This is a genomic window from Collinsella sp. i05-0019-G5 (assembly GCF_042851345.1).
GTDB lineage: Bacteria > Actinomycetota > Coriobacteriia > Coriobacteriales > Coriobacteriaceae > Collinsella.
In genome coordinates this window covers 1547205-2001023 of sequence record NZ_AP031421.1, presented here as the reverse complement: position 1 = coordinate 2001023, position 453819 = coordinate 1547205, and the positions used below count along the sequence as shown (strand labels likewise).

Sequence of the window (453819 nt, the reverse complement as noted above, 5' to 3'; positions counted from 1 at the left end):
CCCGTGCCGCCTTTAAGGAGTGCATGGACGACGACTTTAACACTGCCGGTGCCATGGGTGCTGTCTTTGGCTTTGTGACCGAGTGCAACCAGTACCTGGAGCAGGCGGGCGACGCTGCCGACAAGGCCGCTGCGCTTGCTGCTGCCGATACGCTGGTCGAGCTGCTCGATACGTTTGGCGTCGAGCTCCCCGAGCCCAAGGTCGAGTTGCCGCTGGGCCTGCTGGGCGTTGCCGCCGGCCTGGTCGCCTACACGGGTGACGACGTGGACGAGGCCGCTGCCAAGATTCTCGAGGCCCGTGCCGAGGCCCGTGCCGCCAAGAACTGGGATCTGGCCGACGCCATCCGCGACCAGCTCAAGGACCTGGGCCTGACGATTGAAGATACGGCCGCGGGTACTCGTATTAAGAGTCTCTAGTATTTGTCGACCGTTCGAGGTGCGGCAGATTGCCTTGAAAGAGGAGGGCATAGACCTGGTGGTCATGCCCAACGATTGAAAGGCAAGGTGCCGTGGCTCGGACGGTCGATTCTTGTTCGTTATCTATTTAAGGAGGCCGTTTTATGGCCGACAATCGCAAACGTGCACCGCGTGGAGGCAAGCAGGCTGCTTCTGGCTCGCGTCCGATTCGCCGCAACGACCGCGCTGCCACTCCCAAGGGCCAGCGCGAGCGCTCCCAAGCCCAGGCTGCGCGTTCGCAGCGAGATCGCAACCGCGACAACGTTCAGGTTCCCAAGGGCGAGTTTATCGAAGGTCGTCGTGCTGCCGCCGAGGCACTGCGTACCGGCTTTCCCGTCAAGTGCGCGCTCATCGCCGAGGGCGGGGAGCGCGATGCCGCCTTGTCGCGCCTGGTCGACGACCTCAACGCCGCGGACGTCCGCATTAAGTATGTGCCGCGCACGCAGCTCGATGCGCTGTCGAGCCATGGCGCTCACCAGGGCATTGCGCTCGAGGTGGGCAATTTCCCCTATGCCGATGTCGCCGATATTCTCGATCGCGCGGGTGAAGGACCGGCGCTCGTCGTCGTGCTCGACCATGTGACCGACGATGGCAATTTTGGTGCGATCGTGCGCTCTGCCGAGGTCGTGGGCGCAGCGGGCGTCATCATTGCCAACAAGCGCGCCGCCGGTGTGACCGTGGGCAGCTACAAAACCTCCGCTGGTGCCGTCATGCACCTGCCCATCGCGCAGGTTCCTAATATCGCCCGAGCGCTTGACGACCTCAAGGCCGCCGGCTTTTGGGTGGGCGGTGCTTCCGAGCACGCCGAGGGCAGCTGCTGGGATGCTCCCTTCGAGGGCCGCGTTGCGCTCGTCATGGGCTCCGAGGGCGACGGCATCTCGCGCCTGGTGCTCGAGAAATGCGACTTTTTGACCAAGCTTCCCCAGCGCGGCATGACCGAGAGTCTCAACGTGGCCCAGGCGACCACCGCGCTGTGCTTTGAGTGGCTGCGCCGCAATGCCGGCGAGCTCATGGGGGAGGAGTAGCGCATGTCCAAGAAGAACCGCGCCAAGTCCAAGGCCAAGCGCTTTGGCGAGGGCTCGGCCAAGCCGATTGTTTCGGCCGCGACCTATGGCGTGGGCGGCAATGCGTTTGCGCAGGCCATCGCCGACCCGGTCTCGACGGTGCACTCCAATAAGCCCGAGCTGCTGGTGGTCGACGGCTACAACGTGATTCACTGCACGCCGCGCTACGAAAAGCTCGTCTACGACCATTCCGACGATCCATATTCCAGCGACGTCCACGATATGGCTCGTACTGCGCTTATCAACGATGTCGCGGCGTTTGCCCAGGGCCGTTACGAGGCCGTGATCGTGTTCGACGGCGCGGGCAACATCTCCAACGAGCGCCCCAACCTACCGGCCCGCGGCGTGCGCATCGAGTTCTCGCCGACGGGCGTCTCTGCCGATACCGTGGTGCAGAAGCTCTGCATCGAGGCGCGTGAGGAAGGCCGCGCGTGCTCCGTGGTATCGAGTGACGGCACAATACAGGCCGTCGTCATGGGCAAGGGCGTCACGCGCATCTCGAGCCGTATGCTGGTGGACGAGATCAAACAGATCGACAACGACGTTCACGAGGCCGAGGAAGCCCCGCAGATCAAGATGACCCTGGGCAGTCGCCTGAGCCCCGATGCCCTGGCCAAGCTCAAGGCCCTGCGCGGACGGTAGGGGAGTTGCGGCAGAGAGCCGTTTCCTAGATTGGTCTACCCGCTGATTTGTAATCAGTGGGTTGCGGGTTTGCAGCTGTCAAAACGAATAGGTTTATGTTTTGACGAACAGATAAAACTGTTCGTTCTGACGAACGGTTTTTGAGATGTGGTCGGTCGAAGGGCCTGTTGCGCCCCGTCCTCAATTCCTTTATCCTAAACAGGCTTCGCGCGAAAGCGCCAAGTGTGCCAGTGTGGCGCAACGGTAGCGCAACTGATTTGTAATCAGTGGGTTGCGGGTTCGATTCCTGTCACTGGCTCCATGAGAGTTTCGGGCTCTGTCTCTATATGGGACAGAGCCCGTTTCTATTTAGGTGGTGCGCCATCGGGTTAGCGCCCATCCCGTTTTTGGTTTGTCTCGTCCTCCAGTTTGTCTAAATCTGTAACACCAAGACCGATATTCGGCATCTAACTGTTACAGATTGAGATGAAACTTAGGGTGTTTTAGGAATATCTTGATCTGTAACATGTAGAAGCGGAATAGGCCTCTTGCTGTTGCAGATCGAGACAAGGGCGGGCGCGGATCTGGATGTCCTGCTCGAGCGTGGATTTCTGGATACGCGAGCGAAGAAAATCTCCCGACCGGAGAACGAGCGTGGATAATTAACTTGGATAGGGAGCTAAGGTAAACACCGATTGTCTATCGACGGCTTTAGAAACAACGGCCCCGATTTCATTGTGGAATCGGGGCCGTTTGTGCCTCAGGAATCCGAATGGATTAATCGAGCTCCTAAGGAACTTCTTGGGTTCTTGCTAATGGTCTGCCGAGGATGTCCCCAATGCAAACAGCGGGCATCTACTCAATATAGCTGGGGTTCTTCTTGATGATCACGCGTGCAGCGATGAAGGAGACGACGATGGCGATGATGGCGACAACGCATGCCAGCACGAAGTTACCCATGGACCCATCGGGAGCGATAAAGATGAGTGCCGAAAGAAGGCCGGGGCATGCTCCCGCAACATACTCTTTCAGAACAAAGATGCCTGCAGGGAGTCCAGCGCAGAGCGCGCCGATTGCCGTGCCGACAAGCAGGCGGGGACGCTCGATGAGGCAACCGTAGAACGCGGGCTCGGTTACGCCACAGAGTGCGGTGACGGCAACCGTGGTGACCATACCCCTCTTCTCTTTGTTTCCCTTCATGGCAGTTGCCAGGGCGAGGCTCGTGCCGCCAATGCAGAGGTTCGAGATGAATCCAAAGATAATGGGTGCCCAGCCGAGCTGCGCCAAGCTCGTAACTTCGATCGCGATGTAGGCCTTATCAAGACCGAGCATGACAAAATAGGGGTTAAGGGCTGCAAGGACTGGAGTAGCGATAAATGCCACGTTATCCATGAGCCACGTGGCGGCATCACTCAGCGCGTAGCCCATCATGCTGCCGGCGGGGCCGAGGATAATCAGCTCAACAGGCACGACGATGAACATGGTGAGCAGCGGCTTCAAGAACAGTTTGGTAATGTCGGGGATGATTTTCTGAAGACCGCGATCAACAAAGTACATGAACACAACGCCCAGTACGATTGGCACCACCGTGCTCGAGTAGTCATTCGTCGGGATGGGGATGCCAAGAAAGTCGAGACCCTCAGCACCGCTAATAGACGAGCTAATCATGATTGCGCCCAGCAGTGCGCCCATGATAGGCTGCATCTTCATGACGGCGGCGAGCTGATAGCCGAGGTAAACGGGCAGGAAGCTAAATGAGGCGCTGAAGATCGCCAGCAGAACCTGGGCGGTTCCGCTATCGGTGTTCAATCCACAATAATTGACCAGGAGATTCTTGATCGAAAGAATGAGTCCGCCAACGATGAGCGCCGGGACGATGGGCATGAATACCTGTGCAGAGACGTTCCCGAATTTCTCAATCAAGCCCATGGCGGTGTTACCGCTTTTAATGCCTTCTGCAAGGTCTTTGGCGGTTTGGGCATCGTCGGCAACCGTGCCACCGCCGACTTCGATTCCCGCGAAGTCGAGGAAGTCGTTGTAAGCCTCGGTGACGTTGGGGCCGATGATCACCTGAAGCTGGCCACCGCTGACTACTGCCCCGAGCGCCTGGTCGGCCGATTTGGCGAGCTGGAGATCGATGATCGAGGTGTCTCGTGCGTCGATGCGAAGGCGCGTCGCACAATGAGTTACCGATGTAATATTCTCTTTGCCGCCAACAGCCTTTAGGACTGTTTCGGACATTGCCTGATATTTCATCTCTTTCTCCTAACCTTCCTGCTCCTGATACTTCGAGATAAGGTCTCGGTACCAATACCAGCTCTTTTTGGGGGTGCGCTCCAGATTGTTCTCGAAGTCGATATGGACAAGTCCGTATCGTTTTTCGTAGCCGTTGATCCAGCTATACAGATCCATCGTCGACCAGAGGTAGTAGCCCTCAACGCGCGCGCCGTCGCGCTTAGCCCTCATCATGTGCTCGATGAACTGGCCCAGAAGCTCGATGCGGTCATCATCGTGGATCATTCCGTCTGCGTCTGGTTGCTCATAGGTGCCATGTCCGTTTTCCGTAATAAAGATGCGGGGCGCGTCATAGCGCTCGTGGACATCCATGATGGTTGAATACATGCAACTTGGGAGTATTTCGCGGCCCCATTTATTGCGGGGAACATTGCTGTCGCGGGCGCTTTCAAACAAGGGCGCAATGCATTTTCCTTCGACCTTTTTGCTCGAACCGCCCTTATTGTTCGCCGAAACGGCAAGCTCTCCACCGTGCCAGTCGGTTACATACTCTCGGCAATACACGTTGAGTCCAATAAAATCGACTTTACCGTCTCTGAATTCTTCTACGTCATTTGGGGATCGATAGAGCGAGACGCCAAGTTTTTCAAGGATTTCGTCCATTTCTGGCGGCAGTTGACCCTGAAGCGCTGGTGCCAGAATCATGCGATTGGCGAAAAAGTCTGCGTATCGAAATACGTCATCAGGGTGCTCGGTTGCCGGGTCGAGTTCGACAACGCCGCCATCGTGGACGGCGCCGATGATGCCGTCGTAGCCCATTTGACGATATGTTCGGACTGCGAGTGCGCTTGCGCGCATCAGGTTGTACTGAAACTGCATGTACGACTGAACGTCGAGCGATCGATTGGGGGGATAGTTGCCCAACATGTTTACGCAGTAGCTGTAGAAATGCGGCTCGTTAACGGTAGCCCAGATTTTGACGCGGTCTCCAAAGCGCTCAAAGCAAATCTTGGCGTATTTGCAGAACCACTCTGCCATGTCATTGTTCAGCCATCCGCCTTTGCAAGCAAGCGTGAATGGCAGATCGTAATGGAACAGCGTAACGTTGGGCTCTATGCCATTTTCGAGGCAGCAATCAATGACCCGATTATAAAAATCGATACCCTCTTCATTCACTTCGCCGATACCCGTGGGGATGATTCGACTCCATGAAAGAGAGAAGCGATAGGTGTTTTGTCCGCCTTCTTTCATCATGCGGATATCTTCTTCATAGCGATGGTAGAAGTCGCAAGATACATCACCGTCAACATGGTTGATGTTCTTATTGCTTGTGTGGCTAAAGAAATCCCACTCGCCAAGGCCTTTGCCGTCTTCGTTCCAGGCACCCTCGCACTGATAAGACGCCGTGGCGGAACCCCAGAGAAACGGCATGTTGTTCACGTTGCCCATGAATCCCCTTTCCATCATTCAACACGGTGGATACGTGTGGCGGAATTACGATTAAGATGACGTCAACTGATTTGAATCATAGGAGAACGACCAAAGCTGTTTGATTCAATAAATGAACTATGATTTCGAGGAGAGCGGAAAGAGGGATCACGTGAATATCAATGACTTCGATGTGCTCAATCGCATTAGCTCCATCATCAACAGCGAGTTTGGGTCAAACGATGCCGCCATCGCTCGATATCTCGTCGCTCACATTAGGCGTTCGAGCGAAATCAATGTTGCCGCAATAACCCGCGATGCATTCGTGACCCGTTCCGCTGTTCGTCGTTTCTGCAATCGATTGGGCTACCAGTCTCTTAGCGATTTGAAAGAATCATTTACTCAATCAGTCTTTCCAAGCGACTTAAGCCATCGAGAGGAGGAATTTGGCTACGAGGAGTACAGGGCAGAGCTCGACGTTCGCATGATCGAGATGTTCGCTGAGGTTGAAAGCGGCGTGTCCGATATTGCTATTAAGCACCTTGCCGACGAAATTGATGGCCATAAAAACGTTGAAATCTGGTGCACCAATAATGTGAGCGCCAATCTCGTACGATTTCAGCAGGAAATGTTTTATGCGGGCAAGATAGTTCGCATAGTTGCTGGGGCTAACGTCGCGGAATTGAAAAACATGGGAGATGCTTCGCAGTCATTGATAATTCTCGTATCGGTCTCCGGGCTATTTGCGTCACAGGCGCGTGAGTATCTTGATTGCCGTTCGGGCAGGAAGATTCTAATTACTGCGTTTAGCAACGATGACAAATCGAGGTCTTTTGACCGTATATATCGTCTTGGTAATGCGGGAAACGGAATTGACCGACTCGGCGTTTATTCGAAATATGCCATGACTTATTTCTTCGACTTGCTATCGTCGTGTTACTTGAGTCGCTACCCCTGCACCAAGGGTGAGCCGCTCTATGGGTCTACTTTGGCCTGGCCCGAGTAGTTGCGGCTCTATAGTTCTCCCGTCTGGAGAATGAGCGTGGATAATCTGCCACTTTGGCCTTGGGGGCACACCAAAAGTGGGAGATTATCCACGCTCGATTTCAAACGGGAGATTATCCACGCTCGATCGATCCAGGGAAGCCCGATCTCGACCTATATATAGGTGCAAATGAGTCGTTATCGAAGTTCGTTCCAGCCAGCGTACTCCACTACGACAAAGTGTTCCCTCGGGAAATGTTACCGCTACATGCAAATCCACCATCCTTCATATCCAAACACAGCAAAACCGCAGGTCAAAGGTATATAGATACGCCCGGAACCGTGTATCTAGAGGTTTTCGTTGACAGCCCCCAAGGTTGCATCGTATTATCTTTTTCGTTCGCGGGGGCGGCGGTCCAAAAGACCAAAGGACCTGCGGATACTTGAACGATTGGGAGTTTGCCCGAGTGGTTAATGGGGACGGGCTGTAAACCCGTTGGCTCTGCCTACATAGGTTCGAATCCTATAGCTCCCACCCGTCAAGTGCCTGTATAGCTCAGTCGGTAGAGCACTTCGTTGGTAACGAAGAGGTCACCAGTTCAAGTCTGGTTGCAGGCTCCATCCGGCGGTGTAGCTCAGTTGGTTAGAGCACACGGTTCATACCCGTGGCGTCACTGGTTCGAATCCAGTCACCGCTACCATAGGTAACACGGTGGCTTCTCAATAATATGTTGAGAGGCCACTATGGTATAAAGGCAAAGTCCCGTCCGGGGACGACCTGTTTAGAGGAGGGCTTTATGGCCAAAGAGAAGTTTGAGCGCACTAAGCCGCATGTTAACATCGGCACCATTGGTCACGTCGACCACGGCAAGACCACGCTGACCGCTGCCATCACCAAGGTTCTCTCCGAGACCGAGGGCTGCAAGGCTGACTTTACGGCGTTCGAGAACATCGACAAGGCTCCCGAGGAGCGCGAGCGCGGCATTACGATCTCCGTCTCCCACGTTGAGTACGAGACCGCTTCCCGTCACTACGCTCACGTTGACTGCCCGGGCCACGCTGACTACGTCAAGAACATGATCTCCGGCGCTGCTCAGATGGACGGTGCTATCCTGGTCATCGCTGCTACCGACGGCCCCATGGCTCAGACTCGCGAGCACATCCTGCTCGCCCGTCAGGTCGGCGTTCCCTACATCGTCGTCTTCCTGAACAAGTGCGACATGGTCGACGATGACGAGCTCATCGACCTCGTCGAGATGGAGACCCGTGAGCTCCTCTCCGAGTACGATTTCCCCGGCGACGACATCCCCGTCATCCGTGGTTCCGCTCTGGGCGCTCTCGAGGGCGACGCCAAGTGGATGGACGCCATTCGCGAGCTCATGAAGGCTGTCGACGAGTACATCCCGACGCCTGCTCGTAACAACGACCTCCCGTTCCTGATGGCCGTTGAGGACGTTATGACCATCTCCGGCCGTGGCACCGTTGCTACCGGCCGTGTCGAGCGCGGTGAGCTCAAGCTCAACGAGCCCGTCGAGATCGTCGGCATCAAGGATACCCAGAACACCGTCGTTACCGGTATCGAGATGTTCCGTAAGTCCATGGACTTCTGTGAGGCTGGCGACAACGTCGGTCTGCTGCTCCGCGGCATCAAGCGCGAGGACATCGAGCGCGGCCAGGTTCTCTGCAAGCCCGGTTCGGTTACCCCGCACACCAAGTTCACCGGCGAGATCTACGTTCTGACCAAGGAGGAGGGCGGCCGTCACACCCCGTTCTTCGATGGTTATCGTCCTCAGTTCTACTTCCGTACCACCGACGTTACCGGTACGGTCAAGCTCCCCGAGGGCACCGAGATGGCTATGCCTGGTGACCACATCACCATCGAGGGCGACCTCATTCACCCGATCGCCATGGAGGAGGGCCTGCGCTTCGCTATCCGCGAGGGTGGCCACACCGTCGGTTCGGGCATCGTCTCCACGATCATTGAGTAAATTAGCTCTTTGATATAGCTGACTTAGAGAGAACCCGGCACTTATAGGGTGCCGGGTTCTTTTCTGCGCGAGGCTTTTTTGCCCGCCAATTACGTCCAGCTCGCCCTTAAGCGAGCGTGAGGGATCGATTAGATCTCGCTGGCTTCATTGATGTGTTCCAAATATGAATGGATCCAGCGAGAACCAATTGATTCGAGGTTTTCATTGACAGCACTTACGTAGAGCTGATAAAGTAACAACTCGTGCCCGTACGGGGCGGATATGAAAGGTTCAGGATACATGCGTACTCTAGTTACTCTTGCGTGCACTGAGTGCAAGCGCCGCAACTATACGACCACCAAGAACAAGTCGACCATGCCTGATCGTATGGAGATTAAGAAGTATTGCCCCTGGTGCCGTCACCACACGCTGCACAAAGAGACTCGCTAGTCTCTAGTTACATACGCCAGTAGTTCAATTGGTAGAGCATCGGTCTCCAAAACCGAGTGTTGAGGGTTCGAGTCCTTCCTGGCGTGCCAGTCATTATTCCGTAAGCTCCCATTTGGGGGCTTACGGTTTACTCATGTATAAGCGCATTGCGCGGAGGTAACCCAAATGGCCAACAAGAAGAACAAGAAGAAGGCACAGCAGCAGGCGCCTGCCAACAACGCTGCCGCCAACTCCAAGGTTGAGGCCAAGAAGGCCGTTGCCAAGAAGAGTGAGAAGGCTGCGAAGTCCAAGAAGAACGAGAAACCCGGCTTCTTCGCCCGCACCAAGAAGTATTTTGCTTCGGTGAAGTCCGAGATGAAGCGTGTCACGTGGCCCGATAAGAAGGAGCTCGTGAACTACTCGGTCGTCGTTTGCGCTTCTCTGATTGTCGTCGGCGTCGTCATCGCTCTGCTCGATGCTGGCTTTGGCGAGGCTCTTGCTCTTTTCTCTGGATTGAGGGGCTAAACCATGTCTAAGCGTTGGTACGTCGTTCACACTTACTCTGGATACGAGAACCGCGTTAAGTCCGATCTCGAGCATCGCATCGAGACCATGGGCATGCAGGACCGTATCTTTGATATCGAGATTCCTATGGAGCGCGTCACCGAGATCAAAGAGGGTGGCAAGCGCGAGACCAAGGATTCCAAGATTTTCCCGGGTTATGTCCTGGTTCGCATGGAGATGGATGACGATGCTTGGACGTGTGTTCGCAACACGCCCGGTGTCACCGGTTTCCTGGGCGGCAACGGCAAGCCCGCTCCGCTTTCCCGCGACGAGTACAATAAGATGACTCGTCGTCCCGGTAAGGGCGATTCGCCCAAGCGTACGTCGGTTGATATTGAGGTCGGTACGTCCGTCCGCGTCACCGATGGCCCGCTTACCGACTTTGATGGCAAGGTCTCCGAGGTTAACACCGAGGCAGGCAAGCTCAAGGTCACGCTGATGATCTTTGGCCGCGAGACGCCGGTCGAGCTCGACTTTAACCAGGTCGCTGTCATCGCTTAAGTTTTCGTCCGTTCGCGCGAGCGTGCTTCTTCTGTGACTGCTCATCTCAGGAGTGCTTCTAACACGTGCGTGCTTACGATATAGCAAGTACTTCACACTCGTGATTCGAAAGGAATGACCATGGCTGAGAAGAAGGTTGCCAACGTCATTAAGCTCCAGATTCCTGCTGGTGCAGCTAACCCCGCTCCTCCCGTCGGCCCCGCCCTGGGCGCTGCTGGCGTGAACATCATGCAGTTCTGCCAGGCCTTTAACGCCGAGACGCAGGACAAGAAGGGCGATATCATCCCCGTTGAGATTTCTGTCTACGAGGATAAGTCCTTCTCCTTCATCACCAAGACCCCGCCGGCGGCTCACCTCATCAAGAAGGAGCTGAACCTCAAGTCTGGTTCCGCTAAGCCCCAGGCCGACAAGGTTGGTCAGCTCTCCCAGGAGCAGCTCACCAAGATCGCCGAGATCAAGATGCCGGACCTCAATGCCAACGACATTGACGCCGCCAAGAAGATCATCGCCGGTACCGCCCGTTCCATGGGCGTCACCATCGCTGAGTAGCGATTTCTTACGGTAATGACGGGCGCTCCGACCGGGCGCCCGTTAAATGTGTGCAATAGGGCACACGATACGATGTGGGAGGGCTCACGCCCGTTTAACCACTGGAGGTAATGCACATGGCTAAGCATGGTAAGAGCTATAACGCCGCTGCCGAGAAGATCGACCGCGCCACGCTCTACACCCCCCTTCAGGCTGCCAAGCTCCTCAAGGAGCTCGACACCGCCAAGTTCGATGAGACCGTCGAGGCCCACTTCCGTCTGGGCATTGATACTCGTAAGGCTGACCAGAACATCCGTGGTTCCATCTCCCTGCCCCACGGCACCGGCAAGACCGTTCGTGTTGCCGTCTTCGCCGAAGGCGAGAAGGCCCGCGAGGCTGAGGCTGCCGGCGCCGACATCATCGGTTCCGACGAGCTCGTCGCCCAGATCCAGAAGGGCGAGATCAACTTCGACGCCGCTATCGCTACGCCGAACATGATGGCCAAGGTTGGCCGCATCGGTAAGATCCTTGGTCCCCGTGGCCTCATGCCGAACCCCAAGCTCGGCACCGTGACCATGGACGTCGCCAAGATGGTCTCCGAGCTCAAGGCCGGCCGCGTTGAGTACCGCGCCGACCGCTACGGCATCTGCCACGTGCCCCTGGGCAAGAAGTCCTTCTCTGAGCAGCAGCTCGTCGAGAACTACGCTGCCCTGTACACCGAGATCCTGCGCGTCAAGCCCTCTTCTGCTAAGGGCAAGTACGTCAAGTCCATCTCCGTGTCTTCCACCATGGGCCCTGGCGTCAAGGTCGATCCCGCTATCCAGCGTGACTTCCTGGCTGAGTAACTTTTAGTTACTGCCTGAGTAAAGCAAGCATTGCTAAAGAAACCCGGTTCTGTCTCGTGCAGGACCGGGTTTCTTGCTTTTGAGTCAACGAAACCACCACGAAGGGGACAGGCACCCTTGTGGTGGTTTTACTTGTGTTGTACTTTAGCGCGATGTAGTACTACCCGAGGCCGAAGGGAGCCCAACATGTTTAAGAACACGCAACAGCTCCTAGGCCTAGCGCTACTAGATTGGATAGCGCGCTAGGGTTGTAATCTCGCTATAACGATTTGTTGTACCCGGGTGCGCTATCGTCTGCCGCTTTCAGGCGTGATGAGCGACACGGGTATTTTTCTATCTCTAGGCCTTCTCTCTCTCCTGAAAGCCATCTGTCATAAAACGGTCAATCAGGAGGAACATATAAGCCGCAAAATCACAATCTTTGACGCCACCCTGTGCGACGGTGAGCAGTCGCCGGGCGCCAGCATGAATACCGAGGAAAAGCTCTTCATCGCCCGCCAGCTGGTGCGCATGAACGTGGACGTTATCGAGGCGGGCTTTCCCATCTCGAGTCCTGGTGACTTTCGCTCCGTACAGGAGATTGGCAAGATTGCGGGCGACCGATGCACGGTATGCGGCCTGACGCGCGCTGTCGACAGGGATATCGAAGTGGCTGCAGAGGCGCTCAAAACGGCCCAGAGGCCCCGTATCCATACAGGGCTGGGTGTGAGCACCAGTCACCTGCGCGACAAGCTCCATATGACTGAGGAAAGGGCAATTGAGTGAACGATCCATGCCGTCAAACATGCTCGCAAGTTCGTTGACGATGTTGAGTTTTATGCCGAGGATGCCGGCCGCTCCGATCAGGAGTTTCTGGTGCGCATTATCGAGGCGGCCGTAAAGGCCGGTGCCACGGTCGTGAACATCCCCGATACGATGGGCTACAACATGCCGTGGGACTTTGGCGCCCGCATCCGTGACCTGCGCGGGCGCTGCGGGTGCGGCCGGTCAGCGTGCGGTCGACGTGATGGAGTATCGCGAGTACGAGATTGAGCGCATTGCGCGCCAGGCATTTGAGGCGGCGCGCAAACGTCGCGGCAAGGTGACGAGCGTTGATAAGCGCAACGTGCTGGAGACGAGCCGCATGTGGCGCGAGATCGTGCATCGCGTGCAAGACGAGGAGTACTCCGACGTGGAGCTTGAGGACCTGCTCGTCGACAACGCCGCCATGCAGCTCATCAGTCGACCGGCAGACTTTGACGTCGTGGTGACGGAGAACATGTTCGGCGACATCCTGTCCGATGAGGCGGCTCAGATTACCGGATCGCTCGGTATGCTTGCCTCTGCCTCGCTGGATGATGGCGTATCGCTGTTTGGGCCGAGCGCTGGCAGCGCTCCTGACATCGCGGGGCTCGGCGTGGCCAATCCGCTGGCTCAAATCTTGTCGGTGGCGATGCTGCTGACCTACGCGCTCGACATGGGCGAGCAAGCCGCGTGGATCGAGAGCGCCGTGGCGCGCGTGCTCGACGAGGGCTGGCGCACCCGTGACATCGCCGATGTCAACACCCCGGCAGATAAGATCCTCGGCACCACGACGATGGGCGACAAGGTCGTCGCCGCGCTGTAGGCGATGCCGATTCAAGCTGTCAAATATCTCAATCTGTAACATCTAAGGGGCAAAATCGTTCCTACCTGTTACAGATTGAGATTTTCGGCTGAGCATCCGTGGTCTGTCTCGATCTGTAACAGCTAACCGATTATTTGGGCCCTACCTGTTACAGATTGAGACAAACCGTTGGGACAGGTCGGACGAGTCAGCAAAACCACCACAAAGGTGCCGGTGAACTGCGCCCCGAAACTTGGACTGAATAAATAGCGACTACGCCGCAAGGGCCCGGTTCCGGAACTCCTCCGGCGTCAGGCCCTTCAATCTTACCTGCCTGCGCCGCGTGTTCCAATGGGCTATGTACTCCTCCAGGTCGCGCTTGAAGTCCCCGAAGCTGCCCCACTCCCTGCCGCGGTAGAACTCGTCCTTCACGTGGCCGAAGAGCTGCTCGGTGGCGGCGTTGTCGATGCAGTTCCCCTTGCGCGACATGCTCTGGGTGATGCCCGCCCCCTCCAGCCTGGAGGCGTAGGACTCGTGCTGGTACTGCCAGCCCATGTCCGAGTGCATGGTCGGCGCCGCCCCGTCGGGCAGGGCCTCGAGGAGCCGGTCGAGCATCCTGTGCTGCTGGGCGAGGTCCGGCGAGGTCGATATGTCGCTCGCCACGATCTCCTTCGTGCAGAAGTCGAGCACCGGGGCCCAGTAGGCCTTGGCGCCGGCCACCTTGAACTCGGTGACGTTCTCGAACGTGCTCCCCACGAGCCCCCTGTAGGAGCTGTACCGGCGGCGGGAGCCCCGGCGGCGTATCCCGCACCGGATGCCCATCTCGCGCATCATCTTGAGCACGGTCTTGTCGGCCACGACCGCGCCCAGCTCGGCGCGCAGGCACATGGCTATCTGCCGGTGCCCGCAGCCGTTGGCGGTGCGCGAGAATATCTCGGCCGCGGCGTCGCGCAGCTCGGGCCTGGTCGGCCTCCGCGGGTGCGCCAGCGCGTAGTAGTAGGTCGACCTCCTGAGCCCCGAGCACTCCAGCAGGTGGCGCAGGGAGTGCCCCTCCGCGCGCAGCGCCCCCACCGCCTCGGCCGCCGCCCTGGTCAGAGCCCGTCCCGCTCGACCAGGGCGCGCAATTTTTTTAGGTAGGCGACCTCGGCCTCGAGCCTGCGGCAGCGCTCCTCGAGCTCCTGCTCGCGGGTGCGGGCCCGGGGTTTCGACCTCGACCCCCTCGGCCTGCCCTTCGGGCGGGGCCGCAGCGCCTCGGCGCCGCCCTCGCGGTAGAGCCTGCACCAGCGCTCCAGCGGGGACTTCGACCTGATCCCGAACTCGGCCATGGCGTCGGCCTTCGCCATCCCGCCGTCGACCACGGCCGACGCCGCGGCGACCCTCTGCTCGAATGTGTACCTGGATTGTTTCCCGCCCATGGACAGCAGCGCCTCGCTTCCGAACGCCCGGTATACCCACTGCCATTCTCTCACGGTCTCGCGGGGGACGGACAGGGCCTCGGCCGCCGGCTTGCAGCCGACGCCGGCGTCGAAGAGCTCGACGGCCCGCCTCCTGGACTCCAGGTCGTGCTTCACCCTGAGGTCTATACTCATGGAAAACCTCCCATTTCCCGATGTCCAAGAAATGGGAGGCAGTTCACGGTCCCCTTCGTGGTGGTTTTTAGCGCAACGAGGTGTTCCCAGCCGACCATACGGGCGGCCTTGCGCTCACGCTGCTCGATGACAGCGCATCTTTAGACGCGAAGTGCGGAACCGGGTGCATATACGAGCCGCGTAGCGTTACGAATTCATGGGAATGACCGTATCGCCAATTTGTACGCTTGCAATCTTGTCTGTGTCACAAACTTGCGAGAACGGCCAGGTCTTGTGGACATCAGTGGTGCCGTTATCCAGTTTATTTGCGAAATAGCCGCTGTGGCTGGTTGCGTCCTCAACATGACCGTCTTTGAACGTCACGATGAGGGGTATGTTGCCAACGGCATCCATAGACTCCTCCATGTTTTGAGACATCTTGCCGCTGTTGTTGTCGTGTTCGATGGAACGATCTATGTTGTAGCGGACTGAAACGCCAACGCAGGATACGGTGGCCTCTTGAATCGTCGCCTTGGTGCCGTTAAAGTTGACCGATTTGGGCGCGGGAATCGTAACGGATGTATCTTCGTAATTCAGCTGGAACTTAAGATCCCATGGGCCCGTAAGTATTTTCTTATACTCGGGAAGCTCTTTGCCAGCACGTGGCACAACGAGAGAGTTGATATGCGTGCGGACGGTCCTGCCCATAAGGCCGGGTGATTCAACGCTGAACTGTGCAAAGTATTGAATGCTGGAGTCATTGGGGTTCTTGTCAATGAGCCATGATTGGCCTTGGCCGCCATGCTCGCCATCAACGTATACGTTTCCATCGACACTTCCGGCGATAGTTCCGTTCTCGCCCGGCTCGGAAAGCTTTTTCAGGGCAGCGGGATCGTCGAACGTAAGCGTATAGGCGATGGTAACCATATCCTTGTCGCCCATGATGGCGTCGGCGGTCACGGTGACTCCGTTGTTGGAGCAGCTAGCACCGACGGGCCGGCCAATACGGTCGATGATCTCGGTTTGAGAAGCAGGTCCGTCAAAGATGTCGGAAAGCATGTCAGAAGGAAGCGGCAGGACGCCTGTTGCCATAGCCGTGCCAGCGCCTCCAATGACGATAGCGAGGACTGCCGTTACAGCGGCAATGCGAGCGACTGTTCTTACGGGATGGCGGGCGATGCGCGGCTTGCGTCGCGTGCCATTAAAGTTGCTTTGAGCGGTCGCCGCATCGCTTGAGGCGACGGACTGAGCAATCGAGTTTGCCATGTGCTGCTTCGCATTATCGGTAAACGAAATGTGCTCCAGGGCGTGGCGATAGTCATTCGAATTCGTAGTCATTGTGGTCTCCTTTCAAGGAAAGCCGAAGTGACGCACGTCCGCGGCTAAGGTGCTGGGCGGTTGCAGCTGGCGTCGCGTGAACGGCGTCTGCGATTTCCCTGATGCTCATGCCTGCGTAGTAGTGCAAAAAGATGGCGATGCGCTGTGCTTGAGGCAGGGCCGTGACAGCGGAAAGAATGGCGCAGTCGCGTTGCGCGAATTCTTGCTCGGTATGTGTTACGGGTGCGCAGAAATCGGGGAGCGAATCGAGGTCGACAACCGGGTGATTCGCGTGCGTACGGCCGATATCGCGACATGCGTTCAGTGCGACTCGGATCACCCAAGCACGTTCGTGTTCGAGCGAGTCGAACGGTTGAGTGCGTTGGAGAATCTTGATCAGCGTGTCCTGGCAGATGTCTTGAGCGTCGTCAGCGGATCCAAGGGCCGAATAGCACAATCGAAGGATGAGGTCGGAATACGTGTCGACCAAGCGCTTTGCTTCCCGCTCGATCTGATCGGCATCGCATCGGAGCGTGCTATTGCGGTTACGGCGTGCAGGCATAGTGTCACCTCCAATTGGTCGTGGTGGATATAGGGAAGGCGTCTCGCGAGGTCCCTCTACATACAACACGGTCGAGACTGCATAAGTTGACAAAAAAAGACGGCACGTGAGCGCCGTCCTTACAAAACAATGAGTGTTCTCGTTAATTACACAAGCACCGTGATGGACAGGTCGGACGAGTCAGCAAAACCACCATAAAGGTGCCTATCCCCTTCGTGGTGGTTGTTGGCAGTTACCAGGGGGTTCTGGCGGTTGAAGACTCGATTGCTTCGTGGCGTTTGAGCTCGCGGCGCATGGTTTGCGAGTTGAGCCAAGCGGCCTTCCAACCGCGCGTGGGGTAGCGCGCCTCGTCAATTTCGATCTTGGTATAGCCGCAGGCGTTGACAATCTTCGTTCCGCATGGGTGTTGGCGCTCGCGTTGAAAGTTGGGGCCGTAGCTTTGGTGCACATGCCCGTGAATCATATAGTCGGGACCCCAAGACTCAAGAGCCGCATTAAAGCACTCGAATCCTCGATGCGGCAGGTCGTCCAGGTCGCCCATGCCTGCGACGGGTGCATGGGTAAGTAGAATATCGCATCCGTCTACCAGTGCGATTTTTCGCGATAGCTTGCGCATGCGTTTTGCCATCTCGCGCTCGGTATACATGTTCGCGCCGTCGCGGTAGCGCATGGAACCGCCCAGACCCGCAATGCGAATACCTCGGTACACATATACGCTGTCCTCAACACAAATGCACCCGCCCGGTGCATGGCGCGCGTAGCGGTCGTCGTGGTTGCCACGAACGTACACAAGCGGTTTGTTGATGACAGTGACCAAAAACTCAAGATAGTCCGGATCCAGGTCGCCTGCGGATAGAATCAGGTCAACGTCCTCAAAGCGCTCCTTGCGAAAACATTCCCACAGGCAGCGCTCCTCTACATCGGCAATGGCTAGGATATTCATAGGGCACGGACCTCCGGCTCGTTATCGAGCTGCGGAATCGAGCCTATAACGTTGTCAGCCAGCCAGTTCATCTCGACAATCTGCGTACTCGGCAGGGGAGGGAAGCCCTCAATCTGAACCACGCCGTCCTGGCTGTGGAGCTCGCCGCCAAATGGGTTGATGGAGCCCTCGACAATGCCGTTGCGAAGCAGCTGCACAAGTTTACGCGTCTGATAGGGTAGGCCCGGAGCGTAGCGAATATCGATGACGCCGGAGCTCATACCGTACCAGTAGTTGACGGCGCGCACCTGCTGGTCATCGGCGGTCTCGTCCCATGTGCCGTGCAGTAGGCTGCGTACGATGAGTTCGTAGTAACGGCCCCAGTTCCATACCGGCATAGCAATACCGGTAACTTCCTTGCCGTTTACCAGACGGTGAAGCCCGTAGGCGGTGGGGTCCTCGAGAGACTTGGACATATCGGCGCCGGTCATGACGCTCACGCCCTCGCGACACATGGCTTCGGCAAGACCGCCGGCGGGAACATCTCCCCAAGTGAGGATAATCTGCGCACGAGGGTCGAGCAGCGAGGCACCGATAGCGAAGGCGTTGATTTCGCTCAGCGCGCCCGAGGCGAAGACCGACGCATGGTAGCCAATACGGTGGTTGTCGGCCATGCTGGCGGCAAGGGCGCCCAGTAGGAACTTGGCCTCGTACATCTTTCCAAAGTACGAGCGGACGCTTTGGTGGGGAAGGCCGATTGAGCAGTTAAGGAACCGCACCTGGGGATACTCGACTGACGCCCTGAGCGTGTATTCCATGAGCCGGTGTGAGGTCGAGAAGATGACGTTCGCCCCGTGCTTTACGGCTGTCTCGACGGCGGCGTAGAACACGTCCGGATCGTGACAGTCCTCGAACGCCTCGGTGCGCACGATACCGCCAAAGTGCTCATCGAGATACTGACGTCCTTGTTCGTGCAGGCTGTCCCAGCTCGACGTCGCACAGGGGAACTCATGGATAAAGGCGATGCGTAGGGGATTGGCCGCCGAATAGACGGTCTTGCCCATAAAGAAGTTGAGCACGCTGGAGGTGGACTTGGCGGGCGACTCTTCCTCATCGATGCTCGGTGCTTCGACAAGATCGACCTTGTCCTCGTCATTTTTGCCGGCAATGACCAGCTCACGCCAAATCTTGCACAGGCGGTTTACGACGATATCCGTCGGCGTATCCAGCAGGCGGTCCTGGTTGTACACATTGAGGTAGACGAGCATGGCGTCGGCGGGCGTAATGTCCAGGTGGTCGCCGCCCGCGCGAAGGTAGGCGCGCTTAAAGAGCAGGAAGGTGTGGCGCAGGTAGTCGACCTTTTTCTGCGGCCATTTTTCGATAAGGTTCTGACCGAGCATCTTGGCGAGCGTCTCGTAGCTTCCCTCGCGCGAGAACTCGATCTCGTATAGGGGACAGACGTGCCAAAACGCGCAGAACTCACCGTACAGGCGGCTTTCGACGGAATCCCATGTGCCGGGGTAGAGACGGGTAATCTTGGCCGAAACCGTCGGGGCGTCCAAGAATTTGAGGACACTGACGCGTTTGTTGCCCTCTTGGACGTAAAACCGATGCATGAACTCGGTGACGATGACGGGATCGCGATAGCCCTCGGTCACCTGGATGTCGTAGAGGTTGGACCACTTGCGGGCGAACTCGGTGTTAAACGGCAGCAGGGGCATGAAGTTGCACGAAAAGGCGGACTGACGGCCCTTGGTAACCGTGCCGACGACCATTTCGAGCGGAATGTCTCTCAGACCGACATTCTCTCGCTGGCCCAAGGGGAGCTGGGCAACCAAGCTATCGAGGTTCGTGAGGTACGGATACTCGCTTTGACTAATGGCGCGTCGACGTCCTTGCTCGCCACGCTTGCGTGCTTGACGATAGGCCTCTTCCATAGTTTTGCTCCCTTAGTCGTTTAAACAACTATATGGACCATGGTACCATCGTCTCGGCCGCTCGAAAAGGGGCAGCTCGTAAAGGGCGGCTGGGCCATTAAGAAATTAACCGCTCATTTGCCCAGATAAAGCCCGCCAAAATAAACCCGTCCCTATTTGGTAGGTTAGGCGATGATGGGGGCGATGGCGCGGATGCAGGCGTCGGCGGCGGTGAAAGTGGTGCTGTCGTCGCTGACGATAAAGATGATCTTGCCCTTAATGCCAAAGTCGCCAATCTCGCTAAAGAGCACATATGGCTCCTTGTCAAAACCCGAGATGGGCGAGACGGCCGTTTTGGTGGCGCTGACAAGCTCGTCTGCTAGTGCATCGAGTGACGCCCATTTGGAGGGGTCTTTGACCGCGACGGGGACGGCCACGCGCCCAAAGGGCATCAGATGCACGAGCGTGTTCTTGGAGATGTTGGAGTTGGGGACGATGATGGTCTGCCCGCAGGCATCTTCGATGGTCGTGTGGCGCCAAGTGATGTCCTGGACCACGCCCGACACGCCGCCGACCTCGATATTGTCGCCGGGCTTGATGATGCCCATAAAGGTCACTTGCATGCCGCCGATGAGGTTTGATAGCGTGTCCTGAAAGCCGAGCGAGATGGCGATGCCGCCGACGCCAAGAGCGGCGACGAGCGCGTTTGCGTTAATGCCAAAGCAGTTGTCGAGGATAAAACTGCCGCCGATCATCCAGATGACGGCGCGCGCGATGTTGATGAAGATACTCGATGCCGGAAGCGGGTTATCGTCTCGGTTAAGCAGATGGTGCAGGGTCTTGGATGCGACCTTGGCGGCGACGGCGGTGCCTATCGCTAAGATGACGGCCCAGATGATGTTGTGGACCCACCGTTGCTCAAAGAAATGAAGAATTGGCTCAAACAATTCCATGTAGGGAAAACCTCCTAATGATCATTCAACCATGATACCCATCGAGAAGCCCGTCAGATCAAATTCGGACGGGCATCTGCGCTCGATATCAGGTTTGCACGGCGGGGCTGCAAGGCTCGGCGGTGTAGCTTAGCGTCGACGCTTCCAGATAATGCCGAGAATGATAATGACGATGCCGGCAATGAGACATGCTCCGACCACGGCCAGCGTGCGGTCTCCCGTTGCGGCAAGCTTGCCGGTCGTCTTCTTGGTGGTGACCTGCGTGGTCGTCGTGCGGGGCTTGGGCGAGGGCTCAGACGTCGGGGCCGGTGTGGGCGTGGGGTCCACGGCAGCGGAGCCAAAGCTGATGGTGCCCGCGAGCGAGGCCATCTTGCTCTCCCAGCCATTCTGACCAATCAGTGCCCTCAGCGCCGCCTCGCACGTGCCCCATTCGGTGTGCTTGGTGGCGTTTGCAAAGGCGGGGAAGTCGGCCGTGTTGGTGATGATGTAGTTGTTGGTGGCAACGGTATAGGTCTTGGCGGGGTCGAGCGTACTGCCATCCTTGGTGAGCGTGGCGCTTACAATGCGCTTGCCTTCGGACTGCGTCCAATCGATTGTCACGTTGATGCCGCCGAAGGAAAGGACGCTGCCGGAGTCGTCGCGCCACTTGTACTTGTCTTGTGCCTCCTGCTCGGTGTGGCCGGCTGCCACATACGCTTGCTGAAGCTCGTAGCTGTCGTTGCAATCGTCGCTGATCTGTAACGAGTGCTCGAGCGCTGCCAGGAAGTCCGCACCGGTCATGGTCCAGGTCTCGACGGTGTTGCCATAGGGTGAGATGGCGATGACGTTGCCGGCGGTTACGTCTCCCGCCGTTATACCGCCACGGATACCGCCCGCGTTTTCGATGGCAAGGTCCGCGCCCGTCAAATTAAGATAGGAACCGCAGATCACATGTCCGATGGTCTGAGCCTTAGCGGTGTCGCCCGCTTTGCTGGGACGCAGATCGGTGGTGCGCACCATCTCCCAGCCATGCGTGCCTGCGGCATCCTCGCCGTAGAAATAGTCAGTGGCAGATGTGCCGAGCACCTTGTTCGATTCGCTTTCAAAGGCGTCATCGAGTGGCTTGATTTTGTTGCGAACCTCGTCGAGCTGGCTCTGGTAGAAGGCGCCCTTGTCGGAGTCTGCCAAAAGGTCGTTCACGTCCTTGGCGGCGTAGAGCGTCTCGGCGCTGTTGCCTGCGGAGACCGTCACTATGTCGTCGTTGGTGGTTTCGGTACCCTTGGTGTCGTACTCATAGGGAATGGAAAGCAGACCAACCTCGGCAAAGGCGCTGCCCGCCTCGACGACGCGGACCGGCTTGCCATCGGCTCCCGTCACGTTCTCATTTAAGTTGATGTGCTCGTGGCCTGCGACCAGAGCATCGACGCCATTGAGCTGTGCGGCAAAGGTCTTGGCGTTGAGCGTGTGCGCGATGCAGACGATAACGTTGCAGCCCTCGTCCTCGCGCAGTCGCTTGGCCTCGTCATTGATGGCGTCCGCCGCACCCGAGAACGACGTGCCCTCGACCAGGTCTGCGCGCAGCGAGGAGCCCAGCGTCTCATCCATGGCTCCGACGACGCCGACCTTAATCTTGTAGTTAAACGTGGGGCTGTTCTCGCCGTCCTTCCAAGTGTGGTTGAGCATCTTGGTGATGCTCGAGCTCCATACGCCGTTCGAGGACGTTGCATTCGCGCAAAGCATGGCGAAAGGTGTACTGGTGGTACCGTTGCCGGCCATCGTGCGAAGCTTATCCGCGCCGTAGCTCCAGTCATGGTTGCCCGGTGTGGTCGCGTCGTAGCCGTTTGCGTAGAAGGTGTTCATGAGTTCGGCGATGCTCTTGCCCTCGCTCATGGTGGCAAAGGACTGCCCGTGGAAGGTGTCGCCTGCATCGAGCAGAAAGTCGGGGGCGTTGCTTTGGGCGCTATAGAGAACCGCCAGTCCGTCAAAGCCAATGGTGCCCGTGCCCTTGCTTGCGTTGTAGCTGTACTTGTAGCTGCCGTGGATGTCGTTGGTGTGCATCACGGTTACGGCGCCGTCGATAACTTGAGACGGGACGGCCGCTACGGAGCAGACGGGGGCGCCGGTGAGCGCACCGGCGAGGAGAGCGGCGGTCAAGGCAAGACGGGGAAGGAGTCTTCTCATGGCAGTTTCCTTAGTTCTTAACCAGTGGTTCCTGCTGACGCTGGATTATCGACATAATATGCGAAAACCGCCGCAAAGGTATCTGTTCCTTTGCGGCGGTTTTGACGTTTGTGCAGATAAAACCTGCCAAAATAAACATCCCTTTTTGGCAGATTTTAGCTCAACAGCATGCGGTCGTTGGCGAGCTCGCCGCCCGAGACCTCCTCGAACTTCTGCAACAGGTCGGCAACGGTGAGCGACTTCTTCTCATCGCCTGCCACGTCGTAGATCACGTGACCCTCGTGCATCATGATCAGGCGATTGCCCAGACGGATAGCGTCATTCATGTTGTGCGTAACCATGAGCGTGGTCAGATGGTTTTCGTCGACAATCTCCTCGGTCAGGTTGAGCACCTTAGAGGCCGTCTTGGGGTCGAGCGCCGCGGTGTGCTCGTCGAGCAGCAGCAGGCGCGGCTTGGTGAGCGTGGCCATGAGCAGAGTGAGTGCCTGGCGCTGGCCACCCGAAAGCAGGCCGACCTTAGCGCTGAGGCGCGTGTCCAGACCGAGGTCCAGGCGCTTGAGCAGTTCAACGTACTCGTCCTTCTCGGCTTTGGTGACGCCCCACGAAAGACCGCGATGCTGGCCGCGGCGCTTGGCGAGGGCCAGGTTCTCGGCAATTTGCATGTCAGCTGCGGTGCCGCGCATGGGGTCCTGGAACACGCGGCCCAGGTACTTGGCGCGCTGCGACTCGCTCAGACGCGAGATGTCGGTGCCGTCGAGCTCGATAACCCCCGAATCGAGCGGATACACGCCGGCGATCATGTTGAGCAGCGTGGACTTGCCGGCGCCGTTGCCGCCGATCACGGTTACAAAGTCGCCATCATTGAGGGTAAGGTCGACGCCGGTGAGCGCGCGCTTCTCGGTGACGGTGCCCTTGTTAAAGGTCTTTTTGACGTGCGAGAGTTTAAGCATCTGCCTCATCCCCCTTCGTGTAGGAGCTGCGGAGCTTATAGCGCTCCCAAACCACGGGCACGCACAGGGCCACGGCAACGATCACGGCGGAGAGCAGCTTCATGTCGTTGGCGTCCATGCCCAGCTGCAGCACGATGGCGCGGATAAGGAAGTACACCACGGAGCCAAAGACGGCGGAGGCAAGACGGACGCTAAACTGCGTGAGACCGCCGGGCAGCAGGCGACCGAGTACCTCGCCGATAACAATGGCGGCAAGACCGATAACGATGGCGCCGGTGCCCATACCAATGTCGGCGTACTTCTGGCTCTGGCAGATGAGCGCGCCCGAAAGGCCGATGAGGGCGTTGGAGAGCACGAGGGCGATCATCTTGGTGGAGTTGGTGTTGACGCCCAGGGCGCGGATCATGTACTCATTGTTGCCGGTGGCGCGCAGTGCCGAGCCGATCTCGGTGCCAAAGAACCAATACAGGATGGCAACGATAGCCACAGCGAGCAAGATGCCCAGGATGATGGCGACGGTGGACTGCGGCAGGCCCGTCATGTTGCTGACAGACGAGAAGATAGTGCCCTTGGCAAGGATGGGCGTATTGGATTTGCCCATGATGCGTAGGTTGATGGACCACAGGCTGATTTGCGTCAGGATTCCGGCGAGGATCGCGGGAATCTCAAAGACGGTGGTCAAAATGCCCGTGACGGCGCCCGCGATGGCACCGGCACACATACCGGCCAAAACAGCGAGCAGCGGGTCGACGTTGTTATTGACGATGAGCACGGCGCAGACGCAGCCGCCGAGGGCAAAGCTGCCGTCGCAGGTCATATCGGGGATGTCGAGCAGGCGGAACGTGATAAACACGCCAAGCACCATAATGCCCCAGAGGACGCCCTGCGAAACGGCGCCCTGCAATGCAATGAGCATGCTTCATACCTCCTAGGATAGGGTGGACACGTGAGTCACCATGATAGCGGTAACAATGCATGAAAGAGCTGCGGCCGGATGTTTTGTCTCATCCGTAACAAGCAGGGCGAACGCCGGTCTTTGGCGTTCGCCCCTGTGGCTCAGATATTGAATAACACGGCAACGGCGCGAGTATGGGCCCTAGGCACATCGCCGCGCATGGCGCTACTCGTCCAGAGCAGAAAGATCGATGCCCAGAGCCTCGGCCATCTCGTCGTTCTTGACGACGACCAGGTCCTTGCTCGAGAGGTGCTTGATCGGCATATCCTCGGGCTTGGCCTCGCCCTTCAGAATCTTGACGGCCATCTCGCCCGCGGCGTAGCCCAGGTCCTCATAGTTGATGGAGAGGGTGAACAGGCCGCCGGCCATGCACATACCCTCCTCGCCGGTCACGTAGGGAAGCTTGTTCTCCTTGCAGATCTGGCCCACCTGCGAGGCGCCCGCGGCGATGGTGTTATCGGTGGGGGAGTACAGCGCGTCGACCTTGCCCACGGCAGATTCGACGACGGACTGGATCTCGTTGGAGCTCGAGACGGTGTAATCGGTGTACTTCAGGCCCAGCTTGTCGAGCTCCTTCTTGGCGGCCTTGATCTGGACGTCGGAGTTGGACTCGGCGGTGCAGTAGAGCAAGCCGACCTTCTTAACGTCGGGCAGGACCTTCTGCATCATCTCGAGCTGCTCGGCGACCGGGGTGAGGTCGGAGGCGCCGGTGACGTTGGTGCCGGGCTTATCGTTGTCCTGGACCAGGCCCGAGGCAGCGTAGTCGGTGATGGCGCAGCCCACGATGGGGATATCGGCTGTGGCGCCGGCGGCGGCCTGCGCGGCGGGCGTAGCGATGGCATAGATCAGGTCGACGCCATCGCCCACGAACTTGTCGGCGATGGACTTACACGTGGACTGGTCGTTCTGGGCGTTCTTCTGATCGATCTTGACCTTAAGACCGCTCTTCTTGATGGCCTTGATAAAGCCGTCGTTGGCGGCGTCGAGTGCGGAGTGCTCGGTGAGCTGCAGAACGCCGATGGTGTAGTCGGAACTGGTGGCAGCAGAGCCGGAACCAGAGTTGCCGCCGCATCCGGCGAGCGGAGCGAGCGCGAGCAGGCCAGCAGAGACCAGAAGGCTCCTGCGGCTGATGGTGATATCCTTCATATCGTTACCCCCAGTATAGAAATGGCTGGAAACACTGCACTCAAACAAAGTACAAGTGGAACTATAGTAGCGCGGATGTCCATTTTTACAATAACCTGGCGGGTTTTTTAATACAGAACCGGATGGGCGGTACGGGTAGTCGAATGGACGGCGGAGGTTCTTATGCGGCGGAGGCGTTCTCATCGTCTAGCGCGGCAAAGAGTTTTTTGCCGTCGAGCAAGCGCGTGCTGACGTTTTTCATGCGGCTGACCTCAACGGTGCGCAGGGTGTCGTCGGCGCCTCGGGTGTCGTAGACCGTTCCCAGCAAATACGAGATGCCGTCTCGTTGCTTGATGGCAAAGGGCCGGAGTGTCATCCGTGCCACTTCGACCTCTCCGCGTGCCGTGACACTCGAAATATCAAAACTCACCGTGGTTCCGTGGTCGATGGCCTGCTCGATGAGCTCGCAGGTGTCGATGCGCTTGACGGGCGTGCGCGTGGCCTTGGTGGATTTGCTGCCGGCACTTGGAGCGGGCTCGGGTGCATCAAGGTAGCCGCGAACGTCGGCACTCGCCATGGCGACCAGGTGCTGCGCCATGCTTTTTCGAATGGCGATGGGCGTGGAGCGGTTGCGCATGACCATGCCGTGGAGCCGGATGATCTCTTCATCGGTGAGCGGACGGGTCAAGAGTCGATAGCCCACGCCGCGCTTGTACTCAATTTCGTATCCGGCATGGCGAAGTGCGGAGATGGCGGTGTAGATGCTGCGCCGCGCCGCCGAGATGGGCATGCGGGCGGGGTCGTCGGGATGGGCGAGGCGCCGGATCAACTCATCGGAAAGCATGGCCTTGTCCTCACCGGTGTTTTCGCTTAATAGTTGCAGGATGCGAACGGCGCGATAGGCTGCCATCGAGGCGGCGCCCCTCGTCGTGGTCTCGTAAGTTTCAACAGCGGTTTCGGTCATGGCGCCCACGTCCTTTCCGTTTTGGGTGGCGACGGTATGGAGCCTAGGACGCGGGGCTTTCCCAGGGGTGCAGGACGCCCTGGGCGGTCGGTAGCCGTCGGCAAGCGGCGGGTCGAGTTTTCAACAGCCCTGCCCAACTGACCAAAAACTTGCCAAAAGCTTGACGGATACCGTTGAAAAAAAGCGTCTCTCGACCGATGTCGAGAGACGCTTGCGCGATGAGCGTTGGCGTGTGGCGACGCGAGCTAGCGTCCGACGATTAGAAGTCGGCGTTGCCCACGGTGCGCGGGTGCGGCAGGACGTCGCGGATGTTGCCCACGCCGGTCAGGTACATGACCAGGCGCTCGAAGCCCAAGCCGTAGCCGGCGTGCTTGCAGGAACCATAGCGGCGCAGGTCCAGATAGTACTTGTACTGCTCGGGATTCATACCCAGGTCCTTGATGCGGGCCTCGAGCAGGTCCAGGCGCTCCTCGCGCTGGGAGCCACCGATGATCTCGCCGATGCCCGGCACCAGGCAGTCGGCGGCGGCGACGGTCTTGCCGTCGTCGTTCATGCGCATGTAGAAGGCCTTGATCTCGGCCGGGTAGTCGGTTACGAAGGTCGGGCGCTTAAAGTGCTCCTCGGTCAGGAAGCGCTCATGCTCGGTCTGCAGGTCGATGCCCCAGCTCACGGGATAGTCAAACTTGTGACCGGCGGCGACGGCCTGCTCCAGGATCTCGATGGCCTCGGTGTAGGTAACGCGGGCAAAGTCAGAGTTTGCCACGTGGTCCAGGCGCTCGATCAGGCCCTTGTCCACAAACTTGTTGAGCATGTTGAGCTCATCGGGGCAGGTGGCCATAACGTCCTTAAGGACGTACTTGAGCATGGCCTCGGCGTTATCCATGTAGTCGTTCAGATCGGCAAAGGCCATCTCGGGCTCGATCATCCAAAACTCGGCGGCGTGGCGCGTGGTGTTGGAGTTTTCGGCGCGGAAGGTGGGGCCAAAGGTATACACGTCGCCAAAGGCCATGGCAAAGTTCTCGGCATTGAGCTGGCCGGACACGGTGAGGCTCGCATGCTTGCCAAAGAAGTCCTGGCTCCAGTCGACCTCGCCGGACTCGGTGAGGGGCGGATTTTTGGGGTCGAGCGTGGTCACGCGGAACATCTCGCCGGCACCCTCGCAGTCGCTCGTGGTGATGATGGGGGTGTTGACGTAGACAAAGCCTTGCTCCTGGAAGAAGCGGTGGATGGCGGCAGCCGCGACAGAGCGGATGCGGAACACGGCGCGGAACAGGTTGGTGCGCGGGCGCAGGTGCTGCTGGGTGCGCAGGAACTCGACGGTTGCGCGCTTCTTCTGCAGCGGGTAATCCGGGGCGCTCGCGCCCTCGACCTCGATGGAAGTGGCAGAAAGCTCGAAAGGCTGGGGCGCATCGGGGGTCAGCTTGACGGTGCCGGTGCAAATGAGTGCGGCCGAGACGTTTTGATGGGCGATCTCGTCGTAGTTGTCGAGTGCCTCGCGGTTCATGACGACTTGCAGGTCGCGGAAGCAGCTGCCGTCGTTGAGCGTAACAAAGCCAAAGTTCTTCATGTCGCGGACGGACTTGACCCAGCCGGCGACGGTGACGGTCTGGCCGCCGAGCGACTCGGCGTCGGCATAGAGCTGCGCGATTTTGGTGCGGTTCACGTATCCTCCCATAACGGTTGAATGATAGTTATCCATACAGTTCGGTATTCTAGCAGCTCGGCTCATTTGGGCTATACAGATAAGGCATTGGCGGGATGGTTTTTCAAACGAAAAGCGCCCACGGCAAATGCTCGTGGGCGCTTTTCGTGTTGCCTTTTGGCTGTGTGGCGCGGGGCCTGGCTACTTGGTCTTGGCAACCAGCAGCGGATCGCCAAGCTTGACGAGCGGATTGCCGCCGATAAGCGTTCCGGACTCGCCGACGTGGTCGATGCTCTTGAGGCGGTCGAGCTCAGAGATGATGACGGTCACGATGTCCTCGTGACCGGCGGCCTTGATAGCGTCGCGGTCGAAGCTGATGAGCGGCTGGCCGGCCTTGACCGTGTCGCCCATCTCGACAAAGCGGGCAAAACCCTTGCCGTTCATTTCCACGGTGCCCAGGCCAACATGGATGAACACGCGAAGACCGTCCTCGGTGATCATGCCGATGGAGTGGTTGGTGACGGTGGTGGCGCCGATACGGCCGTTAGCGGGGGCGTAAATGGTGCCGGTAATGGGCTCGATGCCGTAGCCCTGGCCGAGCATGCCCGAGGCGATGGTCTCGTCGGGAACCTCACTCAGATTGACGAGCACGCCGTTGACAGGAGCGTAGATGACGCCTTCGCGGGTGGCGAAGCTTGCTGCGGGCGGAACGGACGCCTCGCCCGACGAAGTGAACGTGGACTTGAGCGAATCGAGCAGACCCATAGATGCCTCCAACGTATCAGGCGCGCATGTTGCACGCGTGTGGTTTGCCGGAAACGTTTCGTACGTGTTTCCCAGCACGGTCAGCGCTCCTATTTTACGCTGTCCAACGATACCTCTGAACAGCGATTTTGTGATATATCAGTTGAAGGCCAACTTATTGCGGGGGTGTTTCTGCGCCGCGGGCTCAAGTGGGGTACGCTAAGGTGCGAAAAACGAGTGCGCACGAATCGCACGGAGGGAGCACCTATGATTATTGAGAACCATGCGCTGTGGGGCGAGGAGCCGACCGAGGATTATCCGGCGACGTTTACGTATCTGGGTGCCGAGCCGCTGCCCGACAAGCCCAATGGCCGCCGCCCCGCGGTGATCATCTGCGGCGGAGGCGGGTTTACGCATATCGCTCCGCACGAGCAGGACCCGGTGGCGTTTGCGTTTTTGGACCGCGGCTACCAGGCCTTTGTGCTCAACTATGTGACGAGCGCCACGGGCGACGTGAGCTTTCCGCACCCGCAGGCGGACCTCGCCAAGATGGTCGCTACCGTGCGCGCCAACGCCGACGAGTGGCATGTCGATCCCAAGCGCGTGTGCATCGTGGGTTTCTCGGCGGGCGGCATGATCTGCGCCTCGTTGGCAACGCAGTGGAAGACCGGACCTTTCGCGGGCCTTGCCGGGGCTCGTCCGGAGGATATTCGTCCCGACGCCGTGGTGCTGGGTTATCCGTTGCTCGACCTTGCCTATGTGCGCGATATGCAGACGCGTGACCCGCGCATCGACCTGCGCGTGCCCAAGACGGGTGGCAAGACAGGGCGCGATTTGCTCAACGACTATCTGTCGATGGTGACGGGCGGCGAGGCGACCGATGAGCACCTGGCCGACATTTGCCCTACCACGCACGTTTCGCGCCAGATGCCCCCGACCTTTGTGTGGGGCGTTTCGGACGACAAGACGGCGCCGGTCGCGCAGGTCTACCCGTTTGCGCAGCGCATGGCCGAGGAGGGTGCTGCATGCGAGATACACGTCTTTGACCAGGGTGGCCACGGCCTTTCGCTCGGCAACGCCAATACCGCGGTCGACAACGAGGACAAGCAGGTTTCCGTCCGTCCCTGGATCCGCCTGGCCTTCCGCTTCCTGGAACGCCATATGTAAAAGTAGACTACTTGCCCGTTTCAAAAAGTCTGCTTAGAGGAGGAGCCATGCTTGAGGGTACGTATGTGGTTTTGGCCCAGACGCCGGTGGGGAGCAAGCGCGGCGAGGTGACGTTTTCACATGGGGTGAACGGCGCGCTCAGGGCAGTACTAAACGTCAGGGGTCTCAATATCGCTCTCTCGGGTGCCCGCGCTGAGTGCGATTTCTTTGAGCTCTCGGGTACTATCTCCCACGTCTTGATGGGCAAGGCGCCCTTTACATGCACGGGGTCGGTTGAGGGTGATCGACTCACTGCTACCGCGCGGTCGGGTTCCATTTCGATCTCGCTGAGCGGTATGCGCAAAGAGCTTTCGGGGCGCACCGCATAAAGTTTGCGCAGGTAAACATCGGTATTTGACTTTATATAATAGTTCAGAGCGCTATCATTTGTCGTTACGAGTTGGTTAGCCCCGGTAAACGGTTAACCGCGTCTAACGAAAGGATGAGCGCGTGAAGCTCGATACACTCGAGATTGGAAAGGACGCCGTTGTCGCATCGGTGGCATCGGACGATCAGGCACTCCGACAGCATATTTTGGACATGGGCCTAACGCCGGGCACCGAAGTCACCATGATGAAGTACGCTCCTATGGGCGACCCGCTCGAGATTCGCCTGCGTGGCTACGAGTTGACGCTGCGCAAGGACGATGCTGCTCGCATCGAGCTCGTGGGTGTTCACGACACAGACACGGGTCCGCGCACTAACGCCGCAATCGGCACGACGGAGCACCCGGCACTTGGCGAGGGGACGTATTCGCCCCGTGCTGCCAAGACGGCCGTGCCCGAGGGCGCACCGCTGCATTTTGCCCTCGCCGGCAACCAAAACTGCGGTAAGACCACGCTGTTCAACCAGCTTACGGGCTCCAACCAGCACGTCGGTAACTTTCCCGGCGTGACGGTCGACCGCAAGGACGGCACCATCCGTAACCATCCCGAGGCAAGCGTTACCGACCTGCCCGGCATCTATTCGCTGTCTCCGTACACGGGCGAAGAGATCGTCAGCCGCCAATTCATCTTGGACGAAGACCCCGACGCCATCATCGACATCATCGACGCCACCAACATCGAGCGTAACCTGTACCTGACGCTGCAGCTTATGGAGCTCGATCGTCCCATGGTCATCGCGCTCAACATGATGGACGAGGTGACGGCCAACGGCGGCGCCGTGGACGTCAACCTGCTCGAGAGCCTGTTGGGCGTGCCCGTTGTCCCCATTAGCGCTGCCCGCAACGAGGGTATCGGCGAGCTGGTGGATCATGCCTTGCACGTGGCGCGGTTCCGTGAGCGCCCCGGTCGCCTGGACTTCTGTGCGCCCGATGGTCCAGACGGCGGTGCACTGCATCGCTGCATCCACGGCATTGCCAACCTGATCGAGGACCATGCCGCGACGGCGCACATTCCCGTGCGTTTTGCGGCGACCAAGCTGGTTGAGGGCGACGAGCTGGTGACCGAGGCACTTCATCTGGATCGCAACGAGCTTGACGCCATCGAGCACATCATTACCCAGATGGAGGGCGAGGCCGGCACCGACCGTCTATCTGCGCTGGCCGACATGCGCTTCGGCTTTATCGGCGACGTGTGCGGGCGCTGCGTCGTAAAGCCGCACGAGAGCCGCGAGCACGTGCGCTCCGTCAAGATTGACCGCATCCTGACAGGTCGTTACACAGCCATTCCGGCGTTCCTGGTGATCATGGGCCTCGTCTTTTGGCTGACGTTTGGCGTGATCGGCGCGGCGTTGCAGGGACTTATGGAGGACGGCATCGCTGCCATCATCGCCTCGGCCGATGCGGGTCTCAAGGCGTTCGGCACCAACGACGTGGTGCGCTCGCTGGCCGTCGACGGTGTTCTCACGGGCGTGGGCAGCGTGCTGACCTTCCTGCCGATCATCGTCGTGCTCTTCTTGTTCCTCTCCATTCTGGAAGACTCGGGCTACATGGCGCGCGTGGCCTTTGTCATGGATAAGGTATTGCGTCGCTTTGGCCTGTCGGGCCGCAGCTTTGTGCCCATGCTCGTCGGTTTTGGCTGCACCGTGCCGGCTATCATGTCGACCCGTACGCTCCCATCCGAGCACGACCGCAAGATGACGGTCATGCTCACGCCGTTCATGAGCTGTTCGGCCAAGTTGCCGGTCTACGGTCTGCTGTGCGGGGCGTTTTTCCCGCAGGCGACAGTTCCCGCCATGGTCTCGCTCTATCTGATTGGCATTGCGGTCGGATGCATAGCGGCTTTGGTGCTCAACCGCACGGCATTTAAGGGCGACCCGGTGCCGTTTATCATGGAGCTCCCCAATTACCGCCTGCCGAGCGTTAAGACGACGGTGATGCTGGCATGGGATAAGGCCAAGGACTTTATTACCAAGGCCTTTACCATTATCTTTGCCGCCACCGTGGTCATCTGGTTCCTCCAGACGTTCGATATCCGCTTTAATGTGGTCGCCGATCAGTCGCAGAGTCTGCTTGCCGGTCTGGGTAGCATCATCGCGCCGGTGTTGGCCCCACTCGGTTTTGGCGACTGGCGTGCGTCGACGGCGCTCGTCACCGGACTCATTGCCAAGGAGAGCGTCATCTCGACGCTCACGGTGCTTTTGGGCGCAACGTCGCCCGCGGCGCTGTCGACCATGTTTTCGCCGTTTACCGCCTACGTGTTCCTGGTCTTTACGCTGCTGTACCCGCCCTGCGTAGCGGCAATCGGCGCCGTCAAGAGCGAGTTGGGCGCGCGCTATGCCGTGGCCGTGTTCGCGTTTCAGGTGACGGTCGCCTGGATCGTGGCGTTTGTCGTGCATTCGGCGGGCATATTGCTGGGGCTGGCTTAGTTATTTATTGATGGCGCAACCTCTGTGTATTGAGTTGATTACGGCCCCGCATCTGTTGCTGACGGATGCGGGGCCGTTGCTATATAATCGCCCATCGCTCAAGACAATCGGAGGGGGTTCCTACATGACTCAGGCAAGACAAGATGGCATCTCGCTCAAGCAGTGGCTCCCGCTTATCGGGCTTGCCTGCTGTTCGTTCGTGTTCAACACATCAGAGTTCATGCCCATTGGCCTTCTGACTGATATTGCCGCATCGTTCTCGCTCACCGAGGCCCAGGCAGGCATCATGATTTCGGTCTACGCCTGGGGTGTCATGCTGCTGTCGCTGCCACTCATGGTGTTTGCCTCGCGCTTTGAGTTCAAGCGGATGCTGCTGGGCGTTTTGGCCGTGTTTTCGCTCGGCCAGTTCTTGTCCGCCTTGGCGCCCACCTATCCTATTTTGGTTTGCGCGCGTCTGGTGGTCGCCTGCGCGCATGCCGTGTTCTGGTCGGTCGCCTCGATCATGGCTTCGCGCCTGGTCGACACCCGCCATGGGGCGCTCGCCATCAGCATAATCGCCACGGGCTCGTCCATCGCGCAGATTTTTGGCCTGCCGATCGGCCGCGCCATCGGGCTGGCCGTGGGCTGGCGCATGACATTCGCCGTGGTCGGTGCCTTCTCTGCCGCCGCGGTGGTGTACCAAGCCGCGGTGTTTCCGGCTATGCCGGCGGGTGAGCGCTTTACCGTCAAACAGCTGCCCGTGCTGCTCAAGAACCCGTTCCTGATCGCGCTCTACACGGTCACGGTCTTTATGGCAACCGGCTATTATGCGGGTTACAGCTATATCGAGCCGTTCCTGGCGCAGGTCGCGCACGTCGACGCAAGCGCTATTACCATGACGCTGACGGCGTTCGGCTGCTCTGGTCTGCTCGGAAGCTGGCTGTTCGGCCGTCTGTTCGATGGGCATCGCTTCCCGTTCTTGGCTATCACGCTCTCCGGCGTGCCGGTGGCTCTGCTGCTCATGGGTCCGGTTGCACCGTCGCTCGTCGCCGTTCTCGCTGTTTGCGCGCTATGGGGCTGCTGCGCCACGGCCTTTAACGTGGCGTTTCAGGCCGAGCTCATCAAGTACACACCGGCGGATTCGTCGGCCGTCGCCATGTCGATCTTCTCGGGCCTGTTCAATCTGGGTATCGGCACGGGCACCGCAATCGGTGGCGCCGTGGTTTCGGGTCCCGGTATCGCTTGGATTGGCTTCGCGGGCGGGGCGATTACCGTCGTGGGCGTCATCCTCGCCATCACGGTGCTGTTCCCGGCCATACGCCGCGCAAAGCCCGTCGCCTAATCACGTCCCCTCATCAGCTGCGGTGGAATAGCTCCTGTTTAAGGCCTCTGAAGGCCCAAGCAGGAATTATTTCACCGCAACTTATTTTGGGGGAGGGGATACGCGGCGGGCATACAATGGATGTCGTTGTGTTGAGCTTACCGGGAGGTTGCTATGTGGGCATACGAGACGACGTTCTATCAGATCTATCCGCTGGGCTTTTGCGGAGCTCCGCGCGAAAACGCCGCGCCCGTTGCCGAAGATGAGCTCGCCCAGGCTGCCAACGCAGCGCCCAACCCCGATGCGCCCATCATGAAGATCGCCCAATGGGCCGACTACCTGCAAGAGCTCGGCATCGGTGCTGTGCTCATTAACCCGCCGCTCGAATCCGACAGCCATGGCTACGACACGCGCAGCCTGCGCCATATCGACCGTCGCCTGGGTGGGGATGCCGATTTTGCCGCCGTGTGCGAGACGCTGCACGCCCATGGCATCCGCGTGGTGCTCGATGCGGTCTTCAACCATGTGGGCCGTGGCTTTTGGGCCTTCCGCGATGTGCAGGAGCGCAAGTGGGACTCGCCCTACAAGGATTGGTTCCACATCAGCTTTGACGGCGACTCCTGCTATGGCGATGGCTTTTGGTACGAGGGCTGGGAAGGCCATTTTGAGCTCGTGAAGCTCAACCTGCAAAACCCCGCCGTGGTCGATTACCTGCTCGAGTCCGTGCGCCGTTGGGCCGACGTCTTTGGCGTCGACGGCCTGCGCCTGGACGTTGCCTATATGCTCGACCGCGACTTTATGCGCCGCCTGCACGCCTTTGCCCGTGAGCTCAAGCCCGACTTTGTGCTGATCGGCGAGACGCTCCACGGCGACTACAACCAGATCGTCAACGACGAGATGCTCGACTCCTGCACCAACTACGAGTGCTACAAGGGCCTGTACTCCAGCTTTAACTCGGTCAATATGTTCGAGATCGCGCACTCGCTGCACCGCCAGTTTGGCGGTGACCCGTGGTGCATTTATCGCGGCAAGCATCTGCTGTCGTTTGTCGACAACCACGATGTGCCGCGCCTGGCGAGCATCCTTACCGACAAGTCCTGTCTGCGCCCCGCTTATGGCATGCTCTTTGGCATGCCGGGCATTCCGTGCGTCTACTATGGCAGCGAGTGGGGGATTCCTGGCGAAAAGGGCGGCCCCGATGGTGACTGGGCGCTGCGACCTGCGCTCGATGAGCCTGCGCCCAACGAGCTGACGGCCTTCATCAAGCAGCTCGCGCACCTGCGCTCGGCAGACGACGCGGCGGCCCGTGCCCTCAACTATGGTGCCTATCGCAACGTGGTGATTCAGAACAAGCAGCTGCTGTTCGAGCGCGCCTGCGACGACGCGACGGTGCTCGTGGCGGTCAATGCCGTGAACGAGCCCTATACCTTTGGAGCCGGCGAGCTCAACGGCTCCTTTGCCGACCTACTTGCCGACGGCGCGCCCACAGTCGAGCTAACGGGTGCCCTTGAGCTTGCACCCTACGAGGTGCGCTATCTGTTGAGGGCCTAGGCCATGGCTGCGTCCGACGAGGGCTATCAACATATTGAGCATGGGTTTGAGCCTGTGTTCGACCAGCACTCGCGCGTTTTGGTGCTCGGATCGTTTCCCTCGGTGCTTTCGCGCGCCAACGCCTTTTATTACGGCAACCCTCAGAATCGCTTTTGGCGTGTGATGGCCGCGTGCCTCGGTGTGCCCGTGCCGCCCAACGAGGGAGACTCTTTGGCGAGCGGCGAGCCCGCGACGCTCGACGCCTCGGTTGCTGCCAAGCGGGCTATGCTGCTCAACGGCGGCGTGGCCCTGTGGGACGTGATCGAGAGCTGTGACATCAAGGGCTCAAGCGACGCGAGCATCAAAAACGTCGTTCCGGCGCATGTCGAGCGCATTACCGATGTCACGCCGATTGAGGTCGTTATCTGCAACGGCGGCGCGGCCGGGCGGCTCTACAAACGCTATCTACAAGAGCGGACGGGGCTACCCGCCATCGTGCTGCCGTCGACGAGTCCTGCCAACGCGGCGTGGCGTTTGGAGCGGCTTGTCGAGCGTTGGAGTGAAGCCGTTGACTGGGCTGTTATTTAATTTAGATTTTTGTTTGAGCGTGGGCGCCCAGACGTTTCAGAACGCCTCGCCAGATCGGCGCGGGCACGGCTGGCTCGGTGCAAATCATGCCGTCGGCGTCGACGTCCTCGGCATTACCACCACCAAGTCGCTGCGCATGCTCAACCGAACAGCCCATACGAACGGCGCCTACGAGCTTGTCCATCGCTTCCGAAAACGGTCGCCGCAAGAGTCCCATGCGCGGTGAGTGACGAAGCGCCGCGAAGCCGCTGCCGGTACAGACGACAACGCCGCCGCACCATGACAGCCCACGAAGGTCGCACGTCGCTCGCAGACGCACGACGAGCCCGTGTGCTCGCTCGAGGCCGCCGACGTCGGCCTGGACAACAACATAGGCACGCGTCCCTGCGCCGCCAAAGCGGTCGAGCATCTGCTTAATGGGCGCCATCGCTTCATCATTGGGTGCATCTTCAATGGCGAACACAATGCCATCGGCGGCACCGGCAACGCTGCCGGAATCATCCGCCTCCAAAACGACCGGGTGGGGGAGCACAGTGCCGGAAAGCTGTGCATAGGCGGCGATGGCATCCTGCAGGTCCCAGAGCAAAAACTCAAGATCGGCGCTCTCGGAAATACTGACAAACGCGATGTTATGCAGTGTTTTTGGTACATCGCCGCGTGCGGTCGTCTCCATGCCGTCTCCTTTCCGGTTGGTTTCCGTTTAGGTTACACCGTCCGGCGGCGCCCCGCCGCGCTATCCTAGTGCAACCCTTACGAAAGGAACGTCATGCGTCTGCCCATGAACACCTCGCTTGCCACGCTTAAGCCCTCCGGTATCCGCCGGATCAACGCGCTCGCCGCCCAGCATCCGGGGTGCATCGCGCTCGCGCTAGGCGAGCCCGATTTTCCCACGCCCGATGTGATTAGCGCCGAGGTGACTGCTTCGTTGGACCGCGGCGACACGCACTATCCGCCCAACAACGGTCGCCCCGCCCTGCGTGAGGCGTTATCTGCCTACATGGGGGACGCGGGCCTTATGTTTTCGGCCGACGAGGTCATCCTGACCGACGGCGCGACCGAGGCCCTGTCGGCAACATTCATGGCTATGCTCAACCCCGGCGACGAGGTCATTATTCCCACGCCGGCCTTTGGCCTGTACGAGAGCATCGTTGTGGCCAATCACGCCAAAGCGGTCTTTTTGGATACGGAGCCTGCGCAATTTCAGATTGACGAGGATGCGCTTCGCGCCTGTGTGACCCCGGCGACCAAGGCCGTCGTTATCTGCTCGCCCAACAATCCCACGGGCTGCATTCTCAACGCGGCATCGCTCGACGCCGTGGCGCGCGTAGCGGAGCAGTCGGGCATCTACGTAGTCTGCGACGACGTATACAACCGCCTCGTCTATGTGGACGGCTACGAGCGCTTCGCCCAGCGACACCCGGAGCTGCGCGAGCAGACGGTCGTCATCGAGAGTTTCTCCAAGCCCTGGGCCATGACCGGCTGGCGCCTGGGTTGGCTCGCGGCAGCGGCACCCGTCATCGCCGAGATCGCAAAAGCTCACCAATACCTAGTATCGAGCGCCGTCTCCTTCGAGATGGACGCCGCAGCCCGAGCCCTGACCGTCGACCCAACCCCCATGCTCAAAGTCTACCGAGCCCGCCGCGAACGCGTACTCGCAGCCTTAAACGCCATGGGCCTCGACGTAGTAGAGCCCGCAGGAGCCTTCTACACTTTCCCGAGCATCAAAAAGTTCGGCCTAACCAGCGAAGACTTCTGCATCAAAGCCATCGAAGAGGCAAACGTAGCCCTAGTCCCGGGCGACTGCTTCGGCACCGAAGGCCACATCCGCCTAAGCTACTGCGTCTCCGACAAAGACCTAGACGAAGGCCTCCACCGCCTGTCCACCTTCGTTTCAACCCTGTAGCCATCAGGGACGCAACGCATCAGCCTACCGACATAAGGGTTATGCGTGGGGCGCGTCGCTCAACGGGCGCGAGGATTCGCAGCAAAGTTACCGCAGCTCCGGTCCGAGGGGCCGGGTTGAGATTTTCGTAGATTCCGCACGAGCCGAAGGCCACTTAATGTGGCCTTCGTGCGAGCCAGGACTTGACCGAGCGAAAATCTCAACCCGGCCCCTCGGACCGGAGCGTATGCAGGGTTTGTGTACGAATCCTCGCGCCCGTTGACCGACGCCAGGGTCCCCGCCATAATACTTTCGGTTCACGCACGAATCCGCTGCCAGAGACAGCCGGTGCAAACGGGCATCGCCCGCGAGCTTAATGGGACATCCCGCCAGCCGAGGTGGTCGAGTAGATATGTCTTCTCGCCCCCGTCGCTCATGCAGCGCGGGGGCTTTCTTTTTGGACATGCCCCCGTCACGTCCTTGTGGCGGACCGTGCCCGGAAAGAATTCGAGGAGGTGTAATTCATGCCCCAGCAGTACAAAATCGACAAGGTTGCAGAGATCGAGTCCCGTATCGCCGAGAACGCCGGTCTGTTCGTCGTCAACTACAACGGTCTGACGGTTAAGCAGGCTCAGGAGCTGCGTCATCAGCTTCGCGAGTGCGGCGCCGAGATGAAGGTCTACAAGAACAACCTGGTCAAGATCGCTCTCAAGAACCAGGAGCAGCCCGAGATCGACGAGATCCTCGCCGGCCCCGTCGCTTATGTGTTCTACGAGACCGAGCCGGTCGAGGCCGCTAAGGCCCTTAAGGACTTCTCCGCTAAGTCCAAGGGCGTCCTTGAGATCAAGGGCGGTATCTCCGACGGCAAGGCCGTTTCCGCTGATGATGTTAAGGCTATCGCCGAGCTGCCCACCAAGGATCAGCTTCTCGGCCAGATCGCCGGTCTCATCTCCGGTTTCGCTCGCGACATCGCTGTCTGCGTCAACGGCGTTTCCTCTGGTCTCGCTCGTTCGATCCAGCAGGTCTCCGAGCAGAAGGCAGCCTAGTCGCTGTTTTCACCCGCGGCGGCAACGCCGCACCCCTGGCGCATTCGCGCCGTGTTTTAACTGATCTCCGTGCACAGACACGGAAACCGAAAGGACTTAGAAATGGCTAAGCTTACCACCGATGAGATCATCGATGCTCTTAAGGAAATGACCCTTCTCGAGGCTTCCGAGCTCGTTAAGGCTATCGAGGACACCTTCGGCGTTTCCGCCGCTGCTCCTGCCGCTGTTGTCGCCGCTCCCGCTGCTGGCGCTGCTGAGGCCGAGGAGAAGACCGAGTTTGACGTCGTGCTCGAGGGCTTCGGCGACAACAAGATCCAGGTCATCAAGGCCGTCCGTGAGCTCACCAACCTTGGCCTGAAGGAGGCCAAGGAGGTCGTCGAGGGCGCTCCCAAGGCTGTTCTCGAGGGTGCCAAGAAGGAGGACGCCGAGGCTGCCAAGGAGAAGCTCGAGGCTGCTGGCGCTGCTGTCACCCTCAAGTAATCAGGCTTTCTCGCCAGATTTCTTTGCAGACGGGGTTCGCATTGCGAGCCCCGTCTTTTTTGTTTTTCGGTCCCTCGGCATCGGTTGCTCAAACTGCCATGTTCTGTGATTTGCGTCGTATCGGGTGCCCTGCCGTTGGGCAATAAAATTGCACCATTCGAGCAATAATTTGCGTTGACCTGCTGAAGAATTGTCTCTGCCTTGTAGCGACATATAGTTCCAGCGGTAAGATGCTTGGGTATCGCAATTTGGTCTGCGGCTGTGTGCCGCACGCATGGGGCGCTTTTGCGCCTGCGAAAGGATCTTTGAATAACATGAAGGCAATCATCCCCGCCGCCGGTCTTGGCACGCGTTTTCTGCCTGGCACCAAGTGCACGCCCAAAGAGATGCTGCCGGTGCTCGACAAGCCCGTCATTCAGTACGTCGTCGAGGAGGCACTCGACCCCGAGGAGGTCGACGACGCCATCATCGTTACTTCTCCCGGCAAGCCCGAGCTGCTGAACTACTTCCAGCCCGACCGTTCGCTCGAGAACCTGCTGCGCGAGCGCGGCAAGAACGCCTATGCCGATGCCGTCGCCCACGCTGGCGGTATGCCGGTCGACTTCCGTTATCAGTACGAGCCCAAGGGCCTCGGCCATGCTATTCGCTCTGCTGCCGACGCCGTGGCAGGGGAGAACTTCCTGGTTCTTCTGGGCGACTACGTTGTGCCTAACCGCGATATCTGCGACAAGATGCTCGCCGTTTCCAAGGAGCACGGTGGCGCTTCGGTTATCGCCGTCGCTGCTTGCTCGCCCGAGGAAGTCAGCCGCTACGGCGTTATCGCTGGCGAGCGCGTCGGTTCGCTCGAGGGCGCCGAGGACGTTGCCGATGCCGAGCCGGGCGCTGTCTGGCGTATCGGCGGTCTGGTTGAGAAGCCCGCTCCCGAGGCCGCTCCGTCCAACCTGTACATCGTCGGTCGCTACCTGCTGAGCCCGCTGGTCATGGACCTGCTGGCAGATCAGCAGGCCGGCAAGGGCGGCGAGATCCAGCTCACCGACGCCATGGCCCGTTCGCTCGACCGCGAGGCCATGTACGCCGTCGTCATCGACCCGCTGTCGGGCTACGACACCGGCACTCCCTCTGGCTGGATGGCCACCAACGCCCTCATGGCTGCAAGCGACCCCCGCTTTGCCGATGCCTTCTGGGACGCTATCGACGAGCGCGGCGGATTGATGCGCAAGTAAGCCTTCGGGCACCGACATTTACGGGCGTGGACCTCGGTTCGCGCCCGTTTTTTATAAGAGCTGCGATTGCTGGCTCTCTGTTCACAGAAAATATATGAACAGATGTTCGATACACATACATCTACCTGCGTGTTTTCTGTCGAAAAACTTTGCTACTCCAAAAACTCAATCGCGTCAAGGCTTTTCTTGCCCAACGGTCGGTACCTGATAAACTATTAGGTTGCGATAACTGGCGAAGCTATGCCTCGCCAACCCACCGAGCATTTCCGTGAAGGAGGAAAAACCTGGTGACCTACGCATACACTGCCACTGAGCGCAAGCGCGTCAGCTTCGGGAAAATCCCGGAGGCCATGGAGCTCCCCAACCTTATCTCTGTTCAAAGGGAATCCTTTGAGCGTTTTAAGGACGAGGGTCTTCGTGAGGCGTTCAAGGAATCCAGCCCCATCCAGAGCCAGAACCATGTTCTCGAGGTTACCTTCGGCGAGCATCAGTTCGGCGACCCCGCGCACACCGTCGAGGAGTGCCGCGAGAAGGACATGACGTATCAGGCCCCGCTTCTGACCGATGTTCGTCTCACCAACAAGGAGACCGGCGAGATCAAGGAGCAGCTCGTCTTTATGGGCGACTTCCCCATGATGACCGATCAGGGCACCTTCATCATCAACGGTACCGAGCGTATCGTCGTCTCGCAGCTCGTCCGCTCCCCGGGCGTGTACTACAGCTCCGAGATGGATTCGGGCAAGCAGATCTACAAGGCCCAGATCATCCCGTCCCGCGGTGCCTGGCTTGAGTTTGAGGTCGACAAGCGCGACCAGCTCATGGTCTCCATCGACCGTAAGCGCAAGCAGAGCGCCACGATGTTCCTGCGCGCCCTTGGCATCGCCGTCACCAACGACGACATCATCGAGCTGCTCGGCAACTCCGATGTGATCAAGCGCACCCTGGAGCGCGACACCGCCCTCACCCGCGAGGACGCCCTCATCGAGATCTACCGTCGCCTGCGCCCAGGCGAGCCTCCCACCGTGGACGCTTCCCGCAGCCTGCTCGAGGGCCTGCTCTTTAACCCGCAGCGCTACGATCTGGCCCGCGTCGGTCGTTACAAGGTCAACAAGAAGCTCAACCTCACCACCGAGGAAGAGGTCACGGTGCTCACCGACGAGGATATCGTCGCGACGCTGCGCTACCTGCTGTCCCTCGCTGCCGGCGAGCAGGGCTTCAAGGTCGACGACATCGACCACTTTGGCAACCGCCGTATCCGCACCGTTGGCGAGCTCGTCGCCAACCAGTTCCGTATCGGCATGAGCCGTATGGAGCGCGTCGTCCGTGAGCGCATGAGCTCCCAGGACATCGACGAGATCACCCCGCAGTCGCTCATCAACATCCGCCCGATCGTGGCCTCCATCAAGGAGTTCTTCGGTTCCTCGCAGCTCTCGCAGTTCATGGACCAGGCGAACCCCCTGACCGGTCTGACCCACAAGCGCCGTCTGTCCGCACTCGGCCCTGGTGGTCTTGCCGGCCACAAGTCCGGCTCCAGCCGCCGCACCAACGTGCCGACGGCCGTCCGTGACGTTCACAACTCGCACTACAGCCGCATGTGCCCGATCGAGACCCCCGAAGGCCCCAACATCGGCCTGATCGGCTCGCTCGCCCTCTACGCCCGCGTCAACGAGTATGGCTTCATCGAGGCCCCGTTCCGTCGCGTCGAGAACGGCGTTGCCACCGACCAGATCGACTGGATGACCGCTGACGAGGAAGAGAAGCACGTCATCGCGCCGGCCAACACGCCGCTCGATCCCAAGACCAACGAGTTCATCACGACCGATGCTGAGGGCAAGCTTGTCCGCCCGCACACCGTGATCGCCCGTACCCGCGACTTCGACGGCTCCTTCGGCGCTCCCGCCGACGTGCCCGTCGAGGACGTCGACTACATGGACGTCTCGCCGCGTCAGATGCTCTCCGTCGCAGCCACGCTGATCCCGTTCCTCGAGCACGACGACGCCAAGCGTACGCTGATGGGCGCCAACATGCAGCGTCAGGCCGTGCCGCTGGTTCACCCCGCCGCTCCCTATGTCGGTACCGGCATGGAGCGTCGCGCCGCCCTGGACTCCGGCGAGGTCACCCTGGCCAAGAACGCCGGCGAGGTCATCTTTGCCGACGCCGCCAAGATTATCGTCAAGCATGCCGGTGGCATGGACGAGTATCATCTGGCCAAGTACCAGCGCTCCAACCAGTCCACCTGCATCAACCACCGTCCGCTCGTGCGCGTCGGTGACACCGTTGAGCAGGGCGAGCCCCTGGCTGACGGTCCTTCGACCGATCATGGCGAGCTCGCACTGGGTCAGAACCTCACTGTGGCCTACATGCCGTGGGAAGGCTTTAACTACGAGGACGGTATCGTCGTGTCCGAGCGCCTGGTGGCCGAGGACCTGCTGACGACCATCAACATCACCCGTCACGAGATCGACGCCCGCGACACCAAGCTCGGCCCCGAGGAGATCACCCGCGAGATCCCGAACCTCTCCGAGGACATGCTTGCCAACCTCGACGAGGACGGCATCATCCGCATCGGCGCCGAGGTCGGCCCTGGCGACATCCTGGTCGGCAAGGTCACGCCTAAGGGCGAGAGCGCTCTGACCGCCGAGGAGCGCCTGCTGCGCGCCATCTTCGGTGCCAAGGCCCACGATGTCCGCGACACCTCCCTTAAGATGCCTCACGGCGCTTACGGCCGCGTCATCGACGTCGTCCGCTTTAGCCGCGAGAACGGCGACGACCTGGCCCCCGGCGTCAACGAGCAGGTGCGCGTCTACGTCGCCCAGCGTCGTAAGATCCAGCAGGGCGATAAGATCGCCGGCCGCCACGGCAACAAGGGCGTTATCTGTAACGTTCTGCCGGTCGAGGACATGCCCTACATGGCTGACGGTACCCCGATCGACGTTATCCTCAACCCGCTGGGCGTTCCTTCGCGTATGAACGTCGGCCAGCTGCTCGAGTGCCACCTTGGCTGGGCTGCTGCCTGCGGTTGGGATACCGAGCAGGCCGACTCCGACAAATACGTCCCCGGTCCGTTCTTCACCGCCACGCCCGTCTTCGACGGCGCCAAGGAGGACGAGATCGCCGAGGTCATCCGTCGTGCCAACAAGAACATGCTCAACAAGGCCACCGCTGCCTTTGGCGATCACATGCGCCCCGAGTTCGTCACCCAGCTTGACGAGCGCGGCAAGACCCGTCTGTTCGACGGCCGTACCGGCGAGGAGTTCCGCGAGCCCATTACCGTGGGTACGTCCTACATCCTCAAGCTCGGCCATATGGTCGACGACAAGATCCACGCCCGTTCGACTGGCCCTTACAGCCTGGTTACCCAGCAGCCTCTGGGCGGCAAGGCCCAGTTCGGCGGCCAGCGCTTCGGCGAGATGGAAGTTTGGGCACTGTACGCTTACGGTGCTTCCAACGTCCTGCAGGAGATCCTGACCGTCAAGTCCGACGATACCGTGGGCCGCGTCAAGACCTACGAGTCCATCGTCAAGGGCGAGAACGTTCCTGTCCCGGGTATCCCCGAGTCCTTCAAGGTTCTCGTCAAGGAGATCCGCTCCCTCGCGCTGGACATCGAGCCCATGCACGATGCCGACGAGGACGCCTCCGCCCCTGTGACCGCCGAGGAGACCTCTGCTCTCGACGACCTGGCTGCGCTCGCCGGCGTTGACACCGACGTCGAGGCCGAGGATGCCGAGACCGCCGAGGCACCCGAGGCTGTCGCCGCCACGACCACTGATAAGGAGTAGTTGACTGTGGCAGATTTCGAAGCTACTGATTTTGACTCGGTAAAGATCTCCCTTGCCTCCGCCGACCAGATCCGTTCCTGGTCGCACGGTGAGGTCAAGAAGCCGGAGACCATCAATTACCGTACCCTCAAGCCCGAGAAGGACGGCCTGTTCTGCGAGAAGATCTTCGGTCCCGCCAAGGACTGGGAGTGCTCCTGCGGCAAGTACAAGGGCATCCGCTTTAAGGGCATCGTCTGCGAGCGCTGCGGCGTCGAGGTCACCTCGGCCAAGGTGCGTCGCGACCGCATGGGCCACATCGAGCTCGCCGCTCCCGTGTCCCACATCTGGTACTTCAAGAGCCCCACGAGCTTCCCGATGAGCCGTATGCTCGACATCAAGTCCAAGGACCTCGAGAAGGTTCTGTACTTTGCCAGCTACATCATCACCGAGGTTGACTATGAGGCCCGCGAGGCCGACGCCGACGACCTGCGCGAGGAGCTCGCCGCCGATCTGGAAGAGATCGATGCCGAGTGCGCCCGCCAGATCGAGTCCCTCAAGGAGCAGGGCGACCCCGAGAACTTTGACGAGTTCTCCGACGAGGAGCCGCTGACCCCCGAGGAGATCGCCTCCGGCATCGTCGACATCGAGGAAGAGTGCAAGGACGAGAAGCAGCTCCGCACGGACGCCTTCAACGCCTTCATGAAGCTCACCGAGCGCGACCTCATCTCCGATGAGCCGCTGTTCCGCGAGATGACCCGCTACTACTCCATGTACTTCAAGGGTGGCATGGGTGCCGAGGCCGTCCGCGACCTGCTCGCTGCCATCGACCTTCCTTCCGAGGCCGAGAAGCTCAAGGCCATCATCGCCGACGAGGATTCCCAGAAGCAGAAGCGCGAGAAGGCCGTCAAGCGCCTCGAGGTCGTTGACGCCTTCCTGAAGGGTGGCAACAGCCCCGCGAACATGATCCTGGACGTCATCCCGGTCATTCCGCCCGATCTGCGCCCGATGGTCCAGCTCGACGGTGGTCGCTTTGCCGCGTCCGACCTCAACGACCTGTATCGTCGCGTGATCAACCGTAACAACCGACTCAAGCGCCTGCTCGACCTGGACGCCCCTGCGATCATCGTGAACAACGAGAAGCGCATGCTCCAGGAGTCCGTGGACGCCCTGTTCGACAACGGTCGTCGTGGTCGCCCGGTCTCTGGCCGTGGCGGTCGCCCGCTCAAGTCGCTCGCCGAGGCCCTCAAGGGCAAGCAGGGCCGTTTCCGTCAGAACCTGCTGGGTAAGCGTGTCGACTACTCCGGCCGTTCGGTTATCGTTACCGACCCCAAGCTGCTGCTGCACCAGTGCGGTCTGCCCAAGACCATGGCGCTGGAGCTCTTCAAGCCCTTCGTCATGAAGCGCCTGGTCGAGCTTGGCAAGGTCGAGAACATCAAGGGCGCCAAGCGCGCTATCGACCGCGGTGCCACCTTTGTGTGGGATATCCTCGAAGAGGTCATCGACGGCCGCGTCGTGCTGCTCAACCGCGCACCGACCCTGCACCGTCTGTCCATCCAGGCCTTTGAGCCGGTTCTGGTCGAGGGCAAGGCTATCCACCTGCACCCGCTGGTCTGCTCGCCCTTCAACGCCGACTTCGACGGCGACCAGATGTCTGTCCACGTGCCGCTGTCCAGCCAGGCTCAGGCCGAGGCCCGCGTGCTCATGCTCTCTGCGAACAACCTGCGCTCGCCGGCATCCGGCAAGCCGGTCAACATCCCCTCGCAGGACATGATCATCGGTGTGTACTACCTCACCCAGGTCCGCGACGGTCTGCCGGGCGAGAACCACGTGTTCTCGAGCTTCGACGACGCGCTGCACGCCTATGACTGCCGCTCCGAGGTCGACATGCAGGCCAAGATTCAGGTCCGCGTGTCCGCCGAGAACGCCAACGTCATCAACGAGGACGGCACCCGTATCTTCCGCGTCAAGAATGGCAAGAACGAGTTTGTCGACTACGACGTCACCGGTAACAAGACCGCACGCTTCGAGACCTCTATCGGTCGCATCATCTTCAACCGCCAGTGCCTGCCCGAAGACTACGAGTTCATGAACTACAAGATGGTCAAGGGCGACGTGGCCAAGCTGGTTGCCGACTGCTGCGATCGTTACCCCGAGGCCAAGGTCGGTCCGATCCTCGACGCCATCAAGTACTCCGGCTTCCACTACGCTACCCGCGCCGGCCTCACCATCTCGGTGTGGGACGCTCTCATCCCTGCCGAGAAGCAGGAGCTGCTCGACCGCGCCCAGGCTAACGTCGACCAGATCAACGAGTACTTCGAGGAGGGCTTCATCAACGAGACGGAGCGCCACATCGAAGTCGTTAACGAGTGGACCGCTTGTACCGACAAGGTCGCAGCGCTCATGCTCGACTTGTTCGACGAGGAGAACCCGCTCTACATGATGGCCGACTCCGGCGCCCGTGGTTCTAAGACCCAGCTGCGTCAGCTCGGCGGCATGCGTGGCCTGATGGCAGACATGTCCGGCGAGACGATCGACCTTCCCATTAAGGCGAACTTCCGCGAGGGCCTGCTGCCGCTCGAGTACTTCATTTCGACCTACGGCGCCCGTAAGGGCCTGGTCGATACCGCATCCCACACCTCGGACTCTGGTTACCTGACCCGTCGTCTGGTCGACGTGGCCCAAGACGTCATCGTCCGCGAGGAGGACTGCGGTACGCACGAGGGCGTCACCTACAACCTCATCATCCCCGGCACCACCGACCTCAACACCGACCTCGTCGGCCGTTGCTTCATTGAGGACGTCGTGGCTCCCGATGGCACCGTGCTCTTTGAGCAGGACGGCTACATCGAGAAGGTCGCTGACATCCAGAAGATGGTCGATGCCGGCCTTAAGAAGGTCAAGCTTCGCGCGCTGCTCACCTGCCGCTCCAAGTACGGCGTGTGCCAGAAGTGCTACGGCTGGGATCTTTCCACCCGTCGTCCGGTCGCCATCGGTACCGCGGTCGGCATTATTGCCGCCCAGTCCATCGGCGAGCCCGGTACGCAGCTTACGATGCGTACCATTCACTCCGGCGGCGTCGCTGGCGTCGACGATATTACGCAGGGTCTGCCTACGGTCAGCCGTATGTTCGATATCGTCGGCAACGTCAACGAGAAGATCCTGGGTCGCGAGGCCGAGCTGGCTCCGTACTCCGGTCACCTCTCGATTAAGCCCGAGAAGTCCGAGTACGTGCTGACGCTCACCGACTCCGAGGATCACACCCGTGTCCTCGACGAGCGTCGCGTCCCCGCTTCGGTGCGCTTCATGCCCGAGATCGAGGACGGCTGCGAGGTTCGCGCTGGCGACCAGATCACCAAGGGCTTCGTCAACTTCCGCAACCTGCGCAAGCTGACCGACATCGAGTCGACGATGCACACCTTCGTCGAGAGCGTCAAGGACGTCTACACCAGCCAGGGCGTCGACCTGAACGACAAGCACATCGAGGTGCTCGCACGCCAGATGCTGCGTCGCGTTCAGATCACCAACCCCGGCGACTCCAAGTACCTGCTTGGTCAGTACGTCGACCGCTACGAGTTTGCCGACGAGGTCGAGCGCGTTGCCCGTCTGGGCGGTCAGGCTCCTGTGGCCGAGCCCGTCATCCTGGGTACGCTCAAGGTCGCGTCCAACATCGACTCCTGGCTGTCGAGCGCTTCGTTCATTCGTACCGCTGGCGTCCTTACCGAGGCTGCCATCGAGGGCAAGGTCGACCACCTGCTCGACCTTAAGTCCAACGTCATCGTCGGTAAGAAGATCCCGGCTGGTACCGGCCTCAAGCCGTACGCCAACGCCAAGCTGACGTATCGCACGGCCGACGGCTACGTGGACATCGACGGCCCGGCTTCGCCCAACGCCAAGTCGCTGCCCGAGTGGGCTCCTGTGGAGCTCAAGGACCTGGACGAGCAGCTCCCGCAGCAGCTCGACTGGGCCGGCTACGACGAGTTCGGTGGTGCTGACGGTTCGTTCACCCGCAACGGCCACACCATCTCCGCCGAGAAGGCTCGTCTGTACCTGTTCGACGATCTGGGCGTGTCGCAGCGCTGGACCAACAAGTTCAGCGAGGTTGGCATCGAGACGGTCGGCGACCTGGTTGGCAAGTCCGAGGAGGATCTGCTGCGCATCGATGGCATCGGCGCCAAGGCGATCGAGGAGCTCCGTGACGGCCTGGAGGCCCACGATCTGCTCTACATCCTCGAGAACAACGACGACGTTGCCGACGAGGAAGACCTCTCGCAGCTGCTGCAGATGGTCTTTAGCCCCGACGGTCCGGACGATATCCTGCTGGGTACCTCCGCTCCGACGCATCACGCCGACGCCGACGAGGAGCTCCTGGGCGCCCCGATCGACGACAAGAAGGCTCCCGCCAACGGCGCGATCAACGAGGACATGGCTTCCCTCGACGAGCTGCTCAACCAGCTCGTGGACACCGACGACGCCGAAGAGGCCAAGGACAACGACGAGGAGTAATTAGTTCCGCCGTTCTAACGAACGGCGGCGACCTCCGTCGCTGCGCGGCCCCCAGAGCTACAATCTGTCATTCAAAAGGCAGGGCATGACCAAAAGGTCAATGCCCTGCCTTTTTCATGCCACCTTGTACGCTCTGGGGGCCGCTCGCTTGCGTATGCTCAACTTGTTGCGTTCCGTTGATCACTTGCAAAAAAGGACAGGTTTATTTTGGTAGTTTTTCCTGCTTGAATTTGAAACATTCCGTTTGGTCAAAGCGTATCTATGGTGAGGGCCCCATCAAGAACCATCAGTGTCACCGGGAGGTGATTATGGAAGAACAAGCTTTTAGACAGGCGGTCGAGGATCACCGAGATGTCGTGTTCCGAATCGCCTTGACGTATCTGCGTGATCGCGCTGACGCCGACGATGTCGCTCAAGACGTCTTTCTAAAGTTACTCAAAAGCGATACGCATTTTGAAAGCTGGGAGCATCTTCGTCGATGGCTCATCCGGGTCACGATCAATGAATGCAAATCTCTCTTTCGAAAGCCGTGGAGGCGCGTGGAGGATATTGAAAGTCTGACCGATTCGCTCTTGACGGCGCAGGACGAGACCAAGGCCGTCCTATTAGACGTCATGCGGCTTCCGGAACGATTCCGTATCTCCATCGTGCTCTATTACTATCTGGGCTTCTCGACTTCAGAAATTGCCGAGTTACTGCATGTGCCAGCCGCGACCGTTCGAACGCGTTTAGCTCGCGGCAGATCGAAGCTCAAGTTCATCCTAGAGGAGGGCGACCGTGAAATCCAACCAGATCAAGCAGGCCTTCGAGTCCGTCCAAGCCGATAGCGATCTTGCTGACCGTGTTCTTTATGCCGCTGCTGGCGAGCCGCTTCGCCGAAAGGGTCACGCGAAGCCTCTGTATGTTGCCGTAATCGGATGTCTTGCCGGAGTGCTGGCGACCGGAGGGGTCGCCTACGCTGTTGTCAATTCCAGTTATTTTGCCTCTGCCTGGGGAAACCATGGCAACGGAGAGTCCGTTACCTGGACAAATGGCGGCTCGTCGGGGACGAAATATACCTACACCAGAGAGTTTGGTGATGGTATCGCGCCCCAAAGCCTGGAGGGTGCAGTCCAGAAGGTCAATCTGTCCGTCGAGGGCAACGGCTATACGCTCGACATTCATGAGATGGCAATCGACGAGAACGGTTGCGGTGCTGTGACGTTTACATTGTCCAATCCGAATGGCGTTAGCTACTACAAGCCGGCGGCAGAGCTTGGCGAACTTGTTCTCTATGGTGAAGAAGAAGGGGGCGTCAGTACACCCAGCATGAACTTCGGCGAGGAATGGGCTGATACACGCTGCACCATTGATAAAGACACATCAAGCGACACGGTCATTAACGGCACGATGTACTTTGCATCTTGGAATCGCGATCGAGATTTACGACATGCGGTCACCTGGAATATCAGTTGGACGGAGGGCAAAGGTGAGGATGCGAAGGTGATCGAGGTATCGACGCCAGAGTTTAACGTCGGAGCGCACGTCGATACAAAGGAGCTCCGCTCCGACGACTCGCCTCTCGAGATCAGCCCGTTTTCCATCCAGACGCACATCGATGATCTGGGCTATGAAGCAGTTGATCATAAACTGACCGTCAGCTACAAGGATGGATCGGAGCAGATTATCGAAGATGACGACGCAGGGGCGTACAATTTCTATGTTTCGATGGCGCGCAATAGCGGAGAGAACATCTGGGTTCCGACAAAACTGATCAATGTCGATCAAGTGGTCTCGGTGACCCTCGAGGGCACGAGATGCACATCAACAGGAGAGACCGAAACAGAAGTACCCTTTACCATCGTCTATTCGTAAGGTCTAGGCCGCTTCCTGCTAGAGGAAGCGGCCATTTTTGCGTTACATGGACGGCTGGAATGGGCACTTGCGCACAGGCGGGGATTCCTTTTATGGAGGCTTTGCGGAAATATGGCTATTTTGGGATACGCCCGGCGGCGTGGTCTGTTGACGGCACAGCTAACGGCACGTATCCTATCGAACTGCGTGTTTCGTAGGGGGATGCTGACCCCTCGATTCAAGCCGTTGCACTTTACAGAAAGCTGGAATCATTCGAGAAGGAGTACGCTTTGCCTACTATTAACCAGCTGGTTCGCCAGGGCCGTCGTTCCGTGCCCAAGAAGTCCAAGAACGCTGCTCTGCAGCACAACTCCCAGAAGCGCGGCGTGTGCACCCGCGTCTTCACCACGAGCCCCAAGAAGCCGAACTCGGCTCTTCGTAAGGTTGCCCGTGTTCGCCTCGTCAACGGCATCGAAGTTACTGCTTACATCCCGGGTGAGGGCCACAACCTGCAGGAGCACTCCATCGTGCTCGTCCGCGGCGGTCGTGTCCGTGACCTCCCTGGTGTCCGTTATCACGTCATCCGTGGCGCCTACGACGCTGCTCCGGTCCAGAACCGTATGCAGGCCCGTTCCAAGTACGGTGCTAAGCGCCCCAAGGCTAAATAAGCCAGATAACGTTTTGATACTTTCGCCGTGCGCCGCCTAAGCGCCGCACGGTAGACACTTAAGGAGATTTCACATGCCGCGTCGTGCAGCAGCTAATCGTCGTGAGGTTCAGCCTGACGCCGTTTACAACAACCGCCTGGTGACTCAGCTCATCAACAAGGTCCTTCTTGACGGCAAGAAGGCCACCGCTGAGCGCATCGTTTACACCGCTTTCGAGATCGTTGCCGAGAAGTCCGAGGGTGGCGACGCTCTCGCTACCTTCAAGAAGGCTATGGACAACGTCAAGCCCACGCTCGAGGTTAAGCCCAAGCGTGTCGGTGGCGCTACCTATCAGGTCCCGATGGAGGTCAACTCCCGTCGTTCCACCGCTCTGGGCATCCGCTGGATCGTCAACTTCTCCCGCGCTCGCAAGGAGAAGACCATGGCCGAGCGTCTCGCTAACGAGATCCTCGACGCCTCCAACGGTCTTGGCGCTTCCGTCAAGAAGCGTGAGGACGTCTTCAAGATGGCCGAGGCCAACCGCGCGTTCTCTCACTATCGTTGGTAAGTTAAGGTAAGGAACTAACATGGCTAAGCCTAAGTACAAGCTTTCCGATACCCGTAACATCGGCATCATGGCCCACATCGATGCTGGTAAGACCACCACGACCGAGCGTATTCTTTACTACACCGGTAAGACCCACAAGATCGGTGAGGTCCATGAGGGCGCTGCCACCATGGACTGGATGGTTCAGGAGCAGGAGCGCGGCGTAACCATTACCTCCGCTGCTACCACGTGCTTCTGGAACAAGGACGGTAAGGACTACCGCATCCAGATCATCGACACCCCGGGCCACGTTGACTTCACCGCCGAGGTCGAGCGCTGCCTGCGCGTCCTCGATGGTGCTGTCGCCGTCTTCGACGCCGTTGCCGGCGTTCAGCCTCAGTCTGAGACCGTTTGGCGTCAGGCTTCCACCTTCAACGTCCCCCGCATCGCCTTCATCAACAAGTATGACCGCGTGGGCGCTGACTTCTTCAACGCTATCGAGACCATGAAGGATCGTCTCGACGCTAACGCCGTGGCCGCTCAGGTCCCGATGGGCGCCGAGGACAACTTCTGGGGCGTCATCGACCTGGTCACCATGACTGCATGGGACTTCAAGGCCGACGAGAAGGGCATGACCTACCCCGAGCCGATGGACGAGATCCCGGCTGAGTTTGCCGACATCGCTGCCACCAAGCGCGAGGAGCTCCTCGACGCTGCTGCCAGCTTTGACGACGAGCTCATGGAGAAGATCCTCATGGAGGAGGACTTCACCGTCGAGGAGCTCAAGGCTGCTCTGCGCAAGGGCGTTCTGGCCAACGAGCTCAACCTCGTCTTCGTGGGTTCCGCCTACAAGAACAAGGGCGTTCAGGAGCTGCTCGACGCTGTCGTCGACTACCTGCCCAGCCCGCTTGACGTCGAGGCCGTCACCGGTACCGATCCGGACACCGGCGAGGAGATTCAGCGTCATCCTTCCTTCGACGAGCCCTTCTCCGGCCTGGTCTTCAAGATCATGACCGACCCGTTCGTCGGTAAGCTCACCTACGTCCGCGTTTACTCCGGCCGCGCCGAGTCCGGCTCCTACGTTGTCAACGCTTCCAACGGTCAGCGCGAGCGCCTCGGCCGCATCCTCGAGATGAACGCCGCCGAGCGTATCGACCGTGACGACGCTGCCGCCGGCGACATCGTCGCTTGCGTCGGCTTCAAGAACTCCACCACCGGTGACACCCTGTGCGCCGAGGGCAAGGAGATCGTCCTCGAGAAGATCGAGTTCGCTAAGCCCGTTATTGACGTTGCCATCGAGCCCAAGACCAAGGCCGAGCAGGACAAGATGTCCCTGGCTCTGACCAAGCTCGCCGAGGAGGACCCGACCTTCCAGGTGTCCACCAACCACGAGACCGGCCAGACCATCATCGCCGGCATGGGCGAGCTGCACCTCGAGATCATCGTCGACCGTCTGCTCCGCGAGTTCAAGGTTGACGCTAACGTCGGTAAGCCCCAGGTTGCCTACCGCGAGACCGCTGGTCACGACGTCGAGAAGGCTGAGGGCAAGTTCGTCCGTCAGTCCGGCGGTCGCGGTCAGTACGGCCACGCCGTCATCAAGCTCGAGAAGATGGAGGAGGGCTTCGGCTACGAGTTCGTCAACGCTATCGTCGGCGGCGTCGTGCCCAAGGAGTACATCCCGTCCATCGACAAGGGCATCCAGGAGGCCCTGAACACCGGTGTTATCGCCGGCTTCCCGGTCCTCGACGTTAAGGTCACCCTGTTCGACGGTTCTTACCACGAGGTCGACTCCTCCGAGGCCGCCTTCAAGATCGCCGGTTCCATGGCTATCAAGGACGCCCTCAAGAAGTCCGATCCGCAGCTGCTCGAGCCGATCATGGCTGTCGAGGTCGAGACCCCCGAGCAGTACATGGGCGACGTTATGGGCAACCTCTCCGGTCGCCGCGGCAAGATCGAGGGCATGGAGGATCGCAAGAACAGCAAGCTCATCCGTGCCAAGGTGCCGCTGGGCGAGATGTTCGGTTACGCTACCGACCTTCGCTCCCAGACCCAGGGCCGTGCATCCTACACGATGCAGTTCGACTCTTATGAGCCCGCGCCCAAGTCCATCGTGGACGAGGTCATGAGCAAGAACGCCTAAGTTCGAGCTCCCTGTTACGTAATCCTGCGAGAACATCTCTCGCACTCTTTGGAGGTTTAAGTTGGCTACCCAGAAGATCCGCATTCGCCTCAAGGGCTATGATCACGAGGTCGTCGATCAGTCCGCGAAGCTCATCGTCGAGACCGCTCAGAAGACCGGCGCTCGCGTTTCCGGTCCTGTCCCCCTGCCCACCGAGCGCAACCTGTACACGGTTATCCGCTCGCCGCACGTGAACAAGGACTCCCGTGAGCAGTTCGAGATGCGCACCCACAAGCGCCTCATCGACATCCTCGACCCCACCTCGGGCACCGTTGATTCGCTTATGCGTCTCGACCTCCCCGCTGGCGTCGACATCGACATCAAGCTCTAAGCGATATCGCTCATAGCTTAAAGGGCCCCGCTGCCGTTACGGTAGCGGGGCCCTTTTGTTTTGCATGATGGGTTTGGATCGCCGGGTAAGGCTGCCGAGCGGCTGGCTGTGGCGACCTACTCACTCAAGGGGCGCAATGACGCTTCCTCAAAATGGAAGGATCGCAAGCCGTCTTCTGTTTCGATGCACGCACGACCAAAGCCATCGACCGTTTTAAAGATGCCTCGCGCCAGCTCGTCACCGGCAGGGGAGCGGGCGATAACGTGCTTTCCAATCCAATTGAGGTGAGCGACATATTCGCCGTGGACGGGCGCGAGCGGTCCGGTGTTTTCTTCCATGGCGTTGAGGCGTTCTGCCCAGGCATCTATAGCGTCTATAACTGCGTGATAGACCTCATCGAGGAGCATGTCGACAGCTGGAACGTTCTCGTTAAGGTCCGAGAGACCGATTGCCGGCAGGCCGCCATCGGGCACCTCTTGGGGCGCATAGTTCACATTGACACCAATGCCACAGACGGCGAAAGGTTTGCCTTCGTTATCGCGTGCGGCCTCGACCAGAATGCCGCCGAGTTTGCGTCCACGCGCGACCAGGTCGTTGGGCCATTTGAGGCCAATCTCGTTTGCAAGACCCTGTTTTTCGAGCGCCTCGAGCACCGCTAGGCCGCTGACGGCAGCAAGACCAGAGTACTTCGCAGGATTAACGCATGGACGCAGGACAATCGAAAGCAATAGGTTGCCGGCGGTTGAATCCCACTTGTGGCCGCGCCGGCCGCGTCCTGCTGTCTGAGCCCGGGCGGCAAGTCCTGTGCCGTGCGGCGCTCCCTGTTTTCCTGCTTCGAGCAGGTCATCGTTGGTCGATCCGGTTACGTCGACTATCGTTAATTTGGCATCCATAACGGCTGCTACCTCCTTAATGAATAAGTGAATAACGCAATGGTGTCGAGAGAGACACAATGTGAAGCCTTTGTCGCATTTGGACAATTTAATGTTAACACGTTAACAACGACTGAAATGCGCTATCCTCTCTTGGTCGATGTAAACACGTCAACAACTCAAAGGAGGTTAGTGATGGGTTTCACGATTCTTGGAACAGGCTCGGCGCTTCCTAAGCGCAGTGTTTCCAATGACGAGCTGTCCGAGTTCCTCGATACCTCGGATGAGTGGATTTTTACCCGCACAGGTATTAAGAGTCGCCACGTCTGCACCACCGAGTCACTTGACGACCTTGCCGTAGCGGCGAGCGAGCGGGCACTTCAGGTGTCCGGAATCGACGCGAGCCAGTTGGATCTGATCGTCTGCTCGACGACGACGGGTGACCACCTTGTTCCCGCCGAGGCGTGTGCCGTTGCTGAGCGACTGGGCGCGACGTGCCCTGCCTTCGATGTCTCGGCTGCCTGCGCCGGCTTCGTATTTGCGCTCGATGTTGCCGAGGGCTATATCGCCCGAGGACGAGCCAAGCATGTGCTTGTCGTTGCCGCCGAGCAGATGACGCGCGCGCTCGACTGGACCGACCGCGCCACCTGTGTGCTCTTTGGCGATGGGGCAGGCGCCGCGGTGATTGAGGCTGGGGGAGACAGCCCCCTTGCCGTTGAGCTTTCGACGGCGCCCGACGTCGAGACGTTGTGCGTTCCCGGTCTGGTCGGCACCTCGCCGTTTAAGGCCTCCGCAGATAGCGAGAGCGTGCTGTCCATGAATGGCCGCCGCGTGTTCAAGTTCGGCGTCAACGCGATTTGCGACACGGTCCATAAGCTTGCGAGCGATGCGGGCATTTCGGTCGAGGACATCGACCATTTTGTATTCCATCAGGCTAACGAACGAATCCTGAGTCAGGCGGTCAAGCGCCTCGGTGTGCCAGACAAGCGCGTGGTTCGAACGCTGCGCGAGACCGGCAACATTTCGAGCGCATGCATTCCGCTTGCCCTCGACCGGCTGGCAAACGCCGGTGCACTTCACACGGGCGACACCATCACCCTCGTTGGATTTGGCGCCGGTCTGGATATAGGTGGCTATCTACTTCGTTGGAAGTAGTCGCACATAGGAAATAAAAACGCCCCTAGGGCACAAACAAAGGAGAACTACCATGGCAGATCAGAAGACCTTCGAGCGCGTTTGCGATGTTATCCGCGAGACCGCCGGTCTTGACGATGTCGAGATGAAGCCCGAGTCCACGCTCGAGGAGATTGGTCTCGACAGTCTGGGCACCGTCGAGATCCTCGTCGCCGTTGAGGACGAGTTTGGCATCCAGCTCGATACCGAGGAGAACCCCAAGACGGTCGGCGAGTTCGCCGATACGGTCGAGGCGGCATTGGAGAAGTAGAGATGCTCAAGACTCCTCTCTGCGATCTGCTCGGCATCGAAAAGCCCGTGTTCCAGGGCGGTATGGCCTGGATCGCCGACGCCTCGCTGGCGTCCGCAGTGTCCGAGGCGGGCGGCTTAGGGATTATCGCGGCCATGAACGCCGACGCCAACTGGCTGCGCGACCAGATTCATGAGCTGCGCGCCAGGACGGATAAGCCCTTTGGCGTCAACGTCATGCTCATGAGCCCGTTTGCCGACGAGGTCGCGCGGGTCGTGATTGACGAGCGGGTACCGGTCGTCGTGACGGGTGCCGGCAATCCCACCAAGTACATGAAGGCGTGGAACGAGGCGGGCATCAAGGTCATCCCGGTCGTTGCCTCGGTGGCGCTGGCGCGCCTCGTGGCGCGTCGTGGAGCCACTGCCGTGGTTGCCGAGGGTACCGAATCAGGCGGCCATATTGGCGAGACCTCGACGATGGCACTGGTGCCGCAGGTTGTCGATGCGGTCGATATTCCCGTGGTTGCGGCTGGCGGTATCGCCGATGGCCGCGGCGTGGCGGCCGCCTTTATGCTGGGCGCCGCCGGCGTGCAGGTGGGTACGCGCTTTCTGATCGCAGATGAGTGCACCGTATCGGAGCAGTACAAGGAGATGGTCCTGAAGGCCAACGACACCTCGACGCGTGCGACCGGCCGCTCGACGGGACACCCGGTGCGTGCCCTCAAGAGCCCCTTCACCAACGCCTACGCCAAGAGCGAGGCGGCGGGCGTAAGCGTCGAGGAGCTCGGGGCCATGGGCACGGGCGCCCTTCGCAAGGCCGCCAAGGACGGCAATTACGAAGAGGGCTCGTTTTTGTGTGGACAGATTGCCGGCATGGTCAACGAGCGCCAAAGCGCACGTGAAATCGTTGACGACCTGGTCGATGGCGCCGAGCACGTCCTGAAGGGTGCGTGCGCATGGGTGGCGTAGCGTTTCTGTTTGCCGGCCAGGGCGCCCAGCACCCCGCGATGGGCGTCGACCTGATCGAGGCATCGCCGGCGGCCGCCGAGGTGTTCGCCATTGCCGACGAGGTGCGCCCGGGGACCAGTGAGCAGTGCCGAAGCGCCTCCAAGGAGGAACTCTCGCAGACCGAGAACACGCAGCCGTGCGTGTTCGTTCACGATCTGGCAGCGGCTGCCGCCCTGCGTGAGCGCGGCGTGGTACCTACCGCCTGTGCGGGTTTTTCGCTTGGCGAGGTCGCCGCGCTCACCTTTGCGGGGGCGTTCGATACGCGAGCGGGTTTTGAGCTCGTATGTGAGCGTGCGGCATTGATGGCCACGGCGGCCGAGCGTCACCCCGGCGGCATGCGCGCCGTCATCAAACTCGATGCGGCGCAGGTCGAGGGCTTGGCAAAACAGGCCGGCGAGGACTGCTGGCCGGTCAACTACAACAGCCCCCAGCAGACGGTTGTGGCCGGAGCGCCCGAGGCGCTGCAGGAGCTCGACGTTCTAGTGAAAGAGGCTGGCGGTCGCGCCATGAAGGTCGCGGTGTCGGGTGCATTCCATAGCCCCTATATGGCCGAGGCGACCTGTGGCCTTGCTGCATATATCGAGGCCGGTCACGCGCCGTCCCCGCTGCTGATTCCTGTTATGGCAAATATGACAGCGGCGCCCTATCCGGCCGACCCGCAGGCGGCAGCGGAGATGCTGGCCAACCAGGTGAGTCATGCCGTGCGCTGGGTCGACACGCTGCATACTCTGCAGAATCAGGGCATCGACACGTTTATTGAGGTCGGCCCTGGCAAAACGTTGTCCGGCTTGGTCAAGCGTACGTTGAGCGACGTTCGCGTGTATTCGTGCGAAACGGCCGAGCAGGTCGCAGCTATTGCCGACGAGCTCGCATAGTCCACAGAGCTGTAACCCGAAAGGAATGACATGGGCAACTTGAACAACGGCGCGCTCGAGCGCAACGACTCACGTCGCGTGGCGCTGGTCACGGGCGGCTCGCGTGGTATCGGCCGCGCTTGTGCGGTTGGCCTGGCGGAGGATGGCTACGATATCGCCGTCGTCTATGCCGGCAGCGTCGATGCGGCGCGCGAGACATGCGAAGCCTGTGAGGCGGCTGGCGCCACGGCGCGCGCATATCAATGTGACGTGGCCGACCCCGATGCCGTCAACGCTTGCGTGGAGACGGTCCTCAACGACTTTGGCTTCATTTGGGCGCTTGTCAACAACGCCGGCATCACGCGCGACGGCCTGCTCATGCGCATGGGCGATGACGCCTTCGACCGCGTGCTCGATGTCAATCTCAAGGGCACGTTCAATATGACGCGCGCACTCACCAAGACTTTTATGCGCCAGCGCGGCGGTTGCGTCGTCAACATGAGCTCGGTCGTGGGCCTGGTGGGCAATGCCGGGCAAGCCAACTACGCTGCCTCCAAGGCGGGCGTGATCGGCCTGACCAAGGCGGTGGCGCGCGAGCTTGCGCCCCGCGGCGTACGAGTGAACGCGGTCGCCCCCGGGTTTGTCGAGACGGATATGACGGCAAAGCTCTCGGAGAAGGTTCGCGCGGCAACCGAGGAGCAGATTCCCCTAAAGCGCATGGCGCGCCCCGAGGAAGTGGCCGGCGTGGTGTGCTTTTTGGCGAGCGATGCGGCTGCCTACATTACGGGCGAGGTCATACGCGTTGACGGCGGAATGGCGATGTAGAAACCAGGGCCGAAGAACGGCTTGGATGAGGAGACCATGATGGAACAGAGAGTTGCAATCACCGGCATAGGTGCCGTATCGCCGCTCGGCAACACCGCGCTTGCCACCTGGGCGGCCATGTGCGCCGGGACCTGTGGCATCGGCCCGATCACGCACTTCGATACCGGCGCGTTTGCCGTCAAGGTGGCGGCCGAGGTCAAGGGCTTTGACGGCAACGAGTACTTTGGCAAGCGTGACGCCAAGCATCTGGACCCTTGCGTTCAGTTTGCGATGGCGGCTTCGGACGAGGCAATGCACGATGCGGGCTTTGATGTCGAAGGTGCCATCGATCGCGAGCGCCTGGGCGTCTACGTGGGCTCGGGTGTGGGCGGCATGACGACGCTCGTCGATAACGTCCATACGATTGCCGATCGTGGGCCTCGCCGCGCATCACCCTATATGATTGCGATGATGATCCCCAACATGGCATCGGGCAATATCGCAATCCGCCACAAGGCAAAGGGCCCGACCCTGCCCGTGGTGACCGCGTGCGCAACCTCGGCCCATGCGGTGGGCGAGGCGTTCCGCGCCATCAAGCACGGCTATGCCGATGCAATCCTGGCCGGCGGCGCCGAGGCGGCCATCATCCCCGATGCCGTTGCCGGCTTTACGTCCTGTCGCGCATTGACCACCAACCCCGATCCCGCGACGGCTTGCCGCCCGTTCGATGCAGACCGCGACGGCTTTGTGATGGGCGAGGGCGCCTGCGTGCTCGTGCTCGAGGGTATGGAGCATGCGCAGGCCCGCGGTGCGCACATTTACGCCGAGGTCGTGGGCTACGGCAACACCGATGATGCCTATCACATCACGAGCCCCGATCCCGAGGCTGCCGGCATTGCCCGCGCGATATCGCTGGCGGTGGCCGAGGGCGATGTCAAGCCTTCCGAGGGCCTCTACATCAACGCTCACGGCACCTCGACCAAGCTCAACGATTCGTCCGAGACGGCGGGCATCAAGCGAGCGCTCGGCGAGGACGCGGCGCGCGCCGCACATGTCTCGTCGACCAAGTCGATGACCGGCCACATGATTGGTGCCACGGGTGCCATCGAGGTCATGGCCTGTGCCATGGCGCTCGAGCAGGGCGTGGTGCCGCCGACCATTAACTACCACACGCCCGATCCCGCCTGTGATCTTGACTACACGCCCAATCGCGCGGTTCGTGCCGACCTTACCTGGGCGCTTTCGACCAACCTGGGCTTTGGCGGGCACAACGCCGCCATCGCGCTGCGTAGATATACGAGGAGCTAGAGCATGGATTCCAAAAGACTTGCCGAGATAGCCGATGTTATGGAGGACCGTGGCCTCACGCGCGTGCGCGTTGAGGAGCCCGATGGCACCGCGGTCGAACTCGAGCGCGCGAGCGCCGCGCAGCCGGTTGCCGTGCCCATGCCTATGCCGGGCGCCGTGACTGCCCCGGCGGTGGCTCCCGTCGCCATGCCTGCCGCCGCACCGGAACCCGCCGCGCAGACACCTGCCGCCGCATCGGAGCCCAAGGGCACCGAGGTGACCGCTCCCATGGTCGGCGTTTTCTACGCTGCCCCGGCGCCGGGCGACGAGCCGTTTGTGCACGTGGGCTCCAAGGTCAAGGCCGGCGAGACCCTCTGCATCATCGAGGCCATGAAGGTTCTCAACGAGGTGACGGCCGAGGCAGACGGTGAGGTGCTCGAGATCTGCGTGGCCGACGGCGACCTCGTGGAGTTTGGCAGCTGCCTCATGAGGATCGGATAGGTGATATCCATGAACAAAGAAGAGCTCAAGAAGCTGTTGCCGCATCGCGAGCCGATGCTTTTGCTCGACGAAGCCGAGCTGGTGGGCGACGAGGCCCACGGCAAGATCACGATTACAGGCGACGAGTACTTTTTGCAGGGACATTTTCCGGGAAACCCGGTCGTTCCCGGCGTGATTCAGTGCGAGATGCTCGCCCAGAACTGCTGCGTGCTGCTGATGGGCGATGAGGAGGCGCGCGGCGCGACGCCGTTCTACACGAGTCTGGACAAGGTGCGCTTTAAGCGTCCGGTGCGCCCGGGCGACACGGTGGATCTAGTGTGCTCCATCACGCGTGCGCGCGGGCCGTTCCGCTTTGCGACGGGTACTGCGAGCGTCAACGGTGAGGTTTGCTGCCGCGCCGATATGTCTTTTGCACTCATGCACGAAAGTTAAGGAAGGCTCCATGTTCGACAAAGTGCTCATCGCCAACCGCGGCGAAGTCGCGGTCCGTGTTATCCGCGCGTGCCGCGATATGGGCATCAAGACCGTCGCCGTTTATTCCACGGCCGATGCGGACGCGCTACACGTGCAACTTGCCGACGAGGCGTATTGCATCGGCGGCCCGCGTCTTGCCGAGAGCTACCTCAACGACGATGCCGTGCTCACCTGTGCCGTAAAGTCGGGAGCTAAGGCAATTCATCCCGGCTATGGCTTCTTTTCCGAGAAGGCGAGCTTCGTGCGCGACTGCGACAAGTTCGGTCTGGCGTTTGTCGGTCCTTCGGCCGAGGTGATCGACAGCATGGGCGACAAGGACGCCGCACGCCGAACGGCCGCTGCTGCGGGCGTGCCCATCGTGCCGGGCTGCGATTTGCTCAAAAGCCCCGAGGAAGCAACGGCCGAGGCCGAGCGCATCGGCTGCCCCGTGCTTATTAAGGCGCGCGCGGGCGGCGGCGGTCGCGGTATTCGCAAGGTCGAGCGCGTGGAAGATGCGGCAAAGGCGTTCATCGAGGCGCGTGCCGAGGGTGAGGCCGTTTTTGGCGACGGCGAGTGCTACATGGAGAAGTTCGTTGCGCCGGCGCATCACGTTGAGGTACAGATTATGGCCGATAAGCAGGGCCATGTGTTTTCGCTCGGCGAGCGCGAGTGCTCGGTGCAGCGCCGCAACCAAAAGCTGATCGAGGAGAGCCCCGCGCCGTGCCTCGACGGACGCGATGATATTCGTGCCCGTATGCACAAGGCCGCGCGCGACCTGGCTCGTGCCGTTGGCTATGAGGGCGCTGGCACCATCGAGTTTTTGTACTCAGATGACGGCAATTTCTACTTTATGGAAATGAACACGCGCTTGCAGGTGGAGCATCCGGTTACGGAGTTTGTGACCGATACCGACCTGGTTAAGTGGCAGCTGCGCGTGGCTGCCGGCCAGCCTCTGCCCTTTGAGCAGGAGGACGTACCGGTCCGCAACCACGCCATGGAGTGCCGCATCAATGCCGAAACGCCGGACTTTCTACCGTCATGTGGAACGGTCACCGCGTTGCGTGTGCCGGGTGGTCCGCGCGTGCGCTGGGATTCCGCCATGTTTACCGGAGCGAAAGTTCCGCCGTACTACGACTCCATGCTCGGCAAGCTCATCGTGTGCGCGCCCACGCGTGACGGTGCCATTCGCAAGATGCGCTCGGCCCTGGGCGAGCTCGTGATTGAGGGCGTGAGCGAAAATAGCGAGCTTCAGCTCGACGTGCTGGCAAACGACGAGTTTTTGTCGGGCATGTATCACACCGATCTGATGGGGCATCTCTATGCTGATGAATAGAAAAGCGAAGACGGTCAATGTCCTTGAGGGGCCGATAACCGAGTCGTGCGCCGAGTTCCCCGCGCGCCACGTGTTTGTCAAATGCCCGGAGTGCCGCCGTGTGATCGATGAGGCGCGCCTGCACGACAACCTCGAGGTCTGCCCTCGTTGCGGCAAACACTTTCGCGTGAGCGGTCGCGCGCGCATGCGCATGACGGTCGACGCGGGTACCTTTGAGGAATGGGATGCCAATCTGGCGTCGAAGGACTTCCTCTCGTTTCCCGGTTATGCCAACAAGCTTAAGAGCGTGAGCGAGCGTTCGGGCGAGCGCGATGCCGTTGTGTGCGGCAGGGGCAAAATCTGCGGCTGCGATACCGCGCTCTTCTTTATGGATGCCAACTTTATGATGGGCTCAATGGGCTCCGTGGTGGGCGAGAAGATCTGTCATGTCTTTGAGCGCGCGGCCGAGTTGGGGCTGCCGGTCGTTGGCTTTACCGTATCGGGCGGCGCCCGCATGCAGGAGGGCGTGACCTCGCTCATGCAGATGGCCAAGATTTCTGCGGCGGTTAGGCGCCACAGCGAGGCGGGCGGCCTGTATATCACGGTGCTCACCGATCCCACGACCGGAGGTGTAACCGCGAGCTTTGCCATGGAGGGCGACATTATCCTGGCCGAGCCCGATGCCCTGACGGCATTTGCCGGCCCGCGCGTGATCGAGCAGAACATGCACAAGCGTCTGCCCAAGGGATTCCAGCGTTCCGAGTTTTTGCTGGAGCACGGCTTTTGCGATGCCGTTGTTCCGCGTGGTGAGATTGCGCTCACGGTAGGCGAGCTGCTGGCGCTGCACGAAGGGCACGCGCCTGGTCTGGGGGCTCCGCATGAGATCGTGCATACGGGTCGTCGCGACAAAAAGCTGGGACACTTGTTTAAGCGCTCGGCCGCACCAAAAAGCGCGCTCGAAATCGTCAAACAGACTCGCTCGGCGAACCGCGCCACGGCAGGCGAGATGATCTCGTTGGGTCTCGACGGATTCGTAGAGCTGCACGGCGACCGCTACTTTGGCGACGATGCTGCCGTGGTGGGCGGCATCGGCTGGAAAGACGGGCGACCCGTGACGGTTATCGCCATCGAGCGCGGTACCACGACCAAAGAGCGCATGCGTCGCAACTTTGGTATGGCACATCCCGAGGGCTACCGCAAGGCACGTCGCCTGATGCACCAAGCCGAGAAATTTGGTCGGCCGGTTCTGTGCCTGGTTGATACTTCGGGCGCGTTTTGCGGCATCGGTGCCGAGGAGCGCGGCCAGGGCGAGGCGATTGCCCAGAATCTCATGGAGATGAGCGGCCTTAAGACGCCGATTGTCTCGGTGGTGACAGGCGAGGGCGGCTCTGGTGGCGCGCTGGCGCTGTCCGTGGCCGACCGCATCCTGATGCTCTCAAGCTCGGCCTATTCGGTCGTGAGCCCCGAGGCCTGTGCGTCGATCCTGTGGAAGGATACCGAGCGCGCGAATGAGGCCGCTGAGGCGCTTAAGCTCACGGCCCCCGATCTGTTGGCGCTCGGCATCATCGACGGCATTGTTGACGATAGGGGCCTGTCGCATGAGGAGATCGCCGGTGTCGTCATGTCCTCGGCATTTGATGCCTTCGATACGCTTGGGCAGCTCGACGACGCGACCCTCACAAACCTCCGCTACGAAAAGTACCGCGCAATCGGTCAGTACCGCACGATGTGACAAAGGGACAGTCCGCATGTCACATTGGGAAAGGCGTTCCATGTCACAAGTTTCTAACACCTCGTTTACAACGACGGTTTCATCAAACGCCATGGCCGTGGTGGACTATCTGTCCAAAAGCATGATGTCGGCGTTGCCGTTTATTGTCTGCGCGGCGCTGTTCCGCACCGTTGCCGTCATTATGGGCGAAGGCATGCTTGGTCTATGGCCTGCCGATTCCGAAATCTATCGCCTGTTTTACAGCTGGCTGTATAACGCTGGCTATTACTTTTTGCCCATCTATCTTGGTTGGGCCGCTGCCCGCCAGCTCGGTTGCTCGGAGCAGCTGGGCATGATGCTGGGCGGCGTATTGATTGTGCCCGATCTGCTTAAGCTCGTTGATGCCGCATCGACGACGGGGGCATCGATGACTTTCGTGTATGGTCTACTTCCCGCGCCGGTCAACGATTACACGACGACTGTTATTCCGGTTCTCATCTCGGTGCCCGTGCTATGGCAGGTGGAGCGTTTCTTTAAGCGCACTATCCCTCAGGCTGTGGCGTTTTCTTTTGTACCGTTTGCAACCATGCTTGTCATGGTTCCGGTGTCGCTGTGTGTTACGGCGCCGGCAGGCAGCTATCTGGGCATGCTGTTGGGACAGCTTATGTTTATGCTTGGCAATTCCGGTGGCATCGTGTCGCTGCTCACGCTCATGGGGCTTGCCGCGGGCTGGGAGTTTCTTAAGATCGCGGGTGTCAGCAACGTTGTCCTATCGCTCGCCTATGCGCAGTTTATGAGTGTGGGAACGGATTCGTGCATCCTGATCGCCGCGACGATGGCAACGTTCGCCGTTTGGGGTATGCCCTTTGGCGCGTCGCTCCGCGTTGCGGATAAGGACGAGAAGGCGCTCATGCTGGGCTATTCGATCTCGGGCGTGCTTGGCGGCGTAAGCGAGCCGGCGCTGTACGGCTGCGGCTTTAAATATGGCAGGTGTCTGACATGCATGGCCATTGGCGGCGCCGTCGGAGGCCTTGTTGCGGCCGTGGGCCACGTTACGGCCTATACCATCGGCATGACGAATGTCCTTATGGTCATTGGCTTTGCCACGGGCGGCATTTCGAACCTGCTGTGGTGCTGCGCTGCCGGTGGCACGGCATTTGCGGTGTCTGCGGCGCTGAGCTACTGCTTTGGCGTGGTGCCGGCGAAGGAGCAGGTGACGGGGGACGGAGCCGATTTGCCCGAAACCTCGAAGAGCGTGGCCGAGGCAAACGCATAAACCTGTGCGACAAAGGGACGGTCCCGCATGTCGCATTCCAAGGCCGTGGCCCGTGTGGGTTGCGGCCTTTTTGTATCTGGGGGACAAAGTAGCTACACTACAATCCGTTTGAGCAATAGATATATAGGTAGTACCGTGGGGGCGGATGCAGATGGTCGAGTGGATTGTTCGTCGTGCGCAGGGCGACCGTGCACGCGTGGGAACGTTGACGGGCATGGTGTGTATTCTCGCCAATGTGGCACTATGCGCTGCGAAGGGTGCAATTGGCGTGCTGTCGGGATCGGTTTCAATCGTGGCGGACGCTATGAACAACCTGTCTGATGCCAGCTCGAACATCGTGAGCGTGCTTGGCTTTAAGCTGGCGGGCAAGCCGGCAGACCCCGAGCATCCTTACGGCCATGGCCGCTACGAGTATCTCTCGGGTCTGGTCGTGGCGGCGCTCGTGCTGCTGATCGGCCTTGAGCTTATCAAGTCCTCGGTTGAGCGCGTCATCCACCCCGAACCTGTCGAGTTCTCGCTTGCCCTGGTGGCAGTCCTTGCGCTTTCGATGGTCGTAAAGCTTTGGATGGCGGCCCTCAACCAAAAACTCGGCGATCGCATTGAGTCCGAGACGCTGCATGCGACCGCGCAGGATTCCAAGAACGATGTTCTAGCCACGGGCGCCGTGTTGGCGTGCGCGATTGTTTCGCAGGTGACGCATATCAATCTAGATGCATGGGTCGGCCTTGCCGTTGGCGCCTATATTGGCTGGAGCGGCTTTGAACTCATCCAGGATACGGTGAGCCCGCTTTTGGGCCAGGCGCCCGATCCTAAGCTGGTCAAGCACATTCGAGACAAAATCATGAGCTACCCCGGCGTTTTGGGCGTTCACGATTTGATGGTTCACGACTACGGCCCAGGCAGAAAGTTCGCAAGTGCCCACGCCGAGATGGCGGCTGAGGCCAGCCCGCTGGAAAGTCACGACACGCTCGACAACATTGAACAGGCATTTAGGAACGAAGACGGCATGATTGTCACGCTCCATTACGACCCCATCGTGACCGACGATCCAAAGGTGGCGAGCATGCGTCTGCGCATCAACGCTATGGCTCAAGAGATTGATAGCCGCCTCTCGATCCACGACCTACGCTGTGTTCCGGGCCCCACGCACACCAACGTGATCTTTGACTGCGTGCGTCCCTCGGATCTACAGATGAGTGCCGAAGACTTAAAGCACGCACTGGCACAACGGGTCGAATCGGAATATCCCAGGTCGATTGCCAAGATCGCGATCGACGAAGACTACGTAGGCCATACCCACGAGTAGGGCTGTGCCAGCAAAGCAAGTTATACAGAAGGGGAGAGCATGAAGCGTCTATATCTACTCCGCCACGGTCAGACAGAATTCAACGTTAAAAAGCTCGTCCAGGGCCGCTGCGATTCTCCGTTGACCGATCTGGGCCGCAAGCAAGCGGGAATGGCAGCCGCATGGCTCAAAGCCCACGGCGTCGTCCCCGACAAAGTGGTCTCTTCGCCCTTAGGCCGAGCCATGGACACGGCTCAGCTCGTCGCATGCGAGCTCCTCGGCCCGGACACAGCAGTCGAGCCCTGCGAAGGCATCATCGAGCGCAGCTACGGCACCTTCGAAGAAGGCCCCCACGACGCCCTACCCACCGACGTCTGGGATCCAGGCGAGGACTTGGTCCCCTTCGGAGGAGAAGGAAGCCGCGCGCTGCAAGAGCGCATGGTAGGCACCCTCACCAATCTCATGGGCTCTGAGGGCATCGAAACCCTTCTAGCAGTAAGCCACGGCAGCGCCAGCCGCCAATTCATCAAGGCTGCAGCCCCAGAGGGCTTCGAGCTCCCAACAAAACTCCCCAACTGCGCCATTATGATTTTCGATTTTGATGAGGCGGAGCCACAAGTAGAGGGCGAGCCAATGCAATGCAAGTTCACCCTCCAGCAAATAGTGGACCCCCAACAAAGTCATTAGCCTGAGCGAGCAGAGTTAAGCAGACATCAACGTGTCGTCTCCCGAGCACGGCGGAGGGCCGGAGAAATATATTAAGGTCATCGCGAGTTCCGCACGCAAAGGAGAGCACTTAATGTGCTCTCCGTCTTGCGCAGGACTGTAGAGCAGGGACCTTAATATATTTCTCCGGCCCTCCGCCGTGCTCGGGAGCCATCCACGCACTTTACCTGCGTAAACAATGTGAGTGAAATATGAATCTCGATGGATACGCCCGCAGCCGTGTATACTAAACAGCTGTGTGAAACCAGGGGAGTATTCTGGCTGGACAAAATGCCTGCTTAATAGGGTTGTCAGGTAGTCCGGGCGAAATACAAGGCTGGGGAGCACGTCGTGTAAGTAGTGGTCCTCTAGGGGCGTACGCTCGGTGGTGTACGCATTGTCCCAAGACCACGCGAGAGTTGGGATCATATCTTGATCAGCATGATTCTCGGCCGCAAGATTGGCATGACCCAGGTTTGGGACGAGGACGATAACGTCGTTCCCGTCACGGTCATCCAGGCTGGCCCCTGCGCTGTCTCGCAGGTTAAAACTCAGGCAACCGACGGCTATGACGCCGTCCAGATCGGTTTCGGCGACATCAAGGCCAAGAACGTGAACAAGCCCATGGCTGGTCACTTCGCCAAGGCTGGCGTCGAGCCTGTCCGCTTCCTTCGTGAGGTCCGCGTCGAGAACGGCGAGGAGCACAAGGTCGGCGAGGTCGTCACCGTCGCTGATTTCGCTGATGTCGAGAAGGTCGACGTCATCGGTACCTCCAAGGGTAAGGGCTTCCAGGGTCGCATCAAGCGCTGGGGTCAGCGCCGCGGTCCTATGACGCATGGTTCTCACTTCCAGCGTCACCCCGGTTCTATCGGTCAGTGCGCCTATCCTGCGCGCGTCCTCAAGGGCGTCAAGATGGCCGGTCACATGGGTAACGAGCGCGTTACCGTCAAGAACCTTTCCGTTGTCCGCATCGATGCCGAGCAGAACCTCATCTTGGTCAAGGGCGCTGTCCCGGGTGCCAAGAATGGTCTCGTCGCCATCCGTATGGCCTAAGGGCCCAGCCCATTTAGCCCAGCGTCATACCAAGGAGAACACTTAAATGGCAAAGTTTGAAGTAAAGAACAGCGAGGGCAAGAAGGTCGCCGAGGCCGAGCTCGCCGCTGAGGTGTACGGCATCGAGCCGAACATCCACGTTATGCACCACATCGTCAAGTGCCAGATGGCCTCTTGGCGTCAGGGCACCCAGTCCGCTAAGGGCCGCTCTGAGGTTTCCGGTGGCGGCAAGAAGCCTTGGCGTCAGAAGGGCACCGGCCGTGCCCGCCAGGGTTCCATCCGTGCTGCCCAGTGGCGTCACGGTGGCGTTGTCTTCGCCCCCAAGCCCCGTTCCTACGCTAAGCGTATGAACAACAAGGAGGTCAAGCTGGCTATGCGCTCCGCGCTGTCCGCCAAGCTGGCCGATGGCGAGCTCGTGCTCGTCGACGACTACGGCTTCGAGAAGCCTTCCACCAAGGCTGCCGTCGCCATGCTCAAGGCTCTTGGCCTTGAGGGCAAGCGTCTGACCATCATCGTTCGCGATGAGGACGTCAACGCCTACCTGTCGTTCCGCAACATTCCCAAGACGTTCATCATCACCGCTGACGAGGCCAACACCTACGATCTCGTCAACAACAACGCTGTGCTGATGCCCGCCGACATCGCCGCTCACTTCGGGGAGGTGCTTGCATAAATGACCGCCCACGAGATCATCATCCGTCCGATCGTGTCCGAGCGTTCCTTCTCCGGCATGGAGCTGAACAAGTACACGTTCGAGGTCGCCAAGGATGCTAACAAGTATCAGATCAAGGACGCTGTCGAGGAGATCTTCGGCGTCAAGGTCGTTCGCGTGAACACCCTGACGGTCAAGCCCAAGACCAAGCGCGTGCGCTATGTCGCCGGCAAGACCCGTTCTTGGAAGAAGGCCATCGTCACGCTGGCCGAGGGCGACACCATCGAGGTCTTTGGCAACCAGGCCTAAGACTCGCTGCTGTTGAGTGAGCTCATGCCTCCCAAATAGGGGAGGCGAGAGCTCAAGGTTTCGGGCGTATAAAATGGACACGCCCGGAACCGTGTATACGTCCGGTGTCATCGCACCCGAGGCAGAACCTCGAATCCCTGTCTGCGATGGCTAACGGATTCCTATTGAAAGGGATTGTAATGGCTGTAAAGCACCTTAAGCCGACCTCCGCTGGTAGGCGTTGGCAGACGATCTCCGATTTCTCCGAGATCACCTGCACCAAGCCCGAGAAGTCTCTTCTCGAGCCCCTGCCCAAGAAGGCCGGTCGTAACAACAACGGCCGCATCACCACCCGCCACCAGGGCGGCGGCGTGAAGCGTCGTTACCGCGTGATCGACTTCAAGCGCAACAAGGACGGCGTGCCCGCCAAGGTTGCCACGATCGAGTACGATCCGAACCGTTCCGCTCGCATCGCTCTGCTGCACTACGCTGACGGTGAGAAGCGCTACATCCTGGCCCCCAAGGGCCTCGAGGTCGGTCAGACCATCATGTCCGGTTCTGACGCCGACATCAAGCCGGGCAACGCCCTGCCCCTCGCCGACATCCCCGTCGGTACGCTCATCCACGCCGTCGAGTTCCAGCCGGGCAAGGGCGCCGCTATCGCCCGTTCCGCCGGTAACTCCTGCCAGCTGATGGGTAAGGAGGGCAAGTACGCTATCGTCCGTATGCCTTCCTCCGAGATGCGCCGCATCCTCGTTACCTGCCGCGCCACCGTCGGTGAGGTCGGCAACGCCGATCACGCCAACATCGTCATCGGCAAGGCCGGCCGTAAGCGTCACATGAACGTGCGCCCGACCGTCCGCGGTACCGTCATGAACCCTGTCGACCACCCGCACGGCGGTGGCGAGGGCAAGAACCACACCTCTGGTCGTCCCTCTGTTACCCCCTGGGGTAAGCCGACGAAGGGCCTTCGTACGCGCAAGAAGAAGAAGGTCTCGAACCAGCACATCATTCGTCGCCGTAAGAAGTAATTTCGGATACCGAGTTTTAGGAGAAAGCACTTATGAGCAGAAGTCTCAAAAAGGGCCCGTTCGTGGAGACTCGCCTTCTCTCGCGTATCACCGCGATGAACGAGGCTGGCAAGAAGGACGTCGTGAAGACCTGGTCCCGCGCGTCCACCATCTTCCCCGAGATGGTTGGTCACACCATCGCCGTCCACGACGGCCGCAAGCATGTGCCCGTGTATGTTACCGAGTCCATGGTTGGTCACAAGCTCGGCGAGTTCGCGCCGACTCGTACGTTCCGTGGCCACAAGGCCAAATAGGGGGTTAACCGTAAATGGCAACTAAGTCTATTGAAACTGAGGCCACCGAGGTTCGCGCCGTCGCTAAGTACGTGCGTGTTTCCCCCAGCAAGGCCCGCCTGGTGGTCGATCTGATCCGCCGCAAGCCTGTCGCTCAGGCCTTCGACATCCTCCACTTCTGCGACCGCGCCGTCGCTGTGGATGTCGAGAAGGTTCTCCGTTCCGCCGTTGCGAACGCCGAGAACAACAACGGTCTGCGTGCCGACAACCTGGTTGTCGCCGCTGCCTATGTTGACGAGGGTCCGACGCTTAAGCGCATCCGTCCCCGCGCCAAGGGTTCCGCTTCTCGCATTCTGAAGCGTACTTCCCACATCACCGTCGTCGTTGCTCCTCGAAAGGAGGCGTAAAGCTGTATGGGTCAGAAAGTCTACCCCACCGGCTTCCGTCTTGGCATCACCGAGAACTGGCGCTCCCGCTGGTTCGCAGAGAAGGATTACGCTAAGACCCTCGGTAACGATCTCGAGATCCGCAAGTACCTCGAGAAGCGTCTTTCCCGCGCAGCTGTCTCCCGCGTCGAGATCGAGCGCGCTGGCGACAAGGTGAAGGTCATCATCCTCACCGCTCGCCCCGGCGTTGTCATCGGTAAGAAGGGTGCCGAGATCGATACCCTCCGCACCGAGCTCGAGAAGGTCGCTGGCGTCTCCAAGGGCCAGCTCTCCGTCGACGTTGTCGAGATCAAGCGCCCCGAGCTCGACGCCAACCTCGTTGCTCAGTCTATCGCCGAGCAGCTTGAGGGCCGCGTTGCCTTCCGTCGCGCTATGCGCAAGGCTGTTCAGTCCGCCCGCAAGGCCGGCGCTAAGGGCATCCGTATCCAGTGCTCCGGTCGTCTCGGCGGCGCCGAGATGGGTCGTCGTGAGTGGTACCGCGAGGGTCGCGTGCCTCTGCACACCCTCCGTGCCAAGATCGACTACGGCACGGCTGTCGCCAGCACCACCATGGGTGCTTGCGGCGTGAAGGTCTGGATCTACCTGGGCGAGAAGCTCCCGGGCCAGCCTGTTCCCAACCCTGCACTCGAGGGCTCTTCCCGTCCTCGTCGTCGTAACTCCGAGAGGAGGGGTCAGTAGTGCTTGCCCCTAAGCGTATTCTTCACCGCAAGGTGCAGCGTGGCTCCATGAAGGGCCAGGCCAAGGGTAATACCGAGCTGCATTTCGGCGAGTTTGGTATCCAGGCTCTCGAGGCGCATTGGATCACCAACCGTCAGATCGAGGCCGCTCGTATTGCCATGACCCGCTACATGAAGCGTGGCGGTCGTGTCTACATCACGATCTTCCCCGATAAGCCCATCACCAAGAAGCCTGCCGAGACTCGCATGGGTTCTGGTAAGGGTAACCCCGAGGAGTGGGTGGCCGTCGTCAAGCCCGGCCGCATCATGTTCGAGGTCAAGGGCGTGCCCGAGGAGGTCGCTCGCGAGGCTCTGCGTCTTGCACAGCACAAGCTTCCCATCAAGACCAAGATTGTTGCTGCCAAGAACGCTGAGCAGCGCATCGAGAAGGAGATGGCTGAGGAGGCCGCTCTCGAGGCCAAGTGGGCTGCTGAGGACGCCGCCGCCGCCAAGGAGGAGAACTAATGAAGCCCGCAGAGATTCGTGAGCTCTCGGACGCTCAGCTCGTTGAGAAGCTGAAGGAAATGCGCGCCGAGCTCTTTAACCTTCGTTTCCAGATGGCCACCAGCCAGCTGGACAACACCGCTCGCGTCAACACCGTGAAGAAGGACATCGCTCGCGTCCTCACGGAGCAGCGCGCCCGCGAGATCGCAGCGGAGAAGTCCGCTGTCGCCGAGTAGGACCTAAGGAGAGAACATGACTGATTCGCGTAACTCGCGTAAGGTCCGTACGGGTGTCGTTACCTCCGTCTCCGGTGCCAAGACCATTGTTGTCACCATCACCGAGCGCAAGCGTCACCCCAAGTACGGCAAGATGATGACCAGCTCCAAGAAGCTGCACGCTCACGACGAGGAGTGCACGGCTGGCGTGGGCGATACCGTCCGCGTTATGGAGACCCGTCCTATGTCCAAGATGAAGCGTTGGCGCCTCATCGAGGTCGTCGAGCGCGCTAAATAAGCAGTCGCTCTTACGACTTGTACGTTTCCGAAGATGTGCGTATGCCTGGCTTGCATACCACGGGCCGTATAAAGGCTGCGCACCTCTCTTCGGTTCTTAGTTCGGAGGAACATCTACCATGATTCAGATGCAAACCATGCTGAACGTCGCCGACAACTCCGGCGCTCGCAAGATTCGCTGCATCAAGGTGCTTGGCGGTTCCAAGCGTCGTTATGCAGGCATCGGCGATGTGTTCATCGGTGCTGTCCAGGAGGCTACCCCTGGCGCCAACGTCAAGAAGAAGGACGTTGTCCGTTGCGTCGTCGTTCGCACCGTTAAGGAGATCCGCCGCAAGGATGGCTCCTACATTCGCTTTGATGAGAACGCCTGCGTTGTCATCAACAACGATGGTTCGCCCGTCGGCACCCGTATCTTCGGGCCCGTCGCTCGCGAGCTTCGTGACAAGAAGTACATGAAGATCGTCTCGCTCGCTCCCGAGACCCTGTAGTTAGGGGAGATATATGTATATCAAGAAGGGCGATAAGGTCCAGGTTCTCTCTGGTAAGGATCGCGGCAAGCAGGGCGTTGTCCTGCGTGCTCTCCCCGCCGAGAACAAGGTCGTTGTCGAGGGCGTTTCGGTCGTCAAGAAGGCCGTCAAGCCCAACGCTGCCAACCAGCAGGGCGGCATCGTTTCGCAGGAGGCTCCCATCGACGCCTCCAACGTCAATCTCGTTTGCCCCGAGTGCGGTAAGGTTACCCGCGTCGGTCACGAGAAGGACGGCAAGAACAAGCTGCGCGTCTGCAAGAAGTGCGGCCACAAGTTCTAAGCTGCCCGCAACATCAAGTTGCTAGTAAAGGCCCGGATGCCATGGCACCCGGGCCTTTTTCTATCCCTACTCGATGGCTTCGGTTCTGCCGTCCTGTCATTCCGGTTGCATCCAGTTTTCGGTGCCGTCTCGAATCGAATGCCGCCAGGTGACACCCTGTCGCGTTTCGTCGGCTTCGGGGACAAAAGTCGGGACAACTCCAAAAACTATTTTCGAACTCAGGGCTTTGAGTTTTTGTTTTTGTCCCAAAGGGCGCGGCGGGATGCCTTTGGAGGCTCGATAGCGCCGAAAACGCCCGTTTTGAAACTTAAATGCCTTTTCGCGTGCAAGCCGCCAGCTGCAATAGGAAGTGAATCAACGCAGGTGACTTTCAAGCAGTTTGCAAAACTGCAGGTCGCAGGTCTTCATTGCCAGTAGGAGAAATGAGTAGTCTCAGGTGGCTTGCCCATGAGTTGACGAACGGGATTTGAGATTACGCTGACGTCCGGAAACGCTTCGAGCACGGCGTTACGTTTTTGGGGTTTGGGCGTAGCCCCTGCACCCGCGAGCGCGGGCCTTAAGCCCGCCGAGAGGGTGACGCGTCGAAAACGAAGGGGAAAGAGAGAAGGGGCCGTCCCTATCATTCAGGTTGCGACCGAAGAAGACAAGGAGACCCCCTGAGCCTGAATGATGCCCCACAGACCGCGTCCGACCGAGCTCAAGCCGAGCTTTTCCTGACGTCCGCCTTCGCGAAGATGATGGCTGGATTGGCTATGGATTGGCAACACTTATTTGGACGATTCCGGGAGGGACGGCCCCGCCTCCCTGAACTCGACCGGCGACATGTAGCCCAGCGTCGAGTGGATCCTGAAGTTGTTATACCAGTGCACGTAATCCAAGAGCTTGGCTCGGAGCTCGCGCGTCCCTCCTCGGTCCTTCGGAGTGGCCGACGATCTCCCCGTTGCAGAGGTCGACGAGCAGGCAGACGTAGTTCCACGACGCCCCGACGCGCACGCAGGCCAAGTCGCTGCATATATGGGTGCACGGCGCCCTGCCGCCGAAGCCGCGCGCGACGACGTTCGACACGTCGGCCTCGTTGACCGCCCCGGGGTGCACCTTGAACCTCTTCCTGCCGTATGCGCCGGCCAGGCCGTTCTCCCTCATGATGCGGCAGACGCGGCGCCGGCTGACGGTAACGCCCGACCTCCCGGGCGACGCCTTGATCTTGCGCGATCCGTTCCGGCCCTTGCTGGCGGCGTGCGCCGCCGCGGCCGCCGTCGCCCCCGACATTAAGGTCCTCAAGGGCCGCGTCGTCTCCGGCGACCAGTTCGTCTCGCCCGCGGAACAGAAGGAGCGAATCCTCGCGACCTTCGGCGACCTGTGCTGCGAGATGGAGGGCTGCACCATCGCGCAGGCCGCTTATCTCAACGGCGTGCCCCTCGTCGTCGTGCGCGCCATCAGCGACAAGCCCTGCGCCGAGGGCCGGGTCGTGACTACAACACTTTCGAGAAGAAGGCCGCCTGCGACTGCGCCCGCATCGCCGCGCGCATGGTTAAGCTTTAGGCCCTGCGCGCCGGGGCCCTTCTTTATGTTGGGACCCCGGCGCGCCGGGCCCTTTCCAAAGCGAAGTGTCGAGCCGAAGTGTTGAGCGTCGGCCCTGAATGTTCAATGGCCGTTGTTTTCTGCCCCTCAAGTGGTGGACTTTTCCTCGGAGCTGTTGATTCCCCCACGCGCCCCCTTCCGTTCTCTGTTCTCCCCTTATACTCCTTGTACGAGGAGGTAAGAAGTCATGGACAGGACCACACAGGACAGCTTGGCAAAGAAACCCGTCGACATGAGGGACAGGATTCTCGAGCATCTCGAGGCCCTTACCTCTGCCGTCTCGCTCGACGACCTTGCCCGTCTGTCCACCTCCGACATCGCCGAGACGCTCATCATCTCCAGGAGCCTGGCGAGCCAGTACCTCAACGACCTTGTTCGCGCCGGTCTTGTGGTTAAGGTGGCGGGCAGGCCTGTCCGTTATTTTCATCGCCGCGCGTTCCAGAAGCGTTTTCAGGTAAAGCTCTCTGCAAGCGAGTATGCCTCGCTCGCCGACCTCATCCAGGCGACGGGAATCGCCGATCACCGCGACTTCGCGCGTGCCGTGGGCTTCGACATGAGCCTCAGCTCCGTTGTCGAGCAGTGCAAGGCTGCGGTTCAGTACCCTCCGTTTGGCCTGCCCATCCTCTTGAGCGGCGGCGTGGGTGTCGGTAAGTCTTTCCTTTCTCGCCTTGTGTACGAGTACGGCAAGAACCGGGGCTTGCTGTCCCGCGACTCCTCCTATGTGCGCATCGACTGCGCCGGGGTCCCGGACGCCGCCTCGTTCAACGGGCTTCTTGACGAGTCGATCGCGAAAGCGCGCGGGGGTGTGGTCTTTGTCAACGGCATCGAGGCACTCTCTCCCTCTGCGATGGAGCACTGCCTTGCGACGGCCCTCGGGCTCGATGCCTCCCAGGATGCGCCGCGCGCTCGCCTCGTTCTTTCGACGACGCTTTCCGCCGATGACCTGAAGGTTTCCTCGGCCTACAGCAAAATGCCCATCTGTGCCCGCGTCCCCTCACTCAAGGAGCGGACCCCCGAGGAGCGCGAGGATCTCATCTTGAGCTTCCTGCGCAGCGAGGGGTGCCGAATCGGTTCTGATGTGAAGATCAGCCGCGGCGCATACCGTTGCCTCGTGAACGCGGACTTTTCCGATAACATCGCCGGCTTGCGCGCCTGCGTGACGAACTGCTGCGCCAAAGCGTTCCTCAATCGCGAGGGCGACTACGTCGTCGTTCGCCCGTATCTTCTTCCCAGCGGGCTCCTCTCCTCCGCGCAGATCGATCAACAGCCCGACGATGGCGTTCTGATCGACGCGTCTCTGGATGCCGCCGAGAGCACAGGGCCGGTCGAGCAGGCGCTCGATGCCCTGTGCTCCCTCGATGAGCGATTCTGCGCCGGGGAGCTCTCTGTCTCCGAGCTTGTCTCGCAAGCTGTCTCCGCTGTGCGCGGCGTTGAGGATCACTTGATCTTCGACCACGGCGTCGCCTCCTCGAGGTCGCGCGCCTTCGAGCGCGTCGTGGGCGCGGTCCTTGCCGACGCAGGCTCTTCTTATGGCATCGAGCTTTCGAGGAAGGTCGCTTTTCTACTGGCCCAGGAGATTTGCCTGCAGTTGTGGCCGGGTATCGGCCTGGCTAAGCGAAAGTCTGCCTGTGCGGAGCAAATCTCCCATCTCCTCGGTGCCGTGACCTCCGAATTGCCGTTTGCCTCGAGTGTCTCCGATCAGGTCGCCGCAGACGTGGAAGGGGCGCTGGGAATCTCGCTCGATCACTTCACGAAGACGCTTCTGACGCTGTGCGTCGCATCGGAGTCTCGCGATGCGAAGGCCCTTCGGACGCTCTGCGTCATCTTGTCCCACGGCTACTCAACGGCGACGAGCATCGCCGACGCGGCGAACCGTATGCTCGGCATGCATGTGTACGAGGCTGTCGACATGCCCTACGACCAGCAGCTGAAGGACATCGTCGGTCCGCTCCAGCGCCTCGTCGACCGCCATTCCTACTGCACCGGGGTCGTGTTCCTCGTCGACATGGGCTCCTTGGAGGAGGCCTATAAGGCCCTCGAGAACGTTACCGACTCCACTATCGGCGTGGTGAACAACGTCTCTACCGGTCTTGCGCTCGAGATCGGGGTCGGGCTGCTCGGCGGCAAGTCCATCGCCGAGGTTCTTGGCGATGCGACCGCCGCGTGCGTGACGCACTGCAAGGTGATCGAGCGCGTCAACCGTGAGGACTCCATCGTCTTCTGCTCCGAGTCCGGGGTCGACGCCGCGGAGAGGATACGCCAGCTCGTCTCGCAGAGCCTCCCGCGCACCATAGGCGCGCGCCTGCTCACGAGGCCCTTCAAGCAGCTCGTCGCGAACGGGTCGAACGACGCCGTTTTCTCCGAGCACCGCGTCTGCGCCGTCATCGGCACGGGAGACCCCGGGGTCGCCTCCGTCCCCTTCGTCGCCCTCGAGGACATCATGTCGACGGCGTCCGCCTCTAAGGTTGATGCCGTGTTCGGCAGGTGGCTTGACGCTTCCGAGCTCTCTTCTTTCCACGAGAAGCTGCTCTCGAACATGACGCTGCAGAACGTCATCCGCTCCATCACCATCCTCGACCCGGAGCGGCTATTCCATGAGATCGAGAGCGCCGTGCACGAGCTTCAGCGCAGGACAGGCGAGAAGATCGGCAGCAACGCCATCATTGGGCTCTACGTTCACCTCTGCTGTCTCGTCGAGCGCCTTGTTACCAGAAACCCCATTGAGACCTACGTTGGCCAGGACCGCTTCGAGGAGGAACGCGCCGATTTCATCGAGTCCTTCAGGCAGAGCTTCTCGAGCATCTCGACGCGCTATCGCGTAGAGGTTCCCGTAAGCGAGATCGCATATGTCTTCGACTACATAAGCGTGAGCGCCGCCCCGGCGCGAGAAGAGCGCCTCGGCTCCTCGGACCTCCTGCTCGACGAGTGACCTTCCCCACGCCGCCGCAAGCTGACCGCGCGTCCTCAATAATCCGATAACCCCTTGCCCGGCGCGAATCCGGATAGCGCCGAGGCAGTACCGAACGCAAAACTTCATTTGATAGGAGCAAACATGAGTGTTGTTATGGCACGAATCGACAATCGCCTGCTTCACGGCATCATCGTGACGCAGTGGGCCCCGGTGTCGGGCGCGACCCGAGTCATGGTCATCGACGACAAGGTCGCCGGCGACGAGGTCCTGAAGTCCACCATGAGGATGGCGCGCCCCGCGGGCATGGCCGTTTCGATCATCTCCGAGCAGACCGCGCTCAAGAACTTCGCCGCGGGCAAGTACGACCGCGAGAGGGTCTTCGTCATCGCCAAGGAGCCCGAGACGATGCTTCGCCTGGTCGAGTCGGGCGTCGAGCTCCCGTCGCTGGTCGTCGGCGGCTCGCTCGTCAAGGAGGACGGCATCCAGCTCACCCAGCGCGCCTACGCCTCCGCCGAGAACGTCCAGAGCTACAAGGCGCTCATCGCCCGTGGCGTCAAGGTGACGGCCCAGTTCGTGCCCGCCGACAAGCCCGTCTCCGTCGCAGACCTCATCTAAGGGGGAAATATGGTCAACTTCACTATCCTGCAGGTCGTCCTTTTGACCCTGCTGGCCTTCATCAAGCACGTGGACTACTACGGCATCCCGATGATCTTCGTCAATTACGCCGTTTTCTGGGGCCTCATCACCGGAGTCGTCATGGGCGACTGGAAGACCGGCCTTGTCATCGGCGGCACCATTCAGCTCATGCAGCTCGGCGTCGCGGGCTTCGGCGGCTCCTCCATTCCCGACTACGGCACGATGGCCATCATCGCCACCGCCTACGGCGTGACCCTGGGCTCCGACACGGGCCTCGCCATCGGCCTGCCGGTCGGCATGCTCGGCATCCAGCTCGACGTCGTCGCCAAGATCCTCAACGGCTTTGTCGTCGAGAAGTCCCAGAAGTTCTGCAACGAGGGTAAGTTCAATCAGATGAACGCCATCCTGTGGGTCTGCCCCGCGCTCTTCGGCCTGTGCGCCGCCCTGCCCGTCTTTGTCTCCGTGACGCTCGGCCAGCCCGCCGTCAACTGGCTCCTCGAGGTCATGCCCCAGTGGTTCCTCTCCGGCCTCACCCTCGCCGGCAAGATGCTCCCGGCCGTCGGTATCGCCATGCTGCTCCGCTACATGCCAACCGCCAAGTACTTCCAGTACCTGCTCGCCGGCTTCTTCCTCTCGGCCTTCCTGAACGTGCCCATCATCGGCGCCGCCATCGTCGGCGTTGCCCTCGCGATTGCGTTCTACCAGCGTGCCGAGAGGGACACCGAGCTCGCCGCCCACGCTTCCGCAGACGCCTTCATCGGAGAGGATGAGTAACCATGGAAAACGAGAACATCACCGCCGTCGCCGAGGGCAAGCCCTCCGGCTACAAGGTCACCAAGAAGGACCTGCGCAACGCGAACTGGCGCTGGCTCATGAGCGTGTGCACCTTCAACTACCAGACCCAGCAGGGCGCCTCAGTCGCCTACGCCCTCTCGCCGGTCCTGAGGAAGATCTACACGAACGACGAGGACTATAAGCAAGCGCTCAACAACCACTTCCGCTACTACAACACCCAGCCTTGGCTCGCCGCCATCATCCTTGGCGCCTGCGTGGCCATGGAGGAGCGCGACGGCCTAGCGGCGGCGGACGCCGTCCAAGACCTGAAGATCGGCACCATGGGACCGCTCGCCGGCGTCGGCGACTCCCTGCTCATGACCATGATCCCGACCATCATGGGCTCCATCGCCGCCTACATGGCCATCGAGGGCAACCCCGTGGGAGCCGGCATCTGGTTCGCGCTCATCCTGGCCATCTTCTGGGTCCGCATGCACGCCCTCGAGTTCGGCTACAAGCAGGGCGTGAAGCTCGTCACCGACTTCAGCGAGAAGCTTCCCAACCTCACTGCCGCCGCCTCCGTGCTCGGCCTCACCGTGGTCGGCTGCCTCATCGCCTCGGTCATCGGCGTCACCTGCCCGATTAGCTTCAGCTTCGGCGACGTCGCGATGGAGATTCAGCCGCTGCTCGACAAGATCCTGCCTGCCATGATCCCCGCCGCCATCACGGGAAGCGCGTATTACCTTCTTACCAAGAAGAACGCGAGCATGACGGCCCTCATCCTCGTGGTGATCGTCCTCGCGATGGTCGCCTCCGCCGCCGGCATCCTCGCCTAGCTTCGACCCAAGAGATTGGTGAATCAATGAGAAAGATAGTTGTGGCGAGCCATTCCCTTCTCGCCCAGGGCTTCAAGGACACCCTCGAGTTCCTTACGGGTAAGGGCGACGCCGTCAACGCCGTGTGCGCCTACGTGAACGACAACGGCGAGGGGCTCGACGCGGCGGTCGAGGCGGCTCTTTCGGGCACTGACGAGGTCGTCGTCCTCACCGACGCGTACGGCGGCAGCGTGAACCAGCGCTTCTCCCGCTTCGCCTCCGACCGGATCCACGTGATCGCGGGTGTCAACCTCCCGCTCGCCATGACGGTCGCGCTCGCGCGCCCCGACGAGAAACTCGACTTCGACGCCCTCGTCAACGAGGCGCGCCAGCAGATCATCTACGTGAACGGTGCCAGTTCCGCCGAGCGCGACGACGACGAATAGAGGAGGTCGACGATGAGAGAGTTCCTTAAGGACGTGTGGATGCACGGCGGTGAGGAAAGCCGCGCCATCACCCCCGAGAACATCACGGGCGAGAAGGGCCGCGCCGCCATGTCGGCCAGCCACCTCGGCGTCGGCCGCAAGGGCTCGTGCTGCGTGCCCCTTGAGTCCGGCGAGACCATCACGCTCGCGGACATCGAGGGCCCCGGCATCATCCGCCACATCTGGATGACCGTCCCCGACAAGACCGCCGCCGGCAGCTTCGTCATGCGCGACCTCGTGCTGCGCTTCTACTGGGACGACGAGGAGACCCCCTCGGTCGAGTGCCCTGTCGGCGACTTCTTCTGCAACGGCTTCGGTGAGCGCGCCATCGTCAACTCGATGCCCATCTGCGTGAACCCGACGGGCGGCATGAACTGCTACTTCGAGATGCCCTTCAGGAAGCACGCCAAGGTCACGCTTACGAGCGAGCACCCCGGGTTCATTAAGTACATCTTCTACACGTTCAACTACGCGCTCACCGACGTGCCGGACGACGCCATGTACTTCCACGCCCGCTTTAACCGCGAGCGCAGCACCCGCAGGGGCGTCGACTACACCGTGCTCGACGGCGTGCGCGGCAAGGGCTACTACGTCGGCACCTACATGGCCCTGTGCGCCCTGGAGCGCTATTGGTGGGGCGAGGGCGAGATGAAGTTCTTCCTCGACGGCGACGAGGAGTTCCCCACGGTCACCTCGACGGGAGCCGAGGACTACTTCGGCGGTGCCTGGGCCTTCCTCGACAGGCCGCCCCACGCGCTGCCCGAGGCGCAGTGCTTCAACACGCTGTTCGCCGGCTACCCGTACCGCTCGACGCGCGACGCCACGCGCGACCGCTTCAGCGCGGGCAAGCCGAACCCGAACCCGATGCTCGCGACCAACGACGACGCGCTGCCCAGGCACGGCCTCTACAGGTGGCACCTTCCCGACCCGATCTCGTTCAAGGAGGACCTGCGCGTGACGTTCCAGGACCTCGGCAACGACGACATCAAGCTCTACGAGCGCGAGGACGACATCTCCACCGTCGCCTACTGGTACCAAAGCGAGCCGCACGCCGTGCTCGCCCCGTTTGCCGCAAGGCAGGACCGCGTGCCCAGGTAGGGTCGCCTCGAAACAAGCCAACGTTATGGGCGCCCGCGGTTGACCATGACCGCGGACGCCCCTTTGCAAGGAGGATCACATGAGCGAAAAGCAAATGAGGCTCGGCGCCCTCGAGGCCGGCGGGACCAAGATGGTCTGTTCCGTGGTGTCCGGCGACGGCGAGGTCCTCGACCGTATAGAGACCCCGACGCTTACGCCCGTCGAGACCGTCCCGCAGATGATCGAGTGGTTCACTGCCCGCGATGTGGACGCGTTGGGCATCGGCGCCTTCGGCCCGACCTGCGTCGACCCCGACGATGAGCGCTACGGCTCCATCCTCCAGACGCCCAAGCTCGCGTGGCGAGGCTATGGTCTTCGCGCCGCGTTCGTCGACGCCCTCGGGATTCCGGTGGCCTACGACACGGACGTGAACGTTGCCTGTCTCGGCGAAGTGGTCTTCGGCTGCTGCAAGGGGCTCGAGGACGCCGTCTACGTGACCATCGGCACCGGCGTGGGCGCGGGCGTCATGTGCGCGGGCAGGCTCCTTCACGGCATGCTGCACCCCGAGGCCGGCCACATGCTGGTAAGGACCCGTCCCACTGAGGAGGGACGCTGCGTCTGCCCGAGCCACGCGAGCTGTCTCGAGGGCCTCGCCTCCGGCCCCGCCATCGCCGCGCGCTGGGGAAAGCCCGCGGCCGAGCTCGCGGACAACGATGAGGTGTGGGCGCTCGAAGGGGATTATCTGGGGCAGATGTGCGCGAACCTCGTGCTCATGTACTCGCCTCGCCGCATCGTCCTCGGCGGCGGCGTGATGCACCAGGAGCAGCTCTACGGCATCGTCCGCAAGAAGACCCTCGAATATCTGGGTGGCTACATCCAGACCGCCGAGCTTAAGGACATGGAGAGCTACATCTGCGCCCCGGGCTGCGGCGGCGACCAAGGAATCCTCGGCGCGGCCGAGCTGGCAAGAAGGGCGCTCGCGTAACTTGCGCTCTCTCCGCCATACAACGCGTTAAGAAAAGACGAGCGCTTCTTGCCAATTGAGCGGCAAGAAGTGCTCGTCTTTTGCATTTGTTTTTTGGGGCAGGACGCCCCGCCTCCGTTAGAGTCCCTGGACCGCCACACCCACGAGGTTTGGACCGGTGTGGACAAGAAGCGCGGGGCTGATGTCGGAGCGGACGACCTCCACCGCGTTGGCCACGCGCTCGCACAGGGCCTGCTCCATGCGGTCGTAGAGGTCGGCGTGGGCCGAGGTGCAGCTCACGGCAAAGCGCGCCTTGGGGTGCTTCTCGACGATGGCGGCGATGAGCTTGACCTCGGTGCGATGCGGTACTTGCACAGCCATTTCGTGTGCGCGAGGCTGTTGGCTTTCTGGGCCACAGCAATCACCTTCCCCTTAGTATGATGGTCTGAACAATCCTCATGCTAGGGGGAAGGTTTTTGTCGCGTAGCGGAAATTGGCCTCCACCCGCTGAGCGGGTGGCTTTCTATGCCGCGCGTGCCGCACGGCACGGACTAAAGTCCATGAATAAAACGAGGAAGGCCACGTCCGGCCTCCCTCGCAAAGAGTCTCTGATTGCTCCCACTCATTGGGGACAGACTTAAATGAGTGCTCTTGAAATGCCGGCGCCTGGGGACGTTCTTTTTCTGTCTGCAGTTTGGAACGTTCCTTTTCTGTCGGCAGTTTGGGACGGTCCTTAGAGCTGCAGCGCGCCATGAGCGACGAGGCGAAGCGGATCATCCTGTCTTTTGAGTTCTAAGCAGAATTCCCCGTCTCTGAGTAATGATTAGTGCGCATTTGTGCGTATTTGTGTGCGTAGGATTGCGTGGCTATGCGTGTATAAGCACCGTCTGCGGCTGTATTATGACCATTTGGCGGTTATATACGCAAAAGTACGCACATACGCGCTAATTTGTGCGAATATAGAGACGGCAGAAATGTTAGACGCTCCATGACCCAGGAGGCACATATGGCAGATTTCAAGCAGGCTCCACTCGACGCGGCGGCAGCCGCCAAAGCAGCGTTCGCTTCGGTCCAGGACAAGCCGTTCCCCGACGATATCTTTACGGCTCCCGAGCTCCGTTGGGCTGTGATCGGGTGCGGTGTTATCGCCAACCAGATGGCCCAGTCTCTCGCTCTTGCCGGCCGCAAGCTTGCGGGCGTTGCCAACCGCACACTGTCCAAGGCTCAGGCTTTTGCAGAGCAGTATGGCATTGAGAAGGTCTATGAAACGGTCGAGGACCTCTACACCGATCAGAACATCGACGCCGTCTACATCACCACCCCGCACAACACTCATATCACCTATCTGCGCGCTGCGCTGGCAGCTGGTAAGCACGTGCTCTGCGAGAAGGCCATTACCCTCAATTCCGCTGAACTCGATGAGGCCCGTGCCATTGCCGCCGAGCACAACGTGGTCCTTATGGACGCCACCACGGTGCTCCACATGCCTTTGTATCAGGAGCTGCGTCGTCGCATGGATGTCGGTGAGTTCGGCCGCATGAATCTCGCTCAGCTCAACTTTGGCAGCTACAAGGAGTACGGCGATCTGACCAATCGCTTCTACAACCGCAACCTTGCTGGCGGTGCCATGCTCGATATTGGCGTGTATGCCCTGTCCGTCATGCGTCTCTTTATGGCCAGCCAGCCCGCCGAGGTCGTGTCTCTAGGCAACACCTGCGAGACTGGCGTCGATGTTGCGGGCGGCATCGTCTGCCGTAATGCCGAACAGCAGCTGGGCGTGGTGGGCCTTACGCTCCACTCCAAGCAGCCCAAGCGCTCGATCATTAGCTTCGACAAGTGTTATATCGAGGTCAACGAGTATCCGCGTGCCGATCACGCGACCATCGTGTGGACTGCCGACGGCCATCGCGAGGAGGTCCACGCTGGCACCGAGGCCTACGCACTGTGCTACGAGATGGCCGATCTTGAGAAGGCCGTTGCCGGCGACGACTCCAAGCGCGAGCTGCTGGATTATGCTTCTGATGTTATGGAGCTTATGACCAAGCTTCGCGCCGACTGGGGAGTCGTGTACCCCGAGGAGGAGTAAGCGATGCTTGCGGAAGATAGGCTCAACGCGATTGTATCGATGGTGCAGCAGGCCGGCTCGGTTACCGTTCCGGAGCTTGCTGAGGCCCTGGGCGTGACGGCGTCTACCATTCGGCGCGATCTGCAGACGCTCGACCGAGCGCATCGCATCGCCAAGGTCCACGGTGGGGCGACGAGTCTTGAGCGCGCGCACGTGACGCGCGACCTAACGCTTAATGAGCGCAGCGACCTCCATAACGATGACAAGGAGCGTATCTGCGCCCGTGCGGCGGCGCTTGTGGAGCCTGAGAGCTTTGTATACATCGACTCGGGCTCGACGACGCTCAGGCTCATCGAGCATCTTCCCCACCTTGAAGATGTCACCTACGTGACCGATTCCGTGCTCCATGCTCAGCGCCTTGCTTTGCGGGGTATGCGTACCGTGGTGCTGGGCGGCGAGCTCAAACCCGAGACCGAGGCGCTCGTTGGCCCCGATGCCTTGGCAACCTTAGATCGCTACAACTTCAACTGTGGCTTTTGGGGCTCTAATGGCATCGCCGCCGAGCAGGGCTTCACGGCGCCCGATATCGAGGAGGCCCAAGTAAAGCGCATCTCGATGCGTCATACGGCCAAACGCTTCGTAATCTCGGACGCCAGCAAATTTGGCATGGTGGCGCCCGTCAAGTTCGCGGACTTTCGCGATGCAACGATCATCACCGCGGGCGAGGTGCCCGCCAAGTACCGGGCAATGGACAACGTCGTCACGGTCTAGCGGCGGGGCAAGGTCAAAACCATTTAGTTTTCTCAATAGAAAAGCGGCAACGTCCATCACGGACGTTGCCGCTTTCGTCGTCTACTGGTTCTGTCTAAGTCTGTAACAACTGGACCGTTAAAAGTGGGATAGGTGTTACAGATTGAGATGCTTCCGAACCGCGCCGTCCCTTTGTCTCAATCTGTAACATCTGGGATCGATTTTGCCGAGTTACTGTTACAGATTGAGATTTTCCCTTAAGGGGGATTCGAATGTCTCGATCTGTAACAGATAGACCGGAAAATGGGTTCTAACTGTTACAGATCGAGACGTTTTGGGACCGCGGCTGAGCCATTGCGGCAAAACCACCATAAAGGTGCTTGTCCCCTTTGTGGTGGTTTAGGGCTCCCAGGGGCAGGGGGCTTCGATGTGGATGTGCTCGCCGGTTACGGGATGCGTAAAGGACACGCTGTGGGCATGGAGCATGAGGCCGCAGGGGCGCGGCGTTCCGTACAGGTCGTCGCCAACCAGGGGATGATGCTCGCTTGCCAGGTGCACGCGAATCTGATGCTTGCGGCCGGTGAGCAGCTCGACATCAATATACGAGCGCGTGGGCAGGCCTCGACGGCTCTTAAGACGCTTGAGCACCTTTACGCGTGTTTGAGACGGCTTGCCGCTGGCGCCGACGCGCATCTTTCGACTGTCGTGACGGTCGCGGGCGATGGGCTTGTCGATGAGCTTTTCGTTCCAGTCGATCTTGCCCTCGGCCAGCGCCAGGTAGTGCTTTTCGAACGCGTGGTCGATGATCATCTGATCAAAGGCGGGCTGCGTCTGCTTGTCGAGTGAGAACAGCACCACGCCGGTGGTGTCACGGTCCAAGCGGTTGAGCGGCTGCATGTCGGTCGCGGCAAAGCCGTCGCCCATCGCCAGCAGCAGGTCGCTGGCGTAGTCGGTGAGCGTGCGCTCGCCGGTGCCATCGCCGTGGACGATCATACCGGCAGGCTTGTCGATGGCCATGAGCCAGGCGTCGCAGTAGAGGACTTGAGGTTCTTCGTTCACGTGTAAGCCTTTCAGTTAGCTGATTCCGACAAACATGCAGCCCGAGGTCGCCCCGCGTAGGCGGGCGGCGGGCTTGCGACCGGCCTGCGCGGCCTCGACGGCGCGACGGACGCGGGCGACGGCACGGCCCACCTCATCCGTCTCGAGCAGCGTTCCGTCCACCATGAGACGGCGCACGCCGGCGTCGAGCAGCTGTGGAACCTGCGGTGTGAGGTCGATGGGGTAGGCGTCGTACAGGCGAGAGCGGCCGTGGATGTCGGTGCGGACGGGCATGACCTTTCCGTCGATATTCTTGAGCGAGAGCTTACGGGCACGCAGGCGGCAGCTGGCACAATCGTGGATGCAACCGTTGGCAACCTGCAGAATGCAATGCTCGCTTGTCATGACGCGCGGGCGGCCAAAGACGGTGATGCCTAGAGCCGCGGGCGCGGCGGCGCCGAGCGAGACAATCTCGTCGAGCGTGATCTCGGGCGAGAGCCAAAACGCACCGGCTCCGCGCTCGGCAAGCGCCTCCATGCAGGGCGTGTTGTGCACCGGCAGGCAAGAGCGAATCTCGGCCGTGGCGCCAACCTGGGCGGCCAGGGCAAGCTCAGAGATGTTGCCAATAGCGACCGTGGCGCCGGCAACAACCCATGGGTCAACGCGGGCGTGGTCAACGGCGCGGCAGACCTCGTCGAGTGCGGGCACAATACCCTGCTCAAATGCATCGGCAGGGGAGAGTCCGACAGCCTCGAGCGCGTCGGTGGTCATGTAGATGCGCGTTGCACCCTCCGCGCGAGCGGCCTCGGCGGCCTCGAGCGAGGTGACGGTAGCGCAGATCTGCGGCTCATCGCGGTAGTGCTCGGGCGCGGGGCGGGAATCATTGGTGACAGTCGCCGGTAGCTCGAGCGTGCGGGCGCGCTCCTCGTACGGTGCCAGAATGGCCTCTTCCAGCGCCTTGCAAGCGGCGGCGCGCACCTTGTGCACGGCGGAGAAGCCCATACCGCAGCCCTCATCGAGCGCCACCTCAAAGCTCGCAGCCTCAAAGGGAGAGGAACCCATGCGGCCGACGTGCTCAACCAGATCGGACGCCTCGACCGCACGGGTCTTGGCGGCCTCGACGGTAAAGCCCGTGGCCGTGGCCGTAAGCGAAGGGTCGTCGCAGCAGGTGAGCGTAACGGTAAACGGCTCGCCCAGACGCGCCACGACGGACACATCAACAGCTCGGCGGCGCAGCACATCGCGCTTGAGCGCGGCGCCGGCGGCGTCGATGGCACGCTGACTGCGAATCACGCGGACGCGGCAGCCCTCGGGCATGCTGCGGGGTACGCGACATTCGATGACTTCACCGGCTGCGGCATCATCGGCGGCAATGGTGGTCAGGAACTGGTCAAACTCGTTATCGTGGCGAAGCTCCAGCAGGTCGCCCTTGCCCACGGGCTCAAACAGCTCAATACGGGCGATGGCGGCGCGGCGACGGCGGTCGTCGGGCTTGAGGCCGCGCACATCGCGGTTGGCCGGGCGGCTGCCCAGCACCGTGCCCACGATCTGGCCGCGGTTGTTGGAACGCTCATAGCTCATCATCTCGTCGCCCGAGGTGCCGTCCTGATAGGCGTGCGTAAAGTCGCGGTTAAAGCAGCGCTTGAGCTGGCGCTGGCGGGCGTCTTTCTCGTCCTTGGCAACGGTGGTTCCGGCCAGCATGTCATCAATCTGATGACGATACACGTCGACGATGGAATACACGTAATCGGGCGCCTTCATGCGGCCCTCGAGCTTGAGCGACGCGGCGCCGGCGTCATACAGGCGGCGAACAAGTTGTGAAGTGTTGGTGTCACGCGGGCACAGCGCGCGCTCGCGACCGGCAGGGGAGAGCGAGTGACCGTTCTCGTCGATCAGCTCGTAGGGCAAGCGGCAGGGCTGGGCGCACATGCCACGGTTGGCCGATCGTCCCGCCATGGCAAAGCTCGAAAGCAGACACAGGCCAGAGTAGCAAAAGCAGATGGCGCCATGGCTAAAGACCTCAAGGTCCACATCGGGCGCGGCATCGTGAATGGCGGCAATCTCGTCGATGGAAAGCTCGCGCGAGAGGGTCACGCGGTCGGCGCCCTGCTCGCGGCACCAAAGGGTTCCGCGGTCGTCGTGGATGTTCGCCTGGGTCGAGATATGCGTCTCGATGCCGGGCATCGTGCGCTTGACCTCAAAGAACAGGCCCCAGTCCTGGATGATGAAGGCGTCGGCGCCCAGCGTGGAGCAGCGATGGATGAGCTGCAGCGCATCGCTCATCTCGGACTGCTTGATGACGATGTTGACCGTGACGTAGACGCGCGAGCCGGCCAGATGCGCGGCGCGGCAGGCCTGCTCAAAGGCCTCGTCGGTAAAGTTGGTGGCCTTGCGGCGTGCGTTGAAGCTGCCCATGCCGCAGTAGATGGCGTCTGCCCCGGCGGCGAGCGCGGCGGCAAAGGGCTCCGGGCCTCCGGCGGGGGCCAAGAGTTCGGGTCTGCGGTTGGTGGTTCGACTGGCGGTTGCGGTCATATCCTGCCTTTCAAAATGCTCAGATACTCAAAAGTATAGTGGTGCCGTCGCGGCAGGCGATGCCCGTGCTCTAAGCGGGATAAAGTCTTCAGCAGCTTGGACTGGCTGCTTCACATGAGAACCGTTCAGCGGTCCGGGGAAACCGTTGGGCGATAAAATATTCTCGCAACGTGATAATAATCTTGCATCGCGCGGAAACCTTGAGTACTATCCCAATCAAGCGCGGTGTTCAGACCGAACTGTGCCTCCCGGTGTGAACGCCGCGCTCCCGTTCCCTTTTACTTGTAAGGAGAAAAACATGAGCAAGACCGTCGTGTCTTCCGATAACGCACCCGCAGCCATCGGCCCGTATTCCCCTGGTATCCAGACCGGCAACATGGTGTTCCTGTCCGGCCAGCTGGGCATCGATCCCGCAACTGGCAAGATGCCCGAGGGCGTCGAGGCCCAGGCCAAGCAGTCCCTTGCTAACGTCGAGGCCCTGCTGACCGCTGCCGGCGCCACCTTTGCCGATGTCGTCAAGACCACGGTCTACCTGGCTGACATTGCCGACTTCGCCGCCGTGAACGAGATCTACGCCTCCAAGTTCGAGGCCCCGTTCCCCGCGCGCAGCGCTTTCCAGGTTGCCGCTCTTCCGGCTGGCGGTCTGGTCGAGATCGAGGTCGTCGCCGCTCTCTAAGGCGTTGGCCACAACTAAACATGACATGCAAAAAGACCCTGCAGCGCGTGCGAGCTGCAGGGTCTTTTGTCAGGTGACGAATCGCTTGTGGAGCCGCGCTTCATTTTGCTCGTTAGCCCTCCTTGCGGACTTTTTGCAGGTAGCGGTACACGCTGGGCTCCGAGATGCCCAGCGCGGTGGCGGCGCAGGCCACGGCGCCCTTGAGCATGAACACCCCGTTGCCGTTGAGGTGGCGAATGGCGTCCACGCGGTCGCTCTGACCAAGCGACGCTACATCCAGCCCGCGCGCGCTCAGCAACTCGGCAATGCTGCGGTCGATGAGCTCCTGGGTGGACTCCGAAAGGCTTTCGACCTCGATAGGGGCGGGCTCCGTGCGCGTCGGCGCTGCGTCGAAGCACGCCATGAGCTGCTGCGCCATGGCGTTGATGGAGCGTACGGTCGAGAGGTCGGTGTTGACGCAGAGCATACCGACGATCTCGTCATTTTCGCGGATAAAGAACGTCGCGGACTCCAACGTCTTGCCACCGGCACCGCGCCCCTCGTAGCCCGTAATAAACGGCAGGTCGCGATACTTGGGGTCGTGCATGATCTTGAGCGCCAGATCGGTGGCGGGACCGCCGACTTTACGACCGCTCACGATGCCGTTGCGAATATCGACGATGGCATGGTCGGGATCCGAGAAATCGTGCAGGACGATCTCGCTGTTCTTACCGAGTATCTGCTCCAGGAAATCGACCATCGGCAAAAAGCGGCGTACGGTCTCGTTCACGGGCAACTCCTTTGGGTGAAATCGGAAGTTTCATAACAATTTTTTCTCATGGTAACACGCTGCTCTTCATCTCGTATATCCGCAGGTACATTGCGTAATACAGACGAACGGTAGGAATTTGGCGGTAAACGGTTGACCAAAAGAAAAGTTAGATGTTATTTTGACCAGGCACTTTCCTGACCTGCGGAAATGCATAATCCCAGCTCAAGAACAGTCTGATAACAAAAAATTATTATTGAGAATGAGAATCATCTTTAATACGATATGCAACGAAGGCACAACCTCAACCCCGCACTGCGTCACAATAGAGCGTTAGATGCGAAAACAACTATTTCGAGGATTGGTGGTCAAATGACCCAGGAGACGGTTAAGAACGGCACTGAAGCCCTGTTCACTCGTGAAGGCATGCCTCCCGTTAAGGAAATGATCCCGTGTGCCCTTCAGCACGTACTGGCATCGTTTGCCGGCATCATCACCCCGGCTGTCATCATGGCCGGCGTCTACGGCTTTAATAGCCAGCAGAGCACCGACATCATCCAGGTCGCGCTCATTCTTTCGGCGATCGACACGGCCCTTCAGGCCTTTGCCCCCTTCCGTCGCATCGGCGGCGGCCTGCCCATCGTCATGGGCGTTTCGTTCGCGTTCCTCCCGGCCCTGCAGGCCATGGGTGCCTCGGGCTTTAGCTTTGGTGCGCTGCTGGGCGGCGAGATCGTCGGCGGCGCCGTCGCGGTCCTCTTTGGTCTGGCCTACAGCAAGATCAAGTGGCTGTTCCCGCCCGTCGTGACCGGTACGGTCATCTTCTCCATCGGCGTTTCGCTGTATCCCACGGCCGTCAAGTATATGGCCGGCGGTATGGGTACGCCGCTATGGGGCACCCCGCAGGCCTGGTGCGTCGCTCTTATCACCTTCGCCGTGGTCTTTGCGCTCGCCAACTTTGGCAAGGGCACGCTCAAGCTGGGATCCGTGTTCTTTGGCATGATCGTCGGCATGATCGTCTCCATCCCCTTTGGCATGATCGACTTCTCCAGCGTCGCCACCGCTCAGGTCTTCGCCCTTCCCAAGCTCATGCCCTACGCGCTCGAGTTTGATCCCGAGGTCTGCATTACCCTCGCTGTCGTGTTCCCCATGGTTGCCATCCAGGTTATCGGCGACGTCTCCGCCGCCTGCCTGGGCTCCATCGACCGTATGCCCACCGAGCGCGAGCTCTCCGGCGCTATCGTGTCCCAGGGCCTCACCTCTATGGTCGGCGGCCTGCTGGGCGGTCTTCCCACCAGCGCCCTTGGCCAGAACGTGGGCATCATCTGCTCCAACAAGGTCGTCAACAAGTGGGTCTTTGTGATCATCGCGGCCGTCTTTGCCATCGCCGGTCTGTTCCCGCAGCTCTCTGCCGTCCTTTCCGCTATCCCGCAGCCCGTCATCGGCGGCGCGACCGTCGGCGTCTTTGGCACCATCACCATGAACGGCGTGCGCATGTTCACCCGCGAGGGCCTCACGCAGCGCACTACCACCATCGTCGGTACCTCCGTCGTCTTTGGCCTGGGTATCTGGATGGCCAGCGGTTGCCTTGCCGGCGAGGGTATGCCCGCCTGGGTATCCACCGTCATCGGCTCCAATGCCGTAACCCCCACCGCCATTATGGCCATTGTCCTTAACCTGATCCTTCCGCAGACGCCGGTCGTGGCTCAGCACATCGATGCTGCCAAGGACGCTGCCGTGGATCTGGTCTTGCCCGAGAGCAAGAAGTAACCAATTCGGTGCTATTCGTCGGCGGGCGCATCGCCTCGTCCGCCGACGTCATGCGGCGCCAAGCCGCGCTTCAAAGGGTTTGTCCCTTTGGTGAAGCGTTGACGGGAGAGGGCCCGTTTCCGGTGTAGGCCGGCGCTTCGCACTCCGCCATGTCAGAGGTGTCAAACCCCGCCCCTGATGTTGAAGGGAGCATTCATGCTTCTGGTCGCTAACGGTTCCGTTTTTACCCGCAACGCTCAGACCCCGTTCATTCCCAACGGTGCGGTCGCCATTGACGGAGATACGATCGTCGAAGTAGGTCCCGAGTGCGAGCTCAAGGCCAAGTACCCGGATGCCGAGTACGTCGACGCCCAGGGCAACCTCATCATGCCCGGACTCATCAATTGCCACACCCACATCTACTCGGGTCTGGCTCGCGGCCTTGCCATTAAGGGCTGCAACCCCACCAACTTCCTGGAGAATCTTGAGCAGCAGTGGTGGAAGATCGATGACAACCTGACACTCGACGGCACCAAGGCCAGCGCCTATGCCACGATTTTGGACTCCATCCGCGATGGCGTCACAACGATCTTCGATCACCACGCGAGCTTCTGCGAGATCCCAGGCAGCCTCTTTACCATTAAGGATGCAGCTCAGGAGCTGGGCATGCGTTCGTGCCTGTGCTACGAGGTCTCCGATCGCCGCGGCCAGGAAAAATGCGACCAGGCCATTGCCGAGAACGCCGAGTTTGCCCAGTGGGCCGCCAAGGAGCGTCGCGATAACGACAACCACATGATCGCCGCCATGTTTGGCGGTCACGCCACCTTTACGCTGTCGGACGAGACCATGGATAAGATGGCCGAGGCCAACAACGGCCTGACCGGCTTCCACATCCATGTGTGCGAGGGCATGAATGACGTGTGGGACTCCCGCCTCAACCGCGGTGGCATCAGCCCCGTCGAGCGCCTGCTGCAGCACAACCTGCTGGGTCCCGACACCATGCTCGGCCACTGTATCCACGTGACGCCCGCCGAGATGGACATCGTCAAGGAGTCTGGCACCTGGCTCGTCAACAACCCCGAATCCAATATGGGCAACGCCGTGGGCTGCGCCCCCGTGCTCGAGTTCTTCCGCCGCGGCATCCCCGTGTGCATGGGCACCGACGCCTACACCCACGACATGCTCGAGAGCCTCAAGGTCTTTCTGATCATTCAGCGCCACAACGCCGCCATGCCCAACGTGGGCTGGTGCGAGGCCATGACGATGCTGTTCGAGAACAACGCCAAGATGGCGAGCAAGTACTTCGATCGCAAGCTCGGCGTGCTCGAGGCCGGCGCTGCCGCCGACGTCATCGTCATGGACTACAAGCCCTTTACGCCGCTGAGCGAGGAGAACATCGACGGCCACATGCTCTTTGGCATGATGGGCAAAAACTGCCGTACCACCATCATCAACGGCCGCGTCCTGTACAAGGATCGCGAGTTCGTTGGCATTGATGAGGAAAAGATCAACGCGTGGACCATGGCTGAGTCCAAGAAGCTCTGGAGCACGCTCAACGATCGCGTGTATTAATTCCAATTGGAGATTCACGCGCGTCGGATGTTTCGCCACATCCGACGCGCGTATAGGCGGCCTCCGCGGGGTCGCCGGCGCCGTGCTAGCGCTACACCGTATTTGCGCCCGCCGCGCGGTCTCGCCGGGCGTTACAGAGAGGAGCTCATTATGAGCGACATCATGAGGCCGATCCCGTTTTCGCAGCTGATGAACTGGATCATCGAGGAGCACAAGACCCAGGACGCCATCTTTGGCGTGCGCAAGATGGTCACGACCAACCAGGAGGGTGCGCTTCCCATTTTTGACGAGCGCATCGAGACTCCGTTTGGCCCGGCCGCCGGTCCCAATACGCAGCTTGCCCAGAACATCGTGGCATCCTACGTGGCCGGTTCCCGCTTCTTTGAGCTCAAGACCGTCCAGGTTATGGACGGCGAGGAGCTCTCCAAGTGTGTGAACAAACCCTGCATCGTGGCACAGGACGAGTGCTACAACTGCGAGTGGTCGACCGAGCTCGAGGTTCCGCAGGCCTTTGCCGAGTACGTGAAGGCATGGTTTGCCTGCCACCTGATCGCTCGCGAGTACGGTCTGGGCAGCCCGGACGGCTTTGTCTTCAACATGTCGGTGGGCTATGACCTGGAGGGCATTAAGAGCCCCAAGGTCGACGCCTACATCGAGGGCATGAAGGGTGCCAGCGGCTCCGACGTCTGGAACGAGTGCCGTGCCTGGGCACTCGCCAACCTGGACAAGTTTGAGCATGTCGACGCCGCGTTTGTCGAGTCCATTCCGGCGCGCGTGTCCAACTCCATCACCGAGTCCACGCTGCATGGCTGCCCGCCCGCCGAGATCGAGCGCATCGCGACCTACCTCATCACCGAGAAGGGCCTCAACACCTACATCAAGTGCAACCCCACGCTGCTGGGCTATGAGTTTGCCCGCCAGCGCCTCAACGAGCTGGGCTTTGACTACATCGTCTTCGATGACATGCACTTCCGCGAGGACCTGCAGTGGGCCGACGCCGTGCCCATGTTCGAGCGCCTGATTGCCCTGTGCGCCGAGCACGGCCTGGAGTTTGGCGTCAAGCTGACCAACACGTTCCCCGTCGACGTGACCAGGGACGAGCTGCCTTCCACCGAGATGTATATGTCCGGCCGTTCGTTGTTCTCGCTGACCATCGAGGCTGCCCGCCGCATTACCGAGCAGTTTGACGGCAAGCTGCGTATCAGCTACTCCGGCGGTGCCACGGTCTACAACATCCGTGCCCTGTATGACGCCGGCATTTGGCCCGTTACTCTGGCGACCGACGTGCTCAAGCCCGGTGGCTACGAGCGCTTTAGCCAGATGGCCGGCGAGTTCACCGATCTGGATGGCAAGCCGTTCGCGGGCGTCTCGCTCGAGGCCGTGACTGCGATCCAGACCGACTCGCTCACCAACCCGCTCTACAAGAAGCCGCTGCGCCCGCTGCCCGACCGCAAGGTCGCCGGTAAGAGCCCGCTTTCCGACTGCTTTACCACGCCTTGCCGTACGAGCTGCCCCATCCAGCAGGATATCCCTGCCTATCTGGCGGCTGTTGACGAGGGCCGCTACGAGGACGCGCTCAACATCATCATCGAGCGCAACGCCCTGCCGTTCATTACCGGTACCATCTGCCCGCATCCCTGCGGCCGTGCCTGCGAGCGTGCATTCTACGAGCCCGAGGGCGCCCAGATTCGCGCCAGCAAGCTCAAGGCCGCCCGCGAGGCCATGACCGCCGTGCTGCCCAAGCTGCGCGCCCAGGCCATTGCCAACGACGCCGAGCGCAACGTTGCCGTTATCGGCGGCGGCCCGGCCGGTCTGGCGACGGCGTTCTTCCTGACGCGCGCCGGCGTGCCCGTCACTATCTTCGAGGCCCGCGACTCTCTCGGCGGCGTGGTCCGTCACGTGATCCCCGAGTTCCGTATCGCGAGCGACGATATCTCCCACGACGCCGAGCTCTGCCTGGTCTTTGGCGCCAAGGTTCAGCTCAACGCTCACGTGGAGTCCATTGACGAGCTCAAGGCCCAGGGCTTTACCGACGTGGTCGTGGCCACCGGTGCCTGGATGCCCGGCTCTGCGGGCCTGGGCGAGGGTGCCGAGCTCGACGTGCTGGAGTTCCTCGAGGCCGCCAAGAAGGGCGAGAAACTCGAGCTGGGCGAGGATGTCGTGGTCATCGGCGCCGGCAATACCGCTATGGACGCGGCCCGCGTGGCCAAGCGCCTGACTGGCGTGAAGAACGTGCGCCTGGTGTATCGCCGCACCAAGAAGCAGATGCCCGCCGACGAGGAAGAGCTCGATCTTGCTCTTGCCGACGGCGTTGAGTTCTGTGAGCTGCTGGCGCCCAAGGCGCTCAACGACGCCGTGCTGACCTGCGACGTTATGGAGCTTGGCGAGCCGGATGCAAGCGGCCGTCGCAGCCCCGTCGCCACGGGCGAGACCGTCGAGCTTCCTGCCACCACGGTGATTTGCGCCGTGGGCGAGGGCATCGATGCCAGCCTGTACGACGCCGCGGGCGTCGAGCACGACCGTCGCGGCCGCCTTGCCGCCACCTCCACCGGCGTCGAGGGCGTTTGGGCTGCAGGCGACTGCCGTCGCGGTCCTGCCACCGTGGTCGAGGCTATTGCCGACGCCGCCGAAGTCGCCCGCGCCATCGCCGGCGTGGACTTTAACAAGTACGTCGACTGCAACGAGCAGGCCGGTCGCGAGGACACCTGCTACGAGCGCAAGGGGTCGCTGTGCCGTGACAAGCGCAACTGCACCAAGACCCGCTGCCTGGGCTGCGGCTCGGTGTGCGAGGTCTGCTGTGACGTGTGCCCCAACCGCGCCAACGTGGCAATTAAGGTGCCGGGCCTGGCCAAGCACCAGGTGGTACATGTCGATGGCATGTGCAACGAGTGCGGCAACTGCGCCGTGTTCTGCCCCTACCAGGAGGGTCGTCCCTACAAGGACAAGCTCACCCTGTTCTGGAGCGAGCAGGACATGGAGAACTCCGAGAACGAGGGCTTCCTGGCCGTGGACGAGGATCACTTTAAGGTCCGCGTCGCCGGCACGGTCCGCACCGTCTCGGTCGATGCCGTCAACACCGGTCTTCCCGAGGCCGTCCGCCTGACCATCAGGGCCGTGCGCGACAACTATTCGTACCTTCTTAAGAAATAGGCGAGTCTCTTATGGCCAAATCCATTCAACATAACGTGGCCTACGTTGCCTGCGGAAGCGGCTGTGCTTCCGCAGGCGGCGACGCCCGCTGCAGCGAAGGCTGCATTGGCTGTGGCGCCTGTGTCACGGCCTGTCCCCATGGCGCCATTGCGCTGGTCGATGGCATCGCCCGCGTGGATCGCTCCAAGTGCACGGGCTGTGGCCTGTGCGGCATGGCGTGCCCGCAGCGCGTGATCGCCTTCGTTCCCGGCTACCAGAACATTCTGGTGCGCTGCAACAACACCGATAAGGGCGCCATTGCTCGCAAGATCTGCGACACGAGCTGCATCGGTTGCGGCATGTGCGCTAAAAAGTGCCCTGCCGGCGCTATCCGCATCGAGGACAACTGCGCCCATATCGACGGCGCGGACTGCCTGTCGTGCGGCATGTGCGCCGTCGTCTGCCCGCATGGCGCCATTCACGACCGCACCGGCATCGCCGCCGGCGTGTAGAAGGGAATCACCATGGCACAGGAATTCACTTTTACCGTTAACGGCGTGGAGCGCACAACGACTCAGAACAAGCCGCTGCTGCGCTACCTGCGCGACGACCTGCACATCCATTCCGCCAAGGACGGCTGCTCCGAGGGCGCCTGCGGCACCTGCACTATCCATGTGGACGGCGCGGCCGTCAAGGCGTGCGTACTGACCACTGCTCTTGCCGCCGGTCGCAACATCGTGACTGTCGAGGGCCTGCCCGAGGACGTGCGCGAGGCCTTTGTGTACGCCTTTGGTGCCGTGGGTGCCGTGCAGTGCGGTTTTTGCATCCCCGGTATGGTCATGGCGGGCGCGGCGCTCATCGCCGAGGACCCCGAGCCCACCGAGGAGCAGATCAAGTACGCCATCCGCGGCAACGTCTGCCGCTGCACCGGCTACAAGAAGATTATCGAGGGCATTTCGCTGGCCGCTGCGGTGCTCCGCGGCGAAAAGCAGATCGACGAGGACCTGGAGCGCGGCGACGACTACGGCGTGGGCAAGTGCGCCTTCCGCATCGACGTGCGCAAGAAGGTTCTCGGCGAGGGCAAGTACCCCGACGACATCGACGAGCTCGATCAGCCGGGTCTGACCTACGCCAGCGCCGTGCGCTCCAAGCATCCGCGCGCCCGCGTGCTCTCCATCGATACCTCCAAGGCCGAGGCCCTGCCCGGTGTGGTGGGCATCCTGCGCGCCGAGGACGTGCCGGTCAACCAGGTCGGCCACCTTATCCAGGACTGGGACGTCATGATCGCCCAGGGCGATATCACCCGCTGCGTGGGTGATGCCATTGTGCTGGTGGTTGCCGAGGACGAGGCGACGCTCGAGAAGGCCAAGAAGCTCGTCAGGATCGATTACGAGCCGCTGGAGCCCGTGCGTAACATTGTCGAGGCCAGGGCTGCCGACGCCCCGCGCCTGCACGACAGCTTCTTTGCCTTTGGCAACACGGTGGAGCTCAAGGACAACGTGTGTCAGAGCCGCCATGTGACGCGCGGTGACGCCGCCAAGGCGCTGGCAGAGAGCGCGTTTACCGTGACGCAGCGCTTTACCACGCCCTTTACCGAGCATGCCTTCTTGGAGCCCGAGTGCGCCGTCGCCTTCCCGTACAAGAACGGCGTCAAGGTGCAGTCGACCGACCAGGGTGCCTACGATACGCGCAAAGAGTGCGCCCACATGTTTGGCTGGGATAGCGAACCCGAGCGTGTGGTCGTCGAGACCATGCTCGTGGGTGGCGGCTTTGGCGGCAAGGAGGACGTTTCGGTCCAGCACCTGGCCGCGCTCGCCGCATATAAGTTCCAGCGTCCTGTGAAGTGCAAGCTCACGCGTGCCGAGTCGCTCGCTTTCCATCCCAAGCGTCATGCGATGGACGGCACCTTTACGCTGGGCTGCGACGCCGAGGGCATCTTTACCGGCCTGGACTGCGAGATCAACTTTGACACCGGCGCCTACGCGTCGCTGTGCGGCCCGGTGCTCGAGCGTGCCTGCACGCATGCCGTCGGCCCCTACAAGTACCAGAACACCGACATCCGCGGCTTTGGCTACTACACTAACAACCCGCCTGCCGGCGCGTACCGCGGCTTTGGCGTTTGCCAGTCCGAGTTTGCGCTCGAGAGCCTCATCGACCTGCTGGCCGAGAAGGTCGGTTTGGATCCGTGGGAGATTCGCTACCGCAACGCCATCGAGCCGGGCGAGGTTTTGCCCAACGGCCAGATCGCCGATTGCTCCACGGCGCTTAAGGAGACGCTGCTCGAGGTCAAGGATGCCTATTACGCGCATCCCGGACACGCCGGCATCGCTTGCGCCATGAAGAACGCCGGCGTGGGCGTGGGTCTGCCCGATGCCGGCCGCTGCAAGATTCGCGTCGAGGACGGCGTGGCCGTGGTCTATGCCGCCACGTCCGACATCGGCCAGGGCTGCAACACGGTCTTTTTGCAGGACGTTGCCGAGGCCTGCGGTCTGCCGCTGAGCTGCATCGCCAACGGCGAGTGCTCTACCGAGAACGCTCCCGACTCCGGCACCACGTCTGGCTCGCGTCAGACGGTTGTGGCCGGCGAGGCCGTGCGCGGCGCCGCCTTCTTGCTGCGCGATGCCATGGTTGGCATCGAGGCCGGCAAGCCTGCGCCTACCGCCCCGGTGAGCGCCCATGGCGACGGCGTCAAGATCGAGTACGACGACGGCCGCGCCTATCAGCTGCGCACGCAGGAACTCGTCGCCGGCCAGGGTATGCATCCTCAGGATCCCGCGGCCGCCATCAAGGCACTCGAGGGATGCGAGTTTGGCTACGTGTACCTGGAGCCGACCGACAAACTGGGTGCGGATGTTCCCAACCCCAAGAGTCACATCTGCTACGGCTTTGCCACGCATGTGGTCATTTTGGATGATGACGGTCGCGTGAGCGAGGTCTATGCCGCGCACGATTCCGGCAAGGTGGTCAACCCCATCTCCATCCAGGGTCAGATCGAAGGCGGCGTGCTCATGGGTATGGGCTATGCGCTTACTGAGGACTGGCCGCTCAAGGACTGCGTACCCCAGGCAAGGTACGGTACGCTCGGGTTGTTCCGTGCCCCCGAGATTCCGGATATCCACGCCATCTACGTGGAGAAGGACGAGCTGCTGCCCGTGGCATACGGCGGCAAGGGCATCGGCGAGATCGCAACGATCCCCACGGCGCCCGCCGTGCAGAACGCCTACCGCGCATTTGACGGCAAGCTGCGTCCGGATCTGCCCATGGTGGATACGCCGTACAGCCGCGCTCGTCACCGCGGGTAGAGTAGAGCGCGGACGGCCATTACTGACGGGCTGTCCATGCTCAGCATCAACTGCATACGCTGCGCCTTTGGCCCCGGCTCCATCGCGAGCCGGGGCCTTTTGCTTGGAGCGGAAACTGTGTCCCGGAATAGGCGCTCAGAATGGGATGCGCTTTCCCCTTGGAGCCCTCGGCGGAGATTGCATCCCAGAATCCGCGCCTGGAATGGGACACACGATTGTCCGTGCCCGCATCCCACCATATTCGGGATGCGGGTTTCTGCGCTTTTGTGCATCAGACAAGCAGCTGCTTTTGGCGGCTCTCCCGGGCTGCGCATCGCTTGTGATGTCGATGCGACCGACCAGAGAGTCGGCGCATTGGTCAATCGCATTACAAAAGACAGGTTTATTGAGATTGGTGAACTGACGGCCATGGCCCATACCATTGTGGTTGCCTAGATTGAAAGCTGAGATGGAAAGTGCTTTCGGACAGGAGGGCAATATCAAGCCCCACGTTCCCTGTGGGAAGTGGGGCTTTCAAGGGCTGCTAGTTAATAGTTATTAGAGGTAGCCGTTCAGCCAATCGGGCATATTGGGATCGTCAATGCTCCACGAATCTTCTTCATGCTCGCTTTCTTCCCAGTTGCTTTCGTCCCCATCGAAGAACTTGCGCCTATTACACTTGTATTTGACAACCGTGTCGCCCTCACGGCGGTATTCATTCCAGTAGTAGTTTTGCTTTCCGTATCCGTTCCATTCTTGAGTTCTGTATATGACCATGGTGTCTCCTTTTCGTTTGCGTACGCGGGGCGCACGGTGTATCAGATTTGACTACTGGGCTATGACTTGCGCAATGTGAGTTTTTTTGGCGTTAATGCTCGCAAGTTCGTCGGAAGTAAAAACAAACGGGACAACCGCTTCATCCCATTCGATATTTGAGAAGGTATAACCGGCGCGCGTTACTTTGACTGTTTCTTTCCCAAAGAGTTTGCCGACTTCTGTGAGCTTGTAACCCCAGGGCTCTTTTGTCATCATTCCGCTGGAGACGAGACGCTTGTTAACTGCCTGATTCGAAAGAAGCAAGTCATGTCCGAGTCCCGTTGCAGTCTTCTTGACTCCGGTAAGGTTGACCACTGGCAAGGAGGCCTTTTCTGCTGCCTTAGCAATCGTGGCAACACCTTTGTCTGCGCCGTTGCAAATAGTTTTGAATTTAGGCGTATGGCCCGTTTTCGCGGCAATCGTAATGCTAACGATTGAACTGATTGCCACAAATACACCGATGCCAATCTGGACTTTGTGCTGCTCGAGCCACACGAGGCCTTTGTTCTTTGCGGGCAGATCAGTGTTTTCCGACTCCAATTTCTGTACACCTCATTTCTTGATTGATTTTGCAAGTTGATATGCAAGAGAGCCCAATGCCGGAATCAATGCCGATGAAGCGGGGATTAGGGCGGCGGTGAGAGCGGTTGCTCCAACTATGGCGCTCTGCTTAGTAGCTGCCTCTTGTTGTGTCCCCTTCTCATCCCCTTCTTTAAGGGCATTTTGCATCTTCTCTAGTTTGGGTGCTACTGGTTGGTCAACGAATAGCTGAATTATTTTTGCCAGATCCTCGTTTCCGCTGACGGCGATTTCGTTGTTGAATACCGCCCTGATGGCGAGATAGTGCATCTTCGTCATCTGCGTTTTACCCGTCTCAAGGCTGCTGACGGTTTGCTTTGTTATGCCTAGTTCGTTCGCAAGCCGTTCGCCACTCCAGCCCGCCGCCTTGCGAATGGTTGACAGGTGAGCTTGGAGCCTGCTGACTAGTTCATCATCCGTTGAAGTCATTTCTGCCTCACATATAGTAAAGAATCCTTATTACTGTCAGATATTATATACCCAGTCAGAAATTTAGCAATTACTAAGTGAGTCTTAGTTTATTCGGCTGGCTCCTGAATCTCCTCAGTTTTAAACTGAATTGAAAACGATACCGACGCCGGCGTCTTGTTCTCATGTTTTAAAGGTATGGGCAGGTATTGTTCGACAGACGATGGCCTCGATGCCGATTTCATGCATCCCCTCAGGGGTCATCCGTCCAGGAACCTGTTTTCCATCGTTGCGTGGTCAGCGAGACGTGCAAGGAGCACATCGACCGTATGGGCGGCTGTTATTTCTGCACAGTTGAGAGGGCATCTTGGAAGACGTGTCCATGGCGATTTTGGGAGACGCTAACCGCTTGGATTATAGTGGACGGTCGGTCTTAGAGGCCTATGGGTGGGAGATGTTGTTTCACTTGCCAACGACCGGCCGGGGTCTGGCTTAACCGACGTGGAACGTGATTGCACCATCTGGTAGCAAGTCGAGTTGCAGATGAGTACACCCGATCGTGTGGAATAAGGCTTCAGGAGCGCTCCGCCTGTTTACACCCCCGCAATCCCGCGCGCGGCACTCAGCAGCTCATACTCCCTCTGGCTCCACTGGTGCAGCTTGGCAGCCTCGACGGCATCACGACACAAGTCCAAAAACACCTCGGCGCCCTCGCAGAAGCACTCACGGGCAAAGTCACCCGAGCCGCTTGCGACGCACGAGCCGTCGGCAAAGAGCTTCCAGCTGGACGACTCGCGCGAGTCGTCTCCGAGCAGCTTGATCTGTAGCACGTGCGGGTCGCCGGCAACGCAGAGCTCTTCCTCGAGCACCTGCACGGTAAAGCGCATCTGGTGGGAGAGGCTGCTCTTGACCATGGCCGAGGCATAGCCGTTCGGCTTGTCCAGAAGATGCATTCGTTTTGGCTTGGCTACCAGGTTGTGGAAGTTGCGCTCACTGCGCACGGAGAAATTGTCCATACGGACTCCTTTCATCGATGTTGGCAGGGCCACCGTGCCTCTTGGCCGGTTGGCGTCGGGATCGTGGAGCCAACTCTCTACCCCGACTCTGGATAAAACGCGCCCGCTCCTTGCTGGCACGATGGAGTCTATCAGCGCGCGCGGACACAAATCAAGCGCCGCCTGCGAAATGATGTGCAGACGGCGCTTGATTTCGCCGGCTGCTGTTAGGCTTAAATCCGAAAAAGTGTCGAAATATCCCGTGTAAAAGTACGGAAAAGTATCGTAATACACACTTCAAAATCTCGAAAAAGTGTCGAAATGAGCATCTAGCAACCACGGAAAAGTGTATCCTAATGCTAAAACAGCACGTAATAAGGGGTGCGCTTATGCTACAGAGAAAAGCGAAAGCACAGTTTGAATCTTGGCTTGCCTCGTCGCCTAACAAGGCTCTTTTGGTCAAGGGCGCCCGACAGGTAGGAAAGTCATATTTGGTCAACGTCTTTGCAAATGAATCGTTCGAAAATGTCGTGACGTTCGACCTTATCGCCGACGCGTCCGTGCGCGATTCGTTTTTGGCGGCGAAAAGTGCGGATGATCTGCTTATGCGTATGTCTATTGCTGCAACGCAGCCGATGGTTGCGAACAAGACCGTTGTGGTTATCGACGAGGTGCAGCGATGCCCCAACGTGGTGACGTTTATCAAATATCTGGTCCAGCGCGGCGACTTTCGATACATCCTTACCGGATCGCTCCTTGGCGTTGAGCTCGAGGGCATCGATTCCCTGCCGGTGGGGTATGTCGAGCAGGTCCAGATGTACCCGCTCGACTTTGAGGAGTTTTGCTGGGCAAATGGCGTTGGTGCCAGCGTGTTTGACATGCTCAGGGGCTGTCTAAAGAATGAGGGGGAGCTTCCCGGCTATCTGTATGACCGCTTGCTCGATCTGTTCCATCAGTATGTGGTGGTGGGAGGCATGCCCGACGCGGTCAATTCCTTCTTGGCGACGCGCAATGTCGACGAGGTTCGAAACATCCACCGCGATCTTCACGCCCTGTATCGCGATGACATCGCAAAGTACGCTCCGCCCGAGCTGCGCTTGGTTATTCGCGATATCTATGATCTGATTCCCAGCGAGGCCGGTTCCAAAAACAAGCGATTCAAACTGTCATCGATTAACGGTGTCAAACGTTTTTCGCAGGTGACAGATCATTTCCTCTGGCTATCGGAGGCGGGTGTCGCGCTTCCTGTGTATAACGTAACGGCGCCCGTGGCACCCCTTTTATTGGGGGAGCAACGAAATCTGTTTAAGCTGTTTTACTTGGACACCGGAATGCTTATGTCGTCGTATTCCAAAAGGGTCGCCCAAGGCGTTTTTGATGGGGAGGCAGAAGGCCCCTTTGGCATGAATATGGGGGCGGCATTCGAGGGCTTCGTTGCCCAAGAGCTCAAAGCCCACGGATTTAGATTGCGCTACTTTACGTCCAAAAAGGTCGGTGAGCTCGATTTTGTGGAAGAGACGTTCGATGGGGAAGTGCTCGCCATCGAGGTCAAATCGGGCAAGAGTTTTAAGTCCCACGCGGCGCTCGATAACGCACTGGCAACGAAGGGCTACGGAATCGATCGCGCCCTGGTACTTGCGGAATGTAATCTTCACCGCGATGGTGACGTGCTGTATCTGCCCATCTTTATGGCAGGGCTTTTGGAGCCGTAACGTGCCGCCGACTCTTCCGACCCTCCCTTAGCCCTCGCTACTCGTCGTCCCCGTCGTTGGGGTCGCCCTTGAGGGTGTTGATGTCCAGATACTCGTTATCGTCCTCTTTTTGCTGGGTCTCCGACTCCGCTTGGGTGGGGCCGGAGAACAGCCGGAATCCCTCAAACGCAATGACACCGAGCAGGGCAATGACAATGGCGATAAAGGCAACCTTGACTGCCTGCGGAAATTCCGAGAAACGCAGCGCCTTTTCCTCGGCGTAATAATCGGCGAAGCATTCTTCGCCTGTGCTTTTGGTATACACCGGCGCGGACGCGGCCTCCGGGTCATATTCCGGTGCAGGCGTGGCAGCGTACGGATCGTTGAGATAATCGCTCGATGCGGTGCCATAATCCTCGGTCTCGATGCGACCGTTGCCAGCATAGCCATCGGAATAATCGGAATATGCTGCACCGCCCTCATAGTCCACGGCACTCGTGTTGGCGGCAAAAAGCGGGTTAACTGGAACGTCGAGCGCCGGCATGCCGGTAGAGGTCTCATCCAGATCGGTTGCAGCCCAGGAATCGTAGGCAACCTGATGGGCAACGGGCTCATCGAGCCTTGTGACCGGAGGCTTGCGTGCCGCAGGAACAGGCAACTGCTGGGCGCTGTACATAACGGTGCTGTCGGCCGATTTGCCCTGCGTCGCTGCAGCGAGAAATGCCGCCGTTTCGGACGGGTCGCTTGCGGGGCGGGGAGCGGGCGTGGTCGCCGAAGTGAGTGCGGGCGTCGAAACAGGCGACTGCGCAGGAGTCGGCGCAGATGCGGGCTTAGGCGCAAGTGCGGGATTGAGGCTTGACGGACGAGCCCCGCCGCCCATGAGTTCGTCGGCGGTCCACGGGCGATCATTCATCACGTCGTCAAGGCTCAGCGAAAACAGGTCGTCTTCACCCTCATCGAACATGCGGTGCACATGTCCACCAATTGCCGGAATCAATCCGCGACCGGTGCATGATGCCTTGCTCAACGCCATTCTGTTCCATCCTTCCGAAATACTAATGACATCGATTATATGGAACTTTCCAAGCGGCTCGGTCTTGGATTCATGCTTTCCAGAACTCGCGCCCAAAAGGGGAGGGCAATCCAGGCGAGTGCCTACTTGTCGCCGGCCGCCGCCTTGGCCTCATTGAGGTAGCTATAGAAGCTGTATTTGGAGATGCCAAAGAACTCACAGGCGCGCTCGCTCGACTTGGAAATGAGGAAGGCGCCGCGACGGTCGAGGTAGCCAATGGCGCGAATGCGCTCGTCTTTGGTCATAAGGGCCGCGGGCTTGCCCACAAACTGCTCGCACTCGTGCAGCAGGTCCTCGAGCAGGTCACCGATGTTTTTGGTAATGGGCTCGGGCTCGGTATAGCCCGTGCCGCCGGTGCCGGTAAAGGCGTCGAGCGAACGCTCAAAAGCCTTCATGAGCGTAATGTCAAAGTTGATGCCCAGAATGCCGACGGGCTTGCCCTCGTCGTTGCGGATAAAGATCGTCGACGATTTGAGCAGCTTACCGTCGGTGGTTTTAGTGAGGTACGGCTCGCGGTCGTGTACATCGGTGGCGCCCTCGTGCATGGACTCAAACACGATATGGCTGGGACCGTCACCCAGTTTGCGCCCGCTGACGTGGCCGTTTTCGATCACCACGATGGAGTGGTCCACGTCCTCGGTCTCCAGGTCGTGGACGACGACTTCGCAGTTGGGGCCAAATTGGAGCGCCAGGCCGTGTGCAAGGCGCTTATAAAACTCAATCTGTGACGGGGTCATGGGTGCCTTCCTAAAAATTAGTTTGGGCTCACTGTGCCATAAACCACACTTGACCGCAAACAAATCCATCAACAAGGCAATTCATGACCGTTCGGGGGCGAAAAAGTACCGATTACGGCAACAAACAATTCGTTAGGTATGCCAATCAAAAAGTGTGATAGAACATTACTAACAAACTTTTTGTTTGGCATCCACATAAAAGTTCAGCCGTGTGAATGGGATCGGGCTGAAACGCGTATGCGGGGGCCGGCAAGAGAGGACTTAAGGAGTTCACCGTATGGCCGATAAGATCCAGTGGGCGGGCAACACGATGCCCAAGAGCGATGACAAGCACTTGGGAATCATGAGTCTCGACCACGTGAAGAAGGCCCGTGCCTTCCACCAGTCGTTCCCTCAATATACCGTCACCCCGCTTGCCCGCCTGGACGGTCAGGCTGCGCGCCTGGGTCTGTCCAACCTGTGCGTTAAGGACGAGAGCTATCGCTTTGGCCTCAACGCCTTTAAGGTTCTGGGCGGCTCGTTTGCCATGGCCAACTACATTGCCGACGAGACCGGCAAGGACGTTGCCGACTGCACCTTCGATTACCTGACCTCCGACCAGCTTGCCGAGGACTTTGGCCAGGCTACCTTCTTTACCGCTACCGACGGCAACCATGGTCGCGGCGTGGCATGGGCTGCCAACAAGCTGGGCCAGAAGGCTGTCGTGCACATGCCCAAGGGTTCCACCAAGCCCCGCTTCGATAACATTGCCGCCGAGGGCGCCACGGTGACCATCGAAGAGGTCAACTACGACGAGTGCGTGCGCATGGCCGCCGCCGAGGCCGACGCCTGCGAGCGCGGCGTCATCGTTCAGGACACCGCCTGGGAGGGCTACGAGAAGATCCCGTCCTGGATCATGGAGGGTTACGGCACCATGGCTTCCGAGGCTGCCGAGCAGCTGCGCGAGATGGCTATCAACCGCCCGACGCACGTCTTTGTCCAGGCTGGCGTAGGCTCGCTCGCCGGCGCCGTGGTGGGCTACTTCACCAACCTGTATCCCGATAACCCGCCCACCTTCGTCGTGGTTGAGTGCGCACCGGCCGCCTGCCTGTACAAGGGCGCTGCCGCCGGCGACGGAGATCCGCGCATCGTGGACGGTGACATGCCCTCCATCATGGCCGGCCTGTGCTGCGGCGAGCCCAACATCTTGGGCTGGGATATCCTGCGCAACCACACCACCGCCTTCGTGTCCTGCCCCGACTGGGTCACCGCTCGCGGCATGCGCACCCTGGGCGCTCCCGAGAAGGGCGACCCGCGCGTCATCTCCGGCGAGTCCGGCGCAGTGACCACCGGTCTGGTCGAGACCCTCATGCTCGACCCCGAGTACGCCGAGCTCAAGGAGCTCATCGGCCTGGACAAGACGAGCTCCGTGCTCTGCTTCTCCACCGAGGGCGACACCGATCCGGATCAGTACCGTCGCATCGTCTGGGAGGGCGAGTACCCGACTTGCTAGCAGGCTGACCTGTCCGGAGGCAGCCGGAGGACTTTACTCCCTGCTCGGACAGTCCTGCTCGCACGGAGAGCACATTAAGTGCTCTCCGGCTCGTGCGGAACTCGCGACGGAGCAAAGTCCTCCGTCCGCCTCCTATGGTTGCTTGCTTGCCGGGTGCTCGACCTCACGCTGCTTGGCACAAGTGATCTATCTGAAATATCTACCTGTAGGTAAACCCTTGTAGAAAGGTTGACTGTTATGACTAAGGAACTCGATTTCGAGGCAATTAAAAACGCTGCTGAGTCTCACCGCGCTGACATGACCCGCTTCCTGCGCGCCATGATCTCGCACCCCTCTGAGTCCTGCGAGGAGGGCGAGGTTGTCGCTTGCATCAAGGCCGAGATGGAGAGCCTTGGCTATGACGAGGTCAAGGTCGATGGCTTGGGTAACGTCATGGGCTTTATGGGCGAGGGCGACAAGATCATCGCCATCGACTCCCACATCGACACCGTCGGCATCGGCAACATCGAGAACTGGGATGCCGATCCCTATGAGGGCTACGAGACCGACGAGATCATCTACGGCCGCGGCGGCTCTGACCAGGAGGGCGGTATGGCTTCTGCTACCTACGCTGCCAAGATGATGAAGGACATGGGCCTCATCCCCGAGGGCTACAAGATCATGGTCGTCGGCACCGTCCAGGAAGAGGACTGCGACGGCATGTGCTGGCAGTACATCTACAACAAGGACGGCATTAAGCCCGAGTTCGTCATTTCCACCGAGCCTACCGACGGCGGCATCTATCGCGGTCACCGCGGCCGCATGGAGATCCGCGTCGACGTTCACGGCACCTCCTGCCACGGTTCCGCTCCCGACCGCGGCGACAACGCCATCTACAAGATGGCCGACATCATCGCCGACGTCCGCGCCCTCAACAACAACGGCTGCGACGAGTCGACCGACATCAAGGGCCTCGTCAAGATGCTCGACCCCAAGTACAACCCCGAGCACTTTGAGGACGCCCGCTTCCTGGGCCGCGGCACCTGCACCGTCAGCCAGATCTTCTACACCAGCCCCAGCCGCTGCGCTGTCGCTGACTCCTGCGCCATCTCCATCGACCGTCGCATGACCGCCGGCGAGACCTGGGAGTCCTGCCTGGACGAGATCCGCAACCTGCCGGCCGCCAAGAAGTACGGCGACGACGTGAAGGTCTCCATGTACATGTACGACCGTCCGTCCTGGACCGGCGAGGTCTACGAGACCGAGGCTTACTTCCCCACGTGGATCAACAAGGAGACCGCTCCGCACGTCAAGGCCCTCGTCGACGCCCACAAGGCCATGTTCGGTGACGAGCGCATCGGCTGCGAGCCCAGCATGGACAAGCGCACCGGTCGTCCGCTGTGCGACAAGTGGACCTTCTCCACGAACTGCGTTTCCATCCAGGGCCGCTATGGCATCCCCTGCGTTGGCTTTGGCCCGGGTGCCGAGTCTCAGGCTCACGCTCCCAACGAGGTCACCTACAAGGACGACCTGGTCACCGCTGCCGCCATGTATGTGGCTGCCCTGAACCTCTACGATCCGAGCCAGGCCGATGGCGACGCCACCGTGTTCCGCGCCGGTCTGACCAACAACAAGATCGACTAGTCCCATTCCTTGATCTTGTTGAGCCGGGGGCCGCTCGTGTCCCCGGCACCCCCTGTTGACTTGGGGCCCGCGGTCGTTATCTCCCATGCTTCCTCAACGGTAGCGGGTCCTCGTCATAGCGCTCTGCATGTTCTAGCCACACGCGCATGCCGGAGCACATCTACTCATTGCGATCGTTTCATCTATGGAAAGGATATTTACATGGACGCCAAGTTTACCGAGCTCGTCGAGCAGCTGAACGGACTCGATTTTAAGGGCATGTACGGCAGCGACTTCCTGCACACCTGGGATAAGACCACCGATGAGCTCAAGGCTCTCTACATCGTTGCCGACGCCCTGCGCGAGCTGCGTGAGAACAACGTTTCGTCCAAGATCTTCGACTCGGGCCTGGCCGTCTCCCTGTTCCGCGACAACTCCACCCGTACGCGCTTCTCCTTCTCTAAGGCCGCCAACCTGCTCGGCCTCGAGCTGCAGGACCTGGACGAGAAGAAGTCCCAGATCGCTCACGGCGAGACCGTCCGCGAGACCGCTACCATGATCTCCTTCATGGCCGACGTCATCGGCATCCGCGACGACATGTACATCGGCAAGGGCGACGCCTACATGGCCGAGGTCTCCGAGTCTGTCCAGCAGGCCTACGAGGACGGCGTTCTGGATCACCGTCCCACGCTCATCTCCTTGCAGTCCGACTCCGATCACCCCACGCAGTCCTCTGCCGACATGCTCTACCTCATCAACGAGTTTGGCGGCCTCGAGAACCTCAAGGGCAAGAAGGTTGCCGTCACCTGGGCCTACTCGCCCTCTTACGGCAAGCCGCTGTCCTGTCCGCAGTCGCTGATCAGCCTGCTGCCCCGTTTTGGCATGGACGTCACTTTGGCCCACCCCGAGGGCTACGACCTCATGCCCGAGGTCGTCGAGCGCGCCAAGGGCTACGCCGCCGAGTCCGGCACCACCTTTAAGCAGGTCAACACCATGGCCGAGGCCTTCGAGGGCGCCGACATCGTGATCCCCAAGAGCTGGGCTCCGTTTGCCGCCATGGAGAAGCGTACCAACCTGTACGCGGAGGGCGACGACGCCGGCATCGCAGCGCTCGAGAAGGAGCTGCTCGCTCAGAACGCCACCCATCAGGACTGGTGCTCCACGACCGAGCTCATGGAGAAGACCGCCAACGGCCAGGACACTATCTTTATGCACCCGCTGCCCGCCGACATCTCCGGTGTCTCCTGCGAGCGCGGCGAGGTCAACGCCGACGTCTTTGACATGCACCGCGTGGGCATGTACAAGGAGGCCAGCTACAAGCCGTACGCCATCGCAGCCATGATGTTCCTGCAGAAGGTTGCCGATCCCGCCGCTACCCTCAAGGCCCTCGACGAGCGCAACACCGCCCGTTGGTTCCAGGCCTAAAGCCGCGCTGAGGTAAGCCATGTAAAGGGGGCGCTCTGCCAACCGGCGGGGTGCCCCTTTTTGCATCGTGGGCGTGCGGGATAAGCGCTTTCGATGTAGATGCCCCGCGACGCGAGTTATGGGTACGATGGTTTCAGGGGAGGTATCGCCATGAAACTTGGTTGCGTCATTATGGCTTCGGGCGAGGGCAAGCGATTTGGCTCTAACAAGATGCTCGCCGATATCTATGGCGAGCCGCTGATTGCCCGGACCATTGATTCGGTTCCCCGGGGCTTTGACGTCGTGGTTTCGACGCGTTGGCCCGAGGCCGCTCAGATTTGTGATGACAAGCATTGCCCGTGCGTGCTGCACGATGGCGAGCTGCGCAGCGAAAGCGTCCGTGCGGGCCTTTCGTGGGGAGTCGAACGCAACTGGAAAGGTTGCCTCTTTTTGCCGGGTGACCAGCCGCTCGTGAGTTCGGATTCTTTTGAGGCTATGGTTCGTGCATTTGACGAGCGTGGCCGCAGGCATCCGGTGCGTCTTGCGTGCAACGGTGAGCCTTCGAGCCCGGTGCTCTTCCCAAGGCAACTGTTCCCTTCGCTCATGCTTCTCGAGGGCAAGGACGGTGGTGGGTCGATTCTCAGGGACCGTATCGACGTGGTGCTGGTCGATGCGCGTGCTTACGAACTGTGGGACGTCGATACCGTCAAGGGACAGCGACGCATAACGGAGCATATCGCCGCCTGCTCGTATTTTGATCGCGTGGCCAACTGCATCAATTAATAAGGAGCAATTATGATCATCATCAAAAACGGCGCGCTCGTGACGCCCCAGGGGCTTCGCCGCGCCGATCTTGCCATGGATGGCGATAAGATCGTGCGGATCGCCGCGGCGATTGAGCCGGCCGAGGGCGATACCGTCGAGGATGCCGCGGGCTGCTGGGTGTTCCCAGGCTTTATCGATGGGCACACGCACATGCAGTGCTGGACTGGCATGGACTGGACGGCCGATAGCTTTGAGACCGGCACACGTGCGGCTGCCTGCGGCGGCACGACGACCATTGTGGATTACGCCACGGCCGATCGCGGTGTGACCATGCCCGATGCCTTGGCCGAGTGGCATCGCCGCGCCGACGGAACCTGCACGGCCAACTACGCCTTTCATATGGCGCTCGCCGAGTGGAACGAGCGCAACCGCGCCGATCTCTCTGCCATGCGCGAGGCGGGCGTATCGTCGTTCAAGACCTACTTTGCCTACGATCATTTGCGCTTGGACGATGCCGAGACGCTCGAGGTGCTGGAGGAGCTCAAGCGCGTGGGCGGTATCCTGTGCGTGCATTGCGAGAACGGCACGCTGGTGAACGAGCTGCAGAAGCGCGTGTTTGAGCAGGGTATCCACGGGCCCGAGGGACATGCTCTCAGCCGTCCGGATGTGTGCGAGGCCGAGGCCGTGAGCCGTCTGCTGTATCTGGCGCATCTGGCCGGCGACGCACCGGTCAACGTGGTGCACCTTTCGACCAAGCTGGGGCTCGAGACCATCCGTGCCGCCAAGGCGCGCGGGCAGAAGAATATCTATGTCGAGACCTGCCCTCAGTATCTGATGCTCGACGATACGTGCTACTTGGAGCAGGGCGAGGACGGCTTTGCGGGCGCCAAGTATGTGATGAGCCCGCCGCTGCGCCATGCGGGTGATCGTGCGGCACTGCGCGAGGCGCTTGTGGCCGGCGAGATCGATACGATTGCGACCGACCACTGCAGCTTTAACCTGCACGGGCAAAAGGATCGCGGGCGCGACGACTTCCGCGCGATTCCCAACGGCGGACCCGGTGTGGAGCATCGCCCCGTCGCGATCGCCACGAGCTTTGAGGGACAGCTGGGCCCCGAGGATCTGTGCCGCCTGATGAGCGAGAACCCGGCGCGCGTCTTTGGCATGTATCCGCGCAAGGGCTGTCTTGCCGAGGGCTCCGATGCCGACGTGTGCGTGTGGGATCCGTGCGCGCGTTGGACGATCAGCGCCGCGACGCAGCATCAGGCCGTGGACTACACGCCGCTCGAGGGCTTTGAGGCACATGGCCGCGCCAAGGCCGTGTTTGTGAACGGCGTGCTGGCGGCACGCGACGGCGAGCCCACCGGAGCCCAACCCGGCCGCTACGTGCCCCGCTAACGGGAAGACCGCCGGGGTAGCTAATTTGGGAGATGATTTTTTGGGACGGGGTAGCAAAAAGAGCCCCGTCCCAAATTTGCTACCCCTGGAGGCTGGTGGCGATGAGGGGGCGGTTGAGGGCTGCCTCGAAGCGATCTGCCATTGTTGGGTCGGCAAGCGTGTCGGCTTGGTTGAGCATGATACGGGCATTGTTGAGGTTCAGCATCTGCAGCTCGGCATTGAGCACCTGGGCGACGCGCTCTGGGGTGGCAGCGTCGGTGGGCTCGCAGCCGCAGCGCTCGCAGAAGAGCTCGGGGCGGTGGACAACCTCGGCGACGGGCTTGCCCAGCCCCGAGGCGCCGACGACCCAGACAACGTTTGTCGCGGCGGCGGGAATTACCGGCTCCCAGGCGGCATGTGCCTTGAGCGGGAGTCGCTTGCTGCCATCTGCCTCGGCCAACACATAGTCAAAGCGCTGCGCCAGCTGGTCGAGCGGCTCAGCGGGGGCGGAGAGCTTGCCTGTCTCCGGGTCCAAGACGCCTGCCTGGCAGATGCTTCCGCGCACAAGGCCCGCGCAGGCCTCGCAGGTGCAGCCGGGGGCATGCAGGGTCCCCGGCTTCCAAGGCGCGGCGTCCAGGCGACGGCTCGACCCGTCCCATGGCACGCCGGCGACGGGAAACATGTGCGTGGTGGTGCAGAGGAGCACGCGGCCGCCAGCGCGCATAAGCTCAAGGCCGAGCGTCTTTAGCAGCGTCGACTTGCCGCCGCTGCCGACAATCGCGGTAATGCCCGGCTCGATCTTGAGCGCGGAGGCAAGGTTTCCGCTCGTCGTTTTCATCTGTTCACCGCCGTATAATACTGTGATAATAAAAAATCATCAGAGTAGCGGTCGAACCGCTTTGCTCTGCTCAAACCGTAGCACAGGGAGGTGTCCCGGGAATGCTCGTTTATGTTCGCGGCGCTGGCGATATCGCCACGGGCGTCGCCGCTCGCTTGGTACGCTCCGGCGTGTCGGTCGTTATGGCCGATATCGCGGTTCCCACGTGCATCCGCCGCACAATCAGTTTTTGCGAGGCCATTCGCCTGGGCGAGGTCGAGGTCGAGGGCATTCGCGCTCGCTTGGCACAGACGCCGGCTGAGGCGCTTGCGATTGCCGAGGCTGGAGACGTCGCCGTCGTGGTAGACCCTCAGGCCAAGATGCTCGATGAGCTTAAACCCACGGCTGTGGTCGACGCGATTTTGGCTAAGCGCAACTTGGGCACCACGCGCGATATGGCGCCTGCCGTCATCGCCGTGGGACCGGGCTTCACCGCGCCGGTTGACTGCGACGCAGCGGTCGAAACCATGCGCGGGCATTTTTTGGGCCGCGTCATTACCCAAGGTTCGCCCCAGCCCAACACGGGCGTGCCGGGCGTCATCGCCGGCTATGGCAAGGAACGAGTTATCCACAGCCCCGCCGCCGGCGTGTTTCGGTCCGACCGCGCAATCGGCGACATCGTGAGCGCCGGAGACGTGATTGGCTACGCGGGAGATACACCCATGTGCACGCAGATCGATGGCTGTCTGCGCGGGCTTTTGGCGAACGGCGTGCGGGTGACTGAGGGCTTTAAATGCGCCGACGTCGATCCGCGCGGCGATGCCAGCTATATCAACTATATTTCGGACAAGGCGACGTCGGTCGGCGGCGGCGTGCTCGAGGCACTCGCTATGCTCACCGATGTCTTTAGAGGATAGAAGGCGGCAATGGAAAAGCTCGATGTGGTGAATGCGGCGCTTGCCGCCCTGCGTGCTGGCGAGACGTGCGAGCTCGTGGTCGTGGCCGGCACGGCGGGGTCGTCCCCGCGCGGTGTGGGCGCCTGGATGGCCGTCTTTGCCGATGGCAGCCAGGCGGGCACTATCGGCGGCGGCAAGATTGAGCTCTTTGCGCTGGATGAGGCGCGCGAGCTCCTGAGCGCGGGACAGTCGCGTCTGGTTCGCTACACCATGGGCGGCGAGAACTCCGATACCGGCATGATCTGCGGCGGAGCCATCTGCCTGTGCTATCTGCGCCTGGATGTATCGCAGGCGCCGTTGTTCCAGTCGGTTGCCGACATCTTGGCCTATCGGCGCATCGGCGACTTCGTCATCGACTTTGAGCCGTTTATCGCGAGCGTGCTCGAGGGCGATGTGGCCGAGTACCATGGCGAGGAATCGCGCCGCACCATTGCGGGCTGCCCCGGGCTTTCGCTGGTGGAGGAGGGGAGTAAGGTCACCTACACCAACGCCGCCTCCGAGATTCCCACGGCGCACATCGAGACGCTCTGCCCCGAGGGCCTGACCTATATCTTTGGCTGCGGCCACGTGGGCGCTGCGACGGCGCGGGTGCTCACGGCGGCGGGCTTTGCCGTCGTGGCTTGCGACGACCGCCCCGGCACGTTGACCCCCGAATGGGTGCCCGGCGTCTACGACCGTCGTCTGGTCGATTATAAGAACCTGAGCGAGCTGTGCCCCATCGGCCCGCGCGACCTGGTGGTCGTCGCCACGGCGGGTCACAAGTCCGATATCGATGTGGTGATTCAGGCCATGCGCGCCAAACCCGCCTATCTGGGCTGCTTGGGCTCGCGCCGCAAGACCGCCTTTGTGCGCGCCCGCCTGGAGCAGGAGGGCTTTACGCAGGAGCAGATCGACGGGCTGCACCTGCCGATTGGTGTCGCCATCGAGGCCGAGGACCCCGAGGAGATCGCCATCTCCATCGCTGCCGAGATGATCCACCTGCGCCGCACCAAGCTCGTCCCCCGCAAGCGCTAGTCGCATCCCCATCAATAAGTTGCGGTGAAATGCGGGCTGTTTAAGCCAGTTAAGCCGTCAAACAGTCCCTATTTCACCGCAACTGCCATTTTCCTCCGTCGCATGCGGATCGGTTTGTGCGGGGGAGTTGTGGAGTTGTGCAGGCAGACGAGGTTTTTCTGGAAAAACGCTCCCGATGCGCGTATAGTACCGATTGTTTTGTCGGCTCCTGCTGCGTCGAGTCCAAACCGCGTAAATGCCATGAGCGGCGCGGATGCAGCCAGGAGGCACGAGGACAACCCATCGTGGCCACGCCCCGTGCTTAAAACCCCAAGAAGGAGTGAACAATGGCAGAAGAGAAGTATGTGCCGCGTCTGAAGACCAAGTACAACAACGAGGTCAAGCAGCAGCTTCAGGACAAGTTCCAGTACGAGAACGTCATGATGATCCCCAAGTTTGAGAAGATCGTTGTGAACATGGGTGTCGGCGAGGCCGCTACCGATTCCAAGGCCATCGACGGTGCCGTGCGCGACCTGCGCGCCATCACCGGCCAGCAGCCGATGATCACCCGTGCCCGCAAGTCCATCGCTACCTTCCGCCTGCGCGCTGGTATGCCGATCGGCTGCAAGGTTACCCTGCGTGGCGACCGTATGTGGGAGTTCTTCGATCGTCTGACCTCCGTCGCGATCCCCCGTATCCGCGACTTCCGCGGCATCTCCGCCAAGAGCTTCGACGGCCGTGGTAACTTCTCCATGGGCGTCACCGAGCAGCTCATCTTCCCCGAGATTGACTTCGACTCCGTCGATCACCAGCGTGGTATGGACATCACTTTCGTGACCACCGCCAACACTGATGAGGAGGCCAAGGCCCTTCTGGACGCCTTCGGTTTCCCGTTCAAGAAATAGGTTCACCTGCCCTATAAGCGCCGTTCCCACAAGGGGGCGGCGCTTGGGGGCGAACAATACTCTATGTGAGGAGGATATAAGTGGCTAAGACATCGATGATCGTCAAGTGCAATCGCAAGCAGAAGTTCTCTACTCGTGAGTACACGCGCTGCCAGCGCTGCGGCCGTCCGCACTCTGTGTACCGCAAGTTCGGCCTGTGCCGTGTCTGCTTCCGCGAGCTTGCACTCAAGGGCGAGCTTCCCGGCGTTAAGAAGGCCAGCTGGTAAGTCACTACCAGCGTTTCAAGCATCAGTTTGGAACAGGGAAAACGCGCTAGTTAGGCTTTGCCGTTAAGGGCGGCGAAGAACCAAGAGCACGTGTTCATCAAGAACGAAGGAGAATCTGTATGAACCTTACAGACCCGATCGCAGATATGCTTACGCGCATCCGTAACGCTAACTCTGTGAACAAGGCCACGGTCTCCATGCCGAGCAGCAAGAAGCTCGTCGAGATCGCTCGTGTTCTGCACGAGGAGGGCTACATCGAGGGCTACGATGTCGAGGACACCGTTCCCCAGAAGACTCTGCACATCACGCTTAAGTATGGTCCCAAGAAGGCTAAGGTCATCAACGGCATCCGCCGCATTTCCAAGCCGGGCCTGCGTAAGTACACCGGCGTTGCCGACATGCCCCGCGTCCGCGGTGGCCTTGGTACCGCCATTATTTCCACCAGCCATGGCGTTATGACCGACCGCGATGCTCGCAAGCACAACGTCGGCGGCGAGATCATCGCTTACGTCTGGTAATTCGCTCGGTAGGTAGAAGGAAAGGAGATCACCGTGTCTCGTATCGGTAATAAGCCTGTCCAGATTCCCGCCGGAGTCGAAGTGGCAGTCAACGGCAACAACGTTGTCGTCAAGGGCCCCAAGGGCCAGCTCGAGCTCGATGTCTTTGAGAAGCTCGCTATCAACATCGAGGACAACGTCCTCACCGTTTCCCGTCCCGACGACGAGCGTGAGACCCGTGCCCGCCACGGCCTCACCCGTGCCCTCATCCACAACATGGTTGTTGGCGTTTCCGAGGGCTTCGAGAAGAAGCTCGAGCTCGCCGGCGTCGGTTACCGCGTGCAGCAGAAGGGCAAGAACCTCGAGTTCTCCCTGGGCTTCTCGCACCCCGTGATCGTCGAGGCTCCCGAGGGCATCACCTTCGAGGTTCCCGACAACACCCACGTGAACGTCAAGGGTATCAACAAGCAGCAGGTCGGTCAGATCGCCGCTGAGATCCGCGGCCATCGTCCTCCCGAGCCTTACAAGGGCAAGGGTATCCACTACGTTGGCGAGCACATCCGCCGCAAGCTGGGTAAGGCCGCCAAGTAGTCGTAACCGACTCACTCGCATAAGACCAGCACCCCGTCAGGTGCTGGCAAGATCAACCTTTTTAGGAGTTTACGTATGAACAAGCATAAGGCGAAGCTGGAAGGCCTCAAGCGTCGTCAGCGTCGTGTTCGCGGCAAGGTCTCGGGTACCTCCGAGCGTCCGCGTCTTCGCGTGACCCGTACTAACGCCAACATCTATGCCCAGATCATCGACGACAGCAAGGGCTCCAGCCTGACGCTCGTCTCTGCCTCGACCCTCGAGGCCGAGTTCAAGGGCACCCACACCTCGAACAAGGAGGCTGCGGAGAAGGTCGGTCAGCTCGTTGGCAAGCGTGCCATCGAGGCCGGCATCACCAAGGTCGCCTTCGATCGCGGTGGCCGTATCTACCATGGCCGCGTCAAGGCCCTCGCCGACGGTGCTCGTGCCGCCGGTCTCGAGTTCTAGGAGGTATGTAGCACATGGCTCGTAATCAGAAGCAGCAGCGCGAGGCCTCCGAGTTCGAGGAGCGCGTCGTTTACATCAACCGCGTGTCGAAGACCGTCAAGGGTGGTCGTCGCATGAGCCTCGTCGCTCTCGTCGTCGTTGGCGACGGCAAGGGCAACGTCGGCGTTGGCATGGGCAAGTCCGCTGAGGTGCCCCTGGCCATCTCCAAGGCGTCTCTCGATGCCAAGAAGAACATGTTCCACGTGCCGGTGACCGAGCAGGGCACCATCCCGCACGAGGTTCTCGGCCACTTTGGTGCCGGCCGCATCATCATCAAGCCCGCTGTCGAGGGTACCGGCGTTATCGCCGGCGGCGCTGTGCGTCCCCTCTTCGAGCTTGCTGGCATCAAGAACGTCCTGTCCAAGTCCCTCGGTACCGACAACGGCCTCAACATCATCAAGGCTGCCGTCGAGGGCCTCAAGGAGCTCTCCAGCCCTGAGGACGTCGCGGCTCGCCGTGGCCTGACGGTCTCCGAGATGTTCGTCGGTAAGGAGAACTAAGCATGGCTGACACCATCAAGATCAAGCAGGTCCGCAGCACCAACGGTTGCAAGCAGGACCAGGTCCGTACTGTCCGTGCCCTCGGTCTCCACAGGATCCGCGAGGTTCGCGAGATTGCTGACAACGAGTCCGTCCGCGGCATGATCTTCAAGGTCAAGCACCTTGTCGAGATTGTAGAGGAGTAGCAAATGCAGCTTCACGATCTTACTCCCGCGCCCGGTTCCACCAAGAACCGTAAGCGCGTCGGCCGTGGCAATTCTTCGGGTCACGGCACCACTTCTGGCCGCGGCCAGAAGGGCCAGGGTTCCCGCTCTGGTGGCACCAAGGGTGCCGGCTTCGAGGGTGGCCAGACTCCGCTGGCTATGCGCCTGCCCAAGCTTCCGGGCTTCCGCAACCCCCGTCGTATCGAGTACACCGCTGTTAACGTTGAGCGTCTCGAGCGTAAGTTCGAGGACGGCGCTGTAATCGACGGTGCCGCTCTTAAGGCCGCTCGCATCACCAAGAGCGAGTTCGAGCCCGTCAAGGTGCTCGGCAATGGTGAGCTCACCAAGAAGTTCACGGTCAAGGTCGACAAGGTCAGCGCTTCTGCGCAGGCCAAGATCGAGGCCGCTGGCGGAAAGGTCGAGCTGCCGTGCTAAATGGTCTTAAGAATGCTTTCCGCATCAAAGAATTGCGCGAAAAGATTCTTTTTACCATAGCTATGCTCGTCGTGTACCGCATTGGTGCGCACGTTCCTGTGCCCGGCATTCCCTTCCAGGGGATGCTGGGCCTTTTCTCGACCGATAACAATTCGGTCGCCGCAGGTGCTATGGCCCTCCTGAATCTTTTCTCTGGCGGCGCGTTGAGCTATGTGTCGGTGTTTTCGCTGGGCATCATGCCTTACATCACCAGCTCGATCATCCTCCAGATGCTCCAGGCCGTCGTGCCTTCCCTGCATGAGCTTGCCCGCGAGGGCGAGGTCGGTCAGACCAAGATTACGCAGTATTCGCGTTACCTCACCCTGGCTCTGGCAATCCTCAACTCCGTGGGTTACCTCTTCCTCTTTAAGAGCTTCGGCATCAGCTTCAATGGCGCCGGCGCTCCCGAGATCATCTTCGACCTCATGATCGTCGGTACGCTCACCGCAGGCGCTATGCTGATCATGTGGATTGGTGAGCTCATCACCCAGCGCGGTATCGGCAATGGCATGTCGCTGATCATCTTTGCGAACATCATGGCCGGCCTTCCGCAGGCTATCTTCTCCAGCACCGAGGGTAATGCCGGTGGCATCATCACCATGGTGATCATCTGCGCCATCATCCTGCTGGTTATCCCGCTGATTGTTTTCCTTGAGCGCGGCCAGCGCCGCATCCCGGTCTCCTATGCCAAGCGCGTCGTGGGCCGTCGCATGATGGGTGGCCAGACCACCTACCTGCCCATCAAGGTCAACACCGCGGGCGTCGTGCCGATCATCTTTGCCTCGGCGCTGCTGTACTTCCCGGCTCAGATTGCCGTGTTCTTCCCCGGCATCGGCTGGATTCAGGCAGTTGCCTCTGCGCTTTCGACCGGTTGGCTCAACTGGGTGCTTAACGTTGTCCTCATCGTGTTCTTCGCGTACTTCTACACCTCCATGGTGTTCAACCCCGATGACACGGCTGACAACCTTAAGAAGCAGGGTGGCTTTATTCCGGGCGTCCGTCCGGGTAGGGCTACCGCGGCCTACATCAAGAACGCGCTCAACAAGATCACGCTTCCCAGCGCTGTCTTTTTGGCGCTCATCGCCATCGTGCCTTCGATCATCTTCTCCTTCACGGGTAACCATCTGATCCAGGCATTTGGCGGCACGTCCATCCTCATCATGGTCGGCGTCGTGCTCGACACGGTCGATAAGCTCGAAGGCCAGATCAAGATGTATGATTACGATGGATTCTTTAAATAGGCTAGAGGAGGATTGCTCATGAACCTCGTATTGCTCGGAGCTCCGGGTGCCGGTAAGGGCACCGTCGCACAGGAGCTCGTCGCCGAGTTTGGCGTCGCTCACATTTCCACGGGCGACCTGCTGCGTGCTGCCGTCAAGGGTGGCACCGAGCTTGGTATTCAGGCTAAGAAGTACATGGACGCTGGCGAGCTCGTTCCCGACCAGCTCGTGATCGACCTTGTCAAGGAGCGCCTTGCTGCCGATGACGCCCAGCAGGGCTTCATTCTCGACGGCTTCCCGCGCAACACCGCCCAGGCCGTGACGCTCGATTCCGAGCTCTCCGCCATGGGTCGCGAGATCGATTGCGCCCTTCTGGTCGACGTGGCCCCCGAGGTCATCATCGATCGTCTGTCTTCGCGTCGCACCTGCCGCGCCTGCGGTTACACCGGCACCGCTGCCGATGCTACCTGCCCCAAGTGCGCCGGCGAGATGTATCAGCGCGACGACGACAAGCCCGAGACCATCAAGAACCGTCTCGACGTCTACGAGAAGTCCACGAGCCCGCTCGTCGACTACTATCGTGGCCAGGGTCTGCTCAAGTCGGTCAACGGTGACCAGGCTCGCGAGACCGTGTACGGGGATGTCAAAGAGGCTCTCGGTCTATGATCAAGATTAAGTCTGCAACGCAAATCGAGCAGATGAAGAAGGCAGGAGCGCTATCTAAGATGGCGCTCCGCCACGTTGGAGCCATGGTGCGCCCTGGTGTTTCGACCTTTGAGCTCGATCAGCTCGCGGAGCAGATTATCCGTATGCATGGCGGCACCCCGGCCTTTAAGGGTTACGGCGGGTTCCCCGGTACCATTTGCGCATCGATTAACGATGCCGTGGTCCACGGTATTCCCAACCCCGACATGATCCTGCGCGATGGCGATATCATCTCCATCGATACGGGAGCCGTTGTCGACGGTTGGGTTGGCGATAACGCTTGGACGTTTTTCGTCGGCACCCCTACGCCCGAGGCCAAGGCCCTGTGCGAGGTCACGCGCGATTGCCTTAAGGCTGCCATCGAGCAGGCTATTCCCGGTAACCATATCGGGGACGTCGGTTATGCCGTTCAGTCTCTCGCCGAGTCTCACGGTTACGGCGTGCTTCGCGACTATGTGGGCCATGGCATTGGCCGTGTGATGCACGAGGACCCCAACGTTCCTAACTATGGAAAGAAGGGGAGAGGCGTTCGCCTCCAGGCTGGCATGGTCATTGCCATCGAGCCGATGGTTACGATGGGCTCCAACCATGTGAGCACTGGCTCCGACGGTTGGATCGTCACGACCAACGACCACCTGCCCGCCGCGCACTACGAGAACACCGTCGCCATTACCAATGACGGCCCGGTGATTCTCACCACGGATGCCCAAGGTGCTTGGTGTTCCTTGCAGGGCGGTGAAATGTAGGGGTCCCGTTCAAATACGTCGGCATCTACATTTCTGTAAAGTAACAAGTTCCGCTTAGTTGTGGAGCCATTACGAAGATATTACGATACGTGCATGCGTATTGTAGAATACTCAATCGCTGTCGTTTTCTAGAGAAAGATGATTGCTTGTGAAGAAGGAAGACGCAATTGAGCTCGAGGGTACGGTAAAGGAACCGTTGCCCAACGCCATGTTTAAGGTCGAGCTCGAGAACGGTCATTCGGTTCTGTGCAACATTTCTGGCAAGATCCGAATGAATTACATCCGTATTCTCCCCGGTGACAGGGTTGTCGTGGAGCTTTCCCCGTACGACCTGACCCGCGGTCGCATCACCTATCGCTACAAATAGCGGCACGCATACACGCACTCCATTTCCGGCTGCAGGCTTAGCTCAACCTACGGTCGGATTGTGTGTGAAGACCAGCCATAGTTTTAAACGCCTGCGGCTGGGCGAGTAGATAGTAGGGAAGTAGTTTGAGCGCTACCGAAAGGAAGAACGATGAAGGTACGTCCTTCGGTCAAGAAGATGTGCGATAAGTGCAAAATCATTAGGCGCCATGGCAAGGTCCTCGTCATTTGCGAGAACCCCCGTCATAAGCAGCGTCAGGGTTAAGAGAGGAGACTACGTTGGCCCGTATTAATGGTGTCGACCTCCCGCGTGAGAAGCGCGTTGAGATCGGTCTGACCTACATTTACGGCATCGGCCGCACCACTGCGACGAAGATCTGCGTCGAGTGCAACGTTAACGTGGATACGCGCGTTAAGGACCTCACCGAGGATGAGGTTAACGCCATCCGCGATTATATCGATAAGAACCAGATCATGGTTGAGGGCGACCTCCGCCGTGAGCGCAACCAGAACGTCAAGCGCCTTATGGACATCGGCTGCAACCGCGGCCTTCGTCACCGCAAGGGCCTCCCGGTCCGCGGCCAGCGCACCCACACTAACGCTCGTACCCGCAAGGGCCCGAAGCGTCAGATCGGTGCTAAGAAGAAGAAATAAGGAGCGCTAGATAGATGGCTACTGCTAAGAAGAACGTTCGCGCTGCCCGTCTGAAGCGCGCGGACCGTAAGAACATTTCCGTGGGCCAGGCTCACATTCGTTCTACGTTCAACAACACGATCGTTTCGATCACCGATCCCCAGGGCAACGTCATTTCCTGGAAGTCGGCTGGCCAGGTGGGCTTCAAGGGCTCCCGTAAGTCCACGCCGTTCGCTGCCCAGATGGCTGCCGAGGCTGCTGCCAAGCAGGCCATGGAGCACGGTATGAAGAAGGTTTCCGTCTTCGTCAAGGGCCCCGGCTCCGGTCGTGAGACCGCCATCCGCTCCCTCCAGGCTGCTGGCCTCGAGGTCTCGAGCATCCAGGACAAGACCCCCATTCCGCACAACGGCTGCCGCCCCAAGAAGCGTCGCCGCGTGTAACTGAAAGGATCGTATCAATATGGCAATCGACAGGACTCCTGTTCTTAAGCGCTGCCGTCAGCTCGGGATCGATCCCGCTGAGCTCGGTTACAGCAGCAAGAAGGAATCTATCCGTCAGCCCAAGCGCCGTCGCAAGGAATCTGAGTACGGCATGCAGCTGCGCGAGAAGCAGAAGGTCAAGTTCATCTATGGCGTTCTGGAGAAGCAGTTCCACGGCTACTTCAACAAGGCCCGTAAGATGAACGGCGTCACCGGTGAGAACCTCATGATCATCCTTGAGTCTCGCCTCGACAACGTCGTCTTCCGTCTTGGCTTCGCCCGCACCCGCAAAGAGGCTCGTCAGTCCGTCCGTCACGGTCACTTCACCGTGAACGGCAAGCGCGTGGACATCCCGTCCTACCGCGTCAAGGCCGGCGACGTCGTCGCTGTCGGCGAGAAGTTCCGTGACCTCCTCCCCATCAAGGAGGCCCTGATTTCCTCCGAGCGCTTTGAGGTCCCTGGCTGGCTCGAGGTCGATATCGAGAAGCTGTCTGGTAACGTGCTCGCTCTGCCGACGCGTGAGCAGATCAGCGGTGATATCAACGAGCAGCTCATCGTCGAGCTCTACTCTAAGTAGTCCATCCGGGCTGCTGAGGCTGGAGGTAATACATGTCAGAATTCATTAGGCCTCAGGTTCAGGTCGAAGAGATCAACGAGACGTCTGCTCGTGTCTCCGTCGAGCCGCTCGAGCGTGGTTACGGCGATACGCTGGGTAACTCCCTTCGTCGCGTTCTTCTGTCCTCGCTCGAGGGTGCCGCCGTCGAGGCTATTCAGATCGATGGTGCGCAGCACGAGTTCATGACCATCCCTAACATGGTCGAGGATGTCACCGACATCGTCCTGAATGTCAAGGGTCTTGTCTTCAGGGCTCTCGGCACGACCGACGAGGCGACCGCCACCATCTCGGTTGACGGCCCCTGTGAGGTCACCGGTGCGGACTTCTTTATTCCGTCCGAGTTTGAGCTGGTCAACCCCGAGCAGCACATCGCTACGCTCACCGAGGGTGGCCATCTCACCATGAGCATGCGCATCGGCTATGGCCGCGGCTATGTTTCTGGCGAGGCCAACAAGCGCGACAACGATCCCATCGGTGTGATCCATGTCGACTCGCTGTACTCGCCGGTTTCCCGTTGCGCCAAGCTCGTTGAGGCTTGCCGTGTCGGTCAGCACACCGACTACGACCGCCTTGTCCTCGAGATCGAGACCAACGGCTCCATCGCCCCGCGCGACGCCGTGGTCCAGGCTGCCAATATCATCAACCAGCATATGGCCGCCTTTATGAACCTTGCCGAGACCCCCGAGGTCGAGGAGGAGGCTTCGATCTTCGCTCCCGAGGTCACCAACGACAACGCCGAGCTGGACAAGCAGATCGAGGATCTGGACCTTTCCGTCCGTTCCTACAACTGCCTTAAGCGCGCCAGCATTCACTCGGTCCGTCAACTCGTTGAGTTCTCGGAGAACGATCTGCTCAACATCCGTAACTTCGGTGTTAAGTCGATCGAGGAAGTGAAGGACAAGCTTGAGTCCATGGGCCTGAGCCTGAAGGCTTAATGCTTCGCATATTTGAGGAGAAACTAGACCATGCGTCACAACGTTAAGAAGGGCCTGAAGCTCGGCACCGATGCGAGCCACACCAAGGCCATGAAGAAGAGCCTTGCTAAGGCCCTCTTCGAGAACGACCGCATCAAGACCACCGAGACCCGCGCTAAGGCGCTGCGTTCGGTCGTCGATTCGATCATCACCTGGGCCAAGAAGGGCGACCTGCACTCTCGTCGTCTGGCTATCGCCAAGCTCGGCGATAAGCAGCTCGTTGCCGAGATCTTCGACAAGGCTGCTCAGGGCATGTGGCAGGACCGCAACGGCGGTTACACCCGCATCATGAAGCTCGGTAACCGTAAGGGCGACAACGCTCCCATCGTTATCATGGAGCTCGTCACCGAGCCTTGCACGCCTAAGGCCAAGAAGGCTGCTCCGGCCCCCAAGAAGGCCGCTGCTCCCAAGAAGGTCGAGGCCGTCGAGGAGGCTCCTGCTGAGGAGACCGCTGAGTAGACAATCCGTCTGCATAGGCTATATTCGAGGGGTACGTTCGCGTACCCCTCTTTTTTCAAGACTTTAGTCCGCTGGCCGCGCAGCGGCCAGCTTTAAACCACCCGCTACGCGGGTGGAGACAAACGGCTTTACAAAGCCACCCCTCCGACCGATATTGACGATTGTTCAGGCCGTCAAGAATTCGAGTCGAAGGGGTGGTCGCCATGGCCCAGAAGGCCTACAGCCTTTCCCACACGAAGTGGATGTGCAAGTACCACATCGTGTTCACGCCGAAGTATAGGCGCAAAGTGATCTACAACCAAATCAGGAGCGACATAGGGGAGATCCTCAGGAAGCTGTGCGAGTACAAGGGGATCGAGATAATCGAGGGGCACCTGATGCCCGACCACGTGCACGTGCTGCTGGCGATCCCGCCGAAGTACAGCGTCGCGAGCGTCATGGGCTACCTGAAGGGGAAGAGCTCGCTGATGATATTCGACAGGCACGCCAACCTCAAGTACAAGTTCGGCAACAGGAAGTTCTGGGCGGAGGGCTACTACGTGTCCACCGTCGGCCTGAACGAGGCGACGATCGCCAAGTACATCAGGGAGCAGGAGTCCCACGACATCGCGCTGGACAAGCTGAGCGTGAAGGAGTACGAGGACCCCTTCAAGAGGGGGTGATGCTGCCGGTTCGACCGGCGCGCCACGGGTCAAGATGCACTAGGCCTGGACGAAGTCCGGGCCCGCGCCTTTAGACGCGAGCCCGGGGCCCGTGGGTTATACCCTAAGAGCAAACCACCCTTTTTAAGGGTGGTTCTGATTTGTCGCGATACCGTTGATTGTTTGTTGGGAGCGCCCATGACCGCGCCGTCTGATTTCAATTCGATTCCTGAGCTCGATGCCACGCTTGTATTCCGTGTTGCCTATGATGGCTCGTCCTATAGCGGATTTGCCGAGCAGCCGGGCCAGACGACCGTTGCGGGCGAGTTACGCCGCGCTATCGAGACGCTGCTGCGCCGCCCGATCGATCTGACGTGTGCGGGTCGTACCGATGCCGGCGTGCATGCGGTGGCCCAGTACATTAGCGTGCCCGTAACGGACGCTGAGCTCGCGTGTACGCGCCGTAGGTGGCTGAGGGCTATGGATGCCCTCCTGCCCAAAGATATCGCCATAAACGAGGTCTACAAGGCCCGTAGGGGCTTTTCTGCCCGCTTTGACGCGCGGTCCCGTACGTATACGTACCGTATTGCCGATCGCGATGCGCGCCCCGTGCTCTCGCGCGGTGCGGTGTGGTGGCATCGCTATCCCCTCGACGTCGATGCGATGGCGGCCGCCTGCCCTGCGCTTTTGGGCGAGCAGGACTTTAAGAGCTTTTGCAAGGTTGCCTCTGCTGTGGGCAAGCCCACGCACCGCTGCGTGATGCGTGCGGAGTTTGGTCACGAGGTCGCTTTTGGCGAGGATATCCTGATCTTCACTATCGAGGGCAATGCGTTTTTGCACTCGATGGTGCGTACCATTGTAGGAACGCTCGTGGAGATTGGCATGCATCGTCGCGATCCTCAGTGGATGCGCGAGGTTATTGACGCCCGTGACCGAACCGCTGCGGGTCCCACGGCGCCTGCCTGCGGCCTTACGTTTATGGGTGTGGATTACGGCCCCGACGAGCTTGTCGTTCTCGACTAGGGGAGGGCTCGACGCGGCGTGCGTTGACACCTGTCATCTGTGGGCTGCACGTGTGCAACATCTGTTCTTGGCGTGCAATACAACCGGTGTCTCATTGCTTTTATTGCCGGGGTGTACCATGAACCACGATTTGATTCATTGCTATCGAGAGGATGGAAAACTTGGTTCGACGTTGTTCGCATCCGCGACTTTCGGTGATCCTTGTGGTAGAAGGTTCGCCCAGCTATGCGATGCGTGCGCTCGAGAGTATCCAGAACCAAGACCTCTATGATTTGCAGATTGTCGTTGTCTGCCGCGATGCTGTGCCCGGTGTGCGCCATTCGCTTCAAGTTGCTGCCGACAGGGACATCCATATTGATTTGATTGACGTCGAGGACGCGAAGCGCGGCGCTTGTCTTCGTGCCGGTTTTGATGCCTCGCGCGGCTCTCAAATCATCGCCATGAACGCCGATGAGTGGTTTGCTCCGCAGGCCCTTTCCAAGATGGTCGATATCGCGTGCGATACTGCGGCAGACATTGTGCTCCCCTCGGTGTCGCTCGATCGATACGATGCGCATCGCGAGCGTCATTCGCGCGTCTTGGATGCTGCCTCTATTGCCATAGAAGACGAGTCTTCTATGGTGACTGGGCTGCCCCAGTTGATTTTAGGCGGCTTGGTTGCTCAAGTCTCTGGCGTGATGTACAGCCGTTCACTGTTTGAGGCATGTCTTTTGTGCGATAAGACGTTTCGCACGGTTGGGTTTATGGCGTGCGCGCTCTCGCAGGCACAGCGCGTCTCCGGATGCGGCGACGCTTGTTTCCACGCGGCGGCGCCTAAGCTTACAGATGCCTTTGATCCCACCATGTATGCCAAGGTATCCGATGACGCCCGGGCGCTCGACGAGCTTGCGGACTCACTCTCGGAAGCAGATAGCGGTGGTCGGCTCAAGCTGGCAAGCCAAAAGTTCTACTTTGCCGGACTGGTCGCCTGCATCGAGAATTTGTGTCTGAGCCCGCATGGAGTGTCGTCAATCGAGCGTTCCGCCCGCATGCGTGATATGCTCGAGGCGCCTCGAACCCGTCAGATGGTCGCCGCGCTCAAGGATAACCATCGGGGACTCGGTCTGTTGTTTGGGCCGATCGCCAGCGCCAAGCCCGCGCGCTGCGTGATGTGTACGCATCTGGCAGCTTTTCTTAACCGGACGGGCGCAAAAACCGCCTAAACGGCTCATTACGAAACAAACTTGCATAGAATTGTTTCGAAATGCGTTCTTATACACAAAAGCCTTCAAATAGCGTTAAACTATTCAATCACTGATTGATTGTCTCCGCCATCTTTTGGAGAGAGGGTTTGTATGGCTAAAAAACGCAATGGGCGCCAGGATGCCATTAGAGATATTGTGCGCAATAAGGATGTCCGCACGCAGCGCGTGCTGGTCGATGAGCTCCGTGCTATGGGCTTTGATTGCACGCAGGCGACTGTCTCTCGCGATATTGCCGATATGGGGCTGCGTAAGCTCCCTGAGGGCATCTATGTTCTGGCAGAGGACCTGCACCTGCAGCGTATGGTTTCCGAGCTCGTAACGGGCGTTCTGCGTACCGATAATCTGGTTATGATCAAGGCTCAGCCTGGCACGGCTTCCGGCATCGCCGCCGCCGTTGATGCGGCAGAGTTGCCCGATGTGCTTGGCTCGCTTGCCGGCAACGATACGATTTTGGTTATTGCCCAGACGGCCGAGGACGGCGAGCGCCTCGAGGCGCTGATCAATAAGCTGAGCAATTCTCGCAAGTAGGTGTGCGGGCCGTGCGCTCGGCATTGCGTGCGCTGACATAGTGGCTTGTAAGGGGCATCGACGTTGGTCGGTACCCCTTTTTGTTTGCCGGTATAAAGACCGCCCACCAGGTCGCTTCAAACTAAAAGGCCCCGAGCAGTTCAATAAGCTGCTCGGGGCCTTGTTGGCTTTAGTCGCGTACTTCTTAGCCGACCGTATCGTCAGGCGTGGGCGAGGGGTCGGGAGTGGGCGTAGGCGTAGGCGTGCCGCCATCGCCGCCGGTCGAGCCACCAGTGGAGCCGCCCGTCGAGCCACCAGTGGAGCCGCCCGTCGAGCCACCAGTGGAGCCGCCCGTCGAGCCACCGGTCGTACCGGTGCCGCCGGTGGTGTCGCCGCCCGTGGTCTCGGTGGTCGTGGTCGTCGTGGTAGTTGTTGTGGTGGTTTCCTCTTCCTCTTCGTCCTCGTCCTTGTCGTCGTTCTCCGACTTCTTGGTGTTGTTGGTGCCGTAGAACTTCCAGACGCTGTTGTTCTTGTAGGTGGGCGCCGTTCCGGTCGCAAACTCCTCGCGCTCGGTACCGGTCAGAACGGTGTTCATAAACCGCTTAAAGACAGGCAGGTTGGTGCTGTCGCCCAGCAGGTCCGTGCCGTACTTTTGGATGGGGATCTCGCCCGCGGAATAGCCGGTCCACAGGGCGCACGCCAGCTGCGGGGTATAGCCGCAGAACCAAAGGTTGGTGGTGTTGTCGGTGGTGCCCGTCTTGCCGGCATAGGGCTGGTTGACACTCAGGGCGCCGGCAGCACCCGTACCGCTGCCCTTCATGACGCCGGACAGAACATCGGTGACCGCGGCGGCCTCGCCCTCGGTAAGCACCTGTGAGGGATTGTCGGTGTGCTGGTACAGCACCGAACCGGTACGAGAATCAATCTCGGTGATGGCGATCGGCTGGCGATAGTAGCCGCCGTTGGCAAACGTCGCGTAGGCGGCGGCCATCTCGAGTGGCGAGATCGAGCCGGTGCCGAGCGTCATGACGGGAACGTCCTCGATGTTGTCCTTGGCGGGGTCGATGCCGAGCTTTTTGACGAGCGAGATGATCTTGCTGTTGCCGACGGCTTCCGCCACCTGGATGTAGCCGGTGTTGGAGGAGTATGCCGTCGCCTGCTTAAGCGTGATGTTGCCGTAGCTCTGGTTGGCGTAATTTTGGACCTCGGTCGTGGTGCCCTTGGCCTTGAGCGGCGAGTTGCAGTTGAGGGTGACGTTGGGGTTCATGCCGTTTTGGATGGCAGTTGCCAGCGTAAAGGCCTTAAAGGTGGAGCCGACGGGACGCTTGGCCGTGGCATGGTTTACGTGGTTCTCGTCGGCGTTGTAGTCGTAGCCGCCCACCATGCACTTGATGTAGCCGGTCTTGGGGTCGACGACGACCATGCCCATGTCCAGGCCGTCAAGCGAGAGCGTGTCGAGCTGCTCGCGGACGGCATTCTCTGCCACCTGCTGCATCGTGGGGTCGATGGTGGTCTTGACGGTCAGGCCGCCCTTAAAGAGCACGTCGGTCGAGAACTCCTGCTCCAGCAGCTGCTTGACGTAGGAGACAAAGTAGGGCTGCGAGTATACGTCGACGCCGCTGCCCGAGATTTCGGTCACATTGAGGGTGATGGGCTCGGCCTGTGCGGCATCGTGCTCCTCCTGGGTGATGTGGCCCAGGCGCAGCATGTTGTCGAGAACCTTGTTGCGGCGAGACAGTGCCAGATCGGGATTGACCGTGGGGTCGTACTGCGAAGGCGAGTTGGGAAGGCCGATGAGTAGCGCGGCCTCGCTCAGGGTGAGGTCGGCGGCGCTCTTGGACAGATAGGTCTCGGCTGCGGCCTCGATGCCGTAGGCGCCGTGGCCGTAATAGATGGTGTTGAGGTACATCATGAGGATCTCGTCTTTGGAGTACATGTCCTCCATCTTGATGGCGATGTAGGCCTCGCGCACCTTACGCTCAATGGTCGAGTCGAATTGCTCCTCCTGCAGGATGGTGTTGCGCACAAGCTGCTGGGTGATCGTCGAGGCGCCTTCGTGCCCGCCGCCGAGGGTTGCCACCGCAGCACGCGCGATACCCCACAGGTCGATACCGCCGTGCTCGTAGAAGCGCTCGTCCTCGACGTCAACGGTGCCCTGCAGCACGTAGGGGGAGACCTCGTCCTTGGTGATGGACTTGCGGTTTTGCGTGTAGAAGCTCGCGATCTTGTTGCCGTTACAGTCGACGATCTCGGTGGGCTCGCTCACCAGATACGCGTTGGCGTCGGTGTAGTCGGGCAGATCGGACAGCCAGCGGTTGACGTTACCGACCATGCCGATGCCAAACGCCACGCCCGCAATCAGCAGAAAGCCCAAAAACGAGAGCAGGATTATGGGCAGGGCGTGCGTCTTTGAACGGCTGTGTCCCTGTCGTTGGCGAGGACCCATATATTGACCTCCAGGTATGTCGTGCCAGACGGTGGATGTGCCGTCGGGGCAGGATGGACATAAGTTATTACACGATAAACCAAACGGGGCGCGCGAGGCCTCGTGTATGCTGGAAGACGGCATTTTTCAGAGTGAATGCATACCTTGGTAAGGAGTTTGTCGATGGCGATTCGGACGATGGGGCCGAGCGGACAATACGAGACTGGATTGGATGTTGTCAGTGCGGCGCTGCCCGAGCTGCTGGCGCCGGCGGGCGGACTCGACCAGATGCTTGCGGCTATCGCCGCGGGTGCCGATGCCATCTATGCGGGGTTGGGCGGCTTTAACGCCCGTGTGAGCGCCCATGGCTTTACGGATAACGAGTTTGCGCGCGGCTGCGCCGTGGCGCATGCCCATGGCGTGCATGTGTACGTAACGCTCAACGTGTTCGTGTTTGACGATGAGTTGTCCGACGCGGTGGCGTTGGGAGCTCATGCACTGGAGCTGGGCGCCGATGCTCTGATTGTCGCCGATGCCGGGTTGGCCTGCGCGCTGCGCGCGGCGATTCCCGGGGTCGAGATTCACCTGTCCACGCAGGCGGGCGCTCATAGCGAGGGTGCCGTGCGGCTTGCCGCCGATGAACTGGGGGTCGAGCGCGTGACGACGGCACGCGAGCTGACGGTCGACGAGATTGCGGCGCTCTGTGCCACGGGCGTGCCCATCGAGGTATTCTGCCACGGTGCGATTTGCATCGGCTATTCGGGGGCGTGCGAGTTCTCGGCCCTGCGGCGTGGGCGCTCGGCGATGCGCGGCGACTGCACGCAGCCGTGCCGTCTGGCGTACGACCTAGTGGACGAGGCGGGGCAGAGTGTTGTTGCCGTCGAGGGAGACCGCCTGCTTTGTCCGCGTGACTATCTGGGTATCGCGCACCTGCCCGAGCTTGTTGCCGCCGGCGTGGCATCGCTCAAGATCGAGGGACGCATGAAGAATCCCGATTACGTATTCAACGTGGTGAGGGTGTGGCGTCGGGCACTCGATATGCTGTGCGACGGCGCGTGGGACTCCGGTGCCGTGGAAGAGCTTGAACGCGAGCTGGGAAGGTCGTTTAACCGTGGGTTTACCGATGCTTACCTGCGGGGTCGTTCGGGTGCCGAGCTCATGAGCTTTGAGCGCGCGATCAACCAGGGCGTGCGCGTGGGGCGCTTGGTCGCTGTGGGCCACGAAGAGGTGACCGTTGAGCTCGATGCCGCCGTGGCGGCGGGTGACACGCTCGAGATTCGGTTCTATCCGGGTGTCGACGCGCGTCCCGATGTGCCCAAGCGCTGGCCGCAGGTGCCCTGCCCGGTGGATGCCGCAGCGGGGAAGCGCGTCGTCGTGCATTGCAAGCGTAAGGTGGACGCGGGCTGCGAGGTGTACCTGATTCGCAGCGCCGGCGTATTGGATCAGACGGCGGCGGTGTTGGAGCGTATGCGGGCCGAGGCGGATTCGATTGCGCCCGTTTCGCATGCCGTTGAGGTGCTGCCCTTTGAGGGCGTTGCGGTGGATGGCGGTGCGTCGACGGAGTTGGTGGAGTGCGCGGTTCCCACTCGCATGGTTTTTGCTTGGCAGCTGATGGATGCCGACCCGCGCGGAGAACTCGATTTGTCCGACGCCGTTGTGGTGCTTGACGAGGTGTGCCGCGCGAGTGACGCTGACTGGACCCGCTCACTGATGCAGCGTGCCGGGCGCGTCGTCTGCCGCAACCTGGGACAGGTGGTGATCGCTCGCGAGCTGGGCGTGACTTTTGACGTGGCGGCGCCGGTGTTCTGCGCGAATCGGGCCACGCTTACCTGGCTGCGCGGACTCGGTGCGGGGCGGGTGTACTTGCCGGCGGAGTTGCTCGGCAATGATGCGGAGCGTATTGCCGAACTGGCTGCTGAACCCGGCGTCTTGGGTCCGGTCGACGCCGACCGTCCCGAGCTTATGGTGTGCGAGCACTGCCTGCTGACCGCCGAGGGCGTCTGCGCCACCGATGCGACGGGACAGGTTCGTTGCCGCGACTGCTTGCGTCGTCGGCAGGCACGCTATCTGGTCGAGCGTGACGGTACACGTCTGCCAGTTGCCATCGACGCATGCGGCAGGACGAGGATTTTCCTGTCGTAGGTGCTGCGTCGCGTCAGTTTGTTATCATATGAGAGTTTATGGACTTCCAGCACCGCCGTTTTCGGCGAGGGTGCTATAGCAAAAGGAGGATACCCAATGCTGTCTGTTGACGAGCAAATGCGTATCATCACCTCGGGCGCTGCGAAGATCGTCCCCGAGGCCGACCTTCGCAAGAAGCTTGAGAAGGGCGAGCCCCTCAACATCAAGCTCGGCGTCGATCCCACCAGCCCCGACCTGCACCTGGGCCACGCCGTGCCGCTGCGCAAGATGCGTCAGTTCCAGGACCTGGGCCACAACGTCACCCTCATCATCGGCAACGGTACCGCACTGATCGGCGACCCCTCGGGCAAGAATTCCACCCGCCCGCAGCTTTCGCAGGAGCAGATCGAGGCTAACGCCGAGACCTACGTGAGCCAGGCCATGAAGATCCTGGACCCCGAGAAGACCACCATCGTGCACAACGGCGACTGGATCTTGTCGATGGATCTGGCCGGTCTGCTGCAGGTGTGCTCCAAGTTCACCGTCGCCCGCATTCTTGAGCGCGATGACTTTACCAAGCGCTACCAGTCCCAGACGCCGATCGCCCTGCACGAGTTCCTGTATCCCGTGATGCAGGCATACGATTCGGTCATGATTAAGGCTGACGTGGAGATGGGCGGCACCGACCAGCTCTTTAACCTGCTCGCTGGTCGTGAGCTCATGGAGAAGATGGGCATGGAGCCCCAGATCGCGCTCACCATGCCGCTGCTCGAGGGCACCGACGGCGTGCGCAAGATGTCCAAGTCATACGGCAACTACATCGGCCTGACCGACGCGCCCAAGGACATGTTCGGCAAGACCATGTCCATCCCCGACGAGATGATCGGCAAGTACTATCGTCTGGCCAGCTCGCTCACCCCGGCCGAGGTCGACAAGATCGACGCCGCCCTGGCCGACGGCTCTGCCGATCCCTATGAGCTCAAGCGCGCTCTGGGTCGCGACCTGTGCGACACCTACCACGGCGCCGGTGCCGGCGACGAGGCTCAGGCCGAGTTCGACCGCGTGTTCAAGGAGGGCCAGCTCGCCGACTTCCCCGAGAAGCACGTTGAGCTGACTGTTAACGACGAGGGCCAGATCTACCTCGCCGGCCTGCTCAAGGACTTGGGTCTTTCGGCGAGCGCCGGCCAGGCTCGGCGCGATATCGACGGCGGCGGCGTCAAAATCAACGGCAAGGCCGTGGCTCCCAAGAGCTATAACATCGATCCCAGCGCCCTCAAGCTGGGTGACACCCTCTCCGTGGGCAAGCGCAAGGGCTTCAAGTTGATTTAGTTCCGCCGTTCTACCGAACGGCGGACCGGCCGACGCTGCGCGGGCCGCATTTGGACAATCTGACGTTCAACTTCAAGGGCGCGACCAGAAGGTCAGCGCCTTTTCGTTTCACGTCACCTTGTCTCAAATGCGACTCGCTCGCTGGCGATGCCAAAACATCGGCGTTTTTGTTGTCGGGACGGCAGTTAGTAGTCGTCGAGTAGTCATTGGTGCTCAGCGGCAGTCCCCATTGCACCAAGTGGCGTGTGCCGTTAAGCGGAGAGGCGTATTGTTGACCCATCGTTTGGGCATACAATGGCTATGAGCATGCTGCGGTGAAGGCTTGTCCGCTCCGCAGCTTTTTTCTACGGTTAAAGGAGTATGTATGTCCGTTGAGGTCATGAGGACTGTGATCGAGGCCGCCGAGGGCCGCGTGCCCGTCGACACGCTGTTTACCAATGCACAGATCGTCGACGTGTATGGCCAGCGCGTGGCGCCCGGTAGCGTTGCCGTCAAGGACGGTGTGATCGTCGGCGTGCTCTACGATGGTCGCGACGATGCCGCTGGCACCTATGAGGCAACTGAGGTCATCGACTGCCAGGGTCGCTATCTCGCTCCCGGTTTTATTGACGGGCATCTGCATATCGAGTCTTCGAACATCCGTCCCGCCGAGTATGCTCGCATGGCCGCGACGCGCGGTACTACCACCGCCATTGCCGACAGCCACGAGATTGCTAATGTGGCGGGCCTGGACGGCCTGCGCTTTATGATTGAGGACGGCCGCCGCGCACCCATCTCCATCAAATACATGATGCCTTCGTGCGTGCCCGCGCTGCCCGACGAGCAGGCCGGTGCCGTTATTTCTGCTGCCGATATGCAGGCGTTTTTTGCCGAGCATCCAGGCGATGTCTTTGGTCTGGGCGAAATGATGAACCTGCCGGGCGTCTTTATGGCCGACCCCGAGACTTGCGCTCGCATCGATGCTGCCAACCAGACGCCGTCCAAGCAGGTTGACGGCCACGCGCCGCTCGTTGCCGGCAAGGACCTCAACGCCTATGCCGCGGCGGGTATTATCGCCGACCACGAGTCGACGATTCCCGAGGAGGCGCTCGATAAACTGTCCCGCGGCATGTATGTGATGCTGCGTGAGGGCACGTGCAGCCACGATCTGGCCAATTTGTCCCCGATGCTGCTGGAAAACCCCGCCCGCGCCCGCCGCTGCTGCTTTGCGACCGACGACCGCGCTCCCTCCGACGCGCTTTCGACCGGCATGATCGACAACGCCTGCCGCGTGGCCATCGAGGCCGGCGTCGACCCGGTGGTCGCCATCTCTATGGCGTCCCTTTCCACGGCTGAGGCGTTTGGGCTAGATCACGGCTGCCGCGACCCGCACGAGCTACGCGGTGCAATCGCCCCGGGCAAGCGCGCCGACCTGCTGCTGCTCGATGACCTGACGTTTGCCAAGGCTCCGCATCGTGTTTATGCCGCCGGTGCCCTGGTGGCGCAGGATGGCACCTTTGTGGGCGAGGTCGCACCCGAGACGGCCGAGGTCGCAGCGCTTGCCGATGAGCTGCGTGCTTCCGTTAAGCTGCCGAAGCTTTCGCTTGACGTGTTCGATTATGCCTTTAAGCCGGGCGAGGCCGTTATCGATGTTATCCCGGGTATGGCTATCACGGGTATGGCCCGCCCCGAGAGCGCCGAGGACTTGCGCCGCATTATGCTGATTGAGCGCCATGGCCGCGGCGTGTCGCTGCAGGCCGAGGGCGCCGATGGCGACGGCCCCGCTGGCCTGGGCCTGGTCGGCAAGCATATCGGTCGCGGCTGGGTGCGCGGTTTCACCATCACGGGTGGCGCCATTGCCTCCACGATCGGCCACGACTCACACAACGTGTGCGTGGTGGGCGACAATGCGGCGGATATGATGGCTGCCGTTGAGGCCGTGGGCCAGGGCGGTCACGTACTGGTGCGCAACGGCGAGGTCGTGGCGCGCATTCCGCTGGCGCTCGGTGGTCTTATGAGCGAAGGCACGGCAGAGGACGTTGCCGCACAGCACGACGACTTTATGGTCAAGGCGCGCGCCATGGGTATTGAGCCGCCGCTCGACCCCATCATGGGCATCATCTTCCTGCCCCTGCCGGTCATCCCGACGCTCCGCATTCGCCCCGAGGGCATGTTCGACGTTACAACCTTCACCTTCGCCGACTAGTCATCGGGGACGTTCTTAAACGACTAGTCGTTGGGGACATTCTTTGGCGGGCCGCCTGACGTCGCGACCGTGGGGCCTCTGGCATGTGTGAGCTATTTGCCAGGTCCTTGTAACGTTTACGCCCGCGGAGTCTTATTTGAGCTCCCTTTGGGTACGTTGGAATCGGATACACGTTCGATTCCAACAAGCCCGAAGGGAGCTTTTCTATGTTTAAACTGATTGCATCCGATATGGACGGCACACTGCTTGACGAAAACGGCCAGGTGCCTCCCGAGACCTATGAACTGATTCTGGCGCTACACGAGCATGGTGTGCATTTCGCTGCATCGTCAGGTCGTCGCTACGATCGCCTGTGCGAGTTCTTTGCGCCCGTTCGCGACAAGATGGACTTTGTCGCCGCTAACGGCGCTCAGGTCTACGCCGACGGTAAGATGGTAGACCGTGAGGTGTATTCCCACCTGGCGATTCGAAGGCTCGCCCAAGCCGTCAGGACGTTTCCCAATCTGCATCTTGCGCTCTTTGACCGAACCAAGTCCTTCCTGCTCGATGACGAGTGCAAGTTCGTGCGTGAGGTCGATAAGGACCTTCCCAATGCCGAGCGCATTTGGGAGCTGCCCGATCCCAGCGTAAATATCATCAAAGCGAGTATCTTTTGCGACGACAGTGCGGTTATGGACAGCGCGTACGTGCTACAGCGCGAACTTGGTCAGCTCTTTACTTTTGCGCCTTCGGGCAACGCGTGGATCGATGCCATGCAGCCTGGTGTGTCGAAGGCCTCGGGTATCGCGCAGCTCGCGGAGCATTACGGCATTGGACGCGACGAGGTCATGGCGTTTGGCGACTCGATGAACGACTACGAGATCATTCGCTTTGTCGGCACGGGCTGCGCGATGGAAAACGCGCGCCCCGCGCTCAAGGCGGTGGCCGATCGTGTGGTGGGTTGTAACCGCGACCACGCCGTCCAGCAGGAGCTCCGTCGCGTGCTGGAGAGTCTCTCCTAATCCGGCAGATGGGGACGTTCCTTTTCTGCCGACAGTGGGGGACAGTCCTTGCGGCTTTTTGCGAAGAGTGTCCCCAGTGACTAGTCGTTTAAGAACGTCCCCAATGACTAGGCAAGGGCGGCCATGATGGTGCGGGCGACGCCGTCGTGGTCGTTGTCGTATTCGGTAATGGCGTCGGCGGCCTTGCGATCTTCGGGCTCGGCGTTGATCATGGCCATGCCATGGCCCGCTGCCTGCAGCATGGGGATGTCGTTGATGTTGTCGCCGAACGCCCAGGCGTCGGCGAGACGCTCGCCCAGGTGCTCGCATAGCCACGTGAGGGCCGTTCCCTTGGTGGCGCCCTCACCCATGACCTCGATATTCATGGCGTACGAACGCGTGACCTCAATGCCTCCGAGCGTGTCGAGCGCCGCCGCGATGGCGTCGCGATCGGCCGGGTCGTGCCAGTACATGGCGATACGTTCGGGCGTCTCGACCTCGTCGATCTTGCTGTCGATATCCATGTCGATCGGTGTTCGTGTGCGCTTGAGCGAAGCCGCGATGTGGGGGTCACCGCCGCAGAACTCATCCAGGCGCCCGTAAAGCGAGCGGGGGAGGAAGCACTGTCCATCCGCGAAGATATCGAAGGTCACATCGTGGCCGGCGGCAATGCGATGGATGCGGTGGGCAATGCCGCAATCGAGCGGACGGCTCAAGATGCACGTGGCGCGCGAGGCGTCGGTGGGCGTATCCTCGTCGAGCTGCCAGACGCTGGCGCCGTTGGCACAGACCGCGTAGTGCACGGCGGGATGGGCGAGAATGGGCTCAAAGATGCCCGACAGCGGACGTCCCGTGCAGGGCACAAATTCAATCCCGCGTCGAGCGAGCTCGTCGAGCATCGCCCAGGTGGCATCGCTCATCTGCTTATCGCTCGTCAACAGCGTTCCATCCATATCGGAAAACACAATCATTTGATGCAGCCCTTTCTGCTGGCATAAAAAGCGTGGCCGAGGGCTTGGGTCCCTGGCCACGCTCGAGTTCTATAACGGTCCGCGTCCTAGCGGTCGGCGAGTGGCTTGTACTCCAGCGGCTCGATCACCGGACGATAGGCCGGGCGAATAATACGGTGCGCGCAGAAGAGCTCTTCCATGCGGTGTGCCGACCAGCCGGCCATGCGGGCGACGGCGAATAGCGGCGTAAAGAGCGTCTCGGGCACGCCGAGCATCTTGTAGATAAAGCCCGTGTACAGGTCGATGTTGGCGCAGATGGGCTTGGTCATGCCGTGGTCGCGCATCACCTGCGGTGCCAGGCGCTCGATGCGCTCGATGAGTGCGAACTCTTCGCCCAAGTCCTTCTTGGCTGCCAGTGAGCGCGCGTAACGGCGGCAGACCTCGGCGCGCGGGTCGCTGAGCGTATAGACGGCGTGGCCCATGCCGTAGATGAGGCCCGTGCCGTCGAAGGCCTGCTTGTCGAGGATCTTGCCCAGGTAGGCCGCGACCTCGTCCTCGTCCTCCCAGTTGGAGACATGCGCGCGGATGTCCTCGTGCATAGACACGACCTTGGCATTGGCGCCGCCGTGGCGCGGGCCCTTGAGCGAGCCGATAGCCGCGGCGTAGGCGGAATACGGGTCGGTGGCCGAAGACGACAGCACGCGGCAAGCGAAGGTGGAGTTGTTGCCGCCGCCGTGCTCGGCATGCAGCATGAGCATAACGTCGAGCAGCATCGCCTCATCGCGGGTGAACGCCATGCCGCCGCGCAGGACCTGTAGGATGGTCTCGGCGGTGGAGAGACCGGGCGTAGGGTGCGGCACGTGAACCTCGGAGCCGCGAAGCTTGGCGACCGAGGCCATGTGTGCGAAGGCGGCGATGCGCGGGAGACGTGCGAGCATGGAAATGGCGACGTCGATTTCGTGCTCAGGCGTGATCACGTCTGGTTCGGCATCGAAGGCGTAGAGCAGCAGTACGGCGCGCTGGAGCACGTTCATGATGCTCGACGACACCGTGGTCATAGGGAACTCTTTAACGTACTCGTCGCTCAGATGTCTAAAGGCACCTAGGCGCTCGCAGAAGCCGTCGAGCTCTTCCTTGTTGGGCAGCGAACCCGTGATAAGCAGATAGGCGACTTCTTCGTAGCCGTAGCGATTCTCGGCCTGGGCATTGTTGACCAGATCCTCGATGCTGTAGCCGCGAAGCGTGAGCTTGCCCTGATCGGGCACGACCTTTCCGTCGACCTTGTTGTAGCCGTGCACATCCGAGATACGAGTGAGGCCCGCGACCACGCCCGAGCCGTCGGCATTGCGCAGGCCGCGCTTGACATTGTGCTCGACAAACAGGTCCTCGTCATAAGGGTCGGTCGGCAGGCCGTGGTAGAGGCTTTCGCTCTCAGACGAAATCTGGCGGCTTGCTTCGTAATCCAGAACCAGTCGGCTCAAGTGGTCATCGAAGCGGTAATAGATTTTCTTGGCGTCGTAGGCCATGCGCGCTCCTCTCCGGGCCGCATCGGGGTGGCTTGCATGGGCATGCGCGCGTCAGGCTATCCCCAGCGGCTTGCTCGCTACAGGCGGTACATAAAGTTAAAGACGTCCTCGCGCTGGATGGACACGTTGACGCCCGAAAGCTCGCCGGCCTCGGCCAGGGCCTTCTGCAGCTCAGCGAAGTCGAGCTTGGACTCGGCGGTATCGGCCAGCATGGTCATGGTGAAGATGTCCTCGATAATGGACTGCGTGATGTCGCGGATGTCGACGTTGGCCTCGCCCAGGACGCGGGTGACGCCGGCGACGATGCCGGGGCGGTTCTTGCCAAGGACGGTGATGACGATACGGGAGGACGAGATCTCGGCCATGGGAAACCCTTTCGCGTGATTGCGGCGCGCGCGGGGCGCTCCGCTACGGTACAGTGTTCATCATTGTACCTGTCTGGCGCAAAAAAGGCGCGCTCGCTGCGGCGTTACATGCCTGCAACATGAGCGTAAGGGGGAAGGCCGTACGGGGAAGAGCCGTCTGGCGCGTGTCCGGCTCGTGTTGGGTTGATTTCCGATCTCAGCCGAACACATTGAGCGGACAGGCCGTTCCCGCAGTCAGCCGAACGCCTCCGACGGCTGATTCCGAACTGGAAGCGGAGGGCATCCCCGCCCTTCGGTAGGGGATACCGCTCCGCGGCGCATGCCGCGGGCGGCGCCCCTATCGGACCACCGTGACCTCAGTTGGGATGGGCCCAGCACTGCCGCGTACTCGGTGAGCTAGAGCCAACTGTTCGTCTTCACGTCGCGTATGGCGATATTTCGGTCGTCCGGCTCGGTGATGCCGTAGCCGAACGCCTGGAGCGTCTCGATGGACTCCTGGATCCTCTGTTGGAACATGGGACCCGGATCGACCCTCGGCCCGAGGTGCCCGCGCCAAAGGCACGGCGTGGCGCGCAGCATGTTATGGATTTTGGAGATGGGCTCGATGTCGGCGTAGACGTTGAGCGTCGCCATGGCGTCCTTGTGGCCGAGGATCGATTGGAGCGCCTTGATATCGCCGCCTTGGCGGATCCACTGCGTTGCGAACGTGTGGCGAAGGCCGTGGAACGTGATCAGCTCGTCGTTGGTGCCCATGAGGCCGTTGGTCTCCGAGAACGTCTTGAACGCCCTGCGGATATAGCTTGTCGTCGCGAAGGTCGCGCCCGGCTCCGACAGGATGTAGCAGTCCCCGATCTCGACCGCCCCGGTAAGGCCGCGCAAGCGCAGCTTTCCGCAGTCGATCTCGTGGGTCTCCTTCAGGAAGGGGAGTAGGCCGACCGGGTCGATGGGGATACCCCTGGCGTCATGGGTCTTGGTGTCCTTGATGAACGAACCCATTCCCTTCGCGTACGCCACCGAGTGTCTGATCGAGATCAGGCCCGTCTCGAAATCCACATCGCACCACCGAAGGCCGCAGACCTCGCCGATTCGCATCCCCGTGTGCAGGGCGAGTACGACCGCCCTCTAATCCTCGGCGGACCAATCGAGTCCGAACTCCTTTCGGGCATCCTCTTCGCTCATGACTTCGAGAAGGTCTCCGGGTTGGCAACGAAGGGCGAGGCATAGCTGCTCGAGTGTGTTGAAGCGAATGCCGCGAATATGCCCTTTTTTAATACGGGACAGGTTCACGGGCGTGGTTCCAATCCTTTCGGCAAGTTCGTTCGAGGAAATCTTTCGCTCGGCCATGATCTTGTCGAGGCGAACAATTACGGGCATGGCGTTTCCTTACGCAATCTCGTCGGAGTCGAGGTACAGCTCTCGGGCGTACAAGAAGAGCTGGGAAAGCATGAACAGGACGATGCCGAGAACCAGAGAGGTCCAATCGAATGATGAAGCGATCTCTTGGGCGCCGACGGCCCCCTCGCCGCCAAACATCGAAACGGAGGTTTTGAGTGAGCCGGCGTAGAGGCTGGTGGCAGCTTGAACAACGAAGAGAATGCCGAGCACCTTCAAGCATGTCGCAGACCCTTTCTTGAAGGGGTCTCCGCTCTTGATCGTCCACACGAGAACGGCGCTGAGGATGGTCGTAGCGATACCGATGACGGCAGGGACCAATGTCGAGATCGCAAGGGCTGGATACGCGGGGGAGTCTGCAATTACAGGGTTGTCGAGCACTTCGATTGCTGGCTTTAAGGAGAACGCCACTTGTGCGATGGCGGTGGCGCAAAGGGTCGCAGAGGCTATCGCACATGCGATGCGGAAGGAATGAAGCCGGGGAGTGCGATTGTCGGAACTCATAATAACCTCCGAAGAATTTAAAAAACTCAGGTTACTTTTTAACAGTTTATGTTAAATTGACTTTGCCGGCAAGTAATAAGGGCCGAGCATTTTGTTCGGCCCCTCTGTTCCGACTGGATGAGGTTAAGGTTGGCGATGAATATGCTCAAAATCTCGAAGGCGATCTTTAGGTCGCTTCTCTCCTCCAGGTCGCTCTGTGTTGTCGTTGTTGCGTTGATGGTTCTTTGTGCTCTGCCCGTCTTCAGGAGCGCGGCTGGCATCGACGGACGGGTCGAATACCTCGAGTCGGGAATAACCCGTGTTGAGCAGGAATTGTCAGCATCCTATGCGGATGCGCTTGTGAATGCGGGGGAGGACGGTGTCTATACCTCTTCATCAAGCATGCCCGCGCTTCTGTACCCTCTTGCCGCGGGACGTCTTATCTTGGCACCGCTCTCTCCCCTACTTCCGTTTCTGCAGATATCGGATGGAGAGTACACCTATTATGACGGATCGAAGGAGTACTTGCTATGGGTCGCAACGGCCGTTGCCGTCTCGTTCCTTGCCGCGCGTCTTAACAAACGTGAAAAGCTCATCATCCAGGCACCGATGGGCGAGCTGGGTAGACTTGTTGCATCGAGCGTATGGGCGAGTGTTTTTGCAATGCTTGCCGTCCTCGCCATCAATCTTCCAGGGATAATCGCCGCGCTTGTGAAGAATGGCCCGGGCTCGCCGTTCTATCCGATAGGCTACATTCAATATGCGACTCCGGTTATCAAACCGGCTTGGCTGGTGTTCGCGCAGACGGCCATCTTGCAATTCTTGGTGGCAGCGTTCATCTCGCTTGTCGTTCACCTTGCCGTGAAGATTGCCAATAACCCTACGCTTGGAATCGTGTTCGTATGTGCCCTGATGGGGGTGACGATGGTTCCCGGGTATTACGGAAGATCCATCGCTTTACGTGAGTTCGCCCTGTTGAATCCCCTTACGTATGCGAACACTGAGTTGACCGTCGGCGTCTATAGCCCGTACCCGACAACGCAGATAGTGAATCTGCCTGGACTTTGCTTCGAGCGTGGTGCGATTGCCCTCGTATGCGCAATCGGGATCGAGGTGCTGGCAATTAGCCTGCTTTGCGTTGCTGGAAAGAGCGGCTGCGCGTGCCCGATATCCCCGATTTGTCTTGAGAGAGGTTCCTTCACTGCATCGAGAACGGCAACTCGTTCGAGCGCTTGTGCCTCCGCCGTTGCATACGTAAGAACGATGGGGAAACTGCTCCTGCGTTCTCCTGCCCTCGCCGTATGCGCGATTGCAATGTCGACGACGATGCTGGCCCCGGCTCTGGTCGAGATGTTTCCTGACGCTGATAACGTTTCCGCTGTTCGGTATAGGGATGGGGAGCTCCGTTCAATAGATCGGTATCTAGAGCAGAACGCTGCGAATATGGACGTCGAGGGCAAAGCGGCCCTGGAAGACATGCGGGATGCTCTTTCGGGTTTCGTGTACGCGCCTATGCCTGCGGAGGGGTTTCGAAGCCTTGCGACGTACGAGCGCGCTCGAGGTGAGCTGGGCGCGGCAGATGCGACTCTCCTGCAATCGATCGGAATCGAGCCGGAGACTCCTTCTCGTGCGGAGGCGCGCGCCCTTCTGCTTGAGTCGATCGCGAGCTTGCCGGACCCCAAGGTTTACGAGTTAAGTACGAAGATGCCCCCATTAATCCTCCTTTCGTATCTCCAGGCAGCGCTTCCCTCCTTATTTTTGCTGTTGCCCGTGGTTGTCACATCGCTCGCGTGCACCCACCTGCAGTGTCGTTCCCTTCTGGTTCTCCAGATCCCCGCAACAGCGCATGTGCGTTTTCTGACGGCTGTTGCGCTGGCTCTCCTGCTTGGCTTGGTGCTGCTTTTGGTGTCGATGGTTCCCGCTGTCGTTGTGTCCGTGATTAAGAACGGTGCGGGTGGATCGGAGTATCCCGTCGCTCTCATTCGGGCGGGAGCTTCGACAACGTCCACGGTGGGGGAGGCGGTGTTGTGCAGTATTCCGTTGCTGGTCATGGCATACGGCGTGATTTCCGTCGTCGCTGCGTTGACAGCGGCGATTAGCCGCAACCCCGTTGTCACCGGAATGGTTTGCGCGGTTCTCTTGGTGTTGGGTTCGTTGAGCGCTCATGTTGAAAGCGTGGGCATGGGCGTCGCGCTGCTGGCTCCATTCGCCTCGTTTGATTCCGCTTCCCAGGTGGGGACGATTGGGTTCCTTGGGCGAGGGACGAACGCGATGCCTTTTGGAGAGGTCGTCGGCGCATCGGGCGCTCTGCTGGTGGTCTTGGGCGCCGTATCTCCGTTGATGGTGCGCCTGAGTGTTCCAAAGATCGAAAGGGGATGATCTCGATGATTGACCTTCAAACGCTGACGATCTCTTATGGAAAGAAGGTGCTCGTAGATTCGGTGAACGCTGAGTTTGCCCCGGGTACGGTCTACGGTCTCGTCGCTCCGAACGGGCATGGAAAGACGACGTTGCTGCGTGCGATGGCAGGTTTGCCGGGTCCTCGCGTGGACGGGAGCATCGTTCTGGATGAGGTGCAGGGTACGGGTGCGAGAGAGGTCCGTTCTATGATCTTCTATGCACCTGGTGAGGGGACGCTGCTGTATCCCGGATTGCGTGCGGAAGATCACCTCAAGATGGTTTGCGATATGTGGCCGCATGCTCGCGATATCGAAGAGATAGTGGAACAAACGCAGATAGGCGAGTTCGCGAAGATGAGGATCCGCACTCTGAGCCAGGGCATGAAGCAGCAGCTTACCCTGGCGATTGCGTATGCGACGGGCGCGCGGTACCTTCTATTAGATGAGCCCATGAACGCGCTCGACCCCAGCAGGGTGGACTTGCATTCCGAGATTCTCAGGAAGCTGGCCGATTCTGGTACGTGCATCATCATGTCATCCCACATCTTGGATTCGGTCGATAGGCTGTGCGATGAGATTCTGTTTTTGAAGGATGGGAGGCTCATTAGAAGCATTCCGCAAGATGATGCTGCGCCGAAGTCTCCTGGATCCCATTTCGCAAAGCCTGCCGGACGCGCCGAGGGTGCGCTAAGCACGTATCGGCGACTCTACGAAAAGGGCGGGTAGAAATGCAAGTTAAAAATCTATGTGGCCAATGTGATACCGTTGAACCCGCATATCGATACCGCTCAGCCATTCGCCTCGCCCCCATCGCACGCATCTTCATTCGGTCTGTCATTATTAATCTAACGATGCTTTGAGAAATGTAGGTGCTTCCAAATGTACTGTCGACTTCTTCTCAAACTAATCCTAAGAGACAAGGCCGCATGGATTTGTACGCTCGTTCTCGCTGCAGCCTTTTCCGTCCCCATTGCGTTCAATTCACCCATCTACGGGCCCTTCTTTATGAAGCAGGGCATGCAGAGCTTTGTCGACGCATTCAATACGCGCGCGCCCCAGGCCAGCGGCACAGACCTATCTCCAGAGCAGCAAAATGACGCGGAGCTTGCAAGATACGCGAACGCCGCCCTTGCCGCTCAAACCGACGCCGCCTTTCTCGATTCTGCCGAGAGCTACTACGCGCTCATGGGCGAAGGCTTCCAATCCGGGTCCATCGTGGGAGACCGAGAGACCAATGACGCAGACCTCGCGTATTGCCGTGCCCTGAGCAGCTCCGGCATCACGGATATCCCGGCCTCCGCAAGCGACCTGCCATTCCTTCCCTTCATCCCCTTCCTTCTCTCGTCGATACTCGTGCTCGGCGCCACAAGGCCCGGGACCCTGGCGGCGAAGGCGCCCGCGCCCAAATTCCGGCGCCTTATCCAGATCGTGTTTTCGATAATCGCCGCGGGGACCGCGATGCTCCTCGCCGGCCTCGCACCCGGGGGCATTTACGCCTTGGCCCTAAACGGCTTCGGGCAAATTGGGTACCCGATCGCCTTCTTCCATGACGGCGCGCTTGCCACCACGACCGCGGGAAACGTCTTCACGACCCTGCTTCTCGCGCTGCTTGCGGGCGGAACCTTGATATCCGTTTGCTCCGCCGTCCTATCGACCGCAACGAGGCGCGTCCTCGCGGGCCCCCTTACCTCCGCGCTGCTTGTCGCGGCCCCGGCATTCCCGTTGCTGTCCGATTCGGCGCTGGAGCATAATGCCGTGCTCGGGCTCCTGCCGCTGGCCGTGTTCTCGCCTATCGAGGCCACGGGCTACGTAGGATGCTTCCCGACAGAATTCATTGGCTCCGGTTCAGGCAGCGCATCGATGCTTGCCGTGGCCCTGGCATACGTCGCGGTCTTTTTTGCGGTCGGCGCCGTTGCGACACGTTCCCCCAAACAGCCTGGACCCGCGAAAAAGCACCATGGGCTCGAGCTTCTGGACGCGAGCGTGGGATACGGGAGCACGACGATACTTTCAATCGGGTCGCTTTTCCTGAGCCCGGGAACGGCGGCGGGCCTCGTTGCTCCCAACGGCTCGGGGAAAACCACCCTTCTTGAAGCGCTGTCGGGCCAATTTCCCACCCGCATCCGCTCGGGAAGCCTGGCGGCAGACGGAATCAGCCAACGTCGATCAGCCGAATTTGCAGAACTCGTCTACCTGAGCTCTTCGGGCGGCACGGATCTCTATCCCACGCTATCGGCCATCGAGCACCTTGCTTTCGTTAGGGAGGCGTGGAAATCGGCCGCCGACATCGACTCGCTCTGCAGCTCCCTCGGAATCTCCCCATATCTCGACAAGCCGACCCGTAAACTCTCGACAGGAATGAAGCAGCAGGTAAAGCTTGCCATGGCGATATCGACCGATTGCCCGTACCTCATCCTCGATGAACCGCTGAACGGCCTCGATCCGGGAAAGCGGAAAACCTCCTGCGACGCGATGCGCAGCGAGGTGGCGCGGGGACGAAGCGTGCTCATTTCAAGCCATCTGCTCGACGACCTGGCAGACCTCACCAACTCGTTCTACTTCATCGAGGCCGGCACGCTCGTGGAAAAGATCAAGTCGTCCTCGCAGACGCTCAAGCAGGAATACCTCGATACATACGAGCGAGGTGAATGACATGAAACTATTTGAACAGCTGAAGTCCAATGCGTCGCGCATGGCTGTCTACGCCATCCTCGTGGCAACGGCTTTATGCGGAATCGCGGCACCCGTCTATGCGCTCAACGGGGAGAAAGGCGATGTCGAACCCGCGTACATGGCTTCGACGGTTAAGGACCGGTACAAAGCCTTCTCTGGAGACACGTTTTACGTAGCAGAGTACGACACGACCTACCGTCAGCTTCGCTACAACAAGGGCTACGACTATCTAGGCGCAGAGGCAATCAGCTATACGTCGGGTTGGTACCGCTCCAACTATGGACACATAACCCAGTTCAAGTGTAACTACCGTGTGTACAACTAAAGCAACCGGCCGGGACGAGGGGTGACGCAAAAGCGTCGCCCCTCGTTTTTAACCATGTCAACTGAACCTAGTTCAGTTTGGTTGATTTCCGATCTCAGCCGAACACATTGAGCGGAAAGGCCGTTCCCGCAGTCAGTCGAACGTCCCCGGGGCCCTTCTCAGGCCCCGGGGACGGCATTTTCCCAGTTGAAGGAACGGTGGAGATGTGTTTCGATGGGTCAGATTCGTGTCGTTCCGAAAAGACCGTGAACCTTTTGTGGGACACGCGGCGCCGTGGTACCATAGCCGAGTTTGTTGTCTTGGTCGGAAACCAAGACGCCTTATGCGCTGATCGGTAACCAGCGCCTGACCAATAAGGAGTCCTACCATGAAGCAGGGTATCCATCCCCAGTATGTCGAGTGCACGGTGACGTGCTCCTGCGGCAACACCTTCAAGACGCACGCTACCGTGTCCGAGATGAAGGTCGAGCTTTGCAACGAGTGCCACCCGTTCTACACCGGCCAGCAGAAGTTCGTCGACACCGGTGGACGCGTCCAGCGCTTCGCCGACAAGTTCGGTGGCGCCGCTGCCGCCCAGCTCAAGAAGGCTGAGGAGGCCAAGGCCGCCAAGGCCGCCAAGGCTGCTGAGGCCGAGGCCGCTCGCAAGGCCGCCGCTGAGGCTAAGGCTGCCGAGAAGGCTAAGCGTGCCGCTAAGTTCGCCGAGGAGGCTGCCAAGCAGGCCGCCGAGGCTCCCGCAGAGGCTCCCGTCGAGGAGGCCGCTGCCGAGGCCGAGACCACCGAGGCTGCTGAGTAAATAGCTCGCCGCGGAATCGCTCGCATTCATGGCATGAGGGCCGTGCATCCATTTGGGTGCACGGCCCTTTTCTTTTTGATTAGTGCAAACTAACCTGTCCCCATGGCACCACATGGCGGAGAGGCGGCGTTTGCCCAGATAAAACTTGCCAAAATAAACCTGTCCCATTGTGGCAGGTTGGTCATAGTTATTACGTGGCGGTCGAGGTCGACCGTATAGGCCGCGCCTTGTTTGGCTAAAGTACAATCATCTGTGTTTAACTCGCCCGCAGCTGCACGGCGTGGGCGATGGCCAAAAAGGAAAACCACATGGGATTCATGTCAAAGCTGCTGTCCTTTGGATCCGATAAGGACCTTAAGCGCTACTACAAGATCGTCGACCAGATCAACGGTCTTGAGCCCCAGTTTGAGAAGATGACCGAGGAGGAACTCCGCGGCCAGACCGATAAGTTCCGCGAGCGTTACGCCAACGGCGAGTCGCTCGACGACATGCTCCCCGAGGCCTTTGCCACCGTGCGTGAGGCTTCCAAGCGCACCATGGGTATGCGCCACTTTGACGTGCAGCTCATTGGCGCCATGGCACTGCACGAGGGCCACATCGCCGAGATGAAGACCGGCGAAGGTAAGACCCTCGTCTCCACGTTGGCTGGCTATCTCAACGCTATTGCCGGCAAGGGCGTGCACGTCGTTACTGTCAATGATTACCTTGCCAAGCGCGACTCCGAGTGGATGGGCCGCATCTATAAGTACCTGGGCATGACCGTCGGTCTGCTCCAGAACAACATGCCGCTCGAGCTCAAGCGCCCGGCCTACCAGGCCGACGTCACCTACGGCACCAACTCCGAGTTCGGCTTTGATTACCTGCGCGACAACATGGTTACCCGTCCCGAGCAGCGCGTGCAGCGCGGCCACAACTACGCCATCGTCGACGAGGTTGACTCCATCCTGATCGATGAGGCTCGCACCCCGCTGATCATCTCGGGCGCTGGCACCAAGTCCGCCAGTACCTACAAGGACTTCGCGCGTGCCGTGCGTGGCCTTGAGCGCGGCGAGGACGTGTCGCACGACATGCTTACCGCCACCGAGGACGTTGAACCCACGGGCGACTACGTCATGGACGAGGCCAAGCACACCATCGCTGCCACCGAGCGCGGTCTTAAGAAGATCGAGCGCCGCCTGGGTATCGATGACATCTATGCCGATCTCTCCGGCCAGCTGGTCAACCACCTGCAGCAGGCGCTGAAGGCCCAGTACATGTTCCACCGCGACAAGCAGTATGTGGTCACCAACGGCGAGGTCAAGATCGTCGACGAGTTCACCGGCCGCATTATGGAAGGCCGCCGTTACTCCGAGGGCCTGCACCAGGCCATCGAGGCCAAAGAGGGCGTGCTCGTGCGCGAGGAGAACCAGACGCTGGCGACCATCACCCTGCAGAACTACTTCCGCCTGTATGACAAGCTCTCCGGTATGACCGGTACGGCACTCACCGAGGACGCCGAGTTCCGCGAGATCTACAAGCTGCCCGTCGAGGTCATCCCCTCCAACAAGCCCGTGCAGCGCGTGGACCACGAGGACCTGGTCTACCGCACCATTCAGGCTAAGTACAACGCCGTTGCCGACGACGTTGAGCGTCGTCACGCTAAGGGCCAGCCGGTCCTGGTGGGTACCGTCTCCATCGAGAGCTCCGAGAAGCTGTCCGCCGCCCTCACGAAGCGCGGTATCGCGCACGAGGTCCTCAACGCCAAGCACCACGAGCGCGAGGCCCATATCGTTGCCCAGGCTGGTCGCTATGGCGCCGTGACCATCGCTACCAACATGGCCGGCCGCGGTACCGACATCTTGCTGGGCGGTAACCCCGACGAGCTGGTGCGCGAGCGCCTGGAGTACGAGGGCCTGACCATGGAGGACGTAACGCCCGAGCAGCTTGAGCAGTTTAACGCCGAGGCCAAGGAGACTTGCAAGGCCGAGCGCGAGCGCGTTCTTGCCGCCGGCGGCCTGACCGTTATCGGCACCGAGCGCCATGAGTCCCGCCGTATCGACAACCAGCTGCGCGGCCGTTCCGGCCGTCAGGGCGATCCGGGCGAGACCCAGTTCTACCTGTCGCTCGAGGACGATCTGATGCGTCTGTTTGGCGGCGACAAGATGGACCGCGTCTCCAAGATGATGGTCACGGCTGACATGGGCGACGATATGCCCATCCAGCACAAGATCATCTCCAAGGCTGTCGAGAGCGCCCAGCACAAGGTCGAGAGCATCAACTTCTCCATGCGTAAGAGCGTTCTTGAGTACGACGACGTCATGAACAAGCAGCGCCAGGTCATCTACGCCGAGCGCAATAAGATTCTGGACGGCAAGGATCTGACCGACCACATCACCGAGGTCATGCACGATACCGTGTACCGCTGCGTGCAGGAGTTCTGCACCAAGGACAGTCACGATGGCGAGCGCGACCTGGAGGGCCTGCGCAAGTGGGTTGTAGAGCTCACCGGCCACATCGATACGCCGAAGTTCCCCGACGAGGATTATGAGGCTCTGGCTGCCGATGTCCTGGCTTACGTAGAGAAGTGCTACAACATGAAGGCCGAGCGCTTGGGCGAGGACCTGATGCGCGAGCTCAACACCCAGGTCATGCTGCGCGTCATCGATACCCGCTGGATGAACTACCTGCAGGAGATGGACTACCTCAAGACCGGCATCGGCCTGCGCGGCTTTGGCCAGCGCGACCCGCTGGTCGAGTACAAGACCGAGGCCTACGGCGCGTTCCAGATACTCGTCGACACCATGTACGAGGATTACCTGCGCACGGTTCTGCGCATCGAGATCAAGGCTGCCCCGCGTGCCGTGGAGCACAAGGAGGAGCCCGCGCTCGAGGGTGCGCACTTCTCCGGTCCTGCCGAGGTCGATGGTGACAACGGCGACTCGGTGCTGCGCAAGCAGGCGCAGGTGCAGGCCCGCACGGCTGTCCAGGGTGGTCCGGCTGCCGTTAACAACGGTGGCAAGGTGACCACCTATCGCAAGTCCGAGAGCGACGATCCGTACGTCAACGTGGGCCGCAACGACCCGTGCCCCTGCGGTAGCGGCAAGAAGTTTAAGTACTGCCACGGCAGGAATCGTTAATGGCTGAGGCTTTAGAGGTAACGCCCGCCGAGCTGGACGCGTTTGCGGACCGGCTCGGTGAGGTTGAGTCGTACCTCCATTTGGACGAGAAGCGCACCCGCGTAACGGAGCTCGAGGCCAAAAGCGTGGCCCCCGGCTTTTGGGATGACGCCGACGCCGCTCGCGCTACCATGGAGGAGATCGCTCGCGCCAAGGAAGATATCGCTGCCGTGGATACCGCGCGCGGCGAGCTATCTGACGCCCGCGCGGCGCTTGAGCTTGCCGAGGAGATGGGCGACGACCCCGATGCCGCCGCGTTGCGCGAGGAGGCTGCCGCTACGGCAGAACGCCTGGCCCGCGCTATCGACGAGCTCGAGCTTTCGAGCTGGTTTACCGGTGAGTTCGATCACGGCGACGCGATTGTGACCATCAAGCCCGGGCAGGGCGGCCTGGAGGCACAGGACTGGACCTTCATGCTCTTTAAGATGTACATGAAGTACTGCCAGCGTCGCGGCTGGAAGGTCACCATCAACGACTGTCCCGCAGCCGAGGTCATCGGCATCGACCGCGCGACCTTTACCGTCGAGGGCAAGGACGCATTTGGCATGCTGCGCGCCGAGGCCGGCGTCCACCGCTTGGTTCGCATTAGCCCCACCGACGACAAGAAGCGCCGCCAGACCACGTTTGCCGGCGTCGAGGTCATCCCCGTGCTACCCGATGATATCGACATCGAAATCAGTCCCGATGACATCCGCGTGGACGTGTACCACGCGAGCGGCCCGGGCGGCCAGGGCGTTAACACCACCGACTCCGCCGTGCGCGTGACGCATTTCCCCAGCGGCATTGTGGTCACCTGCCAAAACGAGCGCAGCCAGATCCAGAACAAGGCCGCGTGCATGCAGATCCTCAAGGCTCGCCTGTACGAGATTGAGCTCGAAAAGCGTGCCGAGGCCCTGGATGAGATTCGCGGACCCAAGACCACGATTGGTTTTGGCAACCAGATCCGCAGCTACGTGCTCTACCCATACCAGATGGTCAAGGATCTGCGCACGGGCGTGGAGACCAGCAATGTCGAGGCCGTTCTTGACGATGGCGATCTGGATCCGTTTGTGATTGGCTATCACCGTTGGGCTACCGGCAACGCCGATGCAGAAGGCTCGGAGGTCTAAAACATCGGGCAGTTTCAAGCCGATGCCAAACCCAACGGTTGGACGGGTTTGTATCCAGAATAAACCCTGCGCAGGGGTGGTTTTTGTCCGGCGAATCGGTAGAATCGAATACAAGAAGAAGTTCAAAGCGCATCCGATGGGGTGCGCTTTTTTGAGGGAGGCAGCATGGCATATCGTCTGGACATCAAGCGCATTCTTTCGATGAACTTCTTTCACGACCTGCCCCAGATCATGTTGGGGTGTGCCTTGGCCGCTATTGCGACCGACCTGTTTTTGATTCCCAACGGCCTTGCTGCCGGTGGCGTTACGGGCCTTGCCACCATTATCCAGGCGGTCGGCGCATCGCGTGGCCTATCGCTTCCCGTTGGTATTCAGACGATCGTGATGAACGCCTTGCTGTTGCTGGTCGTTATGCGCGAGGGTGGCATGTTCTACGTGGTGCAGACCGCGACGGGCTTTGTGCTGCTGGGCTTCTTTACCGATCTGTTCGCCCCGTTTGTAGCACCTCTGGCGGATGCGGACCTGATGCTCCCTGCCATGTGGGGCGGCATTATTACGGGCATCGGTTACGGCATGGTGTTGCGCGCCGGCGCCAACACCGGCGGCTCGGACACGATTGGCCAAATCATCTCGCGTAACACCTCGCTGCCGGTGGGCTCGACCGTCATGGCGATCGATGTTGCCGTATGCGCGCTGTCGGCTCCGGTCTTTTCAATCGAAAACGCACTATATGCAGGCCTTTCGATGGTCATTAGCGGCTACGTGATCGATGCCGTGGTCGATGGTGGCAACAAACGCCGTATGGTACTCATCATCTCGGACAAGTTCCCTGATATCGCTGCCGATATCATGTATGGCCTGGGTCGTGGTTGTACCAAGTTTAAGGCGACTGGCATGTATTCGGGTGCCGAGAAGCCGGTGATTATGGTCATCGTGAGCCGTCGAGAGCTCAATACCCTCAAGACGATCGTGCGCGAGCGCGATCCTCACGCCATTGTGACGGTCGCTGACGTTACGGAAGCCTTCGGTGAGGGATTCAAGGACATTAGCGCGTAGGGTCGACCGCGTTCCATCCAAAAGACGTTCACATTGATAAACCGTTTCATCAGCGGTTCTGCCTGCTAAATTGTTCAAATAATGATAAAAACTCTGGTAAAGCCATCAGTTTCCAGCATAATGAATGACGTACGTGCATTGCGGCTGTGTTGGGATTACCTTCGGTGCCGTGCGCATTTTGTCTAATGAGGATGAAAGGAAGGCACAATGAGCGACGAAGAGCTCAAAAAGGTTGCCAACGAGGTAAGGAAGGGCATCGTCACCGGCGTGCACGCTGCCAAGTCCGGCCATCCGGGCGGTTCGCTCGGCGCTGCCGACATCATGACCTATCTGTACTTTGAGGAAATGAACGTCGACCCGGCAGATCCTCGCAAGGCCGATCGCGACCGTTTTGTGCTCTCCAAGGGCCATTGCGCTCCGGGCCTGTACGCCGTGCTCGCCGAGCGTGGGTTCTTCCCCAAGGAGGATCTCGAGACGCTGCGCCATATCGGCAGCCACCTGCAGGGTCATCCCAACATGAACGACACCCCGGGCGTCGACATGTCCACCGGCTCGCTCGGCCAGGGCATTTCTGCCGCCGTGGGCATGGCCGTTGCCGCCAAGCACTGGGGCGACGACTATCGCACCTACGCCCTGCTGGGCGACGGCGAGAGCGAGGAGGGCCAGGTCTGGGAGGCCGCCATGTTTGCCGGCAACCAGCAGCTCGACAACCTCTGCGTGATCGTCGACCATAACGGCCTGCAGATCGACGGCCCCGTCGAGGAGGTCAACGACCCCATGCCGCTCGCCGACAAGTTCCGCGCCTTCAAGTTCCATGTGGTGGAGCTCGCCGACGGCAACGACTTCGACCAGATCCGCGCCGCCTTTGCCGAGGCCCGCGCCACCAAGGGTCAGCCGACCGCCATTATCGCCGAGACCACGAAGGGCAAGGGCGTCTCCTTTATGGAGAACCAGGTGGGTTGGCACGGTAAGGCCCCCAACGATGAACAGTTTGAGCAGGCCATGGCAGAGCTCACGGCCGCCGGAGAGGAGCTCTAGGATGGCAGACGTCAAGAAAATCGCCACGCGCGTAAGCTACGGCGAGGCCCTCGTCGAGCTCGCCAACGAGCACGATGACTTTGTGGTCCTCGACGCCGACCTGGCCGCCGCCACGCAGACCGGCAAGTTTAAGGCCGCCTGCCCCGACCGCTTCTTCGATGTGGGCATCGCCGAGAGCAACCTGATGGGTGTTGCCGCCGGTATCGCAACCACCGGCCGCGTCGCCTTCGCGAGCACCTTTGCCATGTTCGCCGCCGGCCGCGCCTTTGAGCAGGTCCGCAACTCCATCGGCTATCCGCACCTTAACGTTAAGATCGGTGCCACGCACGCCGGTATCTCGGTGGGCGAGGATGGCGCCACGCACCAGTGCTGCGAGGATATCGCCCTGATGCGTGTCATCCCCGGCATGACCGTGATCGTTCCCGCCGACGACATCGAGGCCCGTGCCGTGACGCGCGCCGCCTACGAGTGCGACGGCCCCGTGTACATGCGCTTCGCCCGTTTGGCCTCGCCGGTTATCAACGACCCCGAGACCTACAAGTTCGAGGTGGGCAAGGGCATCGTCATGCGCGAGGGCGCCGATGTGACCATCATCGCCTGCGGCCTGATGGTCGGCGAGGCTCTCGAGGCCGCCGAGCAGCTCGCTGCCGAGGGTATCGACGCCGAGGTCATCAACATGCACACCATCAAGCCCATCGATGCCGACCTGATCGTCAAGAGCGCCACCAAGACCGGCCACGTCGTGACCGTCGAGGAGCACTCTGTAATCGGTGGCCTGGGCAGCGCCGTTGCCGACGTCCTGTGCGAGCAGTGCCCGACGCCGCTCAAGAAGATCGGCGTCAACGACACCTTCGGTGAGTCTGGTCCGGGTGCCGAGCTCTTGCACAAGTATGGCCTGGACGCCGCCAACATCGTGGCGACCACCAAGGAGTTCTTGGCATAAGGCAAGGCGGATCTCAAGGACTGCTTCGCCAGAACTATGGAAACCCGGCAGGGGCGCTCTCTTGGAGAGCGCCCCTGTTTCAGTTGCGGTGAAATAAGGACTGATTAGACCTTTTAACTGGTAAAACAGTCCCTATTTCACCGCAACTTATGAAGACGCCCCTCAAGCACGGTCCCATCAGGGAAAAGGGCATATATCGACAAAGCGCAATTCAGACCCTTCCAACTTTGTATATGCAGCACCTCAAGTAAAACACGGCGACCCCTTAGTTACCGCAGGCCGGACACAGGGCTACTCTCCAAATCTTTCCGCAGGACGGAGGAGCCCCCGCAGCGCGAAGCGCGCAGCGGGGGCTCCGACATGTCCGAGGACGATTTGGAGAGTAGCCCTGTGCCCGGCCGACGGGATCCCTAAGCACGCCATGCTTCTTATGTGCAGCAAAGCTAATACTGCTAAAATACAAAGCGCTCATGTAGTTTAAACGCACGACGATAAGGAGCACCAGTGGGTAACCACTTCCGTACCTCCGGTGCGGGCGATGATGCCCCCAAGACGCAGGCAGGCGTCCAGGGCAGTCGTTTCGCCACTCCGGATTCAGAGGGCCAGCCTGTTGCTCAGGCCCCCGCTCAGCCGGCAGATCAGGCACAGCCGGCATCCGATCCCTTTGCCTACAATCCAACCAGCGACGTCGCGCTTTCCGGCACGGCGGGTTTTGAGCCCGTTCAGGTCGTGACCGCTCGCGTGGAGCAGCCTCAGGCTGGTGCCGCCACGCCGCAGCCTACCATGGCCGGCATTCCCGACCCCTTGGCCCCTGCGACGCCGGCTCCTCAGCCTGCGCAGTCCGGTCTCTTTGCCGCTATTCCCGACCCCACGCAGCCTGCTGCCCCGGTGGTCGAGAGCGATCAGGCAGCCGAGGTCGCAAGCCTCGACAACGCGCTCAACAACCCCGATTTTACGTCGGTGTTTGCGCCCATCGATCCGCAGGCCAGCCGCAAGAAGATGGCCAAGCAGGCCGGTGTCGAGCCCGTCATCCTTATGGAGCATGTCACCAAGATCTATCCGGCACAGCCCAATAAGCCTGCACTCGACGACATCAACATCGAGATCTATCCGGGCGAGTTCGTCTTCCTGGTCGGTCACTCCGGTTCGGGTAAGACCACGCTGCTGTCGACGCTCAACCGCGACGTCAAGCCGACGAGCGGCCGCATCCTGGTTGCCGGTCAGGACCTCATGAAGATCAAGAACCGTAAGGTTCCGTTCCTGCGCCGCCAGATTGGCGCCGTGTTCCAGGACTTTAAGCTTCTGCCGCAAAAGACCGCCTACGAAAACGTGGCGTTTGCCCTGCAGTGCATCGGCAAGCCCAAGGGCGTCATTCGCAGCCAAGTGCCCGAGGTGCTGCGTCTGGTCGGTCTGGCCGATCAGATGGACTCGCTGCCCGACCAGCTTTCCGGTGGCGAGCAGCAGCGCGTTGCCGTCGCCCGTGCTATGGTCAACCGTCCGCCGCTGCTGATCTGCGACGAGCCCACGGGCAACCTCGACCCGGCGATCTCGCTGGGCATCATGAAGCTGCTTGAGCGTATTAACCGCACCGGCACCACCGTGATCGTCGCCACGCACGACCGCGAGATGGTCGATAGCATGCACCGTCGCGTGATCGCCCTCGAGGGCGGCCACGTCATCCGCGACCAGGAGAGGGGAGGTTACGGCAACTATGGCACCAACTAACGTGGGCTACTCCTTCAAAGAGGCAATCAGCCACTTCTTCCGTAACTGGACTACCTCGCTCGGCGCCGTCATCACGATCTTCCTTTCGCTGTTTATCATCGGCCTGTTCATTATGGGTTCCGCGATGCTGAACTCCGTGATCGGCACCGTCGAGGATCAGGTTGTCATCAACGCGTTCATTAGTGATGACGCCGATCAGGCCGATGTCCAGGCTTTTGAGGCCGAGCTTAAGACGTGGAATAACGTCAAGTCCGTGACCTATAAGGACAAGGACGACGCGCTGGCCGAGTATACGAGCAAGATGTCGGGCAACGCCGACGCCACCATGAGCGCGCTCGATGGCCAGAACCCGCTGCCGGCTTCGTTTGCAATTGAGATGGACGATCCGTCCAAGGTCGAGAGCACGGCCCAGAAGCTCAAGAAGAACGCCGACTTCCAGAAGATCGCGGATGACGGCGACGTCAACGCGAGCGTGCTGTACGGCCAAGAGGAAGTGAGCCGCCTGTTCCAGGTGACCAACTACATCCGCATCGCCGCCGTGGTGCTCGTTGGCCTTTTGACCTTTATCGCATTCATCTTCATCAACAACACGATTCGCCTGTCCATCACGGCGCGTCGTCGTGAGATTGCGATTATGCGTCTGGTCGGCGCCAGCAACGGCTTCATTCGCGGCCCGTTTATCACCGAGGGCGTACTGCAGGCCATTTTGGGCTCGCTGCTTTCCATTGGCGTTCTGGAGCTGCTGCGCAATCTGATGATTCCGCGTTTGCAGGAGAGCATCGGCTGGATGTCGTTTGCCCTGCCGATGCAGTACTACCTGGTGACCTATGCTGCGCTGATTCTGGTCGGTGTGATTATCGGTCTCTTTGGTTCTGCCATAGCCATGCGCCGCTACCTGCGCGTGTAGGCATGCCTGGAATTCATCCCTTCCAACGGGTCGTCTCTTATGGGGCGGCCCGTTTTTTGATCTCTAGGGGACGGCAGGAAAGCGAATCATTTGGGTAGACTCTTTGGAGTTCGTCATCGATAGCAAGGAGGCGCCATGGGGCGCAATAACAAGCATAAGCGCGGTGCTCGCAATAAGCGTGGGCCGGTGCGCAGCGAACGCCGTCCGAGCCTGACCGGGCGCGTGCAGCTCCATGAGCATGGCGCCTATGTCATAACCGAGAGCGGCGACTACAAGGTTATGGGCCGCGGTAAGCGCGAGATCATGGATGGCGATACCGTTGCCGTGAGCATTAAGAACAGCCCGCACGGTGAGCGGCGCGCCGTGATCGAAGGCGTGGTTGAGCGCGCAGCCATAAGCGTGGTGGGTACGTACCAGACCGCTGGTCCGCTCGGTGTGATCGAGCCGCTCGATTCGCGCCTGAAGGCCGACTTCTTCATTCTGCCCGAGGATACCTCGGCGGATCGTCTGGGCGTCCACCCGGGTGATGCCGTTGTCGCGCGCATTTTGACCTACCCGACGCGCCTGGAATCGGGCACCGTGACGATCGAACGCCGCATTGGCGGAGATGACGCGCCCGATTTGGGCGTTCAATACGTGATGGCGCGTTACGGCTATACCGATAGCTATCCCGAGGCCGCGCTGGACGAGGCCGAGGGACTTTCGCTCGATGTGTCCGCGGCGCTTAAGGACCCGCTCCGCCGCGATCTGCGCGACCGCTTTGTCATCACGATCGACCCGGTCGACGCGCGCGACTTTGACGATGCCATTTCGCTTGAGCGCACGCCCGAGGGCGGCTACAAGCTGGGTGTGCATATCGCTGACGTTTCTCACTATGTGGCTTGGGACGGGCATATCGATCTTGAGGCTCGCCATCGTACGACATCGGTGTATCTGGCCGATCGCGTGCTTCCCATGCTGCCCGAACGCCTGTCCTGTGACCTGTGTTCGCTTCGCCCTGACGAGGACCGTCTTGCGTTTACCGTTGACATTGAACTCGATGCGCAGGGTCGCGTGCGGCATTACGATCCGTACCCCAGCGTGATTCGCTCGCGTGTGCGTATGGACTATGACGGCGCCGAGGCGCTGCTGGTGCGTGCCGGCGCGGTGGAGTATGGGGTGCTGGAAGGCGCCGCTGAGGATGTTGCGGCTGCTGAGGCCTCGCGCGAGGAGGCGCTTGAGCGCGGTCTTGCGTGCGAGGAAACTGCTCGCGGCTATAACGTCGACCTCGGCGATTTCCTTGTCGCCGCCAACGAACTCGCCGAACTTCGCCGTCGTATTCGTCGTGCCCGCGGCTCAGTCGATTTTGACACGGCCGAGATTCGCGCTCTATTGGATGAGGACGGAGTACCCGTGCAGATTGTGGCGCGCGAGCGTTCGTGTGCCACGTCGCTTATCGAGGAAGCCATGCTACTCGCCAACGAGTGCGTTGCAGAGTGGCTGGCAGACCGTGATATCGAGGCCTGCTATCGCGTGCATGAGGATCCGAGCCCCGATAGCCTGCACGGTGCCGCCGTTGCGCTGGCGCAGCTGGGCATCATCGACGATCGCCGTGCTGCCGGTATCGCCCTGGGGAGTCCCGATGAGCTACAGGCTGCAGTTGATGCTGCCGCCGGTACGGCCAACGCACCGCTCGTCAACACGCTGCTTCTGCGCAGCATGCAGCGCGCACTGTACAAGCCGCGCAACGAGGGCCACTTTGCGCTCGCCGCGCCGTGCTACTGTCACTTTACGAGTCCCATCCGTCGCTACCCCGATCTGGTGGTGCACCGCGTGCTCAAACTGCAGTTGGCCTATGAGCAGCTCGGCGGCAAGGACGCCCTGGTCCGTACGCCGCGGCTGATCGGCAAGGGGCGCGAGTCGCTGCCGCGCATTCTGCCGCAGATCTGCCGCGCATGCAGCGATGCCGAGCGCGCGGCAGATGCCGCTAGCCATGCGACGCAAAAGATCAAGATTGCCCAGTACTATGAGGACCGTCTGGGCGAGCGCTATGCCGGAACCGTCTCGTGGGTTAGCAGCATGGGCCTCTTTGTGCGCTTGGACCTGACGCAGGTCGAAGGCTTGGTTTCGATCAAGAGCCTGGGCAACGAGTGGTTCGAGTTCGACGAGGATGCGCTTACGCTGACGGGCGCCGACACGGGGACTCGCTATGAACTGGGCCAGCGCGTGATTATCGAGGTCTCGCGCGTCAATACCACGCGTGGGCACTTGGACTTTAAGCTTATCCATTAGCCAAATCTCGACTCATGGCGGGAGAGCGGAGGGCGGTCTTTCGGGGCCGCCCTCCGCATTTGGATCATGGCTACCTTGCCGTCTGCTCGGCCGCCCGCTTACCTGCTATTCGAGAGGTAAAACCTACCAAAATAAACCTGTCCCTTTTTGGCAGGTTTACAAGAAAGCGGGGATGAGATGGCGACGGTGTATGGTTATGCGCGGGTGAGTTCGCGCGATCAGAATCTTAATCGGCAGCTGGATGCGCTGGGCGCCTATGGCGTGAGCTCGGCGAGTATTTATGCCGACCATGCGAGCGGCAAGGACTTCGATCGACCGCGCTATCGCGAGCTGCTGCACGTCCTGGGAGACGGGGACGTGCTGGTGGTGCTTTCTATCGACCGACTTGGCCGTAATTACTCCGAGATTCTTGAGGAATGGCGTCGCATTACCAAGGAGCTCGGGGTTGCCATTGTGGTGTTGGACATGCCATTGCTTGACACGCGCGCCAGGGCCAGCGGCGCGCCGGATGTGACCAATACCCTGATTGCCGATATTGTGCTGCAACTGCTGAGCTACGTGGCGCAGGTGGAGCGCGAGAATATCCATCGGCGCCAAGCGGAGGGGATTGCAGCGGCGCGGGCGCGAGGGGTCCGTTTCGGTCGACCTCGCAAGCCGTGCCCTCCTCAGTTTGAGCTGGTACGCGATAGCTATGAGGCAGGCGATATTACCCGCAGCCAGGCAGCAAAGTGCCTGGGCGTGTGCGTGGGGACGTTCGATCGCTGGATGCGCGAGGCGGGGTAGGGGTTTGCGCCGCTTTGGCGCTTCCTGTTGCGATTCAAATTTTGATACGGTGACGATGCCATTTGGGGCTACACTCGCTGATATTCAAAAAAGGAGGTAGGCCCTTGGCGCGCGTAAAACAAATAATCGGATGGACCGCGATCGTTCTGTTTACTGCAACGCTGGCGGGCATCTGGGTGCTGACGGAGCAAAATGCGGTGGAGACGTCGTTGCTGAGCGAGTCCACCGCGCGTGTGGTGGAGGGTCAAGCTACGGGCGTACAGGCTGCCGATGTCGCGGGTGAAGCTCAGACCGAGAACGGGATGACCGGGGGCACCGATTCGGCTGCTTCGAATGTCCGGTCTGGCCGACTTGCTTCCATTCGCATGTGGGTGGGCACGAACGTCCGTCGCGTTGCCCATACCGTAGAGTTTTTCTTCGTCGGATTGTTCGCCTCGGTGGTCGTGGTTTGCTTTTCCAGGCGTCCGTGGAGCGTATGCTCCCGTTGCGTGCCCGTGTTGCTCTTTTGCGCCGTCTGCTCCGTTGGCGATCAGGTACATAAGATCTTTGTTCCCGGCAGGCATTTCGACGTTATCGATTTAGGATTCGATGCTGCGGGCTATGTCACCGCCATGCTGTTGGTATTGCTGGCAGCGGTGTTGGTGCGCCATGCGACTCGGCCGATCGGCGCCCATGCGAGGCGCTAGCCGGTAACAAGCCCGTTTTTGATAATGCGATCTTGTTGAATTATTTTGTGTCGCGCGTATTTCCGAGCGGTCGGATTTGAGGGGCGAGCGGTAGAACGCTCGCCCTTTGTGCGCCACGATGCGGCACAATGTACCGTAAAAGCTGTTTATATCCGGTACGAATCGTTCGTTGGTCTTTAATTCTTCTCAACGGAGGTGTTTGAGATGGCAAACGGATTGCTTTTGCGGCTTCGCGAGCGTGAGCTCAGCGCGAGCCCGGCGGAACGCAATGTCATCGCATATGTAAGCGCTCATCCGCACGAGGTGGTCGGGCTGTCCGTCCGCGGTCTTGCCGATGCCACGTTCTCCTCGCCCTCGAGCATTTTGCGCTTTTGCAAGCGCTTGGGTTTTGCGGGCTACAAGGAGTTCCAGCGCGAACTGATTGCCGAGCTGGCGCTCTTGGGTGACAAGAAAGACGTTGCCCTCGAGGACATCTCCCCGGATGCCAGCGTCGAACGTATCGTGGGGAAGGTGATGAAAAGCAACGTGCGCACGATCGAAGCGACGGCGCGAACGCTCGATTACACCGTCTTGGAGCGATGTGCGGCCTATCTTAAGCGGGCACGCGCGGTCAATCTGTTCGGTATCGGTGCCTCTCGTTTGGTCGCGCACGATCTGGCGCAAAAGCTCATGCGTGTCGACAAAGAGTGCCATCTGTACGACGACTGGCATGATCAGCTCTTGTGTGCCAAGAACATGCATGAGGGCGATATGGCAATCGCCTTTAGCTACTCGGGCTTGACGCAAGAGGTGCTGGGCTGCGCCGCCGAGGCCCAACGTCACAACTGTCCCGTTGTGGCCGTGACCAAAGTAGATGGATCATCCAAGCTTGCCACCATGGCCGATGCCGTGCTCGGCGTCGCTGCGAGTGAGCCCTTGGTCCGCAGCGGTGCCATGGCTTCGCGTATGGCCCAGCTTATGGTTGTCGATGCCCTGTACGCTGCTTACGTTGCCAGCGACTACGAACGGGCGACACATGTCATTAAGCAAAACTACATCGAGAAACAGGAAAGATGAGGTGAATGAAATGCTCGATTTAACAAAATTCACGACCGAACAGCGTAATCAAAGGTCTATGGACCTCGATACGATGACATCGCTGCAAATCGTCACGACGATGAATGATGAGGATCTTCGTGCCGTCCAGTCGGTCACAAAAGTGCTGCCCCAGGTTGCCACAGCAATCGACTGGGCTGCTGAGGCACTCGAGCGCGGCGGGCGCGTCTTTTACATGGGCGCAGGCACCAGCGGTCGTCTGGGCGTACTCGACGCTTCGGAGTGTCCGCCCACGTTTGGCGTGTCACCCGATCTGATTGTCGGGCTCATTGCCGGAGGCGAGACGGCGTTTATCAAGGCTGTCGAAGGTGCCGAAGACAGCGAGGAACTTGGCGCGAGCGACCTGCGGGAGCGTGGACTCTCGGACAAGGATCTTGTCGTTGGCCTGGCGGCAAGCGGCCGTACTCCCTATGTGGTGGGCGGCCTTGTGTACGCCAAGGCAACTGGGTGCAAGACCATTGCAATTGCCTGCAACCAAGGGTCAAAGATCGGGGAGAGCGCAGATCTTGCCATTGAACCCGTGCCCGGTCCCGAGGTGCTGACCGGCTCAACGAGGCTCAAGGCGGGAACGGTTCAAAAACTCATCCTCAACATGATTTCAACCGGTGCCATGGTCAAGATCGGCAAGGTATACCAAAACCTGATGGTCGATGTGCAGCAGACGAACGAGAAGTTGGTGGTGCGCGGCCAGAACATCGTGATGGAGGCGACCGGCTGCACGCGCGAGCGCGCTATTCAGGCGCTTGCAGATGCCGGCGGCCACGTAAAAACCGCTATTGTCTCGGTGCTGCTGGACTGCGATGCCGAGCAGGCTGCGGTAGCTCTTGGGCGGGCGCGAGGCCATGTCCGTGCTGCGGTGAGTGGCCATGAGAAGAGCAATGCCGATGCCCAATAGGTGCGCGGCGTGATCTGATACGACATCCAGACGAGATACCCAATACAAGGAGGAGTTATGACGAACAAAGAGCTGGCTCAAAAGCTGCTGGACCTTTTGGGCGGTAAAGACAACGTGCTGGCAAACGCGGCGTGCATGACGCGCCTGCGCGTGACCGTCAAAGACACGGGCAACGTTGACACGGAGGGCATTAAGGCACTCGACGGCGTGATGGGCCTGGTCGAGGACGACACGATGCAGATCGTGTTGGGTCCGGGCAAGGTGAATAAGGTGCTCGAGGAGTTCTCCAAGTTCACCGGCCTTGCGAAAGGCGTTGCCGACGAGAGCGTGGTTGACGCTGCGGCCACAAACAAGGCCGCGCAGAAGGCCAAGTACGAGTCCAAGCCGGTTCAGGCCTTCCTCAAGAAGATTTCCAATGTCTTCGTCGCCCTGCTTCCCGGCATCATTGCGGCTGGCCTCATCAACGGTATCTGCAACGTCATTAACGTCTCGACGGCAGGCGCGCTTGCAGGCGAGTGGTGGTACCAGGGCATTCGTTCCATGGGCTGGGCCCTGTTTGCCTATCTGCCCATCTTGGTGGGCTATAACGCGGCACGTGAGTTTGGTGGCTCCGCTGCGCTGGGCGGCATCGCCGGCATGATGTGTATCGCCAACAGTGCCATGCCCCTGCTTGCGCCTGGCGCGGCTGATCCTGCCACTGCCATTCTGCTGCCGCTCACCAGTGCGCAGTACAACCCCGCAGCGGGCGGCATGATCGCGGCTCTCATCGCTGGCGCATTTTTTGCCTGGATGGAGCGTCAGATTCGCAAGGTTATGCCCAACGCACTCGACACGTTCTTGTCTCCGCTACTGGTGCTCATCATCGGCGCCTTTGCTCTGATGCTCGTCATCCAGCCGGTTGGCGCATGGCTGACGACTGCCATCTTTAGCGTTTTGACCTTTATCTTCGAGAAGCTGGGCGTCCTGGGCGGCTATATCCTGTCGGCAGGCTTCTTGCCGCTGGTGTCCGTCGGCCTGCATCAGGCGCTCACGCCGATCCACGCTATGCTCAACGATCCCGACGGCGCTACCAAGGGTATCAATTACCTGCTTCCCATCCTTATGATGGCTGGCGGCGGCCAGGTCGGTGCCGGTTTGGCGCTGTACTTTAAGACCAAGAACGCCAAGCTCAAGAAGTACGTCGCAGAGTCCATTCCCGTTGGAATCCTGGGTGTGGGCGAGCCTCTGATGTATGCTGTTACGCTGCCGCTCGTTCGTCCGTTTGTGACGGCCTGCCTGGGTGCCGGATTTGGCGGCGCGCTCGCGGCGCTGCTTCACATCGGCACGGTTTCTCAGGGCGTTTCCGGTCTGTTTGGCCTGCTGATCGTCGTTCCTGGCCAGCAGCTCGGCTACGTTGCCGCTATGCTGCTTGCCTATGCCGCCGGCTTTGTCCTGACGTGGTTCTTCGGTGTCGACGAGCAGAAGATCAACGAGTTCTTTGGCGAGTAGTTTGATATCGCGAGCCGTGTTGCTCGGGGTTCGCGGCGCGCGGCAGATTTCTTGATGTTATGGTTGTGCCGGCGGGGCTAGCTGCTCCGCCGGCCTTTTTTAAAGGAGCGTTGAAGCGTGAAAACGGGTATTTCGATTTATCTTTCCAGCCCTCTGCAGGATATTGAGCGGACGATTGAACACGGTGCCGCGGCGGGTGCGCGCTATGCGTTCACCTCGCTGCATATTCCCGAGGATGGGGGAGCGGCGTATGCCGATAGGGTCCGTCATGTGCTGTCGCTGCTTTCCGCCCGCGGCATTGCGCTCATTGCCGATGTGGGGCCTCGCACGTGCGATTTGCTCGGGCTTGAGCGCATCGAGGACCTGCGCGATCTGGGGTTGGAATACCTTCGTTTGGACTATGGCTTTAGCGCCCAGCGGGTCGCGGAGCTGTCCGGTGTATTTCACATTGTGGTCAATGCATCGACGGTGAGTTCTGATGAAATCGCATCGTGGCGTGAGGCTGGTGCCGATGTGACTCGTTTTGCCGCCTGCCACAATTTTTACCCCAAGCCTTATACCGGTTTAGCTCTGGAGGACATTGCTCGGGTGAATCTTCGTCTTGCGGCGCTTGGATTCGAAATCATGGCTTTTGTGCCGGGTGATGCTAACGTTCGCGGGCCGGTATTCGAGGGACTGCCGACGGTCGAGGCGCAGCGCGGTCGCGCGTCAAAGGTTGCTCTCAATATGCTTGAGCTTGCACATGGCGCCGATTGCGACATTGTGTTGGTCGGCGACCCCGATCTATCCGATGCGGGCTGGGCGCAGTTTGCTCAAGTTTCCGCCGGATACGTGGACCTGCAATGCGAGCTTGAGCCCGGTTATGCCTATGCGCGCGGGCAGATTCATCACGACCGGCCCGACTCGAGCGTCTTCATCTTTAGGTCTCAGGAGTCACGTACGACGCTTAAGCCGGATTCCGTGCCGACGGATGCCGGAGCCGGCCTGCCGCGAAAGGCGGGGTCGATCGCTGTGAGCAATAGCGGATATGGGCGCTACGAAGGCGAGCTTGAGATTGCGCGGGTCGATCTTCCCGGTGACGAGCGCATGAACGTTGCGGGCCATATCACGCCCGAGGCAATGGAGCTACTGCCGTTCATCAAACGCGGATTCGGGGTACGGTTCGTTTAGCGTGTGACCCGTGGGCTACAATTGGCCCATCATACGAAGGCGCCTCGTGTGGCGTGTGCTCGCGTTGGCCGATCTATATTCGGAGGATTCCCATGACCGTACTGCTTGTTGAATATCCCAAGTGCTCGACCTGTAAGAAGGCCAAGGCATGGCTGGACGAACATGGGGTAGAGTATATCGATCGCGATATCGTTTTGGACAATCCCACGGCTGATGAGCTTGCGACCTGGATTGCTCGTTCGGGGCTGCCGGTGCGGCGCTTCTTTAATTCGTCGGGCATGAAATATCGAGAGCTGGGCCTGAAGGCGCGTCTGGATGCGGGCATGACGGATCGGGAGTGCTACGAGCTGCTGGCGACCGACGGCATGCTGGTCAAGCGTCCGCTGCTGGTGGGCGACGACTTTGCGATTCCCGGCTTTAGGGAAGCAGCTTGGACCGAGGCGCTGCTGTAGCGGCTGCGGAAAGTGCGACCCGTTTTGAGCGCTCGGGGTGGGACGTGTTTTCCATCGGAGGGCTCGCTCGGCTCAATCCTTGAGCTGTGCCCATTCGTGCGGACCGTAGACCTTTACGTGCTTGTTGGGCTTGCCGCTCCAGTACTCCTCGTCCATAAAGGGCAGATATGCCTGAACACCGGGGCAGATAAAGGGAATCCGCTGCTGTTGCAGTCGCTCGCGTTGGCGCTGCTCCAGGTGCGCCTCGGATATGACAGTCGGCATACCGGACAGCTCGACGAGGCTTGCCTGGATTCGCTTAAGGTCGGGGAGTCCCGCGTGCCATGACATCCGCATGATCAAAAAGGATGCACGGCGGTATTTTGCCTGCATCACCGTGATGGCGGGGCGCAGGGTGGGATGGATTTTGTCCCGTTCGGGCCAAAGGTCAGCAGTGATCTCGAGGCCCAGGGTCTCCCATAGGTAATCAAGCTCTTCGTCCATGGCGCCTCGATATCCGTGCAATGATGACGGTTCGATTGTGCCATCAGCCGTGAGTGCTGCATTGTTGTAATCTACCAGCGGTAGATGCGGGATGTTTTACGGGCTTTGGCGCCGTACGTGTCGCTGGCGCTTCACAGGTCCTTCACGTGTCGGCCGTATTTGACTGAATTTCAAAAAAGTCAAAATTGGGGCTTGCGTCACGGCCGGACTTCCCGTATATTTCTTTCTTGCGCAAAGGCACAGCCGAGCGCAGCGATGCAGTCATTGGGATGTCGTCTAATGGCAGGACAGCGGATTCTGGTTCCGTCAATGGGGGTTCGACTCCCTCCATCCCAGCCATTGCATTTGCTACATATGGCCCGTTCGTCTAGCGGTTTAGGACGCCGCCCTCTCAAGGCGGAGATCACCAGTTCGAATCTGGTACGGGCTACCAAAATTGAACGCCCGGGCCTCGTAAGAGACCCGGGTTTTGTGTATTGACCGATATTTAAGGCGCGCGTTGAGTCTGCCGCCCGGACCGAGGAGTTGTCATGGACCTGCCTATCAGCTTGGAAGACATCACGTATGCCGAGAACTATCTGGCGCAGGGCGACCTGGCTACGGCGACGCCGCTGCTTGAGCGTCTGGTGGAGCTCGCCGAGGAGTATATCGACGCTGAGTGCAAGACGGAGGAGAAGCGCCAGTACTTTAGCTTCGACAGCAAGTTTGAGCGCCTGGCCTATCGCCGCGTGGAGAAGGATCCGCGCGAGCTGGTGCAGGTCGAGGTTCCCTTTGACCGCCTGTACTCCGACATGGCGTTTGCCTACATTCGCCAGCAGGATTATGTGAGTGCTCGGAATGCCCTGATGCAGGCCGTGCGTTGGGATCCCATGAACTGCAACTATCGCTTGGACTTGGCCGAGCTGTTCCGCGCGCTCGAGGACAAGCAGGAGTGGGCATCGCTCTCGTTCTCGGTGCTGGAGCGCGCGAGCGACGGTAAGTGCGCCGCACGTGCCTACACCAACTTGGGTCAGTACTTCTTGGAGCCCGAGACCGAGAACATTTCGGCAGCCGTGGGCTGCGCGCGTCTGGCGCTGCGCCTGGCGCCCAATGATGCGCATACGACGCGCCTGCTCAACAAGATCCATACCACCTATCCGGATGCCGCGGACGAGAGTGACGACCATGTGATGGGTGAGCTCGCCCTGCAGGGCGTGCCGACCTCGCCTTCGGCCGAGATCGCCATCTGCCTGATCATGTGCGCGACCGATGCTGCAAGCGACGGCGACAAGCAGGAGGCTACGCGTCTGACGGTCCGTGCCCGCGACCTGGTGGGCGAGGAGGCATGCGCGGCGATTATCAAGCTGGTGCGCGAGAGCGATGCCGAGCTTAATGCCGAGCGCAGGGCAAAGCGCGAGGCTGCGGGTTCAAACGCCGATGGCGCCAAGGAGGCCGGCGATGCCCAGTAAGCGCGAGCGCAAGCTCATTTCCAAGAATCGCTCGGCACATCACGAGTACTTTATCGATGAGACGTTTGAGTGCGGTATTGAGCTGAGCGGTACCGAGGTCAAGTCGATTCGCGAGCGCGCGTGCCAGATTACCGATACCTTCGCACTGATTCGTGGTGGGGAGTGCTGGCTCGTCGGCCTGCATATCCACCCTTATAGCCATGGTGGCGTGTGGAATCGCGATCCCGACCGTCGGCGCCGTCTGCTGCTGCACCGCAAGGAGATCGACTTTCTTGACGGCAAACTTCGCAACCGCGGCTATGCGCTGGTGCCGCTGGAGCTCTACTTTAATACCGACGGCCGCGTAAAGCTGCTGCTGGGCCTAGGCCGCGGCAAGAAGCTTTACGACAAGCGCGAGGATATGGCCAAGCGCGATGTCCAGCGCGAGATCGACCGCGCCCTCAAGGAGCGCAATCGCTAGGCGTTCTGTATAAGTTACGGTGGAATACGGACTGTTTTGCCTGTTTGAGGGGCTATTCAGTCCTTATTTCACCGCAACTGCGGGCGTCTCATCTTGCTTATACTGTTTTGACACATATGTCTCAAAGGTGGTGTCCGTTGTGGGCGCCGCCTTTTTTGTGGGTACATACATCCATGAGGTTCCAACCCGGGTTAGGGGAGTGATTGTTATGGACAAAACTGCGTTCTTTACCATGCCGAGCGGTCTGTACGTGGTGAGCGCCGCGGCAGACGGGCTGCGCGCCGGCTGCGTCATCAACACTGCGGTGCAGGTGACGTCCATGCCGCCGCGCATTTCGGTTGCCGTGAACAAGGACAACGTCACCTCGGGCGTCATCGCTTCGGCCAAAGCGTTCGCGCTGACCGTGATCGATCAGACCGCCGATATGCTCTACATCGGTAACTTTGGGTTCCGCACCAGCAGCGATTATGACAAGTTTGCCAAATACGAGACCCGCGAGACGGCTCTGGGCATGCCCTATGTGCCCGAGCACGCGGCGGCCCTGTTTAGCTGCCATTTGATCGACACTGTGGATGTTGGCACGCATCTACTGTTTATCGGCGAGGTCGAGGATGCCGAGCGCTTGAGTGACGAGACGCCGCTCACCTACGATTACTACCATAAGGTCCTGAAGGGCAAGACGCCTCCGAAGGCGTCCTCGTATCAAGGCTAGAAATGTTTTAAAAATACTTGCATTATATTATTGAGAATCTATACTGATAAATGAAGTACATCACCAGTCGCGTTTGAGAGGAGAACATCATGGCTGAGGAGAAGAAGACGTATAAGTTCGTGTGCGTCGTTTGCGGTTACGAGGTTGAGGTCGATACGCCCGAGCTGCCCGAGGATTATGTGTGCCCGGTGTGCGGCGTCGGTCCCGATCAGTTTGAGCTCGTCGAGGAGTAGCTCGCAGACACACGGCGAAAGCCGAACATAGCTCTGTCCAAGGGCCTCGGTCGAATTCTCGGCCGGGGCCCTTTTCCTCCGCCCCCAAGGGATCACGGTTGCTGTTGACCGATCCTGTCTGTTGTGAGTCCGACCGACCTTTTGTCTCAATCTGTAACATCTAACGGTGGAAATTGGGCCCACTTGTTACATATCGAGACAAACCAAAACCGTCCGGCAGAAGATCTCAATCTGTAACATCTAGACATCGAAAGCGGGTCTAGATGTTACAGATCGAGACGTTTGCCTGAGTAGGTGCCCCGCCCCATTACATCCCTGTCAACAACACGACATCGAGAATCGTCACGATGGCACCGATCCCTACGAGCAGCGCGTTGAGTGGACGCGAATTGGCGTATTTGCCCATGACGCGGGGTGAACTGGTGAGCCGTATGAGCACAAAGACCGTAATCGGTAGCTGAAGCGACAGCAGTGCCTGACTCCAGATGAGACCTTCAAAAGGATTTGGGACGACCAGGCACGCCGTCACTGCGCCGACGAAACAGGCCGCCACCCCGATCGAGGAATGTCGGTCGTGGATATCGTATTCCTCGTCGAACATGCCCGCAGTGATGGTCCCCGCCGCCATGCCCGCTGTCACGCTGCTCGATAGTCCCGCGAACAGCAGCGCTACCGCAAAGATGGTCGAGCTCGCCGGGCCCAGAATGGGGGAGAGCGTGGCCGCTGCGACGGCGAGGTCGTCTACGACCATGCCGTGCGCAAAGAAGGTCGTTGCGGCCAGGATGACCATGGCCGAGTTGATTGCCCAGCCCACGCCCATCGAAATGAGCGTGTCGAAGAGCTCGTAGCGCAGACGCTCTTCGATAACCTGCTCGCCTTGGCCTTCGAAGTGCATGGATTGGATGACCTCGGAGTGCAGAAAAAGGTTGTGTGGCATAACGACCGCACCCAGGACACTCACGATAATCGCGGCAGAGCCAGTGGGCATACTGGGCGTGATCCAGCTTGCGGCGGCTTGCGGCCAGTCGACCTTGACTAGTGCAAGCTCGGCCAAAAACGAGAGTCCTACCACGCCTACGAAGGCGATGATCCAGCGTTCGGCTCGCTTGTAGGAGTTCGTCATGAGCATCGCCATCGATACTGCCGCCACGATGACGCAGCCCGCACGCACGGGCAGCCCAAAGAGCATTTGAAGGGCAATCGCGCCGCCCAGGACTTCGGCCATGGCGGTGGCGATGGTCGCGAGATAGGCGCTGCCGAGCACCGCGCGTCCCACGATGCGGGGGAGAAAGCGGGTCGTGGCCTCGGCAAGGCAGGCGCCCGTGGCGATGCCCAAGTGCGCCGCGTTGTGCTGCAGCACGATGAGCATAATCGTGGACAGCGTGACGATCCACAGCAGCGCGTAGCCAAACTGCGAGCCCGCGGCCATATTGGAGGCCCAGTTGCCCGGGTCGATAAAGCCGACGGTCACGAGCAGCCCGGGGCCGATATGCCGCGCAATGTCTAGGCCTCCGTGACCACCGGTGCGTCGGGAGCCAAAGTGTTGTTTGAGATGGTTGAGCATGGTGCGCTCCTGCGTATGGGCGGCGTGACGTCGCATCTGGGTCGTGCGGCGCCACGCGTCGGATTTGGGTTGGGGCTACTTGTGCGCTTTGCCCTGATTGGCCACGGCGTCGATCTTGGCGGCGATGGTCGCCGGGTCGCCGATGTAGCGCTTGTCGAGGACATTGAAATCGGTATCGAAGGTGTAGACGAGCGGCACGCCGGTGGGGATGTTGACCTTGAGGATCTCCTCGGGCGTGAGGTGCTCGAGCTTCATGACGAGTGAGCGCAGGGAGTTGCCGTGTGCGGCGATGAGTACGCGCTTGCCGGCGAGCATCTGGGGGCGAATCTCGTCTTCGAAATAGGGCCAGGCGCGGGCGATCGTGTCCTTGAGGCATTCGGTATAGGGCAGCTGATCGGGCGCGACATCACGGTATTGCTCCTGGGTGTGGGGATCGCGCGCGTCGTTCGGCTCGAGTGCCGGCGGGCAGATATCGAAGGAGCGGCGCCAGATGAGCACCTGTTCGTCGCCGTGCTCCGCGGCGGCATCGGCCTTGTTGAGACCCTGCAACGCACCGTAGTGGCGCTCGTTGAGCTTCCAGGATTTGATGACGGGCAACCACTCGCGATCCATTTGGCCGAGCACGATGTCGAGGGTGTGAATTGCGCGCTTGAGACGCGAGGTGTAGCAGACGTTGAAGTCGAAGCCCGCTTCTTTGAGGGCTCGACCGCCTGCTGCGGCTTCTTCGCGGCCCGTGTCGGTGAGTTCTACGTCGGTCCAGCCGGTGAACAGGTTGAGTTTGTTCCACTCGGATTCTCCGTGACGGATAAGGACAAGTTGCATCGTCTGCTGGTCTGCTTGGTGCGCCATAGGGGCCTCCTTGATCTGGCACGGTGTGCGTGCCGTTTGCTTGACGCCGCAAAGGATACCCGTTTTAAGCTTAAAAGTTAACCAAGACTAACAAAATTGTTGTATTTGAATAGGATGATGAAGGGGGGCTGCCGAAATGTCTCGATCTGTAACAGTTTGCCGCCAAAACCGACCCTTCGTGTTACAGATCGAGACAAACCAAAACCGTCCCGCAGAAAATCTCAATCTGTAACATCTAGGCGCCAAAATCGGTTCCTCCTGTTACAGATTGAGATGTTTGAAGCGGTGAGCTTACAAGCCGAACTTGGGCGCCTTGTTGCCGCCCTTGAGGTCGGCGGTGCCCACTCGTAAGGTGTGCGTTACGCGATTGTTTCGAAACGGGCGGGAAACACAACGATGCCCTGATGCTCCTACTATGCCTATTCAACTGACTGTCTAAATATCTAGGGGAGGATCGCGATGCAGGCAGATTCCGCTCAACAGCAGGGCCTTTATCGCCCCGAATTCGACCACGATGCATGTGGCATCGGCGCACTTGCCGATATCAACGGTGAGCGCCATCACCAGATTCTGGACGACGCGCTGTCCATTCTGGTCAACTTGGAGCACCGCGGCGGCACGGGCCTCGAGAAGAACACCGGCGACGGTGCCGGCATCCTGTTCCAGGTTCCGCATCACTTTTTCCGTAAAGAGGCTCAAAAGTGCGGCCAGATTCTGCCGGCAGAGGGCGACTATGGTGTGGCCATCCTGTTCTTTCCGCAGGATGACAAGGGCGTAGAGGATGCCCGCCGCGTGTTTGAGGAGGGTTGCGCCGAGGCCGGCGTGCCGCTGCTCTTTTGGCGAGAGGTGCCCGTCGACCCGCACGACCTGGGTGAGACCGCCCGCGCCTGCATGCCCACCATTCTGCAAGCCTTTCTGGGCCGCCCTGACGATACGCCGGCGGGTGACGCCTTCGAGCGCCGCCTGTACGTGTGCCGTCGCACTATCGAGAAGAAGGCCGATGCCGAGTTTGCCCTGCGCGACAAGATCTTCTACGTCTGCTCCATGAGCTCGCGCACTATCGTGTACAAGGGCATGCTGGTCGCCACGCAGATGCGCCGCTTCTTCATCGATCTCAACGATGCCGCCGTCAAGACGGCCGTGGCGCTCGTCCACTCGCGCTACTCCACCAACACCACACCCAGTTGGGAGCGCGCGCACCCCAACCGCTTTATCATCCACAACGGCGAGATCAATACCCTCAAGGGCAATGTCAACTGGATTCGCGCCCGCGAGCCCAACCTGTACAGCCCCGTGCTGCAGCACGATCTTGAGCGCGTGATGCCCATCATCAACCGCGAGGGCTCCGATTCCGCGATTCTGGACAATGTGCTTGAGTTCCTGGTCATGAACGGTCGCCCGCTCACGCGTGCCGCGTCCATGCTGCTGCCCGAGCCGTGGGACCACAACGACAGCCTGAGTGAGGAGCGCCGCGCCTACGACGCTTACCAGTCCATGCTCATGGAGCCGTGGGATGGCCCGGCCGCCATCGCCTTTACCGACGGTCGTACCTTGGGTGCCGCCCTCGACCGTAACGGCCTGCGTCCCGCCCGCTACTATGTGACGCGCGACGGTCGTTTTATGCTGGCAAGCGAGGTAGGCACCATCGAGGTGAGCCCCGAGAACATCCTGACGAGCGGCTGCCTGGGACCAGGCCAGATGCTCGAGGTCGACTTTGCCCGCGGTCGCGTCATCTACAACGATGAGCTGCGCGCCCGTTACGCTAAGGAAAAGCCCTACCGTGATTGGATTGCCGAGGAGACGCTGACCGTCGACGCGCTCGATAGGCCTGCCGCGGCAACGCCCGCCGAGGATGCCGAGGTGCCCGCCGCCGTGCGTATGGCCAAGCTCGGCTACCACTGGGATGACGTCGACGAGGTCGTGCGTCCCATGGCCCAGCAGGGCAAGGCACCGCTCGCCTCGATGGGCATCGATGCGCCGCTGGCCTGCCTGTCCAAGAAGACACGCTCGTTCTTTGATTACTTCTATCAGCTGTTCGCCCAGGTCACGAACCCGCCGATCGACGCCCTGCGCGAGCATATGGTCACCTCGACCACGCTCTACCTGGGCAACCACGGCAACCTGCTCGAGGATTCCCGTACGGCCTGCCAGCTGGTTCGCCTGGAGCGTCCGCTGCTGAGCGAGGAGGAGTTCGACCGCATTTGCGCCATCGACCGCGTGGGCTTTAAGACTCGCCGTTTCCGTGCCGTCTACCGTCGTGACGCCGGCGAGGGCGCGCTGCAGGCTGCGCTCAAGCAGCTTGCAGAGGACGTTGAGGCTGCGGTCCGCGACGGCGTGAACATCGTGGTGTTGAGCGATCGTGCCGCTGCGGGCGAGGTGCCCGTGCCGTCGCTGCTCGCCGTGGGCTGTGTGCACAACCACCTGATTCGCGCTGGCGTGCGTACCTTTGCCGACATCGTGGTGGAGTGCGGCGATGCCGTGTCCCCGCACGACTTTGCGGCGCTGGTGGGCTACTCCGCAAGCGGCATCTATCCGTACAATGCGCATGCGTGCATCCGCGACTTGGCAGCACGCGGCGACCTGGACGTGACGGCCGAGCAGGGCATCGACAACTACAACAAGGCCGCGACGGCGGGTATCGTCTCCATCATGTCCAAGATGGGTATCTCCACGGTGCAGAGCTATCACTCCGCGCAGATTTTCGAGGCCGTCGGCTTTACTCCGGAGTTCGTCAACGCGTACTTCGCCGGCACGGTGAGCCGTGTGGGCGGTATGGGTGTCGAGGACGTTGAGCGCGAGCAAAACGAGCGCTATGACGCCGCGCTCGCCATCCTTAAAAGCCCGGCTCCCGATCAGCTGCCCACGCTGGGCCTGACCAAGTGGCGCCCGCTCGGCGGCGAGGAACACCTCATCGACCCCCAGGCCGTCTACCTGCTGCAGACCGCCTGCCGTGAGGACAGCTACGACACCTTTAAGGAGTACAGCGCCCGCCTGCACCGCACCGGCCGTGCCGTGCGTCTGCGCGACTTGCTCGACTTTGATGCCAGCGGCCGCACGCCGGTTTCGCTCGACGAGGTCGAGCCCGCGCTCAACATCGTCCGCCGCTTTAACACCGGCGCCATGTCGTACGGCTCCATCAGCAAGGAAGCACACGAGTGCATGGCCATCGCCATGAACCGCCTGCACGGCCGTTCCAACTCCGGCGAGGGCGGTGAGGATCCGCGTCGCGAGACCCCGCTGGCTAACGGTGATTCCAAGAACTCCGCGATCAAACAGGTGGCAAGTGCGCGCTTTGGCGTGACGAGCCGCTACCTGTGCAGCGCCTTCGAGATTCAGATCAAGATGGCCCAGGGCGCCAAGCCCGGCGAGGGTGGCCACCTGCCCGGCAAGAAGGTCTACCCCTGGATTGCCGAGGTCCGTCAGTCCACGCCCGGCATCGGCCTGATCTCGCCTCCGCCGCATCACGACATCTACTCCATCGAAGACCTGGCCGAGCTCATCTTTGACCTTAAGAACGCCAACCCTGGCGCACGCGTGTCGGTCAAGCTGGTCAGCGAGGCCGGCGTCGGCACCATCGCCACCGGTGTGGCCAAGGGCGCTGCCGACAAGATCTTGATCAGCGGCCACAATGGCGGCTCGGGTGCCGCTGCTCGCGATTCGATCTGGCACGCCGGTCTGCCGCTGGAGCTTGGCCTTGCCGAGGCCCAGCAGACGCTGCTGCAAAACGGCCTGCGCTCGCGCGTGGTGCTCGAGGCCGACGGCAAGCTCATGGACGGCACCGATGTTGCCGTCGCCTGCCTGCTGGGCGCCGAGGAGTTTGGCTTTGCGACCATGCCGCTCATCTCGATGGGCTGCCTCATGCAGCGCGACTGCCAGCAGGATACCTGCCCCGCCGGCATCGCCACGCAAAACTGCCGCCTGCGTCGCGGCTTCCGCGGCAAGCCCGAGCACGTCGAGCACTTTATGCTCTTTGTTGTCGAGCAACTGCGCGAGGTCATGGCGAGCCTGGGCTTCCGCACCGTCGACGAGATGGTCGGCCATCCCGAGTGCTTGCGCCAGATTGAGGTCCCGGGCAACCGTAAGGCCAACCTGCTCGATCTGTCGCCCGTGCTGGCGAGCGCGACCTGCGAGTTCGGTGCCCATATCCCGGGTGCCGACGGTCGTCACTTCCTGCCGCAGATGGCCGCGGACAGCGAGCTCGACAAGACGCTCGACTCCACGCTGTTCGTGCCCTATACGGCCGATGCCCGTGCCCACTTGCGTCCGATTCGCTTCCGCGCTGATATCGCCAACGTCAACCGTTGCGTGGGCACCATCCTGGGTAACGCGGTGACCAAGGCGCATCCCGAGGGCCTGCCCGCCGGCTCCATCACCATCGATTGCGATGGATCGGCCGGTCAGGGCTTTGGCGCCTTCCTGCCGCGCGGCATTACGCTCAACGTGTGCGGCGACGCCAACGACTACTTTGGCAAGGGCCTTTCGGGCGGCGAGGTGTCGGTGCGCCCCAACCCGCATGCGACCTATAAGTTCGACGAAAACATCATCGTGGGCAACGTTGCGTTCTTTGGCGCCACGAGCGGCCGTGGCTTCATCAACGGCCTGGCCGGCCAGCGCTTTGGCGTACGCAACTCCGGTGCCACCGTGGTGGTCGAGGGTTGCGGCAACCACGGTTGCGAGTACATGACGGGTGGCCTGGCGCTCATCCTGGGCGAGGTCGGGCAGAACTTCGCTGCCGGCATGACGGGTGGCGTGGCTTATGTCTTTGACCAGTACGGCACGCTCGATGCCCGCGTGAACCACGAGAGCGTTGAGCTCAAGGCCCCGACTGCCGGCGAGCTGGCGCAGATTCGCGAGCTCATCCAGGAGCACGTGGACGCGACGCAGAGCCCGCGCGGCATCAAGCTGCTCTACAGCTTTGAGACGATGAGCAAGCACTTTGTGAAGGTCATTCCGACCGAGTACGAGCGTGTGCTGGCGATTGTCGCTGCGAGCGAGGCTGCCGGCAAGACACATGCGCAGGCAGAGGAACTGGCGTTTGACATTGTGACCGGTCGCGCGAGCGCCGCGGATGTCGCTCGCTTCGATATTGCGGGCGGTGCTGCGGGTGCTGCGTCTGTGGCTGCCAGCTCTGTTGCTTCGACCAAGAAGGAGGCGTAAGTGCCATGGGTAAGCCCGGTGCTTTTCTTGATATCGATCGCGTGACCCACGAGCTTCGCCCCGTGGAGGAGCGCAGCCGTGATTTCGATCCGCTGTACGTGGAGCTCGACGACGACGCACGTCGCGCCCAGGCGAGCCGCTGCATGATGTGCGGCGTGGCGTTTTGCCAGATGGGCGCGAGCTTTGGCAAGGCACGTCCGAGCGGCTGCCCGCTGCACAACTTGATTCCCGAGTGGAACGAGCTGGTGTACCGCGGCCGCTGGGATGAGGCTGCCGAGCGCCTGTCGCTCACCTCGCCCATGCCTGAGTTCACGAGCCGCGTGTGCCCGGCACTGTGCGAGGCCGCGTGCAACCTGGGCTCGGTCGACGGCCAACCCACGACGATTCACGATAACGAGCGTGCGATCAGCGACCATGAGTGGGCCAACGGCGGCCCACGTCGCTTTGAGCCGGCAGGGGAGGACGCGCCCTCGGTCGCCGTGGTTGGTTCCGGCCCGGCTGGCCTGGTGGCAGCATGGGAGCTTGCACGTCGCGGTGCCCGCGTGACGGTGTTTGAGCGCGACGACCGCCCCGGCGGCCTACTCATGTACGGCATTCCCAACATGAAGCTCGAGAAGTCTGTGGTCGAGCGTCGTGTGGCGCTCATGCGCGAGCTGGGTATTGTGTTCGAGCTGGGCGCCGACGTGAGCGATCCCAAGGTTACCGCCAGGCTCGACGACTTTGACGCCGCCGTGGTGGCTGCCGGCGCCCGTGCTCCGCGTGGACTTTCGGCTGCGAACATTGATGCCCCGGGCGTGGTGTATGCCGTGGACTACCTGACGGCTTCGACCGTCTCGGTGCTCGATGGCGGTGAGCCTGCTATTGACGCACGCGGCCTGGACGTCGTGGTCATTGGCGGTGGCGATACCGGCAACGACTGCGTGGGTACCGCGGTGCGTCAGGGCGCGCGCAGCGTGCGCCAGTTTGAGTTCTTGCCGGCTGCGCCCGATAAGCGCGCGGCAGGCAACCCCTGGCCGCAGTGGCCCAACGTTAAGAAGACCGATTACGGCCAGCAGGAGGCTATCGCTGCGATGGGTGGCGAGATGCGTGCCTGGGCCGTGGATACACTCGAGGTGCTGCTGGACAAGAAGGGTGCGGCTGCGGGTCTGCGCGTGGTCGATCTGGACTGGTCGGCGGGAAAGCCCGAGCGCATCGCGGGCTCCGAGCACGAGGTGCCAGCGCAGCTGGTGCTCATCGCCTGCGGCTTTACGGGTCCGGAGTACGGTGTGTTCGATGCGGTGAGCGTGCCTGTTGCCACCGCTGGTCGTCCGCTGCCGGTGATGGCTGCCGAGGGCTCGCATCTCGCGGCTCGCACGGAGGGCGTCGCCGCGGATGCCGCGCCGGTGTATGTGGCGGGTGATGCCCGCAACGGCAGCTCGCTCGTGGTGAGTGCCATGGCCGATGCCCTGGCCTGCGCAGCCGAAGTCGCCGAGGCGCTGGAGCTGTAAAGTAGTCATTTAAGAACGTCCCCAATGACTAGCCATTTTTTTGTCTAGTCGTTGGGGACACTCTTTGCGAGCAATTTGCTCGTTTGTCGATGTGCGGGTGTTCATTTGTCGACTTCTTGGGCTGTGGTCACCTGTTGTTTCTGTGGTGGCTGCAGGCATCTGGCTCAAAAGGGCGGGTTGGCCGTCTATGTTTGCCTGCGGTTTTGTTGCGGTGCACATTTTCGGTCAAGCTTTTCGTCAAGTGTTTGGTCAGCATCTGGTTTGCAGTCGGAGGCCTATTTTGCCCGCGCTGGTCGTGGCTGCCCACCCTCCTCGTAAGCTCAAATTGAGGTCCATCAGTTTGAGGAGGATGCCATGACTGACCACGCTTTTGACCGAGCAGAGCTGGCTGAAGCCGTCGGCAACGATATTGCCGACATGGCTCACTTTTGGATGCTGCGGAAGTTTCAATTCCTGGAGCCGGCGCGCGAACAGTTCGAGATTATCGTCGCCCCGTGGCTCAGCTATTGCGAGGAACCTTCTCAAAACGAAATCATGGCCTACAACATGGCGTTTACCGATTGGCTGCTCTTCGAGCGCCCCTATCGCCATGGCAAAACGCTGCTCGAGCTATATGTTGACGAGCCGCCGGCATCGCTTTCGCCTGCCTCGCTCAAGCGGCTCGAGCGGGTACGCGACACGCAGTATTTCTCGCGCTTTGGCATTTTGGACAAGAATCCTGCGTCCGGCATGGTCGTGCTGAAGGACACGCGCACCGATCATCGCTTTGATGTCTACGACCCGCATATCGTGCAGAAGGAGCATTGGAACGACGGCGCGATTGCGGTGCGCCTCGCCTGCGTCGACGATGTCTGGCTTACGGCGGGACAGCTCTACCTGTATGACATCGCGCGCCTGAACGACACGGCGGTCGACGGACCGGGTGCGGTGCATCCCGAGGATCTGCAGGACGGCTTTGACACCTCGTGCATCAGCTTCTTCTTGCGTCTGGTCCGCGACATCATGGGCGCCCAGGGGCGGTACGTAAAGTCCCTCAACATCTACGAACAGGAATGGGGGTAGAGGATGGGCGGTTGTCGCCTGCCTTGCCTTCTGCCCTTTTGTCTCGATCTGTAACGTTTGGGGACAAAAACCAGTCTATCTGTTACAGATCGAGACGAATGCTTGGGCGCCGCTGGTTTGTCTAAATCTGTAACGTTTAGGGGCCTGGAGAACGTCTTACTGGTACAGATCGAGACGTTTGGCACCTGGCTGGGGGGAATGTCTCAATCTGTAACATCTACAGTACAAAAATCGGTCTTCTTGTTACAGATCAAGACGTTTGTCGGTGGAGGCAACGGTGACGATGGTCCATTTGTCCGATGTGGTGGTGATGGAAGTGTCTAATACCGTTTTCAAGCACAAGCATACGACTCGCAACACGTTGGCGCGGAATAGGATGCTCGCGCGACTCACGGAGGCGACCGAGCAAGGTGCGCTGCTCGCAACGCATGACAATGCCGAGCTCATGTGGCTGCGGCGTCATGTTGGAACCGACGATATCGCGGAACCCGAGCCGTATTTGTTCTGCTTTCAACATGATTGGGGTGTGCTGACGCCGGCGGAGCGAACGCTGAGTACCATCAAAGGGCTTGCAGAGTTTCATCCCGATTGGGCGTTTTGGGGCTATGACGCGGCGCTTTTGTGGGGTCTGGAGGTGCCGAATGATCTGCTTGGGTCGCGTTTTCTTGTTAAGACGGGTTGTTCGGTGACGTTGAGCGGCGGGTGCAGGTTGTTGCGTCCGCAGATGGCGGGCGCACTCGAGCATGTTGATGGCGTGCGGGTGACGTCGTTTTGGCGCACGGTGGAGGATTGCCTACTGCGTGCGCCGTTCTCCTACGGGTTGGCGATTGCCGATTCTGCACTGCGGGCGAAAGGCGTATCACGTGGGGATTTGTGCGAGCGCCTCCGCGCCGATTGCGAGGGCAGGCGAGGGTATCGCAGGGCACAGGTGATTGCGTCGTATGCGGACGGGCTGTCTGAAAACGGCGGCGAGTCTCGGTTCCGAGCATTCTTTATTGCGTACGGCTTCCCGGTTCCGGAGCTGCAGGTGGAGTTTCGCGACCCGCTCGATCCGAGCCAGGTGTTTCGCGTCGACTATTTTTGGCGGCTCGAGGACGGGACGTGTGTCATCGGCGAGCTCGACGGAAAGGGGAAGTACACCTTGCAGAGCGGCGAGGGTCGGGAGTCGGTTGACCCATTCGTGGCAGAGCGTCAGCGGGAATCTCATCTGACAATGCTCGGGCATAAGGTGCTTCGGTTTACGTTTGATGAGCTCAAGAATCCGGGGAAGCTGATCGAGAAAATGAGGCTGGCGGGTATTCCTCGGCAGGTTGAATTGGCTGAGGAGTGGAGATGCCAGTGGTATGGGCGCTGAGAGGTTTTGTCTCGATCAGTAACGTTTAGAGGTTGTTTGAGCTCGTAATTGTTACAGATCGAGACAAGCCGGTGAAACGTCGACCGAATGTCTCGATCTGTAACATCAAGGGGCCTAATAACCCTGTACCTGTTACAGATCGAGACATTTCCCTGGTGTCGCTGGGGTGGGACTGCAACGTGTTCCGTCTCCCCACATCCCCTCTTTCTTCCGTTAACCGATGCGTCTGCAGCAATCCAGCGGGACTAGGTGATAATGAACAAATGTTCAAGTTAATCGTGAGGGAGGAGCTCGATATGGCATCTGCCGATCGTCCCACATTGTTTATCAATGCGACCGTTCTGGATGGTTCGGAGCATATGGAGCCGCAGCCCGATATGGCCGTGGTCGTCGAGCGTGGCATCATCACCTGGATGGGACCGAGCGCTGTGGCCCAAGCTCCAGCGGGGGCCGAGGTCATCGACCTGGCAGGGGCGTATCTCATGCCGGGCCTCATCAATATGCACGTGCACCTGTGCGGTTCGGGCAAGCCGGTCTCGGCGGGTGATGCGGGCGCGCTGATGAAGAAGCTCGACAATCCCGTGGGCCGCGCCATCGTTCGCCACATCCTCAAAGGCAGCGCCCAGCAGCAGCTGGCAAGCGGCGTGACTACGGTGCGCGGTGCGGGTGACCCGCTGTTTGCCGACATCGCCGTGCGCGATGCTATCGATGCCGGCAAGTATCAGGGTCCGCGTCTGGTAGCGCCGGGAACGGGCGTTACAGTGCCGGGTGGCCACGGCGCGGGGCTGTTCGCGCAGGTCGCCAATACGCCCGACGAGGCGGCCGAACAGGTGCGCGACTTGTACGCGCGTGGTGCCGACGTCATCAAGTTGTTCGTAACGGGCGGTGTGTTCGATGCGACCGAGGTGGGCGAGCCGGGCGTGCTGCGTATGCCGGTGGAGGTTGCCGCGGCGGCGTGCAAGGCGGCGCACGAGGTGGGCCTGCCGGTTATGGCCCATGTCGAGAGTACCGAGGGCGTGAAGGCCGCGCTTGAGGCCGGCGTCGATACGATCGAGCACGGTGCCCCGATGACGCCCGAGATCCTGGAGCTGTACCGTGGCGCCGCGGGCACGCAGCTCGAGGGACGTGCGCCCAGCGTTACCTGCACGATCAGCCCGGCGCTACCGTTTGTATTGCTCGACCCGGAAAAGACCCATTCGACCGATACGCAAAAGAAGAACGGCGACATCGTGTGCTCGGGCATTATCGAGAGTGCTCGTGCGGCGCTGGAAGCTGGCGTTAAGGTGGGCCTTGGCACAGATTCGAGCTGCCCGTTCGTGACGCAGTACGACATGTGGCGTGAGGTGGCCTATTTTGCCAAGTATGTCGGCGTGAGCAACGCCTTCGCGCTGCATACGGCTACGCAGGTCAATGCCGAGCTCCTGGGGCTGGGCGGCGAGACCGGTGCGATCGAGTGCGGCAAGGCCGCCGATATTCTGGTGACGCGCAAGAATCCGCTCGATGACCTGTGCGCTCTGCGTGAGCCGATACATGTGATGTGTCGCGGTGATCTGGTACGCAAGCTCAAGGTAAAGCGTATTCCCGAGGTGGACGCCGAGCTCGACGCGATTATGGCCATGCCGGCCGAGGCGCTGGCCGAGGAGCTCGCCCGTGACGGTGTGGCATAGGTGTGACAAAGGTGTAGCTCCGTTGCCGCATGTAAAAAGCCGAGGTCTCAACACGAGGCCTCGGCTTTTTTATCGAACAAATACTTAAGATTTGGGACAAACAAACCTGATTAATTTGTCCCGCGTGCGGGCGCTAGGAGCGGGTTTCCATCTTAGCGTGGCACTTGGGGCAGGTGACGCGGATCTTGCCCTTGCCCTTGGGGACGGAGAGCATCTGGCCGCAGTTGGGGCACTTGAGGTATGCCGTGGTCTTGCGACCCTTCCACATCTTCTTGGCCGTGCGCTTGGCGCGCTCAAAGTCTTCCTTGCTCGTTCCAGCCGCGCGCGAGGTGCCGGCCGCCGCAGCGCCGCCGCCCAAGCTGGCGACAAACTTGCCCAAGCCGGGGACGTTCGCGGTCGCGGTGACAAAGGCAGCGTTTTCCTTGCGACGCGCATCGATGTTTTTGGACAGGCCGCGCAGCACGCCAATCACGATCACGGCGATGGCGATCCAGCTGAGCCACTGGATGCGGGCTATCGATCCGATCATCGCGATGACGATGCCGGCAAAACCCATCACGATGGTGAGTTCATCGGCACCATTGCGACCCTTCATAAAGTCATTCATGCAAATTGCCTTTCGTTCGATATGCTGCTCGCCTTTATACCCGATTTAGAGCAAGGGGGACAGGTTAATCTGCACCAAGGTGGTGCAAACGTACCTATCCCCGATACACCAAGATGGTGCAAAGCAGTCTGTCCCCAATGCCCCAATTACTTGGAGAGCTTGTCGACGACGCGTTCGATCTCGGCGAGCTTGGCGGCTTTGAGGTCTTCGTCGCCCGATTCGATTGCCGAAGTCACGCAGCCCTCGATATGCGCCTTGAGCACATCGGCGTTGATGCGCGCAATGAGCGCCTGCGTTGCCATGAGCTGCGTGGAAATATCGACGCAGTAGCGGTCCTCATCGACCATCCGCAAGATGCCGTCGATCTGGCCGCGTGCCGTCTTGAGCATGCGGGTCACCGATTTGTGGTCTGCCATCATGGCGGGTCCTCGTTTCTGGTCGATGGGGTCGAATGCTTCTGGTAGCTGCTACGCGGCGGTCACGGATAGGGCGTGGAACTTCTCGCCGGCGCTCTCGACAGCGGCGGCGAGCTGCTCGGCGGTCACGGTGTCGGCGCACTCCACCTGGACGGTCTGAGTCTCGTGATCGGCATCGGCGTCGGTCACGCCGGCAACGTTGAGCAACGCCGTCTCGACGGTGGCGTCGCAGTGGCCGCACATGAGGCCGGAAGTCTTGATTGTGTATCGCATCGGTATTCCTCTCTGTTGTGTCGGCTTTCCCAGGCACCCGACCTTGGCCTTCAAGCCGTCGCTCGCGTACCAAAGTACGCGTCGCTCCTCTTTCAGGTCAATCTCGGGCACCTGGAAAACCCGTTCTAAATGGACTTAAGGGTGAACCTATTTTGCCACTTTAGGCTTAAAGGTTCGTAGGCGCAGCGCATTGCTTACGACGCATACGCTCGACAGGCTCATGGCCGCGGCGCCGAACATCGGCGAGAGCTGCCAACCGGTGAGGGGGAAGAACACGCCTGCCGCCAGCGGAATGCCGATGCCGTTGTAGAACAGCGCCCAGAACAGGTCCTGCTTGATGTTGCGGATCGTGGCGCGCGAAAGCTCGATGGCGCGCGCAACATCCATGAGGTCGCTGCGCATGAGTACCACGTCGGCGCCCTCCTTGGCGATGTCGGCGCCGGTGCCGATCGCAAGGCCCACGTCGGCGCGCGCCAGGGCGGGGGAGTCGTTGATGCCGTCGCCCACCATGGCGACCTTGCCGCCCGCATCCTGCAGTTCGCGCACGTGGCGTTCCTTGTCGGCGGGGAGGACGTCGGCGATGACCTGTTCGCTGGTGAGTCCCACGCGGCGGGCGATAGCCTCGGCCGTCACGCGGTTGTCGCCGGTGAGCATGCGCACGTCGACGCCGAGCTTGCGGAGCGCGGCGATGGCCCCGGCGCTCGTCTCTTTGACCTCGTCAGCCACGGCGATGGTGCCGACAAGCTCGCCGTTCTTGGCAAAGAACAGCGGTGTTTTGCCCTCGGCGGCAAATTGCTCGGTAAGACCCGCGGGCACGGTAACGCCCAACTCGTTCATCAGGCGTACGTTGCCGGCGGCGATGACATTCTGCCCCTCGCGCGCCGTTACGCCACGACCGGGCACGGCGGCAAAGTCCTCGACCATGCGCGCGACAATTCCGCGTGCCTCGCACTCGGCCATAATCGCCTCGGCCAGCGGGTGCTCGCTCGAGCGCTCCAACGCGGCGGCCAGCTTGAGCAGCGACTTTTCGCTCATGGCGGGCGAGCCGTCGGCGCGCACGGCAACCACAATGTCGGTCACGGCCGGCTTGCCGCGGGTGACGGTGCCGGTCTTATCGAGCACCACGGCGCCCACGTTGCGCAGATTCTCCAGCGCCTCGGCGCTCTTAAACAGAATGCCCATCTCGGCGCCCTTGCCGGTGCCCACCATAATGGCGACGGGCGTGGCCAGGCCGAGTGCGCACGGGCAGCTGATCACCAACACGGCCACGGCGGAGGTGAGCGCCTCGTTTATGCTGCCGGTCAGCGCCATCCATACCGCAAAGGTCACGGCCGAGATCACGAACACCACGGGCACAAACACGCCGGCGACCTTGTCGGCCAGGCGGGCGATGGGCGCCTTGGTGGCGTTGGCGTCCTCGACGAGCTGGATGATTTTGGCAAGCGACGTGTCGGCGCCCACGCGTGTGGCACGGAAGGTAAACGAACCGGTGCGGTTGACGGTGGCGGCGTTGACGGTGTCGCCGGCGGTCTTTTCCACGGGGATGGACTCGCCGGTGAGCGCACTCTCGTCCACGGCCGACGCGCCCTCGAGTACCACGCCGTCGACGGGGATAGACTCGCCGGGGCGCACGCGCAGGACCTGGCCGGGAAGGATACTGTCGACGTTCACCGTGGTCTCGGTGCTGTCATCGGCAACGACGGTCGCGGTCTTGGGCGCCAAGTCGATGAGCGCCTCGATGGCGCCGCCGGTCTTGGACTTGCTGCGCGTCTCGAGGTATTTGCCCACGGTGACGAGCGACAGAATCGTGCCCGCGCTCTCAAAATAGAGGTTGTCCATGCCCGTCATCATGGCCTCGTGGATTTGCCCGGCGGCCAGCTGGTCGGCCATGATAAACATGGCATAGAACGACCAGGCGACGGAAGCGGTGGCGCCTACGGCAATAAGGGCGTCCATGGTGGGCGCGCCGTGCGCGAGCGATTTAAACCCGTTGATAAAGTACGCGTCGTTGACATAGACGATGGGGATAAGCAGGACGAGCTCGGTGAGGGCGAGCGTCATGCTGTGGGTATGGTCGGTGAAAATGCCGGGCAGCGGCCAGCCAAGCATGTGCCCCATGCCTATGTAGAACAGTGGGATGAGGAATACGATCGAGACGATGAGACGAGTGCGCATGGCAGAGGCGGCGGCCTCCAGTTTTTTGGTGGGCGACTCCATATGGGCGGCGCCGGACCCGGCTTGCGTACTGCCGCTTTGGGCGGCGTCGGTGCCCGTGCTGACGGGTGAGGCCGAGTAGCCAGCACGATCGACGGCGGTGCAGATGTCGTCGGGGGTGACCTGCGCGGGGTCATAGTCGACCATCATGGAGCCGGCGAGCAGATTGACCGCGACGCTCTCGACGCCATCGAGCTTGCTCACGGCACGGTCCACGTGCGCCTGGCAAGCGGCGCATGTCATGCCGCCCACGTCGAACTTATCTTGAGCCATGGCTTCTCCTTTCTGTGGTTCGCTGTTGGAATTGTTAACCTGCTGATACTATACACCCATACCCCCTGGGGGTGTCCAGTAATGGTTGGAATGTATGACTTTTCATTACAGATGAGGGCGGCTGCTCAATCGGTGGCCGTTCTAACCAATCATCTCAATCTGTAACATCTAGAGAGTTTTTTGACCCCTTACTGTTACAGATTGAGATGTTGTCTCGCGGGGTTGGGGTTTTGTCTCGTTCCGTAACATCTAGACCTGTATCTGCCGAGCTGGTGTTACAGATCTAGACAATTGCCGGGGAGGGGTCCCGTCACGGCAAGACGCCCGCTCCCTAGATGCAGAACCCGGGGATCACGCAGGTTCGCTTGCTTGGCTTTTCCGCAGGCGTTGCGTACGTAAAGACGTCGCCGTCGTAGCCCACACGGTTCATATAGAGCGTGCCTTCGCTCTCCGATGTGTCGGGACTCACCGTTCGTTCCCACCAGCAGGTGTCCTTGCCCTTCCACTGGCGGACCATCGTCTCGTTCGTGGAATACGGGCTCACCTTGAGCTCGCGGAAGAGCTGATACTCCTTGCCCTCGCCGTTGTAGATGTCTGCCAGGTAGTGATAGCCCTCGGCAAACGAATCGGGCGGTTGCGTACCGCACAGCTCGACCATGGCGGGCAGCCAAAGGGTTGCGGGCAACTCGCTCAGACACGATGCACTGTTGGCGGCGCCCACATTGTTCGAGACCTTCTTGACCCCTTTAATGAGCGCGCGCAACTCGTTGGGCAGCAGCTTAAGGCCGTCGCCGTCGAGCCATTCCCGCAGCTCGCAATCTGCCCAGCCGGCGCTCGGCGGTTCAGTCGCAGCATCGCGCTCGGCAATACCCGCGTCGAACATAAACGTCAGCCCGGCCTTGCCCGTCCCGTCCAGAAGCTCATCGTGGCGGATGCCCACAAGCTGAGCGCCGACCTCCAGCCCGTTGGCGAGCTTCACGCGCTTGGTGCACGGATAGGGGATATGCCCATCAACGTCGAGCAGGTGGTAGCGCTTGGCAATCTCGTGTGCCTCGCTACGGGTCTCGGCGGCCTTAATCTTGAGCGAAATCTCCTGCAGCTGAGCCCAGGTGTAGTCGTCAAGCGAACCGCGGATGCCGTCCAGGTAGTCGGGGATGCCAAAGCCATGGGTTGCCGCCCCGATAACGCCGAGCCCCGCAACGGCTGCAACGACGCCGCCGATGACAAAGCGACGGCGTGTCATGACGTCGTGCCGGGCCTGCTCCAAAATCTCTCGCGCGCGCTCGCCGGCGACGTCGACCTTAAGGTGCGTGCCAGAATCGATATCAATTGCGGCCTCGTCTCCTGCACCCTCGTGGTCCTCAGATTCTGCAGCGGGGAGGTATGTCGAGAGCACCTCGAGCATCTGCTGCTCGGTAGGGCGATCGCCCTGTTCGACCGAGATGCCTTTCATGATGATCTGGACAAGCGCTTTGTCGCCCTCGCAGCGCGGCTCGAGCGGCGCCGGTTTGGTCTTGGTCTTTATGAGGTAGAACGAGCCGGTCGCCGCGGCACCCGTCGACTCGACATCGAACGGTTTGCGACCGCTGTAGAGCTGGTACAGAATGCTCGAAAGCGCATAGACGTCGATCGCGGGCGAGCGGCGAAGGGCCGCGATGCCTTCGATATCCTGCGTGAGCATTTCGGGCGCGGCGTATGCGGGCGTGGCAAAGCGCCAGATGTCGGCGCGCCGGGTGATCGTGTCGTCGCCGAGGGCCATGGTCGCGGAGCCCATGTCGATGAGACAGGGGTCAAAGGAGCAATCGGCAATCTGCTGCTCGAGCGTTCGGCTGGTGGTGCGGAACATGATATTGGCAGGCGACAGGTCGCGATGGACGACCGGATTCACAAGGCCTTGGGTCATCAAGAGCGCGCGAAGCACGGCGTTTCCGACGGCGGCGACCATCTGGGTGGTCAGCCCGCCCGAGGCGTCGTGCGGAAGCAAGGGCAGCGCCTGTTTGAGCGAGGTGCCCTCGACCCACTCCATGAGGATAAGCGGGTCGTCCTCGCACGATCCGTAGCCATAGACGCGCGGAAATCCGCGCAGGTGCGAGACGGTACACAGATGACGGTACTCCTCGAACAGTGCGGCGGTGTTGGCCAGGTGCGCGGCCGATTGCTCGGCGGAGCGGTCGGGGGCTTGGCCGGAAAGGATGGCGTTGTCCTTGAGTAGCTTGACGGCAAAAACCTCGCCGCTTGTGTTGGTCGCGCGAAGCACATGTCCGATATTGCCGCTGTCGCGGTATGCCGTCTGAAGAATAAGCGTCATAAACCGGCGTTTGGCGTCGTCCTCGGCACTGGGGTCGACTGCCACGGCGGTATCGAACGTATCGAGACGGATGAGTTTGTCGCCATAGGCGCTATCGGTAGTATCCATGGCGTTCCTTTGTCTGGCATGGGTTGCCGCGCGTATACGTGGGCAGTGCGGATATCGGTAAAGTACTATGATAGCCGCACTGCCCACGTATACCGCTGGGTATTGTCGTTTACGACGTAGAAGGCAGTAGACGAAAGACGGGCGGTGACCGTCTTTCGATCACCGCCCGCGCTAGTCCACAATAACGAGAAACGTTGTATGGAGACCCAAGTGAAGCCTGTCGCTGTTTTCGATTTCCACCGGGGGATAGATCTTGCCGGGTTCGCGTTGGTCGCGCGGCGGCTCAATCACAATATCGCCGTCGCCCGCGCCCGATTCGAGCACTGTGCCGTTGGTCGATCCAAGGCCCTGGGCGTACCAGCGTCCACCTTCGAGCCAAATGCGGAGATGCTCGCGCGATGCATCGGTGCCTACATCGGTGATGCTGGGCGAGGTTTTGGGCAAGGACCCAATTACCGTGCCGCGCGGATCGCGTGTGAGGGGATGGATTTGCATGTCGGCGCAGTTGTCGGCATGGGTTCTGAGCAGACCGAGGTTGGGGGCGACAGTGCGCGGCTGCTCCAGGCTGCTCATAAAGCCACGTCCGACGGTAGTTTCGGTGGTGCCAAAGTGCCCGCCTGTCTTGCTGTCGCAAAAGCGCTCGACGGTGGCCACGCCTTGGATGGGGTCAGCGAGCGCCCCCGTTGCCACAAAGAGCATAAGGTAAAGCGTACTCTTCTCGCGCACGGCATTGCCGTCAAAGTTGTCGATGCGATTGAGGGCATTTGCATATAGGCGGCTGTCCAACTTGTAGCTGGCGAGAGCCGACATCATTTCGTTGGCGGCCGGGCCGCGATAGTGCTCGGCGATTGCCTGATAGGCGGACTCGCCGCTGCCGAGCTTGCTGCAGATTGCCGCGGAAAGATTGAGCGTGGTGATGGCAAAGTCGCTGTAGATGGCGGGCGCGCACTGGTCAGGCTCGCGATGGACGATGTAACGGGTGAGATACGAGCGGTTGGAAGAGCATTTCTCGAGCAGGGTACTGCCGAGATAAGAGTTTCCATTGATGAGCATTCGGGCGATCTCGAGATGTTTAAGACCGCCGAACGAGCGAATATCGTTATAGAGGACCGAGCAAGGCGTCTCTGCTGCCACGGATACCTCCTTTGATTGCTTCCTAGCCAATATGGCGATAGGAATTAATGGCCCCCGGTGGGCGACGTATTAAATGGCTGCGCAATATATAGCGTAACCAAAGCAACATTATAGGCCACATGTTCGAAATTGCAGGAAGACTGAGAGATTTGGTTTGGACTGGACGGAAATCCCCCTCTGTCTTGTTCTGTAACATTTAGGGCCGGTTTTGCTCCGCAGCCGTTACAGATTGAGACAATCAGCCGGGCCCGCCGCGTCCGCCTCGTCATCTGTGGTTTACGTGGGGGCATGCGAAGCACGGGTATACTAACCCGCGGCGAATCTGCTCCATCGCTTAGTGCTGCTGCGTCTGGACGGCGCGTGATAGGGCTGCCAAAGCGATCGCCAGCGTGCTGAGCAACGTCCTCTCTGTGCGCACCCGTTTTTGTATGTATTAGCGCACTACCAAGCACGCCCGCGCGGCCGCATGCCGTGCCCATTGCGCGTGCAGATAAGGAACAACAACATATGCGTAATTCTGTATCCGACGTCACCGACGCCGAGATTCTGGACGAGACCCGCGAGGCCATGACCCAGGCTGCCTTCGATGCTGCCGATGAGGCCAATGCTGCCCAGGCCGTCGAGTCCGCTACCGAGAGCCTGCCCGCCTTTGACGAGCTGGGCCTTTCCGACGAGATGCTTCGTGCTATCGAGAACCTGGGCTACACGGCGCCGACGCCCGTGCAGGCCGGTTCGATTCCTGTGGTGCTCGAAGGCCGCGACCTGCTTGCCGCCGCTCAGACCGGCACTGGCAAGACGGCTGCCTTTTTGCTGCCGACCATGAACAACCTGGAGCACATCGCTCCTCCCAAACCCGTACGCGAGCGCGGCGGCCGCAACCGCCGTCGCGGTGCCAAGAAGCCCGAGGGCAACGGCCGCGGCCCCGTGATGCTCGTCATCACCCCCACGCGCGAGCTCGCCCAGCAGATCGACGAGGTCGCCAGCAAGATCGCCGACGTCACCGGCCACGTTGCCGTGACCGTCGTGGGTGGCGTGAGCTACAAGCCGCAGACCGCTGCCCTCAAGTACGGCTGCGACATCCTGGTCGCAACGCCGGGCCGTCTGGTCGACTTGATCGAGCAGGGAGCCTGCCATCTGAACGAGGTCAAGGTGCTGGTGCTCGACGAGGCCGATCGCATGCTCGACATGGGCTTTTTGCCCGCCGTCCGCCGCATTGTGCGCGAGACGCCGGCCGAGCGCCAGACGCTGCTGTTCTCGGCGACCCTCGACGAGGAGGCCGTGGGCGAGATCACCGACCTGGTGAGCGACCCGGCCCGCGTGGAGATCGCGCCGGCCACGTCGACCGCCGACACCGTCGATCAGTTTGTGTTCCCGGTGTCCATCGAGGCAAAGAACAACCTGCTGCCTGAGTTCCTCAAAAAGGAGGGCCCGGAGCGCACCATCGTCTTTATGCGCACCAAGCACCGCGCCGACAGCTGCTGCCGTCGCCTTGAGCGCAAGGGCATCAAGGCCGCCGCGATTCACGGCAACCGCAGCCAGGCCCAGCGCGAGCGCGCGCTTTCTGCCTTCCGCGACGGCACCGTCGACGTGCTGGTGGCAACCGATGTTCTCGCCCGCGGCATCGACATTAGCGACGTGCGCTACGTCGTGAACTTCGACGTGCCGGCCGAGCCGACCGACTATATCCACCGCATTGGCCGTACGGGCCGCGCCGGCGAGCTGGGCTGGGCCATTACGTTTGTGACCGAGCAGGACGTCGACGAGTTCTACGAGATTGAGAAGCTCATGGACAAGACGGCCGATATTTACGAAGCGGGCGACCTGCACGTGGGTCCCAACCCGCCCGCCGTTGACCCCGAGCGCGATCCTGCCGCCTTTAAGGTGAAGAAGAAGACCAAGCGCGGCAAGTCCAAGAGCAAGAAGAAACTCGAGCAAGCGCGTCGCGACGGTAAGCGCAACGGCGACGATTACGGCGACGTTGCTGGTCGTTCCAACCGCGGCCGCGACGAGCGCCGCGGCGACGGCGAGCGTCCGAGCCGTCCCAAGCGCGGCGGCAAGACCCGCGTGCGCGAGGGCGTTCAGGCTCGCGTGGACGAGGCTGTGGAGAGCGTGGCCCGCGAGGTGGCTGCCGAGGAGCGCGGCGGTGCTGCCGCCGTCGAGCAGGCCCCGCGCGGTAACCGTGCCGAGCGTCGTGCCAAGCAGTTCCAGGGCGAGGCGCATCGCCGTCGCCGCGAGGACGAGGACCGCGGTGGCCGTCGTCGTGTCGATCGCGAGGACGAGGGCCGTGGCTCGCGTGGCGGCAAGCGCGGCTCGGGCGACCGTCGTCGTTCCGGTCGCGATGACGAGCGCGGTGGCCGTGATAAGCGTCGCGGCGGCGAGGGTCGCGGTGAGCGAGGTGCCCGTGGCGGTGAGTCCCGTGGCGGCAAGTGCTTTGAAGAGCGCGGTAGCCGCGGCGGCGAGCGTCGCGAGGGTGCTCGCGGCAATGGCGGCCGCAGCGGCGCTGGCCGTTCTAACGAGTCGCGCGATCGTCGTGATCCGCGTGCCAGCCGCGATCGTCGCGATGACTGGCGCAACTACGACGATACCCGCGAGGAGCGTCGTGGCGGCTATCGTGGCGGGCGTGGCGGCAACCAGGCCGGCTCCCGCGGCGGCCGCGCCGGCGGTCGCGATAACCGTGGCAGCTATGGCAACAGCCGTGGCGGCAAGCGCGGCGGCAGCTCCCGTCGTCCCGGCGACGGCGGCGGCAAGCGCGGCGGCAGCTCCCGTCGTCCCGGCGACGGCGGCGGCAAGCGCAAGTAACACACGTGTCGCGCGGTAAGTCGAGGCGACCAGAGGGCTCCGGGCATGTTTTGCTCGGGGCCCTTTTTGGTGCAAGGGGGACAGGTTCATATGCACCAACGTTTTGAAGCTGCGGTGGAATACGGACTGTTTTGGCCTTTTGAGCGGCTTTTCAGCCCCTATTTCACCGCAACTCATGATTGGTGCAAAGGGGCCAGAGCAAGGAGTGTCCCTGGGTGCCGGCAGAAAAGGAACGTCCCTAAGTGCCGCATAAATACCGTTTATCGGAGAAAAAATACCGTTCGCCGGTCATAATGATTGTTCCGGCTTTGGGCTTGTCTACAATAACTCCCGTAAAAAGAAATGCGGAAGGTTACCGAGTCCCTCGGACGTGGGCCTAACCAAAGTCTTTGAACGGGTGTGTCTCTATGGATGCATTCGCTTGATTTTGGTTGGGCTATATTTATGAAGGGACATGCCACCATGGGTTTCTTTTCTCGCCTGATGGGCGGTTCGGATGAGCAGAAGACTGCAGCTTCCGAGTTCGAAATCCTCGCTCCCGTTTCCGGCGAGCTTGTTCATCTAGAAAATACCAATGACCCCGCTTTTAGCAGCCGTGCCGTGGGCGATGGCGTTGCCGTGGTTCCCCAAGAGGGAACGGTGTGCGCTCCTGTTTCCGGCACCGTCGCGGCGCTGTTCCCGACCGAGCATGCACTGGGCATCATGTCCGACGACAGCTCTGCTCAGGTGATGCTGCATATCGGAATCGACACTGTTAAACTTGAGGGCAAGGGCTTCCATGCGCTTGTTGCCCAGGGTGACCATGTCGACGCGGGCCAGCCCCTCGTCGAGGTCGATTTCGACGCGGTCCGCGCCGCCGGCTTCGATCCCACGGTCTTCGTTATCGTGTGCGAGCGTTCGGAGAACTCGACTCTTCGTGAGCACGCTTCCGGCCCTGTTGCTGTTAAAGAGCCTGTCGTCTGGCTTTCCGAGTAAATTCTTGTGGTGGGTACCGTGGTTATCAAGCGAGTTTTCAACAACAACGTCGCAATGGTCACTTCGGACGATGGCTCTGAGCTCATCGTCATCGGTCGAGGCCTCTGCTTTGGCCGTCATGCCGGCGATGCCATCGACGAGGCATCGGTCGAAAAGACCTACGCGTTGCAGGAGGGAACTTCTCAGGATTCGCGTACGATTGACCGCTTGGCACATCTTTTAGAGTCCATCCCCACCGTCAACCTCGTGATTTCCGAGGACATCGTTCAGATGCTTCGTCGAGAGCTCAATGTTGATATCAACGACAAGATTCTCATTGCTCTCGCAGACCATATCAGCCTTGCTTTGGAGCGCGAGCGCAAGGGCGTCCCCTGCGAGAATCCGTTGCTGCTCGAGATCCAGCAGTTCTATCGCAAGGAGTATGCGCTTGCGGGCCGTGCGCTGCAGATTGTCAAGGAGTATATGGGCATCCAGATGAGCGAAGAAGAGCAGGGTTTTATTACGCTGCATATCGTCAACGCCACCATGCCGCAACGCTCCGACCGTCTCATCATCTCGGTCCAGCTTGTTCGCGACGTGCTTGCGATTGTTTCCGAGCGCTATGCTACGACCCTCGATGACACCTCGCTGCCCTATGAGCGTTTCGTCCGCCACCTGCAGTTTTTCGCACAGCGGGCGCTTGACCCCGCGGCCGGGCAGATCAATGGCGACGCGCTGTTCCGTATCGATGAAACGGCGTATCCGAGGGCGTTCTCGTGTGCGGAGTCAATTGCCGACCACTTAGCGTCTACCTATAACGTTGTCGTTACCGATGCCGAGAAGAGTTATCTCGCATATCACATTGTTAACCTGCTTGGAGAACCTGGTCTCTAGGCATAACGTGCCCACACATCGATTGATATAAGGCAAGGCTCACGGTCTTGTCCAGGGCACATCTGTCTTAATTTGCGGAAAAGGAAGGGGAGTACCGCTATGACCGCAAAAAAGAAGTTCAATTTCAAAGCGCCGTTGGAGGTGTTCGCGAAGTCAATCGTTCAGCCGATGATGTATCTCTCGGTTGCCGGCATTCTGCTCATCGTGGGCATTATTCTGACCAACAAGACCATCTGCGCCGTGATCCCTGTGCTGGGCTCCGGTCCGTTCCAGCTTGTGGGCGCCGTTGTCTATCAGTCGCTGATGTTTATCATCAACAACCTCTCGATTCTGTTCTGCGTGGGCATCGCCGGCGCCATGGCAAAGAAGAACAAGGGCCATGCTTCGCTGATTGCCCTGATGTCGTTCTTCCTGTTCCTGCAGGCTAACAACATCGTACTCAACGCCACCGGCTCTCTTGCCGAAGCGAGCGGCATGCTCGGTCTTACCGGAACCGGCCAGAGCACCGTTATGGGCATTCAGGTGCTCGATACCGGCGTGTTTGGCGGCATCATTCTTGGTTGCATCACCGGTGCCGTGTTCAACAAGTACTCGAACAAGCAGTTCCCCATTGCCCTTTCGATGTTCTCGGGCGTTCGCTTCCCGTTCCTGATCATGATCATCATCTCCTGGATCATGGGCGCTGGCTTCTGCATCGTTTGGCCTCCGGTTCAGGGCGCCATCTCCTCCGTTGCCGGCATCATTAAGGAGTCGGGCAACATCGGTCTGTTTATCTACGGCATGCTCAACAAGCTGCTCGTTCCCACCGGCCTGCACCACCTCATCTACACCCCGTTCCAGTTCTCCGATGTGGGCGGCACCCTTACGCTGGGTGATCAGGTTATCGCCGGCGCCTATCCCATCCGTGTTGCCGAGATGGCGATGACGGGCCAGCCCTTCTCCGATAGCACCTACTTCAACAGCTACACCTTCAACAACCTGTGGCCCTACATCGGTATCGGTCTCGCCTTTATCTTCACCGCTTACAAGGGGAACAAGGATAAGACCAAGGCCGTTATCATCCCGCTGATCATCACCGCCGTGCTCTCCTGCGTGACCGAGCCCATGGACTTCCTCTTTGTCTTTGCCGCTCCCGTGCTCTTTGTCGTTCACTCGATTCTTTCCGGCATCTTCCTGGTTCTGCTCAAGGTCCTCTCCGTGCCCGCTTCGACTGCAGGCGGCATCATCAACATCGTGGTTTCCAACCTGGTCCTCGGTGTCGACAAGACCAACTGGCCGGTTATGCTGGTGCTTGGAGTCGTCAACGCCGCTCTGTACTTCTTCCTCTTCACCTTCCTTATTAAGAAGCTCAACCTCCACACGCCTGGTCGCGAGGAAGAGTCCGAGCTTGCTGAGTCCGTTGCCGAGGGCGAGGCCGCCGCGTCTGTCGCGGTGAAGCAGGGCGCTGTTGCCGCGGCCCCCGCAGAGGGCGTCGATGCAGGTATTGCCGACCTGGTCGCAGGTCTTGGTGGCAAGGACAACATCGAGGAGCTCGAGAACTGCTTTACGCGTCTCCGCGTGAACGTTAAGAACCCGGACCTCATCAATGAGGACCTCATCAACCACGTGCCCAACAGCGGCATCAACCGCAACGGCAATAATATCCAGATCATCTTTGGCATGAAGGTCGCCGAGATGCGCGACAAGGTCGAAAACGCAATTGAGAAGGAGCAGTAAACAATGATCATTACTCTGTGTGGTGGCGGATCCACCTTTACCCCCGGCATCGTCAAGTCCATCGCTCTGCGCAAGGACGAGCTCGACGTTGACGAGATTCGTCTGTACGACATCAACGAGGAGCGCCAGCGCAAGATCGGCGTGCTCGTGGACTGGATTTTGCACGAGGACCTTGGCCTGGACATCAAGCTCACGGTGACCACCGACAAGGAGACTGCCTTTACGGACGCGAGCTTCGTGTTTGCCCAGATGCGCGTGGGCGGCTATGCCATGCGCGAGCAGGACGAGAAGATTCCGCTGCGTCACGGCTGCGTGGGCCAGGAGACCTGCGGTTGCGGCGGCCTTGCCTACGGCATGCGCACCATCTTCCCCATGGTCGAGCTGATCGATGACGTTGAGAAGTACGCCAAGAAGGACTACTGGATTCTCAACTACTCCAACCCTGCTGCCATCGTGTCCGAGGGCTGCCGCGTGCTGCGTCCCAACGCTCGCATCATCAACATCTGCGACATGCCGATCGCGATCATCGACGTGGTTTGCGCCGCACTCGATATCGACAAGAAGGATGTCGAGTACGATTACTTTGGCCTCAACCACTTTGGTTGGTTCACCTCGATCCGCCACAAGGGCGAGGAGGTGCTCCCGCAGCTGCGCGAGTACATCAAGGAGCACGAGATTCTGCTGCCCGACTCCTACCTCAAGGGCATGGGCTCGCTCATGGCAAAGAAGCCCGAGGAGGCCACTGACGAGCACCCCGAGCAGAACCGCCACACCAAGGGCAGCTGGTACTACGTCTGGAAGGGCGAGTACGAGATCATGGAGTGCTTCCCGGAGTACCTGCCTAACACGTATCTGAACTACTACCTGCAGCAGAAGGAGTTCGTCGAGCATTCCAACCCCGAGCGCACCCGTGCTAACGAGGTTGAGGAGACGCGCGAGAAGAACCTCTTCGACGGCATCGACCACTACGAGAAGACCGGCGAGATCGACGAGAGTACGTTCTATGCGGGCAGCCACGGCGACTGGATTGCCGACCTGGCCATCGCTCTGAAGAACGATACCAAGCAGCGCTTCCTGGTCATTTGCGAGAACAAGGGCGCTATCCCCAACATGCCCTACGACGCCATGGTCGAGCTGCCTGCCTACATTGGCAAGAACGGCCCCGAGGTCATCAGCCGTGACAACATTCCTCTGTTCCAGCAGGGTCTTATGATGCAGCAGCTGAACTCCGAGAAGCTCGTGGTCGAGGCCACGATCGAGGGTTCGTACGAGAAGGCGCTCAAGGCCTTTACGCTCAACAAGACCGTGCCTTCGATGAAGGTCGCCAAGGAAGTTCTCGACGACATGATCGAGGCCAACAAGGGTTACTGGCCCGAGCTTAAGTAAAAGCAACAGGGTCGCTGGCCGCATACCTGGAGCAATGCCCCGTCCACGTGATTGCGTGGGCGGGGCATTGTCATTTGGTAACGCGTTTTACCAAATATGGCATTTATCTGCGGTAATGTTCTATTTCACCGCCGAGGGTGACATTTCATACCGCCTGCCGAACTGCGTGGAGACCTAACAACTTTTTAGGTCAGTGTTGTGCGTGTAGCAACTTCGCCCGGCCTCGCCTCCGGGCTGCCATGTGAGAGGGGATCTTATGGCTCGACTGCACGTAATGGAACGCAGCCACGCTCAGGCCGTCATGGACGACCTGCACGATGCGCTCGGACGTCGTCTGGCGGTGAGTTCGCTCGCCCCGTGCCCCGTTGAGTTTACGGCAGCGCTCGTCAATCTGTGCTCCACCCAGAGCTGCGGCAAGTGCACGCCCTGCCGCGTGGGCCTGAGCGCGCTGAGCGACCTGCTCGCCGATGTGCTCGAGGGCCGCGCCGACGAGTCCACGCTCAACTTGATTGAGCGCACCGCCCGCACCATCTACCTTTCGAGCGACTGCGCCATCGGCTACGAAGCTGGCGCCATGGCACTCACGGCCATTCGCGGCTTCCGCGACGATTTTGAGCACCACATTCGCGAGCACTCCTGCGGCTTTGACCGCGAGGCCCGCGTCCCGTGCGTTTCGGGCTGCCCGGCGCACGTCGACATTCCCGGGTACATTTCGCTGGTCGAGGCCGGCCGCTATGCCGACGCCGTCAAGGTCATCCGCAAGAACAATCCGCTGCCGCTCGTCTGCGGCCTGGTGTGCGAGCATCCCTGCGAGATGCACTGCCGCCGTGGCATGGTCGACGACCCCATGAACATCCTCGCCCTCAAGCGTTTTGCCGTTGAGCATAGCGACCTCAACGACCACAAGCCGAATGTGGTGGACAACACCGGGAAGCGCGTCGCCGTGATCGGCGGCGGCCCGGCCGGTCTTTCTTGCGCTTACTACCTGGCCGTGATGGGCCACAAGGTGACCATCTTGGAGCAGCGCCACCACCTGGGCGGCATGCTGCGCTACGGCATCCCCAGCTATCGTCTGCCGCGCGAGCGCCTGCAGGCCGAGATCGACTGGATCTTGAGCGCCGGCATCGACGTGGAGCTCGACCACTCCGTCAACGGCGAGGAGCTTGCCCGTCTGCGCGACGAGGTCGATGCCGTCTACCTGGCCATTGGCGCCCACAGCGATAAGAAGCTCGGCCTTCCGGGCGAAGAGGCTCCCGGCGTGGAGTCGGCCGTCAAGATGCTGCGCGCCATCGGCGATGACGAGCTGCCCGACCTGAGCGGCCAGCGCGTGTGCGTCATCGGCGGCGGTAACGTGGCCATGGACGTGGCGCGCTCCGCCGTGCGCTGCGGTGCCGAAAAGGTGAGCATCGTCTACCGCCGTCGCATCTGCGACATGACGGCCCAGGACGCCGAGATCGCCGGTGCCCAGGCCGAGGGCTGCGAGGTGCTGGAGTTGACCGCCCCGCTCGCTATCGAGACGGGCGAGGAAGGTCGCGTGAGTGGCCTGCGCGTGCAGCCGCAGATCATCGGCGAGCCCCGTCGTGGGCGTCCGGCCCCGCGTGCCGCCGCCACGCCCGAGCGCGTCATTCCCTGCGAGCGCGTGTTTGTGGCCATTGGCCAGGACATCGATTCCAAGCCGTTTGAGGACATGGGCATCGCCTGCAAGTGGGGTCGCGTCGTCACCGATTCGGATGGCGCCGTGCCTAACTTCGATGGCCTCTTTAGCGGCGGTGACTGCCAGACCGGCCCCGCCACCGTCATCCGTGCCATCAACGCCGGCCGCGTTGCTTCGGCAAATATCGACCGCTATCTGGGCTTTGACCACAAGATCAAGCTCGACGTTGAGCTGCCGACCGTGCAGTTTAAGGGCAAGCACGAGTGCGGCCGCTGCGAGCTGGGCGAGCGCGAAGCCGGCGAGCGCATCCACGATTGGAATCTGGTCGAGCAGGGCCTTACCGAGGAGGAGGCACGCCAGGAGGCAAGCCGCTGCCTGCGTTGCGACCACTTTGGCTTTGGCGCGTTCCGCGGAGGGAGGAACCTGGAATGGTAGAGCCCAACAAAACCACTGTCAGCGACAACACCGAAAGCGGAGCACTCAACATGGTCAAGCTCACGATCGATAATTGCGAGGTCGTGGTGCCCGAGCACACCACGATCCTGGATGCGGCCAAGTCCGTCGGCATCCAGATTCCCACCCTGTGCTACCTGCGCGATCTGAACGAGATCGGCGGTTGCCGCGTGTGCGTGGTCGAGGTCGAGGGCTGCGAACAGCTGGTTGCCGCCTGCAACAACTACGTGCTCGACGGCATGGTGGTCCACACCAACAGCCCCAAGGCCCGCGAGGCCCGTCGCACCAACGTGCAGCTGCTGCTGTCCCAGCACGACTCGCGCTGTACGAGCTGTGTGCGCAGCGGCAACTGCAACCTGCAGACCATCGCCAACGACCTTGGCATTTTCTATCTGCCGTACGAGCAGCACCTGGCGCGCGAGGGCTGGGACTTCGATTTCCCCATCATCCGCGATAACGACAAGTGCATCAAATGCATGCGCTGCATCAAGGTGTGCGAGAGCGTGCAGGGCTTAGGGATTTGGGACCTGACCAACCGCGCCACGCATACCGCCGTGGGCACCCGCGGGCGTGCACCGATCGGCAAGACCGATTGCGTCGCGTGCGGTCAGTGCATCACGCATTGCCCGACGGGCGCCCTGCGCGAGCGTGACGATACCGAGACCGTGTTCGATGCTCTCGCCGATCCTGACAAGATTGTACTGGTGCAGATTGCGCCGGCCGTGCGTAGCGCCTGGGGCGAGGAGCTCGGCATTCCGCGCGAGGAGGCTACCGTCGAACGCCTGGCTTGCGCGCTGCGCCGCGTGGGCTTTGAGTACGTGTTCGACACCGATTTCTCGGCCGACCTCACCATTATGGAGGAGGGATCCGAGCTGCTCGAGCGCCTGGGCGCTGCCTCCAAGGGCGAGGGCGACAGTCGCGGCTGGCCCATGTTCACGAGTTGCTGCCCGGGCTGGGTGCGCTTTGTGAAGGCGCGCTATCCGGAGTTTGTCGACAGCCTGTCCACGTCCAAGTCGCCGCAGCAGATGTTCGGCGCCATTGCCAAGACGTACTACGCCAAGGTGTTGGGCGTGGAGCCCGAGCGCCTGTTCGTGGTGTCCGTGATGCCGTGCACGGCCAAGAAGGCCGAGTGTGCGCTGCCGAGCATGGTGGGCGAGGGCGGCGTGCCCGATGTGGACGTTGCGCTGACGGTGCGCGAGATGGTACGCATGATTCGCGCGAGCCACGTGAGCGTCGACACGCTTACCGAGGAGCCGCTCGATACGCCGCTGGGCTTCGGCACGGGCGCGGGCGTGATCTTTGGCGCCACGGGAGGCGTGATGGAGGCTGCCGTGCGCTCGGCCTATTACCTGGTGACGGGCAAGAACCCCGATGCGGATTTCTTTACCGACGTGCGTGGCCTGAATGGCTGGAAGGAGGCCGTGGCCGATATCGATGGCACCAAGGTGCGCGTCGCCGTGGCGCACGGGCTGGGCAACGCTGCCCGCCTGCTCGATGCGATTCGCGACGGCCGTGCGAGCTATGACTTCGTCGAGGTCATGGCGTGCCCGGGCGGCTGCGTCGGTGGCGGCGGCCAGTCCATTCACGACGGCTGCGAGCTGGCGGCCGAGCGCGGCCAGGTGCTGTGGGGCCTGGATGCCGCTGCGGACATTCGCTTCTCGCACGAGAACCCCGATGTTCAGGCGTGCTACCGCGAGTTTTTGGGCGCGCCGCTCTCGCCGCTGGCCGAGGAGTTGCTGCATACCGACCATCACGCCTGGTCGATGCCTAACGAGGGGAAGTGCTAGCGATGCGCGCGTTTGATGTTGAGATGACGCGCCGGGGGTTTGCCTCGGCGCTCGCCGTGGGCGCGTTGTCGCTTGCGCTCGCGGGCTGTGGCGGCGGGGCTGTCGGTGCCGGGCCCGCCGCGGGCTCGGCTGCCACGGACGGTGCCGGTGCTGCTGCGGAGCCGGTCGAGGTGCACGTCGCCTCGCTCAAGGGACCGACCTCGATTGGCCTGGTGCAGTTTATGGACCAGGCGGCCGACGATGCCACGGATAACGAGTTCGACTTTGCGATCAGCGCCGCGGCCGACGAGATCGTGCCCAAGATGATTCAGGGCGATGTCGACATTGCCCTGGTGCCCGCCAACGTGGCGAGCGTGCTCTACAACAAGACCGAGGGCGCGGTGCAGGTCATCGACATCAACACGCTGGGCGTGCTGAACGTGGTGACGGGTAACGCGGACGTTACTTCGTTTGGTGATCTGGCGGGTCGTACCGTCTACATGACGGGCAAAGGCACCACGCCGGAGTACGTCATGAACTACCTGCTGGAGCGCGCGGGCCTGACCAGACAGGTGACGCTCGAGTTTAAGAGCGAGCCCACCGAGGTGCTGTCGGCCCTGCTTGCCGACCCGTCCGCCGTGGGCGTGCTGCCGGAGCCGTTCAAGACAGCTGCCATCGCAAAGAGCGAAGGCAAGCTGTCGGCTCCGGTAAGCCTGACCGATGCGTGGGATGAGCTGGCGGGTGACACGGGCTCGCGCTTGCTGACGGGTGTGACCGTGGTGCGCCGCGCGGTTGCCGAGGAACATCCCGAGGCCGTGGCGGAGTTCTTGAGCTGCCATGCGGCGAGCGTTAAGGCTGTCAATGCGGCGCCAGCAGACTGGGCGCAGGCCGTGGTCGATGCCGGCATCGTGGATAACGCCAAGATCGCCGAGAAGGCGATTCCCGGGTGCATGCTTGTCTGCCAGACGGGCAAGGATATGAAGGCGGCACTTAGCGGGTATCTGCAGGTGCTGTCCGACGCGGACGCGAGTGCCGTGGGTGGTAAACTTCCGGCTGACGATTTCTACTACATGGAGTAGCCCGTGCGCGCGTTTGCTCGACAAATGACAGAGCGTATGAAGGCGGTGGCGGCAGCAGGTGCCGTTGCCGCCTTTTGGCTTGCCGTGTGGGTGCTGATGGCGGGTTTCGTGGCGCAGCCGTTGATTTTGCCGGGGCCGGGTGCGGTTGCCTTGGCGCTGCTGCGCCTGGTGTGCGATGGCGGTACCTGGGTGATTTTGGCGGGCTCGGGCGCGCGGATACTGGGCGGGCTAGCGCTTGCCGCGGTGTGTGGTGGCGTGCTTGCCGGGATTTCGTCACGGTCGCGGGCGTTTGCGCGCCTGGTGGCTCCGGCACTGTCGTTTGTAAAGGCGACACCGGTCGCCTGCGTGGTAGTCCTGCTGCTCATTTGGCTGGGGTCGGCGCGCGTGAGCATTGCGGCGGTCTTTTTGATGGCGCTGCCGGGCGTGTATTTCTCGCTGGTCGAGGGTTTGACGCAAGCGGATAAGCCACTGGAGCAGATGTTTCGCCTGCATGGCGTACGGGGTTGGCGCCTGTTTTGCGCCCATACCTGGCGCGAAGTTCTACCGTTTGTGCTTTCGTGCGCGCAAGCGGTGATTGGCATGAGCTGGAAGGCCGGTGTGGCGGCGGAGCTGATCGGCATGGCGACGGGCACCGTTGGCGAGCGCATCTATCAGGCGAAGCTGCTCATCGAGACGGCTGACCTGCTGGCGTGGACCGTGCTGGTTGTTATGGCTTCGTGGGCATGCGAGCGCGTACTGGTGTGGCTGCTGCGGGCTTCGGGGCCTGCGGCGTGGCGTGCTGCCGTGTGGGCACATGGGCGTGGTACTCGCGGGCGTTCGGGCGACTCTGCTGGCGCCGGCGCTGCGGCGGAGCTTGCGCTTGCCGTGGGCGATTGTGCGCCCTGGGCGCCGGCGCTCGACGGTCTGGTGCTCAACGTGCCCGCGGGCGGGCGTATCTGTGTGATGGGTGCTTCGGGCATGGGCAAGTCGACGCTGCTTTCGTTGGCAGCGGGGGAGTGCGCGCCGTGCTCGATGGTGTTTCAGGACGCGCGCTTGGTCGAGTCCGCCTCGGCGCTGGATAACGTGCTGGTGTGCGCCGATGCGCGTGCGGATGCTTCGAGCGCCGCGGCATTGCTGCGCCTGCTGGTGCCGGGAATCGATGTGAATGCGTGCATGGCCGAGCTTTCGGGCGGGCAACGCCGTCGCGTCGAGATTGCCCGCGCCCTGCTGTGCCCAGGCGATGCGGTGATTCTGGACGAGCCCTTTACCGGTCTAGATACCGCTGCGCGCGACGCATGCGCCGAGGTCGTGCTCGACTTGCTCGACGGTCGCATGCTGCTGCTCGCCACGCACGATGCCGCCGACGCTCAGGCTCTCGATATCTCTGACATCATCACGCTCTAAATACTAATTCAGCAACAAAATGATCCGTTTTCCTCCGTCCCCATGGGGTCGGCTGTGGTATTCTATCTGCGGGGTAATACTTAGGAATACCAAGTAATACCAACGCCGCAGAAACAAACTCCAGATGCGGGCCAATCGGGTTGCCTTCACAGCCCGTCGCCCAGCCGCGTGGCCCGCATCTATCCGCACCACCGTCGTTTCAAAAAGGAAGCGCCATGGCAGAACACATGACCCCGGTTGTCGCGAAGGTCTTGCCCGAGGAAAAGGCGGCCTTCGCGGCGGCAACCCAGCTCGTGGGCACCACACCGTCCAACGCCATCCGCATGTTTATCGCCGCGTTTAATCGCTGCGGCACCTTTCCGTTCGACATTTCGCCCAACGGGGCCTTTGGCACTGCGCCTGATTCTCATCAATAAGTGATCCGTTTTCCTCCATCCCCATGGGATCAGCTCTCTGCCGAGTTGTGGTAGAACTAGGGAACGGTTTTGAGGAGGTTGGCATGCTCAATGCGATGATTTGGGCGCTTGCCTGTTTTGGCGTCGTCGCTGCCGATATAGCCCTGAGCGTCGTTTTGTTCTCCGCCCTTGGCGTCGCATCGGTGTTCATGGGTTTTTCAATCGATGACCTCGACATTCAATTGCTTCAGGCCGTCGCGCAGACGGTATCGTTTTTGATGGCGCTGCTGTGGTGGCGTTATCTGTGGCCGCGCTCGTTTATGGTGCGCTGGCAGGGCGAGCGCCCGCTTGGCGGGGGAGCAGGCAAAGCATGGAGGCGCATCGCCTGCGTTATCGTGATCGGCCTTGCCCTGCAGGTGGTCGTTGGCTACGTGACCGACGCCGTGCTGTCGCTGTTGCCCGAGGCGGCGGCCGATTACAGCGAGCTTGTCGAGGAGACGGGCATGGGCGACACGAGCTATCTGGCCGTCCTGACCACGGTGCTCGGCGCTCCGTTTTGCGAGGAACTGCTGGTGCGCGGTATCATTTTTGAGTTTTCGCTCCGAGCGTTTAACCCGCAGTGCCGTCCGCTCTGGAAACGCCGGCGCCGCGCGAACGCGCAAGACGGCGCCATGGTGCCCTGGGCGGCGCCGGACAAGCGAGGCATCGCCGCGGCGATTGTGCTGCAGGCGGCGGTCTTTGGCTTTATGCATATGAACTGGGTGCAGGGCTGCTACGCCGGCGCCGCCGGTCTGGTCTTTGGCTGGGTGCTCGTGACCACCGGAAAGCTCCGCTACACGATTCTGCTGCACTTTGCCTTTAACGCCGGGTCGTACCTCATGGGCCTGCTGTGGTTTGTGAACACGCCGCTCGACGTGATAATCACGGTCGCGATCGCCGGCGTGATCCTGGTGGAGGCAATGCGCTCGCTGCGCCAAGCGTGTGGGATGGACGCAGCGAGTGCACCACTTCGCTAGTTGCGGCGACCGCCTCCGTTGGCACCCTGACGCCCCTGAGCTGCGCGGTTGCGGCCTGCGGTGTTCTGCGCGCGCGACATGCCGCCGTGACCCTTGCTGCCCTTAGGCCCCTTGCCAGCGCCGGCGTCACCGTGCGGCTTGCCGCCCTTCTTGCCGGTGCCATGCCCACCGCCAGCAGACGTCTCGCCCGGGCGCGGCGGTACGGGACGGATCAGGCAATGCTTGGTGTAGCCGATCAGGTCACGACGCCCGGCTTTTTCCAGCGCCTCGCGCACGAGCTTGTAGTTCTCGGGCTTGCGATACTGGATGAGCGCGCGCTGCATGGCCTTCTCGTGCGGGTCGCGCGCTACATAGATCGGCTCCATGGTGCGCGGGTCCACGCCGGTGTAGTACATGCAGGTCGACATGGTGGACGGGGTGGGGTAGAAGTCCTGCACCTGCTCGGGCATGTAGCCCATGTCGCGCACGGCCTCGGCAAGGTCCACGGCTTCCTTCATCGTCGAGCCGGGGTGGCTCGAGATCAGATACGGCACTACGTACTGCTTGAGTCCGTATTCGCGGTTCAAGCGCTCAAATTTGCGACAGAACGCATCGTAGACGGCGCGGCTCGGCTTGCCCATCACGGAGAGCACCGCGTCGCTCACATGCTCGGGCGCCACGCGTAGCTGGCCCGAGACATGGTGCTCCAGCAGCTCGCGCAAAAACTCGTCCGAGGCATCGGCCATGGTGTAGTCAAAACGGATGCCGCTGCGGACGAAGACCTTCTTGACGCCCGGCAGCTGGCGCAGGTCGCGCAGCAGCTGCGTGTAGCCGCTCTCGTCGACCACCATGTTCTTGCACACGCTCGGCCATAGGCAGCGCTTGTTCTTGCACACGCCATGTTTGAGCTGCTTGTCGCAGGCCGGGCGGCTAAAGTTGGCCGTCGGTCCGCCCACATCGTTGATGTAGCCCTTAAACTCGGGGTCGTGTGTGAGCAGCTCGGCCTCGCGCATGATCGAGTCGTGGCTGCGCATCTGCAGCACGCGGCCCTGGTGGAAGGTCAGCGCGCAAAACGAGCACTCACCAAAGCACCCGCGGTTGGAGCTGATTGAAAACTTGATCTCGGCAAAAGCCGGCACGCCGCCCGCTGCGTCGTAATCGGGATGCCAATCGCGTGCGTAGGGGAGTTCGGCCACCTCGTCCATCTCGTCGGTGGTAAGCGTCGCGGACGGCGGGTTCTGCACCACATAGACGCTGTTGGGGTAGGGTTCTACCAGGCGATGCCCGGTGATGGGGTCCATGTTCTGCTGCTGCACGTTAAAGCTGCGCGCGTAGTTGAGCTTATCGGCGGCAAGGTCGTCCCAGCTGGGCAGCAGGTCGTAGTCGTAGACCTCGTCGAGCGAGCTGGTGCGGTAGACGGTGCCGTTGATATAGGTGATCTGATCGATGGGCAGGCCCGCGTCGAGCGCATCGGCGATCTCGACGATCGCGTGCTCGCCCATGCCGTAGATGAGGATGTCGGCGCCCGAATCGAGCAGCACCGAGCGCTTGAGCTTATCCTGCCAGTAGTCGTAGTGGGCCAGGCGGCGCAGACTCGCCTCGATGCCGCCGATGATGATGGGGGCGTCCTTGAACGTCTGGCGGATGAGGTTGCCGTAGACCGTGACGGCACGATTGGGGCGGTGCCCCTCCTCGCCACCGGGGGTATAGGCGTCGGTGTGGCGGCGGTGCTTGGTCACCGAATAGTGGTTGACCATGGAGTCCATGTTGCCGGCACTGACGAGAAAGCCCAGGCGCGGCTCGCCGAGCACCGTGATGCTGACGGGGTCGGTCCAGTCGGGCTGGCAGACGATGCCCACTTTGTAGCCGTGCGCGTCGAGTACGCGGCTGACGATGGCCATACCAAAGCTGGGGTGGTCCACGTAGGCGTCGCCACAGATATAGACGAAGTCGCACTGGTCCCAACCGCGCGCGTCCATATCGGCGCGGCTGACGGGGAGGAACTTATCGCGGCCCGGGCGCCAGGGGCGGGTGGGCGTCGCTTGGGAATGCTTGGCGCGGGCGACCGTGGCCTGCGCCTTGCCGCCGAGCTTTTGCTGCTGGCCCTGTTTGCCCTGCTGTCCGCGTTGGCTGTTCTGAGCGTGCTGAGGCTTTTTTGCCACGATCCCTCCCGGTGTCTGTATGCTGCACGTAATTGTAACCAGTCTTTTTGGGACGGAGCTAAAAAGACTGGTGGAGTACACGAGGCGTCGGGCGTCGGGTGTGGCGCCGCGCCCGCCGTTTGTTTCCAGACTGTGTATCTGCGCGTTGGGGAGCCCGTCTCGCGCGCATGCCATGTTGTCAATGGGTTACAGTATGAACGGCGGCTATGTTTCCGCCAACGCACGAGAGGGTCGTCAACAAGGAGGATGCACGACGATGCAACGTGCCAAGCAGATATCGGAGTCCATCGAGCTGGGCATCATCTTGGCGCTCGCCGGTGGCTTTATGGACGTTTATTCGTACATTGGGCGCGATCATGTTTTTGCTAACGCGCAGACGGGCAACATACTGCTGGTGGGCGTGAGCATCTCGGAGGGCAATTGGGCACTTGCGGGGCGCTACTTCTTCCCTGTGGTGTCGTTTGCCGTGGGCATTATGCTTGCCGACCTGGTACACGAACGGTTTGGCAGCGTGATTCACTGGCGCCAAGTGACGGTGTTCTTTGAAGCCGTCATCTTGCTGGGCGTGAGCTTTATCCCCGGTGGCGGTTACAACCTGCTCGCCAACTGTCTCACGTCGTTTGCCTGCGGCATGCAGGTTGAGAGCTTCCGCAAGATCCATGGTCACGGCATTGCCACGACGATGTGTATCGGCAACCTCCGTAATGCCTTGCAAAACGTGGACGACTACATCATCACCCATAGGCGTGGCTTTTTGGAAAACGGCCTGCTGTACTTTGGCGTGATCTTTACCTTTGTGTTTGGCGCCGTGCTGGGCAATTGGTGTATTGAGCGCATGGGCCTGCACGCCATTGCGGTGGCGAGCGTGCTGCTGTTTGTCGCGTTTGCCATCATGTTCATCGACCGCGAGCGCGACTTGCGTTTTCGCTGGAAGGTTGCGGCCGAGGCTTGGAAAGAGGGCTGCCGAAAGTAACCGAATGCGGCAGAGGGGTTGTTCCTTTGCCGCATTATTTTTCATCTTCTGTTGAAACGCTTTAACAACTTTGACGTTCTCGCGCGTTTTTTGTTTCAAAAGCGTTAGGATGGGACTTATAGCGCGGGGCGTAATGGATGCCCCGCACACGATGGGAGGCTATCAATGGCTAATCGTTTCGTTCTCAATACCATCTCTTATCATGGTTCCGGCGCCATCAAGGAGATCCCCGGCGAGCTCCAGCGTCGTGGCTACAAGAAGATCTTCGTCTGCTCCGACCCCGATCTGGTCAAGTTTGGCGTTACCGCTAAGGTGACCGACGAGCTCGACGCCGCCGGCATCGCTTGGAGCCTCTACTCCGAGATTAAGCCCAACCCCACCATCCAGAACGTCAAGGACGGCGTCGAGGCCTTTAAGGCCGCCGAGGCTGACGCTATCGTGACCATCGGTGGTGGCTCCTCCATGGACACCGCCAAGGCTATCGGCATCATCATCAACAACCCCGAGTTCGCCGATGTCCGCAGCCTCGAGGGCGTTGCTCCGACTAAGAACCACGCTGTGTTCACCATCGCCGTGCCGACGACCGCCGGTACCGCTGCCGAGGTAACCATCAACTACGTCATCACCGACCCCGAGAAGGTCCGCAAGTTCGTGTGCGTCGACACCAACGACGCCCCTGAGGTCGCCGTCGTCGACCCCGACATGATGGCTTCCATGCCCGCCGGCCTGACCGCTTCCACTGGCATGGACGCTCTGACCCACGCCATCGAGGGCTACACCACCAAGGGCGCTTGGGAGCTCTCCGACATGTTCCACTTTGAGGCTATTAAGCTGATCAGCGAGAACCTGCGCGACTCCGTTGCCGAGGCCAAGTCCGGCCAGCCCGGCTCCGGCCGCGAGGGCATGGCTCTTGGTCAGTATGTCGCCGGCATGGGCTTCTCCAACGTTGGCCTGGGCATCGACCACGCCATGGCTCACACCCTGTCCGCTCACTACGACACTCCGCACGGCGTCGCTTGCGCCATGCTGCTGCCGATCGCCATGGAGTTCAACAAGCCGGTTTGCGCCGAGCGCCTGGCCAAGGTCGCCGTCGCCATGGGCGTTGACACCACGGGCATGAGCACCGACGAGGCCGCCGACGCCGCCATCGCCGCCGTTAAGCAGCTCTCTGCCGACGTGAACATCCCGCACGTCTGCGAGGCCATGAAGGCCGACGAGATCGAGGTCCTGGCCAAGGACGCCATGGCCGACGCCTGCTTCCCGGGCAACCAGCGCGAGGCGACGCTCGACGACGTCATCGAGCTCTTCAAGAAGATCTGCCCGGCTGCCTAACATGGTTCGGCGGGCCCCTGCCCGTTAGCCCCAGAATCGTCCTCGGACATGTCGGAGGCCCCGCTGCGCACTACGTGCGGCGGGGCCTCCTTCTGTCCTGCGGAAAGATTCTGGGGCTAACGGGCAGGGGCCCGCCGGCTCGTTATCGTGGCGGGCGCTGCTCTGGGAAGCTCGATGGGTTGTCTCGCTAGGTAAATAATTGTGCGTGGTGGTATTGTTGCTGTGGGTTTAATTCGATATGAAAGGGTGACTTTGGTGTCCAAGATGGATTCTACGCTCTCCTATATTACTGACCAGTTGAAGGCGCTGACTTCTATTGCTTCACCTACGGGCTATACCCGTGCGGCGACTGATTATCTAATGGAAACGTTGCGCGAGATGGGGTTTGGGCCCGAGCGTTCCAATAAGGGCAACGTGTTGGTTGAGCTTGGCGGCGAGGGCGAGCCGCTCGTATTGGCGAGCCATGTCGATACCCTGGGCGCCATGGTGCGCTCCATCAAGGACAATGGTCGCTTGCGTCCCACGACGCTCGGCGGGCATCAGTGGTCTACGGCCGATGGCGAGAACTGCACCGTTTACACGCGCGATGGCAATGTCTACACGGGTGTGGTTCTCAACACCGAGCCTTCGGCGCATGTGGCCGATGAGCCGGTCAAGACCATCGAGAAGAACATGGAGATCTTGCTCGACGAGAACGTCGATAGCAAGGACGATGTGCTCGAGCTGGGTATTCAGACGGGCGATATCATCGCTATGGATCCGCGTACCACGGTGACGGAGAGCGGCTACATCAAGAGTCGCTTCCTGGATGACAAGCTGTCGGCGTCGATTCTGCTGGGTTTGGCTCGCGCCGTTGCCGACGGCGAGGTGACCCTTTCGCGCAAGGTATCGCTGCTCTTTACCGTGTACGAAGAGGTCGGCCACGGCGGTGCCTTCGTGCCGGCCGACACGCGCGAGATGATCAGCGTTGACATGGGCTGCGTGGGCGACGACCTGGGCTGCACCGAGCGCATGGTGTCGATTTGCGCCAAGGATTCGGGCGGTCCGTACAACTACGACCTGGTAACCACGCTGTCCAACATCGCGCGCGAGCTGGAGCTCGATTACGCCATCGACGTGTATCCGCACTACGGCTCCGACGTCGAGGCCACGCTCTCGGCCGGCTACGACATTCGCCATGGCCTGATCGGCCCCGGCGTGTACGCGAGCCACAACTACGAGCGCAGCCACATCGACGGTGTGCGCAACACCTACGAGCTCGTCCGCGCCTACGTCCAGCGCTAGGGAAGTAGTTTGCGACTCGGCTGACCAATCGCTAAGGCCCGATTTCTCGGGCCTTTTTTCGCCTTAGGTCGTTTAGTATTATGATGTATGTAATATGTTAACTAAACGCGTAAATTACTTAACGAGGTGATGCGGCATATGAATACATCTGAGTACTTATCTATGGGTGATGCCGCCCGCCTGTTGGGCGTTACGAAAGCCCGCATATCGCAACTTGCCGCATCGGGAACGCTCGCGTGCGATATTGTGGGCGGACGGAAGATGGTTGAGTATGATTCTGCGCTCGCTTATCAAAAGGTCCGCAAACGTGGACGCCGTCCTGCGGCCGATGTGGGGCGCAAGTTTACGCTGATGTCGGCCGACCATGAGGTCGCGCATGTCTCATTTGATCCGACACGTGAGTTTCCCTTCGAAATCGCCGAGGTGCTCGATGCGCAGAGGATGCCGTTTGGCACGTGCTCGAGTTCTTCTCCTACGGTGAATAAACGGGAGCTCAACGTGTGGTGGAGCCATCGGTCGGTGCCCGATGTTCGCCCCGGGCTTATCTCGCGCTACCGCGAGCTGGGAATTGTCAACGGCGTTGAGGCACCGGTTCAGTGCCTGGGCCTCTCGCTTTCGGATTGCTATTGGCTGCGGCCGGCAGAATGCGACGGGCTCGAATGGCGAAACCTCAATTACTTCGAGAATGATTTTGAGCGATCGGCGCCCGAGGGGCGTTCGGGTTGGCTGGAGGGCATCGGTCTTAAAAATCCCGACAACACATCCGAGGGCGAGCTTCCTAAATCGTGGATGATTCGCAACGGTGTTCGCGTTCTGGTCAAGGGGTGCGGCATGGACGACCAACGGCCCTTTAACGAGGCGGTTGCAACGGCTCTGCATCGTCGCTTGCTTTCCAAGGGGGAGTTTGTTCCTTACACGGTTGAGCGCATGTTCGATGGCCCTGTGTGTCTGTGCGACGACTTTCTTGACGGCCGCGAGGAATATGTTCCGGCTGTTTACGTTAAGAACGCCCTTGGTGGCCAGCGAGGAAGTTCGACGTACGACCGGTACTGCCGCTTTCTTGGTAAGCATGGAGCAGACGAGGCTGCCGTGAGAAGGTCTATGTCGCAGATGATCGTTTGCGATGCCCTTTTGGCCAACAGCGATCGCCATTGGCGAAACTTCGGCATCATCCGCAATGTCGACACCCTGGAGATAAAACCTGCTCCGCTGTTCGATAGCGGCAACTGCCTGTGGTACAACGTACCAACTGCCGTGCTCGCAGCTGGGGAGTTTGGGTTTTCCGCTAAGCCGTTTGGGCCCGACCCTTCCGTCCAGCTGGCGCTTGCGGATTTGCTCGATTGGTTCGATTCATCGCGGCTCAACGGATTTGTTGATGAGGCGATCGAGATTCTTTCGCAGAGCAAATGGGCCACGGCGGAGGGTCGACTCGAGGCCATCCGCCGCGGCCTCGAGCGTCGCGTAATCGAGGTTGGTGCCGCTGTTGAGGTACTTCGACACGTGCAGCGATAAACCCGCGGCTACTTAAGTGCGCCGGTCACGGTGCCGCCGCCCAGGACGATGTCGCCGCGATAGACTACAACGGCTTGGCCGGGGGCGATGGCGCGCTGCGGCTCGTCAAAGGTCAGCAACATTTGCCCGTCTTCGCCGCACGTAAGGATCGCTGCCTGGTCTTTCTGTCGGTAGCGGTACTTGGCGCCCACGCGGATGCCGCCGGCATCCAGCTCGGCCTCCATGCGGTCGGCAGGGGCGCTCCAGATCCAGTCGTTGGCCGTGAGCGCCGTGGCCGTCAGGTCCTCTGCCTCGCCCAGATGCACGGTGTTGTTGACGGCGTCGACACCCGTTACGTACACGGGATGCGCCATCGCGACGCCCAGGCCCTTGCGCTGGCCGATGGTGTAGCGCAGCGCGCCGTTGTGGCGCCCGACCACGCTGCCGTCGCGCCACATAATGTCGCCCGGTGCAGCGGGATGTCCGCAACGGCGCTCGATATAGCCCGCGTAGTCACCGTCTGGAATAAAGCAGATATCCTCGCTTTCGGCCTTCTTGGCGTTGATGAAGCCCTGCTCGGCGGCAATCCGGCGCACGTTGCGCTCCTTGTCCAGACCCGCCAGCGGAAAAATCGTGCGCGCCAGACGCTCCTGCGTAAGCGAATACAAAAAGTAACTCTGGTCCTTTTTGGGGTCCTCGCCGCGATGCAGCTGCCAGGTGCCGTCTGCCGCCTGGCTTGTTTTGGCGTAATGGCCCGTGGCGATGTAGTCGCAGCCCATGTCCAGCGCTGCATCGAGCAGCGCGCCAAACTTAATATGGCGGTTGCAGATGATACACGGATTGGGCGTCAGCCCCTCCTGGTAGGCGTTCATAAAACGCTCGACAACGTTGCGGTCGAAGGTTTGCTGCAAGTCGAGCACGTGATGGGGTATCCCCAGGCGCTCGGCGACGGCCTTTGCATCGGCGATGTCGTGGTCGACCTTACTCATGCCCGTGGCGGGATCGGGCGCGGGGCAGGTGAGGCGCATGGTGGCACCGACACATTCGTAACCCTGACTTTTGAGCAGATACGCGGTCACGCTGGAATCGACGCCGCCGCTCATGGCGACGAGCACGCGCTTGTTGTGCATGGGGAGGTTCTCCTTGGTGGCATGTGGCCAAAAAAGAAAAGCGGCGCGGGAGGCTGGTTCCGCGCCGCAGGCATTGTAGCAAGTTCGGGCGTCCTGTGGGACACCCTGTTGGGATGAGCTCAGGCTGCCAGAAGAGAGGGGAGACCGGCGTGCCTTGGACTCGTTCTAAGAACGAGAGCTCTAGTCCTGGAAGAGTGCCGTGGACAGGTAGCGCTCGCCGGTGTCGGCGAGCAGCGCCACGATGGTCTTGCCCTCGTTCTCGGGGCGCTTGGCCAGCTGCAGTGCGGCCCACACGGCGGCGCCGGACGAAATGCCCACGAGCACGCCCTCCTTGTGGCCCACGGCGCGGCCGGTGGCAAAGGCGTCGTCGTTCTCGACGGGGATGATCTCGTCGTAGACCTGGGTGTCGAGGACGTCGGGCACAAAGCCGGCACCGATACCCTGGATCTTATGCGGGCCGGCCTGGCCCTTGGAGAGCACCGGGGAGGTGGCGGGCTCGACGGCGACGACCTGAATCTCGGGGTTTTGCTCCTTGAGGAACTCGCCCACGCCGGTCACGGTGCCGCCGGTGCCGACGCCGGCGACGAAGATGCCGACCTTGCCGTCGGTGTCGTCCCAGATCTCGGGGCCGGTCGTGGCCTTGTGAATGGCCGGGTTCGCGGGGTTCACAAACTGGCCGGCGATGATGCTGTTGGGGGTCTCCTTCTGCAACTCTTCGGCCTTGGCGATAGCGCCCTTCATGCCTTTGGAGCCGTCGGTGAGCACGAGCTGCGCACCGTATGCCTGCATCAGCTTGCGGCGCTCGACGGACATGGTCTCGGGCATGGTGATGATCACCTTGTAGCCGCGGGCCGCCGCCACCGAAGCGATGCCGACGCCGGTGTTGCCGCTCGTGGGCTCGATGATGGTGTAGTCGCCACCGCGCACGAGCTTGCCGGCCTTCTCGGCCTCGTCAATCATGTTCTTGGCGACGCGGTCTTTGACGGACCCGGCGGGGTTGAAGTATTCCAGTTTGACGAGCACACGGGCCTTGAGGTCCTCGTCGGCCTCGAAGTGGGTGAGCTCCAGAAGCGGGGTGTGGCCGATAAGCTGATCGATGGACGTGTAAACATTGCTCATGGTGAACCTCCAAAGTGTTCAAATGACTGGATACCGTGTGGTTTTACGGTGTGTGTGGCAGCGAAACCCACAAACCCTATAGGTTGTTCGTTTTGCTGTTGGCAAGCATAGTAGACAGTAAAGCCTAGTAACGCAATAGGAAATAGAAGATTATTACGAGTCGATTAACCATCTTGACGGGAATAGGTATTTTTAAAACCAATTTTTCGGCTAGAATTTCTACGAATTAAAAGACCGAAAGGCAGCTATATATATGTTGGTTTCCACAAAGGGCAGATATGCCCTGCGCGTTATGGTCGACCTGGCCGAGCACCAGGCGACAGGCCGTATCCCGCTTAAAGAGATTGCGGCGCGTCAGGGTATTTCGGAGAAGTACCTCGAGAATATTCTGGCTACGCTCGTGCGCGCCAACATGCTCTCGGGCATGCGCGGCAAGGGCGGCGGCTATGTGCTCACGCGCCCGCCCGAGCAGTACACGGTGGGCGAGATCTTGCGCCTGACCGAGGGCAGTCTGGCGCCGGTCGCCTGCCTGGATGGCGACTGCAAGGGTTGCTCGCGCTCTGACGAGTGCCCCACGCTCGACGTGTGGAAGAACCTGGACAAGCTTATCAACGACTACCTCGACGGTGTGACGCTCGATCAACTTGTCGCTCCCAACGAAGGCTACGACTACGTGATCTAGCCCACCTGCCATTTGGGGACGGGGTGGAAATGGCAGATTCTCTCGCCCTTTGAGACTTGGCAAATAAGAAGGCCGCCCATTTTTGTGATGGGCGGCCTTCGTTTTGGGCTGTTGAGACGGGCGCGGCCGGAATGGCCGTTTTAGCCCTCGGCGATGCTGTCGAGGATGCTGCGCATGATGGACACCAGGATGCTGCCCATGAAGGCCGATCCAAAGCTGGCGATGGAGATACCCGCGCCCAGCAGATTGACCGACAGATAGCTGGCCAGCTCGAGCATAAAGCTGTTGACTACGAGCTGAAAAATACCCAGCGTAATGATCGTGAGCGGCAGCGAGATAACCGTCAGGAACGGCTTGACGAGCGAATCGACGATGTTCAGGAACAGTCCCACGAAGGCGAAACAGACCCAGGCCTCGGCAAAACCGAAGGGCTGGATGCCGGGGACGAGGAACGTGGCAATCGCGATGGCGATCGAGGTAAAGAGCCAGTTAAGCATAAAGCGCATGGTGTGAATCCTTTCTTGCGCAGGGTGCGTCGGCGTCGCGTGAAGCGGTTTGCTGCGGCAGCTTGGACGGCCGCTCGGGTGTGCCGCCTTGTTCGGCCGCCCATTGTCTCAGATATTCGTGGAGCTTACGTGCGCATTCGGTTTCAAAACGGCGTTCGTCCTGAAAACGCGCCGCTGGCAGAGAGTCTTGTCGCTTTAGTTTGGTGGTGTGCTACACTGCTACGGGCAAAAGCCACAGGCGTTGCCCTATTGCATAGAACGGGCGAACGATGCCCGATGTCAGTATCAACTTCGATGCCTTATGGCGGGTTTGGCGGTGATCGATGAATATCGAGAACATGTTTGACAAGCCTGATGTCAAGCAGCTGGTCCACGCATTTAGTCTTTTGGATGACGAGAAGGATATCCAGGCTTTTTTGACCGATATCTGCACGCCGCGCGAGATCTGCGATCTTTCGCAACGTCTGCAGGTTGCGCGTTATCTGGATGAGGGCGAGCCTTATGTTGAGGTTCAGGCCCGCACCGGCGCTTCGTCCACTACGGTGAGCCGCGTTTCAAAGGCACTCAACGGCGAGTACGGTGGCTATCGCAAGATCCTCATCAAGCTGGAGGATGGCGAGTAGGCCAGCGGCAACAAACGAATTGCGCAGAACCGTCCCTTCGGGGGCGGTTTTTTGATCCTTTGGGGACGGAGGAAAACGGATCACTGGGTTAGACTGACCTCCTCGGTGATCCATTTTCCTCCGTCTCCAAGGGGTCAAATCTGTTGGCGTGGGGCAAATCTGTCCGCGCGGGCGGGTAGGATGGAAACATTGAATATTGCGAACGGTTTGAGTGGAGGACCATGCCTGTTCGAATCTATACCACCAACGCCGGCGCGGATTTGAGCGATGCCGAGGCGGCGCTGCTTGCCGACCTTATTGCCCGCCACGGGCGTGCCGTGCTGCTGGCGCCAACGTTTGCCGAGCTCGACCTGTGCCGTCATGATGCGGCGGAAGCCGGCGTTTCGCTGGGTATTGACTACAAGACGCCTACATCGTGGCTTCGCTCGCTTTGGGAGCTTTTGGGCGACGGGCGCGGTTTCGTCGACAACCTGCAGCGCCAGATGCTGTTTTCGGACATGGTAGCGCGCCTCGACGACGCCGACCTGCAGCCGCTTTCGCGCAGCCAGGGCACGGTGCGTATGCTCGCGCGTATGGCTCGCGATGTGCTGCCGGGTGTGGCAGGGACAGGCGCCGAGCGTTGCTGCGACAACGTTTGCAAGCCCAAGCCCAAAAGCGACGCCGAGGCTCGCGTGTTTGAACTTTTGTGCGCCTATGCGCGCGGTTTGGACCGTCGAGATATGGTCGAGCCCTGCGAGGCGGCTGACATTATGGCCGGCGCTTTGGCCGACAACCTGCCGGGGTGCGCCCGCGCCGTTTGCGTGTGCGGCGTCACGTCATTTACGTATAGCCTGCTCGAGCTGCTGTCCGCCGTGGCAAACAACGGGGGAGAGGTTGTCGTGCTGCTTGCCCGCGAGCAAGCGGCGATGCGCGAGGAGCTTGCCGCGGCATTTGATGTCCGCGGTGTGCTGTTTGAGATCGCGCCGCTGGGGGAGGGCGCCGCCGCGCCCCAGACTGCCTCCAAGTCCGCTGCTCAGCCTGCCTTTATTGAGGTCGCCGGCCCCCATGCCCGTGCCCATGCTTATGCGGACGTCATCGATAAGTTGGTGAAAGCGCACAAGGAGTCCAAGGACGATAAAGCTGCTGCAACACCCGCCGACCCCGTACGCGTGCTCGTTGTTTCTGCCCGGGCACCCCAGCTGTTCGGCGAGCTTGCCGCTCGTTTGGCGGCGCGCCACGTTGCTGCCGAGACGGCCGAGTTCACGGCGTTTTCCCAATCCATTGCGGGCAGGCAGTTCACGGCGCTCGCCAACCTGATCGAGCGTATGAAGGCCGCCGACGAAGGGGCAGCTTCTAAGACTGAGTGGTGGCCCGCTCCGGAGCTTACCGACTGGATTTACAGCCCGCTTTCGGGTGCCGACGCCGCCAGCGCGCGCACGTTCGACAAGAATATGCGACTGTCGCGCAGCAAGACCACTGCGGGCGTCAAGAGCCTGCTGCAGAGCGTGCAGGGCCAGGTGAGGGGCGCGCGTAAAGCGGCGAGCGACGAGAACTGGTTTAAGAACGTGCCGTGCGTGATCTCGGACGTGTTCCAGGCGCTGTGGCGCGACAAACCCGTGACGGCGCTCAAGGCCATGCTTGCCGTTGCCGAGGCACTGCCCGATCGCGCACTTGGCGGTCTCGACGGTCAGGCCCGTCGCCAGGCGGAGGTGGCCCTGCTGCGCCACGTCATCGACATCCTTATGAATGGCGCCCGTGCGCTCGACGTGTCGCAGGCCGCGACCGTGCCCGTGCTCGATGACATTCGAACCAAGGTGGACAAGCGTAGCGCCGCCTACGATTACGAGACCTACGAGGTTGACCGTGCGCCACGCGCCCAGGTTCGCTTTGCTTCGCTTGCCGATGCGGCGGCTCTGCGCCCCGGCAGCTACGATGCCGGGCTGTTTGCCGATGTCGATCTGGACAGCTATCCGCTCTCACACGAAGAGGGGCCGCTGACCACGCTGACGGCGAGCCTCGGTCGCGAGGGCGTGACGCTTGAGCCTGCGGCCTTGCTGCGCGCACGCTTTGGCCGCGCGATACAAGCGTCGCGCGGTCCGGTTGCGCTTGCCCGCGTGACGCACGATCGCCAGGCGCGCGAGTGCTACCCGGCTGCCGTGTGGACCGAGTTGCGGGCGCATGCCGAGGCCGCTAACGATGCTAAGGCCGCTGACGCCGACAAGGCCGCTGACGACGCTAAGGCCGTTGGCGCCGACAAGGCGAAGTGCGTGGGTGAGGGCGATATCGTAAGGGACTTCGATCCCGCGGCAGGCGAAGGTCTTAGGCGCGAGCGCGTGACCTGCGAAGCTCCTCAGCATCTGAGCGATGAAGCCATTCCGTATCTGGTCCTGCGCCGTCGCGATGGCGAGGGCGAGGATGCGCCGCTGGTGCCGCGCCTGACGTCTGCCTCGCAGATCGAGGCCTATTCGACCTGCCCGCTGTGCTGGTTCGTCTCGTATCGCGTCAAACCCCAGTCGATCGACGCCGGCTTTGGCAACATGGAGAAGGGCAACTTTGTCCATGACGTGCTGGAGCACTTGCATGCCCGTCTGCCCCAGGAGGGCATGGAGCGCGTGACGCCCGAGAACCTGCCACGTGCTCAGGAGCTGCTGCACGAGGTCTTTGCCGAGACCCTGGCCGAGCACGCCGGCAAGCGCGGTACCGAGGGCCCGCTGGTGCCGCTCTCTCCAGTGGAGGAGCGCCAAGTGGCCGAGATTTTGCCGCAGCTGGAGGGCGTGCTTGCCTATGAAGCCGAGGCGCTCGCGCCCTTCGCGCCGCGCTACCTGGAGTTTGCGTTCAACGAGCTCCAGGTCGAGTATGCCGGCTGGCCGCTTGGCGGGCGCATCGACCGCGTGGACGTGGACGCCGAGAATCGCGCCGTGGTAATCGACTACAAGCATCGCACGGGCGTTGAGGAGTTTAAGCTCGCCGACCCTACGGTGCGCGACGAGGAATCAGGCACGGCGCCCATCGACGATCCGCGGTGGCTGCCGCCCCATACCCAGACGCTTATCTATGCGCAGGCTATGCGCCGGGCGCTGGATCTGGACACCCGCGCGGCGCTCTATTTTTCGACCAAGGGCGGCAAACCGGCGCTGCGAGGCGCCGCGAGTGCCGAGCTGCTCGAGGAGGAGCGTGGTGACGGCCGCATCCCGGGGCTTAAGAAGGGCTTTCCCGGCGAGGGCGGCAGCATGGACTTCGACGCCCTGCTCGATCGCGTGGAGGACGGCATCGCCGAGCGCCTGCGCGAGCTCGAGGCAGGCAACGTTGCCGCCGTCGACCCGGCGTCGACGCAGGCCGCGCATGCGCGCTGCTCGTATAACCACGAAGGAACGTTTGTAAGGAGGGACGTGTAGACCATGGATCTTTCGACTTTGATGCCGCAACAACTGCAAGTCGTCAAAACGCTCGACCGCCCGCTGTTTGTCTCGGCAGGTGCCGGCTCGGGCAAGACCTTTACCCTCACGCGCCGCATCGTCTATGCGCTCTCGCCCGAATCCGGTCCGTTTGTCGAGCATCTGGATCAGGTGCTCGCCATTACCTTTACCAAAGATGCCGCGGCCGAGATTCGCGACCGCGTGCGTCGCGCGCTTATCGAAGAGGGTATGGACGAGGAGGCCCTGACCGTCGACGATGCGTGGATCTCGACCATTCACGGCATGTGTTCGCGCATCCTGCGCGCGCATGCGTTGGAGCTGGGCATCGATCCCGAGTTCACGGTGCTTACCGATACCGATGAGCTTATGGATCAGGCTGTTGAGCATGTGCTGGCCCGAGCGACGGCGCCCGATGCCGCCCCCGAGCTCGCCGCTTCGCTTAAAAGCCTCTACGCCTGGTATCCCATGGCAGGCGAGGGTGGCCTCTTTGGCGCCGGCACCACCATCAAGGGCCTGGTGCGTGAGCTGCTGGAGCTCTCGAGCCAGCTGCCGGGCGGTATGGACGACGTGTGCGTGGCGCGCGGCCAGGCCGATACCTCGGCACTCGCCGATGCCTATCGTGCGGCGCTGGGCGCAAGCAAGGCCGCGACCGAGAAAGCGCAGGTGGCACTCGATGCCATCGACGCGTTTGAGGCGAGCGGCAAAACCATGGAGGATGCGGCGCGACTCATGATGTCGTGCAGCATGCCTCGGGCGAGCAAGGCGTTTCCTAAGGAGCAGGTGGAGCTGCTCAAGGCCGAGGCCGCCGATGCATTTATCAATATCGTGCTTGCCTGCGGCGGTCCGGCGCTCGATGCGCTGGTGGGGCTTGCTCGTGCTGTGGAGGCTGAGTATCGCGCGCTGAAGGCCGGCCAGTCCGCGCTCGATAACAACGACCTACTGCGTATGGCGTACGAGGCGCTGCGCGACTATCCGGCTATTCGAGCGGCCTATGAGGGCCGCTTTAAGATGGTCATGATCGACGAGTTCCAGGATACCGACCAGATGCAGGTCGATTTGATCCGTTACCTGACGGGCGCGGGGGAGCGCGCACTGTGCACCGTAGGCGATGCGCAGCAGTCGATCTACCGCTTCCGTGGTGCCGAGGTCGAGGTGTTCCGTCGCCAGGAGCGCAAGGTGGGTTCGACGACGGCGTCCGAGACGGTCGCCACGTCCGATGCCCCCGCCGGCGAGCTCGTCAAGCTTGTACGCAACTTCCGCAGCCACGACGAGGTGCTGCGCTATGTGGCGCGCGTCTTTGACGGCGACACCGGTGGTTTGATGCAGGGGTTCTTGGATCTTGAACCGAGCGACGAACGCGAGGACAAGCTCAAGGCGAAGGCATCGCGCCGCCAGGCGATCTTCGTTGCCGGTGACAGTACGCAGGAGCGAACGCAGGCGAAAGCTCGTGCGATTGCGGAGCGATTCCAAGCACTCGTTAAAGCGGGCCAGCCCCAGGGCAGCATGGTCCTGCTGCTGGGCCGCATGACCAACGCCGATGTCTATGCGCAGGCCTTCCGCGACCAGGGGCTCGACTGCGTCATCGCGGGCGGCTCGGTCTTTGCCCAGGCTGCCGAGGTCCAAACGGTGCGTGCTCTGGTGTGCGCGCTTGCTAACCCGGCCGATACGGCGCAGGGTCTTATGCCGCTGCTGGCCTCGCCGATGTTTGCGCTCGGCGGTCAGGAGTTCCTGGCGCTGGCGACCAAGCTGGACGACCAGACGGGGGAGACCTCGCGCCGCAACATCGACGTGGGCATCATGAGCGATTGCGATGTGCCGGGGCTGCGGGATCTGCCGCTGCTGACGCGCGCCCGCGAGGTGCTGCGCTATGCGCTTCGTCGCGTGGGGCGCGATTCGTTCGCCGCCATCGCGCGCGATACTGTCAACGCCTCCGGCTGGTTTGTGCGTCTGGCGCAGCGTGGTCCCGAGGGCAAGGCCATCGCCGCCAACGTGCTCAAGGCGCTCGACGCCGTGGCCGAGGCAGAGGCCGAGCTCGGCAATTCTCCGCGCTCCATCGCGCTCGCCTTCGACCGCTTCTTGGCGGGCAAGGAGGCCCCGGGCGCGCTCAACGAGGAGGGCGACGGCGCGGTGCGCATCATGACGGTGCATGCGTCCAAGGGTCTGGAGTATCCGGTCGTAGCGGTTGCCGAGTGTTTTGGCGTGCGCAAATCGTCCGGTGCGGCTCAGATGGGGCGTGTCGAGGGCGGAGCGCAGGTCGTGGCGCTGCCGGCACGCTTCGACGGCGTTAAACTCGCGGACGGCACGTTCGTGAAGGGCGATGACGTCAAAAAGCAGTTTGAGCACGCGTTTAAGGGCAAGGGCATGTCGCTGTGGCTGCCGCCAGAGCTCATGGAGGACGTCTGTGCGACGGGCTCTCCCGCCGAGGCATTTGCCCGCCTGCGTAACGACGACCTGCAGCTTTCGCTCGAGGAGCGGGCTCGCTTGCTCTATGTCGCCATGACGCGTGCGCGAGAGCTGGTCATTCTGGCGATGGATGCCGGCGTGAGCCGCGGCAAGGTGACGGCGCCGACCTTCGACGTCGAGACCGATCTGACCTATGACGTGCTGCGTCGTATTCTGCCTACCGACGCTCTGGACATGCCGCAGCTCGATGCCGACCGCCTGGTGTTCGACAACTCCAAGCCGGGCGACTACGAGCTCATTTCGCTTTCGGACTTTACCTTTGGCGAGCAGGCGTTTGAGGCCAACGCTTCGCTGGATGCCGAGGGCAGGCTTGTCCGCGGCGATGCGGAGCCGGAGGGCGCCGGTGCGGATGCCCGCGCCGCCGTTCCCGGCCCTGCCGACCCCGAGCCCGATGCGTTTGAGCTCGTGTATCCCCAGACGGTGGGCGTGCGCATGGGCGCCTGCCCGTATCCGGCGCGCGATTCGTACAGCTACTCGTCAATTGCCGCGGCGCTGCATGCCGAGTCCGAGGACCGTGCCGCCGAGGCACACACGCCCATGGACGAGGCCGGCGATGATGCGGAGTCGGATGGTTCCGAGATGACGGATGCAGGCGTGGCCGCCGTTGAGCCCGCCGGCAACCCCATGGCGCTGGGCTCGGCGTTCCATGCCGCCTGCCAGTGGCTGATCGAGATGGGTGCCGATGCGCTGCCCGCTGAGCGTGCCGATGCGCTGGCGCGCCTGTGGTGCCTGACGCCGGAGCAGCGCGAACGCTTCGACGTTGCCCTGGACCGCTGGCTCAAGTCGGCGGTCCGTGCCGAGCTGCTTGCCTGGCCGTGCATCCGTGCCGAGGTGCCGTTCTTCTCGCTGGGCTGCGAGGACGAGGACATCGCCCGCTACGGTGCATATGCCGAGGGCGCCATCGACGCCTTGGCGACGAACCCGGCGGATTCGTCACGCGCGCTGGTCATCGACTACAAGACGGGCGGCACACCGGACGAGACGCCGGAACAGCTGCGGGAGAAGCACGCCCTGCAGGCGCGCGTCTACGCCGATGTTCTGCACAAGGCGGGCTTTGAGGCCGTGACCGTCAAGTTCGTCCGCGCGGAGCAGGTCGACCCCGCCAACCCCTGCGAGCCCCAAGTGGTCACCTACAACCTTTAGCCCTCAACAACCTGCGGTGGAATCCCTATCGATTCCACCGCAGTCTTTTTGGGACGGGGCTTTTTTAGCTACTTTGGGCAAACCCACGCGGCCGCCCCGGATAAAGCCCTCAATCGTCCAAATAGCACCGCAACGCATGGGAGAGCCTGGGACGGTACAATAGCTCGAACGGTTCAAACGAATAAGGAGCCATATGCAGCTCACCAAAACGCTTGGGGTGACGCCGGAGGAGCTTTTTGACGCCCTAGCGGGGTCCATCATGCAGGATATCGAAAACGCCACGGGCAAGCGCTCCAGCCGCAACAGGCTCAACGGCAATAAGTACGAGAAGCGTGCCCAGGCCGCAAAAAGGCAAGGTAGCTCTTCATCGGAAACTGTGAACACTTCAGGCTTCGAGTCAGTAGCGAGCGGCCCGACAAAAGTAGTTGATGGAAGTGCCAAATGAATAAGAATGCCGCTACGCAACTGCACATCTATTCCGCCTTTTTCGTTCTCGCGGGATTTGTTTTAAATCGGGGAGTGTTTCTACTTTTCCTTGCGGAGAAAGGAATGTCTGTCACGGAAATCGCGCTTTATCAAGCCCTGTTTAACATTACAACGGTCGTCCTCGAGCTGCCAACAGGGCTGATAGGCGATTTCTTTGGAAAGAAGTTTTCGATTCAAGTGGGCGTGCTGCTGCTTTTCTTCCATACGGCTGGCATGCTGTTGCTCTCAGGTCCCTTTCTTGTCGTGCTTTCCCTTGTTGAGGCACTCGCCTACTCCCTTCAATCGGGATCCGAACAAGCTCTTTTATATGAAATTGCCCGGAATGCCGGTCAAGGAGAGCGTTTCCTCACCATCAACGCTCGGCTGCTTGCCGCGCAATCAATCGCTACGGGAATGGCGATTGTGCTCGGATCTTTCATTGCCCAAGTATCTTGGAGCGCCCTCTACGTATGTGTCTCCGTTTTCTATCTCCTGCAGCTTTTCCTTCTGTATCCCATTGAGAGGACGGAAGCGACCCGTTCTGAAAGCTCTGAAAAGGGAAGGTTTGACGCGGCCAAGATGTTCAGACGCGAAACCTGGCGTGTTGGAGAATCCGCTTTTGCGGTATTGCTTCTTCTAATCGGCACAAGCATGCTCGATGGATTCTATGGGAGTTATTACAACTTGAATCAGTTGGTATTCGACGCATTTGATGCTCCCGTCTCCATAATAGGAATCTTTTTCGGTGCATCCTATGCAGTAAATGCGACGGCCTACATTGCAGCAGATTTCTTCTCATTGCGTTTCGGGAAAAGAAATACCATGCTCGGCTCGATGCTAATCGAGGCTGGCCTTTTCATGATTCTTCCGTGGTTCGCTTCAAATCCGCTGTGTTTGTTTGGCCTTAGCATGGTGCTTTGTTTTCTCCCAGAAGTGGTGTACATCACTTCGGAAAACTTAATCCAAGACGCGATAGCGGACGATCTCCGCGCGACGATCCTTTCCGTCGCGTCTCTGGTAAGGGCTCTCTTTTCTGCAGTGTTTTTCTCCATATTTGGACATGTGTTGGGGTTATATCCCATTCAGATAGCGCTCGGTATTATTGGTGCAATCGCGATAGCAATTACCGCCGTTGTTTCATTAAAAATGGTTGGAATACAGGTCTCCAAGAATTGATATATCGATTGACGAGCTATCCGAAGCGTCGAGCCTTCTTGATGGACATGACTATTCGTCACAAATCATTCCGCGCATCGCCGGGGTTCCAGTAATACTCGATATATCTGGATGCCCTCATTCCCCTTTTTGAAGGTCCCAAATTGACTACCCGTGTTGGTTTGGCTAGGTTCGGGTGCTATCCGCGCCGTGCGGTAAAATCGTTCAGTCAGAACACGAACCCGCATCGGAGCTCATCACATGGCATTCGTCCATCTGCACAACCACACCGTTTTCTCCATGCTCGACGGCGCAACCCGTATCCAGGATATGGTCAACCGTGCCGTAGAGCTGGGCATGCCCGCCGTGGCCATTACCGACCACGGCTACATGTATGGCGTACCCGACCTGGCGCTGGCCTGCGACGCCGTCAACCACAACACGCCCGAGTACAAAACCTGGAGCCACGACAAGGCCTTTTTGGAAAAGGATCGCCGCGACGAGCTGGTGGAGCCCGATCCCGAGGAAAACCCGCGCGAGCATGCCCAGTATGTGAAGGACATGGCCATGTGGGACGAGAAGGGCAACATCGACGAGCTCAAGCCGCCTCTGGTCATCAAGCCCATCTTTGGCTGCGAGGTCTACTTTACGCCGGACGAGACGCTTGCCCGCGACCATAAGCCCGAGCTCTACCACATGATCCTTCTGGCCAAGGACCAGGAGGGCTACGTCAACCTGATGCAGACGGTTTCCGAGGCAGCCGTGCAGGGCTTTTACTACAAGCCCCGCGTGACGCTCGACAACCTGCGCCGCCACGCCAAGGGCATGATCTGCACGAGCGCCTGCATCGCGGGCATCATCCCCAAGTACATCGACCGCGGTGACATGGAGGGCGCCATCAAGTGGGCCGAGACCTTCCGTGATACCTTCGAACCTGGCGACTTTTATATCGAGATCCAGGAACACGGCATCACCACCGACAACGGCCTGACCGATGAGCAGATGGACCGCACGCTCATCGACATCGCCAAGCAGGTAGGCGTCAAGGTCATCGCTACCAACGACTTCCACTACCTGCACCGCGAGGACGCTCCCGTGCAGGACGTCATCATGTGTATTGGCATGAACGCCAAGGTCGATGACCCCAACCGCATGCGCATGACCGGCTCGGAGTTTTACATGAAGACCGAGGAGGAGATGCGGGCGATGTTCCCGTATTGCCCCGAGGCCTGCGACAACACGCTCGAGATCGCCGACAAGTGCTACGTTGAGCTGGACTGGGACTCCATCATCCTGCCGCGCTTCCCGTTGCTCGATCCCGGCGAGACGCACGAGAGCCAGTTCCGCCGCGAGTGCGAGAAGGGCCTGCGCCAGCACTACGGTGACGACTGGGCCACGCGCGAGATCGGTGGCGTCAACATCAAAGAGCGCTTTGAGTACGAATACAAGGTCATCTGCGACAAGGGCTTTGCCGCCTACTTTTTGATCGTCGCCGAGTACGTGCAATGGGCCAAGGACAACGGCATCGGCGTCGGCCCCGGCCGTGGCTCGGCCGCCGGCGCTATCGTCGCCTACGCCATGAACATCACCGCGTTCGACCCGCTCGAGAACGGTCTGATGTTCGAGAGGTTCCTGTCCCCGCAGCGTACCGAGATGCCCGATATCGATATGGACTTCGACGATGAGCGGCGCCTCGAGGTCGTGGAGCACGTTCGCCAGCTCTACGGCCCCGAGAAGGTCACCCACGTCATCACCTACTCGACCATTAAGGCCAAGCAGGCCATCAACGACGCCGCTCGCGTCCTGGACTACCCGGTCTACATGGGCCAGCGTCTGTCCAAGATGGTCTCGAGCGACCCCAAGGTCAAGCTCAAGCAGGTGCTCGAAAAGCAACCCGGCAAAGAGGACCTGTTTAACCCCGATTTTGCCGAGGCATATAAAAAGGACGACGACGCCCGCCGCATCATCGACACGGCGCTCTCAATCGAGGGCCTCACCCGTGGCGAGGGCGTGCACGCGTGCGCCGTTCTGATCTGCCGCGACCCCGTCAACGAGCACGTGCCCACCAAGCTCGACACCAAGGGCGGCGTCGAGATTACCCAGTACGAGGGCCATACCGTTGCCGACATGGGCTTGCTCAAGATGGACTTCTTGGGCCTGCGCACGCTGACTGTTATCTCCAAGGCCAAGGCAAACATCAAAAAGAACTTCGGCATCGACATCAAAGAGGAAGAGATTCCCTTTGACGATCCCGAGATCTTTAAGCTCATGGGTTCCGGCCACACCGCCGGCGTCTTCCAAGTCGAGTCCGCCGGCATGACGGCCACGATCAAGAACATGAAGCCCACCGAGTACAAGCACGTCGTAGCATTGATCGCCCTGTACCGCCCGGGCCCGCTGGGCGCCGGCATGGTTTCGTCCTACATCAACCGTATGAACGGCAAGGAGCCGGCGGTCTCCTACGACGACCGCCTGGACGACATCCTGGGCGAAACCTACGGCACCATGGTCTACCAGGAGCAGGTTATGCTCATCTCCGTCGAGATGTGCGGCTTCTCCAAGGGCGAATCGGACTCGCGTATCCGTAAGCCCGTGGCTAAGAAGAAAATCAAGCTGCTCACGTCGACGGTGCTCCACTGGGAGGATGGCTCCGACGAGACCACCTACGACCACTGGATGAACGGCGCCATCAAGAACAACTATACGCGCGAGGTCGCCCAGAAGATTTGGGACGATGTTCTCGAGTTCGCGTCCTACGCCTTCAACAAGTCGCACTCCGCCGGCTACGCCATCTTGGTTATGCAGACGGCGTGGCTCAAGGCGCACTATCCGCACGAGTACATGGCGGCCGTTCTGACGTCCTATACGGGCAAGACCGACAAGATCGTGCACTACGTCTCGGCATGCCGTCACGACGGCATCCCCGTGCTGTCGCCAGATGTCAACGAGTCCGGTACCGAGTTCACGGCTACCAAGGAGGGCGTGCGCTTTGGTCTGGCCGGCATCCGCGGCGTGGGCACCGGCGTGGCGCAGGCGATTATCGCCGAGCGCGAGGCGGGCGGCCCGTTTAAGACGCTGCACGACTTTGTCGAGCGCGTGGACTCGAGCCAGGCCAACCGCCGCGTGATCGAATCGCTCATCAAGGCAGGCGCCTTCGACTCCACGGGGTATCCGCGTCGCCAGATGATGCACTTTGTGGATAAGAACAACCCCGAGAACATCATCGATGCCGCGGTGAAGCGCCAGAAGGATCGCGCGAGCGGTCAGACGTCGTTCTTTGATATGTTTGGCGACGTTGAGGGCTCGGGCTTTGAGGTGAGCGTGCCCGATCCGGATGGTCAGGAGTGGGACCGCCACCTTAAGCTGAGCCAGGAGAAGGAGGTTCTGGGCATCTATGTCTCGGACCACCCGCTGCGCCCGTTTGAGTATGCACTAGCCAAGGCGCGCGACTTCTCGTTCTCGCAGATCGATACCGGCTACGAAGTCCAGAATCCTACGGGCGGCACCATCAACCAGGAGATTCCCGAGGGCAAGGCGCTGTGGTGGGCCGGCATGGTCTCGAGCGTGTCCAAACGCGTGACCAAAAACGGTGACCCCATGGGCATCGTGCAGCTCGAGGACATGGAAGGCGAGGCCACCGTCGTCGTGTTCCCCAAGACCTATAAAGAGGCCGAGGGGTACCTGTACGGCGAGGTCGATCCCGAGACCGGCGCGCAGCTGTCCGATGCCTTTGTGCGCATTAAGGGCAAACTCGAGCGCTCGGACCGCGGCGACCAGATCATCGCGCAGGAGATCGTGCCGCTCGAGCTCAACGAGGAGAACAACAAGCCCAAGGTGTTTGAGGTCATGGTGCCCAACAGCCGCTTTAGCCAGGGCAATATGGCGCGCCTGGCCACGGTGCTCACCGCTAACCCGGGCGGCGACCGCGTGGAGATCTTTATCGAGCAGGTGGACGGGCGCGTGCTGCGTGCCGAGGTACCTGCCAAGGTCAACGCGCGTTCGATTCCGCTGCTGGCCGAGGCAAAGGCCATCGTGGGTAACCAAGGCAGAGTGACGGTAATTTAAGGACGGCGTTGGCGGGGTAGCTAATTTGGGACGGGGCTATTTTAGCTACCCTTTGACTGACGGCGAATGAGTCGGGGTCGGAATGCATCTCAACCGACATATGGGGGTAGCTAAAATAGCCCCGTCCCAAATTAGCTACCCCGGGTGAGATTGGAGGAAGTGATGGCGCAGGGGACGTTTGCACAGGCGCTCCGGAAAGAGGCGGCGTTGAGCGGCACCTTTATGAAGGGGCGTTCGCTCATGCTCAACGGCGCCGTGCTGTCGATCGAGGACAGCGGCTCGCGCTTCTCCAAAAACGTGACGGTTGAGGGCTCGGTGCGCGGCTCGCGCGGCGACCTGTACAAGACGCACGTGGCGCTCGACATGGACGAGCACGAGGTGATCGACTACGACTGCGATTGTCCCGCCGCCTATCGTTACCCCGGTATGTGTAAGCACGCTATTGCCACGGCGCTGGCGTATTTGGATGCCAGCGGCGCCGAGCCCGTCGAAGGTTTGCGCACGCCGGTTCGCACGTTTACGGCGCAGCCGAAACAGCCCGCGCGCGCCGCGTCCGCCGCGCCGGCCGTCAACCCCAACTTTCCCTTCCCGGCGCCCGTCCCCACGAGCCCGAGCCTTGTGGCGGCGCTTTCCGATCTTTCGGACGCGCGCATGGATGAGCTGGCGAGCATGCGCCGCAAGCTTGCCGGTGCCGTTGATCCCGACGCCCCCAAAGCGGCGTTGGAGCCCTCGTTGGTGCCGTACTACAATCCGCTGTTCGCTGACCGCTTTAGCTGGGCGCTCGAGTTCCGCATTCGCTGTGGATCGGTCTCCTACGTGGTCAAGGACATCGACGGCATGGCCGATGCCTACGTGCGCGGCGGCACGTTCTCCTATGGCAAGAAGCTCACGTTTGTCCATTCACCTGAGGCCTTTGACGAAACATCGGCAAAGCTGCTCAACCTTGTTGCGACGACAGTTGCCTATCTCGATGACATCACAAGCTCGCGTTCGGCGTCGTACGACTTTGCCCGCAGTGGTTTTGTTGCCGAGCGTCAGTTGCCGCTGTCCGAGCATAGCATCGTATATGTGCTGGACCTGCTGCGCGGCCAGACCATCTCCTTTGAGCCCGCCTGGTCGCGGGGGATGACGACGCATCGCACCTACGACGTGGCGGTTGAGCTGTCTCCGCAAGGGGAGGACGAGGCATCCGCTAAGCGCCCACCGCTGCTTGCCGCCAAAATCGCGCCGGCGGCTGGTGGTAGCTATGACCTGCGCCTGCCCGCCGATATGTACTGCTTTGCGTCGGGCGATGCCGCCTACTTGGTTGACACGCGCCGCGCGCGCCGTACCGACGCTGCATTTGCTCAGCATGCCGCACCTTTTTTGTCGCGCTTGCTGCCGTGCCGCACGCCCGCCCATATTGCCGCCGAGCAGGTGGGTGAGTTCTGCCGTATGGCGCTGCCCATTTTGCGCGACTACACCGACCTCACCGCGCCCGCCGCGCTCGATACCGTGGCACCCGAGCCGAGCTTTGCTATGGCGATCGGTGTCGACGATGGGCTCGTGACCTGCAAAATTACGGTTACCTACGGCGATTGGTCGGCGGATCTCTTTAGCCTGGGCGCTCCGGGCAGCCCCTTCGAAGAGCAGCGCCCCGGTGTGCCGCCCCGCGACGAGGTGGCGGAGTTTCGCGTTATGGATACGGCGGCCCTGTACTTCGATTTCTACGAGCGCGGTCTGGCGTTTGAGGAGCGCGATGACGCCCGCTTGTTCTGCCTGCTGACCGAGGGCCTGTCTGCCCTGTCCGAACTGGGTGAGATCATGCTCAGCGACCGTCTGCGCCAGATCTCGGTCCGCCCCGCGCCCAAGCTCTCGGTTCGTGCGACCGTTAAGAGCAATCTGCTCGATGTCGAGCTGGGCGCGAGCGGGCTTTCGGCCGCGGACCTTGCCGTCTATCTCGATTCGTACAAGCGCCATCAAACGTTTGCGCGCCTTACGTCCGGCGACATCATTCGCCTGGACGAGGGGGCGCGCGCCGCGTTTGGCCTTGCCGAGGACCTGGGTGTCGATGCCGTCGACCTGCTCGACGGCGTGTCGCTTCCCGCGTCGAGCACCCTGTTCGTCGACAGCATGCTCGCACGCACGCCGGCGCTCGAGGCCGATCGCGACGCTGCGTTCCGCCGTACCGTCGAGCGCCTGGACACGCTCGGCAAGATGGACTTTACGGTGCCGGCATCGCTCAAGGCAACGATGCGCGGCTACCAGGTCGACGGATACCAGTGGCTCGGCTCGCTCGAACACCTGGGCCTTGGCGGCATCTTGGCCGACGACATGGGCCTGGGCAAAACGCTCCAGATGATTGCGCATATTCTGGCGCGCGTGGAGGCGGGGGACACCAAGCCCACGCTCGTGGTATGCCCGGCCTCACTCGTGTACAACTGGACTGCCGAGCTGGAGCGCTTTGCCCCGTCGCTCGATGTGTGCGCCATTGTGGGCGCCAAGGCTCAACGCCGCGTGCAGATCGCCGGCGTGGCCGAGCATAGCGTGGTCGTGACGTCGTATGACCTTATGCGGCGCGATATCGACGAGTACGTCGAGCGGGATTTTGCCCGCGTGGTGCTCGATGAGGCACAGTACATTAAAAATCCGCTCACGCAGGTGGCGCGCGCCGCCAAGCGCCTGCCTGCCGGCGTGCGCTTTGCCCTGACGGGCACGCCCATCGAAAACCGCCTGTCCGAGCTCTGGAGCATCTTCGACTTTTTGATGCCGGGCCTTTTGGGGACGCGCGAGTCGTTTGCCAAGCGCTTTGAGAGCCCCGTCGAGCATGCCGAGGGCGATAGCGCCGCTCGCCTGCAGGCGCTCGTGTCGCCGTTTGTGCTGCGCCGTGTTAAGGAAGACGTGGTGGCCGACCTGCCCGAGAAGATCGAAGACACCGTCATGGCGCAGCTTACCGGCGAGCAGCGCAAGCTCTACCTGGCCAACCAGGACCGCATCGCCCAGCAGGTGCAGCACCGCGAGGCTGGGGAGTTTAAGAAGGACAAACTCAAGGTGCTCGCCGAGCTCACCAAGCTGCGCCAGATCTGCTGCGACCCGCGTCTACACTACGAGGATTACAAGGCGGGGAGCGCCAAGCTCGATACGTGCATGGAGCTCGTGCACGGCGCACTCGACGGCGGGCATCGCATCCTGTTGTTCAGCCAGTTTACGGGTATGCTCGATATCATCGGTAAGCGCTTGGCCAAGGAGGACATCGCCTTCCTTAAGCTCACGGGCGCTTCGTCTAAGGAGAGCCGCGCCAAGATGGTCGCGCAGTTCCAAGCGGGCGAGGTTCCGGTCTTTTTGATTTCGCTCAAGGCGGGCGGCGTGGGCCTTAACCTGACGGCGGCCGACGTGGTCATCCACTACGACCCGTGGTGGAACGTGGCGGCGCAGGACCAGGCGACCGATCGCGCGCACCGTATTGGCCAGCAACATACCGTGACCGTGTACAAGCTCATCGCCAAGGACACGATCGAGGAGCGCATTATGCAGATGCAGGAGTCCAAGCGCGACCTGGTCAACAGCGTGCTCGGCGGCGACGGCATCTCGTCGGCGCTGTTTACCCGCGAAGATGTTCTGGCGCTGCTGGGCGGCGACGGGCGCTAACCCGCTCGGGTGGGGCCGCCAGGGCGGATAGCGCACGCTGCCCCATCGTCCCCGCCCGTTATGTGTTCATTTGCAATGCCGTGGATGGTTTGTCTGCCTTTGGGCATAAGAACCATCAAGAACATTGGCACGTCAGCAAAGGAGAACATCATGGCGAAATTCTTTAAGGACCCCGACGGTAAGCTCATTGCCGCCTTTGGCAACGACGTTGCAACCCCTGCCGGTTGCACGGAACTGACCGCAAACACTGAGGACGCGGCGCACGAGAAGCACGTGCCTGTTGTCGAGACCGAGCGCGACGGTCACGTGATTCGCGCACGCGTTGGCTCGGTCGAGCACCCCAGCCTGCCCGAGCACTATATTGAGTGGATCGCCCTTGAGGCCGAGGGCCGCTTAGAGGTCCATTACCTTGAGCCCGGCATGAAGCCCGCGACGTTTTTTGCCGGCGGTTCCAAGACCGGTACCGTCTATGCCTACTGCAACCTGCACGGGCTGTGGTCCGCGACGTTCTAGGAGCGCGCCCCCGCTCGGGGTATCATAGCTAGCATATGCACATGCGAGCGCCGACTGCATCATGCGGCCGGCGCTTTTACTACGATTTCGATGGTTTACGACGGAAAGGGCTGAGCCATGAAGCTCGCGCTTGCACAGATCGATATGCGCCTGGGTGATATTGAGGGCATTTGCGGCCGCATCGAGGACCAGGCTCGTCTGGCCCACGAGCGCGGGGCGCGCGTGCTGTGCGTTCCGGCTCCGCTCTTTATGGGCGCCATGCCCGGTGGCCTGGTGGGCGCTGCCGACTTTGAGCACGACATGCTTGCCGGCTTGACTGGTGTCGCCGAGCGCATCCAGGAGCTTGACATGATCTGCATCGTGCCCGCGGCGGTTTCGTTTGAGGGCCAGCCGCTACTCGACTACATGATGCTCAAGGACGGTCATGTGGTGCCGGCGCGTTCGAGCATTGCCCTGCAGCGTGGCGAGAACAACGACACGCGTTGGGCGCCGCCGGTGTTCGACGTGGATGGCGTGCGCATCGCCGTGATTTTTGACTTGGACCGCGAGCTCGAGATGTTGCCGACCGGTGTTGACCTCATTGCGTATTTCCAATTCAACGCGTTTGACATGACCGACCGCGAGACTGCCGCCATTGCCGCCGTTCGCAGCGGCGCCTACCGCAAGATCGCATCCAAGCGCAGCGTGTGGTTTGCCTGTATGGCGCCGGTCGGTGCCTATGACGAGTCGGTGTATACCGGCGGTTCGTTTGTGCTCGACGACTGCGGTCGCGTGGTGGCCCAAGCGCCGTGTTTTGAGGAGAGCCTGCTGGTTCAGGAGATTCAGCGCGGCGTGATGCTCGATGCCCTGGAAGATCACGAACTGCCCGAGTTCCGTTCCGAGGAGTGGCTGTGGCAGGCGCTGGTGCTCGCCGTGCGCGACAACGCCCGGGCCCACGGTGCGTCGCGCGCCGTGGTGGCACTCGAGGGCGACTTGCCGTCGTCCCTGCTGGCGGCGCTGGCCGTCGACGCTCTGGGCCCACGTAATGTGATTGGCCTGGTGCTGGGGCGCAACCGCATCTTTACGCCGGCGCAGGAGGAGGCCGAGGCTGCTCGCTGTGCCGCCGTTCGCGCCATTGCCGAGCGCCTGCATATTCGCACGGTTGAGCGCGATGCGCCGGATGCCGCGCGCGTGCTCGACCGCGATGTGTCGGCGGGCGACGCCGAGCGCCTGCGCTCTCGCACGCTGGGCCTCATGCTGGAGGACACGGCGCTCGAGCTGGGTGCGATGGCGTTGAGTCCGCTGTCCAAAACCGAGTACGCGCTGGCGGCGCCGGCGCTTTGCGGCGGCTACCAGGGTGATTACGCGCCCTTTGGCGATGTGTACCTGTCGACGCTTGAGTTTGTGGCGCGCGTGCGCAACCGCACGTCTGCCGTGGTGCCCCAAGAGCTCGTGACGCTCAACGCGGTGGAAGATTGTATGGAGCGAGTGCTGGCGCAGGCGCTCTCGACGCTCGACGGTCCGGTCGATATGCTCGACCGCGCGGCACAGCTGCTCGGCGGGCTTGAGCCGGGTGAGGTCGATGGCGCGCTCGAGGCGCACGTGGACCGCAATCGATCTTTCGACGACATCCCGATGGCCGCTGGCAAGCCAGAGGCCTGCTCGCTGCTGCTGATGCTCGTGCGTCAGGGCGAGGCCGCCCGCCGCATGCTGCCGACGGCGCCGATCGTCTCGGCCCGTTCGTTTGCCGAGCGTGCCTGGCCGTATATGCTCGCGTGGTCCGACCTGGGGCTTAACGGCAAGGAGCGTATGACGGTCGATTCGCTGGCGCGCGCCGAGGTGCGCCGTTTTGCTGACGAGGATACGAGCGAGCGCGTGCGAAACGAGATGATGGGCGTGCTGGGCGAGCTACTGGGTATTTCGCCCGAGCAGATGGAGGAGCTGCGCTCTGAGGACGGTCAGCGTCGTTTGCATGAGGGAATGAAAAAGTTCGAGGGCGAGGTTCAGGACGCCATCGATAAGATGATGGGCGGTCAGGGCGGCTCGCAAGGTAGTCCCCAGGGTGGTCCGATGCCGCATCCGCCGATAGATCCGAGGCAATTCCCATTCTTCTCTCAAAACTAGGTCGCTGCGCGCCCGCCAGAGCGGCAATCTGCCTTTCAATCGTCGGGCATGACCGCCAGGTCAATGCCCTCCTCTTTCAAGGCACCTTGCTCGCTCTGGCGGGCGCTCGCTTGCGTATGCTCAGCCTACAATTCAATCTCGGCTGACGTATGGGGCTGGCGTTGTGTTATTCTAGAACAGACGTTCGTGAATGATGCGCGGGGCCTTGTCTTGCGCTGTGCTTGTGGCGAGGGGAGGTCGGCTTGGTTATCTTGGGCATTGACCCCGGTTTGGCTCATACGGGTTGGGGGATTATCGAGGAGCGGCGCGGCGAGGTTCGCTGCCGTGCCTATGGCTGCATAGAGACCAGCGCCGAAAGTCCGCTTGCGGTGCGCCTGTCGCATATCGCCCGCGACCTCAAGGGCGTTGTCGAACGCTATCGTCCCGATACCGCTGCTATCGAGAGCATTTACTTTGGCGCCAACGTTCGTTCGGCCATCCCCACGGCGCATGCCCGCGGTGCTGCACTCGTAGCGCTTTCGGAATGCGCGCTCGAGATTGGCGAGTACACGCCCATGCAGATCAAACAGGCTGTGGTGGGCACCGGCGCCGCGGACAAGCGGCAGGTCGCCTACATGGTACGCACGCTAACACAGCTCGACCACGACCCGCATCCCGACCATGCCGCCGATGCCCTGGCCTGCGCCATCTGCCACGTTAACCTTAGCCGCACCCGGGCGCTTACCGGCGGCGAGTTCTATCAACAGAGAGGAACCGGATACTGATGATCTCCCAGCTCCATGGAACGCTTGTCGAGGCCACGATGAGCTCGGCTGTCGTCGATGTGTCGGGCGTTGGCTTTGAGCTCGGCATCTCGGGCAGCACTGCGGCCACGTTGCCGACGCCCGGCGGCGAGGTCCGCCTCTACACGCGTATGCAGGTGCGCGAGGACGCCATGACACTTTTCGGTTTTTCCTCTAAGGATGAGCGCACGATGTTCGACCGGCTCGTGTCCGTCTCGGGCGTTGGCCCGCGCCTGGCGCTTGCCGTGCTTTCCACCTATACCGTGGGGCAGCTGTATTCGCTGGTGATGGCCGAGGACGACAAGGGCATGGCCAAGGTACCCGGTGTGGGCAAAAAGACAGCTCAGCGCCTGATCCTGGAACTCAAGAGCATCTTTGCCAAGGATAAGGGCTTTGTGCCGGTCGACGTGATTCCCGGCCAGGTTGTGATGCCCGTGCCCGCTGCCGCTCCCTCGGCCATCGATGATGCCCGTGCGGCGCTCCTTTCCATGGGCTTTAGCCCGCAGGAGACCGATGTTGCCCTGAGCGGGTATGATGGGCAGAATATGCGTGTCGAGGATCTGCTCGGCGCGGCGCTTAAGCGACTCGGAATGGATGCGTGATGTGGGAAGCCGATGACTCTCAGGACCTGTGGGCGACGCCCGGCAACTCGCCGGCGGCATCCATGGCGCACGGTGAGCGCATGGTGGGCTCGGAACTAACGCCCGAAGACCTCGATGTCGACCGTACCCTGCGTCCCCAGCGCCTGGACGACTACTGCGGCCAGGAGCATATCAAGCAGAGCCTTCGCGTGCTGATCGAGGCGGCGCAGAGCCGTGGCGAGACGCTCGACCACGTGATCTTCTCGGGCCCTCCGGGTCTGGGCAAGACCACGCTGGCCACGGTTATCGCCAACGAGCTGGGCGCTCAGATCAAGACGACGAGCGGCCCGGCCATCGCGCGTACCGGCGACTTGGCGGCTATCCTTACCAACCTGCAGCCGGGTGATGTGCTGTTTATCGACGAGATTCACCGTCTTAACCGTTCGGTCGAGGAAGTCCTGTATCCCGCTATGGAGGACTTTGCGCTCGATATCGTGATCGGTAAAGGCCCGGCCGCACGTTCGATTCGCCTGGATATCCCCAAGTTTACGCTGGTGGCGGCAACAACCCGCTCGGGTATGCTGACCGGCCCGCTGCGCGACCGCTTTGGCATTTCGTATCGCCTGGACTACTACACGGTCGAGGAACTCGCTCAGATCGTGACGCGTTCGGCGACCATCCTGGGTGTGACGATCGACCATCCCAGCGCACTTGAGATCGGCTCGCGCTCGCGTGGCACGCCGCGCTTGGCCAACCGTCTGCTCAAGCGTGTGCGCGACTATGCGCAGGTGCGCGGTAACGGTCCTATTGAGCTTGATATCTGCCGTCAGGCGCTCGAGTTCTTCGAGATTGATGAGCTTGGTCTGGACTGGATGGACATTCGCATCTTGGAGACGCTTGCCAAGACGTTCTCCGGCCGTGCCGTGGGCCTGACGACCCTTGCCAGCGCGGTGGGCGAGGACCCGGGAACGCTCGAGGATGTCTATGAGCCCTATCTGCTGCAGTGCGGCTTGATGATTCGCACGCCCCAGGGCCGCCAGGCAACGCTTCGCACCTTTGAGCACTTGGGGATTGAACCTACCATTTAGGGCGCTTTGTTTTGGCGGGCTGTTAAGCTATCGCTGAGCATTGGATAAACATATCGCCATTCATCGGTTACGGGTGTTTTACTATTGCGCGCCCGTGCTATGCTGAATTGGTCTTTTTCTCATTCGGTAACGAAAGGACCTCCCATGCCTACTGACATCGAAATCGCACGTTCCGTCACACCGCTGCCCATTACCGAGGTGGCCAAGAACGCCGGTGTCGACGTAAAGCACCTGATTCCGTACGGCTTCGACAAGGCTAAGGTCGACTACTCTCTGCTTAATGAGCCAACTGATCACCAGGCCAAGCTCGTCCTCGTGACCGCCATCAACCCCACGCCTGCGGGCGAGGGTAAGACCACCACGACCATCGGTCTGGCCGATGGCCTGCGCCGTCGCGGCGTCAAGAGTGCTGTGGCCCTGCGTGAGCCTTCGCTCGGTCCCGTCTTTGGCGTCAAGGGCGGTGCCGCCGGCGGCGGCTGGGCGCAGGTCATCCCCATGGAGGACATCAACCTGCACTTTACCGGTGACTTCCACGCTATCGGTGCCGCTAACAACCTGCTGGCCGCCATGCTCGACAACCATATTCAGCAGGGCAACCAGCTCGGTATCGATGTTAAGCGCATCACCTGGAAGCGCGTCGTCGACATGAACGACCGTCAGCTGCGCCATGTCATCGACGGTATTGGCGGCAAGGCCCAGGGCGTGCCGCGCGAGGACGGCTTCGATATCACCGTTGCCTCCGAGGTCATGGCAATCCTGTGCCTGTCCACGAGCATCAATGACCTCAAGGAGCGCCTGGGCGAGATTGTTGTCGGCTACAGCTATGCCGGCGAGCCCGTTCGCGCCCGTGACCTTAAGGCTCAGGGTGCCATGGCGGCCCTGCTCAAGGATGCGCTCAAGCCCAATCTGGTGCAGACGCTCGAGGGTACGCCCGCGTTTGTCCACGGCGGTCCCTTCGCCAATATTGCCCACGGCTGCAACTCCATCATGGCCACGCGTATGGCGATGCGCTTTGGCGATGTCGCCATTACCGAGGCCGGCTTCGGTGCCGATCTGGGTGCCGAGAAGTTCCTCGACATCAAGTGCCGCATGACGGGCGTTCGCCCCAGCGCCGTCGTGGTCGTCGCGACCGCTCGTGCGCTGAAGTACAACGGTGGCGTCGCCAAGGCCGACCTCAACGAGGAGAACCTCGAGGCACTCAAGGCCGGCATGCCCAACCTGCTGCGTCACGTCGACAACATCCAGAACGTTTATGGTCTGCCCTGCGTAGTCGCCATCAACCGCTTCCCGACGGACACCGAGGCCGAGCTTGCGCTCATCGAGTCCGAGTGTCAGAAGCTCGGCGTCAACGTTAAGCTTTCCGAGGTTTGGGCCAAGGGCGGCGAGGGCGCGCTCGAGCTTGCCGATGAGGTCATGCGTCTGATTGAGCAGCCGAGCGAGCTCAAGTTTGCCTATGAGGACGGCGCCGATGTGGCCGACGCTCTTGAGGCCATTGCCACCAAGGTCTACCGCGCCGACGGCGTCGACTTTACGCCGGCCGCCAAGCGCCAGCTCGCCGAGCTGCGCGAGAACGGCTTTGGCAACCTGCCGGTGTGCGTGGCCAAGACGCAGTACAGCTTTAGCGACAACGCCAAGGCCCTGGGCGCTCCCGAGAACTTCCGCATCACGGTGCGCGAGCTCAAGGTTTCCGCCGGTGCCCACTTTGTGGTCGCATTGACTGGCAGTGTTCTGACCATGCCGGGCTTGCCCAAGGTCCCCGCGGCTGAGAACATCGACGTCGACAGCGACGGCAACATCACCGGCCTGTTCTAAGCCTGTTGCCCCTAGCTGCCTGCCCGCCCCGCCGTGCCCCCAAGGCCCGGCGGGGCTTTTTTATCCTTAGGCCCGCGCATGTCTTGTAGATACCGACGGGCTCTGCCCATCATAGGCTTTTGCGCGGGTAGAATGCATGGATAACTTGATGCTCACGCGCGACGGAAAGGAATCGTTGCATGGATCAGGACAAGACAACCGTGATGGGCGGCTACGGTTCCGCGCAGGCTGGCGATAGCGCCGATGCGACCCGCGTTGTTCCCAACCTCGGTTATACCGACCCCGCCGCGACGCAGCCTTCTGCCGAGCCCACCCGGGTTATGGGCTATGGCGACACGGCGCAGGATTCTTACGCTACATCTTCGCAAGGCCCCTATGGCAACGCAGCTCCGGACCCGTTTGATTACGCGCCGCAGGATTCTTATGCCGCCTCGACGCCGAATCCCTATGATGACCTGCCGCAAAATCCCATTCCGCAGCCTCAGCAGACGACGTATATGCCTCGCACGGCGCAGTCTCGCTACGAGTCGCGCGAGCCGTATCGCGAGTACCCCAAGTCGATTCCGCAATATGGCGAGGACGAGGAGAAGAAGCCGTCGCGTTCGTCGAGCGTGATCAAGAAGATCCTCATCGTGCTGGCGATCTTCTTTGCGCTGTCGGTTGTGTTTGCCATTGTGTCGGGCATGCTCAACAAGCGAGGGAGTTCAACGGCCGATACCGCTGCCGAGCAAACCGAGTCCGCCTCGTCTAGCACCGTCGATCTGAGCGATATCCCGGGGCAGTACTGGTCCAACGCCAAGAAACTTCTCAAGTCGCGCGGCGCCAATCTTTCGAATGCCGTGGTCCTGACTGATGATGGCTCAACGCCCGTCATCGATGCCAACTGGGTCGTTACTTCTGCTTACTATAACGACAGCGGCAACCTCGAAATTCAACTCACGCACAAGAATAGCTCGGGCAACTCGCCCGACGGCCAAAGCGGTACCGACAGCTCGAGTTCCAATACGCTGGAGGACTTGAGCAACAAGGCACAGGAGCTTGGGGATAAGGCCCAAGAGCTGGGCGACACGGCCCAGAACCTGGGCGACACCGCTCAGAACTTGGGCGGCATGGCGACGGATGCCTGGAACGCTCTGCAAAACGGCATCTCGGGCGCTCAGGGAAACTAGCTGTTAAGCGGGCTACAGCTGCTCGGCCGGACGGTCGGGCGAGCTAAAGCCCGAGTCAAACGTAACGACGCATGAGGCATTGGGTCGGCGCTCGTGCACGATGCGCGTGACGAGCTCCAGCAGCTCCTCGTCGGATATGTCAAAGCCGTCGGGACGCACAAGGTCAAACGAAACGAACCCGTCGTGCTCGTGCAGGTCGTGGATGGAGAGCGCGGGATCGATCTGCATGATGCCGCGCTTGACCCAGCCGCGCAGGTCGTCGCCGGTGGTGGCGATGGGGTCACAGTGCAACGTGATGCCGATGCCCATCTGACGCTTGATGTCGTGCTCGATGGTGTCCAAAATCTCGTGGTGCTCAAATGCGTCGCCCTCGCCGGGTATCTCCACGTGGGCGCTGGCAAACTGACGACCGGGGCCGTAGTCGTGCACCATCAGGTCGTGTGTGCCCAAGACCTGCGGATAGGACATGATCTTGTCGCGGATTGCCTGAACGAGCTTGGGGTCGGGCGCTTGTCCCAGCAACGGGCTGATGGCGTCGCGCACCAGGCCCATGCCGCTGATGCAAATGAAGATGCCCACGCCCAGGCCCGCCCAGCCGTCGAGGTCAAAGCCTGTCGCTTGCGAAATAAGCGCCGCCGCTAAGACCGAGCCCGAGGTGATGACGTCGTTTTTGGAGTCCTGCGCCGTGGCGATGAGTGTCTCGGAATCGATGCGGTTGCCCAGCGTGCGGTTGAACGCTGCCATCCAGAGCTTAACGAGCATGGACGTAGCCAGTGCCGCAAGGGAAATAAACGTGTAAGCGGTGGGCGAGGGCTTGATGATCTTGGTGACCGACTCGAGAATCAGGTTGATGCCGACGGCGCAAACCAGGACGGCGACGAACAGGCCGGCTAGGTACTCGTAGCGGCCGTGACCATAGGGGTGGCCTTCGTCTGCCGGGCGGCTGGCAAGGCGGAAACCGAGCAGGCTCACAATGTTGCTCGAGGCATCGGAGAGGTTGTTGAAAGCGTCGGCGATGAGGGAGACGGAGCCGGCGAGCAGACCCGCGATGCCCTTGGCCAGGCACAGGGTGATGTTGAGGCCAATGCAGACGAGGCTTGCGGAAAAGCCCGCGTTGGTGCGGCAAGATGCATCGACCGGCTCGCTCTCGCTGCCGGGAACAAGCGTATGTACCAGCCGATTTACAAATAGCATAGCGGTCGTCCTCACAATCATGTTTAAGGGGATAGTGTAGCTCGCACGGGGGCGCCGTGCGCCGATGCTCAGAAAATGCAGCAATAGTCTGCCGGTGCTAACGAACGAGCCTTCTCGTCTGCCTGGGTGGTCCATTTTGGGCCACATGGGTATGGGCATGTGCCTGCTTGCTCGACATACTTAATGTCGACAGCCCCTGTGCAAAGGAGGACGTTTCCATGGACGAGATGTTTGCCATTAAATGTCAAAACTGCGGCGGCCCTATGTACTCGCACCAGGCTAAGCGCAGCTTTGAGTGCGCCTATTGCGGCACGGTGGTTCCGTGGCAGGCGGACGCCGGAGAGCCCAAGAGCGCTTTGGGTATTCGCCATACGCCGTTGACGGTGGTGGATGGACTGCTCAAACTCACGCATGTGTCGCAACTCGAGCGCCCGCAGGACCCGGACTGGTATTTCTTCAATGCGCACTGGCGCAATCAGTCGGTCCTGGAACATCTGCTGTGGGAGGATCGCGGCACGGCGCAGGAGTTCCAAGAGGCCACGCATGTGAGCATTCCTTGCCCCTTCTGCGGAGCGTCCTTTGAGGGCGAGTCAACGCAGCGTGTGTTTGAGTGCCCGTCCTGCGGCAATAAGATCGGCATTGCGGACCTGCTCAAGCCGGGGACGTTTAGCAAGCGCCTGACCATGGGCGTTGGTGCGGAGTATGTGCCCGAGCAGGGTATTCCCTGCGAAATCTCGCCGCAGCAGGCACGTGCCAACGCGCTGCAGCTGGTGCGCCAGTATCCGGATGCCTTTGCCGGGCACGACGTGGAAGACGCGATCCAAAACGACATGATGCTCTTCTATTTCCCCATGGCGCTGGCGGACTTGCGCATGATGGCGAGCTTCCCGGGCAAGGGCCTGAGCAAGGAGGCCTTGGTGTACTACGAGGTGCTCGACTGGGCATACCCCAGGGCAAACTACCTGGACGTTCGCCTCATGGGCATTTTGGAGCCGTGGGACTTTGCCAAGGTCGGTCCGTTCGATCCCGCCATGCAGGAAGGTGACTTTCGCGTTGTCTCAGTCGATGCGTCTACCAAGGACCAGGTGGTCATTGATAAGTTGGCGCTCGACGTTGCGGGCAACGACGCCGAGGCTGTACTGGGGCTCAATAAAAAGAGCATCCGCACCTGGGCGCGCAAGGCCCGCAAGCATAAGGACGGCCTGGTGATGGTGCCGGTCTACTTTGTCGATCGTCCGGCGACAGACGGCCGCGATGGCGAGCAGGTGCGCATTGCCGTAAACGGCCAGACGGGCCGCGCGGCCGCGGTGGTGTTTAGCGACAAGCGCGAAACGCATATCGTGGCACCGCTCAGCCCGAGCCTGCATCTGTCCGGTGAGAGCACCGTACACGCCACGCCCGTCGAGGTCAAATACGTTAAATCGCCCTTCCTGTACCAGATCGTGCGCCGTGGAGGCGGCGAGCAACCGCGCCAGGTTGCAGCCGCCGTCGAGGGTTCCTACCGAGAGGAGAAGCCCAAACGCCGCGGTCTGCTGGGTGCGCTATTTGGGAAGTAGGGGAGTAGCACCGGTTGTTGCCGTAAGGTGATGGCCGGGGGTGCGGGGCAGCTCTCAGGAGTGCGGGCTGCCGTCTGATTGTTTGAGGGTGCCAGATGTAAATAAACAGTGGAGCGGCTGCAAAAGAGCCTCCTCACTGGGTAAAATCAGATTGTGCCGCGGAACCCGCTCTTCAGCTGGTCACACTTCGGAAGCGCGGGCAACGCAGGTATTATCGTCTAAAGGGCCGGCTGCAACCGGCCCTTTTCTGTGGCAGCCAATGGACCCACATCAGACGAAGGCCGCGTCTTTGCCTGTCAGGTCACGCTCGCCAGCCACGGCTAGAATGTCGTTGCCGGCGTCCATGACCGGTATTGTTTCGTAGCGTGCGTCGCAACCGCGAGTGCGCCTGCGACGGCTGCGGTGGCTTCGGTCGCAACGTGCTGCTACTCTTGCGTTTCGCCATTAGTCGCTTCGTTGATGGCGCGGTACTCGGCGCTTAGTTCGCGCGCCAGCTCTTCCTTGCTTGGAAGATACGGCAGGTATTTGGCGGCAAACACTTGGTCGTTGTCTTCGGGCAGCGTGTACTCGACAATCGAATCGCTTTTGTCCGCGCAGAGCACGATGCCTATGGGCGGATTGTCGCCTTCGTTCATGAGCTCGCGCGTGTAGTAGTTCACATACATTTGCATCTGGCCCAGGTCCTGATGCGTAAGGTCGTCCGTCTTAAGGTCGATGAGCACGAAGCAGCGCATCAGATAGTTGTAAAAAACAAGGTCAATATAGAAATGGCGCCCATCAAAGGTGATGCGCTTTTGGCGCGCCTCGAAAGCGAAACCACGGCCAAGCTCCAGCAGGAACTTCTGAAGATGCGTGATGAGCGCCTGCTCTAGATCGCTCTCGCGAAACGCAGTATCGTCCGAGAAACCTAAAAACTCCAGTACATATGGGTCGCGGATGATATCCTCGGGGCGACGAGCCGGGGCGCTCTTTTGGATTTCCTGGGTGACGGCCTCCTTGTCCTTGCTGGCAAGTAGGCGCTCGCGGAACATGGTGTTGATCTGGCGTTCGAGCTGACGCGTGCTCCAACGAGAATCGGCGCATTCGTTCATGTACCAGGTGCGAGCATCAGGGTCGGAAATGCGCATCAACCTGCGGTAATGAGTCCAGCTCAATTCGCTACGCAGTGCGTCGCGAATTGGAAACGCAAGAAAGAACTGACGCATATTGCGAAGGTTTGCGATGCCAAAGCCTCTTCCGAAATCCGCGGTAAGCCTTCTGGAGAGGCCTGCAATCAATGCCTCTCCATATGCTGCGCGCTCCTCTCCGCCCTGTTCATCTACAATACTCTTGCCGATCTCCCAATATGCCTCAACCATCGCAAAGTTAACGGCGGTATAGGCCTTGTCGCGAGCGGCGTTGAGAATCGAGGAGACCTGCTTGTAAAAACCTTCGGGCACGATTGCCGATTCTCCACGGTTTACCAGTTCGCCCATCACTGTCGCCCCACTTTCCTCTTGTGGAATGCATCTTTATCGCATTTAGTTTAAAGCCTCGCGCGGACACGAATTGCTTTGCTGTCTGGCACCTTCGCATGGGAGCCTTGCGGTGACTAAAATGTGGCCATAGAGACAGTTTTAGCGAACCCCACGGGAGTGACGCGTATGGACAACAACACGCTGCTGTTCCAGGACAAAGGTTCGGGTAGGTTTAAAGACGTCAAGATCTACCCTAACCGCATCGAGGTGCTCAAGAAGGGCACTTTTGGTGGCAAGCACACCGAGATTGTTTATCTTAAGGACATTACGGGGGTCAGCAGGATCAAGGGCCGCGACGTTTTCCTACGTAACAGGCTGTTGACTGCCTGTGTCTTTAGTCTGAGCAGCCGCTCCCAAGCTCAGGAGTTCGTGAATGCGCTGAACATGGTGATGTAGCCGATAACGGTGTTCGGGCTAAGGTAAAAATCGGGGCGCAGAACGGTATTCTGCGCCCCCCCAATTGAGTCGATGTGTCTAAAAGGCGGGCTTGCCTATTCGCTGTCGTCCCCAACGTTTTCGCGGTCATTGGCAAGCATCGCCGCGCCGGCGACCGTTGTCGCCATGGCGGCAGCGGCGAGCCCGGCGGCAATGCCGGAGCCGTCGCCCGTGTCGGCGAGTTTTCCGCCCGAGCCCTTGCCCTTGTTGCCCTTACCATTCTTATCAGCGCTGCCTGCGCTGGAACCCGTGCCGCTGCCGGTGCCGCCTGCACTGTCCGAGGCCGCTACGGTAAAGTTTGCGGCTCCGTCGCTGGCGAGCGTGTAGTTCTGCGCCGCGTCGCCCAACAGACCTTTCGCACGCACCCAATACGTCCCCGCGGCAAATGCCTCGCCCTCGGCCATTGCCGTGCCCGGAGCGCCGTCCGCGTCGTGCACAAACTCGAGCTGGGCCGTGCAGGCATCGGTTTCGAGCTTGCCCTCGAGTGATGCCGCAATCTTGGCGCGCACGTCTTCGCCGGCCTTAAGGCCTTCGAGTCCCTCAAAATGGGGCGTCAGCGCGCGTGGATCGATATCGATGGGCACAGAGCCCTGCAGCCCCGTAACGGTCTCGTTGCCCAGGGCGTCGACATCCACGTATTCGATGGCAAACGCGCTGCCAGAAGCGGCCACGTTGAGTACGTTGCTGCTGTTAACGAGGCGGAAATGACCCTCGCCAACGGTCTTGCCATCCTGGAATGAGGCATCGCTCAGCGAGTCGCCGTACGTCATGCGCATGCGGGTCGGGAGATAGTACGGGAGATAGTACGAAGCCGCCTGCTTGTGCTCCGTATCGTAATTGCGCTGATAGATGCTCCGGGCCAGCGCCGCATCAACAAAGTCGGATGCGATGATGCCAATGTGCTTGAGGTAATCTGACTTTGTATCCTCGATGCCGCTGGGATTGATGTACGGGCTCTTATACAGATGCTCGTTGACTACTCGTGCCGAGGTAAAAGGATTGCCTCCGTGCGACAAGCCCGTGCAGCTGGTGTAGTTGATAGACCAGCAACGCTCCAGGACTTTCTCCTTGGCCCCGTTATCGTCCTCGACATCTACCTCGTTGCGCGTGCGCCCGGTCGTTTCCTTCAGCGCATTATCGACCCAGCTGAGCTTGTCGGTTCCCGTGAGTTTGTACTTGTCCTGTGCGTATACCTTGGTGCAATAGGGCTCTTTGTCGCCTGTTTCCCCCGCGGCTTCAAAGCCCCGCGCGTCTTGGACGAGACACATGGAACTGCTGTCGGTGTGCACTGCGATTTTGTTATCCCATTCGGTGAGGTCGAGTCCCCACGTGTGGCCGCTTACGCTGTCGCCGTCGAGTCCAAATCGACGTAGCAGGACGATCTTTCCGCGCACCTCGCCCAGTGTGGGAACGCGGCTCGACGTATAGAACAGTTTGGGGTTGTCGTCCAAAACCTTGGCGAAAGCCGTCGTAACACTTTCGTCGGTAGCCTCGTCGTTGCCTCGTGATACAAGCATGATGAGCGCTTCTGTCGGGTTTTCGTTCAAAAACGTTTTGAAGTAGCCTATGACATCGGAGAGATGCAGATAGTTCCCGTCTTTTTTGAGTAGGTAGAAAATCCCGTGGTCGATGCCGGGGTCATCGCCCTTTCCGAGCCGGATATCGAAATAGCGAATGCCTTCGAGCAACTGCGTGGGAATGTAATCCTGCTGGCATTTTACTTGCGAGGATTGGGGCTCAGTGTCGTTGTCCACGCTGCAGGTGCCCGAATCGTGCGTACCCGGGATGCTCAGCTCGTCGAGGAACTTGTTGTCGTCGACGTATTTCATCCAACATGGTCCGTCGACGTAGCTGCTGTACGTGATCCAGTCGAGGCTGCTAACCGTGGCATCGTTCTTTTTCATGTCGTAACCGATAAGTTCGAGCTCCCACGGAATGCTCTTACTCTTATGGCAGATCTTATTGTTGTCCTGGTCTTTGCCGTTCGATTCTATTGCCAGGTACTTAATGTCTTTTTTCTCGGTTTCTTTCTCGACCGTGCGGTCTCGGATGATGTAGGTTCCGTTTGATTGACGCTCGAACGCAAAAGCGCGGCTGGGCTTGTTGTCATACTCGCCGCCCCATACGTGGATGACCTTTCCATCTTTGTCCGAGTCGTCGTCGACCGACCAAATGCTGTAGCCCGTCTTTTTATGCTCTTCGAAATTGAGCAAGGTGCGGATGGCGTACCAGTTTGTATCGTCATTCTTGGTCGTTACGTTCTCAAGGATGAGCTTGCTGGACGTGCCGTCGTTAAACAGGTGACAGACGTTGCCGCGAACGTTGCCGTCTTGGTTGACGCTCGCGGTGCGAAAATAGCCCGCGGGGCGAAGGCGAATGACGAAATTGTGGAGGCTGTCCGACGGTGCGGGTGTGTTGTCTGCAAATGCCGCTCGCAGGGGAATGCCCGGCGCTGCGGTTTCGGGCAGGCTTGCAAGTGGTGACAACGCCGCAAGCCCTAGGCCCAGCGTAAACGCTCGGCGGCTGATGGCATGGTGTTCGGTCATAACTTCTCCATTCGCAGAGTGCGGTTATGCGATAGTTTTGGTCACTATACTGCCCAGATGTTTAAAGATGCTGGTTTAATTGTCTGCGCGGCGCAATAAATCGGTGGGCGGACGTGTTGGGGTGTTTGTCGTTTTCGTACTGTTGCCACATTTGGGGCGGTTCCGGCGTCCGGCATCCTCGCGTTCGTCGGCTACAGGCATAAGAAAGGGAGGGTCGGTTTACCGGCCCTCCCTGGGTACGAAGCGCTGGGGTACCGTCGCTTGTTTGCACTGCGACCGTGTTTCCCGTTGCGCTCGCCAGTCGCTTAGCGCTTGATCTCGATATCGTCGAGCTTGACGTCCATGGCCTCGGTCTTGGCCTCGGCGATGTCGTCGGCAAATTCCAGAGACTTCATCATGGTCTCGACGGCGTCCTTGTGCTCCTCGACGTTGTCGATACGCACATACACACTGCCGCCGTCAACGTCGGTGAAGTATTCGGTCGTTACGCCGCCCGAGTGTGTATAGGAAGCGTTGCGCCAAGTCTTGCCGTTGTACTTGACGGGGTCATTCTCGGTCCACTCAAAGCTGGCATTCCACTTTGCCTCGTAGTCGAACAGTTCATCGGCGTTCTTGTCAGAGTCGAAGACGGGGATGAAGCGATCGCTGGCGTGCTCGCTCTCGGTGAACTTAAACTGGGCCCTGTCGGCGGTGTCGCCTGCGACGTCGGTGATCTCGACGCCCTCGGGGACCTCGACCTTAAACCAAATGAAGTCGGTCCTCATATCCACGGCTGGCTTTTCTGCTCCGCCGCCACCTCCACTGCCGGTAGCGCCGCCGCTGCCACCGCAGCCCACCAGGGCAACCGCGGCAAAGAGACTGATGCAGAGGGTGAGAATCGCAAAGGCCTTCTTTTTCATGGTCGTGTCCTCCTCGATCTGTAACCGCCCATGGATTACCTGCCTTTACTGTACGCGTGGACGGCTCGCTAGGGTGGGCCATGTGTCCCATTCTGAGGGCCGGATTTGCGCCGTTAAGTGGCAATATGCACGGGTCCAAAAGAGGGGAGGGCCGGTGCTGTCGGCCCTCCCCGGGTTGGGCGCCCGTTGTTTTAATGGGGCGCATGTGCGCGGGTGCGCGTAGGCGCGTGCGGGTGTCCCGTTACTTGATCTCGATGCTCGAAATCTCGACTTCGCGTGCCTCGGAAACTGCCTCTTCCATGTCATCGGGGAACTCGATGGAGTTGAGGAGTGCCTCGGCTTCTTTCTTGTGCTGGTCGAAGTTCGAGATGAGGACGTAGACGCTTCCCGGCTCAACATCGGTAAAAAGCATGGTTGAGATGCCGCTGTTGTCCTCGTATGTTCCGACGAGCCACGTCCTGCCGTTATACTCGACGGACCCGCCATCCTTCCACTGGAACGTATCCCCCTTCTTTTCCGCCTGGTCGGCGTGGGATTCCTCGGCCGTCAGCGCTTTTTTCCAAACGGGGATAAAGCGATCGGCCGAGGCGTTCTCGTCTTCGGGGAAGGTGAGCTGGACCCTGTCGGCATTCTTGCCGGCAGAGTCGCTTACGCCGACGCCCTCGGGCATCTCGACCTTAAACCAGATGTAGTCGGTCTTCTTGGCGACGGGGGCCTTTTCCTTGCTCTCGCTCTTGGGGGCGCTGCCGCCGCCCGATGCGCTCCCGCCGCAGCCCACAAGGGCGAGCGCGGCAAAGAGGGCGATGCAAAGGGAAAGGATTGATAGGGTCTTTTTCATCATGGTGGCGTCCTCCTTGTCTGCTGATGACATCACGGCGCCGCATGCTGTTGGGGTACTGATTGCGCTGGCGGCGGATGTCTCTGTGTACTGTGCGACTTATGCCTCCGTTCATCGCTTGTGGCCGTTGCGCGGCCGTTCCCCAACGGGTTCCTTACTTATAGATATGCCCCAGCTTGTGCTGCTCGGGAGTCTCGAAAGGTGGGCCATGTGTCCCATGTTTGCGTTGGCATGGCCTATCGTGTGCCATAGAAATCCGCGATGGCCAGGTGCGCTGACGCTCGCGTACTTATGGGCTAGACTTAGCACCATTACGTGATCGATGCGGTCGGCCGGCGTCGGCCGCCCGACCGATATATATGACTTGAAGGTGCGTGTGCGTATGAGCCAAGAGATGATGGATAAAACCTGTCGCGGTTTTGCCGAGGCGCTGGCCGCGCGCGAGCCAGTTCCCGGTGGTGGCAGCGCGAGCGCTTTTGTGGGCGCGCTGGGCGCCTCGCTGTGCGGAATGGTTGCCCGCTACGGTGCGACCAATCCCGCGCTTGCTGATCGTGCGGATGACCTGACGCGTGCGTTTGCCCAGGCAGACGAGTTGGCGCAGGAGCTTGTGGGTCTGGTCGCCGAGGACGTTCGTGCGTACGGCCAGGTGTCCGCTGCGTACGGTATTCCGCGTGAGGACCCGGCCCGACCGGCTGCGATTCAGGATGCGCTGCATGTGGCCGCTATGCCGCCGTATCGCATTATGGATGCCTGCGGGCGCGCACTGGCGCTGCTCGAGGACATGGCCGACAAGGGTTCGCGTCAGCTGCTGTCCGATGTGGCGTGCGGCGCCGTATTCTGCCGCGCCGCCATGCAGGGCGCGAGCTTGACGCTCTTTGCGAACACCACGTCTATGAAGGATCGTGCACGCGCCGAGGAGCTCGAGACGGCGTGTGATGAGTTGCTCGACACATGGTTGCCGCGCGCCGATGCGCTGGCGCGCCGCGCCTCCGACGCTGCAAGAAAGAGGGGATAGCCATGGCTGAGCTACTGAAGGGTGCTCCCGTCGCCCGCGCTTTGACTGAGGAGCTCGCTGCCCGCTGCGCTGCGCTGCGCGAACGCGGTGTTGTTCCGACGCTTGCTATCGTGCGTGTAGGTGAACGCGAGGACGACCTGTCCTACGAGCGCGGTGCCCTCAAGCGCTGCGAGAAGGTTGGCATTGAGGCTCGCCGCGTTTTGCTTCCTGCCGATGTTTCGCAGGACGAGCTGTTGACGGCCGTCGAGGACATCAATACCGATTCGGCTGTTCATGGCTGTCTGATGTTCCGCCCGCTGCCCGCCGGCCTTGACGAGAACGCCGTCGCTGCAGCGCTCGATCCCGCCAAGGACGTTGACTCCATGACGCCGGCTTCACTGCTCACCACGCTTTCGGGGCGCGGCGAGGGTTTTGCCCCCTGCACAGCCGAAGCCGTGCTTGCTTTGCTGGATCATTACGGCGTTGAGCTGGATGGGGCCAAGGTTGCTGTGGTCGGACGCTCACTGGTAATTGGCCGCCCCGTTGCCGCCATGCTTACGGCGCGCAACGCAACCGTGACGACGTGCCATACGCATACGCGCGATCTTGCCGCCGAGTGCTGTGCTGCCGACATTGTGGTTGCCGCCGTTGGACGCGCGCGCACGATTGGCGCAGATGCGGTCTGCGAGGACCAGGCGATTATCGATGTTGGCATTAATTGGGACGAAGCCGCTGGCAAGCTGGTCGGCGACGTCGATTTTGATGCCGCGGAGCCGGTTGTTGGTGCAATCACCCCCGTGCCGGGTGGCGTGGGCGCCGTGACGACAGCAATTCTCGCCAAGCACGTGATCGAGGCGGCTGAGCGCGCGGTAAAATAGGCGTTTGGAGGCTGTTTAGGGGGTTGGTTAGATACCCCGTGGTCAAATAATGCCAAATATGAGTACTGTTGCCAAGTTAGTCACATATGTTTGAGATCATTTTGGTTCTTTAGCGATAAGTAATATCGTTAAAGAGCCAATTTTATTGGACGTATGGGGAATTACTAGACTCAGTTTTTGGACAGGTGAGGATTCCCGGCGCCCGGAACAGTGCAATTTGCTGCCACTAAATTTGTGACAGTACTCATATTTGGCATTTTTTGACCACGGGGGCTGCCGAGGCCGTGGTTTCGCCCTTTCTGCGCCGAAGCGATACACTGTTGCCGTTTGATTTCTTCGCTCAAGGAGGATGCGCATGCCGTGCACAACGATTCTGGTCGGTAAAAACGCAAGCTACGACGGGTCGACCCTGGTCGCGCGTAACGAGGACTCGTCCAACGGGGTATTTGAGCCCAAGCGCATGCGCGTAGTGCATCCCGACGAGCAGCCGCGTGTCTACACGAGCGTCCTGAGCCACCTGACCGTTGAGCTGCCCGATAACCCCATGCGCTATACGAGCGTCCCCGATGTTGTCCCGGGCCACGGTATCTGGGCCGAGGCCGGTTTCAACGAGCTCAATGTTGGCATGTCCGCAACCGAGACGCTCACCACCAATGAGCGCGTTCGCGGCGCCGACCCGCTCGTGGACTACGTGCCCGCCAAGGGTAACGAGGGTGAGGACGGCTATGTGCCGGCGCAGCCTGGTGGCTTGGGTGAGGAGGACATGGTGACCCTGGTCCTGCCGTATGCCAAGTCCGCTCGCGACGGCGTTCGTATCCTGGGCGACCTGCTCGAGCGCTACGGCACCTACGAGAACAACGGCATCGCCTTTAGTGATGTGGACGAGATCTGGTGGCTCGAGACCATCGGCGGCCACCACTGGATTGCCAAGCGTGTGCCCGATGACGCCTATGTGACCATGCCCAACCAACTGGGTATCGACAGCTTTGACCTGGATGACGCCGAGGGCGCCCAGGCCGACCACATGTGTTCCGCCGACCTGCGCTCCTGGATGGCCGAGTGGCATCTGGACCTGACGCTGGGCGTCGAGGGCTACGGCTCGGCTGCGGTCTTTAACCCGCGCGAGGCCTTTGGCTCGCACAGCGACAGCGACCACGTCTACAACACGCCGCGCGCCTGGTACATGCAGCGCTGCCTCAACCCCAGTGACGTGTGGGATGGCCCCGACGCCGACTACACGCCCGAGAGCGACGATATCCCCTGGAGCCGCGTGCCCGAGCGTAAGGTGACCATCGAGGACATCAAGTACGTACTCTCGAGCCACTACCAGGGTACGGAGTACGACTGCTACGGCAGCAAGGGCACGCCCGCCACGCGCGGCGCCTATCGCCCCATCGGCATCAACCGCAACAGCCAGCTCGCCGTGCTGCAGCTGCGCCCCTATGCGCAGCCGGCCTATCGCGCCGTGCAGTGGATGGCGTTTGGCTCCAATTCGTTTAACGCGCTGGTTCCGCTGTACGCCAACGTCGAGACCATGCCCGAGTACTATGCCGACACGCAGGCTCGCGTAACGTCCGAAAACTTCTACTGGGCCAACCGCCTGATCGGCGCCCTGGCCGACGTCCGTTTCCATGAGTGCGGCCGCGCTGTGGAGGACTATCAGGAGAAGGTCGGTGGCATGGGTCACAAGCAGATCCATGACGTCGACGCTGCCGTAGCCGCTCTGCCCGAGGCCGAGGTGCCTTCCGAGCTTGCACGCGCCAACGAGGCCTTTGCCGAGCGTGTTCGCGTGGAGACCGATGCCCTGCTGGGCAAGGTGCTCTTCACCACGAGCTGCGCCATGAAGAACTCTTTCGCGATGAACGACAACGTGAGGTAGGGATTTCTCGTCGATCGAATAGTGCTAAAACGCTTTGTCGCTTTCGCTCAATCTTGGGTACAAGAACGCCAATGCAGTTGTTTGTGATTGGAGACAACCATGGTTATGAAACTCGATCAGCTTGTTAACGGCGCCATTAACGTGGGCTTTGGCGCTGCCGCCGTTGCTGTCGAAGGCGGCAAGAAGGTCCTCGACGACCTTAATACCAAGGGCGAGCAGGTTCGCAAGGACGCCGGCACCCCCGATATCGCCCGTAGCGTGTCCGACATGTTCGAGCAGGCCGGCGGCACCATCTCCGACCTGACCGAGCGTCTGGGCATGCAGGGCGAGACCGCGGCCCAACGCGTGCTCGACGAGCTCATTCTGGCTCGCGTCCGCGTTATGACCGCGCCCGAGCGCACGGCCTTCCTGGCTCATGTGCGCGACATCGTCGATTCGGTCGAGGACAACGTGACCTCGGTGCCCGTCGAGTCTGTTGAGGCCGACGATGCGAAGGATACCGAAGAGGCCGAGTAGCAGCGCAGATGGCAGATTCCACCACCGATTACAACAATCTAGATCCTCTGGGTAACGAGGCGGCGGTTGTCGATGAGGTCGACGCTGCCGTCTCGGGCGCTCGCAAGAAGCCACGCGCTGTCGATAGGGTGCCCGAGGAGCCCGACGCGATGGCACCGGACGAGGAATACCAGCTCACGCCGGCGGGTCGTCGCGAACGCATTGGGCAGATTGTTCGCCTGGTCAAAAAGTACCGCGTGTGGGATAACCTCACGCCGGTTCGTTTGCGCCGCCTGCTCGAGGAACTCGGCCCCATGTTCGTCAAGATGGGGCAGATTCTGGCCAACCGGTCCGAGATTCTGCCGCAACGCTTTTGCGACGAGCTGCGTCGTCTGCGCTCCGACGTGGAGCCGGTGCCGTACGAGGTAGTGCTTCGCTGTCTGGAGGAAGAATACGGCCTGCGCCTGGGGGAGATGTTCGATGCGATCGATCCCAATCCGCTTGGTAGCGCATCGCTCGCGCAGGTGCACCGCGCTCGTCTGGTGACGGGCGAGGACGTGGCCGTCAAGGTGCAGCGCCCCGGTGCGCAGCAGGTTATGGCGCAGGACATCGATATCATCCGCTCGGTGGTGCGTATCGTTTCCAAGTTCGTCAACACCGATCAATTCGTTGACCTGCACGGCGTGGTCGAGGAGCTGTGGACCTCGTTTCGCGAGGAGACCAACTTTTTGGCCGAGGCCAAAAACCTCAACGACTTCTACGAGTTCCATAAGAGCGTTCATGGCGTGACGTGCCCTAAATCCTATCTGGACCTGTGCACCGAGCACGTGGTGGTTATGGATTACGTCGACGGCATTTCGATTGCCGATCCTGAACGCTTAGTGGCCGAGGGCTATGACTTGGAAAAGATCGGTGCCGCAATCGTCGAGGACTATTCGACGCAGGTGCTCGACGACGGCTTTTTCCATGCCGACCCGCATGCGGGAAACATCATCCTCAAAGACGGAATTGTCTACTTTATCGACTTGGGCATGGTCGGACGCATGTCGAGCCACGACCGTGGCATCGTCAAGGATATGATCTTTGCCGTGGCCGAGGGCGACGTGCCAAAGCTCAAGGATTCGCTCATGCGCTTTGCCGTGACGCGCGGCGATTCGGCCGAGCTTGACCATTCGGCCTTTTTGTCCGACTTGGACTTTATTGTTGCCGACTTTGCCGGGCTCGACCTTAAAGACCTGGATATCGGCGAGTTTTTGACCTCGCTGTTAAACCTCGCGCGCAAAAATGACGTTGAGCTGCCGAGCGTGGTGACGATGTTCGCCCGCGGCATGGTGACGCTCGAGGGCCTGTTGACCGAGTACATGCCCAACGTCAACATGATCCAGATCATCCAGACGCATATTAAAAACGAGAAAAGCACCTATGCGCGCATGCGCGAGATGAGCCGCGACTTTGCAGCGAGCAGTTATCGCGCGGCGAAGGGCTCGCTCGAGGCGGCCGAGTATCTGGGCTTGGCTTCGCGTATGCTTACGCGCGGCCAGCTTAAGGTAAACACGCAGATCATGAGCAGCGATAAGGCGCTGCGACAGCTGGGTGGGATTATCGACCGCATGTCGATGGCAATTGTGATCGCCGGTCTGTTTATCGGTTCGTCGGTGGTGTACTACGCGCGCATCGAGCCGGTTGTGTTTGGTATCCCGGTCATTGGCTTTATGGGCTACGTGAGCGCGCTGGTGCTGGCGCTTATGCTGGGCCGCAATATCTGGCTCAACAGTCACGGCGGCAAGCACTAGAGGCTGCGGCCGTCACCGCATTTTCCTATCGCAAACAATAGCTTTTACCTTGGGCTTCGCCTGCGTGCGAGGCCCTTTTGCGTGATACCATTTTGACGGTAATAATCGATGGCCTAGATGGTGGTGCGGAGACGCACGAATGCGCGGTTATCCTGCGCATTTGGGAGAATCGGGGTGCAAGTCCCCAGCTGTACCAGTAACCGTAATTCCTCTTGGCTCGGGATGCTCGCGTCGCAGATCGGACGACGTGCCCGAGTCGTTAAGGTTAAGTCGGATCGCCTCCCGTCTTGCATGCGGCTGCGGCTTTTGCCGCCGGTGTGCATAGGGCTCTGGAGGGAAGGGGGACCCCGATGGGGGAACTCGAGCGCAACATGCGCGATGACGTGGGGCAGTCTCAAGGCAACGCTCCAAGTACAGACAGTAGGAGACAAATGGATATGTTTGAGGACGAGCGCCAGCGCGTCTCGCATCGCCGTGGCGCGATTGCACGCGGTGTAGCCAAGCGCGGCCTGGTGGCATTCCTGGCCTTCGCGATGGCCTTTGGCACCACGCCGGCTCAGCTGTGGGCCGAGGGCGCCGAGGGCATTGCCGAGGCTGTGGCTCAGGCTGCGACGCCGGGCGAGGACGCAGCGCTTGCGGGCGGTACCGCTGAGCAGAGCGGCGCCGAGGTTTCGGATTCCGAGGGCGCGCCTGCAGCTAGTGCAGCCATAGCAGAGGCAGCAACTGGCGGCGAAGGCTCGGCGACGGGGGAGAGCCTGCCACGAGCGAGCAGTCTTCGACGGCATCCGCTGGCCAAGCGGGATCTGCCGCCGCGGCTGCCGTTCAGACAGAGAACCCGACAGAAACCGGCGATGTCGCCAAGAAGCAGGTCGAGGTCTCGTTCTCGATTATCGGCACCGATGCTGACGGCAAGGCTCAGACCTGGGTGGCACCTACGCAGCTCAAGCTCGACGAGGGCGCGACGGCTGCGGATGCCTTCGTTAAGCTGCAGCAGAAGACGGGCTTTAAAGCGGATTACGAACCGAACACGGCATACGGCTTCTACCTCAAAAGCATCACATCTCCGAGCGATGGTCGCACGCTTGCCTACGATCCGACGACTTATGCCTTCTGGCAGCTGTTCGTCGACGGCGCGTCTTCCTCGGTTGGCGCGAGCAGCGTCAAGCTCACCCAGGGGCAGAAGATTGAGTTTGCCTATACGGCTGGTAGCTCGTCCCCTGTCGTTAAGGACCAGGTTGCCGCAAATGTGACCGTCATTGGTCGCGATGCCCAGGGCAAGACTCAGACTTGGGTCGATAACGCGCAGTATGTGGTGACGTCCGGCTCGAGCGCGCTTGACCTTACGAAGGTCGCGCTCGAGGCGAATGATATTGACGCCGTTGCTGCGGGCTCCTTCATTCTGAGCCTTAAGTACAACGGTGTTGAGCTGGGTACGCCCCAAGATTATTCGACCTATTGGCAGCTGTTTATCAACGGCAAGTCGAGTGACTATACGGCGGACAATGTCACCATCCATGCCGGCGATACCGTCACGTGGTTCTACGGTGGCTGGGGCGACCAGTTGCCGTCCGATTCTGTCCATGCTTCTGTTCAGGTTCTCGGTAAGGACAAGGACGGCAAGCAGCAGGTTTGGGCTTCGACGGGCCAGACGAGTCTCAAGGCGGGCTCTACTGCCAAGGATCTCCTTGAGCAGACCGGCCTTAAGCTCGATGCTAGCGAATCGTCTTGGGGCTGGTTCCTCAACGGTATTACTTCGCCGTTCGACAGTAAGTCCTATGGCTGGGATGCTGCGACCAAGAGCTATTGGCGCTTCTACGTAAATGGCAAGTTCGCCGACGTTGGCGCCGGTGCCTACAAGCTCCAGGAGGGTGACGCCGTCACCTTTATGTATGGTGCTGACGCCGATGCCCTCCCCGGTCAGGTGCTTGGATCCGCCGATGTTATCGGTCCCGATGTCAACGGCAACAATACTCGCTGGGGCTCGGCAAGCAGTGTTTCTTTGCCTGAAGGCTCTACTGCCCAGAACCTTATTGAGACGGTTCTGAAGGCCAAGGGCGTTACGTACAACGGCTCCCAGAGTGGCGAGTACTGGTTCCTCAATTCCATCAAATCGCCGTTCGAAGACAAGTCGTACGGTTATGATGCTGCGACCAATAAATATTGGCACCTGTATATCAATGGAGAGCCCTCCTTACTCTGCGCCAATCAGATTACGCTCAAGAGCGGCGATAAGGTCACGCTTGCCTATACCACCGACGATTCGCCCATGCCCGATCCCGACAAGGTTGTCGTGGACCCGAGTGCGACGACTCCTGATTGGGATGCCGAGTGGGCCGGCTACGGCAACAGTGGCAACGGTTCGACCGTAACGGATGCCAAGACGCCTGCGCAGGCCGCCGGTCTTAAGTGGGCCTTCGATTGGAAGGCCGAGTCTGGTCAGCAGTATGCCAACTGCAGCGAACCTGTCATCGCCAACGGCTTTGTGTACATCGCGACCGAGAACGAGCTCATCAAGATCGATTCGTCCACGGGCAAAAAGGTTGCCTCTGCGCCGCTTGCCTCCAAGGTGAGCTATACCTCTCGTCCGATCTATACCAATGGCCTTATCATCGTTCCGCTCAACGGCGGTGCGGTCCAGGCGATTACTGCAGACAAGCTGATCTGCAAGTGGCTGACGCCTGGTTTGACGGACTTGACGCAGAGCTCCTGCACCGTCGTTTCGGACGGCGAGTACGTCTATGTAGGCTCGGTCGATATTTCGTATGACGAGAATTACAACGCGACCTACGGCAACGGCTCCTTTGCGCGCATTAAGATTGCCACGGGCGAAGTTTCTTGGCAGAACATCGACCCTGCCGAGGGCTATTACTGGACTGGTGCGGCTTTGACGGATAAGTATGCCATCGTTCCTACGAGCGCGGGTACGCTTAAGTGCATTGATAAGACGACGGGCGATGTCGTTTCGACCATGAAGCTCGGCGCTGTCGCAAATGCCGATTGCATTGCCGATCCGTCCAATGGTTCGACCTTCTATCAGATGACGCACGACGGAAAGCTCCATGTGATTTCGCTTTCGGCGAAGGGCGTGCTGAGCGAGCAGAAGACGGTTGATCTGGGCCTTACGAATAATCTGAGCGCCCCTGCGGTGTCTGGTGACAATCTGATTGTCGGCGGACAGACGGCTACTGGCTCTGCTCTGGTTCTCTATAACCTGAAGACGGGTAAGACCACGATGGTCGCTGCTGCCGACGGCAAGGCGCTGCCGGCTGGCCTCAACGGTATTGCTGCTACTCCGCTGGTGAGTGTTCAGGGCGGCAAGACCTATGTGTACTTCACCGTTAACAGCGCGGATAGCAAGGATTACGTCAACTACTCTGCTGGTGGTGGCGTGTATCGCTATACGCTCGGCGATGCAGAGGCGACGCAGATTTATGATGCGGCTGGCCATTACCAGTACTGTGACTCTCCGGTCATTGCCGATGCTTCTGGCAATCTCTACTACATTAATGATTCGGGCACGCTGTTTAAACTTGGAGCTGTCGAGTCTTGGACGGTTGCCTTTAACTCCAACGGCGGGTCTGCTTGCGACACTAAGTTTGTTGCTACGGCCGATGGCAAGCTGGTCAAGCCGGTCGATCCGACGCGCGATGGCTACACTTTCGGCGGTTGGTATACCGATGAGGCTTGCACGCAGGCGTATGACTTCAGTACGCCGGTGACGGCCGACCTGACGTTGTATGCCAAGTGGACCAAGAATGCCGTTAACCCTGGCGGTAATGGCGGTTCAGGCTCCAATGGCGGCAATGGCGGCGTTGGTTCGAATGGCGGCGGCGGTTCTAGTACCGGTACTGGTTCCGGCACTGGCGCTGGCGCTGGTTCTGGCTCCGGCTCGAAGGGCGGCGCTATTGCCCCGGGCCAGAAGCCGGTGACCAAGACGACGGTGTCGACCAAGACCGAGACCAGGGACAACAAGTCCGACAAGAAGGACTCCGATAAGTCCGATAAGAAGTCCGATTCCAAGTCCGATACGGGTGCTGCTTCCATGACCACTGCTAAGAAGTCCTCTAGTGCTTCCGAGCAGGAGACGGGCACCAACCCGCTCGCCATTGTTGGCGTTGCCGCCGGCGTCATCGGTCTCGCCATCGTCGGCGTGTTCGTGTTCACCAAACGTCGGTAGGTGAGGGCTGTGTCCAATAAATCCAAGGACGCTGACCCCAAGCAACCAGATTCCTCGTTCATTCAGCTCGATGATCCAAAGCAAAAGGGCGCCGCTTCGGCGGCGTCCACCTCTCGTCGCAAGGCGCTCCTCGGCGTTCTGACTGCTGCATGCACCATTCTGATCGTCGTCTCGCTGGGTTTCGTCCATCCTTCCACAAGCGGTGCCTGGTCCATCGACTGGATCATTCAGACCGTGACGGGGGAGAGCGTCGTCACCAAGGACACCAAGGCGTCTGGCTCGACTACGACTTCGGGCGAGGCCAGTTCCAAGGATTCCAAGTCATCGAATGACGCAAAAGATGAGTCCAAGGGTTCGAACGACGACAAGGACGATTCCGAGTCTTCAAACAAGGAATCGGACAAAAACTCGGATAGCAAGAAGTCCGAGGACCGGGGCGGCAAGAAGTCTGGCGATAAATCCGCTGCCCAAAATACGGGAGCCAGTGATACTTCCAATGCGTCTGGCGGTGCTTCTTCGGGCGGTGGCCAGTCGTCTGATGGAGCCTCATCCTCTAATGGTGGAAACGCCTCCTCGGGCGGCCAGAGCGGCTCACAGGAGTCCAACTACGTTACGGTGACGGTTTCGGTCACATCGAGCGCTGTGGACAATCCTGTGTCCTCTGGTGGCACCTTTACCTTTAACGAAGGTGCTACCGTCTACGATGCCCTGTGCGCGCTGGGCCTCTCTGTCAACGCACACGGCTCATCGTACGGCACGTATGTTTCTGCGATTGGTGGTTTGGCCGAGAAACAGTACGGCGGCACGAGCGGCTGGATGTATTCCGTCAACGGCACAACGCCCATGACGGCCTGTAGTAACTACGTTCTCTCAAACGGCGACAACGTAGTCTGGTATTACGTTACAGACTAGAGGCCTCGACATAGCGCGCCAGACGGGCGGTTCGGACCAACATCCGAGCCGCCCGTTTTTCATGCGAATGGGACTGGATCGCCGGGTCTCTCGGCAAACAAAAAACCGGTTGGAACGGGAATTCCAACCGGTTATACATTCAAGCAAATAGTGAATCGACTATGACCGTGCGCCCTCGAGGAAGAAGCGGCGGCTGAAGTAGTTGTACCAGGTGACGAGGAACGTGGCGATGGCCTTCATGGCTTGGTAGCCGATGCTCAAAAACGTGACGCCCACAAACATATACAGGTCGTTGAGGCCCAGGCCGATCACCGACAGGATGGTGAAGATCGTGAACTCACGCTTGCGGCTCATGCCTTCGCGGTGGTCGAACACGTACTTCATGCTGAGCCAGTAGTTGACCACGACGGACGTGATAAACGAAACCGTGGTGCTCATCAAAAAGTCGAGGTGGAACAGCTCGACGAGCGCAATGAGCATGCCCCAGTCGATGCCAAAGGAGATAAGACCCACGACAGCAAACTTGAGGAACTGCTTGGTATGAGGTTGTGCCAGCGCCTTGCGCACGTAATCACATCCAATGCGTTGATGAATCGAGCAGAGGATACTTTAGAGCTTTTACAAGGGAAACGTAAGGTCTTTGCCAATAACTATATGAACTCGCCAAATTTTCAAGAGCTAATCCGCAAACGTAAAATATTTGCCCGTAAACGAGCGACACCCACGGACGATACTGCGCTGAGTGCGCGTCGTCCGTGGGCGCCGTAATGCTGCAGGGGTTTCGAGCTATTTTGTCTCGTCGCCCTCCAGGAAGATTTTTCGAGTCACAAAGTTGTAGACCATGACAAGCGCGGTGGCGCAGATCTTGGCGATATTGGCCTCGAGTCCCAGGCCGGCGTTGAGCGCCAGCACGATGCCGTCGTTGAGCACCAAACCGATCACGGACAGCACGACAAAGATGATGAACTCGCGGCGGCGGCTCATGCCTTCCTTGTGCGCAAACACGTACTTCATGCTTGCGAGGTAGTTAAAGATGAGTGAGATGATAAAGCCGCTGGTGTTGGCGATTAGGATGTTGAGGCCCAGACCGTAGTGGAGCAGATTCATAATGCCAAAGTCGATAACCGTGGCAATGACACCGACGACGCCAAATTTCATGATCTGCGCAAGGAGCTTTTGCATGGTACCTGCCTTAAGCTGGCGCCGAAGCGCCGCGGGGATGACAAACTCAGCAAGTTTAGCCAATCCCCGCGGGTGGTGCTAGGCGCGCTCCTCGATAGCACCGTTTCTATATGCATCGAGCAGCTGACGCAGGTCTTGGATTTGGCTGCGGATCTTGGCGCCAGTATCGGTGTCGCTCACCATGCGGCGACGGTCCGCTTGGTCAAAACGGTTGGTCTCGCTTTCGATGTCCACGTTGCGCGTGAGTGCCTCGGCAACCGTCGTAAAGGCCCGGTGCGACTTGAGGCGGCAGCCGCGCGAGCTCGAGATGAGCGTATAGCCGGCGATGCCCGTCTTGGGATGGTAAGCGCGGCAGAAGCCGCCATCGATGACCAGCAGCTTGCCCTCGGCGCGGATGGGCTGCTCGCCCTTGGTGGTTTTAACGGGCGTGTGGCCGTTGATGATGTGGCCGGTCGGCGAGCATGCCATGGGCGCGACGCCAAACTCGCGCATGATATCATCGCAGACCGAGGGCGACTTGGTAAGCGTAAAGTACGGGTCCATCGGCTCGACCCAGGTGCTCTTATCGGCGATATAGGCGCGCTCAAAGGTACGCACCAGGCGTCCGCTGGCGGGTGAATTGAAGCCAATCCACAGGTACCACATCCAGTCGAGGGCATCGCGGTCGCCCACGCGCCACGCGCGGCGGGCGATGTGGTCGCAAAAATCGAGATAATCGCGGCCAGCGTGCCAGGTGCCCAGGCAGTTCATGCTGCTAAAGGTGCCGTCTTCGTTGAGCGGAACGCAGCCGTGGAAGAGCAGGTTGCCGTTGGCGACCTTGTAAATCGAGCCGTGGGAATAGAGGAAATCGATATGGCGATGCAGGTGATCGGCGGTGACAAACTCTGACACGAGCTTGTCGATGATGTGCTGCTCCTGAGACGTGAGCGTGTAGGGGTCCGCCGGGTCGACGGTGGGGAAGTCGTTGGTCGTGAGCGGCCACACGCTGTCGTCGGCGAGCGTGACCGTGCCGGTGTCGTGGTCGATCTTGTCGAGTAACAGGCGGTCGGTCATATCGAACTCGGGGTGGCGCTGGATAATCTGGCCCTCGAGCTTAAAGAGCAGCACGTTGATGGCCTTGATCAGCGGGGTGATGGACTCACCGGCGGTGTAGGTGGCATCGGCAAAGGCGACAAGCTCACGCAGCGAGATGCCGTAGTCGTTCTCCAGGATCTCGTAGTTGTCGTAGCGTAGGTTGTTGCGCAACACCGTGGCGATGCAGGCGGGCTCACCGGCCGCAGCGCCCATCCACAGCAAGTCGTGGTTGCCCCACTGGATGTCGAGTGAATGGTAGGTGAGCAGACGGTCCATAATCTTGGCCGCGCCGCCGCCGCGGTCGAAGATGTCGCCCACCAGGTGCAGGTGGTCGACGGCCAGGCGCTTGATGAGCGAGGCGAGCGACTCGATAAAGTCGTCGGCGCTGGCGGTCTCCAGGATGGACTCCACGATGCGCTCGTGATAGCGCACGCGATAGTTGTTCTCGTCCGGGTGCGTGTGCAACAACTCGTCGATGATGTAGGCGTAGTCGCGCGGGATGGCCTTACGCACCTTGGAGCGCGTGTAGCGGCTTGAAAGTGAGCGAGCGACCATGATGAGCTGGTCAAGCATCGTCTTGTACCAGGTTGGCGAGTCCTCGCGCCGGCTGCGGACCAGGTCGATCTTCTCGCGCGGGTAGTAGATGAGCGTGCACAGCTCGCCCTTTTCGTCAAAGGTGAGCGTGTCGCCAAAAATTTCGTCGACATGCTCGCGCACGACGCCCGAGCAGTTGTTGAGGATGTGCATAAAGGCTTCGTATTCGCCGTGCACGTCACTCATAAAATGCTCGGTGCCCTTGGGTAGGTTGAGGATGGCCGAGAGGTTGATAATTTCGGTAAATGCGGATTGTTCGGTGGGGAACTGTCTCGACAGCAGGCGCAGATACTTAAAGTCTTGCGGATTGCGATCGAATGCGACCATGAAACACCTTCCGATGGGGTTGGTAAAACTGATAAACAGCGTCAAACGTTTATCAGTATGCGCCGCTTTTGTTTCGATTGGGGGTGGGAGGTCGAATTGTTGGCCGAACGGTTTGGTAAATCGATTTAGTTGAGGTAGATGTGTTGGTCGGGTGGAGACGACAGAAGGTGTTTTCTCAGATATTTATGCGTGGAGCCGGTGGAGACGATGGTGGTAAAGATGTTCGCTATTTTTGGTTCGATTTGGTAAATAGTGGACATATGTACCGTATGTAGGCTCACTGTGCGATAATTTGCGCAGCAATGAGTAAGGAGCCTCATATGAGTGATTTTGTCCTGACCTGTGAATCCGCCGCCGACCGAACCCGTGAGTTCTTTGCGTCGCGCAATATTCCTGTCGTGTGTTTTCATTACGAGATCGACGATGTTGTCTATACGGACGATCTGTATCAGTCGATTACGCCGGACAAGTTTTTTGCCCAGATTGCCGCGGGCGCCATGCCCAAGACGTCTCAGGTGAGCGTGGGTGAGTACGAGGAGTTTTGGGAGCCGTTTGTTGCCGAGGGTAAAGACGTGCTGCACCTGACGTTGTCGTCGGGTATTTCGGGCACGTATGGATCGGCCTGCGTCGCGGCGCAGATGCTTGCGGATCGCTATCCCGAGGGCGGCAAGGTGCGCGTCATCGATTCGCTGGGGGCGTCTTCGGGCTTTGGTCTGTTGCTGGAATATGCCGCCGATGTGCGCGATAGCGGGGCTTCACTCGACGAGACGGCCGCTTGGATTGAGGAGCACAAACTCAACCTGCACCACTGGTTCTTCTCGACCGATCTGTCGAGCTACCTACGAGGCGGTCGCATTTCGGCTGCGAGCGCGATCATTGGCACGGCGCTTAAGATTTGCCCGCTTATAACGGTCGATTGCGAAGGTAAGCTGTCGCCGCGTGAGAAGATTCGCACCAAGAAGCGCGCGATTTCCGAGATGGCTAAGACCATGATGGCACACGTGCAGGGCGGTACGGATTATTCGGGTAAGTGCATCATGTCGCACTCGGCGTGCCGCGAGGATGCCGAGGCAGTTGCGGCGCTGATTGAGGAACAGGTTCCGCAGCTTAAAGGCAAGATTGAGATCAATGACATCGGTACTCTGATTGGCTCGCATACCGGACCCGGTACGGTGGCGCTCTTCTTTATGGGCGACAAGCGCGTGGATTAATTTGCCCCATCACGTCGCTGCATGATTGCTCAAACGAAAACGGCCCGTCTCACGTTTGTGGAGCGGGCCTTGCTGTTGCGGCTAGCGTTTCTTTCCGCGGAAGAAAAAGCCGTGCAGTGACGGCTTGAGGCCGCGGTTGGCGCGATGCTCCTCGACGCGCTCGTGGATCGAAGCGACGCGCTCGATGACTTCGTCGGGAATCGGCACGTCGGGATTCATGTTCTCGACCTGGCTGACTTCGGCGGCGGCGACCTGGTCGATAATGGGCACATCGTCGCGCGAGATGACAGGTGTGGCGTCTTCCTTCATCTTGCGATAGCGCTGCATCATGTCGGCCTGTAGCTGCTGGGCCGAAGGCGGCGTCCAGATGATGGCGTTGGCGCCGGCGGCGATGGTTTCGCGGATGCTCTCGGGCGTCTTGCCGCCCGGCGCGATGAGCGGCAGGTTGGGATAGTGCTCGCGCAGCTCGCGTAGGACCTGCGGTGTGTTTTTGCCGGCCGCGATGTTGAGAATCTTGGCTCCGGCGCGCACCTTGGCATGCGCATCGTCGTCGCAACGTACGACCGTGGCGATGACAGGGATGTCGGCGATGTTGGTGATGTGCTCGACCATCCCGGCGGTGGCGGGGGAGTTGACCACGCAGCCCGCCGCGCCCTGCATCTCGGAGACGGCTGCCATCTGCACGGAGCGCTTACCGGTCGTAGTTCCGCCGCCCACGCCTACAAAGACCGGGCACTCGGCGACGGTCAACAGTGCCTGCGTAATGGCCGGCTGCGGCGTGAAGGGGTAAACGGCAAAGACGGCATCGGCGTTGGAGTTGCGGATAACCGCGACATCGGTGGTGTAAATGAGCGACTTGATGCGGCGGCCGAAGAGCGTAAAGCCGCTGGCCTCCTCGATCTCGTCGGGCATGCGAAGGGCCGCCTTGCGCAAACGTCCGTCGATGGGCAGTGGCTCCATGGGGAGCAGTCCGTTGGGGGTCACGGCTACCTGGGGCTCGGTGAACTCGTCTGCGAGCTCGACCTCGGAGAAATCGACCGAGGCGACGATGTCCTCGTGAACCTCGGCGGGCACATCGATGGGAGCTTGGTCGTTTGCCGCGGCAGGCGTGTCGAAGGAGCTGGTGCCGACGAAGGCGTCGACGCGCTCATTTAGATCGTTGAGGGTATCCATGGAGGCTCGATTCTATGTGATAACGGCCGGCGCTATGCAGCCGGAATTGCGAATGCTAAATCGTTTGACGAGTTGATTTTTCCCCGCCGCGCCATCCGTTAGACCGAAGGGCCGGCGAACGTGAAGGAGCTGTGGTGGCGGGGATCGAGGTGCTATCTTGAAAGTCCCGTTTAAAAGAGAGGTGACGCGGTATGGAATTGACAGCAATGTTTGGCTCGATTGGCCTGTGTGTGGGCGCAATCGTTGCCGCCGCGGTCATCTACTTTGTGGCCACGGCCATTAAGGGCAAAAGGGCCGAGCGCAAGGAGCGTGCGATGCTTAAACAGCATCGCGACCAGCAGGGCAAACGCGCACAGAAATAGCTTGTTGAGTTTTGGATCCGTGCGCTAGCTGCGTTTTCGGATCAGGGCAATGTAGAAGCCCTCAAAGTCGCGGCTGGGCGGAATGGTCAGCGTGCCGGGCATACCGTTGGCGACGGACGAGACGTGGCCGGCGGCGATGGCCTCGGTGAGAGCGTTGCTCTCGATGTGTGGCTCTTCGCCAGCTTCCTGAGCACGTTGCGTTTCACTTTCGCTCGGCGTGCCGTCGAGGGGGATAAGCTCGCAGTCCATATGCTTGTCGAGGGCCTCTTGCAGGGCGTCCTCGTTTTCCTGCGGCAAGATCGAACAGGTCGAATAGACGAGCGTGCCGCCCGGTTTGAGGGCACCCATGGCGCGGTCCAGAAGTGCTCGCTGCGAGCGGGCGCACTTGCTCAGCAACTGCTCGGTGAGGCCGCGCAGGCTTTTCTCGTTGCCGTTGATGACGGTGCCCGTGCCGGTGCAGGGAGCGTCGAGCAGGATGCGGTCAAAGCGGAAGAACTCGTCGAGCTCGCGTGCGTCGATGCGCATGACGGGCACGTTTTTGGCACCTTGGCGGTGGAGGTTGGACTCAAGCTTTTCGGCGCGGGGAATGCTCATCTCGCAGGCCGTGAGGTGTGCCTGGCCCTGGGTGAGGGCGGCGATCTGCGTTGTCTTGCCGCCGGGGGCTGCGCACATGTCCAGGATGTCCTCGCCGGCCTGAACGCCCAGGGCCAACGGCGGCATCATGGACGACAGGCTCTGCAGATAGATTTTGCCGTCGCGGTAGATGTCGAGATCCCACAGATCGGAAACCTGGGCCTCGGGCAGGATAAAGGCGTCTGGGTACCAGACGACGGGGTTGTGGGCGATGCCGGCTGCATCGAGCGCCGCAGCGATGTCCTCGGCGGTCGCCTTGAGCGTGTTGGCGCGCAGTGTGACCGGGCGTGTGGCCGCGGCACCAAAGCCCTCGATCATGAGCTCGGCATCGGCGGGCGCATAGGCGCCGGCGACCGTGTCGACCATAAAGCGCGGCAGGTCGGCGGCGCAGGGAAGGGCGGCAAGCTGGTCGGAAAGCTCGGTGGAGGCAAACTGCCTAAGCTTGAGCTCGGGCTTAACCTGCTTTTTCTGCTTACGACGACGCGGCTTGGACATCCGTCTTTCCTTCCCGTTCCAAATTGACTACTTTCCGGGCACGCCGCTGCTGGCGTGCTTTAGTACTGGCTCTCGTGCTTGCTAAAGAAGTCGAAGCGCGGGGGCAGCGGCTTCACGCGGTGCTCGCCGGGCTTCTCGCCCAGGCTCTCCACAAACTCATCCGTGGAGGCAAAGATGTTATCCCAGCTAAAGAAGGCGACCGGGTCGACGTCGAAGTACTCGCAGATGAGCTCACAGCCGGCCGGGACGATGCCGTGCATGAGCACGGTCGCCACGCGCAGCTCGCTAAAGGCGTCGACGAGGGCCTGCGCCATCGCGGCGTTTGCCTCATTACCCTCGAGCTTGTTGGCGGCCTTGGAGGCGTCGCTCCAGCGCTTGTTGGCGGCGCGTAGGTAGTCGTCGCACACGGCAAGCGCGCGGTGCGTCTCGAACTTGTACATGGCCTGTTCAAAGGCGAGGGCTGCCTGCTGGGCGGCTTCGATTACGGTGCCAGAAGCGGCGCCGGCGGGAATGCAACCGTTGCGATAGGGACTCTCGTCGCCCTCCTTGACGGCGACGCCGTAGAAGCAGCTGCGGGCCAGACGGTTGAACACGCCGGTCAGCAGCGCGCTCTCCTTAAGGGCGGGGTCGATGACGCGCTTGTCGTCGCAGGCGCGCACCTCGTTGCCGTCCTTGTCCTTGCCGGTTACGCGCGTGTCGTATGCCTTGGGACTAAAGCTCACCGGCTTCTCGGACAGGCCGAGCGACAGCCAGTGCGCGCGCATCTGCTCGCAGGTGTAGTGGTTGAGCAGGTCGTCTGCCGGCGGGGGAGGCGTCTGCGAGGACGAGCTGGCTTTTTTGCCCATGTAGAGCAGGTGATAGCAGGCGCTGACGGTGCTCTGCGTAAGATCCCAACCCAGGGCCTCCCACATGGCGGTCTGAGCTATGCAGTAGAAGTAGATGTTGTCCTGACCGATGAACTGGTAGATCTGAGCGTCGTCAGAGCACCACCAGTCGCGCCAGTCGAGCGAGCTGTGCTGGTAGGTGGGAGCGGGTACCTGCGTGGAATCGGCAGCGGGCTCGCCCATGAGGGCGGCATCCTGGGCGGCGACGCCCTCGGTCACGCCGGCGGCCTTGGCATCGCGTGCGAGCACGGTACGCGTATAGCTGATGGGCGCCCACAGGCTCTCGGGCCAGCACCAGCAGGTGACGTCGGAGACGCCATCGACCTCGGGCACCGGAACGCCCCAGTCGATGTTGCCGGTGATGCGGAAGGGCACGAGCGCCTTGCCGCTGCGGAAACGCACGCCACCGTTGGCGAGCACCGCGTGGGCATCGTCGCGCTCCTTCCAGCTGGGGAAGGTGACGGTAAAGCTGCTCTTGTTGCCCTCGGGCTCCAGGACGGTGTGCTCGGGAAGCTGATCCTCAACGGCATCGAAGGCCTCGCGGAACTTGTTCTGGATGTAGAGCTGAGCCGGCAGCAGCCACTCCTCCATGGTCTTGGAGACCACGGAACGAACCTGCGGGTTCTGGGCGAGCTTGGCGGTATAGGTCTTCATAAAGTCGAGGTAGGCCGGCAGGTCGAAGTAGAGGTTGTCGACCGGGCGCAGCTCGGGCACCTCGCCGGTGAGCTGGCTCTTAGGCGCGATGAGCTCCTCGGGCTCAAACTGGTGGCCCAGGTCGCACTCGTCGGCATAGGCCTTCTCGGACTTGCAGCCCTGGATGGGGCAGCGGCCGATCACCTGACGGCCGTTGAGGAACGTGCCGGCCTTGGCATCGTAGAACTGCAGCGTGGAGCGCTTGGAGATGGTGCCCTGCTCGTGCAGGCGCTCGATAATCTCGGCGGTCACCTCGTTGTGAATCTGCGCAGCCGGCTCAAGGCCCGAGCCGCCGTAGATATCGCAGCTGATGTTGTAGTTGTTGAGGGTCGCTGCTTGGCGGGAGTGATTGGACTCGACGTACTCGTTAATGGACTTGTCGTAGCCCTCGTTCTCCTTGAGCTTGCGGTAGCTCTCCATGATGGGCGAGCCGTAGCAGTCGGTGCCCGAGGTGAAGATGACGTTCTCACGGCCCAGGCGGTCGCGCAGGAAGCGGGCGAAGAAGTCGGCAGGGACAAAGACGCCGCCAACGTGGCCAAAGTGAAGGCCCTTGTTGCCGTAGGGCTCGCCGGCGGTAACGATGGCGCGGCGAGGCCAGCTGGGACGGTCGTTCATGGAGTATTTGGATGCCATGGGGCTCCTTCGCATATGGTGAGGGCGCGGCCGGGCGCGGGGCTCGGCGGCGCGGTGGTCAATTCGTGCATATCGTTCGACATTATCGCACATGCGGGCGGGTGCGTGGCAGGGGCGCTATCCTAAGATGCTATGAATGAGATTTCCAACATACATGCGTTTGAAGACGAGGATTTTCTGCACGCTTGCTTCGTGTGGGGGATGGTCGTAGTCGGCGTGTTTGCCGTGTGCCTGGTGCCGGTGTTTATGCTGCTGGGCGGACCCGCGGACCTGGATGCGGCTGACGCGGGCGGTTGGACGGCGGTCGTGGGCTGGATAGTCGGCTTGGCTGCGATCTCAATGGCGTCGTTCGCCGTGCACGAGCTGGTGCACGGTGTGTTTTTTAAGCTGCTGGCGCCTGCGGGCGCGAAGGTGACCTTTGGGGCGAATCGCGAGACAGCGATGATCTATGCCTGCGCCGAAGGCGTTGTGTATTCTCGCCGGCGGTACGTGGCGGTTTGCCTGGCGCCGACGGTTGTTGTGACGGCAACGCTTGCCCTGGGGTTTGCGTTTTCGGGCTATCCGCTGCTGTGCTATCTGGCGGCCGGCTTGCATTTGTCAGGCTGTGTGGGCGACTGGTATTACGTGCGGACCATTTTGCGCGACCGCCGCATTGTCGCCTGCGAGGATACGTCCTTTGGCGTGCGCTTTTTCGGGTGAGGAGATGTTGATGAAGCCGTTGTTGTTGCACGCTTGCTGCGCGCCGTGCTCGCTTGAGCCGGTCCGCCTGCTGCGCGAGGAAGGGTTTGAGCCCACGATTTGCTGGACCAACCCCAATATTCAGCCGCACGATGAATGGCAGCGTCGCCTGGACGAGCTGCGCCGGTGGTGTGCCGATGGCGACATCGAGCTTATCGAGGCGGGGGAGGACCGTGAGCGTTGGGAGGCCGGCGTGGCCCCGCTGGGCGCCGATCGAGCCCGTCGCTGTCGCGCATGCTATGCCCTGCGCCTGGCCGAGGCATGCCGAGTGGCCCAGGAGCGCGGGTTTGAGTTTGTGGGTACGACGCTCGCCGTCTCGCCGTATCAGCTGTTCGACACCTGCAATGATGTGTTGGAGCGTCTGGCTGCCGCCCGCGGTCTCACTCCGGTGATTCGCGATTTTCGTCCGTATTACCCCGAGGCGACACGCCGTTCGCGCGAGCTGGGCATGTATCGGCAGAACTACTGTGGTTGCCGCTTCTCGGCTGTCGAGGCGGCCATGGACCGCGCCCGCATCCGCGACGAGCGCAAAGCGTCCAAAAAGTAGTTCTTTTGAGCTGGCAGCCTGCTAGGATGTAGAGCGGACTATAGCTATATAAGGAGTATCCGACGTGTCTATGCGTACCGATGATTTTGACTACAACCTTCCCGAGGAACTGATTGCCCAAGCTCCTGCCGAGCCGCGCGACTCCTGCCGCCTGCTGGTGGTGGATCGCAAGGGCTCCCAGGCGGGAACGCCGCTGGAGCACGGCGGTACCGTTGAGCACCGCATCTTCCGCGACATCATCGACTATATCGAGCCTGGCGATGTGCTCGTCATCAACAAGACGCGCGTGATGCCGGCCCGCCTGATCGGTCGCAAGGAGGGCTCGGGCGGCGTGGTCGAGACGCTGCTGCTCAAGCGCCGCGAAGATGTTGACCCGCTGGGCCACGTTTGGGAGTGCCTGGTCAAGCCGGGTAAGCGCCTGAAGCCCGGTGCTCAGATTGAGTATCGTGCGGGCGGCGCCCATGCGCCCGAGGGGGCTCCCGTGGTGCTGACGGCCGAGGTCATCGACTTTGTCACCGATAGCCGCGGCGGCCGCCTGGTGCGTTTTGAGCCGGCCGGTTGCAATGCCGCCGGCGAGCCGCGCACGCTCGACGAGGCCATCCATGCTGCCGGCCACGTGCCGCTGCCGCCCTACATTACCGATTACGAGGGCGATCCCGAGAAGTACCAGACCGTCTACGCCATGAAAGAGGAACACTCGGCTGCAGCTCCCACGGCGGGTCTGCACTTTACTTCCGAGCTCATGGCCGCTATCGAGGCCAAGGGTGCGAAGTTTGCCGCCGTCGAGCTCGAGGTGGGCATCGATACCTTCCGCTTGGTGGAGGAGGACGACCCCACGCAGCACGTCATGCACACCGAGCGCTACCACGTGTCGCAGGAAGTTGTCGACGCCGTGCATAAGGCGAAAGCCGAGGGTCATCGTGTGATCGCCGTCGGCACTACCGCGGTGCGCTCGCTCGAGAGCGCGTTTGACGCAGAAGCCCCGGTGTTCGATCCGGCCGTGACGGCGCGCTATTTTGAAGGCCGCGAGGACGGAGCCGACACGCTTGGCCGCGGTGACATCGTGGTGCGCGAGAACGCCACGACGCAGCTCTACCTCATGCCCGGCTCGACCTATCACGTGGTAGACGCGCTGATCACGAACTTCCACGTGCCGCGCTCCACGCTCATGATGCTCGTAAGCGCACTTGCCACCCGCGACCAGATCATGGATGCCTACGCCGCTGCTATCGAAGAACGCTACCGCTTCTTCAGCTTTGGTGACGCCATGCTCATCTTGTAGGTTACGGCGTTTTACAAACGCCGTAACCGGTCGACGCTGCGCGGGCCGCATTTGGACAATCTGACGTTCAACTTCAAGGGCGCGACCAGAAGGTCAGCGCCCTTTCGTTTCACGTCACCTTGCCTCAAATGCGACCCGCTCGCTCATATGACCCAATCCACTGTCAAGGGCCACAATGGCCCCGCCGACCGCTTGCAATCGGTCGGCGGGGCCTGCCGTTAAACCCGTCCCGGTCCGCCCCCGGCATGTCATCGACGCCTTCGGCTCAGTCTCATATCCGCGGATACCGCTCCGGCGGCCCGCAATCCTCTCCTTCGGCGGGGTTCCCCTAGTCTGTCTTCGCGCATGCGGCGGCCGCCGCGCGCACAGCGAGAACGGGGGTGTCCCCGAAGGCTGCCCGGCTCGCCGGGACGGGGGCTTATGTCTATTCCGCGCCCTCCCGGCACATCGTGCCGAGGGCCCACAGCCACCTCACGAGCTCGGCCGCGGTGGCCGCGTTCGCCTTCGCCTGCGGCATCCCGCGGGCGATCATCTCCTCGCGGCGGCGCAGGAGCCTCTCGGACCCCTTCCTCCCGTGCATCCTTATCTCGAGGGGCACGCCGGAGCCCTTGGGCATCAGCTTCGGCTGGTGGCCGGCCTGGGCATAGCACCAGGACCCCTCGACAGCCAGCTTCCTGACGAGCGCGTTGCCGGCCCCGCTGATTCCGCCGAGGCGCACGGAGTCCGCGCTCGACCTCTGCTTCGGGGCGAGGCCGAAGTAGGCCGTCACCTGCCTGCCGGAGCGGAACCTCGAGAAGTCGCCGACCTCGGACGCGAAGGCGGCGGCGAGCGCGAACCCGCACCCCTTGATCGACTGGAGCGCCTCGACCTCGGCCGAGAGGGGGCCCGCCGCGACGGCGGCCCTGTATTCGGCGAGGAGGGCCTCCCTCGTCTCGTCGGCCGCCTCGACCTCGTTCCTCAGCGCCGCAAGCGCCCGGATGCCTCCGTCGTCGGCGGGGTGTATGCCGTCGAGCCACCTGAGGAAGCCGTACGTCCAGTACTTCCGGGGGTTGCCGGCCGGCGTCGTGCCGCCGTAGACATAGCCGCGGCGGGCTAGGAACGCCAGGAGCCGCTGCTTCGCCGCCGCGAGCCTCGCGGTCGCCGCGTCGTGGGCGGCGGCGAGGTCCCTGAGCCCCTCGATCTCGGGGGACGGCACCCATACCGGGGTGACGTCGTGCGACAGTATCGCCTTGGCCATCCTGGCCGCGTCGTTGCGGTCGTTCTTGGACGAGAGGTCGGCAGCCGACCTCGGGACCTTGGAGACGGCCGCGACGACGCAGTCGACGCCGAGCCCGGAGAGCTCCCTTTGCGGGGCGAAGCCGAGGTAGCCGCTCTCGTAGGCGGCGAGCGACGGGCCGGGGAAGCCCGACATCCACTCCGCGACCTCGCCCCAGGGGTTGCCGCGGAACCTCCTCGTCACGGCCTCGCCCGTCTCCGCGTCGAGCGCGCAGACGGTGGTGGACCTGAGGTGCACGTCCATTCCGAAGGCGGTAGAATATCTAGGCACGGGAGCCTCCCAACCTCGTTGCGGCGCGGCTGCGCCTCTGGCACTTCAACAACATTGTCGCAGTCCCGACCCGCGGTCACGAGCGGGGGCTCCTGTCGTTTCCGTGCCCCTGGATTGGGTCATAGTGTCTGTCGTTGCCAAAACACCGGCATTTCTTTGGTTGTCAACAAAACATCGGTGTAGTCATTGGGGACGTTCTTAAACGACTACCTTGCATCAATCTAAATAAGTTGCGGTGAGATAGTTCTTGAATTGGCCTTTTTGGGCTAAACAGGAACTATCTCACCGCAACTGCGTTGAGCGTTTTTTTGGCGGCTGGTTTACTTGCTCGCGAACAGCCAGACTAGGATGATCACCAGGATTGCGGCGACGATGCAGACGATGGCGCCGGTGAATTTGATGCGTGAGTCGCGGGTGCGCTCGCGCACCGCGTCCTCGGTGGCCTCGAGCTGGGCGACTTCTCGCTCGGTCTCGGCGTGTTCGGCTTTGTCTCGGGCCAAGGATCCTGCAAGCGACTCAGTGATCTCTGGATGGTCATGTACCTCGGTCGCCTGCTCGATGATCGACTGTGCATGTGCGGCATCTGCTTGGGCGTTGGCGATGCTTTGCTCTTGGTCGCGGCGTGCCTTGTCCTCGGCGGCGATCTTCTCGCGCAGTTCGCGCTGGCGCGTCGTGGCGGCAGTTTTCGCCGTCTGCAGCTCGTCGCGCGCGGCATCAGCCTCAGTCGTCACGGCTTGGTGCGCGCGTTTGGCTTCGGCAATGGGGGCTTGAGCCTGCTCGACGGCCTGCTCGGCTGCGGCAAGCGAGTGCTCAAGGTCGGCGGTGATGCGCGGGACATCTTCTTCGGCTTTACGCAGGGCATCTGCCGTGTCGGAGATCTGCATCGAGAGCTCGCTGGTGCGCACCGTATAGTTGGCGGGATTTGCCGAGGGATTGCGTTGCAGCTCGGCATACTCATGACGCAGCGTCTCGAGCTGGGCGCGCGTGGCGTCGACGGTTTGTTGTGCGGCGGCAATGCCGGCGTCTCGCTCGGCCTGCACCTTGTCGCGGATGCGCTTGGAATCCTCAAGACGTCGAACGAGGCGGTTGCCGGTCTCGCGCGAGCTTGCCTCGCGGGCCTCCACGGCGTCGAGCGCGGCCTTCAGGCGGAGCTCGGTCGCGTCATCCTCTGTCTTCATTTGTTCGAGCTGACTCTTGAGCTCTGTCGCTTTGGCGGCGTGGGCATCACGGTCAATCTCGGCTGCCGCAGCGGTCTTTTGCGCTGTGGCGATCGCCTGACGCTGGTCGGCGACGATCTGGTCGTAGCGGCCTGCGATATCCTGGCGCGTCTCGAGCTCCTCGGCCTGATCGACAATGCGCTGCTCAAGTTCGGCCAGGTGGGCGCGGGCATCGGCAAGTGCCTTTTTCGCGGCGTTCATCTCGCGCATGGCCGAGGCGCCCTGGGCAATAAAGGTGCCCACGGCGTTCGCGGTGTTCGAGACAGCGGTCCCCAGATCGCGGTTCGCGTCGGGGGAGTGCGGGGCGATCGGGCGAGCGGTGTCGACAGCGTCCGCATCGGCAGCCTGCGGCGCGGCGATATTGCCGGTACCGCCCTCGACCACAGAAAAGCCCGCTGCGTGCGGATCGACCGCATCGGCGCCAATCGTGGGGTGCTCGAGCTGCAGAAACGAGGGCATGGTGCTGCCCTGGTCGGCAACGGGGGTCTCGCCGGGTACAAAGGTCGAGGCCGCCTCGGCGGCCTCCTCTTCCTCGGCATCAATATCGGCATCGGCCACGGCGTCTTTCATCGCTTTGACGGCATCCATCATGGAGTCCATGACGGCATCGAGCTCTTCTTCCGAAGACACCTCGATGGGGCCCGCTGCTTGCGGGGCGGGGTCCGTGTCAGGTTCGGCATCGCTCGGCTCCGGCTGCTCGCTTTCATCATGCTCGACAGTATCGTCTGTGTCTGTTGCCTTATCCGCACCGGCGTGCGCATCTGCGGTGGCGGGCGCATCGGTGGAGGCGTCGACGCAGGTAGGAGTATCGCAGTCGTCGACGGCGTCTTCGGAATGATCAATATGCTGCTGAGTCTGGGGGTCCAGCTCGTCTGTCATAGGCATGTGCTCCTCATCGTTGTTTGTCACCCTATGATAAAGTCTCGCGCCGACATCCCACGCGCTGCAGCAAAGTTTCAAAACGTGTTCGATGGCTCGATCTGATAACGATAACTCGGCCGCTTTATCCAGTTTGTACTTGACAATCCCTTCGCCGAACGACGTGGTGCCGTTCGCCTACCGCGGTCTTTTATTTTCGCTTGAACACGCTAAAGTTGCATCTCAGCTTTTGGCGCGTGAAGTTGGATACGCGCAGTCGGCGGGCGTGCCCGTCGCGATTTGAAAGGACTTTGTATGGGACTTTTCACTGGTAAGACCGTGATCGTCACCGGCGGCGGCAAGGCCACGCTTAAGGACGGTTCCGCTGGCTCCATCGGCTACGGCATCGATATCGCATTTGCCAAGGAGGGCGCGAACCTCGTCATCACCGGCCGCAACGTCGCCAAGCTCGAGGCCGCCAAGGAGTCTCTCGAGGCCGAGTACGGTGTCAAGGTTCTGCCTGTTCAGGCCGATGTCTCGGCTGGCCAGGATAACGAGGCCGTTGTCCAGAACGTCATCGACAAGGCCATTGAGGAGTTCGGCCGCATCGACGCCGTCGTCAACAATGCTCAGGCCAGCGCCTCGGGTGTGACCATCGCCGATCACACCATGGATCAGTTTAACCTGGCCATTTACTCCGGTCTGTATGCTACCTATCTGTACATGCAGAAGGCCTATCCGCACCTGAAGGAGACCAAGGGCTCCGTGGTCAACTTTGCCTCGGGCGCCGGCCTGTTTGGCAACTATGGCCAGTGCAGCTATGCTGCCGCCAAGGAGGGCATCCGCGGCCTGACCCGCGTTGCCGCCAACGAGTGGGGCAAGGACGGCATCAACGTCAATATCGTTTGCCCGCTTGCTTGGACCGCTGCGCTCGAGAACTTCCAGGATGCTTACCCCGAGGCTTTCAAGGCCAACGTCCACATGCCGCCGGCAGGCCACTACGGCGACGTCGAGAAGGAGATCGGCCGCGTGGTCGTTCAGCTCTGCGGTCCCGACTTTAAGTACATGAACGGCGAGACCGTCACCCTCGAGGGTGGCATGGGCCAGCGGCCCTAAGAGTTACGCGGTTTTACCAAACCGCGTAGCCAGTTGACGCTGCGCGGTCACCAGAGCGACAACTTGTCATTCAAAGAGGGCGGCATGACCAGAAGGTCTATGCCGTCCTCTTTTCATGCCAATTTGTTCGCTCTGGTGACCGCTCGCTGACGTTGCCAAAACATCGGTGTTGCTGGAGTAGTCGTTGGGGACGTTCTTAAATGACTAGTCATAAGGGATACTCTTGCCGGCGCTTGGGGACAGTCCCTAAGTGCCGGCAGATTGGGACACTCCTTTGCAAGATGGCGCTGAAGACTGTCCCCAACGACTAACCGTTTAAGAACGTCCCCAATGACTATGACCCCTTTGCACCAGTTTCTGTCGAGTCGGTGCGGTTTGCGGGTTGCCCGTATAATGGTTTGCGTATGAACCGCAACCAAGGAGTTCCAGTTTATGGACCAGAGCCTTTTTAAATTCGACCTGATCGCCGAGGATCCGACGACGCATGCGCGTGCCGGCGTGCTGCACACCCCGCACGGCGACATCGAGACGCCGATCTTTATGCCCGTGGGCACCAAGGCAAACGTCAAGGGCATCCCCACCGAGACCGTCAAACAGCTCGGCGCCCAGATCGTGCTTGCCAACACCTATCATCTGTCCATGCGTCCCGGCGAGGACACTATCGCCGAGCTGGGCGGCCTGCACAAGTTTATGAACTGGCACGGTCCTATCCTCACCGACTCGGGCGGTTTCCAGGTGTTCAGCCACAACGACGCCGTCAAGCTCACCGACGAGGGCGTGCGCTTTATCGTCAACGATTACGACGGCCGCCACGTGTTCTGGACACCCGAGGACAACATGGAGATCGCCATGAAGCTCGGCTCCGACATCTGCATGCAGCTGGACCAGTGCCCGGGCTATCCCGCCACGCGCGCCTACGTTGAGCGCGCGGTGGAGCTGTCGAGCATGTGGGCCGAGCGCTGCTACAAGGCTCACACCCGCGATGACCAGGCGCTCTTTGGCATCGTCCAGGGCGGCATGCATTTGGATCTGCGCCTGCGCTCTCTGCGCCATCTGGAGGAGTGCGGCGACTTCCCCGGTTACGGCATCGGCGGCTACTCGGTGGGCGAGGACCACGAGACCATGTTCGAGACCCTGGCGCCGCTTGCGAGCGAGTACATGCCCAAGCACAAGCCGCGCTACCTGATGGGCGTCGGCAACCCGACGACGCTCGTGCGCGGCGTGGGCGTGGGCATCGATATGTTCGACTGCGTGCTGCCGACGCGCACCGGCCGCATGGGCACGGCATTCTCCAGTGAAGGTCGCCTTAACTTCCGCAACGCGCGTTTTGCGCACGACGACGGCCCCATCGACCCCACCTGCACCTGCCCGGTGTGCACGGGCGGCTACAGCCGCGCGCTCATTCGCCACATGGTCACGCAGAAGGAGATGCTCGGCGGCATCCTGCTTTCGATGCACAACATCTACTACCTGCTCAACCTTATGCAGCGTGCCCGCCAGGCCATTATCGAGGGCCGCTACGGCGCGTTTGTGAGCGACTGGATGAACAGCCCTGCGGCGGTGGACTACTAAGAGCGGCGCGGGCGCTTGCAGAGCGCGGGCAACGGCAAGGGGCGAGCGACGGCCGGTCGTCACATTTGCTGACACCGGCCGCACGACCGCTGACCGATAGCTTGCAAGCACTTGATGCATCGTGGGTACCATACCGAATAGTTGATGTTCGGGCGGGTGTTTGGCGCATGGCGTCGACCCCGCCCGCTTTTCTTTTTCTCGATAGGAGTGCCCATGATTAAGAATGAGAACGTCGAGGGCGAGCCTGCCTACGACGAGACGTACCGCCGCGGCCCCGTGGTCATGCGCGGCCCCATGATTCCTAAGGACAACACCTACGCCAACCTGCTGGCGCCCGAGGAGTCGACCGACTGGCTGCATGCCGATCCGTGGCGCGTACTGCGCATCCAGGCCGAGTTTGTCGATGGCTTTGGCGCACTTGCCGAGTTAGGGCCTGCGGTGACCATCTTCGGTAGTGCCCGCACGCCCAAGACGGACCCGGCCTACAAGGCGGCGCGCACGGTCGGCCGTAAGATTGCCCAGCGCGGCGTGGCGGTTATCACCGGTGGCGGCCCCGGCATCATGGAAGCGGCCAACAGGGGAGCGGCGAGTGTCAACGGCAAGTCAGTTGGCCTGGGCATTGAATTGCCGCACGAGCATGGGCTCAATAAATACGTGAACCTCGGCATGGACTTCCGTTACTTCTTTGTGCGCAAGACCATGTTCGTCAAATACAGCTCGGGCGCCATCGTGTTTCCCGGCGGCTTTGGCACGCTCGACGAGATGTTCGAGGTGCTCACGCTGGTGCAAACGCACAAGGTCAAGCGCATGCCCCTCGTGCTGGTGGGCACAGAGTACTGGCAGGGCCTGTTCGACTGGCTCAACGGCCCGGTGATGGACGCCGGTATGATCAGCCCGCTCGATCCCGAGCTCGTGCACATCACCGACGACCTCAACGAAGCCGTCGACATCGCCCTGAGCGGGCTGATGTAGATCAATCGTGCCCACGCGACATGAATACGCATGGCAATCTGATGTTATTTAACATCAGATTGCCATTTATATTCAAGACTTTAGTCCGCTGGCCGCGCAGCGGCCAGCTTTAAACCACCCGCTACGCGGGTGGAGACAAACGGCTTTACAAAGCCACCCCTCCGACCGATATTGACGATTGTTCAGGCCGTCAAGAATTCGAGTCGAAGGGGTGGTCGCCATGGCCCAGAAGGCCTACAGCCTTTCCCACACGAAGTGGATGTGCAAGTACCACATCGTGTTCACGCCGAAGTATAGGCGCAAAGTGATCTACAACCAAATCAGGAGCGACATAGGGGAGATCCTCAGGAAGCTGTGCGAGTACAAGGGGATCGAGATAATCGAGGGGCACCTGATGCCCGACCACGTGCACGTGCTGCTGGCGATCCCGCCGAAGTACAGCGTCGCGAGCGTCATGGGCTACCTGAAGGGGAAGAGCTCGCTGATGATATTCGACAGGCACGCCAACCTCAAGTACAAGTTCGGCAACAGGAAGTTCTGGGCGGAGGGCTACTACGTGTCCACCGTCGGCCTGAACGAGGCGACGATCGCCAAGTACATCAGGGAGCAGGAGTCCCACGACATCGCGCTGGACAAGCTGAGCGTGAAGGAGTACGAGGACCCCTTCAAGAGGGGGTGATGCTGCCGGTTCGACCGGCGCGCCACGGGTCAAGATGCACTAGGCCTGGACGAAGTCCGGGCCCGCGCCTTTAGACGCGAGCCCGGGGCCCGTGGGTTATACCCTAAGAGCAAACCACCCTTTTTAAGGGTGGTTCTGATTGGGTATACTGGTGTAAAAGACGAGGGCGAGGAGGTCGCAAATGTCTACAGCAACAGTTAAGCCTACGACGGTTCGAATCGAAGAGGGGCTCAAGGAGCAGGCGACTGAGTTCTTGGATTCGGTCGGCCTCAGCCTCAATTCCTATCTCAATCTTGCCGTTCGGCAGCTGGTAAATCAGCGAAAGATTCCTTTTGAGATTGTAGGAAGGGCGGAGGTGCCCAACGAGGCGACGAGGCGTGCCATGGTGATCGCCAAGGCTCATGAGTTGGGGATTTTGCCGGACGATAGCCCGTCATTCAATAACGCTGATGAGCTTATGTCATTCCTCGATGAGGAATAGCGATGTTCGAGATTAAAGTCGAGGCTCAATTTAAGGTGGACTACAAACGAACGATGCGCATGCATCCGCAGCTAAAAAGTGAGTTTAAAGCGGCGGTTGCAGAGCTTGTGGCTCATGGGTCACTTCCGGCGGAGTATGGCGCCCACGAGCTCTCAAACCCGGGCGGAAACTACAACGACCACATCGATTTCCACCTATCCGATGGCTTGGTCGATGTGGTCGTTCTTTATCTTCCCCATAAGACTAACCCAATGATTAGGCTGGTGAGAATGGGCACTCATCAGGAGCTGTTTCAGGGTCCGCTGGGCTGATCGCCGATTTCCAAGTTGTGGTGGAATAGGGATTGATTGGCGGCTAATAAGCCAAAAACAGTCCCTATTCCACCGCAACTGATGTGGGCGTCCCTAGTGAGTTGGCTGGTAGCGGGGGCAGTAGCTGATGGCGATGGCGTCGATGCCTACATGGGTGGCGATGGTGCAGCCGATGGGGCCGGTGCCGGCGTCTACATAGTCTTGGCCTGCGAGCGCTTGGCTGACGAGCTCTTGCTCCTCGGCGGCGCCGGTCGTGAGCACGCGCACGCTTGAACCCGGATGCTCAGCCAAAAACGCGAGGCAGTCGGCCATGGTGTTGACGACGATGCGCTTGGCGCCGCGGCCCTTCTTGATGGCCTTGATCTCGCCCGATTTCCACTCCGGCGAAACGGCCAGGCGAATGTTGAGCATCTGCGTGAGCTGGCCGGCGAGCTTGGGCGCGCGGCCGTTCTTAACGAGGTTCTCGAGCGTGCGGGGAATCAGCAGCAGGTGGGCGTCGGGCAGCGTCGCGCGGATCTGCGCCTCGGTCTCGTCCAGGCTGCGGCCGTCCTCGCGCATGGCCAGCGCGTACTCCACCAGCAGGCCCTCGGCACCCGAGCCGGTGCGCGAGTCGATGCAGCGCACGTCGAGTTCGTGCGTTTCGGCCGTCAGGCTGGCGTTGGCATAGCAGGCGGACCACTCGCTGCACAGTGAGATAAAGATGGCGCTATCATGGCCGTCGGCGAGCACGCGGTCAAAGAGTGCCTTGAACTCGCCGGCGCTCGGCTGCGAGGTGTGCGGCAGTTGCTCGGAGCCGGCCATGCGCGCGACGTATTCCTCGGCGGTAATCTGCACCTGGTCGAGCAGGTCCTCGCCCTCGATAATCACATGCAGCGGAATCACGTAAATGCCGAGCTCTTGAGCGTGGGCGGGGGAGATGTCCGACGTGGAGTCGGTTATGATGGCAAAAGACATAATTGCACCTTTCGTTGGGGCGCTTGCGCGCCGCCTTCTGAGAGCAAAGTGCGACAAGTATAGTAGAGTCGTTCCACATTACTAGGTTCAATTGTTGAATAGTCAACAGTTTGAAGTGTCGGTGTGGAAATCGTCAACTGGGGAAGAGGAATGCCGATGGAGGCGTTGGAGATAGGCAAACGGCCGGTCGTGTTGTTCGATTTTGACGGCACGGTGGCAGATACGGGCCGGGCAGTGATGACCTCGACGCGCAAGACGCTGGCTGCGCGCGGGTTTTCGGAGGCGCAGATGGGTGATCTGCGCCGTATGATCGGGCCGCCCCTGTGGAAGAGCTTTCACGACTTTTACGGCTTTTCCCGCGAGGAGTCGCTTGTGGTGGCCGACGAGTACCGCGCCTTTTTTGATGAGCTGGGGCCGGAGGAGTACCCCGTGTTCGATGGGGTCCCCGAGCTGCTGGATGGGTTGGCCGCCCAGGGCAAGCGTATGGCCGTGGCGACGTCTCGCATGGAGGCGAAGTGCATCGATATGGTTCATGAGCTGGGGCTTTGCCAGTTCGAAGCTGTGGTTGGCATGAATCCGCCGCAGGGACGCGAGACCAAGGCCGATTCGGTTCGCGATACCCTGGCGGCGCTCGGCGCGACGGCCGACGATGCCGTGATGATCGGCGATCGCTTTAACGATGTGGAGGGCGCGCACGCGATGGGCGTGCCGTGCATCGGCATCTATTCGGGCGCGGCAGCGCCGGGGGAGCACGAGGCCGCGGGCGCCGATGCGGTGGTGCACTCGGTGGCCGAGCTTGCTAAACTTTTCGCTATCTAATAGACATAATGTGAGGGGCGGGCGTACCCGTCGCTCATTGGTAAGGAGGTCGTTCATGAATCAGGTGGAGCAGAGCGTTGCCGAGTATGTCGACGAGGTCTGGGAGGATGTCGTTGCCGATATCGAACAACTGGTGAGCTATCCGTCCGTGGCCGTTGCTGCCGATGCGGAGCCCGGTGCGCCGTTTGGCCGCCCGGTCCGTGACGCGCTCGATTGCGCGCTCGGCATTGCGCAAAAGCTCGGCTATCAGACGAGCGACGACGGGGGCTATGTGGGAATCGCCGATATCCCGGGTCGCGGCGACAAGCAGCTCGCGACTATCTGCCACGTGGACGTGGTTCCCGCTGGCCCCGGTTGGAACACCGACCCGTTTGCGATGGAGCGCCGCGAGGGCTGGCTGCTCGGTCGCGGCGTGATTGACGACAAGGGTCCGGCGGTGCTGTCGCTCTACGCCGGCGCTTATCTGCTCAAGCACGGCATTACCCCGCGCTATGCTTTCCGCGCGCTGCTGGGCTGCGATGAGGAAGTGGGCATGTCCGACGTTCACCATTATCTGGAGAACCACGCAGACCCCGACTTTCTGTTTACGCCCGATGCCGAGTTCCCGGTCTGCAATGCCGAGAAGGGCCAGTTTGGGGCGACATTTGTGAGCTCCAAGATCGACGGCGGTCGTATTGTGTCCTGGAGCGGTGCCGAGGCGAGCAACGCCATTCCGTCGCAGTCTATCTGCGAGCTTGCGATTGACGCCGATGAGCTGCCGGCACCGGTCGAGAACGCCGACCGCCTGGAGATCACAGCACTCGACAACGGACATGCCCAGATTTTCGCCCACGGCATTGGCGGTCATGCCTCGATGCCCGAGGGAACGATCAATGCCGTCGGCCTCATCGTGGCGTATCTGCGCGAGGCCGAGGATGCGTTTGGTGCGCGCGACGAGCGCCTGCTGAGACCTGCCGAGCACGAGTTCGTCAAGTTCCTGGCTTTTGTGCATGCGGACGCCTATGGCCGCGGCCTAGGTATCGATGCGACGAGTCCGGCGTTTGGCCCGCTTACCTGCAACGCTGGCGTCACCCGCGTGGCGGATGGCCATATTGAGCAGGTCATCGACGTGCGCTTCCCCGACAGCACGAGTGCCGATACCATCCGCGAGCAGCTCGATCCGCTCGTGGGCCGTTTTGGCGTGACGTGCCGTGTGGGTCGTGCGAAGGTGCCGTTCTCGGTCTCTGCCGACGATCCGGCCGTGAAGGCGCTTATTGATACCTATAACGAGTTTACGGGCAAGCATGCTGAGCCCTTTGCCATGGGCGGCGGCACGTACGCACGCAACTTTGCCCGCGCCGTCTCGTTTGGCCCCGAGGAGACCGGCCTGGAGCTGCCCGCATGGGGCGGCCAGATGCACGGCCCCAATGAGTGCGCCAACGAGGAACAGCTCAAGCAGGCGCTCAAGATTTATATCGTGGCGATCTTACGTTTGAACGAGCTTGAGCTTTAAGGCTGCGGCGTTTTAACAACTTAGCACCCCTTTCGTCCGGGCTTTTTAAGTTGCGGTGGAATAGTTCCTAGAATGGGCCATTTGATGGCCAAGCAGGAACTATTTCACCGCAACTTTGTTTTTATTGGTGTAAAAGGCGGGTCATGCTTGGTGGCGGGTTTGTTATCCGTTTGTAAAGGCTGGGCAGAGCTTGCGGTAAGGGTCTATCAAATGTCCGTAAGAAACCGCAGATAAGGCGGTCGTCGCCCGATCGAGACCGTATCTTTCCAAACAGCAAAGCGGGCAGGGTGCCCGCGAGTCGCATGTATGAAAGGAAGATCATGCTCGATCAGGCTTATTCTCGTCGTCAGTTCCTCGGCCTCGCTGGTGGTCTTGCCAGCATCGTCGGTCTCGGTCTCGTTGGTTGTGGCGGCTCCGGCGCATCCGACGCCGCCGCCAAGGGTAGCGCCGCCGCCGAGTCCGTCTCCGGCGAGGTGACCTACGACGGCGCCTCCTCGTTCCAAGCTCTCGTCGAGGCCGCTGCCGAGAAGTTCATGGATGCCAACCCCGACGTCTCCGTCTCCGGTTCGGGCAACGGTTCGGGCAAGGGCCTGACCGCTGTCGCCGCCGGCACCGTTACCATCGGTAACTCCGACGTCTTTGCCGAGACCAAGCTCGAGGCCGATCAGGTCAAGAACCTCGTTGACCACGAGGTCGCCGTTGTGGGTATGGGTCCCGTCGTCTCCAAGAACGTGAAGGTCGACGACCTGTCCCTCGAGCAGCTCAAGGGCATCTTCTCCGGCCAGATCACCAACTGGAAGGAGGTCGGCGGTGACGACGCTACCATCGTCGTCCTCAACCGCAAGGCCGGCTCCGGCACCCGCGCCACCTTCGAGGCCGCCGTCTTTGGCGATGAGGCCGTCGACTTTAAGGGCGACGCCGAGCTCGACAAGTCCGGCGATGTCCAGACTCAGATGGGCAGCACCGACAACGCCATCTCCTACCTCGACTTCTCGCACTTCGATGACTCCAAGTTCAACGCCATCAAGGTCGAGGGCGTCGAGCCCAAGAGCGCAAACGTCACCGACGACTCCTTCAAGATCTGGGCTACCGAGCACATGTACTGCGCAAAGGACGCCGACGAGGCCACCAAGGCCTTCCTGGAGTTCATGCTCTCCGACGACGTCCAGGGCAAGCTCGTCGAGGAGCAGGGCTTCATTCCCGTCTCTGCCATGAAGGTCGTCAAGGACGCCAGCGGCAAGGTCTCCTCTAAATAAGTAACCGCCCCGGAAAGGTTTGCAATGGCAAAACAGCTGCCAAAGCGCGACCTTGAGAACGTGGGCCTGGGCGTCACGGGTGCGTGCGTAGCGCTCGTGACGCTTGTCGTTGCCGCGCTCATCTTTATGGTCGCCCAAAAGGGCCTCTCGGCTTTTGTCAAGGACGGCGTCTCGGTCGTCGAGTTCTTTGCCGGCACCAAGTGGGACCTGGCCAACACAGCCGAAAACGGCCTGCCTTATACCGGCGCCCTGCCCCTGATCGTCACCTCGTTTGCGGTCATGGTGCTCTCCACGCTTATCGCGCTGCCCATCGCCATCGGCTCTGCCATCTTTGCGGTCGAGATCCAGCCTAAGTTTGGTTCCAAGATCTTTCAGCCGCTTATTGAGCTTTTGACCGGCATTCCCTCGGTCGTCTTTGGCCTGATCGGCTTTCACGTGGTCGTCGGTCTTATGAAGAGCGTTTTCCACGTGAGCACGGGTCTGGGTATCTTGCCCGGCGCTATCGTGCTGGCAGTCATGATTCTGCCGACGATGACCACGCTTTCGGTCGATGGCCTGCGCGCTGTGCCCGACAGCTACCGTCAGGGCTCGCTCGCGCTGGGCTACACCCGCTGGCAGACCATCTGGCACGTGGTGCTCAAGTCCGCCATGCCGTCGCTCATGACCGCGGTCATCCTTGGCATGACCCGCGCCTTTGGCGAAACGCTCGCCGTGCGCATGGTTATCGGCGGCATCGAGGCCATGCCGACGTCGCTGCTGTCGCCGGCGTCCACCATCACCACCACGCTCACCACGTCCATGGCGGTCTATGCCGAGGGCTCGGCCCAGGACGATGTCCTGTGGGCGCTCGGTTTGCTGCTGATGGGCATGAGCCTCATCTTCATCCTGATCATCCATCTCATTGGCCGCAAGGGGGCGAAGGCTCGTGGCTAGCATGCGCATCCATATCGACGAGGCAAGACTCGGGCGTGTCCAAAAGCAGGACCGCATCGCCACGGGCGTGCTGACGGCAATTGTCGCCATCGTCATGCTCATCGTCGTCTCCATGGTGGCCTACATCCTGTTCGAGGGCATCTCGACGCTGTTCCAACCGGGCTTCCTCACGCAGCCCGCGCGCGCCAACGGAACCCAGGGCGGCGTGCTCTACCAGCTGTTCGACTCGTTCTACCTGCTGCTGATCACCTTAGGTATATCGGTGCCCATCAGCCTGGGCGGCGCGGTGTTCTTGGTTGAGTACGCGCCGGACGGACCCATCCGCGACATCGCCTCCACCGCCATCGAGACGCTGTCCTCGCTGCCCTCCATTGTCGTGGGCATGTTCGGCTTTCTGGTGTTCTCGGTGCAGCTGGGCTGGAAGTACTCCATCATCTCCGGCGCCGTCGCGCTCACCATGTTCAACATCCCCATCCTGGTGCGCGTGATTCAGCAGGCGCTCGAGGACGTGCCGCAGGCCCAGCGCGATGCGTGCCTGGCCATGGGCCTCACTCGCTGGGAGGCCACACTGCACATCCTGATTCCCGAGGCCATGCCCGCCATCGTGACCGGCATCGTGCTTTCGGCCGGCCGCGTGTTTGGCGAGGCCGCGGCGCTGCTCTTTACCTCGGGCATGAGCTCGCCGGTTCGCCTGAACTTCTTGAGTTTTAACCTGTCGAGCCCCACCTGCGCCTGGAACGTGTTCCGTCCCGGCGAGTCGCTCGCCGTTCATATCTACAAGATCTATGGCGAGGGCAGCCCCGAGGCCCAGCAGATCGTCTGGGGCACCGCGGCACTGCTGATGATTTGCGTGCTGCTGTTTAACGTAGTCGCCCGTATCGTGGGCAAGCAACTGGCAAGGAGGATGACGGCCGAATGAGCGAGATGAATACAACGCCCGCAACCGAAGCGGCCACGTCCGAGACCCAGGACTTTCTGTCGAGCGTGGGGCAAAGCGAAAAGCACGTGCGTGTGAGCGGCAAGGCCGTGAGCGACGAGGTCGTACTCTCTACCAAGGACGTCAACGTGTACTATGGCGATCACCATGCGCTGCACAATACGTCGCTCGACTTTCACAAGGGCGAGATCACGGCGCTCATCGGGCCTTCGGGCTGCGGCAAGTCGACCTTCTTGCGCAGCCTCAACCTCATGAATCGCGAGATTCGCGGCTGTCGCGTGGAGGGCGAGATCAACTACCGCGGCCGCAACGTGAACACCAAGACCGAAAACACCTACGAGCTGCGCCGTTCCATCGGCATGGTGTTCCAGCAGCCCAACCCGTTCCGCAAGTCCATTCGCGACAACATCACGTTTGCGCCCAAGCGTCACGGCATCACCGACCGCGACGAGCTCGATCGCATGGTCGAGGAGAGCTTGCGCGGCGCGGCGCTGTGGGACGAGGTCAAAGACAAACTCGACAAGAGCGCCTACGCGCTTTCGGGCGGTCAGCAGCAGCGCCTGTGCATCGCGCGCACGCTGGCGCTCAACCCCGACGTGATCCTGTTTGATGAGCCCTGTTCGGCGCTCGACCCCATCTCGACGCTGGCGATCGAGGACCTCATGTCGTCGATCGTTGCCGAGCGCGCCATCGTCATCGTGACGCACAACATGGAGCAGGCGTCGCGCGTGTCCAACCGCACGGCGTTCTTCTACATGGGCGATATGGTCGAGTACGACGAGACCGACGAGATTTTCCAACGGCCCAAGGATAAGCGGCTGAATGATTACCTCACCGGCATGTTCTCCTAGTCCGGGACATGCTTGAGGCCCGCGGCGGCCACGGCCCCCGCGGGACTGATTGGAGAGGCGGGTCATCTCTTTTGCGAGATGGCCCGCCTTTTTGCTCTGCGACCGAAACGACCACCACAAAGGGGACAGGCACCTTCGTGGTGGTTTGGGGTGGGGCTCGCTGCTATCATGGACAACGTTGAATTTCTACGAAGGAGCAGGGCATATGGCGATTCTTTTGGGATGCGATTCCATCAGCCTAGAGTTTCCCACCAAGCATATTTTCGATAGCGTTACGCTCGGCGTGGGCGAGGGCGACCGTATTGGTATTGTCGGTAAAAACGGCGACGGTAAGTCGACGCTGCTGAGCGTGCTCGCCGGCACGTTGGAGCCCGACGACGGCCGCGTGACGCACCGCCGCGACACGACGATTGGATTGCTCGGCCAAAAGGATAACCTGGTCGATACCGACACCGTGCATCATGCCGTCGTGGGCGACACGCCCGAGTATGAGTGGGCGTCGAGTCCGCGTACGCGCCAGATCCTCGCCGGCCTCATCAGCGATGTACCCTGGGAGGGCATGGTGGGCGAGCTCTCGGGCGGTCAGCGCCGTCGCGTGGACCTCGCGCGCCTGCTGATCGGCGACTACGACGTGCTCATGCTCGACGAGCCCACCAACCACCTGGACATGCGCACCATCAACTGGCTTGCGCGTCACTTAAAGGCCCGCTGGCAGCGCGGCCAGGGCGCCATGCTCGTGGTCACGCACGACCGCTGGTTCTTGGACGAGGTCTGCACCAGCATGTGGGAGGTCCACGACGGCCAGGTAGATCCCTTCGAGGGCGGCTACTCGGCATATATCCTGCAGCGCGTGGAGCGCGACCGCATGGCCGCCGTTACCGAGGAGCGCCGTCGCAACATGGCGCGCAAGGAGCTCGCGTGGCTGAGCCGCGGCGCCCAGGCGCGTTCCACCAAGCCCAAGTTTCGCGTTGAGGCTGCTCGCGAGCTGATCGCCGACGTACCGCCCGTGCGTGACGAGCTGGAGCTCAAGCGCCTTGCCGTGAGCCGCCTAGGCAAGCAGGTCATCGATGTCATCGACGTGGATGCCGGCTATGCGGATACCGATGGTGCGCCCAAGCAGGTGCTCTCCGACGTGACCTGGCTCATTGGTGCGGGCGACCGCTATGGTCTTTTGGGCGAGAACGGCGCCGGCAAGTCGACGCTGCTCGACGTGATCCAGGGCAAGATCGCGCCCCTGCGCGGTCGCGTGAAGATTGGCCAGACGGTGCGCTTTGGCGTGCTGTCGCAGCAGCTCGAAGAGCTCGAGCCCTACATGGGCGACACGATCCGCGAGGTGCTCAGCAACTATAAGAAGTACTACGTCATCGACGGCAAGGAGACTTCGCCCGAGAAGCTCTGCGAGCGTCTGGGCTTTACGACGCAGCAGCTCTGGAGCCGCATCGGCGATCTTTCGGGCGGCCAGCGCCGTCGCCTGTCGCTGCTGCTGACAATCCTGGACGAGCCCAACGTGCTCATCCTGGACGAGCCCGGCAACGACCTCGATACCGACATGCTGGCGATTGTCGAGGATCTGCTCGACGGCTGGCCTGGCACGCTGATCCTAGTGACGCACGACCGTTTCCTCATGGAGCGCGTGACCGACCAGCAGTGGGCGCTGCTCGACGGCCACCTGACGCATATGCCCGGCGGCGTGGATCAGTACCTGCGCCTGTGCAACGCCACCGCCGAGGGCGAGCCCGTGGGCGCGCCGAGCGCCAAGACCGGCACGTTCGACACCGGCGCCGCAGCGGTTGCGGCCGAAAAGCCCAAGACGAGCGGGCAGCCCAATGGCCTTTCCAACGCCGAACGCCAGAAGCTTCGCCGCGAGGTGAGTTCGCTCGAGCGCAAGATGGAGACGCAGCGCGCTCGCGTGGAGGAGGCCGAGGCCGCCATGGCCCAGGTCGATCCCACCAACTACACGGCGCTGGGCGAGCAGCAGGCAAAGATCGACGAGGCCCACGCCGCCATGGACGAGCTGGAGATGGCGTGGCTCGAGGCGAGCGAAAAGCTCGAGGGCGAGGAGTAGACGAGGATGATCGGGGCCGCGTTTTTCGATATCGACGGCACGCTGCTGAGCTTTAAGACCCACCGGATTCCGGCGTCGGCGCAGCAGGTGCTCGACAGCTTTCACGAGCAGGGGATTGCGTGCGTGATCGCTACGGGCCGTCCGACCTACCAGATGCCGGACTGGCTGTTCGACCTTGGCTGGGATGCGTACATTACGCTTTCGGGTCAGCATTGCTTTGATGCCAGTGGTGTTTACCGCAGCTGCCCGATCGATCCGGACGATGTTGCGGTGATCGTGGACCAGGTGGCTCAGGGGCGCTACGACTCGCTGTGCATGCAGGGCGAGAACTCGTTTGTGAACCGCCTGTCCGAGCGCGTGGTGGCGGCCGGCAACAACGCGGGAATCGTCTACCACGAGGAGCCGTTTGACCACGCCTTCGACGCGCCGGTCTACCAGTTTTGCGCGTTTGTGGATCCGGCCGACGAGCATATCGTGACCGATGCGGTGTCGCATTCGCTCACGACGCGCTGGTGCGATCTGTTCTGCGACATTATCCCTGCCAACGGCGGCAAGGATCTGGGCGTTGCGGCGACGCTGGAGCGCCTGGGCGTCGACGTGAGCGAAGCGATTGCCTTTGGCGATGGCGAGAACGACCTGTCGATGTTTGGAGCCGTGGGCACCAGTGTTGCCATGGGCAACGCGCAGGATACTGTGAAGGCCGCAGCGACCTACGTAACGACCGCCGTAGACGACGACGGCATCTACAACGCCGCAAAGCACTTCGGGCTGGTGTAGCTGCGGATTCGGCACTTGGGGACGTTCCTTTTCTGCCGGCAGTTGGGGACACTCCTTGCGGGGCGTCCCCATTTTGTTTTCGTCCCGCATGTTTTGTGAAACACGGCTAACTTTTAGGCAAAGTAGTAAGACATGGGCAACTTTTGCGGTAAAGTAAATCAAGCAAAAGTATCCAAAGGCTAACTAGAAGCCATCGCGAAAGGCGGCCCATGGCCCTGCGTGAATCCGGAGAAGACTATCTCGAATCGATCTACGTTCTATCGGAACGTCAGGGCATCGTGCGCTCGATCGACGTTGCCGAATACTTGGGCGTAACCAAAGCAAGCGTCTCTAAAGCCATGGCGGCCTTGGAGAGCACCGGCTACGTGGAGATGGGCAAACGCGACGTGCATCTGACGGAACGCGGTCTTGAGGTTGCCCGTCAAATGTGGGAGCGCCACTGCTTTTTTGTAGGTCTGCTAGAGGACGCAGGCGTAACGCCCGAGGTCGCGTCGCAAGAGGGCTGCCACATGGAGCACTGCCTGAGCGAGGAGAGCTTCGAGAAGCTAAGATCGATGCTGAGACGGGAAGATGTAGCGGGTCCAACAACAGAAGCCTAACTGACCCACAGTAGCGCGGAGTTCACGCAAAGCGCGAACCAGCGACCGGGACCAGCGGCCCTTTCGGCCAAGTCCATTTCAGCAAAGGAACCCCGCCAGCAAGCGATGCCCAAGAACCGCCAGCTGTGTCAATGCAGGCCGGGGCCGGGCTTGGTTTTGAAAACACTCCGCAGCGCGAGGCCCGCCTTTCCGTTGCTCCGCAGGAGCAAGAAAGACGGGCCTCATGCGCGAGGACGTTTTCAAAACCAAGCCCGGCCCCGGCCGGAGGGACCACGAGCGCTACAGGTTCTTGACACCCATCGCGCGCATGGCGTTCAGGATGGCGATGATCGCCACGCCTACGTCGCCAAAGACGGCAAGCCACATATTGGCGATACCCAGCGCTGCCAGCACAAGGATCAGCAGCTTAATGCCCAGCGCAAAGATTATGTTCTGCCAAACAATCGACATGGTCTTGCGCGCCACGCGGATCGCGCGGGAAATGTTGGACGGCTTGTCGTCCATCAGCACCACGTCGGCGGCCTCGATCGCGGCGTCGGAGCCCATGGCGCCCATGGCAATGCCCACATCGGCGCGCGTAAGCACAGGAGCGTCGTTGATACCGTCGCCGACAAAGGCGAGCTTGCCCTTGCCACTTTCGGCCGCGAGTAGCGCCTCAACGCGCTCGACCTTGTCGCCCGGCAGGAGCTGCGCGTGGAACTCGTCGAGACCGAGTTGCTTGGCCACAGACGCTGCAACCTCCTCGCGGTCGCCCGTGAGCATGACGGTGCGGTTGATACCGGCGGCATGCAGGTCGCGAATCGTTTGCTCCGCATCGGCCTTAACGGTGTCTGCAATCACGATGTGGCCGGCGTACACGCCGTCAACGAGCACGTGGAGGATCGTGCCGACAACCTCACAGTCCGGTGCTTCAACGCCGGCCGCGGCGAGCATCTTGGCGTTGCCAACGACGACGTGCTTGCCGTCGATGGTTGCCGTCACGCCGTGGCCCGCGTCGTTGGCGGAGTCGCTCACGCGCTTGGGGTCGACCTCGCCCTGGTAGGCGTCGCGCACGGACTGCGCGATGGGGTGATCGAAGAACGACTCAGCAAGGGCTGCGACTTCGAGCAGCGACTGCTCGGTATAGCCAGCCTCGGGGTGCACCGCGACGACTGAGAACGTGCCGTTGGTGAGGGTGCCCGTTTTGTCGAAGACGATGGTGTCCACGTCGGCGAGCGTCTCGAGGTAGTTGGAGCCCTTGATGAGAACGCCCAGCTTGGACGCGCCGCCGATGCCGCCAAAGAAACTCAACGGTACGCTGATCACGAGGGCGCACGGGCAGCTGACGACCAGGAAGGTCAGGCCGCGCAGGATCCAATCGGACCAAGCGCCAGTCACCAGGCCGCCGCCAAGCGCGAGCACCGCGGCAGCGCCAGTGACGGCGGGGGTGTAGACGCGGGCAAAGCGCGTGATGAAGTTCTCGGTGCGCGCCTTCTTTTCGCTGGCATTCTCCACGAGCTCCAGAACACGCGCGACGGTTGACTCGCCAAAGGGCTTGGTGGTGCGCACGTGGATGAGGCCCGTCATGTTGATGCAGCCGCTGATGATATCGTCGCCGGTCTTGGCGGGGCGGGGGACTGACTCGCCCGTGAGCGCGGCGGTGTCGAGCTGGGTTTCGCCCTCGACGATGACGCCGTCGATAGGCACGCGCTCGCCGGGCTTGACCACGATCACGGTGCCGACGGCGATGTCATCGGGAAAGACCTGTTCGAGTGTGCCGTCGGCTTGCTCGACGTTAGCGTAGTCGGGCGCGATGTCCATCATGGCACTGATCGACTTGCGGCTCTTGCCCACGGCGTATGCCTGGAACAACTCGCCGACCTGGTAGAACAGCATGACGGCGGCGCCTTCGGCCATGTGCGGGTCGGTGTCGGGGAAGAGCACCATGGCAAACGCGCCGATGGTCGCGACGGCCATGAGGAAGCTCTCGTCGAAGGCCTTGCCGCGGCGGATGTTATTGAATGCCTTTTGCAGTACGTCGTAGCCGGCAATCAAAAACGGCACGAGGAACAGCGCGAAGGTGGCGTAGATGTTGCCGGGCTCCCCAAATGCGATAGTGAGGGCGCCGAGCTCGTCGAGGGCATAAACAACGGCAAAAATGCCCAGTGCTACCAGGATGCGGTTGCGCTTGTGCTCAAGGGACTCTTTCTTCTTGCGCTTCTTCTTTTTCTTTTTGGGGTCGGCGGCTGCCATGATTCAAACCTCCCATTTGAGTGTATGAACACTTGCTCATATAATTTCGCGAGCAAAGGCCGCGGCAAGCGCGGCCTTACAGGTCAACGTGTGCGCGGGTTAGAGAATGATCTCGCAGTCCGGCTCGGCGTCGGCGGTGAACTCAACGACGCGGTCCAGGACCTCGTCGAACTTGGCGTCGTCGGCCTCGAGCGTCAGCTTCTGGGTCATAAAGTTGACCGAAACGGACTTGACGCCATCGAGCTTAGCCAGCTCGTCCTGAAGTTCACGCGCGCAGTTGGCGCAATCGATCTCGTCGAGCTTAAACTGCTTTTTCATGGTGGGTTCCTTTCCCTGTGTTGGCGGTCTGGGTGCCGGCCGCGCTGATACCGTGGTTGATTGCTATTCGCAGATATGGCTCATGCCCTGGTTGAGCATGGTATAGACATGATCGTCAGCGAGCGAGTAGAGAATGTTGCGGCCGTCGCGGCGGAACTTGACCAGGTGCGACTGCTTAAGCGTGCGCAGCTGGTGCGACACCGCAGACTGCGAGGTCGCGGTCGCTTCGGCGATGTCAGCCACGCAGAGCTCGCGGCCCATGAGGGCATAGAGAATCTTGATGCGCGTGGTGTCGCTGAAGACCTTGAACAGGTCGGCAAGGTCGTAGAGAAGTTCCTCGTCGGGAAGGTCCTCGGGCGAGCAGGTGGTGGGGACGATCGGCTCGGTGGCCTCGATGCCAGTCTTTGTTTCATCAGCGTGGCTGCTCATTGCAATATCCTTTCATATGAACATGCGCTCATATAACTTACTTCCGATTATATGAGCGCATGTTCATATGTCAATGACGTACAGGTAATTCGTCGCATAAAATGATGGGGAATAGTGGACGAGATTCCGGACTGAGCGGTTTTGATAGCCGATGCCGGGGTGGGTGCCCCCGCGCCGTGCAAAAATTGGAGTATTCTGCAACTATAGGGGGTCCGTTAATCTATTCCAGGCCAAATAAAGCCGCTCAAGAGTTATCCAAGGGCGGTAAACAGACAAGGTCTTCCTCAAATGTTGCCTAACGTTCCCGTTCGATAGCGTTTTTGTTTTTCATTTGGATTAACTTGTGGGTGCTGGAGGGCCGACCCTGCTGAATACTCGCAATTTTGCACATCGCTAGGGTACCCACCTTGTTAGCCGGTCTAGCTTCCGGCCCCGAAGATTCTGCCCTCGGGCGCGAGGCTGCTTATTTGGGCAAATGATGGGCTGTCGGATTCGACAGTCTGCATGTCATCGATTGCCGGAACTTCATTTATTGTCGGGTCATCCAGCGTGATGCCTTCGAGTGTTGCTTTTTCGAGGTCGATTCGTTGACGATCTTCGGAATCCTGGCGAAGCTGCTTCTGAATTCTCTTTTTCTCTTCTATAAACCTTCTGAGCACAAACTGTCTCAGGTCCTCTTGCATGATTTGAAAGTCTTTTGGCAGACGCGAGGGGCGTATGCCCTCTTTCCGTTGGATCGCCTCCATGACCCTAACGAAAGCGCTGGCATGCATAAAGGAATAACGACTGACGGTGATGATTCCGTATCCCATGGACGCAAGCGCATTCTTGCGCTCCTCATCGATGGCGCGGTCTTCTTCCGCGTCATGATAAAACCCGTTGTATTCAATGTCTGTGCGAGATTTCTTTAGATACGCATCCATAAAGAACTTTTTGCGTCTCGTGAGATTCTTTGCGGCAGCGGTGACCTGCACCTCGCAATCGGTCTCAATTCCCTTAATACCAAGCCCTCCTTCGCTTTTAGGCAGCGTTAGCATCATGACAAAGGCCGTTTCCATAGGAGACCGGCATCCGTCGCGCACACATTGAATCGCCTTTCGGGCAAGGGCCAGACCGTCGCATCTGGTAATGGAATTAAAGAACTGTTTTAACCTTTCGGTCGAGGTGAGCGCGAAACGCTCGTTATACGAGGTGGAAGAGCCGGTTCCAAGGGAGTAAGCGCCGCACAATTCAAAGTAGTACTCCACCAGTTCGCGAAAAGGGAGATAGGTGGCGGCCTGAAGTGCGCAAAGCTCAACGCCAACAATGAAGATGCCATCTTTGAGCTCTATAAAGCGTGAGCTCGAGAATCGTTTTGACGAAACGTGGCATTGACAGTTCATTGCATAGCGCGCATTCCTGCGATCAAACACCATTACTTCGAGGCAATCATTTGCGTCAAGGGAAACATCGTGTTTGGTGAGCCATTCTGCGGCTGCGTCAAGGAGCGTTCCGGTGGGACATGATCCGTAAATCGCGGCAGGGTTACAGGGCTCGGTGTCTTTCGTAGACGCCGAATGCGCGGCCTGGTAGACCGCTTTTGCAGTGGTATGTGACAATACGATACTCATGGTATATATCGTGTCAGCTAATGCCGTGCTGATGGCGCTGAGTGGGAAAGTCGTTTTAGGGGCCTAACCAAATGCTGTCCAAAAGCTTGACGCAATTATGGGTTGGCATGCCTAAAATCAATGTTATCGCAGCTTAGCTATAGCATATAAAAACTCAATTGCTGCACATTTGATATCGATGCATCACCATCCGACAACGAATTACGTGTCGGGAATTGGCCGAAATCGTTCAAAATGAGGGTTCAGAATTTGTGATGGCAGATCTATCTGTGGAACATAGGGCGGCCCCGCTGCGGTGTTTCCCGCTGCGAGGCCGCTCGTGAGCAAGTAGTGTTTGTCGCAGGCGTTGCTATTTCGCGAATAGGTTCTTGAGGTTGAACTCGGCCTGTACCGTGCGGAGCATGAGGTCGGTGTCGTCCAGACCCAGATGCTGCTCGTTGGCGTCGGGCGCGAGGGTGCCGCGACGGCGTGCCCAGTTCTCGAGCGCGGCGGGGGCGGACTCGCGGGGGAGCGAGCGCACGTCGGCGTCCAGGCTGCGGCAGATCTGGCGCGAGTCGATGACGATGATCTTGCCGGCGCGGCGTGCCTCGGCGTAGCCGTCCAGGTGGATCTTGAACCAGCTGTCCTCAAAGGCGGCGTTGTGTGCCATGTACGGGTACTTCTTCATAAGCTTGAGCAGCTGCTTTTGCAGCTCTTTGTTCTCGCGGAACGGCTTTTTGCCGTCGATGTCGTCCCAGGTGATGTGGTGGATATTCGACAACGGCACATCCTCGCCGCGGTAGATGTCGGGCAGGCCGCAGTAGTGTGCCTCGGCGTCATGCGGGACGGCGTCGCTGGTGAGCTCCATGATCTCCCAGCCCACGTTGATGATATAGCCGCGCTCGGGTGCACGTCCGGTGGTCTCGATGTCGATACCGAGCACGGTGCCCTGGATGGGCTTGCGGGCGTAGGCCACGCCGAGCGCGTCGCGGTCGCCGCGGATTTCGCGCATAACGGACGCGGCGGTGCGCTTTTGCATCTTGCCGATGGCGGCGCAGGTGTCGGCATCGGACAGGCCGCGCGAGAGCGTCGCGGGCGTCACGTTGCGCAGACGCGCCTCGCCAATCTGGTCGCACAGGTCGCGGTTGCGGTCGGCCAGGTCGCGCACGGTGGCAAAGTCGAAGCCGGGGTCGCCCTCGGCGGTAAAGTACTCGGTCTCGAGCACCTTGAGGGCCTCCTCGCCCTTCTGGCGCTCGGACTCCATGGCGCCGTGGTCGCCGTAGATAAACATGGGGATAAACGGCTGGCGCTCGTATTCGAGTGCTTGCGATACGTTCATATGCTACTCCTTGGACGGGCCGCGTTGTGCGGCTCGAGGTTACTGAGTTATGGCGAGATGATAGTTTACCATAGGCAACTATTGGCACCGCGCCCGGGACAACTACAATACCCTAGTTGACCGCTAGGACTTTTACAATGCTGCCGAAAGACACGAAAGGTTCCATCCGTCATGGATTTACTGATTGATATTCTGCTCGACGCCGGCAAGGACACGCTGTCGCTGGTGCCGTTTTTGTTGGTGACGTATCTTGCTCTCGAGACACTTGAGCACGTTGCGGGCGACCGCGTCAACGGCGCTATCAAGCGCGCCGGCGCTGCGGGTCCCGTGGTTGGCTCGCTGCTGGGCATGGTGCCGCAGTGCGGATTTTCGGCCATGGCAGCAACGCTGTACGCCGGCCGTGTCGTGACCTTGGGCACGTTGGTGGCGGTGTTCCTTTCGACCTCCGATGAGATGCTGCCGCTGTTGCTTGCCGAGCAGGTTCCCGTGCAGACTATGGCGATGCTTTTGGCTTCGAAAGCGCTGATCGCACTGGTCACGGGTTTTATCGTGGACGCTGCCATTCGCGGCCTGCGCCGTAACGCCCGCGCGCACGCGGCGATTCGCCGTACCGTGCTGGGAACCGCGGCCAACCCGGCCCACGTGAACTGCGCGCACGACGACCACAGCGGCGGTGACATCATCGACGAGGTGGCCGAGGCAGGCGTGAGCGCCGACCACATCCACGAGCTGTGCGAGCGCGACCATTGCGGTTGTGATGAAGACGAGGACGAGCACGAACACGGACATGGCCACGATCACGGTCATGAGGGCGAACATGAACACCATGATGGTCACGGTCACTCTCACTCCCACGAAGGGACGCCTGTCCTGTCGATCATCCGCAGTGCGATCTCGCACACCGTGCAGGTCTCGGTATTCATTTTTCTGGTGACGCTGATTCTGGTCGCCGTGCTCGAGACGTTCGGCGAGTCCGCGATCGAGCAGTTCCTGCGCGGCAACGAGACACTCGCTGTCCTGGGTTCGGCGCTTGTCGGGCTGATTCCCAATTGCTCGGCGAGCGTGGTCATTACACAGCTGTATCTGGAAGGCGCGCTGCAACTGGCGCCGATGCTCGCCGGCACGCTCATTTCCGCCGGCGTGGGTTATCTGGTGCTGTTCCGCACCAACCGCAGCGCCCGCGAAAATGCCGTGTTCCTGATCATGATGTACGTCATCGGCGCTGGCTGGGGCCTCATCCTCTCCGCCGTTGGCCTCTAAGTAGGCCTAAAAAATGGGCTTCAAATAGCCATGCTCAGCGCCTGCGCAATGCGGCGACGCATGGCATTTTGAAGCCCGTTTTTTGTTGAGCCATGGATTCCGAGCGCTCACACCGCTCAAAACAAAAAGGTAGATTTTAGGCATGTCTCAAAAATCTACCTTGGTTAGTGCAGCAACTCGGTGAGGTTGCGTTTAAAGCGGGCGCGGTCTTCGCTGGTAAATGCTGCCGGACCGCGAGTGCGTCCGCCGGCGCGGCGTACCTTCTTTTCCTCGTGGCGAATAAACAGCTGCATGTCGATAGTCGCCTTGTCGTACACGCGCCCGCGCACACCGATGGCGGCGGCATCGCGCCCGAGCACCATGCTCGCCAAGCCAATGTCCTGCGTCACGACCACGTCGCCCGCCTGCAGGCGTTCGACAATGGCAAAGTCGGCGCTGTCGGCGCCCACGCTCACGTCGAGCGTCGTGACCCAAAAGCCGCGTCGCGCGTGCTCGGCATCGCGCGGGTCGTCGCGGCGAATGTGCCGTTCCAGGTTTTGCGTGCTGTTGCCGGCGATAACAACGGCGACGCCCGCCCGCCGCGCGCAGTCAATCGACTCGCGCGTGACCGGGCAGGCGTCGGCATCAATAAAGAGCGTCTTTGGCATCTAGCGCACCAGTTTGCCAAACTGAATGGCGCGAACAATGAGCGTCACGCCAAACACCAGCAGCGCGGCACCGCTAAAGATGACGAGCATCTTGGCCGACCACAGCGGATAGATAAACACGAACATGCCGGCGATGATGGAAAGTGCGCCGCTCAGGATAGCGAGGGCGCGGTTGGACGAAAGCTCGGACTCCAGAATGGACATGACACCTTCGACAATCCAGCCAAAGCCGGCCACGATAACCACCATCGTGGTGAGCGTCGCGGTCGAGAAGGCCTGGTTGCGCAGGATTATGACGCCGCCCAAGATAATGAGTAGGTTGGAGATGATGCTCGTCACGCGCCAGCCGGTGGGCAGCAGCGGCTCAAAAATGGCAGTGAATAGTCTGATGGCAGCAGTGATTACAAAGTAAAAACCCAGGACAGTCGTCAAAAAGACGAGGGACTTGGCAGGTGCAAAAAGCAGCGCGATACCAGCAATGAGTGCTAAGACGCCCGTGATGGCGTAGATCCAGCGTACGGCCTTGACGGCTTTGCCCGCCATGCTTTTCTCGTCAAATCCAAACTGGCTCGATTTTTGATCATCGTTCTTAAAGATGCCCATAAGTCTCCTTTCCGTGCGGCGTAAGCCTTGATCGTTACAACCAGTATCCCCTAAGGGCGCTGACGTATGGGTCGGGGAGGGCGAAACGTAACCCAAAGGCCCCGAATTGTTTCCGTTGTTCCCCACGTCGCGATTTTCTATTCAACAGGTGTAGAACATTGCAGCCCTGTTCGTTATTGCCTACGTTTTAGGTTAGATTTTCCTAAGGACAATTGGCTTGTATTGGGGGTCCCTATGAACGAAGCAGTTCCCGAGGCACCGTCGAGTGTCGAATCGATGGCAAAGCAAGGTTGCGAAAAGCTTGGCCTGGACACGTTTGACGCGCTGGTCCGCCGCGCCCGTACGTGCCGCCGTTTTGACGAGTCCATGCGCGTGCCGCGCGAGTTTTTGCTCGAGCTGGCGGAACTGGCGCACCTGGCTCCCTGCGGCGCCAATGCTCAGCGTCTGCGTTTTCATGTGGTGAGCGGTGCCGAGGATTGCGCGCGTGTATTTGATGAGCTTGCATGGGCCGGCGCGCTTAAGGATTGGTCGGGTCCTGCCGAGGGCGAGCGTCCGACCGGCTACATCGCGATTCTTGCCGAGCGCGCTGTTCCGGGTAAGCCCGCCGCGCCCATCACCGAGGTCGACACGGGCATTGCCGCGCAGACGATGATGCTCGCCGCTCGCAGCGCCACGCCCGAGGTGGCAGCCTGCATGTTCAAGGCCTTTACGCCCCGCGCGATCGATGCTATGGGGCTCGATAACGACAAGTATGAGCTCAAGCTGATCATGGCTTTTGGCGTGCCGGCCGAGACGCAGATGATCGATGCGATCGATTCCAACCCCGACGGCTCAATTAATTACTGGCGTGACGATGCGCAGGTGCACCACGTACCCAAGCGCCCGCTCGCCGACGTGCTGGTGTAGCTGAGCGTCACCGCGGCGTGATCAGACGGTAAACCACCACAAAGGTGCCTGTCCCCTTTGTGGTGGTACGAGGGGAGAGCGTGTGGCAGATCTGTATTTGGTGCGGCATGGGCAGACTGAGCTCAATGTGCAGAGCATTTTGCAGGGCTGGCACGATTCGCCGCTTACGGCGCGCGGGCGCGAGCAGGCGCTGACGGCGCGTACGGCGTTTGCGGCGCGTGGCGTGGCCTTTGATCATGTGTATTCCTCGCCGTTGGGCCGGGCGCGGCATACGGCCGAGCTTATCGTTGGCGAGGGCCGTTCCATTGAGCTGGTCGATGACCTGCGTGAGTGGCATTTTGGCTCGCTGGAGGGCACATCAAATCGCGAGATGCCGCCGCAGCCCTGGGGCGATTATCCGGTGGCCTTTGGCGGCGAGTCGGAAGTGCAGCTTCAGTCGCGCATGGTCGCGGCGCTGTCCCGTATTATGGCCCGGCCGCAGCACGACTGCGTGCTGGCGGTTTCCCACGGCTCAGCCTGCCAGGAGTTTCTTGAGTATGTGACTGGCGGGGGAGAGCTACCCGACAACGGTGCCGTGCTTCATTTTGGCTATTGCGACGGGGCGTTTTCGCTCTTGGGTTGGTAACGAACGAAAGGACCCCTATGAATAAAGATCTGTATCTGGTCCGTCATGGACAGACGATATTCAACCTTAAGCGTATCATTCAGGGGTGGAGTGACTCGCCGCTTACGCAGTTGGGTTGCGACCAGGCGGCGCGCGCCGGCATGTTTTTACGTGCGCGCGGCATTGAGCCCGATCATGCCTACACCTCTACGCTTCATCGCACCGAGCAGACTATCGCCAACTTGTGGCCGGGCTTGGCGTACGAGCGCCTGGACGGCCTGCGTGAGTGGTTCTTTGGCGACTTTGAGGCCGAGCGCGTGATGCTTATGCCCGAGCGCCCGTGGCGCGACTTCTATCGGCAGTTTGGCGGCGAGGGCCAGATCCAGGTGCGCACGCGCATGGTGGCGACGCTGACCGATCTTATGCGGCGTCCGGACCATACGTGCGTGCTCGCGGTAAGTCATGGCTCAGCTATCAAGGAGTTTTTGGACCACGTGCGGGGCGCGGCGGCCGACGAGCGCGAACGCGTGCCGGGCAACTGCTCAGTGCTGCATTTTGCGTTTGACGATGCGGCCGATACGTTTGAACTGGTCGAAGTCTTTACGCAGGAAGACTACGCGCGCGAGCTGGGGCTAGAGCCGCTCGTGGCGGCGGCAGGTCCGCAGCGTGGATAACGCTGACGTTGCGGCCCGGTTTACCGGCGTAATTGTTTGATGCGAAAAGGGCGGAGGTGCATGCGTTTGCTGCATCTCCGCCCCTTGTTTGTTTGGATGCTGGGTTTTCCAGCTTAGCGTTTGAGTTCGCTAGAACCGTGAGACCTGGTGAGTGAGCAGACCCGTCGGAACCTGCGGCGCGCTGCCGCTGACCTGCGCGGCGGGGAACAGCACGGCTACAGCAAAGTTGAACGGCTCTTTGCCAGAGTAGGCGCCGGCAGCGCGGGCCTCGTCGGCCAGAATCTGCGATGCCCCAGCCAGTGCGGCGACATAGGCGGAGTCACCGGCGAACACCGGGTCGGGCGCCTGATCGAGCATGGCACGGATGGCGGCAACGGCGTCCTCGCGCTTGACCTCCCACACGCGATGTGTGACGCCCGCGGGATCGGTGACGGCGTAGAGCGATGCGCCCTCTTTGGCAGCGCTCAAAATGATATCCATGACGGGCGACGCCTCGTAGGCGAGCGACACGGGGCGCGGCTGCACCTTAAGCTCGGCGATCGCGCGCGCGGCGGCGAGTGCGTCGACGCTCTCGGCGGCAGCCTCGTCGCTACCCGTCAGTACGTTAACCGGGCAAATCGCCACGACACCCGTCGCGCGACCCGGCTCGCCCGAGCATTCGTACACGTAATACGCCGCGCCTGGATCCTTGAGCATTAGGCCGTCAGCAATGGCGCCGCGCAGGGCGTCGTTGCCGCTCAGGATACCGCCCATCGCAGGCAGCGCCTCGAGCACACGGTCCTGAGCCGGGCGGATGCAGGGAAACGGAAGTGCTTTCATGGGCGGTCCTAACGCGCGAGTCGGTTTGTTCGCGGCTTATTATGCCCCAACTTGGCCGCTTGCGTCCCAGAGCGTGTTATCGGCAAGCGCGATGAGCACGTTTTGGCAGCGAACGATATCGGCATGGGGCACATATTCGTCGGGCTTGTGTGCGAGCGCCAACGAGCCGGGGCCGTAGCTCATACAATTGCGGTTGCCTGTCTTGCCGGCAATGACGGCGGTATCGGTGTAGCCGGTAAAGAAGCCGACGGTCGTGTCCGCGTCCGTTACGTCATCGGCGGCACGCTTGAGCGCTGCTAGAAGGGGAGAGTTCGGGTCGCGCTCGATGGCGGGGCGGTCGCCCGTCACGGTGTAGCTGCCATGGCAACCGGGAACGGCGGCTTCGGCGACGGCGATGGCATGCTCGACCATATTGATTGCGGCGGCCGTATCGGTCGGCGGGGTCAGGCGCATGTCGACCCAGACTTTGGCGCGGTCGGGTACGACGTAGGGGCGATATCCGCCCTCGATTTGGCCAAACGTGATGGTCGAAGGCCCCAGCTCATCGTGCGCGGGCAGCGCCGCAAACGCGCGACGAAGCGAACACACGACCTCGGCCATGGCGGCGACGGCATCCGCGCCCTTCCAAGGCTGGCTCGCATGCGCCGTCACGCCAGCCATTTCAATCTCGAACCACGTACGCCCCTTGTGCGCCACCTGGATCTGTCCGTCGGTGGGCTCGGTGTCCAGCACCCATTCGCGCGAGCTGACCCAGCCAGCATCGATCGCGGCCTCTGAGCCGCGCATGAAGTCTTCCTCGTCGACCGAGCAGATGAGCGAAAAGCCGCGGCGTGGCAGCGCGCCATCCGCCGCCACGCGCTCGAGCGTATGGACCAGTGCGGCAATGGCGCAGGCCAGGCCACCCTTCATATCGCAGGCACCGCGGCCATAGAGTTTATCGTCGCGCACAACCGCCCCAAGCGGTTCGATGTCTGCGTCCCAGCCATCGCCCAAGGTGACGGTATCCATGTGGCAGATATAGATCAGCCGCGGCTCGTCGCTTTGGCCCGGCACGGTGACTTTAAGGTTGCGGCGCCCGGGCAGCACTTCGAGCTCCTCAATCTGCACGGCATCGAGCGCAGAACTATCAAGTTGTGCCAGCTGCTGCTCAATGAGCCTCTTAATGAAGCGCTCAATTTCATCCTCATACGCGCCCGGGTCTGAGCTGTCGATCCGCACAAGCTCCTGCGCAAGCCGCCAGGCAAAATCCTCATCAACCATATGCAACCTCACAATCAGTTTGCTTTCCAAACCGATTGTAAGCCTCCTGAGAGATCCGCGACGTGGGCGTGGCAGTATTTACCGTTCGCAGGCCGAGCCAGCGCGTTTGCCGTCCGGGCGGGTTCACAAGCGACGCAGCGGGTACGTACCCTTCATGGACGACATGCTGTGCGACATATCTGCCTTTCGGTATCACCGGATACCTCCACAGGTCTTGGCAATAATGCCGGACCTGCCCGATTCTGCGGACGATCCGCGCAGGGAGCACCTATGTGAGCATCCGCTCGTCACGCATTTCCTGGGCACCCCGTTACACGTGTTGGCGCAGGGCAGCTGCGGACGTAAGGGCGATCGCATTGTCAGGCATGTTTGGAACGGGGAGAGGCCGTTTGATTCCGTGCGGCAGACGGAGTTTGGCCTCGATGTTGCGTCCCCACTCTTTACCCTGCTGACCCTGGCTTCCTCGGTCTCAAACGAGCGTCTAATCATGTGCATGTATGAGATGTGCGGCACCTTTGCCGTGTGCAAGATTGCGCCTCAGGTAAAGTCGGCACTTGAGCAGGCATACGGGGGCCGGTGGGGTGACGCACGGTCGGGCTGGGAAAACGTAAAGGATGTCTCGGGGAATCCAACGGACTTGTGGAAACGACCTCCCTTGATCGAGCTCTCTGAGCTTACAGAGTTCGTCGATAAGGTCCGGGGGCTCCGCGGCGCTAAATCGTTCATACGAGCCGCGAAATGCATTACGGGGGTGGCAGCATCGCCGCTCGAGGTCCAGGCTTCGATGCTGTTTGGCCTTACGAGGTTGCGCGGCGGCGAAGGGCTGAGCCTTACCAATAACGTTGAGATTCGTATGACGCGCAGCGCCCGCCTGATTTCGGGGCTTGATAGGCGCTATGCCGATATCCTGCTGGCAAATAAGGACGGCAGCCGAGAGTGTCTGGTTGAATGCCAGGGTAAAGCCATTCACGGATCCATTGAATCCAAGATTTCGGACTCCGATCGAACGACGGCGCTGCAAGCGATGGGATATCCCGTCATTCTGATGACCTATGGTCAGCTGGCCGACTCCGATGCCTTCCGCGTGGTGATGGAGCTCATCATGTCCTATCTCGATGTGCCGCTGAAAGACAAGACGCCGCGACAGCAGGAGCTCGAACGGCGGCTTCGTGAGGAGATTTTTATCGATTGGGCAGGAATGTAGCCGCGCGGGTGGAAAACGGTCGCGCGGACTAGAGTTTTGGTCACAAAAAGACTTATATTTCGCCTTGGAGGGGCCTTAAAAATGCTATCTAGAATAAGTTGTTTCGGAAAATGGACAGTCAACTTACATTCGGCACATAGAGATCGATTTTTACCTACTAAAGTCCCTGATAAAGCTGTTTATCAAAGCGGGTGTGCTTAGCGACTTGAGCCTCACTATCGATTATCTGAAAAAACTTGTTATGGGTATCATTTTAAAGTCGTCCGGAGCAACAAAATCGGCCCCCGTTTCGTGAAAACGGGGGCCGAATGGGCTTCGTGGTCTGTCTGGCAGGATTGGCGCCGGCGCTATTTAATCACGCGCACACGATACATCGACGGAATATGCTTGAGTGCCTCGATCGTGCTGCCGTCCAGGTGCTCATCGGTGTCGAACATGGTGTAGGCGTTCTCGCCAGCGGACTCGTTGGTCATGCGCTGCACGTTGGCGTTGTCCTTGGCGAGAATGGCCGTGATCTGGCCGATCATGTTGGGCACGTTGGCATGCAGGCAGGCAATGCGGCTTGCGGCGCGCGCCTTGCCCATGCTGCAGGCGGGGTAGTTGACGCTGTGCGCGATGTTGCCGTTTTCCAGGTAATCCTTGAGCTCGCTGATGGCCATGTCGGCGCAGTTGGCCTCGGCCTCGCCGGTGCCGGCGCCCGAATGCGTGGTGATAAACGTGTTGGGCATCTTGACGGTCTTGGGCGTGGCAAAGTCGCAGCTAAACCAGCTGAGCTTGCCCTCGCGCAGGGCAGCGTCGACGGCGTCCTCGTCAATGATGGTTTCGCGCGCGTAGTTGATGAGCACGGCGTCGGGCGCCAGCAGGTCGATCTGCTCGGTGCTGATCATGCCGATGGTATCGGCCTTGCTGGGCACGTGCACGGTGAGGTAGTCGCAGCCGCGGCAGAGGTCCTCGAGCGTGCCCACGCGCTGCACCTCGCGACTCAGCACCCATGCGTGCTCGACGGAAATGAACGGGTCGTAGCCGTAGACGTCCATGCCCAGATCGACACAGGCGTTGGCGACCTTGGAGCCCACGTTGCCCAGGCCGATGACGCCGATGCGCTTGCCCTTGAGCTCGCGGCCCACAAAGGCCTTCTTGGCCTTTTCGGCATCGACCTGAATCTCGGGGTCGTCGGCGTTGTCACGCACCCAGTTCATCGATTGCACCACGCCGCGGCTCGAGAGCACCAACATGCCCAGGACGAGCTCCTTGACGGCGTTGCTGTTGGCGCCGGGGGAGTTAAAGACGACGACGCCCTTCTTGGCGTACTCCTCGACGGGGATGTTGTTGACGCCGGCGCCGCAGCGGGCGATGGCGCGGATGCCCTCGGGCAGCTCGTAGCCGTGCAGGTCGGTGGAGCGCATCAGAATGGCGTCGGCCTCCTCGGCGGTGCCCACAAACTCGTAGCCCTCGCCAAATTCGACTTTGCCGTCCTTGGTAATGTCGTCGATGGTTTTAATCTTGCGCATGAAAAACTCCTTAGCGGATTTGTTTATTACAAGTGGTTTGAAGTGGCTGGTCGGCCCGCGTGTTGCGGGCTAGTTAGATCGCGGGCTCAAACTATGCTGCGCTTCGAAGTCCTTCACGTACGTGGCCAGCGCCTGCACGTCCTCCATGGTGACGGCGTTGTACACGCTGGCGCGCATTCCGCCGACGAGGCGATGGCCCTTGACGTTTTGGATCTGGTGCTCTGCCGCGCCCGCAACAAAGGCCGCGTCGAGTTCGGCGTCGCCGGTACGGAACGTGACGTTGGCGATGGAGCGGCTGTTGGCCTGCGCGGTGCCATGGAACAGCTCGCTGTGCTCGAGCAGGTCGTAGAGCAGGTTGGCCTTGGCCCAGTTGCGCTCGGCCATGGCGGCAAGTCCGCCGGTCTGCTCAACCCAACGGAACACCTTGCCGCACACGTAGATGCCAAAGGTGTTGGGCGTGTTGAGCATGGAGCCCTTGGCGGCCTGGGTCTTAAGGTTCATGTACTGCGGCGTCTGCGCAAAGGCCGGGCCGTCGGCGATCAGGTCGTCGCGCACGATGACCACGGTCACGCCAGCGGCGCCGGCGTTTTTCTGAGCGCCGGCGTAGATGAGTCCGTAGCGCTCGACGTCGAGTGGCTGCGACAAAAAGCAGCTCGAAACATCGGCGACCAGCGGCACATCGCCGCAGTTAGGCAGCTCGCGGTACATGGTGCCAAAGATGGTGTTGTTCTGGCAGATGTAGACGTAGTCGAGCCCGTCGCCCGCAGCCTCGGCGGCAATACGCGCGTTGATGTCGGCCATGTCGGGGATGCGGTCGAAGTTGGTGTCTTCGGAGCTCGCGAGCAGCACGGCCTCGCCGTACTTGGCGGCCTCCTTGTACGCCTTGTTGGCAAAGTTGCCGGTCACGATGTAGCCGGCGCGCCCGCGGCGCATGAGGTTCATGGGGATGCCCGCAAACTGCAGCGTGGCGCCGCCCTGCAAAAACAGGACACGGTAATTGTCGGGGATGCTCAGCAGGCGGCGTAGGGTTGCCTCGGCGTCGTCGATGATCTGCTGGTACATGCTAGATCGATGGCTCATCTCGAGCACGGACATGCCGCAACCGCGGTAGTCCATCATCTCGTCGGCGATCTCGGCGAGCACGCTTGTGGGCAGTGCGGCCGGGCCAGCTGAGAAGTTGTGCACACGTGCCATCTTCTAGTTCCCCCTCGTAGTCGTTTGAACGTTCGGGATACTTTAGCACAGTGGAGCGCTAGGCGCGACCGCATCACGGTAAAACTCGAGTGCGCCGCTATGATTTACAGGATGGTTACATGGGGGAGGGCGGTCGCAAGGTCTATATCGCCGGGATATACCGTGACAGGTACTCTTTGAGCGCGGGGTCGCACACATAGAGATACGTTCCTAACATGCCGCGCGTCATGAGGACGTAGTAGGCGTTGACGATGATCTTTTGCAGATCATCGTCGCTTGCCTTTTTCTTGGCAACGGCATCTTTGAAGTTTGCCCTGTTAACGTTGACTGCATCTTTGTTCGAATCGTAGTAAATGTCGGGACCCAGAATTACGAATCCGTAGTTGAGGTCGTAGCCTTGTACCGTATGAATGCATCCGACTTCGTTGACGGCGTTGGCGGAGTTAACCCAATCCTTCTGGGTTGAGTTCCAGCGTTTGGGAATGCCCTCGATGACGATATCGAACGCATCTTTGTTATTCTTCGTTTCCCACTTCCACGCAAAGCCTGCCATCATGCGGGATAGACCAACTTCTTCTTCCTTGGTTTGCTGCAGAGAGCAGAAGTCCTCAAATCGGTCGACGATTCCAAACTGGTATCTGGGGATATCGCTGTCCGGATCCCCGGCTCGCGAATCGTAAGGCTCCTATGAAAAGAGTGCTTTGAACTTCATGCCGGCATGCATGTACGCTTTGTTATCAAGCAGGTCGTAGACAAAATCGAGGTACTCATCGCCGCCACGCACGCGCATTTGGGTACTCAAGTTGAATTCTTCGGTCTCGATGCCGGCTTCTTCGAGTTGGTTGAGTCGCTGCTCAAGGCCATCTCGGTTGAGTCCCGATGCGCGGACTTGCTGTTTGGGGTCAAAGAACAGGTACGCCTTGTCGCAGCATTTGAAAATCCAATCCACCTGGCTGCTCGTGCGCGGCAAGCTGAGTCGTTCACATGTGTTGTAGAAAGCTCCGATGCCGGCGCCGGCGGATAAGTAGTTTCCCAGTCGGTGCGCCTCGTCGACAAGCAAGACGTCATACCGATCGTTTTTTGTGACGTCGTTGGGGCTCAGGATATCGCCGGGCTTTAACCCGGGGAGGAAGTGCGTGAGTTTTTTGAGCGTCTTGCTCAGAGACTCCATGGGCGTCACGAAGCCGACCCGCAGACCGGAAAGGTTCGGCTCATTTTTGATTTTGAACATGAGACTGATGGCGAGGATTGTTTTGCCTGTTCCCGGCGCGCCGTTCACGACGGTTACGCGCTCTTTCTTGGGACCGCCGTGTTTAATGTCTTCATGCTCTTGCTCGAGCCGCCTGTAAATCGCCTCAATCGTTTCGTATTGATCGGGCGTGAGCGTTTTGAAGGGCGAGAATTTGAACAGGTCGGTATTCTCGAGCTCTTCGATGGGGTGGATCGCATAGTTCTCTTCGCGAAGCTTTGTCCAGAGGTCTCTGAACTTCTGGCGATACTGAGGTCGCTCAAAATAATCGAACTGGGCATAGCCATTGTTGGCGTTGGTTACCTGGTATTTTTCGTCAGCGCAGAACAGCTCGATAAGTCGATTCTCAAACTCAAATGTTGCTGACTGATTGAAGGTTGGATTGTCAATCAGGAGGGTCCGGTCGAAGTCTTTGTCCACGTTTGCGGCGTGTTGCTTCATGCGGCGTCGATAATTGGTCGTTTGACCGATGTACGCCGTTTTGTTTTTACTGTTGGTCAGAATATAGAGAACGGGCCAACTCTCGTCATGGTGGAATCCGGGCTTTGGCGTGCCAAAGTCCTGCAGCGATTCGCTTGCCTCGAAGGGTTGGGGGAGGGGAAGCGTGTATTGTCGAAGGGCGAACTCATTACTCATGGTGGGCCGCCTTTCTGTATTCGCTGGAGCTGGTGTCGACGGGATAGCGCTCGCCGTTGCGTTTGAGTTTGGACGAGAGCGCCTTTGGGAGGTCGATTCCGTTTAGATCGGCGAAACGTAGGAGAAAGAGGAGCGTGTCGGCAACTTCGTCTTCGATGGCTTGGCGCTGATCAGGGCTATCGAACATTTCTGCAATGCGCTTGTCGCTCATAAAGCGGAAAAGCTGAAGGAGTTCGGAGGACTCTGTCGCTATGCCGATGGCAAGTTCCTTTGGAGTGTGATATTTGCGCCAATCGCGCGCATCACAAAAATCTCTGACTTGTTCTGTCATGGCAGTGAGCTTGTCCATCATCCGTAACCTCCCTGATGTTCATTATTTTATTATGGCCGTATCTGGAGTTTATTGCACATCAGTTGGGACGTGCGGTTTGTCCGGCCGCGATTGCCCGGTAGGAGGATTCACCGTGAAGATTGAAGTTGATGTAGACCAGCTGCGCGAGGGCTTGCTCGACTACGCGGGGAGCGCGGCTGGCGTGGGCTTTCCCGCTGCCATGCTCGACGTGATGGATATCGAGGACGAGTCGCCCCAAGAGCTCCTAGCCCGAGCCGAACGCGAAGGCCTCGACCTCCGCGACTTTGCTGTGGGTGACAGCTAGTAGCTGAAGAGGGACGGGCTGCTAGGAAGCTAGCGTGGCGATGACGGCTTCGTCGCCGGCGTATATTAGGGTGTTGCCATCGGGGATGATGGTTTGGCCGTCGCGCTTGAGCATCACCACGATAAACGGGTGCTTGCCCTGCGGCACGTCGCGCAGGCGCTGACCGGCCAGGCGACCGTGGGGCGTCACGGTGACCTCGCGCAGCGTAACCTCGGCACGCTCTTCGAACGTTGGGGCTGCCATCACCAGAAGGTCGCCTTCCTCGATGACGGTATCGCCGTTGGGCAGTACCGGGTGTGCCCCGTCGCGCAGCACCAAGACCACGAGCATGTCCGTCGCGCTGCCAATATCGGCGAGCGAGCGCCCGGCAAACGGATGGCCAGCGCCCACCTTGAGCTTTACAAACGACATGCCGTCCTCGTCGTGGTAGTCGTTAAAGGTGCGGCGCACGTCGCCGGCCGCATCGATCATATCGAGTTTCTTCGCCACCGCCGGCAGTAGCGAACCCTGCACCACAATGCTCGATACGGCAATCACAAACACCAGGTCAAATAGGTCGTGTCCGCCGGGAACGCCGGCCACCACAGCAAAGAGGCTAAAGACGACCGAAGCCGCGCCGCGCAAGCCCGCCCAGCTTACGAGCGCAACCTGGCGAGGGCTCGTCTTAAAGGGCGCCAGCAGCAGACCGACGGCGATGGGGCGGCTCGCAAAGAGCATAAACGCCATGAGCGCCAGGCCGGGTAGCAGCATTTGCGGCAGGCGCGCGGGCGTGACGAGCAGGCCGAGCAAGAAGAAGATCGTCATCTCGGCCATCTCGGTAAGGGTGTCAAAGAAGTGCGCCATCTCGACCTTGCCGGTGATGTCGCTCGCGCCCAGCACAATGCCTGCCAGGTATACGGCCAAAAAGCCGTTGCCGCCCAGGTAGCTCGGCAGTGCGTAGGCGACGATCGCCACGGCGAACAAAAAGATAGTCTGCGCGCCCTCGGCCGTTGCGTGTGCGCGCTCAATCAGGCGGCTGGATATCCAGCCGATGGCAAGGCCCAGCCCCACGCCCAGGATGATCTGCTTGGCCAGCAGCACGGGAATGTCGATGTTGCCACCCGCCGCGAGGGTGGCGAGTACCGCGGTGAGCATGTAGGCGACGGGGTCGTTGGAGCCCGATTCGACCTCGAGCAGCGAGTCGGTGCCGCCCTTTAGCGACAGGTTGTGCTCGCGCAGCACGCTAAAGACGCTCGCCGCGTCGGTCGACGCCACGACCGAGCCCAGCAGCAGGCCGCCGATCCAGTCGAAGCCCAGTGCGAAGTGTGCGAACACGCCAGTGATGCCGGCGGTGGCGATAACGCCGAGCGTGCTCAGCAGCACAGCGGGCGCGGCGACGGGTTTGGCACGGTCGATGTTGGTGTTAAAGCCGCCGTAGAACATGATGAACAGCAGCGCCGTGCTGCAGACGGTTTCGGTGAGCGCGTAGTCGCTAAAGTCGATGTGCGCCGGACCGTTGACGCCGAGCAGCATGCCGAGCGCAATAAAGATGAGGAGGGTGGGGAAGGGGAGTTTTTTGCCGACGGGTTTGATGGTCAGGCACAAAATGATGACGAGGCCGATAAAGAGAAGTATCTGGTTCATGGATAGTGTCCGCTCCTGGGTGGTTGGCGTGGCACGGTCAGTTGTCTGCGGTTATTTGTACCCAAAGGTGGTGGGTTTATGGGGGCGGATTACGGGCGTGCGCGATATCGTCATAGACGGCTGCCGTCTTTGCCTCTGCTCGGAAACCCTTTCCAGCTTTATTGCAACGGAGTACAATGGGTAACGTTTAAGTTCAACTTGAAGTTTTAGTTGCGGCGCCGGGCTTAGACCGCAATGCAAGGAGAGGCGTACCATGGCGATCTATGTGACATCTGATGCTCACGGGCACGTGCGTGCGCTTGACGAGGCCCTGTCTAAGATCTCGTTGACGTCCGACGACACGCTGTACGTGCTGGGCGACATGATCGATCGCGGGCCCGATCCGGTCGGCGTTATTAAGCTCGTGCGCTCGCTGCCCAACGCCCACGTGCTCAAGGGCAATCACGAGCAGATCATGCTCGATGCCATCATTGGCCAGGACCCGCTCGATGCCGAGACCTGGGATATCAACGGTGGCTGGACGACGAGCGAGCAGCTCAACGACATGGAATTTGAGGCATACGAGGAGCTCGTGCGATGGATGGCCGCGCTGCCGCTCTACGCGGTGGCCGAGACCGAGGAGCGCCCGTACCTGCTGGTGCATGCCGGCATCCAGACCGAGGCGGCGCGCGCGTTTTTGCTTGAGCATGGTGTCGATTGCGGTGACGGCAGGGGAGCGGTCGATGCCGATAGCGAGCTGCTGCGGCAAATGCTCGCCGTGCAGTCGTCCGATGACCTGCTGTGGATTCGTCACGGCTATTGGGATGCGCCGACGGGACTGCTTTCTGCCGAGGGCGAGGGCCCGGTCGTGGTGAGCGGCCACACGCCCACGGTGTCGCTTGGGCGCTATTGCGAGGTTGGCGGCCTGGCGGGGCTCGATGAGGAGTCGGGCCGCGGGCAGATTGTGCGCCTGGGTGGCGAGGATACCGCCGGCGTGCCCGATCGCATCGACATCGACTGCGCCGCCGCCACCGGCTCCGAGTTCGGTCGCGTGGGCATCCTGCGGCTCGATGATGGGGCGGAGTTCTACGCGAACATCAACCCGGGCGAATAATCGGTGCAAGTGGTAGCTAATTTGGGACGGGGCTTTTTTGACTACTCTTGCCCTTCTGCCCGCTAATTGATTTCTCTGGGACGGGGATTAAATAATCATTTGGCTGCCCGCTGGCTAAGTGAGTAGACTTTTTTGGAAATGCCGAGCACCCAACATATTTGCCTCAATAAAACCGCAGGTCACAGACTTGTGCTCTGTCGGTGTGGTCAGGGATTCGGTAAAAATCTACTCACTTAGTTTTACGTAATGCATATTGTCTTCAACGAGACCCCAGCCGGGGCGATTTCATCGCAAATTCCGGTGACCGGGGCAGCTAATTAGGCGCCGTAGGGGTTGCGGTCGCGCTCGATGCGCTGGCGGATGTGGGCGTACTCGATTATCAGCAGCACCAGGAGTAGGGCCATGATGGCTAGGTAGCTCACCACGGCGCCCATCAGACCCAGCAGCTTAATCAGGATCACCGGCAGCACCACGCTTACGGCGAAGCAGATCAGGTAGATCTTGGTGACATCGCCGGCGTGGCGCAACACCGTGATGATGGCGTAGATAAAGTCGATTGCCGCGGTGACGCCGCCGGCGACAACCATTAGCAGTGCCAGCGTGCGGTAGCGCTCAAAGTTGAGGCCGTACATAAAGCTCATGATGGGGATGCCGGGGCCTGCCATAAATGCGGCGCACGCTCCGGTAATGACCACGATCAGTGCCATAACGGCAACAATAATCAAGTCAAAGCGGCGACGCTTGCGCGGATTCGCCCAAATGCTCGACAGACGTAGGAGCTGCGGTTTATAGATAAATCCAATGCTCAACAAAATAGCCTGCGCTGGAAAGAACAGTGCATTAAAGTACAGCTGGTATTTGTAGGCCAGTGTGCCTTCCATCACGAACTTGGGCATGCTCTCGATGAGGTTGAACAGGAACAGCGCACCAAAGAGCGGGGCGCACTGGATAAACAGGTGACCAGCCTCGCGCAGACTCATACGGCGTGATTTTTCGGTTTCGAGCAGGGCGAGCGGGGCGGTGACCAGCACGAGCGAGGCAATCGCGGCGATGCCCATGGCCATGGCGGCGATGGGCATGCTGCGCGTGAGGAACAGTGCCACGCTAAAGACCGCGATGACGCCGACGGATCGTAGCGTTTGGCTCATGCCGGCCAGGTAGAGTTTGTCGGCCTGCTGCAGGCGTCCCTCGTACACGTCGGCAATGCCGTCGATCACCTTATACAGGTAGACGCCCAGGCCGATTGTGGCCATCTGCGCATCGTAGCCGCGGGCGCTGCTGTATACCAGGCCGCATGCCAGCGCGAGCGCTCCGCAGATCCAGCGGTTGAGCTGGTAAGAGGCAAAGGACGTCTTTTCGTCGATGTCCGAGACCTGGAAATTGCGCACGCCGTAGTTGCACGCGATCATGATGAGCGTGCCGGTGACAAAGGCGATGGAGAATTTGCCAGCCTCCTCGGCGCCCACGAGCTGTGTGGACACGATGGTGAGCAACGGAAACACCATGCCCCACACGGCGGTGCCCAGGGTATTCCAAAGGTAGTCGCGACGGGTGGCGTGATCTTCGTACTCGGCTTCTTGCGTGGAGAAGCCGCCGCCGTAGACGGCTCCGAGCAGGCGGTTCCACCAGGCATTGACCATGCGGTGGATGGGGCCGGGCTGGCGATCGCGCTCGCGGCGACGGCGTGTGGCCTGGCTGCTGTCGGGACCGCCGGCGTTACGCTGGCTTAGCTCTTGGATTCGTGCGAGCTCCTCGGCGGTGTGCGATGCGGGGAACAGGCCGTTCTCGATGCGTCCGCCCTGCCCGTGCGCCCCGTCCGATACGGTGGGGTCGGCGACGCCATTGCGGCGGGCGATGGCGCGGCGAATGCTATCGATGGGCGTGATGCTCAAAGCGGAGTCCTTTCTATTGCTACGCTCTAGTATAGACGCGACGGTGTTCGTTCGTGTTTTTGAACAGGTTGTTCGATAATTTCGGCGGCGCCATTCAGTAGACGGCATTTGGGGACGTTCCTTATGTGCCGGCACTTTGGGAACGTCCCTAAGTGCCGGCATCCGGGGTCGCTCCTTGGTTGTTGCCTGTTCAAGAGTGTCCCTAACGACTAGGCCGCTTGCCTGCGATTTTTGACCGTTGGGCGGGCGCTTCGCCCTTGCCGCAAAAACGTTTTTGCATATCGGGTACAACGGGCTTTACGTGAGTAAAGTGCGCGCCTCGTCCACGTGTCGCGCTTTTAAAGGAGGCCCCATGCCAGGTGTTACCCCTGCAGAAGTTCTGTCCAACTTTGGCATTACGCTGGTCGAAGATCCCGCCGAGAATCAGCCCCGTCTGCTGGTCGATCTACCCGCCGCGGAGCTCGTCGAGCACGCTATCCGCCGCGAAGAAGGCCACATGGCATCCAACGGCGCGCTGGTGATCGAGACGGGGGAGCGCACTGGCCGTTCCCCCAATGACCGCTTTATCGTTGACACGCCCGACGTGCACGACAAGATCGCCTGGGGCGCCGTCAACCGACCGCTTTCGATCGAGAGCTACGAGACCATCAAGGCCGGCATCGTCGACTACCTCAACGAGCGCGACGTGTTCGTCACCCGCGGCATGGCCGGCGCCGACCGCAACCACACGCGCCGACTGCTCGTCGCCTGCGAGCGCGCCAGCCAGGCACTCTTCATTAAACAGATGCTCGCCCGCCCGCTTGCCCGCGAAATCGCGCGCACCGGCGAGCCCGACTTCTGCGTACTCGCAGCGCCCGGTTACCAGTGCGACCCTGCCATCAAGGGCCTCAACTCCAGCGCCGCCGTGGTCATCAACTTCCAGGAACGCGTGATTCTGGTCGCCGGCACCGGCTACTCCGGCGAGATTAAAAAGTCGATCTTTAGCGTCATGAATTACCTGCTGCCCGTCGAGGACGACGTGCTGCCCATGCACTGCTCGGCCAGCATGGATCCTGTCACGCACGAGACCGCCGTGTTCTTTGGCCTGTCCGGCACCGGCAAGACCACGCTTTCGGCCAACCCCACGCGCCTACTGATCGGCGACGACGAGCACGGTTGGTCCGACATGGGCATCTTCAACATCGAGGGTGGCTGCTACGCCAAATGCGAGGGCCTGGACGCGTTCCACGAGCCTGAGATCTTCAACGCCGTCCGCTTTGGCGCGATCTGCGAAAACGTGGTGCTCGACGAGAGCCGCAAGCCCAACTACGATGACGTCTCGGTCACGCACAACACGCGCGTGGCCTACCCTGTGGAGCACATTCCCAACGCGTGGACCAAGGGCATGGGCACCACTCCAAGCGTCGTGCTCTTCCTGACCTGCGATGCCTTTGGCGTGCTGCCGCCCATCTCGCGCCTGACGGCCGACTCCGCCATGTATCACTTTGTGACGGGCTTTACGGCCAAGATCCCCGGCACCGAGGTCGGCGTCACCGAGCCCACGCCCACGTTCTCTTCGCTGTTTGGCGAGCCGTTTATGCCGCTCGACCCCATGGTCTATGCCAAGATGCTCGGTGAGCGCATCGCCGACGGCCGCACGCGTGTGTACCTGGTCAACACCGGCTGGATCGGCGGCGGCTACGGCGTGGGTCATCGCATCGAGCTTGCCTACACGCGCGCCCTGGTGGCCCGCGCCCTCGACGGTACCATCGAGGACAGCGAGTTCGTGCACGACGACATCTTTAACGTCGACATTCCCACCACGTGCCACGGCGTACCCGACGGCATCCTGGTGCCGCGCCAGTATTGGCAGAGCACCGCTCGCTACGACGAGGCCGCGCACAACTTGGCCGTGATGTTCGAGGAGAACTTCGAGAAGAAGTACTCGCACCTGCCCGAATCCGTCAAGGCCGCCGGTCCGCATGCTCAGGTGCACGCCGACGCCCGTCATCGCGGCCACGGCCTGCTGGGACTTCGCCACTAGCGTCGCCTCAGACCCAAAACCACCATAAAGGGGACAGGCACCTTTGTGGTGGTTTTACTCGCGCGGATGACTCGGGTTACAATACGCCTGACATATCGCTCCCTTCTCCGGATGGGGGCAGCGTAAGCGCTCTTGTGGCGGCACCGTAGGACTTTGAAGGTGGCCGTCGTAAGGGCGCTTTTTGTTTAGGCACCCGGGCTCGGGCGCATGCTATGAAGGGAGAGCACATGAAGAGCTTTATTGCCGAGGATTCGTTTTGGGAGCTGTTTCCGCAGGCGGCTGTCGGTGTTGTGGTCGTAAAGGGCATGAAGCCCGCGGCTCAGATTCCTCAAGAGGACGTGGACGCGATTGCGGCGTTGCTCGACCGCGCCAATATCGATGCGGAGCGTCATCTGACCAGCGATACTATCAGCGAGAACGCACCGGTCAAGGCATGGCGCGAGGCTTATCGGCTGTTCAAGACCAAAAAGGGCGCGCGTTGCTCAATTGAGAGCCTGCTCAAGCGCGTGCTCAAGGGCAAACCGGTGGGCCACATTACGCCCGCGGTGGACATCTACAACACGGTGTCGCTGACCTACGCGCTGCCCGTTGGCGGCGAGGACCTGCATGCGATTGAGGGGGATCTTCGCTTGAAGGTGACTGACGGCGGCGATGCGTTCCTGCCACTTGGCGAGGAAACGGATGACCCGACGCTGCCCGGCGAGCTCGCCTACATCGATGATGCGGGCGCCGTATGCCGCTGCTGGAACTGGCGCGATGGCGTTCGCACGGCGCTGTCCGACGATTCGGCCGATGCATTCCTGGCGATTGAGTGCGTGGAGCCCGAGCGGATGGGGGATTGCCAGGCTGCCGTTGATCGTCTCGCCGAGTTGCTCGAGCGCTATCTGGGAGCGACGGTTGTCGTTAAGACGCTTGTGACCCGCGACAATCCCTGCGTGGAACTGTAGCGACGCCTGCGGATCATGTTCGCCGGTCAAAACCACTACAAAGGTGCCTGTCCCCTTTGTGGTGGTTTTTATGTTGATGGGTTAACAAATGGGATATTTGGGTATGGGTGTTGCCTCGTGCGGCTAAGATGTTTACCCGTTAGCATCATGTAAGCGAAAGGCGGTCGTCTCCCATGCAGCAGAACGACGAGACACGTTTTGAGGACTTTGTCGGACTGATCAGCGGGCTCTACAAGGAGATCCAGCGCATTAAGACATCCGAGGGCGCAAGGCTGGGCCTCAAGGGCTCCGACGTTATGTGCCTGTACTATCTTGAGCGCAGCAAGGACGGCCTGACTGGCGCTGACCTGGCTCGCATGGCAGGCGTGACCCGTGCCGCCGTCTCGCGCACGCTCGCGCATCTGGAGGAGGGCGGCTACGTCGAGGTCGACGACTCGGGTGATGCGGCCGTTAAGTATCGTGCCCCGGTGCGCCTGACCGCTCTGGGCGGCGAGAGCATGAGCGAGGCGGACCGCATCATTCGCGAGGTGCTCGACACCACCGGTAAGGCTATGGGTGTGGAGCAGCGCGAGCAGATGTATGCGTCGCTGCGTACGATTCTCAACACCCTGCGTGAGATCTAAGGCCGCCAAGGCATTTGCTTCCCATTAAAAACTGCATCGTCCCGTTTGAGCGCGTATGCCGTGCCGGGACATTGCTGTCAAAATTCCCTGCGCGAGACCTGCGCAAGAAAGGATTCGCTATGTCCGTCCGCATTATTACCGATTCCGCCAGCGATATGTCGCCGGCGGAGCACCCGGCGCTGTCCGTCTTGCCGCTGTCCGTTACCTTTGGCACCGATGTGTATATGGATGGCGTCGATATCGATCACCAGCGCTTTTACGAGATGCTCGTGGAGCGCGACGAGCTGCCCAAGACCGGTCAGGTCAACCCGTACGCCTTTTCGCAGGCGATTGCCGAAGCACGTGAGGCCGGCGACGAGGCGGTGATTATTACCGTGGGTGCCAAACTTTCGGGGACCAATCAGAGCGCCCGTACCGCACTTGCCGAGGCGCCGGGCGGCGACGTGTATGTGGTTGATAGCAATAACGTTACCCTGGGTGAGCGCGTGCTGGTCGAGTATGCCCTGCGCCTAGTGGACGAGGGCCAGGGCGCGGCCCAGATCGCGGCGGCTGTCGAGGCCGTCCGTGACCGCGTGGTGGTTATTGGTCTGCTCGAGACGCTGGAGTACCTGGTGCGCGGCGGTCGCCTGTCTGCTGCTGCCGGTGCCGTGGGTACGCTGCTCAACGTAAAGCCTGTTGTGGCTGCCGAGGACGGTCTGATCGTGCAGCTGGGCAAGGCGCGCGGTTCCAAGAACGGACGTAACCTGCTCAACCAGAAGGTCGAAAAGGCAGGCGGCATCGACTTTTCCATGCCGCTGGCGCTCGGCTATACGGGCCTTTCGGATGCGGTGCTCAAGAAGTATATCGAGGACAGCGCGGCACTGTGGGCTGGCCACACCGAGGGCGAACTGCCCGTTCACACCATCGGTGCCACCATCGGCACCCATGTAGGCCCCGGCGCCGTAGCCGTGGCCTTCTTCCAGCCCGTTAACTAGCCCACCTGCCAAAACCACCACAAAGGGGACAGGCACCTTTGTGGTGGTTTATGCTATTCCGGGTGGAAGGGAGCGAGCAATGGCGTCTGAGGGCTTTTTTGAGCGGGTGTACGAGGTGGTCGAGCAGATTCCCGAGGGGATGGTCGCCACGTATGGTCAGGTGGCGCTGCTTGCTGGACGTCCACGAAGTGCGCGGTACGTGGGGTATGCCCTGCATGGCAATCCGCGCCCCGGCGAGAGTCCCTGTCACCGCGTGGTGTTTGCCGATGGCCGCATATGCGATGGTTTTGCTTTTGGCGGTCCCGATGCTCAACGTGAGCTTTTGCTAGGGGAGGGTGTGGCGTTTAAGGACGACATGCACGTCGACTTGGCCGCCTGTCGCTGGCCTGCAGGGCTCTAGCGGCTCTGCCGTGGCTTAAACCACCACAAAGGTGCCTATCCCCTTTGTGGTGGTTTTGGCAGGTTTACCGAGGTTAACTTATGGAGAAGGTATGGCGGCGCGGTTTGTCGCAGCAAAGTAAACCACGGTGAACTATATTGTTTTCAGCAACGGAGCAGGCAATAGGCGATGAAAAAGCCTGCCCTGTTGAGTTTGATTCGCATTCCTCCCCTCTGTGCGATTCAACGGTGTACTTCGGGAACAGGCCCGCTGGCAACTATCTGCCAGCGGGCCTGTTCCTGTTTCGGTGAGGATTCAGCCTCACCGTCTATGTTGTGCGAAGGCGCTTTGCCTAGTACACCATGCCCATGGCGTCCTGAACCTCGCCCAGGGTCTGCTCGGCGATCTCATTGGCGCGACGGTTGCCCTCGTGCAGGACGTCCTTTACGTAATCCAGGTCGTTCTCGTAGCGCTGGCGACGCTCACGGATCGGCGCGAAGTACTCGTTGACGGCCTCGGTCACGTACTTCTTGAGCTGGCCGGAGCCGCCCATGCCAATCTCCTCGGCAATCTCGACTTCGGAACGGCCGGTGCAGATGGCGGCCGTCGAAAGCAGACCGGACACGCCGGGGCGGTTCTCGGGATCGAACGTGATCATGCGCTCGGAGTCGGTCTGGCTCTTCTTGATGCGCTTGGCCGTCTCCTCGGCGGTCATCGAGATGTTGATGGCGTTACCGTAGCTCTTGCTCATCTTGCGACCGTCCAGGCCCGGCAGCAGCGGGGTCTCGGACAGCAGTGCGTCGACCTCGGGGAACACCTTGCCGTAGCGGTTGTTAAAGCGGCGGGCGATGGTGCGGGTGAGCTCGATGTGCGGCAGCTGGTCGCGACCGACGGGCACCACATTGCCCTTGCAGAACAGGATGTCGCAGGCCTGGTGCACCGGGTAGGTGAGCAGAAGGCCGGTGAGCTCGTGGCCCGAGGCCTCCATCTCGGCCTTGACCGTGGGGTTGCGCGCCAGCTCGGCCTCGGACACCAGCGACAGGAACGGCAGCATGAGCTGGTTGGCGGCGGGCACGGCGGAGTGCGCGTAGATCATGGTCTTGTCGGGGTCGATGCCGCAGGCAAGGTAGTCCATGACCATGTTGTACACGTTGTCCTGGATGTGCTCGGTCGTGTCGCGGTCGGTGATGACCTGGTAGTCGGCGATGAGTACGTTGGTCTTGGCACCCATGTTCTGCAGCTCCACACGGCCCTTGAGGGTGCCGAAGTAGTGACCCAGATGCAGACGGCCGGTGGGGCGGTCGCCGGTGAGCATGGTGAACTTGTCGGGCGTCTTGGCCAGGCCCTCGCGAATGGCGTTGCTCTTCTGCAGAGCGACTTCGTAGCTGTTCTCGTTTGGCATAATTGCTCCTAACGTATGTTCATGGGTCAAGATGATAACGCGTTTATTGGAGGGGCGGGGCGTAAGTAGGCGAGGGGCTGGCAAGGGGTGGCATGTGCGATGGGCGCGGCGTGGCTGCGCGTTTGGCCGGCGGCGCCTGGGCGCATCCTCGGCAGCTTACCCTAGCGCCTGTGGTGTCGCTCTTCCTTACGCTCTTCTGCCGCCTGCTCCTCCTGCTTAAAGGCGGGATCGTCGGGGGTGACGAGCTCATCCTCGTGTGTGCGCTTGTTGTAATGGTGGCGCAGCACGGGCTCAAACAGATGTAGATGCTTGGCAAAGGCCGCCGAGCCAATGGCGAGCACGGTAAAGATGAGCACGCGCATGGGCAACTCGACCTGGTTAATCGCGGCGGCGCCGGCCGAAAGCATAATGCACCAGGCGTAGATGAGGAGCACTGCCTGTTTTTGGTTGTAGCCCTCTTGGATCAGGCGGTGGTGGATGTGGCCCTTGTCGGCCTGCCCGATGCTAATGTGGGCGCGCTTGCGGCGCACGATGGCGCTAAACGTGTCGATGATGGGCACGCCGGCAACGATGAGTGGGATGATAAGCGAGGTGAGCGCGGCGGTGCGGCTCACGTTGAGCAACGAGATGGAGCCCAGCGCAAAGCCCAGAAGCAGCGACCCCGAGTCGCCCAAGAAGATGCTTGCGGGGTTGAAGTTGTAGCGCAAAAAGGCCAGGCAGGCGCCAAAGAGCGCAATGGAGAGCGCGGCGGCGTCGATGCGGCCCGAGAGAACGGCCATCGAAAACATGGTGAACGACGCGATGCCGCAGATGCCCGTGGCCAAGCCGTCGAGGCCGTCGATGAGGTTAATGATGTTGGTGAATGCCACCAGATAGATCACGGTGATGGGGTAGGCGAGCCATCCGAGCATGATCTCGCCGGGGGCAAACGGGTTGACGATGACGCCGATGCGCAGGCCGCCCACGCAGGCGATGAGCGCGGCGAGGACCTGACCGGCCAGTTTTTGCTTGGGCTTGAGCTGGAAGACGTCGTCGATAGCGCCGGTCGCAAAGATGACGGTAAAGGAGAGCGCCAGCATGGGATAGCTAATGTGAAGGCGCGGGTGCGGCACCAGGACGGGCGGCCAGCCTAGGTGCCAGGTGCCTAGGATTTGCACAATGCAGGCAACGACCAGGCCCAAAAACACCGCCGTTCCGCCCAAACGCGGGATGGGCTTGGTGTTGATGCGGCGCTTGGAAGGATAGTCGACGGCGTCGAGCTTAATTGCCAAGCGCTTGACCAGGGGCACAATGAGGAAGGTCGTGATAAAGGCCGCCGCTGCCACGCATAGGTACGGTATGTAGCTCGGGGATGAAGCCATGAATCTAAAAACCGCCAAGCGTCGAAGGAAAAGGTCAGAAGAACGCCATGCGCAAAGGGCATAGCCGAACCATGATACTCGACCACGGGGGGTGCATGGAATTGCATGCAGCGATAATCACGCGCTTACCAGATATTGGGATGTTGTCGATGGCTTGTCGGGATACCGGCGGGGATCCATATGGGCTGTAATGGTGGTTTTCGGCAAATGAAAACCACCCCCCACGTTACGAAAATGAACCCACCTAAAACAGGTGGGTGCCCTCATCGACTGTTCCAGCGTCCTTAACAACGAAGGATACCTGTACTAGGTACGACTGTGTGGGCTCCCTAAATAAACGCGACGGTTCACCCAGTTGCTCCGCGGGGGGCGGAATACCTACATCATAAAGCGGCACTTTATCGATTCCAGTCTTGACATTACAAAAATCGTGTCGGACGATTACGGAGCCTTGGGCTCGAGCCGTCTGTGCGGTTGGTCCCTTTACGTTTGAGCTGCTGAATCATTGTTTTGGAGCATGTTTTTATGCCGACGTCGTTGACCGAACTTTTTTCGCCCGCCTGCCATTTGTGTCCGCGCCGTTGCGGTGCGGCGCGCGACGAGGGCGCGCGTGGCGTGTGCGGCGCCGACAACACGCTTAAGGTCGCCCGCGCGGCGCTCCATATGTGGGAGGAGCCGCCCATTTCGGGCGAGGCCGGCTCGGGTACGATTTTCTTTAGCGGCTGTTCGCTCAAATGTATCTACTGCCAAAACCACGAGATCTCGACGGGCAATTTCGGTCTTGAGATTTTGCCCGAGCGTTTGGTCGAGATTATGCTGGAGCTGCAGGACCAGGGCGCCAATAACATCAACCTGGTGACGGCGACGCACTATGCGCACCTGTTGCCTGCCGCGATTGCCGCGGCACGGACGCGCGGGTTGGTCATCCCAATTGTCTACAACACGAGTGGTTACGAGCGCGCGAGTGCCGTGGCGGCGCTGGGCGACCTTGTCGACGTGTGGCTTACGGACTTTAAATATGCCGATGCCGGGCTTGCTCAGTCGCTTTCTCATATTAAGGACTACCCGCGCGTGGCCGTGTCGGGTCTGGCCCAGATGGCGCGCGAGATTGAGCGCCGCGGGGGAGAGCTGGTAGACGAGGACGGGCTCATGAGGCGCGGCATAATCGTGCGTCATCTGGTGCTGCCGGGGCATGCGGACGATTCGTGCCGCGTGTTGGACCTGGTGTGGCAGACGGTGGGCGACGTGCCGATCTCGGTCATGAACCAGTACACGCCCAATGCCCTCATGCGCGAACAAGGCGGCGACCTGGCGCGCGCCGTGACGCGCGAGGAGTACGAGCAGGTGCTCGACCATGCCGACGACCTGGGCTTTACGACGATGTTTTGGCAAGAAGGCGGCGCGGTAGACGAGAGCTTTACCCCGGCGTTCGATACCACCGGTGTTCTTACTAGTGCTCAAACCAGCTAATCTGGGACGAGGCTCTTTGAGTAGTCTTTTTGGGACGGGGCTGTTTTAGCTACCCCTGCCGCTGTTCGACCAAACCGTTCGCGTTGTCTGTCGGGGTAGCTAAAACAGCCGCGTCCCAAAAAGACTGGGTATTGGGCGTTGACAGTTGGCGAGCCGTAGGTAAAATATCAACTTGTCCTGGGGACGTAGCTCAGTTGGGAGAGCGCTGCCGTCGCATGGCAGAGGCCGAGGGTTCGACTCCCTTCGTCTCCACCCTTGGATTTGATAAGCCGCTGACATTGTGTCGGCGGCTTTTTTTAAAAGAAAGGGCTGTACCATGGCCAAGCTTGAGTCCCAACCACTGTCTGCCGAGGAACGCGCCGAGTTGGAAGAGCTCCGCGCCGAGAAAGCTCGTCGCGAGGCCCAGGAAGAGGCACGCCGCGAGCGTGAGGAGCTGGCCGCCCTGCGTGCCGAGCGCGAGAAGGCCGAGGAGGCCGCCGCGAACGTCGCCCCCGCGCCCAAGCCCGCCGCCGCGAAGCCCGCGCCCACCGCACCTAAACCTCAGCCTAAAAAGGTCGCTCGTTCCAAGTCCGTCGAGCCCAAGCCGAGCCGTGACGAGATGACCTTTGCCCAGCGCATGGTTACCTCCAAGGAGCCTACGGGCGAGAACGAGATCCCTGGCATGGCGCCGGCTCAAAAAATCATCATTGTCCTTGCCCTCATCGCGTTTGTCATCTTTATGGGCTACACGATCCTGACCAGCATGGGCCTGCTCTAGCCCATTCGCGCTGGGTGCCATGCCCGAACACTCTGCCCTTTTCCAACCCTCAACCTCTGCACAACGCATCCGAAAGGTCGCCCCATGGCTTTGACCGACATCTCGCATCCCACCGACATTGCAATGCTCACCGATCTGTACGAGCTCACTATGGCCCAGGGCCTGTGGGAGAGCGGCAAGGCCAATGAGCAGGGTTGTTTTACCGCGTTTTACCGCGACCATCCCTTTGGCAGCGCCTATGCCGTCATGTGCGGCACCGCCGAGCTGCCCGAGCTGGTCGAGAACCTGCGCTTTACGCCCGAGGATATCGACTACCTCGCCTCACTCCAGGCCCCGGCCGGCGGCGCGATGTTCAAGCCTGCATTCCTCGACTACCTGCGCGATTTTCATGCACATGTAAACATCGACGCCGTCCCCGAGGGCGAGCTCGTCTTTCCGCGCGAACCCATGGTTCGCGTCACCGGTCCCGCGCTGGAGTGCCAGCTGCTCGAAACGGCGCTGCTCAACATCGTCGGCTTCCAGACGCTTGTCGCCACCAAGACGGCGCGCGTGGTGCTGGCGGCGGACGGCCGTCCCGTTGCCGAGTTTGGCCTGCGCCGCGCCCAGGGTCCCGATGGCGGGCTGGCCGTCGCGCGCGCGAGCTACGTTGCCGGCTGCTCCTCTACGTCCAATGTGCTCGCCGGCCGCCGCTACGGTATTCCCGTCTTTGGCACGCATGCGCACAGCTGGGTCATGAGCTTCGACTCCGAGCTCGAGGCCTTCCGCGCCTTTGCCAAGTCGAGCCCCAAGAATTGCACGCTGCTCATCGACACCTACGACGTACGCGAGGGTTGCGAGCATGCCATTACGGTTGCCAAGGAGATGGAAGCGGTGGGCGAGCGCCTGTCGGCCATTCGCATCGACTCCGGCGACCTCGCCAAGCTCTCCAAGTATGTGCGCGGCCGTTTTGATGCCGAGGGCCTGCCCTATGTGGGGATCTCGGTTTCTAACGATTTGGATGAGTACACGATTCAGTCGCTGCTCGACCAGGGCGCGCCTATCGATAGCTTTGGCGTGGGCACCAAGCTCGCGACCTGCTACGACCAGCCGGCGCTGGGCGGCGTGTACAAGCTCGCCGCCCGCCGTGCGAGTGAGACGGACCCGTGGACGCCGGTGGTCAAGCTCTCCGAGCAGCCCTACAAGCGCACGATCCCGGGTGTGCAACGCGTGCGCCGTTATTACGACGGCTTTGGCGGCCCAGTCTGCGACATGATCTACGACGAGGACCATCTGGCGGGGGAGGGCGCCGCGCGCGGCAATACCCTCGTGGCCGTGAATGATGCCGCTCTGGTGACCGACGTGTCCGAACTTGAGTATCGCGAGCTGCTGGTGCCGATCGTGCGCGATGGCAGTGCGGTGGCTCCGCGTGAGAGCATCCAGGACGCGCGCGAGCGTTGCGCCTGGGCACTTGACCATCTGGACGCAGCTTTCAAGCGCTTCCTGTACCCGCAGACCTATGTGGTGGGCATGGAGCAGGGCCTGGCTCAGGTGCGCGACGAGCTCGTGCGCAAGAACATGGCTGCGGCTTCGGCCTTCCCCTGGGCAAAATGATCCGAAGGGGACGGAGGAAAACGGATCATTTTCGTCCGTTCCGCACCAGGCGCCCCGACTGCCCCAGCTCGCCCGAACGCTCGACATTCGATTGGTTTGACGTATGACGACTTCTTATAAAACGATGGTGGTAAAGATCGGTTCGTCCACGGTGGTGGGCGCCGACGGCAAGGTCAACCGCGCCTTTATCGGCGGGCTTGCCGACCAGGCCGCAGCGCTGCGCGAGCTTGGCTGGCGCCTGGTCGTGGTGAGCTCGGGTGCCATTGCCTGCGGCTATCCCGTGCTGGGCTTCGACCGCAAGCCGGTCGGTGACCTGCCGAGTCTGCAGGCCTGCGCCTCGGCCGGTCAGTGCATCATCTCGTCGGCCTACGACGAGGAGTTCCATGCGCGCGACCTGCTCACCTCGCTCGTGCTGCTCACGCGTCACGACACGGCGCGCCGCACGTCCTACCTGCACGCGCGCGACGCCCTGCTGCGCCTGGTGGAGCTGGGCGTGGTGCCGGTCGTCAACGAGAACGACACCGTTACCGTCGATGAGATCAAGTTCGGCGACAACGACACGCTGGCGGCGCTTGTGAGCTGCCTGGTTTCTGCCGATCTGTGCGTGACGCTCTCGGACATCGATGGCCTCTACACCGCCAATCCGCATGAGGATCCGACGGCCGAGTTTATCCCGGTCGTGCATAAGATCGATGCCAAGATTATCGCCTCGGCGGGCGATTCTTCCACATCGGTGGGTACGGGCGGCATGATCACCAAGATTCGCGCGAGCCGCATTCTCATGACGGCGGGCATTCAAAGCGTGATTTGCTCGGGCGAGGAGCCCGATGCGCTCGTGCGTCTGGCCCGCGGCGAGAGCGTGGGTACGCTGTTCGATCCGCCGGCGGAGCGCCTGGACATTGCGCCGCGCAAGTTGTGGATCGCACTGGGTGACAAGGCGCATGGCTCGGTGACGGTCGATGATGGCGCCGCGAAGGCGCTGGTCAGCCGCGGATCGTCGCTGCTCGCGGTGGGTATTCGCGAGGTCGATGGCCAGTTTGCCGAGGGCGATGTGCTCGACGTGTGCGACCCGAGCGGCATGGTTGTCGCCCGTGGTATCGCCGAGGCCGATTCGGACGTGCTGGAGCTTGCAGCCGGCCGCCGCCAGGACCAGATTGCCAGCAACCGCCTGCTCGCAGACCTGGCCGAGAAGCCCGCGATCCATAGGGACAACTTGATAGTGTTCGCCTAACCAATTGACGCTGCAAACGCCCCTAAGCGGCAATCTGACGTTCAATCGTCGGGCATGACCAAAAGGTCAATGCCCTCCTCTTTCACGTCACCTTGCTCGCTTAGGGGCGTTTTCGCTTTCTGTCCTCTACCAGCGGCATTGTCGTTGCCGGCACTTGGGGACGTTCCTATTGTGCCGGCAGACGGGGACACTCCTTTGCTAGAAGATCTGGCGCAGGTCTCCGCGGTTGAGGGCTTCGTCGAAGAGGTGCTTGAACACCACGCTGCCGTGCAAGCCGTCGTGCTCGAACTCGTTGGTCACCCAGGCATGCGAGTTGCCCACGCGACTGAGCGTATCGAGCTGCATGCCCGAGTCCACGTACATGTCATCGAAGTACACCGCGGCCTGCAGGGGCACCTCGTTGCACGCCAGGCGCTGCGGGTCGTAGATCTTGTCCCAGCTTGTGTCTTCCATAAGCAGATCCATCGCCGGCTTGAAGGGCTTAAGTTCGGGCATCTGCTCAAACATCCACGGGAACATGGCCTCGCCGGTAAACATGAGCGGTCGCGTGAGCGTGTCGAACTCGGCACGACGGGCCTTCTCTTCTGCCGCGGCCCAGCGAATGGGCATGGTGTCGCCGTCGGCGTAGATGAACTCCTGAAGCGTCCAGTACAGCGGATTCGTGCGCGTGTTGGTGCGCTCGAAGGCGCGCATCAAAAAGCTGTCAGATACCGAGGCGCCGCAGGCCAGCGTGCCGTCGCCGTCAACAAAAGCATGATCGATAATCCAATGCATGCGCTCAAAGCTCGGCTTCATGCCAAAGTCGCTGCCCATGAGCTGTAGGCGTTCGACCGTCATCGGCGAGCCGTCGGGTAGCACGGGCTTTTGCTCCTCGAGGGCATCTGCCAGGGCCGCCACGCGCTCGACGTCGGCGGGGTAGCGGTTGTAATACTGCTGCGTCTTGGCGGCCATGCGCGGGAAGGTGTGCGCGTAGACCTCGCTTGCGCTCGCCGGTACGTGGGGGATGCCGCCGCAGGTAAAGCTTGCCGCCACGCCCTCGGGGAAGAGCGACAGGTAGCTCAGCGTCAAAAAGCCGCCGTAGCTCTGCCCGAGCGTGACCCAGGGCCTGCCGCCAAAGCCCACCAGGCGCAGGTACTCAAAATCGCGCACGATGGAGCTGGCGAGGTGGCGCTTGAGGAAGTCCGCCTGCGAGCGGGCAGCATCGGAGCCGGCCGCCTCGGCGCGCTCGCCCAGTGCGGCAATCGTGCGCCCGTCTACACAGCTGCTGCGCCCGGTACCGCGCTGGTCGGGCAGCACGACGCGGAAATGCTTGACGGCCTCTTCGATCCAGCCATCGCTTGTGGGCGACAGCGGACGCGGGCTCTCGCCACCGGGGCCACCCTGCAAAAAGAGAAGGAGCGGCAGGTCGTCGTTGATGCGGTCGGGTGCGCAAACCACGCGGTAGAAGAGCTTGATGCTCTCGGGCGCGCCGGCGATGGGTGTCGGTATAGCGCCGCGGCGCATGGTGCTGCCGACGGCCAGGAGCATCGGCTCCAGGCCGCGCCAGTCGAGGGGGACGTCGATGCTGTGGTCCTCGACATACAGGCCGGGGACGTGGTACGAAGTGATGAGGGCCATGTGAGTCTTCCGTTCGTTGCGGTGTTTCGGGTTGACCAATTCTACCGCCGCGGGCGAGGCCATGCGCAAATCGGCTACCATGGTTGCAAACTTCTAGGAGAAAGGGCCGCCCATGTCGGTCGATATAGCCACGTATGTCCACGATCTTGCCGTTGCCGCTAAGGCAGCGTCGGCCTCGCTTGCCACGGCGAGCGACGAGCAGCGCCAGGAGGCCGTGCGCGCCATGGCCGCAGCGCTGCGCAACGGTATCGACTCCATCGTCGCCGCCAACGAGCTCGATATGTCCGCCGCGCGCGATGCGGGGACCTCGGCGGGGCTCCTCGACCGTCTGCTGCTGACGCCCGAGCGCGTTGAGGGTATGGTCGCCGGCCTGGAGAAGCTCGCCGAGCTGCCCGATTCTGTCGGCCGCGTGCTCGACCACCGCGTGCTCGCAAGCGGCGTGGACCTCACCCGCGTGAGCGTGCCGTTGGGCCTGGTCGCCATGGTGTACGAGGCGCGCCCCAACGTGACGGCCGACGCCGCGGGCATCTGCATCCGCACCGGCAACGCCTGCATTCTGCGCGGCGGCTCGCTGGCCTATCACTCGTGTGCCATGATTGCCGAACTGCTGGCCGATGCGCTCGAGGCCAAGGGCTTCCCGCGCGAGGCCGTGTCGATGATCGAGTCTACCGACCGCGAGGCCACCGGCGAGCTCATGAAGCTCCGCGGCGTCGTCGATGTGCTCATTCCGCGTGGCGGTGCGGGCCTGATCCAGCGCTGCGTGCGCGAGTCGCTCGTTCCGGTGATCGAGACGGGCACGGGTAACTGCCACATCTACGTGCATGAATCCGCCGACTTCGATAAAGCGCTCAATATTATCATCAACGCTAAGACGCAGCGCGTGGGCGTGTGCAATGCCGCCGAGTCGCTGCTGGTCGACCGTGCCGTGGCCGATGCGTTTTTGCCCGCGGTCGTGGCCGTGCTGCATGACCACGGCGTGCTCATTCACGGCGACGAGGCCACGTGCGCCGCATGCGCCGACGCCGGGCTTGCCGAGGGCGATGACTACGTTGCCGCGACTGAGGAGGACTGGGGTCGCGAGTATCTGGCGCTCGAGATGAGCGTGAAGGTCGTGGCGAACGAGGACGAGGCCATCGCGCACATCAACCGCTACGGCACGATGCACTCCGAGGCCATCGTTGCAGAGGACACGGATGCTTGCGAGCGCTTCCTGGACGAGGTCGATGCCTCGGCCGTGTATGCCAACGCCAGCACGCGCTTTACCGACGGCGGCGAGTTTGGCCTGGGCGCCGAGATTGGCATCTCGACCCAAAAGCTCCACGCCCGCGGCCCCTTTGCCGCCGAGGCCCTCACCACCTACAAATACAAGCTCCGAGGCACCGGCCAGGTCCGCCCCTAACGCCCGCGCAAACAAAAACCACCACAAAGGTGCCTGTCCCCTTTGTGATGGTTTTGGAATTAAGCCTGAAAGGTGTCGCGGTCGGGGGCGAAGGACTGCATGGCCGCGATGGTACGGTCGAAGAGCTCGGGGAGCTCCCAGCCCAGCATCTCGGCACCCTGCGTAATCACGTCGCGAGAGCACCCGGCGGCAAAGCGCTTGTCCTTGAACTTTTTCTTGAGCGACTTGGTCGTAAAGTCCATGACGCTCTTACTCGGACGCATGATGACGGCAGCACCGATCAAGCCGGTGAGCTCGTCGCAGGCAAACAGGATCTTTTCCATCTGCAGCTCGGGCTTGGGCAGCGAGGTGTTGAAGTCCGACGTGTGCGTCTGAATGGCGCGAATGAGATCGGGAGAGGCGCCCTCGCCTTCAAGGATCTCGGCCGCATAGATGGTGTGGTTCATGGGGTCGTCCTCATGCTCCTCCCAATCTAGGTCGTGCAGCAGACCGACGATGCCCCAAAACTCCTCGTTCTCGGGGTCGAACTCGCGCGCAAAGTAGCGCATGGTGCCCTCGACCGTTTCGCCGTGGGTGATGTGGAACGGGTCCTTATTGTGCTCGTTGAGCAGTTCGAACGCGCGATCGCGGGTGATTCCGGCGGAAAGTGGCTCTGCCATAAAAGACTCCTTGTGCTCGCAGGTATCGCTAAGAATGAATACTACTAGAACGACTAGAACGAAAAAACCACCACAAAGGTGCCTGTCCCCTTTGTGGTGGTTTTTGGCGCGGATGGGTTAGTTGAGGGCGGCTTGGGCTAGGCGGGCTTCGGCGGCCTCCTCGGTGACGCCCAATGCCACGGCGAACTCCTCGATGGAGCGGCGCTTGGCTTCCTTGAGTACACGCATATAGTAAGAGCTGGGCTTTTTATCGGCTTCCTCGGCCTGGCGAATGCGGTGCATCATGGTCTTTGCCACGCGGACCGTCTCGGGCGCGCCCAGCTTGAGCTGCTGCTTAAAGTGCGTCTCCTCAAGCGAGCTGTTGCGCTCGGTAAAGGTGTCGCACTCCAGCTCGTCGTAGTGGCTCAGCAGGTGCTCGGCATCTTGCTGCGAGATGGCAGCGTGCAAACGGTCGGCCTGCGCCACGGGGTACATAAGGATCGTCTGCGCATGTCCCTGCTTGGTCTCGAGCAACAGCATGGGCTGCGGCGTGTCGTCCCTAAAACCGACGACGGTGCAGACTCCCTGACCCGGATGAATGACGTGTTGACCGATTGAGAACATGCTACCTCCAACTTATACGAATTTACGTATGTCTAGAATAACACGCTGACGTGCGCAAATCCTCACTTTATGCAGGAAAAGCACACAACTCTGATAGGTAAGAGTATTCGATAAAAGACACAGCTCATCCACACCTTTATGCATTTTCAACGCGTGCATAATCTGCAGGCAGACCGGCATCTTTGAGTGAGTCCATACAAGCTGTAGTCAATTTTGTGCATATGCAATTTCGATTGGCTTTACCCTGCGACAGTGTCCGTCGCTTGTGATAGAGTGCTACAAACTCTGGCTTTTGCCCTACGAGTGACCAAGAGCTCGGGGGCTTTAACACAAGGAGGATCTATGCCCGAGAAGATTGAAGAGCTGGTACGCGCTGCGCTTGCTGCGGCCCAGGAGGCCGGCGACCTTTCCGCATTTGAACTTGACGATTGCGCTATCGAGCGACCGGCTGACACTTCTCATGGCGAGTGGACCTCTACCATGGCCCTGAAGTCCGCCAAGCTGGCCCACTGCGCCCCGCGCAAGATCGCCGAGGCCATCGTTGCCCATATGCCCGAGGATCCCGCGATCGAGAAGGTTGAGATCGCAGGCCCCGGTTTCATCAACTTCTACCTCTCCGTTGCCGTCAAGAATGCCATCTTTGGCGAGGCTCGCGAGAAGGGCATGGACTTCGCTAAGTCCAACGTCGGTGGTGGCCTGAAGACCCAGGTCGAGTTCGTTTCCGCCAACCCCGTCGGCCCCATGCACATCGGCCACGGCCGCTGGGCCGCGCTGGGCGATTCCCTTTGCCGCGTCATGGACCACGCCGGTTACGACATCCAGCGTGAGTTCTACATAAATGACCACGGCTCTCAGATGAACACCTTCGGCAACTCCATCAGCACGCGCTATATGCAGCTTGCCGACATCATCGCCAAGCAGGGCGTTGATATCGACGAGGCTCACAAGCTGCTGATCGCCGACCGTGACGCCTTTGTTGCCGACGAGAACGACGAGCATCCCGAGACCCATCCGTATCAGGACAACTTTGCCGAGACTCTGGGCAAGGACTCCTACGGCGGCGACTACATCATCGACGAGGCCGCCGAGTTCTGGCGCACCGACGGCGACAAGTGGGTCGACGCCGATCCGCAGGAGCGTATGGAGAGCTTCCGTGAGCGCGGCTATGTGAAGATGGTCGACAACATGCGCGACCTCTGCCATGCCGTCAACTGCGACTTCGATCGTTGGTACTCCGAGCGCTCGCTGTATGTGAAGGACACCGAGGGCGAGACCGCCGGCACCTCCGCCGTCGACCGCGCTTTTGAGAAGCTCGACAAGATGGGCTACCTCTACACCAAGGACGGCGCCCTGTGGTTCCGCTCCACCGATCTGGGCGACGACAAGGACCGCGTCCTGATCAAGTCCGACGGCGAGTACACCTACTTCGCCTCCGACGTCGCCTATCACTGGGATAAGTTCCAGCGCGTCGATCACGTCATCGACATCTGGGGCGCCGACCACCACGGTTACATCGAGCGCGTCCGCTGCGTCTGCGACGCTCTGGGTTACCCCGGCAAGTTCGAGGTTCTACTGGGCCAGCTCGTCAACCTGCTGCGTAACGGCAAGCCCGTCCGTATGTCCAAGCGCAAGGGCACCATGGTGACCCTGCAGGAGCTCGTCGACGAGGTCGGCTCCGATGCCGCTCGCTACACGCTCATCTCCAAGAGCTCCAACCAGATGGTCGACTTCGACATCGAGGCCGTTAAGAAGCGCGACAACTCCAACCCGGTCTATTACGTGCAGTACGCTCACGCTCGCGTCTGCTCCATCCTGCGCCGTGCCGCTGACGTAACGCCTGAGCAGGCCGACGAGATGGGCATGAAGGCCGTTGCCGCCAAGGCCATCGGTGAGAACGTCGATTACTCGCTGCTGACCGACCCGACCGAGCTCGCCCTTTCGCGCAAGCTTAACGAGCTTACCGAGCTGATCGCCAGCTGCGCTCGCGACCGCGCTCCGTTCCGTCTGACGCACTTTGCCGAGGAGCTCGCCGGTGACTTCCACAGCTTCTACGCTGCCTGCCAGGTTCTGCCGAGCGAGGGTCGTCCCGTCGACCCCGAGCTTTCGCGTGCCCGTCTGGCCGCTTGCGATGCCGTCCGCGTGACGCTCGCCCTGGTGCTCACCCTCGTTGGTGTTTCCGCGCCCGAGCAGATGTAAGCTACGGGTCATTTGACCGCGCAAGTTTGGTTTAACTAAGCCTTGAAAGCCCGATCTCCCATATTGAACTGCCTCCCATTTCTTGGACATGAGAAATGGGAGGCTTTCTTTATGCGCGTTGATTTGAGAGTGAAGCATGATATCGAGGCCAGGAAGGCGGCCATAGGGCTCTTCGAGCTCGGGCACGGGTATAAATCTGCCGCGATTGCCCTTTCGCTTCCCGTGGAAGCCGTGAGAAGATGGCAGGAGATATACCGCGCATTCGGGAGCGAGGTGCTGCTGCGCATGGACGGAAAGCAGGGCAGGTACACATACGAGCAGAAGGTCGCCGCCGCCTCCGCCGTCGTCGACGGCGGCATGACGAAGACCGAGGCGATGGCGGCGTTCGGCATAATGTCGATGTCGCCGCTCAAGAAGTGGTGCGCGCTATACCGCCGGGGCGGCGCGGAGGCCCTGCGCCCGAGGCCCAAGGGCCGGCCGAAGGGTTCCAAGGCGAGGCCGCGGACCCGCGAGGAGGAGCTCGAGGAGCGGTGCCGTAGGCTCGAGGCCGAGGTGGCCTACCTAAAAAAATTACGCGCCCTGGTCGAGAGGGACGGGCTCTGACCAGGGCGAAGGCCGAAGCGGTCGCGGCCCTGCGCGCCGAGGGGCACGCGCTCGGGCACCTGCTCGCATGCGCCGAGCTCAAGCGGTCGACCTACTACTACGCCCTCGCGCACCCGCCGAGGCCCACGCGCCCCGAGCTCTGGGAGGCGGCCGCCGAGATCTTCTCGCGCACCGCCAACGGCTGCGGGCACCGGCAGATAGCGATGTGCCTCAGGGCGGAAGAGGGGGCCGTGATAGCCGACAAGACCGTGCTCAAGATGATGCGCGAGATGGGGATTCGCTGCGGTATCAGACGCGAGACGGCCTACCACAGGTACAACTCGTACAGGGGCGTCGTCGGCAGGACGTTCGAGAACGTGATCGCGAGGGATTTCGACGCCGGGGCCCCGTGGCGGAAGCTGGGAACGGACGTCACCGAGTTCAAGGTGGCGGGCGGCAAGGCCTACTGGGCCCCGACGCTGGACTTCTGCACCAAGGAGATCGTGGCGAGCGACATATCGACCACGCCCGACATGGCCCAGCAGGTCAGGATGCTCGACGAGCTGCTGTCCAAGATCCCCGAGGGCGCCGCCCCGACCATGCACTCGGACCGGGGCTGGCAGTACCAGCACGCCTCGTACACATCCAGGCTCGAGGCCGCCGGCATCGTCCAGAGCATGTCCAGGAAGGCGAACTGCATCGACAACGCCGCCACCGAGCAGCTCTTCGGCCACGTCAAGGACGAGTTCTACCGGGGCCGCGAGTGGGAGACGTTCGAGGATTTCAAACGCGACCTGGAGGAATACATAGTCCACTGGAACACGAGCCGGAGGCAGGTAAGATTGAAGGGCCTGACCCCGGAGGAGTTCCGGAATCAGGCCCTCGCGGCCTAGTCGCTATTTAGGGCGTCCAAGATTTGGGACGTAGTTCATATGGAGGTCGGGCTTTTTTGCAAACGCCGACGTATTGACGAATTTGGAACTGCTGGAAATACGAAACTATGCCGGTTTACTACGATGAATTGAGATATTCCAACCACGCCGGCTTTTAGCTAAAAAGTGCAAGGCATCTACCTGCACTGATAATTGTTCTCGGGGGAAGCGGGCACTGCGGGGCGCGGCAACGGCGCGCGATTTCCGCGTCGCAGCGCTACCCTGATGCTGAATGCCGGGACGATGACCCACTGACCTGCTGACGCCTCTTCGGCCGTCCTCAAATCCGACCTGTCTCGCCCCGGCATCCGCGTCCCGGAGTCCTGCCATGACCTAATAGGAGCATGAGCGCGGACAATCGGACAAGCCAATTGGATTGTAGCGCTCCCGTCAGTGCAATGTCTGGGAGACCCGGGCGCGGAGCAGGCGGCAGACCGAGGGGAGCGAAAATGGAAGGCGAAACGGTCATCGCGGGCGTCGACACGCACAAGGACGTGCATGTTCTGTGCCTGCTCGACGGCCTCGGGAGGAAGATCTGGAGCGGGAGCTTCGGGGCCGACCCCGAGGGCTACGACAGGCTGGCGGAGGCGATAGGCGACCCGGGGAGCTGCATGGTCGTCGGCGTCGAGGGCACGGCATCGTACGGGGCCGGGCTGACAAGGAGGCTCGTGGAGCTCGGGTACAACGTCGTCGAGGTGCTCAGGCCCAAGAGGGACAAGGTGAGGCCCGGCGAGGGGAAGAGCGACCCGCTGGACGCCGAGCGCGCGGCGCGCAAGGCGGCGTCCGGGAAGGGCTGCTCCGTGCCGAAGTCGCAGGACGGCTGGGTCGAGGCGGTGCGCCAGCTCTACGTCGCGCGCAGGCTGGCCGTCGCGACGTCCACGTCCTGCGTGGCCTGCGCGAAGTCGATGCTCACGACGGCCCCGAGCGCCCTGAGGGAGCGGTTCAGGGGCCGCGAGCGGCCGAAGGACCTCATGCCGCTGCTCGCGCGCGGGAGGAAGGCGGGCGACGCGCTCGAGGAGAGCGTGCTGGCCTCGCTGCGGTCCGTCGCGGCGGTCTGGAAGGAGGCCCGCAGCCAGGTCGAGTCCCTCGACGAGCGCATCCGCGCGCTGCTGGAGGCGAACGCGCCCGCGCTGCTCGGCGTCGAGGGCTGCGGCACCACGACCGCCGCCGCCCTGGTCGTGGCCGCCGGCGACAACCCCGGCAGGCTGAAGGGCGAGGCGGCGTTCTCGATGATGTGCGGCGCCTCCCCGATCCCCGCGTCGAGCGGGAAGACGGACCGGCACAGGCTCAACCGCGGCGGCAACCGGCAGGCGAACTGGGCGCTCTACGAGATCGCGATCAAGCGCATGGCGTACGACGAGAGGACGAGGAGGTACGTGGCGAGGCGGACCTCCGAGGGGAAGTCCCGGCGGGAGGCGGTCCGCTGCCTGAAGCGCTACATAGCGCGGGAGGTGTACCACGTGCTCATGGACCCGAACCCCGACGGCGCCGCGCCGGAAGGCCCCGAGCTCGCGAAGATGCGCAAGGCGATGCGGGTGACTCAGAAGAAAGCCGCCGCGGAGCTCGGCCTGTCCGCAGCCACACTCGGGCACTTGGAACGGGGGAAACGGCGGTCGACGAAACTGGAGAGGAGGTATTGCGAGCTCCTGTGCGAATTGGAGAGAGCGCTCCCGCAAACTGCCTCTTGACAACTTATAGGAGCGTCGGTTTTAGTTCAACAAGTTTCGGAGTGGTCGCGGTTGAGCGATTCATCGTAGTAAACCGCCATAGTTTTGGCGGAGGCAGTCAGATTTGTGGGTGTTAAACCAAAGAGTGTCCCTTTTGAATAGTCGTTTAAGAACGTCCTCAATGACTAAGTTGCAGGTGGTGGCGGTTGTGTTACACTAACGCTGCGTAATTGACGCAATCATCTCGATACAGATCAATGATGTCCGTCGTTTTGAACGGAACTAGACTGTTTAGCCGCCCTGAAGGTTTATGCAGGGAGCATGTGATCACAGGGCTTGAAAAGAAAGTTGAGCAAACACTGTGTCTGATCAACAGCAAGAAAACGAAATAACGACGACGCAAGCCGCTCCCGCTGCACCGGTTGCGTCGGACCAGGTCGCGGCGCCCGCGCAAGCCTCGGCTCCTGAGACGCCTAAGGCTGCTTCGACGCCTACGCCTGCAGCGGCTGAGAAGGCCGTGCCTGCAACTGGTGAGGAGGCTGCTCCGGCAAAGCCCAAGCGTACGCGCCGCACGACCAAGCCTGCTGCTGACGGCGAGGAGGTCACCAAGCCCAAGCGCCGTACTACGCGCACGACGCGCGCCAAGCGCACCGTTGCAGCTGACTCCTCGGCGCCGATTTCCGATGAGGTCGCGCAGGCACGTGCGTTGGCGCAGATTAGCGAGGCTCAGGTGGTGCGCGCCCGCCGTCGTGCTGCCGAGCGTGAGGCCGCGGCTCTGACCGAGCTTGCAGCCCCGTCTGTGCCCGAGACCCCTGCCGCCGACCAGCCGACCGAGAAGTCGGTACCGCGCACACGCCGTCGCACGGCTGCTAAGGCCGAGCGGGTTGCCGATCAGGTAACCCCCGAGCTCACCGAGGCTTCGGTCCGTTCCGCGGCAGGGGAGGGCACATCGCCTGCTGAGCCCGCTGCGCCTGTCGAGGCCAGCGAAGTTCCCGTTGTCGATCCGGCTTTGCGCCCGCACCGTCGCGGTCGCAAGCCCAAGGCCTTCGTCGAGGCCGAGAAGGCCGCAGCCGCAGCCGCCGCCGCTCGGGATGCTGCGGCGACCGCCGAGTCTGCAACCGCTGCCGATGCACCCGTCCAGGATGCCACGACTTCCGAGGCCGTTTCTGCCGATGTCGAGCCCGCCGACGTCCGTCCAGGTCGCAGCCGTCGCACTGCTGTTAAACGCACGTCCAAGGCTAAGGCCGCCAAGAAGGGTACGTCCGAGGATTCCGACGAGACGACCGCCGATGCATCGACTGATGCCGCCGAGCCCCAGGACGTCGAACAGCCTGCGTCCGAGAAGCCCAAGCGCGGTCGTAAGAAGTCCGCTAAGGCCAAGGCGTCCGAGCATCAGGCTGATGTCGAAGCGCAGGTCGATTCTGGCGCCGAGGCCAATGAAGCCGCTGCGGTCAATGCCGACGCCGCCACAACCGATGGTGCCGCGCCCGCCGAGGCCGAAGACGGCACTCGTTCCAACCGTCGCCAGCACAAGCGCAACGAGGAGCGCAACGATCGCAAGGACGAACGCAACAACGACCGTCGCAACCGTCAGCGCGATCGCAAACAGCGCAACAAGGAGCGCAACGCCGCCCCCACCGAGCCCACGCTTTCGCGTGAGGAGCTCGCTGCCATGAAGGTCGCCGAACTGCGCGAGAAGGCCAAGGAGTTCGAGATCGAGACGACCGGCAAGAAGAAAGCCGAGCTCGTCGAGGAGATCTACGTCACCGCCGCGAAGGCCGAGGGCTTCCGCGACATCAAGGGCATTCTGCAGATTCGCCCGGACAGCTCCGGCATCATCCACGCCCATGGCTATATGAAGTCCAACGACGACGCCTTCGTGCCCGCCTACCTCATCCGCTCCGCGCGCCTGCGCACGGGCGACGTTATCGAGGGCTCGCTGCGTCCTTCGCGCGGCGGCGACAAGCGCGCCGGCCTCGCCAAAATCACGACCGTCAACGGTCTGGACCCCGAGCAGATTCGCAACCGTCCCAAGTTCGGCGACCTCACCCCTGTCTATCCCAACGAGCCGCTGCGCATGGAGCACGGCAAGGACTCCATTACCGGTCGCGCCATCGACATCGTGTCGCCGATCGGCAAGGGTCAGCGTGGCCTGATCGTGTCCCCGCCCAAGGCCGGCAAGACCACGATCCTCAAGAAGATCTGCCAGTCTATCTCGATTAACAACCCCGAGGTGCACCTCATCTGCCTGCTCGTCGACGAGCGCCCCGAAGAGGTCACCGATATGCAGCGTTCCATCAAGGGCGAGGTTGTGGCGTCGACCTTCGATATGCCCGCCGATAACCACACTCGCGTGGCAGAGCTTGTCATCGAGCGCGCCAAGCGCATCGTGGAGCTGGGCGGCGATGTTGTGGTGGTGCTCGACTCCATCACGCGTCTTGCCCGCGCCTACAACTTGGCGGCGCCCGCCTCAGGCCGCATCCTTTCGGGCGGCGTCGATTCGGCGGCACTGTATCCTCCCAAGCGCTTCCTGGGTGCAGCCCGTAATATCGAGAACGGTGGCTCGCTCACCATCCTGGCCTCTGCCCTCATCGACACCGGTTCCAAGATGGACGAGGTCATCTTTGAGGAGTTCAAGGGCACCGGCAACATGGAGCTTAAGCTCGATCGCGAACTGGCCGACCGCCGCATCTTCCCGGCTATCGACCCCGTTGCCTCCGGTACGCGTAACGAGGACCTGTTGGTCGACGAGCAGATGCGTCCGTTTGTCTTTGGTCTGCGTCGCATTCTTGCCGGCATGAACAACACCGAGCGCGCAGCCGCGTCGTTCATTAAGGGTCTTAAAGGCACCAACACCAACCAGGAGTTCCTGGTGCGTTCGGCCAAAAAGCACAGCGACTACGAGCAGACGTTCTAGGCTGTCATCCACGCGCAGCGATAGCCATCAATGCGATAAAGGGTCGGGGCTTGCGCCTCGGCCCTTTTCCATATCGCGTATCCGCGCTTATTTTTGACCATAAGACTGGCAAGCAGCAGGTTTCCCGTTTCAATCCGACATCGTCGCTTGCAATCGACGGGGCGGTTTCGCATAATAGCTTTTAAGCTTCGCGACGGATAACGCAGATGAAACGAACCATATACCGTTGCTTTGGGGCATAGCCCCGCTTCATCTTCTCTCGCGCAGCCAACTGAATGATGCGATTTGGGTGCTGGAAGATGGGGAGAGCTCATGGCTTCTTCTGAAGCAACACAACGAGCAGTCCTTGCCGGACTTTCGTGCGGGATCGGCCTTGCCGCTCCCGTGGTTATGTATGCCGCGACGCTACCGTTTTCGTCGGTGAACGAGACGGTCGTGGCGGGTGCGGTTCCCTTCGCCGTGGGCGCGGTGGCGGGCGTGGGTATCTATGCCGCCTCGCTGGGTATCTCCGAGTACCATGCGCAGCGTGAAGAGCGTCTGTTCCAGCCCGATGCCATGGGCGGTGCCGCCAATCTCAATCAGCATCAAAGCGAGTTCAAGACCGCCTCGATTCCAGCTCAGCAGCAGGATGCGACTCCTTATGCTACCGCTTCTGCTTCTCAGGCTCAGTCGGAGCAGTCTACCTCGGCATTCCTTTCCGGCCTGACTGGTGCGTTCCAGCGCCGTCATACCGATGATGGTGTCCCTACCATCGCTCGAGCCGCAGATGCTATGGACGAGGACGAGGCTTGGTCCATGATCGACAGTATGCTCGACGACGATTCGCCGGTGAGCTGCGACCCTGCACACTCGCGCGACGTCTATCAAGTCGCCATCGACGAGCTCACCAACGGCGGGCAGACCGGCTCCTTCAATCGCGACGACATCGCCGCCGCGGCACGCGCCGTATCTGGCTCCCAGGCCGCCCCTGCGGGCAGCACGGCGGCTTTCGTGGCACTCGTCGCCAACGCGGCAGCCAATAACGCCTACAGTGCTACCTCGGCGGACGCGAACGCTTCTGCCGACAATTCGTACGTTGATGAAGCCATGGCCGCGGACGAGGAGGCCGTTGCCGCCCGCCGTGCCGCCGAAAGCTCACTGTGGGGCGCTCCTGCCCAGCAGCAGGCGGCCGAGGCTGCGCCGTACAATGCAAACCTCGCCAGCATGCCTATCATCTCCGGTGCCGCGGACATCGATCTCGATGACCTCGATGAGCCTGCAGCCATCACCGCATCGATTGATGCCCAAGATCGCATCGACACCGGCGACCTTCCGGACGCCTCGCTCGAGGTCGATGTCCCCATGGCCGATTATTCGGGCCACGAGGACATGTGGGCCGCCGCCACCGCGATTCTGGATGAGATTGACGAGCCCGCTCCTGTTGTAGCGCCCGCTCCCGTCGCTGCCCCTCAGTCTGCTGCCCCCGCCTATGTCGGCCGTCACAGCGCTGTGCTCCCCGAGGATACCGCCCGTATCTCGCGCGAGAGCATCGAGCGGGCCGAGGCTATTGCCGCCGGCATTATGGAAAATCGTCGTCACGAGCGCGTCAATCAGATCCTCGAGGAAGAGATCGAGCGCCTGCAGTCCTCTACCGCCAAGCGTACGGGCCGTGCCTATCTGAGCGTTATCGAGGGCGGTACCGCCAGCTTTGCGCCGCTCCGCGCGGAGGCATAACTTCTGCATGGTTAAGATCAATCGAAAATGGGCGGTCGTGACCTGCCTGATGGCGCTCTTGATCTGGGGCAATTCGCTGGTTCCCGGCTCGGGGTCGGGCTCGCTGAGTCTAACGGTCATGGAAACTATCCGCGGTTTCCTGCACGGCGTGGGACTTCCATATGAATGGGTGACCAACTTCGTTGTTCGCAAGTGCGCGCATTTTACCGAGTATATGGTGCTCGGCATCCTGGCAACGCACGCCTTTGATTTTGAGGGCCGGCGCACCTTTGACGTGCTGCTGCCCACGGCGGCGTTCCTGCTGCTGATTCCCTCGATCGACGAGACGATTCAGCTCTTTGTGCCGGGACGCGCCGGCATGATCACCGATGTGATGATCGACTACTGTGGAGCGGCAACGGGCGTTGTGCTCAGATATCTACTACGATCGCTCATATGTGCCAAAAAGGCCGCCTAGGACGTATGTTTGGTCCTAGGCGGCCTTTTTTATTTGAGGACTTATATGAGGCGTGGTGGCGTCGTTCCGTAGGTCGGATTTGCCGGGCGCGCCACGCCCTGTGGGTGCGTCTGCTACTGAAGCGCCTGTGCGCCCAGGGCCAGGCAGCCCATAATGCCCTGCTTGCCCTCGAGGCTGTTGTTGACGATGTAGTTATCGATGTCGTTGACCTCGGGCGTGACGATATAGCCGTTGAGCATTTCGGCACACTTTTTGCGTGCGAGCGGCACGATGGGGGTGTGGTCGGCCACGCCGCCGCCGATGATGATTTTTTGCGGTGCGTAGCACAGCGTGTAGGTCATGAGCGCCTGTGCCAGATAACCGGCGAGCAGGTCCATGGCCTCCGGGTCATCGGCCACGTCTCCGGCGCTCTTGCCATCCCAGCGCTTTTTGACGCCGGGGCCGGCGATGAGGCCCTCGAGGCAGTTGTCATGGAAGGGGCAAGCGCTATGCTCGCCGATGGTGTCGCGCGGGTCGCGCGTGACCAGGATGTGGCCGGCCTCGGGATGCATCATGCCGTGCGCGAGCTTACCGCCCGAGAGCACGCCAGCGCCCACACCGGTACCGATCGTCAGGTACACCACGTCGGTGAGGCCCTGCGCGCAGCCAAAGGTGACCTCGCCCAGGCAGGCGACGTTGACGTCGGTGTCGTAGCCGCAGGGAATATTGAGCTCGTTTTGGATAGTGCCCAGCAGGTCAAAGTAGCGCCATGCCGTTTTGGGCGTCTCCAGGATCTTGCCGTATTGGGGCGAAGCGGGGTTGACTGCGGTGGGGCCAAATGCGCCGATGCCCAGCGCGGCGATGCCCTTGTTCGCAAACCATGCGTTGACGGCCTCAACGGTCTCCTGCGGGGTCGTGGTCGCGATCTGCTCACGCTCCAGGACCGTACCGTCTGCATAGCCCGTGGCGCAGACCATCTTGGTGCCGCCGGCCTCGAGCGCTCCGATAAGCTGCTGTTCTGCCATAGTATTCCTCTCTCTGGGACGAGTTGCTCCGTGACTAAAGTATAGGGCTCTAAACCATTTAAGAAAGCGCTATAAAAAGAAGCCTCGCAACGTGGCGGGCGGTGCGAGGCTTCTTTGGTTGCTTTAGTTGCCGGGCTGTCCTTACCCGCGCGGCTTGATTTTATCACGTAGCGACTTGAGGTTCTCCAGTGCCGCGTTAAGCGTCTCGTCCCGCTTGGCAAAGTGGAAACGAATCAGATGGTTGACGGGCTCGCGGAAGAAGCTCGAGCCGGGCACGGCGCCCACGCCCACCTTGGATGCGAGGTCCTCGCAGAATTCGAGGTCGCTGTCATAGCCAAACTCAGAGATGTCCATCATGACGTAGTAGGCGCCCTGCGGCACGTTATGCTCAAGACCGATGCTATCGAGCCCCTGGCAGAACAGGTCGCGTTTGGCGGTGTAGAGGTCGAGGACCTCATCGTAATAGCTGTCGTCGAAGTTGAGGGCGGTGACAACGGCTTCCTGCAGGGGAGCGGCGGCACCCACGGTGAGAAAGTCGTGGACCTTCTTGATGCGCTCGGTGATCTGGGCCGGGGCGATGGTGTAGCCCAGACGCCAGCCGGTGATGGAGTACGTCTTAGACAGCGAGCTGCAGCTGATGGTTCGCTCGAACATGCCGGGCAGCGTGGCCATGTAGACGTGCTCATGGGGCGCGTAGACGATGTGCTCGTAGACTTCGTCGGTGATGCAGTACGCGTCGTACTTTTTGCACAGGTCGGCGATAAAGGTGAGCTCTTCGCGCGTAAAGACCTTGCCGCAGGGGTTGGAAGGGTTGCACAGGACGATGGCCTTGGGGTCGTTGTCGCGGAAGGCAGCCTCGAGCGCCTCGCGGTCAAAGTCGAATGTGGGCGGGTTGAGCGGCACATAGATGGGCTCGGCACCCGAGAGAATGGTGTCAGCGCCGTAGTTCTCGTAGAACGGCGAGAAGATGACGACCTTGTCTCCGGGGTTCGTAACCGTCATCATGGCGGCCATCATGGCCTCGGTGGAGCCGCAGGTGACCACGATATTCTGGTTGGGGTCGATCGGCATGCCCATAAAGTGCTCCTGCTTGGCGGCGAGCGCCTCGCGCATGGCCTGGGAGCCCCAGGTAATGGAGTACTGGTGGTAGAGCGGCTTGGGGTCGGCGGCGATGGTGCTCAGGCTGTTGAGCAGCTGCGCCGGAGGATCGAAGTCGGGGAAGCCCTGCGAGAGATTGACGGCATCGTACTTATTGGAGATGCGTGTCATGCGGCGGATGACCGAATCGGTAAATGTTGCCGTGCGGTTGGAGAGTTCTTTCATGCCGGTCCTTTCGAGGATTTGCAGTGGGGCAAGTTTACTCCTATGAAACCGGTGGGATTTGCTCGAAATGGTCTCGAAAAACTCTTTTCAAAATTCTTGAAAATTGGGGCTTGCATCGCGTGGCGTTCCTTGCAATAATAGACGAGCGCGAAGCGCACAGGACACGGTGGGTGTAGCTCAGTTGGCTAGAGCGACGGGTTGTGGTCCCGTAGGTCGAGGGTTCGAGTCCCTTTACCCACCCCAGTTTTTGCTTCGTGTTGATATCGGGTCGTTAGCTCAGTTGGTAGAGCAGGGGACTCTTAATCCCAAGGTCCAGGGTTCGAACCCCTGACGGCCCACCACACGATATCTCCTCTAAAGTCCGCCACAACGGACTTTAGCTTTGGGTCGTTAGCTCAGTTGGTAGAGCAGGGGACTCTTAATCCCAAGGTCCAGGGTTCGACCCCCTGACGGCCCACCAAAGCAAGTTAAGACGGTCAACTTCGGTTGGCCGTCTTTTTTGTTGACCTTGCATGGGGTCGAACCCGAGGCTTATAGGACAAAATGTGTGTCCACGTTGGGGGCATCGGCGCAGGTCGATGCCCCTTTTTCAGCCGTTTAAATTCCGTGCCCGCTTTTAACCGCTCGGACAGAATGTGTGTCCGGTTGCCTATCGTTCCCGCAGGTAGATAACCTTTTCCGGAACCGTTAAATATCCTTTCGGAAGAGGTGCCCATGAAGGCCGTTTATTGCCCCTACTGCGGCGGTCGGACCAAGCGCAACGGCAGGACCTCATCGGGGTCCCAGCGGTGGAGGTGCACGGCCTGCGGCGCGTCGACGACGGTGAGGTACGACGACACGGCGACGAGGCTGGACGAGTTCCTCGGGTGGCTCCTCTCCAAGGACTCCCAGGCGGCGATGCCGGGCGGCGGGCGGTCCTTCAGGCGCAGGACGGCCGAGTTCTGGGAGGTCTGGCCGATGCCCGTCCCCGACGGCGAGCTGCACCGCGTGCTCCACGTCGACGGGATCTGGGTCGCGCGCGACCTCGTCGTGCTCATATGCTGCAGCGGCGAGAGGGTGGTCTCCTGGTACATGGCGAGGTCGGAGAACTCGAGGGCGTGGTCGGCCCTCATGTCGCCGATCCCGGCGCCCGAGGTGGTCGTCACCGACGGCGGGAGCGGGTTCGCCAAAGCCGTGCGCGAGACCTGGCCGCGCACCAGGGTCCAGAGGTGCACCTTCCACGCCTTCTCGCAGGTCAAGCGCTACACGACGACGCGGCCGAAGCTCCAGGCGGGGCGCGAGCTCTACCTCATCGCGCGCGACCTCATGGGCATCGAGACGCTGCACCAGGCCGAGCTCTGGGTCGAGCGCTACCTCGACTGGTGCGGGTTCTGGGCCGACTTCCTGGAGGACAGGACCGTGGTGGACGGCAGGAGGGTCTACACCCACGAGAGGCTGAGGCGGGCGCGCTCGTCGCTGTCGTCGCTGGTGTCGGCGGGGACGCTGTTCACCTACCTCGACCCCGCCCTGGCCAAGGCCGGCCCGCTGCCGTCGACCAACAACATGATCGAGGGAGGGGTGAACTCGCAGCTGAGGGCCGTCCTGCGCAACCACCGGGGGCTGACGTCGGTCAAGCGCGTGAAGGCGGTGTTCTGGTGGTGCCACGCGCACTCGGGGGACGCGAGGACGGCGCGCGAGAAGCTCGCCGCGATGCCGACCGACGCGGACATCGACTTCCTGTTCAGCGTCTACTCCGCCTCGCCGTCGCGCGAGGACGGAGGGCCGGAGTGGGGCGACAGGGCCGTGTGGGAGGACCTCCACCACAGGGACCCGTACCCGTTCTGGCTTGATTAATGGATAGAAACGGATGTTCTATCGGGACACACATTTTGTCCTATAAGCCGAACCCGAAAGGGCGCGGAGCTGAGGAAACGCGTAAGCGTTTGCCAGCGCAGCGCGCAAGGCGCCTTGGCGCCGCAGCGGCCGCCTGCGCAGCAGGCTGACCCCCTGACGGCCCACCCAAAGATCGTTAAAGCGACTGGCTTAGGCTGGTCGTTTTTTTTGTTAACCTCGCATGGGGTCGAACCCGAAAGGGCGCGGCCGCTTTCACAGATTGAGTCTACCCTGGGGATCGGTGAAACCGTCAGTACCCTCCTTGAGTTTCTTCTCGTCTGCCTTCACGCGACGCTCGAGCTTTTTTGTATCCTCGGCAGGCGGTAGGTTCTCGGGAACAATTCCGCGGTCGATGAGGCTGCCACGCACGCTCGTGTTGTTCTCGACGTGTTCTTGTTTGATCTGGTCCAGACCGTACAAGTCGTGTTCCTCGGCGTTGAAGGCCGTCATCGAGTTCGTGAGGTCCTTTGCTTTGATGAGAACATCGGCTAGCTTGTCCGCCAATGCAGCACTCTTGGACACACCAAGCTGCCGCTTCATGTCCGCCGTGCTTCTGCCGCCGAATAACGCCTCATCGCCCTTCGACTTGATGATCGCGAATCCTTTGGAGTCCACGCCTCGTTTGAACGCAATGCCCGAGAGCTGTTTCTTTGAATCGGATAGCGAGTGGCACGCCTGCAAGCGCTGAATCTCTGCGAAGCGCTGCTCTATGAGCTCCTGACGGCGTGTCTGCACGGCGAAGTACGCCTGTGCGAGTGCGATTTCGGGCTTGTTTGGGTCTCCGTTTTGGGCGATTAAATAGCATGCGTAGCGCGTCAGCTTGTAGTCTTTAACCGCGCGAGCGGCGACACCGGCAGTTACCATTTTCGTGGTGTCACGAAAATGGGAATCAACTGGAGTTTTGTTTGTTTCGCACGAGACTTTTGCCCTCTTAACAACTTCGGCGAAGTTCTCCCATCGAGTGTACCCCATGGGTTCCATTAAATCGCGTGCGAGCCAATATTCAACGCCGTCTTCCACATTGGCGTAGCTATCAAGTTCGACACGCCACTTCTCGATATCTCTACTGTCCATATCTCCTCCTCGCTGGTCTATTGTCTATGCGGGCTTTGCCCACTCTGTATTCAGAATAAGGATACGCTGCCGTGCGGACACGAATGGGCCCGTGCTGCTTCGAGCTCACGGGGCCCATGGATATCGATTGGTTGTGTTCTGCTTTAGATAGGTGTCCGGTTTAATCCGCTCGATAGTGCGACCCGAGACTTTCAGTTCGCTTACGCATGGCTTTGACCATTTCCTGTGCTAGTTGAATCTGCGATTGCAGGCGGGCGAGGGCTGCGACTTCGCTGTCCTGGGCTTTCTGTGTGCTCAAGGTCGTTGCCTCTGTCTTCAAGCCCTCAAGCTCGTGTAGTGCCTCGGATAGGCCCGTCTCGGTGCGGTTGATCATGCAGTGGCTACTCATCGTGTGCTTGAGGCTGCGAGCCAGACGCTCTGCATCTGCCTTGGCGAGGCCGCGCTGGGGGAGGGCGATATCCGTCTTCAAGGGCGTCTCAGGGGCGTCCAGCGCCGCCTGAGTCGCCGATGCACCCGCAATCCGTCCGAACACGATACCGTTGGCGCTTGACAGGCCGCCAATGCGGTCGGCGCCGTGCATGCCGCCCGTTGCCTCGCCACAGGCGTAGAGACCCGCAACGCCGGTCGCGGCTGCCTTGTCGATCTTGATTCCGCCGTTGGAGGCATGGGCGTACATCGCTACGCGCATCTCGTCAGTCGGAGCAATGCCGTGCTCGTCCTGGAGCCATGTGGCAAAGGTCTGGACAAACTCGGGGACGTCCTCACTGGGGAAGTCGTAATGCAGCGCTAGGCCCTCGGCGCCCGCTTGGTCGATGGCAAGGTCGATAGCACGTGAATCCAGGCGTGACGTGAAGGGGCCGTATCCGGAGCGCTGCTCAAGCAGCTTGTCCAGTTTGTCGTCGTCGATGTCAACCGACTGATCGAATTTGACGTAGCGCCAGGTCTTCTCGTTAAAGACGAGGTTGCGCTTGGGCTCAATGAAGCCGGGCATCATCTGCATGAACTCTATATTAGTAAGTGTTGCGCCGTGCGCCAGCGCGATGGCCTGCGAGGAACTGAGCACATCAGCCGACGTAAGGCTGCGCTCGAACAGGCCGCCTGTGCCACCGGCTGCGATGACCGTGGCCTTGGCAGCAAAGGGCACGATTCGATTTTCGGTAAGGTCGTAGAGTACGGTTCCGGTTATTCTGCCGTTCGTGTCCTCAACAAGGTCGATAAGCTCATGGCGGGGGAGCAGGCGAATGCCGAGCGACTCGATCCAGGTCGTCAGAGCGTCCTCAAGGGGCTTGCGGGTGAGGCCGCGCCACATGCGCGTCTTGTGGTCAAAGCAGGGGATAAATTGCTTTTGTTGAGCACTCTTGGCGCTTTGCGGACGCTGGAGCTCAACGCCCAGGTCTTGCTCGAGCCAGTCAATCGCTTGGGGAATGCCGTGGACGAACGCTTGGACGAGTTCGGGGTCGGCAACGCCGCCGCCGACGGCCAGGATGGTGTCGATGAGGTCCTGCTCGTCGTCTTCGTTAACGGGTCCGATAAGCCCTAGGCCCCAGGTTCCGGGGAAGAAGCTCGATCCACTCATAGTCTTGCCGGCGCTTGCCACAGTGACGGTTGCACCCGTGCGTGCCGCTTCGATGGCGGCGCAAAGGCCCGCAATGCCAGATCCAATTACCAGTACATCAGTCGATTCCATCGGATTCCTTTCTCGTCCGGCGCATTGTCGCACGGGTGATCGGCAATGGGGCCGCAAAGACTCGGCAAATCGGTAAAGGGCAAATATGGCAGGTGGGCGTCATGGACGCTCTGACGCTCCATCTCATCACATCTTGTATTTCGCCCCAACTGATATATCGGCATTAGCTACCCTGCGACAGCGCAAACAAAAAGAGCCGCTACCTGGGTGGGTAGTGGCTCCAAAGCTCAACTATATGAGCATCGCGCGGGCGCGATTAGGCCTTGAGGGCCTCCTCGACGGCGACAGCGCAGGCGACGGTGGCACCGACCATGGGGTTGTTGCCCATGCCGATGAGACCCATCATGTCAACGTGCGCAGGCACGGAGGAAGAACCGGCGAACTGGGCGTCGGAGTGCATACGGCCCATGGTGTCGGTCATGCCGTAAGAGGCAGGGCCGGCGCCCATGTTGTCCGGGTGCAGGGTACGACCAGTGCCGCCACCAGAAGCGACGGAGAAGTACTTCTTGCCAGCCTCGAGGCGCTCCTTCTTGTAGGTGCCAGCGACGGGGTGCTGGAAGCGCGTGGGGTTGGTGGAGTTACCGGTGATCGAGATGTCGACGTTCTCGTGCCACATGATGGCAACGCCCTCGCGGACGTCGTCGGCGCCGTAGCAGTTGACGGCGGCGCGGGGACCATCGGAGTAGGGGATGGTCTCGACGACCTTGAGCTCGCCCGTGAAGTAGTCGAACTGGGTCTTCACGTAGGTGAAGCCGTTGATGCGGGCGATGATCTGAGCAGCGTCCTTGCCCAGACCGTTGAGGATGACGCGCAGCGGCTTCTTGCGAGCCTTGTTGGCGTTTAGAGCCAGGCCGATAGCGCCCTCAGCGGCAGCGAAGGACTCGTGACCGGCCAGGAAGGCGAAGCACTCGGTGTCGTCGGAGAGCAGCATAGCGCCCAGGTTGCCGTGGCCCAGACCGACCTTGCGGTCCTCGGCGACGGAGCCGGGAACGGTGAAGGCCTGGATGCCCTCGCCGATGATGGCGGCAGCCTCAGAAGCGGACTTGGCGCCACGCTTGACAGCGAGAGCGCAACCGAGGGTGTAGGCCCACTCGGCGTTCTGGAAGGCGATGGACTGGGTGTTGTTGACGATCTCACGCGGGTTGAAGCCCTTGTCGGTGCAGATCTGCAGAGCTTCCTCGAGGGAGGCGATGCCGTTGTCGGCGAGGCACTTGTTGATCTTGTCAGCGCGGCGCTCGTAACCTTCGAACGTAACAGTCATAGTTATTTCCCTCCCTTTCTACTCGTGAACCGGGAACACGCTGGCGACGGAGTGAGTCTCCTCGTCGGTGCGCGGGTCGATGTACTTGGCAGCGTTCTCCCACTGACCATAGTGGCCCATAGCGCCAGCGATGGCCTCCTCGGGGGTCTTGCCGGCCTTGACGGCGTCGGTGAACTTGCCGAGGTTCAGGAACTCGAATGCGATGATCTCGTTCTTGTCGTTGAGAGCCATGCGGGTGACGTAGCCCTGAGCGAGCTCGAGGTAACGAGCGCCCTTGGCCTTGGTGCCGAACATGGTGCCGACCTGAGAGCGAAGGCCCTTGCCGAGGTCGTCGAGGGAGGCGCCCACGGGCAGGCCGCCCTCGGAGAACGCGGTCTGGCTGCGGCCGTAAACGATCTGCAGGAAGATCTCGCGCATAGCAACGTTGATGGCGTCGCAGACGAGGTCGGTGTTGAGGGCCTCGAGGATGGTCTTACCGGGAAGGATCTCGGAAGCCATGGCGGCAGAGTGGGTCATACCCGAGCAGCCGATGGTCTCAACGAGGGCCTCCTCGATGATGCCGTCCTTGACGTTCAGCGTGAGCTTGCAGGCGCCCTGCTGAGGTGCGCACCAACCCACACCGTGCGTAAGACCGGAGATGTCGGAAATCTCCTTAGCCTGGACCCACTTGCCCTCCTCGGGGATGGGTGCGGGGCCGTGGTATGCACCCTTGGCAACGGGGCACATGTTCTCCACTTCCTGTGAGTACTGCATGCCTCTCCTCTCTATCGTGTTGGCGTCCCGTCTGGGGGCCGTGGCTGGCGATTGCCGGGCGACCCTTCGAAAGGGACATGACATGCAGCCCCTATAATACCGCGAAATGCACGGAATATTCGGCGAACGGCTCAGTTTTCGTAGCGAGATGCGCGGAACTTTCAATTGAAACGGTTTAACTCTATATTCTGTGGTCGTGCACTTCCGTAGAGGGGGTCCGTCTTGGGCAAGCTTTTGGTCAGCTTTTGTAAGCGTTGCAGGGGTTGACCTGTTGCAACGGTGCCGTTCGCCGCCTGTTTACTGCCTTTGGCCGCGCGAGCGAATTGTTTTGCGTGAATGTTTTGATGGCACGCTTCAATCGTGCTGTATTGGATGGCAAGCAGATCCCGGCGAAGGGAGCGCCATGCAGCGCGTTTGGAGAACGGTTACCGGCTTTTACCATGTCTGTGCCCGCGGTACGGGCAAGCAGCTCATCTTTGAGGGCGATGAAGACCGGTGGGAGTTCTTGGAGCTGATGCGTGAGTGCTGCCGCAAGGCGGGCGTGACGGTTATCGCCTGGTGCCTTATGGGCAATCACGTGCGTCTGGTGCTTGCAGATTACGAGGACGCGATGAGCGCGGCGATGCACCGGCTGCTTTTGACGTACGCGCGGCGGTTCAATAAACGCACGGGGCGCACAGGGCATCTGTTCCAGAACCGTTTTGACCGGCGCTCGCTCGATACCGACTGGCAGGTGATGGAGGCTATTCGCTCCGTTCACGCCGATCCGCAGGAGGCGGGCATCAGTCTCATTGAGCGTTATCCCTGGAGCAGCTTTCCGGAGCATTTGTGCGCTTACGACGGTGACGCGGCCGATGTCGCGAGGGGATTTTCTGATCCTTCTTGCGTGCTTGAGCTTTTTGGTTCTGCCGAGGGCTTTATTGCCTATTCGCTTTCGACGCCCGACGGCGGCGAACCGGCGCTGCGCGATATGAAAGAGACAGAGTGGGAACGCCACGCCTTTGCCGACAAGATGGCGAAGAGCCTCGGGGTTCCGCTCAATGTGGTTAAAACTGCACCGCCGGCGCAGCGCGATACCGTTATTGTTGGATTGAGCAATGCCGGCCTTACGGTGCGCCAGATTGAGCGGTATACCGGGATTGGCAAAAGTACCGTCTCTCGTATCGTGCGCGCTTATGTGCGGGTGAAGGCACGGGCTGAGCTTTCGGAATAGAAAATGGCCGAACCACTCTTGTCAAGCGATTCGGCCAACAAAAATCTTAAGATTTGGGACAAGTACTACTGATTATTTTGTCCCGTGAGCATGCCGTCGAGGGTGCGCCAGGCGAGCTCGGCGCATTTGACGCGGGCGGGCATGTGCGAGATGTCCTGGAGCTGGGCGGCTTCGTCCAGGTCTTCCAGGTCCTCCTCGGAGAGCTTCTCGCCGCGGATCATGGCGAGGAAGAGCTCTGCCAGGCGGCGAGCTTCCTCGACGGTCTCGCCGGTGATGAGATCGGCCATGATGTCGGCACTGGCCTGGCTGATGGCGCAGCCGTGGCCGGTAAAGGAGGCCTCCTCGATCACGTTGTTCTCGACACGCAGCTGCAGAGTGAGCTCGTCTCCGCAGCTGGGGTTGATGCCGTCGTGCTCGTGCGTGGGAGCATCCATCTCGTACTTGTAGTCGGGGTGCGAGTTGTGCTCCATAAATGTGGTGGAGGTGTACAGATTACCCATTGAACGTGCTCCAAACGTGATGCAGGCCGGCGATGAACTTGTCAATGTCGGCCTTGTCGTTGTAGAAGGCCACGCTGGCGCGGCAGCAGGCAAGGTTCTCGACGCCCAGCCAGGTGAGCAGCGGCTGTGCACAGTGGTGACCGGCGCGGATGCAGACGCCGTCCATGTCCATGATGCTCGCGACGTCGTGCGGGTGGATGCCGCGGACGTTAAAGCTCACAACGCCGTGGTGGTTGTCCCAATAGATGGAGCCGATGATCTGGACAAAGTCGAGCTGCATGAGCTCGCCCATCAGGTAGTGGACGAGTGCCTGCTCGCGTGCCTGGACGTTCTCGTAACCCACCGTGTTGACCAGGTAGTCGAGTGCCGCACCCGTGGCGAAGATGCCGGCGGCGTCCTGTGTGCCGGCCTCGAATTTCTCGGGAACGGGCGCCCAGACGGCGTCCTGCTCGGTAACAGAGTCGATCATCTCGCCGCCGGTGAGCATGGGCGGCATGGCGTTGAGCAGGTCCATCTTGCCCCACAGCACGCCGATGCCCATGGGGCCCATAGCCTTGTGTGCGCTAAAGGCAAAGAAGTCGGCGCCCAGGTCGGCCACATCGACCGGCATGTGCGGCAGCGACTGCGCACCGTCGACGACCAGGTAGCCGCCATACTTGTGCACGAGCTTGCCGAGGTTCTTGACTGGGTTCTCGACTCCCAACACGTTGGAGACCTGACCCACGGCCAGAATCTTGGTCTTGGGACCAACCTTGGCAAGAACCTCCTCGGTGGTGAGCTGACCGGTCTTGGTGGGGTAGAGGTAGACGAGCTTGGCGCCGGTCTCGCGGCAGACCTGCTGCCACGGAATCAGGTTGGAGTGGTGCTCCATGATGGTGATGACGACCTCGTCGCCCGGCTCGAGGACTGTGGGTGCAAAGCTCTTGGCGACCAGGTTGAGCGACTCGCTCGTGTTGCGGGTGAAGACGACCTCGTTGGCCTGTGAGGCGCCGATGAGGTCGGCGATCTGCTGGCGGACCTTCGCGATGGCGTCGGTGGCCTCGACGGACAGTGAGTACAGGCCGCGCAGGGGGTTGGCGTTCATGCGCTGATAGAAGTCACGCTCGGCGTCGAGCACGCAGGCGGGGCGCTGCGCGGTGGCGGCACTATCGAGGAAGGCGATCTCGGGGTGCTGCTGGAAAAGCGGGAACTGTGCCTTGTAGGGATTGGTCTCGATGTCGACGGTAGGCCAGCCGCGCGAGGCCTCGTCACTGGCGTCGAACTCCATAGGCTCCGGTGCGGTACAGGTATCGCATTTAACGTGCTCGGTGTCGATCATGCGAGCTCCTCTTCAAAGTTGTTGATCAGGTTGTTGCCCAAGCGGACGACGGCTGCGCGGGTGCGCTCGTCGGTGGCGGAAAGCGCGGCGTCCTCCAGCTTGGCGCGAATGAACAGGTCCTCGGCGGCGTTTTGGTCAAGGCCACGGCAGGCGAGATAGAACAGTTGCTCGTCGCGGACGTGGCCGATTGTGGCGCCGTGGTTGCCGGCGACGTCGTCCTCGTCGCAGAGAATGACGGGAACGGTCTTGTTGTCGACGCCCTTGTTGGCCAAAAGCACCGTCTCGCGCTCGGTGCCGGTTGCGCCCTTGCAGCCGTGCACGAGGTCGATGGTGCCACGGTAGACCTTCTTGGACGTGCCAGTCAGCACGCCGTTGGCGTCGATCTCGCACTCGGTCTTGCGACCGCGGTGGCGCAGCTCGTAGTTAAAGTCGCGCACCTGCTCTCGGGCGCCCAGGTAGTCAGTATCGATGGTGACCTTGGCGGTATCGCCCAGCAGGTCGCCGGCAAGGCCGGTGGCGCTGGCGCCGGCACCCAGGACGGTGTGCTGCACGTTGACGCGCGCGCCCTCGTCCAGGAACAGGCCGGTGTCGTCGAGCGCGATCCAGCTATCGTCGAGCGTCTGCGTGCAGGTCACGTTGACGGTGGCGTACTCGTGGGCGCACACGCGTAGCACGGATCCCACGACGCCTTGGCCGGCAACGGGAGAGTCCAGGGCAATAAGCAGATCGAGCGTCGACTGGGGACGGGCGACGACGTCGATGGCGGCGATGGCCGCGGCTGCATCGACACCGCTCACGCGCACGGTAACCGTGGCGTGCTTGTATGCGGGCACATCGATGACGATGCGCTTGGTGGCGTGGTCGGCCAAGTAGGTGTAGGCAGCCTCGCCCATGCCGGTCTCGAAGGCTTCAGCAGGGGAGAGCTCCTCCTCGAGCTTGATGGCACCGGCCTGGTAGATGGAGGTGGCGGGCACGTCAAGCTCGGTCTCGGGCGTGATGCGGGCGCGGTCGGCGGCGTCGCCGGGGGCGGAGGCGCGGCGCTCGGGGAAGCGCTCGGCCATGGCGTCCATGGCGGCGTTAAATGCGTCGGCAGCGCCGCGGAACTGCTCGTCCAAGCCCTCGACCTTAACAGCCTCGGTGGGAGCGGCGGCAAGCTCGTCAGAGAGCTCGAGCTTGGTCTGGTTCATCTTCAGCCAACCCCAAGTGGCAGCTGGCATCGCATTGACCTGCTCAAGGGTGGTAGCAGCGGTGTTCGTGGTCTGGTTCATTATCCGATCGCTCCTTCCATCTCGAGCTTGATCAGGTTGTTCATCTCGACGGCGTACTCAAGCGGCAGCTCCTTGGAGACCGGGTTGGCAAAGCCGTTGACGATCATGGTGCGGGCCTCTTCCTCCGAGATGCCGCGGCTCATCAGGTAGAACACCTTGTCGTCGCCGATGCGGCCGATGGTGGCCTCGTGGCCGATGTCGACGTTCTTGGCGCGGATGTCCATGGCCGGAATAGTGTCGGAGCGGCTCTGGTCGTCGAGCATGAGCGACTGGCAGCTCACGGTTGCCTTGGAGCCCTCGGCCTTGGGCGTGGCCACGATAGAGCTACGGAAGGTCTGGATGCCGCCGCTCTTGGAGATGCCCTTGGTCTCGACGGTTGCCGAGGTCTCGGGCGCGTTGAGTACGACCTTACAGCCGGTATCGAGGTTCTGGCCGGCGCCGGCAAAGGTGATGCCGGTAAAGCTCGAGCGGGCGCCGCGGCCGTTGAGCACGCTCATGGGGTAGAGATAACCCACATGGCTGCCGAAGGAGCCACTGATCCACTCGATGTCGCCGTCCTCGTCCACGCGCGCACGCTTGGTGTTGAGGTTGTACATGTTCTTGGACCAGTTCTCGATGGTCGAGTAGCGCAGGTGTGCACGCTTGCCCACAAAGAGCTCGACAGCACCGGCGTGGAGGTTGGCCACGTTGTACTTGGGTGCGGAGCAGCCCTCGATAAAGTGCAGGTCGGCATCGTCCTCGACAATGATGAGCGTGTGCTCAAACTGGCCGGCGCCCTTGGCGTTAAGGCGGAAGTAGCTCTGCAGCGGGAAGTCCAACTTGGTGCCCTTGGGAACGTAGACAAACGAGCCGCCCGACCACACGGCGCCGTGCAGGGCCGCAAACTTGTGGTCGGTGGGCGGGATGAGCGTCATGAATTTCTCGTGGATGAGCGGCTCCCACTGCGGATCGTGCAGGGCTTCCTCAATACCGGAGTAGACGATGCCCATCTTGGACGCCGTGTCCTGCATGTTGTGGTAGACCAGCTCGGAGTCGTACTGCGCGCCGACGCCCGCCAGGTAGCTGCGCTCGGCCTCGGGGATGCCCAAGCGCTCAAAGGTGTTCTTGATGTCGTCGGGCACCGACTCCCAGTCGTGCTTTTGGTCGGTGTTGGGCTTGACGTAGGTGACGATGTTGTCCATGTCCAGGCCCTCGATGGAGGGGCCCCACGTCGGGTCGGGAAAACGATTGAAGATCTCGAGGGACTTGAGGCGCAGGTCGAGCATCCACTGCGGCTCGTCCTTTTTGGCGCTGATCTCGCGCACGATGTCGGGCGTGATGCCGGCGTCGAGGCGCTCGAATCCCTCCTCGCCATAGGTGAAGTCGTAGAGGCTGCGGTCGATGTCCGCGACCTCGGTGCGGTTCTTGGTCATTGCGTCGCCCCTTTACGCCTGCTGCTCGGCAGCGGCAGACTCGGCCTGGGCGCGCTGCTCGGCGGCCTCGCGCTCGAAGGTCTCAAAGCCGTTCTTGTCGATCCAGGGGATGAGCGAGGCGTCGTCCTCGCGCACGATGTGGCCCTTGACCATAACGTGGACGCGGTCGACATCCAGGTGCTCCAAAATGCGCGTGTTGTGCGTGATGATGAGCATGGAGCCGTCGCAGCTCTTGCGATACGCGTCCATGCCGTGGCTGACGGTGGACAGGGCGTCGACGTCCAGGCCGGAGTCAGTCTCGTCCAGGATGGCGAGCTTGGGCTGCAGCAGCAAAAGCTGGAGCATCTCGACCTTCTTCTTCTCGCCGCCCGAGAAGCCCACGCCCAGCTCGCGGTTGAGGTAGGCGGTATCCATGTTGAGCTCGGCCGCGAGCTCCTTGACGCGGCGGCGGAACTCCTTACCCTTCATCTCCAGGCCGGGGCGGCCGGCGATGCTGGCGCGCAAAAAGCTCGACAGCGGCACGCCGGGGATCTCGACCGGTGCTTGGAAGCTCAGGAACAGGCCGGCGCGCGAGCGCTTGTCGGTGGTGAGCTCGGTGATGTCCTGGCCGTCAAAGACGATACGGCCGTCGTTGACCGTGTAGACGGGGTCGCCCATGACCAGGTGGCCGAGGGTGGACTTGCCGGCGCCGTTGGGACCCATCAACACGTGGGTCTCGCCGGCGGCGACGTTGAGGCTGACGTTGTGGAGGATGGTCTTCTCGTCCACGGAGGCGGTCAGACCTTCGATGGAAAGCAGCGGATTTGCGCTCATGCTGTCCCTCTCTGTATATGGTGTACTCATAGGTGTACTAAACCCTAGGAATCTTCTCGGAATAAAGTTACTATGGGTTCGGCGTTAGTCAAGGGAAAACCCGACTAATCCACTCGACTTTTCAAATTCTGGGACAAAATAACCTGTTGTGTTTGTCCCACTTACTTTAAATTTGGGACAAACAAACCTGGTTATGTTGTCCCAGATGCGATGGGAGGGTAGGTATGCTCATTTCTTCCAAGGGCCGCTATGCCCTCCGACTGATGATCTATATCGCGGCGCTGGGCGACGCCGAGGGCAAGATTGCCTTGCGCGAGGTTGCCGACCGCGAGCGCATTTCGCAGAAGTATCTGGAGCAGCTGGTGCGTCCGCTTATGAAGGCGGACCTGCTTAAGAGCGTGCGTGGCAAGGGCGGCGGCTACATGATGGGCAAGGACCCGGCCGAGGTGCGTGCCGGCGACATCTTGCGTGCCGTTGAGGGCAGCACGGCTCCGGTGGCGTGCGATGGCATCGACAACAGCTGCGCCCGCAGTGACTTGTGTTCCACCGTCAAGTTCTGGCGTGGTCTGGATGACGTGATCGAAAAGTACGTCGACGGCGTGACGTTGGCCGACCTGGCCGCCGTCCCCGAAATCAACTTTGACATTAAGCTGTAGGGGCTGGCTTTCGTGAAGTCGTACGAAGCCTTTGATTCGCGTCTGGCACTGCTAGAGACAGCTCGATTCCAAGATTTCGAAAACGACTATGTTGTCTCCGGATGTGCGTATATCTATGAGCAGGTTTTTGGTATCTCAATTACGCTCCTTAAGCGTCTGCTCGAGTATAAGGGCGCCACGCTTGCCGCGTCGGGGTCTCCTCGTGCCATCTTGAAGGAGTCCTACCGATTCTACGACTTTATTGATGAGGCAGCCTGGCTAGACATGCTCAGAGACCGCAATACGAACGTCCATATCTACGACAACAAGCTCGCTCAAGATTTGATTCAGCGCATCTTGAACGTCTATATCCCCGCTTTCTGTCAGTTGAGGGACGGGCTGATGGAGCGATACGGCGAGCTTCTGATGGCGCCCGACGACCAGTTTGTTTAATTCCTTAAGATTTCGCGGAAGGTTGTTGCCGTTTACCGAGGGGTTGTTGTGCAACAACGGACGAGCTGCAATACTGATTCTATCTTTGCAAACTGCACTTTAACTACACCAATGCAGGGAGGATCTTATGCAGCCCAAGCATTCTGCTATTGTCGCGGGTCTGACGCTGGCGCTTTCGTTTGGCGCCGTTTCCGCGCCGGCACCCGCCGCTGCCGAGGAGCCCACGCCAGGCGTTGCCTCGGATGCCACCGATATCGATAAGGGTCTCTACACCCAGCAGTCCTTCTCGGGCGTGCTGAGGTCGGTCCAGGGCGTTTCGTTTGTCAACGTGACTACCGAGATGAAGTACTTTACCAAGTACGAGAGCCATGGTAACTACAACCAGGGCTTTTCGTATGGTGACGGCTACAACGCGCTGGGCTATTACCAGTTCGACCGCCGTTGGTCGCTCATTCCGTTTATGAAGCAGGTCTACAACTACAGCCCCGAAAAATACAGCATGCTCAAGGATGCGATTGATCGCGGCAGCGAGATTTCCAACGCGAGCAATGCCATGTACGAGAACGACCAGCTTACCGAGCTGGGCCGTATTGCACAGGAGGCCTTCCAGGGTGCTTATAACACCGATCCTGCTGAGTTTTCGGCTCTGCAGGATGCGTATGCGTACAACTCGTACTATGCGGTGACCGAGGCGTGGCTTAAGAGCGCTCTTGGCATTGACATCTCCGGCCGCGCCGATTGCGTCAAGGGTATGGTGTGGAGCATCACCAACATGTGCGGTACCGGTGGCTGCAGAGACTTCTTCCGCTGGGCGAATCTTTCCAACGATATGTCCGACCGCGAGTTTGCGACGGCGCTCTCCAATAGCGTGGTCAACAATGTCGCCACCAAGTTTTCAAGTCAGCCCCAGTATCATGAGGGCTGGAAGAACCGCTACCGCAACGAGCTGAAGGACTGCTTGGTTTATATCGCCGAGGACGAGGCCGCTGCCGCTGCGACGCCCGTGCAGCCCGAGCCTGCGCCGGCGCCCTCGCCGACACCTGATTCGAATGACGGCTCGAGTGACGATGCCAACGATGACAGGATGGATGCGCCCTCGACCGATGCTGACGGTAATGGCTCTGCTGGTGGCACTACCAACGACGGCTCTACCTCGAACGGCTCCGATTCGAACGGCTCTGCTGCGAGCGATTCGCCTTCAAGCTCTGCCGGCAATACGGACAGCGACGCTTCTGGTTCGACCGACGCTGGCACCTCTAACTCATCTACCGGCTCGAGCGATTCGTCCGTTGACACCGGCTCTAACAACGGCTCCGGCTCTGACACGACCCCTGATTCCGATGCTTCCAAGGACGACTCGAATAAGGCGCCGGACGCTCCCGTTGCTTCGCCGGACAAGAAGCCTTCTTTCTCCGAGCAGCTTGGTTCTACGCTGGGTTCTTCGCTGATGGCTGGCGTCAATAACGGCTCGGCCCAGAACAAGGACAACTCTGATCAGGTTTCCACGGAAAAGACCGAAGCCGCAAAGGGCGACTCCAAGGACAAGGCTTCCGAGAAGGCTGAATCCGATAAGGGTCCTAGCTCTGATGAGAAGGGCGACAAGTCCGGTCAGAAGAAGGACGAGAGCAAGACCGAGGGCGAAAAGAAACAGCCCGAAGACGACGACAAGAGCGGTGCTGACAACCAAGTCCAAGAGCAAAATGACTCCAAGACGGTGACCACTACAACCACGACGACTACAACGACCAAGTCATCTGGCGGTAACATGCCCAAGACGGGCGACCTTATCGTTATGGCGAGCCTTGCCAGTGCAAGCTTGGCCACGCTGGGTGCCACGTCTATTGTGAGTGGCAAGCATAAGCTCGATCAGCAAAAGAAGGCTGCTGGGCAGAACGACTCCGAGGAGTAGTCCCTTTCGGTTGCCCGACAACTAAAGATTCGCAATGGGGGCCGGTGCAGTTGCATCGGGCCCCATTTTGTTGCACAACGATTTGTTATGCCCCCTCAAGGCCTTTGTTCCTACCGTTGCCCGATGCCTTTGCACGGATCCAGCGTTGCACTTGAACTGCTCGCTACAATGGGCTTCGTGCTGCGTTTTAGGGAGAAGTTACGGTGTCTGAACAGGAGTATTGCAACAGTGACGATACTTTTGGCGTACGGCTTGTCAACCATGTCGATGATGCGGTTTTGCCGGTCGGTGTGCATGATTTTGCCGATGCCATTGGTCGTTGCATGCTGGTTGACAAGACCATGTTTATTGCCGATGTGTTGGACTGCGACGCGTCCGTTGTGGTGTGCTGTCGACCCGAGGGTTTTGGCAAGAGCATGAACTTGTCGATGCTCAGGGCTTTTCTGGAGCGTCCAGCGGTCGGTCGCTCTGGTCAGCGTTTGTTTGCCGATGCTCAGATTTGGGATGCGAACGGCGGGCGCTATCGGGATGAGTATGCTTGCTATCCGGTGATATCGCTGGACTTTTCTGGCGCTGGGAGGCGTGGCCCCGCTGTTGCCGGCGTCGTGCGCGATGCCCTTTCGGGCGAGTGCGCTCGCTTGTTGGCGCTCTTGGAGGCTCCGGATTTAGCTCGAGATAAGGTGCGTCACATCGAACGTGTCGCGCGTGGCGTGGCGAGCGCGGACGAGGTTGACTCGGTGCTCGGTGTGCTCATAGAGCTGCTGGAGATTGCCTGCGATGAGCAGGTTGTATTGCTCGTTGATGGGTACGATGCGGCGTGGTCTCGCCGTGCGAGCGCGAGGGACGCTTCCGACGCCGATCCGGCAGAACTACTTGACCGTGCGCTGTTTGACGCCATTGCCACTGCGCGCGATTCGTTGCGGCTGACGTGTCTGATGGGGGAGTGTTCCGGTCCCGCCGAAGCGGCGCTTTCTTCGCGCGGCTGCTCGTATTGTCTGACGACGCCGCTGTCGGCGTGGTGTGACCGTTGGTTCGGTTTTTCGGATGCCGAGGTCGAGGCTCTGTTGAATCATGCTGGGCGCGAGGAATACCTGGATGATGCGCGTGAATGGCTCGAGGGATATCGGTTTGGCAGGGCCTATTGCTCGAGTCCAGAGCGTGTGATCGGTTTTCTGGGCCGAGGCTGCACGGCGCCTGTGCGTGCCGATCTGTATGGATATGCCGATTGTCTGAGTAGGGTAGTTGCCGGGTGGAATCTCGACCGCCTTTCGATCTTGTTTGATTTGCTCGAGGCCCATGGGTGCGCTGAGGTCCCGCTTTGTTTGGGCACTGCAGAGCCAGATGTCTCGCCTGACGATGGCATGTGGACAGCGCTGTATCTGTCCGGTTTTCTCACGACGGATATGACTGAGGAGCCAGAGCATGGCAATCGCCTCCGTGCTTTGCGATTGCCCAATAACGAGCTTAGACAGGCCTTGCGTCTAGTGATTGTTGAGTGGTTTGAGTGCGCTGCCGAAGACATTCGAGACGTCGATGCGTTTCGCGACGGGCTGTGCCGTGGGAACGAGGATACCGTGAGGCGGGCGCTAAGCCGCATCCTGGGGGATGCGGGAATCGGTGAGACCGACCCAGATAAGCCGCTGCCATATCATCTGCTCTTGCAGGGGCTCTGCTTTGGCTTACCGGGCTATGCCAATCCTGCCTCGAGGCGAAAGTGTGGCGCAGGTCGCTGGGACATCCAGGTTTTCCCTACGGGTGCTGTGTTCGACGTAGCAGATACGATTGGCATGCTGGACGAGCGCCCGCTGATAACGATTAACTTGATGTATGACCCCGATGTGGATGCGCTGGGACTGGAATTGCTGGCCGTGCAGTCGCTACTCGACATAGAGCGCGACGGCATCGACGAAATCCGTGTACCGCGCCCCGGCGTGGGTCGCATGCGCTGGGGGTTCGGTTTTGATGGGCAGCATGTGGCTACGGTGTGCCAGCGGCTTTAAGCGCCGAGGTGTTTCCGGCTTCCGTTACTCGGTGTCCTTCATGGGCGGCATGGGCTTCCAGTTGGGATCCTTGACGATCTTGCGGGCGTCCTTCATGCCTCGGCGCAGCGCCGGAATACCGGTCTTAAAGCACTTGTCAACGGCAGCCAGGCGAATGAACTCCTTGCAGAAGGTCGCGACGTTGCCCAGACGGAACAGCGCGGGGTGATAGTCGCCGTAAATCTGCATGTAGCGGGCCAGATAACCGCGGTTGCGCATGATGTAGTAGCGGTTGGTGTCGCTCGTAGAGTTGAGCTGGCGCTTGCCGGCGATATCCCAGTTAGAGACAGCGCGGGCACGCTTGAGCACCACGTCGGCAACAACGGCGGCGGGGAAGTGCTGGCTGGCCACGTAGCCGTAGCAGGCATCGTCGCCGTAGATGAAGAATCGCGCATCCGGCAGGCCGATCTTGTCGACCACGCGGCGCGAGAACAGGCCGCCTTCAAAGCACAACTGGTTCATGGCGCGGTAGCCCTTGGGGCCCAGGTCCCACTTAGCGATGGGGTTGGGGATACCAAGCGAAAGGATGAGCTGGTACTGCCAAAAGAAGGCGCCGCCGTCAAAGTCCAGGCGCGAACCCTGGATGACATCGTAGCGGTCGGTCCACTTGGCAAGACGCTCGATGCCTTCGGGGATGACGAGCACGTCGTCGTCCATCACCCAGAACCACTGGGCGCCCAGGTCGTAGGCGCATTTGGTGCCGGCGGAGAAGCCACCTGCACCGCCGCCGTTTTCGAGCTGTGGTGCGTAGATGACGCGGTCGGTGCCGCCCTTCGCGTCGGGCTGTTCGATGTCGGTGCCCCACAGGTTGGCCAGGCGCTCGTTGAATGCGGTGCACATGGCCTCGGTCTCACGCGAATTCTCGTTATCGACGATCACGATGCGCCAGGGCGCTGCCGTAAGCTCGGTCATGGAGTCGAACAAGTTGGCCAGGAGTTCCTGGCGCTTGTACGTAACGACGACAATGGCGAGCTTATCGATGGGAGCGGGAAGGGTTGAAGGCATGGGGCAATATATCCTTTCACGCGCGGCGGGTGAGTGCAGCGCGGAAGCTATCGAATACGTCCTTGGGACTGTCCTATTGTAAAGGCTCGGCGCACCTTGGCGGCAAGCTTTGAATAAAACGCAGGAACCTGCCACGGCTGTAGCGGCTTTAGCGTCTGACGGCAGCGTGTCTATTGCCTCTTGAGCTTGCGTTCAATAAGACTTCTAGTTGCATCGATGATGAGAAGTGCCAGAGCAAAGACGATGCTAATGACGATACCCGTGACGATACATATAGCTGCCGGGCTGTTTTGGCTGATCAGTATGTTTGCGAGCAACGTATTGAAGACGGGACGCCACAGGCTACTGGTGAGCGACTGCATCACATAGAAACCAAGCGTGGCGGTCGATAAGGTGACGATGACACCTGCGGTCCGTGGATTGCCTGAGGCCCTGCGCCGGGTCGCCGCAAAGAGCAGAGAGGCGGCAGCGAGGGCAAACGAGATCAACGAGGTTGATTTGTAGGAGAGGACTGCCATCGCCGTGAGGTTGCCGGTGAAGGAGAGTGCTCCTTCCAGGATGGTGGCGAGCGCCAAAACCGTTACGAGCGAGCGCATGCCCAAGGCGCCCGCCCTGTCCGAATCCATGGCGTCGGTTACGTCGCGGAGCAGTCCGCCGATCAAAAACGCGACTACGTACGTGGTAGCGCTCATGAGCTTTTGGAGCCAAGAAAACTCGCCGGCGCTTGTCGCACTCATGGCGGCCAAATACCCGTTAACAACGAATACGAGGATTCCAACGGCGATGACCGTCGTCGTGTAGGTTTTCTGGGAGAGTCGGCTCTTGGCCAGTCCAAACCATGGCGCCATGAAAACTGTGGCGGCATAGACCCAGATAAACTCAAGCCCAAGCGTGTACCAATAGTGCGTATTGAGGGTAACATCGGGAATGGGTGAGACGACCGTGGACCACGCGAGCGCCACGAGGCAATAAAACGCAGTGGGCATAATGACCTTGCCAAGGCGCTGCGCCGTCCGTTGCATTTGCGACTTCCACGTTGCTCCACCGTCCCAAGCACGCGCGGCCGAAGCGATGAGAAAATAGCCCGAGATCATAAAGAAGACCTCGTTGGCCCAGCAGCCAAGCAAGTTAATAAAACCGAGTACGCCGGAATAGGGGAACATCGCAAGTGGGGCATATTCCACGGCGCCGACGCAGACGGCTTGGAAGGTCCACTGAAAGGTGTGGAACACCGCGATGCCGGCGACCGCGACCAAACTCAGCGCTTCGGTGGGTATGTTGCGTGCGGCTTTGGGCTGCATGACGTCCTTTCGTATCGGTTTGCCTCTGCGGGCTCCATAGATTATATAAACGCCCGCTGGCGCGCTGGCCCTTTGATACCATGAAACGACAGGTATTTCCTAAGGAGCACATTTGTCTACTAACGCCTCTGGCAGCCCTGTTCTGTCGCTGCTTATTCCCATTTACAATGTTCAGCGCTACCTGCGCGAGTGTCTCGATTCCGCCCTGGCGCAGACGCTCAAGGATATTGAGATCATCTGCATTAACGACGGGTCGACCGACAACTCGCCGGCGATTATCCACGAGTATATGGAGCGCGATGGGCGCGTCAAGATGATCGACAAGGCCAACAGCGGCTACGGCGACTCGATGAACCACGGTCTGGAGATGGCGCGTGGCAAGTACGTTGGCATCTTGGAGTCCGATGACTTTATGGCGCCCGACGCACTCGAAAAGCTTGTCTCGGCCGCCGATAGCAATAATGCCGACTTTGCGAAGGCGAACTTTGATTTCTACTGGTCTAAGCCCGAGGAGCGCCGTTCGCTGCACGAGATGTTTAAGGCCAAGGACTGCGGCAAGCCGGTGCACCCGAGCGACACGACGCAGTTCTTTAAACAAAAGCCGTCGATTTGGTCGGCCGTGTACCGTCGCGATTTTCTTGAGCGCAACGGCATTAAGTTCCTGCCGACTCCGGGGGCATCCTTTCAGGACACGTCATTTGCCTTTAAGGTGATTGCGTGCGCCGATAAGGCTGTTTACCTGCATGATGCCGTGTTGTCGTATCGCCAGGACAACGAGAATTCCTCGGTCAATTCTTCGGCTAAGGTCTTTTGCGTCAATACCGAGTATGCCGAGATTGAGCGTTGGATTCGCGAGGATTATGCCCGCGACCACGTAAGCGTCGATGTCGCGCGCGTGCTCAAGTTCAATCAGCTCATTAAGTACGATTCGTACATGTGGAACTACGTGCGCCTGGCGCCTAAGTTCTATAAGGAGTTCCTGGTTCAGATGGCCAAGGAGTTCCAAGCGGCCTTGGACGCCGGGGACTTTTCGCTTGACGACCTCAAGCCGTGGAAGCGCGCAAATCTCGCTGCCATCCTCAAAGATCCTGAGGGCTGGGTTGACGAGCATCCGAGTTTTGCGACGGATGGTGCCTTGGGGCGTGCTAAGTATTACGCCTCGGTTGGAGGCCCAGGCGTGGTTGCTGCCTTCCTCATCGAATCGCTGAGGGGGTAGGTCGACATGGGAGAGACTTTGACCCCCAAAGCGACCATTGTCGTTCCCGTCTACAATTCGTCGCGCTCCATTCAGCGATGCCTCGATTCGCTGTTGGCCCAGTCTGAGCGTTCGATTCAGGTTGTCTGCGTCAACGACGGTTCGACTGATGATTCGTTGAACGTGTTGCGCCAGATCGCGCAGGCCGACGATCGCGTACTGGTGATTGACCAGGAAAACGCGGGCGTCTCGTGCGCTAGAAATGCCGGCATCGATGCCGCCGAGGGCGAGACCGTCTTTTTTGTGGACGCTGACGATTACATCGATGCCCAGACGGTCGAGCGCGTGCTTCATGCCATGGAGTCTGCAGATGCCGAGGCCGCCGTCTTTGGCGGCATCTGTGAACCTGCCGACGCTGCCCCCAAACGCGTCCAGCAACTCATGAGCCCCAAAGCCGGTACCTTCGGCGCCCGTGATCCCCAACTGCTGTTCCATTCGAATGCGCAGCCCTATGCTTGCCGTGCGGCCTTTTCGCGCGAGCTGCTCAATCGCGAAGGCATACGCTTCGCCCCCGGTTTGGCTTTGGGCGAGGATGTCGTCTTCCAATTTGCGGCTTATGCGCTTGCCCGCAGGACCGTCGTCATGCCTGACAAGTTCTACCACTACGTGATGGAGAGCGAATCGGCGACGCACGAGTTCAACAGTGCCGAGGCGCGCGCCAAAAAGCTTGACGCCCACATGAGGATGCTCGAGGAGGTCTTGGAGGACTGGGCGGCCTACGATTTTTTGGACCTGTGTCCCGGCGAGCTGATAACTTGGTTTTTGGACCTTATTGTGTTCGACCTGGCGCGCTTGGATGCCGATGGTTTCCGCCGCGTTGCCAGTCGCGTCAACAGGGCTTTCACGACGTTATTGGGAACGGAGTGGGCGGATATGCCTGCTAAGGGCGCCGTTCGCCGTGTTGCCCACAAGCTCGTTGCGGCGACCTCGGGCGTTTCGATGGCAGACGCCACGCTGTTCTATCTTTCGACTCGCGGTCTCAAAGCCTGCCTGGAGCGCTTTCTCTAATTCCAAGCGCTGCCGCCCGCCGCAACTCGGCTGTTAAAATAACCCTGTTACACGCTATTCAACAGGAGGTTCTCTTGCAGAACTCTGATACCCCTAAAGTTTCGCTGCTTGTCCCCATTTGCAATGTGGAGCGCTACTTGCGCGAGTGCCTCGATTCCGCCGTGGCGCAGACGCTCGAGGACATCGAGATTATTTGCATCAACGACGGCTCTACCGATAGCTCGGCGGATATCATCCGCGAGTACATGGAGCGCGATGGGCGCGTCAAGATGATTGACAAGGCCAACAGCGGCTACGGCGACTCGATGAACCGCGGCCTGGAGATGGCGCGCGGTGAGTACGTGGGCATCCTTGAGTCCGACGACTTTATGTTTGAGAATTCGCTCCAAAAGCTGGTCGCCAAGGCCGATGCTGAGCATGCCGATGTGGTAAAGGGCGACTTTTACCTGTATTGGTCCACGCCCAGCGAGCGCCGTGAGCTGTTTGGGATTATTGACGAGCATATGACGGACGCGGCGTATCGCCCCGTCGATCGCCCGGGGATCTTCTACCGCAAACCTTCCATTTGGTCGGCTATCTATCGACGCGAGTTCCTCAACGACAATCAGATTCGATTCCTTCCCACGCCGGGTGCCTCGTATCAGGACGCAGGCTTTAACTTTAAGGTTTGGGCTTGCGCCGAGCGCGCCGCGTTTATTGCGGACCCCATTTTGTGCTATCGCCAGGATAACGAGAAGAGCTCCGTTAATTCGCCCAACAAGGTGTTTTGCGTATGCGACGAATATGCCGAGATGCAGCGCTTTTTGGATGAGCGTCCCGAGCTCAAGGCTCAGCTCCAGGGCATTTTAATGCGCATGAAGGTCGATACGTACCGTTGGAATGATGAGCGTCTGGTCGATGAGCTGCGTGAGCAGTTTTGGAAGAAAGCCTCGTCCGAGCTCAAGGCCGATTGGGATGCCGGTCGCTTTGACCTGTCGCTGTTTGATCCGCGTGGCGAGACCGACTTGCGCCTGATGGTCAAGTCGCCTCGTGCCTATATCGATTCGCGCTTTGACTTTAAGAAGCCGGGCAAGCTCAATACGTTTAAGCATTACTTTAAGATCGGCGGTCTGCCGCTGGTCTGGCGTGTGCTGACGTATCAGCGCACCTACGGCGATAATCCGCACCCCGATGACGTTCCGGCCGCACAGTAGGAGCGAGTGACCATGGCTACCCCCAAGATTTCCGTTGTCGTTCCCATCTATAAGGTGGAGGAGTGCCTGGCCTGGTGCCTGGACTCCCTGCTTGCACAGGATATTCCCGATTGGGAAGGCGTACTGGTTAACGATGGCTCGCCGGACGGTTCGCGCGATATTGCGGCTACCTATTGCGAAAAGGACGCGCGCTTTACGCTGGTCGATAAGCCGAACGGCGGCCTGTCGAGTGCGCGTAATGCAGGCATCGCCGCGTCCACGGCGCCTATCGTCGCGTTTTTGGATTCCGACGACCGATTTACGCCCGATGCATGCCGTGTGATCGTCGATGCCTTTGGGCGCGAGGACTGCGACGTTTTGACCTTTGGCGCGAATCCGTATCCGCTGGAGGCGGGGTATCCGTGGCTTAACTATGTGCTGAGCCCGCGCGATGTGTCGTTTGAAGGCTATTGCTCTGACCTGCTGTTTAAGGAAGCATCTCGCCCCTTTGCATGGCGCACCGCCTGCAAGCGTGAGTTTTTGCTGGGCAACGGGATCGTCTTCGACGAAACCGTTAAGTACGGCGAGGACCAGGTCTTCGATTTTGCCGTGTACGGTCGCTCGCGCAAGACCGCGCTTATTTCGAACAAGCTGTACGACTACCGCGTGGCGCGCAAGGGCTCGCTCATGGACACCATGCGCTACGACGACGAGACGCGACTGCTAGAGCACGTGAAGATTTACTCCGCGGTGCTGGCTGACTGGCAGCGCGACGGTCTCGATGTACAGCATGCCGATGACCTGGCGTACTTCCTATGCGATCTGGTGCTGTACGATGCGCTCAGGTTGCTGGGCTCGGACTGCGGCAAGGTGTTTGCTGCCGTTGCCACGGCGCTTGCCGGCTCTGCCGTGGGCAGCGATGCTGCGCTCGCACAATGCGCTCCTTCTGTTGCTGCTATGGTGCGTGCGGCGCTTACCAGCAAGGCCCCCAATGCCCGTGAGTGCAAAAAGCTCATGTTCGATTACGACGTCTTGAGGTTTGGGCGCCTGGGTGCCTGCAAACGCATGGCAGCGAACGCCCTGGGAAAGCGAGAAGTGTAGATGAGTATCAAGCGTTTGGCACTTTGCCGCAGTCAGGGCCGTCTGTTTGTGCTGCTTCGTTTTGCCGGTCAGGATGTCGCCGCGCTTATTGAGCGGGAGGGTTCTCAAGCGTTTGCCCATGCGACTACGAGCGGTTCTTGTGTGCCGTCGCTGGTGCTCCCGGTCGATCATGGCCGTGTGCTGGCGCTTTGCCCTTCCGTTTCCGATTACGAGCACGAGCTCGCCATTTTGGTGCTTCCGTTTTTGGATGGTTCGTCGATGGATGTCGTTTTTGCATTCGGTGGCCAAAGGTTGGGCTCCATTCGCCTCGATAGCCGCGTGGCCAAGCTGGAATCCAAGATTAACTACAAAGCAAAGCCTGCGCTGTGCACGCTTATCCGCGACGCGCAGCGTGGCGAATGCTGCGGTCGCTACGAGATCGATGCCATTCGCTATCTGCCGGCAGACGCCGGCGCGGTGTGGCGCTATGAGGTTACCTGGGCGGGAGACTCCCAGTGCGCGCCTGAGCTCCAGGTCTTCGATACGCATATGAATGCCATCGATGCCACCGTGCATGTGTTTGAATCGCAGACCGATGTGCCGCAGCAGAACGGATGCCGCGTCAATAAAACGTATCTGAGCGTTGAGATGCCTCAGGATATACGAGATTTTGTCGCGATTGTGAGCGATCCCACAGAGCAGATCCAGAGCGGGTTTTGCGCCATTGATGGTCGCCTGTACAACGGCATGGTCGACGACAGTTGGAATCGCATGAAGGATGCACGCGCTGACGACGCAGCTTATCGACGTTGGTTTGAGCAACATCGCGCAAAGCCGGGCGATCTGACGTGCCAGCGTGTCGCTTCGGCGGCCTTTGCCTATAGGCCGCTCGTGAGCATTGTGGTGCCGTGCTACAAGACCGATCGAGTCTACCTGCGCGAGCTGCTGGACTCGGTGCTAGCCCAGAGCTATGACAACTGGGAATTGCTCCTTATGGACGCCTCGCCCGAATGGGATGCGGTGGCCAATCTTGCGGCTGCCGCCAATGACGAGCGGGTTTGTCGTATTGAGCTGCCTGGCAACGGCGGCATTGTGGTCAACACCAACGCAGGTATTGAGCAAGCGATGGGCGACTACATCGCGTTCTTGGACCACGATGACATTCTGGAGCCGGACGCGTTATTCCAGTATGTTTCCGCGCTGAATAAGGCGGCCGAGGGCGAGCGTCCCCAGGTCCTGTTCTGCGACGAGGACATGTTCCAGAAAACGGGGGAGTGGGGCCAGCCGGTCTTTAAGACCAAACTCAACGTCGACCTACTCTATAGCCATAACTGCGTGACGCATTTTCTGATGGTGGAGAAGGCGCTTATCGATCGCATTGGCATGTCGCCGGAAGACGTCGCGGGCGCCCAGGATTATGACCTGACGCTTCGCTGCCTTGCAGCCGGCGCGCGCTTTGAGCACGTTGCGCATGTGCTGTATCACTGGCGCGTGCATCCCGGTTCCACCGCCGATGGCTCTGCCGATAGCAAGCCGTATGCCATTGAAGCGGGTCGTCTTGCGCTGCAGCGCCACTTTAACGCGCTGGGCGTTCACGGAACGGTCGAGGAGACCGAGACGCCGTTTGTCTGCCGCATGCGCTATGCGCTGCCGGAGCCTGCGCCGCTGGTGAGTATTGTGATTCCCACCAAGGACCACGTTGAGACGCTCGATGCCTGTGTGATGTCGATCGCCCAGAAGGCCACGTATACCAACTACGAGATTGTCTTGGTGGAGAACAACAGCGAAGCCCCGGAGACGTTTGCGTATTACGAAACCCTGCCGGAACGCGTGACTGCGGCATCCGAAGGCAAGGGCGGCGCGCGCGTTGTGTACTGGCCGGGCGAGTTCAATTACTCCCAGATCATCAATTTTGGCGTTGAACATGCCAAGGGCGACTATCTGCTGCTGTTGAACAACGATACCGAGGTTATAAGCCCGGACTTTATCGAAGAGATGATGGGCTATCTGCAGTGTCCCGATGCGGGCGTGGTGGGCGCCAAACTCTACTTTGCCGACCATCTGGTGCAACATGCTGGCATTTTGGTTGGCGTGCGTGGCGCACTTGCCCATGCCAACCAAGACTTCTCGGCAAAGCGCGAGGGCTATCTTGCCCGTGCTGTGCGCCCGGGCAACTTTAGCGCCGTGACGGGTGCCTGCCAGATGGTGCGACGCGACGTATTTGAGCAGGTCGGGGGCTATAACGAGGAATTCGCCGTCGGTTTTAACGACGCAGACTTTTGCCTGCGCGTGTGGGAGGCAGGCTACCGCACCATCTTTACGCCCTATGCCGAGCTGTACCACTACGAGTTCACCTCGCGCGGCAGGGAAGAGGCCAACGAGGAAAAACTGCGCCGCTGGAAGCGCGAGCAAGCGCTGTTCATGCAGCGCTGGCCAGAGTTCTTCTTGACGGGCGATTCATGGTTGGGGCCTAACTTGTCTTCCGACAGTGAGTACTTCTCGTTTTAGTGCGAAGTAATGCCAAGTTCCGGCAAAGTATCCTCAAGAGCTGCAAGGGCGGTGGGGTTCAAGTACTCCTCGTTCAAGCAGCTCTTGTCATATCGAAAACGTGCCTCAAGATTTTTACAGGTGGTTGTATTAAATCGGTTCGCTCATGCGCTAAGTTTGCCTTAGGAGCTATTCAGCGTAACGATTGAGGTGTGGCGACTCATATTTAAATTGCAGTCACAAAGACACCTTTTATCGATTTCCCGTTGAAATACTGAATTGATAGTTTAAAAATAACTTAAGAGAGCCTTAAATCTCGGAGAAAGGATGTCGTATGAAAAACCTTCGAGAAAGATGGCGCGGACTAACAGTGCTGGGAGTTGTTGCATTTGCCGCTGCCTGCATGACGGTTGCCCCGGTGCCCTCATTTGCTGATATTGCTGGCGGTGGCGGAGACGGTGGACCGATTACGGAATGGTGTTCCGACGGTCGTCCGAAGACTGGACTCGTTCGGTGCGAGGACGGCAACCTTCGCTATTTCGATCCCGAAACTGGCGCCATGGTCACGAACCAGTGGCATAACGAATACGAAGCTGTCTGGTACTATTTTGGCGCTGACGGGATCGCGGTGTCGGGCTGGCAGTCTATCGGTGGGGACAAGTATTACTTCTACCCCGAAAGCCATGATATGGCATACGGCCGAGTTCAGATTGACGGCAAGAACTACTTCCTGAACACCCCTGGTGCCAACGCCGATGGCCGCATGCAGCATAGCGGCTGGCTCTATGACTCCATCTATGGAAAGTGGTTCTATGCGACCTCCAGTGGCGAACTGCTGACCGGTTGGCATAATATCGGTGGAACTTGGTATTATTTCGACGAGTATGGTGTCATGCTGACCGGCTGGATCAACGTTTCGGGGACGTGGTACTACGCCAACGCTTCCGGTGCGATGGCCACTGGCTGGCTCAACATCGGCGGTACGTGGTACTACCTCGACGGTTCGGGCGCCATGGTCGCTAACAGCTGGCGCAGCCTCGGCGGCTCCTGGTACTGGTTCGGCGACTCCGGTGCAATGGCCACTGGCTGGTTCTTGGCAGGCGGCTCTTGGTACTATGCGAGCGGTTCGGGCGCCATGGCAACCGGCTGGCTCAGCAATGGCGGCACGTGGTATTGGCTCGGAGGTTCGGGCGCTATGGCCTCTAACTCTTGGGCTAACGTTGGTGGAGTTTGGTACTGGTTCGACGATTCCGGCGCGATGGCCACCGGCTGGCGTCAGGTCGGCGGCGCCTGGTACTACTTTAGCGGTTCCGGCGCTATGGCCCACGACGCCTGGGTCGGCGACTACTACCTCCAGTCTTCCGGTGCCATGGCTACGAATGCCTGGGTTGGCTCCTACTATGTCGGCGAGGACGGCAAGTGGATTCCGGGCTACGGTTTAGTTTGGTACAAGAGCGGTAGCCATGTTTACCATACGCATAAGTGCCGTACCGTTGGCAAGGACGCAAAGGGCTATTCGCAGATCTCTATCCAGGAGGCCCAGAGGCATGGCGCTTCACGAGAGTGCAAAAACTGCCAGCAAATTGGCTAGTACATTACTGAGCTAGTTTTGATTGAGGCCCCGTTGCCCTGAGGTGACGGGGCCACTGCGTGATTGGATACTGTGCTGCTATGAAGAAATGGTCATTCGGGGTGCTGGTCTTTTCGGGCCTTGTTTCTTTGGGGCTCCTTTTGGGTTCGCCCTCGATGTTATACGCCCTTGATTTGAATAACACTGACGAAGGTCCCGCATCTAACGTTGCTATTGCTTCTGTCGAGTCAGGCGTTGATGTTCAGCGCGAATCGACCTTCGCTGTCGAGCAGAACTCTCAGATGGATAATGAGAGGCTCTGTTAGACCAAATTTGACACGATCGGCTGTTCGTCGAACCGGAAAATAATCGGGCTACCCCCGTCCATCGCGGTCCCCGCCCTCCCCGTCAGCCTTCCCCTCAGATCCCAGCCTGACGTCGAAGGGCAGGCCGCCCTCGCGGATCACCGCCCTGAGGAATATGTTCATGGCGCCCGACATGGAGAGCCCGAGCTCGTCGAGCACGGCTGCGGCCTCCCTTTTGACCTCGGGATCGATTCTTATCGTGGTGGCCGGGACGTTCGATGTCATTGCCGCTCCTTCCGCGGTCGCTGCTCCGTGGCCACCATTTTAATTCGCTAGGCCGCCCGCCCGTCCCAGTAGTCCATGAGGGGAGGCTCGAGGCCGAACATGTCGCGGACGCGGGTCGAGCAGGAGCCGTTGGCGAGCTGGCGGGCGACCGTGGACTCCGCCGCGCGCGAACCCGCCGCCATGAAGGTGCGGCACCAGCGGAACCAGTCGAGGTAGGCTCCCAAGTGCTTGGTGGACACTCCCTTGAAGCGGGCCATGAACGAGCCGAGGAGCGAATGGACGGCGTTGATGCGGTTGATGGTGCCCTCCGAGCGGTCCTTGGAATCATAGGATTCATGCGAGGCGACCTTCAGGTCGCGCAGCACGTCGATGTACGCGGTCGCCTTGTCCGTGGCGACGACCGCGCCCGCGCCGATGCGGTCGCGAAGGGCCTCCGCCGCACGCTTGCGCGAGACAACGCCGCGGCCCGAGACCTCGAAGAAGGTGGCGTCCGTGTCGCTAACGCCCGTCATGACGCAGATCTGCTCGCGGGAGAGGCCGCGCCTGTGGACCTGCTTGCCGCGGTGGCGAGCCTTTCTCGGCAGGGTGAAGGAGCCTTTTGAATGGTTGCCCTTGAAGGACTCGGGGAAGTACGTCTCGTCGAGCTCGCAAGCCTGCCCCTGCCCCACATGGAACGTGGGCGAGTATTCCTTCAGGCACTCAATGAGCCTGTGGCGCATGGTGTAGGCGGTCTTGAGGCAGACACCGCAGCGGCCGGCGCACTCGCGGAGAGGGAGCATGAGGGCGAAGCACTCGGCATAGGCCATCCAGGTCTCGCGGGGCAACTTGCTCGTGCCGAGGATCCGGTCGGTGGAGCCGGAGAACGTCCTGCCGCAGTCGCGGCAGAGGTAGCGCTGCTCGCCGTTCCTGGACTTGCCCTTCTTGACGATAGCGACCGAGCCGCAACGGGGGCAGCGCTCTACCTCATAGCCATCTCCCGCCGCATCGTCGAACATGGCGGCGCGGACGACGTCCCCGACCAACTCGACGGCTTTACGGCGCTCGGTCCTGCTGAGCTTCGCCAGGCTCTTCTTGAGGGTGATGACCAGGTCGTCTGCATCCATGGGCGCTCCTTCGACGTTAATTGAAGGGTACCGCCTCGCGGTGACATCGTTTTTATGTCAACCTTGGTCTAACAGAGCCTAATGAGATCCCTTCTGAGGTTTCGAATCAAATTGTTTGGCATCAGGGGTGGATATCACCCGAAGAAGGGGCTGGTTTTTGGCGTTGGGGCTTGTCCGACGGAACGATCGCTGTTTCTTCTTGGAGACATATAGACGGTAGCTGGTACTGGTTCGACGACGAAGGTCGAATGGCTCAGGATGGATTGGTCCAAGTCGGGGGTGCGACTTATGGATTCTCCTCTTCGGGTGCAATGCGTGTCGGCTGGTACCTAGATTCTACGGGCTCCACTTTTGCTTGGCGTTATTTCTCCAGTTCTGGCGCCATGGTAAAAGGCTGGCTTTCAGACGGCAACAACTGGTATTGGCTGGATGATGAAGGCAAGATGGTCCACGACTCGATGCTGCAGATCGGGGGAGCTACGTATGGATTCTCCTCTTCTGGCGCAATGCTTATCGGATGGCATCTTGATGCTTCCGTCTGGCATTATTTTTCCGGCTCTGGCGCCCTGGTAAAGGGCTGGCTCTCGGATGGGGGCCGTTGGTATTGGCTTGATCCTGCGGACGGTTCTATGGCCACCGGGTTGAATGCATGCAATGGAACCCCTTATATCTTTAACGGATCGGGGGCCATGCTCTCCTCCCAGTGGGCGCTTATTGACAACAACTGGTATTACGCTGACTCCAACGGCTTGCTGCATGGAGGCTGGTTACTTCTAGGGAATTCTTGGTATTACCTGGATCCAGGAAGCCATATTATGCTCACGGGCTTTGTGCAAGTGGGTACATCCTCCTATTTCCTTACGAGTTCAGGTGCCATGGCAACAGGCTGGGCACTTGCTGATAATACTTGGTACTACGCCGCATCAAGCGGAGCAATTCAACGAGGGCGATGGATAAAGTCCGGAAGCGCCTGGTATTACCTTGATGAGGTGTCCGGCGCAATGCGTACTGGTGAATATACGGTAGGCGACACGCGCTATTATTCTTATGATTCTGGTGCGATGGCATCTTCGTGCTGGATCAACTTGAGCGACGGTATGTCATGGGCGAATTCGTCTGGAGCACTGAGCGAGCCGTTGCCTACTTCATCTGATGGATCTCCCGTAATCGCCGATCGTGCCGACTTGTCTTCATTGCCAGGTGCAATTCATATTGGAGACGCAGTTTTCTATGCGGACGCAAACGGTGTCGTTAATGTGGCATCTGGTTGGATTATGTCGAATGACGCTTCTGATGAAAACGGTAATACTTGGTACTACGCATCTTCCAATGGTGTCCTTAAGTCTGGTTGGCAATATGTCAACGGTGCGTGGTATTGGATGGACCCTTCCACATTCAAGATGAAAACTGGATGGCTTAATGACGGCGGTACGTGGTACTGGCTCCAGCCTTCGGGTGCCATGTTTGCTAATGGGTGGCTGAAAATCGATGGCGTTGACTACTACTTCAATGCAAGCGGTGCATGGTTGAATACGTCTGGTTCTGTTTTGGGGGTCAATAGGTCCAGCCTGGTCAATTGGCTTATGAGCCACGAAAACGACGGCTATTACCGTGGAACACGCTATGATACGCATCTTAGCCAAGAATCATGCATGTATCCAAAGGGTGATCCTCGTTGGGACGGGTATACCGGTATGAACTGCGGCGGATTTGTATCGCATGCATATATGAAGGCGGGCGGTAATTTAGCTCCCATTGCCGCTGAGCAGAGCCATTCGCCTTGGAGTGGGGGTCCCGGAAGGGGCGGCTGCGTTAACGCGTATCGTTGGTATGGCTACGCTATCGATACATGCGCGAACGTGACTTATTTCAACTCTATTGATGAGTTGTTGCGTAGTGGTTTGGCTCGTAAGGGGGATATTGTATTTTTCAATCCTTACAATCCATATGCGGACGATAGTCATATCGGTTTTTTCTGGGGCAATTCGCCGAGCGAAAACTTGTTTTGGCATAGTGACGGTTATGGAAACCGTATTTCTGGTTTGACTGCTTTGGGTCCATCGAAAGTAATATTGATTCGTTAGAATTCCGAGTTGTAGGGGACTCTCTGGGCCCCCTGCCTTTTTGACATCTAGTTTGAAAGCTAACTGATGTCGGCATTCTTTGGGCAAAGAGTAGGGACCAGGAGTCCTTGGTTTCACCTTGCTGGGAAGTTCTTGTTTACATTGTGGTATTGCGTGCAGTTATTTGTCGTCCTAGATGGCGCCTTGTCCAGTTGGATGTTCGGAAATCTTTCACAGCCATGCTGTAAGCTAGACGCAAACAAGAACGAATGACGAGGTTTACATGAGCAAACATCTTAAGTTATTTTCGGCATTGTTGGTGCTGATGGTCCTTGCGCCCATTTCTGTGTTTGTTTTTCCCTCGAACGCGGAAGCTGCGCGGTCCCTAGTTGAGAATTCCTGGCGTTATGAGGATGGACAATTGGTCGCAGAGGATGCTTCTTCCGAAGAAGATGGAATAGCCTTATTGTCCATGGACATTCTTCCCGATGGGGCTACGGCGCAGGGCATCGATGTCAGTGAGCATCAAGGACGTATTGACTGGAATGCTGTTAAGGCTTCTGGTATCGATTTCGCTATACTGCGTGTTGGATTTGGCGCTCCATCTTGGGGCGGTCGAGTTGACTATCAATTTAATCGAAATATTTCTGAGTGCGAGCGACTCGGAATTCCTTACGGCGTCTATATCTATTCATATGCTTTTGATAATCAACAGGCAGCCGATGAGGCGTCCATGGTGATTGACTGCCTATCGGGGCGCAATCCTAGGCTACCGGTGTATTACGATCTTGAGGACAAGACAATTATTGCAGATGGCCGTCAATCCGGAATTGCATCTAGAGCTCAGATATTCTGTAATAAGATTTCTAGTGCTGGATATAAGCCAGGCATTTATGCAAACCTAAATTGGTTTAACAATATATTGACCGACCCTGTATTTAAGAGCGGTTCTTGGGATCATTGGATTGCTCAATACAACTCCCAATGTCACTATACCGGCAGTTACAGCTTTTGGCAGTATACAAGCCGCGGAAAAGTTTCTGGTATTAGCGGAAACGTTGATATGAATTACGCGTATGTTGATGTCTCTCTTTATTACTGGCAGTTAAAAGAGGGCACTTGGTATTACGCAACCTCTGACGGCAAAGCGTATACCGGATGGTTGTGCCAGGGTGGCACCTGGTACTGGCTCGAGCCCGACGTGGGCGGTGCCATGGCTACCGGCCTTCACGAGTGCAACGGCTCCCTGTACTGGTTTAATTCGTCCGGCGCGATGTCGACCGGGTGGGTCCTCGACGGCGGGACCTGGTACTACGCGACTGGCTCCGGCGCGCTGGCGCGCGGCCCCGTATCCGTCGGCGGCGTGCCCTACTGCTTCGACGCCCGGACGGGTGCCATGCTGACGGGCTACCAGACGGACGCGCAGGGCGTCCGCCGCTACTTCGGCAGCTGCGGCCCCCTTAACGGCTGGGGCCTCGTCGACGGCTCCTGGTACTGGTTCGCTGACGGTATCGCCTCGACCGGCTGGCTTTACACCGGCGGTTCCTGGTACTGGCTCGACCCCGACGCGGGCGGCGCCATGGCGACGGGCCTCCACGCGTGCAACGGCTCAGCGTACTGGTTCAGCGCCTCCGGCGCGATGGCGACCGGATGGGTCCTCGACGGCGGCACCTGGTACTACGCGACTGGCTCCGGCGCCCTCGCCTCCGGCTGGCTCAGCCTAAACGGTGCGTGGTACTGGCTCGATCCCTCGACGCACGCCATGGCCACCGGGCTCCATGGGTGCAACGGCTCCATGTACTGGTTCAACGGCTCCGGCTCGATGGCGACCGGATGGGTCCTCGACGGCGGCACATGGTACTACGCGACGAGCTCCGGCGCCCTCACCTCCGGCTGGGCCTACGTCGGCGGCGCCTGGTACTGGCTTGACCCCTCGACGCACGCTATGACTACGGGTGTTCAAGAAATCGATGGGGTGAAATACTCTTTTGCTAGTAATGGCGCTTGGCTCGGCTAGCAACTCTTCCTTAATTGCTTTTCTCTAATTACATATTGCTCTTAGCTATCCATTTGTAGACTATGTTTATATAAAAATCGGTAACTACTGGGGGCTGCACATGGCAAGGAAAAAGCAAATAACATTAATCCTAATCATTCTTTCAACTCTACTGCTCGCTGGACCCGGTGTGGTTGATATCGCGAACGCAGAACCCATAAGCTCCTCCATCCCTACTGATTTTGAGCGGCAATCCGTCCCCTCGACTCTTTCTCCTTCCGATTCAATTGATGATGGTCCTGCTCAAGAATCCGTTAAATGGAATCTGGGTTGGAATTCGTTTGACGGCAACTGGTTCTATGTGGATTCAGTCAATCCGGTCTCGTTGCATTCTGGCTGGCTCTATACCAATGGGGCCTGGTATTGGCTCGACCCCTCGACGCATGCCATGGCCATTGGGCTCCATGAGTGCAATGGCTCCGCGTACTGGTTTGACGCCTCCGGCGCGATGGCGACCGGGTGGGTCCTCGACGGCGGTACCTGGTACTACACGACGGGCTCCGGCGCCCTCGCCTCCGGTTGGGCCTACGTCGGCAGCGCCTGGTACTGGCTTGATCCCTCCACCCATGCCATGGCTACCGGCCTTCACGAGTGCAACGGCTCCCTGTACTGGTTTAATTCGTCCGGCGCGATGTCGACCGGGTGGGTCCTCGACGGCGGGACCTGGTACTACGCGACTGGCTCCGGCGCGCTGGCGCGCGGCCCCGTATCCGTCGGCGGCGTGCCCTACTGCTTCGACGCCCGGACGGGTGCCATGCTGACGGGCTACCAGACGGACGCGCAGGGCGTCCGCCGCTACTTCGGCAGCTGCGGCCCCCTTAACGGCTGGGGCCTCGTCGACGGCTCCTGGTACTGGTTCGCTGACGGTATCGCCTCGACCGGCTGGCTTTACACCGGCGGTTCCTGGTACTGGCTCGACCCCGACGCGGGCGGCGCCATGGCGACGGGCCTCCACGCGTGCAACGGCTCAGCGTACTGGTTCAGCGCCTCCGGCGCGATGGCGACCGGATGGGTCCTCGACGGCGGGACCTGGTACTACGCGACTGGCTCCGGCGCCCTCGCCTCCGGCTGGCTCAGCCTAAACGGTGCGTGGTACTGGCTCGATCCCTCGACGCACGCCATGGCCACGGGCGTTCAAACTATCGGATCATGTGAATACATATTTAATAGTACCGGCAAGATGATGGCTAATTGCTGGTCAAACGGTGATGGGTCTTGGATGTATCATTCGTCATCCAGCGGCGCAATTGACCTTAAAGGCATCATGACCGATTCGGGAATCCAGCTGATTGACGACGACGGTAATGCCAGAACTGGTTGGATTGAGAGTCAGGGTGCTCGATATTATTGTTCTGCTAGTGGAGTAATTCTGACTGGGTGGCAGCAAATTGCTGGGTCTTGGTATTACTTTAACCCGGATGGTCGAATGGCGACCGGCTGGCTTAACGATGGCAGCAACTGGTACTGGCTGGATTCCGCTTCTGGCGCGATGAAAACGGGATGGCTTTCCCTTGGGGGCACATGGTATTACCTTGATGTCGCGCGTGGGGGAGTAATGTTGAGTAACGGTTGGTATTGGATCGGCTCTACTGACTACAAGTTCAGTTCATCCGGCGCAATGGTTGGCGCTTGGGTCGATGTCCCGTGCTATTCGCAGTACCCGGAACTTCCTACTGGCTGTGAGTCGGTTGCCCTTACAAACTTGCTTAACTACTATGGTTTCGGTTTAGGTAAGACGATTATTGCGGATTACTATTTGCCCAAGGGAAGCAATGGCAATTTTGTTACCGCTTTTGATGGCAATCCAAGGCGTAGCAGCGGGGGTCTCATGGGATGCGTCGCACCTGCGATGTTAGCGCCGGAATAATTTAGCCAAATATAGTCGGCCGAGATTGACCAATCCCGGCCGACCCATTTTAGCCAACACGCCCGCATCTATGACTTTCCTATCGCATTCCTACATCCCCTCGGGCTGGATCCCCCTCACCTTCACCGCCTGGGGGACGGCCTCCACCGAGTAGGTGTCAAGCTCCCTGCCGCGGTAGCTCGGGCCCCGCATCACGAACACCGACGCCTTGTCGAACAGCCTGTCGAGGGCGCAGAGGAGCGTGTCGTCGCCCGTGAAGAACTCATCCCACCCGCTCGGGGCGATGTTGCTCGTGAGGACCATCGCGTTCGGCCCCTCCTTCTCGTAGCGCCTGTCGACGACATCGAAGAACAGGTCGGTGCACGGCCTGTCGTAGACGCATCTCCCCACCTCGTCAACGATGAGGCACGACGGCTTGACGAGCGAGGAGACGACCCGCGAGGTGTTTCCCCGCTGGACGGCCTTCTGGAACCTGTCCCTGAGCTCGGTCGCCTTTATGTAGTAGGTCTTGAGCCCCCGCATGCAGCACTCGCGCCCGTAGGCCTGCGCGAGGTGCGTCTTCCCTATGCCGCCGGGCCCGACGAAGGCGACGTTGCGGTGCGCGTAGAGGTCGGCCAGCGACGGGAGCTTGCCCAGCGCGGCCGCGTCCCGGCCCTGGATCCTGGAGAAGTCGAAGCCCTCGAAGGTCTTGGGCTCGCGCCTGGGCAGCCTGCTCAGCCTCAGCAGCGTCTCGATGGAGGCGAGCCTCCTCTTCTCCGCAAGGTAGGAGAAGGTGGCTGCCACGGCGGCCATCTCCCCGTCGCCGAGGTCGAGGTCCGAGGCGAGGGTCGCGAGCTCCTCCGCCCCGACGGCGATCCCGAGCCTCGACGCGGCGTCGCTCGCGAGCTCGTAGGGGCTCGCCCCCGCGCCCGCCATCATTCGGCCCTCCCGAAGTCGAACCTCTCGAAACCGGGTTTCGTCCTGGGCGGGGCGATTTGCTCGACCACGGTCCCCACCGGCTGGGTCGGCAGCTCCTCGGGCTGCGCCGGCGATGTCTCCCACTGCCCCTCGCACCAGCTGTCGGCGCCGGTGCCGACGGCGTGGGCGACGAGCTCGCGGGAGAGGTCGTCGCTGTATATGTGCACCACGCGCCCCTCCCGGTTCACCCTGCACTCGCGGCGGACGTACCAGTAGGGCACGCCGTAGCGGTGCCCCTCGAAGCTCACGAAGCCGTCGAAGGAGATCTTCCGGCGCGGGCACAGGTACCGCTCGACCTCGGCCGTGACCTCGAGCGGCCTGGTGTTCGCCGAGCACGCCGCCTCGTGCTCGCGCATCGGGACGCATGCCGCCGCGCGCCGCCAGCGGCCTCCCTGCTCGGCGCACCAGAGGGCGGCCTCCCGGTTGAGGGCGTCAAGGTCGGTAAAGGACCTTCCCGCGAGGAAGTTCCCCTTCACGAAGCGGACGAGCCTCTCCACCTTGCCCTTCGTATAGGGGTGGCGCGGCCTGCACAACCTGGTGCGGAAGCCGACGACGCCCATGAACTCGGCGTAGTCGGCTGTTAGCGCTACTGTAAAAACAACCAATTTCGCCATCGCACTTTAGCCGATTCCGCCAACGCAATTTCCCCAATCGCGCCAACGCATTTTCACCATTTCCACCAACGCCGGGGCTTACGCTTCGACCGACAAGCGGACGATGCTTTCGGGAGGAGCGACCGTGGCGGAGAAGAACCTGATCGGAGAGTTGGACATGTACAGGGAAGCGGGCATAAAGCCCAACTTCAGCGACATAGCGAAGCGCTACGGCAAGGACAGGCACACCGTGGCGTCGTACTGGAGGGCCGAGGGCGGGCGGCCCCGCGACGGGCGCGGCGACAGGGCGGGCTCGTTCGACGCGCACATCGAGGAGGTGGCCGCCAAGGCGCAGCTGCCGGGAGTCACCAAGAAGGGCATCCACGAGTGGCTGCTGCACAGGTATCCCGGCGAGGACCTGGCCGGCTACAACGCCTTCACCCAGTTCATGCGCAAGAACGGCATCGCCGTCGGGGCCTCCGGCGGCCCGGAGCCGCACCCGCGCTTCGAGACGCCGCCCGGACTGCAGCTGCAGTTCGACTGGAAGGAGTCCGTCAAGATGGCGAACCGCGACGGCGAGCTGTTCGAGTTCAACGTGTTCGCGGCGACGCTGGGCCATTCCCGCAGGCACATATTCATCCGGTCGGGGACCAGGACGACCGACGACCTGGTCAGATGCATGTACGCCACGATCGCGAGGCTCGGCGGCGTGCCCCGCGAGTGGGTCACGGACAACATGTCCGCCCTGGTGACGGTCAAGGGCGGCAGGCGCCTCAAGGTCCAGCGCGCATACGAGTTCGCCAAGGCCGCCGGCTTCGAGCTGAAGCTGTGCCGCCCGCGCAGCCCCCAGACCAAGGGCAAGGTCGAGTCGTCGAACCGCTTCCTGTCGCGGCTCGCGGCCTACCAGGGCGACTTCGACGGCTGGGACGACATCGACGAGATCATCGCGCGGATCGAGGACGCCAGCAACTCCGAGCCCAACGAGACCACGGGGCTGCCGCCCTCCGCGCTGTTCATGGAGGAGAAGGACGCGCTGCTGCCCGTCGGCAACCTCCGCGCCCTCGAGGAGGCGATGGGCGACGTGGTGCGCGTGGCCAGGGTGCCGGCCACGATGCTGGTCAGCGCGCACGGCGAGCCCATGTCGGTGCCCAGGCGCTGCATCGGCAGGCCCGCCCGCATCGTCTGCATGCCCGGCGGCGCGATGGACTGCTACGTCGGCGGCGAGCTGGTGGCGACGCACGTGGCGGGCGGGCCGGCCTACGACCCGGCGCACTACGCCGAGGCCATGGCCGGGAAGCGCTGGTTCGGCGACGCCGCCGGCGACATCGAGGCGGCCGCCGCCGCCAACCTCGGCCTGCTCGACTCGATAGGGGGCTCGCTGTGAGCGCCGCGGTGCAGGCCAGCCCGCTCAACCGCCTGGCGGCCAACCTCGAGGAGCTGGGGCTCGAGGGCATGGCGTCGTCGGTGCCCGAGTACGTCAGGCTCGTCGCCGACGGGAGGAAGAGCCTGGTCGACGCCATGCTCGAGCTCACCGACGCCCAGATAGCCCTCAAGCGGCGCGCCGACGACGAGCGCCGCACGAGGATGGCCAACTTCCCCTACATAAAGACGCTGGCCGACTTCGACTGGGGCTTCCAGCCGAGCGTGCCCCGCGGGCTGGTCGAGCAGCTGGCCACGCTCGAGTTCGTCGACCGCGGCGACAACGTCGTGCTCGTCGGCAGCCCGGGCGTCGGCAAGACCCACCTGTCGATAGCCATAGGCCACGAGGCGGTGATGGCCCGCAAGCAGGTGTACTTCGCCGACTGCTCGAGGCTGGTCGAGGACCTCAAGCACGCCTCGGCGAAGGAGGCGCTGGCGCGCAGGATGCGGTTCTACGAGCACTGCAGCCTGCTGATAATAGACGAGCTGGGCTACCTCGATATCGGGAAGGAGGGCGCCGACCTTCTGTTCCAGCTGGTGAACAGGCGCTACGCGCTCAAGCGGTCGACGATCGTCACGACCAACGTGCCGGTCGGCAGGTGGGGCGACGTGTTCGGCAGCAACGTCACGGCCTCGGCGGTCGCCGACAGGCTGTGCCACCACTGCGCGATGATCAAGATAACGGGCCGGTCGTACCGCCTGAAGGACGTGTCCATCGGCGGTGAGGACGGGAAGGAGGAGGGCGCCTAGGCGCCGAAAGCGGCACATCCGCGTTGGCGAATCCGGCGCATCCGCGTTGGCGCGATTGGCGAAAATACGTTGGTGAAAATGGTGAAAATTATATTGACGCTAACATCGGCCTGCCAGACGGGCCGGCCGTCGGCATCGCGGCGGACGACCACGCTCTTCATGTTGTCGGTGAGCACGGTCGCGGGCACGCCCAGCGCCGAGAACGCGTGCAGCATCCCGATGAGGAGGTTCTCCTGGCGCGCGTTCGGGAAGAACTCGACGTGGGCGCCCCCGCAATGGTGGCAGACCATGGCGAAGCAGGCGATCCGCGCCCGCTCCCCGCCAGGGCGCTCGACCGCGACGAAGCCCCAGTCCATCTGGTAGGCCTCTCCGGGCGCCGTCCTGAAGCGCTGGCCGCGGCAGCCCTGCGGGGCCGCCTGCCGCCTCTTCGCGGGCACGAGGTCCCGGTGCGCGGCGATATAGGTCTTCACCGTGGTGAGGCCGCCGGCGTAGCCCTGGCCGAGCAGCCGCTCGAATATCACCTGCGAGTTGGTGACGCCCTTCCGCAGGAGGTCGTCCACCAGGCCGGTGTGGCCGGCGAGCACGCCCGGCGCGGCCCTCCTCCCGCTGTTCCCGTGGGGCAGGGCCCTGAACCCGTGTGCCCTGACCGTCCTCGCGCGGGAGCGGGTGAGCCCCGTCCTCCTGCAGAACTCCGCGAGGTTGCATGCCTGCGGGTCGAACCCGTCGCCCTCCTCCGCGGCCATCTCCCGGAGCGCCGCGTCTACAATCTCCTGTAGGTCATCGTGTCTCTCGTTCACCTCAATGGTCCTCCTAACGCCGGCGTGTTGGCACCACCAGCGTAGTGGCGGCGGGGAGGCACGGTGGCCATTATTCGGTGACCGGGATTGGTCAAAATAGTTTGACTATTAGCGGCTAAAATCGCCCGGCGCTAACAGCGATTACTATTGCTGGTAATAACTTTCTGCGTGCTGCTGGAAGTGGCAAGCAGGCAAAAGACGTTTCTTTCTCGTCAATTTCTTCCATTAAGAACAGGCTGACCTGTGGTCAACCTGTTGAGATGTGGAATACCGAATGGGGAAGTTGGCCAGGAGGCCGTTATGCTGCGCGTTGGTATAACGGGCATTCCTATGGTCTGTGGGGCGGTAATCATGCCGTAGTCCTTAAAGGCTATGATGACGAGCAGGGAATTGTCTATCTTTCGGATTCGATTAACGGCAATGTTACGCGAAATGCCCAAGTGTTCTTCGGCACGTGGCAACAGATGGATAGCCAGGCCGTGGTAATTGAATAGCCATGATGCTAAAAGGGGAGAGCTCGACGAGCTCTCCCCTTTTGCTACTTTGTTAATCTAGCTACGCCGTCTTCTTACGTCCAAATAGTTCGTCCCAGTTACTGGCTGCCAAAACTGTTCCGCATACAATTACAACGCAGCAGATTACGGATGCCATGTCGGGAATTGTTCCAAGCAAGATCAGGCCAAAGACCACTGACCATGCCGAATAGGAGATATTCAGAGCCATCGCACGCGCTGCTCCGATTGCCGCAATGCCCTTGTAATAGAACAGATAGGATGCAGTTCCTGCGAGTCCGGCGAGTGCAATAATCAATGTGGGCATGCTTGGGATAGCGCCCAACGTGAAATGCCATGCTCCGAAGAGGGGGAGTACGAGCACTCCATAAACAAGTGCACTTGTAGTTTCGCGGATTTGCAAAGCCGTTTCGTCATCAACGGCATCATCTTTCATTCCCCATGCGCACAGCACCGCTTCGGATCCCCATCCAATAACGGCAAGCACCGCCCCGAGTAAGCCGAGGGGGGCATTTGCAATCTCACTCGACCCGGCCGATAGATAGCCCATCGTCATTACGCCGCAAAGAGCAACGAGAAGGGAAAGAATCTGGCCTTTGCCCATTTTCTCCTTCAGCAGCACGAAGGAAAGGAATGCTCCGACTGCGGGATAGAAGGCGGAGATGATTGCCGTGTAGGCAGCTCCGATGTTATTAATTGCCAATACGTAGCCGGTCATTCCGATAGGTCCACCGAGCAGAGCGCCGGCGATGACGACCTTGCCCGAACGAGTTTTAAGTGCAGCGAGCGTGTCTTTCAGTCTGCCTCGGACTCCCATGTAGCCAAAGAGCCAGATTGCACAGAAGGCATCATGGAGAAAGGATCCCGCAATGGAGGCGCATGCAAGCGCTTCCGCCGATCCAATATAGGGCGCAAGCGCCAAGCCGATTCCAAGAATTACTGTATCAAGGCCCCAAAGAAGACCGCTAAAAAAGCCGAATTGCATCGTTACTCACCTTTCCGATAGATCTCCAGTGCCTTTTTAAGGTATTTGGCACCGTAATTGAAGTAGATATAGAGCCATTCGCCCACGAAGTCGCCTTCGGCTTCTTTCAGAAGAGACCAGAGGTACCAGCACCATCCTGCAAGGGCAATGTGCGCATAGTTATGCGCAATTTCGTTGTTTGTTGCCTTGCGCCCAAAATATGCATCAAGCGCGCGGTCGACTTCATCTTCGGAAAGCTCACAGCAGACACTGCACGTTCCAAAATCGTTCGCGTAATCGCTCATGCCAGCATATTCCCAGTCAATGAGATAGTACTTGTCGTTTTCATCGATAAGGAAATTGAGGTAAAAGAAGTCATTGTGACAAAGGCATTTTGGCGCATTGTCGGCCTGAACAAAGTGCTCCAATTCATCGATTTCGGCGGCCATTTCCCTGTAGCCTGGAATGTCGATGGGACCTTTTTCCAGAAGAAGTGATTCGTAGCGCTTCGCTTCGAGGTAGAAGTCAAATTCGGTTTCGACATTTGCACCGCTCTCGTGAAGCGAACGACACATCTGCATCATTCGATTCATTTGGGCAGCATCGTGCGGATCAGGCTGCTTTGCGTTGGGTACAAACTTCGAAATTTTCCAACCGCGCTTTGGGTCCTCATGAATGAACGTATCGTCAAGGCCGAGTTCCTTGGCCTTTTTAAGTGCGGCTACTTCTCCATTTCTGTTAATAAGCAGTTCGGTTCCGACTCCCGGATGGCGGTAAACGTACTCTCCATCATTGGTTCTAAAGTGGCACGATAGATTCGTAAGGCCTTGTTTAAGGGGATAAACGTCGTGAATCTCTGATTTGGAACAGCCGAGCACTTGCTCGATGTTATCGAAAATGTCGGAGTCAACGTTTTCGATAAAATGCGGATCAAAGGCACGCAGCTCATCAAGAGAATCGAATTCGTTGATCTCGCCCTCAGGATACTTCTTGATCACCATATCGAGCTCCTTGATGTGCTCGATATATAAATCTTCCCAAAGCTTGTCCGTTGTTTCGGGCTTGTTATATTCCGTTTCGAGAATCTGCTTAAACGCAAGCGAGAAGGCTTTATCAAAGTAGACATGTCCGAGCATATACCAAGCATCGGAACCGCCAATCGTAACATTGGTGATTCTGTCCATTGCTCCGGTTTGAATGCACCATTCTTTGGTGGCGCCTTCAGCATATTGAGCAGAATAAAATGCTTTCCAAACGTATGCTTCAAACGGATTGTTTAGAAGGTAATCATCGCTTGAGCAAATATAGGTGTTGCCAAGCCGCTCTTTTACGCACATAAGCGATGCGTGGTTATTTTTGGATGCATATTCGTTGTTGACGACAATCGAAACGCCGAACTTGCTTTCAAGATAGAAGAAATACTCTTTTTTATAGCCAACAACGATGGTGATATTGCTGATGCCCGCGTCTTGCAGCTGCCTAATCTGTCGCTCAATGAGGATCTCACCACGCACTTTTAAAAGGCCTTTGGGCTTTTCATACGAAATGGGAGCAAAGCGGCTCGAAAGCCCCGCAGCCAATATCACTGCGTTTTCAACCTTATAGGGGTGAAGTGCTTCGTAACCGCTGTCGGTTAGGCTGTCCGATTCGAGAAGGCCCTCATTCGTAAGCTCTTTATTTGCTGCGTTTACCGATCCAAGTGAGAGGCCAGTGCGCTCGGCAACTTCTCGCTGGCTGGCATATGGGTTCTTTAGGTATTCGTACAGAACAGTAAAGTTACGCTTGGTCAGTTCCACTGCAGGCCTCCAATTAAGATGTTCATTGCTTAGTGAAAGAATAGAATGATTGAACGTTATGTTCAATTTAATATATTTATCTACATAGACTGAACAGACAGTAACGAAAATCAATCCTGGAATGTGGATTAAAATAAATAAATGAGACATCTGGGAGGGTCGCTTATGTATCGATTCGAAAAGAAGGCCACGCTTGTTTGTGCTGCTGCGTCATTAATCACTGCTTGCTGCTTGCCCCTGAGTGCGAATGTCGCGTTTGCACAGGATTCCGTTGAGGCTCAGAGTATTGAGTCAAAAGCGGATTTTTCTTCTGTGGTTTCCGATGATTTGCAACCTGATAATTCTTCCGTCATAAAAGATGGCTGGCAACGAGACGAGTCGTCTGGAGTTTGGTATTACGGAAAAAACGGTAAACACCAAACTGGCTGGCTGCAAAGCGGGGGCTATTGGTATTGGCTTGATCCAGCCAATGATGGTGCAATGCAGACAGGTTATTTCAATGTGACCGATGCTGGCGGATCGACTGCTTCGTTTTATGCGAATGACGGCAATACCGCAACGCCTTTTGGCGCGCTATATCAGAACTGCTGGCTACGTAACTCAGATGGAAATTGGTTTTATGCCAATGCTGGAGGCGATTTAGCTGCCGGTTGGTTTTATCAAGACGGCACATGGTATTACCTGGATCCTGCCACCCATATAATGCAGGTTGGTTTTGTCGACCTCGGGAGCGGGAAATACTATTTAGATGCCACTGGTGCTATGAAAACCGGCTGGATTCTCGTTGACGGGAATTGGTACTGGGCTTATTTATCGGGTGCCCTTGCTTCGTCATGGCAAACGATAGGTGGAGCTCGCTATTATTTTGACCCACAGACGTTCATCATGTTTAAGGGTCGTCAAAAGATTGATGGAAGAACCTACATTTTTGGTGACTATGGCCTCGCAAATGGATGGTACAAAGACGGAGCAGATTGGTATTACTGCTCTAACGGTATTGCGGCTACTGGCTGGAAACTCGTTAACGGCGCTTGGTATTATCTCGACCCAGCCTCCGATGGTAAGATGTCCGTTGGGTATTTAGACCTTGGCAATGCAGCTTATTATTTAAAGCCTAACGGGGCTATGGCTGTTGGTTGGGCTCAGGTCGAGGACGGCTGGTATTTCGCCTCCCAATCTGGTGCACTTATTTCTGGCTGGTATAAAGAGGGCACGAGCTGGTATTACCTGGACCCTGTTAGCCATCTCATGAAAACGGGCTTATTTGAGGTGGGCGGCAACGATTGTTTTGCAAACCAGAGCGGTAGGCTTGTGGTTTCAAGCTGGGTTACCGTTAATGACGGCGTTCAAAGATACGCTAATGATAATGGATATCTTTGCAAGGATGTGATTCGCGAAAACGGCACTATCCTAAAAACCGCTGGAGCTGATGGTTGGCAGGTTGCGTCCGGCTGGGTTAATGTCGCAAATCTTAGGTTTTACGCTGAGCCCGGAACGGGTGCCATTCATCTTGGATGGCTGCAGATTGACGGCGATTGGTATTGGCTTGATGCCGATTCTGGCGTGATGAAGACCGGATGGGTTTTTACTGGCGGTGCATGGTATTACCTAAACGCTGACGGAAAAATGGCAACTGGTTGGAAATGCCTGAATGGAACATGGTATTACCTTGAGTCCAATGGAAGCATGCATGTTGGCTGGCTTAAAGATTCGGGTAAGTGGTATTGGTTAGACGGCAGCGGCGCTATGGCAACGGGCGCAAGGACCATCGATGGCGTTCGTCGAGTTTTCTGGAGCGATGGACAGTGCGACAAAGTTGGCTGGCAAAATCCATCCCAGTATCCTCAGGTCAGTTCTTGGACTGTTCGGCTGCCTGGCTATTGCACCGGATACTTTACCTATGTGACCCCTTCTCGCATTTCTGTCGAAGCAACGCGGGAAGATTGCGTGAACGCCTTTATCCAGCGCGCCTATGAGTATATTGGTACGCAATATATTGAGCCTTGGTCTACCGCTCCCGGTGGAGCTGTTGATTGCTCTGGTTTTGTCTTGCAGTGCCTTTATGCTACTGGCATGGATATGGGTGTTTACAACCCTTATAACCATCGCTGGGATCCAAGCCAAACCTATAATTCCATGAATTGGTATCGAAGCAATATCTTTATGCCCGTGAGCACGAGCTCGATTCAACGCGGCGATGTGATTTATTACCGCGGTCATATTGCAATTGCACTTGGCGGCGGCTTGATGATTGATTCCTGGCCTCATCAAGGTGTCGGAATTCATCCTATTAGTGCAAGGGGAAATGTAATCGGCGCAGCTCGTCCGTTTATTTAATAGATTCCCTGCAAGACAGTCGGTACCGGTTGGGGGCCTGAAATGAATGCTCGGATTGATCATCGAATTTGCTGGCGAGTAATTGGCTTGATGCTATTTTCCGCCTTACTCTCAGTTATAGCCCCCGCATTTTCTTGCACTGCTTATGCCGTGGAAGAGGGGGCGGATAACGGTGTCGTAGAGCGCGACTCGACAGGTGGGCCGGGAGCATTGGTCGGTGGCGGTTGCTCTCAAGACTCCAGCGATTGTGCCGGCAAAACAACGGAAGATTCGAGCCTACAGGTTGTCGAAAGCCATGACCCGTCGACTACAGAACAACTATCTGGATGGCAATGGAACGGTTTGTCCTGGTATTACTATCTAGATGGCTGTCGTTTGACCGGAATTCAGAATATTGACGACTCGCTGTACTACTTGGACCCCGCTCGTGACGGCGCAATGAGCTGCGGCTGGATTTTTACTGAAAATAAGTGGTATTACGCGGGTCCGTCAGGCGCTTTGGCAAGTGGCTGGCAGTTTATTGGAGACCAATGGTACTGGTTTGACTCCCTTAACAGCTGTTCTATGGCTACTGGTCGACGTGTTATTGATGGGCACCCTTATCTTCTTGGAACCTATGGACTGATTAATGGATGGTGCCTTGATAACGGTTTATGGTATTGGGGTAGCAATGGTGAAGTCTTAACCGGCTGGCTTCAAACTGGCAATAACTGGTATTGGCTTGATCCCGCCAATGATGGTGTTATGTCTAGAGGAATCGTTTCTGTCGGTTCGTCTCGTTACTATTTATCGGATTCCGGCGCAATGGCTGTTGGTTGGGCGTTTGATGGGACGGACTGGTATTACGCTGACGGTTCCGGCGCACTTGCATCGGGCTGGCGTTTGGTGAATGGCGTTTGGTATTGGCTCGATGTCGCAAATGACAATAGAATGGCTACCGGCTTTTATGTCATCGGATCCAACCGGTATCATTTTTCTTCAACGGGAGCGTTGTCACTTGGCTGGTTTATGAGCGATGGAGACTGGTATTACGCTGAGCCTTCTCAAGCGTCGGGCATTATAAAGACTGAATGGCTGAAGGACGGTGGTCAATACTATTATCTCGATCCTGCCGCCGACGGTAAAATGCTTCTTGGTCATTTTTCTGTAAATGGGAAAAGCTATTATGCAAAAGCTTCAGGCGCTGTTGCTTGTCGTGAATGGGTAGATGTCCAGGACTCGGTTCAGGATGAGCCATCTAAGGCTTTTGCTGGTTCTGATTGCTCATTGTGTGGAGCATTGCGTAATGGAAAACTGTTTACATCAAACGGCGATGGCGAATTGGCCGAAGCTCACGGGTTTGTGATGCTTGGAGGCTGTAAGTTCTATGCTGATTCAACCGATGGCTCCCCCTGCGCTGGATGGAAGAACGTTAACGGAAAATGGTACTTTTTTGATGAGACCGCTGGCTATGCACGATCTGGCTGGCTGTACAAGGATGGCTCCTGGTTCTATTTAGATCCGTCCACTTATGCTATGAAAACCGGTTGGGTTGCCGTTAACGGATCTTGGTATTACTTGAATTCGTCTGGTTATATGCAGACAGGATGGCTCAATCTGGGCGCCACCTGGTATTGGCTTGATGCTAGTGGAGCTATGGCTACTGGCTGGCGCGTTGTGGACGGATCCTGGAATTTCTTTATGGCTAACGGCGCGTGGGTGTCAGACTATATGGATGCTAAGGCTCAAAGTTATTCAAGCAATACAAATTGGCTGATACTTGTCGATACGTCACGTTGCGTTACGAGTATTTACACTGGATCCTGGAATAACTGGTCCTTAAACCGTCGATATGTATGTTCGACGGGAAAAGCTAGCACGCCTACGGTGATAGGGGAGTATCAAGTCTACGGTAAGGGATACTCCTTTGGGCATGGATATACTTGCTATTACTACACGCAGTTCTATGGTGATTACTTATTCCATTCCTCACCCTACTACGTCAACAGCAACCGCGTGATGGATCCCACGATGGGCGTTCCATCCTCTGCTGGATGCGTACGCCTTGAGATTCAGAATGCAAAATGGATTTACGATAACATTCCTTATGGAACAAAGGTTGTTACTTATTGATATTAGGCACTCGTTTTAAGAGACAGGGATAAATACTCTATTTTTAAAAGAGTTTCTTTTAACTGAAGGTGCTTTGATAATCTTTAAGCAATGAATTTGGGAGGATTTTTGGAAATAGAAATGGGAAATGATATTGGCGTATGCGTACTTCTCTCAGCTTATAAACCCGATCTTAAGTTTTTCGCGGAACAACTTGATTCGATAGATAAACAAACGTTTCCGCTTACGCTTCTAGTTAGAAATGACTGCCCTGAATCGGATTCATTAGAGCGGTTTATCCAAGCGCATATAACGAAAAACGCCTATCGGTATTATCACGGTGATAATAATCTCGGTTATGTCAAATCGTTCGAGGCGCTGCTCTCCTTGGCGGAAGGGGATTACGTAGTACTTTGCGATCAGGATGATATTTGGGAGCCTAATAGAGTTGAAGTTTCGCTCAACCATATGCTAGAAGAAGGCTCAATTCTAGATGTTTGTGATAGATCGGTAATTGACGAAAACGGAAATATTCTGGTAAAGAGTTATAGGAAAGCTCATCCTAATTCGCCGGAAGTAAATTGGTGCTCTGGAGAGGATATTACTGTACAGGCCGCAAGCGTATGTTACGGCATTGGTATGGCTCTCATGTTAGATGCGAGTGCGGCGAAGTCGATGATTCCCTTTCCGGAATCGACTGCACATGACTTGTGGTTGACATTGGGTTGCAGTGAACTGGGGAAGTGCAGCTTTACTATGACTCCTTTGGTTAAGTATCGTCGACATGGTGGTAACGAAACTGGATTCCTTGCAGGTGTTTCTTCAAAAGATGATTGGTATTCGACAAGAGTTAAAAACAGGGTTGATACTGCTAGGCGATTTGCCGATAGATTTCCCGATTCACCGCATCTAAAGGAAATATTGGGGTTCGCTGAAGCAAGGGAGCGGCGCTCCATAATTGGTTTACTTAAATACCGACGAGCTTGCCCGTCTATCGCTAAAGCAGATATCATTATACGTCTTATGCCGAATTGGCTGTTTATTTTGATTTTAAAAGAACTTAAAGCTGCGAGATAGCTCCGTATCCTCATTTCGACAGGTTTAGAAGGGCGCTTATATTTGTGAAGGCCACAGAGAAGACTCTTTCGATTAAACATAATATGTTCTGGAATACCGTCGGTTCGTTGACTAATTTAGGCTGTCAGTGGCTTATCACCATTTTGGTCGTTCGGCTGTCTGATGGATATAGTGCTGCAGGCATTTATTCGCTGGCTATGTCTATTTTCAACATGTTTTCTCAATTAGCCCAATACAGGATGTACACGGTGCAAATTGCAGATGTTGAAAGGAAAAACTCTGCTGGTGAATACCTGACTTTTCGTTTCTTTACTACTTTTATAGCGTTTGCAATGTTAGCCGTCTATTCCATTGCAACGTGTCGTATTGGTACGGTGCCCGCTATTCTTCTGTATGCTCTCTATAAAACCGCTGGCTTAGTCATTGATGTCATGCATGCTAATGATCAGGTTGGTCATAGGATGGACTATATTGGGAAATCCCTCATAATGCAGGGCATCGGCTCTCTCCTTTCATTCATTCTTGTCTTTGGATTTTTTAATAGCCTCGAAGGTGCACTGTTGCTTATGACGGTAGTGACAATAGGCATCGGAGTTATTTACGATTATCCAAGATCAAATCGGATTTCTGCAATCAAGCTTGGAATTAGCCGAGCGAAGGTCAGAGCCTTCCTATGTAGCTGTTTGCCCATCGTTCTGGGCGGCATTGCTGCTTCTGCGGCGCCGAATATTCCCAGGCAGTATTTATCTTATTCATTCGGAGATTCTGCTCTGGGTATTTATGCATCAGTTGCTGCACCTGTGGCAATTATCCAAATGGGTGCGACCTATATTTATAATCCTTTATTAGGTTATCTAGTAGAGCGTTACCATTCTAGAGAAAAGTCCTTTTTTTCGCTCATAGGTAAAATACTTGCTGGCATCTTTTTTGTCGGTGTCATATCTTCAGTTGCCCTTTTCTTTTTCGGTAAATTATTGCTGTCACTGTTTTATGGCGCTGGAATAGCTAAACATACCGATCTCCTTCAGCCTATGTTGGCTTGTGCCTTTTTGACTGGCATCGCTTGGTTTGTCAACGATTTGTTGGTTTCTCTTGATAATTACCGAGGGGTATTTGTTGGCAGCATGCTGTCCTTAATTAGTGCTGTCGCTGTTATGGCTCCTGCGCAAATGCTGTTTGGCTTAAATGGCCCTACTGTATCGGCGCTTATATCCAATGCCATTTGCCTTATTTATCAGTCTTCTGTTTTGGGGAAACAGACGCAACAATGGTTCGGGGAAAAGAGATAGGCCGATGATGTCTAAAGCTCACGCGCTATTAAAGCTTCAAAACACTGAATTGGATATCCTTCAGGTTGTCGCCGCATTCTGCTCTAAGCACGGCATCAGGTGGTGGCTTGACGGTGGAACATGTTTAGGAGCAATGCGTCATAGGGGGTTTATCCCTTGGGATGATGATATAGATATCGGAATGATGCGTTCAGATTATGACCGCTTTTGCTCTTTAGCCGAGGGTGGGTTACCGGAAGGATATTCGCTCCATACATCGCGGAATACTACTGGCTATGCTGCGATGTTTGCTAAGGTGTATCGCGATGGAACTCGCTTCGAGAATCAAGAGGCTCGAGAGGCTTCCAGTTCGATGGGCATTTTTGTCGACATCTTTCCATATGACCAGCTCTATACAGATAAACGCCTTCGTGCAAAGCAAGTCCGAACTGCATCAATTGCACAGAAAAGAGCCTATTTATATCATTCTTCTTCCATTGTTGTCCCTCATAAAGGGTTCCTTGGTCAACTCGAGCAAATTGGTTGTTCTGCTATGCACGTGGTGGAACAACTGGTTTCTCGAGGCGCATGCTCTTACCAGGATTTGTTCGATTCCTGTATTGCCGACTCAAATACGGGTGAGGTCTCTGATTACTGTCTGACGTTAAGCTGGCCGAATATGGCGCCAGTGCCTATTTCAGAGATTTTCCCTCTGAGCAGTGCGGTTTTCGAAGGCAGTGAATTCCCTGTTCCTCGTATGACGGATAAATATCTTACAACGATGTATGGCGATTGGAAAAAAATACCGTCACCGGATAATCGACATACCCATCTTCCGCTCTTGCTCGACTTTGGAGATGGGGAAGTCTGGACGGCACAGAATTAAGGATATGACATCTATATCAGATGAGGTTATGTGATGAGCTCCTCTATTTGTATTTTCACTCACCATTATCACCCGCAACTTAGTGGAATTGGTAATTTTGTCGATGGTCTCGCTCACGCCTTGACTGCACGCGGCGATAGGGTGGTTATCGTTACTAATGATTCGATGCGCGTGGGAGTCGGTCATTCAGTCGAAAACGGCCTGGAGGTAATTCGTCTTCCTTGCATTCCGTTACTTGATGGAAGACTTCCTCTTCCCAAAAAAACCAGTGATTATTACCGACTCCTGCAAACCCTTGATGATTATGAGTGGAATGGTGTTCTGATAAACACGAGACTTTTCCCTCTCTCGCTCGAAGGGCTGAAGTTTGCTGCGGATCATAGTGCTAAGGCTGTTGTTCTCGACCACGGCTCAGCGTATCTCTCTTTCAATCAGCCATTTCTTGATTATTTTGTTCGCCGATATGAAGATTGGATTACTGATCGCGTAAAGTCGTTTGAACCTGATTTCTATGGGATTTCTTCTAAAAGTGTTGAATGGCTTCAGCACTTTAATATCACTGCAAAAGGCGTAATTTCAAACTCAATCAATGCCTCATTCTATAGGAGTATTTCTTCGGGGAGAGATTTCCGATCTGAATTAGGTATCCCTCAGTCATCTTTGGTTGTAGCTTTTGTCGGGCGGCTTATTCCTGAAAAGGGAATTTATTCAATTATTGAGGCGGCTCGCACAAAAGATATTACCAAGCGTGATATTTGTTTTGTTCTTGCAGGGGATGGTCCGCTGGCTAATGAGGTCAAGGAAGCTTGTTCGTCTAACTTGTTTTGGCTTGGGAGATGTAACACAGAGGATATTTCCTCCTTACTTCAGCAAGCAGATGTGCTTTGTCTTCCAACTCGTTCCGAAGGCTTTTCAACGGTACTTCTTGAAGCTTCAGCCTGCGGAACGCCTGCAGTGGTAACAGACGTGGGCGGGGCACGCGAGCTTATCTTAGATGATAGCTACGGCACAATAATTCGGTCCATGGCATCTGATGAGGTGGTTTCGGCATTATGCAGGCTTTTTGATGATCGAAAGCTGCTTTCTCTTCAGTCTCGAAACTCTAGGGCGCTTGTTGAAAATCGATATAACTGGGATGCCACTGCTATGGATGTCGAGAAGGCGTTTTGTATTTGCTAAGTGATACTTGGCTGGCTTTTGTTCGGATGAAGTTGATAATCAAGGGCTTTTGTTCGGCTTTTGCGTGAAGTTGGATATAAGTGCCGATTTTGGTATTGTCGATTCCTCCTATTTCATGAATATTTGCTCGCTTGAGCACCGCTGAATATCAAGAAGCACGCCGCTGTTATTGCGCCTGGCTTTGGGGCCGACATGGGTCTCGGCGCCTATTTATTGCTAGCGTCCGGCGTCGCGTCGCTGCTGCATGTTGGCCTCGCCTGTATCAACCCAGACCGCGTTTCCTTAAGCTAGTGCCAAAGATTAAGGCTATCGTTGGGATGGGGGGGATAGTTGGAGCAGTTTTGTCCGATTAGAATGGCGTCGAAGTCTTATGCACCGCGCAATTGGGCGAGAGCCGCAGCGGATTTGTATCTCGCGATGGCAGATGGGGGCTCCAGGTGAACGTCAGCTGTATGCCAGCCGTGCAAACTAAATATCCAAGCTTGAGATGTAACTTCGCGATGGTTAGTCCGGATGCTGTAAACTTTATTCATTACTAGACAGTGCGTTGGACTGTAAGGGCCGCATTTTCTTCGAGCGTCGCTAAGGGCCAACTATTATTTGGAATGGATGAAACTCGATTGTCATTTGCTTTAACAAAAGATTCAAAAGGATATCCGCGTGTTCTGGTAATTATTCCCGCTTATAACGAGCAGGAATGCATTCTCAATACCGTTGCTTCTATTAAGGCTGCTGGATATGACTATGTCGTAATTAACGACGGCTCACAGGATGGGACACTTAGGCTTTGTCGAGAGCATGATGTCAACATATTGGATCTCCCACAGAACCTTGGTATCGGTGGGGCGGTCCAGGCGGGGCATAAGTATGCTCAGAGATTTGGTTATGATATTGACATTCAGGTTGACGGCGATGGCCAACATGATCCTTCTTATATACCTGAGCTTGTTAAGCTGATTGAGGGTGGGGCGAGTCTGGCGATAGGCTCTCGATTCTTGGTCGAGACCGACGGTTTCCAATCAACCTTTATGCGTCGTGTTGGAATCAGGTGGCTCTCTTTTTTGCTTAAGTTGCTTACAGGTAAGGCGGTCACCGATCCCACTTCTGGCTTTAGAGCCTGCAATAAAGACGCCATCGACTTATTCTGCAAGAGCTATCCTGATGATTATCCGGAGCCGGAATCGATAGCTTTGGCTATGAAGCTTGGTCTCCCCGTTATGGAGGCACCTGTAAAGATGAATGAGCGCCAGGGCGGGCGTTCATCCATTGGGGTTCTCTCTTCCGTCTACTACATGATTAAAGTTACGCTTGCTATTGTCCTTGTGTGTTGGATCCATAGGGGAGACCAATAATGAATTTTTTTCTAAGGATTGGGGCAGCCATCTTTTTTGGTGGGTTCCTCGTTTATGTTCTTCGACTCGTATCCAAAGGAAAGATGCTTCTTAAGTATTCTTTGCTTTGGATTTTAATGTGCATGGCGGCCTTGCTTTGTGATTTATTCCCTCAGCTTATTTTTTATTGCTCCACGGCTATTGGGTTTGTTAACCCGGCCAATTTCCTCTTCCTGGGTGCAATTGTGCTGTTGCTTGCAATCTCTCTATCCCTTAGCGTTGCGGTGAGCCGTCATGTTTTGGCAATCAAAAGCCTTACACAAAGGATTGCCTTGCTCGAAAAAGAGCTTGAGAATCGGTTGGATTATTATGACTGAGCTTGATACAATTATTTGATTCAGTTTACTTTTAGTTCTTCAATGTTGCTAGTTGAGGAAAGTGGAAATCTGCCTTATACAAACGTTGCTTATACCCTTTGCTGAGGTCTGGATCGGTACCAAATCCGATGATTCTCATCGCGGGTTGCCATTTGCTTGTCAATGGAGGCGATATCCCTGCTCCGGCTGCAATGTTGTTTCAGCTGTTATGTCGTGGTCGAATAGTTTTGTATTAATAATGTAGAACAGATAATAGAATCAGCCGGAGGACTCCATTACAAAAGAGCGTAATTCCATTATCGAGCCATTTGGGTTAATTTCGATGTGGTGTGTAGTTACGCATCATTTTGTAATGCATAATGCAGATGATGTATCGGTTTTTGCTAGCCCTTTAACCCGTTAAATTTATTAGGACGATATCACTGGCCTGATGGCTGAACTACTACCACACTACCGCTACGCCCCAGTGGGGCTGGGTTTTAAATACGCCTTTGGAATGATATTGCTTTGGCTATCTTGCGGAAAACAATCTCGAAGAAGAGTGGGTTCCTTGACGTAGGTCGCGTCGAGCCAGACGTAGGGCACTGGCGAGCCCTCGAGCGGCCTTCCGTACAGATCCTCGATGCCTGGTCCAGGCTCGAGGCGATGGCGCTCACCTGGTCCTTCGAGAGTCTGGAGACGCCTATCTTCTCGGCTACCCTCTGCACCTTGCGGGTGCTCGTGCCGGTGGCGTACATCTCGGCGACGGCGGCAACGAGGGCGCGGTCCACGCGCCGGTGGCGCTCGATCACGTCGTCCGGGAAGAAGCTGCCGGAGCGGAGCTTCGGGATGCTGTTAGCGCCGGAATAATTTAGCCAATTATAGTCGGCCGAGATTGACCAATCCCGGCCGACCCATTTTAGCCAACACGCCCGCATCTATGACTTTCCTATCGCATTCCTACATCCCCTCGGGCTGGATCCCCCTCACCTTCACCGCCTGGGGGACGGCCTCCACCGAGTAGGTGTCAAGCTCCCTGCCGCGGTAGCTCGGGCCCCGCATCACGAACACCGACGCCTTGTCGAACAGCCTGCCGAGGGCGCAGAGGAGCGTGTCGTCGCCCGTGAAGAACTCATCCCACCCGCTCGGGGCGATGTTGCTCGTGAGGACCATCGCGTTCGGCCCCTCCTTCTCGTAGCGCCTGTCGACGACATCGAAGAACAGGTCGGTGCACGGCCTGTCGTAGACGCATCTCCCCACCTCGTCAACGATGAGGCACGACGGCTTGACGAGCGAGGAGACGACCCGCGAGGTGTTTCCCCGCTGGACGGCCTTCTGGAACCTGTCCCTGAGCTCGGTCGCCTTTATGTAGTAGGTCTTGAGCCCCCGCATGCAGCACTCGCGCCCGTAGGCCTGCGCGAGGTGCGTCTTCCCTATGCCGCCGGGCCCGACGAAGGCGACGTTGCGGTGCGCGTAGAGGTCGGCCAGCGACGGGAGCTTGCCCAGCGCGGCCGCGTCCCGGCCCTGGATCCTGGAGAAGTCGAAGCCCTCGAAGGTCTTGGGCTCGCGCCTGGGCAGCCTGCTCAGCCTCAGCAGCGTCTCGATGGAGGCGAGCCTCCTCTTCTCCGCAAGGTAGGAGAAGGTGGCTGCCACGGCGGCCATCTCCCCGTCGCCGAGGTCGAGGTCCGAGGCGAGGGTCGCGAGCTCCTCCGCCCCGACGGCGATCCCGAGCCTCGACGCGGCGTCGCTCGCGAGCTCGTAGGGGCTCGCCCCCGCGCCCGCCATCATTCGGCCCTCCCGAAGTCGAACCTCTCGAAACCGGGTTTCGTCCTGGGCGGGGCGATTTGCTCGACCACGGTCCCCACCGGCTGGGTCGGCAGCTCCTCGGGCTGCGCCGGCGATGTCTCCCACTGCCCCTCGCACCAGCTGTCGGCGCCGGTGCCGACGGCGTGGGCGACGAGCTCGCGGGAGAGGTCGTCGCTGTATATGTGCACTGTTAGCGCTAATCTAAAATTGACCACTTTCGCAAACGCATCTCGCCGAATGCGCTAACGCGCTTTCGCCGACCCCGCTAACGTACTTTCACCAACTGCGCTAACGGAATTATGCTCCGATCGGGTATCCGACCCGGGAGGAGCGGGATATGGAGCGAAACGTAATGGGAGAGCTGAACGTCTACAGGGGGTTGTTAGCGTCAATATATTTTTCACCATTTTCACCAACGTATTTTCGCCAATCGCGCCAACGCGGATGCGCCGGATTCGCCAACGCGGATGCGCCGCTTTCGGCGCCTAGGCTCCCTCCTCCTTCCCGTCCTCGCCGCCGATGGACACGTCCTTCAGGCGGTACGACCGTCCCGTTATCTTGATCATCGCGCAATGGTGGCAAAGCCTGTCGGCCACCGCCGAGGCCGTGACGTTGCTGCCGAACACGTCGCCCCACCTGCCCACCGGCACGTTGGTCGTGACGACGGTCGACCGCTTTAGCGCGTAGCGCCTGTTGACCAGCTGGAACAGCAGGTCGGCGCCCTCCTTGCCGATGTCGAGGTAGCCGAGCTCGTCTATTATCAGCAGGCTGCAGTGCTCGTAGAACCGCATCCTGCGCGCCAGCGCCTCCTTCGCCGAGGCGTGCTTGAGGTCCTCGACCAGCCTCGAGCAGTCGGCGAAGTACACCTGCTTGCGGGCCATCACCGCCTCGTGGCCTATGGCTATCGACAGGTGGGTCTTGCCGACGCCCGGGCTGCCGACGAGCACGACGTTGTCGCCGCGGTCGACGAACTCGAGCGTGGCCAGCTGCTCGACCAGCCCGCGGGGCACGCTCGGCTGGAAGCCCCAGTCGAAGTCGGCCAGCGTCTTTATGTAGGGGAAGTTGGCCATCCTCAAGCGGCGCTCGTCGTCGGCGCGCCGCTTGAGGGCTATCTGGGCGTCGGTGAGCTCGAGCATGGCGTCGACCAGGCTCTTCCTCCCGTCGGCGACGAGCCTGACGTACTCGGGCACCGACGACGCCATGCCCTCGAGCCCCAGCTCCTCGAGGTTGGCCGCCAGGCGGTTGAGGGGGCTGGCCTGCACGGCGGCGCTCACAGCGAGCCCCCTATCGAGTCGAGCAGGCCGAGGTTGGCCGCGGCGGCCGCCTCGATGTCGCCGGCGGCGTCGCCGAACCACCGCTTCCCGGCCATGGCCTCGGCGTAGTGCGCCGGGTCGTAGGCCGGCCCGCCCGCCACGTGCGTGGCCACCAGCTCGCCGCCGACGTAGCAGTCCATCGCGCCGCCGGGCATGCAGACGATGCGGGCGGGCCTGCCGATGCAGCGCCTGGGCACCGACATGGGCTCGCCGTGCGCGCTCACCAGCATCGTGGCCGGCACCCTGGCCACGCGCACCACGTCGCCCATCGCCTCCTCGAGGGCGCGCAGGTTGCCGACGGGCAGCAGCGCGTCCTTCTCCTCCATGAACAGCGCGGAGGGCGGCAGCCCCGTGGTCTCGTTGGGCTCGGAGTTGCTGGCGTCCTCGATCCGCGCGATGATCTCGTCGATGTCGTCCCAGCCGTCGAAGTCGCCCTGGTAGGCCGCGAGCCGCGACAGGAAGCGGTTCGACGACTCGACCTTGCCCTTGGTCTGGGGGCTGCGCGGGCGGCACAGCTTCAGCTCGAAGCCGGCGGCCTTGGCGAACTCGTATGCGCGCTGGACCTTGAGGCGCCTGCCGCCCTTGACCGTCACCAGGGCGGACATGTTGTCCGTGACCCACTCGCGGGGCACGCCGCCGAGCCTCGCGATCGTGGCGTACATGCACCTGACCAGGTCGTCGGTCGTCCTGGTCCCCGACCGGATGAATATGTGCCTGCGGGAATGGCCCAGCGTCGCCGCGAACACGTTGAACTCGAACAGCTCGCCGTCGCGGTTCGCCATCTTGACGGACTCCTTCCAGTCGAACTGCAGCTGCAGTCCGGGCGGCGTCTCGAAGCGCGGGTGCGGCTCCGGGCCGCCGGAGGCCCCGACGGCGATGCCGTTCTTGCGCATGAACTGGGTGAAGGCGTTGTAGCCGGCCAGGTCCTCGCCGGGATACCTGTGCAGCAGCCACTCGTGGATGCCCTTCTTGGTGACTCCCGGCAGCTGCGCCTTGGCGGCCACCTCCTCGATGTGCGCGTCGAACGAGCCCGCCCTGTCGCCGCGCCCGTCGCGGGGCCGCCCGCCCTCGGCCCTCCAGTACGACGCCACGGTGTGCCTGTCCTTGCCGTAGCGCTTCGCTATGTCGCTGAAGTTGGGCTTTATGCCCGCTTCCCTGTACATGTCCAACTCTCCGATCAGGCTCTTCTCCGCCACGGCCCGCTCCTCCCGAAAGCATCGTTCGCTCGTCGATCGAAGCGTAAGCCCCGGCGTTGGTGGAAATGGTGAAAATGCGTTGGCGCAAATGGCGGGATTGCGTTGGCATGATTGGTTGTTGAGCGTTGGTCAAAATGGTTGTTTTTACAGTAGCGCCAACAGGGGTCCGGCGCGAAGCCGAACTTCAGCGAGATCGCGAGGAGGCACGGCATGGACCGGCACACGGTCGCCAAGTACCGGCGGGAGGGCGAGTCCGCCGCCGACGGGAGGTCCGCGAGGGGCAGCGCCTTCGACCCGCTCGAGGAGGTGATCCGCGCGAAGGCCCAGCTGCCCGGGATGACCAAGATGGCAGTCTACGCGTTCCTGCGCGAGGGCCGCGGGGAGGGGCTGCCCGGGTACGGCGCCTTCACCGCGTGGTGCCGGGCCCGCGACGTGCCCTTCGGGGGCGCGGGCGGCCGCGAGCCGCACCCGCGGTTCGAGACGCCCCCGGGCAGGCAGCTGCAGTTCGACTGGAAGGAGGGCATGAGGCTCGTCGACTCGGAGGGCGAGGTCTTCGAGTTCAGCGTGTTCACCGCGACGCTCGGCTACTCCCGGAAGCACCGCTTCATACCGGTCAGGAGCCGCACGCTCGACGACCTGCTGTCCTGCCTGCTCGCCACCTTCACCCGCCTCGGCGGCGTCCCGGAGGAGTGCATCACGGACAACATGTCGTGCCTGGTGACCGTCTCGGGCCGCAGGAGGACCAGGCAGGAGAGGGCGTGGCGGTTCGCGCGGGAGGCCGGCTTCGAGCTCAGGCTCTGCGCGCCGCGCTCGCCGCAGACCAAGGGCAAGGACGAGTCGGCCAACCGCTTCCTGAACCGCTGGATTGGCTACACTGGTGTGGACAGTTCCGGGAGGGGCGCAGGAGACGGGAGGGCCGTATATGAGGGACCCCAGGCACCCGAGGCATTTCACCGACGAGTTCAAGAGGCAGATAGTCGACCTCTACAACGCCGGCAAGCCCAAGCGCGAGATCATGGACGAGTACGACCTCGGCAAGAGCACCGTGGAGAGGTGGATCAAGTCGATAAACGCGACCGGCTCGCCGCGCGCCGCGGACAACCGCACGCCCGAGCAGAACCGGATCCTGGAGCTCGAGCGCGAGAACCGCAGGCTCCGGATGGAGGTCGACGTCTTAAAACAAGCGGCGCTGATATACGCTCGAAAGTGAGGGCCATAGCGGCCAACGAGGGCCGCTACCCCATATCAGCGCAGTGCAGGCTCCTCGGCGTCGCGAGGTCGACGTACTACTCCATGCGCTCGCGGCCCGGCCGGCCCGCCGCGCCGGACCCCGCCGCGCCGGCCGTGGTCGCGGCCCACGCCGCCAGCAAGGGCCGGTACGGCTCGCGCAAGATAAAGGCGTCGCTCGAGCGGTCGGGCGTCACCGTCAGCCGGCGCCGGGTCTGCCGCATCATGAGGGAGAACGGCCTGGTCAGCGCATACGGCAGGAAGAGGTTCAAGGTGCACCCCGGGGCGGTCAACGAGGCCGACGTGCCGAACGTCGTCGCGCGCGGCTTCTGCGGCAGGGCGCCGCGCACCCATATATGCAGCGACCTGACCTACGTGCGCGTGGGGGCGTCGTGGAACTACGTCTGCCTGCTCGTCGACCTCTACAACAGGGAGATCGTCGGCCACTCCGCCGGGCCCAGGAAGGACGCCCGGCTGGTCAAGTCGGCGTTCGCGACGCTCTCCTTCCCGATCTCGGACATCGAGGTGTTCCACACGGACCGCGGCAGCGAGTTCGACAACGCCGAGATCGACCTGATGCTCGAGGCCTTCGGCATAGAGAGGTCGCTGTCGGCCAAGGGCTGCCCCTACGACAACGCCGTCGACGAGTCGACCAACAGGATACTGAAGGCCGAGCTCGTCCACCGCGAGACGTTCGGCACGACGCGCGAGCTCCGGGCCAAGCTCTCGGACTACGTGCACTGGTACAACAACTTCAGGATCCACTCGACGCTGGGCTACATGTCGCCGGTCGAGTTCAGGGAGGCGGGGCTGTCCCTCCCGGAATCGTCCAAATAGGTGTTGCCAATCCACCGCCTGCTCGCCTACGGCGGCGAGTTCACCGGGTGGAGCGGCCTCGCCGAGGCGGTGGCCCGGGTCGAGGCCCAGGCCAACTCGGAGCCGAACCGCACCACCGGCCTGCCGCCCGACGCGCTGTTCATGCGGGAGAAGGAGAGCCTGCGGCCCATCGGGAACCTCCGGCTCCTCGAGTCGATGGTGGGCGACGTGAGCGTCCAGACCGTCCCGCCGACCATGCTCGTCAGGGCCGCCGGCAGGGAGTGGTCCGTGCCCAGGCGCTGCATCGGCCGGCGCGTGAGCGTCATAGCGATGCCCGGCGGCCAGGTCGTTGTGAGGATGGCCGGCGAGGAGGTCGCCGTCCACGACGCCGCGTCCGGGCCGTCGAGGCCCATCAACTACGACCCCGACCACTACGGGCAGGCCCTCGAGGGGAAGCGGGGCCTGGCCGACGCGGACATCGCCGAGGCCGCGCGCGCCAACCTCGCGCTGCTCGACTCGCTCGGAGGGGCGTGATGGGCGCCGTCGCGGAGGGCAGCCCCTCGATCAGGGCGCAGGCGAACCTCTCCGCGCTCGGGCTGCACGAGATGGCGGCGTCCCTGCCCGACTACGTGAGGATGGTCGCCGCGGGCGAGCGGGGCTTCGCCTCCGCCCTCGAGGAGATGACGCGCGTCGAGGTCGCCGCCCGGGAGGTCAGGATCACCAACCAGCGCATACGTTCGTCGGGGTTCCCCTACGTCAAGGGGCTGGCGGACTTCGACTGGGACTTCCAGCCGTCGGTCCCGCGCGCAGAGATCGAGGAGCTCGCGACCCTGAGGTTCGTCGAGCGGGCCGAGAACGTCCTGCTCGTGGGGAGCCCCGGCGTGGGCAAGACGCACCTCGCCGTCGCGCTGGGCATCGAGGCCGTCAGGGCGGGGCGCGAGGTCAGGTTCGTGGACTGCGCCCGGCTCGTCGAGGACCTGGAGGACGCCTCGTCGCGCGGCATCCTCAAGAAGAGGCTCAAGTACTACGCCCACTCGAGGCTGCTGATCATCGACGAGCTCGGCTACCTCGACGTCGGCAGCGCGGGCGCGGACCTGCTGTTCCAGCTGATATCGACGCGCTACGAGCAGCGCTCGACGATCATCACCACCAACGTGGGGATCGGCGGCTGGGGCAGGGTGTTCGGGGACGACGTGGCGGCGAGCGCGATCGCGGACAGGGTGTGCCACCACTGCCACCTGGTCAAGATAACCGGCAGGTCCTACAGGCTGAAGGACCTGCCGAGGGACGGCCCCGTCAAGCCGTGACCGGAATCGGTGAAAATACGTTAGCGCAACCGGTGAAACCGCCTTTGCGCGAACGGCGCGCCTGTTTAGCGAAACTGGTGAAAAATAGATTGACGCTAACATGCACCACGCGCCCCTCCCGGTTCACCCTGCACTCGCGGCGGACGTACCAGTAGGGCACGCCGTAGCGGTGCCCCTCGAAGCTCACGAAGCCGTCGAAGGAGATCTTCCGGCGCGGGCACAGGTACCGCTCGACCTCGGCCGTGACCTCGAGCGGCCTGGTGTTCGCCGAGCACGCCGCCTCGTGCTCGCGCATCGGGACGCATGCCGCCGCGCGCCGCCAGCGGCCTCCCTGCTCGGCGCACCAGAGGGCGGCCTCCCGGTTGAGGGCGTCAAGGTCGGTAAAGGACCTTCCCGCGAGGAAGTTCCCCTTCACGAAGCGGACGAGCCTCTCCACCTTGCCCTTCGTATAGGGGTGGCGCGGCCTGCACAACCTGGTGCGGAAGCCGACGACGCCCATGAACTCGGCGTAGTCGGCCTGCCAGACGGGCCGGCCGTCGGCATCGCGGCGGACGACCACGCTCTTCATGTTGTCGGTGAGCACGGTCGCGGGCACGCCCAGCGCCGAGAACGCGTGCAGCATCCCGATGAGGAGGTTCTCCTGGCGCGCGTTCGGGAAGAACTCGACGTGGGCGCCCCCGCAATGGTGGCAGACCATGGCGAAGCAGGCGATCCGCGCCCGCTCCCCGCCAGGGCGCTCGACCGCGACGAAGCCCCAGTCCATCTGGTAGGCCTCTCCGGGCGCCGTCCTGAAGCGCTGGCCGCGGCAGCCCTGCGGGGCCGCCTGCCGCCTCTTCGCGGGCACGAGGTCCCGGTGCGCGGCGATATAGGTCTTCACCGTGGTGAGGCCGCCGGCGTAGCCCTGGCCGAGCAGCCGCTCGAATATCACCTGCGAGTTGGTGACGCCCTTCCGCAGGAGGTCGTCCACCAGGCCGGTGTGGCCGGCGAGCACGCCCGGCGCGGCCCTCCTCCCGCTGTTCCCGTGGGGCAGGGCCCTGAACCCGTGTGCCCTGACCGTCCTCGCGCGGGAGCGGGTGAGCCCCGTCCTCCTGCAGAACTCCGCGAGGTTGCATGCCTGCGGGTCGAACCCGTCGCCCTCCTCCGCGGCCATCTCCCGGAGCGCCGCGTCTATAATCTCCTGTAGGTCATCGTGTCTCTCGTTCACCTCAATGGTCCTCCTAACGCCGGCGTGTTGGCACCACCAGCGTAGTGGCGGCGGGGAGGCACGGTGGCCATTATTCGGTGACCGGGATTGGTCAAAATAGTTTGACTATTAGCGGCTAAAATCGCCCGGCGCTAACAATGCGCAGCGTCAGCGTGCCGGCGCAGGTGCGAGCGACCTCTCGCGGTAGCCGTTTCGGCTGTTCGCCCCGCCACCGCTCAGCTGGTCGGCCTCGGCGTCCATCGCGGCGTTCACGACCTGTTTGGCGAGTCTGGGGAGCAGCTCCCGCATGTCGATGGCGCCGTCGCTGAAACGGGGCATGGCGAGTATGTCCGGCGCCGGGTCTGACAAGATTTACATAGCGATCTTCGTCTTTTCCCGGAACCTGTTGTTGTGGTGATTTCTGGTTCCGGGACGAAGGCCGTTTTTCGTTAAACGGGCACTAAGGGGTCACCCTTGCACCAACATTTTCGGCGCGATCCATGAGATTGAATTCCGCCATTCTTTTTGGATGCCAATGTGCTTGCTAGTATACTGATACCAGTATTTTTAATTGCGTTCTATTAGTTTCTCGATTATAAGGATTTTTATGACAAGTTCCATAAGATGTAAGCCTTTATTTGTTTTGTTTGCCGTTTTTTTCGCATTCTATTCAGTCTATTGGTATCTAAATAATCCGAGATTACTTGTACTGCTTACAATTACCATCTCGTTGATTCTAATTCTTGGCCTTTGCGCTGCATATGCTAAGGTGTACCATCGTCTTAAAAGTGAATGGGTATTCTTGGCGCTGCTTATAGCATTTCTAATTATTTTTATCTTTATCTTTCCTCCGTTTACGGTTCCGGATGAAGGCCATCATTTTTTTTCAACTTATTGGATGGTTGATAGTCTTCCATTCAATGCGCATGTGACAAATGATGGTGGTTTTCTAGTACGGGATATCGATCTTTCCCTTTATAAGGGTCGCCAGAGTAACGCCATTGACTCCTCTTCATTTGATTCGATTATTCAGAATTATGCTCTGTTTGAGAATGGGAAGTGGACTCCATTCAATGAGTTCTCATTTAGCGTCAGTAGTGAGAACGTTTCTGCGAAAATAGGATCTATCGTTGGGCTGCAAATCGGTCTGTTTTTCGGACTTGGTGCCTATCCTGTGTTCTATATGGGGCGCATTGGTTCGGCTCTGGTTTTTTGCTTTTGTGCGTTCCAGGCATACAGGATTGCACCTAAGGGCAAATCGGTTATTGTTTTTGTTTCGCTTCTGCCTATGACGCTTCACTTGGCTGCTTCATACTCTTATGATTCAGGAATTATTGCGTACTCGCTTTTAGTATTCGCTTGTCTAATGCGCGGTTTTTTTGGAGAGCAGAAATCAATAGGTTGTAAAGAAATCGTCATTTATTTAATTATTTCGGCGTTTTTGGCTCCGTGTAAGGTTGTTTATTCTGGGATGATATTACTTGGTTTGCTTGTGCCCCTTTCGCAGTTCCAAGATGTGAAAGTCGGACGTATCGGTAAGTGCATACTGATCTTTGCTGTTATAGCCTCCGTTCTAGTGCTGCGCATAGCATCAATGAGTACATTGGTGTCTCAGTCTTCAGATGCCTCTCGTGGCCAAGAGATCGGGCGGTTTTATACGCTCAGTGACATCATCATGCATCCAAAGAATAGCTTCGAGGTCTTTTTTAGGACATTAGATTCCCTAGGAGATTTCTATTGGGGATCCACCTTAGGTTATTCGCTTGGATGGCTCCAGAAAAACTTGCAGTTTCCAGCCTTTTTTATGATTCCTTATTTGTTGTTTGGGTTTATTTGTTGTTTGGATTCCGAAGATGAGCCCTCTTTTCTCAGCCCCATTTGTTCCATTCTGTTTATTATCGCTTTTGCTTTGGCTGCCCTTGGTTCCATTGTATCTATGTGGTTGGGCTGGACGTTCAATTACGAGAATGTAATACAGGGTGTTCAAGGACGATATTTTCTTCCTGTTCTACCAGCTTTGTTGTTTGGGTCGAGAACGCGCTTGTTTAAATTCAACTCATCTTCGCTTTCTGTCGTCTCTTTTGGCATGTGCGTGATGAATTGTTTATATCTTATTCGTTTTATTAGTATTGCATCCTGTGTGTAGGCCTTTGCGTAATGCTCTCGGGTTTTTTCTGCTATCTAACAGTTTAGATAGCAGGCGATGATTCGGACGCCGCAGGGTCCCCGAAAGCTATGCTTTTCCAAGCCAAGCAGAGACTTTGACCGAGCGCTGGGTTGGCATGCGAGAGGCCAACATGAGGCCGTGCCGCGGGGCGGACCGCAGGTAGCAAAACGGCACCGGAGCCCATGTCGGGCCCGGTGCCCAAGCGCGATATCGACGGCGCAGTTTCGCGATATTCAACAGCGCCCAAATGAGTAAATACTCATTATCTATAAATGATAATAACGATTCGCGGGTTCCCCGACGGTGAAGTTTGGATTCATATAAGGATCGCCTTTGACGTAATACTTAGCCCATCGATAATTCATGTACGCGACCTCTTTGTGGAAGCGAATCTGCTTCTCCGTATTGTTTTCAACGCCTCTAGAAATCGACTCGTAGTGATAGAGCTCGACTTCGGGTGTGTATACAATTAGGTCGTTGATCTCGCGTAGCTTTAAGCAAAAGTCAACGTCATTAAATGCAACTTGAAGCTCTTCCGTGAAACCTCCGACTTTCTCATATTCATCACGCTTGGTCATTATGCAAGCTGCGGTGACGGCGCTGAAGTCTTGTTGTGCATCGTTGAGTGCAAAGTAGCCCCAGTTATCCCTTGGCATGCTTTGGCAAAGATGTCCTGCCACGCCACCAGTGACGCATAAGCCCGCGTGCTGGATGGTGTTGTCGGGATAGTAGAGTTTTGCACCAACTGCGCCAACATCCTCACGTGCGCAGATGCCAAGCATAGTCTCAATCCAATTGGGCGTAATTACCTCAGTATCGTTATTCAACAGCAAGAGATAGTCGCCCTTGGCGTGAGCAACGCCAAAGTTCATGAGCTTGGAGAAATTGAATTCGTGCTTCCAAGTTACAAGACGAACGATGTCAGGATATTTTGCTTGCAACTTATCGTAATAATCGAACGTCTCCTTTTCTGTGCTGTTGTTTTCGATTATGACAAGCTCGAAATTGTCGTACGTTGATTTCTCAACAATTGACTTAATGCAGTTGTCCAGAATGTTGGCGTGGTCTTTAGTTGGAATGATAATTGACACGAGTGGATGGGAATCTGGCACAGCGTAGGTTACTTTATATGTAAAGGGACGACGCGCTTGTTCGACCTTCGCATTGAGCCCAAGCCTGTCCAAATGACTCTGGACCGCTTTGATACCTGCGATAGTGGCATACGGCTTGCTATCGGCATTTGCTGCGGTGGAGGTCTCGCTTAGGCGCCAGTGATATAGAACCTTTGCAACATGATGAACTTTCCTTGCCTTTTCCACGGCGTGGAGAGTCAGATTATGATCCTGTGCTCCATCGAACTCTTTCGTGTTCGGTTCTAGAGTGTCAAGCAGAGACTTACGGATGGTAAGCATATGGCAGATATAGTTATTGTTTCTGAGCAGATCGATATTGAAATCCGGCTTAAAGAACGGCTGCGCTAGCATTCCATCGGGCATGAGTTTATCTTCATCACAATAAAGAAGATCGACGTCATCATTGTTTTCAATTGCCTCGGCATATGAGAACAACAAGTCCGGTTCAAGAATATCGTCATGGTCAAAGAAGCTAACGAAATCACCCGAAGCGATGGCAACGCCGGCGTTTGTGTTTTCGGAAATGCCCTTATTCTCGGTAAGGTTAATTGATTTAATTCTGTTGTCGTGGGCCGTCTCCTGCTCAACGCGAGCCTTTAGTTCCTGATTGTCAGGGCTTGCATTAACTAGGAGGAGCTCCCAGTTTGCATAAGACTGGTTTTTTACGGATTCGACCATATCGTTAAAAAACGAAATGGGCGTGTTGTAAAGAGGGACAATGATGCTGAATTTCGGAGCGCTATTGAAGACGATTTTTCTCTGCTTCTCCAGTGCACCAATGGTTGCCTTATGCTCTGTAAACCATTCGGGGTATTCAGGGTCAAACTGCGCATGGGTAAAGAGGAAGTTGGTCTCCTCAAGAAGCAAGCCTAATTTATCAGGCGTTAAGCAGTCAAATGCACTGAATGATGGGTGATTTTGATCGTCAATAATAAAATAGTAACGATCAAACGCCTTTGGCATGCGGATCGAGAGCTGCGTTTCAAGTTGCTTTTTCTCTGATGTAAATCCAACGCTCGTTACATTTGAACCGAAATTGACTATGCTCAGCCCAACCTCATTGAGGAACCGGTCGAGGCAGCGAAGTTTGATTTGCGAGTCATTGCGGTACGGTGTTCTAACCGTGCACCTCAGGATATACTCGTTTGAATCTTCGATGCACTGCCAAAAATCAATCGTCGCCATCTCAAACTCTGAAACGTCATCGTAATTTCGGAGTTTGCTGCACATGTCAGGTTTAATTTTGTAGTTAAGACGCGACTCCCATTTGATGTTCTTGCAATTGAGCGAAAGGGAGTCGCTGCTCAGGTTGCAACCGTCTTTGCCGATTTCGTTAAACTCAATTTTAATGGCTCGGGTATCGGGGTCGGGGATTACAAGAACGTATGAGTTCGATTCGCCGTTATTGTCCTTGAATTTTAGAAGAGACAAAGGTAAGCGGCGGTCGTCATCCGTTGCCGCTTGAGCTTTTATGCTGGAGCCTTCATGGATGCCTTCTATTTTAAGTTGCTGGTAGATTTTCCAGTTTCCTCTGCATACTCCGGTTGTTTCGACTCGCATTGTTTGCCTTTCGTTTGTTGGACACTGCTCATTGTACTAATTCATTTCCTACCTCGCGATAAATGCAGAAAGAGATGCGTGTTTCTGCTGTCCGTTTTAAAGAGAATGAGGAGGAAGCCGTTGCCGGCGCATATAATTTTAATAACTATGTTTGTCTAATCGTTATTTGCAATTAGCAGCTTTTGCTCAACGATTGTCAACTGAGAGGAATTCTATGAAAGGCATCATCCTCGCCGGCGGTTCCGGCACCCGCCTGTACCCGCTCACGCTCGTGACCTCCAAGCAGTTGCTGCCGGTCTACGACAAGCCCATGATCTACTACCCGCTGTCCACCCTCATGCTTGCGGGCATCCGCGACATCCTGGTCATCTCCACGCCGACGGACCTCCCCAACTTCGAGCGCCTGCTCGGGGACGGCTCGCGCTACGGCGTGAACCTCTCCTACGCCGAGCAGCCCTCGCCGGACGGCCTGGCGCAGGCGTTCACCATCGGCGAGGAGTTCATCGCCGGCGAGCCGTGCGCGCTGGTGCTCGGCGACAACATCTTCTACGGCAACGGCCTTTCGCGCCACCTGACGCGCGCCGTCCAGAACGCCGAGTCGGGCCGCGCCACGGTCTTCGGCTACCACGTGGACGACCCCGAGCGCTTCGGCGTCGTGGAGTTCGACGGGGAGGGCCGTGCCGTCTCCATCGAGGAGAAGCCCGCCGAGCCCAAGAGCTCCTACGCCGTCACCGGCCTGTACTTCTACCCGGGCGACGTGGCCGCCAAGGCGCATAGGGTGGAGCCCTCCGCCCGAGGCGAGCTGGAGATCACCACGCTCAACCAGATGTACCTGGAGGAGGGGACGCTGTCCGTCGTGACGCTGGGCCGCGGGTACGCGTGGCTCGACACCGGCACCATGGAGAGCCTGCACGAGGCCGCGGAGTTCGTCCGCGCCGTGGAGCACTCCCAGGACCTGCCGGTCTCGGTCCCCGAGGAGATCGCCTGGGAGAACGGCTGGATCACGACCGCCGGGCTGGAGGAGGCCGCGGAGGCCTACGGCAAGTCGGTCTACGGCCAGCACCTGAAGAAGGTCGCCGCCGGCGAGATCGTCAACAGCCCGCGCGAGTACTAGCGCAAGCTTGTTTTCTTTAGGGGTCACCGTTTATCTGGTGGCCCCTTTCGTTATGATTACGTTGACCATAAAGACAATATGATTGGGAGTGGATGTGTTAAGCGTCTACTTTGGCGATATGCCAGAAGCGATTTACAACACAGCGACATATTTCAAAAACTCTTACCGGTCTTCTTGGATTACGGATCCCTATGCAGTCTCGATAATTAAAGATGTCGATCGATCGGACGTTGTCTCCGAAAACGTCATCGAAAGCCCTGTGCTTGGATCCATCTCCCCACTCCAGCTTTCTGGTGGCGTGAAAACGTTGCTGCTTATGAGATTTGATCGTAAACATTTTTTTAACGCTTCGACCTGTGGCGATAACTGTGCCAGGTGGATTCTCGACATGGCGAAAGACCGCAAGCTCGTTGTGAATCTCTATCATGTGATGGACTTTGGTCGCGAGGATTTTAAAATCAAAGTCGTGAACAGCGGTCGAATCGTTCATAACACGGCCGAATTGATTCACGAGTCGATTCCGTATCTGTAGGTGCTGCTTATGAACGGTTCGCATCTCGTTAAGATTTCCCGCCGCAGGGGAACCAAGTACACATTTACCATCAAGCGGAACATCACTATTGTGCGTGGCGATAGCGGCACGGGTAAGACGACACTGTTTGACATGGTCGCAGACTACATGCGAACGGGCGAGCAGTCGGGTGTTTCCTTGCAATGCGATTGTCCCTGTGTCGCCCTGACCGATTATGATTGGCGAAACCAGCTTTCGTCTGTTCATGACTCGATTGTATTTGTCGATGAGGGCTTAAAAGAGATTCATTCTGATGAGTTTGCCCATCATGTGCTGTATTCCTCGAATTATTTCGTGCTGATCTCAAGGGCTGATTTCCCTAATCTTCCGTATAGCGTGGATGAGATTTACAAGATTAAGACGAGCGGAAAATACCATTCTTTCGTCCCTGTTTATCAAGATCGCGGGAATCATCGTTATGCCATTTCCCGGTCGGCGCCAAAACAGGACTTTTCTATCCTTCTATGCGAGGACAGTAAGTCTGGTTTCCAGTTCTTTGAACGGCATTTCGTCGACAGTGAGCTTACCTGTGCTTCGGCCATGACGAACAGCGCGATTTTGGGCTGGTTGGATCAGCATCTCGATGATCGCGTGTTTGTTGTTGCGGACGGAGCAGCATTTGGGTGCTATGCGGACCGCGTCCTTAAGCTGCAAGACATTCATCGCGATACTGTTGCGGTTTGTCTTCCCGAGTCGTTCGAGTGGCTTTTGCTGAGCTCCGGCGTAATTTCAGGGTTAGATGTTAAGGCGGTTTTGGAAACCCCAGAAGCCTTCGTTAGCAGTGAGAAGTTTAAAAGCTGGGAGGATTTCTTCTATAAGTACTTACGTGATAAAACTGAGAATTCGGTCTTCCGGTACGACAAAGACTGCATTCCGGAGGCGTTTTGTACGGGAAGTAATTCTGCGAAGGTTATGGCTCTTATCGCATGCCGAAATGTCCGATAGTTTTGTTGAATAGTGTCGCGGCGTCACTTCCTGCGGCATACTAAAGAAGCTGTACATGCTTCAGATTGGATTTTCATGTCTGAGATTTTTGAACCCAAGAACATCATCGTCACGGGCGGCTGCGGCTTCATCGGCAGCAACTTCGTGCACTACGTCGTGAACAACCACCCCGAGGCGCACGTCACCGTCCTGGACAAGCTGACTTACGCCGGCAACCCCGAGAACATCGCCGGGCTGCCCGCCGACCGCGTGGAGCTCGTCGTGGGCGACATCTGCGACGCCGGGCTGCTGGACCGCATCGTCCCGGGCCACGACGCCATCGTGCACTACGCCGCCGAGAGCCACAACGACAACTCCATTGCGGACCCCGAGCCGTTCCTGCGCACCAACGTGGAGGGCACCTTCCGCCTGCTGGAGGCCGTCCGGAAATACGGCATCCGCTACCACCACGTCTCCACCGACGAGGTCTACGGCGACCTGGCGCTCGACGACCCGGCGAAGTTCACCGAGGAGACGCCGTATCACCCGTCCTCGCCGTACAGCTCGACCAAGGCCAGCTCCGACATGCTGGTCCGCGCCTGGACCCGCACCTACGGCCTGCGCGCCACGATCTCCAACTGCTCCAACAACTACGGCCCCTACCAGCACGTGGAGAAGTTCATCCCCAGGCAGATCACGAACATCGTCGACGGCGTGCGCCCCAAGCTCTACGGCCGCGGCGAGAACGTCCGAGACTGGATCCACACCGAGGACCACTCCTCGGCCGTCTGGGACATCCTCACCAAGGGCCGCACGGGGGAGACCTACCTCATCGGCGCCGACGGCGAGAGGAACAACATCACGGTCCTGCGCATGATCCTCGAGGCCATGGGCCGCGACCCCGAGGACTTCGACTGGGTCGCCGACCGCCCCGGCCACGACCGCCGCTACGCCATCGACAGCACGAAGCTCCAGCGCGAGCTCGGCTGGAGGCCGGCCCACACCGACTTCGCCGGGGGCCTGAAGCAGACCATCGACTGGTACGTCGCCAACGAGTCCTGGTGGCGCCCCGCCAAGGAGGCCACCGAGGCCCGCTACCGCGCGCAGGGCCAGTAAGACCGCATCCCGGCGAACCGCACCGCGGGGCGCCCGCGCGGGGATGCAGGGCATGGGGATGATCCTGCGTCCCCGCGCGGGCGCCCCCGGTTATACAACCTCTTCGATAGGAGCTTTTCCCATATGGCAGACATCGCATTCGAGAAGGACCTCTCCGTCGCCGAGACCGGCATCGAGGGCCTGAAGGTCGTCGACCTCGCCGTCCACGGCGACTCGCGCGGCTGGTTCAAGGAGAACTGGCAGCGCGCCAAGATGACCGCCCTGGGCATTCCCGACCTCAGGGTCGTCCAGAACAACATCTCCTACAACGACAGCCGCGGCGTCACCCGCGGCATCCACGCCGAGCCCTGGGACAAGTTCATCTCGGTGGCGCGCGGCTCGGTCTTCGGCGCCTGGGTGGACCTGCGCGAGGGCAGCGCCACCTACGGGAAGGTGTTCACCTGCACGCTCGACCCGAGTAGGGCCATCTACGTCCCGCGCGGCGTGGGCAACTCCTTCCAGGCCCTGGAGGACGGCACCGCCTACACCTACCTGGTGGACGCCCACTGGTCGCTGGAGCTCAAGAGGACCTACACCTTCGTGAACCTCGCCGACCCCGAGCTCGCCATCGAGTGGCCCATCCCTCTCGACGAGGCCACCGTCTCCGAGGCCGACCTCAACCACCCGATGCTCGCCGATGTCGTCCCCATGGCGCCGAAGCGCACCCTCGTCACCGGCTGCAACGGCCAGCTGGGCCATGCGGTCCGCGCGCTCGCCGAGGAGCGCGGCGTGGCCAAGGACTTCGACTTCTGCGACATCGACACCTTCGATATGTCAGACCCGGACGCCTACACACAGTACGACTGGTCGCTCTACGGCACCGTGATCAACTGCGGCGCCTACACCGCCGTGGATAGGGCGGAGACCGCCGAGGGCCGCGCGACCGCCTGGAAGGCCAACGCCACCGGGCCGGCCCTCCTCGCCCGCACATGCTCTGATCACGGGATCACCCTCGTCCACGTGTCCAGCGACTACGTCTTCGACGGCACCGCCGAGGTGCATGACGAGGGGGAGCCCCTCAGCCCGCTGTCCGTCTACGGCCAGACCAAGGCCGCCGGCGACATCGCCGTGGCCGGGTGCCCGCGCCACTACATCATGCGCTCCAGCTGGGTCATCGGCGAGGGCCGCAACTTCGTCAAGACGATGAAGGGCCTGTCCGACCGCGTCGCCGACCCCGAGGACGGGCTCGAGCAGGTCACGGTCGTTGACGACCAGCTGGGCCGCCTGACCTTCACGCGCGACATGGCCGAGGCCATCTTCCACGTGCTGGGGACGCACGCCCCCTACGGCACCTACGACTGCACCGGCTCCGGCACCGTCAAGTCCTGGGCCGATATCGCCCGCGCCGTCTTCGAGGCCGCCAACGGCAACGGGGACAGGGTCGTGCCGGTATCGACCGCCGACTACTACGCGAGCGCCGAGGGCCCCGTCGCCCCGCGCCCGGTCCACTCCGCGCTCGACCTGTCCAAGCTCGAGGCTGCCGGCTTCCACATGCCCGACTGGGAGGAAGAGCTGGGGGAGTACATCAAGACGCTCTAGCCGCTATTAACTTTTCGAGAGTAAAAGCCGCCGTTCTTTAACGGCGGCTTTTCTTGTTGGTGGCTATCTGCGCAGTGGTGCCAATAGTATTTTGCGGAAGATCTACCTCTCGCTTGGCATGGAAGTAGGGTGGCCGGGCTGGTCGTCGTAGGCGTATTTGCTGTACACGTTGACCTCCCACTGCTTTTTTTCGACCTTTGCTACAGAATCTAGGATGAAGCCGGTCGCAAGGCTCAGGCCGCACAGGAACATAAACGAGGCGGCGAGCACAGCGGTGGTGAAGCGCGGGACGAGGCCGGTCTGGAAATATTCGACAACGATGGGCATGCCCAGGGCGAGGCCGAATACCGCGAACAGAAGCGCAACGAGGCTGAAGAACTTCAGCGGGCGGTAGTCCTTGAACAGCGTGCCGATCATCGCAACGACTTTAATGCCGTCGCTCACGGTGTTGAGTTTGGACTCGGAACCCTCGGGACGGTCGCGGTACTCGATGGGCACATCTTTGATGCGCCAGCGGTGGTCGACGGCGTGGATCGAGAGCTCGGTTTCGATCTGAAAGCCCTCGGAAAGCACTGGGAAGGTTTTAACGAACGGGCGGCTCATGGCGCGGTAGCCTGTCATGACGTCATCGAAGCTGTAGCCATAGATCCACTTGATCATGGCGCGGACCAGATTATTGCCAAAGCCGTGGAAGGCACGCTTGTTCTCCTCGGCGTAGGTGCCGTTGGAAAGGCGATCGCCTACGGTCATGTCGGCCGTGCCGTTAAGGATGGGCTCGCAGAGGGCCTTGGCCGCCTCGGCGGGGTAGGTGTCGTCTCCGTCGACCATCAGGTAGCAATCGGCGTCGATATCGCGAAACATCTGGCGGCACACGTTGCCCTTTCCCTGACGGGGCTCAAAGCGGACTGTGGCGCCGTGCTCGGTGGCAATGCGTGAGGTATCGTCCGACGAGTTGTTGTCATAGACATAGACCGTCGCCTGCGGAAGTTCGCGGTGAAAGTCGTCGATGACTTTGCCGATCGTGAGCGCTTCGTTGTAGCAAGGGATGATGACGGCGATGGATTCAGAATTCACTTAATGCTCCTTATACATTCAATCCTAGAAAGTATAGCCGTTTGGGCCTGGCATCCTAAGATGTGGGTTAGTTCTCCAGTTTTGTTGCGCGAATCGTTTGCATGGCCGTCGGGTCTATACTGTTCGTTTGTCAACGATTACGAGTAAAGGAGTTGCATCCGTGTCGGATCAGACAAAGCAACAAGAAACTCGCAGTCTGCCTGCGACGTTTGCTAAGAACGAATTTGAGAAGGACGCGTTTATCCTTCGTCAGCTGGTTACCAAGGATTTTAAGATCAAGTATCGCCGTAGCGTTCTGGGCGTCGCATGGTCGGTGCTCAACCCGCTGCTGATGATGATCGTCATGGCCATCGTGTTCTCGACGATTTTTGGCCAGGGCCGCAATGGCTCAATGACGCCCGAGATGTACCCGCTGTACTTGATCGTGGGTAACATCACCTTTGCCGTCATGTCTGAGTCTACTAACCAGGCCCTGACGTCGATCGTGGGCGCTGCCCCTCTGCTCAAGAAGGTTAAGGTGCACCGCTGGGTTTTCCCGGTGCAGAAGGTGCTCTTCTCGCTGGTCAACTTTGCCTTCTCGCTGGTCGCCGTCGCCATCGTCATGCTGTGGTTCCGCGTTATGCCTTCTTGGCACCTGATTCTGTTGCCGGTCTGCCTGCTGCTGCTTATGTGCTTCTGCATGGGCCTGGGCATGATGCTCTCTGCCCTTACGGTCTTCTTCCGCGACGTTATGCATCTGTGGAGCGTCGTCATTACGGCGTGGACTTACATTACGCCCATCTTCTGGACGACTGACTATATTGCGCAAATGCCGCATCTCGTGCGTATCTTGATGTATGCGAACCCCATGTTCAACTACCTGCAGTTTATGCGCGATATCTTCCTGTTCCAGACTACGCCCTCGCTTATGACGTTTGGTATGTGCGTCGCTTGGGCGGTTCTTGCGCTTATTATTGGCTATACCGTGTTCCATAAGTCCGAGCGCAAATTTATCCTCTACATCTAAGGAGTGCTGTGATGACTGAATCTGTTGTTGATTACAGCGAGCAGCCTCTGGCTGTCGAGGTCGACGACGTCACCATGATCTTTAACATGGCGTCCGAGTCGCTGACCAACCTCAAGGAGTACTTCATTAAGCTTGCCAAGCACGAGCTGTTCTTTGAGGAGTTTAGGGCGCTTAAGCACATCTCGTTTGATATTCATCGCGGCGAGGTTGTGGGTCTGGTCGGCACCAATGGCTCCGGCAAGTCTACGATGCTCAAGATTATCGCTGGCGTTCTTGAGCCTAGCGAGGGCAGCGTTAAGGTGCACGGTAACATCGCGCCGCTGATTGAGCTTGGCGCCGGCTTTGACCCCGAGCTGACCGCCCGCGAGAACATCTATCTGAACGGCGCCCTGCTCGGCTATACCAAGGAGTTCATCGACGCCAACTTTGACGGCATTATCGAGTTCGCTGAGCTGCAGAACTTTGTCGATATGCCGCTTAAGAACTTCTCTTCGGGCATGGTGGCGCGTATCGCCTTTGCAATCGCGACGATTACCGAGCCCGATATTCTGATCGTTGACGAGACGCTGTCCGTCGGTGATGTGTTCTTCCAGCAAAAGTGTGAGGCCCGCATCCAGCACTTTATCCAGAGCGGCGACGTGACGGTTCTGTTCGTTTCGCACTCTATGGAGCAGGTTGAGCGCATCTGCCAGCGTGCCGTTTGGATTGAGAAGGGTGACCTTCGCATGGACGGCCCGGTCGATGAGGTCTGCAAGGCGTACCGCGAGCAGTTCAACTAGGTTATAATTACTTGCGCCTGACAGGCTTGTGTTTGCTTGGGCGTGCGGTTATTTGCTCCATTAGCTCAGTTGGATAGAGCAGGGGACTTCTAATCCCAAGGTCGACGGTTCGAATCCGCCATGGAGCACCATCGTTTATTAAGCCCAGACCGCTTGGTGGTCTGGGCTTTTTTCATCTTGTGTGTTGCTGGAGCCGAGCGCGAGCAAGCCGCTGCTGTTTGTTGGGGTTGGCATTTTACTTTTCGAGATGCTCTTTCAGCAGCTCCAACGCGTGGGCGTAGCCCTTCAGGCCCTCTCCGGTGATGGTGGCGAAGCAGGCCAGACGGGCGTAGCTCACCTGGCGGAAGTCTTCGCGGGTCTCGACTGCGCTAATGTGGACCTCCACAGCCGGGATGGCGACGGCTTTGAGCGCGTCCAGGATGGCCACGCTTGTGTGCGTGTAGGCGGCCGGGTTGATGACGATGCCGTCGACCTTTCCGTAAGCCTCCTGGATCTTGTCGACGATGCTGCCCTCGTGGTTAGACTGGAAGACCTCGACCTCGTCGAAGCCCTGTGCGGCACCCGCTTCCTGGCAGATCTGCACTAAGCGATCGTAGTTGTCGCTGCCGTAGATGCCTGGCTCGCGAATGCCGAGCATGTTGAGGTTGGGGCCGTTAATGACGAGTGCTTTCATGGTTGCTTCCTTTGCAGTTGAAAAACCACCACAAAGGTGCCTGCCCCCTTTGTGGTGGTTTTGGTTAGAGAGCGGGTGGGAGGGTGTCGAGGAGGGCATGGGCGGTGTTGGCGGCGCAGTCGCGTGAGTCGATGATGTAGTCGGCCCAGGCGCGGTAGCGCGGCATACGCTGCTCGGCCAGCTTGTCGATGCCGTCGCGCGCGGTGATGGGGCGGCCCTTGTGGGCGAGCTCGTCGAGCTTGCGGTTGAGCATCACGATTTGGCTGTTTTGGTGCAGCAGAGGGTAGTTCTCGTCGCGCGTAACCACGCCGCCGCCGGTGGAGAGCACCAAGCCGCTGCGCTTGGAGATGTCGGCCAGCGCTGCCGTCTCCTGCTCGCGGAAGGCCGCCTCGCCGCACTTGATGATAAAGTCGGCGCAGGGCATGCCCAGGCGCTCCTCGAGGGCGCGATCGAGATCGATGTGCTCGCGGCCCGTGAGCTGGGCGATCTGCTCGCCCACGCGGGTCTTGCCCGAGCCCGGCATGCCGATCAGCGCGATGTTCTGTTCGCGGCGTGACAGGCGCTCCGTTACGTCCAGGATCCTCTCGCGCGGGGTGGCTTTGCCGGTATAGCGCTCGACAGCTTGTGCCGCCTGGGCAACAAGCATAAGCAGGCCGCCGATGCAGGGGATGCCGCGGCGCTCGGCCTCGAGCATCAGGCCCGTGCGGGCGGGGTTGTAGACAATGTCGATGACGCCCTCGAGCGCATCGAGGCCTTCGAGCGTGCAAGGCGCGTCGGGGCAGTGGGGGAACATGCCGGCAGGCGTGCAGTTGACGAGCAGGGCGGCGTCGGACTGCTGCGCGATGTTGCTGTAGTTGACTTCGCTCGTGCGACCCACGGGTACGACGATGGCGCCCATGTCTCCCAGCACCATACTTGCCGTGGTGCCGGCGCCGCCGGTGGCACCGAGCACGAGGGCCTTCTTGCCGGCAACCTCAACGCCCAACTCCTCGACCAGGCACCGAAAACCAAAGTAGTCGGTGTTGTCGCCGCGCAGGCGACCGTCAGGTAGGCGTGTGATGGTGTTGACGTTGCCCATGCGCTCGGCCAGGGGACTCAACTCGTCCAGGTAGTCCATGACGGCGCGCTTGTAGGGGATGGTCACGTTGGTGCCCTCCCATTCGTCGCCGGTCATAAAGGCCTGGAGGTCCTCGGGCTCGCGCTCAAAGCGCACGTACTCAAGCCCCGCGAGCTCCTTGTAGATGGTCGGGGTGTAGCTGTGGCCCAGCACACGGCCCAGTACGCCGTAGGGACGGGTTGCGGCGGTATCGGTCATCTAGAGCACCTCCGTGTAGCTGCCAAAGTAGGTGAAGCTCTCGCACACGTCGTCGATGGAATCGAGCAGGTCGTCGAGGGCCTTGCTGCCAAAGGGGCAGTCCAGATCAAAGTAGAACATAAACTCAAAGTCGTGGCCGGGGATGGGGCGGCTCTCGAGTTTGATGAGGTTGATGTTGAGCGCGTAGAAGCGCTCGAGCACGCGATAGAGGGCACCCGGCTCATTGGCCGTGGTGATCATGAGCGAGGTACGGTTGGCACCGGGATAGACGCGTGGCTCGCGGCTGATGACGACAAAGCGTGTGTAGTTGTTGTCCGAGTCCTGGATGTTGGACTCCAGCACCTCCAGGCCATAGAGTGTCGCGCAGCTGCGCGATGCGATGGCGGCAACATCGGTGCGCCCGGAGCTGGCGACCATCTCGGCCGACATGGCGGTGTTGGGGTACTTGGTGGCGTGCAGGTCGTGGGACTCGATAAAGCCGGCACACTGGGCAATGGCTTGGCCGTGGCTGTAGACCTCGCGCACGTCGGCGAGCTTAGTGCCGGGCTTGACGAACAAGTTGTGGTCGATCTTGAGGCGAAGCGAGCGCACGATGTGGAAGTCGAACTGGGCGAGCAGGTCGTAGACGGCGTTGACCGAGCCGGCGGTGGAGTTCTCGATGGGCAGCACGCCAAACTCGCAGAAGCCGTCGCGCACAGCGCGCATAACGCCTTCGAAGGTCTCGAAAAACGCGATGTCGGGCACGTCGAAGAGTTTGCACGCGGCGATTTGGCTGTAGGCACCTTCGACGCCCTGGCAGGCGACGGTTGCCGTCTGGGGGAAGGGTGTGTCAAAGGCTGCGGCCATGGCATGGGCCTTTTGCGACACCGTGATGCCCTTGAGCTCGTTGATGTAGCGCTGCTGCTCGGCCTTGCTCATGCTCATGAGGAGACGGAACAGGGTGATGGTCTGCGCCTTGTAGCGCTCGGGCGCGCGGCTGGCGAGGTTGTTGAGCTTGGAGCGCTCACGGGCGGGGTCGAAGACGGCCTTGCCCATCTCGATTTTTGACTTGGCTACCTCGGTGGCAATGTCCATACGCTCGACAAAGCTGTTGAGGAGCGTGGTGTCGATGTCATCGATGGCCTGGCGAATATCGGCAAGGTCCATAGGGACCCCTTTCGTGAATGGTTGCCTGGGGTAGTTAATTTGGGACGGGGCTTTTTTAGCTACCCTTTGACTGTCGGCGAATTGATGGGTGCCAGGGCAAATATCAACTGGCATATGGGGGTAGCTAAAATAGCCCCGTCCCAAATTAACTACCCTTGGGGTGGGTGGACTAAAGCTGGGCGGCGTCCTCTAGGAGGGCGTCCCAAATCGCGAGGGCGGCGGCTGCTTCGGCTACAGGGACGGCGCGCGGGACGATGCAGGGATCGTGGCGACCGTGGACCGAGAGTTCGACATTTTCCATGGCGTCCATGTCTACGGTCTGCTGCTCGCGGCCAATGGAGGGCGTCGGCTTTACGGCCATGCGCCACATGACGGGCGCGCCGGTGGAGATGCCGCCCAGGATGCCGCCGGCGTTATTGGACTCGACCTCGATCTCGCCGGTCTCGGCATCGATGCGATACGGATCGTTGTTCTCGCTGCCGCGCATGGCGGCCACGGCAAAGCCCATGCCAAACTCCACGCCCTTTACAGCGGGAATGCCAAAGGCGATTTGCGCGATGCGGTTCTCGATGCCGTCGAACATGGGGTCGCCGATGCCCGCGGGAAGCCCGTAAATGCCGCACTCCACGATGCCGCCGATGCTGTCGAGCTCGTCGCGCGCGGCCAGAATCTCCTCGCGCATGCGGCCGGCTGCGGCGGCGTCAATGCACGGCAGATCGTTCGTAAGGATTGCCTTGCGGTCGGCCTCGCGATAGACCATATCGTCCATCGGCAGGTCGGAGATGCCGCCGATCTGCGCGACGTGCGCCATGACCTGAATGCCGCGGGCCTCAAGTGCCTGCAGCGCAATGCCGCCGGCGATGCATAAGGGGGCCGTTAGGCGGCCGGAAAAATGCCCGCCACCAGCGACATCGTGCATGTTGTGATACTTCACGCGCGCAGGGAAGTCCGCATGTCCGGGACGGGGCTTGCGGCGCAGCTCGGTGTAATCATTGGAGCGCGTGTTGGTGTTCTCGATAATCGCGGCGATGGGCGCGCCGGTGGTATGTCCATCGATCACACCGGCGATGATATGCGCGGCGTCGGCCTCGCGGCGTTTGGTTGCGGTCTCGTCGCGGCCGGGGGCGCGACGGTCGAGGAAGGTCTGCAGCTTCTCCTGGTCCACGGCGATGCCCGCCGGGATGCCATCGAGCGAGCAGCCGATAGCGGGGGAGTGCGATTGGCCGAAGATGCTTAAGTGCAAGACGTTGCCAAAGGTCGAGGACATGCTATTCCTCCTCGAGTGTGACCTTGCCGCCCAGCAGGCGGTAGTGGTCGAAAAAATCGGGATAGGACTTGTTGACGGCCTCGGCGCCGTGGATCACGACCTCGCCGGTGGCACGGCTCGCGGCGATGGCGGCCATCATGGCGATGCGGTGGTCGTTGTGCGAATCGACCTCGCCGCCGGTAAAGGCATCGACGCCCTTGATGATGAGGTCGTCGCCGGCAATACGCACCTGCGCGCCCAGCGCGGTGAGCTCGCGGGTGGTGGTGGCCAGGCGGTCGGATTCCTTGATACGCAGGCGGGCGCAATCGCGGATAAAGGTGCGGCCCTGTGCCAGCGAGGCCACGGCCGAGATAACGGGCACCAGGTCGGGAATGTCGTGGGCGCTCATCTCAAAGCCGGCGAGCTTGTCGGACTGCACGGTGGCGGCGTTGGTGGAGCGCACGATGCGGGCGCCAAAGCGCGAAAGCGCGGCAAGCACGTTGCGGTCGCCCTGTGCGGAGCTCAGGGACACGCCCTCGACGGTAATGGGGTCGGTGCCGATAGCGCCGGCACACAGCCAAAAGGCAGCGTTGGACCAGTCGCCCTCGACGGCCACGCTGCCGGGCGTGCGGTACGAGCCGCTGCTCACGCGGAAGTTCGTGACCTCGGGCTGGCCGTCCTTGGCCGGAATGCGCTCGACGTTGACCTCAACGCCAAAGGCCTTCATGGCCTGGATCGTTAGGTTGATGTAGGGGCGGCTCTCAATGAGGCCAGTCACCTGCACACAGGAGGGCTGGGCGAGCAACGGGGCTGCCAGCAGCAGGCCGGAGATATACTGCGAGCTTACGTTGCCCGGCAGCACAAAGGTGCCCGGGCGCATGCGTCCGCTTGTCTTGAGCGGAAAACCGCCCAGACCCTGTAGGTCGCAGCCGGCGGCGATAATCTCGTCCGAGAGCGGGGACAGCGGGCGGGCGCCAAGGCGGCCCTGGCCCACGAAGGTGGCATCCGCACCCAGCGCGCAGGCGACGGGCAACATAAAGCGGAGCGTGGAGCCGCTTTCGCCGCAGTCGAGCGTGCCGCCGGCAAGGGCCTTGAGCAGGCCAAACTCAACACTCTTCATAGTGGGATGGACCTGGAAGCCATCCTCGACGGTCTCGATGCGAGCGCCCAGTGCCGTAAGGCAACGCACCGTAGCCTCGATGTCGGCGCAGGTGGTGTTGCAGGTAACGTGCGTCTCGCCGTTGGCAAGCGCGGCGCAGATGATGAGGCGATGCGCCATCGACTTGGACGCGATGGCGGGAACGGTGCCCTTAAGCGGGGACGGGGTGATGCGGGCTAGCATGCGAATGCGTCTCCCTTCTGGCCGAGGCCCTCGGCAATGAGTTCGTGGAAAGTGGAAAGCGGCGTGCGGTCGATGCTGCAGCGGCCGATGCCGTGCGGAATCACCAGGTCGATGGTGTCGCCCGCGCGCTTCTTGTCGTGGAGCGCCTCGGCAAAAACGGCATCGGCATCTAGGTCGCAGCGGGTCTTGAGGCCATGGCGGGCGCAGAGCTCCTCGATACGACCGGGCAGTGCAGCATCGCAAATGCCGTGCAGAGCCGCGGCGCGCGTGATGATGCCCATGCCGATCGACACGCAGTTGCCGTGTCCGAGCTCAAAGTGCTCGCAGGCCTCGACGGCGTGTCCGGCGCTGTGTCCAAAGTTGAGGAGCTTGCGCTGGTTGATCTCGCGCTCGTCGGCAACGACCACGGCGCGCTTGATGTCGATATTGCGGGCGATGATGAGCGCTACGCGCGCCACATCGCGGTTGAGCAGCTCCAGCGTGAGTGGGGTCTTCTCCAGCTCGGCGAAAAGCTCCGGGTCGGCGATCACGGCGTGCTTGACGACCTCGCCGCAGCCGTCGGCGAACTGCTCGGGCGTGAGGGTGGCCAGGCACCCCACGTCGGCGATAACCACGCTCGGCTGCCAAAAGGCGCCGGCCAAGTTCTTGCCTGCAGCCAGGTCGATGGCGGTCTTGCCACCCACCGACGAATCCACCATGGCGAGCAGGCTCGTCGGGATCTGCACAAACTTGCAGCCGCGCATGTAGGTGGCGGCCACAAAGCCCGCCACGTCGCCCACGACGCCGCCACCGAGTGCCACGATCACGTCGGAGCGCGAAAGCTCGTGCTCTGCCACAAACTCCATAATGGCAACATAGGTTTCGGCGCGCTTATGGGCCTCTCCGGCCTCGAAGGTGCAGATGCTCACCTCGTAGCCTGACGCCTCCAGGCTCTGCTTAACGGGCATCTGGTAGAGCGGGCCCACGTTGGTGTCCGTCACGATGACGGCCTTGGTACCGCCGGCAGTGGCGCGCACGAGTGGTCCCGCCTGCTCCAGCAAAAACGTGCCAACATGCACCTGGTAGGGGCGTGCAGTGTCGATATCGATGGTAATCGCCATAAGCTTCGGTCCTTTCGACCTGGCGTGATAGGTGGTCTAGTGGGAGGTCTCGTCGTCGAGCGCGCGCTTAATGCGGTCGCCCTCGGCAAGGAGATTCTCCAGATAGCGCTGGTCGCGGTCCTTGAGCGCACGGCTGTAGGCGCCGAGCGATTCGATCAGATGGTCGATCTCGTAGGCGAGCGCGTCGGCGTCGTCGATCATGAGCTCGGACCACATTTGCGGGTTGAGGTGCGCCACGCGGGTGAGATCGCGGTAGCTACCGGCCGAAAAGCCGTGGTGGACCTGGGCGGTGGGGCTTTTGACGTAGGCGTTGGATACCACGTGCGCAAGCTGGCTCGTAAACGCGATGACGCGGTCGTGCTCGGCGGCGCTGGTCACGCTGAACTTGCCAAAGCCCAAGGGGCGCACCATCTCGCGCACCTGGCCCAAAAGCTCCAGCTTGAGCGCATCGTCTACCGCGGGCGGTACGAGCACCAGCGGGGCGCCCTGGAACAGGTCGGCACGAGAGTTAGCGTAGCCCGAGAACTGGGTGCCCGCCATGGGGTGCGCGCCCACAAAGTAAAAGCCGTGCTCGCGGGCAAGCTCAAAGGCGCGCTCGCACACGATGCCCTTGACGCCCACCGTGTCGATCACCACGGGGCCCATGATGGCCTCGGTGTCGGTGGCGTCGGCGAGTGCCCGGGCATGCGCCTCGAGCCACTCGATGCAGGCCTCGGGGTAGCAGGCAAGGACGATGATGTCGCATTCGCCGAGTGTCTCGTCGTTGAGCTCTCCGGCGACAGTGCCCATGCTGGCGGCCGTCATGACATCATCATCGGGGTCCCAGGCCAGCACGCGGACGCCCGTCTGCGCATAGCCGCGGGCAAAGCTGCCGCCGATGAGGCCCAGGCCCACGATGCCCGCGCATTTGGGACCGCCCTGGTTAACGCGCGCGTTTCTCACCGTACCCATGGGCTACTCCATGGTCTCTTGGCAGACGACCTCGCGGATGGCGCGAATGCGGCGCATGGCGTCGTCGAACTGGTCGGGGGTGAGGGCCTGAGCGCCGTCGGACCATGCGCGGCTGGGCTCGTCGTGGACCTCGATCTCCAGGCCGTTGGCGCCGCAGGCGGTCGCGGCGAGCGCCATGGGCTCAACGTAGCGGGTGTAGCCGGTGGCGTGGCTGGGGTCGGCGACGACGGGCAGGTGCGACAGGTGGTGCAGCACCGGCACGGCGTTGAGGTCGAAGGTGTTGCGGGTGCGGGTCTCGAAGGTGCGGATGCCGCGCTCGCACAGGATAACGTTGTCGTTGCCCTCGCTCATGATGTACTCGGCGGCCATGAGCAGCTCGTCGATCGTGCCGGACATGCCGCGCTTGAGCAGAATCGGGGTCTGGGTCTTGCCGACCTCCTTGAGCAGGGGGAAGTTCTGGGCGTTGCGGGCGCCGATTTGCATGACGTCAATCTTCTTGTCAAGGAAGACCTGCACGTCGCGTGGGTCCATGATCTCGGTGACGATCGGCATGTCGAGCTCGGCGGATGCCTCGCACAGCAGGTCCAGGCCGGCGGGACCCATGCCCTGGTAGGCGTACGGGGAGGTGCGGGGCTTGTAGGCACCGCCGCGCAGCATCGTGGCGCCGGCGGTCTTCACGCGGCGGGCGATGCGGATGAGGTTCTCGCCCTCGACGGAGCAGGGGCCGGCGATGACCTGGAACTGGTCACCGCCGATTTTGACGCCGTGGCCGCAGTCGATGACGGAGTCCTCGGGGTGGAACTTGCGGTTGGCACGCTTGAACGGCTCGGAGACGCGCTGCACGCGCTCGACGACGTCCATGGACTCGAGCAGGAACGGGTCGATCTTGGTCGTGTCGCCCACCAGGCCGATGATGGTCTCATTCTCGCCGCGCGAGACATCGGTCTTCAGGCCCTTTTTCTCAATCCAGCTGACGATATGGCCGACGGCCTCGTCGCTGGCGCTCTGCTTTAAAATTGCAATCATGGTGTGCCTCTCACCTCGATGGATAACTTTTGCAAAAACGGCCCGCATCGCGAGCCGTGTATATGGTGCATGTGAGTTTATACTATCTGACTCGCTTTTGCCTTCTAAAGTGGGCCGTTGCGCCTCGTCTCCCACGGAATTGCAAAGCTTTTTCTTTTATTTTGATAGCCCGTGGCGCACTTGGGTATAATGCCAAACGTTGGCCCTATTAGCTCAGGGGATTAGAGCGTCTGCCTCCGGAGCAGAAGGCCGTTGGTTCGAATCCAACATGGGGCACCATTCCAATTTTGCTCGAACCCGCTGGATGTCCAATCTGGCGGGTTCGCCCTTTTTATCGTAGTTCAGCGTGACCAGTATCTCGTCCTCCGAGACGACCGCCTGCCACACGAATGCCTTCAGCAGCGTCGCGTCGTCGAGTGCCGTCCCGCACTGCAGGAAGTCGGCGAAGCGCTCCGGGTCTATCCTCTCGTCCGTGATGGCCTCGAGGTCGTACCTCGCTCGCGCCTGCTGCTCCTCGAGCTCGGCTATGCGCTCGTTCACGCCCGGTGCTATCACGCCCTGCTCGATGGCGTTGAGGATGTTCCTCAGGCCCCTCTCGGCGGCCCTGAGCGAGTCCTCGGCCTGCCTGCGACGCGCCCGCACCTCGGCCGTGTCCGCGCGCTCCGCTACCATGTTGGCTATCTGCAGCGCCTCGCCGCGGTCGCCGAGCAGCCCGCGCAGCGCCGAGGCTATGGAGCCCTCGAGCTCCTCGCGCCTGATGTTGCGGACGCACGACCCCGGGCAGCTGTAGTACTCGTACTTCACGTTGTTGCGGCCCCTGCCGCTCACGCCCTGCAGGTTCCTGCCGCATTCCGCGCACAGCGCCGTCCCCGCGAGGGCGAAGTCGCCCCAGTTCTCGCTCGAGCGCTGCTTGCGGCACTTGATTCCCTGGACCTCCATGAACGTCACCTCGTCCACTATCGCCGGCATCCCGCCCTCGCGGACGATGCCTCCCCACTCGTACCTTCCCGTGTACCTGCGGTCACGCAGCATCTGCTGCACCATTGCTTGGCCGCACGGGTTGCCCTTGCGCGTCCTGAGGCCGCGCCGCGCGAACTCGCGCGCTATCGCGTTCATGGACATGCGCTCCAGCCTCAGCGCGAAGGCCTCGCGCACCCACGCCGCCTGCGCCTCGTCGACCTCGTACTCGTCGTCCTCGTTCCTGCGGTATCCGAAGATGCGCACGCCGTTGGTCTTGCACTTGAGGGCGTTGCCCTCCATTCCGCGCTTGGTCCTGATGGCGGTCTTCCTCGACTCGCAGGCGGCGAGCCCCTCGAGCAGCTTCTCGTAGATGATGCCCTCCGGGCTGTCGGGTATCTGCTCGAGCGCCGAGACCAGCTTGACGCCGTGCGTGGCGAGCTCGCGCTTGTATATCGGCGCGTCGTACTCGCCGCGGCTGAATCTATCCATCATGTAGACGAGGACGATCTCGCTCTCGCCGGCGTTGGCTATCATCCGTTGGAACTCGGGGCGGTCGTCGGTGCGACCCGACACGGCGCGGTCGCAGTACTCCGCCGCGACCTCGTAGCCCTCGCGCGCGCACCACTCGCGGCAGACGCGCAGCTGATCCTCGATCGAGGCCTCGCGCTGCCTGTTGCACGAGAACCTCGCGTATATCACTGCCTTCTTTGGCATAATGTAGAAGCCCCCTCAAGTTGTGAGTTTGCAAAGATGCTTGGGCGGTTGGATGCCCCGTCGGCTAAAGCGGTACCAGCGCTGCCGACGGGGCTCTTTTTATATATATGCGCCATAAGGTGCGACGCAAATGCTGTAACTGTCGCTAATGGTGAAGCCGCGCGCGTAATCGCGGCACGGTGGCATAGAGAAAGCCCGGTATGTCCGATTGAACATGAAGTCGTGCTCCTCCATTTTCTTCGCGCTTATAGTGCCAAGCAAGGTACCGTCCTCGTCTAGTATTACAGCGGCTCCATCCTCAACTTCCCAATGCGGTGGCATGTTCCTCTTCGTTTGCCGCTTAAGTTTGACCGAAAACGGTGCGAATGGCTGGTGAGTGGACAAAGCGTCTTCAAATGCCGTATAGCTGTGGGTGTATAGGCAGTCACTCGCTAGCGCCCAGAGGGCGAACGGCACGTCCATTGGCGGCTGTCCAGCTCCCTGCTGAGCCTTTGCCGCCGTTTTGCTCATTGACTTTTTAAAAAGTCCCATAAAGCTATTCACCGTCCTCGTATGATTCCGCGCGCTCGAGTAGCTCGTCGACCGTGATACCCATCGCGTGCGCGATCTTGTAAACAATGCTTGCCTTGGGATCTTTTATCTTCCCACTGAAAATCTGGGAGACGTGGGCGTCGGATAACCCAGAAGCCCTGCAAACGTCGGCCTGCTTCATGCCGCGCTCGCCAAGATAGTCAATCAATGCGCGTGAGAGCTGCATTTGTAGCTCCTCTCCATCTAAAGACTGTACGAATAAATCCTAACAGAAATTAGGAAAACTTCAACATTCTATTGATTCCTAATGTGCATTAGGTTACTGTATCCAATGTACCTAATGTAGATTAGGAAGGAGGTACGGATGAACAGCCTTCAAGGACTGGTGGCGGCCCGAGTTGCGGAGCTGAACATTACTAAGCAGAGTCTTGCCGACGCTGTCGGGGTATCGCTCGTCACCTTCAACAAGAAGGTATGCGGCGAGTCTGACATCACCATCACAGAGGCACGAAAGCTCGCAAAGGCTATCGAGGTGAGCAGCGATGAAGTCTGCCGACTCGCGCCATAGCGAAAGTAAGCCCAAGACCCCGCGCGAGATAGCGCTCGACACCATGTGCTCGACGCTTCGGGCGGCGTACCGGGAATGGGAGAGGAAGGAGGGGAGCAAGAGACAGTGAGGCAATGGTCGACACGTGAGATCCGGTACCTGAAAGAACACGCCGGCGACGGCGCCAAGGAGATAGCCAAGGCGCTCGGACGGACTACCGAGGCCGTGAAGCTCCAGGCGAGGAAGTGCGGCATATCGCTCCGGCAGCGCTGGATGTGCCCGAAGTGCGGGCGCATGACGTTCAAGCCGCTGAACAAGGCGAACGGCTGGTGCGCGGAGTGCACGAAGGAGGGCCACGTGGCAGACCTCAGGGAGCAGGCCAGCGCGATGCGCGAGGAGGCTGCGAGGTCCAAGCGGAACGACCGCGAGCGGCAGAGGTGCTACAGCGCCAAGAGCCGCGCGAAAAAGTCCCAAAAATATAGACCCTAAAAAACACCCTAGCCCTGACCTGCGGAAATATCAGAAGGGAACACAAGATGTACACATACAAAGAAGCGAGCGCCCCCAGCTACCAACTTGTGAGCACTCGCCGAAACAGCCCCAGACATGAGGCTCAGACCATCATAGCACCCAAGTCATACCGACCGACCGTCCGCGAGCAGCTCGACTCCGATGCGTTCAGGGCGGGGGCCATGGTCGGCTTCATCGCCGCCGCGGTCCTGTTCGCGGCGATCCTGACCGTCTTCGTCCTCCCGACGATGGGCGGCGCGGTCCAGGCTGCCAAGGCCGCATGCGCTGCGGGGGCCGTCAATGCGTAACGACGAGAGATACCGCCAGAAGCCGATGAGCAACCAGCTCGAGATATTCGGCCTCGGCGCGGACGGCGAGCAGGACATGGCCGAGGCGCGCACATGGATAGGCGAGCACCCGCGGGCGTGGGACTTCATGGTCGAGCAGGCCACCCGCCTCAACCGCAAGGGCTACGTCTCGATCAACTACCTCATCCACATGGTGCGCAACGAGCTGCACGTCGGCGTGAAGAACGGCCTCGCGCCGAGCCTCGCCCGCATCATGGAGGCGCGCTACCCGCACCTGAGGCACGCATTCAACAAGCACCGCTCCAAGAGCGACGGGTTCGTCGATGAGTAGGAGCAAGAGGACCGCCATGGACGCGGGCACGAGGTTCGAGCGCCTGGTCGCCGACTACCTGGCCGGGAGGCTGGGGGCCGACATCGACAGGCAGGTCAAGACCGGTTCCAAGGACACGGGCGACATCCGCGGCGTGTCGATGGCCGGGCGGGGCATCGCAATCGAGTGCAAGGACTACCAGGGAAGGCACGAGCTGCCCAAGTGGCTGCGCGAGGCGGAAACCGAGCGCAGGAACCGCGGGGCCGACTACGGCGTTGTCGTCTGGAAGCGCCGCGGGACCGCCATCCCCGGCGAGCAGTTCGTGACCATGACATTGGAGACGTTCGCGGCGATGCTCGCGGGCGCAGACGGAGAGGAATAGCAATGGAGAGCACAAACATACCGGTGGAGATCGAGGCCAAGTTCAAGCAGGCCACCGTGAAGGGCGGCGTCGCCGTCCTTCAGTTCGAGGTCGACACGGAGGACAGCGCGGCGTTCGACGCCATCCGCAAGAGCGGCGAGGAGGTCTGGCTGTCCATCCAGAGCAAGCAGCCGCAGATCCTGTTCGTGAGCCACGACGGGGAGGTGACCGAGTGATGTCCGAGAAGAACGGGGCCGAGGAGGTCGTCGCCGAGGTCATCGAGGAGCAGGGGGCGTCCGACCTCGTCGTCACGTACTCGCCGTCCGTCATCAGCGCCAACTTCGACGCGCTGGAGGCCCACGTCCGCGCGAAGGTCGCGGACTACGAGGGCGCCAAGTACGACTTGACCAAGGACGACTCCATCAAGGAGGCGAAGCACGACCGCTCCTACCTCAATGGGCTCAAGTCCGAGATAGAGGAGCGCCGAAAGGCCGTGAAGCGCGAGTACAACAAGCCGCTCGCCGCCTTCGAGAAGCGCTGCAAGGAGATCACATCCATCATCGACGGCGCGTCGGACGGCATCAAGGCGCAGCTCGACGAGGCGGAGGAGAGGCGCAAGGCGGGCGCGAGGGCCGCACTCGAGGCCCACTACAGGGAGTTCGCGGAGCTCCTCTCGCCGGTCGTGCCCTACGAGCGCCTGCACGACGACAGATGGCTCAACAAGTCATTCGGCGAGGCGAAGGCCAAGAAGGCCCTCGAGGACAAGGTCTCAGCCGTCGCGCGCGACTGGGACACGCTCAAGGCCCAGCGCGACTCCATGGCCCACTACGAGGTCGCCGAGCGCGAGCTGTTCCGCACGCTCGACCTTGGCTCGGCGCTCAACGCCGCCCGCGCCGCCGACGAGGAGGACGCCCGCATCGCCGCCATGCGCGAGGCGGTCGAGCCCGAGCCCGCGCCGCGTCCCGCGACGAGGCGCCAGGCGGAACCCGCCGCCGCGGCGCGCCCCGAGCTGCACTGCGCGTGGACGGTCGAGATCCCGTCCGCGACCCGCTCGCAGATGGAGCTGCTCGCCGCGGCGCTGCGCGAGCGCGGCATCACCGGCACCATCAAGTGCAAGGGGGTGTGCTAGATGGCCGACGAGGAGATGACGCTCTCCCAGGCGATAGCCAAGGTGCAGCGCTCCGTGACAGTCCCCAAGGCGCGCTACAACGCATTCGGGAAGTTCAGCTACCGCTCGTTCGAGGACATCGTCGCCGCGCTCAAGGAGCCCTGCAAGGAGGCTGGCGTGGCGTTCACGCTCCAGGACGGCATCTGCAAGGTGGGCGACCGCTACTACGTCGAGGCGACGTGCACGCTGTTCTTCGAGGACGGGCACGGCGATACGAGGGAGTTCAAGGCCTACGCCCGCGAGGCGGAGCACAAGAGCGGCTCCGACGACGCGCAGGTGACCGGGATGGCGTCGAGCTACGCGCGCAAGTACGCGCTCTGCGGGCTGTTCGCCATCGACGGGCAGAGCGATCCGGACGCGCTCTCGGACAAGCCCGAGAAGGAGCCGCCCGAGAGCGGCGGGTTCACGGCGAAGTGCAAGGCCTGCGGCACGGCCTACACCTTCGAGTCGAAAGAGCAGTACGAGGAGTTCAAGAAGCACCCCGGCTGCTGCGCCACGCCGACGTGGCGCGTCCTGTAGGCCATGCAGGACATGTACGCGCAGCGCGAGGAGCTGTTCGAGCGCCTCATGGCGGAGCTGGACACGCTCAGGCGGACGGGCCAGCAGTACGCCGAGAACGAGGCCGACTACCGCAAGGCCCTGCGCATCGCCATCCTCGAGGAGCGCTCCAAGGGCACGCCGGTGACCATCATCGGCGACCTGTGCCGGGGGCGCGAGGAGATAGCCGAGAAGAAGCAGCTGCGCGACTGCGCCGAAGCTCTCTACAAGGCATCGAGCGAGGCGATCATGGCCCTCAAGCTGCGAATCAAGACCGTAGACGCCGACATCCAGAGGACATGGACGAGCGGCGGAGAGGAGACATACAGATGAGCATCAACAGAGTGGTGGTGTCGGGCAATCTGACCCGAGACCCCGAGCTACGCGTCACGCCGGGCGGCACGCAGGTGCTGGGCTTCGGCGTGGCCGTCAACGACCGCCGCCGCAACCAGCAGACGGGGGAGTGGGAGGACTACCCCAACTTCATCGACTGCACCATGTTCGGCAACCGCGCCGAGGCGCTCTCGCGCATCCTGCACAAGGGCATGAAGGTCGCCATCGAGGGGAAGCTGCGCTACAGCTCCTGGGAGGACAAGAACGGGGGCGGCAGGCGCTCGAAGGTCGAGATCATCCCCGACGAGGTCGTCCTCATGAGTCTGAACCCCAACGGCCAGCAGGCCTCGCAACAGTACGCGCCGCAGGGATACCAGCAGCAGTACGCGCCGCAGCAGGCGCCGCAAACCGCCCCGCAGGCGTATGTCCCGCAACCGGCGCCCCAGCAGCCCGCGCCGCAGTGGAGCGCCCAGCAGGCCTACCAGCAGGCCCCGCAGGCGGCTCCGCAGCGACCCCAGTAGGCACCGCAGGCCGCCCCGCAGCCGGCACCCGCCAAGCAGCAGCTGGACGTGTACGACGAGGACATCCCGTTCTGATGGGGCGCGTACCCGACATCATCCGCGACCACTGGGAGGCGGCCCTTTTCGCCACCTCCTTCTCCGCGGGTTTCCTGTTCTTCTCTTCGCTTCTATGGGGGTGGTTCTGATGGCATTCACCGTGTTCGACAGCTTCGCCGAGGTCTACGACGACTTCGACGAGAGCGACACCGAGGACATGCGCGACCGCGCGGTGCTCGCCGACGCGATCATGATGTACGGCCTGCACGGAGTCGAACCCGACCTCCCGAAGCACCTGCGCCGCGTGTTCAAGGCCATGAAGAACGCCATCGACAACTCTAAGGACGCGCGCGGCAGGGGCGGGAAGGGCGGCCGACCACGCAAGAAACCGACTGTCGACAAACCCGAATCGCAGGTTTCCGAAAGTGAAAACCTAGGTTTTCCAAACGTGAAACCAGTTTCCGACAAACCTGAAACGCAGGTTTCCGAAAGTGAAAACCCTAACCTAACCTACCCTAGCCTGTCCTGTACTGAACTGGTCTGTGATGAGGGCGATGCCCCAGCCGCGCCGCCCGAGTTCGAGCCGCCGTCGCTGGAGGAGGCCCGCGGTTACTTCGGCGCCAACTGCCTGAACGGCGACCCGGACGCCTTCTGGGCCTTTTTCGAGTCGCAGGGCTGGGTCAAGAGCAACGGCCAGCCGGTGAGCAACTGGGGCGCCCTGGCACTCGACTGGTCCAGACGCCAGAAGCGCATCGACGCCGACGACCGTGCGAGGGGCAAGCCGACCGCCTCGGAGGTCGAGGCCGCGACGTTCAGGCCCGCGAGGACGCCCGAGGAGGCGCTGGCCGAGCAGGAGCGCCGGTGGGCCGCCGAGCACCCGGGCATCGACCCGGGCAAGGTCGAGGCCCCGCGGGGCACGACCGCGAGCAGGGACCAGTTCGGGCTGTACCAGGACGCGCAGAGGCTGCTGGCCGCCCGCGCCGCGTGCGAGGGGGGGCTCTCATGATCCTCGACGCGGGCCTGCTGAGGGGATGGCCGAAGGAGCGCGCCGAGCTGTACGGCAAGCCCCACCTCGGGGCGAGGTACACGCACGACACGGCATATGAGCCGACGCAGGCCCGGTGCGCGGTGTGCGGAAGGCGCGCCTCCAACTGCCACCACGTCGCCCGCAGGTCGTGGGGGAAGACGTTCAGGCTTGTCACGCCCAACGGGGTGTGGGAGCTGCGCAGCCCGCTGTTCGCCCTATGCGGCTCCGGCACGACCAGGTGCCACGGGAAGTTCCACGACGGCGGCCTCAGGGCCGAGTGGGTATGGCGCACCGGGGCGGCCGAGGAGGCATGGTGGTCCGGCACACTGCTCAGGGAGTACCCGCCGCACAGCCCCGACCTCTACATGTTCGGCTACTGGGCCATCACCGACCGATACGGAAACGAGATCATCCGAGAGGTGAAATGACGATGGAGATCACCAACTGCGAGCAGTACGTGCTCGCCGAGCTCGACTACGAGCAGCGCCGCAACGAGCGCCTCGTGGCCGAGAACAACAAGCTGGCCAAGCAGCTCGACGCCATGACCAAGATGGCCAACGGCTACCGACAGATCATCAACCGGCCCAAGACGCCCATTGAGGAACTGGCCGACGAGGTCATGCGCGAGGAGATGCTGACCCGCTTCACCTACGCCGAGGTCACGGACGTCAAGAGCGCGTTCAGCGGAAGGCTGCTCGACTTCGACGAATGGTGCCACGATGCGATGCGATATGTGGCGCTGGCGGACGACGTCGGCGAGGAGGAGTTCATCCGGTTCATGCGCCGGGACCTCAAGAGGATTTACGACAAGAAGGTGGCCAGGAGTGTCGAATAGAGGCCGCCGTGCCCGACAAGAGCGGCAGGGCGGGCCGATGAATGACGAGAAGGCCATCGCCGCGGCCATCCACGCCGGGCTCCAGAGCGACGACGTGACCGACCTGTACACGGGCGACTGCAGGGGCTGCGGCGAGTGCTGCTCGCGCTTCCTGCCCGTGAGCCCGTTCGACCGGGTGCGCCTCGAGGCGTACGTGCGCCGGAACGGAATCGAGCCCGCCGAGCCCAGGGCGGAGTACGACCTGCTGTGCCCGTACCTGACGGACGGGGGAGAGTGCGCGGTCTACGCCGCGAGGCCCGAGATCTGCCGGGCGTACCGGTGCGACAGGCACAAGAGGGGCGAGCTGGGCATATTCTTCGGCGCTGAGTGCGCCGAGGTGACCGACATGCGCGCGCTCGCGGAATCCATGGCCGGCGACGTCTATGGATGCGAATAGGAACCGAATGGAAGGAATACAGATGACCGACGAGAAGAAGACCGGCGAGACGTCCGAGACGCCATACCCCGGGACGCTTAGCTGGGCGGCGACGCGGTTGCTAGAGGCAATCGGCGAGGCCGCGAAGGTCGTAGCCGAGATGCTGTGGGAGAGCATCACACGCGTGTTCAGAGACGCCAGCCGGCTCATGAGGAAGCTCGCGAAGGCGCTCGATCCGAAGTCGCAGCGCCGTCGCCGCCGCGCGCTCGCCCGCTCGCGCCGCAACAACCTGTACCTGAAGAGCATCGGGAGGTGCCGGTGATGGGCGGCAAATACAGGAAGGAGCAGGGGAATGGCTAGGAACGTCTACGGCGGCTACTGCCGCGAGTGCGGCAGGTGGACGCCTCCCGGGTTCGGACACTTCGAGCGCTACCGGGGCGGATGGCGCGTCCACTGCGTCGGGTGTGCGAGCGGTCGGAAGCTGCCGCCCGAGGGAGACCAGGCGGCGCAGGACATGCGGCGCCACGTCAGGAACATGGTGAACGACGGAAGGTACGGGAAGAGGGGATACAGATGACGGGGAACGAGAGACCGGACATCTATGCGGACGGACTCCGGGAGGAGCGCTGCGAGAACTGCCTGCACTGCTGCGCGACGGTGCTGCGCACCGTCCACGGCGTGGAGCGCACGGAGTACGAGTGCGAGCGGCGCCCGGAGTTCGTTCACAGGACGCAGGCGGAGGCCGTATGCAACTACTGGGAGGCGCGATGAGTGTAATCGACTGGAACATGGAGGCCCGGAACATCCTCAAGGCCGTGAGGGCCGTCGGGTGTACCTCGAGGGCATGAGCGCGACCCTGTGGCGGCTCGCGGGGCCGGAGATCGCCGACGAGGCGATAGTCGACTACGACAGGAGCGTGGCGGACATCGCCGCGCTCCTGGGACTGGAGGAGAGGGACTATGACTGACGGCTACCTGCTCAACCTGCGGACGTTCCGCGAGGTGAGGGACGACAAGGCGCAGGCCCTCAAGCCGCTCGAGGAGGCCGCTGAGATTTACGGCGCGTGGCAGGAGCTGACCATCCACGATGGGATGACGCCTGATGCCGACGCGCGTAGGGCGATGCTGCGCGACTACGTCATCGACGAGTGCGTGGAAACCATCCAGGCGGCCGTCAACATGCTCGCGGCGCTCACCGTCGAGCAGGGTGAGATCGACATGGCCATCGACCGGATGGACGCCCGCAACGACATGCGCGGCAGGTTCTAGAAAGGAAGAGCAATGGCGAATATCGAGTTACCAAAAGATGCCGAGGGCCGCGAGATTCCGCTGGACACCAAGGTGCTGTACAACGACAGAGGCGTCGGGTACGAGGTGAACAGGTTCACGTTCGGGGTCGATGTGATCACACACGAGGTCGAATGGACAGCCTGTTCCTACGGGACTGGGGACATGGTGTACCACTTATCTGTCAGCTCCATGCACCTAGAGAGGCCGGACAGCCTCAAGCGGCTCGCGGAAGACCTCAACCGTGCGTGGAATGTGCACGGCAAAGGCTACAGGGACATGCCGTGCCACTACGACAAGGACCGTGGCGAGTACTGCAACGATTGTCGGCTGTGCAGCCACGGGAAGATGGATTGCCTCGATGCCATGATGGCCGACATCGTATCGCGTGTGAACCGTCTGGCCGGTGATTCCGAATGATTGAGCTACCGAAAGACGCGGAAGGTCGAGAGATTCCGCTAGATACAAAGGTGCTGTACGGCGATGGCGGCACGGCCCGAAACATCGTGTACTGGGTGTTCACGACCGATTCTGACCTAGAGAAAGAGTGGAGGAACTGCTGGCGCGCGGTCACGGACGCGGGCAGGAAACTCGACCCCGAGCTCATGCACCTCACCGAACCCGACAGCTGGGAGAAGCTGGAAGAGGACTTGGACAAAGCTGCGCACGCGAGATACGTACTGTGCACTTATTTCGGTAAAGAACCTCACGATTGCGACTTTTGCAAGGCTAACGGCATCTGTGATTGTAGGACGGTCGTAATGCGCGACATTGCATCCCGCATCCGCAAGCTGAGTGGTGAGGACCGATGACTTTGCACACACTCAAGATTCAGATGAAGTACGCCGATGCCGTCCTGAGCGGCGAGAAGTCGTTCGAGGTGAGAAAAAACGACCGCGGTTTCAAGCCGGGAGACGAAATCGTGTTCATCGTCGTCAACGACAGCGGATATCAAATCGGCGACGCCGCCAGGCACCCTCTCAACGGGATTGCCTACAGGATCAACTACGTGCTCGACGACTTCGAGGGCCTCGCCCAGAAATACGTGGCGCTGGCCATATCAAAGGTGGACGAATGATTACCGATGAAAAGCGCCGCGAGGCGGCGGCGAAGGAGGTCTAGCTATGGCATACAGCGACTACGGCGCGTTCGTGTACCTCAATGGCGAGCGCAGAACCGATAAGGAGGACGTAGGCGTATACGACACCGACGAGGCTTCCCTGCCTACTGGACTCCGCGTGTTCGCGAACATCATGAAACGGGATGGCGGCGGCGAGTGGTTCGAGTTCTCGCACCACGGAGTCATGGGAGACGGCAGCGTCCGCGTCGGGTGCTACAAGCAGTATTGGCCGGAGGTCTACGAGTGGGAGGACGGCAAGGACAAGCCGACCAAATACACGTTCGATGACCTTTCCCGCAAGTTCGGGTGGAACGATTACGAGGAGTACGACAACACGAGGTACGCCGCCGACAAGTACGACAAGGAGTTTGACTTCCTTGGATGGCACTTCCGCTTCTGGGGCGACGATACCGGCGGTACTCCGAGGTACGGGGCGACCATGAGCCGCGACGGAGAGACCTGGGAGTGCGACTACGACTGTATGTTTGGAGCTGGTTTTGATGACATTCACTAGCGACGAGCGCCGCGAGGTAGCCCAGAAGCTACGCGAGAAAAAGAAGGAATTCTTCGGCGAACGCAGCTGGTTCCCGCAGGACCTGATTCTCTACCAGAGCATGTATCTCACGGCCATCGACGAGTGTCTGCCGGACGGCGAGTGCGGATTCGACGTCCTAGCCGACCTTATCGACCGAGGCGAGTGCGAGAACGTCTACGACGGGAGCGTCCAGGACTCATGCGACAACGGCTTCGAGTGCTCGGTCTGCGGCTGCAAGGTCGAGGACGAGGAACACTACCGCGTGAGCGGCGTCTGGAACTTCTGCCCGGGATGCGGGAGGAGGGTGGTAAAGCGATGATCGTCGTCGAGAAGAGGGACGTGCCCGAAGACTGCACGACATGCCTTTACGGACGCCCCAACGGGTGCGCCCACGCCGACCGCCAGAGGGACTGGATGCGCTACCGCGTGTGGATGGGCCTCGAGCGGTGCCCGAGCTGGTGGCTCGACCAAAACCGATTCGAGAGGGCGTGACGCGATGGCGACCGAGTACGTTCTGGACGCGGAGAGGATCGCGCACTGGCGCATCGACAACCACGTGCCGCTGAAGCAGCTGGCGCGCGCCGCCGGGGTGAACCTCAGCAGCCTGAGCCACGCCATCTGCGGCGGCAGGGAAGTGAAGATGAACCTGCTGCTCAATCTGGCGAATGCGATGGGCGAAGACCCGCGGGACATCGTGAAGCCCAAAGCACTTGCAAGTCAGGAGACAAAATGAGATTCGAGATCATTGAGCGCCACATCATCGACGTGCCGGACAGCGAGCTCACGGACGGCGGGCGCCCGCTGGGCGAGATGACGCTCACCGATGTTCTCGACGTCATCGCGGAGAACCCGCACAGGTTCATCGAACAGTACGAGATGTACCGCGAGGAGGTGACCCGCCTTGGGGGCAAGCTGTGAGCCGGGCAACAATCTCCCGGACGGGTGCACCGGCGCGGCAATCGACAGGCGCTTCGGCGAGGGCAAGCCCACGTGCGCCGAGTGCGCCAAGATGTACGAGTGCTGCTGCGACTACGGCATCTGCGAGGTGGAGTTCGACGACGCCTTCCGGGAGAAGTTCGACGGGGCGGACGCGGAGCCGAGCGACGTCGCCTACTGGGCGCTCCCATGGATAGCGGACCACATGAGGGACATACAGGAGGAAGCGTGCGACATGTTCTGCGGCTGATGCCGCTGGCGGCGCTCGCCGCGCTGCTGGCTTGGGCGGCGAGGTCCGCATGGGCGCTCGCCGTGGTTTTGACCGTTCCCGTGCGCTTGGCGTGCGGGTGAGATTGGAGGATTGGATGGACGAGATCGTAAGGCTGGCCGGCAAGCTCATCGGATGCCTCATCATGACGGCGCTCGTGCTGCTGTGCATCGCCGCCGTGCTGTGGTGCCTGCAGCTGGTCGTGGGGCTGGTCGCATGACTGAGGGCGAGAAGGTAGCACAGCAGCTCCGCGACGCCGCTGCCCTGCTTGAGTCCATGGCGGACGACGTGGCGGGAGACATCGACGAGAGGTTCGTGCTGCCGCCCATCACGCTCACCATCGAGATAGGCGCCACCGACGAGACCCCGACCCTGTCGGTGAAGAAGTGCTATATCGCGAGGAAGCGCCTGGCATGACGTGGAGCTCCAACGGCAACGCCGAGCGCAAGCTCAAGGCGAGGCTCCGCGCCGAGGGCAGGCCGTGCCACATATGCGGACAGCCCATAGACTACAGCCTGCCGCCCGGCACGCCGTGGAGCTTCGAGGCCGACCACGTGGTGCCGAGGGCGAGGGGCGGCGCGGTGCTGGACTACGCGAACCTCGACGCGGCGCACCGCATCTGCAACCAGAGGAAGGGCAAGCACATGCCGGGCGACGCGAGGCCCGTCGAGATAAGGCGCACGAGGCTGTTCTGAAGGCTCGAGACAACTGAATAGGCGGGGCTGAAAAGCCAAACTGGAGGCGCGGTCGTTTGCTCGGCTGCGCCTCACTGTTTTTTGGGGCGCTGAGCCGCCGATGGCGGGGGCATTGCCCCTCCCCGGGGGTGCACGGACACCCATCGCTGCCAGTGCCGATTTCCCCCCGCCCCATGACCCCAGGGCGGGGGTAGGCCGCGAATCTCACCCGCGTCGCACAATGCGGGCACGAGAAAGGAGGCCGGGATGCCGGAGATGCCGGAATCGGTCGCATCCGACGACTATCAATCGCAGATCTGGGCGAGCGTCACCGCATCGGGGCGCTTCTCCGACGAGGACGCGCCGAACCTCGCGCTGCTGTGCTACTGGCACGCCGTGGCGAAGGCAGCGGAGGACGCCATGAGCAAGGGCAAGTCCGTGAAGGTGCTCGACCCCGTCGGCTACAAGCCCATCAAGGCGAAGAACGGGCGGCACGCCATCATGGAGCGACCGCACCCCGCCGTGTCCGTGCTCAAGCAGGCGACCGCCGAGATTCGCGCACTCAACGAGCTGCTCGGGCTGTCGCGCAAGGCGGTGCCCATCCAGGTGCAACAGGCGCGTCCGCAGAGCGACGGCGCTAGGGTGCTGAGCCTGATGTTCGCCGACCGCGAGCGCAAGGCCAAGGCGGCGGGCGCCTGATGGAGCCCAGGCAGACGCCGACATACGAGGCCAACGTCCCGGAGGACCTCAGCGGCGACGGCGGGATGGCCTGCGAGCTCGCGACCGCCTACTTCGGCGACCCGCTGCCGTGGCAGCCGCACCTGCTCGACGCGATGCTGGCCCGCGACGCGCGCGACAAGTACCTGCTGCGCACGCTGGGCATCTCCATCCCGCGCCAGAACGGAAAGAGCTGGGTCGTGCGCGCCAGGTGCTTCTACGGCGCGCTCAACGGCGAGAAGATCCTGTACACCTGCCAGCACGGCGACACCTCCGACCAGATGTTCAAGGAGCTGTCCCAGCCATTCGAGGACGAGGACGAGACCGAGCTGCACGACCTCCTGCTCGCCGTGCGCAAGACGAACGGGCAGCAGGCCATCAGCCTCAAGAACGGCGGACTCATTCGCTTCACCACCCGCACCAACTCGCTGGCGCGAGGCAAGACCTACGACGTGCTCATCTACGACGAGGCGCAGGAGCTCACGGACACGCAGCAGGCGGCGTCCCTGCCTGCAATCTCGGCGAGCGCGATGCACAACCCGCAGACCATCTACCTCGGAACGCCGCCAGGCCCCGACAACGTCGGCACGGTGTTCCGCGACCTCCACGACGACGTGCACGACGGCGAGTCCGAGATGGCGTGGATCGAGTGGGGCGCGGACGAGATAGGCGACGTCCACGACGAGTCGAGATGGTACGAGTTCAACCCGTCCATGGGCACCGTGCTCAACTACGAGGCCGTCAAGGGCGAGTCCGAGCAGATGCAGCCCGACGTGTTCGCGCGCGAGCGTCTCGGATGGTGGGCGAAGACGGGAGGCTCGCTCCTCTACGCCCTGTCCTCCAAGAAGTGGGACGGGTGCCGGCGCGACTCAGCGCCCACCGGCGGAAAGCTCGCCTTCGGCGTGAAGTTCTCCGTGGACGGCTCCCGCGCCGCGGTGTCCTGGGCGCTCGCCGACAGGGACGGACCGTCCTACGTCGAGCTGTACGACGTGATGGGCGCTTCGGGCGGAACGGTCGCGATCTCGGACATGCTCCTGCGCAACCGAGACGAGATCGCGTGCGTCTGCATCGACGGCAAGTCCGGAGCGGACGCGCTCAAGCGGCGGATGCTCGACGGCGGCTTCAGCAAGTGCGCACTCGAGATGGGAACCCCGGCAATCGTGCAGGCTGCGGCGTCGATGCTCAAGGACGAGGTCGACTCGGGCACGCTCTCGCACATCGAGTCGCCGGCGCTCGACGACTCGGCGCGCAAGTCGCTCAAGCGCGACATCGGCAGGGACGGGTGGGGCTTCGAGGACGGTCCCGACTCCATCGCCGCCCCCATCGAGTCCGCATCGCTCGCCCTCTGGGCGGCGAGAACAACGAAACGAGACCCGCGAAGGGAACAGGAGGCCAGCTTCTGATGGCAGCAGTGAACATGGAACTGGCGGGGCAGGTAGCATCCGCCGCAGGCTTGGAGCCGGGCGACGCGGCGCTCGTCCGCGAGCTCATGACCGTCTGGCGCGAGCACCGCGCCAGCAATCTCGAGCGCGAGGACTACTACCTCGGGCACGTGTCGGTGAAGGACCTCGGCATCGCCATGCCGGCGAGCCTCGCCAAGAAGATCAACCCGCGCGTCGACTGGCCCCGCAAGGCCGTGCACGCCCTGGCGGACCGCTCCATCTTCAACGGTTACACGTGCGCGGACGAGCAGACGAGCAAGGCCCTCCGCGCCATCTGCGAGTCGAACCAGCTGGAGCGCCTCTACCGCAAGAACCTCATCGGCGAGCTGAAGCACTGCTGCGGCTTCTGGACCGTGACGGACGGCGGCGGCTACCCGGTCATCTCGGCATACCCCGCCACCGCGGCGGCGGCCCTGTGGGACGACGCTCGCAAGGCCATCAGGGCGGGCATCGTCGTGGCTGAGTCCAAGAAGATGCCCGGCGACACCGAGCGCGTGCCGACCGTGGTGCACCTGCTCACCGACGACAGCCTCGTGGTGCTCACGCGCGACGGCGGCTCGTGGGTAGCCGAGTACCGCGAGCACTCGATGGGGCGCTGCCTCATGGAGCCGATGGCACACGGCGCGACGCTCGAGCGCCCCTTCGGCACCTCGCGCATAAGCCGCTCCGTGATGAGCATCACCGACGACGCCATCCGGCAGCGCGCCCGAATGGAGGTCGCCGCCGAGGCCGCGACCCTGCCGCAGACTTGGCTACTGGGCACCTACAAGAAGATGCTCAACGACGACAACAAGTACGACGCCTCGATGGGCGCGGTCAACGAGATCACGAAAGACCCGGACGGCGACAAGCCCACGGTCTGGCAGTCCGCGCAGCTCCAGATGGCACCGCTCACGGAGTACCTGCGCCAGCTCGCCTGCCAGATGTCGGCCGTGACCAACGTGCCGGTGAGCTTCTTCGGCGTGTCCAACGACAACCCGTCCTCCTCGGACGCTATCGCCGCGTCCCTGGAGCCCTTGGTCATCGACGCCAAGAACCTCAACCGCGACAACGGCACGGCGCTGCGCAACGTGGCCTACATGGCGCTCGCCGTGGCGAACGGCACCGATTTCGCCACCGAGCGCGACGCGGGGCATGAGATCAACCCGCGATTTCTGTCCCCGGCGTACCCGTCCACGGTGAGCCTGTCCGACGCGCTGCTCAAGCAGGTGCAGGCGCTCCCGAAGCTCGCCAACTCCACGGTGGCCTACGAGATGCTCGACTACACGGACGAGCAGATCCAGCGCATCGAGTCGGATGCCAAGAAGGCGCAGGCGGGCGCGGCTATCGCATCGCTGTTCGAGCCGAAGGAGGGCGAGAATGGCGGCGGTGCCGACTAGCCTGCTGGACGAGCTGACCGATGAGGTGAACGCGCTGTCGGCAGACGCCCAGGCGAAGGTGAGGCCGGCGCTCGAGTCCCTGCTGTCGAGCTGGGAGCGCGGAGGTGGCGGCGATGTCGCCTCTCTCCGCGAGATGGCCTACGAGACGATCGAGACGGTGCTCGGGTACTACGCCGACACGTGCGCCGCCGCGAGGGCCGCAGAATACTACGACGCGGTCAGGGCGTCGCAGGGCTTCCCCGGGAAGTATCGGGCGGTCGCCGAGTCCATGCGAGACCCGGACGCCACGCTCGGCGCGGTTAGATATTTCATCGGCAAGGTCGTCGAGGGCGCCCCCGAGGTCTTTGTCTCGCGGTGCGTCACGAGGGTCGACGAGGAGATCAGGCGCGCCGCCAACAGGTGCGTCGCCCACAACGCGCGCAAAGACCCGGCAAAGCCGTGGTACGCCCGCGTTCCCCGTGGCGAGACGTGCGGGTTCTGCCTCATGCTCGCGTCGTTCGGCTTCTACGCCAAGACCGAGGAGGCGGCCGAACACTCGCACGCGCACTGCGACTGCCGAATCGTTCCCGGCTTCGACGGGGTGACCACAGTCAAGGGATACGACCCTGACGGGATGTACGAGAGGTATAACGACTGCCTGGCCGCGCTCGGAGGCCGCGACGGCATCGCCTCCGACTGGTACGCAATGCCGGAGGACGAACGCAAAGCGCTCGTGAGGCGCCACGGCAACAAGGAGGGGAAGGCGTACACCGCCTACCTCAACAACCGCGTCGCATCCGAGATAGAGCTACGCGACCCGTCCTGGTACGCGGGCGGCGAGCATAAGGGCATAACGTTCACGGACGATGCGGTGATGCGCGACAAGGTAAAGAGGTGGAGGGTAGACCCCGGAGAGAGGAGAACCGCAGAGAAGCTGGCGGCACTGGGCTACAAGACCGAGTTCTGGGAAGACGAGGTGCACCTGAAGAGCGAGAACGCGCAGGGAAAAACGACCGTAAGCCGCGCCGACCTGTCCACGGGCATCGAAATCAAGACCGTGTACACGTCGAAATCGGAGAACACGTTCAAGTCGCACATGAAGTCCGTGGCCAACAAGAGCGGGGTGCGGTTCGCCGTCTTCGACGTCAGCGAGAACAAGTCGGTCACCGACAGCCAAGCCGAAGCGTGGATACGCAAGTACATGAAGAGGTACGGAATCTCTGAGGTGCGGATGCTGGGGCACGACGGGTCGCTCCAAACGATAAAAAAAATAGGCGGGAGCTGCATGTCTCAATAGGTGAGTCAAACAGCTTCCGCCTAACCCCATCATACCGCATGGCCGCCCACGGGCGGCTTTTTTCATGCCGAAAAACGCCAAACAGGCCAAATCTCACGCCCGTAGGACACTGCCGCGCGACAGGGCCGCACGGCCCGAAACGCACAT

Annotated in this window: 410 protein-coding genes, 13 tRNA genes, 7 pseudogenes and 1 riboswitch (1 of these 431 cut by a window edge); of the genes and pseudogenes, 307 read left to right on the top strand and 123 right to left on the bottom strand. The window is 60.5% G+C overall.

Translation table 11 applies throughout. From position 1 onward, the window contains the following. From cysS to ACGHIZ_RS09380, 4 genes are all read left to right on the top strand, one after another. Window positions 1-416, top strand: partial view of a cysteine--tRNA ligase gene (cysS, locus tag ACGHIZ_RS09395; protein ID WP_117773481.1) — the end only. It extends 1051 nt beyond the left edge of the window; 416 of the gene's 1467 nt are visible here — the last part of the coding sequence; its start codon lies beyond the left edge, outside the window; the stop codon is at window positions 414-416. Window positions 417-559: 143 nt separating this feature from the next. Beyond that, window positions 560-1480 carry a 23S rRNA (guanosine(2251)-2'-O)-methyltransferase RlmB gene (gene rlmB, locus ACGHIZ_RS09390; protein WP_124785977.1) on the top strand — a complete coding sequence of 307 codons (921 nt, stop codon included), beginning with the start codon at window positions 560-562 and terminating at the stop codon, window positions 1478-1480. Between the two features lie 3 nt (window positions 1481-1483). Continuing rightward, window positions 1484-2161 (top strand): NYN domain-containing protein, encoded by a 678-nt coding sequence (locus ACGHIZ_RS09385; protein ID WP_055309418.1) that lies wholly within the window; start codon window positions 1484-1486, stop codon window positions 2159-2161. A gap of 226 nt (window positions 2162-2387) precedes the next feature. After that, window positions 2388-2462 (top strand) — tRNA-Thr (locus tag ACGHIZ_RS09380). A gap of 533 nt (window positions 2463-2995) precedes the next feature. Here ACGHIZ_RS09380 and ACGHIZ_RS09375 read toward each other — a convergent pair. After that, entirely contained in the window at window positions 2996-4396 is a 1401-nt protein-coding gene (locus ACGHIZ_RS09375; protein WP_390447667.1) for a PTS transporter subunit EIIC, read from the bottom strand. Between the two features lie 9 nt (window positions 4397-4405). Next, window positions 4406-5824 carry a glycoside hydrolase family 1 protein gene (locus tag ACGHIZ_RS09370; protein ID WP_390447664.1) on the bottom strand — a complete coding sequence of 473 codons (1419 nt, stop codon included), beginning with the start codon at window positions 5822-5824 and terminating at the stop codon, window positions 4406-4408. A 151-nt stretch (window positions 5825-5975) separates the two neighbouring features. Here ACGHIZ_RS09370 and ACGHIZ_RS09365 point away from each other — a divergent pair, with 151 nt between their 5' ends. The 13 genes and pseudogenes from ACGHIZ_RS09365 (at window position 5976) to ACGHIZ_RS09305 (ending at window position 13227) form a co-directional block, all read left to right on the top strand. Then, the gene (locus tag ACGHIZ_RS09365; protein WP_164473278.1) at window positions 5976-6809 is read left to right on the top strand and encodes a MurR/RpiR family transcriptional regulator; all 834 of its coding nucleotides are present in this window, start codon (window positions 5976-5978) and stop codon (window positions 6807-6809) included. Window positions 6810-7240: 431 nt separating this feature from the next. Next, window positions 7241-7322, top strand: a tRNA-Tyr gene (locus ACGHIZ_RS09360). 10 nt (window positions 7323-7332) lie between these two features. Further along, a tRNA-Thr gene (locus tag ACGHIZ_RS09355) sits at window positions 7333-7408 on the top strand. Window positions 7409-7411: 3 nt separating this feature from the next. Further along, window positions 7412-7488 (top strand) — tRNA-Met (locus tag ACGHIZ_RS09350). 96 nt (window positions 7489-7584) lie between these two features. Further along, entirely contained in the window at window positions 7585-8775 is a 1191-nt protein-coding gene (tuf, locus tag ACGHIZ_RS09345) for an elongation factor Tu (RefSeq protein ID WP_118094821.1), read from the top strand. Between the two features lie 279 nt (window positions 8776-9054). Next, on the top strand, window positions 9055-9204 hold the full coding sequence (gene rpmG, locus ACGHIZ_RS09340; protein ID WP_022093895.1) for a 50S ribosomal protein L33: 150 nt from the start codon (window positions 9055-9057) through the stop codon (window positions 9202-9204). Window positions 9205-9217: 13 nt separating this feature from the next. After that, window positions 9218-9293, top strand: a tRNA-Trp gene (locus tag ACGHIZ_RS09335). Window positions 9294-9369: 76 nt separating this feature from the next. Then, entirely contained in the window at window positions 9370-9708 is a 339-nt protein-coding gene (gene secE / locus ACGHIZ_RS09330; protein WP_089572519.1) for a preprotein translocase subunit SecE, read from the top strand. Window positions 9709-9711: 3 nt separating this feature from the next. Continuing rightward, window positions 9712-10248: a transcription termination/antitermination protein NusG gene (gene nusG, locus ACGHIZ_RS09325; protein WP_099432095.1), complete on the top strand. Its 537-nt coding sequence runs from the start codon at window positions 9712-9714 to the stop codon at window positions 10246-10248. A 120-nt stretch (window positions 10249-10368) separates the two neighbouring features. Beyond that, on the top strand, window positions 10369-10797 hold the full coding sequence (rplK, locus tag ACGHIZ_RS09320) for a 50S ribosomal protein L11 (protein ID WP_022093893.1): 429 nt from the start codon (window positions 10369-10371) through the stop codon (window positions 10795-10797). A 116-nt stretch (window positions 10798-10913) separates the two neighbouring features. Continuing rightward, complete coding sequence (gene rplA, locus ACGHIZ_RS09315) at window positions 10914-11621, top strand: 50S ribosomal protein L1 (protein WP_390447658.1); 708 nt, start codon at window positions 10914-10916, stop codon at window positions 11619-11621. Between the two features lie 312 nt (window positions 11622-11933). After that, window positions 11934-12653, top strand: a pseudogene (locus ACGHIZ_RS09310) (hypothetical protein). Then, window positions 12562-13227, top strand: coding sequence for an isocitrate/isopropylmalate family dehydrogenase (locus tag ACGHIZ_RS09305; protein WP_226790685.1), 666 nt, complete (start codon window positions 12562-12564; stop codon window positions 13225-13227). Before ACGHIZ_RS09310 ends, ACGHIZ_RS09305 begins: the two are co-directional and overlap by 92 nt. Before the next feature lie 252 nt (window positions 13228-13479). On the opposite strand, the gene ACGHIZ_RS09300 is transcribed toward ACGHIZ_RS09305, so the two are convergent. From ACGHIZ_RS09300 to ACGHIZ_RS09235, 14 genes are all read right to left on the bottom strand, one after another. Then, window positions 13480-14277, bottom strand: coding sequence for an IS3 family transposase (locus ACGHIZ_RS09300; RefSeq protein ID WP_390447655.1), 798 nt, complete (start codon window positions 14275-14277; stop codon window positions 13480-13482). A gap of 20 nt (window positions 14278-14297) precedes the next feature. Then, complete coding sequence (locus ACGHIZ_RS09295; RefSeq protein ID WP_195241160.1) at window positions 14298-14795, bottom strand: helix-turn-helix domain-containing protein; 498 nt, start codon at window positions 14793-14795, stop codon at window positions 14298-14300. Between the two features lie 186 nt (window positions 14796-14981). After that, window positions 14982-16112: a DUF4179 domain-containing protein gene (locus ACGHIZ_RS09290; protein WP_117635373.1), complete on the bottom strand. Its 1131-nt coding sequence runs from the start codon at window positions 16110-16112 to the stop codon at window positions 14982-14984. Further along, window positions 16093-16653, bottom strand: a complete 561-nt coding sequence (locus tag ACGHIZ_RS09285) for an RNA polymerase sigma factor (protein WP_117583099.1) — start codon at window positions 16651-16653, stop codon at window positions 16093-16095. The genes ACGHIZ_RS09290 and ACGHIZ_RS09285 overlap by 20 nt, the downstream gene beginning before the upstream one ends. Before the next feature lie 232 nt (window positions 16654-16885). Further along, window positions 16886-17596, bottom strand: a complete 711-nt coding sequence (locus tag ACGHIZ_RS09280; protein WP_117639531.1) for a metallophosphoesterase — start codon at window positions 17594-17596, stop codon at window positions 16886-16888. After that, entirely contained in the window at window positions 17593-19512 is a 1920-nt protein-coding gene (locus ACGHIZ_RS09275; protein ID WP_390447652.1) for a BMP family ABC transporter substrate-binding protein, read from the bottom strand. Before ACGHIZ_RS09275 ends, ACGHIZ_RS09280 begins: the two co-directional genes overlap by 4 nt. A gap of 164 nt (window positions 19513-19676) precedes the next feature. Continuing rightward, window positions 19677-20444 carry a mechanosensitive ion channel family protein gene (locus ACGHIZ_RS09270; protein ID WP_390447650.1) on the bottom strand — a complete coding sequence of 256 codons (768 nt, stop codon included), beginning with the start codon at window positions 20442-20444 and terminating at the stop codon, window positions 19677-19679. A 129-nt stretch (window positions 20445-20573) separates the two neighbouring features. After that, entirely contained in the window at window positions 20574-22604 is a 2031-nt protein-coding gene (locus ACGHIZ_RS09265) for a bifunctional metallophosphatase/5'-nucleotidase (RefSeq protein WP_390447647.1), read from the bottom strand. 155 nt (window positions 22605-22759) lie between these two features. Next, complete coding sequence (locus ACGHIZ_RS09260; protein ID WP_390447644.1) at window positions 22760-23554, bottom strand: ABC transporter ATP-binding protein; 795 nt, start codon at window positions 23552-23554, stop codon at window positions 22760-22762. Then, window positions 23547-24470 carry an ABC transporter permease gene (locus tag ACGHIZ_RS09255; protein WP_117802925.1) on the bottom strand — a complete coding sequence of 308 codons (924 nt, stop codon included), beginning with the start codon at window positions 24468-24470 and terminating at the stop codon, window positions 23547-23549. Before ACGHIZ_RS09255 ends, ACGHIZ_RS09260 begins: the two co-directional genes overlap by 8 nt. 204 nt (window positions 24471-24674) lie before the next feature. After that, window positions 24675-25655 carry an ABC transporter substrate-binding protein gene (locus ACGHIZ_RS09250; protein WP_390447641.1) on the bottom strand — a complete coding sequence of 327 codons (981 nt, stop codon included), beginning with the start codon at window positions 25653-25655 and terminating at the stop codon, window positions 24675-24677. Window positions 25656-25815: 160 nt separating this feature from the next. Beyond that, entirely contained in the window at window positions 25816-26598 is a 783-nt protein-coding gene (locus ACGHIZ_RS09245; protein WP_390447638.1) for a hypothetical protein, read from the bottom strand. 259 nt (window positions 26599-26857) lie between these two features. Continuing rightward, window positions 26858-28261 carry an asparagine--tRNA ligase gene (gene asnS, locus ACGHIZ_RS09240; protein ID WP_390449924.1) on the bottom strand — a complete coding sequence of 468 codons (1404 nt, stop codon included), beginning with the start codon at window positions 28259-28261 and terminating at the stop codon, window positions 26858-26860. Window positions 28262-28441: 180 nt separating this feature from the next. Beyond that, a complete protein-coding gene (locus tag ACGHIZ_RS09235) occupies window positions 28442-29005 on the bottom strand; it encodes a PTS glucose transporter subunit IIA (RefSeq protein WP_117583092.1) in 564 nt (187 codons plus the stop codon). A 246-nt stretch (window positions 29006-29251) separates the two neighbouring features. Between ACGHIZ_RS09235 and ACGHIZ_RS09230 the strand changes: the two genes are divergently transcribed. From ACGHIZ_RS09230 to ACGHIZ_RS09205, 6 genes are all read left to right on the top strand, one after another. After that, window positions 29252-30151, top strand: coding sequence for an alpha/beta hydrolase (locus ACGHIZ_RS09230; protein WP_390447635.1), 900 nt, complete (start codon window positions 29252-29254; stop codon window positions 30149-30151). Between the two features lie 47 nt (window positions 30152-30198). Next, entirely contained in the window at window positions 30199-30519 is a 321-nt protein-coding gene (locus ACGHIZ_RS09225) for a hypothetical protein (RefSeq protein ID WP_117786142.1), read from the top strand. A gap of 121 nt (window positions 30520-30640) precedes the next feature. Next, on the top strand, window positions 30641-33001 hold the full coding sequence (gene feoB / locus ACGHIZ_RS09220) for a ferrous iron transport protein B (protein WP_390447632.1): 2361 nt from the start codon (window positions 30641-30643) through the stop codon (window positions 32999-33001). A 124-nt stretch (window positions 33002-33125) separates the two neighbouring features. Then, window positions 33126-34322, top strand: a complete 1197-nt coding sequence (locus ACGHIZ_RS09215) for an MFS transporter (protein ID WP_390447630.1) — start codon at window positions 33126-33128, stop codon at window positions 34320-34322. 153 nt (window positions 34323-34475) lie between these two features. Beyond that, entirely contained in the window at window positions 34476-35852 is a 1377-nt protein-coding gene (locus ACGHIZ_RS09210; protein ID WP_390447626.1) for an alpha-amylase family glycosyl hydrolase, read from the top strand. Window positions 35853-35855: 3 nt separating this feature from the next. Next, window positions 35856-36419, top strand: coding sequence for a DNA-deoxyinosine glycosylase (locus ACGHIZ_RS09205; protein WP_117639553.1), 564 nt, complete (start codon window positions 35856-35858; stop codon window positions 36417-36419). 1 nt (window position 36420) lies between these two features. On the opposite strand, the gene ACGHIZ_RS09200 is transcribed toward ACGHIZ_RS09205, so the two are convergent. Continuing rightward, on the bottom strand, window positions 36421-37092 hold the full coding sequence (locus ACGHIZ_RS09200; protein ID WP_117639555.1) for a hypothetical protein: 672 nt from the start codon (window positions 37090-37092) through the stop codon (window positions 36421-36423). A 93-nt stretch (window positions 37093-37185) separates the two neighbouring features. On the opposite strand from ACGHIZ_RS09200, the gene ACGHIZ_RS09195 reads away from it, so the two are divergent. From ACGHIZ_RS09195 to rpsJ, 12 genes are all read left to right on the top strand, one after another. Beyond that, window positions 37186-38322 (top strand): pyridoxal phosphate-dependent aminotransferase, encoded by a 1137-nt coding sequence (locus tag ACGHIZ_RS09195; RefSeq protein WP_390447623.1) that lies wholly within the window; start codon window positions 37186-37188, stop codon window positions 38320-38322. 503 nt (window positions 38323-38825) lie between these two features. Further along, complete coding sequence (gene rplJ / locus ACGHIZ_RS09190) at window positions 38826-39347, top strand: 50S ribosomal protein L10 (protein WP_055250258.1); 522 nt, start codon at window positions 38826-38828, stop codon at window positions 39345-39347. A gap of 102 nt (window positions 39348-39449) precedes the next feature. Further along, entirely contained in the window at window positions 39450-39827 is a 378-nt protein-coding gene (gene rplL, locus ACGHIZ_RS09185) for a 50S ribosomal protein L7/L12 (RefSeq protein WP_006235005.1), read from the top strand. Between the two features lie 314 nt (window positions 39828-40141). Continuing rightward, complete coding sequence (locus ACGHIZ_RS09180) at window positions 40142-41050, top strand: UTP--glucose-1-phosphate uridylyltransferase (protein ID WP_055250255.1); 909 nt, start codon at window positions 40142-40144, stop codon at window positions 41048-41050. 350 nt (window positions 41051-41400) lie between these two features. Then, window positions 41401-44829: a DNA-directed RNA polymerase subunit beta gene (locus ACGHIZ_RS09175; protein WP_233506176.1), complete on the top strand. Its 3429-nt coding sequence runs from the start codon at window positions 41401-41403 to the stop codon at window positions 44827-44829. 6 nt (window positions 44830-44835) lie between these two features. Beyond that, complete coding sequence (locus ACGHIZ_RS09170) at window positions 44836-49311, top strand: DNA-directed RNA polymerase subunit beta' (RefSeq protein ID WP_199585923.1); 4476 nt, start codon at window positions 44836-44838, stop codon at window positions 49309-49311. A 308-nt stretch (window positions 49312-49619) separates the two neighbouring features. Continuing rightward, a complete protein-coding gene (locus ACGHIZ_RS09165; protein WP_187361806.1) occupies window positions 49620-50138 on the top strand; it encodes an RNA polymerase sigma factor in 519 nt (172 codons plus the stop codon). Continuing rightward, complete coding sequence (locus tag ACGHIZ_RS09160; protein WP_117817112.1) at window positions 50089-51165, top strand: DUF4179 domain-containing protein; 1077 nt, start codon at window positions 50089-50091, stop codon at window positions 51163-51165. Before ACGHIZ_RS09165 ends, ACGHIZ_RS09160 begins: the two co-directional genes overlap by 50 nt. 269 nt (window positions 51166-51434) lie before the next feature. Next, on the top strand, window positions 51435-51812 hold the full coding sequence (gene rpsL / locus ACGHIZ_RS09155; RefSeq protein WP_006235012.1) for a 30S ribosomal protein S12: 378 nt from the start codon (window positions 51435-51437) through the stop codon (window positions 51810-51812). 73 nt (window positions 51813-51885) lie between these two features. Next, window positions 51886-52359, top strand: a complete 474-nt coding sequence (rpsG, locus tag ACGHIZ_RS09150; protein ID WP_006235013.1) for a 30S ribosomal protein S7 — start codon at window positions 51886-51888, stop codon at window positions 52357-52359. Window positions 52360-52378: 19 nt separating this feature from the next. Further along, window positions 52379-54478: an elongation factor G gene (fusA, locus tag ACGHIZ_RS09145; RefSeq protein WP_022094183.1), complete on the top strand. Its 2100-nt coding sequence runs from the start codon at window positions 52379-52381 to the stop codon at window positions 54476-54478. Window positions 54479-54539: 61 nt separating this feature from the next. Further along, window positions 54540-54848 carry a 30S ribosomal protein S10 gene (rpsJ, locus tag ACGHIZ_RS09140; protein WP_022094184.1) on the top strand — a complete coding sequence of 103 codons (309 nt, stop codon included), beginning with the start codon at window positions 54540-54542 and terminating at the stop codon, window positions 54846-54848. A gap of 116 nt (window positions 54849-54964) precedes the next feature. Here the strand turns inward: rpsJ and ACGHIZ_RS09135 are convergent, their stop codons facing one another. Further along, on the bottom strand, window positions 54965-55741 hold the full coding sequence (locus ACGHIZ_RS09135; RefSeq protein WP_117635351.1) for a biotin--[acetyl-CoA-carboxylase] ligase: 777 nt from the start codon (window positions 55739-55741) through the stop codon (window positions 54965-54967). 174 nt (window positions 55742-55915) lie between these two features. On the opposite strand from ACGHIZ_RS09135, the gene ACGHIZ_RS09130 reads away from it, so the two are divergent. The 25 genes and pseudogenes from ACGHIZ_RS09130 (at window position 55916) to rplX (ending at window position 74559) form a co-directional block, all read left to right on the top strand. Continuing rightward, window positions 55916-56875 (top strand): beta-ketoacyl-ACP synthase III, encoded by a 960-nt coding sequence (locus tag ACGHIZ_RS09130; protein WP_117563769.1) that lies wholly within the window; start codon window positions 55916-55918, stop codon window positions 56873-56875. 52 nt (window positions 56876-56927) lie between these two features. After that, window positions 56928-57164 (top strand): acyl carrier protein, encoded by a 237-nt coding sequence (locus ACGHIZ_RS09125; protein WP_006235019.1) that lies wholly within the window; start codon window positions 56928-56930, stop codon window positions 57162-57164. 2 nt (window positions 57165-57166) lie between these two features. After that, on the top strand, window positions 57167-58111 hold the full coding sequence (gene fabK, locus ACGHIZ_RS09120) for an enoyl-[acyl-carrier-protein] reductase FabK (protein WP_117563768.1): 945 nt from the start codon (window positions 57167-57169) through the stop codon (window positions 58109-58111). Next, window positions 58099-59025: an ACP S-malonyltransferase gene (locus ACGHIZ_RS09115; protein WP_390447615.1), complete on the top strand. Its 927-nt coding sequence runs from the start codon at window positions 58099-58101 to the stop codon at window positions 59023-59025. The genes fabK and ACGHIZ_RS09115 overlap by 13 nt, the downstream gene beginning before the upstream one ends. A gap of 30 nt (window positions 59026-59055) precedes the next feature. Then, on the top strand, window positions 59056-59829 hold the full coding sequence (gene fabG / locus ACGHIZ_RS09110) for a 3-oxoacyl-[acyl-carrier-protein] reductase (RefSeq protein WP_390447613.1): 774 nt from the start codon (window positions 59056-59058) through the stop codon (window positions 59827-59829). Window positions 59830-59868: 39 nt separating this feature from the next. Next, the gene (gene fabF, locus ACGHIZ_RS09105; RefSeq protein WP_390447610.1) at window positions 59869-61116 is read left to right on the top strand and encodes a beta-ketoacyl-ACP synthase II; all 1248 of its coding nucleotides are present in this window, start codon (window positions 59869-59871) and stop codon (window positions 61114-61116) included. Between the two features lie 3 nt (window positions 61117-61119). After that, on the top strand, window positions 61120-61596 hold the full coding sequence (accB, locus tag ACGHIZ_RS09100; protein WP_390447608.1) for an acetyl-CoA carboxylase biotin carboxyl carrier protein: 477 nt from the start codon (window positions 61120-61122) through the stop codon (window positions 61594-61596). A 9-nt stretch (window positions 61597-61605) separates the two neighbouring features. Then, complete coding sequence (gene fabZ, locus ACGHIZ_RS09095) at window positions 61606-62028, top strand: 3-hydroxyacyl-ACP dehydratase FabZ (protein WP_099432064.1); 423 nt, start codon at window positions 61606-61608, stop codon at window positions 62026-62028. 10 nt (window positions 62029-62038) lie between these two features. Beyond that, window positions 62039-63382, top strand: coding sequence for an acetyl/propionyl/methylcrotonyl-CoA carboxylase subunit alpha (locus ACGHIZ_RS09090; RefSeq protein WP_117647602.1), 1344 nt, complete (start codon window positions 62039-62041; stop codon window positions 63380-63382). Further along, window positions 63375-65093 carry an acetyl-CoA carboxylase, carboxyltransferase subunit beta gene (gene accD, locus ACGHIZ_RS09085; RefSeq protein ID WP_231500735.1) on the top strand — a complete coding sequence of 573 codons (1719 nt, stop codon included), beginning with the start codon at window positions 63375-63377 and terminating at the stop codon, window positions 65091-65093. The genes ACGHIZ_RS09090 and accD overlap by 8 nt, the downstream gene beginning before the upstream one ends. 40 nt (window positions 65094-65133) lie before the next feature. Then, window positions 65134-66348, top strand: coding sequence for a hypothetical protein (locus ACGHIZ_RS09080; protein WP_271742449.1), 1215 nt, complete (start codon window positions 65134-65136; stop codon window positions 66346-66348). A gap of 151 nt (window positions 66349-66499) precedes the next feature. Then, window positions 66500-67654: a cation diffusion facilitator family transporter gene (locus ACGHIZ_RS09075; RefSeq protein ID WP_271742450.1), complete on the top strand. Its 1155-nt coding sequence runs from the start codon at window positions 66500-66502 to the stop codon at window positions 67652-67654. Between the two features lie 39 nt (window positions 67655-67693). Beyond that, window positions 67694-68320 (top strand): histidine phosphatase family protein, encoded by a 627-nt coding sequence (locus ACGHIZ_RS09070; RefSeq protein ID WP_390447603.1) that lies wholly within the window; start codon window positions 67694-67696, stop codon window positions 68318-68320. 450 nt (window positions 68321-68770) lie between these two features. Then, window positions 68771-69391, top strand: a complete 621-nt coding sequence (gene rplC / locus ACGHIZ_RS09065) for a 50S ribosomal protein L3 (RefSeq protein WP_035137484.1) — start codon at window positions 68771-68773, stop codon at window positions 69389-69391. 46 nt (window positions 69392-69437) lie between these two features. Beyond that, complete coding sequence (gene rplD, locus ACGHIZ_RS09060) at window positions 69438-70064, top strand: 50S ribosomal protein L4 (RefSeq protein WP_006235032.1); 627 nt, start codon at window positions 69438-69440, stop codon at window positions 70062-70064. After that, window positions 70065-70352 carry a 50S ribosomal protein L23 gene (gene rplW, locus ACGHIZ_RS09055; protein ID WP_022094197.1) on the top strand — a complete coding sequence of 96 codons (288 nt, stop codon included), beginning with the start codon at window positions 70065-70067 and terminating at the stop codon, window positions 70350-70352. A gap of 179 nt (window positions 70353-70531) precedes the next feature. Then, complete coding sequence (gene rplB / locus ACGHIZ_RS09050) at window positions 70532-71362, top strand: 50S ribosomal protein L2 (protein ID WP_055250219.1); 831 nt, start codon at window positions 70532-70534, stop codon at window positions 71360-71362. A 32-nt stretch (window positions 71363-71394) separates the two neighbouring features. Next, complete coding sequence (rpsS, locus tag ACGHIZ_RS09045) at window positions 71395-71655, top strand: 30S ribosomal protein S19 (RefSeq protein ID WP_006235035.1); 261 nt, start codon at window positions 71395-71397, stop codon at window positions 71653-71655. Window positions 71656-71669: 14 nt separating this feature from the next. Continuing rightward, on the top strand, window positions 71670-72041 hold the full coding sequence (rplV, locus tag ACGHIZ_RS09040) for a 50S ribosomal protein L22 (protein ID WP_006235036.1): 372 nt from the start codon (window positions 71670-71672) through the stop codon (window positions 72039-72041). A gap of 6 nt (window positions 72042-72047) precedes the next feature. Further along, window positions 72048-72758: a 30S ribosomal protein S3 gene (gene rpsC / locus ACGHIZ_RS09035; protein ID WP_006235037.1), complete on the top strand. Its 711-nt coding sequence runs from the start codon at window positions 72048-72050 to the stop codon at window positions 72756-72758. Beyond that, window positions 72758-73153, top strand: a pseudogene (gene rplP / locus ACGHIZ_RS09030) (50S ribosomal protein L16); the annotation flags it as partial. The gene rpsC and the pseudogene rplP, both read left to right, overlap by 1 nt. Before the next feature lie 107 nt (window positions 73154-73260). After that, window positions 73261-73476, top strand: a complete 216-nt coding sequence (gene rpmC / locus ACGHIZ_RS09025; protein ID WP_006235039.1) for a 50S ribosomal protein L29 — start codon at window positions 73261-73263, stop codon at window positions 73474-73476. A gap of 16 nt (window positions 73477-73492) precedes the next feature. Beyond that, complete coding sequence (rpsQ, locus tag ACGHIZ_RS09020) at window positions 73493-73753, top strand: 30S ribosomal protein S17 (RefSeq protein ID WP_006235040.1); 261 nt, start codon at window positions 73493-73495, stop codon at window positions 73751-73753. A gap of 118 nt (window positions 73754-73871) precedes the next feature. Further along, a complete protein-coding gene (gene rplN / locus ACGHIZ_RS09015; RefSeq protein WP_006235041.1) occupies window positions 73872-74240 on the top strand; it encodes a 50S ribosomal protein L14 in 369 nt (122 codons plus the stop codon). A 13-nt stretch (window positions 74241-74253) separates the two neighbouring features. Beyond that, complete coding sequence (rplX, locus tag ACGHIZ_RS09010) at window positions 74254-74559, top strand: 50S ribosomal protein L24 (RefSeq protein ID WP_006235043.1); 306 nt, start codon at window positions 74254-74256, stop codon at window positions 74557-74559. Window positions 74560-75326: 767 nt separating this feature from the next. Here the strand turns inward: rplX and ACGHIZ_RS09005 are convergent. After that, complete coding sequence (locus tag ACGHIZ_RS09005; RefSeq protein ID WP_231501554.1) at window positions 75327-75428, bottom strand: IS3 family transposase; 102 nt, start codon at window positions 75426-75428, stop codon at window positions 75327-75329. Continuing rightward, complete coding sequence (locus tag ACGHIZ_RS09000; RefSeq protein WP_390447599.1) at window positions 75415-75828, bottom strand: IS3 family transposase; 414 nt, start codon at window positions 75826-75828, stop codon at window positions 75415-75417. The genes ACGHIZ_RS09005 and ACGHIZ_RS09000 overlap by 14 nt, the downstream gene beginning before the upstream one ends. Between ACGHIZ_RS09000 and ACGHIZ_RS08995 the strand changes: the two genes are divergently transcribed. The 8 genes from ACGHIZ_RS08995 to ACGHIZ_RS08960 all read left to right on the top strand — a co-directional run bounded on the left by ACGHIZ_RS08995 (window position 75758) and on the right by ACGHIZ_RS08960 (window position 83823). Next, complete coding sequence (locus ACGHIZ_RS08995) at window positions 75758-76186, top strand: hypothetical protein (RefSeq protein ID WP_199576981.1); 429 nt, start codon at window positions 75758-75760, stop codon at window positions 76184-76186. The genes ACGHIZ_RS09000 and ACGHIZ_RS08995 overlap by 71 nt on opposite strands. Window positions 76187-76327: 141 nt before the next feature. Beyond that, window positions 76328-79069 (top strand): PRD domain-containing protein, encoded by a 2742-nt coding sequence (locus ACGHIZ_RS08990; RefSeq protein ID WP_390447596.1) that lies wholly within the window; start codon window positions 76328-76330, stop codon window positions 79067-79069. Between the two features lie 123 nt (window positions 79070-79192). Then, a complete protein-coding gene (locus ACGHIZ_RS08985) occupies window positions 79193-79666 on the top strand; it encodes a PTS sugar transporter subunit IIB (protein WP_117646104.1) in 474 nt (157 codons plus the stop codon). A 9-nt stretch (window positions 79667-79675) separates the two neighbouring features. Beyond that, window positions 79676-80461, top strand: a complete 786-nt coding sequence (locus ACGHIZ_RS08980) for a PTS sugar transporter subunit IIC (RefSeq protein ID WP_089572477.1) — start codon at window positions 79676-79678, stop codon at window positions 80459-80461. A gap of 2 nt (window positions 80462-80463) precedes the next feature. After that, window positions 80464-81297, top strand: a complete 834-nt coding sequence (locus tag ACGHIZ_RS08975) for a PTS system mannose/fructose/sorbose family transporter subunit IID (RefSeq protein ID WP_089572476.1) — start codon at window positions 80464-80466, stop codon at window positions 81295-81297. A gap of 26 nt (window positions 81298-81323) precedes the next feature. Then, window positions 81324-81722: a PTS sugar transporter subunit IIA gene (locus tag ACGHIZ_RS08970; RefSeq protein WP_117638023.1), complete on the top strand. Its 399-nt coding sequence runs from the start codon at window positions 81324-81326 to the stop codon at window positions 81720-81722. A 12-nt stretch (window positions 81723-81734) separates the two neighbouring features. Further along, the gene (locus tag ACGHIZ_RS08965) at window positions 81735-82859 is read left to right on the top strand and encodes a glycoside hydrolase family 172 protein (protein ID WP_172676343.1); all 1125 of its coding nucleotides are present in this window, start codon (window positions 81735-81737) and stop codon (window positions 82857-82859) included. A 79-nt stretch (window positions 82860-82938) separates the two neighbouring features. Then, window positions 82939-83823, top strand: a complete 885-nt coding sequence (locus ACGHIZ_RS08960) for an ROK family protein (protein ID WP_390447590.1) — start codon at window positions 82939-82941, stop codon at window positions 83821-83823. Window positions 83824-83940: 117 nt separating this feature from the next. Here the strand turns inward: ACGHIZ_RS08960 and ACGHIZ_RS08955 are convergent, their stop codons facing one another. After that, window positions 83941-84183, bottom strand: coding sequence for a hypothetical protein (locus ACGHIZ_RS08955; RefSeq protein WP_390447588.1), 243 nt, complete (start codon window positions 84181-84183; stop codon window positions 83941-83943). 625 nt (window positions 84184-84808) lie between these two features. On the opposite strand from ACGHIZ_RS08955, the gene ACGHIZ_RS08950 reads away from it, so the two are divergent. Together ACGHIZ_RS08950 and ACGHIZ_RS08945 are read left to right on the top strand one after the other, a co-directional pair. Beyond that, window positions 84809-85888, top strand: coding sequence for a Gfo/Idh/MocA family protein (locus ACGHIZ_RS08950; protein WP_390447585.1), 1080 nt, complete (start codon window positions 84809-84811; stop codon window positions 85886-85888). 3 nt (window positions 85889-85891) lie between these two features. Further along, window positions 85892-86638, top strand: a complete 747-nt coding sequence (locus ACGHIZ_RS08945) for a DeoR/GlpR family DNA-binding transcription regulator (protein WP_055250213.1) — start codon at window positions 85892-85894, stop codon at window positions 86636-86638. 378 nt (window positions 86639-87016) lie between these two features. On the opposite strand, the gene ACGHIZ_RS08940 is transcribed toward ACGHIZ_RS08945, so the two are convergent. Together ACGHIZ_RS08940 and ACGHIZ_RS08935 are read right to left on the bottom strand one after the other, a co-directional pair. Next, entirely contained in the window at window positions 87017-87676 is a 660-nt protein-coding gene (locus ACGHIZ_RS08940; RefSeq protein WP_233503005.1) for an RluA family pseudouridine synthase, read from the bottom strand. Window positions 87677-87691: 15 nt separating this feature from the next. After that, window positions 87692-90187 carry a DUF3656 domain-containing protein gene (locus tag ACGHIZ_RS08935; RefSeq protein WP_390447582.1) on the bottom strand — a complete coding sequence of 832 codons (2496 nt, stop codon included), beginning with the start codon at window positions 90185-90187 and terminating at the stop codon, window positions 87692-87694. A 298-nt stretch (window positions 90188-90485) separates the two neighbouring features. On the opposite strand from ACGHIZ_RS08935, the gene ACGHIZ_RS08930 reads away from it, so the two are divergent. Further along, entirely contained in the window at window positions 90486-90863 is a 378-nt protein-coding gene (locus ACGHIZ_RS08930) for a RidA family protein (RefSeq protein WP_035137477.1), read from the top strand. 112 nt (window positions 90864-90975) lie between these two features. Here ACGHIZ_RS08930 and ACGHIZ_RS08925 read toward each other — a convergent pair whose 3' ends face one another. Further along, window positions 90976-91632, bottom strand: a complete 657-nt coding sequence (locus ACGHIZ_RS08925; RefSeq protein ID WP_346971892.1) for a PAS domain-containing protein — start codon at window positions 91630-91632, stop codon at window positions 90976-90978. A gap of 351 nt (window positions 91633-91983) precedes the next feature. Between ACGHIZ_RS08925 and ACGHIZ_RS08920 the strand changes: the two genes are divergently transcribed. The 6 genes from ACGHIZ_RS08920 (at window position 91984) to ACGHIZ_RS08895 (ending at window position 101795) form a co-directional block, all read left to right on the top strand. Then, window positions 91984-93378, top strand: a complete 1395-nt coding sequence (locus tag ACGHIZ_RS08920; RefSeq protein WP_089572468.1) for a uracil-xanthine permease family protein — start codon at window positions 91984-91986, stop codon at window positions 93376-93378. 195 nt (window positions 93379-93573) lie between these two features. Then, window positions 93574-94929, top strand: a complete 1356-nt coding sequence (ssnA, locus tag ACGHIZ_RS08915) for a putative aminohydrolase SsnA (protein WP_390447577.1) — start codon at window positions 93574-93576, stop codon at window positions 94927-94929. Window positions 94930-95079: 150 nt separating this feature from the next. Further along, entirely contained in the window at window positions 95080-98079 is a 3000-nt protein-coding gene (gene ygfK / locus ACGHIZ_RS08910; protein WP_390447575.1) for a putative selenate reductase subunit YgfK, read from the top strand. A gap of 11 nt (window positions 98080-98090) precedes the next feature. Then, the gene (locus tag ACGHIZ_RS08905) at window positions 98091-98570 is read left to right on the top strand and encodes a 4Fe-4S binding protein (RefSeq protein WP_055252516.1); all 480 of its coding nucleotides are present in this window, start codon (window positions 98091-98093) and stop codon (window positions 98568-98570) included. Window positions 98571-98582: 12 nt separating this feature from the next. Next, window positions 98583-101360 (top strand): selenium-dependent xanthine dehydrogenase, encoded by a 2778-nt coding sequence (gene xdh, locus ACGHIZ_RS08900; RefSeq protein WP_390447571.1) that lies wholly within the window; start codon window positions 98583-98585, stop codon window positions 101358-101360. A 246-nt stretch (window positions 101361-101606) separates the two neighbouring features. Continuing rightward, window positions 101607-101795: a hypothetical protein gene (locus ACGHIZ_RS08895; RefSeq protein WP_158551323.1), complete on the top strand. Its 189-nt coding sequence runs from the start codon at window positions 101607-101609 to the stop codon at window positions 101793-101795. A 102-nt stretch (window positions 101796-101897) separates the two neighbouring features. Here ACGHIZ_RS08895 and ACGHIZ_RS08890 read toward each other — a convergent pair whose 3' ends face one another. The 4 genes from ACGHIZ_RS08890 to ACGHIZ_RS08875 form a co-directional block, all read right to left on the bottom strand. Beyond that, on the bottom strand, window positions 101898-102116 hold the full coding sequence (locus ACGHIZ_RS08890; RefSeq protein WP_117564167.1) for a hypothetical protein: 219 nt from the start codon (window positions 102114-102116) through the stop codon (window positions 101898-101900). Window positions 102117-102167: 51 nt separating this feature from the next. After that, on the bottom strand, window positions 102168-102650 hold the full coding sequence (locus tag ACGHIZ_RS08885; protein ID WP_117635331.1) for a hypothetical protein: 483 nt from the start codon (window positions 102648-102650) through the stop codon (window positions 102168-102170). A gap of 57 nt (window positions 102651-102707) precedes the next feature. Further along, complete coding sequence (locus ACGHIZ_RS08880; protein ID WP_117564169.1) at window positions 102708-103163, bottom strand: helix-turn-helix transcriptional regulator; 456 nt, start codon at window positions 103161-103163, stop codon at window positions 102708-102710. A gap of 572 nt (window positions 103164-103735) precedes the next feature. Next, on the bottom strand, window positions 103736-104158 hold the full coding sequence (locus tag ACGHIZ_RS08875) for a hypothetical protein (RefSeq protein ID WP_117564170.1): 423 nt from the start codon (window positions 104156-104158) through the stop codon (window positions 103736-103738). Window positions 104159-104166: 8 nt separating this feature from the next. Further along, window positions 104167-104257, bottom strand: a riboswitch (SAM riboswitch). A 269-nt stretch (window positions 104258-104526) separates the two neighbouring features. On the opposite strand from ACGHIZ_RS08875, the gene ACGHIZ_RS08870 reads away from it, so the two are divergent. After that, window positions 104527-105849 carry an ATP-binding protein gene (locus ACGHIZ_RS08870; protein ID WP_117635330.1) on the top strand — a complete coding sequence of 441 codons (1323 nt, stop codon included), beginning with the start codon at window positions 104527-104529 and terminating at the stop codon, window positions 105847-105849. Window positions 105850-105886: 37 nt separating this feature from the next. On the opposite strand, the gene ACGHIZ_RS08865 is transcribed toward ACGHIZ_RS08870, so the two are convergent. Beyond that, window positions 105887-106861 carry a hypothetical protein gene (locus ACGHIZ_RS08865; RefSeq protein WP_390447565.1) on the bottom strand — a complete coding sequence of 325 codons (975 nt, stop codon included), beginning with the start codon at window positions 106859-106861 and terminating at the stop codon, window positions 105887-105889. Between the two features lie 122 nt (window positions 106862-106983). Further along, window positions 106984-107637: a transcriptional regulator gene (locus tag ACGHIZ_RS08860; protein WP_233504054.1), complete on the bottom strand. Its 654-nt coding sequence runs from the start codon at window positions 107635-107637 to the stop codon at window positions 106984-106986. 277 nt (window positions 107638-107914) lie between these two features. On the opposite strand from ACGHIZ_RS08860, the gene dpaL reads away from it, so the two are divergent. From dpaL to hydA, 5 genes are all read left to right on the top strand, one after another. Next, entirely contained in the window at window positions 107915-109129 is a 1215-nt protein-coding gene (gene dpaL / locus ACGHIZ_RS08855) for a diaminopropionate ammonia-lyase (protein ID WP_117583046.1), read from the top strand. 237 nt (window positions 109130-109366) lie between these two features. After that, the gene (locus ACGHIZ_RS08850; RefSeq protein ID WP_117564174.1) at window positions 109367-110752 is read left to right on the top strand and encodes a YgeY family selenium metabolism-linked hydrolase; all 1386 of its coding nucleotides are present in this window, start codon (window positions 109367-109369) and stop codon (window positions 110750-110752) included. 201 nt (window positions 110753-110953) lie between these two features. Further along, entirely contained in the window at window positions 110954-112156 is a 1203-nt protein-coding gene (gene ygeW, locus ACGHIZ_RS08845) for a knotted carbamoyltransferase YgeW (protein WP_117564175.1), read from the top strand. A 150-nt stretch (window positions 112157-112306) separates the two neighbouring features. Further along, window positions 112307-112918 (top strand): nucleotidyltransferase family protein, encoded by a 612-nt coding sequence (locus ACGHIZ_RS08840; protein ID WP_390447560.1) that lies wholly within the window; start codon window positions 112307-112309, stop codon window positions 112916-112918. Window positions 112919-112930: 12 nt separating this feature from the next. Next, complete coding sequence (gene hydA / locus ACGHIZ_RS08835) at window positions 112931-114298, top strand: dihydropyrimidinase (RefSeq protein ID WP_390447559.1); 1368 nt, start codon at window positions 112931-112933, stop codon at window positions 114296-114298. Between the two features lie 79 nt (window positions 114299-114377). On the opposite strand, the gene yqeC is transcribed toward hydA, so the two are convergent. Next, entirely contained in the window at window positions 114378-115115 is a 738-nt protein-coding gene (yqeC, locus tag ACGHIZ_RS08830; RefSeq protein ID WP_390447556.1) for a selenium cofactor biosynthesis protein YqeC, read from the bottom strand. Window positions 115116-115216: 101 nt separating this feature from the next. On the opposite strand from yqeC, the gene yqeB reads away from it, so the two are divergent. From yqeB to ACGHIZ_RS08710, 24 genes are all read left to right on the top strand, one after another. Further along, a complete protein-coding gene (gene yqeB, locus ACGHIZ_RS08825) occupies window positions 115217-116011 on the top strand; it encodes a selenium-dependent molybdenum cofactor biosynthesis protein YqeB (protein WP_117564179.1) in 795 nt (264 codons plus the stop codon). A gap of 9 nt (window positions 116012-116020) precedes the next feature. Next, entirely contained in the window at window positions 116021-117064 is a 1044-nt protein-coding gene (locus ACGHIZ_RS08820) for an XdhC family protein (RefSeq protein ID WP_349103051.1), read from the top strand. A 326-nt stretch (window positions 117065-117390) separates the two neighbouring features. Next, the gene (rplE, locus tag ACGHIZ_RS08815) at window positions 117391-117948 is read left to right on the top strand and encodes a 50S ribosomal protein L5 (RefSeq protein ID WP_006235260.1); all 558 of its coding nucleotides are present in this window, start codon (window positions 117391-117393) and stop codon (window positions 117946-117948) included. Window positions 117949-118028: 80 nt separating this feature from the next. Continuing rightward, a complete protein-coding gene (locus ACGHIZ_RS08810) occupies window positions 118029-118214 on the top strand; it encodes a type Z 30S ribosomal protein S14 (protein WP_022094280.1) in 186 nt (61 codons plus the stop codon). 119 nt (window positions 118215-118333) lie between these two features. Further along, window positions 118334-118732 carry a 30S ribosomal protein S8 gene (gene rpsH, locus ACGHIZ_RS08805; protein ID WP_006235262.1) on the top strand — a complete coding sequence of 133 codons (399 nt, stop codon included), beginning with the start codon at window positions 118334-118336 and terminating at the stop codon, window positions 118730-118732. Window positions 118733-118765: 33 nt separating this feature from the next. Then, a complete protein-coding gene (gene rplF / locus ACGHIZ_RS08800) occupies window positions 118766-119302 on the top strand; it encodes a 50S ribosomal protein L6 (RefSeq protein ID WP_117564182.1) in 537 nt (178 codons plus the stop codon). 75 nt (window positions 119303-119377) lie between these two features. After that, window positions 119378-119746: a 50S ribosomal protein L18 gene (gene rplR, locus ACGHIZ_RS08795; RefSeq protein WP_006235264.1), complete on the top strand. Its 369-nt coding sequence runs from the start codon at window positions 119378-119380 to the stop codon at window positions 119744-119746. A 14-nt stretch (window positions 119747-119760) separates the two neighbouring features. Next, on the top strand, window positions 119761-120285 hold the full coding sequence (gene rpsE, locus ACGHIZ_RS08790; RefSeq protein WP_055252236.1) for a 30S ribosomal protein S5: 525 nt from the start codon (window positions 119761-119763) through the stop codon (window positions 120283-120285). A 2-nt stretch (window positions 120286-120287) separates the two neighbouring features. Then, on the top strand, window positions 120288-120470 hold the full coding sequence (rpmD, locus tag ACGHIZ_RS08785; protein ID WP_006235266.1) for a 50S ribosomal protein L30: 183 nt from the start codon (window positions 120288-120290) through the stop codon (window positions 120468-120470). 3 nt (window positions 120471-120473) lie between these two features. Continuing rightward, window positions 120474-120923: a 50S ribosomal protein L15 gene (gene rplO, locus ACGHIZ_RS08780; RefSeq protein ID WP_006235267.1), complete on the top strand. Its 450-nt coding sequence runs from the start codon at window positions 120474-120476 to the stop codon at window positions 120921-120923. Next, a complete protein-coding gene (secY, locus tag ACGHIZ_RS08775) occupies window positions 120917-122203 on the top strand; it encodes a preprotein translocase subunit SecY (RefSeq protein ID WP_035137447.1) in 1287 nt (428 codons plus the stop codon). The genes rplO and secY overlap by 7 nt, the downstream gene beginning before the upstream one ends. An 18-nt stretch (window positions 122204-122221) precedes the next feature. After that, window positions 122222-122848, top strand: a complete 627-nt coding sequence (locus ACGHIZ_RS08770; RefSeq protein WP_055252238.1) for an adenylate kinase — start codon at window positions 122222-122224, stop codon at window positions 122846-122848. Continuing rightward, window positions 122845-123633: a type I methionyl aminopeptidase gene (gene map / locus ACGHIZ_RS08765; RefSeq protein ID WP_117639640.1), complete on the top strand. Its 789-nt coding sequence runs from the start codon at window positions 122845-122847 to the stop codon at window positions 123631-123633. The genes ACGHIZ_RS08770 and map overlap by 4 nt, the downstream gene beginning before the upstream one ends. 148 nt (window positions 123634-123781) lie before the next feature. Next, on the top strand, window positions 123782-124000 hold the full coding sequence (infA, locus tag ACGHIZ_RS08760; protein ID WP_035137443.1) for a translation initiation factor IF-1: 219 nt from the start codon (window positions 123782-123784) through the stop codon (window positions 123998-124000). Window positions 124001-124150: 150 nt separating this feature from the next. After that, a complete protein-coding gene (gene rpmJ / locus ACGHIZ_RS08755) occupies window positions 124151-124264 on the top strand; it encodes a 50S ribosomal protein L36 (protein WP_006363204.1) in 114 nt (37 codons plus the stop codon). Between the two features lie 14 nt (window positions 124265-124278). Further along, window positions 124279-124653, top strand: a complete 375-nt coding sequence (gene rpsM / locus ACGHIZ_RS08750) for a 30S ribosomal protein S13 (protein ID WP_022094275.1) — start codon at window positions 124279-124281, stop codon at window positions 124651-124653. Window positions 124654-124667: 14 nt separating this feature from the next. Further along, entirely contained in the window at window positions 124668-125072 is a 405-nt protein-coding gene (rpsK, locus tag ACGHIZ_RS08745; protein ID WP_006235274.1) for a 30S ribosomal protein S11, read from the top strand. A gap of 19 nt (window positions 125073-125091) precedes the next feature. Next, complete coding sequence (rpsD, locus tag ACGHIZ_RS08740; protein WP_006235275.1) at window positions 125092-125688, top strand: 30S ribosomal protein S4; 597 nt, start codon at window positions 125092-125094, stop codon at window positions 125686-125688. A 32-nt stretch (window positions 125689-125720) separates the two neighbouring features. Further along, window positions 125721-126662 carry a DNA-directed RNA polymerase subunit alpha gene (locus ACGHIZ_RS08735; RefSeq protein WP_006235276.1) on the top strand — a complete coding sequence of 314 codons (942 nt, stop codon included), beginning with the start codon at window positions 125721-125723 and terminating at the stop codon, window positions 126660-126662. Between the two features lie 30 nt (window positions 126663-126692). Next, on the top strand, window positions 126693-127160 hold the full coding sequence (gene rplQ, locus ACGHIZ_RS08730; protein WP_390447551.1) for a 50S ribosomal protein L17: 468 nt from the start codon (window positions 126693-126695) through the stop codon (window positions 127158-127160). Window positions 127161-127363: 203 nt separating this feature from the next. Beyond that, the gene (gene tnpA / locus ACGHIZ_RS08725) at window positions 127364-127822 is read left to right on the top strand and encodes an IS200/IS605 family transposase (protein WP_055287554.1); all 459 of its coding nucleotides are present in this window, start codon (window positions 127364-127366) and stop codon (window positions 127820-127822) included. A 177-nt stretch (window positions 127823-127999) separates the two neighbouring features. Continuing rightward, window positions 128000-128824 (top strand): tRNA pseudouridine(38-40) synthase TruA, encoded by an 825-nt coding sequence (gene truA / locus ACGHIZ_RS08720; RefSeq protein WP_390447548.1) that lies wholly within the window; start codon window positions 128000-128002, stop codon window positions 128822-128824. A 194-nt stretch (window positions 128825-129018) separates the two neighbouring features. Next, a complete protein-coding gene (locus tag ACGHIZ_RS08715; RefSeq protein ID WP_390447545.1) occupies window positions 129019-130026 on the top strand; it encodes a glycosyltransferase family 2 protein in 1008 nt (335 codons plus the stop codon). A gap of 132 nt (window positions 130027-130158) precedes the next feature. Continuing rightward, window positions 130159-130596 (top strand): arginine repressor, encoded by a 438-nt coding sequence (locus tag ACGHIZ_RS08710; RefSeq protein ID WP_006235280.1) that lies wholly within the window; start codon window positions 130159-130161, stop codon window positions 130594-130596. Window positions 130597-130780: 184 nt separating this feature from the next. Here the strand turns inward: ACGHIZ_RS08710 and ACGHIZ_RS08705 are convergent, their stop codons facing one another. Then, a complete protein-coding gene (locus ACGHIZ_RS08705) occupies window positions 130781-133021 on the bottom strand; it encodes a transglycosylase domain-containing protein (protein WP_390447542.1) in 2241 nt (746 codons plus the stop codon). Between the two features lie 162 nt (window positions 133022-133183). Here ACGHIZ_RS08705 and ACGHIZ_RS08700 point away from each other — a divergent pair, with 162 nt between their 5' ends. The 4 genes from ACGHIZ_RS08700 to ACGHIZ_RS08685 all read left to right on the top strand — a co-directional run bounded on the left by ACGHIZ_RS08700 (window position 133184) and on the right by ACGHIZ_RS08685 (window position 139636). Next, on the top strand, window positions 133184-135142 hold the full coding sequence (locus ACGHIZ_RS08700) for a U32 family peptidase (RefSeq protein WP_390447539.1): 1959 nt from the start codon (window positions 133184-133186) through the stop codon (window positions 135140-135142). Window positions 135143-135238: 96 nt separating this feature from the next. Continuing rightward, on the top strand, window positions 135239-136450 hold the full coding sequence (gene tyrS / locus ACGHIZ_RS08695; protein WP_117769435.1) for a tyrosine--tRNA ligase: 1212 nt from the start codon (window positions 135239-135241) through the stop codon (window positions 136448-136450). Window positions 136451-136814: 364 nt separating this feature from the next. Continuing rightward, the gene (locus ACGHIZ_RS08690) at window positions 136815-138635 is read left to right on the top strand and encodes an adenine deaminase (protein WP_368138208.1); all 1821 of its coding nucleotides are present in this window, start codon (window positions 136815-136817) and stop codon (window positions 138633-138635) included. Between the two features lie 206 nt (window positions 138636-138841). Continuing rightward, complete coding sequence (locus ACGHIZ_RS08685) at window positions 138842-139636, top strand: Cof-type HAD-IIB family hydrolase (protein ID WP_006235286.1); 795 nt, start codon at window positions 138842-138844, stop codon at window positions 139634-139636. 107 nt (window positions 139637-139743) lie between these two features. Here ACGHIZ_RS08685 and ACGHIZ_RS08680 read toward each other — a convergent pair whose 3' ends face one another. The 6 genes from ACGHIZ_RS08680 to ACGHIZ_RS08655 all read right to left on the bottom strand — a co-directional run bounded on the left by ACGHIZ_RS08680 (window position 139744) and on the right by ACGHIZ_RS08655 (window position 144352). Then, entirely contained in the window at window positions 139744-140586 is an 843-nt protein-coding gene (locus tag ACGHIZ_RS08680; protein WP_390447535.1) for a Cof-type HAD-IIB family hydrolase, read from the bottom strand. An 86-nt stretch (window positions 140587-140672) separates the two neighbouring features. After that, window positions 140673-142091, bottom strand: coding sequence for a citrate synthase (locus ACGHIZ_RS08675; protein ID WP_349109846.1), 1419 nt, complete (start codon window positions 142089-142091; stop codon window positions 140673-140675). 77 nt (window positions 142092-142168) lie between these two features. Next, window positions 142169-142456 carry an ACT domain-containing protein gene (locus ACGHIZ_RS08670; protein ID WP_006235289.1) on the bottom strand — a complete coding sequence of 96 codons (288 nt, stop codon included), beginning with the start codon at window positions 142454-142456 and terminating at the stop codon, window positions 142169-142171. Between the two features lie 396 nt (window positions 142457-142852). Next, entirely contained in the window at window positions 142853-143548 is a 696-nt protein-coding gene (locus ACGHIZ_RS08665) for a site-specific integrase (protein WP_035137432.1), read from the bottom strand. 30 nt (window positions 143549-143578) lie between these two features. After that, the gene (locus tag ACGHIZ_RS08660; RefSeq protein WP_006235292.1) at window positions 143579-143830 is read right to left on the bottom strand and encodes a helix-turn-helix transcriptional regulator; all 252 of its coding nucleotides are present in this window, start codon (window positions 143828-143830) and stop codon (window positions 143579-143581) included. A 9-nt stretch (window positions 143831-143839) separates the two neighbouring features. After that, window positions 143840-144352 carry a DUF2975 domain-containing protein gene (locus ACGHIZ_RS08655; protein ID WP_006235293.1) on the bottom strand — a complete coding sequence of 171 codons (513 nt, stop codon included), beginning with the start codon at window positions 144350-144352 and terminating at the stop codon, window positions 143840-143842. 141 nt (window positions 144353-144493) lie between these two features. Between ACGHIZ_RS08655 and ACGHIZ_RS08650 the strand changes: the two genes are divergently transcribed. From ACGHIZ_RS08650 to ACGHIZ_RS08555, 20 genes are all read left to right on the top strand, one after another. Beyond that, window positions 144494-146710, top strand: coding sequence for a hypothetical protein (locus tag ACGHIZ_RS08650; RefSeq protein ID WP_390447531.1), 2217 nt, complete (start codon window positions 144494-144496; stop codon window positions 146708-146710). A 5-nt stretch (window positions 146711-146715) separates the two neighbouring features. Next, on the top strand, window positions 146716-147456 hold the full coding sequence (locus ACGHIZ_RS08645) for an ATP-binding cassette domain-containing protein (protein WP_117769450.1): 741 nt from the start codon (window positions 146716-146718) through the stop codon (window positions 147454-147456). A 279-nt stretch (window positions 147457-147735) separates the two neighbouring features. Further along, window positions 147736-149382 carry an ATP-binding cassette domain-containing protein gene (locus ACGHIZ_RS08640; protein ID WP_390447529.1) on the top strand — a complete coding sequence of 549 codons (1647 nt, stop codon included), beginning with the start codon at window positions 147736-147738 and terminating at the stop codon, window positions 149380-149382. A gap of 1 nt (window position 149383) precedes the next feature. After that, a complete protein-coding gene (locus ACGHIZ_RS08635; protein WP_006235302.1) occupies window positions 149384-149728 on the top strand; it encodes a hypothetical protein in 345 nt (114 codons plus the stop codon). Window positions 149729-150095: 367 nt separating this feature from the next. Continuing rightward, complete coding sequence (gene rpmE, locus ACGHIZ_RS08630; protein WP_006235303.1) at window positions 150096-150521, top strand: 50S ribosomal protein L31; 426 nt, start codon at window positions 150096-150098, stop codon at window positions 150519-150521. A 308-nt stretch (window positions 150522-150829) separates the two neighbouring features. Continuing rightward, window positions 150830-153637 carry a preprotein translocase subunit SecA gene (secA, locus tag ACGHIZ_RS08625; protein WP_099432022.1) on the top strand — a complete coding sequence of 936 codons (2808 nt, stop codon included), beginning with the start codon at window positions 150830-150832 and terminating at the stop codon, window positions 153635-153637. Continuing rightward, window positions 153637-154785, top strand: a complete 1149-nt coding sequence (gene prfB, locus ACGHIZ_RS08620) for a peptide chain release factor 2 (protein ID WP_368129983.1) — start codon at window positions 153637-153639, stop codon at window positions 154783-154785. Before secA ends, prfB begins: the two co-directional genes overlap by 1 nt. A gap of 165 nt (window positions 154786-154950) precedes the next feature. Further along, window positions 154951-155841: a YitT family protein gene (locus ACGHIZ_RS08615; RefSeq protein ID WP_035137417.1), complete on the top strand. Its 891-nt coding sequence runs from the start codon at window positions 154951-154953 to the stop codon at window positions 155839-155841. Between the two features lie 207 nt (window positions 155842-156048). Then, on the top strand, window positions 156049-156879 hold the full coding sequence (locus ACGHIZ_RS08610) for a transketolase (RefSeq protein ID WP_099432020.1): 831 nt from the start codon (window positions 156049-156051) through the stop codon (window positions 156877-156879). Between the two features lies 1 nt (window position 156880). Continuing rightward, window positions 156881-157822, top strand: a complete 942-nt coding sequence (locus ACGHIZ_RS08605) for a transketolase family protein (protein WP_390447523.1) — start codon at window positions 156881-156883, stop codon at window positions 157820-157822. A gap of 504 nt (window positions 157823-158326) precedes the next feature. Continuing rightward, the gene (gene ftsE, locus ACGHIZ_RS08600) at window positions 158327-159547 is read left to right on the top strand and encodes a cell division ATP-binding protein FtsE (protein WP_349087777.1); all 1221 of its coding nucleotides are present in this window, start codon (window positions 158327-158329) and stop codon (window positions 159545-159547) included. Beyond that, window positions 159534-160454, top strand: a complete 921-nt coding sequence (ftsX, locus tag ACGHIZ_RS08595) for a permease-like cell division protein FtsX (RefSeq protein ID WP_089572231.1) — start codon at window positions 159534-159536, stop codon at window positions 160452-160454. Before ftsE ends, ftsX begins: the two co-directional genes overlap by 14 nt. A 135-nt stretch (window positions 160455-160589) precedes the next feature. After that, window positions 160590-162725 (top strand): ribonuclease R family protein, encoded by a 2136-nt coding sequence (locus tag ACGHIZ_RS08590; RefSeq protein ID WP_118934928.1) that lies wholly within the window; start codon window positions 160590-160592, stop codon window positions 162723-162725. 177 nt (window positions 162726-162902) lie between these two features. Continuing rightward, entirely contained in the window at window positions 162903-163508 is a 606-nt protein-coding gene (locus ACGHIZ_RS08585) for a recombinase family protein (RefSeq protein WP_390447518.1), read from the top strand. Window positions 163509-163612: 104 nt separating this feature from the next. After that, window positions 163613-164194, top strand: a complete 582-nt coding sequence (locus tag ACGHIZ_RS08580; RefSeq protein ID WP_117641029.1) for a VanZ family protein — start codon at window positions 163613-163615, stop codon at window positions 164192-164194. A gap of 204 nt (window positions 164195-164398) precedes the next feature. Continuing rightward, on the top strand, window positions 164399-165250 hold the full coding sequence (locus ACGHIZ_RS08575; RefSeq protein ID WP_390447515.1) for a MurR/RpiR family transcriptional regulator: 852 nt from the start codon (window positions 164399-164401) through the stop codon (window positions 165248-165250). A gap of 10 nt (window positions 165251-165260) precedes the next feature. Continuing rightward, window positions 165261-166184, top strand: a complete 924-nt coding sequence (gene murQ / locus ACGHIZ_RS08570) for an N-acetylmuramic acid 6-phosphate etherase (protein ID WP_349103126.1) — start codon at window positions 165261-165263, stop codon at window positions 166182-166184. Window positions 166185-166241: 57 nt separating this feature from the next. Beyond that, a complete protein-coding gene (locus ACGHIZ_RS08565) occupies window positions 166242-167672 on the top strand; it encodes a PTS transporter subunit EIIC (RefSeq protein ID WP_390447512.1) in 1431 nt (476 codons plus the stop codon). A gap of 117 nt (window positions 167673-167789) precedes the next feature. After that, window positions 167790-168842, top strand: coding sequence for a MupG family TIM beta-alpha barrel fold protein (locus ACGHIZ_RS08560; RefSeq protein ID WP_390447509.1), 1053 nt, complete (start codon window positions 167790-167792; stop codon window positions 168840-168842). Between the two features lie 92 nt (window positions 168843-168934). Further along, window positions 168935-169294, top strand: a complete 360-nt coding sequence (locus ACGHIZ_RS08555) for an arsenate reductase family protein (protein ID WP_390447506.1) — start codon at window positions 168935-168937, stop codon at window positions 169292-169294. Between the two features lie 72 nt (window positions 169295-169366). On the opposite strand, the gene ACGHIZ_RS08550 is transcribed toward ACGHIZ_RS08555, so the two are convergent. Then, a complete protein-coding gene (locus tag ACGHIZ_RS08550; protein WP_117629499.1) occupies window positions 169367-169777 on the bottom strand; it encodes a hypothetical protein in 411 nt (136 codons plus the stop codon). 265 nt (window positions 169778-170042) lie between these two features. Between ACGHIZ_RS08550 and ACGHIZ_RS08545 the strand changes: the two genes are divergently transcribed. From ACGHIZ_RS08545 to ACGHIZ_RS08520, 6 genes are all read left to right on the top strand, one after another. After that, window positions 170043-170116, top strand: a tRNA-Gln gene (locus ACGHIZ_RS08545). Between the two features lie 17 nt (window positions 170117-170133). Continuing rightward, window positions 170134-170210 (top strand) — tRNA-Glu (locus ACGHIZ_RS08540). Window positions 170211-170307: 97 nt separating this feature from the next. Further along, a complete protein-coding gene (locus ACGHIZ_RS08535; protein WP_117564212.1) occupies window positions 170308-171225 on the top strand; it encodes a hypothetical protein in 918 nt (305 codons plus the stop codon). Continuing rightward, complete coding sequence (gene smpB / locus ACGHIZ_RS08530; RefSeq protein ID WP_006235325.1) at window positions 171215-171685, top strand: SsrA-binding protein SmpB; 471 nt, start codon at window positions 171215-171217, stop codon at window positions 171683-171685. The genes ACGHIZ_RS08535 and smpB overlap by 11 nt, the downstream gene beginning before the upstream one ends. Window positions 171686-171893: 208 nt before the next feature. Then, window positions 171894-172397, top strand: a complete 504-nt coding sequence (locus ACGHIZ_RS08525) for a flavin reductase family protein (RefSeq protein ID WP_055251877.1) — start codon at window positions 171894-171896, stop codon at window positions 172395-172397. Window positions 172398-172486: 89 nt separating this feature from the next. Further along, window positions 172487-172630: a rubredoxin-like domain-containing protein gene (locus tag ACGHIZ_RS08520; RefSeq protein ID WP_055251878.1), complete on the top strand. Its 144-nt coding sequence runs from the start codon at window positions 172487-172489 to the stop codon at window positions 172628-172630. A gap of 307 nt (window positions 172631-172937) precedes the next feature. On the opposite strand, the gene ACGHIZ_RS08515 is transcribed toward ACGHIZ_RS08520, so the two are convergent. Next, window positions 172938-174194, bottom strand: a complete 1257-nt coding sequence (locus ACGHIZ_RS08515; protein WP_124786021.1) for an Nramp family divalent metal transporter — start codon at window positions 174192-174194, stop codon at window positions 172938-172940. A 75-nt stretch (window positions 174195-174269) separates the two neighbouring features. Further along, window positions 174270-175016, bottom strand: a complete 747-nt coding sequence (gpmA, locus tag ACGHIZ_RS08510; protein ID WP_390449919.1) for a 2,3-diphosphoglycerate-dependent phosphoglycerate mutase — start codon at window positions 175014-175016, stop codon at window positions 174270-174272. A gap of 486 nt (window positions 175017-175502) precedes the next feature. Between gpmA and gltB the strand changes: the two genes are divergently transcribed. From gltB to ACGHIZ_RS08485, 5 genes are all read left to right on the top strand, one after another. Beyond that, window positions 175503-180200, top strand: coding sequence for a glutamate synthase large subunit (gene gltB, locus ACGHIZ_RS08505; protein ID WP_390447500.1), 4698 nt, complete (start codon window positions 175503-175505; stop codon window positions 180198-180200). Between the two features lie 5 nt (window positions 180201-180205). Then, window positions 180206-181687 (top strand): glutamate synthase subunit beta, encoded by a 1482-nt coding sequence (locus ACGHIZ_RS08500; RefSeq protein ID WP_373591124.1) that lies wholly within the window; start codon window positions 180206-180208, stop codon window positions 181685-181687. 354 nt (window positions 181688-182041) lie between these two features. After that, window positions 182042-182749 (top strand): hypothetical protein, encoded by a 708-nt coding sequence (locus ACGHIZ_RS08495; protein WP_390447497.1) that lies wholly within the window; start codon window positions 182042-182044, stop codon window positions 182747-182749. 265 nt (window positions 182750-183014) lie between these two features. Continuing rightward, a complete protein-coding gene (locus ACGHIZ_RS08490; protein ID WP_390447494.1) occupies window positions 183015-184103 on the top strand; it encodes a hypothetical protein in 1089 nt (362 codons plus the stop codon). A 296-nt stretch (window positions 184104-184399) separates the two neighbouring features. Beyond that, complete coding sequence (locus tag ACGHIZ_RS08485) at window positions 184400-185770, top strand: amidohydrolase family protein (RefSeq protein ID WP_390447491.1); 1371 nt, start codon at window positions 184400-184402, stop codon at window positions 185768-185770. 133 nt (window positions 185771-185903) lie between these two features. On the opposite strand, the gene ACGHIZ_RS08480 is transcribed toward ACGHIZ_RS08485, so the two are convergent. The 6 genes from ACGHIZ_RS08480 to ACGHIZ_RS08455 all read right to left on the bottom strand — a co-directional run bounded on the left by ACGHIZ_RS08480 (window position 185904) and on the right by ACGHIZ_RS08455 (window position 193103). Further along, on the bottom strand, window positions 185904-186377 hold the full coding sequence (locus ACGHIZ_RS08480; protein ID WP_117639812.1) for a hypothetical protein: 474 nt from the start codon (window positions 186375-186377) through the stop codon (window positions 185904-185906). 146 nt (window positions 186378-186523) lie between these two features. Further along, window positions 186524-186796 (bottom strand): metal-sensing transcriptional repressor, encoded by a 273-nt coding sequence (locus ACGHIZ_RS08475; protein WP_055285698.1) that lies wholly within the window; start codon window positions 186794-186796, stop codon window positions 186524-186526. Window positions 186797-186844: 48 nt separating this feature from the next. Continuing rightward, on the bottom strand, window positions 186845-187066 hold the full coding sequence (locus ACGHIZ_RS08470) for a heavy metal-associated domain-containing protein (protein ID WP_349103111.1): 222 nt from the start codon (window positions 187064-187066) through the stop codon (window positions 186845-186847). A gap of 147 nt (window positions 187067-187213) precedes the next feature. Beyond that, window positions 187214-189553 (bottom strand): heavy metal translocating P-type ATPase, encoded by a 2340-nt coding sequence (locus tag ACGHIZ_RS08465; RefSeq protein ID WP_390447488.1) that lies wholly within the window; start codon window positions 189551-189553, stop codon window positions 187214-187216. A gap of 331 nt (window positions 189554-189884) precedes the next feature. Beyond that, entirely contained in the window at window positions 189885-191969 is a 2085-nt protein-coding gene (locus ACGHIZ_RS08460; RefSeq protein ID WP_390447485.1) for a DUF6273 domain-containing protein, read from the bottom strand. A 171-nt stretch (window positions 191970-192140) separates the two neighbouring features. Beyond that, window positions 192141-193103: an FHA domain-containing protein gene (locus ACGHIZ_RS08455; RefSeq protein WP_117817221.1), complete on the bottom strand. Its 963-nt coding sequence runs from the start codon at window positions 193101-193103 to the stop codon at window positions 192141-192143. A 507-nt stretch (window positions 193104-193610) separates the two neighbouring features. Here ACGHIZ_RS08455 and ACGHIZ_RS08450 point away from each other — a divergent pair. From ACGHIZ_RS08450 to ACGHIZ_RS08400, 11 genes are all read left to right on the top strand, one after another. Next, window positions 193611-195902: a DEAD/DEAH box helicase gene (locus ACGHIZ_RS08450; protein ID WP_390447481.1), complete on the top strand. Its 2292-nt coding sequence runs from the start codon at window positions 193611-193613 to the stop codon at window positions 195900-195902. Window positions 195903-196364: 462 nt separating this feature from the next. Further along, on the top strand, window positions 196365-196877 hold the full coding sequence (locus ACGHIZ_RS08445) for a PTS glucose transporter subunit IIA (RefSeq protein ID WP_158549076.1): 513 nt from the start codon (window positions 196365-196367) through the stop codon (window positions 196875-196877). Window positions 196878-196931: 54 nt separating this feature from the next. Next, a complete protein-coding gene (locus ACGHIZ_RS08440; protein ID WP_199410582.1) occupies window positions 196932-197750 on the top strand; it encodes a PRD domain-containing protein in 819 nt (272 codons plus the stop codon). A gap of 99 nt (window positions 197751-197849) precedes the next feature. Further along, entirely contained in the window at window positions 197850-199466 is a 1617-nt protein-coding gene (locus tag ACGHIZ_RS08435; RefSeq protein WP_117637359.1) for a PTS transporter subunit EIIC, read from the top strand. 3 nt (window positions 199467-199469) lie between these two features. Next, window positions 199470-200852 carry a 6-phospho-alpha-glucosidase gene (locus tag ACGHIZ_RS08430; RefSeq protein WP_055310193.1) on the top strand — a complete coding sequence of 461 codons (1383 nt, stop codon included), beginning with the start codon at window positions 199470-199472 and terminating at the stop codon, window positions 200850-200852. Between the two features lie 256 nt (window positions 200853-201108). Next, entirely contained in the window at window positions 201109-202941 is a 1833-nt protein-coding gene (locus ACGHIZ_RS08425) for an NAD(P)-binding protein (RefSeq protein ID WP_390447477.1), read from the top strand. A gap of 50 nt (window positions 202942-202991) precedes the next feature. Continuing rightward, window positions 202992-204746 carry an NADH-dependent [FeFe] hydrogenase, group A6 gene (locus ACGHIZ_RS08420; protein ID WP_390449916.1) on the top strand — a complete coding sequence of 585 codons (1755 nt, stop codon included), beginning with the start codon at window positions 202992-202994 and terminating at the stop codon, window positions 204744-204746. Between the two features lie 2 nt (window positions 204747-204748). After that, window positions 204749-205804, top strand: coding sequence for an ABC transporter substrate-binding protein (locus tag ACGHIZ_RS08415; RefSeq protein ID WP_390447474.1), 1056 nt, complete (start codon window positions 204749-204751; stop codon window positions 205802-205804). Between the two features lie 24 nt (window positions 205805-205828). After that, complete coding sequence (locus ACGHIZ_RS08410) at window positions 205829-207187, top strand: ATP-binding cassette domain-containing protein (protein WP_390447471.1); 1359 nt, start codon at window positions 205829-205831, stop codon at window positions 207185-207187. Between the two features lie 215 nt (window positions 207188-207402). Further along, window positions 207403-207603 (top strand): type II toxin-antitoxin system RelB/DinJ family antitoxin, encoded by a 201-nt coding sequence (locus tag ACGHIZ_RS08405; RefSeq protein ID WP_117583961.1) that lies wholly within the window; start codon window positions 207403-207405, stop codon window positions 207601-207603. Between the two features lie 83 nt (window positions 207604-207686). After that, entirely contained in the window at window positions 207687-208598 is a 912-nt protein-coding gene (locus tag ACGHIZ_RS08400; protein ID WP_390398597.1) for a CPBP family intramembrane glutamic endopeptidase, read from the top strand. On the opposite strand, the gene ACGHIZ_RS08395 is transcribed toward ACGHIZ_RS08400, so the two are convergent. Then, entirely contained in the window at window positions 208595-210739 is a 2145-nt protein-coding gene (locus ACGHIZ_RS08395; protein ID WP_390447468.1) for a YgiQ family radical SAM protein, read from the bottom strand. The genes ACGHIZ_RS08400 and ACGHIZ_RS08395 overlap by 4 nt on opposite strands. A gap of 256 nt (window positions 210740-210995) precedes the next feature. Between ACGHIZ_RS08395 and ACGHIZ_RS08390 the strand changes: the two genes are divergently transcribed. The 4 genes from ACGHIZ_RS08390 (at window position 210996) to ACGHIZ_RS08375 (ending at window position 215840) form a co-directional block, all read left to right on the top strand. Continuing rightward, entirely contained in the window at window positions 210996-211712 is a 717-nt protein-coding gene (locus tag ACGHIZ_RS08390) for a YoaK family protein (protein ID WP_390447465.1), read from the top strand. Between the two features lie 165 nt (window positions 211713-211877). Continuing rightward, entirely contained in the window at window positions 211878-213044 is a 1167-nt protein-coding gene (gene fucO / locus ACGHIZ_RS08385; RefSeq protein ID WP_390447462.1) for a lactaldehyde reductase, read from the top strand. A 264-nt stretch (window positions 213045-213308) separates the two neighbouring features. After that, window positions 213309-214328: a M42 family metallopeptidase gene (locus tag ACGHIZ_RS08380; protein ID WP_390449913.1), complete on the top strand. Its 1020-nt coding sequence runs from the start codon at window positions 213309-213311 to the stop codon at window positions 214326-214328. Between the two features lie 138 nt (window positions 214329-214466). Beyond that, complete coding sequence (locus tag ACGHIZ_RS08375; RefSeq protein WP_390447459.1) at window positions 214467-215840, top strand: hypothetical protein; 1374 nt, start codon at window positions 214467-214469, stop codon at window positions 215838-215840. Between the two features lie 8 nt (window positions 215841-215848). On the opposite strand, the gene mnmA is transcribed toward ACGHIZ_RS08375, so the two are convergent. Beyond that, window positions 215849-216949, bottom strand: coding sequence for a tRNA 2-thiouridine(34) synthase MnmA (gene mnmA / locus ACGHIZ_RS08370; protein WP_390447456.1), 1101 nt, complete (start codon window positions 216947-216949; stop codon window positions 215849-215851). 180 nt (window positions 216950-217129) lie between these two features. After that, window positions 217130-218068 carry a cysteine synthase A gene (cysK, locus tag ACGHIZ_RS08365; RefSeq protein WP_195404130.1) on the bottom strand — a complete coding sequence of 313 codons (939 nt, stop codon included), beginning with the start codon at window positions 218066-218068 and terminating at the stop codon, window positions 217130-217132. A 253-nt stretch (window positions 218069-218321) separates the two neighbouring features. Between cysK and ACGHIZ_RS08360 the strand changes: the two genes are divergently transcribed. Continuing rightward, window positions 218322-218750: an Rrf2 family transcriptional regulator gene (locus ACGHIZ_RS08360; RefSeq protein WP_117564502.1), complete on the top strand. Its 429-nt coding sequence runs from the start codon at window positions 218322-218324 to the stop codon at window positions 218748-218750. Between the two features lie 140 nt (window positions 218751-218890). On the opposite strand, the gene ACGHIZ_RS08355 is transcribed toward ACGHIZ_RS08360, so the two are convergent. Then, window positions 218891-219256, bottom strand: a complete 366-nt coding sequence (locus tag ACGHIZ_RS08355; RefSeq protein WP_055250947.1) for a phage holin family protein — start codon at window positions 219254-219256, stop codon at window positions 218891-218893. 323 nt (window positions 219257-219579) lie between these two features. Between ACGHIZ_RS08355 and ACGHIZ_RS08350 the strand changes: the two genes are divergently transcribed. From ACGHIZ_RS08350 to ACGHIZ_RS08285, 14 genes are all read left to right on the top strand, one after another. Then, the gene (locus ACGHIZ_RS08350) at window positions 219580-219879 is read left to right on the top strand and encodes a YerC/YecD family TrpR-related protein (protein WP_022094855.1); all 300 of its coding nucleotides are present in this window, start codon (window positions 219580-219582) and stop codon (window positions 219877-219879) included. A 221-nt stretch (window positions 219880-220100) separates the two neighbouring features. Then, window positions 220101-223253 carry a PD-(D/E)XK nuclease family protein gene (locus ACGHIZ_RS08345; RefSeq protein WP_390447452.1) on the top strand — a complete coding sequence of 1051 codons (3153 nt, stop codon included), beginning with the start codon at window positions 220101-220103 and terminating at the stop codon, window positions 223251-223253. A gap of 3 nt (window positions 223254-223256) precedes the next feature. Next, on the top strand, window positions 223257-226880 hold the full coding sequence (locus ACGHIZ_RS08340; RefSeq protein ID WP_390447449.1) for a UvrD-helicase domain-containing protein: 3624 nt from the start codon (window positions 223257-223259) through the stop codon (window positions 226878-226880). Window positions 226881-227073: 193 nt separating this feature from the next. After that, the gene (locus tag ACGHIZ_RS08335; protein WP_117634870.1) at window positions 227074-227325 is read left to right on the top strand and encodes a DUF3284 domain-containing protein; all 252 of its coding nucleotides are present in this window, start codon (window positions 227074-227076) and stop codon (window positions 227323-227325) included. Next, window positions 227322-228521, top strand: coding sequence for an MFS transporter (locus ACGHIZ_RS08330; RefSeq protein WP_195645168.1), 1200 nt, complete (start codon window positions 227322-227324; stop codon window positions 228519-228521). Before ACGHIZ_RS08335 ends, ACGHIZ_RS08330 begins: the two co-directional genes overlap by 4 nt. Before the next feature lie 240 nt (window positions 228522-228761). Next, the gene (dnaE, locus tag ACGHIZ_RS08325; protein ID WP_390447445.1) at window positions 228762-232565 is read left to right on the top strand and encodes a DNA polymerase III subunit alpha; all 3804 of its coding nucleotides are present in this window, start codon (window positions 228762-228764) and stop codon (window positions 232563-232565) included. Window positions 232566-232727: 162 nt separating this feature from the next. After that, on the top strand, window positions 232728-236192 hold the full coding sequence (locus ACGHIZ_RS08320) for an SNF2-related protein (RefSeq protein WP_390447442.1): 3465 nt from the start codon (window positions 232728-232730) through the stop codon (window positions 236190-236192). A gap of 150 nt (window positions 236193-236342) precedes the next feature. Beyond that, entirely contained in the window at window positions 236343-236705 is a 363-nt protein-coding gene (locus tag ACGHIZ_RS08315; protein ID WP_390447439.1) for a desulfoferrodoxin family protein, read from the top strand. A gap of 117 nt (window positions 236706-236822) precedes the next feature. Then, complete coding sequence (locus tag ACGHIZ_RS08310; protein ID WP_390447436.1) at window positions 236823-238808, top strand: hypothetical protein; 1986 nt, start codon at window positions 236823-236825, stop codon at window positions 238806-238808. A gap of 242 nt (window positions 238809-239050) precedes the next feature. Further along, window positions 239051-239572: a crossover junction endodeoxyribonuclease RuvC gene (ruvC, locus tag ACGHIZ_RS08305; protein WP_390447434.1), complete on the top strand. Its 522-nt coding sequence runs from the start codon at window positions 239051-239053 to the stop codon at window positions 239570-239572. Beyond that, window positions 239572-240192, top strand: a complete 621-nt coding sequence (gene ruvA / locus ACGHIZ_RS08300) for a Holliday junction branch migration protein RuvA (protein WP_390447431.1) — start codon at window positions 239572-239574, stop codon at window positions 240190-240192. The genes ruvC and ruvA overlap by 1 nt, the downstream gene beginning before the upstream one ends. Then, window positions 240192-241259 (top strand): Holliday junction branch migration DNA helicase RuvB, encoded by a 1068-nt coding sequence (gene ruvB, locus ACGHIZ_RS08295; protein ID WP_343006314.1) that lies wholly within the window; start codon window positions 240192-240194, stop codon window positions 241257-241259. Before ruvA ends, ruvB begins: the two co-directional genes overlap by 1 nt. 144 nt (window positions 241260-241403) lie before the next feature. Then, window positions 241404-243071: a formate--tetrahydrofolate ligase gene (locus ACGHIZ_RS08290; protein ID WP_390447428.1), complete on the top strand. Its 1668-nt coding sequence runs from the start codon at window positions 241404-241406 to the stop codon at window positions 243069-243071. 179 nt (window positions 243072-243250) lie between these two features. Further along, on the top strand, window positions 243251-244240 hold the full coding sequence (locus ACGHIZ_RS08285) for a hypothetical protein (RefSeq protein WP_390447425.1): 990 nt from the start codon (window positions 243251-243253) through the stop codon (window positions 244238-244240). Window positions 244241-244252: 12 nt separating this feature from the next. Here ACGHIZ_RS08285 and ACGHIZ_RS08280 read toward each other — a convergent pair whose 3' ends face one another. After that, entirely contained in the window at window positions 244253-245434 is a 1182-nt protein-coding gene (locus ACGHIZ_RS08280; protein ID WP_390447423.1) for a cation diffusion facilitator family transporter, read from the bottom strand. A gap of 218 nt (window positions 245435-245652) precedes the next feature. Between ACGHIZ_RS08280 and ACGHIZ_RS08275 the strand changes: the two genes are divergently transcribed. Then, window positions 245653-246990 (top strand): hypothetical protein, encoded by a 1338-nt coding sequence (locus ACGHIZ_RS08275; protein ID WP_390447421.1) that lies wholly within the window; start codon window positions 245653-245655, stop codon window positions 246988-246990. A 425-nt stretch (window positions 246991-247415) separates the two neighbouring features. Here the strand turns inward: ACGHIZ_RS08275 and ACGHIZ_RS08270 are convergent, their stop codons facing one another. Further along, on the bottom strand, window positions 247416-248465 hold the full coding sequence (locus ACGHIZ_RS08270; RefSeq protein ID WP_390447418.1) for a YhcG family protein: 1050 nt from the start codon (window positions 248463-248465) through the stop codon (window positions 247416-247418). A 168-nt stretch (window positions 248466-248633) separates the two neighbouring features. Between ACGHIZ_RS08270 and ACGHIZ_RS08265 the strand changes: the two genes are divergently transcribed. Next, window positions 248634-248903 carry a hypothetical protein gene (locus ACGHIZ_RS08265; RefSeq protein ID WP_138340451.1) on the top strand — a complete coding sequence of 90 codons (270 nt, stop codon included), beginning with the start codon at window positions 248634-248636 and terminating at the stop codon, window positions 248901-248903. A gap of 95 nt (window positions 248904-248998) precedes the next feature. On the opposite strand, the gene ACGHIZ_RS08260 is transcribed toward ACGHIZ_RS08265, so the two are convergent. The 3 genes from ACGHIZ_RS08260 to ACGHIZ_RS08250 all read right to left on the bottom strand — a co-directional run bounded on the left by ACGHIZ_RS08260 (window position 248999) and on the right by ACGHIZ_RS08250 (window position 253228). Continuing rightward, on the bottom strand, window positions 248999-251488 hold the full coding sequence (locus tag ACGHIZ_RS08260; RefSeq protein ID WP_390447415.1) for a phosphatidylinositol-specific phospholipase C: 2490 nt from the start codon (window positions 251486-251488) through the stop codon (window positions 248999-249001). 305 nt (window positions 251489-251793) lie between these two features. Continuing rightward, a complete protein-coding gene (locus ACGHIZ_RS08255; RefSeq protein WP_138112914.1) occupies window positions 251794-252387 on the bottom strand; it encodes a hypothetical protein in 594 nt (197 codons plus the stop codon). A 241-nt stretch (window positions 252388-252628) separates the two neighbouring features. Beyond that, window positions 252629-253228, bottom strand: a complete 600-nt coding sequence (locus ACGHIZ_RS08250) for a hypothetical protein (RefSeq protein WP_138112912.1) — start codon at window positions 253226-253228, stop codon at window positions 252629-252631. Between the two features lie 379 nt (window positions 253229-253607). Between ACGHIZ_RS08250 and ACGHIZ_RS08245 the strand changes: the two genes are divergently transcribed. The 7 genes from ACGHIZ_RS08245 to ACGHIZ_RS08215 all read left to right on the top strand — a co-directional run bounded on the left by ACGHIZ_RS08245 (window position 253608) and on the right by ACGHIZ_RS08215 (window position 264353). Beyond that, window positions 253608-254240, top strand: a complete 633-nt coding sequence (locus ACGHIZ_RS08245; protein ID WP_161159940.1) for a cyclodeaminase/cyclohydrolase family protein — start codon at window positions 253608-253610, stop codon at window positions 254238-254240. A gap of 2 nt (window positions 254241-254242) precedes the next feature. After that, the gene (locus ACGHIZ_RS08240; protein ID WP_195239449.1) at window positions 254243-255097 is read left to right on the top strand and encodes a bifunctional 5,10-methylenetetrahydrofolate dehydrogenase/5,10-methenyltetrahydrofolate cyclohydrolase; all 855 of its coding nucleotides are present in this window, start codon (window positions 254243-254245) and stop codon (window positions 255095-255097) included. Window positions 255098-255452: 355 nt separating this feature from the next. Beyond that, a complete protein-coding gene (locus ACGHIZ_RS08235) occupies window positions 255453-256976 on the top strand; it encodes a C69 family dipeptidase (protein ID WP_390447409.1) in 1524 nt (507 codons plus the stop codon). A 105-nt stretch (window positions 256977-257081) separates the two neighbouring features. Next, window positions 257082-257492, top strand: coding sequence for a hypothetical protein (locus ACGHIZ_RS08230; protein ID WP_390447406.1), 411 nt, complete (start codon window positions 257082-257084; stop codon window positions 257490-257492). 8 nt (window positions 257493-257500) lie between these two features. Beyond that, the gene (locus ACGHIZ_RS08225) at window positions 257501-259264 is read left to right on the top strand and encodes an ABC1 kinase family protein (protein ID WP_390447403.1); all 1764 of its coding nucleotides are present in this window, start codon (window positions 257501-257503) and stop codon (window positions 259262-259264) included. A 925-nt stretch (window positions 259265-260189) separates the two neighbouring features. After that, on the top strand, window positions 260190-263441 hold the full coding sequence (locus ACGHIZ_RS08220; RefSeq protein ID WP_390447400.1) for a DUF4430 domain-containing protein: 3252 nt from the start codon (window positions 260190-260192) through the stop codon (window positions 263439-263441). 9 nt (window positions 263442-263450) lie between these two features. Further along, complete coding sequence (locus ACGHIZ_RS08215; RefSeq protein ID WP_368141495.1) at window positions 263451-264353, top strand: DUF4430 domain-containing protein; 903 nt, start codon at window positions 263451-263453, stop codon at window positions 264351-264353. A 159-nt stretch (window positions 264354-264512) separates the two neighbouring features. Here ACGHIZ_RS08215 and ACGHIZ_RS08210 read toward each other — a convergent pair whose 3' ends face one another. From ACGHIZ_RS08210 to ACGHIZ_RS08200, 3 genes are all read right to left on the bottom strand, one after another. Continuing rightward, window positions 264513-264920, bottom strand: a complete 408-nt coding sequence (locus ACGHIZ_RS08210) for a GtrA family protein (RefSeq protein WP_022095123.1) — start codon at window positions 264918-264920, stop codon at window positions 264513-264515. Window positions 264921-265139: 219 nt separating this feature from the next. Next, window positions 265140-265598: a GtrA family protein gene (locus tag ACGHIZ_RS08205; RefSeq protein ID WP_390447396.1), complete on the bottom strand. Its 459-nt coding sequence runs from the start codon at window positions 265596-265598 to the stop codon at window positions 265140-265142. A gap of 15 nt (window positions 265599-265613) precedes the next feature. Further along, window positions 265614-267530, bottom strand: coding sequence for a fructose-1,6-bisphosphatase (locus tag ACGHIZ_RS08200; protein ID WP_390447393.1), 1917 nt, complete (start codon window positions 267528-267530; stop codon window positions 265614-265616). A gap of 320 nt (window positions 267531-267850) precedes the next feature. Here ACGHIZ_RS08200 and ACGHIZ_RS08195 point away from each other — a divergent pair, with 320 nt between their 5' ends. Continuing rightward, complete coding sequence (locus tag ACGHIZ_RS08195; protein ID WP_390447389.1) at window positions 267851-268741, top strand: DegV family protein; 891 nt, start codon at window positions 267851-267853, stop codon at window positions 268739-268741. 81 nt (window positions 268742-268822) lie between these two features. Here ACGHIZ_RS08195 and ACGHIZ_RS08190 read toward each other — a convergent pair whose 3' ends face one another. Then, window positions 268823-269914: a hypothetical protein gene (locus ACGHIZ_RS08190; RefSeq protein ID WP_250787479.1), complete on the bottom strand. Its 1092-nt coding sequence runs from the start codon at window positions 269912-269914 to the stop codon at window positions 268823-268825. A gap of 191 nt (window positions 269915-270105) precedes the next feature. Between ACGHIZ_RS08190 and ACGHIZ_RS08185 the strand changes: the two genes are divergently transcribed. Further along, window positions 270106-270276, top strand: a complete 171-nt coding sequence (locus ACGHIZ_RS08185; protein ID WP_390447386.1) for a hypothetical protein — start codon at window positions 270106-270108, stop codon at window positions 270274-270276. Between the two features lie 24 nt (window positions 270277-270300). Here ACGHIZ_RS08185 and ACGHIZ_RS08180 read toward each other — a convergent pair whose 3' ends face one another. Together ACGHIZ_RS08180 and ACGHIZ_RS08175 are read right to left on the bottom strand one after the other, a co-directional pair. Continuing rightward, the gene (locus tag ACGHIZ_RS08180; protein ID WP_390447383.1) at window positions 270301-271404 is read right to left on the bottom strand and encodes an RsmB/NOP family class I SAM-dependent RNA methyltransferase; all 1104 of its coding nucleotides are present in this window, start codon (window positions 271402-271404) and stop codon (window positions 270301-270303) included. A 59-nt stretch (window positions 271405-271463) separates the two neighbouring features. After that, window positions 271464-273614: a methionine--tRNA ligase gene (locus ACGHIZ_RS08175; protein ID WP_390447380.1), complete on the bottom strand. Its 2151-nt coding sequence runs from the start codon at window positions 273612-273614 to the stop codon at window positions 271464-271466. Window positions 273615-273746: 132 nt separating this feature from the next. Here ACGHIZ_RS08175 and ACGHIZ_RS08170 point away from each other — a divergent pair, with 132 nt between their 5' ends. The 3 genes from ACGHIZ_RS08170 (at window position 273747) to queA (ending at window position 276181) form a co-directional block, all read left to right on the top strand. Further along, the gene (locus ACGHIZ_RS08170) at window positions 273747-274313 is read left to right on the top strand and encodes a DUF3267 domain-containing protein (RefSeq protein ID WP_390447377.1); all 567 of its coding nucleotides are present in this window, start codon (window positions 273747-273749) and stop codon (window positions 274311-274313) included. A 10-nt stretch (window positions 274314-274323) separates the two neighbouring features. Then, window positions 274324-274899: an epoxyqueuosine reductase QueH gene (locus ACGHIZ_RS08165; protein ID WP_390447374.1), complete on the top strand. Its 576-nt coding sequence runs from the start codon at window positions 274324-274326 to the stop codon at window positions 274897-274899. A gap of 70 nt (window positions 274900-274969) precedes the next feature. Then, window positions 274970-276181, top strand: a complete 1212-nt coding sequence (gene queA, locus ACGHIZ_RS08160) for a tRNA preQ1(34) S-adenosylmethionine ribosyltransferase-isomerase QueA (protein WP_055310234.1) — start codon at window positions 274970-274972, stop codon at window positions 276179-276181. 424 nt (window positions 276182-276605) lie between these two features. On the opposite strand, the gene ACGHIZ_RS08155 is transcribed toward queA, so the two are convergent. Both ACGHIZ_RS08155 and ACGHIZ_RS08150 read right to left on the bottom strand, forming a co-directional pair. After that, a complete protein-coding gene (locus ACGHIZ_RS08155) occupies window positions 276606-277700 on the bottom strand; it encodes an IS110 family transposase (protein WP_118260311.1) in 1095 nt (364 codons plus the stop codon). A 347-nt stretch (window positions 277701-278047) separates the two neighbouring features. After that, the gene (locus ACGHIZ_RS08150; protein ID WP_227789826.1) at window positions 278048-279823 is read right to left on the bottom strand and encodes a hypothetical protein; all 1776 of its coding nucleotides are present in this window, start codon (window positions 279821-279823) and stop codon (window positions 278048-278050) included. A gap of 294 nt (window positions 279824-280117) precedes the next feature. Between ACGHIZ_RS08150 and ACGHIZ_RS08145 the strand changes: the two genes are divergently transcribed. The 6 genes from ACGHIZ_RS08145 to ACGHIZ_RS08120 all read left to right on the top strand — a co-directional run bounded on the left by ACGHIZ_RS08145 (window position 280118) and on the right by ACGHIZ_RS08120 (window position 284933). Next, complete coding sequence (locus ACGHIZ_RS08145) at window positions 280118-280918, top strand: SDR family NAD(P)-dependent oxidoreductase (protein ID WP_006235414.1); 801 nt, start codon at window positions 280118-280120, stop codon at window positions 280916-280918. A 432-nt stretch (window positions 280919-281350) separates the two neighbouring features. Next, window positions 281351-282490, top strand: coding sequence for a tRNA guanosine(34) transglycosylase Tgt (gene tgt, locus ACGHIZ_RS08140; RefSeq protein WP_195622157.1), 1140 nt, complete (start codon window positions 281351-281353; stop codon window positions 282488-282490). Between the two features lie 213 nt (window positions 282491-282703). Beyond that, window positions 282704-283462, top strand: a complete 759-nt coding sequence (locus ACGHIZ_RS08135) for a TIGR00730 family Rossman fold protein (protein ID WP_196033977.1) — start codon at window positions 282704-282706, stop codon at window positions 283460-283462. 220 nt (window positions 283463-283682) lie between these two features. After that, a complete protein-coding gene (gene tnpA / locus ACGHIZ_RS08130) occupies window positions 283683-284141 on the top strand; it encodes an IS200/IS605 family transposase (RefSeq protein ID WP_055287554.1) in 459 nt (152 codons plus the stop codon). A gap of 181 nt (window positions 284142-284322) precedes the next feature. Next, window positions 284323-284622 carry a type II toxin-antitoxin system RelB/DinJ family antitoxin gene (locus ACGHIZ_RS08125; RefSeq protein WP_390447368.1) on the top strand — a complete coding sequence of 100 codons (300 nt, stop codon included), beginning with the start codon at window positions 284323-284325 and terminating at the stop codon, window positions 284620-284622. Window positions 284623-284624: 2 nt separating this feature from the next. Then, window positions 284625-284933: a type II toxin-antitoxin system YafQ family toxin gene (locus ACGHIZ_RS08120; RefSeq protein WP_373094320.1), complete on the top strand. Its 309-nt coding sequence runs from the start codon at window positions 284625-284627 to the stop codon at window positions 284931-284933. Window positions 284934-285026: 93 nt separating this feature from the next. Here ACGHIZ_RS08120 and ACGHIZ_RS08115 read toward each other — a convergent pair whose 3' ends face one another. Then, window positions 285027-285887: a DegV family protein gene (locus tag ACGHIZ_RS08115; protein WP_195502727.1), complete on the bottom strand. Its 861-nt coding sequence runs from the start codon at window positions 285885-285887 to the stop codon at window positions 285027-285029. Between the two features lie 156 nt (window positions 285888-286043). Between ACGHIZ_RS08115 and ACGHIZ_RS08110 the strand changes: the two genes are divergently transcribed. The 9 genes from ACGHIZ_RS08110 to ACGHIZ_RS08070 all read left to right on the top strand — a co-directional run bounded on the left by ACGHIZ_RS08110 (window position 286044) and on the right by ACGHIZ_RS08070 (window position 295616). Continuing rightward, window positions 286044-286706, top strand: a complete 663-nt coding sequence (locus ACGHIZ_RS08110; RefSeq protein WP_373570332.1) for an HAD hydrolase-like protein — start codon at window positions 286044-286046, stop codon at window positions 286704-286706. A gap of 55 nt (window positions 286707-286761) precedes the next feature. Continuing rightward, window positions 286762-288198, top strand: coding sequence for a M20 family metallopeptidase (locus ACGHIZ_RS08105; protein ID WP_390447363.1), 1437 nt, complete (start codon window positions 286762-286764; stop codon window positions 288196-288198). Window positions 288199-288518: 320 nt separating this feature from the next. Beyond that, window positions 288519-289454, top strand: coding sequence for a phosphate ABC transporter substrate-binding protein (locus ACGHIZ_RS08100; RefSeq protein ID WP_271739599.1), 936 nt, complete (start codon window positions 288519-288521; stop codon window positions 289452-289454). Window positions 289455-289478: 24 nt separating this feature from the next. Next, the gene (pstC, locus tag ACGHIZ_RS08095; protein WP_271739600.1) at window positions 289479-290387 is read left to right on the top strand and encodes a phosphate ABC transporter permease subunit PstC; all 909 of its coding nucleotides are present in this window, start codon (window positions 289479-289481) and stop codon (window positions 290385-290387) included. Window position 290388: 1 nt separating this feature from the next. After that, complete coding sequence (gene pstA, locus ACGHIZ_RS08090) at window positions 290389-291306, top strand: phosphate ABC transporter permease PstA (RefSeq protein ID WP_271739605.1); 918 nt, start codon at window positions 290389-290391, stop codon at window positions 291304-291306. Beyond that, the gene (pstB, locus tag ACGHIZ_RS08085; protein ID WP_271739601.1) at window positions 291303-292175 is read left to right on the top strand and encodes a phosphate ABC transporter ATP-binding protein PstB; all 873 of its coding nucleotides are present in this window, start codon (window positions 291303-291305) and stop codon (window positions 292173-292175) included. The genes pstA and pstB overlap by 4 nt, the downstream gene beginning before the upstream one ends. A gap of 205 nt (window positions 292176-292380) precedes the next feature. Beyond that, window positions 292381-294240, top strand: coding sequence for an ABC-F family ATP-binding cassette domain-containing protein (locus ACGHIZ_RS08080; protein ID WP_390447359.1), 1860 nt, complete (start codon window positions 292381-292383; stop codon window positions 294238-294240). A gap of 6 nt (window positions 294241-294246) precedes the next feature. Continuing rightward, the gene (locus ACGHIZ_RS08075) at window positions 294247-295017 is read left to right on the top strand and encodes a Cof-type HAD-IIB family hydrolase (protein ID WP_117839740.1); all 771 of its coding nucleotides are present in this window, start codon (window positions 294247-294249) and stop codon (window positions 295015-295017) included. 209 nt (window positions 295018-295226) lie between these two features. Then, complete coding sequence (locus tag ACGHIZ_RS08070) at window positions 295227-295616, top strand: metal-dependent transcriptional regulator (RefSeq protein WP_055252669.1); 390 nt, start codon at window positions 295227-295229, stop codon at window positions 295614-295616. Between the two features lie 279 nt (window positions 295617-295895). Here the strand turns inward: ACGHIZ_RS08070 and ACGHIZ_RS08065 are convergent, their stop codons facing one another. The 5 genes from ACGHIZ_RS08065 to ACGHIZ_RS08045 all read right to left on the bottom strand — a co-directional run bounded on the left by ACGHIZ_RS08065 (window position 295896) and on the right by ACGHIZ_RS08045 (window position 301523). Then, window positions 295896-297848, bottom strand: a complete 1953-nt coding sequence (locus ACGHIZ_RS08065; protein WP_390447356.1) for a heavy metal translocating P-type ATPase — start codon at window positions 297846-297848, stop codon at window positions 295896-295898. Between the two features lie 99 nt (window positions 297849-297947). Beyond that, window positions 297948-298166 carry a cation transporter gene (locus ACGHIZ_RS08060; RefSeq protein WP_055252067.1) on the bottom strand — a complete coding sequence of 73 codons (219 nt, stop codon included), beginning with the start codon at window positions 298164-298166 and terminating at the stop codon, window positions 297948-297950. Between the two features lie 63 nt (window positions 298167-298229). After that, window positions 298230-298595 carry a helix-turn-helix transcriptional regulator gene (locus tag ACGHIZ_RS08055; protein WP_055252065.1) on the bottom strand — a complete coding sequence of 122 codons (366 nt, stop codon included), beginning with the start codon at window positions 298593-298595 and terminating at the stop codon, window positions 298230-298232. Window positions 298596-299014: 419 nt separating this feature from the next. After that, window positions 299015-300205, bottom strand: a complete 1191-nt coding sequence (locus ACGHIZ_RS08050; RefSeq protein WP_148315876.1) for a hypothetical protein — start codon at window positions 300203-300205, stop codon at window positions 299015-299017. 349 nt (window positions 300206-300554) lie between these two features. Further along, window positions 300555-301523 carry a hypothetical protein gene (locus tag ACGHIZ_RS08045; protein WP_055252061.1) on the bottom strand — a complete coding sequence of 323 codons (969 nt, stop codon included), beginning with the start codon at window positions 301521-301523 and terminating at the stop codon, window positions 300555-300557. Between the two features lie 171 nt (window positions 301524-301694). On the opposite strand from ACGHIZ_RS08045, the gene ACGHIZ_RS08040 reads away from it, so the two are divergent. Continuing rightward, window positions 301695-302783, top strand: coding sequence for a putative manganese transporter (locus tag ACGHIZ_RS08040; RefSeq protein WP_055252059.1), 1089 nt, complete (start codon window positions 301695-301697; stop codon window positions 302781-302783). A gap of 164 nt (window positions 302784-302947) precedes the next feature. Here the strand turns inward: ACGHIZ_RS08040 and ACGHIZ_RS08035 are convergent, their stop codons facing one another. Both ACGHIZ_RS08035 and ACGHIZ_RS08030 read right to left on the bottom strand, forming a co-directional pair. Continuing rightward, window positions 302948-303430, bottom strand: coding sequence for a DUF188 domain-containing protein (locus ACGHIZ_RS08035; protein WP_117563982.1), 483 nt, complete (start codon window positions 303428-303430; stop codon window positions 302948-302950). Further along, window positions 303431-304033 carry an HdeD family acid-resistance protein gene (locus tag ACGHIZ_RS08030; protein ID WP_117773002.1) on the bottom strand — a complete coding sequence of 201 codons (603 nt, stop codon included), beginning with the start codon at window positions 304031-304033 and terminating at the stop codon, window positions 303431-303433. Window positions 304034-304267: 234 nt separating this feature from the next. Here ACGHIZ_RS08030 and ACGHIZ_RS08025 point away from each other — a divergent pair, with 234 nt between their 5' ends. From ACGHIZ_RS08025 to ACGHIZ_RS08015, 3 genes are all read left to right on the top strand, one after another. Beyond that, window positions 304268-304939 carry a nitroreductase family protein gene (locus ACGHIZ_RS08025; protein WP_158558592.1) on the top strand — a complete coding sequence of 224 codons (672 nt, stop codon included), beginning with the start codon at window positions 304268-304270 and terminating at the stop codon, window positions 304937-304939. 82 nt (window positions 304940-305021) lie between these two features. Next, window positions 305022-305564 carry a histidine phosphatase family protein gene (locus tag ACGHIZ_RS08020; protein WP_055252053.1) on the top strand — a complete coding sequence of 181 codons (543 nt, stop codon included), beginning with the start codon at window positions 305022-305024 and terminating at the stop codon, window positions 305562-305564. A gap of 17 nt (window positions 305565-305581) precedes the next feature. Continuing rightward, window positions 305582-306217: a histidine phosphatase family protein gene (locus ACGHIZ_RS08015; RefSeq protein ID WP_117772998.1), complete on the top strand. Its 636-nt coding sequence runs from the start codon at window positions 305582-305584 to the stop codon at window positions 306215-306217. Window positions 306218-306346: 129 nt separating this feature from the next. Here the strand turns inward: ACGHIZ_RS08015 and ACGHIZ_RS08010 are convergent, their stop codons facing one another. Both ACGHIZ_RS08010 and ACGHIZ_RS08005 read right to left on the bottom strand, forming a co-directional pair. Further along, the gene (locus ACGHIZ_RS08010; RefSeq protein WP_117563978.1) at window positions 306347-307036 is read right to left on the bottom strand and encodes a DUF1015 family protein; all 690 of its coding nucleotides are present in this window, start codon (window positions 307034-307036) and stop codon (window positions 306347-306349) included. A 39-nt stretch (window positions 307037-307075) separates the two neighbouring features. Beyond that, complete coding sequence (locus tag ACGHIZ_RS08005) at window positions 307076-308296, bottom strand: M20 family metallopeptidase (RefSeq protein WP_117772996.1); 1221 nt, start codon at window positions 308294-308296, stop codon at window positions 307076-307078. Window positions 308297-308951: 655 nt separating this feature from the next. Between ACGHIZ_RS08005 and ACGHIZ_RS08000 the strand changes: the two genes are divergently transcribed. After that, complete coding sequence (locus tag ACGHIZ_RS08000) at window positions 308952-309500, top strand: hypothetical protein (RefSeq protein WP_147330808.1); 549 nt, start codon at window positions 308952-308954, stop codon at window positions 309498-309500. Window positions 309501-309847: 347 nt separating this feature from the next. Here ACGHIZ_RS08000 and ACGHIZ_RS07995 read toward each other — a convergent pair whose 3' ends face one another. The 4 genes and pseudogenes from ACGHIZ_RS07995 to ACGHIZ_RS07980 all read right to left on the bottom strand — a co-directional run bounded on the left by ACGHIZ_RS07995 (window position 309848) and on the right by ACGHIZ_RS07980 (window position 314442). Further along, window positions 309848-311011, bottom strand: a complete 1164-nt coding sequence (locus ACGHIZ_RS07995; protein ID WP_117735908.1) for a phosphoglycerate dehydrogenase — start codon at window positions 311009-311011, stop codon at window positions 309848-309850. Window positions 311012-311080: 69 nt separating this feature from the next. Further along, window positions 311081-312205 carry a 3-phosphoserine/phosphohydroxythreonine transaminase gene (serC, locus tag ACGHIZ_RS07990; protein WP_117772992.1) on the bottom strand — a complete coding sequence of 375 codons (1125 nt, stop codon included), beginning with the start codon at window positions 312203-312205 and terminating at the stop codon, window positions 311081-311083. A 142-nt stretch (window positions 312206-312347) separates the two neighbouring features. Beyond that, window positions 312348-314090, bottom strand: a pseudogene (locus tag ACGHIZ_RS07985) (DNA/RNA helicase domain-containing protein). Then, the gene (locus tag ACGHIZ_RS07980) at window positions 314083-314442 is read right to left on the bottom strand and encodes a nucleotide pyrophosphohydrolase (RefSeq protein WP_199570656.1); all 360 of its coding nucleotides are present in this window, start codon (window positions 314440-314442) and stop codon (window positions 314083-314085) included. The pseudogene ACGHIZ_RS07985 and the gene ACGHIZ_RS07980 overlap by 8 nt, the downstream one beginning before the upstream one ends. A gap of 112 nt (window positions 314443-314554) precedes the next feature. On the opposite strand from ACGHIZ_RS07980, the gene ACGHIZ_RS07975 reads away from it, so the two are divergent. After that, a complete protein-coding gene (locus ACGHIZ_RS07975) occupies window positions 314555-314746 on the top strand; it encodes a hypothetical protein (protein WP_117563971.1) in 192 nt (63 codons plus the stop codon). A gap of 21 nt (window positions 314747-314767) precedes the next feature. Here the strand turns inward: ACGHIZ_RS07975 and ACGHIZ_RS07970 are convergent, their stop codons facing one another. Then, window positions 314768-316369 (bottom strand): potassium/proton antiporter, encoded by a 1602-nt coding sequence (locus ACGHIZ_RS07970; protein WP_117563970.1) that lies wholly within the window; start codon window positions 316367-316369, stop codon window positions 314768-314770. A 253-nt stretch (window positions 316370-316622) separates the two neighbouring features. Between ACGHIZ_RS07970 and ACGHIZ_RS07965 the strand changes: the two genes are divergently transcribed. Then, on the top strand, window positions 316623-317462 hold the full coding sequence (locus tag ACGHIZ_RS07965; RefSeq protein ID WP_055252016.1) for a metallophosphoesterase family protein: 840 nt from the start codon (window positions 316623-316625) through the stop codon (window positions 317460-317462). Between the two features lie 317 nt (window positions 317463-317779). Here ACGHIZ_RS07965 and ACGHIZ_RS07960 read toward each other — a convergent pair whose 3' ends face one another. Further along, on the bottom strand, window positions 317780-319354 hold the full coding sequence (locus tag ACGHIZ_RS07960) for a lipopolysaccharide biosynthesis protein (RefSeq protein WP_229071747.1): 1575 nt from the start codon (window positions 319352-319354) through the stop codon (window positions 317780-317782). Window positions 319355-319706: 352 nt separating this feature from the next. Here ACGHIZ_RS07960 and pckA point away from each other — a divergent pair, with 352 nt between their 5' ends. The 5 genes from pckA to ACGHIZ_RS07935 all read left to right on the top strand — a co-directional run bounded on the left by pckA (window position 319707) and on the right by ACGHIZ_RS07935 (window position 324321). After that, window positions 319707-321377: a phosphoenolpyruvate carboxykinase (ATP) gene (gene pckA, locus ACGHIZ_RS07955; protein WP_192934527.1), complete on the top strand. Its 1671-nt coding sequence runs from the start codon at window positions 319707-319709 to the stop codon at window positions 321375-321377. Between the two features lie 227 nt (window positions 321378-321604). Next, window positions 321605-322324, top strand: coding sequence for a B3/4 domain-containing protein (locus ACGHIZ_RS07950; protein WP_117583756.1), 720 nt, complete (start codon window positions 321605-321607; stop codon window positions 322322-322324). Window positions 322325-322497: 173 nt separating this feature from the next. Further along, the gene (locus ACGHIZ_RS07945; protein WP_022093866.1) at window positions 322498-322947 is read left to right on the top strand and encodes a MarR family winged helix-turn-helix transcriptional regulator; all 450 of its coding nucleotides are present in this window, start codon (window positions 322498-322500) and stop codon (window positions 322945-322947) included. Window positions 322948-323066: 119 nt separating this feature from the next. Next, the gene (locus ACGHIZ_RS07940; RefSeq protein WP_117583755.1) at window positions 323067-323921 is read left to right on the top strand and encodes a DegV family protein; all 855 of its coding nucleotides are present in this window, start codon (window positions 323067-323069) and stop codon (window positions 323919-323921) included. A gap of 79 nt (window positions 323922-324000) precedes the next feature. After that, window positions 324001-324321 (top strand): MGMT family protein, encoded by a 321-nt coding sequence (locus ACGHIZ_RS07935; RefSeq protein WP_117583754.1) that lies wholly within the window; start codon window positions 324001-324003, stop codon window positions 324319-324321. Between the two features lie 331 nt (window positions 324322-324652). On the opposite strand, the gene trpS is transcribed toward ACGHIZ_RS07935, so the two are convergent. Further along, window positions 324653-325702: a tryptophan--tRNA ligase gene (gene trpS, locus ACGHIZ_RS07930; protein WP_117563967.1), complete on the bottom strand. Its 1050-nt coding sequence runs from the start codon at window positions 325700-325702 to the stop codon at window positions 324653-324655. Between the two features lie 161 nt (window positions 325703-325863). After that, window positions 325864-327063 (bottom strand): MraY family glycosyltransferase, encoded by a 1200-nt coding sequence (locus tag ACGHIZ_RS07925; protein WP_390447336.1) that lies wholly within the window; start codon window positions 327061-327063, stop codon window positions 325864-325866. 525 nt (window positions 327064-327588) lie between these two features. Here ACGHIZ_RS07925 and ACGHIZ_RS07920 point away from each other — a divergent pair. The 5 genes from ACGHIZ_RS07920 to proB all read left to right on the top strand — a co-directional run bounded on the left by ACGHIZ_RS07920 (window position 327589) and on the right by proB (window position 332111). Further along, window positions 327589-328533, top strand: coding sequence for a radical SAM protein (locus tag ACGHIZ_RS07920; RefSeq protein WP_117563965.1), 945 nt, complete (start codon window positions 327589-327591; stop codon window positions 328531-328533). Window positions 328534-328712: 179 nt separating this feature from the next. Then, window positions 328713-328785: transfer RNA gene (locus ACGHIZ_RS07915), tRNA-Ala, on the top strand. Between the two features lie 64 nt (window positions 328786-328849). Beyond that, a complete protein-coding gene (locus ACGHIZ_RS07910; protein WP_099431890.1) occupies window positions 328850-329290 on the top strand; it encodes a hypothetical protein in 441 nt (146 codons plus the stop codon). 84 nt (window positions 329291-329374) lie between these two features. Then, window positions 329375-330880, top strand: a complete 1506-nt coding sequence (locus tag ACGHIZ_RS07905; RefSeq protein ID WP_117563964.1) for a nicotinate phosphoribosyltransferase — start codon at window positions 329375-329377, stop codon at window positions 330878-330880. A 103-nt stretch (window positions 330881-330983) separates the two neighbouring features. Continuing rightward, window positions 330984-332111 carry a glutamate 5-kinase gene (proB, locus tag ACGHIZ_RS07900; RefSeq protein WP_055252326.1) on the top strand — a complete coding sequence of 376 codons (1128 nt, stop codon included), beginning with the start codon at window positions 330984-330986 and terminating at the stop codon, window positions 332109-332111. Window positions 332112-332309: 198 nt separating this feature from the next. Here the strand turns inward: proB and ACGHIZ_RS07895 are convergent, their stop codons facing one another. Beyond that, complete coding sequence (locus ACGHIZ_RS07895; protein WP_117772983.1) at window positions 332310-333728, bottom strand: alpha/beta fold hydrolase; 1419 nt, start codon at window positions 333726-333728, stop codon at window positions 332310-332312. A gap of 112 nt (window positions 333729-333840) precedes the next feature. Here ACGHIZ_RS07895 and ACGHIZ_RS07890 point away from each other — a divergent pair, with 112 nt between their 5' ends. Next, complete coding sequence (locus ACGHIZ_RS07890; protein WP_117772981.1) at window positions 333841-335127, top strand: glutamate-5-semialdehyde dehydrogenase; 1287 nt, start codon at window positions 333841-333843, stop codon at window positions 335125-335127. 59 nt (window positions 335128-335186) lie between these two features. Here ACGHIZ_RS07890 and ACGHIZ_RS07885 read toward each other — a convergent pair whose 3' ends face one another. Together ACGHIZ_RS07885 and ACGHIZ_RS07880 are read right to left on the bottom strand one after the other, a co-directional pair. Then, window positions 335187-335786, bottom strand: coding sequence for an HD domain-containing protein (locus ACGHIZ_RS07885; protein WP_055252329.1), 600 nt, complete (start codon window positions 335784-335786; stop codon window positions 335187-335189). A gap of 117 nt (window positions 335787-335903) precedes the next feature. Next, on the bottom strand, window positions 335904-336389 hold the full coding sequence (locus ACGHIZ_RS07880) for a CarD family transcriptional regulator (RefSeq protein ID WP_006235480.1): 486 nt from the start codon (window positions 336387-336389) through the stop codon (window positions 335904-335906). Window positions 336390-336731: 342 nt separating this feature from the next. On the opposite strand from ACGHIZ_RS07880, the gene argS reads away from it, so the two are divergent. From argS to ACGHIZ_RS07845, 7 genes are all read left to right on the top strand, one after another. Further along, on the top strand, window positions 336732-338585 hold the full coding sequence (gene argS / locus ACGHIZ_RS07875) for an arginine--tRNA ligase (RefSeq protein ID WP_161194524.1): 1854 nt from the start codon (window positions 336732-336734) through the stop codon (window positions 338583-338585). Between the two features lie 111 nt (window positions 338586-338696). Continuing rightward, complete coding sequence (locus ACGHIZ_RS07870; protein ID WP_117736974.1) at window positions 338697-339188, top strand: helix-turn-helix domain-containing protein; 492 nt, start codon at window positions 338697-338699, stop codon at window positions 339186-339188. Then, complete coding sequence (locus tag ACGHIZ_RS07865) at window positions 339155-340060, top strand: IS3 family transposase (protein WP_199411040.1); 906 nt, start codon at window positions 339155-339157, stop codon at window positions 340058-340060. The genes ACGHIZ_RS07870 and ACGHIZ_RS07865 overlap by 34 nt, the downstream gene beginning before the upstream one ends. A 488-nt stretch (window positions 340061-340548) precedes the next feature. Beyond that, on the top strand, window positions 340549-341787 hold the full coding sequence (locus ACGHIZ_RS07860) for an IS110 family transposase (protein ID WP_390446719.1): 1239 nt from the start codon (window positions 340549-340551) through the stop codon (window positions 341785-341787). Between the two features lie 340 nt (window positions 341788-342127). Then, window positions 342128-344683: a transcription termination factor Rho gene (gene rho / locus ACGHIZ_RS07855; protein ID WP_225093696.1), complete on the top strand. Its 2556-nt coding sequence runs from the start codon at window positions 342128-342130 to the stop codon at window positions 344681-344683. A gap of 312 nt (window positions 344684-344995) precedes the next feature. Then, complete coding sequence (locus ACGHIZ_RS07850) at window positions 344996-346396, top strand: hypothetical protein (RefSeq protein WP_390447328.1); 1401 nt, start codon at window positions 344996-344998, stop codon at window positions 346394-346396. 7 nt (window positions 346397-346403) lie between these two features. After that, window positions 346404-346853 carry a VanZ family protein gene (locus ACGHIZ_RS07845; RefSeq protein ID WP_225093694.1) on the top strand — a complete coding sequence of 150 codons (450 nt, stop codon included), beginning with the start codon at window positions 346404-346406 and terminating at the stop codon, window positions 346851-346853. A 113-nt stretch (window positions 346854-346966) separates the two neighbouring features. On the opposite strand, the gene ACGHIZ_RS07840 is transcribed toward ACGHIZ_RS07845, so the two are convergent. Both ACGHIZ_RS07840 and ACGHIZ_RS07835 read right to left on the bottom strand, forming a co-directional pair. Further along, window positions 346967-347857 (bottom strand): ROK family protein, encoded by an 891-nt coding sequence (locus ACGHIZ_RS07840; protein ID WP_390447325.1) that lies wholly within the window; start codon window positions 347855-347857, stop codon window positions 346967-346969. Window positions 347858-347998: 141 nt separating this feature from the next. After that, window positions 347999-349180, bottom strand: coding sequence for a pyridoxal phosphate-dependent aminotransferase (locus ACGHIZ_RS07835; protein WP_006235487.1), 1182 nt, complete (start codon window positions 349178-349180; stop codon window positions 347999-348001). A gap of 166 nt (window positions 349181-349346) precedes the next feature. On the opposite strand from ACGHIZ_RS07835, the gene ACGHIZ_RS07830 reads away from it, so the two are divergent. The 4 genes from ACGHIZ_RS07830 to ACGHIZ_RS07815 all read left to right on the top strand — a co-directional run bounded on the left by ACGHIZ_RS07830 (window position 349347) and on the right by ACGHIZ_RS07815 (window position 351013). Next, window positions 349347-349423, top strand: a tRNA-His gene (locus ACGHIZ_RS07830). A 22-nt stretch (window positions 349424-349445) separates the two neighbouring features. Next, window positions 349446-349521: transfer RNA gene (locus tag ACGHIZ_RS07825), tRNA-Lys, on the top strand. A 43-nt stretch (window positions 349522-349564) separates the two neighbouring features. Next, window positions 349565-349640 (top strand) — tRNA-Lys (locus ACGHIZ_RS07820). A gap of 254 nt (window positions 349641-349894) precedes the next feature. Next, entirely contained in the window at window positions 349895-351013 is a 1119-nt protein-coding gene (locus ACGHIZ_RS07815; RefSeq protein ID WP_138111757.1) for an IS1249 family transposase, read from the top strand. Window positions 351014-351265: 252 nt separating this feature from the next. Here the strand turns inward: ACGHIZ_RS07815 and dinD are convergent, their stop codons facing one another. From dinD to ACGHIZ_RS07795, 4 genes are all read right to left on the bottom strand, one after another. After that, window positions 351266-352126, bottom strand: coding sequence for a DNA damage-inducible protein D (gene dinD / locus ACGHIZ_RS07810; protein WP_390447321.1), 861 nt, complete (start codon window positions 352124-352126; stop codon window positions 351266-351268). Between the two features lie 160 nt (window positions 352127-352286). After that, on the bottom strand, window positions 352287-353813 hold the full coding sequence (locus tag ACGHIZ_RS07805) for an FAD-dependent oxidoreductase (protein WP_390447318.1): 1527 nt from the start codon (window positions 353811-353813) through the stop codon (window positions 352287-352289). A 256-nt stretch (window positions 353814-354069) separates the two neighbouring features. Then, the gene (locus ACGHIZ_RS07800) at window positions 354070-355074 is read right to left on the bottom strand and encodes a GGGtGRT protein (protein WP_006235553.1); all 1005 of its coding nucleotides are present in this window, start codon (window positions 355072-355074) and stop codon (window positions 354070-354072) included. An 18-nt stretch (window positions 355075-355092) separates the two neighbouring features. After that, window positions 355093-355827: an iron-sulfur cluster assembly scaffold protein gene (locus ACGHIZ_RS07795; RefSeq protein WP_006235554.1), complete on the bottom strand. Its 735-nt coding sequence runs from the start codon at window positions 355825-355827 to the stop codon at window positions 355093-355095. Between the two features lie 403 nt (window positions 355828-356230). On the opposite strand from ACGHIZ_RS07795, the gene ACGHIZ_RS07790 reads away from it, so the two are divergent. Next, window positions 356231-357040, top strand: coding sequence for a transposase (locus ACGHIZ_RS07790; protein WP_225093691.1), 810 nt, complete (start codon window positions 356231-356233; stop codon window positions 357038-357040). Between the two features lie 65 nt (window positions 357041-357105). Here the strand turns inward: ACGHIZ_RS07790 and sufU are convergent, their stop codons facing one another. From sufU to sufC, 5 genes are read right to left on the bottom strand one after another with little or no spacing between them, the layout of a single operon-like run. Further along, complete coding sequence (gene sufU, locus ACGHIZ_RS07785) at window positions 357106-357540, bottom strand: Fe-S cluster assembly sulfur transfer protein SufU (protein WP_225093690.1); 435 nt, start codon at window positions 357538-357540, stop codon at window positions 357106-357108. Beyond that, window positions 357533-358858 carry an aminotransferase class V-fold PLP-dependent enzyme gene (locus tag ACGHIZ_RS07780; protein ID WP_204986963.1) on the bottom strand — a complete coding sequence of 442 codons (1326 nt, stop codon included), beginning with the start codon at window positions 358856-358858 and terminating at the stop codon, window positions 357533-357535. Before ACGHIZ_RS07780 ends, sufU begins: the two co-directional genes overlap by 8 nt. Beyond that, window positions 358855-360126, bottom strand: coding sequence for a SufD family Fe-S cluster assembly protein (locus ACGHIZ_RS07775; RefSeq protein ID WP_195246948.1), 1272 nt, complete (start codon window positions 360124-360126; stop codon window positions 358855-358857). Before ACGHIZ_RS07775 ends, ACGHIZ_RS07780 begins: the two co-directional genes overlap by 4 nt. After that, window positions 360126-361538 carry a Fe-S cluster assembly protein SufB gene (gene sufB, locus ACGHIZ_RS07770; RefSeq protein WP_195246950.1) on the bottom strand — a complete coding sequence of 471 codons (1413 nt, stop codon included), beginning with the start codon at window positions 361536-361538 and terminating at the stop codon, window positions 360126-360128. Before sufB ends, ACGHIZ_RS07775 begins: the two co-directional genes overlap by 1 nt. Window positions 361539-361550: 12 nt before the next feature. After that, window positions 361551-362351, bottom strand: a complete 801-nt coding sequence (gene sufC, locus ACGHIZ_RS07765; protein ID WP_161145061.1) for a Fe-S cluster assembly ATPase SufC — start codon at window positions 362349-362351, stop codon at window positions 361551-361553. 224 nt (window positions 362352-362575) lie between these two features. Between sufC and ACGHIZ_RS07760 the strand changes: the two genes are divergently transcribed. The 4 genes from ACGHIZ_RS07760 (at window position 362576) to ACGHIZ_RS07745 (ending at window position 367348) form a co-directional block, all read left to right on the top strand. After that, the gene (locus tag ACGHIZ_RS07760; protein ID WP_161145062.1) at window positions 362576-363007 is read left to right on the top strand and encodes an Rrf2 family transcriptional regulator; all 432 of its coding nucleotides are present in this window, start codon (window positions 362576-362578) and stop codon (window positions 363005-363007) included. A 12-nt stretch (window positions 363008-363019) separates the two neighbouring features. After that, entirely contained in the window at window positions 363020-363439 is a 420-nt protein-coding gene (locus ACGHIZ_RS07755; protein WP_390447311.1) for an HI0074 family nucleotidyltransferase substrate-binding subunit, read from the top strand. 127 nt (window positions 363440-363566) lie between these two features. Next, the gene (locus ACGHIZ_RS07750; protein ID WP_195544757.1) at window positions 363567-365348 is read left to right on the top strand and encodes a hypothetical protein; all 1782 of its coding nucleotides are present in this window, start codon (window positions 363567-363569) and stop codon (window positions 365346-365348) included. A 203-nt stretch (window positions 365349-365551) separates the two neighbouring features. After that, window positions 365552-367348: an AAA family ATPase gene (locus ACGHIZ_RS07745; RefSeq protein ID WP_390447308.1), complete on the top strand. Its 1797-nt coding sequence runs from the start codon at window positions 365552-365554 to the stop codon at window positions 367346-367348. 24 nt (window positions 367349-367372) lie between these two features. Here ACGHIZ_RS07745 and ACGHIZ_RS07740 read toward each other — a convergent pair whose 3' ends face one another. Beyond that, on the bottom strand, window positions 367373-368392 hold the full coding sequence (locus ACGHIZ_RS07740) for a glycosyltransferase (protein WP_161145066.1): 1020 nt from the start codon (window positions 368390-368392) through the stop codon (window positions 367373-367375). Window positions 368393-368562: 170 nt separating this feature from the next. Further along, the gene (locus ACGHIZ_RS07735) at window positions 368563-369693 is read right to left on the bottom strand and encodes an acyltransferase family protein (protein WP_390447305.1); all 1131 of its coding nucleotides are present in this window, start codon (window positions 369691-369693) and stop codon (window positions 368563-368565) included. Between the two features lie 112 nt (window positions 369694-369805). Between ACGHIZ_RS07735 and ACGHIZ_RS07730 the strand changes: the two genes are divergently transcribed. From ACGHIZ_RS07730 to ACGHIZ_RS07705, 6 genes are all read left to right on the top strand, one after another. Then, a complete protein-coding gene (locus tag ACGHIZ_RS07730) occupies window positions 369806-370909 on the top strand; it encodes a glycosyltransferase (RefSeq protein ID WP_390447302.1) in 1104 nt (367 codons plus the stop codon). Between the two features lie 6 nt (window positions 370910-370915). Then, window positions 370916-371956 carry a glycosyltransferase family 2 protein gene (locus ACGHIZ_RS07725; protein WP_390447299.1) on the top strand — a complete coding sequence of 347 codons (1041 nt, stop codon included), beginning with the start codon at window positions 370916-370918 and terminating at the stop codon, window positions 371954-371956. Window positions 371957-372030: 74 nt separating this feature from the next. Further along, window positions 372031-373149, top strand: a complete 1119-nt coding sequence (locus ACGHIZ_RS07720; RefSeq protein WP_390447296.1) for a glycosyltransferase family 2 protein — start codon at window positions 372031-372033, stop codon at window positions 373147-373149. Window positions 373150-373161: 12 nt separating this feature from the next. Beyond that, on the top strand, window positions 373162-374229 hold the full coding sequence (locus tag ACGHIZ_RS07715) for a glycosyltransferase family 2 protein (RefSeq protein ID WP_390447293.1): 1068 nt from the start codon (window positions 373162-373164) through the stop codon (window positions 374227-374229). After that, complete coding sequence (locus tag ACGHIZ_RS07710; protein ID WP_390447290.1) at window positions 374230-376716, top strand: glycosyltransferase; 2487 nt, start codon at window positions 374230-374232, stop codon at window positions 376714-376716. Between the two features lie 349 nt (window positions 376717-377065). Then, window positions 377066-378286 (top strand): hypothetical protein, encoded by a 1221-nt coding sequence (locus ACGHIZ_RS07705; protein ID WP_390447287.1) that lies wholly within the window; start codon window positions 377066-377068, stop codon window positions 378284-378286. A 353-nt stretch (window positions 378287-378639) separates the two neighbouring features. Here ACGHIZ_RS07705 and ACGHIZ_RS07700 read toward each other — a convergent pair whose 3' ends face one another. Beyond that, window positions 378640-378855: a type II toxin-antitoxin system RelB/DinJ family antitoxin gene (locus ACGHIZ_RS07700; RefSeq protein WP_390446660.1), complete on the bottom strand. Its 216-nt coding sequence runs from the start codon at window positions 378853-378855 to the stop codon at window positions 378640-378642. A gap of 47 nt (window positions 378856-378902) precedes the next feature. Next, window positions 378903-379958, bottom strand: a complete 1056-nt coding sequence (locus tag ACGHIZ_RS07695; RefSeq protein WP_390446657.1) for an IS1595 family transposase — start codon at window positions 379956-379958, stop codon at window positions 378903-378905. A gap of 170 nt (window positions 379959-380128) precedes the next feature. Between ACGHIZ_RS07695 and ACGHIZ_RS07690 the strand changes: the two are divergent. From ACGHIZ_RS07690 to ACGHIZ_RS07670, 5 genes and pseudogenes are all read left to right on the top strand, one after another. After that, window positions 380129-380185: pseudogene (locus tag ACGHIZ_RS07690) on the top strand (hypothetical protein); the annotation flags it as partial. 21 nt (window positions 380186-380206) lie between these two features. Beyond that, on the top strand, window positions 380207-382042 hold the full coding sequence (locus ACGHIZ_RS07685; protein WP_390449907.1) for a hypothetical protein: 1836 nt from the start codon (window positions 380207-380209) through the stop codon (window positions 382040-382042). A gap of 262 nt (window positions 382043-382304) precedes the next feature. Beyond that, window positions 382305-383009: pseudogene (locus tag ACGHIZ_RS07680) on the top strand (glycoside hydrolase family 25 protein); the annotation flags it as partial. 75 nt (window positions 383010-383084) lie between these two features. Next, window positions 383085-384038: a hypothetical protein gene (locus tag ACGHIZ_RS07675; protein ID WP_390449904.1), complete on the top strand. Its 954-nt coding sequence runs from the start codon at window positions 383085-383087 to the stop codon at window positions 384036-384038. A gap of 100 nt (window positions 384039-384138) precedes the next feature. Next, the gene (locus tag ACGHIZ_RS07670) at window positions 384139-385944 is read left to right on the top strand and encodes a C39 family peptidase (protein WP_390447284.1); all 1806 of its coding nucleotides are present in this window, start codon (window positions 384139-384141) and stop codon (window positions 385942-385944) included. 90 nt (window positions 385945-386034) lie between these two features. On the opposite strand, the gene ACGHIZ_RS07665 is transcribed toward ACGHIZ_RS07670, so the two are convergent. Together ACGHIZ_RS07665 and ACGHIZ_RS07660 are read right to left on the bottom strand one after the other, a co-directional pair. Beyond that, complete coding sequence (locus tag ACGHIZ_RS07665; RefSeq protein ID WP_006235234.1) at window positions 386035-386862, bottom strand: ATP-binding protein; 828 nt, start codon at window positions 386860-386862, stop codon at window positions 386035-386037. Further along, on the bottom strand, window positions 386859-387515 hold the full coding sequence (locus tag ACGHIZ_RS07660; RefSeq protein ID WP_390447282.1) for a hypothetical protein: 657 nt from the start codon (window positions 387513-387515) through the stop codon (window positions 386859-386861). The genes ACGHIZ_RS07665 and ACGHIZ_RS07660 overlap by 4 nt, the downstream gene beginning before the upstream one ends. A gap of 124 nt (window positions 387516-387639) precedes the next feature. On the opposite strand from ACGHIZ_RS07660, the gene istA (ACGHIZ_RS07655) reads away from it, so the two are divergent. Together istA (ACGHIZ_RS07655) and istB (ACGHIZ_RS07650) are read left to right on the top strand one after the other, a co-directional pair. Next, window positions 387640-388878, top strand: a complete 1239-nt coding sequence (istA, locus tag ACGHIZ_RS07655; RefSeq protein WP_390447279.1) for an IS21 family transposase — start codon at window positions 387640-387642, stop codon at window positions 388876-388878. Next, window positions 388875-389663, top strand: a complete 789-nt coding sequence (gene istB, locus ACGHIZ_RS07650; protein ID WP_055285406.1) for an IS21-like element helper ATPase IstB — start codon at window positions 388875-388877, stop codon at window positions 389661-389663. The genes istA (ACGHIZ_RS07655) and istB (ACGHIZ_RS07650) overlap by 4 nt, the downstream gene beginning before the upstream one ends. On the opposite strand, the gene ACGHIZ_RS07645 is transcribed toward istB (ACGHIZ_RS07650), so the two are convergent. Then, on the bottom strand, window positions 389660-390247 hold the full coding sequence (locus ACGHIZ_RS07645; RefSeq protein WP_390447275.1) for a hypothetical protein: 588 nt from the start codon (window positions 390245-390247) through the stop codon (window positions 389660-389662). The two genes, istB (ACGHIZ_RS07650) and ACGHIZ_RS07645, sit on opposite strands and share 4 nt — an antisense overlap. A 353-nt stretch (window positions 390248-390600) precedes the next feature. On the opposite strand from ACGHIZ_RS07645, the gene ACGHIZ_RS07640 reads away from it, so the two are divergent. Beyond that, entirely contained in the window at window positions 390601-390954 is a 354-nt protein-coding gene (locus ACGHIZ_RS07640) for a C39 family peptidase (protein ID WP_390449901.1), read from the top strand. 61 nt (window positions 390955-391015) lie between these two features. Here ACGHIZ_RS07640 and ACGHIZ_RS07635 read toward each other — a convergent pair whose 3' ends face one another. After that, entirely contained in the window at window positions 391016-391957 is a 942-nt protein-coding gene (locus tag ACGHIZ_RS07635; protein ID WP_117798349.1) for a DMT family transporter, read from the bottom strand. 2 nt (window positions 391958-391959) lie between these two features. Beyond that, complete coding sequence (locus ACGHIZ_RS07630) at window positions 391960-393732, bottom strand: phosphotransferase (protein ID WP_368141943.1); 1773 nt, start codon at window positions 393730-393732, stop codon at window positions 391960-391962. Window positions 393733-393897: 165 nt separating this feature from the next. Between ACGHIZ_RS07630 and ACGHIZ_RS07625 the strand changes: the two genes are divergently transcribed. From ACGHIZ_RS07625 to ACGHIZ_RS07590, 8 genes are all read left to right on the top strand, one after another. Continuing rightward, entirely contained in the window at window positions 393898-396069 is a 2172-nt protein-coding gene (locus ACGHIZ_RS07625; RefSeq protein ID WP_390447270.1) for an NlpC/P60 family protein, read from the top strand. Between the two features lie 42 nt (window positions 396070-396111). Continuing rightward, window positions 396112-398181 (top strand): L,D-transpeptidase family protein, encoded by a 2070-nt coding sequence (locus ACGHIZ_RS07620; RefSeq protein ID WP_390447267.1) that lies wholly within the window; start codon window positions 396112-396114, stop codon window positions 398179-398181. A 108-nt stretch (window positions 398182-398289) separates the two neighbouring features. Continuing rightward, window positions 398290-399237, top strand: coding sequence for a glycosyltransferase (locus ACGHIZ_RS07615; protein WP_158554631.1), 948 nt, complete (start codon window positions 398290-398292; stop codon window positions 399235-399237). A gap of 44 nt (window positions 399238-399281) precedes the next feature. After that, a complete protein-coding gene (locus ACGHIZ_RS07610; RefSeq protein ID WP_147326478.1) occupies window positions 399282-400526 on the top strand; it encodes a polysaccharide biosynthesis protein in 1245 nt (414 codons plus the stop codon). Between the two features lie 4 nt (window positions 400527-400530). Continuing rightward, a complete protein-coding gene (locus ACGHIZ_RS07605; protein WP_158558654.1) occupies window positions 400531-401391 on the top strand; it encodes a phosphorylcholine transferase LicD in 861 nt (286 codons plus the stop codon). 33 nt (window positions 401392-401424) lie between these two features. Next, a complete protein-coding gene (locus ACGHIZ_RS07600) occupies window positions 401425-402570 on the top strand; it encodes a glycosyltransferase family 4 protein (RefSeq protein ID WP_084591857.1) in 1146 nt (381 codons plus the stop codon). 605 nt (window positions 402571-403175) lie between these two features. Further along, window positions 403176-403922: a glycosyltransferase family 2 protein gene (locus ACGHIZ_RS07595; protein WP_117840741.1), complete on the top strand. Its 747-nt coding sequence runs from the start codon at window positions 403176-403178 to the stop codon at window positions 403920-403922. Beyond that, a complete protein-coding gene (locus tag ACGHIZ_RS07590; RefSeq protein WP_117840743.1) occupies window positions 403922-404278 on the top strand; it encodes a DUF2304 domain-containing protein in 357 nt (118 codons plus the stop codon). Before ACGHIZ_RS07595 ends, ACGHIZ_RS07590 begins: the two co-directional genes overlap by 1 nt. 479 nt (window positions 404279-404757) lie before the next feature. On the opposite strand, the gene ACGHIZ_RS07585 is transcribed toward ACGHIZ_RS07590, so the two are convergent. From ACGHIZ_RS07585 to istA (ACGHIZ_RS07570), 4 genes are all read right to left on the bottom strand, one after another. Beyond that, window positions 404758-405195 carry a transposase gene (locus tag ACGHIZ_RS07585; RefSeq protein WP_390447261.1) on the bottom strand — a complete coding sequence of 146 codons (438 nt, stop codon included), beginning with the start codon at window positions 405193-405195 and terminating at the stop codon, window positions 404758-404760. Between the two features lie 22 nt (window positions 405196-405217). Beyond that, window positions 405218-406045 (bottom strand): ATP-binding protein, encoded by an 828-nt coding sequence (locus tag ACGHIZ_RS07580; protein WP_117746924.1) that lies wholly within the window; start codon window positions 406043-406045, stop codon window positions 405218-405220. A gap of 503 nt (window positions 406046-406548) precedes the next feature. Next, on the bottom strand, window positions 406549-407325 hold the full coding sequence (gene istB / locus ACGHIZ_RS07575; RefSeq protein ID WP_390447257.1) for an IS21-like element helper ATPase IstB: 777 nt from the start codon (window positions 407323-407325) through the stop codon (window positions 406549-406551). 8 nt (window positions 407326-407333) lie between these two features. Beyond that, window positions 407334-408572 carry an IS21 family transposase gene (gene istA, locus ACGHIZ_RS07570; RefSeq protein WP_390447254.1) on the bottom strand — a complete coding sequence of 413 codons (1239 nt, stop codon included), beginning with the start codon at window positions 408570-408572 and terminating at the stop codon, window positions 407334-407336. A 210-nt stretch (window positions 408573-408782) separates the two neighbouring features. Between istA (ACGHIZ_RS07570) and ACGHIZ_RS07565 the strand changes: the two are divergent. The 4 genes and pseudogenes from ACGHIZ_RS07565 to istB (ACGHIZ_RS07550) all read left to right on the top strand — a co-directional run. Then, a pseudogene (locus ACGHIZ_RS07565) lies at window positions 408783-409382 on the top strand (DDE-type integrase/transposase/recombinase); the annotation flags it as partial. A gap of 112 nt (window positions 409383-409494) precedes the next feature. Beyond that, a protein-coding gene (locus ACGHIZ_RS07560; RefSeq protein WP_390446814.1) for an IS3 family transposase occupies window positions 409495-410636 on the top strand; the annotation gives its coding sequence in 2 pieces (ribosomal slippage) (window positions 409495-409753 and window positions 409753-410636; 1143 coding nt in all). Between the two features lie 3 nt (window positions 410637-410639). Further along, a complete protein-coding gene (locus ACGHIZ_RS07555) occupies window positions 410640-411149 on the top strand; it encodes a hypothetical protein (protein ID WP_390447251.1) in 510 nt (169 codons plus the stop codon). Then, window positions 411149-411922, top strand: a complete 774-nt coding sequence (istB, locus tag ACGHIZ_RS07550; RefSeq protein WP_390447248.1) for an IS21-like element helper ATPase IstB — start codon at window positions 411149-411151, stop codon at window positions 411920-411922. The genes ACGHIZ_RS07555 and istB (ACGHIZ_RS07550) overlap by 1 nt, the downstream gene beginning before the upstream one ends. Here the strand turns inward: istB (ACGHIZ_RS07550) and istA (ACGHIZ_RS07545) are convergent. Together istA (ACGHIZ_RS07545) and ACGHIZ_RS07540 are read right to left on the bottom strand one after the other, a co-directional pair. Next, complete coding sequence (istA, locus tag ACGHIZ_RS07545; RefSeq protein ID WP_390449898.1) at window positions 411912-413072, bottom strand: IS21 family transposase; 1161 nt, start codon at window positions 413070-413072, stop codon at window positions 411912-411914. The two genes, istB (ACGHIZ_RS07550) and istA (ACGHIZ_RS07545), sit on opposite strands and share 11 nt — an antisense overlap. Window positions 413073-413273: 201 nt before the next feature. Beyond that, window positions 413274-413444: a hypothetical protein gene (locus tag ACGHIZ_RS07540; RefSeq protein WP_227790896.1), complete on the bottom strand. Its 171-nt coding sequence runs from the start codon at window positions 413442-413444 to the stop codon at window positions 413274-413276. 430 nt (window positions 413445-413874) lie between these two features. Between ACGHIZ_RS07540 and ACGHIZ_RS07535 the strand changes: the two genes are divergently transcribed. Further along, window positions 413875-415251 (top strand): DUF2142 domain-containing protein, encoded by a 1377-nt coding sequence (locus tag ACGHIZ_RS07535; protein ID WP_273378251.1) that lies wholly within the window; start codon window positions 413875-413877, stop codon window positions 415249-415251. Window positions 415252-415538: 287 nt separating this feature from the next. On the opposite strand, the gene ACGHIZ_RS07530 is transcribed toward ACGHIZ_RS07535, so the two are convergent. Continuing rightward, on the bottom strand, window positions 415539-417965 hold the full coding sequence (locus ACGHIZ_RS07530; protein WP_390447244.1) for a glycosyltransferase: 2427 nt from the start codon (window positions 417963-417965) through the stop codon (window positions 415539-415541). Window positions 417966-418179: 214 nt separating this feature from the next. On the opposite strand from ACGHIZ_RS07530, the gene rfbA reads away from it, so the two are divergent. The 5 genes from rfbA (at window position 418180) to ACGHIZ_RS07505 (ending at window position 423268) form a co-directional block, all read left to right on the top strand. Beyond that, window positions 418180-419079: a glucose-1-phosphate thymidylyltransferase RfbA gene (gene rfbA / locus ACGHIZ_RS07525; protein WP_390447241.1), complete on the top strand. Its 900-nt coding sequence runs from the start codon at window positions 418180-418182 to the stop codon at window positions 419077-419079. A gap of 94 nt (window positions 419080-419173) precedes the next feature. After that, window positions 419174-419611, top strand: coding sequence for a DUF4869 domain-containing protein (locus tag ACGHIZ_RS07520; RefSeq protein ID WP_390447239.1), 438 nt, complete (start codon window positions 419174-419176; stop codon window positions 419609-419611). A 9-nt stretch (window positions 419612-419620) separates the two neighbouring features. Continuing rightward, the gene (locus ACGHIZ_RS07515; RefSeq protein ID WP_390447237.1) at window positions 419621-420595 is read left to right on the top strand and encodes a hypothetical protein; all 975 of its coding nucleotides are present in this window, start codon (window positions 419621-419623) and stop codon (window positions 420593-420595) included. A gap of 75 nt (window positions 420596-420670) precedes the next feature. Then, window positions 420671-421690 (top strand): dTDP-glucose 4,6-dehydratase, encoded by a 1020-nt coding sequence (gene rfbB / locus ACGHIZ_RS07510; RefSeq protein ID WP_390447234.1) that lies wholly within the window; start codon window positions 420671-420673, stop codon window positions 421688-421690. A gap of 123 nt (window positions 421691-421813) precedes the next feature. Beyond that, a complete protein-coding gene (locus ACGHIZ_RS07505) occupies window positions 421814-423268 on the top strand; it encodes a sugar nucleotide-binding protein (protein WP_390447231.1) in 1455 nt (484 codons plus the stop codon). A 102-nt stretch (window positions 423269-423370) separates the two neighbouring features. Here the strand turns inward: ACGHIZ_RS07505 and ACGHIZ_RS07500 are convergent, their stop codons facing one another. After that, window positions 423371-424342 (bottom strand): glycosyltransferase family 2 protein, encoded by a 972-nt coding sequence (locus tag ACGHIZ_RS07500; protein ID WP_390447228.1) that lies wholly within the window; start codon window positions 424340-424342, stop codon window positions 423371-423373. 160 nt (window positions 424343-424502) lie between these two features. On the opposite strand from ACGHIZ_RS07500, the gene ACGHIZ_RS07495 reads away from it, so the two are divergent. The 3 genes from ACGHIZ_RS07495 (at window position 424503) to ACGHIZ_RS07485 (ending at window position 426258) form a co-directional block, all read left to right on the top strand. Beyond that, window positions 424503-425348, top strand: coding sequence for an ABC transporter permease (locus tag ACGHIZ_RS07495; RefSeq protein ID WP_022094778.1), 846 nt, complete (start codon window positions 424503-424505; stop codon window positions 425346-425348). Window positions 425349-425359: 11 nt separating this feature from the next. Further along, window positions 425360-426127 (top strand): ABC transporter ATP-binding protein, encoded by a 768-nt coding sequence (locus ACGHIZ_RS07490; protein ID WP_006236046.1) that lies wholly within the window; start codon window positions 425360-425362, stop codon window positions 426125-426127. Between the two features lie 54 nt (window positions 426128-426181). Then, a tRNA-Arg gene (locus tag ACGHIZ_RS07485) sits at window positions 426182-426258 on the top strand. Window positions 426259-426362: 104 nt separating this feature from the next. On the opposite strand, the gene aroQ is transcribed toward ACGHIZ_RS07485, so the two are convergent. From aroQ to aroF, 8 genes are all read right to left on the bottom strand, one after another. Beyond that, a complete protein-coding gene (aroQ, locus tag ACGHIZ_RS07480) occupies window positions 426363-426800 on the bottom strand; it encodes a type II 3-dehydroquinate dehydratase (protein ID WP_099431841.1) in 438 nt (145 codons plus the stop codon). A 64-nt stretch (window positions 426801-426864) separates the two neighbouring features. Next, window positions 426865-428115: a shikimate kinase gene (locus ACGHIZ_RS07475; RefSeq protein ID WP_225093661.1), complete on the bottom strand. Its 1251-nt coding sequence runs from the start codon at window positions 428113-428115 to the stop codon at window positions 426865-426867. After that, a complete protein-coding gene (gene pheA, locus ACGHIZ_RS07470; RefSeq protein WP_225093660.1) occupies window positions 428116-429261 on the bottom strand; it encodes a prephenate dehydratase in 1146 nt (381 codons plus the stop codon). A gap of 169 nt (window positions 429262-429430) precedes the next feature. Then, window positions 429431-430528 (bottom strand): chorismate synthase, encoded by a 1098-nt coding sequence (aroC, locus tag ACGHIZ_RS07465; RefSeq protein WP_225093659.1) that lies wholly within the window; start codon window positions 430526-430528, stop codon window positions 429431-429433. Between the two features lies 1 nt (window position 430529). Beyond that, window positions 430530-431849: a 3-phosphoshikimate 1-carboxyvinyltransferase gene (aroA, locus tag ACGHIZ_RS07460; protein ID WP_225093658.1), complete on the bottom strand. Its 1320-nt coding sequence runs from the start codon at window positions 431847-431849 to the stop codon at window positions 430530-430532. After that, window positions 431843-432949 carry a 3-dehydroquinate synthase gene (gene aroB / locus ACGHIZ_RS07455; RefSeq protein WP_225093657.1) on the bottom strand — a complete coding sequence of 369 codons (1107 nt, stop codon included), beginning with the start codon at window positions 432947-432949 and terminating at the stop codon, window positions 431843-431845. The genes aroA and aroB overlap by 7 nt, the downstream gene beginning before the upstream one ends. A 36-nt stretch (window positions 432950-432985) precedes the next feature. Then, window positions 432986-433900: a prephenate dehydrogenase/arogenate dehydrogenase family protein gene (locus tag ACGHIZ_RS07450; RefSeq protein ID WP_225093656.1), complete on the bottom strand. Its 915-nt coding sequence runs from the start codon at window positions 433898-433900 to the stop codon at window positions 432986-432988. A gap of 3 nt (window positions 433901-433903) precedes the next feature. After that, window positions 433904-434926 (bottom strand): 3-deoxy-7-phosphoheptulonate synthase, encoded by a 1023-nt coding sequence (aroF, locus tag ACGHIZ_RS07445; RefSeq protein ID WP_390447220.1) that lies wholly within the window; start codon window positions 434924-434926, stop codon window positions 433904-433906. A gap of 202 nt (window positions 434927-435128) precedes the next feature. Between aroF and ACGHIZ_RS07440 the strand changes: the two genes are divergently transcribed. Both ACGHIZ_RS07440 and ACGHIZ_RS07435 read left to right on the top strand, forming a co-directional pair. Further along, window positions 435129-435205 (top strand) — tRNA-Arg (locus ACGHIZ_RS07440). 67 nt (window positions 435206-435272) lie between these two features. Next, entirely contained in the window at window positions 435273-435716 is a 444-nt protein-coding gene (locus tag ACGHIZ_RS07435; protein ID WP_390447217.1) for a hypothetical protein, read from the top strand. Between the two features lie 191 nt (window positions 435717-435907). Here ACGHIZ_RS07435 and ACGHIZ_RS07430 read toward each other — a convergent pair. After that, a pseudogene (locus ACGHIZ_RS07430) lies at window positions 435908-436600 on the bottom strand (recombinase family protein); the annotation flags it as partial. Window positions 436601-437135: 535 nt separating this feature from the next. Continuing rightward, window positions 437136-437357: a helix-turn-helix domain-containing protein gene (locus ACGHIZ_RS07425; protein WP_118205812.1), complete on the bottom strand. Its 222-nt coding sequence runs from the start codon at window positions 437355-437357 to the stop codon at window positions 437136-437138. 138 nt (window positions 437358-437495) lie between these two features. Between ACGHIZ_RS07425 and ACGHIZ_RS07420 the strand changes: the two genes are divergently transcribed. The 35 genes from ACGHIZ_RS07420 to ACGHIZ_RS07250 all read left to right on the top strand — a co-directional run bounded on the left by ACGHIZ_RS07420 (window position 437496) and on the right by ACGHIZ_RS07250 (window position 453672). Beyond that, window positions 437496-437699 carry a helix-turn-helix transcriptional regulator gene (locus tag ACGHIZ_RS07420; protein ID WP_118205811.1) on the top strand — a complete coding sequence of 68 codons (204 nt, stop codon included), beginning with the start codon at window positions 437496-437498 and terminating at the stop codon, window positions 437697-437699. A 75-nt stretch (window positions 437700-437774) separates the two neighbouring features. After that, window positions 437775-438167, top strand: a complete 393-nt coding sequence (locus tag ACGHIZ_RS07415; protein ID WP_390447214.1) for a hypothetical protein — start codon at window positions 437775-437777, stop codon at window positions 438165-438167. A gap of 89 nt (window positions 438168-438256) precedes the next feature. After that, entirely contained in the window at window positions 438257-438496 is a 240-nt protein-coding gene (locus ACGHIZ_RS07410) for a hypothetical protein (protein WP_390447211.1), read from the top strand. After that, entirely contained in the window at window positions 438489-438827 is a 339-nt protein-coding gene (locus tag ACGHIZ_RS07405) for a hypothetical protein (protein WP_390447208.1), read from the top strand. Before ACGHIZ_RS07410 ends, ACGHIZ_RS07405 begins: the two co-directional genes overlap by 8 nt. Then, window positions 438820-439188, top strand: coding sequence for a hypothetical protein (locus tag ACGHIZ_RS07400; RefSeq protein ID WP_390447205.1), 369 nt, complete (start codon window positions 438820-438822; stop codon window positions 439186-439188). Before ACGHIZ_RS07405 ends, ACGHIZ_RS07400 begins: the two co-directional genes overlap by 8 nt. A 2-nt stretch (window positions 439189-439190) precedes the next feature. Continuing rightward, window positions 439191-439403: a hypothetical protein gene (locus tag ACGHIZ_RS07395; protein ID WP_161160804.1), complete on the top strand. Its 213-nt coding sequence runs from the start codon at window positions 439191-439193 to the stop codon at window positions 439401-439403. Next, a complete protein-coding gene (locus ACGHIZ_RS07390; RefSeq protein ID WP_390447202.1) occupies window positions 439403-440296 on the top strand; it encodes a DUF1351 domain-containing protein in 894 nt (297 codons plus the stop codon). The genes ACGHIZ_RS07395 and ACGHIZ_RS07390 overlap by 1 nt, the downstream gene beginning before the upstream one ends. Window positions 440297-440350: 54 nt before the next feature. After that, window positions 440351-440854 (top strand): ERF family protein, encoded by a 504-nt coding sequence (locus ACGHIZ_RS07385; RefSeq protein WP_390447199.1) that lies wholly within the window; start codon window positions 440351-440353, stop codon window positions 440852-440854. A gap of 3 nt (window positions 440855-440857) precedes the next feature. Further along, window positions 440858-441205 (top strand): hypothetical protein, encoded by a 348-nt coding sequence (locus ACGHIZ_RS07380; RefSeq protein ID WP_118205802.1) that lies wholly within the window; start codon window positions 440858-440860, stop codon window positions 441203-441205. Further along, window positions 441202-441726, top strand: coding sequence for a single-stranded DNA-binding protein (locus tag ACGHIZ_RS07375; RefSeq protein ID WP_390447196.1), 525 nt, complete (start codon window positions 441202-441204; stop codon window positions 441724-441726). The genes ACGHIZ_RS07380 and ACGHIZ_RS07375 overlap by 4 nt, the downstream gene beginning before the upstream one ends. Window positions 441727-441910: 184 nt before the next feature. Beyond that, the gene (locus ACGHIZ_RS07370; protein ID WP_390447193.1) at window positions 441911-442768 is read left to right on the top strand and encodes a hypothetical protein; all 858 of its coding nucleotides are present in this window, start codon (window positions 441911-441913) and stop codon (window positions 442766-442768) included. Next, window positions 442765-443217, top strand: a complete 453-nt coding sequence (locus tag ACGHIZ_RS07365; RefSeq protein WP_390447190.1) for a hypothetical protein — start codon at window positions 442765-442767, stop codon at window positions 443215-443217. Before ACGHIZ_RS07370 ends, ACGHIZ_RS07365 begins: the two co-directional genes overlap by 4 nt. A gap of 2 nt (window positions 443218-443219) precedes the next feature. Beyond that, window positions 443220-443624 (top strand): hypothetical protein, encoded by a 405-nt coding sequence (locus ACGHIZ_RS07360; RefSeq protein ID WP_390447188.1) that lies wholly within the window; start codon window positions 443220-443222, stop codon window positions 443622-443624. A 37-nt stretch (window positions 443625-443661) separates the two neighbouring features. Next, entirely contained in the window at window positions 443662-444060 is a 399-nt protein-coding gene (locus ACGHIZ_RS07355) for a YkgJ family cysteine cluster protein (RefSeq protein WP_390447185.1), read from the top strand. A gap of 22 nt (window positions 444061-444082) precedes the next feature. Then, complete coding sequence (locus tag ACGHIZ_RS07350; protein WP_390447182.1) at window positions 444083-444361, top strand: hypothetical protein; 279 nt, start codon at window positions 444083-444085, stop codon at window positions 444359-444361. A gap of 30 nt (window positions 444362-444391) precedes the next feature. Beyond that, complete coding sequence (locus ACGHIZ_RS07345; RefSeq protein WP_390447179.1) at window positions 444392-444616, top strand: hypothetical protein; 225 nt, start codon at window positions 444392-444394, stop codon at window positions 444614-444616. Further along, entirely contained in the window at window positions 444613-444810 is a 198-nt protein-coding gene (locus ACGHIZ_RS07340) for a hypothetical protein (RefSeq protein WP_390447176.1), read from the top strand. Before ACGHIZ_RS07345 ends, ACGHIZ_RS07340 begins: the two co-directional genes overlap by 4 nt. A gap of 58 nt (window positions 444811-444868) precedes the next feature. Beyond that, window positions 444869-445006 (top strand): hypothetical protein, encoded by a 138-nt coding sequence (locus ACGHIZ_RS07335; protein ID WP_390447174.1) that lies wholly within the window; start codon window positions 444869-444871, stop codon window positions 445004-445006. After that, on the top strand, window positions 444999-445307 hold the full coding sequence (locus tag ACGHIZ_RS07330) for a hypothetical protein (protein WP_390447171.1): 309 nt from the start codon (window positions 444999-445001) through the stop codon (window positions 445305-445307). The genes ACGHIZ_RS07335 and ACGHIZ_RS07330 overlap by 8 nt, the downstream gene beginning before the upstream one ends. A 12-nt stretch (window positions 445308-445319) precedes the next feature. Further along, window positions 445320-445745 carry a hypothetical protein gene (locus ACGHIZ_RS07325; protein ID WP_390447169.1) on the top strand — a complete coding sequence of 142 codons (426 nt, stop codon included), beginning with the start codon at window positions 445320-445322 and terminating at the stop codon, window positions 445743-445745. Further along, a complete protein-coding gene (locus ACGHIZ_RS07320) occupies window positions 445742-446137 on the top strand; it encodes a hypothetical protein (protein ID WP_390447167.1) in 396 nt (131 codons plus the stop codon). Before ACGHIZ_RS07325 ends, ACGHIZ_RS07320 begins: the two co-directional genes overlap by 4 nt. A gap of 23 nt (window positions 446138-446160) precedes the next feature. Further along, window positions 446161-446403, top strand: a complete 243-nt coding sequence (locus ACGHIZ_RS07315) for a DUF3850 domain-containing protein (protein ID WP_390447164.1) — start codon at window positions 446161-446163, stop codon at window positions 446401-446403. 46 nt (window positions 446404-446449) lie between these two features. After that, window positions 446450-446959, top strand: coding sequence for a hypothetical protein (locus tag ACGHIZ_RS07310; RefSeq protein WP_390447161.1), 510 nt, complete (start codon window positions 446450-446452; stop codon window positions 446957-446959). Continuing rightward, complete coding sequence (locus ACGHIZ_RS07305) at window positions 446946-447299, top strand: hypothetical protein (RefSeq protein WP_390447159.1); 354 nt, start codon at window positions 446946-446948, stop codon at window positions 447297-447299. Before ACGHIZ_RS07310 ends, ACGHIZ_RS07305 begins: the two co-directional genes overlap by 14 nt. A 177-nt stretch (window positions 447300-447476) precedes the next feature. After that, window positions 447477-447713 carry a helix-turn-helix domain-containing protein gene (locus tag ACGHIZ_RS07300; RefSeq protein ID WP_390447157.1) on the top strand — a complete coding sequence of 79 codons (237 nt, stop codon included), beginning with the start codon at window positions 447477-447479 and terminating at the stop codon, window positions 447711-447713. Continuing rightward, a complete protein-coding gene (locus ACGHIZ_RS07295) occupies window positions 447710-447898 on the top strand; it encodes a hypothetical protein (RefSeq protein WP_390447154.1) in 189 nt (62 codons plus the stop codon). The genes ACGHIZ_RS07300 and ACGHIZ_RS07295 overlap by 4 nt, the downstream gene beginning before the upstream one ends. Next, window positions 447882-448166 (top strand): hypothetical protein, encoded by a 285-nt coding sequence (locus ACGHIZ_RS07290; protein WP_390447151.1) that lies wholly within the window; start codon window positions 447882-447884, stop codon window positions 448164-448166. Before ACGHIZ_RS07295 ends, ACGHIZ_RS07290 begins: the two co-directional genes overlap by 17 nt. Next, window positions 448145-448267, top strand: a complete 123-nt coding sequence (locus tag ACGHIZ_RS07285; protein WP_390447148.1) for a hypothetical protein — start codon at window positions 448145-448147, stop codon at window positions 448265-448267. The genes ACGHIZ_RS07290 and ACGHIZ_RS07285 overlap by 22 nt, the downstream gene beginning before the upstream one ends. A 14-nt stretch (window positions 448268-448281) precedes the next feature. Continuing rightward, window positions 448282-448404, top strand: a complete 123-nt coding sequence (locus tag ACGHIZ_RS07280; protein ID WP_390447145.1) for a hypothetical protein — start codon at window positions 448282-448284, stop codon at window positions 448402-448404. Beyond that, window positions 448401-448601 (top strand): hypothetical protein, encoded by a 201-nt coding sequence (locus ACGHIZ_RS07275; RefSeq protein ID WP_390447142.1) that lies wholly within the window; start codon window positions 448401-448403, stop codon window positions 448599-448601. Before ACGHIZ_RS07280 ends, ACGHIZ_RS07275 begins: the two co-directional genes overlap by 4 nt. After that, window positions 448598-448879, top strand: coding sequence for an HNH endonuclease (locus tag ACGHIZ_RS07270; RefSeq protein ID WP_118205783.1), 282 nt, complete (start codon window positions 448598-448600; stop codon window positions 448877-448879). Before ACGHIZ_RS07275 ends, ACGHIZ_RS07270 begins: the two co-directional genes overlap by 4 nt. A 246-nt stretch (window positions 448880-449125) precedes the next feature. Beyond that, on the top strand, window positions 449126-449557 hold the full coding sequence (locus ACGHIZ_RS07265; RefSeq protein WP_390447139.1) for a P27 family phage terminase small subunit: 432 nt from the start codon (window positions 449126-449128) through the stop codon (window positions 449555-449557). Beyond that, window positions 449557-450978, top strand: coding sequence for a hypothetical protein (locus ACGHIZ_RS07260; protein ID WP_390447136.1), 1422 nt, complete (start codon window positions 449557-449559; stop codon window positions 450976-450978). The genes ACGHIZ_RS07265 and ACGHIZ_RS07260 overlap by 1 nt, the downstream gene beginning before the upstream one ends. Next, window positions 450978-452396, top strand: a complete 1419-nt coding sequence (locus ACGHIZ_RS07255) for a phage portal protein (protein ID WP_390447133.1) — start codon at window positions 450978-450980, stop codon at window positions 452394-452396. Before ACGHIZ_RS07260 ends, ACGHIZ_RS07255 begins: the two co-directional genes overlap by 1 nt. Beyond that, the gene (locus ACGHIZ_RS07250; RefSeq protein ID WP_390447130.1) at window positions 452377-453672 is read left to right on the top strand and encodes a hypothetical protein; all 1296 of its coding nucleotides are present in this window, start codon (window positions 452377-452379) and stop codon (window positions 453670-453672) included. Before ACGHIZ_RS07255 ends, ACGHIZ_RS07250 begins: the two co-directional genes overlap by 20 nt. Window positions 453673-453819 lie beyond the last annotated feature (147 nt).

What these genes read in the sequence shown, in the direction of transcription:
- secA (WP_099432022.1), top strand. Translation starts at nt 150,830, where the DNA reads ATGGGATTCATGTCAAAGCTGCTGTCCTTTGGATCCGATAAGGACCTT.
- ACGHIZ_RS09125 (WP_006235019.1), top strand. Translation starts at nt 56,928, where the DNA reads ATGGCAGATCAGAAGACCTTCGAGCGCGTTTGCGATGTTATCCGCGAG.
- ACGHIZ_RS07265 (WP_390447139.1), top strand. Translation starts at nt 449,126, where the DNA reads ATGCCGGAGATGCCGGAATCGGTCGCATCCGACGACTATCAATCGCAG.
- ACGHIZ_RS08475 (WP_055285698.1), bottom strand. Translation starts at nt 186,796, where the DNA reads ATGATGGCAGACCACAAATCGGTGACCCGCATGCTCAAGACGGCACGC.
- ACGHIZ_RS08890 (WP_117564167.1), bottom strand. Translation starts at nt 102,116, where the DNA reads ATGGTCATATACAGAACTCAAGAATGGAACGGATACGGAAAGCAAAAC.
- rfbB (WP_390447234.1), top strand. Translation starts at nt 420,671, where the DNA reads ATGTCTGAGATTTTTGAACCCAAGAACATCATCGTCACGGGCGGCTGC.
- ACGHIZ_RS08155 (WP_118260311.1), bottom strand. Translation starts at nt 277,700, where the DNA reads ATGGACGTGCACCTCAGGTCCACCACCGTCTGCGCGCTCGACGCGGAG.
- ACGHIZ_RS08575 (WP_390447515.1), top strand. Translation starts at nt 164,399, where the DNA reads ATGGCAAACGGATTGCTTTTGCGGCTTCGCGAGCGTGAGCTCAGCGCG.
- aroB (WP_225093657.1), bottom strand. Translation starts at nt 432,949, where the DNA reads ATGGCGATTACCATCGATATCGACACTGCACGCCCCTACCAGGTGCAT.
- ACGHIZ_RS09250 (WP_390447641.1), bottom strand. Translation starts at nt 25,655, where the DNA reads ATGAAGGATATCACCATCAGCCGCAGGAGCCTTCTGGTCTCTGCTGGC.
- ACGHIZ_RS07580 (WP_117746924.1), bottom strand. Translation starts at nt 406,045, where the DNA reads ATGATGGCGGGCGCGGGGGCGAGCCCCTACGAGCTCGCGAGCGACGCC.
- ACGHIZ_RS08690 (WP_368138208.1), top strand. Translation starts at nt 136,815, where the DNA reads ATGTCCGTTGAGGTCATGAGGACTGTGATCGAGGCCGCCGAGGGCCGC.
- ACGHIZ_RS08710 (WP_006235280.1), top strand. Translation starts at nt 130,159, where the DNA reads ATGGCTAAAAAACGCAATGGGCGCCAGGATGCCATTAGAGATATTGTG.
- ACGHIZ_RS07980 (WP_199570656.1), bottom strand. Translation starts at nt 314,442, where the DNA reads ATGATGGACAAGCTCACTGCCATGACAGAACAAGTCAGAGATTTTTGT.
- ACGHIZ_RS08660 (WP_006235292.1), bottom strand. Translation starts at nt 143,830, where the DNA reads ATGCCCGTAATTGTTCGCCTCGACAAGATCATGGCCGAGCGAAAGATT.
- ACGHIZ_RS07605 (WP_158558654.1), top strand. Translation starts at nt 400,531, where the DNA reads ATGATGTCTAAAGCTCACGCGCTATTAAAGCTTCAAAACACTGAATTG.
- ruvA (WP_390447431.1), top strand. Translation starts at nt 239,572, where the DNA reads ATGATCTCCCAGCTCCATGGAACGCTTGTCGAGGCCACGATGAGCTCG.
- ACGHIZ_RS08665 (WP_035137432.1), bottom strand. Translation starts at nt 143,548, where the DNA reads ATGCGAATCGGCGAGGTCTGCGGCCTTCGGTGGTGCGATGTGGATTTC.
- ACGHIZ_RS08680 (WP_390447535.1), bottom strand. Translation starts at nt 140,586, where the DNA reads ATGATTGTGTTTTCCGATATGGATGGAACGCTGTTGACGAGCGATAAG.
- rpsS (WP_006235035.1), top strand. Translation starts at nt 71,395, where the DNA reads ATGAGCAGAAGTCTCAAAAAGGGCCCGTTCGTGGAGACTCGCCTTCTC.
- ACGHIZ_RS09000 (WP_390447599.1), bottom strand. Translation starts at nt 75,828, where the DNA reads ATGTCGGGGGCGACGGCGGCCGCGGCGGCGCACGCCGCCAGCAAGGGC.
- ACGHIZ_RS07260 (WP_390447136.1), top strand. Translation starts at nt 449,557, where the DNA reads ATGGAGCCCAGGCAGACGCCGACATACGAGGCCAACGTCCCGGAGGAC.
- ACGHIZ_RS08645 (WP_117769450.1), top strand. Translation starts at nt 146,716, where the DNA reads ATGATTGACCTTCAAACGCTGACGATCTCTTATGGAAAGAAGGTGCTC.
- ACGHIZ_RS08050 (WP_148315876.1), bottom strand. Translation starts at nt 300,205, where the DNA reads ATGAGTATCGTATTGTCACATACCACTGCAAAAGCGGTCTACCAGGCC.
- ACGHIZ_RS08110 (WP_373570332.1), top strand. Translation starts at nt 286,044, where the DNA reads ATGGAGGCGTTGGAGATAGGCAAACGGCCGGTCGTGTTGTTCGATTTT.
- ACGHIZ_RS08380 (WP_390449913.1), top strand. Translation starts at nt 213,309, where the DNA reads ATGGATTCTACGCTCTCCTATATTACTGACCAGTTGAAGGCGCTGACT.
- ACGHIZ_RS09275 (WP_390447652.1), bottom strand. Translation starts at nt 19,512, where the DNA reads ATGGAAGAGGCCTATCGTCAAGCACGCAAGCGTGGCGAGCAAGGACGT.
- ACGHIZ_RS08135 (WP_196033977.1), top strand. Translation starts at nt 282,704, where the DNA reads ATGATTAAGAATGAGAACGTCGAGGGCGAGCCTGCCTACGACGAGACG.
- ACGHIZ_RS08240 (WP_195239449.1), top strand. Translation starts at nt 254,243, where the DNA reads ATGGCTGAGCTACTGAAGGGTGCTCCCGTCGCCCGCGCTTTGACTGAG.
- ACGHIZ_RS08345 (WP_390447452.1), top strand. Translation starts at nt 220,101, where the DNA reads ATGCCTGTTCGAATCTATACCACCAACGCCGGCGCGGATTTGAGCGAT.
- ACGHIZ_RS08200 (WP_390447393.1), bottom strand. Translation starts at nt 267,530, where the DNA reads ATGGTCGCATTCGATCGCAATCCGCAAGACTTTAAGTATCTGCGCCTG.
- fucO (WP_390447462.1), top strand. Translation starts at nt 211,878, where the DNA reads ATGGCTAATCGTTTCGTTCTCAATACCATCTCTTATCATGGTTCCGGC.
- ACGHIZ_RS07795 (WP_006235554.1), bottom strand. Translation starts at nt 355,827, where the DNA reads ATGCAGTACTCACAGGAAGTGGAGAACATGTGCCCCGTTGCCAAGGGT.
- ACGHIZ_RS08880 (WP_117564169.1), bottom strand. Translation starts at nt 103,163, where the DNA reads ATGACTTCAACGGATGATGAACTAGTCAGCAGGCTCCAAGCTCACCTG.
- ACGHIZ_RS09205 (WP_117639553.1), top strand. Translation starts at nt 35,856, where the DNA reads ATGGCTGCGTCCGACGAGGGCTATCAACATATTGAGCATGGGTTTGAG.
- pckA (WP_192934527.1), top strand. Translation starts at nt 319,707, where the DNA reads ATGCCAGGTGTTACCCCTGCAGAAGTTCTGTCCAACTTTGGCATTACG.
- mnmA (WP_390447456.1), bottom strand. Translation starts at nt 216,949, where the DNA reads ATGCACAACAAGCGCGTGCTCGTCGCCATGAGCGGCGGCGTCGATTCC.
- cysK (WP_195404130.1), bottom strand. Translation starts at nt 218,068, where the DNA reads ATGAGCAATGTTTACACGTCCATCGATCAGCTTATCGGCCACACCCCG.
- ACGHIZ_RS09115 (WP_390447615.1), top strand. Translation starts at nt 58,099, where the DNA reads ATGGGTGGCGTAGCGTTTCTGTTTGCCGGCCAGGGCGCCCAGCACCCC.
- ACGHIZ_RS07450 (WP_225093656.1), bottom strand. Translation starts at nt 433,900, where the DNA reads ATGGGTACGGTGAGAAACGCGCGCGTTAACCAGGGCGGTCCCAAATGC.
- ACGHIZ_RS07910 (WP_099431890.1), top strand. Translation starts at nt 328,850, where the DNA reads ATGGCCAAGCTTGAGTCCCAACCACTGTCTGCCGAGGAACGCGCCGAG.
- ACGHIZ_RS08590 (WP_118934928.1), top strand. Translation starts at nt 160,590, where the DNA reads ATGGGGCGCAATAACAAGCATAAGCGCGGTGCTCGCAATAAGCGTGGG.
- ACGHIZ_RS08525 (WP_055251877.1), top strand. Translation starts at nt 171,894, where the DNA reads ATGGACAAAACTGCGTTCTTTACCATGCCGAGCGGTCTGTACGTGGTG.
- prfB (WP_368129983.1), top strand. Translation starts at nt 153,637, where the DNA reads ATGGCTGAGGCTTTAGAGGTAACGCCCGCCGAGCTGGACGCGTTTGCG.
- ACGHIZ_RS09075 (WP_271742450.1), top strand. Translation starts at nt 66,500, where the DNA reads ATGGTCGAGTGGATTGTTCGTCGTGCGCAGGGCGACCGTGCACGCGTG.
- ACGHIZ_RS07725 (WP_390447299.1), top strand. Translation starts at nt 370,916, where the DNA reads ATGGGAGAGACTTTGACCCCCAAAGCGACCATTGTCGTTCCCGTCTAC.
- ACGHIZ_RS08060 (WP_055252067.1), bottom strand. Translation starts at nt 298,166, where the DNA reads ATGAAAAAGCAGTTTAAGCTCGACGAGATCGATTGCGCCAACTGCGCG.
- ssnA (WP_390447577.1), top strand. Translation starts at nt 93,574, where the DNA reads ATGCTTCTGGTCGCTAACGGTTCCGTTTTTACCCGCAACGCTCAGACC.
- ACGHIZ_RS08920 (WP_089572468.1), top strand. Translation starts at nt 91,984, where the DNA reads ATGACCCAGGAGACGGTTAAGAACGGCACTGAAGCCCTGTTCACTCGT.
- ACGHIZ_RS07685 (WP_390449907.1), top strand. Translation starts at nt 380,207, where the DNA reads ATGGCTCAGGATGGATTGGTCCAAGTCGGGGGTGCGACTTATGGATTC.
- rpmE (WP_006235303.1), top strand. Translation starts at nt 150,096, where the DNA reads ATGAAGCAGGGTATCCATCCCCAGTATGTCGAGTGCACGGTGACGTGC.
- ACGHIZ_RS07740 (WP_161145066.1), bottom strand. Translation starts at nt 368,392, where the DNA reads ATGCCTTCAACCCTTCCCGCTCCCATCGATAAGCTCGCCATTGTCGTC.
- ACGHIZ_RS09265 (WP_390447647.1), bottom strand. Translation starts at nt 22,604, where the DNA reads ATGAGAAGACTCCTTCCCCGTCTTGCCTTGACCGCCGCTCTCCTCGCC.
- ACGHIZ_RS07885 (WP_055252329.1), bottom strand. Translation starts at nt 335,786, where the DNA reads ATGGCAGAGCCACTTTCCGCCGGAATCACCCGCGATCGCGCGTTCGAA.
- yqeC (WP_390447556.1), bottom strand. Translation starts at nt 115,115, where the DNA reads ATGAAAACGACGAGCGGAAACCTTGCCTCCGCGCTCAAGATCGAGCCG.
- ACGHIZ_RS08105 (WP_390447363.1), top strand. Translation starts at nt 286,762, where the DNA reads ATGAATCAGGTGGAGCAGAGCGTTGCCGAGTATGTCGACGAGGTCTGG.
- ACGHIZ_RS07305 (WP_390447159.1), top strand. Translation starts at nt 446,946, where the DNA reads ATGACATTCACTAGCGACGAGCGCCGCGAGGTAGCCCAGAAGCTACGC.
- ACGHIZ_RS07420 (WP_118205811.1), top strand. Translation starts at nt 437,496, where the DNA reads ATGAACAGCCTTCAAGGACTGGTGGCGGCCCGAGTTGCGGAGCTGAAC.
- rplV (WP_006235036.1), top strand. Translation starts at nt 71,670, where the DNA reads ATGGCAACTAAGTCTATTGAAACTGAGGCCACCGAGGTTCGCGCCGTC.
- sufC (WP_161145061.1), bottom strand. Translation starts at nt 362,351, where the DNA reads ATGAGCGCAAATCCGCTGCTTTCCATCGAAGGTCTGACCGCCTCCGTG.
- ACGHIZ_RS09245 (WP_390447638.1), bottom strand. Translation starts at nt 26,598, where the DNA reads ATGACCGAAACCGCTGTTGAAACTTACGAGACCACGACGAGGGGCGCC.
- ruvB (WP_343006314.1), top strand. Translation starts at nt 240,192, where the DNA reads ATGTGGGAAGCCGATGACTCTCAGGACCTGTGGGCGACGCCCGGCAAC.
- ACGHIZ_RS07345 (WP_390447179.1), top strand. Translation starts at nt 444,392, where the DNA reads ATGGCTAGGAACGTCTACGGCGGCTACTGCCGCGAGTGCGGCAGGTGG.
- ACGHIZ_RS07355 (WP_390447185.1), top strand. Translation starts at nt 443,662, where the DNA reads ATGAATGACGAGAAGGCCATCGCCGCGGCCATCCACGCCGGGCTCCAG.
- ACGHIZ_RS07780 (WP_204986963.1), bottom strand. Translation starts at nt 358,858, where the DNA reads ATGATCGACACCGAGCACGTTAAATGCGATACCTGTACCGCACCGGAG.
- tnpA (WP_055287554.1), top strand. Translation starts at nt 283,683, where the DNA reads ATGGCCCAGAAGGCCTACAGCCTTTCCCACACGAAGTGGATGTGCAAG.
- ACGHIZ_RS08065 (WP_390447356.1), bottom strand. Translation starts at nt 297,848, where the DNA reads ATGGCAGCCGCCGACCCCAAAAAGAAAAAGAAGAAGCGCAAGAAGAAA.
- secE (WP_089572519.1), top strand. Translation starts at nt 9,370, where the DNA reads ATGGCCAACAAGAAGAACAAGAAGAAGGCACAGCAGCAGGCGCCTGCC.
- ACGHIZ_RS08970 (WP_117638023.1), top strand. Translation starts at nt 81,324, where the DNA reads ATGAGAAAGATAGTTGTGGCGAGCCATTCCCTTCTCGCCCAGGGCTTC.
- ACGHIZ_RS09285 (WP_117583099.1), bottom strand. Translation starts at nt 16,653, where the DNA reads ATGCCTGCACGCCGTAACCGCAATAGCACGCTCCGATGCGATGCCGAT.
- ACGHIZ_RS08820 (WP_349103051.1), top strand. Translation starts at nt 116,021, where the DNA reads ATGGAAAAGCTCGATGTGGTGAATGCGGCGCTTGCCGCCCTGCGTGCT.
- rpmG (WP_022093895.1), top strand. Translation starts at nt 9,055, where the DNA reads ATGCGTACTCTAGTTACTCTTGCGTGCACTGAGTGCAAGCGCCGCAAC.
- ACGHIZ_RS08075 (WP_117839740.1), top strand. Translation starts at nt 294,247, where the DNA reads ATGATCGGGGCCGCGTTTTTCGATATCGACGGCACGCTGCTGAGCTTT.
- ACGHIZ_RS07415 (WP_390447214.1), top strand. Translation starts at nt 437,775, where the DNA reads ATGGGAGAGGAAGGAGGGGAGCAAGAGACAGTGAGGCAATGGTCGACA.
- ACGHIZ_RS08440 (WP_199410582.1), top strand. Translation starts at nt 196,932, where the DNA reads ATGGTCACTTCGGACGATGGCTCTGAGCTCATCGTCATCGGTCGAGGC.
- ACGHIZ_RS07675 (WP_390449904.1), top strand. Translation starts at nt 383,085, where the DNA reads ATGAATTACGCGTATGTTGATGTCTCTCTTTATTACTGGCAGTTAAAA.
- ACGHIZ_RS08450 (WP_390447481.1), top strand. Translation starts at nt 193,611, where the DNA reads ATGCGTAATTCTGTATCCGACGTCACCGACGCCGAGATTCTGGACGAG.
- ACGHIZ_RS07920 (WP_117563965.1), top strand. Translation starts at nt 327,589, where the DNA reads ATGCCGACGTCGTTGACCGAACTTTTTTCGCCCGCCTGCCATTTGTGT.
- aroQ (WP_099431841.1), bottom strand. Translation starts at nt 426,800, where the DNA reads ATGAAAGCACTCGTCATTAACGGCCCCAACCTCAACATGCTCGGCATT.
- rplA (WP_390447658.1), top strand. Translation starts at nt 10,914, where the DNA reads ATGGCTAAGCATGGTAAGAGCTATAACGCCGCTGCCGAGAAGATCGAC.
- ACGHIZ_RS07870 (WP_117736974.1), top strand. Translation starts at nt 338,697, where the DNA reads ATGCGCGTTGATTTGAGAGTGAAGCATGATATCGAGGCCAGGAAGGCG.
- ACGHIZ_RS07340 (WP_390447176.1), top strand. Translation starts at nt 444,613, where the DNA reads ATGACGGGGAACGAGAGACCGGACATCTATGCGGACGGACTCCGGGAG.
- ACGHIZ_RS08165 (WP_390447374.1), top strand. Translation starts at nt 274,324, where the DNA reads ATGAAGCCGTTGTTGTTGCACGCTTGCTGCGCGCCGTGCTCGCTTGAG.
- ACGHIZ_RS08250 (WP_138112912.1), bottom strand. Translation starts at nt 253,228, where the DNA reads ATGATGAAAAAGACCCTATCAATCCTTTCCCTTTGCATCGCCCTCTTT.
- ACGHIZ_RS08975 (WP_089572476.1), top strand. Translation starts at nt 80,464, where the DNA reads ATGGAAAACGAGAACATCACCGCCGTCGCCGAGGGCAAGCCCTCCGGC.
- ACGHIZ_RS08115 (WP_195502727.1), bottom strand. Translation starts at nt 285,887, where the DNA reads ATGTCTTTTGCCATCATAACCGACTCCACGTCGGACATCTCCCCCGCC.
- rpsD (WP_006235275.1), top strand. Translation starts at nt 125,092, where the DNA reads ATGGCAATCGACAGGACTCCTGTTCTTAAGCGCTGCCGTCAGCTCGGG.
- ACGHIZ_RS07925 (WP_390447336.1), bottom strand. Translation starts at nt 327,063, where the DNA reads ATGGCTTCATCCCCGAGCTACATACCGTACCTATGCGTGGCAGCGGCG.
- rplW (WP_022094197.1), top strand. Translation starts at nt 70,065, where the DNA reads ATGACCGCCCACGAGATCATCATCCGTCCGATCGTGTCCGAGCGTTCC.
- rplB (WP_055250219.1), top strand. Translation starts at nt 70,532, where the DNA reads ATGGCTGTAAAGCACCTTAAGCCGACCTCCGCTGGTAGGCGTTGGCAG.
- argS (WP_161194524.1), top strand. Translation starts at nt 336,732, where the DNA reads ATGCCCGAGAAGATTGAAGAGCTGGTACGCGCTGCGCTTGCTGCGGCC.
- ACGHIZ_RS07735 (WP_390447305.1), bottom strand. Translation starts at nt 369,693, where the DNA reads ATGCAGCCCAAAGCCGCACGCAACATACCCACCGAAGCGCTGAGTTTG.
- pstA (WP_271739605.1), top strand. Translation starts at nt 290,389, where the DNA reads ATGCGCATCCATATCGACGAGGCAAGACTCGGGCGTGTCCAAAAGCAG.
- ACGHIZ_RS08635 (WP_006235302.1), top strand. Translation starts at nt 149,384, where the DNA reads ATGAAACTATTTGAACAGCTGAAGTCCAATGCGTCGCGCATGGCTGTC.
- ACGHIZ_RS08260 (WP_390447415.1), bottom strand. Translation starts at nt 251,488, where the DNA reads ATGACCGAACACCATGCCATCAGCCGCCGAGCGTTTACGCTGGGCCTA.
- ACGHIZ_RS07760 (WP_161145062.1), top strand. Translation starts at nt 362,576, where the DNA reads ATGCTCATTTCTTCCAAGGGCCGCTATGCCCTCCGACTGATGATCTAT.
- ACGHIZ_RS08375 (WP_390447459.1), top strand. Translation starts at nt 214,467, where the DNA reads ATGAATACATCTGAGTACTTATCTATGGGTGATGCCGCCCGCCTGTTG.
- ACGHIZ_RS07275 (WP_390447142.1), top strand. Translation starts at nt 448,401, where the DNA reads ATGACTGAGGGCGAGAAGGTAGCACAGCAGCTCCGCGACGCCGCTGCC.
- ACGHIZ_RS08035 (WP_117563982.1), bottom strand. Translation starts at nt 303,430, where the DNA reads ATGCCAAAGACGCTCTTTATTGATGCCGACGCCTGCCCGGTCACGCGC.
- ACGHIZ_RS07940 (WP_117583755.1), top strand. Translation starts at nt 323,067, where the DNA reads ATGTCCGTCCGCATTATTACCGATTCCGCCAGCGATATGTCGCCGGCG.
- ACGHIZ_RS08360 (WP_117564502.1), top strand. Translation starts at nt 218,322, where the DNA reads ATGTTGGTTTCCACAAAGGGCAGATATGCCCTGCGCGTTATGGTCGAC.
- ACGHIZ_RS08480 (WP_117639812.1), bottom strand. Translation starts at nt 186,377, where the DNA reads ATGAATGACTTTATGAAGGGTCGCAATGGTGCCGATGAACTCACCATC.
- ACGHIZ_RS09295 (WP_195241160.1), bottom strand. Translation starts at nt 14,795, where the DNA reads ATGAGTATAGACCTCAGGGTGAAGCACGACCTGGAGTCCAGGAGGCGG.
- rpsG (WP_006235013.1), top strand. Translation starts at nt 51,886, where the DNA reads ATGCCGCGTCGTGCAGCAGCTAATCGTCGTGAGGTTCAGCCTGACGCC.
- truA (WP_390447548.1), top strand. Translation starts at nt 128,000, where the DNA reads ATGACCGCGCCGTCTGATTTCAATTCGATTCCTGAGCTCGATGCCACG.
- ACGHIZ_RS08390 (WP_390447465.1), top strand. Translation starts at nt 210,996, where the DNA reads ATGCAACGTGCCAAGCAGATATCGGAGTCCATCGAGCTGGGCATCATC.
- ACGHIZ_RS08610 (WP_099432020.1), top strand. Translation starts at nt 156,049, where the DNA reads ATGAGCGACGAAGAGCTCAAAAAGGTTGCCAACGAGGTAAGGAAGGGC.
- ACGHIZ_RS08280 (WP_390447423.1), bottom strand. Translation starts at nt 245,434, where the DNA reads ATGCTATTTGTAAATCGGCTGGTACATACGCTTGTTCCCGGCAGCGAG.
- ACGHIZ_RS07325 (WP_390447169.1), top strand. Translation starts at nt 445,320, where the DNA reads ATGGCGAATATCGAGTTACCAAAAGATGCCGAGGGCCGCGAGATTCCG.
- ACGHIZ_RS07945 (WP_022093866.1), top strand. Translation starts at nt 322,498, where the DNA reads ATGCAGCAGAACGACGAGACACGTTTTGAGGACTTTGTCGGACTGATC.
- ACGHIZ_RS09290 (WP_117635373.1), bottom strand. Translation starts at nt 16,112, where the DNA reads ATGACTACGAATTCGAATGACTATCGCCACGCCCTGGAGCACATTTCG.
- ACGHIZ_RS07600 (WP_084591857.1), top strand. Translation starts at nt 401,425, where the DNA reads ATGAGCTCCTCTATTTGTATTTTCACTCACCATTATCACCCGCAACTT.
- ACGHIZ_RS08950 (WP_390447585.1), top strand. Translation starts at nt 84,809, where the DNA reads ATGGCAGATTTCAAGCAGGCTCCACTCGACGCGGCGGCAGCCGCCAAA.
- ACGHIZ_RS08405 (WP_117583961.1), top strand. Translation starts at nt 207,403, where the DNA reads ATGGCAGAACACATGACCCCGGTTGTCGCGAAGGTCTTGCCCGAGGAA.
- ACGHIZ_RS07330 (WP_390447171.1), top strand. Translation starts at nt 444,999, where the DNA reads ATGACTGACGGCTACCTGCTCAACCTGCGGACGTTCCGCGAGGTGAGG.
- ACGHIZ_RS07315 (WP_390447164.1), top strand. Translation starts at nt 446,161, where the DNA reads ATGAAGTACGCCGATGCCGTCCTGAGCGGCGAGAAGTCGTTCGAGGTG.
- gpmA (WP_390449919.1), bottom strand. Translation starts at nt 175,016, where the DNA reads ATGCAACTTGTCCTTATCCGTCACGGAGAATCCGAGTGGAACAAACTC.
- ACGHIZ_RS08470 (WP_349103111.1), bottom strand. Translation starts at nt 187,066, where the DNA reads ATGCGATACACAATCAAGACTTCCGGCCTCATGTGCGGCCACTGCGAC.
- ACGHIZ_RS07595 (WP_117840741.1), top strand. Translation starts at nt 403,176, where the DNA reads ATGGATGAAACTCGATTGTCATTTGCTTTAACAAAAGATTCAAAAGGA.
- ACGHIZ_RS08175 (WP_390447380.1), bottom strand. Translation starts at nt 273,614, where the DNA reads ATGGCATCCAAATACTCCATGAACGACCGTCCCAGCTGGCCTCGCCGC.
- ACGHIZ_RS07935 (WP_117583754.1), top strand. Translation starts at nt 324,001, where the DNA reads ATGGCGTCTGAGGGCTTTTTTGAGCGGGTGTACGAGGTGGTCGAGCAG.
- ACGHIZ_RS08930 (WP_035137477.1), top strand. Translation starts at nt 90,486, where the DNA reads ATGAGCAAGACCGTCGTGTCTTCCGATAACGCACCCGCAGCCATCGGC.
- rpsE (WP_055252236.1), top strand. Translation starts at nt 119,761, where the DNA reads ATGGCTCGTAATCAGAAGCAGCAGCGCGAGGCCTCCGAGTTCGAGGAG.
- ACGHIZ_RS08425 (WP_390447477.1), top strand. Translation starts at nt 201,109, where the DNA reads ATGGCTCGACTGCACGTAATGGAACGCAGCCACGCTCAGGCCGTCATG.
- ACGHIZ_RS08150 (WP_227789826.1), bottom strand. Translation starts at nt 279,823, where the DNA reads ATGACAGACGAGCTGGACCCCCAGACTCAGCAGCATATTGATCATTCC.
- rpsC (WP_006235037.1), top strand. Translation starts at nt 72,048, where the DNA reads ATGGGTCAGAAAGTCTACCCCACCGGCTTCCGTCTTGGCATCACCGAG.
- ACGHIZ_RS08520 (WP_055251878.1), top strand. Translation starts at nt 172,487, where the DNA reads ATGGCTGAGGAGAAGAAGACGTATAAGTTCGTGTGCGTCGTTTGCGGT.
- pheA (WP_225093660.1), bottom strand. Translation starts at nt 429,261, where the DNA reads ATGGACCTTGCCGATATTCGCCAGGCCATCGATGACATCGACACCACG.
- ACGHIZ_RS08415 (WP_390447474.1), top strand. Translation starts at nt 204,749, where the DNA reads ATGCGCGCGTTTGATGTTGAGATGACGCGCCGGGGGTTTGCCTCGGCG.
- ACGHIZ_RS07790 (WP_225093691.1), top strand. Translation starts at nt 356,231, where the DNA reads ATGCAGCGCGTTTGGAGAACGGTTACCGGCTTTTACCATGTCTGTGCC.
- tgt (WP_195622157.1), top strand. Translation starts at nt 281,351, where the DNA reads ATGGACCAGAGCCTTTTTAAATTCGACCTGATCGCCGAGGATCCGACG.
- ACGHIZ_RS08500 (WP_373591124.1), top strand. Translation starts at nt 180,206, where the DNA reads ATGGGTAAGCCCGGTGCTTTTCTTGATATCGATCGCGTGACCCACGAG.
- dpaL (WP_117583046.1), top strand. Translation starts at nt 107,915, where the DNA reads ATGGCCGATAAGATCCAGTGGGCGGGCAACACGATGCCCAAGAGCGAT.
- ACGHIZ_RS08070 (WP_055252669.1), top strand. Translation starts at nt 295,227, where the DNA reads ATGGCCCTGCGTGAATCCGGAGAAGACTATCTCGAATCGATCTACGTT.
- ACGHIZ_RS07425 (WP_118205812.1), bottom strand. Translation starts at nt 437,357, where the DNA reads ATGCAGCTCTCACGCGCATTGATTGACTATCTTGGCGAGCGCGGCATG.
- ACGHIZ_RS09260 (WP_390447644.1), bottom strand. Translation starts at nt 23,554, where the DNA reads ATGCTTAAACTCTCGCACGTCAAAAAGACCTTTAACAAGGGCACCGTC.
- ACGHIZ_RS08615 (WP_035137417.1), top strand. Translation starts at nt 154,951, where the DNA reads ATGGCATATCGTCTGGACATCAAGCGCATTCTTTCGATGAACTTCTTT.
- ACGHIZ_RS08005 (WP_117772996.1), bottom strand. Translation starts at nt 308,296, where the DNA reads ATGGTTGATGAGGATTTTGCCTGGCGGCTTGCGCAGGAGCTTGTGCGG.
- ACGHIZ_RS08955 (WP_390447588.1), bottom strand. Translation starts at nt 84,183, where the DNA reads ATGGCTGTGCAAGTACCGCATCGCACCGAGGTCAAGCTCATCGCCGCC.
- ACGHIZ_RS08125 (WP_390447368.1), top strand. Translation starts at nt 284,323, where the DNA reads ATGTCTACAGCAACAGTTAAGCCTACGACGGTTCGAATCGAAGAGGGG.
- gltB (WP_390447500.1), top strand. Translation starts at nt 175,503, where the DNA reads ATGCAGGCAGATTCCGCTCAACAGCAGGGCCTTTATCGCCCCGAATTC.
- sufB (WP_195246950.1), bottom strand. Translation starts at nt 361,538, where the DNA reads ATGACCAAGAACCGCACCGAGGTCGCGGACATCGACCGCAGCCTCTAC.
- ACGHIZ_RS08275 (WP_390447421.1), top strand. Translation starts at nt 245,653, where the DNA reads ATGGACGAGATGTTTGCCATTAAATGTCAAAACTGCGGCGGCCCTATG.
- ACGHIZ_RS08195 (WP_390447389.1), top strand. Translation starts at nt 267,851, where the DNA reads ATGAGTGATTTTGTCCTGACCTGTGAATCCGCCGCCGACCGAACCCGT.
- ACGHIZ_RS07320 (WP_390447167.1), top strand. Translation starts at nt 445,742, where the DNA reads ATGATTGAGCTACCGAAAGACGCGGAAGGTCGAGAGATTCCGCTAGAT.
- ACGHIZ_RS07250 (WP_390447130.1), top strand. Translation starts at nt 452,377, where the DNA reads ATGGCGGCGGTGCCGACTAGCCTGCTGGACGAGCTGACCGATGAGGTG.
- ACGHIZ_RS07700 (WP_390446660.1), bottom strand. Translation starts at nt 378,855, where the DNA reads ATGACATCGAACGTCCCGGCCACCACGATAAGAATCGATCCCGAGGTC.
- ACGHIZ_RS08100 (WP_271739599.1), top strand. Translation starts at nt 288,519, where the DNA reads ATGCTCGATCAGGCTTATTCTCGTCGTCAGTTCCTCGGCCTCGCTGGT.
- ACGHIZ_RS08675 (WP_349109846.1), bottom strand. Translation starts at nt 142,091, where the DNA reads ATGGCCTACGACGCCAAGAAAATCTATTACCGCTTCGATGACCACTTG.
- ACGHIZ_RS08655 (WP_006235293.1), bottom strand. Translation starts at nt 144,352, where the DNA reads ATGAGTTCCGACAATCGCACTCCCCGGCTTCATTCCTTCCGCATCGCA.
- tnpA (WP_055287554.1), top strand. Translation starts at nt 127,364, where the DNA reads ATGGCCCAGAAGGCCTACAGCCTTTCCCACACGAAGTGGATGTGCAAG.
- ACGHIZ_RS07800 (WP_006235553.1), bottom strand. Translation starts at nt 355,074, where the DNA reads ATGACTGTTACGTTCGAAGGTTACGAGCGCCGCGCTGACAAGATCAAC.
- ACGHIZ_RS07590 (WP_117840743.1), top strand. Translation starts at nt 403,922, where the DNA reads ATGAATTTTTTTCTAAGGATTGGGGCAGCCATCTTTTTTGGTGGGTTC.
- dnaE (WP_390447445.1), top strand. Translation starts at nt 228,762, where the DNA reads ATGGCATTCGTCCATCTGCACAACCACACCGTTTTCTCCATGCTCGAC.
- ACGHIZ_RS08400 (WP_390398597.1), top strand. Translation starts at nt 207,687, where the DNA reads ATGCTCAATGCGATGATTTGGGCGCTTGCCTGTTTTGGCGTCGTCGCT.
- ACGHIZ_RS08080 (WP_390447359.1), top strand. Translation starts at nt 292,381, where the DNA reads ATGGCGATTCTTTTGGGATGCGATTCCATCAGCCTAGAGTTTCCCACC.
- ACGHIZ_RS08170 (WP_390447377.1), top strand. Translation starts at nt 273,747, where the DNA reads ATGAATGAGATTTCCAACATACATGCGTTTGAAGACGAGGATTTTCTG.
- ACGHIZ_RS09235 (WP_117583092.1), bottom strand. Translation starts at nt 29,005, where the DNA reads ATGGGTCTGCTCGATTCGCTCAAGTCCACGTTCACTTCGTCGGGCGAG.
- ACGHIZ_RS07390 (WP_390447202.1), top strand. Translation starts at nt 439,403, where the DNA reads ATGTCCGAGAAGAACGGGGCCGAGGAGGTCGTCGCCGAGGTCATCGAG.
- ACGHIZ_RS07270 (WP_118205783.1), top strand. Translation starts at nt 448,598, where the DNA reads ATGACGTGGAGCTCCAACGGCAACGCCGAGCGCAAGCTCAAGGCGAGG.
- ACGHIZ_RS07950 (WP_117583756.1), top strand. Translation starts at nt 321,605, where the DNA reads ATGAAGAGCTTTATTGCCGAGGATTCGTTTTGGGAGCTGTTTCCGCAG.
- ACGHIZ_RS07845 (WP_225093694.1), top strand. Translation starts at nt 346,404, where the DNA reads ATGGTTAAGATCAATCGAAAATGGGCGGTCGTGACCTGCCTGATGGCG.
- ACGHIZ_RS09165 (WP_187361806.1), top strand. Translation starts at nt 49,620, where the DNA reads ATGGAAGAACAAGCTTTTAGACAGGCGGTCGAGGATCACCGAGATGTC.
- ACGHIZ_RS07375 (WP_390447196.1), top strand. Translation starts at nt 441,202, where the DNA reads ATGAGCATCAACAGAGTGGTGGTGTCGGGCAATCTGACCCGAGACCCC.
- ACGHIZ_RS08270 (WP_390447418.1), bottom strand. Translation starts at nt 248,465, where the DNA reads ATGGGCGAACTGGTAAACCGTGGAGAATCGGCAATCGTGCCCGAAGGT.
- ACGHIZ_RS08015 (WP_117772998.1), top strand. Translation starts at nt 305,582, where the DNA reads ATGAATAAAGATCTGTATCTGGTCCGTCATGGACAGACGATATTCAAC.
- rplE (WP_006235260.1), top strand. Translation starts at nt 117,391, where the DNA reads ATGGCAGAAGAGAAGTATGTGCCGCGTCTGAAGACCAAGTACAACAAC.
- ACGHIZ_RS09270 (WP_390447650.1), bottom strand. Translation starts at nt 20,444, where the DNA reads ATGGAATTGTTTGAGCCAATTCTTCATTTCTTTGAGCAACGGTGGGTC.
- smpB (WP_006235325.1), top strand. Translation starts at nt 171,215, where the DNA reads ATGCCCAGTAAGCGCGAGCGCAAGCTCATTTCCAAGAATCGCTCGGCA.
- ACGHIZ_RS08255 (WP_138112914.1), bottom strand. Translation starts at nt 252,387, where the DNA reads ATGAAAAAGAAGGCCTTTGCGATTCTCACCCTCTGCATCAGTCTCTTT.
- rplO (WP_006235267.1), top strand. Translation starts at nt 120,474, where the DNA reads ATGCAGCTTCACGATCTTACTCCCGCGCCCGGTTCCACCAAGAACCGT.
- ACGHIZ_RS08700 (WP_390447539.1), top strand. Translation starts at nt 133,184, where the DNA reads ATGGCGATTCGGACGATGGGGCCGAGCGGACAATACGAGACTGGATTG.
- ACGHIZ_RS08840 (WP_390447560.1), top strand. Translation starts at nt 112,307, where the DNA reads ATGAAACTTGGTTGCGTCATTATGGCTTCGGGCGAGGGCAAGCGATTT.
- ACGHIZ_RS07815 (WP_138111757.1), top strand. Translation starts at nt 349,895, where the DNA reads ATGAAGGCCGTTTATTGCCCCTACTGCGGCGGTCGGACCAAGCGCAAC.
- ACGHIZ_RS08735 (WP_006235276.1), top strand. Translation starts at nt 125,721, where the DNA reads ATGTCAGAATTCATTAGGCCTCAGGTTCAGGTCGAAGAGATCAACGAG.
- ACGHIZ_RS08430 (WP_055310193.1), top strand. Translation starts at nt 199,470, where the DNA reads ATGATCATTACTCTGTGTGGTGGCGGATCCACCTTTACCCCCGGCATC.
- murQ (WP_349103126.1), top strand. Translation starts at nt 165,261, where the DNA reads ATGCTCGATTTAACAAAATTCACGACCGAACAGCGTAATCAAAGGTCT.
- ACGHIZ_RS09070 (WP_390447603.1), top strand. Translation starts at nt 67,694, where the DNA reads ATGAAGCGTCTATATCTACTCCGCCACGGTCAGACAGAATTCAACGTT.
- xdh (WP_390447571.1), top strand. Translation starts at nt 98,583, where the DNA reads ATGGCACAGGAATTCACTTTTACCGTTAACGGCGTGGAGCGCACAACG.
- rplQ (WP_390447551.1), top strand. Translation starts at nt 126,693, where the DNA reads ATGCGTCACAACGTTAAGAAGGGCCTGAAGCTCGGCACCGATGCGAGC.
- ACGHIZ_RS08465 (WP_390447488.1), bottom strand. Translation starts at nt 189,553, where the DNA reads ATGGCTCAAGATAAGTTCGACGTGGGCGGCATGACATGCGCCGCTTGC.
- ACGHIZ_RS08190 (WP_250787479.1), bottom strand. Translation starts at nt 269,914, where the DNA reads ATGGATACCCTCAACGATCTAAATGAGCGCGTCGACGCCTTCGTCGGC.
- ACGHIZ_RS09175 (WP_233506176.1), top strand. Translation starts at nt 41,401, where the DNA reads ATGGAGCTCCCCAACCTTATCTCTGTTCAAAGGGAATCCTTTGAGCGT.
- ACGHIZ_RS07775 (WP_195246948.1), bottom strand. Translation starts at nt 360,126, where the DNA reads ATGAACCAGACCACGAACACCGCTGCTACCACCCTTGAGCAGGTCAAT.
- ygfK (WP_390447575.1), top strand. Translation starts at nt 95,080, where the DNA reads ATGAGCGACATCATGAGGCCGATCCCGTTTTCGCAGCTGATGAACTGG.
- ACGHIZ_RS07530 (WP_390447244.1), bottom strand. Translation starts at nt 417,965, where the DNA reads ATGCGAGTCGAAACAACCGGAGTATGCAGAGGAAACTGGAAAATCTAC.
- ACGHIZ_RS08355 (WP_055250947.1), bottom strand. Translation starts at nt 219,256, where the DNA reads ATGCGCTTTATGCTTAACTGGCTCTTTACCTCGATCGCCATCGCGATT.
- hydA (WP_390447559.1), top strand. Translation starts at nt 112,931, where the DNA reads ATGATCATCATCAAAAACGGCGCGCTCGTGACGCCCCAGGGGCTTCGC.
- ACGHIZ_RS08120 (WP_373094320.1), top strand. Translation starts at nt 284,625, where the DNA reads ATGTTCGAGATTAAAGTCGAGGCTCAATTTAAGGTGGACTACAAACGA.
- trpS (WP_117563967.1), bottom strand. Translation starts at nt 325,702, where the DNA reads ATGCCAAACGAGAACAGCTACGAAGTCGCTCTGCAGAAGAGCAACGCC.
- rpsH (WP_006235262.1), top strand. Translation starts at nt 118,334, where the DNA reads ATGAACCTTACAGACCCGATCGCAGATATGCTTACGCGCATCCGTAAC.
- fabG (WP_390447613.1), top strand. Translation starts at nt 59,056, where the DNA reads ATGGGCAACTTGAACAACGGCGCGCTCGAGCGCAACGACTCACGTCGC.
- ACGHIZ_RS08055 (WP_055252065.1), bottom strand. Translation starts at nt 298,595, where the DNA reads ATGAGCAGCCACGCTGATGAAACAAAGACTGGCATCGAGGCCACCGAG.
- ACGHIZ_RS08030 (WP_117773002.1), bottom strand. Translation starts at nt 304,033, where the DNA reads ATGGGCATCTTTAAGAACGATGATCAAAAATCGAGCCAGTTTGGATTT.
- fabK (WP_117563768.1), top strand. Translation starts at nt 57,167, where the DNA reads ATGCTCAAGACTCCTCTCTGCGATCTGCTCGGCATCGAAAAGCCCGTG.
- ACGHIZ_RS08010 (WP_117563978.1), bottom strand. Translation starts at nt 307,036, where the DNA reads ATGAAAGCACTTCCGTTTCCCTGCATCCGCCCGGCTCAGGACCGTGTG.
- ACGHIZ_RS08045 (WP_055252061.1), bottom strand. Translation starts at nt 301,523, where the DNA reads ATGAACGTATCGCAAGCACTCGAATACGAGCGCCAGCCGTTTATCCCC.
- ACGHIZ_RS08980 (WP_089572477.1), top strand. Translation starts at nt 79,676, where the DNA reads ATGGTCAACTTCACTATCCTGCAGGTCGTCCTTTTGACCCTGCTGGCC.
- ACGHIZ_RS08605 (WP_390447523.1), top strand. Translation starts at nt 156,881, where the DNA reads ATGGCAGACGTCAAGAAAATCGCCACGCGCGTAAGCTACGGCGAGGCC.
- ACGHIZ_RS07660 (WP_390447282.1), bottom strand. Translation starts at nt 387,515, where the DNA reads ATGGCGAAATTGGTTGTTTTTACAGTAGCGCTAACAGCCGACTACGCC.
- ACGHIZ_RS09210 (WP_390447626.1), top strand. Translation starts at nt 34,476, where the DNA reads ATGTGGGCATACGAGACGACGTTCTATCAGATCTATCCGCTGGGCTTT.
- ACGHIZ_RS07890 (WP_117772981.1), top strand. Translation starts at nt 333,841, where the DNA reads ATGTCGGTCGATATAGCCACGTATGTCCACGATCTTGCCGTTGCCGCT.
- ACGHIZ_RS09230 (WP_390447635.1), top strand. Translation starts at nt 29,252, where the DNA reads ATGATTATTGAGAACCATGCGCTGTGGGGCGAGGAGCCGACCGAGGAT.
- ACGHIZ_RS07585 (WP_390447261.1), bottom strand. Translation starts at nt 405,195, where the DNA reads ATGCGGGCGTGTTGGCTAAAATGGGTCGGCCGGGATTGGTCAATCTCG.
- ACGHIZ_RS07965 (WP_055252016.1), top strand. Translation starts at nt 316,623, where the DNA reads ATGGCGATCTATGTGACATCTGATGCTCACGGGCACGTGCGTGCGCTT.
- ACGHIZ_RS07255 (WP_390447133.1), top strand. Translation starts at nt 450,978, where the DNA reads ATGGCAGCAGTGAACATGGAACTGGCGGGGCAGGTAGCATCCGCCGCA.
- ACGHIZ_RS08460 (WP_390447485.1), bottom strand. Translation starts at nt 191,969, where the DNA reads ATGGATACTACCGATAGCGCCTATGGCGACAAACTCATCCGTCTCGAT.
- ACGHIZ_RS09090 (WP_117647602.1), top strand. Translation starts at nt 62,039, where the DNA reads ATGTTCGACAAAGTGCTCATCGCCAACCGCGGCGAAGTCGCGGTCCGT.
- ACGHIZ_RS07350 (WP_390447182.1), top strand. Translation starts at nt 444,083, where the DNA reads ATGACCGACGAGAAGAAGACCGGCGAGACGTCCGAGACGCCATACCCC.
- ACGHIZ_RS07620 (WP_390447267.1), top strand. Translation starts at nt 396,112, where the DNA reads ATGAATGCTCGGATTGATCATCGAATTTGCTGGCGAGTAATTGGCTTG.
- rplK (WP_022093893.1), top strand. Translation starts at nt 10,369, where the DNA reads ATGGCTGAGAAGAAGGTTGCCAACGTCATTAAGCTCCAGATTCCTGCT.
- ACGHIZ_RS07370 (WP_390447193.1), top strand. Translation starts at nt 441,911, where the DNA reads ATGGCATTCACCGTGTTCGACAGCTTCGCCGAGGTCTACGACGACTTC.
- ACGHIZ_RS07895 (WP_117772983.1), bottom strand. Translation starts at nt 333,728, where the DNA reads ATGGCCCTCATCACTTCGTACCACGTCCCCGGCCTGTATGTCGAGGAC.
- ACGHIZ_RS08485 (WP_390447491.1), top strand. Translation starts at nt 184,400, where the DNA reads ATGGCATCTGCCGATCGTCCCACATTGTTTATCAATGCGACCGTTCTG.
- ACGHIZ_RS08445 (WP_158549076.1), top strand. Translation starts at nt 196,365, where the DNA reads ATGGGTTTCTTTTCTCGCCTGATGGGCGGTTCGGATGAGCAGAAGACT.
- tuf (WP_118094821.1), top strand. Translation starts at nt 7,585, where the DNA reads ATGGCCAAAGAGAAGTTTGAGCGCACTAAGCCGCATGTTAACATCGGC.
- ACGHIZ_RS08410 (WP_390447471.1), top strand. Translation starts at nt 205,829, where the DNA reads ATGACAGAGCGTATGAAGGCGGTGGCGGCAGCAGGTGCCGTTGCCGCC.
- ACGHIZ_RS08235 (WP_390447409.1), top strand. Translation starts at nt 255,453, where the DNA reads ATGCCGTGCACAACGATTCTGGTCGGTAAAAACGCAAGCTACGACGGG.
- ACGHIZ_RS08670 (WP_006235289.1), bottom strand. Translation starts at nt 142,456, where the DNA reads ATGGCCGAGATCTCGTCCTCCCGTATCGTCATCACCGTCCTTGGCAAG.
- fabF (WP_390447610.1), top strand. Translation starts at nt 59,869, where the DNA reads ATGGAACAGAGAGTTGCAATCACCGGCATAGGTGCCGTATCGCCGCTC.
- rpmD (WP_006235266.1), top strand. Translation starts at nt 120,288, where the DNA reads ATGGCTGACACCATCAAGATCAAGCAGGTCCGCAGCACCAACGGTTGC.
- ACGHIZ_RS09375 (WP_390447667.1), bottom strand. Translation starts at nt 4,396, where the DNA reads ATGAAATATCAGGCAATGTCCGAAACAGTCCTAAAGGCTGTTGGCGGC.
- ACGHIZ_RS07750 (WP_195544757.1), top strand. Translation starts at nt 363,567, where the DNA reads ATGCAGCCCAAGCATTCTGCTATTGTCGCGGGTCTGACGCTGGCGCTT.
- ACGHIZ_RS09180 (WP_055250255.1), top strand. Translation starts at nt 40,142, where the DNA reads ATGAAGGCAATCATCCCCGCCGCCGGTCTTGGCACGCGTTTTCTGCCT.
- ACGHIZ_RS08230 (WP_390447406.1), top strand. Translation starts at nt 257,082, where the DNA reads ATGAAACTCGATCAGCTTGTTAACGGCGCCATTAACGTGGGCTTTGGC.
- ACGHIZ_RS08865 (WP_390447565.1), bottom strand. Translation starts at nt 106,861, where the DNA reads ATGGCGTTGAGCAAGGCATCATGCACCGGTCGCGGATTGATTCCGGCA.
- ACGHIZ_RS08420 (WP_390449916.1), top strand. Translation starts at nt 202,992, where the DNA reads ATGGTCAAGCTCACGATCGATAATTGCGAGGTCGTGGTGCCCGAGCAC.
- ACGHIZ_RS07710 (WP_390447290.1), top strand. Translation starts at nt 374,230, where the DNA reads ATGAGTATCAAGCGTTTGGCACTTTGCCGCAGTCAGGGCCGTCTGTTT.
- rfbA (WP_390447241.1), top strand. Translation starts at nt 418,180, where the DNA reads ATGAAAGGCATCATCCTCGCCGGCGGTTCCGGCACCCGCCTGTACCCG.
- ACGHIZ_RS08040 (WP_055252059.1), top strand. Translation starts at nt 301,695, where the DNA reads ATGGATTTACTGATTGATATTCTGCTCGACGCCGGCAAGGACACGCTG.
- ACGHIZ_RS08565 (WP_390447512.1), top strand. Translation starts at nt 166,242, where the DNA reads ATGACGAACAAAGAGCTGGCTCAAAAGCTGCTGGACCTTTTGGGCGGT.
- fabZ (WP_099432064.1), top strand. Translation starts at nt 61,606, where the DNA reads ATGAACAAAGAAGAGCTCAAGAAGCTGTTGCCGCATCGCGAGCCGATG.
- ACGHIZ_RS09215 (WP_390447630.1), top strand. Translation starts at nt 33,126, where the DNA reads ATGACTCAGGCAAGACAAGATGGCATCTCGCTCAAGCAGTGGCTCCCG.
- ACGHIZ_RS08515 (WP_124786021.1), bottom strand. Translation starts at nt 174,194, where the DNA reads ATGCTCAACCATCTCAAACAACACTTTGGCTCCCGACGCACCGGTGGT.
- queA (WP_055310234.1), top strand. Translation starts at nt 274,970, where the DNA reads ATGCGTACCGATGATTTTGACTACAACCTTCCCGAGGAACTGATTGCC.
- ACGHIZ_RS08985 (WP_117646104.1), top strand. Translation starts at nt 79,193, where the DNA reads ATGAGTGTTGTTATGGCACGAATCGACAATCGCCTGCTTCACGGCATC.
- ACGHIZ_RS08895 (WP_158551323.1), top strand. Translation starts at nt 101,607, where the DNA reads ATGCGGGTTTCTGCGCTTTTGTGCATCAGACAAGCAGCTGCTTTTGGC.
- ACGHIZ_RS08965 (WP_172676343.1), top strand. Translation starts at nt 81,735, where the DNA reads ATGAGAGAGTTCCTTAAGGACGTGTGGATGCACGGCGGTGAGGAAAGC.
- rplR (WP_006235264.1), top strand. Translation starts at nt 119,378, where the DNA reads ATGAACAAGCATAAGGCGAAGCTGGAAGGCCTCAAGCGTCGTCAGCGT.
- ACGHIZ_RS07540 (WP_227790896.1), bottom strand. Translation starts at nt 413,444, where the DNA reads ATGCCCCGTTTCAGCGACGGCGCCATCGACATGCGGGAGCTGCTCCCC.
- ACGHIZ_RS07715 (WP_390447293.1), top strand. Translation starts at nt 373,162, where the DNA reads ATGGCTACCCCCAAGATTTCCGTTGTCGTTCCCATCTATAAGGTGGAG.
- ACGHIZ_RS08185 (WP_390447386.1), top strand. Translation starts at nt 270,106, where the DNA reads ATGGAATTGACAGCAATGTTTGGCTCGATTGGCCTGTGTGTGGGCGCA.
- map (WP_117639640.1), top strand. Translation starts at nt 122,845, where the DNA reads ATGATCAAGATTAAGTCTGCAACGCAAATCGAGCAGATGAAGAAGGCA.
- rpsQ (WP_006235040.1), top strand. Translation starts at nt 73,493, where the DNA reads ATGACTGATTCGCGTAACTCGCGTAAGGTCCGTACGGGTGTCGTTACC.
- ACGHIZ_RS08770 (WP_055252238.1), top strand. Translation starts at nt 122,222, where the DNA reads ATGAACCTCGTATTGCTCGGAGCTCCGGGTGCCGGTAAGGGCACCGTC.
- ACGHIZ_RS09130 (WP_117563769.1), top strand. Translation starts at nt 55,916, where the DNA reads ATGGGTTTCACGATTCTTGGAACAGGCTCGGCGCTTCCTAAGCGCAGT.
- ACGHIZ_RS07365 (WP_390447190.1), top strand. Translation starts at nt 442,765, where the DNA reads ATGATCCTCGACGCGGGCCTGCTGAGGGGATGGCCGAAGGAGCGCGCC.
- rlmB (WP_124785977.1), top strand. Translation starts at nt 560, where the DNA reads ATGGCCGACAATCGCAAACGTGCACCGCGTGGAGGCAAGCAGGCTGCT.
- ACGHIZ_RS07310 (WP_390447161.1), top strand. Translation starts at nt 446,450, where the DNA reads ATGGCATACAGCGACTACGGCGCGTTCGTGTACCTCAATGGCGAGCGC.
- ACGHIZ_RS09280 (WP_117639531.1), bottom strand. Translation starts at nt 17,596, where the DNA reads ATGAATATCCTAGCCATTGCCGATGTAGAGGAGCGCTGCCTGTGGGAA.
- ACGHIZ_RS07625 (WP_390447270.1), top strand. Translation starts at nt 393,898, where the DNA reads ATGTATCGATTCGAAAAGAAGGCCACGCTTGTTTGTGCTGCTGCGTCA.
- ACGHIZ_RS08495 (WP_390447497.1), top strand. Translation starts at nt 182,042, where the DNA reads ATGACTGACCACGCTTTTGACCGAGCAGAGCTGGCTGAAGCCGTCGGC.
- ACGHIZ_RS07380 (WP_118205802.1), top strand. Translation starts at nt 440,858, where the DNA reads ATGCAGGACATGTACGCGCAGCGCGAGGAGCTGTTCGAGCGCCTCATG.
- ACGHIZ_RS07400 (WP_390447205.1), top strand. Translation starts at nt 438,820, where the DNA reads ATGAGTAGGAGCAAGAGGACCGCCATGGACGCGGGCACGAGGTTCGAG.
- ACGHIZ_RS08650 (WP_390447531.1), top strand. Translation starts at nt 144,494, where the DNA reads ATGCTCAAAATCTCGAAGGCGATCTTTAGGTCGCTTCTCTCCTCCAGG.
- rplX (WP_006235043.1), top strand. Translation starts at nt 74,254, where the DNA reads ATGTATATCAAGAAGGGCGATAAGGTCCAGGTTCTCTCTGGTAAGGAT.
- accD (WP_231500735.1), top strand. Translation starts at nt 63,375, where the DNA reads ATGAATAGAAAAGCGAAGACGGTCAATGTCCTTGAGGGGCCGATAACC.
- ACGHIZ_RS09195 (WP_390447623.1), top strand. Translation starts at nt 37,186, where the DNA reads ATGCGTCTGCCCATGAACACCTCGCTTGCCACGCTTAAGCCCTCCGGT.
- ACGHIZ_RS07970 (WP_117563970.1), bottom strand. Translation starts at nt 316,369, where the DNA reads ATGAACCAGATACTTCTCTTTATCGGCCTCGTCATCATTTTGTGCCTG.
- accB (WP_390447608.1), top strand. Translation starts at nt 61,120, where the DNA reads ATGGATTCCAAAAGACTTGCCGAGATAGCCGATGTTATGGAGGACCGT.
- aroC (WP_225093659.1), bottom strand. Translation starts at nt 430,528, where the DNA reads ATGTCCTCGACCTTTGGCAACGTCTTGCACTTAAGCATCTTCGGCCAA.
- ACGHIZ_RS07300 (WP_390447157.1), top strand. Translation starts at nt 447,477, where the DNA reads ATGGCGACCGAGTACGTTCTGGACGCGGAGAGGATCGCGCACTGGCGC.
- ACGHIZ_RS08330 (WP_195645168.1), top strand. Translation starts at nt 227,322, where the DNA reads ATGAATAAGAATGCCGCTACGCAACTGCACATCTATTCCGCCTTTTTC.
- ACGHIZ_RS08875 (WP_117564170.1), bottom strand. Translation starts at nt 104,158, where the DNA reads ATGGACAATTTCTCCGTGCGCAGTGAGCGCAACTTCCACAACCTGGTA.
- fusA (WP_022094183.1), top strand. Translation starts at nt 52,379, where the DNA reads ATGGCTAAGCCTAAGTACAAGCTTTCCGATACCCGTAACATCGGCATC.
- ACGHIZ_RS07395 (WP_161160804.1), top strand. Translation starts at nt 439,191, where the DNA reads ATGGAGAGCACAAACATACCGGTGGAGATCGAGGCCAAGTTCAAGCAG.
- ACGHIZ_RS07695 (WP_390446657.1), bottom strand. Translation starts at nt 379,958, where the DNA reads ATGGATGCAGACGACCTGGTCATCACCCTCAAGAAGAGCCTGGCGAAG.
- ACGHIZ_RS09200 (WP_117639555.1), bottom strand. Translation starts at nt 37,092, where the DNA reads ATGGAGACGACCGCACGCGGCGATGTACCAAAAACACTGCATAACATC.
- rpmC (WP_006235039.1), top strand. Translation starts at nt 73,261, where the DNA reads ATGAAGCCCGCAGAGATTCGTGAGCTCTCGGACGCTCAGCTCGTTGAG.
- aroA (WP_225093658.1), bottom strand. Translation starts at nt 431,849, where the DNA reads ATGCTAGCCCGCATCACCCCGTCCCCGCTTAAGGGCACCGTTCCCGCC.
- ACGHIZ_RS07490 (WP_006236046.1), top strand. Translation starts at nt 425,360, where the DNA reads ATGACTGAATCTGTTGTTGATTACAGCGAGCAGCCTCTGGCTGTCGAG.
- ACGHIZ_RS08860 (WP_233504054.1), bottom strand. Translation starts at nt 107,637, where the DNA reads ATGACCCCGTCACAGATTGAGTTTTATAAGCGCCTTGCACACGGCCTG.
- ACGHIZ_RS09135 (WP_117635351.1), bottom strand. Translation starts at nt 55,741, where the DNA reads ATGGATGCCAAATTAACGATAGTCGACGTAACCGGATCGACCAACGAT.
- ACGHIZ_RS08535 (WP_117564212.1), top strand. Translation starts at nt 170,308, where the DNA reads ATGGACCTGCCTATCAGCTTGGAAGACATCACGTATGCCGAGAACTAT.
- ACGHIZ_RS07995 (WP_117735908.1), bottom strand. Translation starts at nt 311,011, where the DNA reads ATGCGCAAGATTAAAACCATCGACGACATTACCAAGGACGGCAAAGTC.
- ACGHIZ_RS08290 (WP_390447428.1), top strand. Translation starts at nt 241,404, where the DNA reads ATGCCTACTGACATCGAAATCGCACGTTCCGTCACACCGCTGCCCATT.
- ACGHIZ_RS08320 (WP_390447442.1), top strand. Translation starts at nt 232,728, where the DNA reads ATGGCGCAGGGGACGTTTGCACAGGCGCTCCGGAAAGAGGCGGCGTTG.
- ACGHIZ_RS08310 (WP_390447436.1), top strand. Translation starts at nt 236,823, where the DNA reads ATGAAGCTCGCGCTTGCACAGATCGATATGCGCCTGGGTGATATTGAG.
- serC (WP_117772992.1), bottom strand. Translation starts at nt 312,205, where the DNA reads ATGGCACGTGTGCACAACTTCTCAGCTGGCCCGGCCGCACTGCCCACA.
- ACGHIZ_RS09385 (WP_055309418.1), top strand. Translation starts at nt 1,484, where the DNA reads ATGTCCAAGAAGAACCGCGCCAAGTCCAAGGCCAAGCGCTTTGGCGAG.
- proB (WP_055252326.1), top strand. Translation starts at nt 330,984, where the DNA reads ATGACGACTTCTTATAAAACGATGGTGGTAAAGATCGGTTCGTCCACG.
- ACGHIZ_RS08850 (WP_117564174.1), top strand. Translation starts at nt 109,367, where the DNA reads ATGACTAAGGAACTCGATTTCGAGGCAATTAAAAACGCTGCTGAGTCT.
- rplL (WP_006235005.1), top strand. Translation starts at nt 39,450, where the DNA reads ATGGCTAAGCTTACCACCGATGAGATCATCGATGCTCTTAAGGAAATG.
- ACGHIZ_RS07840 (WP_390447325.1), bottom strand. Translation starts at nt 347,857, where the DNA reads ATGGCAGAACAGCAGCTTATCGGAGCGCTCGAGGCCGGCGGCACCAAG.
- ACGHIZ_RS07880 (WP_006235480.1), bottom strand. Translation starts at nt 336,389, where the DNA reads ATGTTCTCAATCGGTCAACACGTCATTCATCCGGGTCAGGGAGTCTGC.
- ftsX (WP_089572231.1), top strand. Translation starts at nt 159,534, where the DNA reads ATGGCACCAACTAACGTGGGCTACTCCTTCAAAGAGGCAATCAGCCAC.
- ACGHIZ_RS08340 (WP_390447449.1), top strand. Translation starts at nt 223,257, where the DNA reads ATGGATCTTTCGACTTTGATGCCGCAACAACTGCAAGTCGTCAAAACG.
- ACGHIZ_RS07805 (WP_390447318.1), bottom strand. Translation starts at nt 353,813, where the DNA reads ATGGAATCGACTGATGTACTGGTAATTGGATCTGGCATTGCGGGCCTT.
- ACGHIZ_RS08555 (WP_390447506.1), top strand. Translation starts at nt 168,935, where the DNA reads ATGACCGTACTGCTTGTTGAATATCCCAAGTGCTCGACCTGTAAGAAG.
- ACGHIZ_RS09370 (WP_390447664.1), bottom strand. Translation starts at nt 5,824, where the DNA reads ATGGGCAACGTGAACAACATGCCGTTTCTCTGGGGTTCCGCCACGGCG.
- pstC (WP_271739600.1), top strand. Translation starts at nt 289,479, where the DNA reads ATGGCAAAACAGCTGCCAAAGCGCGACCTTGAGAACGTGGGCCTGGGC.
- ACGHIZ_RS08180 (WP_390447383.1), bottom strand. Translation starts at nt 271,404, where the DNA reads ATGTCCAAGCCGCGTCGTCGTAAGCAGAAAAAGCAGGTTAAGCCCGAG.
- rplN (WP_006235041.1), top strand. Translation starts at nt 73,872, where the DNA reads ATGATTCAGATGCAAACCATGCTGAACGTCGCCGACAACTCCGGCGCT.
- ACGHIZ_RS08435 (WP_117637359.1), top strand. Translation starts at nt 197,850, where the DNA reads ATGACCGCAAAAAAGAAGTTCAATTTCAAAGCGCCGTTGGAGGTGTTC.
- istA (WP_390449898.1), bottom strand. Translation starts at nt 413,072, where the DNA reads ATGGCCGCGGAGGAGGGCGACGGGTTCGACCCGCAGGCATGCAACCTC.
- ACGHIZ_RS07670 (WP_390447284.1), top strand. Translation starts at nt 384,139, where the DNA reads ATGGCAAGGAAAAAGCAAATAACATTAATCCTAATCATTCTTTCAACT.
- sufU (WP_225093690.1), bottom strand. Translation starts at nt 357,540, where the DNA reads ATGGGTAATCTGTACACCTCCACCACATTTATGGAGCACAACTCGCAC.
- ACGHIZ_RS08225 (WP_390447403.1), top strand. Translation starts at nt 257,501, where the DNA reads ATGGCAGATTCCACCACCGATTACAACAATCTAGATCCTCTGGGTAAC.
- aroF (WP_390447220.1), bottom strand. Translation starts at nt 434,926, where the DNA reads ATGATTGCAATTTTAAAGCAGAGCGCCAGCGACGAGGCCGTCGGCCAT.
- ACGHIZ_RS07280 (WP_390447145.1), top strand. Translation starts at nt 448,282, where the DNA reads ATGGACGAGATCGTAAGGCTGGCCGGCAAGCTCATCGGATGCCTCATC.
- ACGHIZ_RS07635 (WP_117798349.1), bottom strand. Translation starts at nt 391,957, where the DNA reads ATGCAATTCGGCTTTTTTAGCGGTCTTCTTTGGGGCCTTGATACAGTA.
- ACGHIZ_RS07905 (WP_117563964.1), top strand. Translation starts at nt 329,375, where the DNA reads ATGGCTTTGACCGACATCTCGCATCCCACCGACATTGCAATGCTCACC.
- ACGHIZ_RS07475 (WP_225093661.1), bottom strand. Translation starts at nt 428,115, where the DNA reads ATGACCGATACCGCCGCAACCCGTCCCTACGGCGTACTGGGCCGTGTG.
- ACGHIZ_RS08640 (WP_390447529.1), top strand. Translation starts at nt 147,736, where the DNA reads ATGAAGCAGGGCATGCAGAGCTTTGTCGACGCATTCAATACGCGCGCG.
- ACGHIZ_RS09255 (WP_117802925.1), bottom strand. Translation starts at nt 24,470, where the DNA reads ATGCTCATTGCATTGCAGGGCGCCGTTTCGCAGGGCGTCCTCTGGGGC.
- ACGHIZ_RS08870 (WP_117635330.1), top strand. Translation starts at nt 104,527, where the DNA reads ATGCTACAGAGAAAAGCGAAAGCACAGTTTGAATCTTGGCTTGCCTCG.
- istB (WP_390447248.1), top strand. Translation starts at nt 411,149, where the DNA reads ATGGGCGCCGTCGCGGAGGGCAGCCCCTCGATCAGGGCGCAGGCGAAC.
- ACGHIZ_RS08285 (WP_390447425.1), top strand. Translation starts at nt 243,251, where the DNA reads ATGGATCAGGACAAGACAACCGTGATGGGCGGCTACGGTTCCGCGCAG.
- ACGHIZ_RS08935 (WP_390447582.1), bottom strand. Translation starts at nt 90,187, where the DNA reads ATGACCGCAACCGCCAGTCGAACCACCAACCGCAGACCCGAACTCTTG.
- ACGHIZ_RS07515 (WP_390447237.1), top strand. Translation starts at nt 419,621, where the DNA reads ATGAACGGTTCGCATCTCGTTAAGATTTCCCGCCGCAGGGGAACCAAG.
- rpmJ (WP_006363204.1), top strand. Translation starts at nt 124,151, where the DNA reads ATGAAGGTACGTCCTTCGGTCAAGAAGATGTGCGATAAGTGCAAAATC.
- ACGHIZ_RS08265 (WP_138340451.1), top strand. Translation starts at nt 248,634, where the DNA reads ATGGACAACAACACGCTGCTGTTCCAGGACAAAGGTTCGGGTAGGTTT.
- ACGHIZ_RS08335 (WP_117634870.1), top strand. Translation starts at nt 227,074, where the DNA reads ATGCAGCTCACCAAAACGCTTGGGGTGACGCCGGAGGAGCTTTTTGAC.
- ACGHIZ_RS07360 (WP_390447188.1), top strand. Translation starts at nt 443,220, where the DNA reads ATGGAGATCACCAACTGCGAGCAGTACGTGCTCGCCGAGCTCGACTAC.
- ACGHIZ_RS08685 (WP_006235286.1), top strand. Translation starts at nt 138,842, where the DNA reads ATGTTTAAACTGATTGCATCCGATATGGACGGCACACTGCTTGACGAA.
- ACGHIZ_RS09225 (WP_117786142.1), top strand. Translation starts at nt 30,199, where the DNA reads ATGCTTGAGGGTACGTATGTGGTTTTGGCCCAGACGCCGGTGGGGAGC.
- ACGHIZ_RS07860 (WP_390446719.1), top strand. Translation starts at nt 340,549, where the DNA reads ATGGAAGGCGAAACGGTCATCGCGGGCGTCGACACGCACAAGGACGTG.
- rpsK (WP_006235274.1), top strand. Translation starts at nt 124,668, where the DNA reads ATGGCTACTGCTAAGAAGAACGTTCGCGCTGCCCGTCTGAAGCGCGCG.
- ACGHIZ_RS08550 (WP_117629499.1), bottom strand. Translation starts at nt 169,777, where the DNA reads ATGGACGAAGAGCTTGATTACCTATGGGAGACCCTGGGCCTCGAGATC.
- ACGHIZ_RS08585 (WP_390447518.1), top strand. Translation starts at nt 162,903, where the DNA reads ATGGCGACGGTGTATGGTTATGCGCGGGTGAGTTCGCGCGATCAGAAT.
- ACGHIZ_RS08025 (WP_158558592.1), top strand. Translation starts at nt 304,268, where the DNA reads ATGAACGAAGCAGTTCCCGAGGCACCGTCGAGTGTCGAATCGATGGCA.
- ACGHIZ_RS08705 (WP_390447542.1), bottom strand. Translation starts at nt 133,021, where the DNA reads ATGGGTCCTCGCCAACGACAGGGACACAGCCGTTCAAAGACGCACGCC.
- ACGHIZ_RS08905 (WP_055252516.1), top strand. Translation starts at nt 98,091, where the DNA reads ATGGCCAAATCCATTCAACATAACGTGGCCTACGTTGCCTGCGGAAGC.
- rplJ (WP_055250258.1), top strand. Translation starts at nt 38,826, where the DNA reads ATGCCCCAGCAGTACAAAATCGACAAGGTTGCAGAGATCGAGTCCCGT.
- ACGHIZ_RS07405 (WP_390447208.1), top strand. Translation starts at nt 438,489, where the DNA reads ATGCGTAACGACGAGAGATACCGCCAGAAGCCGATGAGCAACCAGCTC.
- ACGHIZ_RS08315 (WP_390447439.1), top strand. Translation starts at nt 236,343, where the DNA reads ATGGCGAAATTCTTTAAGGACCCCGACGGTAAGCTCATTGCCGCCTTT.
- ACGHIZ_RS08945 (WP_055250213.1), top strand. Translation starts at nt 85,892, where the DNA reads ATGCTTGCGGAAGATAGGCTCAACGCGATTGTATCGATGGTGCAGCAG.
- ACGHIZ_RS08960 (WP_390447590.1), top strand. Translation starts at nt 82,939, where the DNA reads ATGAGCGAAAAGCAAATGAGGCTCGGCGCCCTCGAGGCCGGCGGGACC.
- ACGHIZ_RS08990 (WP_390447596.1), top strand. Translation starts at nt 76,328, where the DNA reads ATGGACAGGACCACACAGGACAGCTTGGCAAAGAAACCCGTCGACATG.
- dinD (WP_390447321.1), bottom strand. Translation starts at nt 352,126, where the DNA reads ATGGACAGTAGAGATATCGAGAAGTGGCGTGTCGAACTTGATAGCTAC.
- ACGHIZ_RS07665 (WP_006235234.1), bottom strand. Translation starts at nt 386,862, where the DNA reads ATGATGGCGGGCGCGGGGGCGAGCCCCTACGAGCTCGCGAGCGACGCC.
- ACGHIZ_RS07295 (WP_390447154.1), top strand. Translation starts at nt 447,710, where the DNA reads ATGAGATTCGAGATCATTGAGCGCCACATCATCGACGTGCCGGACAGC.
- ACGHIZ_RS09080 (WP_271742449.1), top strand. Translation starts at nt 65,134, where the DNA reads ATGTCACAAGTTTCTAACACCTCGTTTACAACGACGGTTTCATCAAAC.
- ACGHIZ_RS08145 (WP_006235414.1), top strand. Translation starts at nt 280,118, where the DNA reads ATGGGACTTTTCACTGGTAAGACCGTGATCGTCACCGGCGGCGGCAAG.
- ACGHIZ_RS07505 (WP_390447231.1), top strand. Translation starts at nt 421,814, where the DNA reads ATGGCAGACATCGCATTCGAGAAGGACCTCTCCGTCGCCGAGACCGGC.
- ACGHIZ_RS07835 (WP_006235487.1), bottom strand. Translation starts at nt 349,180, where the DNA reads ATGAAAGAACTCTCCAACCGCACGGCAACATTTACCGATTCGGTCATC.
- pstB (WP_271739601.1), top strand. Translation starts at nt 291,303, where the DNA reads ATGAGCGAGATGAATACAACGCCCGCAACCGAAGCGGCCACGTCCGAG.
- tyrS (WP_117769435.1), top strand. Translation starts at nt 135,239, where the DNA reads ATGCTGTCTGTTGACGAGCAAATGCGTATCATCACCTCGGGCGCTGCG.
- ygeW (WP_117564175.1), top strand. Translation starts at nt 110,954, where the DNA reads ATGGACGCCAAGTTTACCGAGCTCGTCGAGCAGCTGAACGGACTCGAT.
- ACGHIZ_RS07850 (WP_390447328.1), top strand. Translation starts at nt 344,996, where the DNA reads ATGGCTTCTTCTGAAGCAACACAACGAGCAGTCCTTGCCGGACTTTCG.
- rplD (WP_006235032.1), top strand. Translation starts at nt 69,438, where the DNA reads ATGGCAAAGTTTGAAGTAAAGAACAGCGAGGGCAAGAAGGTCGCCGAG.
- ACGHIZ_RS08245 (WP_161159940.1), top strand. Translation starts at nt 253,608, where the DNA reads ATGAGCCAAGAGATGATGGATAAAACCTGTCGCGGTTTTGCCGAGGCG.
- yqeB (WP_117564179.1), top strand. Translation starts at nt 115,217, where the DNA reads ATGCTCGTTTATGTTCGCGGCGCTGGCGATATCGCCACGGGCGTCGCC.
- nusG (WP_099432095.1), top strand. Translation starts at nt 9,712, where the DNA reads ATGTCTAAGCGTTGGTACGTCGTTCACACTTACTCTGGATACGAGAAC.
- ACGHIZ_RS08350 (WP_022094855.1), top strand. Translation starts at nt 219,580, where the DNA reads ATGAATATCGAGAACATGTTTGACAAGCCTGATGTCAAGCAGCTGGTC.